The 443961-nt window shown below is 71.1% G+C and carries 414 protein-coding genes, 8 tRNA genes, 1 rRNA gene and 2 pseudogenes (1 of these 425 only partly in view); 191 read left to right on the top strand and 234 right to left on the bottom strand.

Translation table 11 applies throughout. The annotated features are described in order from the left end of the window. Positions 1–4 carry the end of an ABC transporter ATP-binding protein gene (locus ACS5PV_RS08240; RefSeq protein ID WP_455394850.1) on the top strand. The gene continues 1784 nt to the left of window position 1, outside the view, so only the last 4 of its 1788 coding nucleotides appear in the window; the start codon falls outside the window, past its left edge; it ends in the stop codon at positions 2–4. Then, complete coding sequence (locus ACS5PV_RS08235; RefSeq protein WP_455394849.1) at positions 1–891, top strand: DMT family transporter; 891 nt, start codon at positions 1–3, stop codon at positions 889–891. Before ACS5PV_RS08240 ends, ACS5PV_RS08235 begins: the two co-directional genes overlap by 4 nt. On the opposite strand, the gene ACS5PV_RS08230 is transcribed toward ACS5PV_RS08235, so the two are convergent. Further along, positions 892–1617, bottom strand: coding sequence for a fused DSP-PTPase phosphatase/NAD kinase-like protein (locus tag ACS5PV_RS08230; protein ID WP_455394848.1), 726 nt, complete (start codon positions 1615–1617; stop codon positions 892–894). A gap of 298 nt (positions 1618–1915) precedes the next feature. On the opposite strand from ACS5PV_RS08230, the gene ACS5PV_RS08225 reads away from it, so the two are divergent. Together ACS5PV_RS08225 and ppa are read left to right on the top strand one after the other, a co-directional pair. Further along, positions 1916–2422 (top strand): N-acetyltransferase family protein, encoded by a 507-nt coding sequence (locus ACS5PV_RS08225; protein ID WP_455394847.1) that lies wholly within the window; start codon positions 1916–1918, stop codon positions 2420–2422. A 337-nt stretch (positions 2423–2759) separates the two neighbouring features. Further along, a complete protein-coding gene (ppa, locus tag ACS5PV_RS08220; protein WP_455394846.1) occupies positions 2760–3293 on the top strand; it encodes an inorganic diphosphatase in 534 nt (177 codons plus the stop codon). A 136-nt stretch (positions 3294–3429) separates the two neighbouring features. On the opposite strand, the gene ACS5PV_RS08215 is transcribed toward ppa, so the two are convergent. The 7 genes from ACS5PV_RS08215 to ACS5PV_RS08185 all read right to left on the bottom strand — a co-directional run bounded on the left by ACS5PV_RS08215 (position 3430) and on the right by ACS5PV_RS08185 (position 10417). After that, on the bottom strand, positions 3430–4575 hold the full coding sequence (locus ACS5PV_RS08215; RefSeq protein WP_455394845.1) for an iron-containing alcohol dehydrogenase: 1146 nt from the start codon (positions 4573–4575) through the stop codon (positions 3430–3432). Positions 4576–4731: 156 nt separating this feature from the next. Continuing rightward, positions 4732–5406 carry a hypothetical protein gene (locus ACS5PV_RS08210; RefSeq protein WP_455394844.1) on the bottom strand — a complete coding sequence of 225 codons (675 nt, stop codon included), beginning with the start codon at positions 5404–5406 and terminating at the stop codon, positions 4732–4734. Further along, the gene (locus ACS5PV_RS08205; RefSeq protein WP_455394843.1) at positions 5403–6104 is read right to left on the bottom strand and encodes a GntR family transcriptional regulator; all 702 of its coding nucleotides are present in this window, start codon (positions 6102–6104) and stop codon (positions 5403–5405) included. Before ACS5PV_RS08205 ends, ACS5PV_RS08210 begins: the two co-directional genes overlap by 4 nt. Before the next feature lie 342 nt (positions 6105–6446). Further along, a complete protein-coding gene (locus ACS5PV_RS08200) occupies positions 6447–7259 on the bottom strand; it encodes an ABC transporter permease (RefSeq protein WP_455394842.1) in 813 nt (270 codons plus the stop codon). Positions 7260–7268: 9 nt separating this feature from the next. Next, positions 7269–8114 carry an ABC transporter permease gene (locus ACS5PV_RS08195; protein ID WP_455394841.1) on the bottom strand — a complete coding sequence of 282 codons (846 nt, stop codon included), beginning with the start codon at positions 8112–8114 and terminating at the stop codon, positions 7269–7271. Between the two features lie 128 nt (positions 8115–8242). After that, positions 8243–9286 carry an ABC transporter substrate-binding protein gene (locus ACS5PV_RS08190; protein WP_455394840.1) on the bottom strand — a complete coding sequence of 348 codons (1044 nt, stop codon included), beginning with the start codon at positions 9284–9286 and terminating at the stop codon, positions 8243–8245. Positions 9287–9307: 21 nt separating this feature from the next. Then, entirely contained in the window at positions 9308–10417 is a 1110-nt protein-coding gene (locus ACS5PV_RS08185; protein ID WP_455394839.1) for an ABC transporter ATP-binding protein, read from the bottom strand. A 106-nt stretch (positions 10418–10523) separates the two neighbouring features. Here ACS5PV_RS08185 and ACS5PV_RS08180 point away from each other — a divergent pair, with 106 nt between their 5' ends. Both ACS5PV_RS08180 and ACS5PV_RS08175 read left to right on the top strand, forming a co-directional pair. Next, on the top strand, positions 10524–11936 hold the full coding sequence (locus tag ACS5PV_RS08180) for an amidase (protein WP_455394838.1): 1413 nt from the start codon (positions 10524–10526) through the stop codon (positions 11934–11936). Beyond that, positions 11933–12283, top strand: a complete 351-nt coding sequence (locus ACS5PV_RS08175) for a hydroxyisourate hydrolase (RefSeq protein ID WP_455394837.1) — start codon at positions 11933–11935, stop codon at positions 12281–12283. The genes ACS5PV_RS08180 and ACS5PV_RS08175 overlap by 4 nt, the downstream gene beginning before the upstream one ends. Positions 12284–12697: 414 nt before the next feature. Here ACS5PV_RS08175 and ACS5PV_RS08170 read toward each other — a convergent pair whose 3' ends face one another. From ACS5PV_RS08170 to ACS5PV_RS08120, 11 genes are all read right to left on the bottom strand, one after another. Further along, entirely contained in the window at positions 12698–13276 is a 579-nt protein-coding gene (locus tag ACS5PV_RS08170; protein WP_455394836.1) for an amino acid synthesis family protein, read from the bottom strand. After that, positions 13273–14145 (bottom strand): UPF0280 family protein, encoded by an 873-nt coding sequence (locus ACS5PV_RS08165; protein WP_455394835.1) that lies wholly within the window; start codon positions 14143–14145, stop codon positions 13273–13275. Before ACS5PV_RS08165 ends, ACS5PV_RS08170 begins: the two co-directional genes overlap by 4 nt. A 4-nt stretch (positions 14146–14149) precedes the next feature. Further along, on the bottom strand, positions 14150–14617 hold the full coding sequence (locus ACS5PV_RS08160; protein WP_455394834.1) for a MarR family winged helix-turn-helix transcriptional regulator: 468 nt from the start codon (positions 14615–14617) through the stop codon (positions 14150–14152). After that, the gene (locus ACS5PV_RS08155; RefSeq protein ID WP_455394833.1) at positions 14614–16116 is read right to left on the bottom strand and encodes a 6-hydroxynicotinate reductase; all 1503 of its coding nucleotides are present in this window, start codon (positions 16114–16116) and stop codon (positions 14614–14616) included. The genes ACS5PV_RS08160 and ACS5PV_RS08155 overlap by 4 nt, the downstream gene beginning before the upstream one ends. Then, the gene (locus ACS5PV_RS08150) at positions 16113–17804 is read right to left on the bottom strand and encodes a hydantoinase B/oxoprolinase family protein (protein WP_455394832.1); all 1692 of its coding nucleotides are present in this window, start codon (positions 17802–17804) and stop codon (positions 16113–16115) included. The genes ACS5PV_RS08155 and ACS5PV_RS08150 overlap by 4 nt, the downstream gene beginning before the upstream one ends. Beyond that, the gene (locus tag ACS5PV_RS08145; RefSeq protein WP_455394831.1) at positions 17801–19837 is read right to left on the bottom strand and encodes a hydantoinase/oxoprolinase family protein; all 2037 of its coding nucleotides are present in this window, start codon (positions 19835–19837) and stop codon (positions 17801–17803) included. The genes ACS5PV_RS08150 and ACS5PV_RS08145 overlap by 4 nt, the downstream gene beginning before the upstream one ends. 278 nt (positions 19838–20115) lie before the next feature. After that, positions 20116–20844 (bottom strand): ABC transporter ATP-binding protein, encoded by a 729-nt coding sequence (locus ACS5PV_RS08140; RefSeq protein ID WP_455394830.1) that lies wholly within the window; start codon positions 20842–20844, stop codon positions 20116–20118. Continuing rightward, positions 20841–21623 carry an ABC transporter ATP-binding protein gene (locus ACS5PV_RS08135; RefSeq protein ID WP_455394829.1) on the bottom strand — a complete coding sequence of 261 codons (783 nt, stop codon included), beginning with the start codon at positions 21621–21623 and terminating at the stop codon, positions 20841–20843. Before ACS5PV_RS08135 ends, ACS5PV_RS08140 begins: the two co-directional genes overlap by 4 nt. Further along, complete coding sequence (locus tag ACS5PV_RS08130) at positions 21620–23506, bottom strand: ABC transporter permease (protein WP_455394828.1); 1887 nt, start codon at positions 23504–23506, stop codon at positions 21620–21622. The genes ACS5PV_RS08135 and ACS5PV_RS08130 overlap by 4 nt, the downstream gene beginning before the upstream one ends. A gap of 32 nt (positions 23507–23538) precedes the next feature. Next, positions 23539–24783: an ABC transporter substrate-binding protein gene (locus ACS5PV_RS08125; protein ID WP_455394827.1), complete on the bottom strand. Its 1245-nt coding sequence runs from the start codon at positions 24781–24783 to the stop codon at positions 23539–23541. A 171-nt stretch (positions 24784–24954) separates the two neighbouring features. Further along, positions 24955–25092 (bottom strand): hypothetical protein, encoded by a 138-nt coding sequence (locus tag ACS5PV_RS08120; protein ID WP_455394826.1) that lies wholly within the window; start codon positions 25090–25092, stop codon positions 24955–24957. Positions 25093–25241: 149 nt separating this feature from the next. Here ACS5PV_RS08120 and ACS5PV_RS08115 point away from each other — a divergent pair, with 149 nt between their 5' ends. Beyond that, entirely contained in the window at positions 25242–25502 is a 261-nt protein-coding gene (locus ACS5PV_RS08115) for a hypothetical protein (RefSeq protein ID WP_455394825.1), read from the top strand. Between the two features lie 200 nt (positions 25503–25702). Here the strand turns inward: ACS5PV_RS08115 and ACS5PV_RS08110 are convergent, their stop codons facing one another. Continuing rightward, on the bottom strand, positions 25703–26686 hold the full coding sequence (locus ACS5PV_RS08110) for a hypothetical protein (protein ID WP_455394824.1): 984 nt from the start codon (positions 26684–26686) through the stop codon (positions 25703–25705). Between the two features lie 199 nt (positions 26687–26885). On the opposite strand from ACS5PV_RS08110, the gene ACS5PV_RS08105 reads away from it, so the two are divergent. Continuing rightward, complete coding sequence (locus ACS5PV_RS08105; RefSeq protein WP_455394823.1) at positions 26886–27617, top strand: SGNH/GDSL hydrolase family protein; 732 nt, start codon at positions 26886–26888, stop codon at positions 27615–27617. A gap of 387 nt (positions 27618–28004) precedes the next feature. Further along, the gene (locus ACS5PV_RS08100; RefSeq protein WP_455394822.1) at positions 28005–29573 is read left to right on the top strand and encodes a PAS domain-containing sensor histidine kinase; all 1569 of its coding nucleotides are present in this window, start codon (positions 28005–28007) and stop codon (positions 29571–29573) included. Positions 29574–30176: 603 nt separating this feature from the next. Here the strand turns inward: ACS5PV_RS08100 and ACS5PV_RS08095 are convergent. Both ACS5PV_RS08095 and ACS5PV_RS08090 read right to left on the bottom strand, forming a co-directional pair. After that, entirely contained in the window at positions 30177–31106 is a 930-nt protein-coding gene (locus tag ACS5PV_RS08095; RefSeq protein ID WP_455394821.1) for a hypothetical protein, read from the bottom strand. Between the two features lie 11 nt (positions 31107–31117). Further along, entirely contained in the window at positions 31118–31699 is a 582-nt protein-coding gene (locus ACS5PV_RS08090) for a hypothetical protein (protein ID WP_455394820.1), read from the bottom strand. Positions 31700–32252: 553 nt separating this feature from the next. Here ACS5PV_RS08090 and recO point away from each other — a divergent pair. The 4 genes from recO to ACS5PV_RS08070 all read left to right on the top strand — a co-directional run bounded on the left by recO (position 32253) and on the right by ACS5PV_RS08070 (position 35945). Then, positions 32253–32993 (top strand): DNA repair protein RecO, encoded by a 741-nt coding sequence (gene recO / locus ACS5PV_RS08085; protein WP_455394819.1) that lies wholly within the window; start codon positions 32253–32255, stop codon positions 32991–32993. Positions 32994–33198: 205 nt separating this feature from the next. Next, positions 33199–35445: a DNA topoisomerase IV subunit A gene (parC, locus tag ACS5PV_RS08080; RefSeq protein ID WP_455394818.1), complete on the top strand. Its 2247-nt coding sequence runs from the start codon at positions 33199–33201 to the stop codon at positions 35443–35445. An 18-nt stretch (positions 35446–35463) separates the two neighbouring features. Continuing rightward, positions 35464–35754, top strand: a complete 291-nt coding sequence (locus ACS5PV_RS08075; protein ID WP_455394817.1) for a hypothetical protein — start codon at positions 35464–35466, stop codon at positions 35752–35754. Then, positions 35751–35945, top strand: coding sequence for a hypothetical protein (locus ACS5PV_RS08070; RefSeq protein WP_455394816.1), 195 nt, complete (start codon positions 35751–35753; stop codon positions 35943–35945). The genes ACS5PV_RS08075 and ACS5PV_RS08070 overlap by 4 nt, the downstream gene beginning before the upstream one ends. 175 nt (positions 35946–36120) lie before the next feature. Here the strand turns inward: ACS5PV_RS08070 and ACS5PV_RS08065 are convergent, their stop codons facing one another. Continuing rightward, positions 36121–36618 (bottom strand): MucR family transcriptional regulator, encoded by a 498-nt coding sequence (locus tag ACS5PV_RS08065; RefSeq protein WP_455394815.1) that lies wholly within the window; start codon positions 36616–36618, stop codon positions 36121–36123. A 297-nt stretch (positions 36619–36915) separates the two neighbouring features. Between ACS5PV_RS08065 and ACS5PV_RS08060 the strand changes: the two genes are divergently transcribed. Beyond that, positions 36916–37134 (top strand): hypothetical protein, encoded by a 219-nt coding sequence (locus ACS5PV_RS08060; protein ID WP_455394814.1) that lies wholly within the window; start codon positions 36916–36918, stop codon positions 37132–37134. A gap of 274 nt (positions 37135–37408) precedes the next feature. Here ACS5PV_RS08060 and ACS5PV_RS08055 read toward each other — a convergent pair whose 3' ends face one another. The 9 genes from ACS5PV_RS08055 to ACS5PV_RS08015 all read right to left on the bottom strand — a co-directional run bounded on the left by ACS5PV_RS08055 (position 37409) and on the right by ACS5PV_RS08015 (position 49778). Beyond that, entirely contained in the window at positions 37409–38449 is a 1041-nt protein-coding gene (locus ACS5PV_RS08055) for a PAS domain-containing protein (protein ID WP_455394813.1), read from the bottom strand. 131 nt (positions 38450–38580) lie between these two features. After that, complete coding sequence (locus tag ACS5PV_RS08050) at positions 38581–39621, bottom strand: PAS domain-containing protein (protein WP_455394812.1); 1041 nt, start codon at positions 39619–39621, stop codon at positions 38581–38583. Positions 39622–39822: 201 nt separating this feature from the next. Further along, on the bottom strand, positions 39823–43140 hold the full coding sequence (locus ACS5PV_RS08045) for a helicase HerA domain-containing protein (protein ID WP_455394811.1): 3318 nt from the start codon (positions 43138–43140) through the stop codon (positions 39823–39825). Continuing rightward, on the bottom strand, positions 43137–43832 hold the full coding sequence (locus ACS5PV_RS08040; protein WP_455394810.1) for a hypothetical protein: 696 nt from the start codon (positions 43830–43832) through the stop codon (positions 43137–43139). The genes ACS5PV_RS08045 and ACS5PV_RS08040 overlap by 4 nt, the downstream gene beginning before the upstream one ends. Continuing rightward, entirely contained in the window at positions 43829–44827 is a 999-nt protein-coding gene (locus tag ACS5PV_RS08035; protein WP_455394809.1) for an endonuclease domain-containing protein, read from the bottom strand. Before ACS5PV_RS08035 ends, ACS5PV_RS08040 begins: the two co-directional genes overlap by 4 nt. 200 nt (positions 44828–45027) lie before the next feature. Next, the gene (locus tag ACS5PV_RS08030) at positions 45028–46212 is read right to left on the bottom strand and encodes an L-dopachrome tautomerase-related protein (RefSeq protein ID WP_455394808.1); all 1185 of its coding nucleotides are present in this window, start codon (positions 46210–46212) and stop codon (positions 45028–45030) included. 78 nt (positions 46213–46290) lie between these two features. Continuing rightward, positions 46291–47631 (bottom strand): LLM class flavin-dependent oxidoreductase, encoded by a 1341-nt coding sequence (locus tag ACS5PV_RS08025; protein WP_455394807.1) that lies wholly within the window; start codon positions 47629–47631, stop codon positions 46291–46293. A gap of 62 nt (positions 47632–47693) precedes the next feature. Then, positions 47694–48860 (bottom strand): cystathionine gamma-synthase, encoded by a 1167-nt coding sequence (gene metB, locus ACS5PV_RS08020; RefSeq protein ID WP_455394806.1) that lies wholly within the window; start codon positions 48858–48860, stop codon positions 47694–47696. Positions 48861–48956: 96 nt separating this feature from the next. After that, positions 48957–49778: an NADPH-dependent oxidoreductase gene (locus tag ACS5PV_RS08015; RefSeq protein ID WP_455394805.1), complete on the bottom strand. Its 822-nt coding sequence runs from the start codon at positions 49776–49778 to the stop codon at positions 48957–48959. A 218-nt stretch (positions 49779–49996) separates the two neighbouring features. Here ACS5PV_RS08015 and ACS5PV_RS08010 point away from each other — a divergent pair, with 218 nt between their 5' ends. Beyond that, a complete protein-coding gene (locus ACS5PV_RS08010; RefSeq protein WP_455394804.1) occupies positions 49997–51334 on the top strand; it encodes an LLM class flavin-dependent oxidoreductase in 1338 nt (445 codons plus the stop codon). A 107-nt stretch (positions 51335–51441) separates the two neighbouring features. Here ACS5PV_RS08010 and ACS5PV_RS08005 read toward each other — a convergent pair whose 3' ends face one another. The 9 genes from ACS5PV_RS08005 to ACS5PV_RS07965 all read right to left on the bottom strand — a co-directional run bounded on the left by ACS5PV_RS08005 (position 51442) and on the right by ACS5PV_RS07965 (position 60698). Next, positions 51442–52404, bottom strand: coding sequence for a type II secretion system F family protein (locus ACS5PV_RS08005; RefSeq protein WP_455394803.1), 963 nt, complete (start codon positions 52402–52404; stop codon positions 51442–51444). Between the two features lie 61 nt (positions 52405–52465). Next, the gene (locus tag ACS5PV_RS08000; protein ID WP_455395008.1) at positions 52466–53434 is read right to left on the bottom strand and encodes a type II secretion system F family protein; all 969 of its coding nucleotides are present in this window, start codon (positions 53432–53434) and stop codon (positions 52466–52468) included. A gap of 43 nt (positions 53435–53477) precedes the next feature. Beyond that, positions 53478–54953 carry a CpaF family protein gene (locus ACS5PV_RS07995; RefSeq protein WP_455394802.1) on the bottom strand — a complete coding sequence of 492 codons (1476 nt, stop codon included), beginning with the start codon at positions 54951–54953 and terminating at the stop codon, positions 53478–53480. A gap of 50 nt (positions 54954–55003) precedes the next feature. Then, entirely contained in the window at positions 55004–56260 is a 1257-nt protein-coding gene (locus ACS5PV_RS07990) for an AAA family ATPase (RefSeq protein ID WP_455394801.1), read from the bottom strand. A 114-nt stretch (positions 56261–56374) separates the two neighbouring features. Further along, positions 56375–57100, bottom strand: a complete 726-nt coding sequence (locus ACS5PV_RS07985; protein WP_455394800.1) for a CpaD family pilus assembly protein — start codon at positions 57098–57100, stop codon at positions 56375–56377. Positions 57101–57137: 37 nt separating this feature from the next. Beyond that, complete coding sequence (locus tag ACS5PV_RS07980) at positions 57138–58679, bottom strand: type II and III secretion system protein family protein (RefSeq protein WP_455395007.1); 1542 nt, start codon at positions 58677–58679, stop codon at positions 57138–57140. Between the two features lie 65 nt (positions 58680–58744). Further along, entirely contained in the window at positions 58745–59554 is an 810-nt protein-coding gene (gene cpaB, locus ACS5PV_RS07975) for a Flp pilus assembly protein CpaB (RefSeq protein WP_455394799.1), read from the bottom strand. 254 nt (positions 59555–59808) lie between these two features. Next, positions 59809–60315: an A24 family peptidase gene (locus tag ACS5PV_RS07970; RefSeq protein ID WP_455394798.1), complete on the bottom strand. Its 507-nt coding sequence runs from the start codon at positions 60313–60315 to the stop codon at positions 59809–59811. Positions 60316–60533: 218 nt separating this feature from the next. Beyond that, on the bottom strand, positions 60534–60698 hold the full coding sequence (locus ACS5PV_RS07965; protein ID WP_455394797.1) for a Flp family type IVb pilin: 165 nt from the start codon (positions 60696–60698) through the stop codon (positions 60534–60536). 330 nt (positions 60699–61028) lie between these two features. Here ACS5PV_RS07965 and ACS5PV_RS07960 point away from each other — a divergent pair, with 330 nt between their 5' ends. The 3 genes from ACS5PV_RS07960 (at position 61029) to ACS5PV_RS07950 (ending at position 62876) form a co-directional block, all read left to right on the top strand. After that, a complete protein-coding gene (locus ACS5PV_RS07960; RefSeq protein ID WP_455394796.1) occupies positions 61029–61535 on the top strand; it encodes a pilus assembly protein N-terminal domain-containing protein in 507 nt (168 codons plus the stop codon). 169 nt (positions 61536–61704) lie between these two features. Continuing rightward, complete coding sequence (locus ACS5PV_RS07955; RefSeq protein ID WP_455394795.1) at positions 61705–62214, top strand: TadE/TadG family type IV pilus assembly protein; 510 nt, start codon at positions 61705–61707, stop codon at positions 62212–62214. Beyond that, entirely contained in the window at positions 62211–62876 is a 666-nt protein-coding gene (locus ACS5PV_RS07950; protein ID WP_455394794.1) for a TadE/TadG family type IV pilus assembly protein, read from the top strand. Before ACS5PV_RS07955 ends, ACS5PV_RS07950 begins: the two co-directional genes overlap by 4 nt. A gap of 21 nt (positions 62877–62897) precedes the next feature. Here the strand turns inward: ACS5PV_RS07950 and ACS5PV_RS07945 are convergent, their stop codons facing one another. Beyond that, positions 62898–63449: a retropepsin-like aspartic protease family protein gene (locus ACS5PV_RS07945; RefSeq protein ID WP_455394793.1), complete on the bottom strand. Its 552-nt coding sequence runs from the start codon at positions 63447–63449 to the stop codon at positions 62898–62900. A 283-nt stretch (positions 63450–63732) separates the two neighbouring features. Here ACS5PV_RS07945 and ACS5PV_RS07940 point away from each other — a divergent pair, with 283 nt between their 5' ends. From ACS5PV_RS07940 to ACS5PV_RS07900, 9 genes are all read left to right on the top strand, one after another. Continuing rightward, entirely contained in the window at positions 63733–64425 is a 693-nt protein-coding gene (locus ACS5PV_RS07940; protein WP_455394792.1) for a 50S ribosomal protein L25/general stress protein Ctc, read from the top strand. 91 nt (positions 64426–64516) lie between these two features. After that, positions 64517–65128 carry an aminoacyl-tRNA hydrolase gene (pth, locus tag ACS5PV_RS07935; RefSeq protein ID WP_455394791.1) on the top strand — a complete coding sequence of 204 codons (612 nt, stop codon included), beginning with the start codon at positions 64517–64519 and terminating at the stop codon, positions 65126–65128. Between the two features lie 69 nt (positions 65129–65197). Beyond that, entirely contained in the window at positions 65198–66295 is a 1098-nt protein-coding gene (gene ychF / locus ACS5PV_RS07930; protein WP_455394790.1) for a redox-regulated ATPase YchF, read from the top strand. Next, positions 66295–66960, top strand: a complete 666-nt coding sequence (nfi, locus tag ACS5PV_RS07925; RefSeq protein WP_455394789.1) for a deoxyribonuclease V — start codon at positions 66295–66297, stop codon at positions 66958–66960. The genes ychF and nfi overlap by 1 nt, the downstream gene beginning before the upstream one ends. Before the next feature lie 75 nt (positions 66961–67035). Beyond that, complete coding sequence (locus tag ACS5PV_RS07920; protein ID WP_455394788.1) at positions 67036–68034, top strand: MaoC family dehydratase; 999 nt, start codon at positions 67036–67038, stop codon at positions 68032–68034. Between the two features lie 43 nt (positions 68035–68077). Beyond that, a complete protein-coding gene (trmD, locus tag ACS5PV_RS07915; protein WP_455394787.1) occupies positions 68078–68812 on the top strand; it encodes a tRNA (guanosine(37)-N1)-methyltransferase TrmD in 735 nt (244 codons plus the stop codon). Between the two features lie 222 nt (positions 68813–69034). Then, positions 69035–69829, top strand: a complete 795-nt coding sequence (locus ACS5PV_RS07910; RefSeq protein WP_455394786.1) for a Crp/Fnr family transcriptional regulator — start codon at positions 69035–69037, stop codon at positions 69827–69829. Continuing rightward, the gene (locus tag ACS5PV_RS07905; protein ID WP_455394785.1) at positions 69816–70091 is read left to right on the top strand and encodes a hypothetical protein; all 276 of its coding nucleotides are present in this window, start codon (positions 69816–69818) and stop codon (positions 70089–70091) included. The genes ACS5PV_RS07910 and ACS5PV_RS07905 overlap by 14 nt, the downstream gene beginning before the upstream one ends. Positions 70092–70173: 82 nt before the next feature. Further along, on the top strand, positions 70174–71013 hold the full coding sequence (locus tag ACS5PV_RS07900; RefSeq protein WP_455394784.1) for a substrate-binding domain-containing protein: 840 nt from the start codon (positions 70174–70176) through the stop codon (positions 71011–71013). A gap of 2 nt (positions 71014–71015) precedes the next feature. Here ACS5PV_RS07900 and ACS5PV_RS07895 read toward each other — a convergent pair whose 3' ends face one another. Beyond that, on the bottom strand, positions 71016–71720 hold the full coding sequence (locus tag ACS5PV_RS07895; protein WP_455394783.1) for an ABC transporter permease: 705 nt from the start codon (positions 71718–71720) through the stop codon (positions 71016–71018). A 119-nt stretch (positions 71721–71839) separates the two neighbouring features. Here ACS5PV_RS07895 and ACS5PV_RS07890 point away from each other — a divergent pair, with 119 nt between their 5' ends. The 3 genes from ACS5PV_RS07890 to serA all read left to right on the top strand — a co-directional run bounded on the left by ACS5PV_RS07890 (position 71840) and on the right by serA (position 75303). After that, the gene (locus ACS5PV_RS07890; protein ID WP_455394782.1) at positions 71840–72061 is read left to right on the top strand and encodes a hypothetical protein; all 222 of its coding nucleotides are present in this window, start codon (positions 71840–71842) and stop codon (positions 72059–72061) included. 83 nt (positions 72062–72144) lie between these two features. Next, a complete protein-coding gene (locus ACS5PV_RS07885; protein WP_455394781.1) occupies positions 72145–73317 on the top strand; it encodes a phosphoserine transaminase in 1173 nt (390 codons plus the stop codon). A gap of 387 nt (positions 73318–73704) precedes the next feature. Next, positions 73705–75303: a phosphoglycerate dehydrogenase gene (gene serA / locus ACS5PV_RS07880; protein ID WP_455394780.1), complete on the top strand. Its 1599-nt coding sequence runs from the start codon at positions 73705–73707 to the stop codon at positions 75301–75303. A 40-nt stretch (positions 75304–75343) separates the two neighbouring features. Here the strand turns inward: serA and ACS5PV_RS07875 are convergent, their stop codons facing one another. Both ACS5PV_RS07875 and ACS5PV_RS07870 read right to left on the bottom strand, forming a co-directional pair. Beyond that, positions 75344–75733 (bottom strand): type II toxin-antitoxin system VapC family toxin, encoded by a 390-nt coding sequence (locus tag ACS5PV_RS07875; RefSeq protein ID WP_455394779.1) that lies wholly within the window; start codon positions 75731–75733, stop codon positions 75344–75346. Beyond that, entirely contained in the window at positions 75730–75885 is a 156-nt protein-coding gene (locus tag ACS5PV_RS07870; RefSeq protein ID WP_455394778.1) for a hypothetical protein, read from the bottom strand. The genes ACS5PV_RS07875 and ACS5PV_RS07870 overlap by 4 nt, the downstream gene beginning before the upstream one ends. Positions 75886–76408: 523 nt before the next feature. On the opposite strand from ACS5PV_RS07870, the gene mtnA reads away from it, so the two are divergent. Beyond that, positions 76409–77506 (top strand): S-methyl-5-thioribose-1-phosphate isomerase, encoded by a 1098-nt coding sequence (gene mtnA, locus ACS5PV_RS07865; RefSeq protein WP_455394777.1) that lies wholly within the window; start codon positions 76409–76411, stop codon positions 77504–77506. 24 nt (positions 77507–77530) lie between these two features. Here mtnA and ACS5PV_RS07860 read toward each other — a convergent pair whose 3' ends face one another. Further along, positions 77531–78919, bottom strand: coding sequence for a deoxyribodipyrimidine photo-lyase (locus ACS5PV_RS07860; protein WP_455394776.1), 1389 nt, complete (start codon positions 78917–78919; stop codon positions 77531–77533). A gap of 381 nt (positions 78920–79300) precedes the next feature. Between ACS5PV_RS07860 and ACS5PV_RS07855 the strand changes: the two genes are divergently transcribed. Further along, on the top strand, positions 79301–79492 hold the full coding sequence (locus ACS5PV_RS07855; protein WP_048429329.1) for a hypothetical protein: 192 nt from the start codon (positions 79301–79303) through the stop codon (positions 79490–79492). Between the two features lie 118 nt (positions 79493–79610). On the opposite strand, the gene ACS5PV_RS07850 is transcribed toward ACS5PV_RS07855, so the two are convergent. Further along, a complete protein-coding gene (locus ACS5PV_RS07850) occupies positions 79611–80696 on the bottom strand; it encodes a TRAP transporter substrate-binding protein (protein ID WP_455394775.1) in 1086 nt (361 codons plus the stop codon). 200 nt (positions 80697–80896) lie between these two features. Between ACS5PV_RS07850 and ACS5PV_RS07845 the strand changes: the two genes are divergently transcribed. Beyond that, positions 80897–81478: a tyrosine phosphatase family protein gene (locus ACS5PV_RS07845; protein ID WP_455394774.1), complete on the top strand. Its 582-nt coding sequence runs from the start codon at positions 80897–80899 to the stop codon at positions 81476–81478. 146 nt (positions 81479–81624) lie between these two features. Here ACS5PV_RS07845 and ACS5PV_RS07840 read toward each other — a convergent pair whose 3' ends face one another. Both ACS5PV_RS07840 and ACS5PV_RS07835 read right to left on the bottom strand, forming a co-directional pair. Continuing rightward, entirely contained in the window at positions 81625–82422 is a 798-nt protein-coding gene (locus ACS5PV_RS07840; RefSeq protein WP_455394773.1) for a Cof-type HAD-IIB family hydrolase, read from the bottom strand. Positions 82423–82476: 54 nt separating this feature from the next. Then, on the bottom strand, positions 82477–83739 hold the full coding sequence (locus ACS5PV_RS07835; RefSeq protein WP_455394772.1) for an alpha/beta fold hydrolase: 1263 nt from the start codon (positions 83737–83739) through the stop codon (positions 82477–82479). A gap of 252 nt (positions 83740–83991) precedes the next feature. Between ACS5PV_RS07835 and ACS5PV_RS07830 the strand changes: the two genes are divergently transcribed. Then, the gene (locus ACS5PV_RS07830; protein ID WP_455394771.1) at positions 83992–85161 is read left to right on the top strand and encodes a polysaccharide biosynthesis/export family protein; all 1170 of its coding nucleotides are present in this window, start codon (positions 83992–83994) and stop codon (positions 85159–85161) included. 39 nt (positions 85162–85200) lie between these two features. Here ACS5PV_RS07830 and ACS5PV_RS07825 read toward each other — a convergent pair whose 3' ends face one another. Then, on the bottom strand, positions 85201–86169 hold the full coding sequence (locus ACS5PV_RS07825; protein WP_455394770.1) for a D-2-hydroxyacid dehydrogenase family protein: 969 nt from the start codon (positions 86167–86169) through the stop codon (positions 85201–85203). Positions 86170–86414: 245 nt separating this feature from the next. Here ACS5PV_RS07825 and ACS5PV_RS07820 point away from each other — a divergent pair, with 245 nt between their 5' ends. Continuing rightward, entirely contained in the window at positions 86415–87524 is a 1110-nt protein-coding gene (locus ACS5PV_RS07820) for a branched-chain amino acid ABC transporter substrate-binding protein (RefSeq protein WP_455394769.1), read from the top strand. An 86-nt stretch (positions 87525–87610) separates the two neighbouring features. Here ACS5PV_RS07820 and ACS5PV_RS07815 read toward each other — a convergent pair whose 3' ends face one another. The 7 genes from ACS5PV_RS07815 to pdxH form a co-directional block, all read right to left on the bottom strand. Beyond that, positions 87611–88699 carry a spore photoproduct lyase family protein gene (locus tag ACS5PV_RS07815; protein WP_455394768.1) on the bottom strand — a complete coding sequence of 363 codons (1089 nt, stop codon included), beginning with the start codon at positions 88697–88699 and terminating at the stop codon, positions 87611–87613. Positions 88700–88754: 55 nt separating this feature from the next. Beyond that, positions 88755–89024, bottom strand: coding sequence for a hypothetical protein (locus tag ACS5PV_RS07810; protein WP_455394767.1), 270 nt, complete (start codon positions 89022–89024; stop codon positions 88755–88757). 195 nt (positions 89025–89219) lie between these two features. Further along, complete coding sequence (locus ACS5PV_RS07805; protein WP_455394766.1) at positions 89220–89654, bottom strand: TIGR02301 family protein; 435 nt, start codon at positions 89652–89654, stop codon at positions 89220–89222. Beyond that, entirely contained in the window at positions 89651–90115 is a 465-nt protein-coding gene (locus tag ACS5PV_RS07800; protein WP_455394765.1) for an NUDIX hydrolase, read from the bottom strand. The genes ACS5PV_RS07805 and ACS5PV_RS07800 overlap by 4 nt, the downstream gene beginning before the upstream one ends. Then, positions 90112–91131, bottom strand: coding sequence for a hypothetical protein (locus ACS5PV_RS07795; protein WP_455394764.1), 1020 nt, complete (start codon positions 91129–91131; stop codon positions 90112–90114). The genes ACS5PV_RS07800 and ACS5PV_RS07795 overlap by 4 nt, the downstream gene beginning before the upstream one ends. Continuing rightward, positions 91124–91846, bottom strand: coding sequence for an SDR family NAD(P)-dependent oxidoreductase (locus ACS5PV_RS07790; protein ID WP_455395006.1), 723 nt, complete (start codon positions 91844–91846; stop codon positions 91124–91126). Before ACS5PV_RS07790 ends, ACS5PV_RS07795 begins: the two co-directional genes overlap by 8 nt. Positions 91847–92009: 163 nt before the next feature. After that, entirely contained in the window at positions 92010–92618 is a 609-nt protein-coding gene (pdxH, locus tag ACS5PV_RS07785) for a pyridoxamine 5'-phosphate oxidase (RefSeq protein WP_455394763.1), read from the bottom strand. Between the two features lie 176 nt (positions 92619–92794). Between pdxH and ACS5PV_RS07780 the strand changes: the two genes are divergently transcribed. The 4 genes from ACS5PV_RS07780 to ACS5PV_RS07765 all read left to right on the top strand — a co-directional run bounded on the left by ACS5PV_RS07780 (position 92795) and on the right by ACS5PV_RS07765 (position 96768). Then, the gene (locus ACS5PV_RS07780; protein ID WP_455394762.1) at positions 92795–93244 is read left to right on the top strand and encodes an RT0821/Lpp0805 family surface protein; all 450 of its coding nucleotides are present in this window, start codon (positions 92795–92797) and stop codon (positions 93242–93244) included. Positions 93245–93475: 231 nt separating this feature from the next. Beyond that, positions 93476–94405: a DnaJ C-terminal domain-containing protein gene (locus ACS5PV_RS07775; RefSeq protein WP_455394761.1), complete on the top strand. Its 930-nt coding sequence runs from the start codon at positions 93476–93478 to the stop codon at positions 94403–94405. A gap of 136 nt (positions 94406–94541) precedes the next feature. Next, complete coding sequence (fabI, locus tag ACS5PV_RS07770) at positions 94542–95408, top strand: enoyl-ACP reductase FabI (protein WP_455394760.1); 867 nt, start codon at positions 94542–94544, stop codon at positions 95406–95408. 151 nt (positions 95409–95559) lie between these two features. Continuing rightward, positions 95560–96768, top strand: a complete 1209-nt coding sequence (locus tag ACS5PV_RS07765; protein WP_455394759.1) for a pyrophosphate--fructose-6-phosphate 1-phosphotransferase — start codon at positions 95560–95562, stop codon at positions 96766–96768. 400 nt (positions 96769–97168) lie between these two features. Here ACS5PV_RS07765 and ACS5PV_RS07760 read toward each other — a convergent pair whose 3' ends face one another. Next, complete coding sequence (locus ACS5PV_RS07760; RefSeq protein WP_455394758.1) at positions 97169–98047, bottom strand: lytic transglycosylase domain-containing protein; 879 nt, start codon at positions 98045–98047, stop codon at positions 97169–97171. 117 nt (positions 98048–98164) lie between these two features. Between ACS5PV_RS07760 and ACS5PV_RS07755 the strand changes: the two genes are divergently transcribed. Both ACS5PV_RS07755 and ACS5PV_RS07750 read left to right on the top strand, forming a co-directional pair. Continuing rightward, positions 98165–99031 carry a methyltransferase domain-containing protein gene (locus ACS5PV_RS07755; RefSeq protein WP_455394757.1) on the top strand — a complete coding sequence of 289 codons (867 nt, stop codon included), beginning with the start codon at positions 98165–98167 and terminating at the stop codon, positions 99029–99031. Beyond that, complete coding sequence (locus tag ACS5PV_RS07750; protein ID WP_455394756.1) at positions 99028–99372, top strand: DUF427 domain-containing protein; 345 nt, start codon at positions 99028–99030, stop codon at positions 99370–99372. Before ACS5PV_RS07755 ends, ACS5PV_RS07750 begins: the two co-directional genes overlap by 4 nt. Before the next feature lie 108 nt (positions 99373–99480). On the opposite strand, the gene ACS5PV_RS07745 is transcribed toward ACS5PV_RS07750, so the two are convergent. From ACS5PV_RS07745 to argJ, 3 genes are read right to left on the bottom strand one after another with little or no spacing between them, the layout of a single operon-like run. Beyond that, complete coding sequence (locus tag ACS5PV_RS07745; protein ID WP_455394755.1) at positions 99481–99897, bottom strand: (deoxy)nucleoside triphosphate pyrophosphohydrolase; 417 nt, start codon at positions 99895–99897, stop codon at positions 99481–99483. Positions 99898–99928: 31 nt separating this feature from the next. Then, positions 99929–100636, bottom strand: a complete 708-nt coding sequence (locus ACS5PV_RS07740) for an SIMPL domain-containing protein (protein ID WP_455394754.1) — start codon at positions 100634–100636, stop codon at positions 99929–99931. Then, the gene (gene argJ / locus ACS5PV_RS07735) at positions 100633–101874 is read right to left on the bottom strand and encodes a bifunctional glutamate N-acetyltransferase/amino-acid acetyltransferase ArgJ (protein WP_455394753.1); all 1242 of its coding nucleotides are present in this window, start codon (positions 101872–101874) and stop codon (positions 100633–100635) included. The genes ACS5PV_RS07740 and argJ overlap by 4 nt, the downstream gene beginning before the upstream one ends. Before the next feature lie 321 nt (positions 101875–102195). Here argJ and ACS5PV_RS07730 point away from each other — a divergent pair, with 321 nt between their 5' ends. Then, positions 102196–103173 carry a LysR family transcriptional regulator gene (locus tag ACS5PV_RS07730; protein ID WP_455394752.1) on the top strand — a complete coding sequence of 326 codons (978 nt, stop codon included), beginning with the start codon at positions 102196–102198 and terminating at the stop codon, positions 103171–103173. 146 nt (positions 103174–103319) lie between these two features. After that, a complete protein-coding gene (locus ACS5PV_RS07725; protein ID WP_455394751.1) occupies positions 103320–104003 on the top strand; it encodes a 4'-phosphopantetheinyl transferase family protein in 684 nt (227 codons plus the stop codon). A 151-nt stretch (positions 104004–104154) separates the two neighbouring features. Here ACS5PV_RS07725 and ACS5PV_RS07720 read toward each other — a convergent pair whose 3' ends face one another. The 7 genes from ACS5PV_RS07720 to ACS5PV_RS07690 all read right to left on the bottom strand — a co-directional run bounded on the left by ACS5PV_RS07720 (position 104155) and on the right by ACS5PV_RS07690 (position 112068). Further along, positions 104155–105033, bottom strand: a complete 879-nt coding sequence (locus ACS5PV_RS07720) for an RNA polymerase factor sigma-32 (RefSeq protein WP_455394750.1) — start codon at positions 105031–105033, stop codon at positions 104155–104157. 286 nt (positions 105034–105319) lie between these two features. Next, on the bottom strand, positions 105320–105907 hold the full coding sequence (locus ACS5PV_RS07715; protein WP_455394749.1) for a CarD family transcriptional regulator: 588 nt from the start codon (positions 105905–105907) through the stop codon (positions 105320–105322). A gap of 459 nt (positions 105908–106366) precedes the next feature. Further along, positions 106367–106705, bottom strand: a complete 339-nt coding sequence (gene fdxA / locus ACS5PV_RS07710) for a ferredoxin FdxA (protein ID WP_455394748.1) — start codon at positions 106703–106705, stop codon at positions 106367–106369. A 162-nt stretch (positions 106706–106867) separates the two neighbouring features. Further along, on the bottom strand, positions 106868–107158 hold the full coding sequence (locus tag ACS5PV_RS07705; protein ID WP_455394747.1) for an RNA-binding S4 domain-containing protein: 291 nt from the start codon (positions 107156–107158) through the stop codon (positions 106868–106870). Positions 107159–107167: 9 nt separating this feature from the next. After that, positions 107168–110731 (bottom strand): helicase-related protein, encoded by a 3564-nt coding sequence (locus tag ACS5PV_RS07700; RefSeq protein WP_455394746.1) that lies wholly within the window; start codon positions 110729–110731, stop codon positions 107168–107170. 74 nt (positions 110732–110805) lie between these two features. Next, positions 110806–111162 (bottom strand): hypothetical protein, encoded by a 357-nt coding sequence (locus ACS5PV_RS07695; RefSeq protein WP_455394745.1) that lies wholly within the window; start codon positions 111160–111162, stop codon positions 110806–110808. 6 nt (positions 111163–111168) lie between these two features. Next, positions 111169–112068: a DUF3108 domain-containing protein gene (locus ACS5PV_RS07690; RefSeq protein ID WP_455394744.1), complete on the bottom strand. Its 900-nt coding sequence runs from the start codon at positions 112066–112068 to the stop codon at positions 111169–111171. A 290-nt stretch (positions 112069–112358) separates the two neighbouring features. Here ACS5PV_RS07690 and rpmB point away from each other — a divergent pair, with 290 nt between their 5' ends. Continuing rightward, entirely contained in the window at positions 112359–112649 is a 291-nt protein-coding gene (gene rpmB, locus ACS5PV_RS07685) for a 50S ribosomal protein L28 (RefSeq protein ID WP_455394743.1), read from the top strand. A gap of 157 nt (positions 112650–112806) precedes the next feature. On the opposite strand, the gene cobT (ACS5PV_RS07680) is transcribed toward rpmB, so the two are convergent. The 4 genes from cobT (ACS5PV_RS07680) to ACS5PV_RS07665 all read right to left on the bottom strand — a co-directional run bounded on the left by cobT (ACS5PV_RS07680) (position 112807) and on the right by ACS5PV_RS07665 (position 117056). Further along, positions 112807–114708: a cobaltochelatase subunit CobT gene (gene cobT, locus ACS5PV_RS07680; protein WP_455394742.1), complete on the bottom strand. Its 1902-nt coding sequence runs from the start codon at positions 114706–114708 to the stop codon at positions 112807–112809. A gap of 5 nt (positions 114709–114713) precedes the next feature. Next, entirely contained in the window at positions 114714–115208 is a 495-nt protein-coding gene (locus ACS5PV_RS07675; protein WP_455394741.1) for a DUF29 domain-containing protein, read from the bottom strand. 20 nt (positions 115209–115228) lie between these two features. After that, a complete protein-coding gene (cobS, locus tag ACS5PV_RS07670) occupies positions 115229–116212 on the bottom strand; it encodes a cobaltochelatase subunit CobS (protein ID WP_203155069.1) in 984 nt (327 codons plus the stop codon). A gap of 220 nt (positions 116213–116432) precedes the next feature. Further along, entirely contained in the window at positions 116433–117056 is a 624-nt protein-coding gene (locus ACS5PV_RS07665) for a J domain-containing protein (RefSeq protein ID WP_455394740.1), read from the bottom strand. Positions 117057–117190: 134 nt separating this feature from the next. Here ACS5PV_RS07665 and ACS5PV_RS07660 point away from each other — a divergent pair, with 134 nt between their 5' ends. Continuing rightward, complete coding sequence (locus tag ACS5PV_RS07660; RefSeq protein WP_455394739.1) at positions 117191–117463, top strand: BolA family protein; 273 nt, start codon at positions 117191–117193, stop codon at positions 117461–117463. On the opposite strand, the gene ACS5PV_RS07655 is transcribed toward ACS5PV_RS07660, so the two are convergent. The 4 genes from ACS5PV_RS07655 to ACS5PV_RS07640 form a co-directional block, all read right to left on the bottom strand. After that, positions 117405–118673, bottom strand: a complete 1269-nt coding sequence (locus ACS5PV_RS07655) for an MFS transporter (RefSeq protein WP_455394738.1) — start codon at positions 118671–118673, stop codon at positions 117405–117407. The two genes, ACS5PV_RS07660 and ACS5PV_RS07655, sit on opposite strands and share 59 nt — an antisense overlap. 24 nt (positions 118674–118697) lie before the next feature. Further along, positions 118698–119864, bottom strand: coding sequence for an acetyl-CoA acetyltransferase (locus ACS5PV_RS07650; RefSeq protein WP_455394737.1), 1167 nt, complete (start codon positions 119862–119864; stop codon positions 118698–118700). Positions 119865–119927: 63 nt separating this feature from the next. Continuing rightward, on the bottom strand, positions 119928–120635 hold the full coding sequence (gene queC, locus ACS5PV_RS07645) for a 7-cyano-7-deazaguanine synthase QueC (protein ID WP_455394736.1): 708 nt from the start codon (positions 120633–120635) through the stop codon (positions 119928–119930). 82 nt (positions 120636–120717) lie between these two features. Then, the gene (locus tag ACS5PV_RS07640) at positions 120718–120933 is read right to left on the bottom strand and encodes a hypothetical protein (protein ID WP_455394735.1); all 216 of its coding nucleotides are present in this window, start codon (positions 120931–120933) and stop codon (positions 120718–120720) included. Positions 120934–121162: 229 nt separating this feature from the next. Here ACS5PV_RS07640 and rpsT point away from each other — a divergent pair, with 229 nt between their 5' ends. The 4 genes from rpsT (at position 121163) to ACS5PV_RS07620 (ending at position 128957) form a co-directional block, all read left to right on the top strand. Continuing rightward, positions 121163–121438: a 30S ribosomal protein S20 gene (gene rpsT, locus ACS5PV_RS07635; RefSeq protein WP_109958403.1), complete on the top strand. Its 276-nt coding sequence runs from the start codon at positions 121163–121165 to the stop codon at positions 121436–121438. Between the two features lie 424 nt (positions 121439–121862). Further along, positions 121863–125141, top strand: a complete 3279-nt coding sequence (locus ACS5PV_RS07630; RefSeq protein ID WP_455394734.1) for a helicase-related protein — start codon at positions 121863–121865, stop codon at positions 125139–125141. Positions 125142–125248: 107 nt separating this feature from the next. After that, the gene (locus tag ACS5PV_RS07625) at positions 125249–126739 is read left to right on the top strand and encodes a DUF2252 domain-containing protein (protein WP_455394733.1); all 1491 of its coding nucleotides are present in this window, start codon (positions 125249–125251) and stop codon (positions 126737–126739) included. Positions 126740–127256: 517 nt separating this feature from the next. Further along, positions 127257–128957: an IlvD/Edd family dehydratase gene (locus ACS5PV_RS07620; protein WP_455394732.1), complete on the top strand. Its 1701-nt coding sequence runs from the start codon at positions 127257–127259 to the stop codon at positions 128955–128957. A gap of 110 nt (positions 128958–129067) precedes the next feature. On the opposite strand, the gene ACS5PV_RS07615 is transcribed toward ACS5PV_RS07620, so the two are convergent. The 6 genes from ACS5PV_RS07615 to ACS5PV_RS07590 all read right to left on the bottom strand — a co-directional run bounded on the left by ACS5PV_RS07615 (position 129068) and on the right by ACS5PV_RS07590 (position 133007). Beyond that, the gene (locus ACS5PV_RS07615) at positions 129068–130057 is read right to left on the bottom strand and encodes a TonB family protein (protein WP_455394731.1); all 990 of its coding nucleotides are present in this window, start codon (positions 130055–130057) and stop codon (positions 129068–129070) included. A gap of 4 nt (positions 130058–130061) precedes the next feature. After that, complete coding sequence (gene tolR, locus ACS5PV_RS07610) at positions 130062–130520, bottom strand: protein TolR (RefSeq protein ID WP_455394730.1); 459 nt, start codon at positions 130518–130520, stop codon at positions 130062–130064. A gap of 69 nt (positions 130521–130589) precedes the next feature. After that, on the bottom strand, positions 130590–131282 hold the full coding sequence (locus ACS5PV_RS07605) for a MotA/TolQ/ExbB proton channel family protein (RefSeq protein ID WP_455394729.1): 693 nt from the start codon (positions 131280–131282) through the stop codon (positions 130590–130592). Between the two features lie 40 nt (positions 131283–131322). Then, positions 131323–131811: a Tat pathway signal protein gene (locus ACS5PV_RS07600; RefSeq protein ID WP_455395005.1), complete on the bottom strand. Its 489-nt coding sequence runs from the start codon at positions 131809–131811 to the stop codon at positions 131323–131325. A 325-nt stretch (positions 131812–132136) separates the two neighbouring features. Then, positions 132137–132571, bottom strand: coding sequence for a photosystem reaction center subunit H (locus ACS5PV_RS07595; RefSeq protein ID WP_455394728.1), 435 nt, complete (start codon positions 132569–132571; stop codon positions 132137–132139). A gap of 31 nt (positions 132572–132602) precedes the next feature. Beyond that, positions 132603–133007 carry a response regulator gene (locus tag ACS5PV_RS07590; protein WP_455394727.1) on the bottom strand — a complete coding sequence of 135 codons (405 nt, stop codon included), beginning with the start codon at positions 133005–133007 and terminating at the stop codon, positions 132603–132605. 249 nt (positions 133008–133256) lie between these two features. Here ACS5PV_RS07590 and ACS5PV_RS07585 point away from each other — a divergent pair, with 249 nt between their 5' ends. From ACS5PV_RS07585 to ACS5PV_RS07570, 4 genes are all read left to right on the top strand, one after another. Further along, a complete protein-coding gene (locus tag ACS5PV_RS07585) occupies positions 133257–134270 on the top strand; it encodes a WD40 repeat domain-containing protein (RefSeq protein ID WP_455394726.1) in 1014 nt (337 codons plus the stop codon). Positions 134271–134272: 2 nt separating this feature from the next. After that, positions 134273–134539: a hypothetical protein gene (locus ACS5PV_RS07580; RefSeq protein ID WP_455394725.1), complete on the top strand. Its 267-nt coding sequence runs from the start codon at positions 134273–134275 to the stop codon at positions 134537–134539. 198 nt (positions 134540–134737) lie between these two features. Next, the gene (locus ACS5PV_RS07575) at positions 134738–135031 is read left to right on the top strand and encodes a virulence factor (protein ID WP_455394724.1); all 294 of its coding nucleotides are present in this window, start codon (positions 134738–134740) and stop codon (positions 135029–135031) included. A gap of 107 nt (positions 135032–135138) precedes the next feature. Beyond that, the gene (locus tag ACS5PV_RS07570; RefSeq protein WP_455394723.1) at positions 135139–136368 is read left to right on the top strand and encodes a peptide ABC transporter permease; all 1230 of its coding nucleotides are present in this window, start codon (positions 135139–135141) and stop codon (positions 136366–136368) included. On the opposite strand, the gene ACS5PV_RS07565 is transcribed toward ACS5PV_RS07570, so the two are convergent. The 4 genes from ACS5PV_RS07565 to argB all read right to left on the bottom strand — a co-directional run bounded on the left by ACS5PV_RS07565 (position 136292) and on the right by argB (position 139440). After that, on the bottom strand, positions 136292–136624 hold the full coding sequence (locus tag ACS5PV_RS07565) for a hypothetical protein (protein WP_455394722.1): 333 nt from the start codon (positions 136622–136624) through the stop codon (positions 136292–136294). The two genes, ACS5PV_RS07570 and ACS5PV_RS07565, sit on opposite strands and share 77 nt — an antisense overlap. 387 nt (positions 136625–137011) lie before the next feature. Continuing rightward, positions 137012–137434 carry a metallopeptidase family protein gene (locus ACS5PV_RS07560; RefSeq protein WP_455394721.1) on the bottom strand — a complete coding sequence of 141 codons (423 nt, stop codon included), beginning with the start codon at positions 137432–137434 and terminating at the stop codon, positions 137012–137014. A 232-nt stretch (positions 137435–137666) separates the two neighbouring features. Further along, positions 137667–138398, bottom strand: a complete 732-nt coding sequence (locus tag ACS5PV_RS07555) for a pyrimidine 5'-nucleotidase (protein ID WP_455394720.1) — start codon at positions 138396–138398, stop codon at positions 137667–137669. 133 nt (positions 138399–138531) lie between these two features. After that, positions 138532–139440, bottom strand: a complete 909-nt coding sequence (argB, locus tag ACS5PV_RS07550) for an acetylglutamate kinase (RefSeq protein WP_455394719.1) — start codon at positions 139438–139440, stop codon at positions 138532–138534. A 266-nt stretch (positions 139441–139706) separates the two neighbouring features. Between argB and ACS5PV_RS07545 the strand changes: the two genes are divergently transcribed. Next, positions 139707–139916 (top strand): hypothetical protein, encoded by a 210-nt coding sequence (locus ACS5PV_RS07545; protein WP_455394718.1) that lies wholly within the window; start codon positions 139707–139709, stop codon positions 139914–139916. A 9-nt stretch (positions 139917–139925) separates the two neighbouring features. Here ACS5PV_RS07545 and ACS5PV_RS07540 read toward each other — a convergent pair whose 3' ends face one another. Then, positions 139926–140702 (bottom strand): MOSC domain-containing protein, encoded by a 777-nt coding sequence (locus ACS5PV_RS07540; RefSeq protein ID WP_455394717.1) that lies wholly within the window; start codon positions 140700–140702, stop codon positions 139926–139928. A 277-nt stretch (positions 140703–140979) separates the two neighbouring features. Here ACS5PV_RS07540 and clpB point away from each other — a divergent pair, with 277 nt between their 5' ends. After that, a complete protein-coding gene (gene clpB / locus ACS5PV_RS07535; RefSeq protein WP_455394716.1) occupies positions 140980–143619 on the top strand; it encodes an ATP-dependent chaperone ClpB in 2640 nt (879 codons plus the stop codon). Between the two features lie 50 nt (positions 143620–143669). Here clpB and ACS5PV_RS07530 read toward each other — a convergent pair whose 3' ends face one another. Continuing rightward, positions 143670–144374, bottom strand: coding sequence for a haloacid dehalogenase type II (locus ACS5PV_RS07530; RefSeq protein ID WP_455394715.1), 705 nt, complete (start codon positions 144372–144374; stop codon positions 143670–143672). A 160-nt stretch (positions 144375–144534) separates the two neighbouring features. Between ACS5PV_RS07530 and ACS5PV_RS07525 the strand changes: the two genes are divergently transcribed. Beyond that, positions 144535–144744, top strand: a complete 210-nt coding sequence (locus ACS5PV_RS07525; RefSeq protein WP_455394714.1) for a hypothetical protein — start codon at positions 144535–144537, stop codon at positions 144742–144744. A 312-nt stretch (positions 144745–145056) separates the two neighbouring features. Here ACS5PV_RS07525 and ACS5PV_RS07520 read toward each other — a convergent pair whose 3' ends face one another. Both ACS5PV_RS07520 and ACS5PV_RS07515 read right to left on the bottom strand, forming a co-directional pair. After that, entirely contained in the window at positions 145057–145716 is a 660-nt protein-coding gene (locus tag ACS5PV_RS07520; RefSeq protein WP_455394713.1) for a YoaK family protein, read from the bottom strand. 15 nt (positions 145717–145731) lie between these two features. After that, the gene (locus tag ACS5PV_RS07515) at positions 145732–148473 is read right to left on the bottom strand and encodes a bifunctional acetate--CoA ligase family protein/GNAT family N-acetyltransferase (RefSeq protein ID WP_455394712.1); all 2742 of its coding nucleotides are present in this window, start codon (positions 148471–148473) and stop codon (positions 145732–145734) included. A 279-nt stretch (positions 148474–148752) separates the two neighbouring features. Here ACS5PV_RS07515 and ACS5PV_RS07510 point away from each other — a divergent pair, with 279 nt between their 5' ends. Together ACS5PV_RS07510 and ACS5PV_RS07505 are read left to right on the top strand one after the other, a co-directional pair. Further along, entirely contained in the window at positions 148753–149079 is a 327-nt protein-coding gene (locus tag ACS5PV_RS07510; protein ID WP_455394711.1) for a hypothetical protein, read from the top strand. 151 nt (positions 149080–149230) lie between these two features. Beyond that, positions 149231–150136, top strand: coding sequence for a peptidylprolyl isomerase (locus tag ACS5PV_RS07505; RefSeq protein WP_455394710.1), 906 nt, complete (start codon positions 149231–149233; stop codon positions 150134–150136). Positions 150137–150369: 233 nt separating this feature from the next. On the opposite strand, the gene ACS5PV_RS07500 is transcribed toward ACS5PV_RS07505, so the two are convergent. After that, positions 150370–152304: a bifunctional sugar phosphate isomerase/epimerase/4-hydroxyphenylpyruvate dioxygenase family protein gene (locus tag ACS5PV_RS07500; protein WP_455394709.1), complete on the bottom strand. Its 1935-nt coding sequence runs from the start codon at positions 152302–152304 to the stop codon at positions 150370–150372. A 186-nt stretch (positions 152305–152490) separates the two neighbouring features. Between ACS5PV_RS07500 and ACS5PV_RS07495 the strand changes: the two genes are divergently transcribed. From ACS5PV_RS07495 to ACS5PV_RS07485, 3 genes are all read left to right on the top strand, one after another. Further along, a complete protein-coding gene (locus tag ACS5PV_RS07495; RefSeq protein ID WP_455394708.1) occupies positions 152491–153354 on the top strand; it encodes a shikimate dehydrogenase in 864 nt (287 codons plus the stop codon). A 78-nt stretch (positions 153355–153432) separates the two neighbouring features. Further along, a complete protein-coding gene (locus tag ACS5PV_RS07490; RefSeq protein ID WP_455394707.1) occupies positions 153433–154770 on the top strand; it encodes an MFS transporter in 1338 nt (445 codons plus the stop codon). Between the two features lie 530 nt (positions 154771–155300). Next, entirely contained in the window at positions 155301–155723 is a 423-nt protein-coding gene (locus tag ACS5PV_RS07485) for a cupin domain-containing protein (RefSeq protein WP_455394706.1), read from the top strand. Positions 155724–155726: 3 nt separating this feature from the next. On the opposite strand, the gene ACS5PV_RS07480 is transcribed toward ACS5PV_RS07485, so the two are convergent. Genes ACS5PV_RS07480 through cobS (ACS5PV_RS07470) form a run of 3 tightly spaced genes read right to left on the bottom strand, consistent with a single transcriptional unit; the run spans position 155727 to position 157503 of the window. After that, positions 155727–156425, bottom strand: coding sequence for a retropepsin-like aspartic protease family protein (locus tag ACS5PV_RS07480; RefSeq protein WP_455394705.1), 699 nt, complete (start codon positions 156423–156425; stop codon positions 155727–155729). Between the two features lie 5 nt (positions 156426–156430). Continuing rightward, complete coding sequence (locus tag ACS5PV_RS07475) at positions 156431–156631, bottom strand: DUF1289 domain-containing protein (protein ID WP_455394704.1); 201 nt, start codon at positions 156629–156631, stop codon at positions 156431–156433. Further along, positions 156631–157503, bottom strand: a complete 873-nt coding sequence (gene cobS / locus ACS5PV_RS07470; RefSeq protein WP_455394703.1) for an adenosylcobinamide-GDP ribazoletransferase — start codon at positions 157501–157503, stop codon at positions 156631–156633. The genes ACS5PV_RS07475 and cobS (ACS5PV_RS07470) overlap by 1 nt, the downstream gene beginning before the upstream one ends. A 123-nt stretch (positions 157504–157626) precedes the next feature. Here cobS (ACS5PV_RS07470) and cobT (ACS5PV_RS07465) point away from each other — a divergent pair, with 123 nt between their 5' ends. Further along, positions 157627–158658: a nicotinate-nucleotide--dimethylbenzimidazole phosphoribosyltransferase gene (gene cobT / locus ACS5PV_RS07465; protein WP_455394702.1), complete on the top strand. Its 1032-nt coding sequence runs from the start codon at positions 157627–157629 to the stop codon at positions 158656–158658. A gap of 65 nt (positions 158659–158723) precedes the next feature. Here cobT (ACS5PV_RS07465) and ACS5PV_RS07460 read toward each other — a convergent pair whose 3' ends face one another. Then, positions 158724–159260 carry a GNAT family N-acetyltransferase gene (locus tag ACS5PV_RS07460; protein WP_455394701.1) on the bottom strand — a complete coding sequence of 179 codons (537 nt, stop codon included), beginning with the start codon at positions 159258–159260 and terminating at the stop codon, positions 158724–158726. Between the two features lie 178 nt (positions 159261–159438). Next, entirely contained in the window at positions 159439–160605 is a 1167-nt protein-coding gene (locus ACS5PV_RS07455; RefSeq protein WP_455394700.1) for a type III PLP-dependent enzyme, read from the bottom strand. A 695-nt stretch (positions 160606–161300) separates the two neighbouring features. On the opposite strand from ACS5PV_RS07455, the gene ACS5PV_RS07450 reads away from it, so the two are divergent. The 3 genes from ACS5PV_RS07450 to ACS5PV_RS07440 all read left to right on the top strand — a co-directional run bounded on the left by ACS5PV_RS07450 (position 161301) and on the right by ACS5PV_RS07440 (position 164075). Next, on the top strand, positions 161301–162920 hold the full coding sequence (locus tag ACS5PV_RS07450) for a glucan biosynthesis protein (RefSeq protein WP_455394699.1): 1620 nt from the start codon (positions 161301–161303) through the stop codon (positions 162918–162920). Then, positions 162917–163399, top strand: coding sequence for a GNAT family N-acetyltransferase (locus ACS5PV_RS07445; RefSeq protein WP_455394698.1), 483 nt, complete (start codon positions 162917–162919; stop codon positions 163397–163399). Before ACS5PV_RS07450 ends, ACS5PV_RS07445 begins: the two co-directional genes overlap by 4 nt. Positions 163400–163655: 256 nt before the next feature. Then, entirely contained in the window at positions 163656–164075 is a 420-nt protein-coding gene (locus ACS5PV_RS07440; RefSeq protein ID WP_455394697.1) for a hypothetical protein, read from the top strand. A gap of 116 nt (positions 164076–164191) precedes the next feature. On the opposite strand, the gene ACS5PV_RS07435 is transcribed toward ACS5PV_RS07440, so the two are convergent. The 6 genes from ACS5PV_RS07435 to ACS5PV_RS07410 form a co-directional block, all read right to left on the bottom strand. Beyond that, positions 164192–164902, bottom strand: coding sequence for an ABC transporter ATP-binding protein (locus ACS5PV_RS07435; protein WP_455395004.1), 711 nt, complete (start codon positions 164900–164902; stop codon positions 164192–164194). A 5-nt stretch (positions 164903–164907) separates the two neighbouring features. Continuing rightward, a complete protein-coding gene (locus tag ACS5PV_RS07430) occupies positions 164908–165702 on the bottom strand; it encodes an ABC transporter ATP-binding protein (RefSeq protein ID WP_455394696.1) in 795 nt (264 codons plus the stop codon). A 1-nt stretch (position 165703) separates the two neighbouring features. Next, positions 165704–166543 (bottom strand): branched-chain amino acid ABC transporter permease, encoded by an 840-nt coding sequence (locus tag ACS5PV_RS07425; RefSeq protein ID WP_455394695.1) that lies wholly within the window; start codon positions 166541–166543, stop codon positions 165704–165706. A gap of 5 nt (positions 166544–166548) precedes the next feature. Continuing rightward, on the bottom strand, positions 166549–167430 hold the full coding sequence (locus ACS5PV_RS07420; RefSeq protein ID WP_455394694.1) for a branched-chain amino acid ABC transporter permease: 882 nt from the start codon (positions 167428–167430) through the stop codon (positions 166549–166551). A 266-nt stretch (positions 167431–167696) separates the two neighbouring features. After that, positions 167697–168827: an ABC transporter substrate-binding protein gene (locus ACS5PV_RS07415; RefSeq protein WP_455394693.1), complete on the bottom strand. Its 1131-nt coding sequence runs from the start codon at positions 168825–168827 to the stop codon at positions 167697–167699. 360 nt (positions 168828–169187) lie between these two features. Beyond that, the gene (locus ACS5PV_RS07410) at positions 169188–169688 is read right to left on the bottom strand and encodes an META domain-containing protein (protein WP_455394692.1); all 501 of its coding nucleotides are present in this window, start codon (positions 169686–169688) and stop codon (positions 169188–169190) included. Positions 169689–169941: 253 nt separating this feature from the next. Here ACS5PV_RS07410 and ACS5PV_RS07405 point away from each other — a divergent pair, with 253 nt between their 5' ends. Continuing rightward, positions 169942–170235: a helix-turn-helix domain-containing protein gene (locus tag ACS5PV_RS07405; protein ID WP_455394691.1), complete on the top strand. Its 294-nt coding sequence runs from the start codon at positions 169942–169944 to the stop codon at positions 170233–170235. Positions 170236–170392: 157 nt separating this feature from the next. Here the strand turns inward: ACS5PV_RS07405 and ACS5PV_RS07400 are convergent, their stop codons facing one another. Beyond that, positions 170393–171400, bottom strand: a complete 1008-nt coding sequence (locus ACS5PV_RS07400) for a helix-turn-helix domain-containing protein (RefSeq protein WP_455394690.1) — start codon at positions 171398–171400, stop codon at positions 170393–170395. A gap of 203 nt (positions 171401–171603) precedes the next feature. On the opposite strand from ACS5PV_RS07400, the gene ACS5PV_RS07395 reads away from it, so the two are divergent. Then, on the top strand, positions 171604–173007 hold the full coding sequence (locus tag ACS5PV_RS07395) for an amidase (RefSeq protein WP_455394689.1): 1404 nt from the start codon (positions 171604–171606) through the stop codon (positions 173005–173007). A 114-nt stretch (positions 173008–173121) separates the two neighbouring features. On the opposite strand, the gene ACS5PV_RS07390 is transcribed toward ACS5PV_RS07395, so the two are convergent. The 7 genes from ACS5PV_RS07390 to ACS5PV_RS07360 form a co-directional block, all read right to left on the bottom strand. Beyond that, the gene (locus ACS5PV_RS07390; protein ID WP_455394688.1) at positions 173122–173418 is read right to left on the bottom strand and encodes a putative quinol monooxygenase; all 297 of its coding nucleotides are present in this window, start codon (positions 173416–173418) and stop codon (positions 173122–173124) included. 11 nt (positions 173419–173429) lie between these two features. Further along, positions 173430–174944 carry an amidase gene (locus tag ACS5PV_RS07385; protein WP_455394687.1) on the bottom strand — a complete coding sequence of 505 codons (1515 nt, stop codon included), beginning with the start codon at positions 174942–174944 and terminating at the stop codon, positions 173430–173432. Positions 174945–175184: 240 nt separating this feature from the next. Then, positions 175185–175886 carry an ABC transporter ATP-binding protein gene (locus tag ACS5PV_RS07380; protein WP_455394686.1) on the bottom strand — a complete coding sequence of 234 codons (702 nt, stop codon included), beginning with the start codon at positions 175884–175886 and terminating at the stop codon, positions 175185–175187. Beyond that, entirely contained in the window at positions 175883–176611 is a 729-nt protein-coding gene (locus tag ACS5PV_RS07375; RefSeq protein ID WP_455394685.1) for an ATP-binding cassette domain-containing protein, read from the bottom strand. The genes ACS5PV_RS07380 and ACS5PV_RS07375 overlap by 4 nt, the downstream gene beginning before the upstream one ends. A 17-nt stretch (positions 176612–176628) precedes the next feature. Further along, positions 176629–177675, bottom strand: coding sequence for an ABC transporter permease subunit (locus ACS5PV_RS07370; protein ID WP_455394684.1), 1047 nt, complete (start codon positions 177673–177675; stop codon positions 176629–176631). Beyond that, positions 177676–178542, bottom strand: coding sequence for a branched-chain amino acid ABC transporter permease (locus ACS5PV_RS07365; protein WP_455394683.1), 867 nt, complete (start codon positions 178540–178542; stop codon positions 177676–177678). It abuts the gene before it with no gap. Between the two features lie 237 nt (positions 178543–178779). Continuing rightward, positions 178780–180012 (bottom strand): urea ABC transporter substrate-binding protein, encoded by a 1233-nt coding sequence (locus ACS5PV_RS07360; protein ID WP_455394682.1) that lies wholly within the window; start codon positions 180010–180012, stop codon positions 178780–178782. 295 nt (positions 180013–180307) lie between these two features. Between ACS5PV_RS07360 and ACS5PV_RS07355 the strand changes: the two genes are divergently transcribed. From ACS5PV_RS07355 to ACS5PV_RS07345, 3 genes are read left to right on the top strand one after another with little or no spacing between them, the layout of a single operon-like run. Beyond that, a complete protein-coding gene (locus ACS5PV_RS07355; protein ID WP_455394681.1) occupies positions 180308–181348 on the top strand; it encodes an ABC transporter substrate-binding protein in 1041 nt (346 codons plus the stop codon). A 24-nt stretch (positions 181349–181372) separates the two neighbouring features. Further along, complete coding sequence (locus ACS5PV_RS07350; RefSeq protein ID WP_455394680.1) at positions 181373–182128, top strand: ABC transporter permease; 756 nt, start codon at positions 181373–181375, stop codon at positions 182126–182128. Then, a complete protein-coding gene (locus ACS5PV_RS07345) occupies positions 182116–182925 on the top strand; it encodes an ABC transporter ATP-binding protein (RefSeq protein ID WP_455394679.1) in 810 nt (269 codons plus the stop codon). The genes ACS5PV_RS07350 and ACS5PV_RS07345 overlap by 13 nt, the downstream gene beginning before the upstream one ends. A 126-nt stretch (positions 182926–183051) precedes the next feature. Here the strand turns inward: ACS5PV_RS07345 and ACS5PV_RS07340 are convergent, their stop codons facing one another. Then, complete coding sequence (locus tag ACS5PV_RS07340; protein ID WP_455394678.1) at positions 183052–183657, bottom strand: PepSY domain-containing protein; 606 nt, start codon at positions 183655–183657, stop codon at positions 183052–183054. A gap of 186 nt (positions 183658–183843) precedes the next feature. Between ACS5PV_RS07340 and ACS5PV_RS07335 the strand changes: the two genes are divergently transcribed. Together ACS5PV_RS07335 and ACS5PV_RS07330 are read left to right on the top strand one after the other, a co-directional pair. Next, complete coding sequence (locus ACS5PV_RS07335; protein ID WP_455394677.1) at positions 183844–184089, top strand: hypothetical protein; 246 nt, start codon at positions 183844–183846, stop codon at positions 184087–184089. A gap of 33 nt (positions 184090–184122) precedes the next feature. Then, positions 184123–184983, top strand: a complete 861-nt coding sequence (locus tag ACS5PV_RS07330; RefSeq protein WP_455394676.1) for an SDR family oxidoreductase — start codon at positions 184123–184125, stop codon at positions 184981–184983. A gap of 301 nt (positions 184984–185284) precedes the next feature. On the opposite strand, the gene ACS5PV_RS07325 is transcribed toward ACS5PV_RS07330, so the two are convergent. Continuing rightward, positions 185285–185503 (bottom strand): DUF6894 family protein, encoded by a 219-nt coding sequence (locus ACS5PV_RS07325; protein WP_455394675.1) that lies wholly within the window; start codon positions 185501–185503, stop codon positions 185285–185287. A gap of 171 nt (positions 185504–185674) precedes the next feature. Here ACS5PV_RS07325 and ACS5PV_RS07320 point away from each other — a divergent pair, with 171 nt between their 5' ends. The 11 genes from ACS5PV_RS07320 to ACS5PV_RS07270 all read left to right on the top strand — a co-directional run bounded on the left by ACS5PV_RS07320 (position 185675) and on the right by ACS5PV_RS07270 (position 198964). Next, a complete protein-coding gene (locus tag ACS5PV_RS07320) occupies positions 185675–186517 on the top strand; it encodes a transglutaminase-like domain-containing protein (RefSeq protein WP_455394674.1) in 843 nt (280 codons plus the stop codon). A gap of 146 nt (positions 186518–186663) precedes the next feature. Then, positions 186664–188034 carry an ethanolamine ammonia-lyase subunit EutB gene (locus ACS5PV_RS07315; RefSeq protein ID WP_455394673.1) on the top strand — a complete coding sequence of 457 codons (1371 nt, stop codon included), beginning with the start codon at positions 186664–186666 and terminating at the stop codon, positions 188032–188034. Beyond that, positions 188031–188816, top strand: a complete 786-nt coding sequence (eutC, locus tag ACS5PV_RS07310) for an ethanolamine ammonia-lyase subunit EutC (protein WP_455394672.1) — start codon at positions 188031–188033, stop codon at positions 188814–188816. The genes ACS5PV_RS07315 and eutC overlap by 4 nt, the downstream gene beginning before the upstream one ends. Positions 188817–188940: 124 nt before the next feature. Further along, complete coding sequence (locus ACS5PV_RS07305; protein WP_455394671.1) at positions 188941–190536, top strand: ABC transporter substrate-binding protein; 1596 nt, start codon at positions 188941–188943, stop codon at positions 190534–190536. A 10-nt stretch (positions 190537–190546) separates the two neighbouring features. Further along, complete coding sequence (locus ACS5PV_RS07300; protein WP_455394670.1) at positions 190547–191557, top strand: ABC transporter permease subunit; 1011 nt, start codon at positions 190547–190549, stop codon at positions 191555–191557. Further along, entirely contained in the window at positions 191554–192465 is a 912-nt protein-coding gene (locus ACS5PV_RS07295) for an ABC transporter permease subunit (protein ID WP_455394669.1), read from the top strand. The genes ACS5PV_RS07300 and ACS5PV_RS07295 overlap by 4 nt, the downstream gene beginning before the upstream one ends. Positions 192466–192473: 8 nt before the next feature. Next, complete coding sequence (locus ACS5PV_RS07290; protein WP_455394668.1) at positions 192474–193496, top strand: ABC transporter ATP-binding protein; 1023 nt, start codon at positions 192474–192476, stop codon at positions 193494–193496. After that, the gene (locus ACS5PV_RS07285; RefSeq protein WP_455394667.1) at positions 193493–194500 is read left to right on the top strand and encodes a peptide ABC transporter ATP-binding protein; all 1008 of its coding nucleotides are present in this window, start codon (positions 193493–193495) and stop codon (positions 194498–194500) included. Before ACS5PV_RS07290 ends, ACS5PV_RS07285 begins: the two co-directional genes overlap by 4 nt. 300 nt (positions 194501–194800) lie before the next feature. Beyond that, entirely contained in the window at positions 194801–195778 is a 978-nt protein-coding gene (gene argC, locus ACS5PV_RS07280) for an N-acetyl-gamma-glutamyl-phosphate reductase (protein WP_455394666.1), read from the top strand. Between the two features lie 109 nt (positions 195779–195887). Next, positions 195888–197384, top strand: coding sequence for a diguanylate cyclase (locus ACS5PV_RS07275; RefSeq protein ID WP_455394665.1), 1497 nt, complete (start codon positions 195888–195890; stop codon positions 197382–197384). 110 nt (positions 197385–197494) lie between these two features. Continuing rightward, positions 197495–198964 carry an adenylate/guanylate cyclase domain-containing protein gene (locus ACS5PV_RS07270; RefSeq protein WP_455394664.1) on the top strand — a complete coding sequence of 490 codons (1470 nt, stop codon included), beginning with the start codon at positions 197495–197497 and terminating at the stop codon, positions 198962–198964. Positions 198965–198971: 7 nt separating this feature from the next. On the opposite strand, the gene ACS5PV_RS07265 is transcribed toward ACS5PV_RS07270, so the two are convergent. Next, positions 198972–199349, bottom strand: coding sequence for a VOC family protein (locus ACS5PV_RS07265; protein ID WP_455394663.1), 378 nt, complete (start codon positions 199347–199349; stop codon positions 198972–198974). Between the two features lie 175 nt (positions 199350–199524). On the opposite strand from ACS5PV_RS07265, the gene ACS5PV_RS07260 reads away from it, so the two are divergent. Continuing rightward, a tRNA-Ser gene (locus ACS5PV_RS07260) sits at positions 199525–199614 on the top strand. 172 nt (positions 199615–199786) lie between these two features. On the opposite strand, the gene ACS5PV_RS07255 is transcribed toward ACS5PV_RS07260, so the two are convergent. Then, positions 199787–200137 carry a helix-turn-helix domain-containing protein gene (locus ACS5PV_RS07255; RefSeq protein ID WP_455394662.1) on the bottom strand — a complete coding sequence of 117 codons (351 nt, stop codon included), beginning with the start codon at positions 200135–200137 and terminating at the stop codon, positions 199787–199789. A 116-nt stretch (positions 200138–200253) separates the two neighbouring features. On the opposite strand from ACS5PV_RS07255, the gene ACS5PV_RS07250 reads away from it, so the two are divergent. The 9 genes and pseudogenes from ACS5PV_RS07250 to ACS5PV_RS07210 form a co-directional block, all read left to right on the top strand. Next, positions 200254–201504: an MBL fold metallo-hydrolase gene (locus ACS5PV_RS07250; RefSeq protein ID WP_455394661.1), complete on the top strand. Its 1251-nt coding sequence runs from the start codon at positions 200254–200256 to the stop codon at positions 201502–201504. After that, a complete protein-coding gene (locus ACS5PV_RS07245) occupies positions 201501–202544 on the top strand; it encodes a hypothetical protein (RefSeq protein WP_455394660.1) in 1044 nt (347 codons plus the stop codon). Before ACS5PV_RS07250 ends, ACS5PV_RS07245 begins: the two co-directional genes overlap by 4 nt. A 361-nt stretch (positions 202545–202905) precedes the next feature. Beyond that, a complete protein-coding gene (locus ACS5PV_RS07240; protein WP_455394659.1) occupies positions 202906–203703 on the top strand; it encodes a hypothetical protein in 798 nt (265 codons plus the stop codon). Positions 203704–203848: 145 nt separating this feature from the next. Then, complete coding sequence (locus tag ACS5PV_RS07235) at positions 203849–204199, top strand: hypothetical protein (RefSeq protein WP_455394658.1); 351 nt, start codon at positions 203849–203851, stop codon at positions 204197–204199. Then, a complete protein-coding gene (locus ACS5PV_RS07230; protein ID WP_455394657.1) occupies positions 204196–204900 on the top strand; it encodes a hypothetical protein in 705 nt (234 codons plus the stop codon). Before ACS5PV_RS07235 ends, ACS5PV_RS07230 begins: the two co-directional genes overlap by 4 nt. Before the next feature lie 814 nt (positions 204901–205714). After that, on the top strand, positions 205715–207742 hold the full coding sequence (locus ACS5PV_RS07225; protein ID WP_455394656.1) for a hypothetical protein: 2028 nt from the start codon (positions 205715–205717) through the stop codon (positions 207740–207742). Between the two features lie 736 nt (positions 207743–208478). After that, positions 208479–209669: a PGN_0703 family putative restriction endonuclease gene (locus tag ACS5PV_RS07220; RefSeq protein ID WP_455394655.1), complete on the top strand. Its 1191-nt coding sequence runs from the start codon at positions 208479–208481 to the stop codon at positions 209667–209669. A 420-nt stretch (positions 209670–210089) separates the two neighbouring features. Further along, positions 210090–210665, top strand: a complete 576-nt coding sequence (locus tag ACS5PV_RS07215; RefSeq protein WP_236988526.1) for an SRPBCC family protein — start codon at positions 210090–210092, stop codon at positions 210663–210665. Between the two features lie 1387 nt (positions 210666–212052). Then, positions 212053–212154, top strand: a pseudogene (locus tag ACS5PV_RS07210) (EamA family transporter); the annotation flags it as partial. Positions 212155–212209: 55 nt separating this feature from the next. Here ACS5PV_RS07210 and ACS5PV_RS07205 read toward each other — a convergent pair. Further along, positions 212210–213649 (bottom strand): YncE family protein, encoded by a 1440-nt coding sequence (locus tag ACS5PV_RS07205; protein ID WP_455394654.1) that lies wholly within the window; start codon positions 213647–213649, stop codon positions 212210–212212. A gap of 36 nt (positions 213650–213685) precedes the next feature. Continuing rightward, positions 213686–214087, bottom strand: coding sequence for a CopM family metallochaperone (copM, locus tag ACS5PV_RS07200; RefSeq protein WP_048431829.1), 402 nt, complete (start codon positions 214085–214087; stop codon positions 213686–213688). A 211-nt stretch (positions 214088–214298) separates the two neighbouring features. Here copM (ACS5PV_RS07200) and ACS5PV_RS07195 point away from each other — a divergent pair, with 211 nt between their 5' ends. The 5 genes from ACS5PV_RS07195 to ACS5PV_RS07175 all read left to right on the top strand — a co-directional run bounded on the left by ACS5PV_RS07195 (position 214299) and on the right by ACS5PV_RS07175 (position 217832). Beyond that, positions 214299–214811, top strand: a complete 513-nt coding sequence (locus ACS5PV_RS07195) for a sigma-70 family RNA polymerase sigma factor (RefSeq protein WP_455394653.1) — start codon at positions 214299–214301, stop codon at positions 214809–214811. Then, positions 214808–215605, top strand: a complete 798-nt coding sequence (locus ACS5PV_RS07190) for an anti-sigma factor family protein (RefSeq protein WP_455394652.1) — start codon at positions 214808–214810, stop codon at positions 215603–215605. The genes ACS5PV_RS07195 and ACS5PV_RS07190 overlap by 4 nt, the downstream gene beginning before the upstream one ends. Before the next feature lie 111 nt (positions 215606–215716). Further along, positions 215717–216592, top strand: a complete 876-nt coding sequence (locus tag ACS5PV_RS07185; protein WP_455394651.1) for an SGNH/GDSL hydrolase family protein — start codon at positions 215717–215719, stop codon at positions 216590–216592. Beyond that, positions 216589–217476 carry a LysR substrate-binding domain-containing protein gene (locus ACS5PV_RS07180; RefSeq protein WP_455394650.1) on the top strand — a complete coding sequence of 296 codons (888 nt, stop codon included), beginning with the start codon at positions 216589–216591 and terminating at the stop codon, positions 217474–217476. Before ACS5PV_RS07185 ends, ACS5PV_RS07180 begins: the two co-directional genes overlap by 4 nt. After that, a complete protein-coding gene (locus ACS5PV_RS07175) occupies positions 217473–217832 on the top strand; it encodes a YidH family protein (RefSeq protein WP_455394649.1) in 360 nt (119 codons plus the stop codon). The genes ACS5PV_RS07180 and ACS5PV_RS07175 overlap by 4 nt, the downstream gene beginning before the upstream one ends. Positions 217833–217846: 14 nt before the next feature. Here the strand turns inward: ACS5PV_RS07175 and ACS5PV_RS07170 are convergent, their stop codons facing one another. The 4 genes from ACS5PV_RS07170 to ACS5PV_RS07155 all read right to left on the bottom strand — a co-directional run bounded on the left by ACS5PV_RS07170 (position 217847) and on the right by ACS5PV_RS07155 (position 221864). Continuing rightward, entirely contained in the window at positions 217847–218926 is a 1080-nt protein-coding gene (locus ACS5PV_RS07170) for a molybdopterin-dependent oxidoreductase (RefSeq protein WP_455394648.1), read from the bottom strand. Positions 218927–219032: 106 nt separating this feature from the next. Next, positions 219033–219386, bottom strand: a complete 354-nt coding sequence (locus ACS5PV_RS07165) for a c-type cytochrome (RefSeq protein WP_455394647.1) — start codon at positions 219384–219386, stop codon at positions 219033–219035. An 11-nt stretch (positions 219387–219397) separates the two neighbouring features. Then, positions 219398–220585: a molybdopterin-dependent oxidoreductase gene (locus ACS5PV_RS07160; RefSeq protein ID WP_455395003.1), complete on the bottom strand. Its 1188-nt coding sequence runs from the start codon at positions 220583–220585 to the stop codon at positions 219398–219400. Between the two features lie 196 nt (positions 220586–220781). Next, the gene (locus tag ACS5PV_RS07155) at positions 220782–221864 is read right to left on the bottom strand and encodes a YeiH family protein (protein WP_455394646.1); all 1083 of its coding nucleotides are present in this window, start codon (positions 221862–221864) and stop codon (positions 220782–220784) included. Positions 221865–222052: 188 nt separating this feature from the next. Here ACS5PV_RS07155 and ACS5PV_RS07150 point away from each other — a divergent pair, with 188 nt between their 5' ends. The 3 genes from ACS5PV_RS07150 to ACS5PV_RS07140 all read left to right on the top strand — a co-directional run bounded on the left by ACS5PV_RS07150 (position 222053) and on the right by ACS5PV_RS07140 (position 224015). Continuing rightward, positions 222053–222577: a hypothetical protein gene (locus ACS5PV_RS07150; protein ID WP_279360059.1), complete on the top strand. Its 525-nt coding sequence runs from the start codon at positions 222053–222055 to the stop codon at positions 222575–222577. Between the two features lie 227 nt (positions 222578–222804). After that, positions 222805–223197, top strand: a complete 393-nt coding sequence (gene copM, locus ACS5PV_RS07145) for a CopM family metallochaperone (protein WP_279360057.1) — start codon at positions 222805–222807, stop codon at positions 223195–223197. 71 nt (positions 223198–223268) lie between these two features. Next, positions 223269–224015: a glutaredoxin family protein gene (locus ACS5PV_RS07140; protein ID WP_455394645.1), complete on the top strand. Its 747-nt coding sequence runs from the start codon at positions 223269–223271 to the stop codon at positions 224013–224015. A gap of 244 nt (positions 224016–224259) precedes the next feature. Here the strand turns inward: ACS5PV_RS07140 and ACS5PV_RS07135 are convergent, their stop codons facing one another. From ACS5PV_RS07135 to nikR, 3 genes are all read right to left on the bottom strand, one after another. Next, a complete protein-coding gene (locus ACS5PV_RS07135; RefSeq protein ID WP_279360053.1) occupies positions 224260–224451 on the bottom strand; it encodes a hypothetical protein in 192 nt (63 codons plus the stop codon). A gap of 33 nt (positions 224452–224484) precedes the next feature. Beyond that, the gene (locus ACS5PV_RS07130; RefSeq protein WP_279360050.1) at positions 224485–226548 is read right to left on the bottom strand and encodes a TonB-dependent receptor; all 2064 of its coding nucleotides are present in this window, start codon (positions 226546–226548) and stop codon (positions 224485–224487) included. Positions 226549–226749: 201 nt separating this feature from the next. Beyond that, entirely contained in the window at positions 226750–227199 is a 450-nt protein-coding gene (nikR, locus tag ACS5PV_RS07125) for a nickel-responsive transcriptional regulator NikR (RefSeq protein WP_127728850.1), read from the bottom strand. 650 nt (positions 227200–227849) lie between these two features. Here nikR and ACS5PV_RS07120 point away from each other — a divergent pair. From ACS5PV_RS07120 to ACS5PV_RS07110, 3 genes are all read left to right on the top strand, one after another. Beyond that, the gene (locus tag ACS5PV_RS07120) at positions 227850–228785 is read left to right on the top strand and encodes an ArdC family protein (protein ID WP_455394644.1); all 936 of its coding nucleotides are present in this window, start codon (positions 227850–227852) and stop codon (positions 228783–228785) included. 294 nt (positions 228786–229079) lie between these two features. After that, entirely contained in the window at positions 229080–229652 is a 573-nt protein-coding gene (locus tag ACS5PV_RS07115; protein WP_236988534.1) for a hypothetical protein, read from the top strand. A gap of 74 nt (positions 229653–229726) precedes the next feature. Then, the gene (locus ACS5PV_RS07110; RefSeq protein WP_236988535.1) at positions 229727–229930 is read left to right on the top strand and encodes a helix-turn-helix domain-containing protein; all 204 of its coding nucleotides are present in this window, start codon (positions 229727–229729) and stop codon (positions 229928–229930) included. A gap of 382 nt (positions 229931–230312) precedes the next feature. Here the strand turns inward: ACS5PV_RS07110 and ACS5PV_RS07105 are convergent, their stop codons facing one another. The 5 genes from ACS5PV_RS07105 to ACS5PV_RS07085 all read right to left on the bottom strand — a co-directional run bounded on the left by ACS5PV_RS07105 (position 230313) and on the right by ACS5PV_RS07085 (position 239054). Beyond that, on the bottom strand, positions 230313–231527 hold the full coding sequence (locus ACS5PV_RS07105; protein ID WP_455394643.1) for a hypothetical protein: 1215 nt from the start codon (positions 231525–231527) through the stop codon (positions 230313–230315). Positions 231528–231596: 69 nt separating this feature from the next. Beyond that, entirely contained in the window at positions 231597–232829 is a 1233-nt protein-coding gene (locus ACS5PV_RS07100; protein WP_455394642.1) for a tyrosine-type recombinase/integrase, read from the bottom strand. A 451-nt stretch (positions 232830–233280) separates the two neighbouring features. Then, positions 233281–235374, bottom strand: coding sequence for a carbohydrate porin (locus ACS5PV_RS07095; RefSeq protein ID WP_455394641.1), 2094 nt, complete (start codon positions 235372–235374; stop codon positions 233281–233283). Between the two features lie 135 nt (positions 235375–235509). Beyond that, a complete protein-coding gene (locus ACS5PV_RS07090; RefSeq protein ID WP_455394640.1) occupies positions 235510–236715 on the bottom strand; it encodes a fumarylacetoacetate hydrolase family protein in 1206 nt (401 codons plus the stop codon). A gap of 332 nt (positions 236716–237047) precedes the next feature. After that, entirely contained in the window at positions 237048–239054 is a 2007-nt protein-coding gene (locus tag ACS5PV_RS07085) for a putative bifunctional diguanylate cyclase/phosphodiesterase (protein ID WP_455394639.1), read from the bottom strand. A 199-nt stretch (positions 239055–239253) separates the two neighbouring features. Between ACS5PV_RS07085 and ACS5PV_RS07080 the strand changes: the two genes are divergently transcribed. Together ACS5PV_RS07080 and ACS5PV_RS07075 are read left to right on the top strand one after the other, a co-directional pair. Next, entirely contained in the window at positions 239254–239517 is a 264-nt protein-coding gene (locus ACS5PV_RS07080) for a hypothetical protein (RefSeq protein ID WP_455394638.1), read from the top strand. Between the two features lie 200 nt (positions 239518–239717). After that, the gene (locus ACS5PV_RS07075) at positions 239718–240302 is read left to right on the top strand and encodes a metallophosphoesterase (protein ID WP_455394637.1); all 585 of its coding nucleotides are present in this window, start codon (positions 239718–239720) and stop codon (positions 240300–240302) included. 87 nt (positions 240303–240389) lie between these two features. Here ACS5PV_RS07075 and ACS5PV_RS07070 read toward each other — a convergent pair whose 3' ends face one another. Further along, positions 240390–242681, bottom strand: a complete 2292-nt coding sequence (locus tag ACS5PV_RS07070) for an NADP-dependent malic enzyme (RefSeq protein WP_455394636.1) — start codon at positions 242679–242681, stop codon at positions 240390–240392. Positions 242682–242929: 248 nt separating this feature from the next. Between ACS5PV_RS07070 and mutS the strand changes: the two genes are divergently transcribed. Continuing rightward, on the top strand, positions 242930–245710 hold the full coding sequence (gene mutS, locus ACS5PV_RS07065) for a DNA mismatch repair protein MutS (protein ID WP_455394635.1): 2781 nt from the start codon (positions 242930–242932) through the stop codon (positions 245708–245710). A 54-nt stretch (positions 245711–245764) separates the two neighbouring features. Here the strand turns inward: mutS and ACS5PV_RS07060 are convergent, their stop codons facing one another. Both ACS5PV_RS07060 and ACS5PV_RS07055 read right to left on the bottom strand, forming a co-directional pair. After that, the gene (locus tag ACS5PV_RS07060) at positions 245765–246181 is read right to left on the bottom strand and encodes a response regulator (RefSeq protein ID WP_455394634.1); all 417 of its coding nucleotides are present in this window, start codon (positions 246179–246181) and stop codon (positions 245765–245767) included. After that, entirely contained in the window at positions 246178–247230 is a 1053-nt protein-coding gene (locus ACS5PV_RS07055; RefSeq protein WP_455394633.1) for a PAS domain-containing protein, read from the bottom strand. Before ACS5PV_RS07055 ends, ACS5PV_RS07060 begins: the two co-directional genes overlap by 4 nt. A 302-nt stretch (positions 247231–247532) precedes the next feature. Between ACS5PV_RS07055 and ACS5PV_RS07050 the strand changes: the two genes are divergently transcribed. Next, a complete protein-coding gene (locus ACS5PV_RS07050) occupies positions 247533–248870 on the top strand; it encodes an AmpG family muropeptide MFS transporter (RefSeq protein ID WP_455394632.1) in 1338 nt (445 codons plus the stop codon). A gap of 87 nt (positions 248871–248957) precedes the next feature. Continuing rightward, on the top strand, positions 248958–249917 hold the full coding sequence (locus tag ACS5PV_RS07045) for an EcsC family protein (protein WP_455394631.1): 960 nt from the start codon (positions 248958–248960) through the stop codon (positions 249915–249917). A 98-nt stretch (positions 249918–250015) separates the two neighbouring features. Here the strand turns inward: ACS5PV_RS07045 and ACS5PV_RS07040 are convergent, their stop codons facing one another. Continuing rightward, positions 250016–251392: a leucyl aminopeptidase family protein gene (locus tag ACS5PV_RS07040; protein ID WP_455394630.1), complete on the bottom strand. Its 1377-nt coding sequence runs from the start codon at positions 251390–251392 to the stop codon at positions 250016–250018. Between the two features lie 143 nt (positions 251393–251535). Between ACS5PV_RS07040 and ACS5PV_RS07035 the strand changes: the two genes are divergently transcribed. After that, positions 251536–251721, top strand: a complete 186-nt coding sequence (locus ACS5PV_RS07035) for a hypothetical protein (RefSeq protein ID WP_455394629.1) — start codon at positions 251536–251538, stop codon at positions 251719–251721. A gap of 89 nt (positions 251722–251810) precedes the next feature. Continuing rightward, complete coding sequence (locus ACS5PV_RS07030; protein ID WP_455394628.1) at positions 251811–252695, top strand: tetratricopeptide repeat protein; 885 nt, start codon at positions 251811–251813, stop codon at positions 252693–252695. A gap of 230 nt (positions 252696–252925) precedes the next feature. Here the strand turns inward: ACS5PV_RS07030 and ACS5PV_RS07025 are convergent, their stop codons facing one another. The 7 genes from ACS5PV_RS07025 to ACS5PV_RS06995 form a co-directional block, all read right to left on the bottom strand. After that, entirely contained in the window at positions 252926–254230 is a 1305-nt protein-coding gene (locus tag ACS5PV_RS07025) for an LLM class flavin-dependent oxidoreductase (protein WP_455394627.1), read from the bottom strand. Between the two features lie 19 nt (positions 254231–254249). Beyond that, the gene (locus tag ACS5PV_RS07020) at positions 254250–255581 is read right to left on the bottom strand and encodes an MmgE/PrpD family protein (protein ID WP_455394626.1); all 1332 of its coding nucleotides are present in this window, start codon (positions 255579–255581) and stop codon (positions 254250–254252) included. A 4-nt stretch (positions 255582–255585) separates the two neighbouring features. Then, the gene (locus ACS5PV_RS07015; protein WP_455394625.1) at positions 255586–256368 is read right to left on the bottom strand and encodes an amino acid ABC transporter ATP-binding protein; all 783 of its coding nucleotides are present in this window, start codon (positions 256366–256368) and stop codon (positions 255586–255588) included. An 8-nt stretch (positions 256369–256376) separates the two neighbouring features. Then, entirely contained in the window at positions 256377–257099 is a 723-nt protein-coding gene (locus tag ACS5PV_RS07010) for an amino acid ABC transporter permease (RefSeq protein WP_455395002.1), read from the bottom strand. A gap of 44 nt (positions 257100–257143) precedes the next feature. Then, positions 257144–257884, bottom strand: coding sequence for an ABC transporter permease subunit (locus ACS5PV_RS07005; RefSeq protein ID WP_455394624.1), 741 nt, complete (start codon positions 257882–257884; stop codon positions 257144–257146). Between the two features lie 17 nt (positions 257885–257901). Continuing rightward, the gene (locus ACS5PV_RS07000; RefSeq protein ID WP_455394623.1) at positions 257902–258732 is read right to left on the bottom strand and encodes a transporter substrate-binding domain-containing protein; all 831 of its coding nucleotides are present in this window, start codon (positions 258730–258732) and stop codon (positions 257902–257904) included. 142 nt (positions 258733–258874) lie between these two features. Continuing rightward, on the bottom strand, positions 258875–259831 hold the full coding sequence (locus ACS5PV_RS06995) for an aliphatic sulfonate ABC transporter substrate-binding protein (protein ID WP_455394622.1): 957 nt from the start codon (positions 259829–259831) through the stop codon (positions 258875–258877). A gap of 417 nt (positions 259832–260248) precedes the next feature. Here ACS5PV_RS06995 and ACS5PV_RS06990 point away from each other — a divergent pair, with 417 nt between their 5' ends. Next, positions 260249–260938: a glutathione S-transferase family protein gene (locus tag ACS5PV_RS06990; protein WP_455394621.1), complete on the top strand. Its 690-nt coding sequence runs from the start codon at positions 260249–260251 to the stop codon at positions 260936–260938. A gap of 86 nt (positions 260939–261024) precedes the next feature. Further along, on the top strand, positions 261025–262530 hold the full coding sequence (locus tag ACS5PV_RS06985; RefSeq protein WP_455394620.1) for an ATP-binding protein: 1506 nt from the start codon (positions 261025–261027) through the stop codon (positions 262528–262530). A 5-nt stretch (positions 262531–262535) separates the two neighbouring features. On the opposite strand, the gene ACS5PV_RS06980 is transcribed toward ACS5PV_RS06985, so the two are convergent. Beyond that, the gene (locus ACS5PV_RS06980) at positions 262536–262931 is read right to left on the bottom strand and encodes a DoxX family protein (protein WP_455394619.1); all 396 of its coding nucleotides are present in this window, start codon (positions 262929–262931) and stop codon (positions 262536–262538) included. A 144-nt stretch (positions 262932–263075) separates the two neighbouring features. Beyond that, on the bottom strand, positions 263076–264350 hold the full coding sequence (gene tyrS / locus ACS5PV_RS06975; protein WP_455394618.1) for a tyrosine--tRNA ligase: 1275 nt from the start codon (positions 264348–264350) through the stop codon (positions 263076–263078). 128 nt (positions 264351–264478) lie between these two features. Between tyrS and ACS5PV_RS06970 the strand changes: the two genes are divergently transcribed. After that, positions 264479–265618, top strand: a complete 1140-nt coding sequence (locus tag ACS5PV_RS06970) for an anhydro-N-acetylmuramic acid kinase (RefSeq protein ID WP_455394617.1) — start codon at positions 264479–264481, stop codon at positions 265616–265618. A gap of 9 nt (positions 265619–265627) precedes the next feature. Here the strand turns inward: ACS5PV_RS06970 and ACS5PV_RS06965 are convergent, their stop codons facing one another. Beyond that, positions 265628–266575 carry a glycosyltransferase family 2 protein gene (locus ACS5PV_RS06965; protein WP_455394616.1) on the bottom strand — a complete coding sequence of 316 codons (948 nt, stop codon included), beginning with the start codon at positions 266573–266575 and terminating at the stop codon, positions 265628–265630. 305 nt (positions 266576–266880) lie between these two features. Here ACS5PV_RS06965 and ACS5PV_RS06960 point away from each other — a divergent pair, with 305 nt between their 5' ends. Both ACS5PV_RS06960 and ACS5PV_RS06955 read left to right on the top strand, forming a co-directional pair. Continuing rightward, positions 266881–267111: a hypothetical protein gene (locus ACS5PV_RS06960; RefSeq protein WP_455394615.1), complete on the top strand. Its 231-nt coding sequence runs from the start codon at positions 266881–266883 to the stop codon at positions 267109–267111. Between the two features lie 423 nt (positions 267112–267534). After that, positions 267535–269244, top strand: a complete 1710-nt coding sequence (locus ACS5PV_RS06955; protein ID WP_455394614.1) for a glycosyltransferase family 2 protein — start codon at positions 267535–267537, stop codon at positions 269242–269244. 289 nt (positions 269245–269533) lie between these two features. Here the strand turns inward: ACS5PV_RS06955 and ACS5PV_RS06950 are convergent, their stop codons facing one another. From ACS5PV_RS06950 to ACS5PV_RS06925, 6 genes are all read right to left on the bottom strand, one after another. After that, on the bottom strand, positions 269534–269725 hold the full coding sequence (locus ACS5PV_RS06950; RefSeq protein ID WP_455394613.1) for a hypothetical protein: 192 nt from the start codon (positions 269723–269725) through the stop codon (positions 269534–269536). A gap of 256 nt (positions 269726–269981) precedes the next feature. After that, positions 269982–271457: a methyl-accepting chemotaxis protein gene (locus ACS5PV_RS06945; protein WP_455394612.1), complete on the bottom strand. Its 1476-nt coding sequence runs from the start codon at positions 271455–271457 to the stop codon at positions 269982–269984. A gap of 439 nt (positions 271458–271896) precedes the next feature. Beyond that, on the bottom strand, positions 271897–272151 hold the full coding sequence (locus tag ACS5PV_RS06940; protein ID WP_455394611.1) for a hypothetical protein: 255 nt from the start codon (positions 272149–272151) through the stop codon (positions 271897–271899). 413 nt (positions 272152–272564) lie between these two features. Beyond that, positions 272565–272930, bottom strand: coding sequence for a septal ring lytic transglycosylase RlpA family protein (locus ACS5PV_RS06935; RefSeq protein WP_455394610.1), 366 nt, complete (start codon positions 272928–272930; stop codon positions 272565–272567). A 221-nt stretch (positions 272931–273151) separates the two neighbouring features. Then, complete coding sequence (locus ACS5PV_RS06930) at positions 273152–273778, bottom strand: response regulator (protein WP_455394609.1); 627 nt, start codon at positions 273776–273778, stop codon at positions 273152–273154. Between the two features lie 56 nt (positions 273779–273834). Next, positions 273835–274719, bottom strand: coding sequence for a fumarylacetoacetate hydrolase family protein (locus ACS5PV_RS06925; protein WP_455394608.1), 885 nt, complete (start codon positions 274717–274719; stop codon positions 273835–273837). 387 nt (positions 274720–275106) lie between these two features. On the opposite strand from ACS5PV_RS06925, the gene ACS5PV_RS06920 reads away from it, so the two are divergent. Continuing rightward, positions 275107–276405, top strand: a complete 1299-nt coding sequence (locus ACS5PV_RS06920) for an OmpP1/FadL family transporter (protein ID WP_455394607.1) — start codon at positions 275107–275109, stop codon at positions 276403–276405. 112 nt (positions 276406–276517) lie between these two features. Here ACS5PV_RS06920 and leuD read toward each other — a convergent pair whose 3' ends face one another. From leuD to ACS5PV_RS06850, 14 genes are all read right to left on the bottom strand, one after another. Further along, a complete protein-coding gene (gene leuD / locus ACS5PV_RS06915; RefSeq protein ID WP_455394606.1) occupies positions 276518–277123 on the bottom strand; it encodes a 3-isopropylmalate dehydratase small subunit in 606 nt (201 codons plus the stop codon). 2 nt (positions 277124–277125) lie between these two features. Beyond that, on the bottom strand, positions 277126–278532 hold the full coding sequence (gene leuC / locus ACS5PV_RS06910) for a 3-isopropylmalate dehydratase large subunit (RefSeq protein ID WP_455394605.1): 1407 nt from the start codon (positions 278530–278532) through the stop codon (positions 277126–277128). 249 nt (positions 278533–278781) lie between these two features. Then, positions 278782–280170, bottom strand: a complete 1389-nt coding sequence (locus ACS5PV_RS06905; RefSeq protein ID WP_455394604.1) for an FAD-dependent oxidoreductase — start codon at positions 280168–280170, stop codon at positions 278782–278784. Beyond that, entirely contained in the window at positions 280167–280778 is a 612-nt protein-coding gene (locus ACS5PV_RS06900; RefSeq protein ID WP_455394603.1) for a cysteine hydrolase family protein, read from the bottom strand. The genes ACS5PV_RS06905 and ACS5PV_RS06900 overlap by 4 nt, the downstream gene beginning before the upstream one ends. After that, a complete protein-coding gene (locus ACS5PV_RS06895) occupies positions 280775–282841 on the bottom strand; it encodes a hydantoinase/oxoprolinase family protein (protein WP_455394602.1) in 2067 nt (688 codons plus the stop codon). Before ACS5PV_RS06895 ends, ACS5PV_RS06900 begins: the two co-directional genes overlap by 4 nt. Further along, a complete protein-coding gene (locus ACS5PV_RS06890) occupies positions 282838–284523 on the bottom strand; it encodes a hydantoinase B/oxoprolinase family protein (protein ID WP_455394601.1) in 1686 nt (561 codons plus the stop codon). Before ACS5PV_RS06890 ends, ACS5PV_RS06895 begins: the two co-directional genes overlap by 4 nt. Next, complete coding sequence (locus ACS5PV_RS06885; protein WP_455394600.1) at positions 284520–285386, bottom strand: isocitrate lyase/PEP mutase family protein; 867 nt, start codon at positions 285384–285386, stop codon at positions 284520–284522. Before ACS5PV_RS06885 ends, ACS5PV_RS06890 begins: the two co-directional genes overlap by 4 nt. A 420-nt stretch (positions 285387–285806) precedes the next feature. Continuing rightward, positions 285807–287201 carry an MmgE/PrpD family protein gene (locus ACS5PV_RS06880; RefSeq protein WP_455394599.1) on the bottom strand — a complete coding sequence of 465 codons (1395 nt, stop codon included), beginning with the start codon at positions 287199–287201 and terminating at the stop codon, positions 285807–285809. Positions 287202–287204: 3 nt separating this feature from the next. Continuing rightward, positions 287205–287906 carry an ABC transporter ATP-binding protein gene (locus tag ACS5PV_RS06875; protein WP_455394598.1) on the bottom strand — a complete coding sequence of 234 codons (702 nt, stop codon included), beginning with the start codon at positions 287904–287906 and terminating at the stop codon, positions 287205–287207. Beyond that, complete coding sequence (locus ACS5PV_RS06870; protein WP_455394597.1) at positions 287899–288660, bottom strand: ABC transporter ATP-binding protein; 762 nt, start codon at positions 288658–288660, stop codon at positions 287899–287901. Before ACS5PV_RS06870 ends, ACS5PV_RS06875 begins: the two co-directional genes overlap by 8 nt. A gap of 5 nt (positions 288661–288665) precedes the next feature. Then, a complete protein-coding gene (locus ACS5PV_RS06865) occupies positions 288666–289628 on the bottom strand; it encodes a branched-chain amino acid ABC transporter permease (protein ID WP_455394596.1) in 963 nt (320 codons plus the stop codon). Further along, a complete protein-coding gene (locus tag ACS5PV_RS06860) occupies positions 289625–290497 on the bottom strand; it encodes a branched-chain amino acid ABC transporter permease (protein WP_455394595.1) in 873 nt (290 codons plus the stop codon). Before ACS5PV_RS06860 ends, ACS5PV_RS06865 begins: the two co-directional genes overlap by 4 nt. 2 nt (positions 290498–290499) lie before the next feature. Continuing rightward, complete coding sequence (locus ACS5PV_RS06855; RefSeq protein ID WP_455394594.1) at positions 290500–291717, bottom strand: ABC transporter substrate-binding protein; 1218 nt, start codon at positions 291715–291717, stop codon at positions 290500–290502. Beyond that, positions 291714–292535 carry a GntR family transcriptional regulator gene (locus ACS5PV_RS06850; RefSeq protein WP_455394593.1) on the bottom strand — a complete coding sequence of 274 codons (822 nt, stop codon included), beginning with the start codon at positions 292533–292535 and terminating at the stop codon, positions 291714–291716. The genes ACS5PV_RS06855 and ACS5PV_RS06850 overlap by 4 nt, the downstream gene beginning before the upstream one ends. A 256-nt stretch (positions 292536–292791) precedes the next feature. Between ACS5PV_RS06850 and ACS5PV_RS06845 the strand changes: the two genes are divergently transcribed. After that, on the top strand, positions 292792–293898 hold the full coding sequence (locus ACS5PV_RS06845; RefSeq protein ID WP_455394592.1) for a COX15/CtaA family protein: 1107 nt from the start codon (positions 292792–292794) through the stop codon (positions 293896–293898). Positions 293899–293990: 92 nt separating this feature from the next. Then, the gene (gene trhA / locus ACS5PV_RS06840) at positions 293991–294716 is read left to right on the top strand and encodes a PAQR family membrane homeostasis protein TrhA (protein ID WP_455394591.1); all 726 of its coding nucleotides are present in this window, start codon (positions 293991–293993) and stop codon (positions 294714–294716) included. A 22-nt stretch (positions 294717–294738) separates the two neighbouring features. Here the strand turns inward: trhA and ACS5PV_RS06835 are convergent, their stop codons facing one another. The 3 genes from ACS5PV_RS06835 to ACS5PV_RS06825 all read right to left on the bottom strand — a co-directional run bounded on the left by ACS5PV_RS06835 (position 294739) and on the right by ACS5PV_RS06825 (position 296474). Then, positions 294739–295392: a response regulator gene (locus ACS5PV_RS06835; protein WP_455394590.1), complete on the bottom strand. Its 654-nt coding sequence runs from the start codon at positions 295390–295392 to the stop codon at positions 294739–294741. Between the two features lie 4 nt (positions 295393–295396). Next, complete coding sequence (locus ACS5PV_RS06830) at positions 295397–296119, bottom strand: hypothetical protein (protein ID WP_455394589.1); 723 nt, start codon at positions 296117–296119, stop codon at positions 295397–295399. Between the two features lie 106 nt (positions 296120–296225). Further along, the gene (locus tag ACS5PV_RS06825; RefSeq protein ID WP_455394588.1) at positions 296226–296474 is read right to left on the bottom strand and encodes a hypothetical protein; all 249 of its coding nucleotides are present in this window, start codon (positions 296472–296474) and stop codon (positions 296226–296228) included. A gap of 217 nt (positions 296475–296691) precedes the next feature. On the opposite strand from ACS5PV_RS06825, the gene ACS5PV_RS06820 reads away from it, so the two are divergent. Next, the gene (locus ACS5PV_RS06820; RefSeq protein WP_455394587.1) at positions 296692–296907 is read left to right on the top strand and encodes a hypothetical protein; all 216 of its coding nucleotides are present in this window, start codon (positions 296692–296694) and stop codon (positions 296905–296907) included. Between the two features lie 36 nt (positions 296908–296943). Here ACS5PV_RS06820 and ACS5PV_RS06815 read toward each other — a convergent pair whose 3' ends face one another. Together ACS5PV_RS06815 and ACS5PV_RS06810 are read right to left on the bottom strand one after the other, a co-directional pair. Beyond that, positions 296944–297423 (bottom strand): DUF192 domain-containing protein, encoded by a 480-nt coding sequence (locus tag ACS5PV_RS06815; RefSeq protein ID WP_455394586.1) that lies wholly within the window; start codon positions 297421–297423, stop codon positions 296944–296946. Between the two features lie 89 nt (positions 297424–297512). Further along, positions 297513–298151 carry a cold-shock protein gene (locus tag ACS5PV_RS06810; protein ID WP_455394585.1) on the bottom strand — a complete coding sequence of 213 codons (639 nt, stop codon included), beginning with the start codon at positions 298149–298151 and terminating at the stop codon, positions 297513–297515. A gap of 259 nt (positions 298152–298410) precedes the next feature. Here ACS5PV_RS06810 and ACS5PV_RS06805 point away from each other — a divergent pair, with 259 nt between their 5' ends. Continuing rightward, positions 298411–299439, top strand: coding sequence for a DUF1624 domain-containing protein (locus ACS5PV_RS06805; RefSeq protein ID WP_455394584.1), 1029 nt, complete (start codon positions 298411–298413; stop codon positions 299437–299439). Positions 299440–299460: 21 nt separating this feature from the next. Here the strand turns inward: ACS5PV_RS06805 and efp are convergent, their stop codons facing one another. Continuing rightward, the gene (efp, locus tag ACS5PV_RS06800) at positions 299461–300030 is read right to left on the bottom strand and encodes an elongation factor P (RefSeq protein WP_060848905.1); all 570 of its coding nucleotides are present in this window, start codon (positions 300028–300030) and stop codon (positions 299461–299463) included. A gap of 154 nt (positions 300031–300184) precedes the next feature. Between efp and epmA the strand changes: the two genes are divergently transcribed. The 3 genes from epmA to ACS5PV_RS06785 are packed head-to-tail and all read left to right on the top strand — an operon-like array spanning position 300185 to position 302912. Then, positions 300185–301252, top strand: coding sequence for an EF-P lysine aminoacylase EpmA (gene epmA / locus ACS5PV_RS06795; protein WP_455394583.1), 1068 nt, complete (start codon positions 300185–300187; stop codon positions 301250–301252). Next, entirely contained in the window at positions 301249–302319 is a 1071-nt protein-coding gene (locus ACS5PV_RS06790) for a lysine-2,3-aminomutase-like protein (protein ID WP_455394582.1), read from the top strand. The genes epmA and ACS5PV_RS06790 overlap by 4 nt, the downstream gene beginning before the upstream one ends. Continuing rightward, on the top strand, positions 302295–302912 hold the full coding sequence (locus tag ACS5PV_RS06785; RefSeq protein WP_455394581.1) for a glutathione S-transferase family protein: 618 nt from the start codon (positions 302295–302297) through the stop codon (positions 302910–302912). Before ACS5PV_RS06790 ends, ACS5PV_RS06785 begins: the two co-directional genes overlap by 25 nt. Positions 302913–303111: 199 nt before the next feature. Here ACS5PV_RS06785 and ACS5PV_RS06780 read toward each other — a convergent pair whose 3' ends face one another. Both ACS5PV_RS06780 and ACS5PV_RS06775 read right to left on the bottom strand, forming a co-directional pair. Next, positions 303112–304182 (bottom strand): hypothetical protein, encoded by a 1071-nt coding sequence (locus ACS5PV_RS06780; RefSeq protein ID WP_455394580.1) that lies wholly within the window; start codon positions 304180–304182, stop codon positions 303112–303114. Next, on the bottom strand, positions 304179–305633 hold the full coding sequence (locus ACS5PV_RS06775) for an FAD-binding oxidoreductase (protein ID WP_455394579.1): 1455 nt from the start codon (positions 305631–305633) through the stop codon (positions 304179–304181). Before ACS5PV_RS06775 ends, ACS5PV_RS06780 begins: the two co-directional genes overlap by 4 nt. A gap of 139 nt (positions 305634–305772) precedes the next feature. On the opposite strand from ACS5PV_RS06775, the gene ACS5PV_RS06770 reads away from it, so the two are divergent. From ACS5PV_RS06770 to ACS5PV_RS06750, 5 genes are all read left to right on the top strand, one after another. Further along, positions 305773–306471 carry a fumarylacetoacetate hydrolase family protein gene (locus ACS5PV_RS06770; protein WP_455394578.1) on the top strand — a complete coding sequence of 233 codons (699 nt, stop codon included), beginning with the start codon at positions 305773–305775 and terminating at the stop codon, positions 306469–306471. An 18-nt stretch (positions 306472–306489) separates the two neighbouring features. Beyond that, positions 306490–306960, top strand: coding sequence for an NUDIX domain-containing protein (locus tag ACS5PV_RS06765; protein WP_455394577.1), 471 nt, complete (start codon positions 306490–306492; stop codon positions 306958–306960). Positions 306961–307074: 114 nt separating this feature from the next. Beyond that, positions 307075–307149: transfer RNA gene (locus tag ACS5PV_RS06760), tRNA-Gly, on the top strand. Positions 307150–307177: 28 nt separating this feature from the next. Further along, positions 307178–307252 (top strand) — tRNA-Gly (locus ACS5PV_RS06755). A gap of 24 nt (positions 307253–307276) precedes the next feature. Then, positions 307277–307351, top strand: a tRNA-Gly gene (locus tag ACS5PV_RS06750). Positions 307352–307558: 207 nt separating this feature from the next. Here ACS5PV_RS06750 and ACS5PV_RS06745 read toward each other — a convergent pair. The 5 genes from ACS5PV_RS06745 to mnmA all read right to left on the bottom strand — a co-directional run bounded on the left by ACS5PV_RS06745 (position 307559) and on the right by mnmA (position 312844). Beyond that, positions 307559–308455 carry a LysR substrate-binding domain-containing protein gene (locus ACS5PV_RS06745; protein WP_455394576.1) on the bottom strand — a complete coding sequence of 299 codons (897 nt, stop codon included), beginning with the start codon at positions 308453–308455 and terminating at the stop codon, positions 307559–307561. A gap of 46 nt (positions 308456–308501) precedes the next feature. After that, positions 308502–309938, bottom strand: coding sequence for an ATP-binding protein (locus ACS5PV_RS06740; RefSeq protein ID WP_455394575.1), 1437 nt, complete (start codon positions 309936–309938; stop codon positions 308502–308504). Positions 309939–310100: 162 nt separating this feature from the next. Then, positions 310101–310937, bottom strand: a complete 837-nt coding sequence (locus ACS5PV_RS06735; RefSeq protein ID WP_455394574.1) for a TVP38/TMEM64 family protein — start codon at positions 310935–310937, stop codon at positions 310101–310103. Further along, positions 310934–311587 carry a class I SAM-dependent methyltransferase gene (locus ACS5PV_RS06730; RefSeq protein ID WP_455394573.1) on the bottom strand — a complete coding sequence of 218 codons (654 nt, stop codon included), beginning with the start codon at positions 311585–311587 and terminating at the stop codon, positions 310934–310936. Before ACS5PV_RS06730 ends, ACS5PV_RS06735 begins: the two co-directional genes overlap by 4 nt. A 108-nt stretch (positions 311588–311695) precedes the next feature. After that, positions 311696–312844 carry a tRNA 2-thiouridine(34) synthase MnmA gene (mnmA, locus tag ACS5PV_RS06725; protein ID WP_455394572.1) on the bottom strand — a complete coding sequence of 383 codons (1149 nt, stop codon included), beginning with the start codon at positions 312842–312844 and terminating at the stop codon, positions 311696–311698. Between the two features lie 264 nt (positions 312845–313108). On the opposite strand from mnmA, the gene ACS5PV_RS06720 reads away from it, so the two are divergent. The 9 genes from ACS5PV_RS06720 to ACS5PV_RS06680 all read left to right on the top strand — a co-directional run bounded on the left by ACS5PV_RS06720 (position 313109) and on the right by ACS5PV_RS06680 (position 323301). Continuing rightward, positions 313109–314401, top strand: a complete 1293-nt coding sequence (locus ACS5PV_RS06720; RefSeq protein ID WP_455394571.1) for a flagellar hook-length control protein FliK — start codon at positions 313109–313111, stop codon at positions 314399–314401. A gap of 37 nt (positions 314402–314438) precedes the next feature. Beyond that, positions 314439–315119, top strand: a complete 681-nt coding sequence (locus tag ACS5PV_RS06715; RefSeq protein ID WP_455394570.1) for a flagellar hook assembly protein FlgD — start codon at positions 314439–314441, stop codon at positions 315117–315119. A 112-nt stretch (positions 315120–315231) separates the two neighbouring features. Continuing rightward, on the top strand, positions 315232–315507 hold the full coding sequence (gene sciP / locus ACS5PV_RS06710) for a CtrA inhibitor SciP (protein ID WP_455394569.1): 276 nt from the start codon (positions 315232–315234) through the stop codon (positions 315505–315507). 316 nt (positions 315508–315823) lie between these two features. Continuing rightward, positions 315824–317464: a flagellar basal-body MS-ring/collar protein FliF gene (gene fliF, locus ACS5PV_RS06705; RefSeq protein ID WP_455395001.1), complete on the top strand. Its 1641-nt coding sequence runs from the start codon at positions 315824–315826 to the stop codon at positions 317462–317464. A 58-nt stretch (positions 317465–317522) separates the two neighbouring features. Further along, a complete protein-coding gene (gene fliG, locus ACS5PV_RS06700) occupies positions 317523–318572 on the top strand; it encodes a flagellar motor switch protein FliG (RefSeq protein ID WP_455394568.1) in 1050 nt (349 codons plus the stop codon). 46 nt (positions 318573–318618) lie between these two features. Continuing rightward, on the top strand, positions 318619–319254 hold the full coding sequence (locus ACS5PV_RS06695) for a FliH/SctL family protein (protein ID WP_455394567.1): 636 nt from the start codon (positions 318619–318621) through the stop codon (positions 319252–319254). A gap of 39 nt (positions 319255–319293) precedes the next feature. After that, on the top strand, positions 319294–319644 hold the full coding sequence (gene fliN / locus ACS5PV_RS06690) for a flagellar motor switch protein FliN (RefSeq protein ID WP_455394566.1): 351 nt from the start codon (positions 319294–319296) through the stop codon (positions 319642–319644). A 37-nt stretch (positions 319645–319681) separates the two neighbouring features. After that, positions 319682–321043 (top strand): sigma-54-dependent transcriptional regulator FlbD, encoded by a 1362-nt coding sequence (gene flbD, locus ACS5PV_RS06685; RefSeq protein ID WP_455394565.1) that lies wholly within the window; start codon positions 319682–319684, stop codon positions 321041–321043. 245 nt (positions 321044–321288) lie between these two features. Next, positions 321289–323301 (top strand): methyl-accepting chemotaxis protein, encoded by a 2013-nt coding sequence (locus ACS5PV_RS06680; RefSeq protein WP_455394564.1) that lies wholly within the window; start codon positions 321289–321291, stop codon positions 323299–323301. 229 nt (positions 323302–323530) lie between these two features. Here ACS5PV_RS06680 and ACS5PV_RS06675 read toward each other — a convergent pair whose 3' ends face one another. From ACS5PV_RS06675 to phaC, 6 genes are all read right to left on the bottom strand, one after another. Further along, positions 323531–323782 (bottom strand): DUF6894 family protein, encoded by a 252-nt coding sequence (locus ACS5PV_RS06675; protein ID WP_455394563.1) that lies wholly within the window; start codon positions 323780–323782, stop codon positions 323531–323533. Between the two features lie 230 nt (positions 323783–324012). Beyond that, entirely contained in the window at positions 324013–325536 is a 1524-nt protein-coding gene (locus tag ACS5PV_RS06670) for an ATP-binding cassette domain-containing protein (RefSeq protein ID WP_455394562.1), read from the bottom strand. Positions 325537–325585: 49 nt separating this feature from the next. Next, positions 325586–326512, bottom strand: coding sequence for a branched-chain amino acid ABC transporter permease (locus tag ACS5PV_RS06665; protein ID WP_455394561.1), 927 nt, complete (start codon positions 326510–326512; stop codon positions 325586–325588). Positions 326513–326548: 36 nt separating this feature from the next. After that, positions 326549–327424: a branched-chain amino acid ABC transporter permease gene (locus tag ACS5PV_RS06660; RefSeq protein WP_455394560.1), complete on the bottom strand. Its 876-nt coding sequence runs from the start codon at positions 327422–327424 to the stop codon at positions 326549–326551. Between the two features lie 445 nt (positions 327425–327869). After that, entirely contained in the window at positions 327870–329135 is a 1266-nt protein-coding gene (locus ACS5PV_RS06655) for an ABC transporter substrate-binding protein (protein WP_455394559.1), read from the bottom strand. Between the two features lie 443 nt (positions 329136–329578). Continuing rightward, positions 329579–331375 carry a class I poly(R)-hydroxyalkanoic acid synthase gene (gene phaC / locus ACS5PV_RS06650; RefSeq protein WP_455394558.1) on the bottom strand — a complete coding sequence of 599 codons (1797 nt, stop codon included), beginning with the start codon at positions 331373–331375 and terminating at the stop codon, positions 329579–329581. Positions 331376–331565: 190 nt separating this feature from the next. On the opposite strand from phaC, the gene ACS5PV_RS06645 reads away from it, so the two are divergent. The 5 genes from ACS5PV_RS06645 to ACS5PV_RS06625 all read left to right on the top strand — a co-directional run bounded on the left by ACS5PV_RS06645 (position 331566) and on the right by ACS5PV_RS06625 (position 334493). Continuing rightward, on the top strand, positions 331566–331904 hold the full coding sequence (locus ACS5PV_RS06645; RefSeq protein ID WP_455394557.1) for a hypothetical protein: 339 nt from the start codon (positions 331566–331568) through the stop codon (positions 331902–331904). 99 nt (positions 331905–332003) lie between these two features. Then, positions 332004–333224: an LL-diaminopimelate aminotransferase gene (locus ACS5PV_RS06640; protein WP_455394556.1), complete on the top strand. Its 1221-nt coding sequence runs from the start codon at positions 332004–332006 to the stop codon at positions 333222–333224. A 124-nt stretch (positions 333225–333348) separates the two neighbouring features. Next, positions 333349–333564 (top strand): hypothetical protein, encoded by a 216-nt coding sequence (locus ACS5PV_RS06635; protein ID WP_455394555.1) that lies wholly within the window; start codon positions 333349–333351, stop codon positions 333562–333564. A gap of 108 nt (positions 333565–333672) precedes the next feature. Further along, positions 333673–334029 (top strand): hypothetical protein, encoded by a 357-nt coding sequence (locus ACS5PV_RS06630; RefSeq protein ID WP_455394554.1) that lies wholly within the window; start codon positions 333673–333675, stop codon positions 334027–334029. A 29-nt stretch (positions 334030–334058) separates the two neighbouring features. After that, complete coding sequence (locus ACS5PV_RS06625; protein WP_455394553.1) at positions 334059–334493, top strand: hypothetical protein; 435 nt, start codon at positions 334059–334061, stop codon at positions 334491–334493. Between the two features lie 229 nt (positions 334494–334722). Here ACS5PV_RS06625 and ACS5PV_RS06620 read toward each other — a convergent pair whose 3' ends face one another. Continuing rightward, entirely contained in the window at positions 334723–335739 is a 1017-nt protein-coding gene (locus ACS5PV_RS06620) for a zinc-binding alcohol dehydrogenase family protein (protein WP_455394552.1), read from the bottom strand. 97 nt (positions 335740–335836) lie between these two features. On the opposite strand from ACS5PV_RS06620, the gene ACS5PV_RS06615 reads away from it, so the two are divergent. Beyond that, a complete protein-coding gene (locus tag ACS5PV_RS06615; RefSeq protein ID WP_455394551.1) occupies positions 335837–336211 on the top strand; it encodes a winged helix-turn-helix transcriptional regulator in 375 nt (124 codons plus the stop codon). Positions 336212–336215: 4 nt separating this feature from the next. On the opposite strand, the gene ACS5PV_RS06610 is transcribed toward ACS5PV_RS06615, so the two are convergent. Then, on the bottom strand, positions 336216–336425 hold the full coding sequence (locus ACS5PV_RS06610) for a hypothetical protein (RefSeq protein WP_455394550.1): 210 nt from the start codon (positions 336423–336425) through the stop codon (positions 336216–336218). Positions 336426–336646: 221 nt separating this feature from the next. Between ACS5PV_RS06610 and ACS5PV_RS06605 the strand changes: the two genes are divergently transcribed. The 5 genes from ACS5PV_RS06605 to ACS5PV_RS06585 all read left to right on the top strand — a co-directional run bounded on the left by ACS5PV_RS06605 (position 336647) and on the right by ACS5PV_RS06585 (position 341838). Beyond that, positions 336647–337795, top strand: coding sequence for a sensor histidine kinase (locus tag ACS5PV_RS06605; RefSeq protein WP_455394549.1), 1149 nt, complete (start codon positions 336647–336649; stop codon positions 337793–337795). A gap of 88 nt (positions 337796–337883) precedes the next feature. Beyond that, positions 337884–338198 (top strand): hypothetical protein, encoded by a 315-nt coding sequence (locus tag ACS5PV_RS06600; RefSeq protein WP_455394548.1) that lies wholly within the window; start codon positions 337884–337886, stop codon positions 338196–338198. Between the two features lie 552 nt (positions 338199–338750). Continuing rightward, on the top strand, positions 338751–340088 hold the full coding sequence (locus ACS5PV_RS06595; RefSeq protein WP_455394547.1) for an ABC transporter substrate-binding protein: 1338 nt from the start codon (positions 338751–338753) through the stop codon (positions 340086–340088). Then, positions 340088–341017: a carbohydrate ABC transporter permease gene (locus tag ACS5PV_RS06590; protein WP_455394546.1), complete on the top strand. Its 930-nt coding sequence runs from the start codon at positions 340088–340090 to the stop codon at positions 341015–341017. Before ACS5PV_RS06595 ends, ACS5PV_RS06590 begins: the two co-directional genes overlap by 1 nt. Next, positions 341014–341838, top strand: coding sequence for a carbohydrate ABC transporter permease (locus ACS5PV_RS06585; RefSeq protein ID WP_455394545.1), 825 nt, complete (start codon positions 341014–341016; stop codon positions 341836–341838). The genes ACS5PV_RS06590 and ACS5PV_RS06585 overlap by 4 nt, the downstream gene beginning before the upstream one ends. Before the next feature lie 62 nt (positions 341839–341900). Here ACS5PV_RS06585 and ACS5PV_RS06580 read toward each other — a convergent pair whose 3' ends face one another. After that, positions 341901–343526 (bottom strand): alpha-D-glucose phosphate-specific phosphoglucomutase, encoded by a 1626-nt coding sequence (locus ACS5PV_RS06580; RefSeq protein ID WP_455394544.1) that lies wholly within the window; start codon positions 343524–343526, stop codon positions 341901–341903. A 106-nt stretch (positions 343527–343632) separates the two neighbouring features. Continuing rightward, on the bottom strand, positions 343633–345945 hold the full coding sequence (locus ACS5PV_RS06575) for an EAL domain-containing protein (protein ID WP_455394543.1): 2313 nt from the start codon (positions 345943–345945) through the stop codon (positions 343633–343635). A 269-nt stretch (positions 345946–346214) separates the two neighbouring features. On the opposite strand from ACS5PV_RS06575, the gene ACS5PV_RS06570 reads away from it, so the two are divergent. Continuing rightward, the gene (locus ACS5PV_RS06570) at positions 346215–346772 is read left to right on the top strand and encodes an ankyrin repeat domain-containing protein (RefSeq protein ID WP_455394542.1); all 558 of its coding nucleotides are present in this window, start codon (positions 346215–346217) and stop codon (positions 346770–346772) included. On the opposite strand, the gene ACS5PV_RS06565 is transcribed toward ACS5PV_RS06570, so the two are convergent. Together ACS5PV_RS06565 and ACS5PV_RS06560 are read right to left on the bottom strand one after the other, a co-directional pair. Further along, positions 346769–347827, bottom strand: coding sequence for a lysylphosphatidylglycerol synthase domain-containing protein (locus ACS5PV_RS06565; RefSeq protein ID WP_455394541.1), 1059 nt, complete (start codon positions 347825–347827; stop codon positions 346769–346771). The genes ACS5PV_RS06570 and ACS5PV_RS06565 overlap by 4 nt on opposite strands. Further along, complete coding sequence (locus ACS5PV_RS06560) at positions 347824–348150, bottom strand: (2Fe-2S) ferredoxin domain-containing protein (protein ID WP_455394540.1); 327 nt, start codon at positions 348148–348150, stop codon at positions 347824–347826. The genes ACS5PV_RS06565 and ACS5PV_RS06560 overlap by 4 nt, the downstream gene beginning before the upstream one ends. 309 nt (positions 348151–348459) lie before the next feature. Between ACS5PV_RS06560 and ACS5PV_RS06555 the strand changes: the two genes are divergently transcribed. Continuing rightward, positions 348460–348903 carry a hypothetical protein gene (locus tag ACS5PV_RS06555; protein WP_455394539.1) on the top strand — a complete coding sequence of 148 codons (444 nt, stop codon included), beginning with the start codon at positions 348460–348462 and terminating at the stop codon, positions 348901–348903. A 202-nt stretch (positions 348904–349105) separates the two neighbouring features. Here ACS5PV_RS06555 and ACS5PV_RS06550 read toward each other — a convergent pair whose 3' ends face one another. From ACS5PV_RS06550 to ACS5PV_RS06525, 6 genes are all read right to left on the bottom strand, one after another. Continuing rightward, positions 349106–350119, bottom strand: a complete 1014-nt coding sequence (locus ACS5PV_RS06550; RefSeq protein WP_455394538.1) for an ABC transporter ATP-binding protein — start codon at positions 350117–350119, stop codon at positions 349106–349108. Between the two features lie 8 nt (positions 350120–350127). Next, positions 350128–351168, bottom strand: coding sequence for an ABC transporter ATP-binding protein (locus ACS5PV_RS06545; RefSeq protein WP_455394537.1), 1041 nt, complete (start codon positions 351166–351168; stop codon positions 350128–350130). Continuing rightward, positions 351165–352076: an ABC transporter permease gene (locus ACS5PV_RS06540; protein WP_455394536.1), complete on the bottom strand. Its 912-nt coding sequence runs from the start codon at positions 352074–352076 to the stop codon at positions 351165–351167. Before ACS5PV_RS06540 ends, ACS5PV_RS06545 begins: the two co-directional genes overlap by 4 nt. A gap of 4 nt (positions 352077–352080) precedes the next feature. Beyond that, complete coding sequence (locus tag ACS5PV_RS06535; protein WP_455394535.1) at positions 352081–353034, bottom strand: ABC transporter permease; 954 nt, start codon at positions 353032–353034, stop codon at positions 352081–352083. A 289-nt stretch (positions 353035–353323) separates the two neighbouring features. Beyond that, entirely contained in the window at positions 353324–354946 is a 1623-nt protein-coding gene (locus ACS5PV_RS06530; RefSeq protein WP_455394534.1) for an ABC transporter substrate-binding protein, read from the bottom strand. 151 nt (positions 354947–355097) lie between these two features. Continuing rightward, positions 355098–355643 carry a TetR/AcrR family transcriptional regulator gene (locus ACS5PV_RS06525; protein WP_455394533.1) on the bottom strand — a complete coding sequence of 182 codons (546 nt, stop codon included), beginning with the start codon at positions 355641–355643 and terminating at the stop codon, positions 355098–355100. Between the two features lie 98 nt (positions 355644–355741). Between ACS5PV_RS06525 and ACS5PV_RS06520 the strand changes: the two genes are divergently transcribed. Then, entirely contained in the window at positions 355742–356137 is a 396-nt protein-coding gene (locus tag ACS5PV_RS06520; RefSeq protein ID WP_455394532.1) for a DUF2306 domain-containing protein, read from the top strand. A gap of 21 nt (positions 356138–356158) precedes the next feature. Here ACS5PV_RS06520 and ACS5PV_RS06515 read toward each other — a convergent pair whose 3' ends face one another. After that, positions 356159–356908: a sulfate transporter family protein gene (locus ACS5PV_RS06515; protein ID WP_455394531.1), complete on the bottom strand. Its 750-nt coding sequence runs from the start codon at positions 356906–356908 to the stop codon at positions 356159–356161. Positions 356909–357043: 135 nt separating this feature from the next. Here ACS5PV_RS06515 and ACS5PV_RS06510 point away from each other — a divergent pair, with 135 nt between their 5' ends. Both ACS5PV_RS06510 and ACS5PV_RS06505 read left to right on the top strand, forming a co-directional pair. Then, positions 357044–357433 (top strand): DUF3775 domain-containing protein, encoded by a 390-nt coding sequence (locus ACS5PV_RS06510; RefSeq protein WP_093570281.1) that lies wholly within the window; start codon positions 357044–357046, stop codon positions 357431–357433. A gap of 468 nt (positions 357434–357901) precedes the next feature. Then, entirely contained in the window at positions 357902–358828 is a 927-nt protein-coding gene (locus ACS5PV_RS06505) for a transporter (RefSeq protein ID WP_455394530.1), read from the top strand. 124 nt (positions 358829–358952) lie between these two features. Here ACS5PV_RS06505 and ACS5PV_RS06500 read toward each other — a convergent pair whose 3' ends face one another. The 3 genes from ACS5PV_RS06500 to ACS5PV_RS06490 form a co-directional block, all read right to left on the bottom strand. Beyond that, a complete protein-coding gene (locus tag ACS5PV_RS06500; RefSeq protein ID WP_455394529.1) occupies positions 358953–360437 on the bottom strand; it encodes a carbohydrate porin in 1485 nt (494 codons plus the stop codon). Between the two features lie 7 nt (positions 360438–360444). Next, positions 360445–361365, bottom strand: a complete 921-nt coding sequence (gene ppk2 / locus ACS5PV_RS06495; protein ID WP_455394528.1) for a polyphosphate kinase 2 — start codon at positions 361363–361365, stop codon at positions 360445–360447. Between the two features lie 156 nt (positions 361366–361521). Then, positions 361522–361782, bottom strand: a complete 261-nt coding sequence (locus tag ACS5PV_RS06490) for a hypothetical protein (protein ID WP_455394527.1) — start codon at positions 361780–361782, stop codon at positions 361522–361524. Positions 361783–361964: 182 nt separating this feature from the next. On the opposite strand from ACS5PV_RS06490, the gene ACS5PV_RS06485 reads away from it, so the two are divergent. Further along, on the top strand, positions 361965–362222 hold the full coding sequence (locus ACS5PV_RS06485; protein WP_455394526.1) for a hypothetical protein: 258 nt from the start codon (positions 361965–361967) through the stop codon (positions 362220–362222). A gap of 22 nt (positions 362223–362244) precedes the next feature. On the opposite strand, the gene ACS5PV_RS06480 is transcribed toward ACS5PV_RS06485, so the two are convergent. Next, positions 362245–362652 (bottom strand): ArsR/SmtB family transcription factor, encoded by a 408-nt coding sequence (locus ACS5PV_RS06480; RefSeq protein ID WP_455394525.1) that lies wholly within the window; start codon positions 362650–362652, stop codon positions 362245–362247. Positions 362653–362731: 79 nt separating this feature from the next. Between ACS5PV_RS06480 and ACS5PV_RS06475 the strand changes: the two genes are divergently transcribed. Then, positions 362732–363418 carry a sigma-70 family RNA polymerase sigma factor gene (locus tag ACS5PV_RS06475; protein ID WP_455394524.1) on the top strand — a complete coding sequence of 229 codons (687 nt, stop codon included), beginning with the start codon at positions 362732–362734 and terminating at the stop codon, positions 363416–363418. A 45-nt stretch (positions 363419–363463) separates the two neighbouring features. Here ACS5PV_RS06475 and ACS5PV_RS06470 read toward each other — a convergent pair. The 12 genes from ACS5PV_RS06470 to ACS5PV_RS06415 all read right to left on the bottom strand — a co-directional run bounded on the left by ACS5PV_RS06470 (position 363464) and on the right by ACS5PV_RS06415 (position 373309). Continuing rightward, positions 363464–363548 (bottom strand) — tRNA-Tyr (locus ACS5PV_RS06470). A gap of 149 nt (positions 363549–363697) precedes the next feature. Beyond that, positions 363698–363782: transfer RNA gene (locus ACS5PV_RS06465), tRNA-Tyr, on the bottom strand. Between the two features lie 105 nt (positions 363783–363887). Next, positions 363888–365675, bottom strand: a complete 1788-nt coding sequence (gene recJ / locus ACS5PV_RS06460) for a single-stranded-DNA-specific exonuclease RecJ (protein WP_455395000.1) — start codon at positions 365673–365675, stop codon at positions 363888–363890. A gap of 227 nt (positions 365676–365902) precedes the next feature. Then, positions 365903–367306 carry an NAD(P)(+) transhydrogenase (Re/Si-specific) subunit beta gene (locus ACS5PV_RS06455; RefSeq protein ID WP_455394523.1) on the bottom strand — a complete coding sequence of 468 codons (1404 nt, stop codon included), beginning with the start codon at positions 367304–367306 and terminating at the stop codon, positions 365903–365905. Positions 367307–367310: 4 nt separating this feature from the next. Beyond that, positions 367311–367760 (bottom strand): proton-translocating transhydrogenase family protein, encoded by a 450-nt coding sequence (locus tag ACS5PV_RS06450; RefSeq protein ID WP_091751684.1) that lies wholly within the window; start codon positions 367758–367760, stop codon positions 367311–367313. A gap of 28 nt (positions 367761–367788) precedes the next feature. Further along, on the bottom strand, positions 367789–368931 hold the full coding sequence (locus ACS5PV_RS06445) for a Re/Si-specific NAD(P)(+) transhydrogenase subunit alpha (RefSeq protein WP_455394522.1): 1143 nt from the start codon (positions 368929–368931) through the stop codon (positions 367789–367791). A gap of 199 nt (positions 368932–369130) precedes the next feature. After that, positions 369131–369424 (bottom strand): aa3-type cytochrome c oxidase subunit IV, encoded by a 294-nt coding sequence (locus ACS5PV_RS06440; protein ID WP_455394521.1) that lies wholly within the window; start codon positions 369422–369424, stop codon positions 369131–369133. Positions 369425–369659: 235 nt separating this feature from the next. Beyond that, the gene (locus tag ACS5PV_RS06435; RefSeq protein WP_455394520.1) at positions 369660–371027 is read right to left on the bottom strand and encodes an ABC1 kinase family protein; all 1368 of its coding nucleotides are present in this window, start codon (positions 371025–371027) and stop codon (positions 369660–369662) included. Positions 371028–371156: 129 nt separating this feature from the next. Next, positions 371157–371468 (bottom strand): metal-sensitive transcriptional regulator, encoded by a 312-nt coding sequence (locus tag ACS5PV_RS06430; protein WP_455394519.1) that lies wholly within the window; start codon positions 371466–371468, stop codon positions 371157–371159. 180 nt (positions 371469–371648) lie between these two features. Continuing rightward, entirely contained in the window at positions 371649–372536 is an 888-nt protein-coding gene (locus ACS5PV_RS06425; RefSeq protein ID WP_455394518.1) for a manganese catalase family protein, read from the bottom strand. Between the two features lie 513 nt (positions 372537–373049). Beyond that, positions 373050–373125, bottom strand: a tRNA-Ala gene (locus ACS5PV_RS06420). 108 nt (positions 373126–373233) lie between these two features. After that, positions 373234–373309 (bottom strand) — tRNA-Ala (locus ACS5PV_RS06415). Between the two features lie 109 nt (positions 373310–373418). Here ACS5PV_RS06415 and ACS5PV_RS06410 point away from each other — a divergent pair. From ACS5PV_RS06410 to ACS5PV_RS06395, 4 genes are all read left to right on the top strand, one after another. Further along, positions 373419–373706, top strand: coding sequence for a YggT family protein (locus ACS5PV_RS06410; protein ID WP_048426552.1), 288 nt, complete (start codon positions 373419–373421; stop codon positions 373704–373706). Positions 373707–373725: 19 nt separating this feature from the next. After that, on the top strand, positions 373726–374046 hold the full coding sequence (locus tag ACS5PV_RS06405; protein ID WP_455394517.1) for a DUF167 family protein: 321 nt from the start codon (positions 373726–373728) through the stop codon (positions 374044–374046). 132 nt (positions 374047–374178) lie between these two features. Beyond that, on the top strand, positions 374179–375225 hold the full coding sequence (locus ACS5PV_RS06400; RefSeq protein ID WP_455394516.1) for a MaoC family dehydratase: 1047 nt from the start codon (positions 374179–374181) through the stop codon (positions 375223–375225). 143 nt (positions 375226–375368) lie between these two features. Further along, a complete protein-coding gene (locus ACS5PV_RS06395; protein WP_455394515.1) occupies positions 375369–376655 on the top strand; it encodes a methyl-accepting chemotaxis protein in 1287 nt (428 codons plus the stop codon). A gap of 16 nt (positions 376656–376671) precedes the next feature. Here ACS5PV_RS06395 and mntR read toward each other — a convergent pair whose 3' ends face one another. Then, positions 376672–377130, bottom strand: coding sequence for a manganese-binding transcriptional regulator MntR (gene mntR / locus ACS5PV_RS06390; RefSeq protein WP_355291408.1), 459 nt, complete (start codon positions 377128–377130; stop codon positions 376672–376674). Between the two features lie 112 nt (positions 377131–377242). After that, positions 377243–378133: a LysR substrate-binding domain-containing protein gene (locus tag ACS5PV_RS06385; protein WP_455394514.1), complete on the bottom strand. Its 891-nt coding sequence runs from the start codon at positions 378131–378133 to the stop codon at positions 377243–377245. A 279-nt stretch (positions 378134–378412) separates the two neighbouring features. On the opposite strand from ACS5PV_RS06385, the gene sdhC reads away from it, so the two are divergent. The 7 genes from sdhC to ACS5PV_RS06350 all read left to right on the top strand — a co-directional run bounded on the left by sdhC (position 378413) and on the right by ACS5PV_RS06350 (position 383380). Beyond that, a complete protein-coding gene (gene sdhC, locus ACS5PV_RS06380) occupies positions 378413–378832 on the top strand; it encodes a succinate dehydrogenase, cytochrome b556 subunit (RefSeq protein WP_455394513.1) in 420 nt (139 codons plus the stop codon). 14 nt (positions 378833–378846) lie between these two features. Continuing rightward, the gene (gene sdhD / locus ACS5PV_RS06375; protein WP_455394512.1) at positions 378847–379260 is read left to right on the top strand and encodes a succinate dehydrogenase, hydrophobic membrane anchor protein; all 414 of its coding nucleotides are present in this window, start codon (positions 378847–378849) and stop codon (positions 379258–379260) included. A 23-nt stretch (positions 379261–379283) separates the two neighbouring features. Continuing rightward, entirely contained in the window at positions 379284–381110 is a 1827-nt protein-coding gene (sdhA, locus tag ACS5PV_RS06370) for a succinate dehydrogenase flavoprotein subunit (RefSeq protein ID WP_455394511.1), read from the top strand. 28 nt (positions 381111–381138) lie between these two features. Then, entirely contained in the window at positions 381139–381372 is a 234-nt protein-coding gene (locus ACS5PV_RS06365) for a DUF433 domain-containing protein (protein ID WP_455394510.1), read from the top strand. Continuing rightward, positions 381369–381749 carry a DUF5615 family PIN-like protein gene (locus tag ACS5PV_RS06360; protein ID WP_455394509.1) on the top strand — a complete coding sequence of 127 codons (381 nt, stop codon included), beginning with the start codon at positions 381369–381371 and terminating at the stop codon, positions 381747–381749. The genes ACS5PV_RS06365 and ACS5PV_RS06360 overlap by 4 nt, the downstream gene beginning before the upstream one ends. A 4-nt stretch (positions 381750–381753) precedes the next feature. Next, entirely contained in the window at positions 381754–382536 is a 783-nt protein-coding gene (locus ACS5PV_RS06355; RefSeq protein WP_455394508.1) for a succinate dehydrogenase iron-sulfur subunit, read from the top strand. Between the two features lie 220 nt (positions 382537–382756). Further along, complete coding sequence (locus tag ACS5PV_RS06350) at positions 382757–383380, top strand: AprI/Inh family metalloprotease inhibitor (RefSeq protein ID WP_455394507.1); 624 nt, start codon at positions 382757–382759, stop codon at positions 383378–383380. A 1-nt stretch (position 383381) separates the two neighbouring features. Here ACS5PV_RS06350 and ACS5PV_RS06345 read toward each other — a convergent pair whose 3' ends face one another. The 3 genes from ACS5PV_RS06345 to ACS5PV_RS06335 all read right to left on the bottom strand — a co-directional run bounded on the left by ACS5PV_RS06345 (position 383382) and on the right by ACS5PV_RS06335 (position 387181). Further along, positions 383382–384761, bottom strand: a complete 1380-nt coding sequence (locus ACS5PV_RS06345) for a TAXI family TRAP transporter solute-binding subunit (RefSeq protein ID WP_455394506.1) — start codon at positions 384759–384761, stop codon at positions 383382–383384. Positions 384762–384863: 102 nt separating this feature from the next. Further along, on the bottom strand, positions 384864–386498 hold the full coding sequence (locus ACS5PV_RS06340) for an outer membrane beta-barrel protein (protein ID WP_455394505.1): 1635 nt from the start codon (positions 386496–386498) through the stop codon (positions 384864–384866). 113 nt (positions 386499–386611) lie between these two features. Further along, positions 386612–387181 (bottom strand): N-acetyltransferase family protein, encoded by a 570-nt coding sequence (locus ACS5PV_RS06335; RefSeq protein ID WP_455394504.1) that lies wholly within the window; start codon positions 387179–387181, stop codon positions 386612–386614. Positions 387182–387257: 76 nt separating this feature from the next. Between ACS5PV_RS06335 and mutL the strand changes: the two genes are divergently transcribed. From mutL to aqpZ, 4 genes are all read left to right on the top strand, one after another. Then, positions 387258–389219: a DNA mismatch repair endonuclease MutL gene (mutL, locus tag ACS5PV_RS06330; RefSeq protein WP_455394999.1), complete on the top strand. Its 1962-nt coding sequence runs from the start codon at positions 387258–387260 to the stop codon at positions 389217–389219. A 63-nt stretch (positions 389220–389282) separates the two neighbouring features. After that, entirely contained in the window at positions 389283–389426 is a 144-nt protein-coding gene (locus tag ACS5PV_RS06325; protein ID WP_455394503.1) for a hypothetical protein, read from the top strand. Next, positions 389375–390088 carry a Uma2 family endonuclease gene (locus ACS5PV_RS06320; RefSeq protein ID WP_455394998.1) on the top strand — a complete coding sequence of 238 codons (714 nt, stop codon included), beginning with the start codon at positions 389375–389377 and terminating at the stop codon, positions 390086–390088. Before ACS5PV_RS06325 ends, ACS5PV_RS06320 begins: the two co-directional genes overlap by 52 nt. A gap of 276 nt (positions 390089–390364) precedes the next feature. Continuing rightward, positions 390365–391099, top strand: coding sequence for an aquaporin Z (gene aqpZ / locus ACS5PV_RS06315; protein WP_455394502.1), 735 nt, complete (start codon positions 390365–390367; stop codon positions 391097–391099). Between the two features lie 114 nt (positions 391100–391213). On the opposite strand, the gene ACS5PV_RS06310 is transcribed toward aqpZ, so the two are convergent. Then, complete coding sequence (locus tag ACS5PV_RS06310; RefSeq protein WP_455394501.1) at positions 391214–391690, bottom strand: acyltransferase; 477 nt, start codon at positions 391688–391690, stop codon at positions 391214–391216. Positions 391691–392180: 490 nt separating this feature from the next. Here ACS5PV_RS06310 and ACS5PV_RS06305 point away from each other — a divergent pair, with 490 nt between their 5' ends. Both ACS5PV_RS06305 and ACS5PV_RS06300 read left to right on the top strand, forming a co-directional pair. Next, entirely contained in the window at positions 392181–394043 is a 1863-nt protein-coding gene (locus tag ACS5PV_RS06305) for a GumC family protein (RefSeq protein ID WP_455394500.1), read from the top strand. A 207-nt stretch (positions 394044–394250) separates the two neighbouring features. Further along, positions 394251–394388 (top strand): hypothetical protein, encoded by a 138-nt coding sequence (locus ACS5PV_RS06300; protein WP_455394499.1) that lies wholly within the window; start codon positions 394251–394253, stop codon positions 394386–394388. A gap of 246 nt (positions 394389–394634) precedes the next feature. Here ACS5PV_RS06300 and ACS5PV_RS06295 read toward each other — a convergent pair whose 3' ends face one another. Next, positions 394635–395957 carry a chloride channel protein gene (locus tag ACS5PV_RS06295; RefSeq protein ID WP_455394498.1) on the bottom strand — a complete coding sequence of 441 codons (1323 nt, stop codon included), beginning with the start codon at positions 395955–395957 and terminating at the stop codon, positions 394635–394637. Between the two features lie 97 nt (positions 395958–396054). On the opposite strand from ACS5PV_RS06295, the gene panE reads away from it, so the two are divergent. Next, on the top strand, positions 396055–396993 hold the full coding sequence (gene panE, locus ACS5PV_RS06290) for a 2-dehydropantoate 2-reductase (RefSeq protein ID WP_455394497.1): 939 nt from the start codon (positions 396055–396057) through the stop codon (positions 396991–396993). Between the two features lie 104 nt (positions 396994–397097). On the opposite strand, the gene ACS5PV_RS06285 is transcribed toward panE, so the two are convergent. The 3 genes and pseudogenes from ACS5PV_RS06285 to ACS5PV_RS06275 all read right to left on the bottom strand — a co-directional run bounded on the left by ACS5PV_RS06285 (position 397098) and on the right by ACS5PV_RS06275 (position 403280). Then, positions 397098–399770 (bottom strand): AbfB domain-containing protein, encoded by a 2673-nt coding sequence (locus ACS5PV_RS06285; RefSeq protein WP_455394496.1) that lies wholly within the window; start codon positions 399768–399770, stop codon positions 397098–397100. A gap of 454 nt (positions 399771–400224) precedes the next feature. Continuing rightward, positions 400225–400353 (bottom strand): annotated as a pseudogene (locus ACS5PV_RS06280) (IS256 family transposase); the annotation flags it as partial. 248 nt (positions 400354–400601) lie between these two features. Then, positions 400602–403280 (bottom strand): PAS domain-containing protein, encoded by a 2679-nt coding sequence (locus ACS5PV_RS06275; RefSeq protein WP_455394495.1) that lies wholly within the window; start codon positions 403278–403280, stop codon positions 400602–400604. Between the two features lie 221 nt (positions 403281–403501). On the opposite strand from ACS5PV_RS06275, the gene ACS5PV_RS06270 reads away from it, so the two are divergent. Beyond that, a complete protein-coding gene (locus ACS5PV_RS06270; RefSeq protein WP_455394494.1) occupies positions 403502–404575 on the top strand; it encodes a CgeB family protein in 1074 nt (357 codons plus the stop codon). Between the two features lie 11 nt (positions 404576–404586). Then, the gene (locus tag ACS5PV_RS06265; protein ID WP_455394493.1) at positions 404587–408210 is read left to right on the top strand and encodes a glycosyltransferase family protein; all 3624 of its coding nucleotides are present in this window, start codon (positions 404587–404589) and stop codon (positions 408208–408210) included. A gap of 31 nt (positions 408211–408241) precedes the next feature. Here the strand turns inward: ACS5PV_RS06265 and ACS5PV_RS06260 are convergent, their stop codons facing one another. Together ACS5PV_RS06260 and ACS5PV_RS06255 are read right to left on the bottom strand one after the other, a co-directional pair. Then, positions 408242–410518 (bottom strand): TonB-dependent siderophore receptor, encoded by a 2277-nt coding sequence (locus ACS5PV_RS06260; protein WP_455394492.1) that lies wholly within the window; start codon positions 410516–410518, stop codon positions 408242–408244. 552 nt (positions 410519–411070) lie between these two features. Further along, positions 411071–412024 (bottom strand): methyltransferase domain-containing protein, encoded by a 954-nt coding sequence (locus ACS5PV_RS06255; RefSeq protein ID WP_455394491.1) that lies wholly within the window; start codon positions 412022–412024, stop codon positions 411071–411073. 106 nt (positions 412025–412130) lie between these two features. On the opposite strand from ACS5PV_RS06255, the gene ACS5PV_RS06250 reads away from it, so the two are divergent. The 3 genes from ACS5PV_RS06250 to garD all read left to right on the top strand — a co-directional run bounded on the left by ACS5PV_RS06250 (position 412131) and on the right by garD (position 415741). Beyond that, complete coding sequence (locus tag ACS5PV_RS06250) at positions 412131–413024, top strand: LysR family transcriptional regulator (RefSeq protein ID WP_455394490.1); 894 nt, start codon at positions 412131–412133, stop codon at positions 413022–413024. 95 nt (positions 413025–413119) lie between these two features. Then, positions 413120–414061, top strand: a complete 942-nt coding sequence (gene kdgD, locus ACS5PV_RS06245) for a 5-dehydro-4-deoxyglucarate dehydratase (RefSeq protein ID WP_455394489.1) — start codon at positions 413120–413122, stop codon at positions 414059–414061. A 99-nt stretch (positions 414062–414160) separates the two neighbouring features. Further along, complete coding sequence (garD, locus tag ACS5PV_RS06240) at positions 414161–415741, top strand: galactarate dehydratase (protein WP_455394488.1); 1581 nt, start codon at positions 414161–414163, stop codon at positions 415739–415741. 266 nt (positions 415742–416007) lie between these two features. Here the strand turns inward: garD and ACS5PV_RS06235 are convergent, their stop codons facing one another. Together ACS5PV_RS06235 and ACS5PV_RS06230 are read right to left on the bottom strand one after the other, a co-directional pair. Further along, entirely contained in the window at positions 416008–417516 is a 1509-nt protein-coding gene (locus ACS5PV_RS06235) for an HlyD family type I secretion periplasmic adaptor subunit (RefSeq protein WP_455394487.1), read from the bottom strand. Beyond that, on the bottom strand, positions 417513–419723 hold the full coding sequence (locus ACS5PV_RS06230; protein WP_455394486.1) for a type I secretion system permease/ATPase: 2211 nt from the start codon (positions 419721–419723) through the stop codon (positions 417513–417515). The genes ACS5PV_RS06235 and ACS5PV_RS06230 overlap by 4 nt, the downstream gene beginning before the upstream one ends. A gap of 700 nt (positions 419724–420423) precedes the next feature. On the opposite strand from ACS5PV_RS06230, the gene ACS5PV_RS06225 reads away from it, so the two are divergent. The 8 genes from ACS5PV_RS06225 to ACS5PV_RS06190 all read left to right on the top strand — a co-directional run bounded on the left by ACS5PV_RS06225 (position 420424) and on the right by ACS5PV_RS06190 (position 430066). Then, the gene (locus ACS5PV_RS06225) at positions 420424–421422 is read left to right on the top strand and encodes an NAD-dependent epimerase/dehydratase family protein (protein ID WP_455394485.1); all 999 of its coding nucleotides are present in this window, start codon (positions 420424–420426) and stop codon (positions 421420–421422) included. Further along, positions 421419–422165, top strand: coding sequence for an SDR family oxidoreductase (locus tag ACS5PV_RS06220; protein WP_455394484.1), 747 nt, complete (start codon positions 421419–421421; stop codon positions 422163–422165). Before ACS5PV_RS06225 ends, ACS5PV_RS06220 begins: the two co-directional genes overlap by 4 nt. Positions 422166–422176: 11 nt before the next feature. Further along, the gene (locus tag ACS5PV_RS06215; RefSeq protein WP_455394483.1) at positions 422177–423577 is read left to right on the top strand and encodes an NAD(P)-binding domain-containing protein; all 1401 of its coding nucleotides are present in this window, start codon (positions 422177–422179) and stop codon (positions 423575–423577) included. Between the two features lie 119 nt (positions 423578–423696). Continuing rightward, on the top strand, positions 423697–425298 hold the full coding sequence (locus ACS5PV_RS06210; RefSeq protein WP_455394997.1) for an ABC transporter substrate-binding protein: 1602 nt from the start codon (positions 423697–423699) through the stop codon (positions 425296–425298). Between the two features lie 4 nt (positions 425299–425302). Beyond that, positions 425303–426334, top strand: a complete 1032-nt coding sequence (locus tag ACS5PV_RS06205) for an ABC transporter permease (protein ID WP_455394482.1) — start codon at positions 425303–425305, stop codon at positions 426332–426334. Between the two features lie 4 nt (positions 426335–426338). Beyond that, complete coding sequence (locus ACS5PV_RS06200) at positions 426339–427214, top strand: ABC transporter permease (protein WP_455394481.1); 876 nt, start codon at positions 426339–426341, stop codon at positions 427212–427214. Beyond that, positions 427214–428872, top strand: coding sequence for a nickel ABC transporter ATP-binding protein NikE (nikE, locus tag ACS5PV_RS06195; protein ID WP_455394480.1), 1659 nt, complete (start codon positions 427214–427216; stop codon positions 428870–428872). The genes ACS5PV_RS06200 and nikE overlap by 1 nt, the downstream gene beginning before the upstream one ends. A 267-nt stretch (positions 428873–429139) precedes the next feature. Next, positions 429140–430066 (top strand): N-carbamoyl-D-amino-acid hydrolase, encoded by a 927-nt coding sequence (locus ACS5PV_RS06190; protein ID WP_455394479.1) that lies wholly within the window; start codon positions 429140–429142, stop codon positions 430064–430066. 2 nt (positions 430067–430068) lie between these two features. On the opposite strand, the gene ACS5PV_RS06185 is transcribed toward ACS5PV_RS06190, so the two are convergent. Further along, positions 430069–430722: an aspartate/glutamate racemase family protein gene (locus tag ACS5PV_RS06185; protein WP_455394478.1), complete on the bottom strand. Its 654-nt coding sequence runs from the start codon at positions 430720–430722 to the stop codon at positions 430069–430071. A 59-nt stretch (positions 430723–430781) separates the two neighbouring features. Here ACS5PV_RS06185 and hydA point away from each other — a divergent pair, with 59 nt between their 5' ends. Next, positions 430782–432170: a dihydropyrimidinase gene (gene hydA / locus ACS5PV_RS06180; RefSeq protein WP_455394477.1), complete on the top strand. Its 1389-nt coding sequence runs from the start codon at positions 430782–430784 to the stop codon at positions 432168–432170. A gap of 62 nt (positions 432171–432232) precedes the next feature. Here the strand turns inward: hydA and ACS5PV_RS06175 are convergent, their stop codons facing one another. Next, positions 432233–432631: an MAPEG family protein gene (locus ACS5PV_RS06175; RefSeq protein ID WP_455394476.1), complete on the bottom strand. Its 399-nt coding sequence runs from the start codon at positions 432629–432631 to the stop codon at positions 432233–432235. A 12-nt stretch (positions 432632–432643) separates the two neighbouring features. Then, the gene (locus ACS5PV_RS06170; protein WP_455394475.1) at positions 432644–433717 is read right to left on the bottom strand and encodes a catalase family protein; all 1074 of its coding nucleotides are present in this window, start codon (positions 433715–433717) and stop codon (positions 432644–432646) included. Positions 433718–434088: 371 nt separating this feature from the next. On the opposite strand from ACS5PV_RS06170, the gene ACS5PV_RS06165 reads away from it, so the two are divergent. Next, complete coding sequence (locus ACS5PV_RS06165; RefSeq protein ID WP_455394474.1) at positions 434089–434232, top strand: hypothetical protein; 144 nt, start codon at positions 434089–434091, stop codon at positions 434230–434232. 131 nt (positions 434233–434363) lie between these two features. Here the strand turns inward: ACS5PV_RS06165 and ACS5PV_RS06160 are convergent, their stop codons facing one another. The 3 genes from ACS5PV_RS06160 to ACS5PV_RS06150 all read right to left on the bottom strand — a co-directional run bounded on the left by ACS5PV_RS06160 (position 434364) and on the right by ACS5PV_RS06150 (position 437965). Then, the gene (locus ACS5PV_RS06160) at positions 434364–435605 is read right to left on the bottom strand and encodes a lytic murein transglycosylase (RefSeq protein ID WP_455394473.1); all 1242 of its coding nucleotides are present in this window, start codon (positions 435603–435605) and stop codon (positions 434364–434366) included. A gap of 141 nt (positions 435606–435746) precedes the next feature. Next, positions 435747–437450, bottom strand: coding sequence for an FAD-dependent monooxygenase (locus ACS5PV_RS06155; RefSeq protein WP_455394472.1), 1704 nt, complete (start codon positions 437448–437450; stop codon positions 435747–435749). Beyond that, positions 437447–437965 carry a MarR family winged helix-turn-helix transcriptional regulator gene (locus ACS5PV_RS06150; protein ID WP_455394471.1) on the bottom strand — a complete coding sequence of 173 codons (519 nt, stop codon included), beginning with the start codon at positions 437963–437965 and terminating at the stop codon, positions 437447–437449. The genes ACS5PV_RS06155 and ACS5PV_RS06150 overlap by 4 nt, the downstream gene beginning before the upstream one ends. Before the next feature lie 241 nt (positions 437966–438206). Between ACS5PV_RS06150 and ACS5PV_RS06145 the strand changes: the two genes are divergently transcribed. Continuing rightward, entirely contained in the window at positions 438207–439214 is a 1008-nt protein-coding gene (locus ACS5PV_RS06145; protein WP_455394470.1) for an HWE histidine kinase domain-containing protein, read from the top strand. Between the two features lie 30 nt (positions 439215–439244). Here the strand turns inward: ACS5PV_RS06145 and ACS5PV_RS06140 are convergent, their stop codons facing one another. From ACS5PV_RS06140 to ACS5PV_RS06125, 4 genes are all read right to left on the bottom strand, one after another. Beyond that, positions 439245–439967: an SOS response-associated peptidase gene (locus ACS5PV_RS06140; protein WP_455394469.1), complete on the bottom strand. Its 723-nt coding sequence runs from the start codon at positions 439965–439967 to the stop codon at positions 439245–439247. An 11-nt stretch (positions 439968–439978) separates the two neighbouring features. Further along, positions 439979–440974, bottom strand: coding sequence for a magnesium transporter CorA family protein (locus tag ACS5PV_RS06135; RefSeq protein WP_455394468.1), 996 nt, complete (start codon positions 440972–440974; stop codon positions 439979–439981). Positions 440975–441209: 235 nt separating this feature from the next. Then, a complete protein-coding gene (locus ACS5PV_RS06130) occupies positions 441210–441680 on the bottom strand; it encodes a YbaK/EbsC family protein (RefSeq protein WP_455394467.1) in 471 nt (156 codons plus the stop codon). 342 nt (positions 441681–442022) lie between these two features. Then, positions 442023–443156, bottom strand: a complete 1134-nt coding sequence (locus ACS5PV_RS06125; protein ID WP_455394466.1) for an FAD-dependent monooxygenase — start codon at positions 443154–443156, stop codon at positions 442023–442025. A gap of 464 nt (positions 443157–443620) precedes the next feature. Between ACS5PV_RS06125 and ACS5PV_RS06120 the strand changes: the two genes are divergently transcribed. After that, positions 443621–443961 (top strand): 16S ribosomal RNA (locus tag ACS5PV_RS06120); the annotation flags it as partial.

Here is a 443961-nt window from a genome sequence, read left to right as displayed (position 1 = left end):
GTGAGGCCGCTCGTCCCCGAGGCGCCGACCGGGGGGCGCCTCGCGGAGGGCGTCGCCTTCGCGCTGCTGGCGATCAGCCTGTGGGGCGGCTGGTTCGTCGTCACCCGGCGGACGGTGGGGGCGGGGGGCGTGCTCGGGCCGGCCGACCTCGTGGCGCTGCGCTTCGGCATCGGCGGCTGCCTGCTGCTACCGGTGCTGGCCCTGCGCCTGCGCGGCCTCGACCGGCGCGCGCTCGTCGACGGGGCGTTCCTCTACCTGGCGCAGGGCGCACCCTTCGCGCTCCTGATCTCGGTCGCCCTGCGCTACGCGCCGGCCGGCCACGGCGCGGCGCTGACACCCGGCACGATGCCGCTCTTTGCCGCCCTCCTCGGCGCGCTGGTGCTGGGCGACCGACCCGGGCGCCTCGCGCTCGCCGGCCTCGGGCTGATCGCCGCCGGGGCGCTCACCCTCGCGGGAGGCTTTCGCGACGCCGACGAGCTGTTCGGCTACGCGCTCCTCCTCACCGCCGCCTTCCTGTGGGCCGCCGGCACGGTGCGGATGCGCCGCTCCCGCCTCACGGCGCTGGAGGCGACGGCCCTGGTCTGCGTCGGCTCGCTTCTCACCTACATCCCGCTCTACCTCGCCTCCGGGCTGTCGCACCTCGCGCAGGCGCCGGCGGCGGAGCTGGCGATCCAGGCGGTCTACCAGGGGGTGCTGGTGAGCGTGGTGGCGCTCATCGCCTTCAACCGCTCGCTGGCGCTGATCGGCCGGCGCACTCCGGCCTTCACGGCGCTCGTGCCGGTGATCGCGACCCTGCTGGCGATCCCGGTCCTCGGCGAGGTGCCGGACCCGCTCCATGTCGGGGCGATCCTGGCGATCGGGGCGGGGGTGCTGCTGACGACCCGGGGTTGATCACTCCCGCCGCAGCAGCCGGTCGACCAGCAGGTCCGACCACAGGCCGGTGCGGAAGTCGCGCTTGAGCGCCTCGGGATCGTAGACGTGCTCGACCCAGTCCATGAAGCTCAGGCCCTTCGGCTCCCCCTCGGTGAGGTAGCGCTCGAAGAACGCGTCGAGGATGCCGGTCTTGGCGAAGCGGAAATGGCCGAACCGCGCCGAGAGCTGGCGCGCCGCCTCGCGCACCGGCCGGCCCTCGTGCAGGATCAGGTAGAGCGCGGCGGCGAGCCCCGCCCGGTCGGCGCCGGACTTGCAGTGCAGCACCGCCGGATAGGCGAGGCCGGCGAAGAAGTCCCGGGCGGCGAGCAGCGTCGCCCGGTCGGGCGCCTCGCGCGAGCGCATCACGAACTCGACGAGCTGCAGCCCCTCGCGCTCGCAGGCCTCGCGCTGGAGCTGCCAGGAGCCGTGCTCGCGCCCGCCGCGCAGCGAGATGATCGTGCGCACGCCCTGGCGCCGGAACCAGGCGAGGTCGTGCGGCGCCGGCTGGGCCGAGCGCCAGACCATCCCGCGCCCGATCCGGTGGCGGTTGAGATAGGCCAGGCGGATCACGCCGTGGTCGATCAGCAGCATGTTGGCCCAGGCGCGCAGCCGGCCGCCCGGGCCGGCGATCGGCTTCTCCCAGCGGGCGATGCGAGCCATGCGGCGGGCGTAGCGGGTCTCGGGCGGGAGGAAACGGTTGAGCACGAAGGAGCGGGCGCCTGGCTTTAAGGGAACGTTCGCGATTCGCGCGAAGCGCAACGCGCCGCTCTACCAGCCGCGTGGCCTGGCCGCAACGACGGGCCGCCTGATGAGCCGGCGCACAAGCCTGGCATTGCGCTTGCGACGCCTGCCCCGCATCGTAGGGACGCGATCCGTCGGCTAGAGCGCCAGCCGATCGCGTTGCGACCGGCTGGCGCTCTAGGTCTTTGATTTTGTCGCGTTTTCTTCGACGAACCGGTTTCCGCTTCGTCGGAAAACGCTCTAACAATCGAGGGGGAAGGCCGTGAGCACTCAGGTCGTCAGCATCCGCCGGGCCCGCGAACAGGATGCCGGGATGCTGTCGGAGATCTTCGACGCCGCCTGGCGCGAGGCCTATCAGGGCATCATCCCGGGCGTCGCCCTCGACCGCATGCTGTCCCGGCGCGGGCCGCGCTGGTGGCGCTCCACGATCGGCCGCAACCGGCCACTGGTGGTGCTGGAACTGGGCGAGAGCGTCATCGGCTACGTCTCCTACGGCCGCTGCCGCGACCGGGGGCTGAAGGCCGAGGGCGAGGTCGACGAGATCTACCTCGCGCCGACCTACCAGGGGCTGGGCTACGGCACCCGGCTGTTCCGGGCGGTGCGCAACGACCTCGCCGACCGGGACGTGCGCCGGGTCGCGGTGTGGTCGCTCGCCGAGAACGACCGGGCGCGGGACTTCTACGAGCGGATGGGCGGGCGCGTGGTGGCCGAGGCGACCGACCGCATCGCCGGCGCCGACCTGCACAAGGTCGCCTACCTGTTCGGCTGACCGGCGCGACGGAGCCCCGGGCGGGGCGACCTCGTGCCTCCCGGTTGATCGGGCAGGCGGACGATTGCCCAATCGGCGATCATTCCCCAGCAACGACCCTGAGGGCGACGGTCATCGCCCGCGGGCTGTCCGGGGCGGAACTTGTCCTCGACTGGCGCGACCGCCCTCGCGTCGCGACGCTTGTGCGGGCGCCCGCGTCCCTCTAAGTGCACCTCACGAAGCTCCCGCTACGCTCACGCCGCCACGGCGAGCAATGACGGCGACCCGGGGGTTTTCGCGAGAGACACTTGGAACCGCGCCAATCAGGGGCATTCGCGCCCTTGCAGGGAGTTTGCTCATGCGCCTCGATGCTATCTCCATCGGCAAGAACCCGCCCGAAGACGTCAACGTCGTCATCGAGGTTCCGGTCGGCGGCGAGCCGATCAAGTACGAGATGGACAAGGATGCCGGGACGCTGATCGTCGACCGGTTCCTCTACACCGCGATGCATTACCCGGGGAATTACGGCTTCATCCCCCACACCCTGTCGGGCGACGGCGACCCGTGCGACGTGCTGGTCGCCAACACCCGGGCGATCGTGCCCGGCGCGGTGATGAGCGTGCGCCCGGTCGGCGTGCTGGTGATGGAGGACAATGCCGGCGAGGACGAGAAGATCATCGCCGTGCCGTCGCGCAACCTGACCAAGCGCTACGACCGGGTCGAGAACTACACCGACCTGCCCGACATCACGATCCACCAGATCCAGCACTTCTTCGAGCACTACAAGGATCTCGAGCCCGGCAAGTGGGTCAAGATCGTGCGCTGGGGCGACAAGGCCGAGGCGCAGCGCCTGATCCTCGAGGGCATCGAGCGCGCCAAGAAGGCTGGTTGAGTCTCGAGTGAGCGTCGGCGACAGGTGACTGTCGCGTAGAGACCGGGAGGGGCGGGCGCGCCCCGAACCCTCCCGCCCCGCCGGCAGGCCGCCCGGAGCATCGTCCGGCGCGGCGCGAACCGGTTCGTCGCGGATGCTACGCCGCCCGCCCGTGCAGCGAGGCCCGGAACAGCGCCCGGAACTCCTCCGCCCCGACCGGCCGGCCGTTGGTCGCCGTCGAGTGATCCTCGACCGCGCGGGTGATCAGCGCCTCGCAATCTCCTTCCGTCACCCCCATGGCGGCGAGATCGGCCGGCAGGCCGAGATCGCGGTTCAGCGCCTCGACCGCCGCGGCGAGGTCGGCGCCCTCGGGCAGGTTCATGGCCTTGCGCAGGGCGCCGTACTTCTCCTCGCAGGCCGGGGCGTTGAAGCGCAGCAGGTGGGGCAGGATCACGGCATTGAGCGTGCCGTGGTGCAGGCGCTTGGCCTTCAGGCCGCCGAGCGCGTGCGACATCGAGTGGACCGCGCCTAAGCCCTTCTGGAAGGTCATGCCGCCCTCGAGCGCGGCCATCATCATGTCCTCGCGCGCCGCGATGTCGCTGCCGTCGCGCACGGCGCGGACGAGCGAGCGGGTGGCACGGGCGAGACCGTCGAGGGCGATCGCCTCGGCCGGCGGGTTGTGGCGGGGGCTGAGATAGGTCTCGATGCAGTGGGTGAGCGCGTCCATGCCGGTGGCGGCCGTGAGGCCGGGGGGCAGGCCGAGCGTCAGCTCGGGGTCGCAGATCGCCACGTTCGGGATCAGGTGGGGCGAGATGAAGCCGAGCTTGCGCCCGTCGGCGAGCGTGATGAGGGCGGCGCGGCCGACCTCGCTGCCGGTGCCGGCGGTGGTCGGCACGGCGATCACCGGGGGCTGGTCGGCCCGGATGCGCGGGATGCCGCCGAGGATCGCCGCGTAGGTGGCGAGCGGCTCGTCGTGGGTGGCGAGCAGGGCCACGCCCTTGGCGAGGTCGAGGGGTGAGCCGCCGCCGACCGCGATCACCGAATCGCACCCTTCCGCCTTGAAGCGGTCGCGGGCCTCCAGCGTCGCCTCCTCGGTCGGGTTCTCGGGCGTGCCGTCGAAGACCGGGGTGTCCGCGGCAAGGCCGGCGGCGTCGAGGACGCGGGCGATGAGGCCGGCCGCCACGACGCCGCGATCGGTGACGATCAGGGGCTTTTGCGCACCGAGAAGCGCCAGCTCCTCGCCGATCAGCCGGACGGCGCCGCGCTCGAACTGGATCCGGGTGAGATAGGTGATGAGGCTCATGGGGGCTGCCTGCTGTGGACCGGAGCCCGGCTGTCCAAGCGCGCGGGGGCGCCGGCCGCGCCCGTCTTCGCCTCCCGCACGCCTCTTTCCGGGCGTGGCGACAGCCTTAGCACAGGGCGCCGGCGGGGCGCTCGCAGGGGTGCCATGCGGTTTGCGTCAGGCGCGCGCGACCCCGGCCGCCGCCAGCAGCGCCTTCGTGCCGATCGTCGTCGCGTCGAGGAGCGGTACCCCGTCGAGGGCTGGCGGCAGGCGCCAGCCGGGCAGGTTGGTGCTCCAGATCAGCACCCCCTCCGAACCGGCCGCCGCCTCCCGCGCGGCCTGCGCGAGGCGGGCCGGGGTCACCGCGGCGGCGAGGCGGTTCTCGGTGATGCCGAGGCAGGCGGCGGGGCCGATCGCGATGCCCGATTCCCCGAAGCGGGCGCGGACCAGCTCGGCCTCCCCCGGACCGCCCTGCACCACGAGGCCGAGGCGGCGGTAGCCGGCGAGCGTGATCGTCTCTCGCGCGGCCAGCGCCGTCGTCACCATCGGCAGGCCGGTGCGGCGGGTGATCGCCGCGCACAGGCGCTCGTCGGGCGAGAAGCCGAGGGCCGCGCCGCGGGTGGCGTTCCAGCACAGGGCCGCGACGCCGGCATCGGCGAGGAGATCGGCGGCGGCGAGGAAGACGGACTCGTCGTAAGCCTCGCCCTTCAGCATCGCCCCGTAGGGCACCCGGGTGTAGCAGGCGGCGACGGGCAGGTGGGCGAGCCGGGCTTCGGTCGCCCGCTCGACCACCCGGTTCGAGGAGGGCAGGATCACCCCGAGCGCCGCGATCGTCTCGTCCGTGTCGGTCATCGGCGCGGTCCTTCGGTCAGGCGGGCCACCATCAGGGCCTGGGTGCGGGCGACGTGGGCGTGCATCAGGGTCCGGGCGCGCTCGGGGTCGCGGGCCCGCAGTGCCTCCAGGATCGCCCGGTGCTCGGCGAGCGATTCCGCCACCCGGCCGTCCGCCGCGAGGGCGAAGTTGCGGGCCCGCTCCAGCCGGGCGAAGGCCCGGCCGTGGGCCTCGGCAATCGCCGGGCTGCGGGCGGCCGTCACGATCAGCTGGTGGGCCTGGCGGTTGAGCCGGGTATAGGCGTCGCGGTCGTGCTCCGCCGCCTCCAGGGCGCCCTGGAGCCGGGCGAGCCGGTCGATCTCGGCCGCTTTCATCCGCTCGGCGGCGAGCCCCGCGCAGAAGCTCTCCAGCGCCACCTCCAGTTCGAACAGCGGCACGAGGTCGGCGGGATCGAGCCGGGCCACCAGGGCGGCCCGGTTGCGCCGCAAGGTGACCAGGCCCTCGCCGGCGAGCAGCTTCAGGGCCTCGCGCACCGGCGTGCGCGAGACGCCGAGGCGGGCGACGAGGTCGGGCTCGTTCAGGACCTCGCCGGGAGGGAGCAGGTTGAGCAGGATCAGCCGGCGCAGGGCGCCGGCGGCCTGCTCGGCGAGGGAGGAGGCGGGGCGGGGCGGGGCGTCGGGAGAGGCCGGGAGAGACGCTGCCAAAGGGGCCTCGATCATCGTTATACTCGAAAGAAACACGTCGACCGAGTTCGTACCTCTACCTCTGGGACGGGACTGTTCGAGAACAGAAGAGGCGGGGACTTTCTCCTCTCCCCGCGGGCGGGGAGAGGGCCGTGTCTCCGTTCAGGAGACACGGCGAGCGCAGGCGAAGCCGGAGCGAGGGTGAGGGGGGCTCGACGAGTGATGCTCTTCCGGGAACACCCCCTCACCCTCGCCCTCCGGGCTTGCCGAACCCTCTGAACGAGGGTTCGGCCCTCTCCCCGCCCGCGGGGAGAGGGGAAGATCCCGCGCCTTCCTCATCACCGAACAGGCACGCCCATCTGAGGAGGCTGCTGCGCGTCACACCAGCCGCCGCGACAGCCCCGTCACCCGCTCCATCACGGCGATCCCCCCGATCGTCGCGACGATCAGGATCCCCGAGAGTGCCGCGATGGTCACGTCGAGGCGGCCCTCCAGGTCCTGCCACATCCGGATCGGCAGCATGTCGGTGGCGGCGTCGCGCAGGAACAGCGAGACCGGGATGTTGTCGAACGAGGCCATGAAGGCGAGGAAGCCGCCCGACAGGATGCCGGGGCGGATCAGCGGCAGGGTGATGCGGCGGAACGTGTAGAGCCGCGAGGCGCCGAGGCTCGCCGAGCCCTCGAGCAGCGACGGCTGGAGCTGGGTCAGCGCCGCCACGGTGTTGCGCACCACGTAGGGCACGCAGACCACGGTGTGGCCGAGCACCAGGGTCGAGACCGAGACCGGCCAGCCGAGCAGCGAGAAGAACATCAGGCTCGACAGCCCGAAGGCGAGCGCCGGCAGGATCAGCGGCGAGAGGAAGAAGCTGTCGAGGAGGCGCGCCGAGAGCCGCGGCGAGCGCGCCACCGCGAGCGCCGCCAGCACGCCCAGCCCGACCGCCAGCGCCGTGGCGAAGACCGCGACGGTGAGGCTGTTCTTGAGCGCGTAGTGCAGCTGCCAGGCCTCCATCAGCTCCCCGTACCAGCGGAGCGAGTAGCCCGGCGGCGGGAAGCGCAGGGACAGCCCGTCGGTGAACGAGACCACCAGCACGATGAGGGTGGGGCTAAGCAGCAGCACCAGGGCGAGTGCCGCCAGGAGGTACACCATTCCTTCGAAGCTGAGACGGTCGAGGGCGCCGGGGGAGCGGGACATCGGGGAACCTCAGGTCTGCGCGTAGCCGCGGGCGAGGCGCCCGAGCGCGTTGAAGGCCACGACCACGGCGAGCACCGCGACGAGGAAGATCACCGACATCGCCGCCGCGAAGGGCCAGTTCTGGAGCGCGATGGCCTGCTGGTAGATGTAGCCCGGCATGAACAGCATCTGCCCGCCGCCGATCAGCGACTGGGTGATGAAGCCGGAGATCGCCGCCGCGAAGGTGAGGACCGCCCCGGCGATCAGGCCCGGCAGGCACAGCGGCAGGGTCACGCGGAAGAACGTGCGCCAGCGCCCGGCGCCGAGCGCCTCGGAAGCGTCCCACAGGCTCGGGTCGATGCGCGCGAGCGCCGTCATCAGCGGCAGCACCATGAGGGGCATCTGCACCTGGGCGAGCGCTGCGACGAGGCCGCCTTCGGCGTAGAGCATCCGCAGCGGCGTCTCGGTCAGCCCGAGCGAGGACAGGACGGAATTGACCACCCCCTGGCGGCCGAGGATCACGATCCACGCGAAGGTGCGGATGACCACGCTGGTGAGGAGCGGCGTCAGCACCGCCAGGATGATGACGCCGCGCACCCAGCCCCCGGCCCGGGTCGCGACGAGGGCGAGCGGCAGGCCGAGGACGAGGCAGGCGGCGGTCACTTTGAGCCCGAGCCAGAGCGTGCCGAGGAGCACGCCGAGGCTGAAGCCGTCGCCCAGGAACGCCGCGTATTGCGACAGGCCGAGATGCCCGTCCGGCCCCTGGAGCGACAGCCCGAGGAGCGCCACCAGGGGCGCGGCGAAGAACGCCGCGAAGAACAGGGCGAGCGGGCTTGCCAGCCGCAAGGGGTAGGTGGTGACGTCCGGCAGGGCCACGGGGACAATTCCTTCTACGGCTTCCACGTGATCTACCAAGGTCAAGGTAGAGCGCGTCTCCCCTCTCCCACTCGGGAGAGGGGATCCCGCGCCTTATCTTGGCTGAAGCAGATCAAGCGGAGGCGACGTTACAGCTTGATCTCGCGGTTGAACCGCTCGATCCAGGCCGGGCGCTGTGCGTTGATCGTCTTCCAGTCCTGGAACACGAACTTCTTCTTGAGGTCGTCGGTGTCCTTCGCCAGGACCCGGGCGATCTCGCCGGTCATCTTGACCTTGGTGTTGGTGGGGACCACGAGGTAGGGCGCCTGCATCAGCCGGGTCTGGACCGGCTCGGAGATCGCCGCCTCGATCAGCTTGAACGCCAGTTCGCGGTTGGGCGAGTTCTTGACGATCTGGATCAGGGTCTTGAACGCGATCGCCCCTTCCTTGGGCGCCACGAACTCCACCGGCACGCCCTTGGCCTTCAGGATCTGGATCGCGTTGAAGTTGCCGGGCGAGATGTCGACCTGGCCCTGCTGGAACAGGGTGGCGAGCGCGCCGGGATTGGCCGCCACCGCCGAGAGGTTGGGCTTCAGCGTCTCCATCGCCTTGAAGGCGGGATCGATGTTCGATTCCGAGCCGCCATGCATCTTGGCGATCTCGACCATGAAGCCGGTGCCGAGCGTCGAGTTCATGTTGGTGATGCCGACCCGGCCCTTGTATTCGGGCCGCCACAGGTCGGCCCAGGAGGTCGGCGGGGTCTTCACCGTGTCGGGGTTGTAGGTCAGGCCGACGACCTGGAAGAAGGCGGCTGGGCCGTGCGGGTCCTGCGCGTCGGGGATCAGGTCCTTGAAGGCGGCGCTGCGCTCGACCGGATAGGGCTCGACGAGGTCCTGGGCGAGCGCGGTGAGCGCCGGGCCGGGATCGTGCAGCATCACGTCGATCGGCGGGTTGGCCTTGGCGGCCGAGACCTTGGCGATCTGGTCGACCGACAGCATCGGGTCGAGGACGATCGGGGCGTTGTTCGTCTCCTTGCGGAAGGCCGGCACCAGCACGGCCTTGTGCGCCTCCTCCCAGCTGCCGGTGAAGGTGGCGAAGACGAGCGGCCGCGCCTGGGCGAAGGACAGGCCGGGAAACAGCTCCATCGCGCCGAGCGACAGGGCGGTGGTGAGAAGCGTGCGGCGGTCGAGCATCGGGAAAAACTCCTGGGACGATCAGGCGGCGGCCGGGAAGGCGGAGGCGAGGCCGGGGGCGACGGCGATGCGCACCGGCGTGCCGGGGGGCCGCAGAAGACCGCCGCCGAGGCGCGGCTCGGCGATCTTGAGCGGACGGCCGGCGCCGACCCGGACCTCGTGGACGACGGTGGGGCCGAGCGGCAGCGCCATCTCGACCACGCCCGCGATGCCGTCCTGCCCGTCCGTGAGGCGCAGGTGCTCGGGGCGCAGGCACAAGGTGACGCGCGATCCCGGTGCGATCGGCCGGGCGAGCGGCCGGGCCAGGACCTCGCCGCCGGCATCGAGCGCGACCCGCGGCCCGTTCCCGTCCTGCCCGAGGAGCACGCCGGGCACCGCGTTGGCCGAGCCGACGAAGGTGTTGACGAACAGGCTCTCGGGCGCGTCGTACACGGTCGTCGGCGCGGCGAACTGCTCGAGCCGCCCGTTCGAGAGCACCGCCACCCGGTCGGAGAGCGACAGGGCCTCCTCCTGGTCGTGGGTGACCAGCAGCGTGGTGACGCCGGCGACGCGCTGGAGCCGCTTCACCTCGATCTGCATGTCGAGGCGCAGGTTCTTGTCCAGAGCCGCGAAGGGCTCGTCGAGGAGCAGCACGGCCGGGCGGATGGCGAGCGCGCGGGCGAGCGCCACCCGCTGCTGCTGCCCGCCGGAGAGCTGGCGCGGATAGCGGCTGCCGGCATGCCCCAGCTGCACGAGATCGAGCAGGCGCTTGGCTTCCGCCGCCTGCTCGGTCCGGGATGCGCCGCGGGCGGCGAGCCCGTAGGCGACGTTCTCGGCCACCGTCAGGTGCGGGAACAGGGCGTAGTTCTGGAACACGATGCCGACGGCGCGCCGGCTCGGCGGCAGGGCGTCGATGACCTGATCCCCGACGATCACCCGCCCCTCGGTCTGGCGCAGGAAGCCGGCGACGATGCGCAGCAACGTGGTCTTGCCGCAGCCCGAGGGCCCGAGCAGCGAGACCAGCTCGCCCCCCTTGATGTCGAGGTTGACGTTCTCCACCGCGACGGCGCCGCCGTAGCGGTGGGTGAGGCCGTCGAGCACGACCGACCGGCCCTCGGCCTGGGGTCCTGTGCGCGATCCGGATGGTGTCACGATGGTGGTTCCTGCGGCATCGATCTTGCTGCCGGAACGCAGCAAATCGTATGCCATTTCCGGGAAACCTCATGTCGGTCCACCACTTGACCATCGGAGACATCGGATGAGCACGGAGCTGTGGCGACTCTCCGCGATCGAGCTCGGCCGGCTCTTCGCCGCGGGCCGGGCCTCGCCGGTCGATGCGCTGGAGGCCGCGCAAGGCCGCGCCGCGGCCTGGGAGCCGCATCTCAACGCCATCGCGCGCGAGAATCCGCGGGCGCGTGCAGAAGCCGAGGCGAGCGCCGCCCGCTGGCGCGCCGGGACGCCGTTGTCGCCCCTCGACGGCGTGCCGATGACCGTGAAGGAATTTCTGGTCACCGAGGGGCTGCCCTCGACCTACGGCGAGCCGGGCGAGCCGGGCGAGGCGGCGGCCTCGGCCTACGACGAATTGCCCGTCGCGCGGGCTCGCCGCGCCGGCCTGGTCATGCTCGCCAAGACGACGATGCCGGAATTCGCCGTGCAGGGTTACACGGCATCTGCCCGTTTCGGCGTCACCCGCAACCCGTGGAACCTCGCCCTCACCCCCGGCGGCTCGACCGGCGGGGGCGCCGCCGCGACGGCGGCCGGCTACGCGCCGGTGGCGCTCGGCACCGACGGTGGCGGCTCGTTGCGCCGGCCCGCCGCCCATACGGGCCTCGTCGGGCTCAAAAGCAGCCTCGGCCGGGTGCCGCGGTTCGGCGGCCTGCCCTCGCCGCTCCTCGACTTCGAGGTGGCGGGCGCGCTCACCCGCACCGTCGCCGACAGCCGCGCGATGCTCAGCCTGCTGCAGGGCGCCGACCCGCGGGTGCTGTGGTCGACCTTCGAACCGGCTCCGCGCCCCGAGCGTCGTTTACGCGCCCGCTACGTCGAGCGCATCGGCGACGCGCCCCTTGACCCCGTCATCGCCGCCTCCTGCCGGCGGGCGCTCAGCGATCTCGCGGCGCTCGGCGTCGCGGTCGAGGAAGGACCGCTGCCGTTCGAGATCGCCGGGCTGAACGCGCTGTGGCCCGAGATCGGCAAGATCGGCCTCGCCCGGCTGTTCGAGGCCGATCCGGCGCTCGCCGCGCGGGCGAGCGCACCGTACCGGGCGCTTGCCCAGGAGGGCGCCCGGGCGCCCGCGACGCTGCTCGCTGCGATCCTCGAGCGGGTGCAGGCCCTGCGCAACGCCGCGAACGCGGCCCTCGCCGACCTCGACCTCATCGTCACGCCGTCCGCCGCGGCGATGCCCTGGGCGGCCGACGCGGTCTATCCGGAGGTGATCGACGGGCAGCCGGTGGGGCCTCGCGGCCATGCGGTCTATTCGGGCTGGGTCAACGCCGCTTCCCTGCCGGGCGTGAGCGTGCCGGTCGACCCGGCGCCGGACGGGATGCCGATCGGCCTCCACCTCGTGGCGGGGTTCGGCCGCGACGGCCTGCTCCTCGACCTCGCCGAGGCGCTGGAGCGCCGCCGCCCCTTCGCCGATCGCTGGCCGACGCTCCCCGGGGAGGCGGCCCGATGAGCGGCGGCATCTCGGTCCATGCCGTCGACGTGGCGGAGGGCTGCCCGGCCCTCGGCCTGCGGGTCACCCTCGCGGCCCTGGAGGCATCCGGCCCGCGCCTTGTCGCCAAGGGGTTGATCGGGCCGGACGGCAGCTTCGACCACCCGGTGGTGCGCGGCACCGGGATCGGACCCGGGATCTACGAGGCGGTGTTCCACCTCGGCGACTACTTCGCGGCGCGCGGGCAGCCCGGCCCACACTTCCTCGACCGGGTGCCGTTCCGCTTCACCATCGTCGACGCGGCGGAGCATTTCCACCTGCCCCTGAAGTTCACGCGCTTCGGCTACGCCGTGTTCCGGGGGGTGTAGATCGAAACCGCCTCCAAACGATCGATGCGTCGATCATGTCTTGAGCGCGGGATTCCCTCGCCCGAGTGGCCTTGCGTGTTCACATATCTTGGGTTCGGGAGCGTCTTCCTCTGGAAATCGCGCGCCTCTCCTCCCCAGGCGATCCCGGGCTTGCCCGGTATCGCTGCAGGTTGTGGGGAGGGGCTGGAGGCGGGGGTGGTGCAGACGGCACCACTGAGCCTCCTCCGGCACCACCCCCACCCCTGGCCCCTCCCCACAAGGGGGAGGGGAAGCGCTCGCCTTTACAACGAGTTAGCTCGTGGAGGATAAGTGTGAACCCGCTGGCCCGCTCGGGAGAGCGGGACCCGCGCCAGGACTAAACCCGTCTCCGACAGGCGCCGCGTGCACAGGCGATCACCGCCTCGTCCCCATCCTTCACCGCTGGCCGTCCCACTTCGCGATTCCCTCCTTCGCCAGCCCCCCGACCCGGGCATGCGGGCGCCCGCCGGTGGTCATCGCGAGCGCGAACAGGATCTCGTCGGCGCGGGGGCCGTCGGCCACCGCCACGGTGACGCCGTCGAAGTGGGAGCGAACGTAGGCCGCATCCTTGTGGTGGATCGGCACGTCGAGGGAGGCGCCCATCGGCCCGACCTTGGTCATCGACGGCACGATGGCGAGGGCCTGGCCGAGCAGCTCGCGCATCGCGTAGCCGCCGGGCACGTGCCACAGGGCCCCGTGCTCCAATTCGCCCGAAGCCCCCACGAGCGAGCCCTTGCCGTAGGCCTCGATCCGGCCGGGATCGCCGCCGAGCGCGTCGAGGAGCTTGCGGGCGCACTCGACGCCGAGCGGCTTCAACGCCTCCATCATCGGGGTGATCTCGGGCTCGTAGCGCCCGGCGAAGGGGTTCTTGAGCAGGCAGGCGACCGAGCCCTTGAGGATGGGCGTGCCGAGCACCGGACCGCCGTCGTGGCGGACCTCCTCGACGGTGACGACGATCTTGCGGACCTCGATCATGGGCGGATCTCCCGGGTGCCTTCGAGATTGCTGGCGTCTTCGAGAACGACGGAGCGGCCCTGGAGCATCAGGGCGGCGGAGCGGATCAGGCCGGCGGCGCGCATTGCACCCGCCCGGCGCAGCCCGGCCTCGAGGGCGGCGGCGTTCTCGTCGCCGGAGAGGGGCGGCACCGCGACCGTGACGAGGCGGGACCCGAGGTCGGAATCCGGGTCGAGGGCGGTCGCGGGTGCGCGCTCGACGCCCGGATGCCCGGGCAGGTCGACCGCGTTGGCGATCAGCGTCGCGGCGGCGTCCGCCGCGGCGGCGCTCCGGGCGAGCACCGTCACCGAATCGGCGAGCCCGAGGGAGAAGGAGCGCCCCTGCCGCCCGGAGGTGGCGATGCCGCCGATGCCGTCCCGGTGCCGCAGGATCACCCGGCCGTTCAGCGCCGGGACCGGGCCGCGGGAGAAGTCGGCCGCCACCCCGACCGCCAGGGTCTCGCCCTCGGTGAGATGCACGGCGATGTCGCCGCCGTCGTTGACGAAGGCCTTGTCGAGGGGGGCGGCTTCGCACATCGCCTCCAGGATCTCGTCGGCCACCGCGCCCGCCACCGCCGCCATGGGCGTGAGGAAGTCCGTGTGCGGCCGGCACGCCGCCACCATCCGGCGGGCGACCGCGCCCTCGACCCGGGGGCGCTCGCTCATCGGCCTGCGCAACACGGACAGCTCGCCGACGAGCTCGCCGAGGACCGTCGCGAAGCGCGCGACGGCGGCCCGGTGCGCCTCGTCGACCGCGGTCTCGGCCCCGTAGGCCCGCAGCACCAGGTCGATCGGCCCGTGCTGGAGGTGCAGCCGGCCGTCGGCCAGGACCTGGTGCGCCGCGCCGTCCATCGCCTCAGCCGAGCCGCGCGAGGAGGCGGACGAGCTCGGCCGCCTCCTCGGGCGAGAGGGGGTCGAGGGTGCGGGCGGTGACCTCGCTGCCGCGGCTCTTCATCGCCTCGATCACCGCGATCCCTTCCGCGGTCAGGGTCAGCAGCACCAGCCGGGCATCCGCCTCGTCGGCGGTCGGCCGCACCAGGCCGCGGGTGGTGAGGCGGCGGGCGACGCCGAACATCGTCGCCGGATCGACCCCGACGAGGCGCCCGACCTGGTTCTGCGAGGTCGCCCCGAGGTCGTGCAGCTTCGTCATCACGGCGAACTGCACCGGGGTGACGGAGAAGTCCCGCATCACCGTCTCGAAGATCGCCGAGGCGCGCTGGTGCGCCCGCCGGATCAGGTAGCCGATCTGCTCCTCGACCCGGTAGGCGCGGACCGCCTCGGCGTCGATCTCCGGCGGTGCCGGGGGCGGATGGGGTGCGTTCATGCGACCTCCCCCGCCGGCCAGGGGTGATCGGGGTTCCAGCCGTGGATCCGGGCGGCGGGGCCGACCTCGCGCAGGATGTCGGTCATCGCCACCACGTCGCCGTCGTGGCCGCCGAGCCGGGCGTAGAGGTCCCGCGGCAGGGTGAACTCGATCGGCGCCACGATCGCCGGCGTCGGCACCGAGCCGAAGGCGTTTCGGGGCAGTCGCGTCACGTCGGCCATCACCGTGATGCCGCCGCCGGGCCAGACCGTGACCGGCGCGCCGCCCATCGTGACCCTGGTCTCGCCGGCGGCGACGGAGCGGGTGAGCAGCACCGGGTTCTCGGTGACACCGGCCCGCAGGGAACCGCCGGCGCCGGCCATGAACAGGACGGTGCAGAGCGAGGGCTCGCAATTCTCGCCGATCCGGTCGACCACCCCGCGCACGGAGGCCGGCATCTCGGCCGGCACCGGCGTCAGGGTCTCGTCGAGGACGAGCCAGAGGGCGTGCTCGCCGGTGGTCGAGGTCATGAGGAGCCGCAGGCCCGGCCAGGCGGTGGCGGGGTCGATCGCCTGGATGATCGAGAGCGGGTCGGCGATGTCCGTGCCGCCCCAGCCGATCCCCGGATTCGCGACCTGGAAGTAGCGCCCCGGCGTCGAGCGCCGCCCCTTCACCCGGATCCCGGCGGGGCGCATGCCGAGCACCTTTCCGGCCTGGTGCTCGGTCAGCACGCCGGTGATGTGGTCATCGACGACGATCACCTCGTCGGCGTGGCCGAGCCATTGCCGGGCGAAGATGCCGACGGTCGCCGATCCGCAGCCGACGCGCATGCGCTGCTCCGGGATTCCGTCGACGATCGGGGCGCGGCCGGCCTGGACCACGACCTCGTGGCCGCCGTCGATCGTCATCGTGACGGGCTCGCTCGAGCACAGGCGCAGCAGCGCGTCGCAGGTGACGGTGCCCTCCTTCTTCGAGCCGCCGGTGAGGTGGCGCACGCCGCCGACCGAGAGCATCTGCGAGCCGTACTCGGCGGTGGTGACGTGGCCGACCTCCTCGCCGTTGACCCGCACCGGCGCGCGCTCTGGGCCGAGATGGCGGTCGGTGTCGATCTTCACCTTCACGCCGCAATAGCTGAAGATGCCCTCGGTCACGACCGTGACGGTCTCGACGCCCTCGTGCTCGCTCGCCACGATGAAGGGGGCCGGCTTGTAGTCCGGATAGGTGGTGCCGGCGCCGATGCCGGTGACGAAGGTGCGCGAGGGATCGAGCACCCGCCCGTCCCACTCCGCCGCCCCGAACGGGACGAGCTTCTGGCCGGATTCCGCCGCGTCGTGCAGCAGCACGACCGGATCGGTGCGGACCAGGTGGCCGTTCTCGTTGGCGTAGCGCGAGCAGGCGCCGGCGCGGCCGGGCCGGATCCGGCACAGGACCGGGCAGGCGTCGCAGCGCACGATGCCGTCGGCCTCCTGCGCGCCGAACTTCCTGGATCTGGCTTCCGTGGAGAGGCTGTCGGCGCTCATGACTGGCTGCTCCCCCACAGGGTCTCGGTCTCGTCCGCCCGATAGTAGCCCCGGCGCAGGTCGCGGGCGACGAGGGCGGGGTCGCGGGTTTCGGGCGCGCCGTAGCCGCCGCCGCCCGGCGTCATCACCTCGACCCGGTCGCCGGCCCGGATCGCGATGTTCTGGTCCTTCGACAGGTGCAGCGGGGTGATGACCTCGCCGTCGCGGTGGATGCGCACCACGTTCGGCGCGCCGTCGCCTCCGCCGAGCACGCCCGGCGGGCCGAACCGGCCGTGATCCATCACGAAAGAGGCCCGGGCCTCGCCGCGCAGCAGCTCCACCTCGTAATGGACGCCGAAGCCGCCGCGATGGGCGCCCGCTCCCCCAGAGCCCTCGCGCAACGCGAACCGCCGGAAGAGGACGGGATAGTACTGCTCCATCACCTCGACCGGCGCGGTCTTCGAGATGCCGATGGTCGAGCAGCCGTTCGACAGCCCGTCATGCCCGGCATTGCCGCCGTAGCCGCCGCCGGTGATCTGATACATCACGTAAGAGGCGTTCTTGGCCGGATCGAAGCCGCCGAGCGCGAAGTTGCCCGAGGTGCCGGCGGGCGCCGCCGTGACGCGCTCGGGAATCGCCTGGACGAGGGCGAGGAACACGGCCTCGGCGATGCGCTGGCTCACCTCCGCCGCGCAGCCGGAGACGGGGCGAGGATAGCGCGCGTCGAGGAAGGTGCCCTCGGGGCGCACGATCGTCAGCGGCTCGAAGGTGCCGGCATTGATCGGCACGTCCGGGAAAACGTGCTTCACGGCCAGATAGACCGAGGAGTAGGTCGTCGCCACCACCGAGTTCATCGGGCCGCGGCAGGGCGGGGACGAGCCCGAGAAGTCGAAGGTCAAGCCGTCGCCGGCCTTCGTCATCGTGAGTGCGATGCGCAGCGGCTCGTCCACCACGCCGTCGGAATCGACGAAGGCCTCCGAGGTATAGGTCCCGTCCGGGATCTGGCGGATCTCGGCCCGCATCCGCTCGGCCGAGCGGGCGCGGATCTCCTTGATCGCCGCATCCAGGGTGTCGCGGCCGACCTTGGCGAGCAGATCGTTGAGCCGGCTCTCGCCGACCATCAAAGCCGCGGCTTGCGCCTTGATGTCGCCGATGCGCTGGTCGGCGACGCGGATGTTGGACGAGATGATGGAAAAAATCTCCGGATCCATCGTGCCGCGCTTGAACAGCTTGACCGGCGGCAGGCGCAGGCCCTCCTGCTCGACCTCGGTCGCGTGGGCCGAGAAGCCGCCCGGCACCATGCCGCCGATATCGGGCCAGTGGCCGGTATTCTGCAGCCAGCAGAACAGCTCGCCCTCGACGAAGACCGGACGGACGAAGCGCACGTCCATCAGGTGCGTGCCGCCGAGATAGGGATCGTTGACGATGTAGATGTCGCCGGGCTCCGGGGCCCCGACCCGGCCCTCGCGGATCAGCCGGATCAGCTCGCCGGTCGAGTACTGCATCGTGCCGACGAAGACCGGCAAGCCATACTCGCCCTGCGAGATCAGCGCGCCGGTATCGCGGTCGTAGATCCCGTCCGAGCGGTCGTCGGCCTCGGCGATCACCGGCGAGAAGGCCGAGCGCGAGAAGGCGATGTCCATCTCGTTGCAGACCTGCTGCAACCCGGCCTGGATCACCGCGAGCGTGAGGGCGTCGAGCTGGCTCATACCCGGATCCTCAAGTTGCCGATGGCATCGACCCGCGCCGTGGCGCCGGGCTCGATCACGGTCGTGGCATCGATCTGCTGGATCACCGCGGGGCCGGGGATCTCGGCCCCGAGCGGCAGCGCCTCGCGGGCGTAGATCGCCGCCTCGTGCCAGGCGCCGCCGGCATAGACCGGCCGGGTGCCGAGGCGGGCGCCGGCAAGATCGGTGCGGCCGCCCGCGTCGATCAGCGCCGCGAGCGGGAAGGGCCTGCGCCGGCCGATCACCGAGGTGACGAGGTTGACGAGCACCGCCCGGATCTCCGGCAGCCGGACCTGGAAGCGGCGGAAATACGCCGCCTCGAACAGGTCCTGGAGCGCCGCGCGGTCGATCTCCGGGGAGGGCAGAGCGACGCGGATCAGGTGGGTCTGGCCGCGGAACTGCATGTCGGCCCCGTAGGTGACGGTCGTCTCCTCGATCTCGGCCTGCTCCTCGGCGACCATCGCCAGCGCGTCAGCCGCCTGCTCCTCAAGCAGGCTGCGGACATCCGCCATGTCGAGCCCGTCGAGCGGCCGGTTGAGGGTGCGGACCCGGTCCTGGCGCAGATCGGCGACGAGGCAGCCGAGCGCGTTGGTGAGCCCGGGCCGGGCCGGCACCAGCACCTCCGGGATGCCGAGCTCGCGGGCGAGCGCCACGGCATGGAGCGGGCCGGCGCCGCCGAACGCGAACAGCACGAAGTCGCGCGGGTCGTAGCCGCGCGACAAGGACACCATGCGGATCGCACCCGTCATGTGGACGTTGCCGAGGCGGATCACCGCTTCCGCGGCTTCCTCGACGCTCATGCCGAGCGGTCCGGCGAGGTCCCGGGCGAAGGCCTCGCGGATCGCGTCGAGCGACACGCCGGCCCGCACCGCGGTGAGGCGGGCCGGATCGAGGCGGCCGAGCACCAGGTTGGCGTCGGTGATGGTCGGCCGCGTGCCGCCGCGGCCGTAGCCGATCGGGCCGGGCTCGGAGCCGGCGCTCTCGGGGCCGACCCGGAGCATCCCGGCGCGGTCGACGGAGGCGATCGAGCCGCCGCCGGCCCCGACCGTGTGCACGTCGACCATCGGCAGGTGGATCGGCAGGCCGTAATCGATGGTGAGTTCGGCCGAGACCTCCGGCACGCCGCCGGCGATCAGCGCCACGTCGGTCGACGTGCCGCCCATGTCGTAGGTGATGGCGTTGGTGAGCCCCGATTGCGCCAGGGTCGCGGCGGCGGCCATCACGCCCGAGGCCGGGCCCGACATCACGGTCTTGGCCGCGGCCTCCACCACCAGCCCCGCCGGCACGGTGCCGCCGTTGCCGTTCATCACCAGGAGGTCGCGGGCAAAGCCCTTGGCGCGCAGATCGTCCTGGAGGCGGCGGACGTAGCGGTCGAGGATCGGCTGCACCGCGGCATTGACCGAGGCGGTGGTGCCGCGCTCGTACTCGCGGAACTCCGAGAGAAGGGAGTGGCCGAGGGTGACGTAGGGATTGGGCCACAAGTCGCGGGCGATGGCGCCGGCGCGCAGCTCGTGCTCCGGGTTGGCATAGGCGTGCAGGAAGTGGATCACCAGGGCCTCGCAGCCCTCGGCCAGGAGGGCGCGCACGGCGTCCGCCACGGCGGCCTCGTCGAGCGGCGTGCGCACGGCGCCGTCGGCCATGACGCGCTCAGGCACCTCGCGGCGCCACTCGCGCGGGATCAGCGGCTCGAAGGTGCCGAACAGGCCGTAGGGCTTCGGGCGGGTGCGGCGGCCGAGTTCGAGGACGTCGCGGAACCCTTCCGTCGTGATGAGGCCGACCTTGGCGGTCTTGCGCTCCAGCACCGCGTTGGTGGTGGCGGTGGTGCCGTGGATGACGAGGTCGAGATCGGCGGGCGCCACCTCGGCCGCGGCAATCGCCGCCAGCACGCCCTCGGCCTGGTTGCGGATCGTCGTCGGCACCTTGGCGAGGCGCACGCGCACGCCCGAGGAATCCGCCTCCGTCAGGAGAAGGTCGGTGAAGGTGCCGCCGACATCGATGCCTGCCACGCGTCTCACGTCACACCTCGATCATTCGCCTACGAACAGTTTCGTTGGGTGCCGGCATGGGCCGGCCTTGTCCGTCATCTTTCTCCCCGCGCTGGGGAGGCTCGCACGTCCCCCCTCTCCCGTGTGGGAGAGGGGTCGGGGGTGAGGGTGCTACGGTTCTGAGTCAGACTCGGAACGTTGTGCTGGCAGCGGAACGACTCGAGTTTAAGTCGGCACCGTCTCCACCCTCACCCCTACCCCTCTCCCACACGGGAGAGGGGATCCCGCGCCCTTATGGGAAACCTCCCTCACACCGTCAGGTACGCCTCCCGCACCGCCTCGTCGGCCTCCAGCGCCGCCATGGTGCCCTCGAAGTGGATCGCCCCCTTCTCGATCACGTAGGCCCGGTCCGAGACCGCGCCGGCAAAGCTCAGGTTCTGCTCGGAGAGCAGAACCGCGATGCCCTCGCGCTTCATCCGGAGCACCGCGTCGGCCATCTGCTCGACGATGACGGGAGCCAGGCCCTCGGAGGGCTCGTCGAGCAGCACCGCGTGGGGGTTGCCCATCAGGGTGCGGGCGATGGTGAGCATCTGCTGCTCGCCGCCCGACATCGCGGCGGCGCGGCGCCCCCGCATCTCGGCGAGGTTCGGGAAGATCGAGAACAGCTTCTCCGGCGTCCAAGATTTTTCCGGAATCAATGCCGCGCGCCCGTCGGCCGGGACCTTGCGGCCGACCTCCAGGTTCTCCATCACCGTCAGGTCGGTGAAGATGCGCCGCTCCTCCGGCACGTAGCCGAGGCCGCGGCGGGCCACGCGAAACGGCTCCCAGCCGGTGACAGCTTGGCCCTCGAACCACACCGTGCCGCCGGTCGGCGGCAGCACGCCCATGATGGCTTTCAGCGTCGTCGACTTGCCGGCGCCGTTGCGGCCCATCAGTGCCACGACCTCGCCGGGCCGCAGCCGGAGCGTGACGCCGAACAGGACCTGCGCCCGGCCGTAGGAGGCCGTGAGGCCGGAGACGTCGAGAAGGGCGTTCATGCCACCGCCTTCCGGCGCGCGCGCATCGCCGCCTCGGTGCCGGCCTCGCCGAGATAGACCTGCTTCACCCGCGGGTTGGCGCGGATCTCCTCCGGCGTGCCGGCGGCGATGATCTCGCCGCGCACCAGCACCAGCACCCGGTCGGCATGGGCGAAGACCGCCTCCATGTCGTGCTCGGTGTAGAGGACGCCAATGCGGTTCGTCCGCGCCACCTCGGCGGTGAGCGCCATCAGCCCCGAGCGCTCCCGCGGCGCCATGCCGGCGGTGGGCTCGTCCATCAGGAGGAGCTTCGGTTGCGAGGCGAGCGCCACGGCGAGTTCCACCCGCTTCACGTCGCCGTAGGCGAGTTCCGAGACCGGCCGGTCGGCGTCCTGGCGCATCCCGACCCCGGCGAGCAGGCCCAGCGCCTCGTCGCGGTAGAGGGCGCGGGCGTCCCGGAACAGGCCGCGCGAGCGGCCGTGATGCGACAGGAGGGCCATCTGGACGTTCTCGGCCACTGTCATCGACACGAAGGTCTGGGCGACCTGGAAGGTGCGCCCGACGCCGGCCTTCCAGATCGCGCGGGCCGGCAGGCCGGCGATCGAGCGGCCGTCGAGGGCAATGGTGCCGGAGTCAGGCTTCAGCTGCCCGCCGACCATGTTGAAGGTGGTGGACTTGCCGGCGCCGTTCGGGCCGATGATCGCCAGCATCTCGCCGGCGTCGAGCGTGAACGACACGTCCTTTGCCGCGGCGACGCCGCCGAAGCGCTTGGTCAGGCCCTCGACGAGGAGCAGGGTCATGCCTCGGCCTCCACCGGCTCGCGCGCCACCTTGCGCTGCCGCAGCGCCTCGGCGGCGCCGGCGAGCCCGCGGGGGAAGGCGAGCACGGTCGCGATGATCGCGAGGCCCAGCAGCAGGCGCCAGAACTCGGTCAGCGGCATCACCGCGTCCTTCAATGCGTGGAAGAAGGCCGCACCGACGAGCGGGCCCATCACGGTCTGGATGCCGCCGACCAGCACCATCACCAGGAAGTCGATCGAGAGCGGGATGCCGGTCAGCGTCGGATCGATCGAGCCCTTCATGAAGGCGTAGAGCCCGCCGGCGAGCCCGGCCGCGGCGCCGGCGAGCGTGAAGCCGAGCCAGCGATGGGTGCGCACGTCGAGGCCGATCGCTTCCGCCCGGGTGGCGGAGTCGCGCGCCGCCCGCAAGGTGTAGCCGAAGGGGGCGTAGATCACCCGGCGCAAAAGCACGATCGCGGTCAGCGACAGGGCGGCGACGAGGTAGAAGTAGGTGTTGCGACCCGACGCCCACGCGGACGGCCAGACCCCGACGACGCCGTTGTCGCCCCCCGTCACCTCGACCCACTGGAAGCAGACCGCGTAGACGATCTGCCCGAAGGCAAGCGTCAGCATCGCGAGGTAGATGCCCGACAGCCGCACGATGAAGAAGCCGAACAGGGCCGCGCCCAGCCCCGCGGCGAGGGGGGCGGCGACGAGCGCCAGCTCCATCGGCGCCTTGAGCGGACCGGTGACGAGGAGCCCGGCGGCGTAGGCGCCCAGCCCGAAATACGCCGCGTGCCCGAACGAGACGAGCCCGCCGACCCCGACCAGGAACTGCAGCGAGAAGGCGGCGAGCGCGAAGATCAGGATCTCGGTCGCGACCTTGACCTTGTAGGCGTCGCCGACGAGCGGCACCGCCAGCAGGGCGACGACCGCGAGGCCGGCGAGCGCGACCTCCGCCGGGCGGAAGCGGCGTAAGGAAGGGATGCCCTCCGGCGGCATCACCCGGCCGGACGCGGCCTCGGGCCGCCCGAACAGGCCCCAGGGCTTGACCACCAGCACCACCGCCATCAGGGCGAAGACCAGGACCAGGGTCACCTTGGGGAAGATCAGGATGCCGAAGGCCTGGAGCTGGCCGATGATCAGCGCCGCCACGAAGGCGCCCGGCACCGAGCCCATGCCGCCGATCACCGTGACTACGAAGGCGTCGGTGATGACCGAGAGGTCCATATGGGCGTTCGCCGGGATGCGCGGGATCTGGAGCGCGCCGCCCAATCCGGCGAGGCTGGCGCCGAGGAACAGCGTCAGGGTGAAGAGCCGGGCTTGGTTGACGCCGAGCGCGCCGACCATCTCGCGGTCCTGGGTCGCGGCGCGGATCAGCACGCCGAAGCGGGTGCGGTGCATGAGGAGCCAGAGCAGCCCCAGCACCAGCGGTCCGACCGCGATCAGCACCAGCTCGTAGGCGGGAAAGCGCTGGCCTAAGATCTCGACCCCGTGGCGCAGCGAGGGCGCGCGGGGACCGGCGATGTCGACCGGGCCCCAGACCTTGAGCACCAGGTCCTCGACGATCAGCACCACGCCGAAGGTGGCGAGCAGCTGGAACAGCTCGGGCACCCGGTAGATGCGGCGCAAGAGCAGCACCTCGACCGCGACGCCGATCAGCCCGACGAGGAGGGCCGACAGCAGCACCCCGAGGAAGAAGGCCGCCGGCGAGTACGACAGGTCGAGGAGCCGCGGCACGACCGTGACCGCGATATAGGCCCCCAGCATGTAGAACGAGCCGTGGGCGAAGTTCACGATCCGGGTGACGCCGAACACGATCGTCAGCCCGGAGGCGATGACGAACAGCGACGAGGCGCTGGCGAACCCGGAGAGCGCCTGGAGGACGAGGAAGGACGGGTCCATGGGGCCTTGCGCTCCGGTGCGCTCTGACGGGATCAGGCCTTGCGGGCCGCCTTCACCTCGGCCTCGGGGAACATGTAGTTCGCTCCGTCGGCGTAGCGGACGTTCTTCATCGTGCCCTGCCGGCCGTTCAAGGCCGTCTCGCCGATCCAGGCGCCGAGGGTCGACTGGTGGTCGAGCGCCCGCATCGTCACCGGGCCGGCGATGGTCTGGGAGGTCAGGCCTTCGAGGGCGGAGATCATCGCCTCGGTCTCGGTGGACTTCGCCTTCTCCAGCATGTCGCGGATCATGCCGACGACGACGTAGCCGAGCAGCGAACCGAGGCGCGGCGTGTCGTTGAACCGGGCCCGGTAAGCGACCACGAACTCCTTGTGGCCGTTTGTGTCGATCGTCTCCCACGGGTAGCCGGTGGTGACCCAGCCCTCCGGCGTCTCGTCGCCGAGCGGGATCATGTATTCCGGCTCGCCGGTGAGCAGGCTCGCGACGGTGCGCTTCTCGAACAGGCCGCGGGTGTTGCCCTCGCGCACGAAGGCGGTGAGGTCGGCGCCGAACAGCACGTTGAACAGGCCGTCGGCCTTCATCTGCGACAGGGCGCCGACGGTGGCGCCGGCATCGACCTTGCCGAGCGCGGGGAACTGCTCGCCCACCACCTCGAAGCCCGGCACGGCCGCCGCCATCAGCTTCTTGAAGTTGGCCGCCGCCGACTGGCCGTACTCGTAGTTCGGCGCCACGATCGCCCAGCGCTTGACGCCGCGATCCTTGACCGCGTCCACCAGCATCCGGGTCTGCATGTATGTGTTGGGCCGCACCCGGAAGGTGTAGCGGTTGCCGCTGCCCATGGTGAGCGCGTCGGTGAGCGGCTCGGTGGCGAGGAACAGCGCCTTGCGCTGGTTGGCGAAATCCGCCACGGCTAGGCCGACGTTGGACAGGAAGGTGCCGCACAGGAACGCGACGTTCTCACGCGTCAGCAGCTCCTCGGCGACCCGGGTCGCGTCGCCAGGCGTCGAGCCGTCGTCGCGAAACACGATCTCGATCGGGCGGCCGCCGAGCGCCTTGATGCCGCCGGCCTTGTTGACGGCGTCCTGGGCGAGTTGCATGGCATTGCGGTAGGGCACCGCGAAGGCGGCCATGCGGCCGTAGGAGTTCAACTCGCCGATCCGGATCGGACCGGACCCTTGCGCGATCGCCCGGGAGGTGCCGAGGCTCAAAGGGGCTGCGGCGAGCCCGCCGAGGATCGTGCGGCGGGACAGGGGACGAAACGTCTCGTCGCGGGTCGACATGGCGCGAACCTCCGGCCCATCCCGGCGCGACTTGCCGTCACCAGGATGCAAACTCGTTCGTAGACGAACGATACTGGGCTTGAGCCGGGACGCAAGGGCCTGATCTGCGGAAAATCAGGGCGCCGTCTGTCGCGCAAATGCGCAAGAGTGCGGTTTCGAGTGCGCGGTTTCTCAGAGTCCCGCCTCGCGCGCGAGCCAGGCGTCGAGGGCGCGCTCGCGCTCGGCCTCGATCATCGCGGCGACCCAGGCCGCCTGCTCGATGCGCGCGATCTCGCCCGGATCCTCGTCGCGCTCCGGTGCCTGCTGCATCGCGAACCTCCCGTGTTCCATCCGTTCATGAGAACGAAATAGGAACATCGATCGACCGCGGCAAGTCTTTGGTGCTGTGGATTCCGGGGGAGCTTGACCGGTGGGTCGTGCGTTGCCGCCCCACGACACCTCGGAGAAGGAAATCCCTAATGCGTACGACCCTGCTCGCGATGACCGCCACGCTCGCCCTCACCGGTGCCGCCCTGGCGCAGACCATTGCGCCCGGCTCGGCCGAGCGCACCATGAACGCTCCCGGCACCATGCGGGGCAACGCCGAGACGCGCATGCCGGAGCGCGACATGACCACCGGCACCGTGACGGCCCCGGGCGCTGCCACCCGCACCGACGACCTGCCGAGCCACAGCGGCGGCAACGCCGCGGCGACGAGCCCGACCAACCGGGCCCGCTGACGCGGACGGGGGCGGGCGGCGGCAAGCCGCCGCTTGCCTCGAGGGAGATTGCGTGATCGAGCCGACGGGCTTCGGCGGATTCCGCGACGACCCGGTATCCACTTCGTCGGAAGATCCCCCGACCTGGACAGGCTTTCCGGATGGGGTCGCGGACGTGCCGGCCGAGCCGAGGCCCGGGACCGTCTTCGTCCGGGGTCGGGTTACAGCCGGCTCGGCAGGGAGATCACCGCGTCGACCGTTTCCTTGATGGCGCGGCCGGCCGGGGCAAAGTCGGGCATGGGCACGCCGAGGAAGCGGGTCGGCTCCTCCGCTGCCGGCGCCGCGGCCGGCTGGGCGGCGGCGCTGCGCTGGTGCGCGTCGGGCTTCTCGCGCCGAGCCACCGGCTTCTCGGCCGCGTGCTTCTCGGCGACCGCCTTCTCCGCTACGGCCTTCTCGGCGATGGGCTTCGCCGGGGCGGGCTTCGCCGGCTCGGCCTTGGCCTCCCGGGCCGGTGCGGGTCGCGGCGTCGCCTTTTCGGTCACCGTCTCGCGCGGCGAGGCGGCGGGCTTGGTTTCGGCCTTCTCGGCCTTGGCCCGGGCCGGCGGCAGCGGCGCGGTCTCGCGCGGGGCCGGGACGGCGCGGGGCATCGCGGTCTCGGCGGTCACCCTGGCCTCGCGCACGGGCGCCGGGCGCGGCGTCTCCGGAGCCTTCGGCACGGGCTGGAACGCGGCGGCCGTGCCGGTCGCGGCGACGTCGGAGGCCGGCGACCAGGAGCCCCGCACCGGCGAGGCCTGCGCCAGCGACCCTTGCGCGGGTGCGCTCTGCGGCGGGACCGTCGCCACGGTCGGCTTCGGATCGAGCAGGGCGGCGGGGACGGCGGGCGCGGACGCCTGGACGCTCGACGACGGGGTGGCGGGCGCCTGAACGATCGGAACCTGGCGCACCGGATTCGCCCGCAGGGCCGGGATGCCGTCCTTGATCTCCGGCATCTCGGCGACGCGGCCGAAATGCACCTCCGGGGGGCGCGGCCGCAGCAGGTCGCTGAGCGTCGGGTAGGCCGCCGCGGCGAGGCCGGCGCAGCCACCGATCCCGACCACAGCCAGGGCCGCCAGTATCGCCGGACGGCCGAGGCGTGCGCGGACGCTCTCGTGCGGGTCCCGGCGCGGCTGGCGCACCTGCGACGGGTCGATCTCCACTGGCATCATGGCACGGGCTCTCCGGTGACCTGCCCTCAACCATGATCTGAACCACCGAATCAGGCGTGAAGATGTCGGTGGAAAACCGCCGGCCTGTGGATAACTTCGCGAGATCCCGTGAGAGGCCGTCACGGTCCGCGATTGACTCGCGATGGGCGCGGGCGCTTCTACGGCCACGTGGGGGCGTCGGAATCGGACGCGAGGACGGGTGCTGACGAGAACGAAGATGGGGATCGGCCTCGCCGCGGCAGTCGTGGCGCTCGGGGCCGGGGCGATCCTGGCGACCCGGCACCGCGCGAGCGGCGGGCAGGGCGTGGCCGCCTTCCGCGAGGCCCGGGCGTTCGCGGTGTCGAGCGAGCTCCAGCAGATCGACGGCCCGTACGGATTGCTCCTCGGCGACTCGCAGATGGAGCGCATCCACCTGCCGACCCTGTGCGGGCACACCGCCGTCAACGCCGCCATCGCCGGCACGCGGATCTCCGGCCTGCGGTCGGTGGCCGGCTGGATCGCGCTGCCGCGGCCGCCGGAGGTGGTCGTGGTGACCATCGGCACCAACGACCTCACCCAGCGCCAGCGCTCCGGCCACGAAGCCGCGGCGGCCGGGCAGTTCCGGGAGGAGGCGAGGGCGCTGTTCGCCGACCTGGTGCCCCGTGCCCGGCGGGTCGTCGCCACGGCGGTGCCGCCCTTCGACGCCGCGCGGCCCGGGGTGACGAAGTTCTACGACGCCGCCGCCGCGCCGGCCTACTCGGCGATCCTGTCGGAGGAATGCGCCCGGGCCGGCTGCCGCTTCGTCGACGCCTTCGCCGACCTGCGCGACGCGGCCTCCTTGAGCCGGTCGCCGGACGGGGTCCATCTCGGCCTCGATGCCGCGGCACGGGACCGCATCGCCGCCCGCCTCGAAGGGGCGGCCTGCCCCGACAGCGCGGCCCATTCGCGCTGAAGTCCCGCTGCGGCGTCGACGGATGTCGAGGGTTCGATCCACTTGCCTCGAATGTGCCGCTTCCACGCCCCTGCCGGCGAGGACTGCGAAGCCGCGCCGCCCTTCGTCGCGTCACTCACGTCGAGGTCGCGTAGCGGCAAGTGCCGGGATGATCTCGATGCTGCTCCGGCAGATCACGCCCCGACGGGGATTTTGCCCGGGAAAGCTTTTGGAGCCGGCACGAGGCTCTTGGACAAACCGCGTCCCTGGGTTAGCAGAGGCGGGATTCGGGATTTACCCGATTCGGCTGGGCGCGGGCGGCGCCCGCGGCGCGACGGGGGTTGCGCCCGGGTGCCACGCGAGTGCCGGTCACCACCTCACGCTCGACGCGATGGCGTAGGAGAGCTGATGACGGCGCGGACCGCGCACCCGATCGCGGGCGTTCCGGTCGAAGGACCGGACGATGCCCTCGGCCGTGCGCTTCCGGAGAGCGAGCCGGGGATGAGCGGGCTGCCGTCGCGCCTGATCCTCGACGCGTTGCCGCAGAAGATCTGGATGCTCGGCCGCGACGGCGCGGTCCGCTTCGCCAACCGGGCGGCGCGGGAGATCGGCACCAGCCTCGGCGAGCCCGACGGCTGGGACAGCGTGATCCACCCGAAGGACCGCAACCGCGCGACGGCGGCGCGCAGCGCCGCCATCCGCTCGGGCCAGCCCTACGATCTCACGATCCGCCTGCGCGACACCAGCGGGCGCTGGCACTGGCACCAGACCGACGTGGTGCCGATCCGCGAGGGCGCCGGCATCACCGGCTGGATGATGACCGCCGCCGACGTCGACGACGTCGTGGCCGACAACCAGGCGCTGGAGGCCACCACCAACCTCCTGCTCCTCACCCACAAGGCCGCCGGCGTCGGGCTGTGGGACTGGAACATGCGCACCGGCGCGCTCTCGCTCTCGGCGGAGGGCGCGCGGCTGCACGGCCTCTCGGCGCAGGCCTGCATCATCACCTCCTCGGCCTGGACCGGCCTCGTCCATGCCGACGACCGCGCCATGCTGTGGGACGCGGTCACCAAGGCGGTGACCACCCGCACCCCGTTCTCCGTCGACGTGCGGGTGACGGCCGAGCACGGCGGCACCCGCTGGATCCAGAGCCTCGGCCGCGTCCTCGACGACGCCCACGGCCTGAGCGGGCGCATCGTCGGGCTCACCCTCGACATCACCGCCCGCAAGCGCGCCGAGCAGGCCCTGTCGAACGCCAAGGAGGGGGCCGAGCAGGCCAGCCGCGCCAAGTCGGACTTCCTGGCGATGATGAGCCACGAGATCCGCAACCCCCTCAACGCGGTCCTCGGCTACACCGAGCACATGCTCAGCCGCTCGCGCGAGCCCGAGACCCTGCGCCACCTCGCCGCCGTCCAGGAGGCCGGCGAGATCCTGATCCGGGTCGTCGACGACGTGCTCGACGTGGCGCAGATCGAGGCCGGGCAGGTCGCCCTCGACCCGGAATCCTTCCTCCTCGCCGACCTCATGGAGGGCACCGCCGCCGTCGCCCGCGGGGCGGCCTCGCGCAAGGGCGTGGCGGTCGAGGTCCGGCGCGACCCCGCCACCCCGGTCCTGGTCCTGGGCGATGTCGGGCGCCTGCGGCAGGTCCTGCTCAACCTCCTGACCAACGCGGTGAAGTTCACGCCCGCGGGCCGGGTGGTGCTGGCCGTGAGCCCGGACACCGCGCGCGGCGGGGAAGGGCGGCTGCTGTTCACGGTGAGCGACACCGGCATCGGCATGTCGGCGGCGCAGCAGGAGCGGCTGTTCGTGCCCTTCGGCCAGGGCGACGAGTCGATCCGCCGCCGCTTCGGCGGCAGCGGGCTGGGCCTCGTCATCTGCCGCCACCTCGTCGAGCTGATGGGCGGGCAGATCGGGGTGACGAGCGAGCCCGGGCGCGGGACCAAGATCTGGTTCTCGGTGCTGCTGCCGCCGGCCTGACCCGCCGGCTCCTCGAAGTGCTCGAACTCACTGGGCTTGGCGGTTCGGGGTGGTGCCGAGTGTGGGGAACGGAAACCCTGGCGCGGACACGACAAACCTCGGCTTCCTACAGTTGCCTATCAAGAGCTGCCATGTCGGGTGCTCCTGATGACCTAGTAGGCGTTTGCCAACCGGTCTGCTCGAACGTGCCGATCGGCGTCGAGCGGAAATCATGAATGATAGGCAGGGCGAGGCATTGCTGACATCCCATCAGCCTGTACGGGAAACCCTCGAAACCAGATTTCCGCGCATTCTGACAATCCGACAGGGTTTGTCGCGCAAACCTCATGGACGCGCCCTGGAGGAGGGGCGTAGCACCTAACATCTCTCATCACCCTGTCGGCAAACACATGTTTTCCGACAGGGGCCTGATACGCGGGATAATCACGTTGGGCGGGAAGCAGAAGTTGATTCGACGCCCGGAAGTGGACTTTGACCTCAGCGCCAATTTGGAGAAGATGAAGAATTCCCCCTCGCCGCTTCTCTTCCACGCCCCTGATATCGTACGACGTCGGTGCCTTGGGCAATTTTATTTTATAGACATGGCTTTAGATCAAATAATATTTATCCCAGATTGATCCCTAGGACGTCAAACTGCGTATTAAGGTCGAAAGCGAGCGCGACGTTTCTATCCGTCTCACGACCGAAGACCAAGCCAGCTCCATGCGCCCATCCCCCGCCTAAAGGCCTGTAAAGCAAGGATCCCGAGTGCCCGCGACTGGTCGTCCCTTCAGTCATCTGCAATTGCCAGTAATCCTTATAGACCAGAACAATGCCTGTCGTCTCGTCGATGAATCGCTCCGGCTCGAAGACAAAGGCAATAGCGCGACACCGAAAAGTCTGCGAACCCTCTGCGGAATAGAGATACTCGTACCCCTGACCTACCCTCCCGTTCGAACGGATGCGAAGACCTGCGACGGTCCAGCGCTCGATTGGCATCCGACCCGAAAATTTTAAAAGGACGGCGTCGTGTCTGTTAATCGTGCTCGGGCTTATGGACGAAGTGGCCGCCAAATCCGCAGTGTAATTTGTGCCAGACACCGCAATCTGTATCGGGAGTCGCATTCGCCCGTTTGATAAGTCTCTAACCACGTGGTCGTTTGTAACCACGTATGAGTACTTGCCGTCGCTGAAGGCGACAGCGCACGTCCCGGAAGAGCCGCCTGCGGTCAGGATGTCGCCCGACCATACGCCGCGGCTTAGCCTCGGATGATCCAGAACCTCAATGACGTCGGTGGGGATCGTATTTGGCCTCAGCCATGTCAGCAGCTTGACGCTTCGGGGGATACGCAACACGCCTCGGACATCTTCCTTTCTCCTCACGTAGACGATCGCGGCTAGTTCGGATTGGAGGCGGCCTCGGCGGAACTTGTAACCGATGCCGAGGGTCCTGACGTTCTTCTTCCAGATGAGGCCTTGCGATATTCTCTTGGATTGACGAAGTGCGGCCCTGAAGAGGATGCGCCGACACCACCGTGGATGCTTTTCCGGCATTGATCCGCGCCTCACGGCTTGTCATTTCGTTCAGGCCGTCCGTCGTCGGCCTTACGGCCCTTAACAGGTCCAGGGTCGGTCGGACCTATGGTGGGCGCCTCAGGAAAAGGCTTGGGGAAGCCATTGTCGAGCCGCCGCAGCCTGACAAAATCGCCGGTGTCGGAAAACTCGAATTCATACATGGCGCGAAGGGGACCGGCACTAGTCTCCCCGGCGCTGGTAGCCTTATTGCTTCCTCCGCCACCCGGCGCCCCGATCAACCCACTTGCGATAGTTGTGAGCAACTTGACGAATTCGGTGCTGTCCAAGTTGGTGTCGAGGCTCTTCAAACCGCCCGCCTCGTAGACAGTCTTCACGTCGTTCTTGGCGAGGAACGCAGTGAATTGCAGGGCATACCCTCTATTGTAGTTCGGAATGAACTCGATTGTCGCACCCTTGTTGAACACCATCAGGATCGGCTTGCGATCGTAGACGCGTATCCCCGGTGTGATGTTGTCTCCGGGTGCAACTGGTACCGCCGTCGTCGAAGCGCAGTCGGTGAGAAGTCCGATTGATAAAAAAATGGTGGCAATTCGGCTGACCGCCCCCCACATGTCGGCCTCCATGTTTCGACTAGGCGCAATCAACCAGTGTATAATGACAGATTTCAAGCCCATAAAAAACATCAACGAGCTTTCGCGGCCAATGTGACAAAGTGGCCACACTTTTAATCCGCCATTTATGGCGTTTGTATTCCCACCCTAGCAGGACTCACGATGTCCCCCGGGTCGCCACAGTGCAAGCGACGCCCTTCCACAATCCTGTGATTATCACCTTTGAGGAAAGGTGCGTTCCAAAGCGCGAGCGATAAACCCGGGGCATTCTATCAGGGAGGCCCGAGCTAACTGAGAGGCCCGACGAAAATCGAAAGATGGGGGCGGGGCAGGTGGACGAGCGTCCGCTGCGCCGCCTGATGCCCGTCAGGATCCGGCCGCCATCCCCAGGTAGCAATCTCAGATGTCGGAAAACACCTGTTTTCCGCACATCCAAGCATGACGTCCGGAATCGCCGCACCGGGCCCACAGCGGTCTCCACGGGCGCAAGCGGACGAGGCTTCGCGCCCGAAACCCAGTTCAGTTCCGCTCCCCGAGCGGCTATGGACCCTCCATGCAGTGGACGGATGACGGGCTGGTTCTCGGGGCGCGGCGGCACGGCGAGACCGGCGTCGTCCTCGAACTGATGACCGCCGAGCACGGCCGGCATCTCGGCCTCGTCCATGGCGGGCGCTCGCGCCGGATGCAGCCGGTGCTCCAGCCCGGTAACCTGGTGCGGGCGGTGTGGCGCGCGCGGCTCGACGAGGGCCTGGGGTCCTACGCGGTCGAGCCGATCGCGAGCGCCAGCGCCCGGCTGATCGGCTCGCGCCTCGCGCTCTACGGCATCGGCTACGCCGCCGGGCTGATGCGGCTCCTGCCCGAGCGCGATCCGCATCCCGCCCTGTTTGCTGCCGCCAGGGTGCTGATCGAGCACCTGCACGAGCCCGCGATCGCCCCCGCCCTGATGGTGCGCTTCGAACTCGCGATGCTCGCCGAGCTCGGCTTCGGCCTCGACCTCTCGGCCTGCGCGGCCACCGGCACCAACGAATACCTCGCCTACGTCTCGCCGAAGAGCGGGCGGGCGGTGAGCGCGGCGGCCGGCGAGCCCTGGCGCGACCGGCTGCTCGCGCTGCCCGACTTCCTGGTCGACCGCCCCGACCGCCGCGGCCTCAACGTGCCGAGCGAGCGGGAGATCAAGCAAGGGTTTACCTTAACGGGTTATTTCCTCGACCAGCACATCTGGGGCCCGCGCGATCTCGCCGAGCCGGAGGAGCGGGCGCGCTTCGTCGCGCTCGGGACCGCCGGGTCTGTGTGATCCCTCGGCTCCGGCGCATGCGGAGCGTTCGTCGGAGCCGAGGCAAGCCCGAACGGGCGCCGGCGCCGATGCGCCGGACGCCTTCGCGCAGGCGAAGGCACTCTCCGATTGCCAGGAAGGGTTGTCTCGCCTTCCTGGCAATCGGAGAATGTTCGTGTTATGTTCTCGCCTTGAGACCGCCGAAACCGTGAGTTGACGTCCGCCCATGGGAAAGCCCTTCGAGCCACCCTCCGACCGCGACGGGATCGAGAACGTCGACCTGAAGGCGGCGCTGGAGGAGCGCTACCTCGCCTACGCGCTCTCGACGATCATGCACCGGGCGCTGCCCGATGCCCGTGACGGCCTGAAACCCGTGCACCGGCGCATCCTGCACGCGATGCGGCTTTTGCGCCTCGATCCCGGCAGCGCCTACAAGAAGTGCGCCCGCGTCGTCGGCGACGTGATCGGCAAGTATCACCCGCACGGCGACGTCGCGGTCTACGACGCGCTGGTGCGCCTCGCCCAGGACTTCGCCCAGCGCTACCCCCTGGTCGACGGCCAGGGCAATTTCGGCAACATCGACGGCGACAACCCGGCGGCCCAGCGGTACACCGAGTGCCGGATGACCGAGGTCGCCCGCCTCCTCCTCGAGGGAATGGACGAGGATTCGGTTGATTTCCGCCCGAACTACGACGGGCAGGAAGAGGAGCCGGTCGTCCTGCCGGCGGCCTTCCCGAACCTGCTCGCCAACGGCTCGCAGGGCATCGCCGTCGGCATGGCGACCTCGATCCCGCCGCACAACGCGGCGGAGCTGTGCGAGGCGGCGCTCTACCTCATCACCCACCCGGCCGCGACGTCGGAGCAGCTGACCACCTTCGTCAAGGGACCCGACTTCCCGACCGGCGGCATCGTGATCGATTCGGCGGCCTCGATCGCCGAGGCCTACCGCACCGGGCGCGGGGGGTTCCGGGTCCGGGCGCGCTGGCAGAAGGAGGACCTGGGCCGCGGCACCTGGGCCGTCGTCGTCACCGAGATCCCCTACGGCGTGCCGAAGGCGCGGCTGATCGAGAAGATGGCCGAGCTTCTGCAGGAGAAGAAGCTGCCGCTGCTCGCCGACGTGCGCGACGAATCGGCCGAGGACGTGCGGGTGGTGCTGGAGCCGCGCTCGCGCACCGTCGATCCCGTCGTGCTGATGGAATCGCTGTTCCGGCTCACCGAGCTCGAGAGCCGCATCTCGCTCAACATGAACGTGCTCGTCGGCGGCACGGTGCCGCGGGTGATCGGCCTGGCGGAGGCCCTGCGCGAATGGCTCGACCATCGCCGGGTCGTGCTCCAGCGCCGCTCGCGCCATCGCCTCGCCCAGATCGAGCGCCGGCTCGAGATCCTCGGCGGCCTGCTCATCGTCTATCTCGACCTCGACCGGGTGATCCAGATCATCCGCGAGGAGGACGAGCCGAAGGCCGAGCTGATGCGGGTCTTCGAACTCTCCGAGTTGCAGGCCAACGCCATCCTCGACACGCGCCTGCGCTCCTTGCGCAAGCTGGAGGAGATGGAACTGAAGCGCGAGCACGATGCGCTCACCAAGGAGAAGGCCGACCTCGACGGCCTGCTCGGCTCCGACGACAAGCAGTGGAAGTCGATCGCGACCCAGATCCGGGCCGTGCGCAAGACCTACGGCCCCGAGACGCCGCTCGGCCGGCGCCGCACCACGCTCGAGAACCCGCCCGACACCTCCGGCATCGACTTCTCCGAGGCGATGGTCGAGCGCGAGCCGATCACCGTGATCGTGTCGCAAAAAGGCTGGATCCGGGCGCTCAAGGGCCACGTCGCCGACCTCTCGGCCGTGCAGTTCAAGGGCGACGACATCCTCAAGGTGAGCTTTCCCACCGAGACGACGGCGAAGATCCTGGTGCTGGCCTCGAACGGCAAGGTCTTCACGCTGGACGCCGCCAAGCTCCCCGGCGGGCGCGGCTTCGGCGATCCGATCCGCCTGATGGTCGACATGGACGAGGGCTCGGAGATCGTCACCGTCTGGGCGCACAAGCCCGGCGTGAAGCTTCTGCTCTGCACCACCGACGGCCGCGGCTTCGTCACCCCGGCCGACGGGCTCGTGGCCAACACCCGCAAGGGCAAGCAGGTGATCGGCCTCGACGAGCCGGCGACCGCCAGCCTCGTTACCGAGGTGGGGGAGGGCGACCACGTCGCGGTCTGCGGCACCAACCGCCTGATGACGGTCTTCCCGCTGGCCGAGATCCCCGAGATGGTCCGCGGCAAGGGCGTGCGGCTGCAGAAGTACCGCGACGGCACGCTCGATTCCGTGGTGATCTTCCGCCTCGCCGACGGCCTGACCTGGCCCGACAGCGCCGGGCGCACCCGCTCGGAGGCGGGCACGGAGCTGGCGAAGTGGGTCGGCCATCGCGGCGGCGCCGGCGCGATGGCGCCGCGGGGCTACCCGAAGTCGGGTCGCGCGTGACCGGGGCCCGGATCGCGCATGGCGAGCGGGCCGCAACCCGGCGAGACGAGTGAGGACGCGGACGACGACGAGCGCGCGCAACTCGCCCGCGACATCCTCGTCCACAACGAGCAGGTGAAGCTGACCGCGAACTTGATGAATATCGGGGCGGCCGGCTTCACCATCACGGGCATCGTCGCCCCGCTCACCGCCGCCATGGCGACGACGGGCCGCGTCAACGCGCCCGCCCTCGCGCTGATGGTCGTTTGGTTCGTGCTCGGCGTTGGTCTACACTTCGGTGCGAGGCTGACGTTGACGACCCTGCGATGATGAGCCTGACGACCTATGCCCTGGTCCTGGTGCCCTGCCTCGTGGGGGGCGCCGCCGCGCTCGGCCTGGTCGGCTTGCGCCGGTCGGCCGAGCGCCTCGACCGGCGCACGGCACGGATCGCCGCAGATGCGGCGCCGCGTCGTCCGCGCGAGGATCGAGCCCGGGCCGTCCGGCGCGCAGCCGGGCGCTGATCGAGGGTGCATCCCTCGCCGTCGTCCCTGGGTCCGTGGACGACGACCGTCGCCCGCCCCGGTGCCGGCCGGCGGCATCCGGGCGAGGTACGGATGTCGCGAGGACGCCACGATCCGTCCCGGGCGCGAGCCGGCCCTGGGACGATCGGCCGGATCCGACGCGTCGGCGCTTGCCTCAGCCCTCGGCGGGAGCATCCTTCCGCGGGCGGCCGCGGCGGGCCGGTGCGGCGGCGGGCTCGGCTTGCGCCTTGCGCGCGGCGGCGCGCTCGCGCCGAATCTGCCCGAGGCCGAGGCTCTTGGCCAGCTCGGAGCGCTGGGCCGCGTAGGTCGCCGCCACCATCGGGTAATCGAAGGGCAGGCCGAACTTCTGGCGGTACTCGTCCGGCGTGTAGCCGCGCGTCGTGAGGTGGCGCTTCAGGCTCTTGTATTGCTTGCCGTCGAGGAAGCTCGTGATGTGGTCCGGCGTCACGGATTTCCGGATCTGGGCGGCGGTGACCTTGTGATCCTCCTCCGGCTGAGCCGCCGGCTGGCCGAGTCCAACCAGCGTTGCGTGTATCGATGCAATCAGGCCGGGCAGATCGGCGACCCGAACGTTGTTGTTCGAGACGTAGGCGCCGACGATGTCACTCGTCAGCTCGATCATCGGAGGGGTGAGGGAGACCGCGTCGTCCATTTTTTCTTCCAAATATCCAACCGCTCCTGTGATGGGCGCCTGACGTTCCAGGGTCAATCGCCATGATCGAACAATCGGCGGCTAAATTCGCCCGGCGGGCGGATCTCATGGGGATTAAGCTTGCAGGCAGCGCCACCGCGAGGATCGCCTCGGCGAGAACAAGCACCGAAACTCAGTATCGGGACGGCAAAGCGGCGCGTCCCCCGGCGGACCGTGCGCCCTCATCCCGTACGGCCCCGCTCGAACCGGAAGCCGGGAGCGGCGTTCGCTGACGGACGCGGTGCGGGAGCAGCAGCCATGGATGTCGGGCGCGTGGATGGCGGGCGGAGGTCGGGCCGTCTCGGCCGGGTGGTCGAGGTCGGGATTCGCGGGCAGGCCCGCTACGCCCGGATGGCGAGCGGCGAGACGATCTGGTGGGGCTCGGAGGAGGACGTGCCGGACCGGGTCGCCCTCGCGGCCGCGACCCTGTGCGAGGCCGACGGGCGCGCGACAGGGCGCAGCCGCGCCACGGCCTGATGCCGGCGGTCGTCGAAGAACGACCATCGGTTCCGCCCGCGAAGCCTCGCGAGCGGCATCTCGACCATCCTTTCCGCCCGTGCAGCAGGGATGACCGCAAGAGGAATGCCGGTGCTCCCGGGTCGGCGGCGAAAGAACACGGTCCGGGAGCCCTTCACCGTCATCGAGGCGGCGCGGCGCATGTCGAGGTTGTTCAAGGGCTCGTTCCCGAGCCGCTCGGTCGCCTCGTCGGCAGCCGATGTCATTCTCGACGGTGATCTTCCGGGAAACGGCGTCACGACTTGGCGATCGCGACGGTGCCGTCATCCATCGCGATGAACCGGATGCCCGCTTGGCGCAGGGCCGTCACGGCCTTGTGGCGGGAGCGGGCGCCCTGGGTCTCGGCGTCGGCCTCGAGGCGCCGCACGGTCGAGAGCGACAGGCCGCCCGCCTCGGCGAGCCGCATCATCGACCAGTCGAGCAGCCCGCGCGCCGCCCGCAGGTGATGGCCCCGCACCGCCTGCTCGAGAGCGTGCCGCAGCCGCGAATCCCGCGGAGCGCCCCCGGCGCGGACCGGCGCGCCGGATTCGTGGATCGGGTATTTCACCCCGGCCCGGCCGATATAGGTTCCGGCCTCGTCCCAGAGCGGGACGCCGACGATGCGGAACTGCCACAGCTCGCCGTTGGCCAGGCGCTCGTGTGCGGTTCCCTGGAAGTGCAGCCGACGGTCGTGCAAGTCCCAGGCCCGATCGCGAAAGGCCTCGCGCTCCTCGGGCACGATCATGACGAACGGGTCGACGTTGATCTCCTGCAGGGATGGCCCGTGCACCCGCGCCACCTCGGCGGGGAACTGGTGCACGAGGTCGAGCCCCAGGGAATACGTCGTGGCGTAGGAGGTCAGATAGAGGGCTTGGCGCCGGCGCTGCTCGGTGGTCTGGAGCTGCCTCAGCCGCTCGCGGTCGGTGACGTCGAGGGCGACCCCGCGCAGGGAGAGCGGCCGTCCCTCCGGCGAGACCTGGAGCTCCGACAGGACCGACAGGACGCGCAGCTCGCCATTCGGCCGGATCACCCGCAGGACCGACGTCGGGGCGACGTAGCCCTGGAGGACGTCGCCCGGGGCGGTCAGCCGCGCGCGGTCCTCCGGATGCACGAGGTCGAGGAAGAGGCCGTAGCTCGCGGCGGTGGTGCCGGGATCGAGCCCGAGCAGCCGGAAGAAGCCCGGCGACCAGCGCTGCTCGCCGGTGGCGAAGACCCAGTGCCAGCCCCCCGCGAAGCCGGACCCCTCGATGATGTGCAGGAAGACGTCGGACGAGAACCTGAGATCGGCGGAGTCCATGCGCTGTGCGGTCGGGGCGGCGGGCCCATGGGGATAGGAGATCCGGCGGCGGACCTGAAGCCGGACTTTCACCGTGTCACGGTTAAGTGTACCTCACGAAACTCCCGGCCGGGCGCCCCGGGCGTCGCGCTTCAAGACTTGGCGACCGCGAGCGTGCCGTCATCCATCGCGATGAACCGGATGCCGGCTCGGCGCAGGGCCGCGACGGCCTTGTGGCGGGAGCGGGCGCCCTGGATCTCGGCATTGGCCTCGAGGCGCCGCACCGTCGAGAGCGACAGGCCGCTCGCCTCGGCGAGAGCCGCCATCGGCCAGTCGAGCAGCCCGCGCGCCGCCCGCAGGTGATGGCCGCGCACCGCCTGTTCGAGCGCCCGTCGCAGGCCGGCATCCTCGGGGGTGTCGCGACGCCCCGCGGGCGCACCCGATTCGAGGACCGGGTACTTCATGCCGGTCCAGCCGCGATACTCGCCCGCCTCGCTCCAGACCGGAACGCCGACGAGGCGGAAACGCCGGACCTCGCCGCTGGCCAGGCGCTCGTGCGGCGTTCCCTGGAAGCGCATGTGGCGGTCATGCATGTCCCAGCCCCGGTCGCGGAAGGCCCCGCGCTCCTCGGGCACGACCATCAGGAACGGATCGACCTGGATCTCCTCCAGCGACAGCCCGTGCACCTGCGCCACCTCGGCGGGGAAGTGATGGACGAGGTCGAGGCCGAGGGAATACGTCGCCGTATAGGAGGTCAGGTAGAGGGCCTGGCGCCGCCGCTGCTCGGCGACCTGGACCTGGCGCAGCCGCTCGCGATCGGTCACGTCGAGGGCGACCCCGCGCAGGGAGAGCGGCCGACCCTCCGGCGAGACGCGCAGTTCGGACAGGATGGACAGCACGCGCATGTCCCCGCTCGGCCGGATCAGCCGGACGGTCGCGGTCGGCGAGACCTGGCCTTGCAGGACGTCGCCTGCGCTCGCCAGTCGCCCTCTGTCGTCGGGATGCAGGAGGCCGACGAGGAGATCGTAGCCGGCCGTCGTGGCGCGTGGATCCAGTCCGAGAAGCCTGAATAAACCTGGCGACCATCGCTGCTCGTTCGAGGAGAAGGACCAGCTCCATCCTCCTGCAAGCCCATATTCTTCGATCGTGCGCAGAAAGATCTCGGAATATGTCTTGAGGTCGGATGCGTCCATGCGCGCGACAGTCAGGGCGGGCAATACTTGTTATGCCTTAAGGGCTGCATGCCGCTGCCTCAAGGTCGAAGCCGCCGTCTCACGGTTAGACGGTGGATGCCCGGGATGGGTTCGGCGGCCCGCGCCGGTTGGGGGGCTCACGCGAAACGCCCGATCGCCGGCGTCGCCCGACATGGCGGCGCCGACGAGCGGGAGGCGCACCTATCCCTCCCGCGCCGCCTCCGCCGGGCTCGCGGAGCGCCGGGCCCGGGCGACGACCTCGTGCGGTGCCGGCGGGTTGGCCGGGTGGTGGCTGAGGCAGAGCGGCGTGCGCAGCTTGGCCGGCTTGCCCGAGCCCTCGGTGGAAAAGTAGAACTCGCCCGCCCCGAGCCGGCCGATGTCGGGCGCCGCCCCGCCGCTCGCCGCCATGATCTCCTGGGCCGCCGCGATGGTGGCCGGCGCGCTCTGGCGGCCGAAGAACTGCGTCGTGCAGTTCGACACGACCTGGTTGTGGATGCCCTTCGGCACCTGCGTCGCCACGATCATCCCGAGGCCGTACTTGCGCCCCTGCGCCACCAGCTTGATGCCGCTGCCGAGGCTCGGCGGCGTGCGGCCCGAGGGCAGGAAGGTTTGCGCCTCGTCGACGACGTAGAGCAGGCCCCGCGGCGACGGATTCTGCTTGATCCAGCCGAACAGCGCCATCTGCAACCGGTTGACGAAATCCTCCCGCGCCGCCTCCGAGGCGAGGCCCGACAGGTTGACGACCGAGATCCGGGTGCGATCGCCGTCCGGGCCGAAGAACAGCCGGGCGGGATCGAGCACCGCGCCCTCGATCCGCAGCAGCGGGTTGGTGGCGACGGCGGCGCGCAGCTGGTCCGCCATGGCGGCGGCGAGCTTCATGGCGTTGCCGATCTCGCTGGTGCCGTCCGGCAGGTCGGCGAGCAGATCGGTGAAGGCCGACAGCGTGCCGCCGCCGCGGGCGGCGAAGGCCCGGAGCGCGTCGGCCAGCACGCCGCGCTGGAGGGTCTTGCCGGCCCCGGCGAGCGGTCCCAGGGTCTCGGCCGCCATCTCGATCGCCTGGCCGCGCTCGTCGCGGTCCTCGCTCGCGGCGAGATCCGGCATCACCGAGAGGAAGAGCGGGTTGCCGGCATGCACGCCGGGCGTCCACACCACCACCTCGACCCGCTCGGCATAGAGACCGGCCTTGCGGTCGTCCTCGGGCGTGAACCTGTCCGGCCGCTCCGGCCATGGGTCGCCGAGGCGCGACAGGTCGTTGTTGGGATCGACCACGATCGCCGGGATCCCGGCCAGCGCCGCCTCCTCGACGAGACGCCGCAGCAGCACCGTCTTGCCCGAGCCGGACCCGGCGATGATCGCGGTGTGGCGCGGCAGGAGCCGCAGCGGCAGCGAGACGGTCGGCGCGTCCGGGGTGAGGCGGTGGCCGACCGGAATAGCGTCGGGGGTGGGATCGGGGGCCCGGGGCGGGGAGGTGGCGGGCCGGGGCGCGGGCGCGGGCGCGCCGGGCGGCGGATCCGCGACCCGCGCCACCGTCGCGATGGCGTGGGCCGGCACGGCGCGACGCCCCGGCTCGGCCTCCGGGGACCGATGCCGAGGCGTCGCGGTCTCGGCCCGAGTCGATCCCTCCTCGGGCTCGGGGATGGCCGCCGGCGGATCGACGTCAGGCCGGGGCTGGCGCGGCGGCAGCGGCGGCAGGGGGGCGCGACCGCGCCTTGTCCGCGGCGGCTCCGCCGTGCCGTCCCCCGGCAAGCCGATCCGGCGGAAGAACGCCGTCCCGCGCACCGGCAGCGTCTCGCGCATCCAGCTCTCGAACCGGTCGAACCGTCCGTCCCGCAACGCCGCGTCGCGCAGGTCGCGCAGGGCCGCGAAGGTGCGCAGGTCGTCGTCCGACGGATCGATCAGCTTGCCGCCGGCGGCCATGAACCGGTCGACCAGTGTGCTGGTCTTGGCGCCGGCCGGCACCGGGCCGCGGCGCACCACCAGCAATTCGCGGCCCGGGATCCTGGACGAGATGCCGGATGCGGTGAGCGCGGCCCGCAGGCGGGCCTGGAACGCGATCGCGTGCGGCTGGAGCAGGGCGCGGTAGCAGACGTGGCGCTCGCGGTCGTTCTCGTCGCGGTGGAGGAAGGTGAGGCGGCCGTGCAGCGGCGGCAGGCGCTGCTCGGGCTCGCCCTTGCTCACCACGTCGACCGCGTCGTGGGGATCGTCCTCCAGGGCGTAGAGGTCGAAGGCGGCGCGCAAGAGCTCGCCGAGCCCGGCATCCTCGTCGTCGAGGATGCCGGAGATGTCGGCGTCGCGGCGGGCCTCGTCGAGGTCGAACTCGGGCACGGCCACGGGCGGCGGCGGCTCGGGAGCCTTGCCGGTGAGGTCGTCGCAGACCGCGACGCTCCCGTTCGCCAGGCAGTCGCGGCGGAAGGCGTCGCAGCGCATCAGCAGCGTGCGCGGCCGCATCGCGACCCGGGCCGCGGCGGCGATCGCCGCCTCGCCGAACGGCCAGGTCGGGGAGGGCGGGGTGAAGCCGGCCTCCGCGTAGGCCGGGGCCAGGCGGGCGCGGATCAGCGCGGCGGCCGCGGCGGGCTTGTTCAGGCCCGTCAGCACCACCGGCGGCTCGAACCGGTCCATGGCCGATTTGAGCCCGCGCTCCTCCAGCCGCCGCCAGGAATCGGTCAGGCAGGTGACGAGCGTCATGCCGCGGCCGCCGCCGTCGTGCAGCTCCATCAGGCCGGCGGCCAGCATCTCGGCGAGGCCGGGGCCGGGCTCGAAATCGTCGTCGAGGGTCAGGCGGCTCGCATCGACCACGCCGTCGATCTGGTCGAGGGCGACGAGGGTCGGGCCGCTCAGCCCCATGATCCAGGCCATGCCGCGCACCAGCTCGATCGGCGCCGGCGGCGGCATGGTGAAGCCGAGGGCGGCGCGCGCCGCCGGGTCGGCGTCGTAGCCTTGCAGCCAGGCATGGGCGAGGCCGACGGCGGCGAGGTCCTGGGAGCGCAGAAGGCAGAGGGCGCGGAACACGTCCTGGTGCTTGAGCGCCCGTACGGTGTCGACGTGCATCAGCGCGCGCACGAGCAGGTCGACGATTTTGCGGGTGTCGATGTTCGGCGTGTTGAACGCCTGCTCGACCTGATCCTCGACCTTGAAGCGGCGCGCGACCCCGGCCAGCACCGCGTCGGACTGGCGCCGTCCGTCCGGCATCGGCTGCATCAGGGCGGTGAGGTAGCTCAGCGCCGCGCTGCGCCAGAAATCGGTGAGGCCGAGCACGTCCAGGAGCACGAACCAGCCGCCGGAGGCCCAGACCTCGCGCCGGATCTGGCCGACGAGGTGGGTCTTGCCGATGCCCGGCTCGCCGACGAGCACCCGGCCGCGGGGGCGGCTGCCCGGCGCCTGCGCGTGGAGCGCCTCGACGATCTTCGGGACCAGGGCCTCGTTCGGCGCGCCGGTCGGCTCGGCGTCGAGCCAGACGCTGTCGAGGGTGCGCACCCAGTCGAAGTTGACGCGGCGCAGGGCGTCGAGGGCGTCGCTCATGCGTGGATCCAGATCTCGTGGAAGGGCTCGCCCGCCGGCTCGAAGGCGGCGTCCCGCTCGGCGGCGTCGAGGGCCTTGGGGTCGCTGATGCGGGTGAGCCGGATGGTCTCGTCGCCGCTCAGGATCGCCGCCAGCCCGGCATCGACCGCGGCGCGGTCGAGGTCGGCGAGCGCCGCCCGCAGGGCGCTGAGGCGCACCGGCGTCGCCTTCCGGCCCTGGGTACAGGCGAGGTAGGCCTGCTCGATGCGGGTGCGAAGCCGGTCCGGGGCGGTCGTGTCCGGTGGAGGTGCGGCCTTGGCCTTCGAGGATGCCCGAGGCTTCGCGGCAGCCTTCTTCGCGGTTCTCGGCGCCTTGGGCGCCGGCGGCACCCGCTCCGGCGCGGGGCCGACGAAGTCGGCGAGCGTCGCGCCCGTCGCGTCGAGGTGGTGGTGGAGGCGCGTGAGCCAGTCCTGGAGCACCCGCATGGCCGGCGGCAGGCCGTCGCGCAGGTGCTGCCCGGCCCAGTTCCAGCCCCTGTCGGTCACGGTCAGCCGCGAGGAGCGGCCCTCCTTCTCGACCGCCAGCAGCCCGGCTTTCACCAGGGCGTCGCGCTCGGGCTTCCTCGGTGCGATCTCGCTGTTGAGGGCGGTGCCCTGCCGGCCGAGCAGGCGCCAGAGGATCATCGCCTGAGCCGGCGTCGGCGTCTCGCTCATCGGGGAATGTCTCCGGGAGAGGGGAGGCTGCGGCGCAGCCGGACGACCGCGCGGATCTTCTCGACCGCGAATTGCAGGTCGTCGGCGACCTGATCGTTGGTGAGGCGCAGCACGAGGTAGCCGGCGACCAGAAGCTCGAAGTCGCGGTGGCGGTCCTGGGCGAATTTCGGGCTGGCCTGATGCTCCGGCCCGTCGATCTCGACGACGATGCGGTGCCGGGAGCAGAGCAGGTCGACCCGCGGCTGCCGGCCGGGGCCGGCCACCTGGACGGTCTCGTTGCCGGTGAACAGGCCGGCGAGCTCCGGGTCCTTCGCCAGGGCCGCCTCGATCCGTTTCTCGGCGTCGCTGGCGGGGTGGGCCCGCGAGCGCGGGGCGATGAAGCGCTCCGCCGCCGGCGCGGCCGCGCGGCCGACCGTGCAGGCGCCGTAGAGGATGCGGTCGTAGGGCGGGGTGTCCGGCGGCTCGGCCGGCAGGGCGAGGATGCAGGAAGCGCCCTGGCCGGCGCACCATTCCAGCGCCTCGATCGCCGCCCGCGCCCGCGCCGGGACGACCGGATCGACCTCCGCCACCAGGATCACGCTGCCGGGATCGACCGCCCGCAGCAGCTGGGCGAATTCGAGCGCGGGTGCCACCCGCCGGAACCGCGGCGGCCGCCCGGCCGCCGCGACGGTCGCCGCCGCCTTCAGCCAGGGGCCTGAGACGTCCGGTGCCTGTCCGTCCCGTCCCGGCCAGTCCGGCCAGCGGGCGAGCGCCAGGTCGGCGAGATCGTCGAGCAGGCGGTCGATCACCGCGCGGGCGGTCCGAAGGCCCTCTGCGGCGGTGAGCAGCACCGCGCGGCCGATGTCGCGCGCCGCCAGCACCTCGCCGACGCCGTCGCGCGTCAGCCCGATGACAGCGAGCCGCTCGCCCTGCCCGAGGCCGGCGACGCGCTCGGCCAGGTTGTCGGGCGTCAGGCGCAGCCGGGCCGTGGCCGTGCTCGCTTCGGACTTGTGCACGACGGGCCGCGTCCCCGGGTTGGCCGAGGACGCTGGGCGCGATTCACGGCTGTGACGCCGGGATATGCAGCACAGGTTGTCGGTCTTTTCCAGGGGGTTGTGGCGGGGTCGGCGGTGGAAGGGAGTTTTCCAGTACGCCGGACCGTGCTGGCTCCGCCCTCGACCCTCCCCGGCAGAGTCGGGGACGGTTCAGGCGCGCCTCACCTCGCCGGCCCGGCTCCCGTCGAGCCCGTCGCCGTCGGCCCCGTCCGGATCGCCCACAGCTCCGTCGGCAGGCTGATCGGGGCGCCGGGCTTGTAGTCGGCCGAGTCCTGAATGTGCGAGGTGGTGACGTAGATCGTGCCGTCCGGCCCCTCGCTGAAGGTGTCGGGCCAGCGCAGCTGCCTGTCCTGGACCAGGGTGGTCAGCCCGGCACCGCCGTTGGTCAGGTCGCGCACCTTGACCGCGTCGTCCTGCGGCGAAGTCACGTACATCCGGCCGTCCTTGCGGGAGATCAGCAGGCCGTCCGCCGGCCCGTTCTCGCCGACCGTGACGACCTTGCCCCCGAGTGTCCGGTCGGTCAGCATCTCGGGCACCACCGAGGCGGTGGCCCAGCCGGTCAGCGCGTCGGTCGGCAGGCTGTAGAGCGTCTTGCCCTTGATCGCCTGCCAGTACAGCGTCTTGCCGTCGGGCGAGAGCGCGATGCCGTCGGCCGCGAAGTTGACGCCGCGCCCGTCCGGCCGGCGCAGCGGCTGGCCGTCATAGGTCACGGTCACGCTCTTGTCCGGCATGGTCGTGGGATGGCCGGAGAGCACGCGCCTGGCCGCGCCGCTGTCGAGGTCGACGACGATCAGCGCGCCCTCGGCGCCGGAATCGGTGAGGTAGGCGGTCTTGCCGTCGGGCGAGATCCGCACGTCGTTGATGTAGGAGGCCTGCAGCACCGTCGTCGTGTCGAACGGGATCGTCTTGACCACCTGGTTGGTCTTGAGGTCGATCCCGACGAGCTTCGGCCCGTCCTTGATCACCGCTCCCATCGCGGGGGCGGCGGCATCGACCACCCAGAGCCGGTCCTGCGCGTCGGCCACCACGCTCTGCACGCAGACGAAGTGGGTCCTGGGGTCGACCTCGTCCTGTCTGGCGTTGCGCCAGGAATTCCAGCCCGCATCCGGGTAGGGGACCGGCTTGCCGTCCTTCAGCTCGGCCACCGAGACCGGCGCGTCCTCGCTCCAGCGCGGGAAGTTGACGAAGATCCGGCCGTCGCGCGCCACCGTGACGCCGGTGACCTGGTGGTCGAAGCTCGCGACCTTGTCGAGGCGGGCGCTCGATCCCTGGGCCAGGGCCGCCGGCGCGGCGCCGGCCAGGAGGAGCAGGGCGAGCCCGAGGCGGGCGCCGGCATGTCTCGTCATCGAAAAAAGCTCTCCGTCCGGGCGGTCGCCCGGACGGTGAACGCGGCGGCACCCCGCCGAGGTCCCGGGGAGTATGGCTTATCCCGCTGTCCGCTGCCCCGGCCCGTAGCCGGCGGGCGGGCGCGAGCCGAGATGCGACCGTAGGGTGCGGCCCTCGTACTCGCTGCGGAACAGGCCGCGGCGGCGCAGTTCCGGCAGGACCAGCTCGATGAAGTCGTCGAGCCCGCCCGGCAGGGTCGGGGGCATGATGTTGAAGCCGTCGGCGCCGCCTGCCCGGAACCGCGCCTCCATCTCGTCGACGATCTGCGTCGGCGTGCCGACGATCTGCGAGTGGCCCCGGGCGCCCGCGATGCGCAGGTAGAGCCGGCGCAGGCTCAGGCCCTCGCGGCGGGCGAGGTCGAGCATCAGCTGCTGGCGCGATTTCCCGCCTTCCGTCTCCGGCAATTCCGGCACCGGCCCGTCGGGGTCGAAGCCCGAGAGGTCGTGGCCGACCATGCGGCTGAGGAGCGCCAGCCCCACCACCGGGTCGATCAGCGCCTGCAACTCCTCGAACTTTTCGCGCGCCTCCGCCTCCGTGCGGCCGACGACCGGAAACAGCCCCGGCATGACCTTGAGGTCGTCGGGCGACCGGCCGAAGCGGGCCATGCGTCCTTTCAGGTCGCGGGCGAAATCCACCGCCTCGTCGAGGGTCTGGTTGGCCGTGAACACGATTTCGGCGGTGCGCGCCGCGAGGTCCTTTCCGGGGCCCGAGGAGCCGGCCTGGACCAGCACCGGCTGGCCTTGCGGCGTGCGCGGGATGTTGAGCGGGCCCCGCACCTCGAAATGCTTGCCGTGATGGTCGAGGGGCCGGAAGCCGTCGGGCTTCGAGAACTGGCCCGACGCCTTGTCGATCACCACCGCGTCGTCGTCCCAGGTGTTCCAGAGACCCAGCACCACGTCGACGAACTCTTCCGCCCGCTCGTAGCGGTCGGCGTGACGGGCGATTTTGTCGTTGCCGAAATTCGCCGCCTCCAGGTCGGTCGCCGAGGTGACGAGGTTCCAGCCGGCCCGGCCGCCGCTCAGATGATCGAGGGAGGCGAAGCGGCGGGCGACGTTGTAGGGCTCGTTGAAGCTCGTCGAGGTGGTTGCGACGAGGCCGATGCGGCTCGTCACCGCCGCGAGCGCCGAGAGCAGGGTCACAGGCTCGAAATGGCCTGAGCGGGCGGTGCGCTCGCTGGAGCGCAGGTCGCCGTCGCGGATGCCGGTGCCGTCCTCGAGGAAGATCAGGTCGAACTTCGCGGCCTCGGCGCGCTTGGCCCAGCCGACGTAGCGCTCGAGGTTGATCCCGCCATCGGCCTCGCTCGACGGGTGGCGCCAGCCGGCGACGTGGTGGCCGGTTGCGTAGAAGAAGGCGCCGAGGCGCATCGTGCCGTGTGTCATCGCTTCCTCGGGGTGACGGGACGGATGGCGTCGGATCTAGCGCAGCCTGCGCGCGCGGCCCGTCAGCCGCGCCCGACCGCGTCGAGCGCCTGAGCCAGGTCGCCCAAGAGATCCTCCTCCGCCTCCAGGCCGACCGAGAGCCGCACCAGCCCGTCGCCGACGCCGGCGCGCTCGCGCGCCTCCGGGTCCATCGCCGCGTGGGTCATGGTCACCGGGTGGGCGATCAGGCTCTCGACCCCGCCGAGGGACTCGGCCAGGCTGAAGACCCGCAGAGCCCCTACGAGCCGGCGCACCGCCTCGCGCCCGCCGGCCAGCTCGGCGCTCAGCATCGCCCCGAAGCCGCGCTGCTGGCCCCTGGCGATGGCGTGGCCTGGATGGCCTTCGAGGCCCGGATAGTAGACCCGCGCGATCGCCGGATGCGCTTCGAGGAAGGCGGCCACGGCGGAAGCGTTGCGGCTCTGGCGCTCGATGCGGGGAAACAGCGTGCGCACGCCGCGCAAGGTCAGGTAGGCGTCGAACGGCGAGCCGGTGACGCCGACGGTGTTGGCCCACGCCGCGAGTTCGTCGCCGAGGCTGGCGTCGGCGGCGATCACCGCGCCGCCGATCACGTCCGAATGGCCGTTGATGAACTTGGTCGTCGAGTGGACGACGAGGTCGGCCCCGAGGGCCAGCGGCTGCTGGAGCGCCGGGGACAGGAAGGTGTTGTCGACGACGAAGAGCGCACCCGCCGCCTTGGCGAGCGCAGCCACCCGGCGGACGTCGGTGATGCGCATCAGCGGGTTGCTGGGCGTCTCGGTGAGGACGATCCGGGCGCCGTCAGCGAGAGCGGCCTTGAGCGCGGCCTCGTCGGTCTGGTCGACGAAGGCGACGCGGTAGTGCCCGCGCGCGGCGCGCATCGAGAGCAGCCGGTGGGTGCCGCCGTAGCAATCGTGCGGCGCCACCAGGAGGTCGCCGGGGCGCAACGGCGACAGGGCGAGGTCGAGGGCTGCCATGCCGCTCGACACCACCACCGCGCGGGCGCCGCTCTCGAGCTTGGCCAGCGTGTCGGCGAGCTGGTCGCGGGTCGGGTTGCCGAGGCGGGCGTAGTCGTAGGCCCGGGCCTTCTCGAACTCGGCGAAGGTGTAGGTCGTCGAGAGGTAGAGCGGCGGGGTCACCGCGCCGAAGGCCGTGTCCGTCCCGATCCCGTTCGCGGCGGCGATCGTCTCCGCCCGCCTGTGCTCGTCCGCCACGTCGCTCTCCCACTCTCGCGCTGCATCCGATACGTTCTTTATGAAGAACGAAACGGACGATCAACGAGAAAACGTTCGGCGCGGCGGACGTCGTGGCTATTTCAGGCCGAAGCCGCGGCGTTCCAGAATCTCGCGCAGGCGGTCGCGGCCGCTCAAGGAGCCCGGCCCGCGCACCCGTTCGAGCGCGGCCCCACTCCAGCCGACCTCCGGCATCCGCTGCCCGGCCTGGAACTCCGCCATCGCGGCGTCGTAGGCCGCGATCGGGCCGGACGCGAGGGCGGGGTCGTAGCGGCCGCGATGCAGCACCACCTCCTGCGGCAGGCGCGGCTTGACCGAGGCCGGCCGCTCCGGATCGGGCCAGCCGACGCAGTGGCCGAACACCGCCAGCACGTTCGGCGGCAGGCCCAAAAGCTCGGCCACCGCCTCCGGGTCGTTGCGCAGAGCCCCGATATAGACCGAGCCGAGGCCGAGGGATTCGAGCGCCACGGTGGCGTTCTGGGCCGCGAGCGCGGCATCGACCACGCCGACCATCAGCATCTCGAGGTAGTCGAGCCCGTCCGTCGGCGCGTCCCGGTCGCGCCCGATCGCGCCGAGGCGCGACAAATCGGCGAGCCAGACCAGCACCAGCGGCGCCTCGGCGACGTGGCGCTGGCCGCGCGCCACCTCGGACAGGCGGCGCTTCACGGCCGGATCCTCGACCGCGACGACGCTCCAGGTCTGGAGGTTGGACGAGCTCGGCGCCGATTGCGCCGCGGCGACCAGCGCTTCGAGGGCGCCGGCGGGCAGCGGATCGGGCCGGAACGCCCGCACGGTGCGGTGGGCGAGGAGACCCGCGATCACGTCGTTCCAGGCGATGTCGAAGGCCGTCTGCGCGCCGTAGCGCGCCCTGATGGCGTTCCCGCGTGCCGTCTCGCTCATTTGATCCTCGCCCGTCGTCGCGTCTGGAGCATTTTCCGACGAAGTGGGTTCCGGTTCGTCGAAGAAAATGCGAAAAAACAGTAACTTAGAGAGCTTTGCGATTGCAGCGCGATCGTGAAGCGCTCTGGCGGAGTAGTACACGGAATTCATTGACTAACCAGGGCGGCGGTCCCAGATCGAGGCGGCGCGGCTACATCGGCCGGCACGAGGAGCCCGACATGGCGCGAGACCGCAGGCTTCATCTGGGCGCCTTCATGCGCCCGGTCGGCATCCACACCGCCTGGTGGCGCTACCCGGGCGGCCTGCCCGACGCCAACTTCAACTTCCGCCATCTCGCCCGCTTCGCGCGCGAACTCGAGGCGGCGAAGTTCGACGCCTTCTTCATGGCCGATCACCTGGCGGTACTGAACATGCCGGTCGAGGCGCTCAAGCGCTCGGCCACCGTGACCTCGTTCGATCCCGCTACGCTGCTGCCGGCGCTCGCGGTGGTGACCGAGCGGATCGGGCTCATCGCCACGGCCTCGACCACCTACGACCAGCCGTTCCACGTCGCCCGGCGCTTCGCCTCGCTCGATCACCTGAGCAACGGCCGCGCCGGCTGGAACGTGGTGACGACCTCGAACCCCGATGCCGCCAGGAACTTCGGCCTGGAGCACCATCCCGAGCACGCCGACCGCTACGACCGGGCGCACGAATTCGTCGACGTGGTGAAAGGCCTGTGGGACTCGTTTGCCGACGACGCCTTCCTGCGCGACGTCGAGAGCGGGATCTTCTTCGATCCCGACAGGATGCACGTGCTCGACCACCACGGCCCCCACCTCTCGGTGCGGGGCCCGCTCAACGTCGCCCGGCCGGTCCAGGGCTGGCCGGTGATCGTGCAGGCGGGCGCCTCCGAGGCCGGGCGCCAGCTCGCCGCCGAGACCGCCGAGGTGATCTTCGGGGCCGCCTCCAGCCTGGAGGACGGCCGGCGCTTCGCCGAGGACGTGCGCGGCCGCATGGCCGCCGTCGGCCGCGACCCCGACCACCTCAAGATCCTGCCGGCCTGCTTCGTGGTGGTGGGCGACACGCTGGAGGAGGCGCGCGAGAAGCGCGCCCATCTCGACGGCCTGGTGCACGAGGCGAGCGCGGTCGCCGCCCTGTCGATCGCGCTCGGCGTCGACGCCTCGGCCTTCGATCCCGACGGGCCGCTGCCGGAGATCCCGGAGAGCAACCAGTCGAAGACCGGGCGCGAGCGGGCGATCACGCTCGCGCGCCGCGAGTCCTTGAGCGTGCGCCAGCTGGCGCAGCGCCTCGGCGGCTATGCCGGCCTCGCGATGGTCGGCACGCCCGCGACCATCGCCGACGAGATGCAGGCCTGGCTCGAGGCCGGCGCCAGCGACGGCTTCAACGTCATGGTCTCGGACGTGCCGCAGGGGCTGGAGGATTTCACCCGCAAGGTGGTGCCGGAACTGCAACGCCGCGGCCTGTTCCGCACCGAGTACGAGGGCACGACCCTGCGCGAGCATCTCGGCCTGCCGCGGCCAGGGAACCGGTTCTTTCCCGGGGCGGGCGGGTGAGGCGCCGCTCTCCTTTTCGAGAGCCCGGTCGACGAGCCTCCACGGATCTCACGCCCGGAGGGTATAGAGACCGTCGAGGGTGTCGGACATGGCGGTGAGGCGGGCCGCTACTTCGAGCTGAACACCTGCACCATCGCCGGGGTCAGGATCACCACGAACAGCACCGGCAGGAAGAACACGATCATCGGCACGGTGAGCTTAGGCGGCAGGGCGGCGGCCTTCTTCTCGGCCTCGTTCATGCGCTGGTCGCGGCTCTCCTGGGCCAGCACCCGCAGGGCCTGGCCGATCGGGGTGCCGTAGCGCTCGGCCTGGATCAGGGCCGTGGTGACGTTCTTGACCGATTCGAGCCCGGTGCGGTTGGCCAGGTTCTCGTAGGCGACGCGCCGGTCGGTGAGGTAGGACAGTTCGGCGGTGGTGAGCGCCATCTCCTCGGCCAGCGTCATGCACTGGTTGGCGATCTCGACGCCGACGCGCCGGAACGCCGCCTCGATCGCCATGCCGGATTCGACGCAGATCAGCAGAAGGTCGAGCGTGTCGGGCCAGTTGCGCTGGATCACCGCCCGGCGCTTCGAGGTCTGGTTGCGCAGGAAGAGTTCCGGCGCCTTGATGCCGAGATAGACTGCCACCACCACCAGCCCCAGGCGGATCAGCGCCGGCTGGTCCAGCACCTCGATCACGAACAGGTAGAACACCGACAGGACGAAGAAGGCGATCGGCGTCACCAGGCGGAAGAACAGGAAGGCGATCTCGGCCTGCGGCCCGCGATAGCCCGCCATCAGGAGGTTGTTCTTGGCGTTCTCGGTGCCGAGCCAGTCGTCGAGGCGCAGGCGCTCGACCACGCGCTTCATGTAGGCCTTGGGCTCCTGGCGCAGCGACGTCTTCTGGTTCATGCGCTCGCGCTCGCGCAGGCGGATGCGGTCGCGCTCCTTGCCCACGCCTTTCAGGCGGTGACGGAGCCGGTCGGGCTCCAGCAGCGGCTGGACCAGGGTGAAGACCGTGGCCGCCGCCGCCACCGCGGCGAGCGCCGCGCCGAGGAAGTAGGGGTCGGCGAGATAATACAGGATCTGCACGCGCCGCCTCCTAGTACGTTGGGGCTGTCGGAAACCGTGGTCTGGCGAACGCGGGCAGCGCTCAGATGTCGAAGCGGATCATCTTGTTCATCACGAATACGCCCACCAGCATCCATACGCCGGAGCAGGCCAGCGCGACGTGGCCAATCGTGGTGGTCCAGAGCAGCGAGATGTAGTCGGGGCTGGTGAGGTAGGCGAGGGCGGCGACCACGAAGGGCAGCGAGGCGATGATCGAGGCCGAGGCCTTGGCTTCCATGCTCACCGCCTTGACCTTGTCGGCCATCTTGCGGCGGTCGCGCAGCACCCGCGAGAGGTTGCCCAGCGCCTCCGACAGGTTGCCGCCGGATTTCTGCTGGATGCCGATCACGATGGCGAAGAAGTTCGCCTCCGGCACCGGCATCCGCTCGTACATGCGCCCGACCGCGTCCCCGAGCGAGATGCCGAGGGCCTGGGCCTCGATCATCGCCCGGAACTCGCTCTTGACCGGCTCCCGGGCCTCCCGGGCGATGATGCGCAGGCAGTCGCCGACCGGGAGGCCCGAGCGGATGCCGCGCACGATCACGTCCATGGCGTTGGGCAGTTCGAGGATGAAGCGGGTCATCCGGCGCTTGCGCAGGTAGGAGAGCAGCCAGCGCGGCACGCCGAGGCCGGCCGCGAAGCCGAGGCCGAGCGCCATCAGCGGCTCGCCGCTCATCACGAGGCCGAAGGCGCCGACGAGGAGGCCGCCGAGCGAGCTGAACACGAAGAACTGGGTCTTGGAGATCGACAGGCCGGCCTGGGTCAGCCGCAGCTCGAGGCTGATGCGGCTCTTCTTCTCCTTGTCCTCGATCTCCTTGAGGCTCTTGGCGACCTGGTCGCGCCGGCTCACCGCGGTGACGCGCTCGACCGCTTGGCGCTGGCCGATCAGGGATTGCTGGCGCTTGGCGGCCCGGGCCTCGCTCGGCAGGAGCGGCACCACCAGGGCGGAGGCGAGCGCCGCCGCGCTCGCCGCGAACAGGCCCGCCGCGACGACCGACTCGACGTCCATCAGCCATGCCCTCCGGCCGGATCGAGAATCCTCGCATCGAGAGACGTCATGCCGTCTCCTCCGCGCGAACCTCGGCGGCGTCGAGGGCGGCGGCGAGCGCTCGGTCCTCGCCGTAGTAGCGCGCCCGGTCCCAGAAGCGCGGCCGGCCGATGCCGGTCGAGCGGTGGCGGCCGATCAGCTTGCCGTTCTGGTCCTCGCCGACGATGTCGTAGACGAACAGGTCCTGGGTGATGATGACGTCGCCCTCCATCCCCATCACCTCGGTGATGTGGGTGATGCGGCGCGACCCGTCGCGCAGGCGGGCGGCCTGGACGACGACGTCGATCGAGCCGGCGATCATCTCGCGCAGGGTCTTGGAGGGCAGGCTGAAGCCGCCCATCGAGATCATCGACTCGATGCGGCCCAGGCACTCGCGCGGCGAGTTGGCGTGCAGCGTGCCCATCGAGCCGTCGTGGCCGGTATTCATCGCCTGGAGGAGGTCGAAGGCCTCCGGTCCGCGCACCTCGCCGACGATGATCCGCTCGGGCCGCATGCGCAGGCAGTTCTTGATCAGGTCGCGCATCGAGATCGCGCCCTGGCCCTCGAGGTTCGGCGGCCTCGTCTCGAGTCGCACGACGTGCGGCTGCTGCAATTGCAGCTCGGCGGCGTCCTCGCAGGTGATGATGCGCTCGTCGTCGTCGATGTAGCGGGTGAGGCAGTTCAGAAGCGTGGTCTTGCCCGAGCCGGTGCCGCCCGAGACCACCACGTTGCAGCGCACCCGCCCGATGATCTGGAGGATCTTGGCGCCCTCGGGCGAGATCGAGCCGAAGCGCACGAGCTGGTCGAGGGTGAGCTTGTCCTTCTTGAACTTGCGGATGGTGAGCGCCGGGCCGTCGATGGCGAGCGGCGGCGCGATGACGTTGACGCGCGAGCCGTCCGGCAGGCGCGCGTCGCAGATCGGCGAGGATTCGTCGACCCGGCGGCCGACCTGGCTGACGATCCGCTGGCAGATGTTCATCAGCTGCTGGTTGTCGCGGAACCGGACCGACGTCATCTGGATCTTGCCGCCGACCTCGATGTAGGTCCGGTTGGCGCCGTTCACCATCACGTCGGCGATGTCGTCGCGGGCGAGCAGCGGCTCCAGCGGCCCGTAGCCGAGCACGTCGTTGCAGATGTCGTCGAGCAGCTCCTCCTGCTCGGCGATCGACATCACGACGTTCTTGAGACCGATGATCTCGATGACGATGTCGCGGATCTCCTCCCGCGCCGCGTCCGGCTCGAGCCGGGCGAGCTGGGTGAGATCGATCGCCTCGATGAGCGCGCCGAAGATCATGCTCTTCGTGCGGTAATACTCGTCGGAGCGGCCGTTCTCCATCGGCACCGGGGCCTCGCGGGAGGCGGGGGCGGCGTTCAGGGGGATGGGCTCGGCCCGCTTGCCGTCCTGGAAGACCGGCGCGGCCGCCTCGGTGAGCACCGGGGCGGGGCCGGCGGGGCGCGGGGCCGGGGCCTTCTGCGCCGTCGCTCCGGGTCTCCTGCCGAACATGGATCAGCGCACCTTCTCGGGAAACGGGCCGACGGGCGGGCGGGGAGGGCTCACGACGCCTTGCGGCGGGCGAGCCGGGCGAGCAGAGGTTCGAGCAGCGGCTCCAGGAGCTTGCCCCGGCCGCGCCGGGTCTCGGCGCGGCCGGTGAGGGCGCCCGCGAGCTCGCTCAGGGTCTCGGTGACCTTGGCGCCGGGCTGCACCTCGGCCAGCATCTGGCCGTTATTGGCCGCGGTGCCGAACAGGGTGGGCTCGAACGGCACCGTGGCGGCCACCGGCGCGTCGAGGGCCTTGGCGAATTCCGCGACCGCGATCTCCGGGCGCTTGGGCATCCCGACCCCGTTGAGGACGAGGCGCGGCGCGCGGTCGTGGGGCCGGGCCTGGCGCAGCACCTCGAACAGGTTGCGGGCGTTGCGCAGCGAGGTCAGGTCGGGCCCGGCCACGACCACGATCTCGTCGGCGCCGATCAGCATCCGCCGGCACCAGGCCGACCAGGCGTGCGGCACGTCGAGCACGATGCACGGCACGCTCGCCCGCAGCACGTCGATCACCCCGTCGAAGGCGCCCTCGACGAAGTCGGTCGGGCGGTCGAGGGTCGCCGGCGCGGCGAGCAGGCTCAGGTTGTCGGTGCATTTCGACAGGAGCCGGTCGACGAAGTTCGCGTCGACCCGGTCGGGCGCGAACACCGCCTCGGCCACGCCCTGCGGCGGGTCCTGGTTGAAGTTGAGGCCGGCGGTGCCGAAGGCGATATCGAGGTCGGCGATCACCGTCGCGGTGCCGTGGTCGCGGGCGACCGACCAGGCGATGTTGTGGGCGAGCGTCGAGGCGCCGACGCCGCCCTTGGCGCCGACCACCGCGATGGTCCGCCCCAGGGGCTCGGCGGCGGGATCGCTGAACAGCTCGGAGATCGCCGCGATCACCGAGACGGGATCGATCGGCGCGATCAGGTACTCGCTGACGCCGCGGCGGATGAACTCGCGGTAGAGCACGACGTCGTTGACGTGGCCGACCACCATCACCTTGGTGCCGGCGTCGCAGACCTCGGCCAGGCTGTCGAGGGCGGACAACGGGCTGCCCCTGGCCGCGCCGATCTCCACGATGAGGACGTTCGGAGTCGGGGCGCCGCGATAGGCCTCGACGGCGGCGGGCGCGCCGCCCATCTGGACCCGGGCATGTGCCTTCTGCATCCGCCGGTCGCCGGCGGCGGCCTCGATCGCCCCGGCGACCTCCGCGCTCTCGCAGAAGGCCTGCACGGTGATGCGGGGAACCGGGGGAATGACCCGGCCGGTGGGCTCGTCCGCCTCAGACATGGCGCGTGCCTCCCCGGGCGGCACGACCCTCGGGACGCCGTGTCCCGCCGGATCCGGCCCGGTCGGCGCCGGTGCGCCCCGTCGCGGCTGCGACTCTCGTCCGGCGCGTCGTCATCACTGCCCCACCTGGTTCTTCACGCTGGCGCGGCCATCCTGCTTCCAACTGGTTGATGGATCCTTTCCGGTGCGCAGGTCGGTCAGGTTCTGGGTCCGGATCACGGTGTCGATCCGGCCCTCCTGGCGGCCGCGCACGAGGTCGACAGGGTCGACGATCTGGCTCGCGACGTTGGCCTGGGTGGCGCAGCCGAAGTTCCAGTAGGACTCGTTGCGGGCGTTGAAGCCCGCATTGGTGACGCCGAGATCCTGGGGCCACAGCCCGCAGGACCCCGCCACCTTGGCCTGCATGCGCTGGAAGCTGAGGCGCAGGGGCGCGCTCACCGCGGCGTTGGCGACCGGGTAGGGCGCGACGATGAGCTCCCGCGGGCCGACCCCGAAGGCGCCCGCCCGGGCGCGCACCCGCTCCAGGGTGCGCTCCACCGCGCCGCCGGGCACCTGCGAGCCGCGCGGCACCTCGAGGACCAGCACGCCGCGGCCGTAGCGCCGGTACTCGGTGAGGAAGGCGTCGACGTCGTCGGCCTGGCGCGGGTCGATATGCCCGGTCCCGGTCACGAACACGTCGAGGTTGCGGGGGGAATCCGACAGGACGATCGGGTGCCGCTCGGGGACCGTCATCGGGTAGGTCGAGCCCGTGGTCAGCCGGCGGTCGGCGGCGCAGGCCGCGAGGCCGGCGGTGGCGGCGAGGAGCGTCAGGCGCAGGGCAATGCGGGTCATCGCGGGCATAGTCTCGGCGAGGTCTCGGCGGCGTCTCGAAGGGCGGTCAGTCGGTGATGAAGCCGACCCGGCCGCGATAGCCGGAGCCGAGGGGGGCGGCCCCGACCGTGCCGTAGAGGCGGTTCAGGCGCCCGAGCACGATCGCCTGGGCATCGGTCGATTCGGTGAAGCCGTCGTCGGGCTTCCGGACCTGGGCCGGGTCCATCGGCTTGGCGACGTAGGGGGTGACCATGATCATCAGCTCCGTCTCCTGGCGCTGATAGTCGCGGGAGCGGAACAGGGCGCCGAGGACCGGCAGGTTGAGGAGCCCCGGCAGGCCGCTGATCGCCTGGCGGTTGCGCTGCTGGATCAGGCCCGCGATCATCATCGTGCCGCCCGATGGCAGCTCGATCGTCGTCTCGGACTTGCGCACGGTCAGGCCCGGCACCGAGATGGTGTTGTTGCCGTTCGAGACCGGCACCGCGCTCTGCGGATCGAGTTCGGTGACGTTGGTGCCGACGCGGATCGAGATCCGGTTCTCGGACTGCACCACGGGGGTGAAGTTCAGCGCGACGCCGTAGGGCTTGTACTCGATGCCGACCGAGCAGTTCGAGGAGTTCGAGGCGAGCACCGCCGAGCAGCTCTGGCTGGTCGGCACCGGGATCTCGCCGCCGGCGGTGAAGTTCGCCGCCTCGCCGGAGATCGCCGTCAGGGTCGGCTCGGCCAGGATCCGCGACACGCCGGCCTGCTCGAAGGCGCGCAGGTTGGCCTGGAGCGAGAAGCCGCCGGAGGAGACCTTGCCGGTGATCTCGTTGCCGGACGGGTAGGAGCCGCCGGTGAGCGGGAACGGCACGCCGTTGACGAAGTTCATCGTGCTCCAGCTGGCGTTCATGTTGACGCCGAACTGCTTGAGCACCTGGCGCGACACCTCGACCACGGTGACGCGCAGCATCACCTGGTCCTTGCCGCGGATCGTCAGGTTGTTGATCACCGCGCCGCGGGTCGGCGCCCCGCCTCCGCCTCCGGCCCCGCCGGTGCCCACGAAGGCGTTGGCGACGTCGACCGCCTGCTGGGCTTCCGCCGCCGAGCCGACCGAGCCGGTGAGCAGCACCGAATCGCCCGCCGGGCGCACGTCGAAGCGGCCGGTCGGGATGCTGGCGGCGAGCGTCTGGCGCAGCACGTTGAGGTCGCGTCCGACCGTGACGTCGAGGGCGGCAATCTGGCGCCCGTCGCCGTCCATCACGAAGATCGAGGTGGCGCCGTTCTCGATGCCGATGACGAACACCTTGCGGGTCGAGCGCACCACGGCGTTCGCCACCTTGGGGTTGGCGACGAACACCTCTTTCGCGTCCCGCGGCAGGTCGATCACCAGCGACCGGCCCATGGTGAGGTCGATGCGGCGCGACACGTCGGCCTCGTTGGGCCCGACATTCACCACCGGCGCCGGCGCGAGGCCGCCGCGCTGGACCGTCCCGCGCAAGCCCAGGGCCTCGACCGCGGCGGCGGGTCCGGCGACCGCGACGGCCAGGGTGCCGGCGATCAGGGCCGGGCACAGGGCGGCGCGGAAGGCGGCCGCGGCCCGCAGGACCGCCGGGGGAGGCTCGGACATCGTCATGGAACGGAGGCTCGCGAGGCGGGAACCGCTCGCGCGGTCGGGGCGGGACGGGCGCGGGCTCATCGGCGTGGCATCTGCTTGGAGACGCCGTAGCGCACGATCGTGACACCGGCCTCGGCTTGCTGCTCCGGCGCGGCCGGGGCGGCCTGCCCCGCATCGGCGAGGCTGCGCAGGGTCAGCGAGAGCTGGCCGACCTTCTGGGCGAGGATCACGGTCTCGGCCTGGGCCGGGGTGAGCTCGAGCGTCGCGGTGTCGCCGGTGACCACCCGCTCGCCGTTGCGCTCCTGCACGGTCTGGCCGACCGCCAGGATGCGGATGTTGGTCAGGATGGTCTCGGCGGTCTGGCTGTCGCCGACGCCGGAGCGGGCCGCGTCCTCGTCGCGCGAGATGCGCAGCACGTCGACCCGGTCGTTCGGCAGGATGAAGCCGCCGGCGGTGTTCGAGCCGCGGGCATCGATCGAGATCGCCACGGCGCGCATCCCGGCGGGCAGGATCGCCGACAGGAAGCCGCTGCCGTTGGCCTTGATGAGCTTCTCGCGCCGGATCGGCTCGCCGGACAGGAACGGGCTGCGCACGATCGAGCCCACCGTGTCCTCGAGCGCCCGCGGCGCACTGGCGCGCTGGAGCGTGCTGTCGCTCGCCGCGCTCTTCGGCCAGGCCTGCCAGCGAAGGTCCGTCGGCTTGAGCGACTGGCCCATCGGCAGCTCGGCGGCGGCGACCAGCACCTCCGTCATCTCGATGGCGGGGGCCGGCGCGGCGACCGGCTCGGCCGGCGGCGGGGGCGGCGGCTCGCGGCCGCTCATCACGATGAAGGCCCCCGCGCCGGTCACGACGGCGACGCTGATGAGGAGCAAGCGCGATGACTTCATGGGGCGCCAAAGGAGAGGAAACGGCAGAGGCGGCGCGAGGCCGCCCGTTGACCGACTCCACCATCGATTCCTCAAATTAAGGTTAACTGCGCTTAGGGTTAACGCCTTGGATCCAGGCGGCGCCGCGATCCGAAACCCCACGTTGGACTCGCTAAGCGCGGCGCAACCTGCAACTGGGGGGGCGAACGGGCACGGGCGGCCGGAGGGCCATCTCGGCCCCGCCGCGAATCAGGTCGTTGGGATCGGATACTCGCTCAGCCCGGCAGCACCAGCCGCCACAGCGGCGCGGCGGGGCAGGCGACGAGGGCGGAGGCCGCGAGGGCGACGCCGTAGGGAATGCCGACGCGCCCGTCGTGCAGGCGCAGGGCGAAGGGCCAGGCCGCGGCGAAGCCGGGGAGGGGATGGCCGCGCACGAGCACCAGGCCCACGGCCATCAGGCCGCCGAACAGCGCGGTGTTGACCAGATAGTCGGGCAGCGCCCCGAAGCCGAGCCACAAGGTGGTGGCCGCCGCAAGCTTGACGTCGCCGGCCCCCATCACGCCGAAGAGGTAGATCACGAAGCCGACCGCGAGCACCAGCGCGCCCGCGCCGACATGGCTCGCGATCTCGAACCAGCCGAGCCCGGAGACCGGGGCCAGCACCGCGAAGGCGGCGACGAGGACGAGACCGATGCGGTTGGGGATCGTCATCGTGAGGATGTCGCTGACCGCCGCGTAGGCCATCAGGAACGGGAACACGACGAGGAGGCAGAGGCTGACCATGCGGGCTCGCGGCAGAGGCAAGGGGAGCGGGCAGGCATCAGGGGCGCGGTGCCGGCTCGCCGGGAGCCGCCCTCAGCCGGATCGGGGCCGGGGGATCAGGGGGATTGCGACCCGCGCGGCGACGCGCGGACCGAGCCGCCGGGCGAGGGCCGGCTCGGCGCCTCGCGCCGCGAGAAGGAGCGCGCCGACCCGCACGGTGCGGGCCGGCCCGGCGCGTCTTACTTCAGGTTGCCGGCGATGTTGTTGAACGTGCCCGCGAGGTTGGTGCCGACGGCCTTGGCCGCGACGATCACCGCGATGGCGATCAGGGTGGCGATCAGGCCGTACTCGATCGCGGTGGCGCCCGACTCGTCGCTGACGAAACGCTTCAGCTTGGTGATCATAACTGTGTTCCCGCCTGAGTGGTATCGGTTAGTCCGTCGACAATCGACTGGCGCCGATCGGGACTGACGACAAGCTAGGCCGCGGCCGTTGAAGTTGGGTTAAGACGGTCGCCGAACTCTGGCGGTCGAATTGAAATCGCCCGCGTGGTTAACGAGCGCTCGATCGCGATGCGACCCGCCCGTCCCCAAGGGCACCATTCTCCCGAGGGCAGTCCGTCCCGGGAGGCGGGGCCGCCGCGCAGGCTTAGCGGTTTGTCAACCCATCCGACGCTTGATGGACGGGAGCCATGATCGCGTCCGAAAGACCCCTCAGCCGATGAGCCCGCGCCGATGAGCCCGCTCCGCCGCCCGAGCCGCCCGCGTGCCGCGTGCCTCGCCATGGCTCTCGCCGCGTGCCTTCCGGCCCTCGCGCTGCCGGCCGGCTCCGCCCGGGCGAGCGACGGCGCCACCGTGACCGTCTCGGTCGACAACGCCAAGGTGATCCGCCTGCCCGAGCGCACCGCGACGGTGATCGTCGGCAACCCGATCATCGCCGACGTGTCGCTGCAGCGGAACGGCATCGTGGTCCTGACCGGCAAGAGCTTCGGCAGCACCAACCTCATCGCCCTCGACTCGGCCGGCACGATGCTGGCGGAATCGGCGATCAGCGTGCGGGCCGGCAGCCCGTCGGTGGTCACGGTGCAGCGCGGGCTCGATCGCGAATCCTATTCCTGCACGCCCGCCTGCCAGCCGGCGGTGCAGCTCGGCGACACCCAGCGCTACTTCTCCGAGATGAGCGGGCAGGCCGGCCAGCGCAACGCGCTGGCGACCGCCGGCGGACCGGCCCCTGCGCGCTGAAGCCTCGGCATCGCGCATGACGGTCCACACGCCCCGACCCGACCCCGGCATGTCCCGTCCCCCGTCCTCGGCTCCGGCAGGACCGCGGCGACCCGCGCTCCGGTCTTGGCGATCCGCGCTCCGGTCACGGATCGCGGGTTTCCCGGCCGCGCGCCAGGGAGCGACGGCGGTGGAATTCGCGATGATCGGGTTGCCGTTCCTCCTCCTCATCGCGGCGACCACCGAGACCGCGCTCGCGTTCTTCGCCGGCCAGGTCCTCGACAACGCCGTCTCCGGCGCGGCCCGCCAGCTCTATACCGGGCAGTTCCAGGCCGCCCGCGCGGCGGACCCGGCCCCGCCCCCCGACACCACGACGCAGCAGGTCGCGCTGGAGAAGTTCAAGGACGCGATCTGCGGCAGCCGGGTCGCGATCTTCTCCTGCCGCAGCGTCAAGGTCGACGTGCTGGCGTTCTCCGACGGCGCCAGCTTCACCCCGGCGAGCCCGATCGACGCGGCCTCGCGGTCCTGGCGCAGCGACTTCGGCACCCAGTACCAGAAGCCCGGGCCCGGCCAGATCGTGATCGTGCAGGCGGCGGCGGAGTTCCCGGTCTTCTTCGGCTTCCTCAATCCCAACACCCTGGCGAACGGCAAGCGGGTGCTCCAGAGCACCGTGGCGTTCCGCACGGAGCCGTTCCAGTGACCGCCAGGCCCGGATCCGCCAGCCCGGGGTGCCCGCGGCGCGCGCTCGCGCGCTTTCGGCGGGGGCGGGACGGCGTCGCCGCGGTCGAGTTCGCGCTGCTTCTGCCGCTTCTGCTGCTGCTCTTCTTCGGCACGACCGACCTCGCCGGCTACATCAGCAACTTCCGCAAGGTGACGCTGGCGGCCCGCACCGTGGCCGACCTGGTGGCGCGTGAGGGAGGCGACATCCCGGAGACCCAGTTCACCCTGATCGTCAAGGCCGGGCGGGCGGTGCTGGCCCCCTACGAGGGCGCCGGGGCGCGGATCGCCGCCAAGGCGATCGGGGTCTACGACGCGGGCGGACGGGCCAAGGTCTGCTCCTACGCGGTGGATGCCGGCAACGCCGCCGTGGCGGGTCCGGTCGGCCCGACGGACGTGCCGCCGGTGCCGGACGTGTACAAGAGCGAGGGCGCCCGCTACGTCGTCGTCGAGCTGTCGATGGCCTACCGGCCGATCTTCGCCGCCAGCTTCGCCAAGCGGTTCAACCTCGGCACCCTGACCGAGACCGTGGTCTGGCCGGTGCGCAACGGCAAGGTCTACAACGGCTCGGTCACCTCGAACCCCGAGGTCGTGCTGCCGACCGTCGTCTCGAACAGCAACGGCGGGGCCTGCCCGAGCACGTGAACGCCCGAACCGGCCGGGCCCTCACCCCCGCAGGATCATCCGGCCCGCCGCGACCTCGAACCCGCGCAGGCGGCGCAGGAACGACATGCCGAGCAGGCTGGTGTCGAGGCGCCCGCGCGGCAGCACCACGGCTTCGACGTCGCGCACCGTGATCCCGCCGAGCCGCATCTCGCGCACCCGCACGCGCGCCGCCGGCACGGTGCCGTTGGCGGTGCCGACCTGGGCGGTGAAGTCGCGCTCGGCGACGGCAATCCCGATCCGGGCCGCATCCTCGTGGGTGAAGACGCAGAGCGTGGCGCCGGTATCGACCAGCATGCGCAAGACTTGGCCCTCGACCTGCGGGTGGGCCTGGAAATGGCCGGACAGGTCCTGCGACAGGGTCACGCTGGATTCGAATCCCGCCGCGGCCCGGGCCGCCTCGTCGGCAGGGACGCGGCCCTGCGCCGGCGCCGGGACGTGTGTCTGGCCCGGGGCATGGCCCTGGCCGATCCGGGCGAACCGCTCGGTCATCGACCCGCCGGTGACGGCGGCGCCGGCGAGCACGCCGAGGGCCCAGAGGATCGGGCGCGTCACGAAGGATCTCCGAGGTCGGGGGGAAGGGGCCGCAAGGCTCGCGCCGGACCGGTTAAGGATCCGTCCGGGAGACGCGCGAAACCCGCCTGCATCCCCATCCTCGCCCGTCCTTGCCATCGCGGCCCGTCTCTGCTAGCAGCACCCCGCCCGCCGGACACCCTTGGAGGCCGGATCGTCCCGTCACGGGAACGGGCGTGGCGACGTCGGTTCACAGGGCCGTCCTCGAGGGGGCGGCCTTCGGCGTTTGAGCCATCCGCAACACCAGAGATTTAAGGATCACGCCATGAGCGCCGTGAAGCCGCTTGAGGCCGTGGCACGCGACCGGGTCGGCAAGGGGGCCGCCCGGGCCGTTCGTCGCCAGGGCCAGGTGCCGGCCGTCATCTACGGGGGCAACAAGCCGCCGCAGGCCATCGCCATCGACCTCATCCGCACCCGCACCCTGATCTACGCCGGCGGTTTCCGCACCACCGTGTTCGAGATCGATGCCGGCGGCCGCAAGGTCCGGGCGATCCCGCGCGACTTCCAGCTCGACCCGGTCACCGGCGTGCCGCTGCACGTCGACTTCCTGCGCGTCGTCGCCGGCCAGTCGATCGAGGTCGAGGTGCCGGTGCACTTCACCAACGAGGACGCGGCCCCCGGCATCAAGCAGGAGGGCGGCACGCTCAACGTGGTGCACCACACGATCGCGATCGAGGTCGCCCCTGAGTCGATCCCCGACGCGATCACCGTCGACCTGACCGGCAAGGCGATCGGCGACACCGTCCACGTCTCCGACCTGCCGGTGCCGGCCGGCGCCACCTTCGTGCTCGCCGGCGACGAGGTCGTCGCGACCCTCGTGCCGCCGACGGTGCTCGGCGCCGAGGTCGAGGCCGAGGAGGCCGCCGTGGCCGAGGCCGCCCGCGCCGAGTCGGCGGCGGAAGCCGAGGCCGAGGCCGCCGAAGAGGCCGCCAAGGAAGACGAGGCCAAGGAGGACTGAGCCGGTCCCGGCTCACCTCTCGGTCGCATCGAGACGCCCCGGTCGCGAGACCCGGGGCGTTTCCCATTTCTCGGGGAGCCTCGTTTTCGCCATGCGTCTGTTCGTCGGCCTCGGCAATCCCGGGCCTCGCTACGCGGGCAACCGGCACAATATCGGCTTCATGGCGCTCGACGCGATCGCCCGCCGGCACCGCGCCGCGCCGTGGCGGCGCAAGTTCCAGGGCGACTGCACCGAGGCGGTGGTCGGTTCTGAGCGCGTGCTGCTCCTCAAGCCCCTGACCTTCATGAACGAATCCGGCCGGGCGGTGGCGGAGGCGCAGCGCTTCTACAAGATCCCGCTCGAGGGCGTGGTGGTGTTCCACGACGAGCTCGACCTCAGCCCCGCCAAGCTCCGGGTGAAGAAGGGCGGCGGCAATGCCGGCCATAACGGCCTGCGCTCGATCACCGCGCAATGCGGCAACGAGTACTGGCGCGCCCGCCTCGGCATCGGGCATCCCGGCGACAAGGCCCTCGTCCACGCCTACGTCCTCAACGACTTCGCCAAGGCCGAGATGCCGTGGGTCGAGGACCTGTGCGACGCGATGGCCGACGCCGCCGAGCTGATGGCCGCGGGCGAGGATGCGCGCTTCCAGAACAAGGTCCACGTCGCCATGGCGGGCCGCGGCTGGGACGAGGTGAAGCGCGTCGGCGAGAAGCCGGCTTGACCCCGACTCCCGAACCACCCGACAACGCCGCGGGCCGGCGCTCTGCTCTGAACTGAACGGACTGATCTGATGGGCTTCAAATGCGGCATCGTCGGCCTGCCGAACGTCGGCAAGTCGACGCTCTTCAACGCGCTGACGCAGACCGCGGCGGCGCAGGCGGCGAACTACCCGTTCTGCACCATCGAGCCGAACGTGGGCGAGGTCGGCGTGCCCGACGACCGCCTCGACGCGCTCGCCAAGATCGCGTCCTCGAAGGAGATCATCCCGACCCGGCTGACCTTCGTCGACATCGCCGGCCTGGTGCGCGGCGCCTCGAAGGGGGAGGGCCTGGGCAACCAGTTCCTCGCCAACATCCGCGAGGTCGACGCCATCGCGCACGTCGTGCGCTGCTTCGAGGACGGCGACGTCACCCACGTCGAGGGCAAGGTCGACCCGATCGCCGACATCGAGACGATTGAGACCGAGCTGATGCTCGCCGACCTCGACAGCCTCGAGAAGCGCGTCGTCGCGCTGGAGAAGCGGGCCAAGGGCACCGACAAGGAAGCCAAGGAAACCCTCGACCTCGTCCAGCGGGCGCTGCCGCTCCTGCGCGACGGCAAGCCTGCCCGCCTCGTCCAGCGAAAAGCCGACGAGGAGCGCCTGTTCTCGCAGCTCGGCCTGATGACGGCCAAGCCCGTGCTCTACGTCTGCAACGTCGAGGAGGGCTCGGCCGATTCGGGCAACGCCCACTCGGCCGCCGTCTTCGCCCGCGCCAAGGAGGAAGGCGCCAAGGCCGTCGTCGTCTCGGCCAAGATCGAGAGCGAGATCGCCGTGCTGCCGCCGGCCGACCAGGTCGAGTACCTGGAGGCGGTGGGGCTGACCGAGCCCGGCCTCAACCGGGTGATCCGCGCCGGCTACGAGCTTTTGGGCCTCATCACCTACTTCACCGTCGGGCCGAAGGAGGCCCGGGCCTGGACGATCACCAAGGGCACCCGGGCGCCTGCCGCCGCCGGCGTGATCCACACCGACTTCGAGAAGGGCTTCATCCGCGCCGAGACCATCGCCTACGCCGACTACACGGCGCTGAAGGGCGAGGCGGGGGCCCGCGAGGCCGGCAAGCTCCGGCTCGAGGGCAAGGAGTACCTGGTGCAGGACGGCGACGTGCTGCATTTCCGCTTCAACACCTGATGGACCTCGTCCGGCGCCACGGCTGGGACCTGACGCCGACGGAGGCGATCGCGCTCCAGCGCCAGCTCGCCGCCGAGGTCGTGGCCGACCGGCCTCTCGCCCTCGACGCCGTGCGGCTCGTCGCCGGCGTCGACGTCAGCGTGAAGAACGACCGCTCGCACGCGGCGATCGTGGTCGCGACCTACCCGGACTTCCGGGTGGTCGAGACCGTGACGGCGCTCATGCCGACGCCGTTCCCCTACGTGCCGGGCCTGCTCAGCTTCCGCGAGGGCCCGGTGCTGGAGGAGGCGTTCGGGCGGCTCGCCTCCGAGCCGGACGTTTTTCTGTTCGACGGCATGGGCACGGCGCATCCGCGCCGCATCGGCATCGCCAGCCACATGGGCCTGTGGCTCCAGCGCCCGACGATCGGCGTCGGCAAGACCCGGCTCTGCGGCCGCAACGCGCCGCTCGACGAGGAGAAGGGCGCGCACCAGCCGCTGGTCGACAGGGGCGAGACGATCGGCGCGGTGGTGCGCACCCGCACGGGCAAGCACCCGCTGTTCATCTCGCCGGGCCACCTCGCCGACATCCCGACGAGCGTCGCCCTTGTGCTCGCCTGCGCGCCGAAATTCCGGCTCCCCGAACCGATCCGCCTTGCCCACAAGGCGGCGGGGGCGTTTTCCTGACGAGGCCGGGGTGCTTTCGCGTCAGACCTTCGCCGTGCTAGCCCGGCGGCCCGTCAACGCCGCCGGATGCCCCCCATGCCCCGCTACTGCTTCGAGGACCTCACGCCCGGTCTGCGGCTCGATTTCGGGCCGCTGGCGGTGAGCCGCGACGACATCGTGGGCTTTGCCCGCGAGTTCGACCCGCAGGGCTTCCACACCGACGAGGCGGCGGCGGAGCAAAGCTTCGTCGGCGGGCTGATCGCGTCCGGCTGGCACACCTGCGCCCTCGGCATGCGGCTCGTCGCCGACGGGTTCATCCTGCAGTCGAGCTCGATGGGCTCGCCCGGAATCGAGGAGGTGCGCTGGCTGCGCCCGGTCCGTCCCGGCGACGCCCTGTCGATGCGCATGAGCGTCACCGAGAGCCGGCCCTCCGGCAGCAAGCCCGACCGCGGCTTCGTGCGCTTCCTCCTGGAGATCGCGAACGGCGCCGGCCAGCCGGTGATGACACAGGACTTCTGGGCGATGTTCGGCAAGGCCGGCACGCCGCCGCTGCCGCCCCGCCCGCGCCCGCCGCAAGGGCCGCTCCCGGAGGAGATTCCCGAGGGCGAGGCGCTGCCCTCGGTCCACCTGGAGGACCTGCCGCTCGACCGCCGCTTCGACCTTGGCGCGCATCGCTTCACCCGTGACGACATCCTGCGCTTCGCCCGCGCCTTCGACCCGCAGCCTTTCCACGTCGACGAGGCGGCAGCGGAAAAAACCCATTTCGGCGGCCTGTGCGCCTCGGGCTGGCACACGGCGGCGGCCTGGATGAAGCGCATGGTCGCGGCCCGCGACCGCGGCCGGGCGCTGGCCCTGGAGCGGGGCGAGCCGATCGTCGAGAGCGGTCCCTCGCCGGGTTTTCGCGACCTGCAATGGCTGAAGCCGGTCTATGCCGGCGACACGATCCGCTACGACGTGACCCTGACCGAGGCGCGGCCCTCGCGCACCCGGCCGGGCTGGGGCGTCGTCAGCCACGAGGCCACCGGCACCAACCAGCGCGGCGAGCCGGTGTTTCGCTTCGCGGGGGCGTGGCTGGCTCCGAGCCGGGCCGGGTGAGGTCCCGGTTGACCGGTCCGGCCCGCCGGGGCCATCAACCGGCATGACCTCCTCCACCCCGCAAGCGACCGCGCCCCTCTCGCCGTGGCGCGCCACGATCCTGACCCTCTACCCCGAGATGTTTCCCGGCCATCTCGGGCTCTCGCTCGCCGGCGACGCGCTGGCGCGGGGCGCCTGGAGCCTCGAGGCGCGCAACATCCGCGACCATGGCCTCGGCCGGCACCGCGCGGTGGACGACACGCCGGCCGGCGGCGGGGCCGGGATGGTGCTGCGCTGCGACGTGCTCGCCGCGGCGATCGACGCCGCCGCGGCGCCCGACGACCCTCGCCCGCGCCTGCTGATGAGCCCGCGCGGCCGGCCGCTCACGCAAGCGAGGGCCCGCGCGCTGAGCGAGGGGCCGGGCGTCATCGTGGTCTGCGGCCGGTTCGAGGGCGTCGACGAACGGGTGATCGGGGCCCGCGCGCTGGAGGAGGTCTCGATCGGCGACTACGTCCTGTCGGGCGGCGAGCCGGCGGCCCTGGTGCTGCTCGATGCCTGCGTGCGCCTCCTGCCCGGCACGATGGGCAAGCACGCCTCCGGCGTCGAGGAGAGCTTCGAGGGCGGTGCCCTCGAATACCCGCACTACACCCGGCCGCGGGAGTGGGAGGGACGGGAGATCCCGGAGGTGCTGACCGGCGGCAACCACGCGGCGATCGCCCGCTGGCGGGCGGCGGAATCCGCCCGCCTCACCCGCGAGCGGCGCCCGGACCTCGTCCTGCGGGACCGGACCGGCGACTAGGGCAGCGCCCGATCACGCTGCTCGAGATCTTTGATTTCAAAGCATTTTCTACGACGAACCGGTGTCCACGTCGTCGGAAAACGCTCTCGCTCCGAGACAGTCTGTCGAGAAGACAACACAGGTGAATGTCCGAGGGGGCGGCCCTTCCTAGAGCCCGTCCGCTGCCGGGCTCCCGCCCCGCGCGTCCCGCCTCGCGACGCCTTCTCGGACCGCCCCGCCCCCATGTCCGATTCCGCCCGCTACCTGCTGCACCGGCCCGAGATCCTGGAGGCCCTGCACCGGGGCGAGGCGGTCCTCGACCGGTTGATGGAGGGTTCGGGCCGCCTCTACCCGGCCGGCCGCGTGCTGGTGGAGCCAGACAGCCCGAACACCACGATTTTCCGCCTGCGCAAGGGCTGGGTCGGCCGCCTGCGCACCCTGGAGGACGGGCGCAGCCAGTTCATCCTGATCTTCCTGCCCGGCGACCTCTTCGCGGTCAAAAGCCTGTTCGTCACCCACAGCCCGGACGCGGTCCAGGCCCTGTCCGAGGTGCTGGTCGAGCAGGTCGACCACCGCACCCTGCGCGCGGCCTACGAGCGCGATTCCGACCTCGCCACCCGCTGCATGTGGCAGGTGATCGAGGAGGAGCGCCGGCTGCACAACTGGATCGTCGGTCTCGGCCGCGGCAGCGCCGACGAGCGCCTGGCGATGCTGCTGGTCGATTTTCGCGGCCGGCTGATCCTGTCGGGCGTGCTGCCGCCCGACGCGCTGGCCTACGACCTGCCGATGACCCAGGAGCAGATCGGCGATCATCTCGGCATCTCGAACGTGCACGTCAACCGGGTGCTGCGGGCGTTCCGGGAGGAGGGCATCGTCACCATGCGCGGGCGCCGGGTGACGATCGGCGACCTCGACGCCCTGGTGCGCCTCGCCGCGCCGCTCCTCGACCTGTCCGAGCGCGGCCGCTCGGAATTCGTCGGGACGCGGGAGGCGGAGGCCGGCGACGCGGGGAAGGGCGGCGCCGATGCCGGCCGCTGAGAACGAGGGGAACCGGGACGGAATGGAGCAGGTCGCCGCGGGCCAGGCCGCCCTGATGCTGGTCGAGAGCCTGATGCTCGCCCTCGTCGAGTGCAGGGTCCTGCCCTCGGCCGAACTGGTCGAGGCGGTCGAGACCGTGATCGAGACCAAGCGGCGCCTGGCCGAGGACGGGCACGAGCCGGAGATCGCGGCCCGGGCCGCCGCGATGCTCACCACCATCGCCAACAGCCTCGCGGCGGCGGGGCCGATGACGAAGGACTGAGCCTGTGCGGGCCGATGCACCCTGGCGCCAAGCCTGTGCCGCGGGGTATCGCAGGACGAAAGTCCCCCACCGGAGCCCGTCCGTGAGCCGCCCGTTCCCGCGCCGCCTCGTCCTCGTCGCCCTCCTCGCCGTCGCGCCCGCCCTCGGGCGGTCCGCCGCCGCGCAGGAGCGGGCGATCACGCTCGCGTCGACCACCTCCACCGAGCAATCGGGCCTCTTCGGCCACCTGCTGCCGATCTTCCAGCGCGAGACCGGCATCGGCGTGCGCGTCGTCGCGGTCGGCACCGGCCAGGCGCTCGCCATCGGCGCCAAGGGCGACGCCGACGCGCTCCTCGTCCACGACCGGCCCGGCGAGGACAAGTTCGTGGCCGAGGGCCACGGCCTCGACCGCCGCGACGTGATGGCGAACGACTTCGTGATCGTCGGGCCCAAGGCCGACCCGGCCGGCCTCGGGGGCGGGCGCGACGCCGCGGAGGCGCTGGCCCGCATCGCCCGCGCCAAGGCGCCCTTCGCCAGCCGCGGCGACGACAGCGGCACCAACCGCACCGAACTGCGCCTGTGGAAGAAGGCCGGCATCGAGGCGCGAGGATTGGGCGCAAGCTACCGCGAGCTCGGCCAGGGCATGGGCCCGACGCTGAACGCTGCCGCCGCGATGGACGCCTACACCCTGACCGACCGGGCGACCTGGGCGAGCTTCAAGAACCGCCAGAACCTCGTGATCCTGGTCCAGGGCGACCCCGCCCTGTTCAACCCCTACGGCTCGATCCTGGTCAATCCGGCCAAGAATCCGCAGATCCACGCGGCCGATGCCAAGATCTGGCACGAGTGGCTGACCTCGGAGCGCGGCCGGGCGGCGATCGCCTCGTTCAAGATCAACGGCGAGCAGCTGTTCTTCCCGACCGGGACGATGCCGAGCCAGTAGCCTCAACCCCTGGGCAGCGCCGCCACCCGGCTGATTCCGAAGGCGGCGGCGCTCACCACCAGGGTCAGGCTGACGAGGACGAGCCCGAGGCCGAGTGCGAGCGCGAGGTCGCCGCGGCTCGTCTCCAGCGCGATGCTGGTCGTCATGGTGCGGGTGTAGCCGCGGATGTTGCCCCCCACCATCAGGATCGCGCCGACCTCGGCGATGGCCCGCCCGAACGCCGCCAGGAACGCGGTGACGAGGGGGGCGGGCGCCATCGCGAGCAGGATCGGGACCGCACGGGCCGCGCCGACCCCGTCCACCCTGAGCGCGTCGCCGTATTCCGCCCACAAGGCCTCGCAGGAGCGGTGCGAGAGCGCCGCTACGATCGGCAGGGCGAGCGCCCCTTGGGCGATCACCATCGCGCCGGGGGTGAAGAGCAGGCCGAGGCTCCCGAGTGGCCCCGAGCGCGAGACCAGCAGATAGAGCACCAGCCCGACCACCACCGGCGGCAGGCCGAGCAGCGCGTTGACGAGGACGAGGAGCGCGCCCCGCCCGGGAAACCGCGTCGCGGCGATGAACGCTCCGAGGGGGGCACCGAGGACGAAGCCGAGTCCGGCCGCGGTCAGGCTGACGCGCAGCGACAGGCCGACGATGGCGACGAGATCGGCGTCCAGCTGCAGGATCATCGCGACCGCCAGCCCCAGGGCGCGCCCGAACTCGTCCATCTCACCTCCACCTCACGCGTGGCCCGCGCCCGTCCTATCCGGGCCGGCCGGCCCGTGCCATAGTGCGGGCGGTCCCGCGAGGCCCGCCTCCGCCGGACCCGAGCCGGGAGGGCGCCGCCATGCCAGCGGCTCATCCGCTCCGCGAGACGGAGCTCGAGATGGTCCTGCGCCACGTCATCGAGGGCGAGTGCCGGGTCGTGCGCCAGCGCGCCCTGGTGGCGCGCCTCGCACCGTCGGGCGGCCAGACCGCCGCCCTCGCCGAGGCGCTGCTCGCCGATTTCCAGGCGACGCTGGAGGCTCACCGCGCCCACCTCGCGCGGCTGATACCGCCGCAGGGTTGACGCCGCGTCCGGCCTGGAGCATCCGAGACGGCGGGACACCTCTCCCCACCGAGAGGCGCCCATCTGGAAGGATGGACACCAGCATGACGACGACCCGCCCCGCGGCGCGCCCGCGCGCGCCCTTCTTCTCGTCCGGACCCTGCGCCAAGCGCCCCGGCTGGACGCTCAACGCCCTCTCCGACGCGGCGCTCGGGCGCTCGCACCGGGCCAAGCTCGGCAAGGCCAAGCTCAAGCAGGCCATCGACCTCACCCGCACGGTGCTCCAGGTCCCGGCGGATTACCGCATCGGCATCGTGCCGGCTTCCGACACCGGCGCCGTCGAGATGGCGATGTGGTCGCTGCTCGGCGCCCGCCCGGTCGACATGCTGGCCTGGGAATCCTTCGGCGAGACCTGGGTCACCGACGCGATTAAGCAGCTCAAGCTCGACGCCCGCGTCATCAAGGCGCCCTACGGCCGCCTGCCCGACCTCTCGACCGTCGACACCCGCACCCGCGACGTGGTGTTCACCTGGAACGGCACCACCTCGGGCGTGCGCGTGCCGGATGCCGACTGGATCGCCGCCGACCGCGAGGGGCTGACGATCTGCGACGCCACCTCGGCGGCCTTCGCGCAGGATCTCGACTGGGCCAAGCTCGATGTCGTGACCTTCTCCTGGCAGAAGGTGCTCGGCGGCGAGGCGGCGCACGGCATGCTGATCCTCTCGCCCCGCGCCGTCGCGCGGCTGGAGAGCCACGTCCCGGCCTGGCCGATGCCGAAGATCTTCCGCATGACCAAGGGCGGCAAGCTGATCGAGGGCATCTTCCAGGGCGAGACCATCAACACGCCCTCGATGCTGGCGGTCGAGGACTACATCGACGCGCTGCTCTGGGCCGAGACGCTCGGCGGATTGCCGGCCCTGCGGGCGCGCGCCGACCGCAATGCCGGCGTGATCGCCGACTGGGTGGCTCGTACCCCCTGGATCGCGAACCTCGCCGAGGATCCGAAGACCGCCTCCAACACCAGCGTCTGCCTGGTGGTGAGCGACCCCGACGTGGTCGGGCGCGGCCCCGACGCGGTGGCGGCGGTCGCCAAGGGCATCGCCACCAGCCTCGAGCGCGAGGGCGTCGCCTTCGACATCGGCGCGTACCGCGACGCGCCTCCGGGCCTGCGGATCTGGTGCGGCGCCACCATCGAGGCCTCGGATCTCGAGGCCCTGACGCCGTGGCTCGACTGGGCCTTCGCCCAGGAGAAGGCCCGCCTGACGAAGGCGGCCTGACACCGCCATCGTCGCAATTCGGCGCCGGAGCCCCGCATGAGCGGGAGCCGGCGTCGGCGGGGCGAGCCGCGACAATCACACTTGGCGGATAAGGCGCGGGTTTCTCCTCTCCCCGCGGGCGGGGAGAGGGCTCCGGCGACCTTGTTGTCGACGGAGCTAGCGCAGGCGCAGCCGGAGCGAGGGTGAGGGGGGCTCGACGAGTGAGACCCATCCGGAGATACCCCCTCACCCTCGGCTGACGCCTCGCTGTGCCCCCGACGAGGGGGCACAGCCCTCTCCCCGCCCGGCGGGGAGAGGCGGTATGCGCGCGAACCGGTGTGACTCGCGAGCCCCCGGCCGACCCGCTCCTCTACGCGAGGCGATGGCGCGACCCCATTCGAGGCCGCCATGCCCACCACACCCAAAAAAGTCCTGATCTCCGACACCCTCTCGCCCGCCGCCGTCGCGATCTTCCGCGAGCGCGGGATCCAGGCCGATCTCCGCCCGGAGCTCGGCAAGGACAAGGAGGCGCTCGCCGCGGCCATCGCCGACTACGACGGCCTCGCCGTCCGCTCGACCACGAAGGTCTCGGCCGCCCTGCTGGAGCGCGCGAAGAACCTCACGGTGATCGGGCGCGCCGGCATCGGCGTCGACACGATCGACGTGCCGGCCGCGACCTCCCGCGGCGTGATCGTGATGAACACGCCGCACGGCAACGCGGTCACCACGGCCGAGCACGCCATCGCGCTGATGCTGTCGCTCGCCCGCCAGATCCCTCAGGCCGACGCCTCGACGCAAGGAGGGCGCTGGGAGAAGAACCGCTTCCTCGGCATCGAGCTCACCGCCAAGACCCTCGGCGTGATCGGGTGCGGCAATATCGGGGCGATCGTCGCCGACCGCGGCATCGGCCTGCGCATGCGGGTGATCGCCTACGACCCGTTCCTGACCCCGGAGCGCGCCGTGGCGCTCGGCGTCGAGAAGGTGGAGCTCGACGAGCTGTTGCGGCGGGCCGACGTCATCACCCTGCACGTGCCGCTGACCGACAAGACCCGCAACATCCTCTCGGCGGAGGCGCTGGCGCGCGTAAAGCCCGGGGTGCGCATCGTCAATTGCGCCCGCGGCGGCCTCGTCGACGAGGTGGCGTTGCGGGCGGCCCTCGATTCTGGCCACGTCGCGGGCGCGGCCTTCGACGTGTTCACCGAGGAGCCGGCCAAGGACAACGTGCTGTTCGGTCATCCCAACATGGTCTGCACGCCGCATCTCGGCGCCTCGACCACCGAGGCGCAGGAGAACGTGGCGCTCCAGGTCGCCGAGCAGATGGCCGATTACCTGCTGCACGGCGCGATCCGCAACGCGGTCAACTTCCCGTCGATCTCCGCCGAGGAGGCGCCGCGGCTGCGGCCCTACGTGACGCTCGCCGAGCAGCTGGGCTCGTTCCTCGGCCAGCTCACCGAGGCGCCGATCCGCGGCATCCGCCTCGTCTACGAGGGCGAGGCGGCGGAGCTGAACACCCGGGCGCTGACCGCCGCGGCGGTGACCGGCGCGCTCAGGCCGTTCCTGGAGGGCGTCAACATGGTCTCGGCGATGGAGGTGGCGCGTGCCCGCGGCATCCAGGTCGAGACCGCGACCCGCACCACGGTGGAAGGGCCCTACGCCTCGCGCCTGCACGTCACGGTCGAGGCCGAGGACATGCCGCGCGACGCCGCCGGCACGGTGTTCGGCGACGGCCGCCCGCGCTTCGTCGAGATCCGCGGCATCGCGCTCGAGGCCGCGGTGGCCCCCCACATGCTCTACATCCGCAACGCCGACCAGCCCGGCTTCATCGGCCGCTTCGGCACGCTGATGGGCGAGGCCGGCGTCAACGTCGCCACCTTCCACCTCGGCCGCGACCGCCCCGGCGGCGACGCGATCTGCTTTGCCGCCGTCGACGAGCCGGTCTCGCCCGACCTGCTCGGGGCGATCGAGGCGATCCCGCAGGTGAAGCGGGCCCGAGCGGTGCGGTTCTGAGCGGGAGCGGGGTGGGAGGCGGATCGGCCTCCCGCCCGTTTCACCGAATGGATTCAACCGCGACGCTTGCGACCGCTGCGATGTCGCCCCAGCGCCGCTCGGCGGTCAGTGCGGTTGCGGCATTCCGTCTGGCCAGGGCCAGGCAGTAGCGGTCGCCCAGTGACAAGCCGAGACGCACGGTGAGCGGCCGCAGCATGCCGGCGGAGACGGACAGGTCGGCATCGGCCGGCACGACCCTGATCGGAAGCGGCCGCAGCATCGCCTCGATCTCGGCGCGTGCCGCACCGAGCTTGGCATAGTGGCTGACGACTTCCGCCCAGTTCACCGCACTCATGGCGGAGTCGTCGATGACAGCCTTGACGCGGTCCGCGCCCGGCTCGTCGAGCAACAGCGCGAGCAGGGCCGAAGCGTCCAGAACGAAGCCGCTCATTCGGCCCCAGTGTCGTCGGCGCGCGCCGCGAGGAAATCGTCGACCGAGGCACCGGCCTGGCCTGCGACGAGACGGCGGCTGATCGCCTGCGCCTGGGCGACGGCCTGGTCGAGCGTGCGCAGCACGATCGCGTCGCCGGTATCCTCGACCAACACCTCTCCGCCGCGCGCGAGTCCATGCCTCTCACGCAAGGTCGCAGGAAGGCTGAGGCTTCCATCGGGCAGTACCATGGCCTTCATGGCGATCCCCTGATCCTGATCGGACTCTAGAGCATTTTCCGACGAAGTGGATACCGGTTCGTCGTAGAAAATGCGTCACAATCAAAGACCTTGAGAGCTTCGCGATTGCAAGGCGATCATGAAGTGCTCAAGCATGCCTGAACCATCCCGGCTCGCGTCCTCGGCAGCATGCGGGACGCGCCTTCTGCTTGGTCGGCTCGCCCGAACAGCCGAACACGATGTGACGCAGCTGCGTTCGGTGGCAACGGGGATCGACGTGGTCGCACGCGAGGTCATCCAGCGTTACAGCACTGCTCTGGGTGAACTCGCGAGGTCGTCGGGCGGCAGCTCCGACCGGGAAACGGCACGGACGAGGCTGCTTGACTGCGCGGCCTGCACGCGCTGAGCCCCGCCCGCCGGTCTCCCGCTCCACGCCTTTCGTGCTAGAACCCCGCCCATGAAGATCGACGGCCGCCACTACCGCACCATCTTCCCCGCGCCCGACGGCGAGGGGATCTGCGTCATCGACCAGACCCGCCTGCCCTTCGCCTTCGAGACGAAGACGCTGAGGAGCGAGGCGGAGGCGGCCGTCGCGATCCGCACGATGATCGTGCGCGGCGCGCCGCTCATCGGCGCCACGGCCGCCTACGGGCTGGCGCTGGCGATGCGGGAAGACCCCTCCGACCGCAATCTCGACGGAGCGCGGGCGCGTCTCGCCGCGACGCGGCCGACGGCGATCAACCTGGCCTGGGCCCTCGACCGGGTGGCGGCGCTGCTCCAGCCTCTCTCGCTGCCTGAGCGCGAGGCCGCGGCCTTCGCGGAGGCCGCCCGCATCGCCGACGAGGACGTGGCGAGCTGCCGGGCGATCGGCGAGCACGGCGCGGCGCTGATCGCGGACATCGCCCGTCGCAAGCCAGGGCCGGTCAACGTGCTCACCCATTGCAACGCCGGCTGGCTCGCCACCGTCGACTGGGGCACGGCGCTCGCGCCGATCTACGTCGCGCACGATGCCGGCCTGCCCGTCCACGTCTGGGTCGACGAGACCCGGCCGCGCAACCAGGGCGCGGCGCTCACCGCCTACGAGCTCAACGCCCACGGCGTGCCGCACACCGTCATCGCCGACAATGCCGGCGGCCACCTGATGCAGCACGGACAGGTCGATCTCTGCATCGTCGGCTCGGACCGCACCACCTCGACCGGCGACGTCTGCAACAAGATCGGCACCTACCTGAAGGCACTCGCCGCCCGCGATTGCGGCGTGCCGTTCTACGCCGCGCTGCCGTTCTCGACCATCGACTGGACGCTGACCGACGGCGTCGCCGGCATCCCGATCGAGGAGCGCGACGCCCGCGAGGTGACGCACCTGACCGGCCGCACCGATGACGGCGCCTTCGCCACCGTGGCGGTGGTCTCGCCCGGCAGCCCGGTGGCGAACCCCGCCTTCGACGTGACGCCGGCGCGCCTCGTCACCGGGATCATCACCGAGCGCGGCGTCGCGCAGGCGACGCCGGAGGGGTTGCTCGGGCTGTATCCGGAGCGGCGGGCGGCGGCCTGACACGCGATCCGGACGCCGCCCGCCTCACGCCTCCTCCGCCGCGCACAGCTCGTCCACCGCCGCCAGGTAGGCCTTGGCGTCGAATTTCTTCAGGGTGTTCTGACCGAGATAGCGCACGGTGCCGAACACCTTGCGCCGGCCCCACGGCCGGTCGTGCAGGCCGAACAGCCAGGCGACGTTGGTGAAGGAATTCGGATCGCGCCCGTCGAGGAAGTAGCGGTTGTTGAGCGCTAGGGTCACCGCGAAGGCCTGTTCCGGCGAGGGCGACCATTCGAGGATCTTCTTGCCCCAGTACATGCGCAGGTGGTTGTGCATGTAGCCGGTGACGCGCATCTCGCGCATCGCGGCGTTCCAGTACTCGTCGTGGGTCCGCCCCTCCGCCAGGGCCGCCTCGTCGTAGAGGTGCGGGCGGGGGTCGCCGGCGTGCTCGGCCAGCGCTTTGCGGGACCAGTCCGGCAGCGCCGTCTCGTACCTGTCGTAGCCCGGATTGGTGTGGACGTGGTTCATCGCCAGTTCGCGCCGGACGATCAGCTCCTCCAGGAATGCCGCCCGGTCCTCCGGCCCGCCGGTCTTCGCCGCCTGCACCTTGAGGGCGGCCGCCACCGGCGAGATCTGGCCGAAATGCAGGTAGGGGCTCAGATGCGAGGCCGCCCCGGCTTCCGGCCGGTTGCGCACCGTGCCGTATTCGGCGAACGGCCCGGCGAGGTAGGCCTCTAACCGGCGATAGGCTTCCGTCTCGCCGCCGCGGAAGCGCCGCACCGGCGGCACGTCCCGGTCGAGGGTCATCGCGGCGAGCGCCGCGTCGGGATCCGAGACATCGATGTCGCTCTTCAGATGCAGGTCGTTGGCCGGGTGCTTGACCTTCCGCACCCGCAACGGTGCGAGATAGGGCTCCCAGGTCCGGTGCAGCTTCGGCCGTAGCGTCCGGGCGGCGAATTCGTGCTTGTTCGACGCGACATCGACCGGCACCACGACGTCGCCCTCGACCTGGATCAGGCGGCCGTCGAAGTTCTTCTCGATTTCAGCGTACCAGCTTTTCTGGATCGTTAGGTAGCCGCGGTCGAGGATCAGCATCGCGGCCTTTTTGCCCAGGGTCAGGGCGGCCTTGGCTGGGGTGGCGCGGCGCAGCACGAAGGCGATGCCGCGGCGCTCCAGGCCCGCCTTGGCGTCGCAGAGCCCTTGGAGCAGGAAGGCATAGTGGCGGGCATTGGCCTCGGGGAAGTGGGCGCCGCCGTCGAGCAGGCCGAACCCCGCCACCACCGGAAGGCCTAGGCGGTTGGCCTCCTCCACGGCGTATTCCAGCGCCGGGTTGTCGCGGCTGCGCATGCCCTGCTGCATCAGGTAGAGCACGTAGGCGCCGTCCCGCGGCGCCTCGTCCTTCAGAACCCGGATCCGCCCCGCCTGAATCGCCATCGCCCGCGCCCCCCGTCAGGCGTGGGAAACTAGGCCGTGGCGGGGCTTGGTCCAGCGGCCGGACGATGCTGCCCGCCAAAGCGGCAGCGCTGCCGATAATCGCGCCTTGCCATCCGGCAGGGCACATTTAAGTTGTTGCGGTGCGGGAGCGCGATGGCGTCGCGCTCCCGCTGCCCTCCTTGGGCGTTTCCTCCCTAGACTTCGGGCCGCCTGAAAAGGTGGCCTTTTTTCTTGGGCTCATCTCTCGTGCCGGGGATCCGACCGGTCCCGCCCGCGCATCCGGTGGAGCTTATGGCCGCGCTCCGCGTTGTCCCCCCGTGCGCTGGCCCGCCTCGTGCATCGTAGGGCGATCGGAGCCGAGCGTGAGGGAGCGGTCGAGCGATGCGGCAATTCACTTTGCGGGTCGAGGAGAGCGGCGAAGGCCTCGTCTGCATCACCAGCCCGGAGATCAAGAGCTTGTTCGTGGCCGACGAGACGCTCGCCGGCGCGCTGGAGGCGGTGCCGAGCGTGGTGCGGGCGCTGATGCGCGAGGAAGGGCGCGGCACCCTGCCAGGCGAGGAGGCCGCCGAGTAGGTGCCTCCCCGGCGGACTTGCGTCGGCGGGCCGACGCCGCGTCCGCTCGGATCACGGGTCCGTCGCAGATGTCGCAGAACCGGCCAGCTCTGCGACACCTGCTCAGGCAGCGCGCGGATCAGCCCCGCGCCCGCGCCCGGATCATGAAGTTGTCGTAGGTGTACTCGGCAACCTGGAACCAGAGGTATTCCTCATTGCGAAAGGTCTTCAGTGCGTCGTAGATGCGCTTGAAGTCCGGGTTCTTGGCGCCGAGCTCGGCGTAGAGGTCGTTCGCCGCCTTGAGGGCGGCCTCCATCACCTCCTGCGGGAAGGGGCGCAGCTGCGCGCCGCCGCCGACGAGCCGGCGCAGGGCGGCCGGGTTGCGCGCGTCGTACTTGGCCTGGAGGTCGCCGTTGACGCTCGCCGCCGCGCCTTGCGCGATCGCCCGGTAGGCCTTCGGCAGTTCGGCCCATTTCTGGGCGTTGAACCAGAAGTGCAGCATAGCGCCGCCCTCCCAGAAGCCCGGATAATAGTAGAACGGCGCCACCTTGTTGAGGCCGAGCTTCTCGTCGTCGTAGGGGCCGATCCACTCTGCGGCGTCGAGGGTCTTTCCTTCGAGGGCGGCGTAGAGGTCGGCGCCCGGCGTCGTCTGGGTGGCGACGCCGAGCCGGGAGAGCACCTGCGCGCCGAGGCCGGCGATGCGGAAGCGCAGGCCCTGCAGGTCGGCAGTCGTCTTCACCTCGCGCCGGAACCAGCCGCCCATCTGGGTGCCGGTATTGCCGCCGGGGAGGGCGTAGAGCTTGCTCTTTGCAAAGATCTCGTTGAACAGGTCGAGCGCCCCGCCCTGGAGCATCCAGGCGTTCTGCTGGCGGGCGTTGAGGCCGAAGGGGATGGCTGTGGCGAGGGCGAAGGTCGGGTCGCGGCCGACCTCGTAATAGGCCGCCGAGTAGGCCATCTCCACGGTGCCGGCCCCAACCGAATCGAGCAGTGCCGGCGACTCGCCCCCGGGCGCCGCCGCGACCTCGATCTGGAAGCGGTTGTCCGTCGCCTCGGCGACGAGGCGGGCGAACAGCTCGGCGGCGCCGTAGAGGGCGTCGAGGTTGCGCGGGAAGGCCGAGTGCAGGCGCCAGCGCAGCTCGGGCGCGCCCTGCGCCACGGCCGGGGCCGCCACGGCGGCGCTGCCGGCGAGGCCGATGCCGGCCGTCAGGATGTCGCGACGCTTCATGCTCTCCTCGATCGGCGCAAGATGCCTGCCTTGCGGATCACAGGTAGCGCGCTTTGCGCGAAAGGGCACCGGGGCCGGTACGCCTGCCGCACGGGAAGACCCCGTGCGGGATCATGGATCTCGTGCCGGCTGCGGCCCTGTGCTAACCCGAAAACATCCCGCGGCGGGATCCCCGCCGCCCGCCGGAGCGCGACCCGACCGTGAAGCCCGAACCGATCTCCCTGCACACGGTCTGCGGCCTGGAGGAGCTGGGCCACCACTCGACCCGCGGCGTCACCCACGTGCTGTCGATCCTCGACCCGGCCTGGCCCGAGCCCGAGGCCTTCGGCGGCTACGACGCGCATCACCGCACCACCTTGCGCTTCCACGACATCATCGAGCCGACGGAGGGTCAGGTCCTGCCCGAGCGCCGGGACGTCGAGGCGATCCTGCGCTTCGGCGAGGAACTCGCCGCCGAGACCGCGCGGCGCAAGACGCACCTCCTGATCCACTGCCACGCCGGCATCTCCCGCTCCACCGCCGCGATGACGATGCTGCTCGGCCAGGCCCACCCGGACCTCGACGCGCAGGCGGTCGTCACCAAGGTCCACGACTTGCGCGAGAAGGCCTGGCCCAACGCCCGCCTGATCGCCTTCGCGGACGAGGCGCTGGGCTACGACGGCAGCCTGAACGAGGCGGTGCGCCGGCTCCACGCCGAACAGCTGCGGGTGCGGCCGCACCTCGTCGAGCTGATGCGGGGGTTGGGACGCGGGCGGGAGGTGGATGCGGCGCTGGCGAGCTAGGCGCCCGGCCAGGCGTGGCGCCTGACCACGGGATGTAAATCTATCCCCTCCACCACCTCAAGATGAGGTGGTGGAGGGGATGAGCCGGGGGTAATGGAGAACACGATGTCTCACGGCTGAGCTGCCGTGGACGACGCATCACCGCATCACCGCAGCACGAACCGCTCGATCGCCTCCGCGAACCCCTCCGCCTCGTTCGTCGCCGTCACCTCGCTCGCCGCCCGCTTCACCGCCTCGCTGGCATTCCCCATGGCGATCGACAGGCCGGCGCGGGCGAACATCGCGGTGTCGTTCGCCATGTCGCCGAGCACCGCCACCTCGGCGAGGGGCATGCCCAGCTCCCCGGCGATCCGTGCCACGAAGTGGCCCTTGTCGACGTGGGGCGGGGTGACGTCGAGGTAGTAGGCCTGCGAGCGGTGGACCGCCGCGCCGTCGCCGATCTCCTCCGCCAGACTTGGTTCGAGGGCGGCGAGGAGGGCGTGGTCGCGGGAGACGCCGACGAGCTTCGCCGCGCGGGCGAGATGCGGCGCGAGGTCGTCGACCACCCTGGGATCGGCCTGGAGGGTGCGGCGCTCGAGGTCGGTGTAGGGGCCGTCCGGGTCGGTGAGGAGCCACGCGCCCTCGGAGAAGACCCAGAGGTCGACCCCCGCCGCGGACAGGCGTGAGGCGGCCGTTCGCGCGGCATCCTCGGGGATCAGCGTCTCGTCGACGAGCGAGAGGTCGGGCCGCACCACCGTCGAGCCGTTGAAGGCGCCCATCGGCAGGGTCAGCCCGAGCGGCGCGATGAGGGGGCGCAGGCCGACCGGCGGGCGGCTCGAGGCCAGCGTGAAGGCGATGCCGCGCTCGCGCAGGGCGTCGACGGCGCGGATTGCCCGCTCGGTCAGCCGCTTGTCGCCGGTGACGAGGGTCCCGTCGACGTCGGTGACCACGAGGGAAATGGACAAGCGGCAGCCTCCTCAGATCTCACGCGCTCGGATCTCGGCATCAGATTTCGGCACTCAGATCTCTCTGTGCACCGGCACCGGCTCGGGGGCGGCCTCGGGCCGTAGCGGGACGATCTCGGGATGCAGCACCCGCTCGCGCAGACCTTGCGGCCCGAGCGTCAGGGCGAAGAAGTCGTACTCGCCCGGCAGGTCGTTGGCCATCAGGAACTGGAAGTGCATCCGGAACGGCCGGAACGAGATCCGCCGATAGACGTCCGGGACGATGATCTCGCGGAACTTCGTCGAGCGGATCAGCGGGTTGCGCACCGGGCCCTTCGGCGCCTCGCCGAGGTCGCGGGCGGGGTTGAAGCCCGGGAAGTTCATCCAGTCCTGCGGCGCCTGGTAGTCGGTCCAGACCAGCCGCGCGCTCGCGACGAGGCGCATCACGTCGGCCCGCACCCGGCGCGCCCGCGGGTTGATGGTGACGAGGGGCAGCCCGGCTCCGAGGGTCAGGAGCGACAGGCGCGGCGTCGCCGGAATGTCCCGCTCCAGCACCCGCGCGGCGACCTCGGCGGCGGTGAGGCCGCCCGAGGAATGGCCGACGATCATCACCTCGTCGACCTCGCGCGCCCGGCAGACGCCCGCGACGTGGTCGGCGAACAGGGCCAGGCGCGCCTCGTAGTCGGACCGCCAGCCGTTGCTGTGCTGCCAGTTGAACACCCAGTCGTTGATGAGCTGGCGCAGGAAGATCCGGTCGAGGAGCGGGGTGGCGGCGAGAACGAGGCCGATCCCGGCGAGCGCCCCGAGCGCGCCGGAGGCGAGGCCCGGCAGCCAGCCGGCGAGGAGCCGCGCGACGCCGGTGCCGAGGAGCGCCGCGAGCCCGCCTAAGATCACCGTCATGCCGAAGGGGTAGAGGATGACGTTGCCGTACTTCCAGTTCAGGCCGTAGAGCCGGAAGAGCTTGCCCGTCACGAGGCTGTGCAGGATGCCGACGGTTAAAAGCGCCATCGAGGCGATCAGCGGCCGGCGGAAATCCGCCCGCACGAGGTCGTCCCACAGGAGCACCTCGTAGGTGGTGCGGGTCTCGCGGCCCGGCCGCCCGGCCTCCACGGTCCAGGTCTGCACCAGGCCGTCGGGCCGGGTCTCGGCCCGGGTGATCGCCTTGCCTCCGATATCGAAGCGCTTGGCGTAGCGGGTGAACTCGCGGGCGAACAGCGCCCGGTAGCGCTTGCCCGAATCCGGGTCGTAGCCCGGCAGGTAGACGACGTGGCGCCGCCGCACCGGCCCTGGATCCTGTGCGGCCGCCTCGGGCGGCGTATAGCCGATCTGTGTGGTCATCTCTGCCCTGTCATCCGCGCCGAGCCTTCCGCCTGTCATCCACGCCACGCCATCCTGGCGCCGCGATTTGGTAACCCTTGTCGTGCTTACACGACACGACGAAGGCCGCGCCCGGTCCCTTTTGCCCTGTGTCTAGCGGGGAAGGCGGCGCCGGGGGAGGGCTCCCGGAGGCACTGTGACACGGGGGCCACGGACAGGGGGCCCGACTCAGGCTAGGGACCACTCTCAAGGTAAGGACGAGCACTCTCGCTGATGCGCGCACTCCCGATCGCCCTCTGCACCGCGCTCGCGGTCTCGGGCTGCTCCAACTTCCTGCCGGCGGCCGGGCCGACGGCCGGCGCGGTCGAGTCGGGCGCCGGTGTCGCCACCGACCAGGGCCTGCTCGCCCGCTACGAGATCGTCGACGTCAACGCCGCCGTGGTCGAGGCCCTGCGCGGCCGGCCCCTCGACAGCCTGCTCGCCTCCTTCGGCGACCGCCGCCCCTCCGTCGAGCCGGTGATCGGCGTCGGCGACACCGTGGCGGTGACCATCTACGAGGCCAGCACCGGCGGCCTGTTCTCCGGCTCCCTGTCGATCGACCGGTTCTCCTCCGGCTCGAAATCGGCCACCATCCCGCCCCAGGTCGTCACGCGCGACGGCGCCATCACGGTGCCGTATGCCGGTCGCATCCAGGTGGCGGGCAAGCGCGTCCAGGACGTGCAGACCCAGATCGAGCAGGAGCTCGCCGGCAAGGCGATCGAGCCGCAGGTGATCGTCACCGTGGTCCAGCCGACCAGCACCGCCGTGACGGTGACCGGCGAGGTGACGGCGGGCGCCCGCCTGCCGCTGTCGACCAAGGGCGACCGGCTGCTCGACGTCGTCGCCTCCGCCGGCGGTGTGCGCGCGCCGGTCTCCGAGACCTTCGTGCGGCTGTCGCGCGGCTCCACCACCGCGACGGTGCCGCTGACCGCCATCGTCTCGAACCCGCGCGAGAACATCTTCCTGCGCCCGGGCGACACCCTGACGCTGGTGCGCGACCCCCAGACCTTCCTGGCGGTGGGCGCGCTCGGCGCCCAGGCCGAGATCCCGTTCGCCGCCGAGGGCATCACGCTCGCCCAGGCGCTCGCCAAGGCCCGCGGCCTCGCCGACCTCCAGGCCGACCCGGCCGGCGTGTTCATCTTCCGGTTCGAGCCGGCCTCGGTGGTGCGCCGCCTGCGCCCGGGCAGCCCGCTCCTGTCCTCGAACTTCGTGCCGGTGGTCTACCGGATCAACATGCGCGATCCCAACAGCCTGTTCGTCTCGCAGGCGTTCCGGATGCGCAACCGCGACCTCGTCTACGTCTCGAACGCGCCCTTCACCGAGGTCCAGAAGGTGCTCGGCGTGTTCTCGACCATCACCGCGCCGGTCACGGCCGGCGCCGCGGTCTATTCCGGCGTGCGGTAAGGGCGAGGGGCGGGCGCCGCGGCGCCCGCCCCGTCGCGTTCAGGCCGTCACCACCCGCACCGGCGCGCCCCGGCGCCAGGCGGCGATCGCCTCGACGGTGTCCTCGTAGAACATCCGGAACGTGCTCTGCGTGACGTAGCCGAGATGCGGCGTCAGCACCGCGTTCGGCAGCCGGCGCAGGGGATGGTCGGCGGGCAGGGGCTCCCGGTCGAACACGTCGAGCCCGGCGCGGATCCGGCCCTCGCGCAAGCCCGCCACCAGCGCCGCCTCGTCGATCAGCGGGCCGCGGGAGGTGTTGATCAGGATCGCGCCCTTTCGCATCCGGGCGATCTCGGCCTCGCCCACGATGCCGCGGGTCGCGGGCGCCAGCACCATGTGCAGGCTGACGACGTCGCTTCCCGCGAACAGGGCCTCGCGCGTGACGAGGCTGGCGCCGCCGGCCTCGGCCCGCTCAGGGGTCAGGTTCGGGCTCCACGCCGTCACCCGCATCCCGAGCGCCTTGCCCACCGCCGCGACCCGGGCGCCGATGCGCCCGAGGCCGAGGAGCCCGAGGGTCTTGCCCTCCAGGCCCTCGCCCAGCGTCTCCTGCCAGCGCCCACCGGCCATGTTGGCGAATTCCCGCGGCAGGTTGCGGGCGCAGGCCAGCATCAGCGCGACCGTGAGCTCGGCGGTGGCGATGCCGCCCTCGCCATTGCGGGTGTTGCAGACGGTGATGCCGCGGGCGGAGAGCGCCGCGACGTCGACCGACGGGTTGCGCCCGCCGGTGAACACCACGAGCCGCAGGTTCGGCAGGGCCGCGATGAGTTCGGCGTCGAGCGGCATGCGCTCCCGCATCAGGCACAGCACCGCGTAGGGCGCGAGCCGCGCGGCGGCGTCGGCCCGCGGCACCGGCTCGGAGAAGAACTCCACCGCCACCTCGGGCCCGAGGCCGCCCCAATCGGCGAGGCCGGCGGCCACGCCCTGGTAGTCGTCGAGCACCGCGACCCGGATGCCGTCATCATGTGCCATCGCGCGAAATCCTCCCTGGAACTTTCCATATCCGGCGCCGGACGGGCGTTCCAGCCGGGGCGTCCGTGCTATGCTCGCCGCAGCACCCTGACGCGCCGCGCGCCCCTTGCGTCCCCGCGGGCCCTCACCCGATAGAGCGGGCGCCCCCGCGGGTCCGTGCGGACAAGTGGGCGGCGGCCGTGCTAAGCGGCCGGACGAGCGAGGCCGGAGGACGGAGTGGTTCGAACGATGCGGGAGCGCCGGGGATGACGCGCACCAGGGCTGTCGCCGCCCTGTGGCTGGCGATCGGAGCGCTGCTGACCGGGGTGGGTGCTGCCCGCGCCGACGTGACCGTCGGGGTCGCGGTGCCGCGCACCGGCGCGATCGCCGGCATCGGCGAGCAGGTGCTCCAGGGCGTGCAGGCGGCCGTGCGGGACGCCAACGCCCGCGGCGGCATTGCCGGAGAGCCGATCGTGCTCGACGTGCAGGACGATGCCTGCGACCCCGGCCAGGCGGTGGCGGTGGCCGAGCGCTTCGTGCGCCAGGGCGTGCGGCTGGTGATCGGCCACGTCTGCTCCAGCGCCTCGCTCGCGGCCTCCGACGTCTACGCGGCGGCGGGCGCGGTGATGATCAGCCCGGCCTCCAACGCCGCGCGCCTGACCGATCGCGGCCTGCCGACCATCTTCCGGGTCTCCGGCCGCGAGGACGACCAGGGCCGGCTCTCGGCCACGATCCTGGCCGAGCGCTTCCGCGACAAGAAGATCGCGATCCTCTACGACGACACGCCCTTGTCGCGGAACCTCGCCGAGTCGACCAAGGCCAACCTGAACAAGATCGGCCAGAACGAGACCCTGTTCGCGTCGATCGTCCCAGGTCAGACCGACGACGCGGCGCTGGTGAAGCGCCTCCAGGGGGCGGGGATCGAGGTGGTCTATTACGGCGGCCACTACCAGGAGATGGGCAAGCTGGTGCGCAAGGCCGCGGAGGCCGGCTATCGCCCGCAATGGTTCGGCACCTCCGGCATCGCCACCAAGGAGTTCGGGGCGCTGGCGGGTCCGGCGAGCGACGGCGTGCTGATGACCTTCAACCCGGACCTGCGCCGCAAGCCGGAGGCGGCGGCCGCCGTGAAGGCGCTCCAGGCCGACGGGATCGACCCCGCCGGCTTCACCCTCTACGGCTACGCCGCGCTCCAGGCCCTCGTCGAGGCCGGCAACTTCGCCAAGTCCACCGACCCGAAGGCCATCGCCGAGACCCTGCATTCGGAGCGCTTCACCCTGGTGCTCGGCAATGTCGGCTTCGACCAGAAGGGCGACGTGACGGCGCCGGGCTACGTGCTCTACGTCTGGCGCGACGGGGTGTTCACCTACGCGAACTGAGAGCTCGTGACCGTTGTTCCAATTTGAACGGACACCGATCGCGAGCCGCTGGTTTTACATCGATGATGGTTCAGGCCGAACCTGCATCACGTCCAGTACAGCACCCGCGCCGCCGGCAGCCGCTCCGCCAGGTCCCGCGTCAGGCACTGCCGCATCTCCCGCATCAGCTCGGCCGGGAACACGTACTTCACCGACCCGAACTTGGTGAGCTTGCGGCTGCGCTCGTCCTCCCGCATCGGCAGGTCGGAGCCCGGATACCAGCCCGTCAGCACCTCCTTCGAGCCGGGGGTGAAGCGGTGGGTGATGAGTTCCGCGGTGAGGTCGAGGTCGGCGACGCCGTCGAGGGCGTCGGCGACCTGGGCGAACAGGTCGGCATAGGCCGCGCGCCAGTCCGGCACGGGGAGAATCGGCGCGACCGTGAGCCCGACCGGATAGCCGGCGCGGGCGACCGCCCCCATCGCGGCGAAGCGCTCGCGCAAGGGAGCGGTGCCGCCCTCGTAGCGGGCCGCCGCCGCGGCGTTGACCGAGAAGCGCAGCCGGGTGCGGCGGCGGTGGTCCAGGCCGAGCAGCGGCTCGACCGCCGCGAACTTGGTGGTGGCGCGTAGAGAGACCGGTGCGTCCCAGGCGCCGAAATGCCGGATCGCCGCCGAGAGCGAGCCGGTCAGGTGCTCGATGCCGAGGGGATCGGTGTAGCAGGACGCCTCGAAGGTCGTGCCCTCGTGCGCGCGCTCCGGGCTCGCCGAGGTGACGCCGCCCTGGCCGACATAGGCCGCGAGGTTGTCCAGGATCTCGGGCAGGTTGGCATAGACCCGGGTCACCGGAGGCCCCGAGAGCGAGCCGGCGAGGTAGCAGTACTGGCAATGCGCCGGGCAGCCCTCGGCGAGGTCGACGCGCCAGTCGGCGCTCGGCGGGATCGGCTGCAGCTTCAGCTTGGTCGGCGGCGCGACTACCACCGCGAGGGTGTTCTTCGCCTCGACGTAGGCCCGGCGCGGGTCCGGGTGGCGCAGGCCGGTGAGGCGGTTGCCGGGCAACGCCTCGACGGGAAGCCCGAGCGCCTCGGCGCGGGCCATGATCGCCCGGCCGTGGGCGTGCTCCCGCGCCGCCGCGGTGACGACGACCCGGCGCGGGCGCCAGAGGCGGGCCGTGCGGGCGGGGGCGGGATCGTGGGCGGTCATGCCCGGCGAACGCGCAGGGCCCGCCTCCGGGTCCCGCGCGTTCGCCGGGCGAGGGTCAATGCCGGCCTTGCGGGCGGACCGTGTAGGTGCCGCCGCGGATCCGCTCCGGGAAGCCCTCGGCGTAGCGGGCGGTGGCCTCCTCGCCGTAGGTCTGGACCAGCTCCTGGAAGGCCGCGAACAGGGCGGCCTGGGCCATGCAGTCGCCGTCGATCCCGTCCAGGCAACCTTCCGCGAAGGCCTCCGAGACGTAGCTCAGGGCGGCGCGCTTCGCGTCCTGGTCGGACTCGATCGCGGTGTGGGGGTCGTAGGTTTCGAACTCGGTCATCGACAGCCTTGAGATCGGGTCTCTGGTGAGAACGGCGGTCTCGAATCCGCAGCGGCCTCGTGGGATGCCCCGATTCATAGGCCCTCGCCCGGCGGCGGGCCAGCAAGGAATTGCGAAGAGGTTAACGGCGCCACGAGAATGCCTCGCTCCTCGACGCCGGCGCCACAGCGTGGCGCGCCTGCAACAGAAGCCCGGTCAGCCGCCGAAGCGCCCGGCAAGCGCGACCGACAGGCGCTCGCCCTCGGCGATGAAGCGGGTCGCGGCCTCGACCGCCGAGGGCGTGCAGACCCGGTAGGTCACGGCGTAGCCGCCATAGCCGCGGTTGTAGGCCCCGGCGAGGCGGTCGCGCCGGCCCGGGCTGGTGCCCTCGGCATCGAGCAGGGCCTTCATCCGGGCCGGCCATTCGGGCGCGTCCGGGTTGCCGCACAATTCGCGCAGGAAGCTCAGCGCCCCGATGATCTCCGACAGGCGCAGGAGGTCGCGGTCGTAGGGCGCCGGCGCGTCGACCGGCGGGGGAGGGGCGGGGGCCTCCTTCTCCGGGGGCTTCGGGGCGGCGGGCTTCGGCCGGGTCTGGGCGAGCGCCGGGGCCGCCGCGACGAGGCAGGCGGCCAGGAAGAGGTTAAGCCTCATGCCTCGCCCTCGATCGCCGCGAGGGCCTGGGCGATCACCCTGTGCAGCCCATCGGTGGTCGGCAGCTCGCGCGCCTCCGCGGGCGTCACCCAGCGCAAGTCCAGGGCCTCCGGCCCGGTCGTCGGCTCGCCGGAGCGCCAGCGGGCGGCATGGGGATGGATCACGAAGTGGAACAGCACCGCGCCGTCGGCGTCGCGCTCGATCACCTCAAGGGGATCGAGATGCGCGACCACCTCGGCCACCACGCCGACCTCCTCGTGCAGCTCGCGCAACGCCGCCTCGGCCAGGGTCTCGCCGACCTCGACCTGGCCGCCGGGCAGGGTGTAGATCCCGCGCATCGGCGCCTGGCCGCGGGCGGCGAGCAGCACCCGTCCGTCGCGCACCACCGCCGCGGAGGCGGCGAGGAAGGGGCGCAGCGGATGGCGGCGGCGCCAGGCCGCGTCCTCGGCATCCGCGCTCAAGGCCGCGCATCCCCATCCTGCACCACGGCGAGCCGCCCGTCGGCGAGCGCCACCACGATCCGGTTGCCGAGCACCGCGAGGCCGGCCCCGACCGGCGCCGGCAAGGTCGCCCGCGCCCGCTCGGACAGGTTTTTCAGCGAGACGTAGGCCAGCGCGGCGCGGTCGCGCGACGCCACCACCAGCTCGCCCCCGAGGGCGGCGCCGGGAGCCGCGTATCCCTTGCCGTCCGGGCTCTGTCCCCCTTGCGCCTGCCGGGCCGGCTTGCCGCCGGCGAGGCTCCACTGCTCGAGCCGGCCGTCCTCGCCGCGCACCAGCACGGCCCCCGGCGCCGGGCCCGGCAGGTCGGCCGCGAGGGCGGTGGGGCCGGGCTCGGGCGGGGTTTCGGCGCGTACCCTCCAGGCGCCATCCTGGCGCCCGATCAGCGCCAGGCCGGTGCCCTCCGGATGCTCGCCGAGAGCCAGCAGGTGGAGCGCACCGTCGATCTCGACCGGCCGCAGGGTGTCGGCGGAAAACACCGCGCCGGCGCCCGGCGGCACCGTCGCGGTCGCGACCGGCACCGGCTTCGGGTCGGCGCTCATCGCGACCTTCTGGCGCTCGCGCACGGTCACGCCGGCCGCACCCGGGCGCCCGTCCGGGGCCCGGCTCGGGCCCGACAGATAGGCGCTGACCGGCCCGGCCAGCACCCGGCGCGTGCCCGGCAGCGCGCCCTTGGGCGTCTCGCCGGCGGTCAGGCCCTCGATCGCGTCGAGGGGCAGCGGCACCACCGCGACCGCGTCGCCGGACAGGGTGAGGACGGCCGCGCCGCCCTCGCCCCACACCACGGCGACCGGGCCGGCCTTCCGCGGCAGCTGCGGCAGCCCGGCGGTGGTGACGGCGAGCGCCGCCTCGCTGCCTGCGTCGCGCAGCTGCGCCACCCGGAACGGCAGGTCGAGGAGGCTGACCCGCGGCTCGGCGGCGGCGGGTGCGGCCGGCAGCAGGAGGGCGAGCGCGAGACCGAGCGCCCGCCGCTCAGACATGCTGGCCGCCGTTGATGTGCAGCTCGGCGCCGTTCACGTAGGACGAGGCCTCGGTGCACAGGAAGTAGATCGCCTTGGCGACCTCGTCGGGGGTGCCGAGCCGCCGCTGCGGGATCTGCGCCACCAGCTTGTCGGTGCCCGGCGACAGGATCGAGGTGTCGATCTCGCCCGGCGAGATCGCGTTCACCCGCACGCCCAGCGGCCCGAAATCCGAGGCCATCTCGCGGGTCAGGCCGGCGAGCGCCGCCTTCGAGGTGGCGTAGGCCGCCCCCGCGAACGGATGGACGCGCGAGCCGGCGATCGACGTCACGTTGACGATCGAGCCGCGCGCCCGGGTCAGCTCCCCGCATAGGCCGCGGGCGAGCAGGATGGGTGCGAAGAAATTGACCTGGAACACCCGCTGCCAGTCGGAGAACGGGGTGTCGATGGCGCCGAGCCGCGCGCCGCCCGCCCCTTTCGGCGAGATGCCGGCATTGTTGACGAGGGCGTGCAGGAGCCCGCCCTCGGCCTCCAGCCGCCCGGCCACCTCGCGCACGGCGCGGACCGTGTCCTCCGGGTCGGCGAGGTCGACCTGGAGGTGGTCCTCCGGCCCCATCTCCCACGGACAGTTCTCCGGGAAGGGGTGGCGCGAGCAGGTGATGACGCGCCAGCCCGCCGCCGAGAAGCGCTTGACGGTGGCGTGGCCGATGCCCCGGCTCGCACCGGTGAGCAGCATCACGCGGCGGCGTTCGTTCGACGGATGGGCCACGGCCGTTCCTCGGGATGTCCGGTGCGGGGCGCCGGCAAAGGGGCTAGCGCGGCGCGAAGAGCGTCAGGGTAGGGCCCCCGGCCCCGGAAATCCAGGGCTCGCCGCGCCGCAGCAAAGCTCGGACACGCGTTCAGGGATACAGCCGGTTGCCCTGCCAGCCCTCGCCCCGGCGGGTGAAGCGCACCCGGTCGTGCAGGCGGTAGGCGCCGTCCTGCCAGAACTCCATCGTCACCGGGGCGATGCGGTAGCCGGTCCAGTGGGGCGGGCGCGCCACAGTCTCGCCGGGAAAGCGCGCGCCGACCTCCTGCACCGCCCGCATCAGGGTCTCGCGGCTGTCGAGGGGCTGCGATTGCCGGCTCGCCCAGGCGCCGAGGCGGCTGTCGCGGGCGCGGGTGGCGAAGTAGGCGTCGGCCTCCGCGTCCTCGACCTTCGTCACGGTCCCGCGGGCCCGCACCTGGCGGCGCAGGCTCTTCCAGTGCAGCACGATCGCGGCGCGCGGGTTGGCCGAGAGCTCCTGCCCCTTCATCGACAGGGTGTTGGTGTAGAACACGAACCCGCGCTCGTCGGCGTCCTTCAGGAGCACGATGCGCACGTCCGGCAGCCCGTCGGCGTCGCAGGTGGCGAGCGCCATGGCGTTCGGATCCTCGGGCTCCGAGGCCTGTGCGTCGGCAAACCATTGCCGGAACAGCGCCCAGGGATCCGGGTTCTGGGTGAAATCATCTTTCGTTAACCCGTCCACGGCATCGTCCTTACCCAAGTGGCTCTGGTGCCCGACCGGCTTCTGCCCGATCGGCTCCTGGCCCGTGTGACAACCGGAACCGGGGGCGGGCCGGCGTCGCATCCTCATGCGTCGCGGCGGGCCGCCCGGTCGTGAGAACAGGTGTAATGCGTCGCGGTGCGTGTAAAGTCGGTTCGGTGACGCTCGGGCTCGTCGTCGCGGCGAGTGCCGTCTCGGGCGTCCTGGCGATCGGCGGCTGCAGCCAGCCGCTCATCATGTTCGCGCCCCAGGTCGATGCGGCGCCGCCGGAGCCCGAGAGCACCGGCAGCATCGAGCCTGCGGCTCCCAGAAGCTTCGGCCCGGACCTCTCCGGCGAGGATTGGCGCCGCGCCAAGGCGGCCTTGTCCGTCGCCCTCGATCCGCAGGGCAACGGCCAGCCGGTGAAGTGGGACAACCCGGATTCGGGAATGCGCGGCATGGTCAACCCGACCGGGCTGCCCTTCGTGAAGAACGACGAGATCTGCCGCGGCTTCCTCGCCTCGGTGATCGGGCCCGGCGGCAACCGCTTCGTGCGCGGCACCGGCTGCCGGCCCTCGGGCGGCGCCTGGGAGCTGAAGAGCGTGAAGACCACGACGAAGGCGGGGTGAGGCGGGGATCGGGACGCGGGTGCGCCCTTCTCCGAGAACCGGATCACCCTCGAGCCCGATGCGCCGTGGCGCCGTCGCGGGAAGTGACGTAACCTCGCCTCTTCCTGCGCCGCCTGCGTTGCAATCGGGCAACACGGTCGCCAGATAGGGCTCAATCGTTTCACGAGACCGGCGTTTGCCCGAGAGCCTGCCGCTCCGGGCCGGTGCCGCTCGAATCGCCATCGGATCGCCATGCGCAACCCATACGACGTACTCGGCGTCGGCCGCTCGGCCGACGAGGCGGAGATCAAGAAGGCTTTCCGCAAGCTCGCCAAGGCCTACCACCCCGACCGCAACAAGAACGACGCCAAGGCCCAGGACCGCTTTGCCGAGGTCAACCAGGCCTACGAGATCCTGGGCGACGCCAAGAAGCGCGAGCAGTTCGACCGCGGCGCCATCGACGGCGACGGCAAGCCGCGCTTCACCGGCTTCGAGGGCTTCGGCGGCGGTGCCGGCCGGGGCGGCGGCGGAGGCTTCGACTTCGAGTCGATGGCCCGCGGCCGCGCCGGGGCCGGCGGCGGCGCCGGAGGTTTCGGCGAGGACATCTTCTCGCACCTGTTCGGCGAGGCGTTCCGCTCCGCCGGTGGCGCCGGCCGCGCCGCGCCGCAGAAGGGCGAGGACGTGGCGGCCGAGCTGACCGTCACCCTCGACCAGGTCGCCGGCGAGGCGAAGCTGCGCCTCAACCTGCCGAGCGGCCGCGAGGTCGATGTGGTGGTGCCCAAGGGCGTGGTCGACGGGCAGGTGATCCGCCTGCGCGGCCTCGGCTATCCGGGCGCCCACGGCGCCGAGCCGGGCGACGCGCTCCTGACCATCCGCTTCGCCGCCGATTCGCGCTTCCAGATCGAGGGCACGGACCTGCGCACCACCGCCGAGGTGCCGCTCGAGGACGCGGTGCTCGGAGGGCCGATCCGGATCCAGACCCTGACCGGCGCGGTCGAGATGAAGATCCCCGCCATGACGAGTTCCGGCCGGGTCTTCCGCCTGCGCGGCAAGGGCCTGCCGAAGAAGGACGGCACCCGCGGCGACCTGCTCGCCACCATCGCCGTCACCCTGCCGGCCAATGCCGACGACGCCCTCACCGAGTTCGCCCGCAAGCGCCGCGCCGCGACCGCCGCGAGCTGAGCGTGCGGGGTTTTACCCGACCCGGCGCACTTCCGTCGCCCGCGGGCGTCGGTTAAGGAAACCGCTGGGGAGCCATGCACGGCCGGGTCCGACCGGCCGCCGCGGCGTCCCGTGGCGGCTGTTCTTTGGGTGACACATGGCTGACTCGAACCGGGCACAGGGACAGGAAGACGGGCAGGCCGGCTCCCTCAAGACCGGGCTTCTCTCCGGCAAGCGCGGCCTCGTGCTCGGCGTCGCCAACAACCGCTCGATCGCCTGGGGCATCGCCAAGAGCGCCCACCAGCACGGCGCCGAGCTGGCCTTCACCTACCAGGGCGAGGCGCTGAAGAAGCGCGTCGAGCCGCTCGCCCGCGAGCTCGACGCGGCGGTCCTCGGCCATTGCGACGTCACCGACCCGGCCTCGATCGACGCGGTCTTCGAGGCCGCCGGCCGGCACTTCCCCGACGGGATCGACTTCGTCATCCACTGCATCGCCTTCTCGGACAAGGACGAGCTGACCGGCCGCTACATCGAGACCAGCGAGGCGAACTTCTCGAAGTCGCTGCTGATCTCCTGCTACTCGTTCACGGCGGTCGCCCAGCGCGCCGAGAAGCTGATGAAGAACGGCGGCTCGCTGCTGACGCTGACCTATTACGGCGCCGAGAAGTGGATGCCGCACTACAACGTGATGGGCGTCGCCAAGGCGGCGCTGGAGGCCTCGGTGCGCTACCTCGCGGCCGATCTCGGGCCGCAGAAGATCCGCGTCAACGCGATCTCGGCCGGCCCGATCAAGACGCTGGCGGCGTCCGGCATCGGCGACTTCCGCTACATTCTCAAGTGGAACGAGTACAATGCCCCGTTGCGGCGCACGGTGACCATCGACGAGGTCGGCGAGACCGCCGCCTACCTGATCTCCGACATGTCCCGCGGCATGACCGGCGAGATCCTGCACGTCGATGCCGGCTACCATGTCGTCGGCATGAAGAATCCCGAGGCGCCGGACCTCAGCCTCGACAAGGATTGAGAGAGGCTCGCCAAACTCCCGCCGCGCCAGCGTCGCCAGAGCGGGCGGCGGGCCGTGAACGGGAGTTTGGTGAGAGACAACTGACGATCAGGGCTGGACCGGCGGGCCATCCGGCCCAATGTGGGCCTCGCGTCGTCATGCGGAGCCGCCTATGTCCACCCATAAGATCGCCATGCTCACCGCCGGCGGCCTCGCCCCCTGCCTGTCGGCGGCGGTCGGCGGGCTGATCGCCCGCTACACCGACCTCGCGCCCGAGGCCGAGATCATCGGCTATCGCAGCGGCTACAAGGGCCTGCTGCTCGGCGACCACCTCGCCGTCACCCCGGAGGTGCGGGCCAATGCCGGGGTGCTCCTGCGCCACGGCGGATCGCCGCTCGGCAACAGCCGGATCAAGCTCACCAACGTCAAGGACTGCGTGAAGCGCGGCCTCGTCAAGGAGGGGCAGGACCCGCTGAAGATCGCGGCCGAGCAGCTCGCCCGCGACCAGGTCACGGTCCTGCACACGATCGGCGGCGACGACACCAACACCACCGCGGCCGACCTCGCGGCCTATCTCGAGGCGAACGGCTACCACCTGACGGTGGTGGGCCTGCCGAAGACCATCGACAACGACGTGGTGCCGATCCGCCAGACGCTGGGCGCCTGGACGGCCGCCGAGCAGGGCGCGATCTTCGCCGAGAACATCGTCAACGAGCAGAGCGCCAACCCGCGCATGCTGATCGTCCACGAGGTCATGGGCCGCAAATGCGGCTGGCTCACCGCCGCGACGGCGCTCGCCTACCGCCAGCGTCTCGACCGCACCGCCTTCCTGCCGGAATTCGGTCTCGACCGGGCGCACAAGGAGGTGGACGCGGTCTACCTGCCGGAGATGCCCCTCGACGTCGCGCACGAGGCCGCGCGGCTTAAAGGCAGGCTCGACGCCAAGGATTGCGTCACGGTCTTCCTGAGCGAGGGCGCCGGGCTCGACGAGATCGTTGCCGAGATCGAGGGGCGCGGCGAGGTCTTGGGCCGGGACCCGTTCGGCCACGTCAAGATCGACACGATCAACGTCGGCAAGTGGTTCGCCGACCGCATCGCGCCGATGATCGGGGCGGAGAAGACCCTGGTGGTGAAATCCGGCCATTTCTGCCGCTCGGCCGCGCCCAACGCCGACGACCTGCGGCTGATCCAGGGCATGGTCGACCTCGCGGTCGAGTGCGGCCTCAAGGGCGTTTCGGGCGTGATCGGCCACGACGAGGACCAGGGCGGCCGCCTGCGGGCGATCGAGTTCCCGCGCATCCGCGGGGGCAAGGCCTTCGATCCGACCGTGCCGTGGTTCACCGCGCTCCTCGACGAGATCGGCCAGGACCGGCCTCGCTGAGATCGGGTTCGCCGGGGAGCCGGCGCCCCCGGCGCCGGTCTCCTTGTCACTCTAGATGTTAATTACGATCCCGTCGCGTCGAGCATCGGGATCGCGCGGCCGGATTCCGCGACCGGGCCCCGGCGGAGGAACGGCAGGACTTTTCCGGAGGCCTCGGCCGGCTCCAGCCCGGGCCGGACCTCTCGATGTCCCGCCCCGAACGACATCCAGCGGACGATCTTCCCGTCCTGGTGGCGTGCCAAGTGCCGTTCGACCCGTCTCCGCGCCCAGCGGGGCACGCCATCGCCGAAATTCATGGAGCTTCCTCCCTGATCGCCCACCATGCGATCGTTGTCGCTTTGTGAACGAAACAGGGACGCCCCCCTCTGTCATCACCCATTTGGGTGATGCTGGGCCAACCTCAGGTTTTCAGAACGATGCAGGCGCCGCCGACGCCGCGGATGCGGCCGCACAACGCCTCGGCGCTGGCACGGGTCTCGGACGGCACGCGGATGCGGTAGAAGGCCCGCGTGCCGCGGTGGCGCAGCCGCGTGCCGATGATCATCGGGCGCACGTCGCCGAGGATCGCGGCGTAGCGATCGCGGGCGCGGCCGAAGCTCGCGAGGGCGATCGACTTCGAGAAGTTGCCGGCGAGCTGGACGCCCCAAGGCGCGAGCACCGCCGCCGCGTCGGCGAAGAACGTCTCGGTGCGGCCGCGGATGCGCAGCGAGGCCGTGACCTGCAGGCAGCGGGTGCCCTCGGGCTCGGAGAGGTCGCTCCTCGGCTCGGCCTTGGCGGCCGCCGCCCAGTCCTCGGCGCTGCGCCCGGTGATCGCCGAGACGTAGGCCCGGGTCTCGGCCGGCAGGCCGCCGGTGCCGGAAAGCCAGGCCGAGACCCGCCCCGGCCCGCCATTGTAGGCCGCCGCCGCGAGGCCGAGATTGCCGAAGCGCCCGCGCAGGTCGATCAGGAGGCGCGCCGCCGCCGGGATCGCCTGCTCGGGATCGAACGGGTCGGACAGGCCGCGCTCCTGCGCCGTGCCAGGCATGAACTGCGCCACGCCCTGCGCGCCGGCGCGGCTGACCGCGCCGGGCCGGAAGCTGCTCTCGCGCCAGATCAGCCGGGTGAGGAAGGCGACAGGCAATCCCCTGGACTTCGCCGCCCCCTCGATCAGCCGGCACAGGGCCTGCTCCACCGTCTCCTCCTTGCTCACGGCGGCAGCGGCCGGCGCGGGCGCCACGGGGGCGGCCAGCGCCGGGGAGGCGAGGGCCAGGGCGATGAGGAGGAGGGCGATGCGGGTCACGGGGCCACCTCTAGCGCGATTCGCTGAACGATTCGGCAAGGTGCGATCGTCGCGGGGGCGTTTCGCGCGGCGGCGGGGCCCTGGCGCCGGGCACCGCCCCGCGCCATCTAGCGGGCGATGTCCTCGCCGCTCCTGTTCGACTCCGCCCTGATCCGCAAGCGCCTCGCCCGCGCGCGCCGCGCCGGCTTCGCCGATTTCCTGGTCGCGCGGGCGGTCGACGACCTGTCGGACCGCCTCGGCGCGGTGCTGCGGGAATTTCCCCGCGCCCTCGACCTCGCCACCCCGGTGCCGGCGGCGGCGGCCTGGCTCAAGGCCAGCGGCCGGGCCGGGTCGCTCGTGCGCCTCGCGCCCGTCCCGGAGCCCGGCGCCGCGGTCGGCGACCCGGAGGCACTGCCCTTCGCCGACCGCAGCTTCGACCTCGCGGTGTCGCTGCTCGCGCTCCAGCACGCCAACGACTTGCCGGGCGCCCTGGTCCAGGTCCGTCGTGCGCTGAAGCCCGACGGGCTGTTCGTCGGCTGCCTGCTCGGCGGCCGCACGCTGACCGAGCTGCGCCAGGTGCTCACCCAGGCCGAGAGCGAGATCGAGGGGGGAGCGAGCCCGCGGGTGGCCCCATTCGCGGAGGTGCGCGACCTCGGCGGGCTGTTGCAGCGCGCGGGCTTTGCCCTGCCGGTCACCGACGTCGAGACCCTGACGGTGCGCTACGGCGATCCGTTCGGGCTGATGCGCGACCTGCGCGCCATGGGGCTCACCAACGCCCTGCGCGAGCGCCGCGGTCGATTGCGCCGCGAGACCCTGATGCGCGCCGCCACCCTCTACGCCGAGCGCTTCGCCGATCCGGACGGGCGCCTGCGCGCGACCTTCGAGCTGATCTGGCTCTCGGGCTGGGTGCCGCACGAGAGCCAGCAGAAGCCGCTGCGGCCGGGCAGCGCCCAGGCGCGGCTGGCCGATGCCCTCGGCACCGTCGAACGCAAGGAGCCGTCATGACCATCACCGTCACGCCGAACCCGCACCGCATCCGCGTGATGCTCGGCGGCACGATCGTCGCCGAGACCACCCGGGCCCTCACCCTGCGCGAGGGCGGGCTGCCGCCGGTCCAGTACATCCCGCGCGAGGATGCCGAGATGGACCTCTTCGCACGCACCGAGCACCGCACGCATTGCCCGCACAAGGGCGACGCGAGCTACTACTCGCTCACGGCGGGCGGGGTCGAGCGGGCGAACGCGGTGTGGAGCTACGAGGCGCCGTTCCCGGCCGTCGCGGCGATCAAGGATCACCTGGCGTTCTATCCGAACAAGGTCGACGCGATCGAGGAGTTCACGGACTGACAGCAGATCCGGAAGATCGCTTCCGGATCTGCTGTCACAAGCCCGCGCGGCGCCTGAGCGAAGCCGAAATCCGCATTGCACCGCAATCAATCGGATTTCGTATGAGCGTCACGGCCCCAGCAGGTCGACGATCGCCGGCAGCAGCGGCAGGTCGGCCGGGGGCATCGGGTAGCTCGCGAGGTCGCGCGGGCGCACCCACTTGAGCGCCTGGCCCTCGCGTGATTGCACGAACCCTTCCCAGCGCCGGCAGACGTAGAGCGGCATCAGGAGGTGGAAGCTCTCGTAAGGGTGGCTCGCGAAGCTGAGCGGCGCCAGGCATTCCGCCTTGACGGCGATGCCGAGTTCCTCCGCCAGCTCGCGGATCAGCGTCTCCTCCGGCCGCTCGCCGGGCTCCATCTTGCCCCCTGGGAACTCCCACAGCCCGGCGAGCTGCTTGCCGGGCGGGCGCTGCGCCAGGAGCACGCGCCCATCCGGATCGACGAGGGCGACCGCCACCACGAGGAGGAGCTTGAGGGGGTCTGCCATGGGTCTCAGCCTCGGGAGGGGTGGGCGCGCGTCAGGGCGCGACCTGGTAGGTGACCTCGACGGCGGCCTCGACCGCGAGGGTGCCGGGCTCGACCGGGACGGCGAGGCCGCCGGGCGCGGCCTTCGCCGCGAAGGCGCGGGCGTGCATCGGCGCCGGGGCGCCCTCCCGCGGCGGCGAGACGATGCTCTCGAGCCGGCCGAGGCGGGTGCCCGCCGCCTCCGCCAGGGTCTCGGCCTGGCGCCGTGCGTCCCGCACCGCCTCGGCCCGCACGGCATTCTCGGTCTGGCCGGGATCCGACAGCCCGAAGGCGACGCCGCCGATCCGGTCGGCCCCGCCGTCGAGCAGGCGCCGCATCAGGGCGCCGAGGCGCTTGAGGTCGCGCACCCGCACCGAGACCGAATTGGAGGCCTGGTAGCCGTCGGGCACGTCCCGCATCTGGCCGCCGGGGTCGCGCACCGTCTTGCTCGCGGGGCGCACCGACACGGCGGCCGTGGCGAGGTCGGGCCCCGCGATGCCGAACTCGCCGGCGAGGTCCGCCACCTTGCGGGCAGCGGCCGAGTTCTGGTCGAGCGCCGCGGCCGGGTTCGGGCCGCGGCTCTCCACCGCGATCTCCACGGTGGCGAAATCCGGCGCCACCTCCCGGCTCGCCCGGCCGATCACGCTGATCCGCCCGGGCACCTCCTCCGCGAGAGCGGGCCCGGCCAGAACGAGTGCCAGGAGAGCGGCCGCCGCCCTCACGAGCGGTAATCCCCGTTGATCTCGACGTAGGCCTTGGTGAGGTCGCAGGTCCAGACCCGGGCGGTGCCGGTGCCGAGGCCGAGATCGACCCGGATCCCGACCTCGTCGCCGCGCATCGCCGCCGAGGCCGCCTCCTCGTCGTAGCCGGCGTCGCGGGCGCCCTCGACGGCGACGCGCACGTCGCCGAACCAGATCGCCAGCCGGTCGCGGTCGGCGGGCTCGCCGGCCTTGCCGACCGCCATCACCACCCGGCCCCAATTGGCGTCCTCGCCCGCCACCGCGGTCTTCACCAGCGGCGAGTTGGCGATCGACATCGCGATTCTGTGGGCCGAGGCGTCGTCGACGGCGCCCCCCACCTCGATCGTGACGAACTTGCGCGCGCCCTCGCCGTCGCGGGCGACCAGCTGGGCGAGCTCGACCAGGAGGTCGTCGAGCCCTTCCGCGAACCCAGCGAGCGCCGGATCGTCGACCGAGGCGACCGGAGCGTTGCCGGCCTTGGCGGTGGCAAACAGCATCAGGGTGTCGGAGGTCGAGGTGTCGCCGTCGACCGTGCAGCAGTTGAAGCTCTTGGCGACGCCGCGGGTGAGCAGCGCCTGCAGCACCTCGGCCGGCAGGTTGGCATCGGTGAACACGAAGGAGAGCATCGTCGCCATGTCGGGGGCGATCATGCCGGCGCCCTTGGCGATGCCGTTGATCGTCACCTCCGTGTCGCCGAGCCGCACCCGGCGGGTGGCGAGCTTCGGGAAGGTGTCGGTGGTCATGATCGCGCTGGCGGCTTCCGTCCAGCGCTCGGCACCGGGGCCGGTGCGGCCGGCGCAGTCGGCGAGCACGCCGTCGAACTTGGTGGCGTCGAGCGGCTCGCCGATGACGCCGGTCGAGGCGATGAAGACCTCGCCCGGTGCGCAATCGGCCGCCTTGCCGGCGATCTCGGCGGTGAGCCGCACCGATTCGCGGCCCTTGAGGCCCGTGAACGCGTTGGCGTTGCCGGAATTAACCACCAGCGCTCGGGCCGACTGCCCGGCGCGCAGGGTCTCCCGGCACCAGTCGACGGCGGCCGACGGGCATTTCGAGCGGGTGAAGACGCCCGCCGCCCGGGTGCCGGGATCGAGCAGGACCAGCAGCACGTCGGTGCGGCCGCGGTAGCGGATGCCGGCCTGCGCGGTGGCGAGGCGCACGCCGGGAATCGGCGGCAGGGCGGGCTGGTGCTTGGGCGCGAGCGGCGAGACGGGGTGAGACATGCGGTGCTCCGGTCCGCCGACGCCTCGTCGTCCGCATCGGCGCGGCGGTGTTGCCCCGCGAAGGCGCCCTGCGTCAACCAGGCCGGAGCCGCGCTCGCGGCCTGGATCGCATGTTCCGTCGTGCCTGTCCGCTACGGGAGACGGCCCCTGGGCGGCGGGCGGGGCGAACGCGCGTGACGCGGCCGAAAAAATGTTTTTCGGAGGGGAGTTGACGCAAGGGCGGGATGGAGTTTCCTTATCTAGAGTTGCACCTTATCATCTAGAGGATCAGGCGCGGAACGCGCGCTCGCGCGTGTCCGTCCGTCGCCCGGAGGTTCCCGTTTGGCCCACCCGCAAGTCCTTCGCGACATGGCGCTCTTCGTCGAGGTCGCGAAGCGGAAGAGCTTCAGCCAGGCGGCTGTGGCGCTCGACGTGCCGATCTCCTCCCTCTCCCGGCGCATCACGCAGTTCGAGACCTCGATCGGCCTGCGCCTGCTCGACCGCACCACCCGCAAGCTGGTCCTGACGCCGCACGGCGAAGCCTATTACGAACAGGCGACCCGCCTGGTGGAGGAGGCGCAGCGCACCTTCGACGAGCTGATCGCCCAGGCGAAGGGCCCGAGCGGCCTGCTCAAGATCGCCGCGCCGCCCGATCCGTGGGTGCTGCACCACCTCTCGATCGTCGCGGGGGAATACGCCCGGCGCTATGCCCAGGTGCGGGTGCACCTCGATCTCTGGCCCCATCTCGTCGATCTCGCCCAGGACGGCTACGACCTCGCGCTGGCCGTCGGGGCGCCGCGGGAGACCTCGATGATCACCCGCAAGGTGGCTCAGCTCGAGAACGCCCTGTTCGCCGCGCCCGGCTACCTCGACCGGGCCGGGCGGCCCGAGGCGCCGGCCGATCTCGCGCGGCACCAGGCGGTCATGGTCGGGACGCCGGCTGCGTCGAGCACGCCCGCACCGGGCCTCTGGCCGCTCGAACGCGAGGAGGAGATGGTGTCGGCGCCTGTCGGCCGCGTGGTGTCCAGCAATAGCCAGGCCATGGCCCGGCGCCTGGCCCTCGCGGGGCACGGCATCGGCCTCCTGCAGGTGATCGACGTCGAGCGGGACGTGGAGGCCGGGCACCTGGAGCGGGTGCTGCCCGAGTGGCACGGCCTGCCGAGCCCGATCTACATCGTCACGACCTCACGGCTGCTGCCGGCCAAGACCCGCAGCTTCATCGCCTTCGCCTCGCGCCAGCTCGCCGAGCAGCTGGCGCCCCGCGGCGTCGCCCTGGACGAGGCCGAGCTCGCCGCCCTCTACGACCTCCAGGAGGCGTGACGCGGACGGCCCGCCCGTGCACTTGAGCACTTCACGATCGCGTTGCGATCGCGAAGGTCTCTAAGTCTTTGTTTTGCCGCATTTTCTCTGACGAACCGGTATCCACTTCGTCGGAAAATGCTCTTGCTCCACTCATGCGGGACGGCGTGGCGACACTCTCGGATCTGACCTTCACCGGCGGGGCGCTGGCGGTGGCGGCCCCGGCCGACGCCTTGGCGGCATTGCCGGCGGAGCGCCTGGCGCTTCCGCCGGACGAGGCGGCGCGCATCGCCCACTTCCGGCAGGCGCAGGACCGTCACGAGCGCGCGGCGGCGCACGGGCTCTTGCGCCACCTGCTCGGACCCTGGCTCGGCCGCGATCCCGCGGACATTATCTTGGCGCGCGACGTCGGCGGGCGGCCGTTCCTGCCCGGGGCGGCGGGCCTCGACCTGAACCTCAGCCACGGCGCCGGCTGGGTCGCGGCCGGGCTGTCGACCTCGGGCCGAATCGGCGTCGACGTCGAGGGCAATGCCCGGCCGGTCGATTGGGATCGGATCGCGCCGGTCTTCCTGCACCCGGCCGAACTCGCCGCCTACCGCGGCCTGCCGGCTGGCGCGCGGCCGCGGCAGGGGCTGGAATACTGGTCGGTCAAGGAAGCCTGCCTGAAGGCGACCGGCGAGGGCCTTGCCGCAGAGCCCCGCTCGGTCCGGCTGACGCCGGACGGGACGACCTGGCGCCTGGCGCGGGCGGGGCTTTCGCTGCGAGCCGCATCGCGGATCCTGCCGGATGGGGCGCGGTTCGCCTGGGCGGCGGAGGAGGGGGTAGAGGTGGTCGTCGAGGTGGCGGGCTGATCGGCAGGACAGGCGGGGAGGCGACCGGTGTTTCGGCCAGCGATCCTCCATCGAGTTCGCACCGGCAGATCACACACCCTCGACGTCATTCCGCGGCGCGGCCCCGGAACGACCAGGAGGTATCACGGCACCCGGACAGACTCTTAACGCCTCAAACGTAAGCGCTCATGCCGGCATTCGACTGCGGGAAGCGCTCGGCGAGGGCGCGGCGCAGCTTCTCGAGGGCACGGTTCTCGATCTGGCGCACGCGCTCCTTGGAGATGCCGAGGCGGTGGCCGAGAGCCTCCAGGGTGGCCTGGTCCTCGGCGAGGCGCCGCTCGTGCAGGATGCGCAGCTCGCGCTCGGAGAGCACCGTGAGGGCCTGGCGCAGCCAGGTCAGGCGGCGCTCGCTGTCGACGGCGTCGGAGACGGTCTCGTCGGGGAGGGGGGAGGTGTCGACCAAGAAGTCGACGCGCTCGGCGGAGGCCTCGCCGTCGTCGCCGACGGGGGCGTTGAGCGACATGTCCGGGCCCGAGAGGCGGGCATCCATCAGGGCGACGTCCTCGCGGGAGACGCCGATGGCGGTGGCGATGCGGCGGTGGATCTCGTCGCCGACGCGCTCGTCGGTCGATTGCATCAGCCGGGCGCGCAGGCGCCGGAGGTTGAAGAACAGGGCTTTCTGGGCCGAGGAGGTGCCGCCGCGGACGATCGACCAGTTGCGCAGGATGTAGTCCTGGATCGAGGCCCGGATCCACCAGGTGGCGTAGGTCGAGAAGCGCACGTCCCGCTCGGGCTCGAAGCGGGCCGCGGCCTCCATCAGCCCGACATGGCCCTCCTGAACCAGATCCGCCATCGGCAGGCCGTAATGACGGAAGCGGCCGGCGAGGGCGATCACGAGCCGCATATGGGCGGAGATCAGACGGTGCAGGGCCACCTCGTCCCGTTCGTCCTTCCAGCGCACCGCGAGACCGCGCTCTTCCTCCCGCTCGAGGAAGGGGGCATCCATCGCGATGCGAACGAACTGCCGACGTATGCCTGCGATTTCCGCCATCCCCGCCTCCGCTGCTGTGGTAAGCGCTGTGTGTCGCGATGAGGCCGGGGCGCAGCATGGAGCGCGCCCGTTACACCGCAAGGCCTGCGACAACGGCGGGATCCCCCCCTCGGTTCCCGCAATGCGAAAAAATCGTCGGCGGCACGATTCTTTGGCGGGCGCGACGGCCGGAGATTGATCTCAACGGCATCCGCAGCGCGAAAGGCGAGAGGCAGACATGCGAAAGCCCGGCGCGAGGGCCGGGCTTTCGGTCGTTTCAGGTTCGGTCCCGGAGGGGCGTGGCGGCTCAGGCCGCCTCGGCCTCGTCCTGCACGTCCTCGCCGTCGGCCTCGGCTTCGGCGCCCTTGGCCCGGCGGGGCGACTTGGCGAGGCTCTGCTCGATCAGCTTGAGCGACTCGGTGTCGGTGATGCGGTTCACCGCCGCGATCTCGCGCACCACGCGGTCGAGGGCCGCCTCGTAGAGCTGGCGCTCGGAATAGGACTGCTCGGGCTGCGCGTCGGAGCGGTAGAGGTCGCGCACCACCTCGGTGACGGCGATCAGGTCGCCGGAATTGATCTTCGCCTCGTATTCCTGGGCCCGGCGCGACCACATCGTGCGCTTCACCCGGGCGCGGCCGGTGAGCACGTCGAGCGCCTTCTTGACCAGCTCGGGCTCGGCGAGCTTGCGCATGCCGACCGAGTTCGCCTTGGCGGTCGGGACCCGCAGGACCATCTTGTCCTTCTCGAACGACACCACGAACAGCTCGAGCTTGTAGCCGGCGATCTCCTGCTCCTCGATCGCCGTGATGCGGCCGACGCCGTGGGCCGGATACACGATCGCTTCGCCGGTCTTGAAGCCCTGCCGGGCGGCTGTCGTCTTCTTGGCGGTCGTCATGCGGGGGTGGCCTCCAGGTCACCGTTCGCGGCAATGTCCGCGACCGGATCGTTCATCCGGGTCAGGGCACCCGGCGAAAAATACGCGCCTGCCGGACGTCCCGAGGGAAGCCCGTCAGTCCCTGTCAAACCATAGCTAGGGAACGTCCGAACGCGCTGCGGACCACATGGGATCCACCTTGGCTGATCGCATGCCGCCTCGTCCCATCGAAAAAATCCCGCTCGGAGGACGAAGGCTGCACGTCGGACGAAAAGCGACGGCGATCAGGAACCTAGCACGAGGAGGCCTGAAAATCAAAAAAATTCAGGCGCCCGGCATGGCTGCGCAGGCACCTTGCACCATGTTTCACCAGCTTGGCGAGGCGTTCGCAGACCCGTCATGCGATGCCGGCAGGGATCGCCACGAAGCAGCAACGATCCCGGCGGCAACGATCCCGCTCGCAGGTCGCGACCGGCCGGCTCAGTCGCCCGAGCCCGGGTTGGCCGAGAAATGGGCCTCGAACTTGCCGGGCTTGCCGTCCCACTCCTTGGCGTCGGAGGGGGCCACCTTCTTCTGGGTGATGTTGGGCCAGTTCTTCGCCATGTCGGCATTGAGCTTCAGCCAGCTCTCCAGGCCCGGCTCGGTGTCGGGCTTGATCGCCTCGGCCGGGCATTCGGGCTCGCACACGCCGCAATCGATGCACTCGTCCGGCTGGATGACGAGCATGTTCTCGCCCTCGTAGAAGCAGTCGACCGGACACACCTCCACGCAGTCCATGTACTTGCACTTGATGCAGTTGTCGGTGACGACGTAGGTCATGGGCCGGGAAAACCTCGAAGGCAGAAAGGGCGCTCGCGCGGCGCCCGGGCGTATGGGGCGGGCCTTAGACCCGGGCGGGCGGGCTTGCAAGCCGCCCCATGGGCAGCAGCATCGCATAGCCGGGGAGCGTCGCCTTCGCGTCACGCTTTCGCAGGGCGCCGCTCAACCCGCCTCCCCGGGCGGAGGGCTCGCCGAGAGGTCGGCGTAGAGCAGCCGGGCCTCCGGCGCCGGGCCGCGGCGCTCGCCGAGATCGAGCACCCGCACCGCCGCCGTGACGTGCTGGGCGGCGACCGTGACCACGTCGCCAACCGCCACGGCCTTCGAGGGGGCGTCGGCCCGCTGGCCGTTCACCCGCACGAAGCCGTCCTCGATCAGGCGCGCGGCGAGGGAGCGCGTCTTCGCGAAGCGCGCGAACCACAGCCACTTGTCGAGGCGCTGCCGGTCCGCGCGCATGGCGCCCGGTCAGCGCTTGTCGCCGTCCCTCGCCTCCATCTGCGCCTTCAGGGCGAGAAGCTTGGCGAAGGGGGAATCCGGGTCCGGGGCGCGCTCGCGCCGCGGCGGCCGGGCGTCGTGCATGCCGCCGTTGCGGGGAGCGTCGCGCCGGTCCTGCGGGGGACGACCGCCCTCGCGACCGCCCGGATGCGGCCCGCGCGGCGGACGCCCGTCGCGCCGGCCCTCGCCCCGGTTGTCGGGCCCGCGACCTTCGAAACGGTTCTCCGGACGGCCCTCGCCGGCGGGACGGTTCTCACCACCCCTGTTCTCACCACCCCTGTTCTCTCCTGGGCGCCGGTCGCCCCAGCGCTGGCCGTCGCGGGGCGCGCGATGGGCGCGCTGCTCGGCCGGCGCGCCTTCAGCCCCCTCCGGCCGTGGGAGGCCACCGCGCGGACGGCCGTGCTGGCCCTCGCGCTGGCCCTGGCCCTCGGGCCGGCCGCGGCCCTGGTGGCGCGGGGCGTGGCTGCGCTGGTGGCGGTGCATCCGCCACACCTCGATGACGATCGGCTCGGCCGGGGTGGCGGGCTCGCCCGCGGCTTCGGCGGTCTCGGTCGCGTGGGTCTCGGCGGGAGCCTCGTGCGGTGCGGTCTCGCCCGCGGCGGCGGTCTCGGTTTCGGGCTCGGCCTCGGCCTCGGCCTGCGCGGCCTCGGCGTCGACCGGGGCCGGCTCCTCGGGCGCTGGCGCCTCGACGGGCGCATCCTCGACCGCGGCGCTCTCGGCCGGAGCGTCATGAGCCTCAGCCGCCTGGGCCGGCGCGTCCTGGCCGTGCGTCTCTTGGGCCTGTGTCTCTTGGCCCCCTGTCTCCTGGCCGTGCGCTTCCTGGCTATGCGTCTCTTGCGCAGCCTCGGCCTCGACCGGCTCGGCGGCCGCGGCCTCCTCGGCGGGGGCCTCGTGCGGAGCGGGCTCCTGGGTCGGGGCATCGTCGCCCGTCGCCTCGACGGTCACGGCCTCGGCCGGCGCTTCCTCGGAAGAGGTCTCGCCTGCCTCAGCCGAGGCCTCGCCGGTCTCCGCGGTCTTCACCTGCACCGGTACCGTCGGGGCGGCCGGGCGCAGGGCGACGGTGATCGCCGGGCCGGGCCGGCGGTCGACGACGTAGCCGAGCGACTTCAGGATCGAGGCGAAATCCTCGCCCGAGCAGCCGACCAGCGAAGTCATGCCGACGGTCGGCACGAAGCCGTCCTTGTCGGCGGTGCCCGGAGGCGGCTCGCCGGGGGTGGTGCCCGGCACGTACGCGATCGCCGGGCGGATCAGGTCGGCCAGGCGCTCCAGGATGTCGACGCGCACCGCACGGCCGCCGCAGACCCGGAAGCCGGCGGCGCGGTAGAGGCCCTTGGCGATCTCCGGGTCCACCGGCATCGAGGTGCGGCCGGAGCCGGCGAGATGCGCGATCTCGTCGAGGCCGCGCTGGTCGAGGCCGCCGTTGTGCAGCGCCCAGAGCTGCGCTGCCAGCGTGCGGGGCGCGGGCTTCAGCAGCGCCGGCATGGTGATGTGGTAGGCACCGAAGCGCACGCCGTGCTTGCGCAGGGCCGCGCGGCCCTCCTGGTCGAGGCTGCGCATCTCGTTGAGGACCTTGGCGCGCTCCAGCACGCCCAAGGCCTCCGCCACCTGGAAGCCGATGCCGCGGGCCAGCCCCGTGAGGTCGGCCGCGGTCTCGAGCTCGAGGGCGGGGCCGAGCAGGCGCACGATGTGGGCCTTGAGCCAGGCCTCGAGCCGGCCCTCGACCTTCTCGCGGGCGGGACCCGAGAGCTGCTCGTCGGCGAGCAGCCGCAGGCCGGGGGCGTAGAGCTTCTCGCCCGGCACGAGCTTGGCGACCGGGTTGCCGGTCCAGCGGATCGTGCCGTCGTTCGAGAGCACCAGAGCCGCGTCGGCCGCGGCGGCGAACCGGTCGGCCCGCGCCTCGATCTCGCTCGCCAGCGCCTTCTCGGCGGCGCTGCGCAGGGTCTTGGCTTCCTGGCCCTCGGCGCCGGGATCCGGCACGAACTGGAATCCGTGCAGGTGGCCGACGTGCTGTCCCTCGACCGTCACGTCGCCGCCCGCGGTGATCTCAGCTTCCAACATGGTATTCTCTCTCAGGCGCCGCATCAGCACGCTGGTGCGCCGATCGACGAATCGACTCGCCAGCCGCTCGTGCAGGGCGTCGGACAGCCTGTCCTCTACCCGACGCGTCTCGCCCTGCCAATGCTCCGGGTCGGCGAGCCAGTCCGGTCTGTTCGCCACGAAGGTCCAGGTGCGCACGTGGGCGATGCGCTGCGACAGGGCGTCGATGTCCCCGTCGGTGCGGTCGACCATCGCGACGTGCTGGGCGAACCAGTCGACCGGGATCCGCCCGGCCATCCCGCGCATCAGGAAGCGGTAGAGCTGGGCGATCAGGTCGGCATGGGTCTGGATCGCGGATTTCCGGTAGTCCGGCACGCCGCAGACCATCCACAGCCGCTCCACCGCGCTGCGCGACGTGGCGTAGTCGCGGATGTCGTCCTCCTTGGCGAGGATGTCGAGGGCGGCCTCGTCGTCGCCGGTCGGCGCCCGGGTCAGGCCGCGCTCGCTCGGATGCTCGGCGAGACTGCGGCGCAAGCCGTCGATCGAGCCGAAATCGAGGTCCGGGTTGCGCCATTGCAGCATCCGCAGCGGCTCGAAGGTGTGGCTCTCCAGGGCCTCGACCATCTCGGCCTCCAGCGGCGGACAGCGCCCGGTGGTGCCGAAGGTGCCGTCACGCAGGTGGCGCCCGGCTCTCCCTGCGATCTGCGCCATCTCGGAGGGCGAGAGGTCGCGGAAGCGCGTGCCGTCGTACTTGCGGTTTGACGCGAAGGCGACGTGGTCGACGTCGAGGTTGAGCCCCATGCCGACTGCGTCGGTCGCGACGAGGTAGTCGACCTCGCCGGACTGGTAGAGCTCGACCTGGGCGTTGCGGGTGCGCGGCGAGAGGGCGCCGAGCACCACCGCGGCGCCGCCGCGCTGGCGCCGCAGCAGCTCGGCGATGGCGTAGACCTCTTCCGCCGAGAACGCCACGATGGCGCTGCGCTGGGGCAGGCGCGAGAGCTTGCGGCTGCCGGCGAAGCTCAGCTGCGACAGGCGCGGGCGCGTCGTCACGTGGATGCCCGGGATCAGCGACTTGACCAGCGGCTCCATCGTGCCCGAGCCGATCAGCAGCGTCTCCTCGCGGCCGCGCTGGTGCAGCAGCCGGTCGGTGAAGGTGTGACCGCGGTCGCGGTCGGCGCCGAGCTGGATCTCGTCGATGCCAACGAAATCCACGGTGTTGTCCCGCGGCATCGCCTCGGCGGTGCAGATCCAGTAGCTCGGCCGGTTCGGCTTGATCTTCTCCTCGCCGGTCACGAGGGCGACCCGCTCGGGGCCGACCCGCTCGACGACGCGGTGATAGACCTCGCGGGCGAGCAGCCGCAGCGGCAGGCCGATCATGCCGGTCGGGTGGCCGAGCATCCGCTCGATGGCGAGGTGGGTCTTGCCGGTATTGGTGGGACCGAGCACCGCCGTGGCGCCGCGCAAGCGGGCCTGCGGTGAGAGGGAGCGGCGCGTCATCGGGCTGGACAGACATCCTCGGAGCGGGAAGCGGCGGCCGCCGCGCCATCCCGGACTGAAAGCCGGGACCCCGTCTAGCGCTCCGGATCGCGGCCGCCCCGCGGCCGTGGCCCGGGCAGCGGCCTCCCCTCATATGGGGCGGGAGCGGACCGATCGCCATACGGCGACCGATCGCCGTAGGGCGAGGCCTGCCCCAGGCCCGGAGAGCCGAGGCCCGGCGCGATCACCTCGATGCGGGTATTCGATGCCCGGCCCTGGTCGAGGTCGGCGCAGAGCGTGTCCGGCACGGCGGTGAGCGGGCCCGGCGGGTTCGCGCCGATGGCCGCCGAGGAATAGGCGTCGCCGCCGCAATCGGATCCGTTCGCCAGCGCCGGGAGCGGAACGAGGAGCAGGAGGAGGAAGGGCGAGAAGAGGGGGATGACGCGCCGCACGAAGGACTAGCGCCCGTCCGCCGGCGTCTCGGCGGATTGCGCCGCGGCGGCCTGCACGGTCGTCTCCGGGCCGCCCTGACCGGTCTGCGACCAGCGCGTCGCCTCGATGATGTTGAGGCCGAGCTGGGTGCGCACGGCGATGCGAAGCGGCAGCAGCACCCGGGCGCCCTCGACGGGGGCGAGCCACACCGACATCTCGGTGTTGTCCTCCATGAACTTCACCCCCGGCCGGTCGGGCCGGTGGCCGGCGATCGGCTGGTAGCGGGCGTTGCAGACCAGCACCGGGCCGGCATAGCCGGGCTTCTGCACGCTGCGGGTCTCGGCGTAGCTCAGCACCACGTTGAACCGGCTCGCGCCGTCGAAGACCGGGATGGTGCGGTTGCAGTTCTGCGGGTCGGTGAGCTCGCCGCGGCCTTGCGCCGGCATCATCAGGGCGCTCACCGGATCGATGACGCCGCGCTTGTGCACCTCGCTGACGGTGACGCGCTCCGGGTCCGGCACCAGCGGCGGCGCGATGTCCGAGGCGACCACGTTGCCGCGGGCGAGCGCCATGCGCACGGTGATCGACGCCGAGGCGCTGTGCGAGGCGAGGGCGAAGGCGGCCGGCACCGGCCGGGCCGCCACCGCGCCGCTCGCCCTCCCTGAGCCGTAGCCGCCGGTGATCGCCCCGACGAGGCCGGTGAGGCGGGCGCTGACATCCATCGTGTAGCGCGGGCCCTGGACCGACCCGGTGACCTGCGCGGTGCCGATCGGCATCCCGGCGAGCATGATGCCGTAATCGACCGTGACGGCGGTCTCGCCGGCCTTCGGTGCGCGGCCCCGCGCGGCCTGGGCCGGCGTCGCCTCGCCGGCCGGAAGGGCGAGCCCCGCCGCGAGGGCGAGCGAGAGGTAGGCCTTGGAACGCATGGAGGGAACCGATCTCGATCACCGTCGCCCAGCGCCGATGAAGCGGGGAGAATCTGGCCCTATCGTGACGCGATTAGGGTTAACGGTTCGTCTCGCACCCGCGTCGCCCGCCCGCCCCGGCGCAGGCCCTTGCCGGCGGCCGTACCTTGACGAGACCCGCACTCTCCCTCTATAGGCGCGTGCTTTCCAGGGACTTCGCGGGGTCCGGTTCAAGCCGGGGTGCGCAGCACGCCCGGCTCTCGCGTTGCGTGGTCCCTCGTCCGACCAAGACCAGTTGAGGATTGAAGACCATGTCGCGTCGCTGCGAGCTCACCGGTAAGGGGGTGCTCACCGGCCACCTCGTGAGCCACTCGAACCACAAGACCAAGCGCCGGTTCCTCCCGAACCTGTGCAACGTCACCCTGCTCTCCGACACGCTCGGCCGCTCGGTGCGCCTGCGCATCTCGGCCAACGCCCTGCGCTCGGTCGAGCACCGCGGCGGCCTCGACGCGTTCCTGATCAAGGCCGGCGCGACCGACCTGTCGCAGAACGCCCGCCTGCTGAAGCGCGAGATCGAGAAGAAGCTCGCCGAGGCGGCCTGAGCCGGACAGGGAGGCGCCAAGGGACAGACTCTCGCGCCTCCATCGGTCAGCATCGAGCGTGAAAAACCCCCGGATGCGCCAGCGGCGCCCGGGGGTTTTTCGCGTGAGACGATAGGTGAGGCCGCCGCGCGGCCCTGGAGGAGGGGGAGGGGGCGGCTCAGCGCCGCCCGCCCGCCGCCATCCGGCGCACCGGCATCGTGCCGGCATCCTCGTTGAACAACTCGGCCAGCTTCTCGGTCATCACGCCGCCGAGCTCCTCGGCGTCGACGATGGTGACGGCCCGGCGGTAGTAGCGCGTCACGTCGTGGCCGATGCCGATGGCGAGCAGCTCCACCGGCGAGCGGGTCTCGATCTCGTCGATCACGTAGCGCAGGTGGCGCTCCAGGTAGTTGCCCGGATTGACCGAGAGGGTCGAGTCGTCGACCGGGGCGCCGTCGGAGATCACCATCAGGATCCGGCGCTGCTCGGGCCGGCCGAGCAGGCGCTTGTGGGCCCAGTCCAGGGCCTCGCCGTCGATGTTCTCCTTGAGCAGGCCCTCGCGCATCATCAGCCCGAGGTTCTTGCGCGCCCGCCGCCAGGGTGCGTCCGCCGACTTGTAGACGATGTGGCGCAGGTCGTTGAGGCGGCCCGGGGTCGACGGCTTGCCCGATTGCAGCCAGGCCTCGCGCGACTGCCCGCCCTTCCAGGCCCGGGTGGTGAACCCTAGGATCTCGACCTTGACGCCGCAGCGCTCCAGCGTGCGGGCGAGGATGTCGGCACAGGTCGCCGCCACGGTGATCGGCCGGCCGCGCATCGAACCCGAATTGTCGAGGAGCAGGGTGACGACCGTATCGCGGAAATTGGTGTCCTTCTCGTGCTTGAACGAGAGCGGCTGGTAGGGGTCGATCACCACGCGCACGAGGCGCGCCGGATCGAGCTGGCCCTCTTCCAGGTCGAACTCCCAGGCGCGGTTCTGCTGCGCCAGCAGCCGCCGCTGCAGCCGGTTGGCGAGCCGCCCGACCACGCCCTGGAGGTGGGCGAGCTGCTTGTCGAGGTAGGAGCGCAGGCGCGCCAACTCGTCGGCGTCGCACAGGTCCTCGGCGTGGACCACCTCGTCGTATTTCTGGGAGAAGACCTTGTAGTCCGGGCCCCTGGGCTCGTTCGCGCGGGGACCCGGCGGGCGCCAGGACTCGGAAGCCTCCTCCGAATCGGCGTCCTCGGCATCCTCCGGCAACTCGCCGGAGGGCGCGTCGGCGGCCTCGGTGGCGCCTTCCTCGATCTCGTCGGAGGCCTCGTCCGATACCTCCATCTCGGCCCGGTCGCCCTGGCTCTGCTGCTCGGCCTCGCCCTCGCCGGCCTGCTGCTCGTCTGACTCGGCCTCGTTCTCGTCGTCGTTCTCCTCGTCGTCGGGGTCGAGGGGGGCCTCGTCCGCCATGTCGAGGGAGGAGAGGAGGTCGCGCACCGAGCGGGCGAAGGCGCGCTGGTCCTCGATGCTGCCCATCAACCCGTCGAGGTTGCGCCCGGCCCGATCCTCGATGAACTCGCGCCACAGGCCGACGATGCGCTGCGCCGCCGGCGGCGGGGCCTGGCCGGTCAGGCGCTCGCGCACCATCAGGGCGACCGCATCCTCCATCGGCGCGTCGGCCCGGTCGGTGATCTCCTCGTACTTGCCGCCGCGGTGGTAGCGGTCCTCCAGCATCGCCGTGAGGTTGCCGGCGACCCCGGCCATCCGGCGCGAGCCGATCGCCTCGACCCGCGCCTGCTCGACCGCGTCGAAGACCGCGCGGGCGGCGGCGTTCTCGGGCGCGAGGCGGCGGTGCACCGCGTTGTCGTGGCAGGCGAGGCGGAGAGCCATCGAATCGGCGTGGCCGCGCAGGATCGCGACGTCGCCGGGCGAGAGCTTGCGCGGCGGCTCCGGCAGGCGGGCCTTGTCGCCGGTGAGCGCCGGCCGGTCGGTCGCGAAGGTGACCTCGATCTCGGCCTTGCGGGCGATGGCCCGCAGCGTCCCGGCCACCGAGCGCTTCAGCGGCTCGGCGACGGACTCGCGCTTCTCGCCGGGCTTGCGGTTGGAGATGGACATGGAGGCTACTTCTTCAGCGAGTCGAAGTCGAAGGGGCGGTCCAGGAGGTCGTCCCAGGTGTAGGGGCACTCCTTGGGGAAGTCGTCGGGCTCGAGATGCGTCTCCTCGGCAGCCCAGAGCCGGGCCCCCTCGTAGGCATCCGCGAGCGCGGTCTCCCGGTGGGGCTTCAGACCGGGATTGTCGCGCAAGAGCCGATGGTAGCGCCGCCGCTGCTCGGCGATCGAGAAGATCCAGCTCGCCGTACGGTGCTCGGGCTGCTGGTCCCACTTGAGCATGTGCATCACGAGCACGCGCAGGGCACTGTGGAGCCGGGAGAGCTGGCTCTTGCCCAAGTCCTCGAGCTCCTCGGCTACGTGCTCGGCGTCGATCTCGTCGAAGCGGCGGGCGCGGATCAGCGCCACCTGCTCCTGCACCCAGGAAAAGTAGTCCCGCTCGTAGGACGCCCGGCCCTCGACCGCGTCGGTGCCGTCGCGCCGATGATCGAGGGTCGGGTCGTCCATCGAGCAGAACTCCCTTTCGGTCAGCTCAGCGCGACGTTCACCGCGCTCTCGGGCAGCTCCTTGCCGAAGGAGCGCTGGTAGAACTCGGCCACCAGCGCGCGCTCCAGCTCGTCGCACTTGTTGAGGAAGGTGACCCGGAAGGCGAAGCCGATATCGTTGAAGATGTCGGCGTTCTCGGCCCAGGTGATCACCGTGCGCGGGCTCATCACGGTCGACAGGTCGCCGTTGATGAAGGCGTTGCGGGTGAGGTCGGCCACGCGCACCATTTTGTTGACGATGTCGCGTCCGCCCTCGCCGCGGTAATGCGGCGCCTTGGAGAGCACGATGTCGACCTCGCGGTCGTGGGGCAGGTAGTTGAGCGTGGTGACGATCGACCAGCGGTCCATCTGGCCCTGGTTGATCTGCTGGGTGCCGTGATAGAGGCCCGACGTGTCGCCGAGGCCGACCGTGTTGGCGGTGGCAAACAGCCGGAAGCCGGGATGGGGGCGGATCACCCGCTTCTGGTCGAGCAGCGTCAGGCGGCCCGAGACCTCCAGCACGCGCTGGATCACGAACATCACGTCGGGGCGGCCGGCATCGTACTCGTCGAAGACCAGCGCCACGTTGTTCTGCAGGGCCCAGGGCAGGATGCCGTCCTGGAAGGCGGTGACCTGCTTGCCCTCCTGGAGCACGATCGCGTCCTTGCCGACGAGGTCGATGCGCGAGACGTGGCTGTCGAGGTTGATGCGCACGCAGGGCCAGTTCAGGCGGGCGGCGACCTGCTCGACGTGGGTGGACTTGCCGGTGCCGTGGTACCCGGTGATCATCACCCGGCGGTTGCGGGCGAAGCCCGCCAGGATCGCCAGGGTGGTCTCCCGGTCGAACAGGTAGTCGGGATCGAGATCCGGCACGTGCTCGTCGGTGGCCGAGAAGGCCGGCACCTCGAGGTTCGAATCGATCCCGAACACCTTGCGCACCGAGACGGTCGTGTCCGGGAGAGCGGGTGGCGTCTTCTCAGCAAGCATACGGAGCCTCGTCGGGGCAGGCCTGGCCCTCCATGGGCGTCCTGCGGATGTCGCGACGGCGCGGGGTGACCGGCGGGCGCCGCATGTCAATAATCTGCGGGGGGAGCCGGCGCAAACGTGCCTGACGCGGATATATGGGGGAGGCGCCGGGTTTCGAGCCCCCTCGCGGCAGATCGGGCATGCGAGGAGCGTGCCGGGGTGGGCCCGGTCCGCCCACAGGTCAGCACAGGCCGGCGGCCCGCAGGGTGTCGTGGGCCTTGATGATGTCGCGTAGGCGGTCCTCGAACGAGCGGTCGCCGCCGTTGGCGTCGGGGTGGAAGCGCTTCACCAGCACCTTGTATTGCGCCTTGATGGCGGCCTGGTCGGCGCTCTCGTCGAGGCCGAGCACGTCGAGCGCCTTGCGGATGGGGGCCGAGTAGCGCGGGGGCGGCGGCTCGGCCCGGGCGCGGCGCGAGGCCGGGCCGGCGCCCTCGCCGCGCAGGATGCCGAGGGGATCGACGTAGTCCCAGTCGCGCTGCGTCGCCTCGGGCTTCGGCCCGGTCTTGCCCCCGGGATTGACGCCCATCGTCCAGGTCGGGCGGTGCCCGATCACCGCGTCCTTCTGGTAGGCCTGGACGGCGGCGTCGTTCATCCCGTCGAAGTAGTTGTAGGCCGCGTTGTACTCGCGCACGTGCTGCATGCAGAAGCGCCAGTACTGGCCCTCCTGCTTGCGCCCCTTGGGCGCCTTGTGCAGCCCGGGCTGGGCGCAGCCCGGCCGGTCGCAGGCCGGCCCCTCGGCCTTCTTGGGCTCGTCGCAGGAGGGCCGGATGCGGATGCGGTCGAACAGGGGCGAGTTCAGATCCATGACGAGGCGATTATGAGGGGCGGCGGGGCGGGCACAAGGCCTTCGGGCCTGATGCCGCAGGCGGAACCGGACGGCTTGACGGGGGCTGCCCGCTCCGGTCACTCGATCCGAAGCAGGTTAAGGACGGGTGCGCGATGAGCCTGGGCGAGTGGATCAGGACGACGCTGGAGGAGCGGCTGGCGCCGACGGCACTCAGCGTCGTCGACGAATCACACCAGCATGCCGGCCATTCCGGCTGGCGGGAGGGTGGGGAAACTCACTTCCGACTGGATGTGGTGTCGGCGGCCTTCGAGGGAAAGAGCCGGGTCGAGCGCCACCGCATGGTGAACGCGCTCCTCGACGACGCCTTCAAGCGCGGCCTGCACGCCCTGGCCCTGCGGGCGCGGACGCCGGGGGAAGCGGGGTAGGGGCGGCTGATTCCCGACCTGGATCCGGCCCGTATACCGGCTCCCGCGGCGCGAACGCGTACACGACTGTCGCGGCCAGCAGCGCCAGCCCGTAGGCCAGGAACAGCCGGCCGTAGAGCGCATCCGGCGACAAGCCGGCGGTGCCGAGCACGAACAGGGCCGAGAGACCCTGGACGGCGGCCGCCCCGCCCATGAAGACGATGTTCATGAAGGCGACGCCGCGCCCGAGCAGGTGGGCGGGGAAGAACCGGCGGGCATGGGCCATCAGGATGCCGTAGCTCAGGCCGGCCGCGCCGGTCAGCGCCAGGAGCGCGACCGCGAGCGCGGTCGAGCCGCCGCCGAACAGCCCGAGGGCGGAGAGCGCCAGGCCGGTGACGAGGCAGCCGGCGAGCGCCGTGCGCTTCGGGTCGCGCACCAGCCGCTCCAGCGGCCCGTAGCCGATGGCGCCCGCCGCCATCGCGGCACTCATCGCGAGGGTGCCGTTGCCGCGCTGGAGCGCGTCGAGGCCGTGGACGCTGCCGAGATACGAGCCGACCCAGAGCGAGCGGGTGGCGATGACGACGGCGTAGCTCACGAACACCACGGGAAAGACCGGCCACAGGGCCCGCATCCGCGCGACCTCGGCAAAGCCGCGCCAGACCGACGTCCGGGGCGGATCGGCAAGGCGCGGCGGATCGACGATCAGCCACAGAACCAGCCCGGCAGCCAGCAAGGTGATAGCCGAGAGCCCGAACAGGATCGCGCGCCATCCCAGCGCATGGCTCGCCAGCGCCAGCGGCGTCGAGCCGAGGAGATCGCCCGCAGTGCCGAGGCCGATCATCAGCGAGGACAGCATGGCGAAGCGCTCGGGCGGGTAGACCCGCCCGAACAGGTAGAGACCGCCCATCAGCGCCGGCGCGCAGCCGAGCCCGATCAGCGCCATCGCGGCGGCGGCGCCTGAAAACCCTTGCGCGAGCCCGAGGCAGGCCGCCCCGAGGGCGGCGACGACCAGGAACCCCGACACGGTGCGCTGCGGCCCGATCCGGTCGAGGAGAAGTCCGGTCGGCACCTGACCCGCCGCGAAGGCCAGGAACCAGCCCGCCGAGAGCAGCGCGAGATCGGAGGGCGCTAGACCGAGGTCGGGCCCGAGATCGGGCGCGACCATGGCGAGGAAGCCGCGATCGAACTGGCTGATCGTGTAGGTGAGCAGCAGGACCAGGAAGGATGTCACGGTCCCGCCGCTCCTTTCGTCGGGCTACTTGATGCGCTCGAGCACGCTGACGTAGTTCGCCACGGCCACGCCGCCCATGTTGAACACGCCTGCGAGCGTCGCGTCGGGGATCTGCATGCCGCCGGCCTCGCCGCAGAGCTGCATCGCCGAGAGGGCGTGCATCGACACGCCGGTGGCGCCGATCGGGTGGCCCTTGGCCTTCAGCCCGCCGGACGGGTTGACCGGCAGCTTGCCCTCCTTGGTGGTCCAGCCCTCGCGGATCGCGTCGGCGCCGCGGCCCTCCTTGGTCAAGCCCATCGCCTCGTACTCGATCAGCTCCGCGACGGTGAAGCAGTCGTGCGTCTCGACGAGCGAGAGGTCGTCGAGGGTGATGCCGGCCTGGCCCAGCGCCTTCGCCCAGGCGGTGGCGGCGCCCTCGAACTTCAGGACGTCGCGCTTCGACATCGGCAGGAAGTCCTGCGCGTGGGCGGTCGCCCGGAAGGCGACGGCGCGGCGCATGCGGAGCGCCGTCTCGGTGTCGGCGAGCACCACCGCCGCGGCGCCGTCCGAGACCAGCGAGCAGTCGGTGCGCTTGAGCGGGCCGGCGACGAAGGGGTTCTTGTCCGATTCGGTGCGGCAGAACTCGAAGCCGAGGTCCTTGCGCATCTGCGCGTAGGGGTTCTGGACGCCGTTGTGATGGTTCTTGGCGGCGATCATCGCCAGCGCGTCGGACTGGTCGCCGTGGCGCTGGAAGTAGGCGCCGGCGATGTTGCCGAACACGCCGGCGAAGCCCGCCGGGTTGTCGCCGTCCTCCGGCAGGTAGGAGGCCTTGAGCAGGGTGCGGCCGATCTCCGGGCCCGGCGTGCGGGTCATCTGCTCGACGCCGACCACCAGCACCACCCGGGCGCGCTTGGCCTCGATGGTCTTGATGCCCTGATGCACCGCGGCCGAGCCGGTGGCGCAGGCATTCTCGACCCGGGTCGCAGGCTTGAAGCGGAACCCGTCATCGGCCTGGAGCACCAGGGAGGCGGTGAAGTCCTGGGGCGTGAAGCCCGCGTTGTAGTGGCCGAGCACGATCTCGTCGACGTCCTCGGGGCCGATCCCCGCATGGGCCAGCGCCTCGTTGGCGACGCGGACGATCAGGCTCTCGACGGTCTCGGTGTCGTGCTTGCCGAAGGGCGTGTGGCTCCAGCCGACGATGCAGGCGGTCATAGTTCTCTCCTCCCGTATTTGCGATGCAATGTGCGCAACGGAAGGACCGCCCGCAAGCGCGCCTCACGCATCCTCGGCGCGGAAGCGCGCATAGCCAGCGGCGCGCAAGCTGCAGGCCGGGCAGGTGCCGCAGCCATGGCCCCAGGGGTGGAGGGCGCCGCGCTCGCCGAGGTAGCAGGTGTGGCTCTCGCGCACGATGAGGTCGACCAGCGCCTCGCCGCCGAGATCGCGGGCGAGCCGCCAGGTCTCGGCCTTGTCGATCCACATCAGCGGCGTGTGCAGCACGAAGCGGCGGTCCATGCCGAGGTTGAGCGCGACCTGCAACGCCTTGATGGTGTCGTCGCGGCAATCGGGGTAGCCGGAGAAATCCGTCTCGCACATGCCGCCGACGATGTGGCGCAGGCCCCGCCTGTAGGCGAGCGCCGCCGCGAAGGTGAGGAAGACGAGGTTGCGGCCCGGAACGAAGGTGTTGGGTAGCCCGCCCTCTTCCATCGCGATGGCGGTGTCCCGGGTCAGCGCGGTCTCGGAGACCGCCCCGAGGGCGTCGAGGTTCAGCGTGTGGTCGTCGCCCAGGCGCCCGGCGAAGGCCGGCACGATCCGGGTCATCTCGGTGCGCAGCTGCGCCCGGCAGTCCAGCTCGATCCGGTGGCGCTGGCCGTAATCGAAGCCGAGCGTCTCGACATGGGCGAAGCGGTCGAGGGCCCAGGCGAGGCAGGTGGCGGAATCCTGTCCACCGGAGAACAGGACCAGGGCGCCGTCGGGGGACGTCATGCGGGCTCCACGCGAAAGGGGCGGCTCCGATGCCGGAGCCGCCCTCTTATAGAGCCGGAGCGCAGGCGCGGCCTACTGGCCGTTACTGGCCCTGGGCCTGGCTCGCCTTCTTGTTGGCGTTGTGGTGGCCGACCGCGCAGCCGGCCGCGGCGCCGGCCTTGCCGTGCCCGACCACCTTGCCGGCGAGCCCGCCGACGACCGCGCCCTTGATGCAGCCCTTGGCCTCGGCCTGGTGCGGGATCGCGACGGCCGAGACCGCGAGGAGGCCGGCGGCGAGCAGGGAAGCGGAACGGATCATGCTGAACTCCCTTCAGGTATGTTAGAACCTCAACCATTGAGCGGGCAGACCGTTCCGGAGCCGGCTCCCGTTCCGCCGTTGACGTTCCGGCCGGTCGCGGCTATAGACCGCGGCTCGCGGACCTGCGGGCTTTCGCCCGGCGGGTTGCCCGTGCTTCCATGCCCTGACACGCGACGCCACGATCCCGCCGGGATCGCTCGGGCCTCGCCTTTTTGAATGAGGAACGCCGATGGCCAACACCGTGTCGGCCAAGAAGATGACCCGCAAGATTGCCAAGCGTACGGCAGTCAACCGCTCGCGCCGCAGCCGCATGCGCACCTTCATCCGCAAGGTCGAGGAGGCGATCGAGTCCGGCGATCACGGCACCGCCCTGACCGCCCTGCGCAGCGCGGAGCCCGAGATCATGCGCGCCTCCCAGAAGGGGATCGTGCACAAGAACACCGCCTCGCGGAAGGTCTCGCGCCTCGCCGCCCGCGTGAAGGGCCTCCAGGCCGCCCAGGCGTAACGCCGAAGGCTCCGAGCGCCCGCGAACGTTCGGCCTCGGGGACACGCGCCGCCATGGCGTGAACGGTTCGCGAGACGAAAGGAAATGGCCCGGCCCGAGCGCCGGGCTTTTTCGTGTCTGCGCCCGACGAGGGCGCGCGGTCCGCACCCTGGCCCGGCGCCTTCGCCCCGTTCTTGGGGCCCGTTCTCGGGCCGAGTTCTCGGGCCAAGGTCCACGCGTCGAACGAGCCCTGCCGCGGTCATCGACGACGCGCGGGCTCGGCCCTGTCGTCGCAAGGACGAGGGGCGCACGAACCCTCGGCGGAGCCGGCCGCCGCAGACTCCTCGTACTCCCCCGCATCATTCCTGTGCATGCGACAGCCTCGGCCCGGACCCGTCGCAGCCGCCGGGCGTTTCCCGCACCAGTGAACAGGAGCGGGGGGCCGATGGCGAAGCGCAAGGTGAGCCGGCGCGCGGGTGTGGGGGCCGAGGAGGGCGTGGCGCCGCTGGTGCCGCCCGGAGCCCTCGCGGTGGCGCTGCTCGGCCTGCGCGAGCGGGGGCAGCCGCTGATCCACGTCGCCCGCGACGCCCGCCGGCTCGACGAGATCGCGGCCCTGCTGCGGGCGCTGGCGCCCGGGCTCGGCGTCGCGGTCTATCCGGAATGGGATTGCCTGCCCTTCGACCGCGCCTCGCCCTCTCGCGGGACGATGGGGGCGCGGGCCGGCGTGCTGCGCTGGCTCACCGATGCCGGGCACCTGCCCGCCATCCTGCTCACCACCGCCCCGGCGCTGATCCAGCGGGTCCCCCCGCCGGAGACCTGGGCCGAGGCCCGGGTCGAGCTCGCCGCCGGCGACGCCCTCGACCCCGCCCGGCTGACCGCGGAGCTGCAGCGCCTCGGCTACATCCTCGACGACCGGGTCGACGAGCCCGGCGAGGTCGCGGTGCGCGGCCGGACCATCGACGTGTTTCCGGCCGCCGCACCCCGGCCCTGCCGCATCGAGCATGCCGGCGGCACGATCACGGCGATCCGCACCTACGATCCGGTGTCGCAGCGCTCCCTCGACGAGGTCGGGACCCTGGTGGTCGACCCGGCGACCGAGATCGTCCTTGCACCCGATTCCGCCGTGCGCCTGCGGCCCTTCACCGGCCAGGAGCACCAGCTGCCCACCCTCTACGGCCGGCTCGTTACGGTGCTCGACTACGTGCCCGACGCCCGCCTGGTGGTCGAGGCCGGGGCGGAGGGCCGCGCCGAGGCCTTCTTCGAGCAGATTGCCGAGGGCCGCACCTCGGAGGTGGCGGCCCGCGGTCAGTCGGCGCCGCTCTACTTGACGCCCGCCGAGTGGAAGAAGGTCCGCGCGGCCCGCGAGGTGGCGGTCGCGAGCGATGCCGACGCGGACGCCATCGCCGTCCCGTCGTTCCTGCGCGAGCGCCGGCCTGGTGCGGCCTTCTCGGCCTACCTGCGCGAACGCCTCAAGGCCGGCGAGCGGGTGGTGCTGGCGGGCGATCCCGCCGGGCTCAAGCGCCTGTCGCGCCAGGCCGCCCGGGCGGCGGAGCGCAGCGTCCGCCCGATCGCCGACTGGGCGGAGGCCGCCGCCGCCAAGGCCGGCGAGATCGTGGCCCTGTCCGCGCCCCTCGATGCGGGCTTCCGCGTGCCGGACCTCGCCGCCACGGTGATCGCCGCGCCGGATGTCCACGGTGGTGCGTCGGTGCGCCCGCGCGCCGGCCAGCCGGTGATCCTGCCGATGGGCGAGGTGGACCTGCGCGTCGGCGACGTCGCGGTCGACCGCGACCATGGCTTGTGCGTGTTCGAGGGGCTGGAGCGCATCGCCACCGGCGACGGCGCCAGCACCGAGGCCCTGCGCCTGCGATTTGCCGGCGACGCGATCCTGATGGTGCCGGTGGCCCAGGCCGACCGGATCTGGCGCTACGGCTCGGAAGAGGAGGCGGTCACCCTCGACAAGCTCGAGGGCGGTACCTGGGCCAAGCGCCGCCTGACCACCGAGGCCGGCCTGGCGCGGGCCGCCCGCGCCATGCTGGCGGCGGCGGAGGAGCGCTGCAAGGCCAGGGCGCCCGCCCTGGTGCCGCCGGAGCGTGAGATGGAGCGCTTCGGCGCCGGCTTCGGCTTCCCGCTCACCCCCGACCAGGCGAAGGCGGTCGACGGGGCGCTCCAGGACCTCGCCGGCGAGCGGCCGATGGACCGGCTGGTCTGCGGCGACGTCGGCTTCGGCAAGACCGAGGTGGCGTTGCGCGCCGCCGCCGCCGCGCTGCTCGCCGGCCATCAGGTCGCCGTGGTGGCGCCGACGACCGTGCTGGTGCGCCAGCACCTGCGCACCTTCGAGCGGCGCTTTGCCCGCTTCGGCATCGGGGTGGCGCAGCTCTCGCGCCTCGCGAGCCCGGCGGAGGGGAAGCGCGTGCGCCAGGGCCTGGCCGACGGCTCGATCCGCCTCGTCGTCGGCACCCACGCGCTCGCCGGGCGCGGCGTCGCCTTCGCCGATCTCGGCCTCGTGGTGATCGACGAGGAGCAGCGCTTCGGCGCTGCCCTCAAGGAGCGCCTGCGCACGATGGCCGGCGACGCCCACGTGCTGACGCTCACCGCGACGCCGATCCCCCGCACCCTGCAATCGGCGCTGGTGGGCCTGAAGTCGCTCAGCGTCATCGCGACGCCGCCGGCGGTGCGCCAGCCGATCCGCACGGTGCTGACGCCGCTGCACGACGACACGGTGCGGGCGGCGCTGATGCGCGAGAAGGGGCGCGGCGGCCAGAGCTTCGTCGTCTGCCCGCGCATCGAGGAGATCGGCCCGATGGCCGAGCGCCTGAAGCGGCTCGTGCCGGAGCTCGACACCGTCGTCGCCCACGGCGAGATGAAGCCGGCCGAGCTCGACGAGATCATGGTGCGCTTCGCCGACGGCGAGGGCGACGTCCTGCTCGCCACCTCGATCATCGAGAGCGGGCTCGACGTGCCGCGGGCCAACACCATGCTGGTCCACGATGCCGAGCGCTTCGGCCTCGCCCAGCTGCACCAGCTGCGCGGCCGGGTCGGCCGCGGCCAGCGAAGGGGCGTCACCTACCTGCTGACCCGGTCCGACCGCGACCTGTCGCCCTCGGCCGAGAAGCGCCTGCGCACGCTCGAGGCCCTCGACCGCCTCGGCGCGGGCTTCGCCATCAGTGCCCGGGATCTCGACCTGCGCGGCGCCGGCGACCTCGTCGGCGAGAACCAGGCCGGCCACGTCAAGCTGATCGGGCTCGGCCTCTACCAGCACCTGCTGCAACTGGCGCTGCGCGCCGCCAAGGGAGAGCCGGCGGAGGACTGGGCACCGGAGATCAACCTCGGCCTCGCCGGCGACGTGCCGGAGGATTACGTGCCCGAGCCGGAGGTGCGCTTAAGCCTCTACACCCGGCTCCTGCGCCTCGGCGGCGCGGAGGAGGTCGAGGCCCTGCGCGGCGAGGTCGAGGACCGGTTCGGGCCGCTGCCGAAGGGCGTGCGGGCGCTGTTCGCGCTGGCCCACCTGCGGGTGGCGTGCCTGAACCTCGGCATCGCCCGTCTCACCGGCGGGCCGCAGGGGATCGCGGTCGATTTCCGTCCCGGCTGCGCGCCTGCCGCGATGTCGCTCTCGGACGAGGTCACCGCTCGCGACGGCCGGCTGATCCTGCGCCGTTCGTGCGACGATCCTGATCGGCGCGGCGAGCTGGCGGCCGAGTTCCTGCACGTGCTCCAGGACAAGTGACCAGGCCCTACGTTTCGGGGCGGGTTCTTCATCCCGCGCCCGGAACGATCGATCACGGCCAAGGTTGAGTCGAAGACCGGATCGAGGCCGCCGACGAGCCGCGCCCCATGGACAGACCCAACCCCGACACCCATCCCGAGGAGACCGCGGCCGACGCGTTCGCGGGACCGGCCGAGGACGTCGTGCTGGAGCCCCTGGCCGATTTCCCCCGCATCGACCTGCGCACCCCCGGCGAGCCGTGGGAGAAGCGCCGCGCCGCCGGCAAAGCCCTGCGCGCCAAGGTCCCGCATGACGGCCACGGGCCGGTGCCGGTCCCGCAGGACCGGCCCGATCCGGTGCGGCTGATCGAGCAGGCGCAAGCCGGGCGCCAGGCGCGGCTGATTCCGCTACGGGTCGCCCGGATGGCGAGCTCGCCCTTCGCCTTCCTGCGCGGTGCGGCGACGGTGATGGCCTGGGACCTCGCCCGGACGCCCACGAGCGGCATCGACGTGGTGATGAACGGCGACGCCCACATCTCGAATTTCGGCCTGTTCGGCACGCCCCAGCGCGACATCGTCCTCGACCTCAACGACTTCGACGAGGTCACGATCGGCCCCTGGGAGTGGGACCTGAAGCGCCTCTGCGCCAGCATCGAGGTCGCCGCCCGCGACCTCGACGTTCCGCTCAGCGAGCGCCGCGAGGCGGTGATCGCCGCGGCCTACGGCTACCAGCACACCATGACCGAGCTGGCGCCGCAGGGGCCCCTCGACGTCTGGCACCGGGCGGCGCGGGCCGAGGAGCTGGATTTCAGCGGCATCGCCATCGATCACGAATCGCGCGCGGTCGTGGAGCGCGCCGTCGAGAAGGCGCGCAAGCGCCACAACAAGAGCCTGCTCGCCCGGATCGGCGAGCGCCGGGTCGACGGCGGCTGGCGCTTCCGCCAGGATCCGCCGATCCTGACCTGGGTCGAGCCCGAGACCCGCGAGGCGGTGACCGCCGGGCTCGAGCGCTACGCCGAGACCCTGCCGCGGGAGCGCCGGTTCATGCTCAGCCGCTACCACGTCGTCGACGTCGCCCACCGGGTCGTCGGCGTCGGCAGCGTCGGGACCCGGGCCTACGTCGCGCTGCTGTGCGGCAACTCGGACCAGGACGTGCTCTTCCTCCAGGTCAAGGAGGCGGTGCGCCCCGCCCACGCGCCCTACGTCGCCGGCATGCCCGGGCCCTACGCCTCGCACGAGGGCGAGCGGGTGATCTACGGCCAGCGCCTGCTCCAGGCGGTCGGCGATCCGCTCCTCGGCTGGACCACCATCGACGGTCGTCCGTTCTACGTCCGGCAGATGAAGAACATGAAGGGCGAGATCCCGGTCGCCTGCATGCGCGGGCAGCCGCTGGTCTACTTCTCCTGGGCCTACGGCGCGCTGCTCGCCCGGGCCCATGCCCGCACCGGCGATGCCGCCGCCATCGCGGGCTATTGCGGCCGCGACCGCCACGACGACTTCCGCGAGGTCCTGGCCGACTGGGCCCGGGCCTACGGCGACCGCAACGCCGAGGACCACCGGCTGTTCCTGGAGGCGATCGCCTCCGGGCGGCTGGAGGCGGCGGACGACCCGGTGATGTGACGGAAGGGGCGAAGCCGCCGGTCGAGAGCTATCGTCGCGCTTTGGAAATTTCGAGAAAGTATTGTCTTGATGCTTCCAAGTCATATCATGGCGCGGGATCCCCTCTCCAGGCGATGCCGGGCTTGCCCGGTATCGCTGCAAGGTATGGGAGAGGGGTAGGGGTGAGGGTGCTACGGTTCCGATTGAAGCGCTGGCCGCTGAGCTGCCAGCACGATGGGCACAGCTTCACAAGGAAGCGTGTCACCCTCACCCCCGGGCCCTCTCCCACACGGGAGAGGGGGGGATGCATCACATTTTCATGGACGATCGTCAGTATTTTTTATGTTTATTAGAGAATTGCAATGCAAAATTGCTAAAAATACAATTTTGCGATTTAATTTTACAGCATAATTCACCTAATCGATATCATCATTACGCATATTTATCTTGCGATGCCTCGCGGCCCTGGGGCGGCTTCGTTGACAATCATCCCCCCACCCTTGAGAACCGGTCAAAACGCCGGCGGGAGGAGCACGCGATGGGCAAGGGCTTGCGCAAGGGACTGACCAGCTACGGGGATGCGGGCTTCTCGCTGTTCCTGCGCAAGGCGTTCATCAAGGCGGCGGGCTATTCCGACGACGCCCTCGACCGGCCGATCGTCGGCATCACCAACACCGCCTCCGACTACAATCCCTGCCACGGCAACGCCGCGCAGCTGATCGAGGCGGCCAAGCGCGGGGTGATGCTCGCCGGGGCGATGCCGATGGTGTTTCCCACCATCTCGATCCACGAGAGCTTCGCCCACCCGACCTCGATGTACCTGCGCAACCTGATGGCGATGGACACCGAGGAGATGATCCGCGCCCAGCCGATGGACGCGGTGATCGTCATCGGCGGCTGCGACAAGACCCTGCCGGCGCAGGTGATGGCGGCGGCCTCCGTCGACCTGCCGACCGTGGTGATCCCGGTCGGCCCGATGGTGGTCGGCCACCACCGCGGCGAGGTGCTCGGCGCCTGCACCGATTGCCGGCGCCTGTGGGGCGCGCACCGGGCCGGCGAGATCGACGAGCAGGAGATCGAGACCGTCAACGGCCGGCTCGCGCCGTCCGTCGGCACCTGCATGGTGATGGGCACCGCCTCGACCATGGCCTGCATGATCGAGGCGATGGGCCTCGCGCTGCCGATGGCCGGCACGATTCCGGCACCCCACGCCGAGCGGATCCGCCTCGCCGAGGCGAGCGGCGCCTGCGCCGCCGCGATGGCGAAGACCGGCGGCCCGCGCCCAAGCCAGATCCTGACCCCGGCCGCGATCCGCAACGCGCAGGTCGTGATGCAGGCGATCGGTGGCTCGACCAACGGGGTGATCCACCTCACCGCCATGGCGAACCGCGCCGGCATCGACCTCGACCTCGCGAGCCTCGACGCCATCGGCCGCGAGGTCCCGGTGCTGGTCGACCTCAAGCCCTCGGGCGACCACTACATGGAGCATTTCCACCATGCCGGCGGCGTGCCGAAGCTCCTGGCCGAACTCGGCGGCCTGATCGACCTCGACGCCCCGACCGTGACGGGGGCGACCTTGCGCGACGTGGTGGCGGCGGCCGAGGACGTGCCGGGCCAGACCGTGATCCGCTCGCCGAGCCGCCCGATCAAGCCGGTCGGCGCGATGGCGGTACTCACCGGCAACCTCGCGCCCCGCGGCGCGCTGATCAAGCACTCGGCGGCGACGCCGCGCCTGCTCCAGCACGAGGGACGGGCGGTGGTGTTCGACTCGATCCCCGACATGGCGGCGCGGATCGACGATCCCGACCTCGACGTTTCGGCCGACGACGTGCTGGTGCTGCGCAATGCCGGGCCGAAGGGCGCCCCGGGCATGCCGGAGGCCGGCTACCTGCCGATCCCGAAGAAGCTGGCGCGGGCCGGCGTCAAGGACATGGTGCGGATCTCGGACGCCCGGATGAGCGGCACCGCCTTCGGGACCATCGTGCTGCACGTCACGCCGGAATCGGCGGTGGGCGGGCCGCTGGCGCTGGTGCGCACCGGCGACCGCATCCGGCTCGACGTCGAGGGCCGGCGCATCGACCTGCTGGTCGACGAGGCCGAGCTCGCCGCCCGCGCTGCCGGCCTCACGGCTCCGGAGCGGCCCGACTGGGCGGCCCGCGGCTATGCCCGCCTGTTCCACGACACCGTCACGCAGGCCGATCAGGGCTGCGACTTCGACTTCATGCGGCGGGAGGGGTGAGCCGGTTCCCGATCATTCCGCTCGACAATAAAGCGCGTCCCCCTCTCCCACACGGGAGAGGGGGACGCGCTTTATTCTGCTTCTGTCGGATCGAACCGTCGTAGAAGTTCTCAGTTGAATCGCACCGGCAAGGTGAAGCTCTGCTGCGCGCCGGTGAACTCCGCCGGGGCCGGCGGCAGGCTGCCGGAGGCGGCGGCCACCGCCGCGGCGTCGAGCGAGCCGTTGCCGCTGCTGCCGGCGAGCGAGGCGCCGAGCACCCGGCCGGAGCGGGACACGGTGAAGCGCACGGTCGCGGTGCCGCTCGCCCCCGCGGCGCCCCGCGCCCGGCTCTGGATCACCCCGCGCACCATCGCGCCCCAGGCTCGCGCCGCGTTGGCGCTCGCGGCGGCGGACGCCCCGCCCTGGTTCATCTGCGAGGCGGAGGCCGCGGCGCGGCGCTGGCGGGCGGCCTCCATGTTGCGCTCGGCGGCTCTCGCAGCCTCGTGCTTGACGTCGCGCACGGGCTTGGGCGCCGGCTTCTTCGCCTCGACCGGCTTCTCGACGGGCCGGGGCTTCTCGACCGGTTTCGGCTTGGCCACCGGCTTCGGCACGGGCTTGGGGACCGGCTTTGCTTCCGGCACGGGCTTGGCCACCACGGCGGCCGGCGCCTCGGGGTTCGTCGAGGTGACGACCTGCTCCTCGGGCTCCTGCACCGCTTCCATCGCCTCGGGCGGCTTCTCCATCGGCACCGTCTCGGCCGGGGCCTGCTCGACCGGGGTCTCCTGTGGTGCCTGCTCGACCTTGGTGTCCGGCGGCGGGGTCTCGACCGGCACGGTGTCGGACGGGGGCTCGGTCGTCGGGACGGTCTTCGGCTCGACCGTGTCGGTGGGCGGCGGCGCGGCCTCGACGTCGGGTGCCTGGGTCGGCACGTCGATCGCCGCCATGTCGGGCGCGAGGTCGATCGCGATCTCGTTCTCGCCGGGCGGGGCCGGGGGGCTGCGCCAGTAGGTCAGGGCGAACAGGCCGCCCGCGTGAAGCGCGAGCGCCACCAGGAAGGCGAGGCCGAGGCCCGTTCCCGGCTCGCGCGGCTCCGGCGCCTCGGTCGTGACGGTCGGGGTCATCGGCTCACCGCGGGGCCGCGGGCGCCGCGCCGGAGGGCGCGTTGGCGATCAGCGAGACCTTGGCGAAGCCGGCCTGGCCGACGAGGCCCATCACCTCCATGACACGCCCGTAGGGCACGTCCTTGTCGCCGCGCACCAGCACGGTCTGGCCCGGATCCTCGGCGGCGGCGGCCTTGAGGCGCGCGAGCGCGCCGTCGGCCGGCAGCGGCTCCTTGGCGAGGAAGGCCTGCCCGTCCTTGTCGACCGAGACCACCACCGGCTTCTTCGACTCGGCGCTCTTGGCGGCCGCGGTCTTCGGCAGCTGCACCGGCACGCCGACGGTCATCAGCGGCGCCGCGACCATGAAGATGATCAGCAGCACCAGCATCACGTCGACCATCGGGGTGACGTTGATCTCGGACATCGGCGCGGCGTCGAAGCCATCCTCGTCGCCGGCGCCGGCCTGCACCGGTCCCATACCCATCTGGCGGGCCTCCGGCCGCCTGCCTCTCGCGGGGCAGGGGCTCTCTACGCGTTGAACGGACGAAGAAGCTTACTCGGCGGCGGCGCTGCGGGCGTGATGGCTGCGGTCGCGCGCCAGCCGGTTGCCCAGGATGCCGATGCCGGCGACGAAGGCCGACTGTACCTTGGCGAGGTCGCTCGAGAACTTGTTGTAGGCGAGCACCGCCGGGATCGCCACGACGAGGCCGATCGCGGTGGCGAACAGGGCCTCGGCGATGCCCGGCGCCACCACCGCGAGGCTGGTGTCCTGGCTCTTCGCGATCGACGAGAACGAGTTCATGATGCCCCACACCGTGCCGAACAGGCCGATGAACGGTGCCGCCGAGCCGGAGCTCGCCAGGAACGGCAGGCCGACCTGAAGCCGCTTGATGTCGAGGGTGAGTGCGGCTCGCATGGCGCGCTCGATCCGCTCGCGGCGCTCGGCGCGGGTCTCGGTCGGATCCTGGTCGCGCCAGGCCTCCTGGGCGGCGGCCACCACCCGGGCGGAGATGCCCGAGCCTGCCTCCGGCATGCCGCCGGTGGCGACGAGGCGGGCGAAGGCCCTCGCCTGGCGGCGGGCGCCGGCGAGGCGCACCAGCTTCTCGATGATGATCGTCCAGGAGACCAGCGAGGCCAGGACCAGGAGGATCATCACCCCCTTCACGACCGGGTCGGCCTGAAGGAAGAGGCCGAGGAAGGAGAAGTCGTGGCCGGCGGTCGCGGCGGGCGCGGTGGTCGGATCCATCTCGGCGGTCTCCGGAAGCAGGGGGAAGGAGGAGAGGCGGTCAGCGCACGAACGGCGCGGCGCCCTTGGCGGAGGAGGGCTCGATCCGCTCCAGGCAGGATTCGCGGGTGAGGTCCTGACCCGAGGTTTCCTTGCCCTCGCAGGCCGCCACGTCGTTCAGCAGCACCCGGCCGACCTGGGCGCAGGGGGTGGGGGCGATCTCGAACTGGCGCAACGCCGTCTTGCGCGCCGGCACTGGGCCGAGCTCGACCATGCTACGCTTCTGGACGATGCCGTCGGGATCGAAGGCGTAGAGGTCGAGGCGCAGCGAGCGGATCGGGCCGCCCTTGCCGTTCTCGACGATCAGCATCGCCTTGCAGGCCTCGCCCGCGGTCTCGAGCTTGTTCAGCTCCACCCGCAGCGGCGGGGCGGCGGGCTGGCTCACGGCGGCGGGCGTGACTGTCGCCTGAGCTTCGGATGCCGCCTGGGCCGTCGCGGCGAGTGGCGACAGGGTGAGGCAGAGCGCCGTGACGCGGCCGATGCGGGCCAGGGCGGCAACCTTGGACCGGGGCGAGCCTTGCGTGAGCACGTCGTGCGCCTCCTCTGGGACGGCGAGCGCCAAGCCGCCATACGCGCGCGGACCGGCACCCACGGGGCACCGGCGCGACGCCTTCCCGGCTCTCGCTCCTGTTCGTCGGACAAGGCCGGATCGGCCCGGGCATCGTCCCGGGCCGCCGGCAGGAACGAACTAGCGAGGTGACCGGGCGGGATCAAGGCCGCCCGCGAAACTCAGAGGAATTCCAATCTGTTACCGACGCTGCCGCGGGAGGCCCGCAGGTACCGTTGCCATATTGTCCCGTCCGCTCATCTCGCCTCTACTTCGCCTTCGTCTCCGGCGCCTTCTCGGGAGACTTTTCGGGAGCTTTCGGGGCGCGGGCCTTCTCGACGGCCTCCGCCTTCTCCTCGTCGGTATCGCCGCTCTGGTCGATCGCCCGCTCCGGATTGGCGGCCAGCCCGCGCAGGACCGTCAGAACCTGGGCGCAGACCTCCGGGTGCTTGTAGGCGTCGAGCACCACGGCGGCGTCGCGCAGGGTGCGCAGGTCGCGCACCGTCTGCTCGTTGGCCGAGCGCTGCAATTCGGGCGACTTGGCGATCACGTCCTCGAGCTTCAGGCCGACCACGTCGCAGGTCGCGCTCGGGGCGGGCGCCGCCGGGGCTGCGGGGGCCGGCGCGTCCTTGGCGCCCGCCGTGAGGGCGTGGCCGGCGAGGACGAGGGCGACGAGGCCGGACAGGACGAAGGGCGGGCGCATCGTTTCTCAGGGCTCCGGTGGGGGGAAGTGTTCAGTGGCCGAGGATGCGGTTGGCGAGCGCTACGATCTGGCTCGGCCGGTAGGGCTTGGGCACGAAGACCGAGTCGGTCACCGCCTCGCCGGCGCCGAGCGTGGCGCGGCCGCCCGAGGTGTAGACCACCGGCAGGCGCGGGGAGTGGCGTCGGGCGTCGCGGGCGAGCGCGACCCCGTTGGTGTTGCGGGCCAGATCGATGTCGGTGAATAGCATGTCGACCCGCTCGGCTTGCAGGATCCGGCCGGCCTCGACCGCGTCGGCGGCGGTGAGCACGCGGTAGCCCTCGTCCGCCAGGGCCTCGGCGGCGATCTCGCAGACCATCGCCTCGTCCTCGACAACCAGCACCGTCTCGCAGGGGAGGGCGGCGGGCGGCACCATCGCCGCAAAGGCAGACTGGATCATGACGCAACTCGCTCCAGGACGATGAGGGCCGCCGGTCCGCCTTGGACGCTCCGGCGAGGGTTCGGGGTAAGAACCGCCGGAACCTCGGCCGTGTTCGGGCCCGATCCATCGAATTGACGCGGTTTGGTGAGCGAAGCCTTAACCTTGCGGGAGGACCGGTTAATCCGGGCCGGAACCGCCCCCGCCCTTGCGCGGAATCTCCCCGTGTGAGAGGCCCGGGCCCGGAACAAGAGGTTCACAGGAAGAGCGATGAGCGCCACCGCCGCCCCCTCCCTCACCCAGCAAGTCACCGAGATCGCGGCCGGCGCCCACGTCATCGCGGCGCACTGGCTCGGCCGGCAGCTCGCGCTGGCGCTCGGCGACGGCGCGGTGCTCCTCGTGGCGGAGGACGGCGGAACCACCCGGGTCGAGGCCCACCCCGAGGCCGGCATCCTGGTCGCGACGGGGGACGGCAAGCGCCTCGTCACCGGCGGCGACGACGGCCGGGTCGTCGCGGTCAGGGCCGACGGGACCGCCGAGGAGATCGCGGCGGCGAAGGGCGGCGCCTGGATCGACGCGCTCGCGCTCCACCCCGACGGCGGCGTCGCCTACGCTGCCGGCAAGCGCGTCGTCGCCCGCGACGCCAAGGGCCGCGAGAAGGTCTTCGAGGCGCCCTCCACCGCCCGCGGCCTCGCCTTCGCGCCCAAGGGCTACCGGCTGGCGGTGTCGCATTACGGCGGGGCCACCCTGTGGTACCCGAACCTCGACACGGCGCCCGAGCCCCTGACCTGGAAGGGCTCGCACATCGACGTCACCTGGTCGACGGACGGGCGCTTCGTCATCACCACGATGCAGGAGAACGCCCTGCACGGCTGGCGCCTGCAACCCGACCGCGGCCACATGCGGATGACCGGCTACCCGGCCAAGGTGCGCTCCTATGCCTGGTCCTCCGACGGGGACTGGCTGGCGACGAGCGGCGCGGAAGCCGTGATCGTGTGGCCGTTCGATTCCAAGGAAGGCCCGACCGGCAAGGCGCCGCGGGAATGCGGCGTGCGCCCGGCCCGGGTCTCGCGGGTGGCGTTCCACCCCAAGGCCCCGGTTCTGGCGGCGGGCTACGAGGATGGCTGCGTGCTCCTGATCCGCTTCACCGACGCCTCCGAGCTGCTCGTCCGCCCGGCGGTGCGGGGCAGCGCCGTGACGGCGATGAGCTGGCACTCCGGCGGCGAGCACCTCGCCTTCGGCTGCGCCGACGGCCAGGCCGGCCTCCTCAGCCTGCCGCGCTGACCATGGACCTCCTCGGCGCCTTCCGGCGCCGCCCCGCGCCGGATGCCGGCGCGCGGGCGCGGGTGGCCGGGATCGCCCGCCGCCTCGGCGGCTTCGGTCCGGAGGTGACGCTCACCGTCAACGAGATCGTCTGCGCCGATCCGGCCTGCCCGGGCACCGAGACGGTGATCCTGGTGATGCGCCCCGGCGCGCGCTCGCGCGCCTGCAAGGTGGCAAAGCCCTTGGAGGCGGTGACGGAGGAGGATGTGGCGGCGGTGCTGGAGGGCTGACGGCGAAGCCTTCACAAAGGCGGGGGAACCGCACACATTTCATCCGAGGGGCGTCCCGCCGACGCAGGTGACCCTCTCGGCGGGGGCGGCAGCAGATCCATGAAGACCCGACGCCCGAAACGCCGCTTGCCGCAGGGTTATGAGGCCGATAGGCTCCTCCCTCATCACATCCCCAATAGGCCGGTCTGGAGCAAGCGGGTGTACGCAATCTGCTTCGATCTCGATACCGAGACCTTGAAGGACCAGTATCACAACGCGTCGTGGCAGAACGGCTACCAGGACATCGCCCGGGTGCTCGAGCGCCATGGCTTCGACCGGCAGCAGGGTAGCGTCTACTTTGGCAACGACCAGGTCGACCCGGTGCGGTGCGTCCTGGCGATCCAGGACGTGGCGCGGGAGTGCCCCTGGTTCCGGGCCGCGGTGGTCGACGTGCGGATGCTGCGGATCGAGGAGAACAACGACCTGCTGCCAGCGCTCCAGCCGCCACCGTGAGGGCGCGCCCGCCCCCAGTGTTGCGCCCCATCTACAGCTTCAGGCCCGCCCTCTCGACTAGGAGGGAGAACGGCCCCGTTTCGGCGCCGTCATCCGGATTGGCCGCCATGCCGCGCGCGACGTCGCACACCCCCGATCCCGCCGTCGATGCGGCGGCGCTGCTGCGCCGCCTCGCCTTCTTCGGCCTGACGGTGGTGATCCCGGTCACCGCCCTGGTGTCGCGGCGCAGCGTGGTGATCCTGGCGCCGATCGGCATCGTGCTCCTCATCATCGCCGCCCTCCTCGACGGGGCGCAGCGCCCCCTCCGGGCGGGGCTGTCCCGCCTCGGCGGTGCCCGGGCGATCCTCGCCGGCGCGCTGCTGCTCGGCTGGTGCGCCCTGTCGCTGGTCTGGACGCCGTTCTCCGGCCCGGCGAGCGAGCGGCTGCTCAACCTCGCCGCCACGGTGGGGTTGACGGTGGCGGGCTACCTCGCGCTGCCGGACCGGATGCGCTCGGCCAACCTCTACCTCCTGCCCCTCGGCGTCGGCATCGCGGCGATCGGGGCGGTGATGCTCGGGCTGTTCAGCGGCGCCGCCCTGCGGGGCGGCTTCGAGGACGACAGCGCGCTCGAGCGCGGCGCGATGCTGCTCGCCCTGCTGCTCTGGCCCGCCGCCGCCTGGCTGCGCTCGCGCCGCCGCGACATGGAGGCGCTCGGCCTCGCCGTGGTGGTGGCGCTGGCCCTGGTGCTGGCCCCCGGGCCGGTGCCGCTCCTGGCGCTCGCCTGCGGGGCGGCGGCCTTCGCGCTCTCGGCCTGGCGCCCGAGCCTGGGCGTGCGCATCACCGCCGGGGTCGCGGCGGGCCTCGTCGCGCTGGCGCCGCTGCTGCCGTTCCTGCTGCGGCCGGCGCTGACGCCGCTGCTCGGGCCGCTCCACCCGACGATCCTGGCGCTCAAGGCCTGGCAGCGGGTGGTGACGACCGAGCCCCTGCGGCTCATCACCGGCCACGGCCTCGAGACCGCGCTCCGCGGCAAGGCGATCGGCATGCTGCCGGTCAACGCCCCGGCCTCGCTGCTGTTCGAGATCTGGTACGAGCTCGGGGTCGTCGGCGCCTTCGCGGCGGCCTTCGTGCTGTGGAACGGCATCCGCCATTCCGGCCGCGAGCATCCGGTGCTGACCCCGGGCGCGATGGCCACCGCCGCCACCGCCTTCGCCTCGACCTGCCTCGGCATAGGCACCACCGCGAGCTGGTGGTTCACCAGCGTCACCGTCGTGGTGCTGGTGTTCATCGCCGCGGAGCGGGGCCAGTTCCGCACCAGCCGGCCGAAGGCGAGTGCCCTGCCGCCGCGCAGCGCGGCGTGACGTCGGCCACCCGGCCGGCGAGCCAGGCCCGGGCCGCGTCGAGGCTCGGGAAGACCGGCGGGCGCGGCTCGCCGGCGGCCCGCCCGAAACCGGCTTCGAGATACCAGTGCCGGCCGAAGCCCAGCTCGCCGTGCAGGTCCGGGTCGAGAAGCGTCAGGACGCCGATCAGGCGGCCGTCGAGATAGGCGAGGCGCCCCTCGCTGTCGGCACTGCCGGTCTCGACGCGGACGTGATCGAGGGTGATGGGTGAGGACATGTCTGATTCGTCGTGGCGGCGCGGACCGAATATCGGTCGGCGCCGATACGAAGACCGGACCGCACCGACAATCGCGCGGAGGTTATACTGCCCACGGGCATATTCCGGGCGAAAGGCGCCGTACGATCCCGAAAACCCCCTTGCGATCAATATCTTGGTGCACAATGGAATGGCGGGCTAACGTCCCTTGATCCTAAGTCTTCAGGATTAGGTCCCGCGCAGCCCGATCGGCCGTTCCTCGCGCGGACTCGATGTCCCGAAATAGGTCGGACGATTGCCCAAGCACCCGCTTCGGCGAAGGCCGGCCTGTTCGCCGTGCCGTCGAATGGGCGACCCGTCGCCGACGAGCCGTCGCGGGGCGGCCACCCTCCATGACGCGGTGCCGCGTCACTCCTCGGCGGCGGCCTCGATCGCCGCCATGTCGTCGTCGGAGAGCCCGACATGGTGGCCGATCTCGTGCACCAGGACGTGGGCGACGAGGTGGCCCAGGGTCTCGTCGTGCTCGGCCCAGTAGTCGAGCAGGGGACGGCGGTAGAGCCAGACCATGTTGGGGAACTGCCCGGTGGCGAGGCTCGAAGCGCCGCCGCCCTGCGCCAGGCCGGTGCCGCGGAACAGGCCGAGGAGGTCGAACTCGCTCTCGCAGCCCATCTCGGAGAGCGTCTCCTCGTCGGGAAACTCCTCGACCCGGATCACCACGCCCTCGCACAGGGCGCGGAATTCGTCGGGCAGGCGCGCGAAGGCCGCCTCGGCCAGGGCCTCGATCGCGGCGAGGTCGGGGGCGCGCAGCAGGCTCCACTCGGTCTCGGACATGGGGGTCTCCCGGCGGATCACCACAGATTCAGCTGCCGGCCGAGCAGCCAGGCCAGGACGACGAGCGCCACCGCGCCGAGGCCGCGGCCGATGCGCCGGCCCCAGACCTCGACCGGATCGTGGTCGCCCGGCCCGTCCCGCCCTGGCGGGACTTGCTGTCCTGGCAGGGCTTGCCGCCCTGGCGGGACTTGCTGTCCTGGCGGGGCTTGCCGCCCTGGCGGAATGTGCGGGCTCACGCCGCGAGCGCCGGGGCGACCCGGTCGGTCAGGAAGCCCGCGAGATCGTTGGTGATGTGGTCGATGTGGGGCGCGCGCACCGCCTCCTGCTCGAAGCTCTCGCGGAACGGGTCGATGGTGCGGGGCACCACCAGCACCGTCGCCATGCCGAGGTCGTGCGGGACGACGAGGTTCTTGGCGATGTCCTCGAACAGGGCCGAGCGGGTCGGGTCGACCCCGTGGCGGGCCAGGAACTTCTCGTAGGCCGAGCGCTCGGGCTTCGGCACGAAATCGGCCGCCGCGATGTCGAACACGTCCTCGAAATGGTCGAGGATGCCGAGCTTCTTCGCCACGTTCTCGGCGTGCCGGCGCGAGCCGTTGGTGAGGATCAGCTTGCGGCCGGGCAGGCCCTCGATCGCCAGCCCGAGGCCCGGATCGAGCGCGATGCTCGAATGGTCGATGTCGTGGGCGAAGTCGAGGAAGTCGTAGGGGTCGATCTTCCACTCGGCCATCAGCGCGCGGAGCGTCGTGCCGTAGCGGTGGTAGAAGTACTTCTGCAGGGCGCGGGCCGAGATCCCGTCGAGCCCGAACAGGTTCATCACGTAGAGGGTGATGCGCTCGTCGACCTGCGGCCAGACGCGGGCGTCGTGGGGATAGAGCGTGTTGTCGAGGTCGAACACCCAGGTGTCGATCCCCGAGAAGCCGCGGGCCTGGGGCCCTGTGAGGTGGCTCTCGCCTGGCAGGAGCAAGGGACGTTCCGGCGACGGGGGCCCCACGGCCCCGGGCGCCTAGATTAAGCGAGGCGGGGCGGAAGGGAAGATGAAAGACGGGTCTTCTGGCGAACCGGGCGGCCCTGTCCGGGCCGCCCGGGACGATCGGACTTTACGACCGGCGGATCAGCGTGCCGGCGCCGTAATCGGTGAACAGCTCGAGCAGCACCGCGTGCGGCACCTTGCCGTCGAGGATGACCACCGCCTCGACGCCCTGCTCCAGCGCGTAGATGCAGGTCTCGATCTTCGGGATCATGCCGGCGGTGATGGTGCCGTCGGCGATGAGCCGGCGGCAATCCTCGATCGACAGTTCCGGGATCAGCTTCTTGTTCTTGTCGAGCACGCCCGGCACGTCGGTGAGCAGCAGCAGGCGCTTGGCCCGCATCGCGCCGGCGATGGCGCCCGCGAAGGTATCGGCGTTGACGTTGTAGGTCTGGTTGTCGGCGCCCACCGCCACGGGGGCGAGGACCGGGATCAGCTCGGCCTTCAGCACCGCGTCGAGCACCGTGCGGTCGACGTGCTCGGGCTCGCCGACGAGGCCGAGATCGACGTGGCGCTCGATGTGGGAATCGGGATCGGTCACCGTGCGGGCGGCGCGGCGCGCCCGCACCATGTTGCCGTCCTTGCCGCACAGGCCGATCGCCTTGCCGCCCTCGGCCGAGATCCAGCCGACGATCTGCTTGTTGATCGAGCCGGCCAAGACCATCTCGACCACCTCGACGGTGGCCTCGTCGGTGACGCGCAGGCCCTCGCGGAACTCGGACTTGATGCCGAGCCGGTCGAGCATGCGGCCGATCTGCGGCCCGCCGCCATGGACCACCACGGGCTTCAGGCCCGACTGCTCCAGGAGCACGATATCCTCGGCGAAGTCCTCGGCCGCGGCGCGGTCGCCCATCGCGTGGCCGCCATACTTGATGACGACGATCTCCTCGTCGTAGCGCTGCATGTGCGGCAGCGCCTGCACCAGGACTTCCGCCCGCACGTGCACGTTGGGCAGCTTGTCCGCTCCGGAATCGCTCATCGCGGCGGGGTTCCTCTCGCAGGGTCGGGCCGCGGCGCGCGGCAGGTGACGGCGCGGGGTTCTAAGCAACATCGCGCGGCCTGTCACACCGAAAACTCGATCGATCTTCTCGGTCGCGCGAGCGCCGCGCCTGTCAGGCGCCGGGTTCTGGCGCCGGGACGCGACGTTGCGATGACGGCCGGCCGTGCCGGTCTTCGCCGGCTACGTTTTACCCCAAGTTAACCATGCTCGGAACATTCTGGGGACGGTCCACCGGATCTTCCACGATGCGCCTCGCCGATTCGCTCCTGCCGCGTCCCGCCCTCACCAACCCGTCGCTGCTCGCCGCGACGGTCACCTCGCTGAGCCACCGCGCCGCCAGCCGCCAGGACCTCTGGCGCCTGCTCACCGACAGCTACACCGTCGACCTCGACGAGGTGGCGGCGGTGCTGCCGCGCCAGGAGCCCGAGCCGGACTGGCTGCCGACGAAGCGGTGAGCCGGTCGCTCAGCCCGCCACCCGCAGCACGTCCCCCGCCCGCACCTCGCCCCCCGCGATAACCTCGGCATAGATGCCGCAATCGGCGTGGCCGAGGTTCTTCTGCAAGGCCTCCGGGATCGCGAGGTCGCGCTCCCCGGTCGCCGGGTCGACGTTGGTGGCCGCACAGCGCACGATGCGCTTCGTCACCTTCAGGCGCAGGCCCGCATCCGTAGCGAGTTCCGTCCCGACGAGGTCGAGCTCGGCGAAGGCTGGCAGCCCCGTCACGTGCAGGTTGCCGCGAAAGCGCAGCGGGTCTACCGCCGCCCCGACCATGTCCTCCACCGCCGCCACGCTCGCCAGGTTGATGAGCGAGACGTAGCCGCGGGGCGAATCGGTGAAGCGGTAGCCGTCGCGCGCCGCCAGCACCTTCGGGGGCCCGCGCAGCTCCTTCGGGACGAAGCGGCGGAAGAACGCCTCGATGGCGAGCCGCCCCTCCGATGTCGCGAGGTCGCCGCGCGCCACCTCGCGCCCGCCCTCGCGGATCGTCAGCACGCCGGTGGCGTCGTCGTACGCGGTCGAGAGGCGCGCCAGGGCCTCGTTGCGCATCAGCATCAGGTACTTGATCTTGGGCTGGTGCACCGGTGCGGCAGGGTCGAACCCGCTCGGGCCGTTCTCGACCGCGAAAAGCCGGTCGCCCGGGAAATAGGCGCCGGGGGCCAGCGCCGCCGAGGCCAGGGGCTCGGGGGAGAGGCCCTTCACCGGGTAGCGGTGGAGGGCGGTGACGGTGAGGGAGGCCTGCGTCATGGCCCCTCGGTACCGGAATTTCGCCACGCTGAAAATCGGGTGCGGCGGAGCCCTCCGCGCTCGCCGCCAAGCCATCTCCCGGCCGCATGCCTCGGAGCCGCAAATCGCGCCGCCGCCCCCTTGTGTTACCGATATGTCACACCACATGGGGAGAGCCGGCAGCTTCCTGGAAGGGCCGGCGCCCGGCGCGCGACCGACGCGCGAGGGCGAGAACCCAACCGGTCTCCCGATGCCTCTTCCGCGAGGGCGGGAGGACCGGCCAAGGAGGAGCGAATTCATGAACTTCGAAAAGTACACCGAGCGGGCACGGGGCTTCGTGCAGGCGGCGCAGTCGCTGGCGTTGCGCGAGGGTCACCCGCAGCTCGGCCCCGCCCACGTGCTCAAGGTGCTGCTCGACGATCCCGAGGGTCTGTGCGCGGGCCTGATCGACCGCGCCGGCGGCCAGTCGCGCGTCGCGCTCGCCCAGACCGAGGCGTGGTTGAACAAGCAGCCGAAGGTGTCAGGCGGCGCCTCGCAGCCGCAGGCGACGCGCGAGCTGATGCGCCTGTTCGACACCGCGGAGAAAGCTGCCGAGAAGGCGGGCGATTCCTACGTCACCGTAGAGCGCCTGCTGCTCGCGCTCGCGGTCGAGAAGGACACGGATGCCGGCAAGATCCTCGCCCAGGCCGGCGTCACCGCGGCCTCGCTCAACGGCGCGATCAATGCGCTGCGCAAGGGCCGCACCGCCGACAACGCGACGGCCGAGAACGCCTACGACGCGCTGAAGAAATACGCCCGCGACCTCACCGAGGCGGCCCGCGAGGGCAAGCTCGATCCGGTGATCGGCCGCGACGAGGAGATCCGCCGCACCATCCAGGTGCTGTCGCGGCGCACCAAGAACAATCCCGTCCTCATCGGCGAGCCCGGCGTCGGCAAGACCGCGATCGTCGAGGGCCTGGCGCTGCGCATCGTCAACGGCGACGTGCCGGAATCCTTGCGCGACAAGCAGCTTCTCGCCCTCGACATGGGCGCGCTGATCGCCGGCGCGAAGTATCGCGGCGAGTTCGAGGAGCGGCTGAAAGGTGTGCTGTCTGAGGTGACTGCCGCGGAAGGCCAGATCATCCTGTTCATCGACGAGATGCACACCCTCGTCGGCGCCGGCAAGGCGGACGGGGCGATGGACGCCTCGAACCTCCTGAAGCCCGCCCTCGCCCGCGGCGAGCTGCACTGCGTCGGCGCCACCACGCTCGACGAGTACCGCAAGCACGTCGAGAAGGACGCGGCGTTGGCGCGGCGCTTCCAGCCGGTCTTCGTCTCCGAGCCGACCGTCGAGGACACGGTCTCGATCCTGCGCGGGATCAAGGAGAAGTACGAGCAGCACCACAAGGTGCGGATCCAGGATTCGGCGCTCGTGGCGGCCGCGACCCTGTCGAACCGCTACATCACCGACCGCTTCCTGCCCGACAAGGCGATCGACCTCGTCGACGAGGCCGCCTCGCGCCTGCGCATGCAGGTCGATTCGAAGCCCGAGGAACTCGACAACATCGACCGCGAGATCGTGCGGCTGAAGATCGAGGGCGAGGCGCTGAAGAAGGAGACCGATTCCGCCTCCCGCGACCGCCTGCAGCGGCTGGAGAAGGAACTCGGCGACCTCGAGGAGCAGTCGGCGGCGATCACCGCGCGCTGGAAGGCCGAGAAGGATAAACTCGGTCGCGCGGCCGAGCTGAAGACGAAGCTCGACGCGGCGCGGAACGACCTCGCGGCGGCGCAGCGCCAGGGCCAGTACCAGAAGGCGGGCGAACTCGCCTACGGCATCATTCCGGGGCTCGAGCGCGAGCTCGCCGAGATCGAGGCGCGCGGGGCCGACGGCTCCCGCGGCAACGGCTCGGGGATGATGGAGGAGGCGGTGACTCCGAGCCACGTCGCCGGGGTGGTGTCGCGCTGGACCGGGGTGCCGGTCGACAAGATGCTGGAGGGCGAGCGCGAGAAGCTGCTCGGGATGGAGGCGGCGCTCGGAAAGCGCGTCGTCGGCCAGCACGAGGCGGTGGTGGCAGTGGCCACCGCCGTGCGGCGCGCCCGCGCCGGCTTGCAGGACCCGCACCGGCCGATCGGCTCGTTCATGTTCCTCGGCCCCACCGGCGTCGGCAAGACCGAGCTGACCAAGGCGCTCGCCGGCTTCCTGTTCGACGACGACACCGCGCTCGTGCGCATCGACATGTCGGAATACATGGAGAAGCACGCGGTGGCCCGCCTGATCGGCGCGCCTCCGGGCTATGTCGGCTACGAGGAGGGCGGCGCGCTGACGGAGGCCGTGCGGCGCCGGCCCTACCAGGTCGTGCTGTTCGACGAGATCGAGAAGGCGCATCCGGACGTGTTCAACGTCCTCTTGCAGGTCCTCGACGACGGGCGGCTCACCGACGGGCAGGGGCGGACGGTCGATTTCCGCAACACGCTGATCGTCATGACGTCGAATCTCGGCTCCGAGTACCTGGTCAACCAGCCGGAGGGCCAGGACACCGACGTGGTGCGCGACGACGTGATGGGGGTGGTGCGCTCGCACTTCCGGCCCGAGTTCCTGAACCGGGTCGACGAGATCATCCTGTTCCACCGCCTCCAGCGGACGGAGATGGGGGCGATCGTCGACATCCAGCTCGGTCGGCTGGCGAAGCTCCTGGAGGATCGCAAGATCACCCTCGAGATCGAGCCCGACGCCCGCGCCTGGCTCGCCGAGAAGGGCTACGACTCGGCCTACGGCGCGCGCCCGCTCAAGCGCGTGATCCAGAAGGCGGTGCAGGACCCGCTCGCCGAGCAGATCCTGGCCGGCCGCGTCCATGACGGCGAGACGGTGCCGGTGCGCCTCGGCCCCGCCGGGCTGTTCATCGGCGACCAGGCGGTCGCCCCGGACGAGCGCCGGCCGGCGCATGCCCTGCTGAACTAAGCTGAGCCTTCAGGGGCCCGCCTCCGTACCGGAGGCGGGCCCCGTCTTCGTCAGCAGCCGAGCTGCCGCGCCAGATCCGCGAGATCGGATGCCGCATGATCGACCGGCACCAGCGGCGCCGGCTCGCCGGTGCCCGGGCCGCTCTCGTCGGGCCGGGCGATGTGCGCGGTCGCAAGCCCGCAGGCGGCCGCCGCCGCGAGGTCGGAGGAGTGGGCGGCCACCATCATCACCTCATTGGGCTGGAGCCGCAGCGCCTCGACGGCGCGCAGGTACACGGCGGGCTTCGGCTTGTAGTCCTGGGCGAACTCGGCCCCGAGCACCGCGTCCCAGGGCAGGCGGTTGCGGCGGGCATGCGCGATCGCGAGCCGCACATGCGCGTTGGAGCACGGCGCCAGCAGGTATTTCTCGCGCAAGTGCGCCAGGGCGTCGGGCACCTCCGGCCAGGCGTCGAGCCGGTGCCAGGCCTGGACCAGATCGTGGCGCGCCTCCGGCGGCACCGCCTCGGCGAGGCCGAGGCCCGATAGCACGCTCTCCAGGCTCTCGCCGTGCAGGGTGTCGAGGTCGGTATAGGCCCGCGCGCCCTGGCGGATCGGCTCCATGCCGGGCTGATAGCGGTCGCGCCAGGTCCGCGCGAAGGCGCCTCCGTCGAGGTCGGGCCGGAACGGCGCCAGGATCCGCGACGCCTCCCGGGCGACGCCGCCGTGCCAGTCGAGCAGGGTGCCGAAGACGTCGAAGATGAGGGCCTGGATCGCCATGGGGGCCGCCTCCCGGGTTGGATGAAGGTGCGGGAGTTATCGGTCCGGTACGCCCCGCTTCAAGGCCGCCCATCACCATCGGGTGAGCGGACCCTGCCGGCCGCGGCCGGGCCAAGGAAAATTTACCATCCGTTAACCATGCCGGCCGAGCATGCCCGGCATGTCGAGTTCCCGCAAATCACCCCCCGATTCGAAGCACGCCACGCCGCCGCGGAACACCATCCTGCGGACACAAGTAGACATCCTGCGGCAAAACCTGCGCTCCCGCCCGACGATGATCGAGGAATGGGAGCAGGAGATGCTGCGGGATGATTCGGCCGAGCAGGCCGTGGGCCGGCTGACACGGTTAAAAGCCAGCGGCAAGATGTAGAAATGACTATGGGTCGATGCACGTAGATGGTGCGCAGGCAGGCTCGTTTTCCCGCGACGGTTCGCGCCGGGGGTGGGTGCTTGGCATCATAATGCCGATGCTTGGCACAATAGTTCAATAGCTGACGTTGTGCTGACGGCGTGTGTGCGGTATCAGACTGACGCTAGGAAAGATGGTAGGCCGCACGGCAGTGCGGGGCATTCGCCCTCGGTCTTCGTCGTCCTTAAGCGATTCGGGTTCGACGGGTAACGGAAAAGGCGGGGGTTCCCCTCTAGCGAGACAGCCTTGCCGGATCCTGCCGGTGACGCCTCGTCATTCCACCGCGGCACGCGCGGCCGCCCGCCCGACCGCGAGCGCCAGCACCAGCCCGACGCCCGTCACCGGTACCACCAGCGCCTCCAGCCCGTAGCCGCGATAGGCCAGTCCGCCCGCCACGGCCCCGCCGACGAGCGCGAGCCAGGTGCAGGCATCCGGCACCCACCCGAGGGCCGGGCCTGCCCGCGTCGCCGCCTGGGCCAGGGTGTGGCTGAGGCTGAACAGGGTGCCGGTGACGAAGGTGACGCCGGGGCGAAAGCCCGCGCTTCGGCGGAGCGCCGCGTTCTGCGCCCCCATCGCGGCGGCAAGGAGCGGCGCGACCGGTCCCGGCGCCGGGCCGACGGCGAGCGCGAGCGCCAGCACCAGGAGCCCGGCCTCGACGGCGAGCACCGCCGGTGGTCCCCAGCGCCCCGGCACCCGCAGCGAGACCACGCTGCCGCAGAAGCCCCCGGCGAAGAAGGACACGAACAGCAGGCCGATCTCCCAGGCGACCGGGTGCCCGACTTGCGCCAGCGAGACCGCGAACTGGGTCGAGTTGCCGCTCATGAACGAGGTGTAGAGCCCGTCGAGCCGCAGGAAGCCGACGGCGTCGACGTAGCCCGCGGCGGCGGTGAGGAGCAGGCCGCCGGCGATGTCGAGGGGAGGGGTGTCGCGCATGGGGAGCTGGGTGCTCTAGGCTTCGGGCGCGGTACTCTCCTCCGCCAGCGCGCGGCGCACCAGCATCAGGTCGGGATCGGAGGGGTCGGTCCGCACCGTGAAGCCGAGCTTGCGGCACATCGCCAGCATGGTGGTGTTCTCGCGAAGCACCTGGCCCTCGACGTGGCGCAGTCCCTCGGCCCTGGCCCAGTCGAGCATCAGCCCCATCAGCGACCAGCCGAGGCCGAGGCCCTTGAGGTCGGAGCGGACCAGGATCGCGTATTCCCCGGTCTCGTGGTTGGCGTCGGCGTGGAGGCGCACCGCGCCCATCATCGTGCCGTTCGCCTCCTCGATCGCCACGAAGGCGATGGCGCGGGCGTAGTCGAGCTGGGTCAGGCGGGCGAGGAAGGCGTGGCTGAAGTCGCGCACCGGCGCGAAGAAGCGCAGGCGCAGGTCCTCGGCGCTGACCTGCCGGAAGAACGCCTCGAACAGCCCCTCGTCCTCGGCCCGCACCGGTCGCACCAGGATCCCCTGGCCCTCCAGCACGAGGTGGCGCTCCCAGGCACGCGGATAGGGCCGCACGGCGAAGCGCGCGTGGCTCGGGCCGGTGCCGGCGTCGCGGCGGCGCTCCGGCGGCAGCGGCGCCACGGCGGCGCGGGCATCGAGCGCGATGACGCCGTCGCGGTCGGCGAGCAGCGGGTTGATGTCGAGCTCGCGCAGCTCCGGCAGGTCGGCGGCGAGCTGGCCGAGCTTGACCAGCACGAGGGCGACCGCCGCCTCGTCGGCGGCTGCTACGTCGCGATAGGCCTTGAGCCGGCGCGCCACCCGGGTGCGGCCGATGAGGTCGGCGGCGAGCCGCCGGTCGAGAGGCGGGAGCGCCAGCGCCCGGTCGTCGATCACCTCGACGGCGGTGCCGCCGCGGCCGAACACCACCACGGGGCCGAAGACCGGGTCGTCGACGAGGCCGGCGATCAATTCGCGCGCTTGCGTCCGCCGCAGCATCGCCTGGACGACGAAGCCGGTGACCGTGGCCCCGGGCCGCTCCTGCGCGACCCGCGCCAGCATCTCGGCCGCGGCCTCGCGCACCGCCGCCTCGCTGGAAAGGCCGAGGCGCACGCCGCCGACGTCGGACTTGTGCACCACGTCCGGCGAGACGAGCTTGAGCGCCACCGTGCCGCCCGCGGCGATGACCGGCCAGGCCGCCTCGGCCGCCGCGTCGGCGTCGGCGGCGAGCGTCACCGGCTGGGTCGGGATGCCGTAGGCGGCGAGCAGGTCGGCCATCTCGCGCGGGTCGAGCCAGGTGCGGCCTTCCGCAAGCACGCCGTCGACGATCATCCGGGCCGCACCCGCATCCGGCACCAGGTCGTCGGGGAGAACCGCCGGGGTGGTGGTGAGGTCGTCCTGCGCCTCGCGGTAGCGCACGAGATGGGTGAAGCCTTCGACCGCGTCGGCATCGGTGGCAAAGCGCGGGATGCCGGCCTGGCTCAGGATCTCGCCCGCCGCCTCGTCGCCGACGGTGACGGCGAAGACCGGCCGGGCGCGGAAGCTCCCCTTGCGGCCGCGTTTCACCGCCTCGACGATCGCGCTCGCCACGGCAGCGCCGCCGGACAGGGCGGTCGGCACGTTGATGACCAGCACGGCGTCGTTGTCGCGGTCGGCGATCAGCGCCTCGAGCGAAGCGGCGTAGCGCGGCCCGTCGGCATCGGCCCCGATATCGACCGGGTTGCGCCAGGCGGCCGCCTCGGTCCCCGGCACCGCCGCGGCGAGCCGCGCCCGCGTCTCGTCCGACAGGCCCGCCAGGGTGCCGCCGAGATCGATCAGCCGGTCGACCGCGATGGCGCCGACGCCGCGGCCGTTGGCCAGGATGGCGAGGCGCCGGCCCGGGAACGGGCGCTGGCGCCCCAGCGTCTCGACCGCTGAGAACATCTCGTCGAGGTCCTGCACCCGCAGCAGGCCCGCGCGCCGGAAGGCGGCGTCGTAGACCGCGTCGGTGCGGGCGAGGATGCCCGTATGGGTGGCGGCGCGGCCGTCGACCGGCCGGGCGGTGTCGTGCCGGCCGGAGCGCAGGACCACCACGGGCTTTGCCCGCGCGGCGGCCCGCGCCGCCGACATGAATTTCGGCGCGTCGGCCACGCTGTCGATCGAGAGCACGATCGCCCGGGTGCGGATGTCGGTGGCGAAGTGGTCGAGGCAGTCGGCGATGTCGACGTCGAGCGCGTTGCCGAGGGAGACGACTCCCGAGAAGCCGGTGCCGCGTCCTTGAGCCCAGGCGACGATGCCGGCCGCCACGGTGCGCGACTGCGAGATCAGCGCGAGGTCGCCGGGAAGCGGTGCCCGCGCCAGCAGGCTGGCATTGAGGGCAGCGTGGGGCACCGCGAGCCCCATGCTGTCGGGCCCGACGAGGCGCAACGAATGCCGCCGCGCTGCCGCCCGCGCGGCCTCCGCCAGGGATCCGGGCCCGCTGCCGAGGCCGGTGGTGATGATGACGGCCGCACCGCAGCCCCGGCGGCCCGCCGCCTCGACCACCTCCGGCACGGTCTCGGGCGGCGTGACGACCACCACGAGGTCGGCGGGCTCGGGCAGGTCGGCGAGGTCGGCGAAGGCCTGCACGCCGTCGACGCTGTCGTGGCGCGGGTTCACCGGCCAGATCGGGCCGGCAAAGCCCGCCTCGCGCAGGTTGCGCAGGATCGCCGCGCCGAACGCGCTCGGCCGCGCGCTCGCGCCCACCAGCGCCACGGAGCGGGGGCTGAGGAGCCTGTCGAAGCGGTAGGTGCTCATGGGTGTCTCATGAGGGCGGCGTTCGGGACGGCGGCGGATCGCTCCGGCGGCAGGTAGGGCGGGGCGGGGCGGAGGTCACGCCGCCACCCTTGCGGCGAGGCGAGGCTTGGCGTCCATCCGCGTAGGACGACACGACGAGCGGAGATGCCCGTGCCTCATTGTGCATTGCAACATATTTCTATTGCGTCGCATCATGAGGAATGCTTAGCTGCGGGCTCCCGGCGAATCCCGGCTTTCCGGACGCGCTCCTCGCGCCGGACAGAACCTCCAGGACCACCGATGCGTCTCCTCGCCCTCACCGCCCTCGGCCTCCTCGTCGCGGGCGCGGCCGGCGCCTCCGAGCTGAAGCCGCGCCAGGCCCACAGCCTCGATCTCGGCCCGGTGCGCGGCTCGGCCTACTACACCGTCGAGAAGGACGGCCTGCGCGTCGTCGCCACCCTGGCGCCGACCGATTCCGTCTCCGCCACCCCGCTGCGGGTGATCACCACGCTCGCCTCCGAGCAGGTCGTCAGCTTCTCGGTGCCCGGCACCCCGGAGGGCACGGCCGCCTCGGTCGCCTTCGCCCGCCGCGGCGACCGGATCGAGGTCGCCTCGACCGGGTACTGACGCCCGCTCGCCTCCCCGCGGATCACGGATCCGCGGGGGCGGTGCCCGTCCCTGCCGCTGCGGCGCGCGGGCCGCTTGTCTTGTCGGCCGATCTTTGCCACCTGTCCGCCGGTTTCAACCGACCTCGCGCACGGGCCCCAAGGATCACGCCATGCCGACCCTCTCTCCCCTCTGGCGCAACGGCGCGCTCGCCCTCGGGCTCCTCCTGCCGGGAGCCGCGCTCGCCCAGGCGCCGGCGCCCGCCGCTCCGGCCGCGGCGCCCGCCGCCCCCGCCCAGTCCCCCGACACGGTGGTCGCCAAAGTCAATGGCGCACCGATCACCGCCGGCGACCTCGCGGTGGCGGCCGACGATCCGGCCCTGTCGCTCCCCGGCGTCGACGATGCGCAGAAGAAGGGTCTCCTCGTCGACTACATGGTCGACCTGAAGATCGGCGCCCAGGCCGCCGAGAAGGCGAAGATCGCCGAGAACCCCGACTTCGCCCGCAAGCTCGCCTACTTCCGCGACAAGCTCCTCCTCGACGAGTACCTGGAGCGCGAGGCCAAGAAGGCGGTGACGCCGCAGGCCGAGCGGGCGCTCTACGACGAGACCGTCAAGGCGATGAAGCCCGAGGAGGAGGTGCATGCCCGCCACATCCTCGTCGACAACGAGGCCGAGGCCAAGAAGATCGCCGCGCGCCTGAAGAGCGGCGAGGACTTCGCCAAGGTCGCGGCCGAGACCTCGAAGGATCCCGGCTCGAAGGCCGAGGGCGGCGATCTCGGCTGGTTCACCAAGGAGCGGATGGTCGCGCCCTTCGCCGACGCGGCGTTCAAGCTCGAGGCCGGCAAGATCTCCGAGCCGGTCAAGACACAGTTCGGCTGGCACGTCATCAAGGTCGAGGAGAAGCGCACCAAGCCGGTGCCGAGCTTCGACGAGATGAAGGAGCAGGTCGAGGCCTACCTGACCCGCAAGACGCAGCAGGACCTCATCACCAAGCTGCGCGAGGGCGCCAAGATCGAGAAGACCGCGGCGGCCCCGACGACGGCTCCTGCGCCGAAGGCGGACGAGAAGAAGAACTGAGCGCGTCAATTCGCTCTATAAAACACGCAAATCCAATAAGTCGCGGGATCCCCTCTCCCGTGTGGGAGAGAGGTAGTGGTGAGGGTGACACGCTTCAGCGTAAAACTCAGAGCGTCGTGCTGGCGGCGGGACGGTTCGAGCTTCGATCAGGACCGTAGCACCCTCACCCCTGACCCCTCTCCCACACGGGAGAGGGGAACCGCTCCCAATTTTCAGCAGCAGAGACGGCCTGACTACCGCAGCACCTGCGACAGGTTCGGCCCGCGCAACGCCGCCAACGCCGCCATCCGCACCGGCGCGTTCGGCGCGCCGTACAGGTCGTAGCCGCCCTTGCGCTGCACGATCTCGAAGTAGAACCGCTCCTCGAACGGCGTCGTGTAGAGCTGGAGGAACTCGCCCTCGCCGACCCGGTCGTACAGGATGCTCAACGACTGCATCCGGGCGATCAGCGCGTCGTCGAGGCCGAAGCGGGCCGCCACGTCGTCGTAGTAGTTGGCCGGGATCGGCAGCAGCGTCACGCCCGCCTGCTTCAGCCGCTCGGCCGCCGCGAAGATGTCGTCGGTCGACAGCGCGATGTGGTGCACGCCGGCGCCCGCGAAGCTCGTCACCAGGCGGGCGGTGGCGGTGTTGCGGCTCTCCGAGATGTTGAGCGGCAGCCGCATGGTGCGCTCGGCGTTCGACATCGCCTTGCTGCGCACGAGCCCGTAAGGATCGGGCAGCACCACCACGTCCTCGGGTTCGAGCCCGAGCACCGCGCGGTAGAACAGCACCCAGGAATCGAGCTGGCCCTCGGGCAGGGCCTGCGCGACGTGATCGACCCGGGTCAGCAGGCCCGCCGGCTCCGCGCTCCCCTCCATCACGAAGTCGTGCTCGAAGTCGCCGCCGGTCTGGGGATCGGTGAGGATGATCAGGCTGCCGTCCGGCGCGCGGATCGACGGGAAGGTGTTCTCGTCCGGTCCGATCCGGCCGCCGAAGCGGGCGGCGCCGTAGGATTCGGCCCGACCGAGCGCCGCGAGCGCGTCGTCGGTGGCGATGGCCTGGGCGCAGACCGAGGGGCCGTGCATCAGGAAGTACGAGGCGGCGAAGGAATCCGGTTCGCGGTTGAGCACGATGCGGATCTCGCCCTGGCCGTAGAGCGTCACCGCCTTGCTGCGGTGCTGGCCCAGACGCGTGAAGCCGAGCTGGCCGAGCAGCCGCGCGAGCGCGCCCTCGCAGCGCTCGTCGACCGCGACCTCGATGAAGCGGTGGCCGGCGATGGACGGCGGCAGCGGCGGATCGAACAGCTCGACCCGGCGGCGGGGGCGCTTGGCCGGGGAGGGCGCGGTCGGGGAGAAGGCCTGCGCCGCCGCCTCCTCGGTGCGGCGCACCCGCTCCTCGAGGAACAGCAGCGAGCGGTGGCCGTCGGCGGCGGTCTGGCGCGGGGGCGCGGCGCGCATCTCGTCGTTGAAGATCTCCAGCGAGATCGTACCGGTATAGCCGCAGGCCAGCACCGCCTGGAGGAAGCCCGGTACGTCGAGGTCGCCCTGGCCCGGCAGGCAGCGGAAGTGGCGGCTCAAGGTCAGCGGGTTCATGCCGATGCGCGGCGCATCCGCCAGCTGGACGAAGAACACCCGCTGGCCCGGGAGGTTGGCGATGCCCGACCAGTCGTCGGGGAGCGCCAGCGTGTGGAAGCTGTCGAGGATCAGGCCGAGATGCGGGTGGTTCGCCCGCTCGACGATGCCCCAGGCCCGGTCGAAGGTGCGCACCTTGGTGCCCCAGGACAGGGCCTCGAAGCCGATCTTCAGGCCGCGCTTCGCCGCCCGCTCGGCGAGCTGGTAGAGCTGGTCGGCCATGCGGGAATCGTCGTCCGAGACCTCGGTGCCGACGTTGGAGCAGACCAGGATCAAGGGCGCGCCCAGTTCCTCCATTAGGTCGAACTTGCGCTCGGCCCGGTCGAGGTTGCGCTTCAGCTGCTCGTCCGACACGCCCTCGAAATCGCGGAACGGCTGGAACAGGTCGATCGAGAGGCCGAGGTCGGAGGCGTAGCGGCGCACGTCGCGGGCGGCGCCGGTGTGGAACAGGAGGTCGTTCTCGAAGATCTCGACGCCGTCGAAGCGCGCCGCCGCGATCGCCTCCAGCTTCTCGATCAGCGTTCCGCTCAACGACACCGTGGCGATCGACTTCCTCATCGCGCTCTCCCTCTCCCGTTTCCGCCGGCCCTCCATCGCAAACGGGGCCGGCTGCGTCGAGCCCGAAGCGGCGGAAGATCCAACGCCCACCTTTCGCGCTTGACATGAACGTACCGGTTAGTACATTTAGACTCAAGCGCGTCGCAATCGCGCCATCCGAGGAACGCATCGAGAGAGGAGCCCGCGATGGGCGCTGCCCCCACCTCCATCCTGGCCGGCCTGATCGGCAACGGCATCCAGGCCTCCCGCACCCCGGCGATGCACGAGCACGAGGGCGACGCGCAGGGCCTGCGGCTCCTCTACCAGAAGATCGACTTGGAGCGCCTGGGCCTCGGCGCCGAGAACCTGCCCGAATTGCTGCAAGCCGCCGAGCGGATGGGTTTCTCGGGCCTCAACATCACCCATCCGTGCAAGCAGGCGGTGCTCGCCCATCTCGACGAGCTGTCGCCCGACGCCGCGGCCCTCGGCGCCGTCAACACGGTGGTGCTGCGCGACGGCAGGCGGATCGGCCACAACACCGACTGGTGGGGCTTCGCCGAGGCGTTCCGGCGCGGCCTGCCGGACGTGGCGCTCGATCGCGTCGTGCAGCTCGGCGCGGGCGGCGCCGGCGCGGCGGTGGCGCACGCGCTCCTCACCCTCGGGGTCAGGAGCCTCGTCCTCAACGACATCGACCCGGCCCGGGCGGCGTCGGTCGCCGCATCCCTGTGCGAGCGCTTCGGCGCCGGCCGGGCGCGGGCCTGCACCGACCTCGCGGCGGAGGTCGCGGCCGCCGACGGCCTCGTCCACTGCACGCCGACCGGCATGGACAAGTATCCGGGCCTGCCGCTGCCGGCGGAATACCTCCACCCCGGCCTGTTCGTCGCCGAGATCGTCTACTTCCCGCTCGAGACCGCGCTCTTGCGCGAGGCGCGGCGGATCGGCTGCCGCACCCTCGACGGCGGCGGCATGGCGGTGTTCCAGGCGGTCGAGGCTTTCCGGCTCATCACCGGCCGGACCCCGGATCCGGAGCGGATGCTCCGCCACTTCGCCGAGCTCGGCCAGACGGCCTGATCTCGCCCGCAACCCGAACCAAAGCGGCCCGAGCCAACGGGCCCGTCGCCTCCCGCTCCCCCTCACAGGAAACGCCCGATGACCTCCTCCGTCTTTCCGGGGACCGCCGCTGCGGTCGCCGAGCCCGAGGCCGTGAAGACCCCGAAGAAGGCCGCGCTCGCGAGCTGGATCGGCAGCGCGGTCGAGTACTACGACTTCTTCATCTACGGCACCGCCGCGGCGCTGATCTTCCCGAAACTGTTCTTCGCACCGAACAACCCGCAGGCGGCGGCGATCGCCTCGTTCGCGACCTTCGGCGTCGCCTACATCACCCGGCCGCTCGGCGCGGTGGCGCTCGGCCATATCGGCGACCGCTTCGGCCGCAAGAAGGTGCTGACCTTCACGCTGCTCCTGATGGGCCTCTCGACCTTCATGATCGGCTGCCTGCCGACCTACGACCAGCTCGGCATCCTGTCGCCGATCCTGCTCGTGATCGCCCGCCTGCTCCAGGGCATCTCGGCCGCGGGCGAGCAGGCCGGTGCCAACTCGATGACCCTCGAGCATGCCCCCGAGACCAAGCGCGCCTTCTTCACCAGCTTCACCTTGAGCGGCACGCAGGCCGGCCTGATCCTCGCGACGCTGGTCTTCCTGCCGATCACCCAGATGCCCGAGGCGCAGATGCTGTCCTGGGGCTGGCGCATCCCGTTCTTCCTCAGCGCGCTCGTGGTCGCGGTCGGCTTCTGGGTCCGCCGCACCCTGCCGGAGACCCCGGTCTTCGAGAAGGAGCAGGAGGCCCATACCCGCGAGAAGGCGGAGCTTCCGGTCGCGGTGCTGTTCCGCACCCAGTGGGCCGACGTGCTGCGGGTGATCTTCGCGGCGCTCGTCTCGGTAGTGAGCACCATCTTCAGCGTCTTCACCCTGTCCTACGCCGTCAACACGATGCAGATCGACCGCTCGACGATGCTGACCGTGCTGATCCTGGCGAACGTCGTGGCGCTCGGCGCGATCCCCGCCTTCGCGGCCCTGTCCGACCGGATCGGCCGCCGCCCGGTCTTCATCTTCGGCGCGCTCGGCTCCGCGGCTTTGATCTGGCCCTACATGTGGGCGATCAGCCAGGGCAACCTGCCGCTGATCTTCACCTTCGGCATCCTGCTCTCGGGCGTGATCTACAGCGCCGCCAACGGGGTCTGGCCGTCGCTCTACGGCGAGATGTTCGACACCAGGGTCCGGCTGTCGGGCATGGCGATCGGCACCCAGATCGGCTTCGCGCTCGGCGGCTTCGCCCCGGTCATCAGCGCCGCGCTGCTCGGCACCGGCCCGACCGGCTGGGTCCCGGTGGCGCTCTTCGTCACCGCCACGGCGGGGATCGCCGCGGTGTCGATCTTCACCGCGCGGGAGACCTTCCGGACGCCGATGGAGCGGCTCGGCAAGCGCTGAGCGAACGGGCTTTGCCGGCGCCGGGGCGCCGGCATCGGAAACACCTGGGTCGTCCCGGTTCCGCTCCGCGGTGCCGGGACGACCTTGTCTTTTCCCGATGCGGCGTGGCCGTGCACGATTGTTTTCCCGGTCAGACCAAAGCTGTCCGAGAAGAGAAGTGGCGCGGGTTTCCCCACTCCCCGCGGGCGGGGAGAGGGCCGAGTCACCGTCCAGGTGACGCGGCGAGCTGCGAACCGGCGGTTCGCCGCGAGGGTGAGGGGGGGTCTCCGGATGAGACTCCTCCGGCACTTCCCCCTCACCCTCGCTCCGGCTTTCGCCTCCACTTGCTGTGTTCCCTGAACGGTAACACAGCCCTCTCCCCGCCCGCGGGGAGAGGGGGAAACCCGCGCTGCATTTCAAGAAGGAACTGCCCCGGACAGCCCTGTGCTCAAAAGCATCCAGTCTATCGCTCGCCCTTGACTGTCGCATGCATGCGCGCACACTCCCCGCACCGCGCCCCGGAAGAGGGCGCGACCGACGGGAGGAATACCATGCTGACGCGACGCGGTTTCGCGGGATTCGCCTCGTGCGCGATCTGCAGCCTGACCGGCTTTCTCGCCACCGATGCCGGGGCGCAAACGCCGCCCGCGGCGACGCCGGGGGTGAAGCGCAGGGTCCTGGGCCAGACCGAGGGGCCGGCCCCCGGCTACGTCACCATCACCGCCGAGGTCGAGATCGAGCCCGGCGTGCTGGTCGGCCGCCACACCCATCCGGGCATCGAATCGGGCTACGTCCTCGACGGCGAGATCGAGCTGCCGATCGAGGGCCAGCCGACCCGTCTGCTCAAGGCCGGCGACGGGTTCCAGGTCCCGCCGGGCGTGCCCCATGCCGGTGCGAAGAGCGGGGAAAAGCCGGTGCGCATCCTCAGCACATACGTCGTCGAGAAGGGCAAGCCGCTGGCCTCGCCGGCGTGAGCCTCACCCCCGCGCTCCGCGCAGGATGAGGCGGCTGCCCCGCACCTCGTAGGAGCTCAGCCGCTCCAGGAAGCTCATCCCGAGCAGGTTGATGCTGAGCGCCCCGGGCTTCGTCACCAGGGCGGCGACGCGGGTCTCGGTGATCGGCCCGATCGCCACCGTGTCGAGCACCACCGGGGCGGCGGCGGTGCGGCCGTTGGCGGTCTGCACCTGGACCCGGTAGGCGCCCGGGCCCGGGTGGAGGCCGAGCTGGGCCGCGGTCTCGGCGGTGAGCACCACCGCGCTCGCGCCGGTATCGAAGGCGAAGGCCTGCCCGCGGCCGTTGACCTTGGCCTGCACCGTGAAGCCGCCGTCGACCCGCCGGGCGATCACCACCTCGTCGCCGCGCCCCGGCACCGGCTCGCCCGGGTTCATCTCCCCGAGCGCCCGGAACGCCATGTCCCGCGCCGCGTCGCGGTAGGCGTAGAGGCCGGCGGCGCCCGCCCCGATCGCCACCCAGAGCAGCAGCGAGACCAGCCCCTCCCCGAATCCGGACCGGAACCGGTTGCCGACGCCGTGCAGCACCAGGAGCGCGGCTCCGCCCGCGGCGGCGAGCCCCGCCGCCTCGTCGGGGCGCAGGCCCGCGACGGCGCGCCCGCCGACGGCGTTGAGCGCGAAGGCGCAGGCGAGGAGCAGGAGACCGATGCCGACGGCGCCCGGCATGCGCGTCAGGCCAGGGCCGGGGCCGGCTCGGGCTCCGGCTCGGCGGCGGCGAGCCGCGCCGGCAGCCCGGCCATGATCCGCAGCCGCTCCGGCTCGGACAGGGAGCCCCAGGCGGCGATCTCCTCGCCGGTGCGGCCGCAGCCCTCGCACAGGCCGGTGACGGGATCGAGGACGCAGAGGCGGATGCAGGGGGAGGAGGCGGGCATCAATTCGGAATCGCGATCACGAGGGCGAGGAGGGCGGCGATCTCGGCCATCTGCTGGCTCGCCCCGATGACGTCGCCGGTCTGGCCGCCGACGAGGCGGGCGGCCATCCGGGTCAGGGTCCAGGCGGCGAGGAAGGCGAGGAGACCGGACAGGCACAGGCCGAGCCAGGGCAGGCCGAGGAGGCCGGCCGCCGCCAGCACCGCGAGGCAGAGCGCCCAGGCGGTGGCATGCGTCGAAGCGGTCGGCCGGCCGACCGCGTGGGCGGCGCCGTCCGGCCGGGCGAAGGGCAGGCGGCAGAGCGGCCACAGGGCGGCGGTCCGCGACAAGGCCGCCGCCGCCAGGAAGGCGACGGCGACCCGCCAGCCGATCCGGTCGGCGAGGGTGGCGAGCGCCCCGATGCGGAGCGCGTAGGACAGGACCAGGGCGGCGGCCCCGTAGGCCCCGATGCGGCTGTCGCGCATGATCTCGAGCCGCCGGGCCGGGGTGGCGCCGCCGCCGAACCCGTCCGCCACGTCGGCGAGGCCGTCCTCGTGCAGCGCCCCGGTGACGAGCGTCGTGAAGGCGAGCGCCAGGGTGGCGGCGAGGAACGGCCCGAGGCCGAGCGCCAGGGAGGCCGCGAGCGCGACGGCGCCGGCTCCTCCGATCACCAGCCCGGCGAGGGGCAGCATCCGGGGCGCGGTGCGGAAGTCGGGCGCGGCGTGTGCGTCGGCCTCGCCCGGCAGGGCCGGGACCGGCAGGCGGCTGTAGAAGCGCAGGCAGGCGGCGAGGTCGGCGAGCGGCGGCCACGGGCCGGATGGGGGGGAGGGCGGCTCGAACTCGTCGTCGGCGGAATGGCTCGATCGGTCCGGCCCCGCGTTCAGTCCCGTCGCCATCACACCACACGCCCCGACGAAGGCGCTCCCGACCCCATGGATTCGCCCCGTCGGCATTTTGCTGTATCTGCACGCCTCACGATAGCCCACCAGACGGGTTGCCCCCGCGAGGATACCGCCCCCATGGCCGACACCCCGACCGACGCCGCCCCGTTCGACGACATCCGCCGCCTGATCGCCACCATGCCGGGGCCGCACGAATCCGCCGCCGCCGAGGTCTCGGCCCGCGACTCGCTCCTGACCAAGCCCGCCGGCAGCCTCGGCCGGCTCGAATTCCTCGCCGCCTGGATGGCGGCCTGGCAGGGCAAGGCGCCGCCGAGCCTCGACCGGCCGCTGGTCTGCGTCTTCGCCGGCAGCCACGGTGTGGCGGGCAAGGGCGTCTCGGCCTATCCCGCGACGGTCAACCGCCAGATGCTCGACAACTTCGCCGCCGGTGGCGCGGCGATCAACCAGATCTGCGCCGCCTACGGCCTCGGCTTCAAGGTGTTCGACCTCGCCATCGACATGCCGACCGGCGACATCACGACCGAGCCGGCGATGACCGAGAAGGCCTGCGTCGCCACGATGGCGTTCGGCATGGAGGCGGTGGCGGCGGGCACCGACGGGCTCGCCGTCGGCGAGATGGGGATCGGCAACACCACGGTGGCGGCGGCGATCTACGCCGCGCTCTACGGCGGCGAGCCGGCCCGCTGGGTCGGCCGCGGCACCGGGATCGACGAGGCGGGCTTTGCCCGCAAGGTCGCGGCGGTGGAGGCGGCGCTGACATGCCACCAGGGCCATCTCGACGATCCGCTCGCCGTGATGGCGCGCCTCGGGGGCCGCGAGATCGCCGCGATGGCCGGGGCGATCCTGGCGGCGCGGCTCCAGCGGGTGCCGGTGGTGATCGACGGCTACGTCTCGACCGCCGCCGCCGCGCTCCTCCACGCCGTCGATCCCCGCGCCCTCGACCACTGCCTCGCCGGCCACGTCTCGGCGGAGGGCGACCACGCGGCGGTGCTGGAGCGTCTGGGCCTGCGCCCGCTCCTCGACCTGGGACTTCGCCTCGGCGAGGGCAGCGGGGCCGCGCTCGCGCTCGGGGTCGTCAAGGCGGCGGTGGCCTGCCACCGCGAGATGGCGACCTTCGCGCAGGCGGGGGTGTCGGGGCCGGTGGCGTAGCCGGGGACTCCCGGTTCCACCGGGACGAGCGGACGCCCTGCGGGGGTGAGCGGGGGGAACCCGGCTCACGCCGCGACGCGGAACTCCTGCGCCGGCAGGGCGCTCGGCACCACCCGACCGGTTGCCCGCACCATGCCAGCGGCGCCGTCGAGCGCGCCCGGCACGAGGTCGAGGCCCAAGAACCGCTCCGGCGCGTAGGGGCCGGGCAGGCTCAAGGCCCCGACCCGCTCGCGGGTGAAGCCGAAGCGGGCATAGTAGGGCGCGTCGCCGACGAGGATCACCGCGCGATGGCCCAGCGCTGCGGCGCGGGATAGCGCCTCGCGCATCAGCCTGTTGCCGATGCCGAGCCCGTGCAGGCTGGGCTCGACGGCGATCGGTCCGAGCATCAGGGCGGGGATGCCCCCGGCCTCGACATCCCACAGCCGCACGGTGGCGACCAGGCGATCCTGCATCTCGACCACCAGGGCGAGGCCGTCCGCCGGAAGGCGTCCCTCGCGCAGGCGCTCGCAGGTCTTGGTGAAGCGCGCCTCGCCGAAGCAGACGTCGAGCAGGTGCTCGCGGGCAGCGAAGTCGGCGGCGCGCTCGTCGCGGATCTGGATCATGGCCGTACCCTCCCGAGACTGACACGAACGGGCAAAGGACAGCCCTCGCACCCGCCGCACGCGGCGGGCCGTCCGGGACTATGAGGATGGGGATGGAGGCGCGAACGCGCCGGGGCCTCTGTAACGGCGGACCCGGCGCGTTGTTCCGGCGAGATCGGCGCCGAGGGGCGCCGATCGATCAGATCACGTAGGACTGAAGCGGCGGGAAGCCGTTGAACGCCACCGCCGCGTAGGTGGTGGTGTAGGCGCCAGCGCCCTCGATCAGCACCTTGTCGCCGATCGCCAGCGAGATCGGCAGCGGGTAGGGGGTCTTCTCGTAGAGCACGTCGGCCGAGTCGCAGGTCGGGCCGGCGAGCACGCACGGCACCGTGCGGTCCTCGTCGCGCGCGGTGAGGATGCGGTAGCGGATCGACTCGTCCATCGTCTCGGCGAGGCCGCCGAACTTGCCGATGTCGAGGTAGACCCACCGCACCTCGTCGGCGGCGTCGGACTTCTGCGAGACCAGCACCACCTCGGCCTCGATCATGCCGGCATTGCCGACCATGCCGCGGCCCGGCTCGATGATCGTCTCCGGCAGCTGGTTGCCGAAATGCTTGGTCAGCGCCCGGAAGATCGCGTCGCCATAGGATTCCACGCCCGGCACCGCCTTGAGGTACTTGGTCGGGAAGCCGCCGCCGAGGTTCACCATCGAGAGGTGGATGCCGCGCTCCGCGCACTCGCGGAAGATCATCGAGGCCGAGGCGAGCGCCCCGTCCCAGGCTTCCGTGTTGCCCTGCTGCGAGCCGACGTGGAACGACACGCCGTAGGCGTGCAGGCCCGCCCGGGTGCCGTGCTCGAGCACGTCCACCGCCATCTCCGGCACGCAGCCGAACTTGCGCGACAGCGGCCATTCGGCGCCGGCGCCGTCGCACAGGATGCGGCAGAACACCTGCACGTCCTCGCGGGCGACGTTCACCGCGTCCGCCGCGCGGACGATCTTGTCGACCTCGGCCTGGCAGTCGACGGCGAAGAGCCGCACGCCGAGCTGGAGCGCGCGGGCGATGCAGCGCTCCTTCTTGATGGTGTTGCCGAAGGAGATCCGGTCGGCGGTGGCGCCGGCGGCGAGCGCCATCTGCACCTCGACCACCGAGGCGGTGTCGAAGCAGGAGCCCATCTCGGCGAGCGCGCGCAGCACCTCGGGGGCCGGGTTCGCCTTGACGGCGTAGAACACCCGGGTGTCGGGCAGGGCGCGGGCGAAGGCGGTGTAGTTGTCGCGCACGACGTCGAGGTCGAGCACCATCACGGGACCCTCGTCCCGGCCGAGCTCGCGGCGCACGCGCAGGAAATCGCGGATGCGATCGGTCATGATCAGCCCCACCAAAGGTTCGAGAGGGCTCCCGCGGGAACCCGAAGTCGAGATCAAGACGGCGCGCGTCGGCCGTCCGGCGTCAGGGGGCGATGCGACGCGGCGCGGACGTGCTGTGGAGACACGCCGAGCGACGCGGGCGCAGAGCACCCGGAAGCTGCCTTTGCTTGGAACGGGGAAACCCGATCCGCACTCGGGGCAAGGAGAAACAAGCCTCTTCGGTGTCGGCCTTTGGAGGGCCGACGAGACCAAAAAAGCCCGTTCGTCGTTGCTTTAAGCTGCGTCCCCCGTGGAGAGCGGGGTTCGCCGGTTTTGCCTCCGGCTGCCGGTTGTTGTCGGGGTCCGGTGTCGCCACCTGGATGCCGGCCGGAGGGATCCACCCTTCCCGGCCATCGATCCTTTAAGACCCCTGGCGGCTGTCCGGCCTCTTGTCCGGATGCCCACCAACCGGCACGCGGCCACAGGCACGTGCGAAATTGGGCAAGGCGGTAGATACGGAGCAAGGTCCTCCGCCGCAAGTCCCAAGATGCGGATTCCCGCGGGATTTCCCCAGGGTGGCCGAAGTGACACGGTCGGGCCCCGCCGCGGAACGCTTCCCGCCCGCGGGGCCTTCTCAAGCGAGGCCGGACGGGCCATTCAACCGGCCGACGCGAAAGGCGCGTGTTCAGCCCGCGCGCCATATCCTCCAGGACGACATGACCCTTGCACCCTCGCGCCGCGCGCTGCTCGCCGGCCTGCTCTCCTCCGCCGCCTTCACCGGCGCGGCCTCCGCCCAGGTCGGGCCGACCCAGCCGGGCCCGAGCGCCCTGCCGCCGCCCGACCCGGCCCCGGCGCCGTCGGGCCCTCCGCGCTTCCGCTTCGACGAGGTGGTGCGCCGCGCGAAGGCGCTCGCGGGTGCGCCGTTCGAGGCCAACGTTGCGCCGCTGCCGGCGCCGCTCGCCTCCCTCGACTACGACGCCTGGCGCGACATCCGCTTCCGGCCCGACCGGGCGCTGCTCGGCGACCAGGACGGGCCGTTCCGGCTCCAGCTCTTCCACCTCGGCTTCCTCTACACCCGGCCCGTGACGGTGAACGTGGTGCGCGACGGGGTGCCGACGCCGATCCCCTACCAGCCTGGCCTGTTCGATTACGGCCGCACCACCATCGACAAGCCGCTGCCGGTCAATCTCGGCTTCGCGGGCTTCCGGCTGCATTATCCCCTCAACAAGCCGGGCGTGCTCGACGAGCTGATCTCGTTCCTCGGCGCGAGCTACTACCGCTTCCTCGGCCGCGACCAGCTCTACGGCCTCTCGGCGCGGGGCCTGGCCGTCAACGTCGAGGGCGTCGGCGGGCCGGAGGAATTCCCGGTCTTCCGCGAGTTCTGGATCGAGATGCCGCCGAAGGGCGCCGACCGGGCGGTGATCTACGCGCTTCTCGACGGGCCGTCCTGCACCGGCGCGTTCCAGTTCCTGGTCTATCCGGGCGACGAGACGGTGGTCGACGTGCGCTGCACGCTGGTTCCGCGCCGGGAGCTTACGACGGTCGGCATCGCGCCGCTGACCTCGATGTTCTTCATCGGCGAGAACGACCGCCACCACTCGGACGACTACCGCCCCGAGCTGCACGATTCCGACGGGCTGCTGATGCAGTCCGGCGGCGGCGAGTGGATCTGGCGGCCCTTGCGCAACCCGAAGGAGCGCTGGATCTCGGCCTTCGAGGACCGCAACCCGAAGGGCTTCGGGCTGATGCAGCGCGACCGGGTGTTCGAGGATTACCAGGATCTCGAGGCGTTCTACCATCGCCGCCCGGGCTACTGGGTCGAGCCGCAGGGCGAGTGGGGCGAGGGCACGGTGCGCCTCGTCGAGCTGCCGACGCAGAACGAGACCCACGACAACATCGTGGCGTCCTGGCAGCCGAAGCAACCCTACAAGCCCGGCGAGGCGGTGGAGCTGTCCTACAAGATCCGCGCGCTCGCCGAGACCGACGAGCTGCATCCCGGCGGCCGGGTGGTGAACACCTACGTCGCCCGCACGACCGCGAGCGGCGGCACGGCGGATGCGAGCGAGCCGCGCACCCGGCGCTTCCTCGTCGACTTCTCGGGCGGCGACCTCTCCTACTGGCTCACCGATCCGAAGGCGGTCGAGATCGTGCCCTCGACGACGCAGGGCAAGATCCTCGCGGTCTCGCTGGTGCCGAACCTCCACGTGAAGGGTTTTCGCGCGGCGATCGACGTGCGGCTCGACGAGGCCGGGCAATCGACCGAGCTGCGCGCGTTCCTGCGCGCCCGCGGGCAGACGCTCACCGAGACCTGGACCTATCCGTGGAAGGCCGCGTGAGCGAGAAGCCCGCGTCCACGCCGGCCGTCGCGATCCGGCCGGCGCTTCCCGAGGACCTCGACGCCCTGATGGCGCTCGAGGTCGCGGCCTTCGCCACCGACCGGGCCGAGCGCCGGGCGATCCGCCACGCGATCGGCTCGCCCTCGATCTCGCTGCTCGTCGCCCTCGACGGCGCGGTGCTGGTCGGCGCCGCGACGATCGAGCGCCGCCGCGGCAGCCGGCGCGCCCGTCTGTCCTCGATCGCGGTGGCGCCGAGCCGGGCCGGCACGGGCCTCGGCCGGGTGCTGCTCGAAGCCGCCGAGACCGAGGCCCTGGCTCGGGGCTGCCGGTCCCTGCGCCTCGAGGTGCGCGAGGATAACGGCGCCGGCATCCGCCTCTACGAGCGCAGCGGCTACCGCCGCTTCGAGACCGTGGAGGACTATTACGAGGACGGCACCACCGCCTGGCGCTACGAGAAGCGCCTGGGGGAGGGGGGCTGAGCGTCCCCGGAGGTGCCAGGACCCGCCCCTTGGCCTTGCCGGGCCCCCTGGGGAGCCCCACGGGGCACCTGCCCCGTCCCGGTACAGCCACGCTGCGAGCGGGACGGGCCGTGGTGCAACCGGAGTGATCTTTTCCTACGAATGTGCCGCTGCGGAATGGTTTCCAACCGGTTTCCATTGGCACGCGAGACGCAAGGATCGCGGTAACCGAGGCACACGGTGCCTCATTCCGCGATCCTGCGACGAGGTTGCCGCCATGGCCCTGACCAACGCCGATTTCCGCCGGATGATCGCCGGGACCAGCGATGCCGCCGCCCGCCCGCTCCCGCCTTCGACGCTGCCCGACCGGATGCCGGTTCGGATCTCCCGCGACGTCTCCCGGTCCGCTCCCCGCGAGAGCCGCGACGTGCGCACCATCGAGATCGTCTGGGCGCCGGCCCCGGCGGCACCCCGCAGCCGCCTCCTCGGCGGCCTCGCCCTCGTCGCCAAGGTGCTGGCCCTGCCGGTCCTCGTCGCCGGCAGCCTCGTCGCCCAGCCGGCCTACGAGTGCCACAAGCAGAAGAGCCACGGCATGCTGTATTACGGCACCACCGTGCAGATGTGCGTGAACGAGCGCATGGCCGAGCGCGTCGGCAGCGTGCAGGCGATGGTGGAACGGTCGATGCGGGCGCTGTGACGCCGGCGGCCCGGAGCGGTTTCGTATGAACGAGCGGTGACCAATCGCAGCGCGACCGGGCATTGCTCCGGACAAGGACCGTCTCGAGCGTATCGGGCGTTCGGACCAGGTCCGCCTCACACCCCCAGATAGGCCGCCGTCACTTCCGGGTTGCGGGCGATCTCCGCCGCCTGGCCCTGGAGGCGGATGCGGCCGGTCTCCAGCACGTAGGCGTAGTCGGCGATGGCGAGCGCCGCGCTGGCGTTCTGCTCGACGAGCAGGATGGTGCGCCCCTCGGCCCGCAGAGATGCGATGATGGAAAAGATCTCGTCGACGATCAGGGGGGCGAGGCCCATCGAGGGCTCGTCGAGGAGGAGCAGCACCGGCTCGGCCATGAGCGCGCGGCCCATCGCCAGCATCTGCTGCTCGCCGCCCGAGAGGTAGCCCGCCTGCTGGCGCAGGCGTTCGGCGAGACGGGGAAAGCGCGCCTCGACCGCCGCTTGCCGCCGCGCCGCCTCCGGCCCCGGGACGTGGTAGGCCCCGAGCCGCAGGTTCTCGGCCACCGTCATGTTGGCGAAGACCTGGCGGCCCTCGGGCACCTGGACGATGCCGCGGCGCGCGATGCGGTGGGCCGCCTCGCCGGCGATGTCGACGGGAGATTCGTCGCCGAACAGGACCTTGCCCGCCCGGGGCTTCATCAGCCCCGAGAGGCTGCGCAGGATCGTGGTCTTGCCGGCGCCGTTGGAGCCGATCAACGACACGATGCTGCCGCGCCGCACCGTCAGGCCGATGCCGTGGACCACGTCGGCCCGGCCGTAGCCGAGGCGCAGGCCCTCGACGGCAAGCAACTCGCTCACGAGACCGCTCCCCGGCTGACGCTGACTTCGTGGCTGCCGGTGCCGAGATAGGCCTCGATCACCGCCGGGTGGGCGCGCACCTCGGCCGGCGTGCCGTCGGCGATGCGGCGGCCGAAATTCAAGACCGTCAGCCGGTCGCACAGGCTCATCACCAGGGGCATGTCGTGCTCGACGAGCAGCAGGGTCAGGCCGCGCTCGTCGCGCAGGCGGCGCAGGAGGCCGAGCAGAGCGTGGGTCTCGGCCGGGTTCATGCCGGCGGCGGGCTCGTCGAGGAGCACGAGCCGCGGCTCGCAGGCGAGCGCCCGGGCGATCTCGAGCCGGCGCTGATCGCCGTAGGGCAGGTCGCCGGCGCGGGTGTCAGCGGCCTCGGAGAGCCCGACGAAGGCGAGGAGGTCTCGCGCCTTGGCCTTGGCCCGGCGCTCCTCGGCGCGGAAGGCCGGGCTGCGCAGGAGGATGCCCCAGGTCGAGGACAGCCGGGTGTGCAGCCCGGTCATCACGTTCTCCAGCACCGTCATCTCGGAGAAGATGCGGATGTTCTGGAACGTGCGGGCGAGCCCGAGCGCCGTGCGCCGGTAGGGCGCCAACCCGTCGAGGGGCTGGTCGCCGAGGCGCACGCTGCCGGCACTGGGCGCGAGCACCCCGGAGACGAGGTTGAACAGGGTGGTCTTGCCGGCGCCGTTCGGGCCGATCAGCCCGTGGACGGTGCCGGGCTCGACCGCGAAATCGACCGCATCGACGGCGACGAGGCCCTGGAAGCGGCGGGTAAGACCCTGGACGGTGAGGAGCGACATGTCAGCCGGTCCGGGCGATGCGCCAGGGCAGGATGCCCCGCGGCATGAACAGGACGGCGAGCACGATGATCAGGCCGTTCACCATCAGGCGGAAATCGGCGAGCGGGCGCAGCACCTCCGGCAGCAGGGTGAGGATGGTGGAGCCCAGCACCGGCGCCAGCGGCGAGCCGATGCCGCCGAGAAGCGCGTAGCTGAGGATCGTCACCGCCGCCTCGAAGCCGTACTCGTTCGGGCCGATGAACGACGAGACGTGGGCCGAGAGGCAGCCCGCCACCCCGGCCATCGCCGAGGAGACGACGAGCGCCACGAGCCGGTAGCGCGGCAGGTTCACCCCCATCACGCCGGCGGCGGCCTCGTCCTCGCGCATCGCCTCCATGGCGCGGCCGACGCGGGAGCGCGCCACCAGCGTCAGGCCGATCAGCAGCACCGCGAGCGTGCCGTAGATCGCCGGCACGCCGCCGCGCTCGGGGATGTTCGACAGGCCGAGCGCTCCGCCGGCATAGTCCCAGTTGAGGAAGACGATGCGGGTGATCTCGCCGAGCCCGATCGTCGCGATGGCGAGGTAGACGCCGGTGAGCCGGAGCGTCGGCCCGCCGACGACCAGCGCCAGCAGGGCCGGAACGATGGCCGAGGCCAGCATCGACACGGCGAAGGGCGCGCCGAACTTCACCGAGAGCAGGGCGCCCGTATAGGCGCCGACGCCCATGAAGGCGGCCTGTCCCAGCGAGAGCTGGCCCACCGCCAGCACCACGTAGACCGACAGGGCCAGGATGCCGTTCACGCCGATTCCGTGGATCAGGCTCTGGTAGGTCCAGTAGAAGTCGTCGAGAGCTTCCCACATGGCGTTCAAGCCCGCTTGGCGGCGGCGCGGCCGAACAGGCCGAGCGGACGGAACCACAGGGTGGCGACGAGGAGCGCGAAGGCGATCATGTCCTTGAGGGTCGAGGAGAGGTAGGCGGCGGTCAGCACTTCGGCGAGACCGAGCAGCAGGCCGGCCAGCAGCGCGCCGCGCAGGTCGCCGAGCCCGCCGACGATGATGACGGCAAAGCCGCGCAGCATCATGTGCTCGCCCATGAAGGGCTGGATGGCGTTGAAGTTGAGCCCGACGAGGACGCCCGCCGCGCCCCCGATGGCGCCGGACAGGAACGACACTACCCGCAGCATCAGGGCGCCGTTGATGCCCATCAGCGAGGCTGCGTCCGGGTTCTCGGCCACCGCCCGGATGGCGAGCCCGATCCGCGAGCCGCGCACGAGCGCGAGCAGCGCCAGCATCAGGACGATGGCTGCCGCGAGGATCAGAACTTGCGTCGTGCCGACTCGGACGTCGCCGAGACTGTAGGCACCCCCCGAAAAGACCTCGGCCGGGAAGCGCCGGATCTCGGTGCCTAGCGCCGCCGCCATGCCGGCATAGAGGAAGAGCGTCGCCCCCAGCGTCACCATGAGCGAGGCGAGTTCGGGCGCCTTCGCCTTGCGCAGGCGGGTGAGGAGGAGGGTGTCGAGGGCGACCGCGATCAGCCCGGCGACCAGCGCGCCGACCGGGAGGGCTGCCCAGATCGGCAGCCCGGCCCATTGCGTGCTCCACAAAGCCGCGAAGGCGCCGAGCGCGAAGTAGACCCCGTAGGTGAGGTTGATGACGCCCATCACCCCGAACATCAGCGTGAAGCCGATAGCGAAGAGGGCGTAGGTCGCGCCGAGCACGACGCCGTTGACGAGCTGCTGCTCAAGCATGGGGGCTAGGAGAGTTCGATGGGCGCCCGGCGCCCGCTGCGGCCCGGCCCCAGGGCCGAACAGGATGGGAAAAGCGCGACGTGGCCGATATCGCGCGGCGGGTCAATCGGTGAGCAGTCGCGACACGATCTCAGAATAAGGCGCTTTCCCCTCCCCCTTGTGGGGAGGGGTCAGGGGTGGGGGTGGAGCAGAAGGCACCGCTGAGACTTCTCCGGCACCACCCCCACCCCCGGCCCCTCCCCACAAGGGGGAGGGGAGATGGATCGCTACTGCAGCAGCTGGAACTTGCCGCCCTTCATCACCAGCACCACCACGCCGGACGTATCCGCCGGGTCGCGGCTGTCGGAGAACGAGAACGGACCCATCACGCCGGTGTGCTTCACCTTGATGAGCGCGTCCTTGATCTTTTCGGAGTCCGGCGCGCCGGCGGCGTCGATCGCCTTGGCGACGATGAACAGCGTGTCGTAGGCCTGGGCCGCGAACTGGTCGGGCAGGTCGCCGCCGTACTTGTCCTTGAAGGCGTTGACGAAGGCCTGGTTCGCCGCATCCGGCTTGCCGATGAACCACGGGCTGCCGACGAGGGTGCCGTCCGCCGCCTTGCCGGCGATGTCGCCGAGCTTGGGCGAGTTCAGGCCGTTGCCGCCGATGAAGAACACCTTGTCGGGGATGCCGAGCTGGCGCGCCTGGAGCTCGATGCCCGAGGCCGCCTCGACCAGCGCCGACAGCACGATCGCATCGGGGTTCAGCGCCTTGATCTTGGTGAGCTGGGCCGAGAAGTCCGAATCCTTCGAGCCGAAGGTCTCGGTCGTCAGGGTCTCGATGCCGAGCTTCTCCAGCCCGGCCTTCATCACGTCGTAGGCCGACTTGGTGAAGGCGTCGTCGTTGCCGTACATCACGGCGACGCGCTTGATGCCGAACTTGTCCTTGGCCGTCTTGAGCGTGACCGGGATCACGTCGGCCTCGGGCAGCGAGGTGCGGAAGACGTAGGGGCCGATCGCCGTGATGCCGTTGGCGGTGGTCGAGGTGCCGACGATCGGCACCTTGCGCTCGTTGGCGACGGGGCCGGCGGCGAACATCTCGTTCGACAGGGTGGGGCCGAGGATCAGCGGGACCTTGTCGCGGCCGATGAGCTTGCGGGCGGCGTTGAGCGCCTGCTCCTTGGCGCCGGCCGAATCCTCGTAGGCCAGGCTGAGCGGCCGGCCGCCGAGCACGCCGCCGGCCTTGTTGATGTCGGCGAGCGCGAGGTCGAAGCCGCGCTGGATCGCGATCCCGTAGCGGCTGTTCGGCCCGGTCAGGATCTCGATCGCGCCGAGCTTCACCGGCGACTTGTCCTGCGCCTGCGCGCCGGCCAGACCGCTTCCCAGCAGCGCCGCCGCGAGCAGCACTCTCCTCGACATCGACCGCATCCCGCTTCCTCCTCGCATCCGCACTTGTCGTTGGGCCGCGTGCCGGCGGGAATCGGGAGAAACCCGGACCGTCGCGCTGGACGAGACAGCGCCTTAAAGCACTGGAGCGCGGCGGTAAATCGTTTCCGGCGTCCGGCCCATGCGCGAACGGCCCCGCCGATGGGCGGGGCCGTCATGCCATGCTGCGAAAGGATGAGGCTCGTCATACGATCTCCGGTTGATCGCGTCGGGCGATCCCTCCGGGATTGCTTCGCGATGCGGAGATCGGCTTCGCTCAGTCGTGTAAAGCCTTACGGCTTCACCGCGCGGGCTTGTGATATGGGATCCGGAAGTAAACTCCCAGATCCGGTATCAGAGCGCGCGGTCGAAGCGCAGCTCGCCGGCCTGGCTCTTGATCACCAGCTGCGAGCCGACCATGTCCCATTGGCCCGAGGTGCGCAAAGCCGTGAAGAACTGCATCTCGGAGGCGCCGACCGCCTTGTCGCAGTTGCGCTTGGTCAGCGCCAGCGGGCCGACCGCCAGGTGCTGCTCCTTGAGCGGGAAGGCAGTCGCCGCGAAGGTGTTGCAGCCGCCGAAGCCGCGGGCGCGGTATTGCTTGTCGATGATGAAGCTCGGCCGCTCGGCGCCCGCGAAGGGCTTGCCGTTGAGGCTCACCGCCGTCCAGGTCGAATCGAGCGGGAAGACCTTCTCCTGCGCCTTCAGCGGCGGGATGTACTGCTGCTGAGCCGGCTTGTCCCGGTTCTTCTGGCCGTAGCCCATCATGTTCTGCGCCGAAGCCTGCGTGGCCGACGCCAACAGCGCGACGGCACCGACTGCCAGCGCAACCTGCATCGCCTTCATCGCATTCCCCATTTGCTTGTCGTGTTGGTGGCGGACCGTAGAGAGGGCATCCCGCGCCCGCAACCCTGGCCGCGGTCTCGGAGGCCCCGTCGCGGCATCTTACCGACGACTGTTGCATTTATGCGGCGAGCTTGGCCGTAATGTGGCAGGACTCGCGAAAGCTTGTCGGTGTGGCAACGAAAGCGGGGTCCCGCCGTTAGCCAGGGACCCGCCGCGGCGATGCGCGACGGGGAACGAGCCACGAGAGAGCGGGGGACGGGTTTCAGTGAACGGCGCAGACGACATCACAGCGGCGCAGCTGCGCCGGGCGCGGGACCTCCTGGGCTGGTCGGAGGACGAGCTGGCCCTGCGCGCCAACGTCGACGCGGAGACCATCCGCCTGTTCGAGGCGGGCCGCTACCCGCCCTCCGCCGGGCAGAGGACCGCGTTGCGCGGCGCCCTCGTCGCCGCGGGCGTGGAACTGACCGACGGCGTCGAGCCCCAGGCCCGGCTGCGCCCGGACGACGCGCCGGACAAGGGCATCCACCCGAGCGAGCTCACCACCGAGAACGATCGCTGAGAGCCTGTCCGGCGTCCTCGCCGGGGTCGACTCCGATCGGTCCGGGCACCGCTGCGCGGTCCCGGACCGACGCGAAGGGTCGGCAAACCGGCCAATACCGGCTCGCAGCCTCCCTCCCGTCCTGCCGGCGCGTCCGCGATCGCGCGATCGGCGACGGCTACGCCCCCGACCGCAGCACCGATTTCGGCATCACCCCGTAGGTCTTCTTGAAGGCGCGGCTGAAATGCGAGAAGTCGCTGAAGCCGCACTGCATCACCACCTGCCCGACATTGCGGGCCTGGCCCTCCTCCAGGAGCCGGTGGGCGAGCGCGAGCCGCTGCTGCCACAGCCAGCGGATCGCCGTGGTACCGTCCGCCGCGAAGGCGCGGCACAGGGTGCGCAGCGACACGCCGAGGCGGCTCGCCACCGTGGCGAGGTCGAGGTCGGGATCCTCGATATGGGCGAGCAGGAAGGTCTTGGCCTGGCGCACCAGGTCGTCGTCGGCGACGCGGCGCCCCGGCGCGGTCAGGCTCGCCTCCAGCGAGGCGGTGAGCAGTTCGAGGAACGCGTTGCCGAGGCGCTGCGAGCCGCTCTCGCTTAAGGGGGCTTCCATCTCGACGATGTCGGTGAGGGTGTGGGCGATGGTCGAGGCCAGCGGCTGGTCGGGCCGGATGATCCGGGCGGCCAGGTGCTCGAAATCGGGCAGCCGCGCCGCCAGCTGCCGCCGCGCCATGCGGGCGACGATCATCCGGGTGTCCTGCTCGAACTCCCACAGGAACGGCCGGGCCGAATCGTAGACCACGAGGTCGCCGACCGCGGGCAGCGCGCAGCGGTCGTCCTGCACCAGCCGGCCGGTACCGGCCTTCATCAGCGCCACGAACACGTCGTCGTCCGGCATCCGCCGCAGGCAGGCGGCATCGCGCCGGTTCTCCATCGGCGAGAACCGGATGTCGCAGACGTTGACCTTGCCGAGCGCCACCTTGCGCAGCCGCGCCGAGAACGGCCCGTCGTCGATCTTCCGCATCGTCTCCGACGGGCTCAAATGCGCGCAGATCGCGTCGCGCCAGTAGGAGAAGCGGTATTTTTCCGCGAGCACGGCGGTGTCGAAGGTGGTGATCGGCGCCGGCTGCGGGGAGCACGCCGGCGGGCGGGACTCCGACGGAAGAGCGGCGTTGAGCGAGGCCATGGCGGTCCCTCCGACGGATCGGCGGCAGGAACGGCGGCGCTCGTCGAGCGGACCGCTCCGCTATGCGTCGGCACCGGATCAAGCAACGACGATGCCAGCCGGGGAGGATCCTGACGGTCATAGGCCACCCGGCTGGCCCGCCGGAGCAAGACGGGCGCCGGACCGGTTGGAAGGATGCGAGCGCGTGAAACGGGAGACCGCCGATGTCCACGGGCCTGCACGACGAATCCCTGGTCTTCATCGCCGAGGCGATCCGCCGCCGGCAGGTGAGCGCGGTCGAGGTGACGACGGCGATGCTCGCGCGCATCGACGCCCTCGACGGCGAGATCCGCAGCTACACCACGGTCACGGCGGAGCACGCGCTGGCCGCCGCGGCGCGGGCCGACCGGGAGACGGCGCGCGGCATCAGCCGCGGGCCGCTGCACGGCGTGCCGATCGGCATCAAGGATTTGTGCGACACCCGCTTTGCCGCCACCGGCGCCGGCACGGTGATCCACCGCGACCGGGTGCCGGAGACCGACGCCACGGTGGTCGCACGGCTGGAGCAGGGCGGGGCGGTGATCCTCGGCAAGCTCGCGATGACCGAGGGCGCCTATACCAGCCACCACCCGGACAATCCCGGGCCGATCAACCCGTGGGGCCGCGGCCACTGGGTCGGCTCGTCCTCGACCGGCTCAGGAGCGGCCACCGCGGCGCGGCTGTGCTTCGGCTCGCTCGGCTCCGACACCGGTGGCTCGATCCGGTTTCCTTCCGCCACCTGCGGGCTCACCGGCATCAAGCCGACCTGGGGCCGGGTCAGCCGCCACGGGGTCTTCCCGCTCGCCGCCTCCCTCGACCATGTCGGGCCGATGGCCCGCAGCGCCGCCGACGCGGCGGCGATCCTCGGCGTCATCGCCGGCGCCGACCCGCGCGATCCGACCACGCTGGCCGCGCCGGTGGATGATGATCCCGCCGGCCTCGGACGATCGATCCGCGGCCTGACCATCGGCATCGACCGGCGCTTCACCACCGCGGAGATCGACGCGGAGGTGGTGGCGGCCCTCGACGCGATGGAGGCGACCCTGCGCGACCTCGGCGCCCGCATCGTCGAGGTCGTCATGCCGCCGACCGACCGGCTGGTGCGCGGCTGGATTCCGTTCTGCTCGGTCGAGACCGCGCTCGCCCACCGGGAGACCTATCCGGCGCGGGCCGCCGAGTACGGTCCGGACCTCGCCGGGCTGATCGACGAGGGCCGGGGCATCACCGGTCTCGACCTCGGCGCGGTCTATCACGACCGGCTCGACTTCTCCGGGGCGCTCGCCGCCCTGTTCGGGGAGGTCGACCTGCTGCTGGTGCCGACCATGCCGGTGCCGGTCCCGAGCCTCGCCCGGATGGCGGAGTTCGGCCAGGATCCGGAGGTCCTGCTGCGCATCCTGCGCTTCACCGCGCCGTTCAATTTCTCCGGCAGCCCGACCATCACCCTGCCGGCGGGGATCGACGCGGCCGGGCTGCCCTTGAGCGTCCAGCTCGTCGGTCCGCACCTGTCGGAGGCGCTGCTGTGCCGGGCCGGCCACGCGGTCCAGGGGGTGACGGACTGGCACGCGGGGCGGCCGGCGGGTCTGGCGTGAGCGACGGCCTCCTCACCTGTGGATCCAGCATAGTCTCTTCGTCGTCCCGGATTCCGCTGCGCGGTCCCGGGACGACATCGTGCATGGCCTCGGCGAGGAACACTTCAGCCCGCCTCACCGGCAGGAGATCTCCTCGGCCGTCACCAGGATCACCTCGCCGTCGAGAATCGGCTGCGCGACGGCAAAGAACCGCGCCACCGCCGCCGAACCGTTGTGCCGGTCCATCGCCGCCGCGTCGGTGAACCGCTCGTAGGTGGTGAAGCGAGCCGGATCGCCCGCATCCTGCGAGACGAAGAAGCCGACCGTGTCCGGCTCGTTCTCGGCGACGTGGGCCGCCACGTCGAGGAGGGCGGCCCGCAGGGTCTCCTCCGCGCCCGGCTTGGCGCAGAGGACGGCGCTGATCGTCTTCACCCGCCGATCCTTCAGAAGGTCTTCCAGTCGCCGGCGGCCTCGAAGGCGGCGGCGGCCTGGTAGATCGCGCTCTCGTTCCAGTCACGCGCCGTCAGCATCATTCCGACCGGCAGGCCGTCGACGAGGCCGCAGGGGATCGACATCGAGGGGTTGCCGGTCACGTCCATCGGCGATGTCGAGGCGACCATCTCGAAGGCGCGCACGATCACCTCTTCCAGCGGCGCGCCCTTCTCCGGCAGCTTGGTGGCGGTGCAGGGCAGGGTCGGGCACAGCAGCAGGTCGTAGGTCTTGAAGCAGGTCGCGAAATCCTCCCGCACCTTGCGGGCGAGGTTCTGCGCCTTGGCGTAGTAGCGGCCGCGGTAGTGGGTCAGGCCCCACTGGCCGATCAGCATCGAGATCTTCAGGGTCTCGGAGAGGTCGTCGGCCTTGCTCCGCCAGGCGGAATGGGCGTCGAACAGGCCGACGTCGTAGGCGCCCTTCCAGTTGAAGCCCATGCCGTTGCCGAACATCATCTGCTGGGTCAGCCCTTCGAGCCCGATCGGCGTCCAGACCGAGGCCGCCGTCCTGTAGGCCGGGAGCGAGACCTCCTCGATCGTTGCGCCCAGGGCCTCGAACCGGGCGGCTGCCGCCCGAACCTTGTCGGCTACCGCCTCCTGCATGCCCGGCGCGGAAAAACCCTCCAGGAGGAGGCCGATCTTCAGGCCCTTGGCGCCCTTCTTCAGCGCCTCCGTGTAGGCGGCGACCTGCGGCGCGTACTGGCGCGGGTCGAGCCCGTCGGGTCCGGCGAGGACTTCGAGCAGCAGCGCGTTGTCGGCGACGCTCGCGGTCATCGGGCCGGTATGGTCGATCGTGGTCTCGATCGGCATCACGCCGGTATAGGGCACGAGGCCGTGGGTCGGCTTCATCCCGTAGATCCCGCAATACGAGGCGGGGATGCGGATCGATCCGCCCTGGTCGCCGCCGATCGCGAGATCGACCTCGCCGGCCGCCACCAGCGCACCGCTGCCCGAGGACGAGCCGCCGGCCGAGTAGCCCATCCGGTGCGGGTTGTGCACCGGCCCCGGATCCGAGGTGTGGCTGCCGCCGGACAGGCAGAAATGCTCGCACACCGCCTTGCCGAGGATCGTCGCGCCGGCATCCAGCATCCGGGTCACGATGGTGGCGTCGGAGGCCGGTACGAAGCCCTCGAGGGTCGAGGCGCCGTTCATCATCGGCACGCCGGCGAGCGCGACGTTGTCCTTCAGCGCGACGGTCTTGCCCTTGAGCTTGCCGGTGTCGGCGCCCTTCACCTCGCTCTTCCAGTACCAGGCGCCGAGCGGGTTCTCCTCGGGGCCCGGGCGGGTGCCGGGGGTGCGGGGATACTTCACCGGCGGGATGTGGTCGGGCAGGGCGTCGACCACGTCGTAGGCGTCGAACGAGGCGTCCATCAGTGCGCGGTAGGCGGCGGCCTCCTCGGGCGTCATCGTCATGTGGAGGCTGGCGGCGAGCTCGCGGACCTGGTCTGCGCTCGGGCGGGTGATGGCCATGGGGCGTCTCCTGGGTTTGGTTTTGGCTGGAAAGGCTCGTTTACGCTCCCCTTTCCCGGACGACTGAAGCGTCAGCGAAAGGAGATCCGGGATCCAGGGGAGAAGTGCCGCGAAGCGGCGCTATATTGGCAACGTTGCAGACACACGGTCGCTTCGCGAGTCCTTGTGCTGGGTCCCGGATCTCCTTCCGCTTCGCTGCAGTCGGCCGGGAAAGAGGGAACAGGATTCGGTGTGACCCCGCTACGCCGCCGCCATGCCGATCCGCCCCGCCAGCAGGTCCTCGCGCGAGACCTCGCCGGTGATGCGGCCCTTCTGGATGCCGAGCACGCGGTCGGACAGCGAGGTGATGAAGTCGAGGTTCTGCTCGACGATGATCATCGACAGGTCCCAGCGCTTCTTCAAGGCGAGCAGCGTCTCGATGATCTCCTCGATGATCGAGGGCTGGATGCCCTCCGTTGGCTCGTCGAGGAGGACGAGCTTCGGCCGGGTGCACAGGCAGCGGGCGAGCGCGAGCAGTTGCTGCTCGCCGCCCGACAGCGCGCCGCCGCGCCGGTCGAGCAGGCGCACGAGACGGGGGAAGTCGGCGAGCACGTCGTCGATGATGCGCGGATCCTCCTTGGGCGCGCTGGCGAGCCCCATGCGCAGGTTCTCGCGCACGCTGAGGGTGGCGAAGATCTCGCGGCCTTGCGGCACCAGGCCCATGCCGAGGCGGGCGCGCTGGTGGATCGGCATCCGGGTCACGTCGGTGCCCGAGAAGCGCACCGCGCCGGCGGTGGCGGGCAGATGGCCCATCAGGGTCCGCATCAGCGTGGTCTTGCCCATGCCGTTATGGCCGAGGATGCCGAGATACTCGCCCGACGCCAGGGTGAAGTCGACGCCCATCAGGATCGGCACCCGGCCGTAGTTCGCCCGCAGGCCTTCGACGTCCAGCAGAGCGCTCATGCCGCCACCTTCTTGCCGAGATAGACGTCGCGCACCCGCCGGTCGGCGAGCACGGCGTCGATCCCATCCTCCATCATGATCCGGCCCTGGTGGAACACCGTGACCGTGCGGGCGATCATCTTGATGAACGCCATGTCGTGCTCGACCACGACGATCGCCCGGGTCTTGTTGATCTCGCGGATGATCTCGGCGGTGCGGTGGGTCTCCTCGTCGGTCATGCCGGCGGCGGGCTCGTCGAGGAGGATCAGCTCGGGGTCGCCGGCCAGCACCGTGCCGATCTCGACCCATTGCCGCTGGCCGTGCGAGAGCTGGCCGACGGTGGCGCCGGCAAGATGCGTCAGCCGGATTTTTTCCAGGATCTCGTCGACGAGCGGCCCGGTGAACTTCGGCGTCGTCTTGCGGCGGGCCGCGAGCCAGATGTTCTCGCGCACCGACACGCCGTTGAAGACGTTCGGCACCTGCGTCTTGATGCCGATGCCGAGCCGGGCGATCTGGTGGCTCTGCAACCCGGTCAGCGGCTGGCCGCGGAACGCGATGGTGCCGGAGGAGGGCGTGAGCTGGCCGGTGAGCATCTTGAAGAAGGTGCTCTTGCCGGCGCCGTTCGGACCGATCAGGCAGCGCAGCTCCATCTCTCCGAGGGTGAAGCTGACGTCGTCGTTAGCGACGACGCCACCGAAGCGCATCGTCAGGTGCTCGGTCTTCAGGAGGGGGACGAGCGGATCCATCTTATTCGTCTCCCATGTCATTCGGCTCCCGCGATCTGGGTCCGGGCAGAAGGAGAAGCGGCCGGGCGTCGCCTGGCCTTGCGGCCGAGCCCGAGGAGCGCGGCCTTCAGCGTCGGCACGATGCCCTTCGGCAGGAGCAGCACAAAGCCGACCAGGATCACGCCGAGCACGAGGTTGGCGTTGACGAGCTGCTGCGAGCCGATCTTGGCATTGAGGAACTGGATCAGGACACAGCCGACGACCGGGCCGATCAGGGTGCCGAGGCCGCCGACGGTGATCCAGATGATGATCTCGGCCGAGAGCGACAGCGAGAAGATCGTCGGACCGACGAAGGCGCCCCAGTTGACGTAGAGCGCGCCGGCGAGCCCCGCGACGGCGCCGCCGACCATGAACACCCCGAGCTTGACGAGCCGCGGATCGTAGCCGAGGAGCGCCGCCCGGGTCTCGTTCTCGCGCACCGCCAACGCGATGCGGCCGAAGGGGCTGGCCAGCAGCAGCCGCATCAGCAGGTAGACGGCGATGAGTGCGCCGCCGGTGACCCACCACCCGGCTTCGGGCGTGAGCACCGCGTCCGGGGTGTAGGGCGCGTTGAAGGTCGGCACCGAGGGGATGCCGTTGAAGCCGCCGAGCCGCGCCTGGCCGATCGTGTAGGCGTCGCCCGCCGTCGAGTTGACGACGTTGAACAGGATCAGTGTGACGGTGAGCGTGATGACCCCGAGATAGACCTCGCTGATCCGTCCGTAGAACACGAAGTAGCCGAGCGCCGCGGCGAACAGCGCCGGACACAGGATCGCCAGCAGGATCGCGTTGGTCGAATCACCGAGATTGATCGCCGCGATCGCGTAGGCGTAGCCCCCTAAGCCGAAGAACGCGGTCTGGCCGAAGGACAGGATGCCGCCGAACCCCCAGATGAAGCCGAGGCTGAGCGCCAGCACGGCCATGGCGGCAAACAGCGTCAGCTGCATCAGGGTGAAGAGCTCGACGTAGGCCGGCAGGACGACGACCAGGGCGATGGCGGCCAGCACCGCGAGGCCCTGGAGGGTGCGCGACAGGGCGGCGGGCATTCAGAGCGTCCCCTTGAAGAAGCGGCCGGAGATGCCCTGCGGCAAGAGGCGGATCAGCAGGATCGCGGAGAGGAACAGGATCACCTCGCCGTAGACCGGCGTGGTGAAGAAGGCGCCGAGCTGGTTGACGACGCCGAACAATCCGGCCGCCGAGAGGGTGCCCGAGATGATCGCCGCGCCGCCGCCGACGACCGTGATGAAGCACTTGGCGACGAAGGCGGTGCCCATCACCGGCGTGATGCCGGAGACCGGCGCGAGAAGCCCGCCGGCGAGCCCGGTGATCGCGGCGCCGATGCCGAAGGTCGCCATGTAGATCTTCGCCGGGTTGACCCCCAGCGTCGCCGCCATGCCGGGATTCAGCATCACCGCCCGGGCGACGAGGCCGAAGCGGGTGAAGCGGAGCACGCCGTAGACCAGCGCCATCGTCACGACGGCCATGGCGAGAAGGAAGATCGTGTACCAGCTCGACCGGTAGGCTCCGACCTGGAACCCACCGAGCGGCGTCGGCACGCCGTTGATGGTGTTGCCGAAGATCGTGGTGACGAGGCCGATGAGGCACAGGCTGAGGCCCCAGGTCGCCAGCATCGAATCGACGAGGCGCCCGTACAGGAAGCGGATCAGGCAGCGCTCGATGACGAGCCCGACGAGCCCGACGAAGAGCGGGGCCACCACCAGCATCGCGATCCAGATGTTGAGCCCGGCATTGGCCGAGATCACCGTGGCGTAGGCCCCCAGCATCACGAACTCGCCGTGGGCGAGGTTGATGATCTTCATCATCCCGAAGATGATCGCGAGGCCGAGGCAGAGCAGGAACAGGGAGGCGGCCCCGTTCACGACGTCGAGCGCGATGATGAGCGACAGGTCCATGCAATCATCCGGGCGGGGGAGTTTCGTTGATAAGGGTCGAACAGACACACGGTCCTGCCACCCTCCGGGTCATCCCGGGGCCGCGCAGCGGAACCCGGGATCCATAACCGCCGAGGTCTCAGGAAAAGGCGGCGCGCGTCCTGCTTCGTCTTGCCTCGTCAGCGGTTATGGATCCCGGGTTCTCGCCTGCGGCGAGCCCCGGGATGACGTGGAGGGTCGCATCATCGAAGAAAGATCTCAGATCGAGATCTCGTACTGCTTGTTCTCGCGCGGGTTCTTGATGAGGTTGCACACCGCCGCGGTGTCCTGGGGCTTGGCGTCCGGGTAGGTCTCGCGCACGTCCCATTTGCGGTCCTTGACCACCGCCAGGTAGGCGTTGCGGGTGACGTGGTGGGTGGCGTGATCCACCGTGACCTTGCCGGTCGGCCCGTCGAAGGAGAGCCCCGTCTCTAGTGCCTCGGTCACCGCCATCCGGTCGATGGACTTCGCCTTCTTCACCCCCTCGACCCAGAGGTAGAACCCCTCGTAGGTCGCCGCCGCCAGCTCGCTGATGTAGGGAATGCCCGGCGATTGCTTCTTCAGCTTGGCGACGTAGGCCTTGCTCGCCGGGGTCGTCAGCTCCTCGAAATAGCCGTAGGCGCCGAGCACGCCGTCGCTCTCGGCGGCGTTGAGGGTGGTGGGCTCGTTGACGAGGCCGAAGGTGGTGGAGGCGATCGGGATCTGGCCCTTCATCCCGGCCGAGGTCCATTGCCGGTAGAACGCCGTGTGGTTGCCGCCGACCAGCGCCGACAACAGCAGGTCGGGCTTCGCTGCCTGGATCTTCGAGATCGTCGGACCGAAATTCGTCACGTCGAGCGGGAAGAAGTCGACCGAGACCGTCTCGCCGCCCTGGTCCTTGACGTATTTCTGCATCCACTTGGCGGTGATCTGGCCGTAATTGTAGTCGGCGGCGATGATGTAGACCTTCTTCTTGTCCTTGCCCATCGCGTAGGGCACCAGCTTCTCCACCGTCTGGGCCGGGGTGGTGCCGGTGCAGAAGGTGTTGCGGTCGCAGACCCCGCCCTCGTAGAGCACGTTGTAGAAGTACAGCACCCGGAAGCGGTTGAAGGTCGGGCGGATCGCCTCGCGCGAGGCCGAGGTGATGCCGCCATGGACCACCGCCACCTTGTCGCGCACGGCGAGCTGCTGGGCGTATTGCGAGTACATCTGGATGTTCGACTGGGTGTCGTAGTGCACGAGCTGCAACGGCCGGCCGAGCAGGCCGCCGGCGGCGTTCACCTCCTCGATCCCGAGCTTCAGGCTCTCGACCATCGGCGTGCCGGACGCGGCGATCGGGCCGGACTGGTCGTGCAGCGAGCCGACGAGGATCGGCGTCTCGCCCCGGGCGGAGCGCAGCAAAGCCGGCATCGCCAGGGTGGAGAGCGGAACGGCGGCCGCGGTACGGAGGAGGTCACGACGCGAGAGGGCCATCCTGGTCCGGGCTCCTGTTGCAGCACGAGGCGCGTTGCCGACGACCCGAGGTTAGAAGAGGCCGGCGCGCCGGTGCTTGCCTGTGCTGACCAAAAAATTGGACTGGCCGTGCCAGGGGGAGGGGGCGACTCCACGGGGGCAGGCTGTAGGTTCTTCTCCGCAATCGATGCGAGATAGAAAATTATGCCACTATACATCGAGTAGATAGAGAATTTTTCTTATGTACCCGCCGTTCTTGCACCGCCGCAGGAGGATGCCCTAAGCGGACGCGATTCCTCTCCTCGGACGGCCGGCCATGACCATCACGCGACGCAGCATCCTCGAGGCAGCCCCGGTCCTCGCCGCCGGTGCCGCCCTCGGGAGCGTGACGCCGGCGCGGGCGCAAGGCCGCGCCGCGCCGTTGCGGGTCGGCGTGATCCCGATCCTCGCCGCAGGCCCGATCTTCGTCGCCGAGAAGGAGGGCTGGCTGAAGCAGGCGGGCCTGTCTCTCGCCGTCACGACCTTCGAGTCGGGCCCGAACATGATCCAGGCCCTCGCCTCGGGCACCCTCGACGTCTACGTCGCCGGCGTGGCGCCGCTCGGCGTCGCGCGCTCCAAGGGCATCGACGTCAAGGTGGTGGCCGCCACCTCGGTCGAGGAGAACGTGTTCGTCGCCGGCCCCAAGCTCGCCCGCTTCGCCGAGACCGGCGTCGCCCCGGCCGAGGTGTTTCGGCGCTACCGCGAATCCACCGGCACCCCGGCGCGGCTCGCCACCCAGCCCCTCGGCTCGGTGCCGAACACCACCCTCCAGCACTGGCTGTGGGAGGTGGCGAAGGCCGACCCGAAGGATGTGACGATCGTCTCGATGGGGATCGACGCGACCCAGCAGGCGGTGCTCGCCGGCGCGGTCGAGGGCGGCATCTTGCGCGAGCCCGCGGTCTCGATCGTCACCGGCCGCAACCCGGCGATCCGCCTCATGGCGCTCGGCGGCGAGATGTTCCCGAGCCAGCCCGGCACCGTCGTCGCCGTCACCCGTGCCATCCTCGACAAGGAGCCCGAGGTCGCCCAGGCGATCGTGACCGGAATCGTGCGGGCGGTCGACCTGATCGGCCGCGACCCGGAGCGCGTCGCGCCGATCGTCGAGGCCTCGCTCGGCAAGGGCCTCGTCGACACCGCCACGATCCGCCGGGCGCTCGCCTCCCCGGCGACGCGCTTCTCCGCCGACCCGCGCGCCATCGTCGAGGCCACCGCCGCGATGCAGCGCTACCAGGTGAAGATCGGCGCGCTGGAGCGCGAGGTGCCCCTCGACGGCCTGTTCGAGCCGCGGCTCTACGAGCGCGCGGTCGCCGGCAAGTGAGCCCACGACCGTGAGATGCATCCCGTGAGATCCCGCCCCGCGGCGCTGCTGCTCCCGCCCCTCGGGCTCGCCGCCTTCTTTGCCCTGTGGGAGGCGTTTCCCCGGCTCGGCTTCGTCAACCCGGCCTTCCTGCCGCCGCCCTCGGTGATCCCGGAGGCCTTCTTGCGCGAGCTGCGCTCCGGCCAGTGGCTCGCGGCGATCGGCGGCAGCCTCGGACATTACCTAGGCGGCCTGGCACTTGGCCTCGTCCTCGGCATCGCCGCCGGCACGCTGACGGGCATGTCGCGCACGGCCGAAGGCCTCACCGCCTGGGTGGTGCGGGTCCTGCGACCGGTGCCGGGCCTCGCCTGGGTGCCGTTCGCCATCATCTGGTTCGGGGTCAGCCCGGAGGCGGCGCTGTTCATCGTGGCGATCGGGGTGTTCTGGATCGTCTACTTTGCCAGCCACGGGGCGATCCGCGGCGTGGACCGCGACCTGATCGAGCTCGCCGCCGCCTTCGGCTTCCGCTCAGCGCCCGAGCGCCTGGTGACTGTGGTGTGGCCCGCCGCCATGCCCGGTATCCTGGTGGGCGTACGCACCGCGATCGGGCAGGCCTGGATGGCGGTGGTGGCGGCCGAGATCTTTGGCGTCGCGGGCCTCGGCCAGCGGATGATGCAGGCCTCGACACTGCTCGCGACCGACATCGTAGTCGTCTACATGCTCACCATGGCGCTGCTCTACGGCGTGTTCGACGCCGCTTTCACGGCGCTGCAAGGCTGGATGCTCCGATGGCGGGCCTGATCGCGATCCAGGGCCTCGCCCTCACCTTCACCCGCGACGGCGCCCGCACCACGGTGCTGTCCGGCCTCGACCTCGACATCGAGCCGGGCGAGTTCCTGGCGATCGTCCGCGCCTCCGGCGTCGGCAAGTCGACGCTCCTACGGGTGATCGCCGACCTCGTGCGCCCCAGTGCCGGCACCGTCTCGGTCAGCGCGCCGGAGCCGGGCCGCCGGGCGGTCGCCCTCGTGTTCCAGGATTCGCGGCTGCTGCCCTGGCGCCGGGTTCTCGACAACGTCGCCTTCGGGCTCGAGAAGCTGCGCCTCCCCCGGACCGAGCGGCGCCGGCGCGCGCAAGGCGCCCTCGATCGGTTGGGCCTGGGCGCGCTCTCCGGGCGCTGGCCGTTCCAGCTCTCCGGCGGCCAGCGCCAGCGGGTGTCGCTCGCCCGGGCGCTCGCGGTCGAGCCACACGTGCTCCTGATGGACGAGCCGTTCTCGGCCCTCGACGCGCTCACCCGCGAGACCTTGCAGGACGAGCTGATCCGGCTCTGCCGCGCCTCCGGCCAGACGGTACTCTTCGTCACCCACGACATCGAGGAGGCGGTCTACCTCGCCGACCGGGTGGTGGTGCTGGCCGGCAGCCCGGGCCGCATCGTCGCCGCCCACCGCATCGCGGCCAGCCAGCCGCGGGACCGGGCGGCGTCGGAACTCAAGGCGATCACGCAGGCGATCCGCGAGGACCTGGCGGGAGTGGCGGAGGAGCGGCAGGCGGACTTGCAGCAGGCGCACTTGCAGGCGGGGGACTTGCAGGAGGTGCGGTGACGCGGTCGCTGCATGTCGTCGCTGCTTGTCACCGATCAAGGCGCTGATGTCGCCCAGCCGCCGCGCAGGAGGGCGGCCCCTGCGTCAGCAGGGGCCGGGAGCAGTGACGCGTGACCGATCGGACGGTCAGTCCTTCATGATCTGGCCGTCCGGCCCGACCTTCACTTCCTTCTCGTTGTCGGCGAGCGCGACCTTGATCTCGTAGGCGACGGCCGAGCCCTCGCGCTCGACCTCGGCTTCGTAGGCCTTGCCGCCGCCGGCCTGCTTCTCGGCGAGCGCCAGCGCGTCCTTCAGCGAGACCTTGGCGTTGTTGAAGTCGGCGACCTTCAGGCGGGTGAAGTAGCGCTCGATCGGCTGGTTCTCGCTCTTGTAGAGCTCGCCGGTATCGGCGTTGATGCCGTGCTCGACCAGCTTGCCGTCCGGATAGACGACCTTGATCGCCCAGTGGGTCGGGTTCTTGCCGTCGGCCTTCTCGAAATCGGCGTCGATCGCCCGGCCGTTGCCGTCCTTCCGCTCGGCGGTGGCGATGGCGTCGGCCAGGCTGATCTTGGCCAGCTTGGCGGCCTGCCACTCCTTCATGTCCTTCATGTCGCTTCCCGACGTCGCGGCCGGCGCGGTGGTCACCGGGGCGGTGCCCGGAGCGGTCGGCGCCGTCGGCGCGGTGGTCTGGGCGAGGGCGAGGCCGGTGGTCAGGGCGAGGGCGCCGGCGGTGGCGAGGAAGCGCGTCAGCATCGAAGTCTCCGAGCAGGGTTGCGTCGAGGTCCCCAGAAACGCCGGTCGACCGAGTTGGTTGCCCGTTGGGCAGCCTGCTTCGCGGCCGGGCAGGCGCGAGCCTCGGAACAGTGATACTCCCCACCAGTTGGTCAGGCATCGCGGCCTGCCCGTTGCGGCGGTCCTTCACCTCACCGGAGATCGCTCGTGCTGCCTCTCCGCGCCCTGTCGGCGCTCGCCCTCCTGACGCTCGTTGCCCCCGCAGCCCAGGCACAGGGGAGCCCGTTCCCCGGGCCGTTCGGCGCCGGCGGCGGGCGAGCCGGCGACAATCCCCCGCCGCGCACCGGCCCGCGGGCCTGCCAGCGCTGGTGCGAGACCGACTACGTCCCCTGCGACCCGCCGTACTTCAAGATCGCCGACGGCCGCTGCCGGTCCTTCGGCGGCCGTAGCTGACCCCCGCATCCCGCCCCGAGGAGGCCGACCCGCATGACCGAGTTCCCCAAGCCCCCCTTCGAGCGCCAGAAGCCGATCCCGATGCCCGGCCGCGACGCCGACATGGATCCCCGGCCCGATTACGGCGAGACCCGCTACAAGGGCTCCGGGCGGCTGTCCGACCGCAAGGCGATCATCACCGGGGGCGACAGCGGCATTGGCCGGGCGGTGGCGCTCGCCTTCGCCCGCGAGGGCGCCGACGTGCTGGTCGCCTATTACGACGAACACGACGACGCGCGCGAGACCGCCCGGTTGATCGAGTCCGCCGGCCGCAAGGCGGTGCTGGTGCCCGGCGACATCAAGGACCCGGGCCATTGCCGCGCCATCGTCGAGAAGGCGGTGGCGGCGTTCGGGCGGGTCGACGTGCTCGTCAACAACGCCGCCCACCAGGCCACCGTGCAGTCGATCGAGGAGATGAGCGACGAGGAGTGGGACGTCACGTTCCGCACCAACATCCACGCGATTTTCTACCTGACCAAGGCGGCGGTGCCGCACATGCGGCCGGGCTCGGCGATCATCAACACGACCTCGATCAACGCCGACACGCCGAGCCCGCAGCTGCTCGCCTACGCCACCACCAAGGGGGCGATCCAGAACTTCACCGGCGGTCTGGCGCAGATGCTCGCCGAGAAGGAGATCCGGGTGAACTGCGTCGCCCCCGGCCCGGTCTGGACCCCGCTGATCCCCTCGACCATGCCCGAGGAAAAGGTGCGCCAGTTCGGCTCGCAGGTGCCGATGAAGCGCCCCGGCCAGCCGGTCGAGCTCAGCCCCGTCTACGTGATGCTGGCGAGCGAGGAGGCGAGCTACGTCTCGGGCGCCACCGTGGCGGTGACCGGCGGCAAGCCGATGATCTGATGGTGGATGCGGCTGCGGGCTTGTCAGCTTATTCTAAGACTGCCTGATCCTTGCGTCTGTCGATCGATGACGACGGACGGCCTGTCTCCGTAATCCCGGTGCTCGGCAAAGTTGAGAGTCCAGGGTTCGTAACCGCTGACGTCGAAGTAAGAGACGAAGCACGTTTCGCCTCTTCCTGGAAGCTCGGCGGTTATGGATCCCGGGTCCGCTGCGCGGCCCCGGGATGATCCTGCGCAATACGGACGCCTGAGCGTTCAAAGAAACAGGATGCGGGACTACCGCCACCCCATCCGTCACCCGATCACTGCGCCGACAACGACACCCGAAACACCGTCCGCCCGGTCTCGTCGCGCACGTTCATGGCGAGGATCGCGCCGGCGCTCCGGCCCGAGTCGAGGGCGCAGGAGCGCAGGGCCTGGACCGCCTCGGCATGGGCCGCGCCGGCATCCGTGAGCACCACCCCGATCGTGTCGCGGGCGTCCCAGGTTCCGGCGTCGAGGTCGAAGAAGTAGCGGTGCACGGCGTGTCCTCCCTGCTCGCCCCGGTCTTGCCGGGCCCAACGACAACCAGCCTTAACGCAGGCTAAGCATTGCGACGCAAAGACCGGGCCGCTGCGGCGCGATCCGCGTCTCCGCCGATTCGGCGTGGCTCTTGCGTCAGCCTACCTCGGCAGCAGCAGGGGGCTCAAGCCGTGCATTACACTTTAGGTTGCCGTCTCGCCTACGAAATCGTGACCGAGACGGTGTTCATCTTCAACCTGGAGGTCGCCCGCCTGAGCCGGCACCGCGACCTGCGCGAGACCCTCCGCCTGGATCCCGACCTGCCGCAGCGCCGGCACGAGGCACCGGAGACCGGCAACCGCTACGTGGCGGTCACGGTACCGCCCGGGCGGTTCTGCCTGGACTACGAGGCGCAGGTGTCCCTCGATCCCCACCGGGCCGATCCCGCGGGCATCGGCGAGACGCCGGTGAGGGACCTGCCCCTCGACATCCTGCCCTACCTGCTGCCGAGCCGCTTCGTCTCCTCCGACCGGCTCGCCGCCTTCGCCGAGGCCGAGTTCGGCGACGCCCCCCGCGGGTTCGAGCGGGTGACCCGAATCTGCAACTGGATCCACGACCACATCGCGTACGTGCGCGGCGCCAGCGACGAGGAGACCACCGCCCACGAGACGCTGCTGAAGCGGGCAGGGGTGTGCCGCGATTTCGCGCATCTCGGCGCCGCCTTCTGCCGGGCGCTCGGCATCCCGGCCCGCTTCGTCAGCTGCTACGCCTACGGCCTGGTGCCGAGCGACTTCCACGCCGTGTTCGAGGCCTATCTCGACGGCCGCTGGTGGCTGTTCGACGCGACCCGCCAGGCCAATCTCGACGGGCTGGTGCGGATCGGCGTCGGGCGCGACGCCGCCGAGATCGCGTTCTCGACCCCGTTCGGCGAGATGAAGCCCACCGACATGGAGATCCGCATCGAGCGGGCCGACGGCGCGCCGGAGCAGGGCGGGCGCACCGTCGCGGCGATCGCGACGGCGGAGGACTCCTGACGCGGGGGGCGGCCCGCGCTAGAGCGTTTTCCGACGAAGTGGAAGCCGGTTCGTCGAAGAAAATGCGGCAAAATCAAAGACCTAGAGAGCTTCGCGATTGCAGCGCGATCGTGAAGTGCTCTAGTGTCCTGCCCCGGAGGCCCCGCATGAGCTATCGTCACGTCGTCGGACCCCGGACCTTCGTCTTCGCCGACCTCGCCGAGCTGATGGCGAAGGCGAGCCCACCCCGTTCCGGCGACCGGCTCGCCGGTCTGGCGGCGGGGAGCGCCGAGGAATGCGTGGCCGCGCGCTGGTGCCTCGCCGACGTGCCGCTATCCGAGATCCTGGCCCGGCCGCTGATCCCGTACGAAGCCGACGACGTCACCCGGCTGATCCTCGACGGCCACGACGCGGCGGCTTTCGCGCGCGTCGCTCACCTCACGGTGGGCGACTTCCGCGAGTTCCTGCTCACCGCCTCCTCCGAGACGCTGGCGGCGATCGCCCCCGCGGTGACGCCGGAGATCGCCGCCGCGGTGTCGAAGATCATGCGCAACCAGGACCTGATCCTCGTCGCCCGCAAGGCCCGGGTGGTGACGCGCCTGCGCAACACGATCGGGCTGCCCGGCACGCTGGCGGTGCGGCTCCAGCCCAACCACCCGAGCGACGACCCCGCCGGCATCACCGCCTCGATCCTCGACGGGCTGTCGTATGGCTGCGGCGACGCCTGCATCGGCATCAACCCGGTCTCGGATTCGGTACAGGGGCTGACCGGCCTGCTGCATCTCCTCTCCGAGATGATCGAGCGCTTCGCGATTCCGACACAAGGATGCGTGCTCACCCACGTCACCACGACGCTCGAGGCGATGAATCGCGGGGTCCCGGTCGACCTCGTGTTCCAGTCGATCGCCGGGACGCAGGGAGCCAACGCCTCGTTCGGCGTCACGCTGCCGATCCTGAAGGAGGCGCAGGAGGCGGCGCTGGCGCAGAAGCGCGGCACGGTCGGCGACAACGTGATGTATTTCGAGACCGGCCAGGGCTCGGCCCTGTCGGCGAACGCCCATCACGGCATCGACCAGCAGACCCTGGAGGCCCGGGCCTACGCGGTGGCCCGCGCCTTCCGGCCGCTTCTCGTCAACACGGTGGTGGGCTTCATCGGCCCGGAATACCTCTACGACGGCAAGGAGATCATCCGGGCCGGGCTGGAGGACCATTTCTGCGGCAAGCTGATGGGCGTGCCGCTCGGGGTCGACGTCTGCTACACCAACCACGCCGAGGCCGACCAGGACGACATGGACACGCTGCTGACGCTGCTGGGTGCGGCCGGCGTCACCTACGTCATGGGCGTGCCCGGCGCCGACGACGTGATGTTGAACTACCAGTCGACCTCGTTCCACGACCAGCTCTACCTGCGCGAGGTGATGGGCCTGAAGCGCGCGCCCGAATTCGCCGAGTGGCTCGCCCGGATCGGCCTGACCGACGCCGCCGGGGCGCTGCTGCCCGGCGGGGCGGCGCCTCTTCTCACAGGGCTCGCCGCGTGAGCCGGGCCGACGATCCGGCCGCGGCCTGGGCGCGCCTTGCCGCCCTGACGCCGGCCCGTGTCGCGCTCGGTCGCGCCGGGGCCGGCCTGCCGACCCGCGAGGTGCTGCGCTTCGGCCTCGCCCACGCCCAGGCCCGCGACGCGGTGCACACCCCTCTCGACGCCGAGGGCGTGCGGGCGGGCATCGCGGCCCTCGGCTTCGAGACGCTGCCAGCCGCCTCCGCCGCCCCGGACCGGGCGACCTACCTGCGCCGGCCCGATCTCGGCCGCCGCCTCGACGAGGCATCCGAGGCGGCGCTCGCGGGTGCGGCGGGCGACCCCGTCGATCTTGCTCTCGTGGTGGCGGACGGCCTCTCGGCCCGGGCCGTCCACGACGGCGCGGTGCCGCTGCTATCGGCCCTGAAGCCGGCGCTGACGGGGTCCGGCTGGCGCCTCGCGCCGGTGGTGGTGGCGACGCAAGGCCGAGTGGCCCTCGGCGACGCGGTCGGGGCCCTGCTCAAGGCCCGCGCCGTCGCGGTGCTGATCGGCGAGCGGCCCGGCCTGTCCTCCCCCGACAGCCTCGGGATCTACCTCACCTTCGATCCGCGCCCGGGCCGGAGCGACGCCGAGCGCAACTGCCTGTCGAACGTGCGGGCGGCGGGGCTGAAGCCCGATCTCGCGGCGTTCAAGCTGCACTGGCTGATCGACCAGGCGCTGAGCCGGCGGCTGACCGGCGTGGCGCTGAAGGACGAGAGCGACCGGGTGCTGGCGCGGCCGGAGCAGCGGGCGGCGCTGGAAGGATAGCGTCAGGCCCGGGCGATGAGCGCCTGTGCGTCGCATGCGCCAAGGCCTTGCGGAAATGTGCGGAAACCCGCCAGAAGTGGCGATCGGCCGGGCCCCGTGGCCCGCACGGAGTGGAGAGCACAGCATGAAGCGCGCGTCCCTGGCGGTGGTTCTCGGTACCGCGACCGCCCTGGCGGCAAGCCTGCCGGCCGGTGCCAAGACGCTGGTCTACTGCTCCGAGGGCAGCCCGGAGAACTTCTACCCGGCGGTGAACACCACCGGCACCTCGTTCGACGCCAGCGCCCAGATCTACTCCAACATCGTCAATTTCGAGCGCGGCACCACGAACGTGGTGCCGGACCTCGCCGAGAAGTGGGACATCTCCGAGGACGGCAAGGTCTATACCTTCCACTTGCGCAAGGGCGTGAAGTGGCACTCGAACAAGGGCTTCAAGCCGACGCGCGACTTCAACGCCGACGACGTGGTGTTCTCGTTCGAGCGGCAATGGAAGGAGAACCATCCGTTCTTCCGGGTGACCAGCGCCAACCACACCTACTTCAACGACATGGGGCTGCCCAAGCTCCTCTCGTCGATCGAGAAGGTGGACGACAACACCGTCCGCTTCACCCTGACCGGCCCCGAGGCGCCGTTCCTGTCCGACCTCGCGATGTCCTTCGCGGCGATCCAGTCGAAGGAATACGCCGACGCGATGATGAAGGCCGGCACGCCGGACAAGCTCGACCAGGAGCCGATCGGCACCGGGCCGTTCTACCTGCTCCAGTACCAGAAGGACGCGATCGTCCGTTACCGCGCCTTCCCGCAATACTACGCCGGCAAGGCCGCCCTCGACGACCTCGTCTTCGCGATCACGCCGGACGCCTCGGTGCGCTGGGCCAAGCTCCAGAAGGGCGAGTGCCACGTCATGCCGTACCCGAACCCGGCCGACGTCGACGCGATGCGCAAGGACCCGAACGTCCAGGTGCTGGAGCAGCCCGGCCTCAACATCGGCTACCTCGCCTACAACACCAAGAAGAAGCCGTTCGACGACGTGCGCGTGCGCAAGGCGTTGAACATGGCGATCAACAAGAAGGCGATCATCGACGCGGTCTACCTGTCGACCGGCGTCGCCGCCAAGAACCCGATCCCGCCGACCCTGTGGTCCTACAATGACGCGATCAAGGACGACCCCTACGACCCGGAGGCCGCCAAGAAGCTGCTCGCGGAAGCGGGCTTCGCCAACGGCCTGACGACCGATTTGTGGGCGATGCCGGTGCAGCGGCCCTACAACCCGAACGCCCGCCGCATCGCCGAGCTGATGCAGGCCGATCTCGCCAAGGTCGGGGTCAAGGCCGAGATCAAGTCCTACGAGTGGGGCGAGTACCGCAAGCGCGTCCAGGACGGCGAGCACCAGACCGCGATGCTCGGCTGGACCGGCGACAACGGCGATCCGGACAACTTCCTCCACACCCTCCTCGGCTGCGCCGCGGCGGAGAAGGGCGGCGGCAACACCGCCAAATGGTGCGACAAGACCTACGACGACCTCGTCAACAAGGCCAAGACCATCACCGACAAGGCCGAGCGCACCAAGCTCTACGAGCAGGCTCAAGGAGTGTTCAAGGAGCAGGCGCCGTGGTTCACCATCGCGCACGCGGTGCAGCTGAAGCCGATCCGCAAGGAGGTCGAGGGCTTCAAGCTGTCGCCGCTCGGCCGCCACACCTTCTACGGCGTGAGCCTGAAGTAAGGGCGCCTTCGTGCTCCGCTTCCTCCTGACCCGCGCGTCCCTGGTGATCCCGACCTTCCTCGGGATCACCCTGGTGGCGTTCTTCCTGATCCGCCTCGTGCCCGGCGACCCGATCGAGACGATGGCGGGGGAGCGGGGCATCGATCCGGCGCGGCACGCGGCGCTCCGTACCGAGTACGGCTTCGACAAGCCGCTGCTGGTACAATACGGCATCTACCTCGAGCGGCTCGCCCACGGCGATCTCGGCCGCTCGATCAGCACCAAGGAACCGGTGATCGCCGAGTTCGCGAGCCTGTTCCCGGCGACGATCGAGCTCGGGGTCTGCGCGATCCTGTTCGCGCTGCTCGTCGGCCTGCCGGCCGGCATCCTGGCGGCGCTCAGGCGCAACTCGGTCTTCGACCACGGGGTGATGGGGCTCTCGCTCACCGGCTACTCGATGCCGATCTTCTGGTGGGGCCTGCTCCTGATCCTGCTGTTCTCGGTGCAGCTCGGCTGGACGCCGGTCTCGGGCCGCATCGACGTGCAGTACTTCATCGAGCCGGTGACCGGCTTCCTGTTGATCGACACGCTCCTGTCGGACGAATCCGGCGCCTTCGCCTCGGCGCTCGGCCACCTCGTCCTGCCGGCGGTGGTGCTCGGCACGGTGCCGCTCGCGGTCATCGCCCGCATGACCCGCTCGGCGATGCTCGAAGTGCTCGGCGAGGACTACATGCGCACGGCGCGGGCCAAGGGCCTGCCGGCCTGGCGCATCGTCGGGCTGCACGCTTTGCGCAACGCGCTCATCCCGGTCGTCACGGTGATCGGACTCCAGATCGGCGTGCTGTTCACCGGCGCGATCCTCACCGAGACGATCTTCTCCTGGCCCGGCATCGGCAAGTGGCTGATCGAGGCGATCGGCCGGCGCGACTATCCCGTCCTGCAGGGCGGCATCCTGCTCATCGGCGCAGTCGTGATGGCGGTGAACCTCATCGTCGACCTCGCCTACGGCCTCGTGAACCCTCGCATCCGGCACGCCCGATGAGCGCCGAACTTCTGGACACCCCCGCCGCGTCCGCCGCCCCCGCCGGCCCGCCGCATCCGCTCTCCGAGTTCTGGACGAGCTTTCGCGCCAACACGGGCGCGGTGATCGGCCTCGCGCTAATCGTGCTGGTGCTGCTCATGGCAGTGTTTGCCGACGTCGTCGCCCCGCACCCGCCGAATCTCACCGACAACGCCGCCTTTCTGCGTCCCCCGTTCTGGCAGGAGGGCGGCTCGCTCACCTATCCGCTCGGCACCGACGCGATCGGCCGCGACATCCTCTCGCGCCTGATCCATGGCGCCCGGCTGTCGCTCTCGATCGGCGTCGCGGTCGTGGCGGTGTCGATCCTCGTCGGCACGATGCTGGGCCTCGTCGCGGGCTTCGTCGGCGGCGCCACCGGCATCGTCATCATGCGGGTGATGGACATCATCCTGACCCTGCCGTCGCTGCTGCTCGCCATCGTCATCGTGGCGATCCTCGGTCCCGGGCTGATGAACGCGATGCTGGCGGTCGCGGTCGTGGTGCTGCCGCACTACGTCCGCATCGCCCGCGCGGCGGTGATCGCAGAGAAATCCAAGGATTACGTCACGGCGGCGCGGGTCAGCGGCGCCGGCCCCCTGCGGCTGATGCTGTCGGAGGTGCTGCCGAACTGTGCTGCACCCCTCATCGTCCAGGCCTCGCTCGGCGTCTCGACCGCGATCCTCGACGCGGCGGCCCTCGGATTCCTCGGCCTCGGGGCGCAGCCGCCCTCGCCGGAATGGGGCACGATGCTGGCCGACGCCCGCGAGTTCGTGCTGCGGGCCTGGTGGGTGGTGACCTTCCCGGGTCTCATCATCCTCGTCACCGTGCTCGCTTTCAACCTGGTCGGGGACGGACTTCGCGACGCCCTCGACCCCAAGCTGAAGCGGTGAGGGCGCCGATGCCGCTCCTCGACATCAAAAACCTTTCCGTCGAGTTCCCGTCCGGCGGCGGGACCTTGCGCGCCGTCGACGGCGTCAGCCTGACCCTGGAGCAGGGGGAGGTGCTCGGCGTCGTCGGCGAGTCGGGCTCGGGCAAGAGCGTGACCATGATGGCGCTGATGGGCCTCGTCGCCTATCCGGGCCGGGTCCAGGCCGACCGCCTCGCCTTCGACGGCCGCGACCTCCTGGCGATGCCGACCCGCGAGCGCCGCCGCCTCACCGGCCGCGACGTGGCGATGATCTTCCAGGAGCCGACCACCAGCCTCAATCCCTGCTTCACGATCGGCTTCCAGATCACCGAGAGCTTGCGCCAGCATCTCGGCCTCGACCGAAAGGCGGCGAAGAAGCGGGCGATCGAGTTGCTGGAGCAGGTCGGCATCCCGGCGGCCGAGAGCCGGCTTTCGGCCTATCCGCATCAGCTCTCGGGCGGCATGAACCAGCGGGTGATGATCGCCATGGCGATCGCCTGCAACCCGCGCCTCCTCATCGCCGACGAGCCAACGACCGCGCTCGACGTCACCATCCAGGCCCAGATCCTCGACCTCCTGCTCTCGCTCCAGCGCGAGCGCGGCATGGCCTTGGTGCTCATCACCCACAACATGGGCGTCGTCGCCGAGACCGCCGACCGGATGATGGTGATGTATGCCGGCCAGGTGATGGAGGAACAGCGTGCCGACGCCCTGTTCGCCTCGCCCCAGCACCCCTACACCGCGGCGCTGCTGGCGGCCCTGCCGGAGCGTAGCGAGGGCGCGCGGCTCGCCACCATCCCGGGCGTCGTGCCGGGGCTCTACGACCGGCCGCGCGGCTGCCTGTTCGCCCCGCGCTGCGCCTACGCCACCGACCATTCGCGTGAACAGCGGCCCGCCTTGCGCCCCTGGCAGGACGGCTTCGTGCGCTGCCACTATCCCTTGGGCGATCCCTCCCGCGACGCCCGCATCCGCCAGGACCACCCCGCGCCCGCCACCGCGGAGGCCATCCGTTGAGCGCCCCAGTTGTCGTCGCCGAGGATCTTCGGCAAACCTACGAGATCCGCCGCGGCCTGTTTCGCGAGCCGGCCCGTCTCCAGGCGGTCGGCGGCATCTCGTTCGCGATCGAGCCCGGCCGGACGCTGGCGGTGGTCGGCGAGTCCGGCTGCGGCAAGTCGACCCTGGCCCGCATGGTGACGCTGATCGAGCCGCCCTCCGACGGGAGCCTGACCCTCGACGGCATCGACGCCGTCGACCCGCCTTCTCCTGAGCGCCGCCGCCTGCGCCGCACGGTGCAGCTGGTGTTCCAGAACCCTTACGGCTCGCTCAACCCGCGCAAGCGCATCGGGGCGATCCTGGAGCAGCCGCTCGCGATCAATACCGGCCTGTCGGGGCTTGAGCGCCGCGAGCGGGTGCGGGCGATGATGGCCAAGGTGGGCCTGCGCCCCGAGCACGACGCACGCTACCCCCACATGTTCTCCGGCGGCCAGCGCCAGCGCATCGCCATCGCCCGCGCCTTGATGCTGTCGCCCAAGCTCGTCGTCGCCGACGAGCCGGTCTCGGCCCTCGACGTGTCGATCCAGGCCCAGGTTCTGAACCTGCTCGCCGACCTGCAACAGGACCTCGGCCTCGCCTACCTGTTCATCTCCCACGACCTCGGCGTGGTGCGCCACATCGCCCACGACGTGCTGGTGATGTATCTCGGCCTCGCGATGGAGCAGGGCCCGAAGGACGCGATCTACGCCCGGCCGCTCCACCCCTACACCCAGGCCCTGATGGCGGCGACCCCCGGCGTCGGCCCGCGCACCCGCGCGCGCATCGTCCTGCGCGGCGAGCTGCCCTCGCCGCTCAACCCCCCGCAGGGCTGCGTGTTCTCGACCCGCTGCCCCCACGCCACCGACCGCTGCCGCCAGGAGCGGCCGGCGCCGCGGCCGCTCGCGGGCCGGGCGGTGGCCTGCCACTACGCGGAGGATTTCCTGGAGGGCGCGCCCGGGGAGGGGCGGGCGGTCGCGGCGGGGTAGGGGAGTTCGGGCGGCGCGAGCCTCGACGATCGCCGACATTCCGCTTGACGCTGGACGAGGGCGGCGACAGGGTCGCAGGGCATGTTCACGAACCCGACCCCGTGCGATCGACGCCGACGCCGCCTTCCAGCGGTGGCCCTTCCGGCTGCGCGTCGCTCGGCGTCCCGATCCGGGGTGGCGGCCTCTTGAGGCAGGCCCACCCGCCGGAGCGGCCCTCGGGTCCGCGTTCCTGAAACAGCCCCCGCAGCCCCCGGCTCCGGGGGTTTTTCTTTGCCCGCATCCCAGACAAGGACACCACCCATGACCATTCGCGTCGGCATCGTCGGCATCTCTGGTTTCGGCGGCGGCGAGGCGTTGCGCCTGATCGCCGGGCACCCGGCCTTCGAGCTCGTCTACGCCGCGGGCGAGGGCAGCGCCGGCAGCCGCCTGGCCGATCGCTTCCCCGGCGTGCCGGGGCGGCTCGCCGGCCTGGTGATCGAGAAGTGGGATCCCGCGAACCTGCCGCCGCTCGACGTGCTGTTCGCCTCGCTGCCCACCGGCACCTCGGCGCAAGCGCTGGCGCAGGTGCCGGACTCGGTGAAGATCGTCGATATCGGCGGCGACCACCGCTACGTCGAGGGCTGGGCCTACGGCCTCGCCGACATCTGGCCGGAGCGGATCGCGGGCCGGACCCGGATCGCCAATCCCGGCTGCTTCCCGGCGGCGACGCTGACCGCGCTGGCGCCGCTCCTGGCGAACGGGCTGATCGAGCCCGGCCACGTCGTGGTCGACGCCAAGACCGGCATCTCCGGGGCAGGCCGGGGCGGCGGCGACAGCCGGTTCGGCTACGCCGAGAGCAACGAGAACCTGGTGCCCTACGGCCTGCTCCGGCACACCCACATGCCGGAGATCGCCGCGACGATCGAGCAGATGAGCGGCGGCAGCGCCGCCGGGCTGGTTTTCACGCCGCACCTCGTGCCGATGACCCGCGGCATCCTCGCGACGATCTACTGCCGCGGCCGTGCAACCACCGAGCAGTGCCTGGACGCCGCCCGGCAGTTCTACGCGGAGCGGGCCTTCGTCCGCGTGACCGATAGGCCGCCGCAGACCAAGTGGGCGACCGGCTCGAACCTCGCCTTCGTGAGCTACGCCGCCGATCCGGAGCGCGACCTGGTGATCGCGATGGGCGTCGTCGACAACCTCGGCAAGGGAGCGGCCGGCCAGGCGGTGCAGAATGCGAACCTGATCTGCGGCCTGGCCGAGACCGCGGGGCTCGACGGCGCGCCCGTCTGGCCGTGACGGCCCGCACCTCGCGGAGGTCCCCTTCATCCCATGGCAAGACCGTCATGGGATGCTACGACAGGCCCGGCCCCCGTGCGGACCGTGCCGTATCAGGAACGAGACCTCCGTGAGCGCCATCCCGCAGCCGCCCGTCGAGCGTCCCGGGTCTCCGGCTCCGGGGCGGGCCCGGCGAGCGGTGCAGGATGCCGGCTGGACCGCCGCGATCGTGCTGCCCTGCGCCCTCGTGGCGATCCTGACGACCCGGCTGCTCGGGCCGCTGGCGTTGTTCTGGCCGGCGAACGCGATCCTGCTCGGGATGCTGCTGCGCCACCCCGCGCGCGCCTCAACTGCGGGCTGGCTCGGCGCCCTCGTCGCCTTCCTGGCGGCGGACCGGATCGCCGGCACCGGCTGGGCGCCGACCCTGTGGCTGAACCTCGCCAACATGACCGGAGTGGCGGCGGGCTACCTGGTCGCGACCCGCCTCCTGCCGTCAGGCGCGCTCCGGCTCGACCAGCCGCGCGCCATGCTGTCTATGCTGGCCGTCTGCCTCGCCAGCGCCGCGGCGGAGGCGCTGGTCGGGGGCGCAGCCGGCGCGGTGCTGTTCGGGCGCGGCCTCGTCCCCAGCCTGCTCGACTGGTTCAACGGCCAGCTCGCGATGGATATCATCCTGCTGCCGCTGTTCCTCGCCGCGCCCCGGCAACGGCCATTCGCCGGCCTCGTCGCGGGCCTGCGGGCGCCGGAGCGTTGGCACCGGCACGACGTCCTGCCGGTGGCCGCCCTCGCCCTGTCCCTGGCCGGGGCCATCGTGCTCGGGGGGCCGGGGGTGCTGGCCCTGCCGGTGCCGGCGCTGATCTGGTGCGCGCTGCGCTACCCGGTCTTCCCGACGCTGGTGCTGACGGCGCTGATGAGCACCGCCCAGCTCTTCGCCATCGCCCTCGGCCTCCTGCGGCTGCCGGACATCGACCTCCTCTACATCAACGCCATCCTGTCGGCGCGCCTCGGCATCGCGCTGGTGGCCCTCGGGCCGATGGCGGTGGCGATCGTCAACGGCGTGCGCAACGACCTGCTTCACCGGCTCGACCACCTCGCCCGCCATGACCACCTGACGGGGGTGCTGCGGCGCGGCGCCTTCCTCGAGCGCGCCGGTGCGGTGCTGGCGGAACTCGCCGCGACGGGGAAGCCGGCGGCGGTCGTGATGATCGACGTCGACCACTTCAAGCAGGTCAACGACCGGTTCGGCCATGCCGGGGGCGACCGGGTGCTCGCCGCAGTGGCCGGCGCGCTCCGGGACGGGCTGCCCGGCGACGCGATCCTCGGGCGGCTCGGCGGCGAGGAATTCGCCGCGCTCCTGCCCGGCGCCGGAACCGGGGAGGCCGGGGCCGCGGCGGAGCGGCTGCGGCGGCGCGTGGCGGCCCTGTCCCTTCCGGAACCGATCGAGGCCGGCGGACCACCCCCGGCCGGGGTGACGGCGAGCTTCGGCCTGTCGGCCTGCGACGCCGGCCGGCCGCAGCCGCTGGAGCGGCTTCTCGCCCGGGCCGACGCCGCGCTCTACGCCGCCAAGGCGGCCGGGCGGAACCGGGTCGAGGCGGCCGGGACGGGGGCCGGGGAGCGTCCGGCGGCCTGACCACTCGCCCCGCGAAAGGCCCCAGCTCACGGCCTGTTCAACGCGCGGGGGCTTCGCTCCGGCGCCGCGCGCCCTACCATGACGGTATCGGGAGGCCTGCGACCGGATCCGTGACAGAGCACGTTGCGACGGCCCGGACCCGGGCCAAGACCACAGCCAAGACCACAGCCCCCCTCGCCAGAGCCCTGCCGCTCGCCCGCGCCCTGACCTTCCGGGCAGGGTTGCGGTTCGCGCGCCTGCGCCACTGGCTCGCCGGCCGGCTGCCGCCCCGGGTCCGCGGGCGGCTGGCCGGGAACGTGCGGGCGGCCGAGCTCGCCGGGCTCGCCTTCGCCTTCCGGGCGCGCGCGGTCGCCATCGTGGTGGTGTCGCTGTGGCTCCTCGTCCTCGTTCCCTGGCCGCGCGACCTCTACTACCTCGCCGTCGCCGGCCTGTTCTTCCTCCTCGGCTATCTGCCGTACCGCCTGCGCCACCATGCCCGGGCGGGGGCGATCAAGCTCGCCTTCACGGTGCTCGACATCGCGCTGATGACCGCGGCGATCATCGTGCCGCCGCCGGCGGGCCTCGGGATCGACTGGCCGATCCAGACCCGGCTGCGCACGCCGGAATTCCTCTACGTGCTCCTCCTCCTCGGCGAGGCGGCGCTGACCTACTGGCCGGTCGCGGTGCTCTGGACCGGGACCTGGATCGCCGCGATCTGGTCGCTCGGGGTCTGGCTGGTCTACAGCCGCGCCGACACGGTGCGCTTCGCCGAGGCCGCCCGCGACGGGCGCCTGAGCGCGGAGGATTCCCTGAAGGTCTTCCTCGATCCGGCCTATGTCGGCCTGACTCCACTCTGGACGCAAGTCATCGTCACCGGCCTGTTCACGCTCCTCCTCGCCGTCGCGGTGTGGCGCAGCCGGGGCACGATGCTGGCGCAGGTGCGCGCCGAGGTGGTGCGGGCCGACCTCGCCCGCTACGTCTCGCCCGACGTCGCCGACGCGCTGGCGGCCCGGGCCCATGCGGGCTTCGGCGCGCCGCAGACCCGGGTGGTGGCGGTGCTGTTCGCCGACATGGTCGGCTTCACCGGGATGAGCGAGGGCTTGGGCCCGGAGCGCGCCTTCGCGCTCCTGCGCGGCTTTCGCGAGCGCAGCTGCAAGGTCGTCTTCCACCACGCCGGCACCCTCGACAAGTTCCTCGGCGACGGATTCATGGCGACCTTCGGCGGCCTCGACGGGCGCGGCGACGGCGCCGCCCGGGCGATCGCCTGCGCGGTGGCGCTTCAGGACGAGATCGACGCCTGGAACGCCAAGCGGGAGGCCCGCGGCGCCGCCCCGGTGCGGGTCGCGGTCGGGGTGCATTGCGGCCCCGTGGTGATCGGCAACATCGGCGCCGACCAGCGGGTCGAGTTCACGGTGATCGGCGACGTCGTCAACGTCGCGAGCCGCCTGCAGGCCGCCACCCGGGAGGTCGGCGGCCGCATCCTGGCATCCGAGTGCTGCCTGGCGGCCGCCGGACCGGAGGCGGCGGGCCGCTTCACCCGCACGCTCCCCCTGACCCTGCGCGGCCGCGTGCAGCCGATCGTGGTGCACGTCGCGGAGTAGGACGGCGTCAGCCCCTTTGCAGGACCTCGATGCGCACGCCGTCCGGCCCCTCGAAGAAGGCGATGCGCAGGCCCGGCTTCACGTCGGTGATGCCGGAGACCAGCGGGATGCCGCGGCCGGCGAGATCCGCCACCGTCGCCTCGATATCCTCGACCCGCAGCCCAATATGCTCGATGCCGCGATGCGGCGGCACCGCGGCCGGGCCCGTACTCTCGGGCGCCTGCTCGATGAACATCCGCATCCCGCCGAGATCGAGGATGATCCGGCTCGGGCTCTCGCCCCCCTCGCGCCCGGTCTCGCGCGCCTCCAGCACCTCGACGTAGAACCGCGCCGCCGCCACCGCGTCCCGGCTGCGCAGATGGAGATGGTCGTACACGTAGCCCATGCGGGTCTCCCTCCGGGGCGCCTCGTGGCGCGTCCCGTTCCGGCGCGCACGGTACGTCGCCGGGGCGCCGCGCGATAGGCGTTCAGGCGCCTCCTCCCGCCTCCCTGATCCCGGTTGACGCGCCGCCACCCCCCGCCCTACAGAAAGGGCACCCGGGACCCAGGCGCCCGCGGCCGGAAGGGTGGCCGAGTGGTTTAAGGCAGCGGTCTTGAAAACCGCCGTGGGGGCGACTCCACCGTGGGTTCGAATCCCACCCCTTCCGCCAGTACTTTCTCTAATCACTTGAGAAACAACGCTTATTTCAAAGGCTGCGCTGCCGGCCCCAACTAAGGCCCCAACAGCTTGAGTGGATCTCAGCGGACGTCCGCGGACCCACCCGGTCGAACCGTGGGCGGTTGTGAAGCTCGTCTCTCCCACGCCGGTCGCTGAGCCCACGCTCAAATCTGCTCCTGCAGCAGGACATCGACTTGCGCCACGGCAACCGCGAGCGCCCGATCGCTGAGCGTTCGCGTGATATCGCGCAAGCGAAGCTCCAGCTCGAGCCTCTTGGGGGAGTGCTGGATCCCTGACGCGCCAACGCCTTCGAGCAGCTCACTGGCCGGGATGCCGAGTGCCTGCCCCAACTCTACGAGAGTCTCGATACTCGGCAGCTGCAAGCCGCGCTCGATGTTCGAAATGCTCTCTGGCGTCCGCCCGATCTGGGCACCAAGCTCCTCCTGAGTGAGCTTCTGCCGCTGGCGGGCGATGCGCACCTTAAGCCCAACGCTTTTCTTCAAATCGACCGTCATGCCCGAACGCTGGCTTCGTCAGACAGGCTTGACCATGAAGGCGGCTTTGCCTCTTATGCCGTGAACGAAGTGCGGTTCGTTTGCAGCGCACAGACACGAAGTTGGCGTATGCGCAGATGCGGGTCTGTGTTCACCGTGGGACCAAGGAGATCGGGGGCTCCTGCGTTGAGCTCGCCCACGACGGAGCCCGGCTCCTCCTCGACCTCGGCCTACCCCTCGACGCCACGGCAAACGACGCGACCTGTCACCCACCGGTCGAAGGCCTCAATGGCGGAGGCGACCTCCTCGCGCTCATTCTCAGCCACGGCCACCGCGACCATGTCGGGCTGAGCCACCTCACCGGACCCGACCTGCCGGTAGCCCTCGGCGCAGCGACGCTTCGCATCCTCCAGGCCGCCGCCGCCTTCGTGCCCGATACCTGGGTGCCACCCAACACGGTGACCTTCGGCAACGGCCAGTCCCTCACCTTCGGCCCGTTCACCGTCACCCCGATTCTCGTCGACCACTCCGCCTTTGATGCCTACGCGCTCCTCGTGGAAGCAGGCGGGCAGCGGCTGCTCTACTCCGGCGACCTGCGCGCGCACGGACGCAAGGGCGCCCTCTTCGAGCGTCTGGTCCGCAGCCCGCCGCGCGCCATCGACGCCCTGCTCATGGAAGGATCGAGCCTTGGCCGCCTCGACGCCGAGCGGCTTTTCCCGACCGAGAGCGAGATCGAGGACCGCTTCGTCGCGCGGTTCCACGAGATGTCAGGCCTGGCCCTCGTCGCGGCCTCCGCCCAGAACATCGACCGCGTCGTCTCGCTCTACCGTGCCTGCAAGCGCGCCGACCGCACGCTGATCCTCGACCTCTACGCTGCCGAGATCCTGGCCGCGACCGGCCACCCGAGCATCCCGCAATCCGACTGGCCGGGCGTAGCGGTCTTCGTCCCGCACCACCAGCGCGTGCGCATCAAGCGCACCGGCCGCTTCGACCTGCTCACGCGGCACGGCCACCAGCGGATCTACGCGGAGCACCTCGCGGCGCTCGCGCCCCGGGCGGCGGTGCTGTTCCGCCACTCCCTGTTGCCGGACCTCGACCGGGCCGGCTGCCTCGCAGGCGCCGAAGCGATCTGGTCACAGTGGGACGGCTACCTACGGCAGCCACGCGGGCAGGCACTCGCCGCCGACCTCGCCGCCCGCGACATCCCGCTGACCCACGCCCACACCTCGGGTCATGCCAGCATCCCGGACCTCAAGCGTCTGGTAGCGGCGATCGCGCCCCGGCGGCTCGTGCCGATTCACACCTTCGAGCCGCAGCGCTTCCCAGCGCTGTTCGGCGCCAGCGTCGACATCGAGGAGGACGGACAGTGGTGGGACACGACGGCATGAGCGACACAACACCCTATCGGGCCCTGGGCGAGCCCTTCCTCGCGGCGCTCGAAGCCCTCGCGACCGCGCCGCATGGCGGCTGGTGGGTGGACGTCCTCGCCGACCCGGACCTGCTGCTGGCGGTGCGCGACCGCTCGCTCAACGTCTATTACCGTGGCGCGTCGCTGTTCCGGATCACCCCGGCGGGCGCGGGCGTCTCGGCCGAGACGCACGTGAAGTACCTCGTGCGCCAGCGTCAAGCGCTGACCCGGCTAGGCCAGGACGGGGGCTTCGCGCTCGACCCAGGCACGGCGGTGTGGACGCGCTACGAGGGGCCCGGCACGCTGGCCGAGATGAAGCGGGCCGCTGCCGCACCCTCCGGCCTGGAGAAGGCGGGCGTGCACGCGCTGGTGAAGGCCAGCCCGAACGTCGTCGATGTCGAGATCGCGCTCACCGGCGCACCGATGGAGGCTGCGCCCACCGAGCGGGAGGGCGCAGAGGCAGACGCCATGCTCCTGGCGCCGGACACTGCAGCCTCGGTCACTCCAACTCCGGCTCAGACCCGCCAAGACCGGCTCGACGCCGCGAGCCTGGAGGAACGGGGCGCGGCCGACGAGGCATGGCTCGTGTTCCACGAGGCAAAGCTGGCTGCGAACCCGAGCCTTCGTTCGAGGACCACCCCGGCGATCGTCACGCAACTCGAGCGCTACCGCGCGACGCTGACTGAGCAGGCGGAACGGCTGGCAGAGAGCTACCCGGCCCTGTGCCGCGACCTCGTCCGCCTTGACGCTCTGCGCGGGACGGTGCGTGCCACCCGCGGCCTCGCCGCCGTGCCTCCCCTCGATCCGCTGGTGGACGAGGTCGCTCGCGGCACGCGCCGGCTCCGGGTCGACACTGAGCCCCGGCTCGTGGTGTTCGGCTTCGATGCCGACCAGCGTGACGGCGCGCTGCAGGCGGTGATCGACGATCTGCGCGGTCAGCACAGGCTACAGGTCTACGCGGTCGGCCGGCCCGGCGGGCGCACGACGGCTGCCTTCCGCCGCCCCGCCGACGCGGCCTGACGGCACCCACCCAGGTAGGGTGCGACCGCCGGCCGCGGCAGGAATCTGCGTCCGGCGGTAAATTCCGAGGGGGGTCAACGGGAATACATATCGTCGGCTCTGCCGGAGCCTCCGCGAGACCCCTTCGTCATGTCCAGCCCATTCCCGTCCCCCACCCTGTACGCCGTAAACCACATCTCCGTGCGTAAACTTGCGACGGTCCGCACGGACTACACGTTGCGGGCGATCCGTTGCTCAGGGCTGACGCCGAGCGAGTGCCACGCCGTGGTCGCGCTTTAGCCCCTTCAGACATCGTTCGTTCCCCCAACCCGCTCTGCCTGCTGAGACAAGCACGGCAGCAGACGACGCAGGACCGCGCATCATGGCCCGCCCCCACCCCCGCCCCCGTTACTACGCCGCCCCCGTGCTGACGGCCGCCCTGATCCTGGCGGGCGGGCCGCCGGCCGCCGCACGCGCGCCCGAGATGTCCGCCCCACTGACGCAGATCGCCGGCACCTGGGCCGCCTCGACGAAGGGCTGCCCGCACCTGGACCAGCGCGTCACGATCATCACGGAGTACGAGCAGGTCACGGACGGCCGCGCATCGGAGAACCTGAGTTGCCGCGTCAAGCGCGCGACCCCGCACCGCACGAGCGTCGCGCTCGCGCTCGTCTGCGACTTCGGCAGCGACGGTCCGCTGAGCTTCGAGACGACGGCGACGGCGACCCGCACCGGCCCGAAGACGCTGACCTACACGACGCGCTTCGTCGGCGGCGAGCCCCGCACCGAGAAGCTGGTCCTGTGCGAGCGCCCGAACGAGATGGCGGCGAAGTCAGGCGCGCCGGACTCGACAGCGCCGCACTACGTCCTGCCCCCGCTGCGTACAGGCGAGTTCTACGAAGGGCACGCCTACCCGGCGGACTACGACGAGCGCCGCCAAGAACTCCTGGGTGAGAAGGGGGCGCCCCTCCCGCGCGCGAAGGACGAGGTTTGCGCGCGCGACTTCTGCCGCAAGTACCCCGAGATCCGCGCCTGCTACGCCGACTACTGCGTCGGCCGCTGGAAGCGCGCGGACGGCGCGACGCTGGACTACGTCGTCAAGCCGGAGACGCTCGAGGTCCTGAAAATCGTCTGCCGTGACACCTGCAGCGCGGACGAGATCCGCCCGCACGTTCGGTAAACTGCCCGTGCCCTAACGATTCAACAGCTGGAGAAGCTAGGCAATGCAACCAGCAGGTGGATGCCGACTGGAGCACCCTGACAACACGGGAGCCACCTTACCGAGCGTTGGCATCTTCTGGGGCGTGCCGGACAGCGGACGCACCGTGCTGGTCACCGACCGCACGCCCATGACCGAAGCGGAGATCTACGGCGACTGCCTCACCCACCCGCGCGGGCACCACGAGGTCTGGGAAGCGTGGCGCAAGCTCGGAGCCACGGCGCTGCGCCGCCGTGGCCTGCCGCCGGCTATCGTGAATCACGAGTACGAGGCGTTCCCGCGCGGGCGGGTGGTCTACATGCGCGAACCGGCGCTTTTCACCCTCTACGCCGACCGGCACCTGCAACGACCGGAGACGGTCATCAACATCCTCCGGCTTTTCGGCCTCGCCGGCGAGCGTCACACAGTGCGCTCAGACGCGCACTATCGGACCCGCGGCGGAGGGCAGTTCACATGACCGGCAGCTCAGGGGACATCGAGGCACTACTGTTCGACGGTAACGACCTCAGCAACCCGACGCCCGGAATGCTACCAGCGATCTTCCGCGATATCATCAGGCAGCTCGACGCAGCCGGTCTCGCCTACGCCGTAGTCGGCCGCATCGCCCTGGCGCTTCATGAGCAGGCCCGCTTCGTACGCGAAATTGAGATCGTCGTAGCTCTCGACGCAGACGAGCACGAACGCATCGCGGTCCTTACACGAGCGACCCAGGAACGATTCGCGGCACACATGGACCCGCGGCAGTGCGAGCACCCCATCGTCCTGACACTGAGACCCAGCACCTGTACAGTCGAGACACAGTTGCTGGCTGAGGCGATCACCCGCCAATGGTTCGGCATTCCGGCAAGGCTGGCAAGCGCGGAGCACCTACTCTGGCTGTGGTGCCACACCGAGGGTCCCGACCATGCCATGAACGCCAGTGCGCTCATCGTGGGCGGCACGGTCGACCTCTACTGCGTACGGGGTCTTCTACGCGCGACAGACGACGTTGAGGAAAGCGGTCAGCAACGACTGCGGCTGGCAATCGGCGATGCGGTCTTGTCGGCGACGTCCTCGTTCAGCAGGTTCATGACAGAGCGGCGTATCCGGCTCGACCCGAACCGCGTACCGATCTGGCAGCTACAACGAGCGAAGGCCGCGGACAGCGGCGAGCGCTGAGCGTCCAGTCGTCCGACATGCCAGCTTCGCATCGCTGCTTAGGGCGACCGCATCCACGGCTGTTTCGCGCCCGTCGCGACCACTACATCACAACGAAAATCACCCCAGGCGGGGGCAAACAAGTTAGACTGGTAGGCCCCTCTACGGCCTAGGGCGCCTTTGCCGGTGGACGCCAGCGTACCTCCGGTGAGCGGATAAGTGCCCCCTTGGCCCCCGGCACCTCTGCAGCCATGCCCCTACGGCTTGGCGCTGTTAAGCTCTCCACCCGGCAGATCTCGGCACCGAGACCACCCGACCCGGACCATCGCCGGTTTTCCGCCGATCCCGACCACGCCAAGTGTTTGGAACTTGGCACCGCTCGACGGGTCGGTTCTGCCGACACGCGGCCTCGACGGCTGCCAACGACCTCCAGCTCGGCCCGACAGGTCAATGCCTCCGAAAGCGCTCATCAACCGCACATCCGCTCCACGACCATCGGCGCGACGACGGGCCCACTTCATCCGATCGCCGCTTCGTCCGGCCGCGGTGCCTGGCCGCGCACGCCCGCCCATTCCGGTGCCTGCTGATCCTGGCTGACGCGCAGCCGTCGCCATTCGAATCCCGCGAACGCGGCATCGAACGAAGCATCCGCCCCGATTGGCAACGCCGCCCGCGCCTCTGCCCAGAACCGCCGCGCTAGGCCTGGGTCAGCGTCCCAGGCCGTCTGCCACCACGCCTCCGAGGTCGCTGGCATCAGCTCCACACTTGACCTTAGGCACGCGTCGGCCGCTTACCAGGCCATCGGACCTCGATCATCCAACGCACAAAGGCAACGATGCCAGGCTCACCAGAAGCAAGCTTCGCCAAGGCGGCCGCGAGGCTCAAACCGCCTTCTTCGGTCGCGTACTCGCAGGCGGACTGGGATGCCGCTTACGCGGCCTCCTCGAAGAGCGCATCAGACATCCGGCTGTACGAGTCCGCCCGATGGGTGGCCGAGGAGGCGGCTGCGGCTCGCACCAAGTTCGCCAACCCGGTCGTCGCGGTACTCGGACCCAAGTGGGGCACAATCCTGGCCATCGCCGCCCACAACCGCGAGTACCGGACCGCGCTCGAACTCCAAGTAGACGCGTCGCGTCGGGCGCGCGACGCGGGCGTCATCGCCGCCGATACGCTGGCGAGCTTGCGCCTCAAAGGTGTCGGAGGGCAGCGCTTCACGGCCGCCGAGTTCACCCAGATGGGCGCCGATGCCACCGAGAGCTGGCTGCTCGACGCCATGGGCGCGCCGGCGGCAGACGATCCTAAAGGAGACCTCGCCCCAGTCGCCGTCTTGGCGACTCAGGCCTACACCTACAGGAAGGCCATCAACTCGCTCTGGAACAACGCCCGACACGCAGGATGGCACGTCAAGCTGGACGCATCCGGCGCCTCGCGCTGGGTGCCCGGAGATAGGGACCTTGAGAGCCTCGTGCAGGCCTGGTCGACGCGGCAGGAGGCGAACCTTATGAATCTCCCCAACATCGACCGCACCTGCTGGCCCGTGCTCCAGCCTGCCCGGCGCCGTGCGCTCTCGCGGTTGCGAGGAGTCGTCGAGATCGTTCGGACCAAGCGCCACCCGAGATTCAAGGTCGCCGCACTTTCCTACCGATCTCGCAACATGCCCGCGTACAAGTACGAGAAGGGTGCATTGGAGGGTTCGTACCTCGCGGACTTCGTCGACGTGGACATGCCGGCGTACCCAGGTCTGACAGTCGCCCGACTGCTACTTGCCTGGCATGTCGCCTACGACATCGCGAAGCTCCTCACCAAGGCGGTGCCCTTGCCTTCGTCGCTGGACGCGCAGCAGGCCCGGGACCTGGCCCTGACGGTTCACCGCCCGGCGTTGTGCGAGGCGATCGAGAAGGCGCTGCAGATCGAAACGGTACTGGCTGAGGCCATCATCCTTTTTCTGACGTTTCAGCCGCAGACGGGCGGCACCGCCAAGGCGAAGGGGAACCGGGGACTCTGGGCGGCGCCGCTGGTCGTAGTGCCCGGTACCGACGAGATCGTCCTGCCCCTGTCCGTCCTCGCGACCAGTAATCCGGCGAGGCGCGCCGAGGCCTGGCTCGAGAAAGGGGGGATCGACGACAGCAACCCCGTCGCGAATCGAGGTGACCGGTACGAGGAGTTGTACCGTGGCCGCATTATCGACGCGATCGGGCGGAACGCGCTCATGAGGACCGCGGCCTGCGCGCAGCGCGAAATCAAGAAGTCGAAAGATTTTCCAGAACAGGTGGACCTGCTCGTCTCGTTCGGCGGCTTGTGCCTCGTGGCGGAAATTAAATTCTTCCTGATGCCCGTCGACGTGCACGAGCGCGAGCGGTACGACGAAAAACTCCGAAAGGCGGCCGAACAGGCCAAACGAAAGATGGAGGCGCTGCGAGCCAGGCCGGATGTCGTGGCGTCGGCGCTTGGCATCGACCTCGATGCCGCCAAGACGCTCAGGCTGCTCCCCCTTGTCGTGACGGCGCAGGGCTACGGGTTCTCCACCAAAGTCGACGACGTTTGGATCGTGGAGGCCGAGTTCCTGCGGACGTACCTCTCCGGTGACGAGGTCGTGACCGGTCTGGCCATGGTGCCCGCGACTGGCAAATCCGTGCAACAGACGATCTCCTTCTACAACGGCGAGGGGTCCGCGGCGGCCAAGTTCGAGGAGACGATAGCCAAGCCCTACGTCCTCAAGCGTTTCCTCGACCGCGTGAAGTGGAAGGAAACCCCTTTTCCGGCCTTGTCCGGCCGCGAGACGGTCGTCGAGGCACCCACGCTTAACGACGTTTCCGGGTTCGAGCGTTTGCAAATAGAGGCAATGGCCGCGGAACTCGGTTGACGAAAATCGAGGACGGGATCAACGACGCCGTCTGATGCTCGGCAGCAGCCAGGCGAGAGACGGCCGCGGTCACGAGAAGCGCTCGGGTGGAGCTGCGGCCCTGCTCCTCTCAGCGTGACGCCGGCTCAGCGAAATGCACAGCCCGCCAAGGTCGACGCGGGGTGTTCGCTCATCCGCGACGACCGTGCGAAAGCAGTCGAGCGGGTTACGGCCAGGTCGGCCGACCTAGCTCAGTCAGCCTGCCCGCAAGCAGACGTTCTGAGGTTCGTAGATGGGTCAGGTGTAGTGGTTCAGCACCGACCAACCCAACGCCAGCTCATGGCGTATCCTAGAAGCGATATTCATATGACGGCGCTTTGACGCACGAGACCGAGTACGACTCGGCCGTCGGACCCGCTATCTTCGGGAAAACATCAGCCAGACCAGGGACGAGGCGCACGCAGCCGGCCGAGTGGCGGCAGTGGTGCACTACCTGCGCCTACCACCCCTACACCGACACCCGCCGGCATGCCAGCCGTACCGCCACCGACATGGACGACGACGGCTGCGACCGCCCCCTGGCGGACCAGCACCTCGACTGGTGACCACGCCGAAGCACCAGCGCAACCACGCCTATGCGCACTGCCGGCGTGGCTCCCGACAACGCCGCGCCGTCCCCTTCGTCGTTCATCCCGCTGCCCCCTTCCGGGAATCCCGGTCTAGCCGCCCCCCGCGGCCCTGACCCAGGATTCACCCGATGGACATCACTGCACACCTGCCTTCCGCCGCCGACCCCGACACCCTCGCAGCGGCCGCCCGCGCCGTACTTGACCCCTCCGGCCTCGGCCCCATCGACCGCGTACCTCTCATCCCCGAGGCCGCCCGCCGCCGACACAGCGTCTTCGTCCCCGCCGACCACCGCTTCAAGGCCGCCGCCCGCTTCATGCAGGCACTCTGGCGCGAGGACCGCGGCCTCGCAATGGGCACCCACGTCAATCGCCGCGAGCCGCACCGCCCCCGGCGCCTCGGCTCACGCATCTCGACCGCGGCCGGCGCGCTCGGCGCCAACTTCCTTCATCCAGACATCGTCCCGGTGGTCACGCGCGCGCTCGCCTATCGTGAGCCGGGCGCGGCCTACGACATCGACCGCCTCAAGACGAACCTGCTGTCCTCCCAGCCGCTGGCCTTCAACCTGTTCGGCCTGCTCGCCCGCGACCCCGCACTGGCCACCCGCTTCGTCGCGGAGTTCCTGCCGGGGACGCTGACGGAGGTCACGGACGTGCTGTTCGAGCACAGCCCGGGCCGCGGCGACCAGCGCTTCACGGCCGACCGCACCGCCTACGACATCGTCTTGCGCGGCCGGGACGCGACCGGCGCACGCGGCCTGATCTGCATCGAGATCAAGTACAGCGAGGCCGGCCACGAGCCCGCGCCCCCACCCCACCCGCGGCACACACAGATCGCGCACGCCACCCCGGGCCTGTTCGTGGACCCGGACAACCCGACCCTGACGAGCGCCACCTGTCAGCAGTTCTACCGCCAGCACTGCCTCGCGAGCGCGATGCTCACAGCCGGACTCGCCGACACAGCGACCCTGGCCTTCATCGCCCCCACCCACAACCAGTCCGCACACGCCGCGGCGGCGACCTACCGGCGCCACCTCACGGACCCACAGACGGGCGCAATACCGTTCGTGCCCACGACGCTCGAGCACGCATTCGCGGCCATAGCGACCGCCGGCCTCCCCGACCATGCCCGCGCGCTCCATCGCCGGTACACCGACTGGTGGCTCGTCGACGGCGAACTCGACCTCGCCGCAGCAAGCACACCTGCTGAGGCCACCGTGTCACCCATAACCGACGCCTCGGCGTTGCGGCGCATGCCGACTCGGGCGCCACGCCGGCGCCCGAGCCATCCCCCAGGGCTGCCCGTCTCACGCGCAGTCTGAACTCACCCGACCATCGACTGGGGCTGGCATACCATCCGTGCGCCGGCCCCAGAACGGCTTGCGCCCGCGGCACCCGATCCGCGCACGAGTGCTGACACCAACACTTCATCGCCCCGACCATCGCGCACCACTGTGCAGGCCCGCCCCGCACTTCGTCCGAGCGACTTACGCACAAGCACAAACATCCACTGCGCCGATCGGCACCACCCCTGATAAGACTAGCTACTAAATCTAGCTGCACAGAAGGGCGATTTACAACGCTACGAAGGTCGGCGGCAAAATTAGCCGTCCCCGCATGATAGCACACATCCCCGACGACTATATTCAGCAAGCAGACAAGATAAACATACCTGGGGCGCAAGGCGATCCTAGAATGGGCCTCGTCTGCAACATCAAGGCTACATAGTCTAAGGGGCACCTATGACCGACGCACCACCACCATTACCTCCGTTCAAAGAAGACGGGTACAGAACCGTCGAGCCCCGGATCTCGTTCACAATCGAGCGAACCATTGTCGCATACAGGAACGAGATCTGTCGTGCCTGGACCGACCCGGAGCAGCTCAAGCGCTGGATCGTCCCACCGGACCAAGATCTCGTCTCCTGCTACCTCGAATCCGAAGACCGGATGGTCTGGTACACCAAAAGCCATGCGGACAGCGAGAGCTGCGTAGAGCACGTCTTAGACTGCCAGACGTGGTTCCCATACAGCCGTATGGAGATTGCATTCTACACATCCGCCGTGCCGGGCATGATGGATGAGCACCCGGTCTTCCTACAGGTGGAACTCCAAAAGCAAGAGCGGGATGACACGGTAGTCTCCACCGACTACAAGCTTACGCTCCAATACCACAACGCCACTCTATGGCGATATACCAGCCGGATCGATCTGCATACCTTCTGGCTCGAAGCCACAGAACGCCTCACACGGCTCATCGAGCGCAGTAGCACTCTGAGTAAGGCAACGACCCCAACTCAGCGGCTGCAGATTAGCTAGCAAGAACAATTCCGGAAGCGCACGCCGTTTCCGGGATCCCCTCATGCGGGGATGAAGCGCCTTCTCGTCGGCGACACTTCGTCGAAAGAACTGCCTACGCCACCCAATACAAACACTACTTGCGATCGCCCATCCTGATCACAGGATGACCAAGCGACCACTCGTCTCCCGCGCAACAGACCGGTGCAGCGCGCTTCAAGCAAACGCTACGTTTGCGACAGGGTGTACTGCACCCATTCACCCCGATCTCGCTTCCAGGACACCGGCACGGTTTACACAGCCGCCACGGGATAAACAAGCAAATCCAACCCCTGATGGCTTCGTGCAAGTGATGCGAAGGCACACTGTATCTAACTGCGCTACCATAGTCTATAAAATCGCCGTCGACCGACAGCGCCGCACCAGCGTCGGCGGCAGGCGCTACTTATCTGGTCCGCACCTCCGTGCCTGCCAACAGCAGGCGCCACTTCTCTGGCACCCATACGCGCTCGCCTCGCAGCACTGGTGCGGCGTCCCACCCACCGGGCGCCACACGATGTTCACGCACCATCCCGATCCCACCCCCTTCGTCACCTCACTCACCACATGCCGCCGAGTCGACGTCACACCGCACGCGCTCGCACACGCGCTCGGGGCCGCATTTCTGTCTACGCGCACACCGGAGGGCGCGAGCCCAAGCCCAATCGCAATCGCAATCGCAATCGACCTCAACATCGGCATCCAAGGTCGAGGCGCGATCACCTTCTGCTGCCAAGAAACAGGCATCAGCGAACGTCGACCTCTGCGAGCGCAACGCCGATCACACTGGGAATTAACAGTCGCGACGGAGCATGACGGACGCATTCACGGAGAGACTCGAACTCCCGCCTTTGCGCTGACCGTGGCTCTGACGCCGCTCCTTCATCCAGGGCGATCCACCGCAACCCGCATCGGCATGTCCCTTCACCTCGTTCATGAACCCTGGTGGCCATCCGACCTAACCGACACGCTCACAAGCCTCGTCGACACCTGGCTTCGGTGCATCGCGGAACGCGCGCAATCAACAGCGTGAGCCAGCCGGGAGCGGTACGCGAAGTACCGCGACCACCCGAGGCGGCACATCGACGAAATCGCGCCGATCCCGGCCCTGCCAAGTGCCTGAAACTTGGCACGTCTGACCACGCGACTTCTGCCAACATGCCGCCTCGGCCGCACCCAACGACCTGTAGCTCACACCCACCCAGAAGCGGCCTTCTTTGATGTATCTCTCATCAAGCAGGAGATGCGTGCTGGCCGCAATGCGCCATTTCCAGACCTTCGCCACTGGCTGTTCGAATGGTCGCTCGCCGTCCGACAGCGGACTTCAGAGGGCCGTGATTGCTTAGCAGGTGCCCGAGCATATTAGGGGGTATATTTTGGGCTGTTCCTGGGCGAGCGGCTGGCCGCCCCGAACTGGCTCGGCATCGCGCTCATCGCCGCCGGCGCCGTGCTGGTCGCCTACCGGGCGTGAGGATGGACCTCCCGAGACGGAAGGGGGCGATCCGGCGACCGCCCCCTCGGCACCGTTACTGCGCGGCCTGGACCTGGACCGTCGCGCCGGTCTCGCCGGGCTTGCCCTCGACGATCACGAGGATGCGTCGCGCCGCCGCGTTCGGGTTCTGTGTCACCTGGCGGATCGGTCCGACCGCGTTGACGATGGCGGCGCCCGCAGGGTTCGTCATGAAGGCGGCGAGCGGCTCCAGCGGCCCGGCGCCCTTCGGATCGGCGGAGAGAGCGAGCAGGTAGGGTCTCTTCGGCGTCAGCCCGGTGACCGCGGCCTGCAGCGTCTGCAGCACGCCCTGGTCGAACAACGTCACCTGCGTCGCCGGCTTGCCGTCCGGCCCGTCGAGGGTCAGCCGGCTCGACTGGCCGGCCGCGCCGAGGGGCTGCAGGTTCGGGGCACCCGCGCCCTCCGGGACCGCCTCGGGCAGGTAGGCCACGCCCTGCGGGCCCTGGCCGATCGGAATCGTCGCGGTGACGGCGTTGGTGCCGGTGTCGATCACCGCGACCGCATCGGCATTCTCAAGGCCGACATAGACCCGCGACCCGTCGCCCGAGGGCCAGAGGCCGTGCGGGAGCGCGCCGGTCGGGATCGTTGCGACCTGCGAGAAGTCATCGGTGCGGAATACCTTGACCTGGTTGAGTCCGCCGACCGTCACGTAGGCGAACTGGCCGGCCCTGGTGCGGGCGATGTTGACGTGGTTGGTGATCGGCCCCGTCTCGATGGTCTTGAGTGCCTTGAACGGCGGCGCAGCCTCGAAGACCTGGACCCGGCCGACATCCTTCAGGGTGAACCAGACCTGGCGGCCATCGGGCGTCGCCGCGATGTCGGGGCAGAACGGGCTCTCCTGCTTGATCCGCCCGACGATCTGCCGGCTCTTGACCTCGATCGCGACCGTCTCGGGGCTGAAGCTGGAACAGACGTAGCCGTACCGGCCGTCGGGCGAGAAGATCGTCATGCCGGGGCCGTTCGGCACCGTGATGCGGCCCGTCTCCTTGCCCGTCGCGGCGTCGAGGATCGCCACGTAATCCTCGCCGCGCACGCTGACCCAGACCTCGCGCCCGTCCGGCGTGAAGAACGCCTCGTGCGGCGAGCGGCCGACATAGGTCGTGTGCCGCACGGTATTCGTGGCGGTGTCGATGAAGCTGACCGAGTTCGAGCCGATCGAGACGGCGAGCAGGGTCTTGCGGTCGGGCGAGAAACCCATGCCGTGGACGAGGAGCTGGCCGCGATAGAGCGGGCTCAGGTTCGCGGGCGTGGTGTCGCCGAGGCGGATGACGCCGAGGAGCGTGTTGGCGGCGGGGTCGATCACCGAGACCGTATTGGAGAACTGGTCCGAGGTATAGAAGCGGTCGCGGGGCCCGACCGGCACGTCGGGTGCCGAGGCGGGGCCCGGCGCCTGGCCCGCGAGCGCGGTTCCGCCGAGAAGGGCGAGCACGAGGGCCGCCGGGATGAGGTGTCGCATCGGATGTCGTCTCGCTGTGTGTGTGGGCCGGCCGGCTCAGTGATGGTGCGGGGCCGGAGCCTTCGGCGTGGCGGGAACGGCGGGCGGGCGCTCGGCGAGCGCGCGCCGCATGACCTCGATCTCCTGGGCCTGCTCGACGATGATGCCCTGCGCGAGCCGGCGCAGGACGGGGTCGCGCCCATAGGCGAGTTCGGCCTTCGCCATATCGATCGCGCCCTGGTGGTGCGGGATCATCATGGCGGCGAAGTCCCGGTCCGGATCGCCGGAGGGCGGCACGGCCATGTCGGCGTGCATCCGGGTCATCGACTGGGCCATCAGCGCGTCGAAGCCGTCCGGCGCGCTCTCGGCGTGCCCGGTCCGCATCATCATCATGCCGCCGCCCGCCAGGCCGCCGGCCATCAGGGTGGCGATCAGGATCGCCGTCGGTGCGCCGCGCATCGTCTCTCCCGGTTCTCAAAGGTCACGCCGGGAGAGATGCCGGGGAGCGGCGGATATTCCCCCACCGCGTGGGACGCGCCGATCACGGTCGCGTGATGCGATTTTTTGACCGGCCGGGGGAATACCGTGGCCTCATCCGGCATCTGTCGTTGCAAGCCGCGGCATCCATCCGCCACCGCCTGCTCCGAAGAGCGCCATTGTGGAGAACGCCTTGGACGACCTCGCCGCCCTGATCGAGCCGCAGATCCCGGCGCTGCGGCGCTACGCCGTCGCGCTCCTGCGCGAGCGCGAGGCGGCCGACGACCTCGTCCAGGACGCCCTCGAACGCGCGATCCGGGCCTGGCCGCAGCGCCGCCGGGACGGCGACCTGCGCGCCTGGCTGTTCGCGATCCTGCGCAACCGCTACCTCGAAGGTGTGCGCGGCCGCCGCGGCGTCGAGGTCGGCCCGGAGCTGCTCGACGACGTCGCGGACGCCTCCGCCGATCCCGAGGCCGCCCTCGGCGTCCGGGACGTGCTCGACGGGCTCGCCGGCCTGCCCGAGGATCAACGCTCGGTCCTGCTCCTCGTCGCGGTCGAGGACATGTCCTATGCCGAGGCCGCCGCGGTGCTCGCCGTGCCGGTCGGCACGGTGATGTCGCGCCTGAGCCGGGCGCGGGGCCGGATGCGCGCCTTCCTGGACCTCGCACCGACCGTCGTCACCGGACACCTGCGGAGGGTGAAATGACCGCGTCCGACCCCCGGCCCGTCGGCGAGGACGACCTGCACGCCTTCGTGGACGGCCGGCTCGAGCCCGGCCGCCGCGCCACCGTCGAGGCCTGGCTCGCCGAGCACCCGGAGGCGGCGGCCCGGGTCGCCGCCGATGGGCAGGTCCGCGCCCGCCTGCGGGCTCGCCTCGCCCCGATCGCTGACGAGCCGATCCCGGCCCGGCTGCGGGTCGCTCATCTGGCGCGCCCGCGTCCCGCCCGAAGCATCCGCTGGCTGCCGGGCGCCGCGGCGGCGATGGTGTGCCTCGCCCTCGGCGGGGCGGCCGGGTGGGTCGGGCGCGGGGCGGTGCCGCCCGCGGCGGCGCCGGTCGAGCCGATGACGCAGGCGGCGGTCTCGGCCTTCCGCACCTACGTGGTCGAGGCCGTCCACCCGGTCGAGGTCCGCGCCGACGGGACGCCGCATCTGGAGCAGTGGCTCTCGCGGCGCGTCGGCCGGCCGGTCAGGGTGCCGGACCTGCAGGCCCAAGGGTTCCGCCTGATGGGCGGGCGCCTGCTGCCGGCCGGCGACGAGCCGGCGGCGATGCTGATGTACGACGACGACCGCGGCACCCGCCTGACGCTCTACAGCCGCGCCGGCGCGGCCGGGGGACGCGGCGTCTTCCGCTACGCCCGCGAGGGTGACGTCGCCGCCTTCTCGTGGATCGACGCCGGGATGGCCTACGTGGTGACCGCGCGCACGGACGAAGCGCGGCTGCTGCGGGTCGCCGAGGCGGTCGACGCCCAGGCGAGCGGACGGGGAAGCGGGCTGCAGTAACGCCGGACCCGGAAGGTCCTGCATCCTACGTCGAACATAAGAGCGAAGCGTGAGACGGTCATGACGGTAAGGCACGGTGTGGCGCGTGAAAGGCGGACGCAGAGCGGGCTGGTGCAGAGCGGGCTCTTGCGGATTCTGGGAGCCGCCGCCTGCGCGCTGTTCCTCGGCTCTGCGGCGCGGGCGGAGCCGGCCGGCAAAACCTACCTAGCGTTGGGCGACTCCCTCGCCTACGGCCTGCAGGTCGGCAAGCTCAAGGAGCAGATCGCGGCAGGCACCGTCCGGCCTGGGAGCTTCGACACCGGCTACGCCATGGTGCTGACCTCGTATCTGCGCGAGCGGGCCCATGACCTGACGCTGGTCGACCTCGGATGCCCCGGCGAATCTACGACCTCGTTCGTCGATGGGCCGTGCGGTTTCGCGACGACCGGCAAGCCGTTCGGCACCACGCCGCTGCCGCTGCACGTGCCCTATGCCGGCGCGCAGCTCTCGGCGGCGACGGCCTACCTCGCCGCCCATCCGGGCGCGGTCGGTCTGATCACCCTCGACATCGGCATCAACGACCTCAGGGCCGTGCAGGTCGGCTGCCCGGATGGGCACGGGTTCAAGGACTGCGTCGCAACTGGCTTACCGCCCGCCCTGGAGCGCACAGCGACCAACCTGCGGCGCATCCTGTCCGCCCTGCGCGCGGCGGCGCCCAAGACGCGTATTCTGGTCGGCACCTACTACAACTGGCTCGCCGTCACCGATCCAGACACCGACCGCTTCGTCGAGGCCCTGAACCACACGATCGCTGCAGCGGTCACGGAGGCGGGCGCCGGTCTCGTTGACGTCTTCCCAGCCTTCAACCGCACCGGCGAGGCTCGCGCACGGCTCTGTGACATGACGCTGTACTGCACGCCGGCCCGCGACCTCCACCCGTCGGATGCGGGCTACCGGGTGATCGGCGACCTGTTCGCCAAGGCTCTCGGCGAGCCCGGCAAGCCGTGACCCTCGACCAGCTGCGCATCTTCGTGGCGGTGGCCGAGCGCCAGCACGTCACCCGGGCCGCCGAGGCGCTCAATCTCGTCCAGTCGGCGGTCAGCGCGGCCATCGCCGCCCTGGAGGGCCGGCACGCCGTCAAGCTGTTCCACCGGGTCGGGCGGGGCATCGAGCTGACCGAGGCCGGCCGCCTGTTTCTCGCGGAGGCGCGCGCGGTGCTCGCCCGCGCCGAGGCGGCCGAGCAAGTGCTCGCCGACCTGAGCGGCCTGCGCCGCGGCACCCTCGCCATTCGGGCGAGCCAGACCATCGCCGGCCATTGGCTGCCCCGCCACCTCGTCGCGTTCCGGGCGGCCTATCCGGACATCGTCCTGCGGCTCGGCATCGGCAATACCGCACAGGCCGCCGAAGCGGTCCGCTCGGGAGTGGCGGAGCTCGGCTTCGTGGAGGGCGCCGCTGAGGATGACGGCCTCGCGAGCCTTCCGGTCGCGGAGGATCGGCTCGTCCTCGTGGTCCGCCCCGGGCACGAACTGGCCGGCTGCTCCCAGCCCGGTCCCTCGGACCTCGCCGCGGCGGCCTGGGTGCTGCGCGAGCCCGGATCCGGGACGCGCTCGGCCCTCGAATCCGCCGTCGCGGCCGCCGGCCTCGCGCCCGACGCGCTCACCGTGGCGCTGGAACTGCCCTCGAACGAGGCGGTGCTCGCCGCCGTCGCGGCAGGGGCCGGCGCGAGCGTCCTGTCGGAGGCGGTGGTCGCCCCCTCCTTGCGGACCGGGACGCTCGTCGCCGTGCCTCTCGGTCTGCCGGCGCGCACCTTCCGGGTCCTGCGCCACAAGGAGCGGTTTCGCAGCCGGGCCGCGGACGCCCTGCTCGACCTGATCCGGGGAGCCGAGCCGTGAGCAGCGTCGACCCCGACGATCCGCGCGTGCGGCTGGCAGAAGATCGGACGGTGCTCGCCGCGGAACGCACCTACGCCGCGTGGCTGCGAACCGGGCTCGCGTTCCTGAGCGTCGGTTTGGCCGCGCAACGCTTCCTGTCGGAGGCGCTGCCCGGCTGGCCGCTGCGGATCATGGCCCTGGCGCTCGTTGCCTGCGCATTCGGCTGTTTTTGTGCAGCGGCCTGGCGCGATCACGCCGTGAGGCGATCCCTCGCGTCGGCACCGATGCAGATGATGCCCCGCGCCCTGACCCTCGGCATCGCGCTCCTGCTCTCCGCCGTCGCGAGCCTTGCGGCCGTGACGCTGTGGCAGGTCTGAGTACCTTCCGGCGCTCACTCCACCGTCACGCGCACGCGGTGCCACGCGGCGCTGAGGTAGCCCTTGTAGTTCCAGGTGTCGTCCGGCAGCGCAGGCTGGGTCTGCCCGGCCTCGTCCCAGACTCGCACCGCCAGCTCATGCTCGCCCGGGGGGAGATCGAGGTCGATCGTCCAGAACGTCCAGGCGAAGCGCGCCCGCGCATCATGCTCGAGCGCTGCCTGCGCCCAGGTCCGCCCGCCATTGCCGGAGACGTCGACGCGCACGACGGCGCGGTCGCCCGATACCGCGTAGCCGCGGACGGTGTTCGCCCCGGCCGCCAGCCGTGCCCCGCGCGCCGGCTCGCAGATCACTGCGTTCAGCGGCATCGTGTTGATGGTGTGACCCCGGGCGGGGTCGGCCGTCTCCACCGTCACGTCGGGCGGGAACAGCTTGTAGTCCTCGGCCTGGATCGGGTTGTCCGACGGGTGGTCCTGCACCGTGATGCGCTTCAGCCATTTCGGGCTGCGCACCCCGGCGAAGCCCGGCACGACGACGCGCAGCGGGAAGCCGTGCTCCGGCAGCAGCGGCGCGCCGTTCATCGCGAAGGCCAGCAGGGTCTCGGGTGCGAGCGCCTTGGCCAGCGGAATCGAGGCTCCGTAGGGCCGGCCCTCGACGAGGTCGTGGCTCTCGAAGGCGACGTGCAGGCCCGCACCCTCGGCGATCCCGGCCTCGTGCAGCACGTCGCCCAAGCGGACACCGGTCCAGTCGGCTGTGCCGATCGCGCCGCCGTCCCACGGATCGCCGGAGACCGGCGCCACCGCCCGCATGTCCGCGCGGCGGTTGCCCGCGCACTGCATCGTCGCCGTCACGGTGGCCTCGGCATAGCGCGACCGCAAGCTCTCCAGCGACAGGTCCAAAGCCGTCGGGATCGCGCCGTCGAGGCGGAGGCGGTAGCCGTCCGCATCGATCTCCGGCAGGTCGCCGTGCGAGCGCACGTAGAAGTCGTCGGCCGCGGTGCGGTAGGAGGCTCGCAGCCGCGCGAGGGGCGGCTCGGCATTGTACGGCGCTTCCCCGTGAACGATCAGACGCGCCTTGCGCTCGGCCAAGCTCGACATGCGGGTCTCCAGGCTGGTGGATCGCGGGACAACGTGCCGGGACCGGATCGGTCCCGGCGTGCTTCCCCGGCTTTGCCGTCGCGACGGCGGGCCGGGCACGGCACCGTCAGGGCTGCGGCTTCATCGCCGCGAGGTAGTCGACGATGGCCTTCACGTCGGCCTCGTCGATCGGTGCCTTGTAGACGTGGACCATCTTGTTGACGGTCTCGGTCCACTGCGCCTTCGACAACTTGGGCTGGGTCAGCACCATCCCGGCCGAATGGCAGGCAAGGCAGTTGTTGTTGGCGGCCTCCGCCCCGGGGCCCTCCGGGAAGAAGCGGTCGGAGGTGGGCAGCTCGACCTGCTGCGAGGTGAAGCGCATCGGCTCGGCCGCCTCGGCGGCGAATGTCGGGGCGGACGCCAGCGCGAACGCGGCGAGCAGGAACGCGGTACGGGATGCGGCGGTGCGGGATGTGACCATGGCTCTCTCCCTCAGGCGACGTGAAGCGACACGGTTTCGACGCCGTTCTGCATGAACCCGGCCCCGTTCCAGACCCGCTCCATCGGCTGGGCCAGCCCATTCGTGTTGGTGCAGCGGACCTTGATCGCGTGGGTGCCGGCCGCGAGAGCCGGCAGGTCGCCCTCGAACCGCCGGAAGCTGTAGGGGCCCTCGTCGGCTCCGAGCTTGCCCAAGGACCACGTCCCGCCACCGTCGGCGGAGATCTCCACCGTCCTGACCCCGCAATCGCCCCCGAAGGCGATGCCGCGGACCGCGACCGGCGAACCGGCCGTCGCCTGTGCGCCGTCGCGCAGGTTGGTGACGAAGGCGCGCGGGACCATGCGGTTGATCGGCACCGTCTTGAACCCGGCCTGACCGGGCTTGATATTTGCCCCCGGCACGTCCGGAATGCGGTAGGCGGTCTTCATCCAGTACTGGTCGTCGGGCTTGTCCAGCACCTCGATGTCGGACAGCATCTTGACCCAGTAGGTCGAGTACCAACCCGGCACCACCAGGCGCAGCGGAAAGCCGTTGAGCAGCGGCAGCTGCTCGCCGTTCATCGCGTAGGCCAGCATGACCTCGCCGTCGCGGGCATGGTCGAGGTCGAGCGACTTCTTGAAGTCGGGCGCGTCGTCCACGACCGGTTCGTCGAGGCCGCTGAAGCGGACCTGCACCGCTCCACCCTTCACCCCGGCGCGGTCGAGCACGTCCTTCAGGCGCACGCCCGTCCAGCGCGCGTTGCCCATCGAGCCGTTGGCCCACTGCGCTCCCGGCACCCGCGGCTCGAACAGGCCGCGGGAGTTGCCCGAGCACTGGTTGACCGCGGCGATCTCGAAGCGCGGCAGCCGGGCGAGCTCGTCGAGCGACAGCGACAGCTCCCGGTCGACATGCCCGTGCACCTTCAGCCGGTAGGCGTTCGCGTCGACCTCGGTGGGGATCGAGGCCCAGTGCCAGCGCACGTAGAAGCGGTCGTTGGGGGTGAACACGCCCTGGTCGAACACCTCGAACGGCGTCTCCAGGAGCGGCGGGCGCGTCCGCTGCAGGATCATCGGCCCCTTGCCGGGGAAGGCTGTGGTCAAGTCGCGCTGGTCGGGGCCGCCGGGCAGCGGGAGCTTGACCGTGCCCGCAGCCCAGGCCGGCACCGCGGCCGCGAGGCCGCCGAGGCCGAGACCGGTAAGCATCGCGCGGCGGGGAATAGCAGAATGGCTCAAGGGTGTTCCTCCGGGTCCGGGCCGAGCGTCTCGCGCTCTGTCCTTGGGTGATGGAAAGTATCTTCCACGAGAAAGGGTTTCCATTGGAAAGTCCTGCTCGTTCCGATCGGCCGGAGAGATCGTTTCCCTCCGGCACGCCGGGGAACGGTCGTCCGAGGACGCGCGGTCAGGCGATGCCGAGGATATGGATCAGGCAGAGGCTGACCGCGGTGAGGGCGAGCAGGGAGGCGACCACTGCCAGCGTGACCCGCAGTCCCGCGCCGGCGACGCTGCGCACGTCGACCCCGAGCCCGAGGGCGGCCATCGACACGATGGTGAGCACGTTGGCGGTCGCGGCGATCGGCGGCAGGGCGGCCTGCGGGATCAGACCGCCCGAGCGCAGGCCGGCCATCGCCAGGAACGCCAGGATGAACCAAGGCACGAGGCGGTGGATCGCGACGCGGCCGGGCTTCGGACGCTCCCCCGCGGTGACGTGCGGGGCCGGCTCGTCCGTCTCCTCGCGCAGTCGGCTCGCGCCGAGGGAGAGCGCCAGCACCACCGGGCCGAGCATCAGCACGCGGACCAGCTTGACCAGGGTGCCGACCTGCACGCTCAGCGCCGCCACCGGCGCCGTCGCGGCGAGCACTTGCGGCACGGCGTAGACGGTGAGGCCGGCGAGCACGCCGTACTGCATCGGCGACAGGCCGAGGAGCGGCACGAGCAAGGGCAGGCCGAGCACGACCAGCACCCCGAGCACCGCCGTGAAGGCGATGGAGGAGGCGACGTCCTCGCCGTCCGCACCGATCACCGGGGCGGTCGCGGCGATCGCCGAGTTGCCGCAGATCGAGTTGCCGCAGGCGACGAGGATCGCGAGCCGGGGGTGCAGACCTAGGGCGCGGCCGATGCCGTAACTCGCCGCGATCGCCGCCATCACCACCACGGCGATGCCGACGAGAAGGCCGGGTCCGGCCGCCAGCAGGGTTGCGAGGCTGAGCGAGGCCCCGAGCAGGACGACGGCGACTTCGAGGACCGTCTTGGCCCCGAAGGCGATGCCGGGAAAGAAGCGCGCGCCCGGGTTCCACGCGGTGCGCAGGGCCGTGCCGAGCACGATGGCGAGCACCAGGGCCTCGAGCCAGGCGCGGCCGAACAGGTGCTCCTCGGCCGATTCGAGCGCGAGGGCGGCGCCGGTCACTGCGAGGCATAGGAGGAGGCCGGGTAGGAGGCGGCGCAGGGGGGCAAGGGTGGATGCGATGAGGGTCGCGGCGGTCATGACGGTCTCGCGGGGTGGCTTGGATCTGTCCCCACCGTGCCGATGCGCAAGCATTCGATCAAACAGAACGTTACGATGGTTTTGTTCGCAAATCTCGATGATTACCACCGTGCCGACGACGATGCCGGTCGTTGGGTGGACAGGTTCGCCGGCCCTTGAAACTCCGAGCCCACGACCAAAAATCACAGATGGACGGCGACGCCCCGCGAACGGGCATGATCCGGCTACAGGAGCAGGTGCGAGCCAGCCTCATGATCCCCGATCGGCCGATCGTGCGCCTGATGGCGGCGGTGATCCTCGTGGTCCTTGCCTCCCTCGTGCCGTCGGCAGCCCAGGCTCATGAGGGACACGCGCATCACGCCGGCAACGGTTCCGCGACGCACATGCGGCCCGCCTCGGTGGCAGCGGTTCCGCCTGCGATTCTTGCCGGGCATGTCGCCCGGGCCGAGCCTCCGGCCTACGTTTCGACCTACTTGGAGACCGCGCTCCGGATCACCGCCGCCGCGCCCATCCGGGACGATGGTTGCTGCCCCGGCCCCTGCCGGGTCCGCTGCTGCGGAACGATGGCCTGCTGTGTCGCCGGCATTCTGCCCGGCCCGCCCGCCCTGGCGCCGATCCCGTTCCGGGCCGTCAGGCTGGTCCCGCGCGACGTCCCCGTTCGCACCGGCGCCGGACTCGAAGCCCTGCCGAGGCCTCCCCGAACCTTCGCGTGAGATGAGGCGCGCCTGAAGGCGCGCGACGCCCGAGTTGTGCCCGCATCGACGGTGCACCTCCGGCCCTCCCGGCACGGGGAGATCCCGTGGCTGCCGATCCCGCCTCTCGCCGCCCCGGGTGCGGCCGACCCGCCTCCGAGGCGAAGTCCGCGCACGCCCCGGCCTCACCCGGGGCCGTCCCGGGCGGCCCGTTCGATTTGATTCCCATTCGAGACAGAGACCGATCCATGACCTCCCCTTGCACCTTCGCCGCCATCGTCCTCCTCTCGGCCGGCCTCGCCGGTCCCGCCCTCGCGCAGGCGTCGCACGACCATCGCTCCATGCCCGGGCACGGGATGGGCAAGACGAAGCCGGACCCGAAGGACACCGTCTCTACCGTCGCGTTCAAGGCCGCCGACGCGGCGATGATGAAGGAGATGGACGTCGCCTATACGGGCGACCCGGACGTCGACTTCCGCACGCACATGATCCCGCACCACAAGGGCGCGGTCGCTATGGCGAAGGTCGCGCTGACGCACGCCAAGGACCCCGAGACGCGGGCGATGGCGCAGACGATCATCGACGATCAGGAAAAGGAGATCGCCGACATGGAGGCGTGGCTGAAGCGGCACGGCCGGTAGGCACCGCGCGGGCCGGGCTCATCCCGGTCCGCTTTCCCCCCAATATCGACCGACTGCTCGAGGAGATACGCATGCCAGCCACTGCCCAGAAGGCCGTCCTCTACCGCATGGTGATGGACAAGCACCTCTGCCCGTATGGGCTGAAGGCCAAGGACCTGCTCGAACGCCAGGGGTTCGCGGTCGAGGATCACTGGCTCACCACGCGGGAGGAGACCGACCGCTTCAAGGCCGAGCACGACGTCAAGTCGACGCCCCAGACCTTCATCAATGGCGAGCGCGTCGGGGGCTACGACGACCTGCGCCGTCGCTTCGGCAAGGCCGCCAACGACCCGAACGCCACCACCTACACGCCCGTCGTCGCGGTGTTCTCCATGACGGCGCTGATGGCGCTGGCGGCCAGCTACGCCGTCACCGGCACGCCGTTCACGATGCGCGCGGCCGAGTGGTTTATCGACTTCAGCATGTGCGTGCTCGCCCTCCTCAAGCTGCAGGACGTCGAGAGCTTCTCGTCGATGTTCCTGGGCTATGACCTGCTCGGACAACGCTGGGTTCGCTACGCCTACGCGTATCCGTTCCTGGAAGGCCTCGCCGGCATCCTCATGGTCGCGGGAGCCCTGAACTGGCTGTCGATCCCGGTGGCCCTGTTCATCGGCACGATCGGCGCCGTCTCGGTGTTCAAGGCGGTCTACGTCGACAAGCGCGAGATCAAGTGCGCCTGCGTCGGCGGATCGAGCAAGGTGCCGCTCGGCTTCGTCTCGTTGACCGAGAACCTGATGATGGTCGCCATGGCGGTCTGGATGCTGGCGATGCACGCATGAGCGCCGCGGCCAGCCGACGTCGCACGTCCGGCGGCATCCAGTCTGCCCGGGTTCGGACGGGGCAGAGATCTGCTTTGAGTCTAAGGCCCAAGCACCCCCGGGACCGTGCCGGTCCGGGCCCGTTGCACTGTTTGCTCGACGCGTCGAGCGGCTCTCGAAGCGGCGAAGCTGCTCGGCTCTAGAAACGACCGACGGGCATCGGAGAACCCGATGCCCGCACGGTCTCGCGTCTCGAACCTCGACGCTACGCGGCCCGGCGGGCGTGACCCTTGCCGCGGCGCGACACGCCGAGGCCCTTGCGGGCATCGCACTTGAGGCCGTGGCTGTGCCAGCCCTCCGCGGGGGCCTGCTGCCAGCCGTGATGGCAGCCGTGCGCTGCGGCAGGGCCGATCCAAAGAACCGTCAGCAATCCGATCGAGACAGCGAGGGTGCGCATGCGAAGATCCTTATCTGGTGGGAAAATCGGGTCTCAGAACCGGCCGGCAAGGGTCAGCCGCACGGCTGTCGGCTCGACCGGGTGGAAGTGGCGGTCGGCGACGCCGCCCGCGTCCTCGCCCGGCAGGCGTGACACGTAGAAGTAGGTGATCTGATCCGCCTTGGCATTGGTCAAGTTCAGCACGTCGAGGGAGAGGCTGACCCCGTTGTCGAAGTTGTACCCCACCCGGCCGTTGAGAAGCGCGGTCGGCTTCGAGCGCACCGAGTTGTCCTCGATTAGAGGGCGCGGCCCAAAATAGCGGAAGCGCAGTGAGCCGAACCAGCCCTGGCCTTCGCCGAACGTGATGCCCGCCGACGCGATCGTGGTCGGCGCCTCGGGCACCCGCCGGCCGACCGGGTCGTGGTCGGCGAAGCGGGCGTTGGTGATCGTCAGGTCGCCCTCCAGAGCCAGCCAGGGCGTGACGGCGTAATGGTTGCTCCACTCGATACCGAACCGCCGTGTCGGCCGGCTCGGCTCGGTGGTGCCGGTGTCGCCCTGGAACAGGTTCTCGGACTCGAAATCGAGCCGGAACAGCGCCAGGGAGGTTTCCAGCCCTGTGATCGAGCGGTTGCGGATGCCGACTTCGTAGCCGGTCGAGGGAACCAGGAACGGCGAGCGGGACACGTTGAAGAGCGGACTGACCGGATCGACGGTGGCCGTGACGCCGCGAGCATCGTTCGAATGGAAGCCGCCGCCGTAGTTCACGTACAGCTCGGTATCTAGCCACGGCCCGAGCACCGCCCCGAGCTTCGGATTGACGATGCCGTCGCGGGCGCGGCCCGAATTCGCCGGGGTGTCGGAGCGGACATCGGCATAGTAGCCGTCGGCCCGGAAGCCGACGCTGGTGCGCAGCCAATCGGTCCAGCGCACCCGGTTCTCGTAGTAGAACGCCGCGCTGGCCTCCAGCACCCGGTCGTCCAGCACCGTCGAGCGGTACTGCCGCGCCGTCGTGTTGAACAGGCCGACCCGGATGTCGTCGGTGCGGGTCTGCACGCCGAACTCGTTCTCTATGGCGAGCCCGAACAGGTCGCCCTGGAACACGCGCGAGATTTCACCGCCGCCGAGCACGCGGCTGTCGCGCTGGCGGAATTGGTCGCCGTTGACCGGATCGTTTAGGAAATACGTGAAGTTGTTCCAGAGGTTCATCTGGTATCGGATCACGTAGGCCGAGGCCCGCGTGATGCCGCTGTCATCCGACTGGCTCCAGCGCCCCGACAGCGAGAAGCGCCCGGTATCGCCGCCATCGCTCGGGTCGAGGGTGCCGTAGCGACCGATGATCCCCTCCGCCACCGCCCGCTCGGGAATCTGATTGGTGGCATTCCACTTGGCCCAGTAGGCCATGCCGGTGACCGCAAAGCCGTCGAGCGGCGTACCCTGGCTGTAGCGCACCACGCCGTTGAACTTGCGGAGGGTATCAGGCACCACCCACGGGCCGTCATAGGTCTGCGCCTCGCCCGCCATGAGCAGGTTGCCCGCGCCGAGCGGTGCCGACGCGGCCGAGAGGGCTCGCTTAAGACCGAAGCTGCCCAACGTCGTCAGCGCGATGTTGCGGTTGAGCTTGTCGAGATAGTCGATCCGCACCGAGCCGGCCGAGGCGAAGTCACCGTCGCGCACGAAGTACGGGCCCTTGTGGAACTCGACCGCGCCGACGAGCTCGGGGATCAGGAAGTTGAGATCGGCGTAGCCCTGGCCGTGGGCATGGGTGCGCATGTTCACCGGCATGCCGTCGACGTTGATGGCGATGTCGGTGCCGTGGTCGAGGTTGAAGCCACGCAGGAAGTACTGGTTGGCTTTGCCCTCACCCGAGTGCTGCGTGATGATGAGGCCCGGCACTTCCTCCAGCACCTCGCCGGGTCGGGTCACCGGGCGGCTGTTGATCTGCGCCCCCGTGATGATGCCGGCACTTGCAGCATCAAACGGTCGAAGCGCGCCGCCGATGCCGGTGACGCCGCCGACATAGCCGGCGCTGGCGTTAGGTGTGCCCGATGACGTGGCGGCCGGTGCTTCCGGTGCGACCGTGATCTCGGAGAGCGCGATGGTATCTGCGGTCTCGGTCATCGCCGGCGCGGCCCAGGCGTGGGAGGCGACCAGCAGGACGCTGGCGGAGCTGAGCAGGCTGTATCGACGCACCCTGTGGGCAGATGACAAGGTAGAGCGGGCCAACGGCGTTCCAGAAGCGGCATCGAGGCGTGCCCCTCGCACGTCCCGCGTATGAGAAATCTACGCAAAGTTCACACCGCCGGCTGTGGCCGGCGGTCCTCAGTGGCCAGCGTTGTCACCGTGCGGGTGCGGGTGGTTGGCCGGTTCGGCGCTGTTCTCGGGAATGAGGTGCAGGTGGCCGTAGCGCACACCCCGCTGGGTGATGATGCGATCGGCGTAAGCCTGCATGGCCGGCACAGATCCATGCAGCACCGCAACTTCCAGGCAATCGTCCCTGGTCAGATGCACATGCATGCTGGCGATAGACACCCCGTGGTGGTGTCCTTCATCGGTGAGACGGCGTGCCAGGTCGCGGGTGCCATGATTGTAGACGTAGCTCAGCGTCCCGTAGTAGGACGCAGCGCCCGCCTGATCGCCCTGGGATGGGGCGACCGCATCGCGGACGAGGTCACGCACGGCCTCCGAGCGGCTACCATAGCCGCGTTCGGTACACAGACGATCCATCGCCGCCAGCAGCTCGTCGTCAATGGTGATCGTGATGCGCTGCATGCCCGCTCCGTCAACTGCTCGATGGCTTTGGTAGGAGCATGGCGAGCGCGTGAACAGCTAGGGGAATGGCGCGCCTTCGCGCGGCTCATGCCCCAGCGGTCATTCCATCACATGAACTGGCATGTAAGAAAAACGACCTGTTCCTGACAGCCAGAAGAGCCTTCGGCGGTGACGCACTTGACGCCAGAGCCCGGCGACGCAGCGAATGTCAAGGAGCCTGTCATGAAATCAAATGTCTGGAAAATCCTCGCGACCGGACATTCCTGACATAGTTTGCGAGGAGCCGCTTTGGGTCAGTTGTTCGCATGCCCCTTGGTCTGCTGAGCGACCTCGCCGACCTCTGGCTCTAGCGCCTGGAAGAACACGCGCACGCGACGACGCTGCATCACCGACTGCTCCGTATGTGACAGCACCACCCGCGTGGCCGCATCGCCCTTTTCGCACTGATTCGCACGCCGCCAAGTGTTTGAAACTTGGCGCGTCTGACAACGATCATTCTGCTGACATGGCGCCTCGGGCGCACTCAACGATCTGTAGCTCAGCCCACCGCACACAGCCGCCCTTTTGATGTGTAGTTCACCACCCCGATCCGGGAAACCCGCTCCAGAGGCCGCCATTATCGCCGCGGCCGCAACGGAGCAACCCCGGCCATGCCCGCCGACCTACACGAGCGCGTCACCGCCACCATCCTGCAGCAGCTCGACACCGCGGACCCCGACGCCTGGACACCGCCCTGGCACGGCGACGACCCGCTGCCGCGCAATGCGCTCACCGGCAAGCGTTACCGAGGCCTCAACATCCTGGCGCTGTGGTGCGCGGCCCAAGCCCACGGCTACACCGACGCCCGCTGGGCGACCTATCGCCAGTGGGCGGCGCTCGGCGCGCAGGTTCGTCGTGGCGAACGCGGCAGCCTGATCCTGTTCTATAAAGACCTGCCGACCGCCGACCGAGCAGACACAGCGCAGGGTACCGACACCGACAACCACGCAATCGCTGCCCGCTTCATTGCCCGTGCCTCGACCATATTCAACATCGCCCAGGTCGATGCCGCGCCCCAGGCGACCGCGCCGACGGGATCGCCGCCGGCCCTGCAACCCACCTTCGACGCCTTCGTCACCGCCACCGGCGCGCGCATCACCGAAGGCGGCGCACGCGCCTGCTACGTCCCGGCCACGGACACGATCCACCTGCCGCCCCGGACCGCCTTCCACACGCCCACACGCTACGCGGGCACGCTCGCCCACGAACTCATTCACTGGACCGGCGCGCCCCACCGACTCGCCCGCGACCTCACCGCCCGGTTCGGCGCCCGCGCCTACGCCGCCGAGGAGCTGACGGCTGAACTCGGCGCCGCCTTCGTGCTGGCAGACCTCGGCCTCGCGCGCACGCCCCACCCGGACCACGCCGCCTACTGCGCCTCCTGGGCACCGCTCCTACGGGCAGACCCGCGCGCACTCAGTCACGCCGCCACCCAAGCCTCGCGCGCGGCCGACTATCTCACCGCGCTGCAACTGGGCCGCCAGGAGGAAGCGGGGACACAAGACGAGGCAAGCTTCTCTTACGCACCAACGCCGGAGGCGGCTTAGGCCGGATCCCAGATGAGACTAGCCGCCGCGGACACCGTGCCGGCGAACGCAGCATGAACACCGTATTCACCGTCTACCTCTCGTGCTCGACGTCCACCGCCCACCACCACGGCGGATTCGATTCACGGGCCCCGAGCCAAGGATGCTCGACTTCGTGGGGTCGAGGCCGCGCTCCATGATCAAGAAGATGGTCTCCGTGCGCTGCCAGCTCAGGCTGCTCGACGGCGCCACCCGTATATCGCACCCGGCCGCATTCAGACGGCCGCACCCGTCAAGCGTATTCGGAGGCCGGACGTGCCAACAACCCTGTCCATCGAACATCAGATTCCCAGCCCGTTCACACATCCCGCCTTCCTGGCGCGTCACAGGCAGGCGAACCGCAAACTGGATCGGCGGCACGGGGGCATCGAGACCGATGTACTCGCGCTTCGAGCCGCCGCGACAATCGCCTCGACAGCACCTGACCCGGCAACCCGACGCATCGCCTACCGGCTGCTCGTCCGTTGCAGCATCCTGGCGTCGATGAGCCTGACCGACTGCGAAGGGGAGGTGGTGGTGGACTCCTTCTTCGCGATGAAGGAGGCCGAGCACGGAGGCGATCGGCTGGCCGCATTTCAGAGTCACATCGATACCGTCATCGCGGCAACGCACACGAACGCGCCGCGCGAGGTACTTCCCGTGGTCTGGCGCGAACTAGAGCCGTTCATCCGCCCCCTGACCGATCGGAACTGGGCCGCCTTCCTGAAAGTCATCGCCTGGTGCTCAGCCGAAAATTTTCGGGATGATCCGGCACGGATACGCCATAACATCTATCTTCTCCGCCAACTTCGACAGCTGGTCGGCGGCACGGCCCGTGCAACCAATTAGAACTACTGGGGCTGGAACTGCGCACGTGGCCCCAGCCCCGAATATATCGCCGCCGCCACGGACGGAGGACGGCGATGAACAACACGGAACAGTACGGCGCGATGTCGATCGAGGACTTCTGCCGCTGGGCTGGGATCGGCCGTTCCCTGGCCTACAAGGAGATCGAAGCCGGCCGCCTTCGTATCAAGAAGGTCGGCCGGCGTACACTGATCACTATGGACGCGGCACGCGCCTGGCTCGCGAACCTGCCCGACGGGGACGCCGGAAACGCTGCGTAGCCCCGGCGTGTCACCCCCTGCACACCAGGGCTAAATCAACAATACCCCCTTACGACTGCGACCAGCGGGCACGACAGGTAGGCTGGGCAGGTGGACCTGCCTCCCCAACGACCGGCCTCTACGACCAGCCCGACCTATACAGCCGCCGTGGACGCCTACCCACGGCACCCCACACGAACGGCGCTCCCGCCGACCTCAGCACTTCAACGCGCAAAATGACCGCAGGCCGAGGAAAATTCCCCATATCGTCACCTTGAAGCGTGAGAAATCCCTCTAATCATCTGGAAAAACAGAGTTTTTCGGCGCGCGAGATCGCTTCGCCTCACACTTTCATAAAGTGTGAGATCGGCATGCAACCCAAGATTTTAATTCTCTGATATTACTAATCTTCAAGTTGATTAATCAGCTTGAACCTTCGATAATCTTCTATGGCCTGCTCACGCGCTAGAACGCGACGAGCCTCTCGGATCTCGGCATATGACATCGGAGGGGACTGTCGCGTCACGTAAGCTGCAAACTCAGCACCGTACAGCCTCCAAACATCGAACCGTCCCGCCTCGAACGAAGACTGGAAGGGTTCATTCTCCGGATTCCAGTTAGACGGAGGCAATATGCATTTCAAATCACCAATATAGATAGTTCTTCTCTCTTGATCACTCTCGGCCGCTAACTTAAGGGCCTTTTGACCCCCGGGACTTCCGGACCGGCGGGACGTCTCTCCAAGCAATTCGGAATGACCGATCCGCTTCTTCAGGGGGACCGTGCCAGGGTTCCTCCACTTAAACGCAATCAGGTCACCTAACATAACAGCTTGCCTGTCCTCCGAATTGCGACTCCTGACGATGCAAGCGTCCTGATCGTAGCCTTTCATCTGATAGTGGAACCCCATCCAGTGACGCATAAGGCTTGACTTGCCGCCTCGGCTAACCGCGACCGCCTTCGGCACATAGGATCTGAGTCTGTTCTGAACCCAGGTCCGCTGCGCCCACTCGCGAAAATTCTTGCGATGGGTTGGCTGCTCCTCGGCATCCGCAGGGATATGCACCTGCAAGTGCGTATGTAGGCTTCCGTCAGCACCAGCCTCGTGGACGTAGAAATATGCACGCGGGATCTCGTAATCCTTCAGCCAAGCATCAAGACACATCTGGAATGCACGAAAGCCGGCCTTGACGGCATTCGTGTCGTGACATCCGAGCAGGCCCCATTGGATCGTAATAGATACATCGCAGAGTAGGTTGTTTTCGACTGCGAACTCTGCGGCAGCATAATGCGAGGCAAATTCCTGTGCACCAATGAGAGATGGCCTCGGTCCAACTAGATCGACATAGAACGGCTTTACAGCTCGACCGCGCAACTTCCTGACAAAGCAGGAGGGACGACGCTCCTGTTGACTATTTATATTCTTGATATCAGCCTCATACAGCTCTTCAGGACTTCTCCCGTAAACACCTGCCAACAACCGGCTTTCATAACTATTGCCGGTGAAGCTGTAAGCGTGGTTTGGCGAGGGGCCGCCAGCATGTAGAACCGCAGCATCATGAGATGCGCGATCAATGAAGTCGCCTGGATTGACGTGCCTGTTTGCTCTTCGAGCCATCAACCTCATCCTACCCTAATCATGCGGCCACTCGACATCTTTATTCAGCACTGAGCAGAATCGCCATGCTCAACCAACCCTCGCCCCGAGAATCGTTTCGACGTCCCCTGTAGTGTCGTTCAAGAACCCTGGTGCCACATCACAGAAATTCGCCCACGCCTCCATCAGCTGCCGGCGCTTCTCCAGCGCGTCACCGCGTCGGTAGGCCCGTTCGACCGCGTCACCGACAAGATGCGCCAACGCGGCTTCCGCCACCTCCCGGGGAAACGGCGTCTCCTCACCCGCCCAGTCCCGAAACGCCGACCGGAACCCGTGCGGCGTGTCCGTCCGCTTCGCTCGCCGCATCACCATCTCCAGCGCCATCACCGACAGCCCCTTGCCCGGACGTTGACCGGGAAACACGAATGGATTGTCGGCCAGGCCGAGGGCCTGCATCTCCGAGAGGATGGCGAGGGCTCGGTCGCTGAGCGGCACTCGGTGCTCTCGCCCAGCCTTCATCCGTGCGGCTGGCACGATCCACACCCGCGCCTTCCAGTCCACCTCCGACCATTGCGCACCCAAGGTCTCGCCGGACCGGGCAGCCGTTAGGATCGTGAACTCCAGCGCACGCGCGGCGATGCCGACCGAACCCCGAAGCTGCTGCACGAAGGCCGGCACGTCCGCGTAGGCCATTGCCTTGTGATGCCCGCGGCTGAGCTTCGTCCGCTTCGGCAGCAGCAGGTCGAGGTGCCCCCGCCACCGCGCGGGGTTCTCGCCCGCCCGCAACCCCTGCGCCTTGGCCGCGTCCAGCACGCGCTCAATCCGCCCGCGCAAACGCGAGGCCGTCTCCGGCTTCTGCAGCCAGATCGGCTTCAGCACGCGCACGACGTCATCGGTGCTGATGCCGTCAACGGGACGGTCGCGCAGCGGCGCCGCGTACTCCCGAAGCGTCATCTGCCACTGGGCGACGTGCTTCTCGTTGCGCCACTGCGCCTTCATCGCCTCCACGAACGCATCGGCCACGACGCCGAAGGTCGGCACTGCGGCCTCAGCCTGCCGGATCGCAAGTGGATCCGTCCCCTGCGCGACGAGGTCACGGGCCCGTGCCGCCGCCTCGCGAGCCCGCGCCAACGGCACGTCGCGGGGTGTACCAAGACCCATCTCGCGCAGCCGTCCCTGCCAGCGGAAAAGGAACACCCAGCGTCGCCGCTGTCCGTCCTTCGAGATCGACAGATAGAGGCCGCCACCGTCGGCATGCCGACCGGGCTCCTCAAGGGTCGCGACCTTGCGAGCGCTGAGCCGGTTCAACTGCCGCGTCGTCATCCGCTTCACCCCATGCACTACCGGCCGGCCCCAACATGGGCCCCAACTCGTGACGAGGATTCTACCGGACGCCCACGGACGTCGCCAGACGTGCCAGCGATTAAAAGCCTTTTTTATCAGTTGGATATACGGACCAAGGGGGAAACCCGCGGATGCCTGCGGACGTGAATACGGCGGACACCCCTTCCGCCAGAAGGACGCGCCAGGTCGTTGTAACGACGGGCGAAACCTCGAACCAAGCGACGCCCTCGAGGGCTCTCCCACGAACAGCGGTCGGCTCCCACCTTCCTCCATCGGGACGGGTCGGCCCGATATCGCCGCCCCGCCGACCACGCCGCTGTGCGGCAAAGCCTGCTCCGTCGGCCCTCGGCCGAGCGCTTCGCGGCCTTGGGGTGATGCGCGCAACGCCCGCCGGACGCCGGCCGGCCGTGCCGAGGGCTGGGACGGGCTCTCAGAAATCGGCGTGCAGGCGGGTGCCGAAGAAGTTGGCCGGGCCGCGGTCGCGGTTATAGGCCGGGTTCACCACCAGCTGGTAGTTGAACGACACCGTCACCGCCTTGGTGAGGCTGAGCGCGTAGTAGGTCTCGAAGGCGCGCTCCGACCCGTAGTTCAGCCGCCCGTCGCCGATCAGCAGGCCGAGGCCGCCATTGGCGAAGAACGCCCGGTGCGACGGCGACAGACCGTTGATCGCCGCGCCGATGCCGAGCGTGTCGCTCGGCCGCTCCCAGGCCGTGCCCTTGAGCGAGAGCCCGCCCGAGAGGCTGCGGTCGACGTCGGTGAAGGACAGGCTCTCGTTGCGCCCGTCGGAGACGCTGGCCCGGGCGAACAGGCCGAGATCGGGGGTCAGCGCCTGTTCCAGGTTGATGTAGGCGCCGGTCTTGCGCCGGGGCCGGCGCGTCGCGGCGGCCGCATCGTTGATGTCGTCGTAGATCCCGCTCTGGGTCAGATCGACGACCTGGCGGTAATTGGCGGTGTTGCCGACATTGCTGAACAGGCCGATGCGCAGCTTGCCCGGCTGCTCCAGCCCGGGGAGGACGTGGCGCTCCTCGAACTCGATGTTGGTGCCGGCGCGCTCGAACACCCGCGGATCGAGCACGTCGTTCGAGGGCTGCTTGGGCACCTGGGTGTAGGCGGCCCGGATGGCGAATTCCGGCCGGTTGTACTCGACCATCACGCCTTGCGTGAATCCCGGCAGATTCGCCGGGAAATCCCAGGCCGAGGAGCCCCAGATCGACCAGTTCATGAAGTCGACCCGCGGGTCGTGGGCGTAGACGTTGCCGTCGAAGAAGTCGCCGAGCGCGAACTTGCCGGCCACCACCGAGATCCGCTCGATGTCGCGGGTCATCGCCACCTGGTTGACGCCGTCTGGCACGTCCTCGGTGGCGCCGCCGAGGCCGAAGGTCTGGCGCACGAAGTAACGGTTCGAGCGCAGCTTGGGGAACGGCGCGCCGGCCTTCTGGGCCTCGCCGTTGACGAAGCCTGCGACGCCCAGCGTGCGCGACAGGCCGAATCCTTGCGAGAATTCCGGGTTGTAGTACAGTTCGGTGCTGTCGGTCAGCTTCACGCCGAGGAACAAAGTCGCGGTCGTGGTCGACTGGACCTGATTTCCCACCAGGCTGTTCTCGCCGCGATAGGGCGCGCGAAAGCCCGGGACGCCCTGCGTGACAAAGGTGGTCTGGCCGTGGAACGAGTACCGGCCGGTATCGCGGCTCGCCGGCGCGTCCTCGGCCACCTCCGCCGGCAGCCTCAATCCGTAGGGGTACCAGGACAGCCGCGCCATCATCTGGTGCGAGGAGAAGGCGACCTCCGTCGCCACCGGGCCGAGGCCCGGCACGCTGCCGAGATCGAAGCGCCCGGAGCGGCCGAGATCGACGTAGCGGTAGTCGAGGCCGAGCGCGAGGTTCGGGGTGATGGCGTATTGCACGCCGGCGCCGAGCGTGAAGCCGAGGAAGGACAGGTCCTTGCGCGCGCCCCCCATCGCGCCGGTGGCGAGGTCGGGATAGGTCGCGAGTATCCGCGCATTGGCCCCGGCGAGCCCGAAGGTGGCGTAGACGAGGTAGCTCTCGAACGAGTAGCCGAGGCGGGCGCGCAGCGCGCCGTAGAGGTCGGTCTTGCCCCGGATCGCGCTGAAGGCCGGGTCGACCGCCTCGTAGCCGAAGCCGACGGCCGTCGAGGGCACCGGGCGCTTGAGGTTGGCGCCGTAGAGGTCGGCCTCCAGCCCGTAGAGGTAGGGCCCGGTCTGCCAGTTGTAGCCGCCGAACAGCCCGCCGACCGCGGTGGTGGCGGTGCGCCCGGTATCCGAGCGCCGGGTCGAGTCGCCGCTCTGGAAGGCCGGAATGGTCTCCCCGCCGACGGTGCTCGGCCCGAAGCGGTAATTGCCGAACGAGGCGCCGGCGCTGCCCTCGATGCCGAGATAGGGGCCCGACCAGTCGACGAAGGTGGGGGCGGCCGCGGCCGGGGCGGGAGGGCGCAGGTCGGCCGCCTGCGCCAGCCCGGCGCACAGCCCCAGCGCCACCCCGATCCCCGCTCCGCGCATCTGCCGCATCGCCCGCGTCCCCTGCCGTTCCGGTGCCAGGTATAGCCAATGCTATATTCCTGGCAACCGGCCACGCTTGCCCGGGGAGGGGGTCCACGGTTTTCGTGACGGTATTGTCACGGTGCCGCGGCCGTGAACGGATTCCTACCCGTTCAGCAGCCCGCGGGCGGCGAGGTTGCGCATCAGCGCCGCCGCCCCGAAGGTCCAGGGCTCGCAATCCTGGCAGTGGCGCATGCGGTTGACCAGCGCCCCGAGGCCCGGGCTGTGGATCACCACCCGGTCGCCGACCTTGTGGGTGAAGCCCTGGCCCGGGGCGCCGCGATCCTCGACCGGCGCGAACATCGTGCCGAGGAACAGCACTGCGCCGTCCGGGTACTGGTGGGTCCCGCCCATCATCGCCGCGACGAGGTCGGCCGGGTCGCGGCTGATCTCGGAGAGGGGCGAGGTACCCGCGAGCCTGAACCCGTCCTCGCCCGTCACCTCCAGGCTCACCACGGTGCTGCGCACCTGGTCGAGGCCGAACGTCCCGTCGAACAGGCGCACGAACGGCCCGAGCGCGCAGGAGGCGGCGTTGTCCTTGGCCTTGCCGAGCAGCAAGGCCGAGCGGCCCTCGAAGTCGCGCAGGTTGACGTCGTTGCCGAGCGTCGCCCCGACGATGCGCTCGTCGGAGGCCACCACCAGCGCCACCTCCGGCTCCGGGTTGTTCCACTGCGAGCCCGGATGCAGGCCCGCCTCCTGGCCGCAGCCGACGGAGGAGAGCGGCTGCGCCTTGGTGAAGATCTCGGCGTCCGGGCCGATGCCGACCTCGAGGTACTGGCTCCAGGCTCCTTGAGCCACCAGCACGCTCTTCAGCGCCATCGCCTCGGGCGAGCCGGGCTTCAGCTGGCGCAGGTCGTTGCCGACCAGGCGCCCGACCTCGACCCGGATCGCCGCCGCGGCGTCCGGGTTGCCGCGGGCCCGCTCCTCGATCACCCGCTCCAGCATCGAGACCGCGAAGGTCACGCCGGCGGCCTTGACCGCCTGGAGGTCGATCGGCGCGAGGAGCCAGGGCCGTGCGGGGTCGCGGGTGTCGGGGGGCGTGTTGGCGAGCACCGCGTCGAGGGGAGCGATCGTCTCGCCCGCGGCCCCGCGCAGGGCGCCCGCCGGGTCGGGCGTCTCGCACAGGTCGCGGATGGTCGGGAAGGCGCGGGTGACGTCGACGAGCACCGGCTGCCCGTCGGCGCCCGGCCGCACCGCGACGGTGCTCGGGCCCTTCAGCTCCGGCCGCCAGACCCGGCCGGCGAGGGCACCGGCGAGGCCGTCCTCCGGCAGGATGGCGCGGGCGTCGTAAGCATCGAGAATCGGCTGCATGGTCTGTCTGGTCTCCTCCCGGGGCCGGCGCCCGTTCGGCGGCCGCGCGGCATGGCTGAGACCTAAGCCGATCGGGTACGGCGGGGAAGCGCCCTGGGAGCGGGGCTTCCTCGATTCGCACGCCGGAAACGATGCCCTCACGGTCATCCCGGGGCCGCGACGGCGGCGCCCGGGATGACCCGGAGGGTGTCACGCGAAGGTGCGCGGCGTGAGGGCGTGGGGCCTTCGGAACACGACCGATCGTCTCGTGTGGGAGAGGGGGCCGGCGCCGGATCGCCGGACATGAGGCTGGATGGCCGGCCGGGCGCAGGTGACGCGCTTAGCTTGAGGTGTCAGGCCGCGTCCGGGCGGCTCGCCAGCGCCTCCCGGAGCGCCTGCTCGGCGGGAACCGGGCGGCCGAGATGGTAGCCCTGCACGAACGGGCAGCCGAGGCTGCGCAGGGTGGCGAGGTCCTCGGCGGTCTCGACGCCCTCGGCCACCACTTCGAGGCCGAGCGCCCGGCCAAGGCCCAGCACCGCCTGGACCAGTCCGCGCTTGTCGTCGGAGGCGGACAGGCCGGTGACGAGGCTGCGGTCGATTTTGACCCGGCCGGCCCGCAGCTGGCGCAAGGACGCCAGCGACGAGTAGCCGATGCCGAAATCGTCGAGCGCCATCCGGATCCCGGCTCGCGACAGGGCCAGGAGCTTGTCCTGCACCGCCGCGATGTCGAGGGCGGTCTCCTCGGTGATCTCGATCTCGAGGAGCGCGGGGGCCAGGCCGAGCGCGTGCAGGCGGTCGAGCACGATCTCGTCGACCGGGATCTGCGCCATCTCCCGCGGCGAGACGTTCATCGCCACCCGCACGTCGCTGCCGCCGGCCCGCAGGACCAGCATCGCGCCGCAGACCTGCTCCAGGATGAAGCGCAGGAGCGACTCGGTCAGGCCGGCGCGCGCCGCGGCGGCCACGATCTCGCCGGGCGGGACCCAGCCGTGGACCGGGTGGTGCCAGCGCACCAGGGCCTCGAGCCCGGCGACGCGGCGGCCGCCCTCGCCGAAGATCGGCTGGAACCAGACCGAGAGGCCGTTCTCGGCGAGCGCGTGGGAGAGGTCGCGCTCGCTGTCGCGCCGCATCTCCAGGCGCCCGCGCAGGCCCTCGTCGAAGATCCGGAACCGGTTCCGTCCGGCGGCCTTGGCGGCGTAGAGCGCCTCGTCGGCGCAGGTGAGCATCTCGGTCAGGCTCGGCCCGTGAGCGTGGCACAGGCCGACGCTGATGCCGAGGCGGCCGGTGTCGAAGCTCTCGAACGGCTCGGCCACGGCCCGGATCAGCGCCGAGGCCAGGTCTGCGGGCGGCAGGCCGGCGGCCGGATCGTACAGGACCGCGAACTCGTCGCCGCCGAAACGGGCCGCCAGCGCCTCCGGCGGCAGGGTCCGGCGCAGGCGGTGCGCCACCTCGCCCAGCACCCGGTCGCCGGTCGAATGGCCGTAGACGTCGTTGACCGACTTGAAGCCGTCGAGGTCGAGCAGCATCAGGCAGGGCGCCGGCCCTGGGCGCAGGATCCGCGCCTCCGCTCCTTGCGCGAAGCCGGCCCGGTTCATCAGCCCGGTCAGCGCGTCGTGGGTGGCGCGCCGGCGCATCTCGTCGGCAAGGGTGCTGGCCGCCTCGTGCGCCTCCTGGCGGGCGCGGGCGAGCGCCGTGGCCTCGTTCTTGAGGCGGGAGGTGCGGCGAAAGCCCCGCTCGGTCTCGACGGCGCTGCGCAGCAGCGCCGCGAGGTAGAGCAGCACCGTGAAGGCGAGGCCGAGCCGGTCGATCCCGCCGGCCCAGGCGAGGCAGACGGCCACCGTCAGGAGCGGCGGCGTGATGAAGCTCGCGGGGATCGCCGCGAAGGCCATGCCGTGGGTGACGGCGCCGGCGGTGATGCCGCAGATGACGACAAGGTAGAACAGGGTCTGGGGCGCGGTGTAGCCGCCGCACAGGAGCGCCACCAGCGACCAGACCAAGCCCGACAGGAACGCCGCCAGGGTGGCGAGGCGCAGGTGCCGGTCGATCGCCCGGGCGCCGGCCCGGGCCTGCTCGGGCGGCGTGGCCTCGGTGACGGCGAGCCCGGAGCAGGGCGCCCGGCACAGGCCGAACCGGACGAGGTTGACGGCCGACGACACCGCGAACCAGCCGAGGCCGGCGGCGGCGTGCCCGGCCTGCACGGCGACGAGCGCGCCGGTGGCGCCGAGGATGGCGTTGACCGGCAGCGCGTGCTGCACGCTGCGACGCACCGCCTCGAGCTGGTCGCGCCGGATCGAGGCGCGCAGATCCGGGCCGTCGTCCGGCATGTCGCAGCCCGGTCGCTCGCTGCCTGGTCCTGACATGTCACCTCGGCGGGTCGGCCCGGTTGCCATAGCGGCATATGGTAAAGAATCGTTGACCACCGTCCCGGTCAAGCCGGCCGAGGTCAATACGGCCAAGGTCGCGACATGGGAGCGCCGCCCGTGCCCGCCGCGCGCTGCCGCCAGGGAACGGTGGTCGAGCCTGGCGGTTAAACGGATCGCGAGGGCGCGAGGAGGCAACATGCGGAACGTGGCGAAGGCGGCTGTGGTGGCGGTCGTGACGCTGATGGGCGTCGGCGCGGCCGAGGCGAAGGGCTGCATCAAGGGCGCGATCATCGGCGGCATCGCCGGGCACTACCTGGCCGAGCGCGGCGTGGTCGGCGCGGTGGCGGGCTGCCTCGCCGGCCGGGCGCTCGCCAAGCGCCGCGCGGCGCGCGAGGTCGATTACGGCGCCCGCGTGCGTCCGCGCGACGGCTACGGCTACGGCGCGGGCCGGAGCTACTGAGGGACGACCGTCGGGTCCTTCATCCTCCGGGTCGGTCCGAGGCCGCGTCCGCGCCGCACGGAGTGATCCGGAGGATGAGCCACCGATCGCAGGCGGCGCCGGACGTCGACGCCGGGACGGCGCGGCGATCCGTCCCGTGACGGCGACGCCGACCGCGCCATCTGATCCCGCATCCGTCACGCGGGCGAACCTGACAACGCATGGCCGTCTTCTTCACCGCCGACACGCATTTCGGCGATGCCCACATCCTGCGCCAGCGCGGCCGCCTGTTCGCCTCGCTCGAGGCGCACGACGAGACCCTGGTGACGAACTGGAACGCCGTCGTCGGGCACGAGGACGAGGTCTGGCACGTCGGCGACTTCGCCGCTCATGCCGAGCGCGAGCATTGCGCGGCGATCTTCTCACGGCTGAACGGCGTGAAGCGCCTGGTGCGCGGCAACCACGACAGCAACCGCGTCCTCGACCTGCCCTGGGCCGACCCGCCGGTCGAGAGCGCGCGCATCACCCTGCGGGAGGACGGCCGCGAGTGGCGGCTGTTCCTCGCGCACTACGCCCACCGGGCCTGGCCCGGCCTGTGGCGCGGCACCCGCCACCTCTACGGCCATACCCACGGCACGCTGACCGACACCATCCGCTCCTGCGACGTCGGGGTCGATGCGTGGGAATACCGCCCGGTGCGCCTCGCGGCGCTGGCGGCGCGTCAGGACGCGGCCACCCTCGTGCCGGAGGAACTGGCCCGGGATCGGGCGCGGGAGGAGGCGGCCCGCGCGGCGGGCGGCGAGTGAGGGGACGAGGAAAATAGTCCTCTCCCTCCCGCGACCTCAGGATGAGGGTGTGGGTGGGATCCCCGACGGCTTCCCACCCATGAGACGTCACCCGCCGATGTTGTAGGCCGCCAGCGCCGCCATGTTGACGAGGTCGGAATCGGTCGCGCCGAGCGGGACGATCTGCACCGCCTTGTCGAGGCCGACGATCAGCGGCCCGAGAACCTGGGCGCCGCCGAGTTCCTGGAGCATCTTGGTCGAGATCGAGGCCGAGTGGAAGGCCGGCATCACCAGAACGTTGGCCGGCTGCTTAAGGCGGCTGAACGGGTACTGGGCGAGCAGGTCCTTATTGAGAGCCACGTCGGCGGCCATCTCGCCGTCGTACTCGAAATCGACCCGCATCCCGTCGAGGATCCGCACCGCCTCCTGCACCTTCTCGGCGCGCTCGGCCTTCGGGAAGCCGAAGGTCGAGAACGACAGGAGCGCCACCCGCGGCTCGTAGCCGAGGCGGCGGGCGACGCCCGCGGCCTCGATGGCGATGCCGGCGAGCTCCTCGGCGCTCGGCATCTCGTGGATCGCCGTGTCGGCCACCAGCACCACCCGGCCGCGGGCGAGGCAGAGCGAGACGCCGATCACCCGGTGGCCCGGCTTGTGGTCGATGACCCGGCGCACGTCCTCGAGCGCGATCGAGTAGTTGCGGGTGGTGCCGGTCACCATCGCGTCGGCATCGCCCAGAGCCACCATCGAGGCGGCGAAGTGGTTGCGGTCCTGGTTGATCAGGCGCTGGCAGTCGCGGAACAGGTAGCCCTTGCGCTGCATCCGGGCATAAAGGAACTGCGCGTAGACGCTGTTGCGGTCGGACTTCGCGGCGTTGTGGATCTCGATGTTGTCGCGGCCCGCGAGATCGATGCCGGCGGCCTCGGCGTTCGCCATCACCCGGTCCTCGCGCCCGACCAGGATCGCGGTGCCGAGGCCCTGGTTGACGAACGAGACCGCGGCGCGGATCACCACCTCCTCCTCGCCCTCAGCGAAGACGACGCGCTTGGGGAACTTGCGCACCCGCTCGAACACCCGGTTGAGGGTGCCGGCGACGGGGTCGCGGCGGGCCGAGAGCTGGGCCCGGTAGCGGTCCATGTTGTCGATGGGCTTGCGGGCGACGCCGGTCTCCATCGCGGCCTTGGCGACCGCCGGCGGCACGGTGTGGATCAGGCGCGGGTCGAACGGCACCGGGATGATGTACTCGCGCCCGAAGCGCGGCCGCGCGCCCTGATAGGCCGCCGCGACCTCGTCGGGCACGTCCTCGCGGGCGAGCGCGGCGAGCGCCTGGGCGGCGGCGATCTTCATCTCCATGTTGATCGTCGTCGCGTGCACGTCGAGGGCGCCGCGGAAGATGTAGGGGAAGCCCAGGACGTTGTTGACCTGGTTCGGGTAGTCCGAGCGCCCGGTCGCCACGATGGCGTCGTCGCGCACCTGGCCCACCTCCTCGACGGTGATCTCCGGATCGGGGTTCGCCATCGCGAAGATGATCGGCTGCGGCGCCATCGAGGCGATCATCTCAGGGGTGAAGGCGCCCTTCACCGACAGGCCGAACACGATGTCGGCGCCGTCCATCGCCTCCGCCAGCGTCCGCTTCGAGGTCGCGACCGCGTGGGCCGACTTCCACTGGTTCATGCCCTCGGTGCGGCCCTGGAACACCACGCCCTTGGTGTCGCACAGGATCACGTTCTCGGAGCGGAAGCCGAGCGCCTTGACGAGCTCGATGCAGGCGATGCCGGCCGCGCCCGCGCCGTTGACGACGAGACGCGCCTCCGAGATGTCGCGGCCGGTCAGGTGCAGGGCGTTGATGATGCCGGCGGCCGAGATGATCGCGGTGCCGTGCTGGTCGTCGTGGAAGACCGGGATGTCCATCAGTTCCCGCAGGCGCTCCTCGATGATGAAGCACTCGGGGGCCTTGATGTCCTCCAGGTTGATGCCGCCGAAGGTCGGCCCGAGGTAGCGCACGCAGTTGATGAACGCCTCGGCGTCCTCGGTGCCGACCTCGAGGTCGAAGGAATCGATGTCGGCGAAGCGCTTGAACAGGACCGCCTTGCCCTCCATCACGGGCTTGGAGGCGAGCGCGCCGCGGTTGCCGAGGCCCAGGATCGCGGTGCCGTTCGAGATCACCGCGACGAGGTTGCCCTTGGCGGTGTAGTCGTAGGCGAGCGCCGGGTCGTCGGCGATGGCGAGCACCGGCACGGCGACGCCGGGGGAGTAGGCCAGCGACAGGTCGCGCTGCGTCGCCATCGGCTTCGTCGCCACCACCTCCAGCTTGCCCGGGCGGCCCTGCTGGTGGAATTGCAGCGCCTCCTGGTCGGTGAAGGTCGGGCGCTTGCGGCGGGTGACGGGGCGGGACTCGCTCATGCCGGGCTCTTCTCTCGCGACCAGGGATGCAGGATCTTCGGGGATAGGTCCCTTAGGGCTATGATCCGGCCGGCTCAAGCGGCGCTGCGGCGCTAACAGCCGCCCGCAGGCCATTTTACGCCGGGGACGACCATCCCCATCTTCCCCGCAGTGCCGGTCTGGAGCGTGGCCGCGGCCCTCTGTTAGTCTGGCCGCCCAGGATCGCCGCGGATCCGACGACAGCCCCAAGGTCTACGGCCCGAGATCTCATGACGATGGACAGCGACACCGGCCGCCTCCTGCGCGACGAGCCCTTCGACCTCGCCGAGGCCGCCGCGCCGCCGCCCGCCCGCGGCCGGCGCGCGGCTGCACCCGACGACGAGGCCAAGGTCTCGCCGATGATGGCGCAGTACATCGAGATCAAGGCCGCGAATCCCGACTCCCTGCTGTTCTACCGCATGGGGGACTTCTACGAGCTGTTCTTCGAGGATGCCGAGATCGCCTCGCGGGCGCTCGGCATCGTGCTCACCCGCCGCGGCAAGCATGCCGGCGCCGACATCCCGATGTGCGGCGTGCCGGTGGAGCGCTCCGACGACTACCTCCAGCGCCTGATCGGGCTCGGCCACCGGGTCGCGGTCTGCGAGCAGACCGAGGATCCGGCCGAGGCGAAGAAGCGCGGCGGGAAGTCGGTGGTGCGGCGCGAGGTGGTGCGCCTCGTGACGCCCGGCACCATCACCGAGGACCGCCTGCTCGATCCGGGCCGGGCCAACGTGCTGCTGGCGCTCTCGCGGCGCCGCGTCTCGGACTCGGCCTGGACCTACGGCCTCGCCGCCGTCGACATCTCGACCGGGCGGTTCTCGCTGGGCGAGGTCGAGGGCGCGGGGCTTGCCGCCGAGATCGCCCGGCTCGACCCGCGCGAGGTCGTGATGGCCGACGCCATCCACCAGGATCTCGACCTTGCGCGCCTGTGGCGCGACACGCGCGCCGCCGTCACCCCGGTGGGTCGCGGCGACGTCGATCCGGCCTCCGCCGAGCGGGCGTTGAAGGAGCAGTTCGGCGTCCAGACCCTCGACGGCTTCGGGACTTTCAGCCGGGTCGAGATCGCGGCCGCCGGCGCCGTCCTGCACTACATCGCCCGCACCCAGCTCGGCGCGAAGGTCACCTTGAGCCCGCCGGCCCGCCAGGCGGCGGGCGCGAGCCTGATGATCGACGCGGCGACGCGCCAGAACCTCGAACTCACCCGCACCCTGTCGGGCGAGCGGGCCGGCAGCCTGCTCGCCGCCATCGACCGCACGGTCGGCGGGGCTGGCGCACGGCTGCTCGCTGAACGGCTCGCCGGCCCCTCGACCGACCTCGCGCTGATCCGCCGCCGGCACGACGCGGTGGAGTTCCTGGTGGCCGAGGGCGCGTTGCGCGCCGAACTCCGGGCCGAGCTCGCCCGCGCCCCCGACATGGCCCGGGCGCTGACCCGCATCGGCCTCGGCCGCGCCGGTCCCCGCGACCTCGCGGCGCTCCGCGACGGGCTCATGGCCGCCCGCGGCATCGCGACGGCGCTCGCCGGCGCCGGCGCCCTGCCGGGCGAGATCGGCAAGGCCGCCCGCATCCTCGCCGGGCTCGACGAGGCCCTCGCCGACGAGCTCGCCGGCGCGCTCGCCGACGACCTGCCGCTCCAGCGCCGCGACGGCGGCTTCGTGCGCGAGGGCTACCGGGCGGAACTCGACGAATCCCGCACGCTCCAGCGCGATTCGCGCCAGGTCGTCGCCGGGCTCCAGGCCCGCTACGCGTCCGAGACCGGCTGCCGGACGCTGCGGATCAAGCACAACAACCTGCTCGGCTACTACATCGAGGTGCCGCAGGCCTTCGGCGAGACGCTGCTGAAGGATCCCTGGCGCGCCACCTTCGTCCACCGCCAGACCATGGTGGACGCGATGCGCTTCACCAGCGTCGAGCTGGGCGAGCTGGAGACCAAGATCGCCAACGCCGCCGGCCGCGGCCTCTCCCTCGAACTCGAGATCTTCGAGGCCCTGTCGCGGGCCGTGATGGCCGAATCGGACTCGATCGTCGCGGCGGCGAGCGCGCTCGCGGCGCTCGACGTCGCGGCCTCGCACGCAGAACTCGCGGTCGAATTGAACTGGACGAGGCCCACCGTCGACGACAGCCTGGCCTTCCGGATCGAGGGCGGGCGCCACCCGGTCGTCGAGGCGGCGCTGACGAAGGCCGGCGAGGCCTTCATCGCCAATGCCTGCGACCTGTCGGGCGACAAGGCAGGCCAGATCCTCCTCGTCACCGGCCCGAACATGGGTGGCAAGTCGACCTTCCTGCGCCAGAACGCCCTGATCGCGGTGCTCGCCCAGATGGGCGGCTACGTGCCGGCGGCGTCGGCCCATCTCGGCCTCGTCGACCGGCTCTTCTCCCGCGTCGGGGCCGCCGACGACCTGGCGCGCGGCCACTCGACCTTCATGGTCGAGATGGTCGAGACCGCCGCGATCCTCAACCAGGCGACCCGGCGCTCGCTCGTCGTGCTCGACGAGATCGGGCGGGGCACCGCGACCTTCGACGGGCTGTCGATCGCCTGGGCCTGCCTGGAGCACCTGCACGGCGCCAACGGCTGCCGGGCGCTGTTCGCCACGCACTTCCACGAGCTGACCGCGCTCGCGCAGCGCCTGGAGCGGCTCTCCAACGCCACCCTCAAGGTGACCGAGTGGAAGGGCGACGTGGTGTTCCTGCACGAGGTGGTGCCCGGCGCCGCCGACCGTTCCTACGGCCTCCAGGTCGCGCGGCTCGCCGGCCTGCCGGCTCCGGTGATCGCCCGGGCGAAGGCCTTGCTCGCCGAGCTGGAGCGGGGGGAGGGCGGTCCTGCCCGTCGCAAGGCCCCCGCCGAACTGCCGTTGTTCTCCGCGATGCCGGCCGCCCCGCCGCCGGCCCCGGCCGTGGTGGAGAAGCCCGACCCGGTCGGCCTGCTCCTCGACGGGATCGACCCCGACGGCTTGAGCCCGCGGGAGGCGCTGGACGCGCTCTACCGCCTCAAGGCGGCGCGGCGGGAGGGGTAGGCTGCACCCGACGGATCGTCCGGTCGGACCGGCAACCACTTCGGTGAAATCTGCTTAGGGCGCCAGCACCACCCCGTCCGGCGCTTCCGCCGAGACCCCGCCGTGATACCGCCCCGCCACGTAGGCGAGCGCCGCGCGGATCACCCGCTCGGAATAGGGCTTGGCGATGATCCCGGCAGCACCCGCGAAGTCCGGCGGCACGCGCTTGGCGTTGGCGGTGGTGAACAGCACCGTGGTCCCCGGCCGGGCGCTCAGCGCCTGCGCCACCGCGACGCCGGTCGGGCCGTCGGCGAGGTGGATGTCGACGAGGGCGATGTCGGGGGCGAGGTCGCGGGCGAGCGCGACCGCCTCGCCCGAGCGGGTCGCGACGCCGACCGGGACGTAGCCGGCCTCCTCCAGGATGCATTCGAGTTCGAGTGCGATGAACGCCTCGTCCTCGACGATCAGGACCCGCAGGCCGCCCGCGCTCAATGCCCGGTGCCCAGCGGCAGGACGACGTGGGCGCGGGTGCCGGGATCCAGGTCCTCGAAGGCGAGGCTGCCGCGCAGCTGGCGCACCAGCATGCCGACGAGGTCGCGGCCGAAGCCCTCCGGGTTGTCGGGTTGCGTGCTCATTCCGACGCCGTCGTCGCGGACATCGAGCACCAGGCGCCCGTCGTCCACCCGGGCCGTGATGGCGACGTGGCCGCTCCGCTCGCCCGGGAAGCCGTGCCGGACCGCGTTGATGGCGAGTTCGTGCACCAGCAGCGCCAGGGGGGCCGCCATCGAGGCCGGCACCGCCACCGCCTCGACATCGACCGTGAGGGCGATGCGGTCCGGGTCGAGCCCGGCTTCGAGGTCGGCGGCGAAGTCGGCGGCGAAGTCGCGCAGGTCGAACCGGGCGACGTCGCTCACCGCGTAGAGCAGGCGGTGGGCGGTGGCGAGAGCGCCGATCCGGTCGGCCATGCTGCGCAGGACCTCGCGGCAGGCCGGGTCGCGGGCGCGCCGCGCCTTGAGGAGCACCAGGGAGGAGATCACCTGGAGATTGTTCTTCACCCGGTGGTCGACCTCGTGCAGCAGGGCGGTCTGCTGGTCGAGGGCGGCCTGGAGCGCCCGGTTGCGCGCCTCGAGGTCCTGGGCAAGCCCGTCCTTCTCGCGCGACAGCGCCCACTCGGCCTGGCGGGTTCGGGTGACGTCGGTGAGCACCGCGAAGTAGGAGCGCAGGGCGCCGGTCTCGTCCCGTACCGGGGTCAGGGTCATGTCGTTCCAGAACGGATGCCCGTCCTTGCGGTAGTTCAGGAGATCGACCCGCACCGGCTCGCCCCGGCTGATCGCATCCCGCACCTGGGCGACCGCCGAGGGGTCGGTGTCGGGGCCCTGGAGGAAGCGGCAGTTGCGGCCGATCACCTCGTCCGCGGCGTAGCCGGTCAGCCGGCAGAAGGCGTCGTTGGCGAACACGATCGGGTGGTCGGGCAGGGCGGGATCGGTCATCACCATCGGCGCCGCGCTGGCGCGGAAGGCGGCTAGGAAGGGCGCGTCCACGGACGACGCCTCGTCCCCGCGCGCCGTCATCGTCCCGGCCTGCCTCGCAGCGTCCAACCTGATCATCCGCAACCCGCCCGTCCGCGGCTCGGTCCCGCGATCTGGCCCCGCCGGGACGATCCGCGGCGGAGCGGGGCCGTGACCCCATCCACCTCAGCGAACCCGCGACCCGGGGCGGGGTTCCCGACGGTCACGTAACCTCCGGTGGACGCAATATTAATTCTTCATCCATCATGATCCCGCCCACATGCTGGGGTCGACTCCGCGGCGGCGGCCAAGGGCCGGAAAGGACGACGAGCGCGATGACGAACACGGCCGGGACCGAGGCCAGGGGCTGGCTCGCCCGCACCCGCGCCACCCTGCGGGACGTGGCGGCGGACCGGCGCATGGCCCTGATGCTGGTGCTCGGCTTCGGCGCCGGGTTGCCGATCCTGCTGGTCTTCGCCACCCTGTCGGCCTGGCTGCGCAGCGCCGGCATCGAGCGCTCGAGCATCGGGCTCCTCAGCTACGTCTCGCTCGCCTACACGCTGAAATTCCTCTGGGCCCCCGTCATCGACCGGGTCGACCTGCCGGTGCTGTCGCGGCTCCTCGGCCGGCGCCGGGCCTGGATGCTGCTCTCGCAACTCGCCGTGGCGGCGGGCCTGATCGCGATGAGCCGGGGCGATCCGGCGGGGGCGCTCGGCTACACGGTGGTCTGCGCCCTCGTCATCGCCTTCGCCTCGGCGACGCAGGACATCGTGGTCGACGGCTGGCGCATCGATTCCGCCCCGACCGAGCGGCAGGGCATGATGCTGGCCGCCTACCAGCTCGGCTACAGCCTGGCGCGGATCTGCGCGGGGGCGGGCGCGCTGTTCGTCGCCGACGCCTTCGGCTGGGCACCGGCCTATGGCAGCATGGCGCTCCTGATGGTGCTCGCCGTCGCCGGCACGCTCGCGGCGCCCAAGGTGCCGGGGCGCGATCCCGGGCCGCGGCGCGGCTGGCGCAACTCCTTGCGCGAGGCGGTGGTCGATCCCTTCGCGGATCTCATGCGCCGCAAGGGCTCGGGGCTGGTGCTGATCCTCGCCCTCATCACCGTCTACCGCCTGCCCGACATCGTGTCGGGCATCATGGCGAACCCGCTCTACATCGACATGAAGTTCTCCCTCTCGGAGATCGCCACGGTCTCGAAGGTGTACGGCGTCTGGGTCGGCATCGCCGGGGCCTTCGCGGGGGGCATCGCGGTGAGCCGGCTCGGGCTCTACCCGGCGCTGCTGATCGGCGGCATCGCGGCCTCGGCCTCGAACCTGATGTTCGCCTGGCTGGCGCTCGCCGGCCACGACCTGCCGCTGCTCGTCGCCAGCATCAGCATCGACAACTTCGCCGGCGCCTTCGCCGGCACGGCGCTGATCGCCTACATGTCGAGCCTGACCTCGCCGGCCTTCGCGGCGACGCAGTACGCGCTGCTCTCCTCGCTCTACGCCCTGCCGGGCAAGTTCGTCGGCGGCCTGTCGGGCTTCGCCGTCGAGTCCCTCGGCTACCCGGCCTTCTTCGTCATGACCGCCGCTGTCGGCATTCCGGTGACGCTTCTGTGCTTAGGGTTGCGGATGCTGCCCGGCGAGACCGAGCCGGCGCCGGCGGAGGAACTGCCGGCCCGGGCCTGAGCCCCGCGATCCGCCCCTTGCGGAACCTGCCCCCGGCGCCCCAGCTTTAATCCCGGCAAGCCGCCTGTTGTCCGCGAGGGAGCGCCCGTGTCCGAGATCGTCGCCGTCGAGCCCGCCCCGTCCTCCGTCCTGGTCGGGGCGCCGGAGCCGTTGAGCGCCGAGGACCGCGCCGCCCTGCGCCGGGCGGTCGCGGCCCTGGAGCGCCCGAGCCTCGCCGGCCGGCTCTCGGCCATGGCCGGCGCCCCCCTCGACCTCATCACCCGTGCCCTGCCGACCCCCGTGGTCGACGCCGTCGGCCACGCCACCGAGACGGCGATGCGCGGTGCGCTCCACGTGGCGCTCGCGACCCTGCCGAAGGCGGCCGACGCCCCGTCGGACGGCGCCTTGGCGCCGCTCGGCCCCGACGTCGCGCCGTCCTGGCGCACCCGGGCTATGGAACTGCTGGAGCGCTTCCCGCCGGGCGACCGCGGCCACAAGGCGCTGGCGGCGGTCTCGGGCGCCATCGGGGGCGCCTTCGGCCTCTCGACCCTCGCCGTCGAGCTGCCGCTCTCAACCACCCTGATGCTGCGCTCGATCGCCGAGATCGCCCAGCGCGAGGGCGAGGACCTGGCCGATCCGGAGGCCGCGCTCGCCTGCATGCAGGTCTTCGCGCTCGGCGGCCGCGGCTCGACCCAAGCCGACGGGGCGACCGGCAACGCGGCCGAGAGCGGCTACTTCGCGGTGCGCGGGGCGCTCGCCAAGGCGATGTCTGAGGCGGCCCGCTACGCCGCCGGCCGCGGCCTCCTCGACGAGAGCGCGCCGGCCCTGATGCGCTTTGCCGGCCAGGTCGGCGCCCGCTTCGGAGGCGTGGTGTCGCAGAAGCTCGCCGCCCAGGCTGTGCCGGTGCTCGGCGCCCTCGGGGGCGCGGCCGTCAACACCGCCTTCATGGACCACTTCCAGGCGATCGCCCGCGGCCATTTCGTCGTGCGGCGGCTGGAGCGCCGCTACGGCAAGGCGGTGGTGCGGGAGGCCTACGAGGCGGAGCGGGCCGTGCTTGGGACGGCATGAAGCCTTCTCCGACGAACCGGATACCGGTCCGTCACGGAAAATGCGACACAATCGAAGACCTAGAGCCGTGCCCGATCGCGACGTGATCGGGCGCTGCTCTAGACCCGTGCACCGTACCGACCCTTGAGCAGGGCATAGACGAGGCGCGCGGTCTGCACCTCGCCGCCCTCCGGCCGGCCGGGCTTCGTGCTCGGGTTCCAGCCGTAGAGATCGAGATGGACGTGGGCCTTCGCCGCCGGCGCGAAGCGGCGCAGGAACAGGGCCGCCGTCACCGCCCCCGCGAAGGGGCCGCCCGAGACGTTGTTGAGGTCGGCGACCTTCGAATCGAGCAGCGCGGCGTAGGGAGCCCAGAGCGGCATCCGCCAGACCGGATCGTGGACGGCAAGACCCGTGGCGGTCAGCTCGGCCGCCAGGCCATCGTCCTCGGTGAACAGGGCCGGCAGGTCGGGGCCGAGCGCCACCCGGGCCGCGCCGGTAAGCGTCGCGAAGTCGAAGACGAGCTCGGGGGATTCCTCGTCGGCGAGGCTCAGCGCGTCGGCGAGGATCAGCCGTCCCTCCGCGTCGGTGTTGCCGATCTCGACCGAGAGCCCGCGCCGGCTCGCCAGCACGTCGCCGGGGCGGAAGGCGTCGCCGGCGACGGCGTTCTCGACCGTCGGCACCAGCACCCGCAGGCGGATCGGGAGGTTTGCCCCCATCACCATCTCGGCGGCGGCGAGCGCCACCGCGGCGCCGGCCATGTCCTTCTTCATCAGCAGCATCGCGGCCGAGGGCTTGATGTCGAGCCCGCCGGTATCGAACACCACGCCCTTGCCGACGAGGGTGACGCGCGGCGCCTCCGGATCGCCCCAGGTCAGGTCGATCAGCCGCGGCGCCCGCGGCGAGGCCCGGCCGACCGCGGCGATGAGCGGGAAGCCCTGCTCCAGCGCCTCGCCGGAGATCACCGTGACGGCAGCGCCGAAGCGCCCGGCGAGCGCGCGGGATGCCGCTTCGATCTCCGCCGGGCCGAGGTCGTTCGCCGGCGTGTTGACGAGATCGCGACCCGCCGCCACCGCGTCGGCGATGCGGTCGATCTCGGCGGCGTCGACTCCCTCGGGGGCCACCAGCCGGGCCTTCGGCGCAGGCCGCTCGCGGTAGCGGGTAAAACGGTAGCAGGCGAGCCGCCAGGCGAGCGCCGCCAGCGCCGGATCGCCGGGAAAATCCTCGAGACGATAGACGCCCTCGGGCAGGGATTCGGGCAGGCGCCCGACCGCGAACGGATCGGCCCGGCCCCCGGCCTCGACCCCGAACAGCACTTGCGCCAGCGCCCCGTCCGGCCCCGGCAGCAGGGCGGTCCGGCCGGCCTTCGGCTCGAACCCGGAGGCCTTCGCGAAGGCGGCGGCGAGCGGCGGCAGCCCGGCCGCCACGGCCGGCCATCCGGCGGCGTCGACGCAGCGGATCGGGATGGCGTCCTTGGTCGCGGGCAGGAGCGTGGTCACGCGGGGCGATCCCTCTGTCGAAAGGCCGGAGGGGGAGCCAAGACGCGGCGCTTGTCAATGCTCGGGTCCGTGCTCGGGCCAGTCCCGGGAACCCCGACGGCCCTGCGGCGTCACCTCCGACCGGAACCCGAGAGGAGACCCGCATGGCCGAGGAGCAGAAGCCCATCAACCCGCTGGAGCGGCGCGAGACCATCGGCATCGAGGACGGCAGCCGCCACGACGGCGAGGCCGTGACCCCGAGCCGCCACGGCACCGGTACCGACCAGGGCGGGGCGAAGCCACCGCAGCCGGCTCCGAAGGCGACCCCGTCGGACACCCCGCAGCGTTAACGGGCGATTAGGGTTAACGACCTATCTCCAGGATCACGAGGGCCGTGGGAGCGGGTTGCCACATCCCAGGCCCGCCCCTGGAGTGGCCGATGCCCGCGACCGTCGAGACCCGTCCCGCCCGCTCGAATTCGCTTCGGCCCCTCGCCGTCGCCGGATTGGTGGCCCTGATGGTGTCGGGTTGCAACACGCGCGAGTCGCTCAGGTCCCTCACCGCCGGCGCGATCTCGCCCTTCACCACCGGGTCGATCGACGCCAGTACCCCGCCGGACACCGCCCGCCGCGACGTCGGGCGCCTCGCCGCGCGCTACGAGCGCGACCCGGCCGATATCGGCACGGCCATGGCCTACGCCCAGGCCCTGCGGGCGACCGACCAGGGCGTCCAGGCCGCGGCGGTGCTCCAGCAGACGGCTTTGCGCAACCCGAAGAACCCGGCGGTACTCGCCGCCTACGGGAAGAGCCTGGCGGAGGTCGGCCGCTTCGGCGAGGCGGCGGAGGTGCTGCGCAACGCCCACTCGCCGGCCAATCCCGACTGGCGCGTGCTCTCGGCGCAAGGGGCCGTGGCCGACCAGATGGGCGACCACGTCCAGGCCCAGCGCTACTACGAGGCGGCGCTCAGGATCGTGCCCGGCGAACCGGCGGTGCTGTCGAATCTCGGCCTGTCCTACGCGCTCGCCAAGCGCCTGCCCGAGGCGGAGGCGACCCTGCGCCAGGCCGGCGCCGATCCCCGCGCCGACGGGCGGGTGCGCCAGAACCTCGCCCTGGTCCTCGGCCTCCAGGGCCGCTTCGGCGAGGCCGAGCAGGTGCTGACCCGCGACCTCGGCCCGGCCCAGGCGGCGCAGAACGTGGCGGCGTTGCGGGTGTCGCTGGCCCGGCACGCGATGTCCCAGAACGCCGCCGGGAAGCCGGCGCGGGCCGCCGACAGGGCAGGCGGAGCGAAAGCGGCGCCTCCGCAGGTAGCGGCCTCGGCGATGTGACGGAGGGATCGCTCGATCCCCCACCACAAGCCCCCCTTTCCCGGACGACTGAGACGAAGGGCAGGGGGATCCGGGATCGAGGAGAGAAATGCCGCAAAGCGGCTCCGCGTTTTGCACCGATGCGGACAGGTATACGCTTCGCGACTTCTCGTGCTGGACCCCGGATCTTCTTCCGCTGGCGCTCCAGTCGTCCGGGACAGGGGGGAGCTTTAGGATGAGCGGCCCGGCCCTCACACCCCCGGCCAGGCCGGCCGAGCGATCCCGAGGTGGTCGCGCAGGGTCGTGCCCTCGTACTCGGTGCGAAACAGGCCGCGCTCCTGGAGGATCGGCACCACCTCGGCCACGAACTCGTCGAGGCCGCCGGGGAAGAAGGGCGGCATTACGTTGAAGCCGTCGGCCGCCTCCCCCTCGAACCACTCCTGCATCCGGTCGGCGATGTCGGTCGCGGTGCCGAGCACGATGTGGTGGCCGCGGCCCGCCGCGACGCGCAGGGCGAGCTGGCGGATCGTCAGGCCCTCGCGGCGGGCAAGCTCGGTCAGCAGCTCGGCGCGGCTCCGCAGCTGGTCGGAGAGCGGCAGGTCGGGCAGGGGCCCGTCGAGGTCGTAGCCGGCGAGCGAGTGGCCGATGCGCTCCTCCAGGAGCGGCATCGCGCTCGCGATCGGGGTCCAGCGGTCGAGCTCGCTCAGCTTCTCGCTCGCCTCCTTGAGGCTGCGCCCGACCACCGGCAGGAAGCCCGGCATCACCGCGACCGAGTTCGGATCGCGGCCGAAGCCCGCGACGCGCGCCTTCAGGCTGCGGTAGAAGGCTTGCGCCTCGGGCAGGCTCGCTTGCGCGGTGAACACGATGTCGGCGGCCCGCGCCGCGAGGTCCTGGCCCGGGCCCGAGGAGCCGGCCTGGATCAGCACCGGGTGCCCTTGCGGCGAGCGCGGGATGTTGAGCGGCCCCTTGACCGAGTAATACTGGCCGGCGTGGTCGAGCATCCGCACCTTGGCCGGATCGGCGTAGATCCCGCGCTCCTTGTCCTTCGGGAAGGCATCGTCGGCCCAGCTGTCCCACAGGCCGCGCACCACGTCGACGAACTCTTCCGCGATGGCGTAGCGGGCGTCGTGCTCGGGGTGGCTCTTGGAAAAATTGTTGGCGGTGCGGGCGTAGGACGTCGTCACGATGTTCCAGGCCGCGCGGCCGTGGCTCAGGTGATCGACCGACGCGAAGGCGCGGGCGAGATGGTAGGGCTCGCCGTAGGTGGTCGAGGCCGTCGCCGCGAGGCCGATCCGCTCGGTCACCATGGCGAGCGCGCCGAGAAGCGTCAGGGGCTCGAACCGGGCGATCATCGAGGGGTGGGCGTCGACGCCGCTGGTCAGGCCGTCGGCGAGGAAGACCATGTCGAACTTCGCCGCTTCCGCCGTCCGCACCACCCGGCGCAGCAGGTCGAAGTTCTCGCTGCCCGATTCGGCGTCGGCGTGACGCCAGCCGGAGACGTGGTGGCCGGCGCCCTGGAGGAAGAGCCCGAGATGGATGCGGCGGGGGGCGGTCATGGTGGCGCCTTTCGGGATGTCAGGAGCGGCTCTGGCCGAGGAGGGCGAGGAGGCGGGCGAGGTCGGCTTCGTCATCCATCCGGGCGACGAGGCCCGGGATATCCGCGAAGGTTTCCGCCGCCCCGGTCGCGTCGCGAAACTTCGGCCGGGCATCGGTCAGGCCCGGCAGACCCTCGATCCGCCGTGTGGCTCGTCCGCCGTCCGTCAGGGTGATGTCGAGCACCACGAACCGCGTCGCCGGGTCTGAGGACAGGCGCGGCGCAGCGTCGTCGCGGCGGCGCGAGACGCGGGCGGCCAGCGCCGCGAGGTCCGGCCGCACCGGCCGCTCGTCGAAATGACCGATGCCGAGGGCGCCGTCGGTCAGCGCGGCGGCGAAGATGTATTCCGGGCTGAATCGCGCCTCGATGCCGGTGCCGGGCCGCGAGACGACGAGCGCCGCGTCGCCCCCGGGTGGGAAGGTGAGGGCGACCGCCTCGACCGCCGCCGGGCGCAAGTTCTCCTCGTTCCGAAGCGCTAGCGCCCCGACGGCGACCGGGTGGGCCGCGGTGCAGCACGGGAACGCCTTCAGGGTCAGGCCGGGCTTCAGGATCTGCCACGGCTCGCCAAAGCCGGGAAGCAGCCGCTCGGGCACCGCCGCGCCGAACCCGAAGGCGTCGAGGAAGCCGATCGGGCCGCCCAGGAAATCCGGCGCGCCGGAGAGGCCGGATTCCGCGAGGAGCGCCGCCGTCAGCCCGGCGCGGGCGGCAAGCCCGGCATGGAGCGGCTTGGCGTCATGGCCGAATTGCAGCCGCAGGCCGGCCGACTGCGTCGCCGCGAGGCCGAGCGCCATGGCGGTGGTCGCGGGGGAGAAGCGCAGCAGGTGGGCGACGGCGGCCGCGGCGCCAACCGTCCCGAGGGTCGCGGTGGCGTGGAAGCCGGTCTCGTAGTGGCGCGAGCCGAGGGCGAGGCCGAGGCGGGCCATCGCCTCCAGGCCGACGATGTACGCCGCGATGAGGTCGCGGGCGGCGACCGGGCGCGTGCCGGCGAGCGCGAGCAGGGCGGGGAGGATCACCACCGTCGGGTGGCCGCGCACGCTGGCATGCACGTCGTCGTAGTCGAGGACGTGGCCGGCATGCCCGTTGATCAGCGCGGCGGTGAACGGGTCGGCGCGCTCGCGCCGGCCGATCAGCACCGAGGGGCCGGTGCCGGCGCCCAAGGTCCCGGCCAGGATCGCGGTCGAGCGGTCGTCGGCGCCGCCGAGCGCGCAGGCGAGGAGATCGAGGATCGCGAGCCGCGCCGCTTCCATCGCCTCGGCAGAGGGAGTGGAGCGGGCGATCGCGGCGGCAAAGTCGTGAGTGAGCGCGGTGGTCATCGAGTCAGATCCCTTCGCCGGGCTGCACCGCCTCGCGGGCGCCGAGGCCGCGCACGAACTGGCGGATGCGCGGGTTCTGCGAGCGGTGGAAGATCTGGTCGGGCGGGCCGGCCTCGACGATGCGGCCGTTCTCGGTAAACACGATCCGGTCGCTGATCTCCTCGGCAAAGCGCATCTCGTGGGTGACGAGGAGGCTGGTCATGCCCTCGCGCACCAGCCCGCGGATCACCGCCAGCACCTCGCCGACCGTCTCGGGATCGAGGGCCGAGGTCACCTCGTCGAACAGCACCAGGTCCGGCCGCATCGCGAGCGCCCGCGCGATGGCGACCCGCTGCTGCTGCCCGCCCGAGAGCTGGCCCGGATAGGACGCGACCTTGTCGGAGAGCCGCACCCGGTCGAGCAGCTCGCGGGCGTGGCGCTCGGCCTCCGCCCGCTTCTCCTTGAGGATGCGGATCGGCGCGATGGTGATGTTGTCGAGCACCGTGAGGTGGGGAAACAGGTTGTACTGCTGGAACACGATGCCGATGCGCTTGCGTAAGCCGATGCGCTCGGATTCGCTGCGCAGGGCATCGACCCGGACGCCGTTGACGGTGATCTTGCCCGAACTCGGCGCCAGCAGCGCGTTGATGCAGCGCAGGATCGTCGACTTGCCCGAGCCCGACGGGCCGATGATCGACACCGCCTCGCCGCGGGCGACGCTCAGGTCGATGCCCTTCAGAACCTCGTTCTGCCCGAAGCTCAGATGCACGTCCTCGAGGGTGACGAGGGGGGTGGATGACGCGGTCATGCGGGTCCCTATCGGGCGAGGCGCCGCTCGAGCCGCTGCGTGAGGCGCGAGACCGGGTAGCAGAACAGGAAGAAGGCGAAGAGCACCGTCACGTAGGTCAGCACCGTGAAGTCGGTGCGGCTCACAGCCGTGCTGGCGTCGGTGGCGGCGTGAAGCAGTTCGTGCACGCCGACGAGGGAAGCGAGCGCCGTGCCCATGCAGATCGAGGCGGCGAGGTTCATCCACGGCGGCAGCGCCCGGCGCAGGCACTGCGGCAGGATGATGAAGCGCAGGGCCTCGATCCGCGAGAAGCCCAGTCCCTTGGCGGCGTCCCATTGCGGCGTCGGGATCGACTGGAGCGCGCCGCGGGTGATCTCGGCGGTGTGGGCGCTCGCCGGGATCGCGAGCCCGATCACCGCCTTCACCCAGTCGGGGAACGGGATGTAGTGGCCGAACGCCACGATCTCGAACGGGAAGATGTAGGTGGTGGCGAAGATCAGCACGAGGTGCGGGGCGTTGCGGAACACCTGCACGTAGGCGACGGCCGGCGCCCGCACGAGCCGCGCGTGGCTGAGCTCCAGCGCCCCGAGGATGATGCCGGCGAGCGTGCCGAGCAGCATCGCGAGCCCGCCGATGAGGATGTTCATCGCGAATCCACGGGCGAGGTAGGGCAGCCATTCCAGGAGAAGCCGCGCCAGCGACGGATCGAGGGCGAGCCACAGCGCGACCGCGGCCGCGACGAGGCCGGCCATGACGAGCGGCGCGATGGAGGCCCGGGCGGGCCGCGCGCCCGCCGTCACTGCCCGAACCCCGGCACGGCGAGCCTGCGCTCGACCAGTGCGCCGATCCGCGCCACCGCGAGGTTGATGGCGCTGAAGAACACCAGGAGCACAAGCATCAATTCGACGACGTTGTCGCGCTGGGTCCAGATCATCAGCGAGGCGTAGGTGATCTCGTTGATCGCGACGGCGTAGCCGATCGTCGTCAGCTTCACTAGGTTGACGAGGTTGTTGACGATCGCCGGGAGCGCGGTGCGCAAAGCCAGCGGCAGCTCCACCACCCGCAGCACCTCGAGCCGCGAGAAGCCGAGGCCCTTGGCCGCCTCGATCGTGGTGGCCGGCACCGCCTCGATACCGCCGCGCAGCGCCTCGGCGTGCAGGGCCGCGACGTGCAGGCTCACCACCGCGACGAGCCAGAAATACGCGCCGAGCGGGTTGTTCTGCGCCCCCCCCAGCGCCTGCGAGATCAGCATGTTGACCACGAGCACCGTGAACATCAGCTGGACCAGCGTCGGCGTGTTGCGGGTCAGCTCGACATAGGCCCGCGCCGGCCCGGCGAGCCAGGGCCGGTCCGAGGTGAGCGCGGCCGCGAGCGCGACGCCGCCCGCGATGCTGAGCGGGATGGTGAGGGCGACGAGGACGAGCGTCGTCGCCATCCCGTCGAGCCACATCCGCACCTCGAACGGGCTCGTCAGGAAGTCGAAGTTGAGCCCGACCCGGGCCGCCAGGGCGATGAAGCCCCGGACCGCGTCCTGCATCGTACCGACGCCCCCGCTCACTTCCCCGCCGCGAGCCGCTTCTGCTGCTCCTCGATGAAGGCCGTGTTCAGCAGCCGGTTGGCCTTGGCGATCTCCAGGAGCTTGCCGGAAGCAATCAGCTCGCGCAGGGCCTTGTCGAGGGCGGCGGAGGTGTCCTTCTCGCCCTTGCGGATCCACACCACCGAATCGGCCGGCACGATCTCGGTGGGGATCAGGATGGCGTAGTCCTTCCACTCCTCGGCCCGGTCCTGAAGCATCAGGCCGAGGGTGGCCCCGGTATGGACCGCGACGACGCAGGTGCCGCCCTTGAGCGCGAGGACCGATTCCGGCTGGCTCGGCAGGCCCTTCACCACCGCGCCGTACTCCTCGATCAGCGGCTGGGTGAAGTTCGAGCCCTGCGAGACGCAGACCGGCTTGCCCTTCAGGTCGGCCCAGTCCTTGATCCCGCTGTCCTTGCGGCCGAGCGCGGCGCCGCCGGCGCGGTCGAACACGGTCGGGGGAAAGTCCATGATCTTCGCCCGGTCCTCGGTGACCTGCATGTTGGCGAGCAGCGCGTCGACCTTGCCCTGTTGCAGGAACTGCACCCGGTTCGGCGGCGTGACCGTGACCGTCTCCAGAGCCACGCCCAGCTTCTCGGCCAGCGCCCGGGCGAGGTCGACGTTGAAGCCCTTCTGCTCCTGGGTCTTCGGGTCGATGTAGCCGAACGGCGCTCCCGACAGGATGACGCCGACGGTGAATTTGCCCTTGGCCTTGATGCGGTCGAGCGTGGCGTCGGCGCGCGCCGCCGGAAACCCGGCGAGCAGGGCGGCGAGGAGGGCGGCGGCGCGCAGAGGGGTCTTGCGGATCATTCGGTGTCTCGCGGCGTCTCGGGCGCCGGGCGGCGCCCTGCCGGGCCATGGCGGCCCCCGGTCTGCCCGCGGCATACCCGAATGCCGTTAGAGTTTGTAGGGCGTGGCGGCCGTCCGGGCCGTTATCCCCTGGCGCGGCCCGTCACGCCGGCGGGGCCGTCCACACCGCGTCGCGCACGGTGATCGCCCGCGGGATCAGGCCGAGGCGGTGGAAGCGGTCGGCGGTGGCCTGCTGGCCGGCCAGGATCTTGTCGGTCAGCGGGCGGACGGCGAATTGCGTGCGGTCGGCGACCACCGTCTGGATCGGGAGCGGGATGCCGGTGACCTCGGCCAGCGCCTGCGCCACAAGCGGACGGTGCGCTTCCGCCCAGGCCGCGCCCTGCTCCAGCGCCCGCAGGGCCGCGCCGATCACCGCCGGGTAGGCTTGCGCGAAGGTCCGGTTGGCCAGGAAGTAGCCGGAGACGTCGAGGACCTGGCCCGAGGTGACGAGCACCCGGGTCGCGTCGCGCGCCTGCGCGACGGCGAAGAACGGATCCCAGATCGCCCAGGCCTCGACGCTGCCGCCGGTGAAGGCGGAGCCGGCATCGGCCGGCGAGAGGTAGACGGGCGTGATGTCGGTGAAGCTCAGGCCCGCCTTCTCCAGGGCGGCGACCAGGAGGTTGTGCGAGGAGGTGCCGCGCGCCACCGCCACCTTGCGGCCCTTGAGGTCCGCGACCGTGCGGATCGGCGAGGCCTCCTTGACGAGGATCGCCTCGCCCTCGCCGGAGGGCGCCGCGGCCGCCGTGTAGACGAGGTTGCCGCCCGCGGCCTGCGAGAAGATCGGCGGCGCGTCGCCGGTATAGCCGAAATCGATGCTGCCGGCATTGAGCGCTTCCAGCAGCGGTGGGCCGGCCTGGAACTCGAACCAGCGCACCTTCACGCCGCGCTCAGAAAGCTGCTTCTCGATCAGCTGCTGCTGGCGGGTGACGACGATCAGGCCGACCTTCTGGTAGCCGACGCGGAATTCCTTCGGGGCGGCCTCCGCGGCGCGGGCCGGCCCGGTCGCGAGCGCGCCGGCCGTCATCAGCCCCGCGAGGACGGAGCGGCGTGTCGGATTCATCGTGTCGACTCCAGCAGAGGTGATCCGGCTCCGCGCAGCAATCGTCGTGGGCAGAGCCGGAAGTCCATGGAAGGTCTCACCTTGCCGTGGCAGCGTCAATGAACGGGAAAACCAAACTGTCGCGGTTGAAGAAACCTGAATTCTCGCGTCGAGGTTGGCGAAAGAATTTCCTTCTTCGTCGGTTTCTGCGCCGTGCGGGGGGGAGCCCGCGCCCTTTCCTTGCCCCAGACGGCACTACGGCCGTGAGGGGAGAGGCGACGGTCGCTTCGCCTTATCCCTCACCGTCCCGGGCCGTCTCCGGCCGGCATCGTGACGGGAGGACGTGTCGCGCCGCGTTGCCCCCTCCGCCATCCCCCGCCATGATCCGCGTCGCCAACCGCCCAGGCGCGAACCGGGGCGCCGCCGGAGGAATCACCCTTGCACCGCGTGCTCTACGAACTCGCCGCCGCCGATCCGGACCGGCGCTTCAGCCCGTTCTGCTGGCGCAGCCGCCTCGCCCTGGAGCACAAGGGTCTCGTCTTCGAGGGCCGGCCGTGGCGCTTCACCGAGCGGGACGCGCTCGCCTTCTCGGGCTCGGACAAGGTGCCGGTGCTGGTCGAGGACGGGCGGGCCATCGCCGAATCGTCCGTCATCGCCGCACATCTCGAATCGGCCTATCCGGACCGGCCGTCGCTGTTCGGCGGTGCGGCAGGGCTGGCGCTGACCCGGTTTCACGTCGCCTGGACCGATCAGGTGCTGCACCCCGCCCTGGTGCCGCTGCTGCTCCTCGACATCCACCGCCACCTGGACGCGGACGACCAAGCCTATTTCCGGCAGAGCCGCGAGGCCCGGTTCGGCAAGCCCCTGGAGGCGGTCTGTCCCGATCCGGAGGCGCAGCGCGCGGCCTTTCGAAAGACCCTGGCGCCGGTCCGCGCGGTGCTGCGGGCGCAAGCCTTCCTCGGCGGCGAGGGCCCGCTCTACGCTGACCACGTGGTGATGGGCGCCTTCCTGTGGGCCCGCGGCGTCAGCGCGCTGGCACTGCTCGAGCCCGACGATCCGGTCGAAGCGTGGCGCCGGCGGATGCTGGAGCGGATGGGGGAGGGCTCGCGGGCGCTGGCCTTCGGCTGAGGCGAACTGCCTGTGGACCCCGGCTCCGGGCGCGGATCGGGGCCCGGACTCCCGTGTTACGAGTCGGGCCTTCGCAGGGAGCCGAGATGACGATCAGCGTCGAGATGGGGGTGGCGGGCGGCCGGCCGGCCGCCCTCGACCTGGAGGAGCTGCTGGCGACGCGCCTCCTGGTCCAGGGCAATTCCGGCTCGGGCAAGTCGCACCTCCTGCGCCGCCTCCTGGAGCAGAGCGCGCCGCACGTGCAGCAGGTGGTGATCGATCCCGAGGGCGATTTCGTCACCCTGGCCGACGCCCACGGCCACGTGGTGGTGGAGGGCGATCACGGCGAGGCCGACCTCCAGCGCATCGCCGCCCGGGTGCGCGCGCACCGCGTCTCGGTGGTGCTGACGCTCGAGAGCCTCGACGTCGAGGCGCAGATGCGCGCCGCCGCGGCCTTCCTCGGCGGCCTGTTCGAGGCCGAGCGCGACCACTGGTACCCGGTGCTGGTGGTGGTCGACGAGGCGCAGCTCTTCGCCCCGGCCGCCGCCGGCGAGGTCTCGGACGAGGCCCGCAAGGCCTCGCTCGGCGCGATGACCAACCTGATGTGCCGCGGCCGCAAGCGGGGCCTGGCCGGCATCATCGCGACGCAGCGCCTGGCCAAGCTCGCCAAGAACGTCGCGGCGGAAGCCTCGAACTTCCTGATGGGCCGCACCTTCCTGGACATCGACATGGCGCGGGCCGCCGACCTGCTCGGCCTCGAGCGGCGCCAGGCCGAGAGCTTTCGCGACCTGGAGCGCGGCCACTTCATCGCCCTCGGCCCCGCCCTGTCGAAGCGCCCGCTGCCGATCGCCATCGGGCCGGTCGCGACCTCGGCCCGTTCGTCGAGCCCCAAGCTCGTGCCGCTGCCGAGCCCGGCCGCCGGCGACGATCTTCGCGAGCTGATCCTGACGCCGTCCGGGAACGAGCCGGTCTGGACGCCGGCACCCCGCCCGGCCCCGACCCCGCGGGCGAGCCCGACCGACCTGTTGCAGCAGCTCGCCCAGTACCGCCCGCCGGAACCGGTCGAGGCCGCGCCCAGCATGAGCGAGGCGGAGCGGGATGCGGCGCTCGCCGAGATCCTGCGCGAGATCGCCGCCGATCCGGACGCCGCCCACCATCCGATCGCCGTGCTCTACCAGGATTTCCTGGTGCGCTGCCGGATGCGCCGGCTGCCGGGCGAGGCCCTCGATCTCGGCCGCTTCCGCCGGCGGCTTGCCATCGCGCGGGCCGGCGTCGACGGCGAGGCGGCGGAGGGCGAGGAGGCCGACGCCGTGATGGCGGCCTGCGCCGGCCTGCCCGAGGAGGTGCAGGGCCTGTTCCTGCTGCTGGCGCGGGCCGCCCGCTCCGGGGCGCCGTGCCCCTCCGACGACGCGCTCGCCCGCGCCATCGGCTCGCGCTCGCCGGGCCGGGCGCGGCGGCTGCTCGCCTATGTCGAGAGCCGCGGCGCCGCGGTCTGCCGCACCGATTTCCGCGGCAACCGCGTCGTCGCCCTGCCGGCGCTCGGCTGCGAGACCGCTCCGGGCAACCCGAAGGGCGGCGCGGAGGAGCCCGCCGGCCTGTTCGCCGCGGAGTAAGCGGGTCAGACCCGCGCGGCGACCTGGAGGCCGGCGGGGACCAGCTCGCCCCGGCGCGCGAAGGCGAGGCCGGCGAGCAGCCCGAGCAGCACCAGGGCGGGCAGTGCCATCGCCACTGGGTCGCCGGCGCGCAGGTGGCTGAAGGCCGCCCCGACCATCACGGCGGCGAGCAGGAGCGCGCCATGGGCCACGGTGCCGCGCCGCCACAGCAGGGCGGCGCTGAGAAGCTGCGCCGCCCCCACCGCGTACATGAACCACAGCGGGTAGCCGAAGCGCGCGAAGCCCGCGACCTCGAACGGCACCGCGGCGAACTTCATGCCGGCGGCCGTCACGAAGACGGCGGTGAGCAGGCCGCGCAGCAGCAGGCCGCCGAAGCGCGGCCCCGTCGATGTCGATGTCATGGTCCAGGATCCCGCTTGATCGTCGTTGGTCCGGCCCTGCGGCCGCGACGCCGGACTAGCGAAGCGGGATTGCGTCGTGATTGCGTGCCGTGTGTCGTCGCGGCGAGGGTGGTCTCGTCCCTATCGCTCCCCGCGTCGACGCGCCTACACCACCCGCAACAGCACGTGCTTCTTGCGCCCGAAGGACAGCTTCACCACGCCCTCCGGGGTGACGTCGCCGGCACCGATCACCGCGCGCTCGTCGGTGACGGGCGCGTCGTTGACCTTCAGCCCGCCGCTCTTCACCTGGCGTCGCGCCTCGCTGGTCGAGGGCACCAGCGCCGCGTGCTCGGGCCCGAAGGCCGAGAGCACGCCGAGCCCCGTCTCGATCACGGCGCGCGACACCTCGACGGTGGGCAGGCTCTGCGCCAGCGCGCCCTCCTCGAAGGTGCGCCGCGCCGTCTCGGCGGCGGCCTCCGCGGCCTCGCGGCCGTGCAGCAGGGCGCATGCCTCGGTGGCCAGCACCTTCTTCGCCTCGTTGATCTCCTGGCCGCCGAGCCCTTCGAGGCGCGCCACCTCGTCGAGCGGCATCAGGGTGAACAGGCGCAGGAAGCGGCCGACATCGGCGTCCTCGGTGTTGCGCCAGAACTGCCAGTAATCGTACGGGCTCAGCATGTCCGGGTTGAGCCAGACCGCGCCCGAGGCGGTCTTGCCCATCTTGGCGCCGGAGGCCGTCGTCATCAGCGGGCAGGTCAGGGCGTGGAGCTGGGGCGTGCCGAGGCGCCGGCCGAGGTCGATGCCGGTGACGATGTTGCCCCACTGGTCCGAGCCGCCCATCTGCAGCGTCACGCCGTAGCGCCGGTTCAGCTCGGCGAAGTCGTAGGCCTGCAGGATCATGTAGTTGAATTCGAGGAACGACAGCTCCTGGTCGCGCTCCAGCCGCAGCCGCACGCTGTCCATCGACAGCATCCGGTTGACCGAGAAGTGCCGGCCGATGTCGCGCAGCATCTCGATGTAGTTGAGCGTGGTCAGCCACTCGGCGTTGTCGGCCATCAGCGCGGCGTTGGCGCCGGCGCCGAAATCGAGGAAGCGCGAGAAGGTCTTGCCGATCTCGGCCTTGTTCGACTCGATCTGGTCGAGCGTCAGGATCTTGCGGGTCTCGTCGCGGCCGGACGGATCGCCGACGCGCGTCGTGCCGCCGCCCATCAGCGCCACCGGCTTGCCGCCGGTCGCCTGGAGCCAGTGCAGCATCATGATCGAGAGCAGGTGGCCGATATGCAGCGACGGCGCCGTGCAATCGTAGCCGACATAGGCCGTCAGCCGGCCCTCGCGGGCGGCGTCGTCCACGCCCGAAAAGTCGGAGCATTGGTGGACGTAGCCGCGCTCCATGAGGATGCGCAGGAAGTCGGAACGCGGCGCGAAGTCGGTGGGCGCGGCCATGGAACTCTCGATCGGTCTCGTGAAAGGCGGTGGCGCGACAGCGCGGCGCCGCCATGCTAGCTCCGTCGGATTCGGAACGGGTCGGTCCATAGCAAAGCCGGCCCGGAAACGCACGGGGGCTAATTGGAATGGCGATGCGGCGCGCGATCGGGCTGATGAGCGGCACCTCCCTCGACGGCGTCGACGTCGCGCTGATCGAGACCGACGGCGAGACGATCCGGGTCGAGCGCAGCCAGAACGGCTATCTCGAGCCGCTCGGCCCGACCGGCTACCGCGCCTATTCCGACGACGACCGGGCGCTCCTGCGCCAGGCCCTCGTCGATGCCGAGGCCGTCACCGAGCGCAGCGAACGCCCGGGCTGCTTAGGACAAGCCGAGGAGCTGGTGACGCGCCTTCACGCCGAGGCGGTCGAGAATTTCCTCTCCGAGAACGGCCTGACCCCCGCCGACATCGACGTGATCGGCTTCCACGGCCAGACCGTGGTGCACCGGCCCGACCAGAAGATGAGCGTGCAGATCGGCGACGGCCAGGCGCTCAGCCGCCGCCTCGGCATCAAGGTGGTGTCGGACCTGCGCAACGCCGACATCGAGGCCGGCGGGCAGGGGGCGCCGCTGGTGCCGGTGTTCCACCGGGCGCTGGCGCAGGCCTCGGGCTTCACCGACAGCCTCGGCATCCTCAACATCGGTGGGGTGGCGAACGCGACGCTCATCGCCCGGGACGGCCGGATCCTCGCCTTCGACACCGGCCCGGGCAACGCGCTCATCGACGACTGGATGCGCGAGCGCACCGGCCACGCCCTCGACGACAACGGCCGCACCGCGGCCCGCGGCCGGCCCGACGAGCCGCTGCTCGCCTGGCTGCTGATCCACCCGTTCTTCTCGCGCAGGCCCCCGAAGTCGCTTGACCGGAACTGGTTCTCGCACAAGCTCGCCGGCCAGCTCTCGACCGAGGACGGCGCCGCGACGCTCACCGCCTTCACCGCCCGGGCGGTCGCCCGTGCCCTCGACCACGCCTCCGACCCGCCGACCCGCTGGATCGTCGCCGGCGGCGGCGCCCGCAACGGCGAGCTGCTGCGCCAGCTCAACTACTACCTGCGCGCCGAGATCACGACGGCCGACGCCATCGGCTGGTCCTCTGCCTTCCTCGAAGCCCAGGCCTTCGCCTATCTGGCGGTGCGGTCGCTGGAAGGCCTGCCGATCACCTTCCCGTCGACGACCGGCGTGAGCCGGGCGATCACCGGCGGGGTGCTGGCACGGCCCGAGGCATAGGGGATCGGTTCACCGCGACGGCACCCATTGCCGCGACAGCGCGTAGAGCCGGTGCCCGAACGACCAGGTGCGCAGGAACCGTTTCGCGTAGCGCACCGGATCGTCGACGAGGCGGCAATGGCGCCGCAAGATGTCGCGCGCGGCCTCCCCGTCGCCGACATCGAGGAGCTGGCGGGCGTATTCGAGCATCAGGAAGTTGCGGTAGCGGCCGGCGGAGCGCACGAGGCGGGCCGGCACCGCGCCGTGGCGCAGGAGGGCGGTCAGCGTCCGGTCGAAGGGCGGCGGCAGCGGGCGCTTGCGCATCTGGCTCGCGAGCACGCTGGTCGGATGGCCGTCGCGGTAGACCGCACTCGGCTCCTGGACATAGCGGAAGGCGCCTTCCAGGGCGAGGCGACAGAACGTGTCGATATCGCCCCCCATCGCGGCACCGACCGGGAAGAGACCCGCGCGCCGCAGGGTCGCGCGCTCGACCAGCACCGCACTCGGGTGGACGGCGTAAGGGGAGTTCGCGAGCGCGAAGGCGAAGAAGTCGTCGGTGCGCTGGGACGGGACGCTGGCCGGCACCACCGGCGCGACGCGGCTGGCGAGCAGGTAGTTGCTGAACACGACGACCGCGTCGCCCTGCTGCGCCGCCGCAACCAGATTCTCGAGATGGCCGGCCGCCCAGAGGTCGTCGGCGTCCAGGAAGGCGATCCAGTCCGTCCGGGCCTCGGCGACGCCGCGGTTGCGCGCCGCCGCCTCTCCGCCGTTGGGCTGGCGCACCAGGCGGATCCTCGGGTCGGAGAACGAAGCCACGACGTCGCCGCCGCCGTCGGTCGAGCCGTCATCGACGACGATCAGCTCGAAATGCGGGTGGGTCTGGCGGAGCACCGCCGCGATGGTCTCGGCGATCACGTCCGCCTTCTGGTAGAGCGGGATTACGACGGAGACCGAAGCGGATGGGTTGAACGAGGCCATGGCGGGAGTCCGGGCTGGGTGCGTCCCGTTCTTGCTTAGCAGGGGCGCCCCGGCCCGGGAGCCGCGCCTTCCGGTGCTGGCCGGCACCGGCCGAGGGCGGAGACCCCTACGGCGAAGGGGGAGGGCTACCGCGAGGAGGGTAGTCCCGGTCGGGCACGGAGAACTGGGATACCCGCACCAGCCTTCAAGGCCGGCCCCCCAATCTTGAGATTCTGGGACAAGAAATTGGGACGCTGCGGCGTATGCGGCATCCGGCTTACGTGTTTGAACTAACGCCGTCGCTCACCTGCAACGGCACATGGACCATGAAGAGAAGCTCCTCGACGATCCCGGCCTGGCTGCGCCGCCGCGGCTACTCCGCGCGCGCGAAGCTGGCGATCGCCTCCGCCGTCGAACGCTCGGCTCGCCGGCGCGACGCGGCGGAGCCGGAGAGCCCGTGCCAGATCATCCCATTTCCGGTTCGCTCCCTGCCGGCCGCCCGGCCCGATAGGATCGGCGGCGCCTACACGCAGCAGGCCGGCACCGCCGGCATGTGAGAGCCTGTTCGACCTGATCGACAGTAGTCATAGGCTCCTGGTCATTCCGGTCTCCGCTGCGCGGCCCCGGAATGACCAGGTTGGTTTAAAATCTGTACGGACCGATCATACAAGCTCTCAGACTTGAGCAAGGCCGGCTCCCCTGGGCCTTGTCGGAAGGATGGCGGGCGCCGTCGCCGGGACGGTAACGGGCACGTCGCCAGGCCCAGCCTCCGATTCGGGTAAGGGGCGGTCAGGCCCGCACCGCCGCCGGGACCCACCCTACGCCGTTCGCGCCGCCACGGATCGTCCCGGGGTGCACAATCGCCGCGCGACCTGCACCTTCCGGGGACTGGCCGACCGCGCACGCGGCCGATTGGCGAGGCTGGCAGCGCCGATGCTGCCCGATAGCCTTTCACTCCATGCGAGATGCGGGGAGTGATCATGCCAGCCATCGACGTCCTGGTTCCGTGCTACAACTATGGCCGCTTCCTCCCCGACGCCGTCCACAGCATCCTGTCGCAGGACGTCGACGGTTTGCGCGTGATGGTGATCGACGACGCCTCTACCGACGGCAGCGCCGCGGTCGCTCGGCGGCTGGCGGCGGAGGATCGCCGGGTGACGGTGCGCGTCCACGAGGCGAACCGGGGCCACATTGCGACCTACAACGAGGGGATCGCCGCCGCGGCCGGGGATTACTTCCTCCTGCTCAGCGCCGACGACCTGCTCACGCCCGGCGCCCTCGCCCGCGCGGTCGCGCTGATGGAGGCCGAGCCCGGCGTGGCGATGACGCATGGGCACGAACTGATGCTGTCGCCCGGCATCGATCCGAACGATCTCCCGCGCGCCGCGGACGGGCCCGCGGAGTGGCTGATCGCTTCCGGCGATGCGATGATCGAGGTGCTGTGCAGCCTGGCCAGGAACGTCGTCGGCACCGGGACGGCGGTTGTCCGGACCTCGGCCCAGAAGCGCGCCGGGCCCTACCGCGCCGACCTGCCGCATGCGGGCGACCTCGAGATGTGGCTGCGCATCGCACGCCAAGGCGACGTCGCCGTCACCCGGACCGCACAGGCGATCCGGCGAATGCACGGGTCGAACATGTCGGTCGGCTACACCGCCGTGGCGACCCGCGACTTGCACCAGCGCCGCGACGCGTTCGACAGCTTCTTTGCGACCGACGCCGCGGACGATCCCAACCGGATCCGCCTGCGGCGCCTCGCCCGCACGCGCCTCGCGGAATCGGTCTTCTGCTGGGGCGCGGCGCTCCTGCGCAAAGGTGAGTTCGGGCACGGGCTGACACTCCTCACCACGTCCCTGGCGCTCGCGCCCTCCGTGCCCCTCGACACGCTGGTCACGCGCTTCCGTAAAGGCGAGGCGCCCTTCCGTGCGCGTCGGCCGCGGGTCGAAGCGGGCGGCGAGGTGCGCGAGTCCCGGCCTCCGGCCGCCCCGGCGCGGCCGACGCGCGATCCGGTCCCGGGCCTCTCGCACCTCGTCGTGGCCTCCCGACTTCCCGAGCAGGGCACGCTCGTCTTCGATCATCTGCGCTACCTCGTGCGGATCGGCGCGCGACCGGGGCTCGTCCTCGATACGCCGGCCGGGGCCGAGCCGGCGGCGCTGCCCGCCGGGGTCGCTGTTCTGGCCGGTGACGAGATCCACGGGGCGGTGTCGGCGCGAGACTGGACGGTCCTGGCCGACCTGGTCGCGCGGAGCGGCGCCCGCAACCTCCACGTGATGGATGCGCACGAGGCCTGGGCCGGGATGCCGCGCGGCGCGCTCGGTACCGCGCAGGTATTCGGCCTCCTCCTCGACGATGGGACGCCTGCCCCGGAGCGCGTCCACGGCCTTGGCCGAGCCGCCGCGGCCTTCGCGGGCGTCCTGTCGAACCGTCTCGACGCGCTCAACCTGATCCGCATCGTCCATCGGGTGCCGTCGGCGCGGCTCCACCTTGCCTACCTGCCGGGACTGGCGGCCCCGCCCGTCCCGCTGCCCGGGCGGGCGCCGATGACGGTCGCGCGCCTCGCCGGCTCCACCGCCCCACGGCTTTTCGAAGCTCTCGCCGGATCCCTACCGCACCTCGAGGTCGACGTTGCCGGACAGGCGGGCTTGTTCCGAGAGAAGGCCGCGGATGCCGTGATCCTGAAACGGGCGGCGTGACGGCTGGCCCGCGGCACCGGTTCGTCCGGGAGCGCGCGGTCCGTGGCGAGGGAGCGATCCGTCCCGCTTCCCGACGGCGCGACCCGCAATTTTCGCGAGCGCGCCAGGGTTGTCGCCGGCGGCGCGCCCGGGGCGGAGCCGGGTTTCCGCAGCGCGGGAGACGGACGGTCTTCCCGCCGCGGAATGTCTTGGTGCGCTTCACGATCGCGCTGCAATCGCGAAGCTCTCCAGGTCTTTGACCGTGCGGGTTTTCTGCGACGAAACGGTATCCACTTCGTCGGAAAATGCTCTAGCCGCCCGGATGCACGAACAGCGTGTCGAACTCGCCCGGCTCGTAGTGGCGGCCGGTGATGTCGGTGATGACGATCCACTCGTGACCGTCCGCCGCGAGTTCGTCTGCCTTCTCCAGCGCCGCCTCCGGTGAGGAGCGCTGGTACGAGAGGTGCCCGTCCGGGGTGTGGGCCGTCACGACGAGATGCATGGCTCTCCTTGCTTGCTCGGGAAGCCATACTACAGGAACATGCCTCGGGGGGCGAGTCGGAACGGCCACGCTCGCGCGGCGGGCCGACCGTCGCGCTGTCCTGCCCCACCGTCACGGAGCGGCCGCACTCCGGCGCTAGAGGGCGGACCTCGCCGCTCCCCCTGGAGGCTCACCGATGCCCGTCCTGTTCGCCGCAGCCTCGTGCCTCGCCCTCGGGATCGCCCTGGTGGTGCTCCTCGGGCTCAGCGCCTGACCGTCACAGGAGCGCGCGCGCCGCCTCGGACACCTTGCGGATCGAGGTGTCGACCTCGTCGGCCGAGCCGGTGATCCGCTCCATGTTGCGGCGCACCGAGGCGACGCTGCGGGCGGCGTCCTGCATGTTGGCCGACATGTCGCGGGTCACGGCGGCCTGCTGGGTGATGGCGGTCGAGACCCCGACCGAGATCTCGCTGACGGTGCCGATCGCCTTGACGATCGCCTCGATCGCCGCGACCGCCCCGGAGGTCGCGCCCTGCACCGCGTCGATCTGGGTGCCGATCTCCTGCGTCGCCCGAGCCGACTGGCCGGCGAGCGCCTTGACCTCGGCGGCGACCACCGCGAAGCCGCGGCCGGCCTGACCGGCGCGCGCCGCCTCGATGGTGGCGTTGAGCGCGAGCAGGTTGGTCTGGTCGGCGATCGAGCGGATCAGCGATACCGCCTCGCCGATCCGGTCGGCGGCCTGCGTCAGGCTCGCGACGATGCCGCCAGCATCCTGGGCCTTGCGCACCGCCGTGTCGGAGGCGGTGCGGGCATCCTCGGCGTGGCGGCCGAGCTCGGCGATCGAGGCGGCGAATTCCTCGGTGCCGGCGGCCACCGCCTCGACGTTGCCGGAGGTCTGGGCCGTCTGCATGGTGGTGGCGCGGGCCTGCTGCGAGACCTCCGAGACCGCGACCGTGATCGCCGCGATATCCGCCTCGATCGCGCGCTGGCCGGCGCTGCGGCGCTGGCGATCGAGCACGGCCTGGGTGATGTCGGTGGCGAACTTCACCACCGCGCAGGGCCTGCCGTCGAGGTCGAGCACCGGGTGGTAGGCGCCGAAGATCCACACCTCGCCGCCGCCCTTGGCGACGCGGTGGAACTCGCCGGCCTGGTGGCGGCCGGCGGCGAGATCTTGCCAGAACGCGGCGTAGGCGGCGCTCGCCCGCTCGCCCTCGGGGACGAACAGGCCGTGGTGGCGTCCCACCACCTCGTCGCGGGTGTAGCCCATCACGCCGAGGAAGATGGCGTTGGCCTCGGTGATGATCCCGTCGGGCGTGAAGTGGATCACCGCCTGCGAGCGGTCGAGGGCGGCGATCTGGCCGGCGAGGTACGCGTCGTGCTCCTTGCGGGCGGTGATGTCGGAGGCGAGCTTGACGATCCGCACCACGCGGCCGCGCCGGTCGAGCACCGGGTTGTAGGAAGCCTGGATCCAGATCGAGCGGCCGTCCTTGGCGATGCGCCGGAAATCCCGGGTCTCGAACCGCCCCTCCCGCAATCCCTGCCAGAACGCGGCGTAGTCCGCGCCCTCCCGCTCTCCCGGCGGCATCAGCATCCTGTGATGCTGACCGCGGAGCTCGGCCAGGCGGTAGCCGGTCAGGCCGAGGAAGCAGGCATTCGCATCCAGGATCGTCCCGGACGGGTCGAACTCGATCCGGGCCTGCGACCGGTCGACGGCCGCGAGCAGGGCAGCGTGGCTCGATGGGAGAAGGGGCAAGGGGGCGGTCTCTCGCAGCGTTTGCCGAGAACCGTGCTCCCGAATTCTTATTGGAAAATGAAGGAAATCGTTCCCTCATCCTTATATACGATATGAAGCTATGCCTATCTTTTGATAATGCACCCGTCAGCGCAAATAAGAATGGCGCAAGAAAGCATCGCAACTTTTGGTGGAATCATCGACGTGCCGGGTCATTGCAACGGGCTAACGGAGACCAAGCGGCAGCACCGCCGAACAACAGCGCCGCATAGACCTCGCGACCGGTCTCCGCGACGCTCCGGATCCGCCGCCCGCGCGGACGCAAGCCAGGGAAGAAGCTGAAATTTGGGACGCGATACAATCGCGCCCGCGCGATGAATTCGCGGGCAGACTGGCGGGGATGCTCGGCCGATCGGGCGCGGCGACGGACGGACCGGCCGCCCCCGCGGGGATGCCGCCCTCAGCCCTTGCGCTGCGCCTTCATGTAGCTCGTGATCGCGGCCTGGCAGTCCGGAGACAGCTTGGACTTGTTGTGGCGGAAGCAGGCCTGGACCTCGGGGCCGTCCGGCGAGAGGTTGCCGCAATAGGTCAGGTAGTCACCGGTGCAGTACTGCTTGAGCACCGCGCGGTCGACCATCGCCGACTGGGCCGCCACGGGCTGGGCCAGGGCCGAGCCCGTGGTGAGGACGAGGATGAGGGTGGAGCGCAGGAGCACGACGTCTCTCCGAGAGGGGGTGTGGAAGGCGGGTTCGTGGGAAGGCGGCAGCCTGCCCGACGATCCCGGCAGCAATGGGGTGATACCTCGAACCATTTCGGCCACGTGCGCGCTCCTTGCAGCCTTGGCTGTGGAGAAGTGCCCGCCGCGGTCGAATCCGGGGCCTGACCTTGAGCGAGCGCCGCGGCCGGCGCCGGAACGCCCGCCCTCGACTGCCGCCCGGACCGATCGACCCGCCCCGAACTTCGCCGCCGCCAAGACGAGGCGGCGTCGGGACTGAGCGGGTCACGCATCGTCTTGGTCGCAGACTGTTTCCGGAAGATTTCGTCCGGAGATCGAATCGCCGCGGAGGATCGCGGCGAGCCGGAAATCACGTCGCCGCGACCGCGGAACAGAGGCGAGGGCGACGCCGCTCAGAGGCGGCTGAGGCGCACGCGGGCCACGCCCGCGATGCCGATCGCCCGGGCGGAGGCCTGGGACAGGTCGATCACCCGGCCGCCGACATAGGGACCGCGATCGTTGATGCGCACCACCACCGAGCGGCCGTTCGAGGTGTTGGTGACCCGGATCCGGGTGCCGAAGGGGAGGCGGCGATGAGCCGCCGTGAAGGCGTGCGTGTTGAAGCGCTCGCCATTCGCAGTGCGCCGGCCCTGAAATCCGGGGCCGTACCAGGAGGCGGCACCGGATTGGGCTTCGGCGGGCGTGCTGGCTTGTAACGTCACTCCGACGGCACCCGCTGCTGCAAGGCCGAGGATCGCCAGCTTTGCCTTCGAAACCATTTCGCATTCCCGTTCTTGTTGCTTGACGCGGCGCAACATAAAACAGAACGAGGCGACATTATGGAACAATACAAATAAAGATATGCTGGCGTATACTCGGGATTGATTGTTTTGCCGGGTGGCGTGGTTTACATCGGTTAACTGTCTTCGCAAGGAAGACCGGCGGGCGCGTCGTGCGGCGCCGGTGCCACGGTGCGGCCAAGGTTCGACGAGGCCCGGGATCAGGGATTTCGCGATGCCTCGCGCAGGGCGATGCGGATCAGGTCGGCGAGGGTGCGGGCGCCGAGCTTGCGGCGCAGCTGCGTGCAGGCATTGGCGATGGTCTTGTAGCTCAGGCCCAGCTCCTCGGCGATCGCCCCGTGCGCGCGCCCGGCGCCGAGAAGGGCCAGGATCTGCCGCTCGCGCGGGGTGAGGGGAGGGGCGGCCGGCGCCTCGCGCCGCAGGCGGTCGACCTCGGCGGCGAGCGAGGGCGCGACGTAGGTGCCGCCGTCCCGCACCCGCACGAGCGCCCGGTGCAGCTCCGAAGAGGCGGTGTCCTTCAGCACGTAGCCGGCCGCACCGCTCTCAAGGGCGCGAACGGCGATCTCGGGGTCGTCGTGCATGCTGAAGACCAGGATGCGGGTGTCCGGGGCGACCGCGCGGATCCGCCGGATCAGCGCCAGGCCGCTCAACGACGCGCCCTGGAAGGTCAGGTCGGCGACCACGAGGTCGGGTCGATGGCGGCGGAAGCGCCGGTAGCCGGCGGCGATGCCGGTCGCCTCGTGCACGGTGCCGACGCCGGCATCCTCCAGCACCCGGCGGCAGGCCTGCAGCACGATCGGGTGATCGTCGACGACCAGCACGTCCATCAATTCGCCTCCGGGTGGGCGGCCCGCGGGACACATCGCCCGCGGGCCGTCGGAATTCAGTTGGTCGGCTGGCCGGCCGCCACCTTGGCGGTCCAGTCGTCGAAGGCGACGACCGTCTGGCGCTGCTCGCCCAAGCCCTCGATGCCGAGGGTGACGACGTCGCCCGCCTTCAGGAAGCGGGCGGGCTTCATCCCCATGCCGACGCCGGGCGGCGTGCCGGTGGTGATGACGTCGCCGGGCTCCAGCAGCATGAAGTGCGACAGGTAGGAGACGATCTGCCGGCAGTCGAAGATCATCGTGCGGGTCGAGCCGGTCTGCATCCGCTCGCCGTTCACGTCGAGCCACATCCCGAGATCCTGCACGTCGGCGATCTCGTCCGGGGTGACGAGCCACGGCCCGAGCGGGCCGAAGGTCGGGCAGCCCTTGCCCTTGGTCCAGGTGCCGCCGCGCTCGAGCTGGAACTCGCGCTCGGACACGTCGTGGCAGACGCAGTAGCCGGCGACGTAGTCGAGCGCCTCGTTGGCGTGGACGTAGGACGCGCGCTTGCCGATCACGATGGCGAGCTCGACCTCCCAGTCGGTCTTGGACGAGCCCTTGGGCAGGATCACGTCGTCGTTCGGGCCGACGATGCAGGACGGCGCCTTGTTGAACAGGATCGGCTCGGCGGGAATCGCCGCGCCGGTCTCGGCGGCGTGGTCGGCGTAGTTGAGGCCGATGGCGATGAAGTTGCGAACGTGGCCGACGCAGGGCCCCAGCCGCGTGCCGGCCGGCACCTCGGGCAGCGTCGCGGGGTCGATCCCGCGCAGGTTCTGGATCGTGTCGGCGGCGAGGAACGGTCCGGCGACGTCGCGGATCACGCCCGACAGGTCGCGGATCGCGCCGCCCTGATCGACGAGGCCCGGCTTCTCCGCCCCGCTCTCGCCCCAGCGCACAAGCTTCATCGGTCGTCTCCCTAACTGATCCACGCGGGCCGGGACATTGGCGCTGGCGCCGGGCCGCCGCAAGCCGGCGGGCCCGGCGGAGGGCGGCTTCGCCCGTTGCAGTTTCGTCACATCTGGGGCGAAACCGTGTCGGCGCGGCGGGCGGGAATGTTCCGACAGGTCTTTGCCTGTACGGGCACGGGTTGGAAAATCGACGGGAAATTCTTGTCTGGATTGTAAGCTTACGGTCTTCGGCGAGACTTTAGCGATTGCCTGCAAGACGAATCGAGCAAGCCGGTCCGCGCTCCCGGGATTGCGCGATCGCTGCCTGCTGCCGCATCATCCCGCTCAAGCTGTGGGCGTTCTTGAAGCCGCGCGGCACGGAATTTCGGGGTTTGGGGTAACGTCATGACGGGTTCGAGGAGGGCGGCGCTGCTGGCCGGCGCATCGCTGATGCTGCTGGCGGGGGCCAACGGGGCGGCGCAGGCGGCGGCGTTCGGATTGCGCGAGCAGAGCGCCCAGGCGATGGGCCTCGCCTTCGCGGGCGCGGCCGCCGGCTCCGGCGGCCTGTCGTCGATGTTCTGGAACCCGGCCGTCGTCACGATGAAGCCGGGCTGGAACTCGGACTTCAACGCCACCCTGGTGGCGCCCTCGGCCACGATCACGCCGACCACCGGCACCTTCCCGCCGCTGATCGGGCTCGGCAACTCGGGCGATATCGGCCAGGCGGCGGTGCTGCCGGCGACCTACTCGAACTACCAGATCAACGACCGGCTGTTCATCGGCCTGTCGGGCGCCGCGCCGTTCGGCCTCATCACCAAGCCGAACCCGGTCTGGGCCGGCCAGACCTACAGCCGCTCGTCGAAGATCTTCTCGCTGAACTTCAACCCGGTGATCGGCTACAAGGTCAACGACTGGCTGTCGGTCGCGGCCGGGCCGGTGCTCGAATACTTCAAGCTGACGCTGCGCCAGGCGACCGGCATCACGCCCGGCGCGAACACCGCCTTCCTCAAGGGCGACGACTGGGGCTGGGGCTTCACCGCCGGCGTGGTGGCGCGGCTCTCGGAGGGCACCACGGTCGGCGTCGGCTACCGCTCCTCGATCAACCACCAGATCGAGGGCTCGGCCTTCGGCATCGGCCAGGTCCGCTCCTCGCTCAACACCCCCGAGAAGGTCTCGGTCGGCCTGACCCAGGCGATCACCCGGGACCTCCGGCTGAACTTCGGCTTCGAGTGGGACAACTGGACCCGCCTCGGCTCGCCGGCGATCGTTTCGCTGGCGCTCGGCCGGCCGGTCACGGCCCTGCCGCTGAACTACAAGAACGGATTCTACTACTCGGTCGGTGCCGAGTACGACTTCACCCCGCAATGGACCGGCCGCCTCGGCTTCGCCTACGAGCAGTCGCCGATCGACATCTCGAACCGCTCGACCCGCCTGCCCGACGGCGACCGCTACTTCGCCTCGGTCGGCGCCAGCTACCGCTACAGCGAGAAGATCCAGTTCGACGTCTCCTACCAGCACCTGTTCTCGGTGGGCGGTCGCAACCGGATCGCGATCGTTCCGGGCGAGCCGCTCTACACCGCGCCGCTCGCCTTCCTGGGCACCACCGACGCCAGCGCCGACATCGTCTCGGTCGGCCTGAAGTACCGTTGGGACAACCCGCCGGCCCCGGCGCCGATCCCGGTGCCGCTGGTGCGCAAGTACTGAGGCGAGCGGGGCCGGTCGCCCTCCGGCATTCGGCACTCCCACCATCCGTCCCCGGCAAGCCCGGGGACGGACAGCTTTTCGAGAGCCCGCGGCGGCCGGCGCGCGCGGGAGATCACAGGCTCGCCGGCACCCGCCACGGCGCCTCGTCCGCCGCCCGCGCCTCCCAGGCCGCGATGGCGTCCGCGTGCTCCAGGGTCAGCGCCACGTCGTCGAGACCCTCGACGAGGCAGCGCTTCTTGAACGGGTCGATCTCGAACGGGACCGCCGCCCCGTCCGGATCGGTCACGGCCTGGGCCGGCAGGTCGACCGTGAGGCGGGCGCCCGGCTCGGTCTTGAGGCGCGCGCGCAGACCCGCCACGACGTCCTCGGGCAGGGTCACGGTCAGGAGCCCGTTCTTCGCCGCGTTCGAGGCGAAGATGTCGCCGAAGCTCGGGGCGATCACGCAACGGATGCCGCCGTCGACGAGCGCGTAGACCGCACCCTCGCGCGACGAGCCGCAGCCGAAGTTGCGGTCGGCCACCAGGATGCCGGCACCGGCGTAAGGCGCCGCGTCGAGGGGCACCGCCTCGCCGCGGCGGCGCTCGTCGTGGAACAGGAAGTTGCCGTAGCCGGCGCTGCGCGGCTTCTTCAGGAAGCGGGCCGGCAGGATCTGGTCGGTGTCGATGTTGGCCGCCTCGAGCGGCACCGCGACGGCCTGAAGCGTGGTGAAGGGCTGCATGATCAGCGTGTCCCGAGCCGGCGGATGTCGGTGAGGCGGCCGGTGACGGCGGCGGCGGCGGCCATCGCCGGGCTCATCAGGTGGGTGCGGGCGTTCGGGCCCTGGCGGCCGGGGAAGTTGCGGTTGGTGGTCGAGGCGCAGCGCTCGCCCGCCGGCACGAGGTCGCCGTTGATGCCGACGCACATCGAGCAGCCCGGCTCGCCCCATTCGAGGCCGGCGTCGCGAAACACCCGGTCGAGCCCCTCGGCCTCCGCCTGGCGTCGCACCGGGCCGGAGCCCGGCACGACCAGGCCCGGCACCGCCGCCTTCTGCCCGCGCAGCACGCCGGCCGCGGCGCGCAAATCCTCGATGCGGGAATTGGTGCAGGAGCCGATGAATACCCGGTCGATCGCGACCGCTTCGAGCGGCGTGCCGGGGGTGAGGCCCATATAGTCGAGCATCGCCCGCATCTGCCCGGCCTTGGTGGCGTCAGACTCCGCGCCCGGATCGGGCACCGTCGCGGTGACGGGAAGCGCGGTCTCGGGGCTGGTGCCCCAGGTCACGGTCGGGGCGATTGTACCGGCATCGAGCGTCACCTCGCGGTCGAACCGGGCGCCCTCATCGCTCGGCAGACGCCGCCAGGCGGCGACCGCCTCCTCGAACAGAGCGCCCTTCGGCGCGTAGGCGCGGTTTTCCAGGAACGCGAAGGTGGTGTCGTCCGGCGCGATCATCCCGGCGCGGGCGCCGGCTTCGATCGACATGTTGCAGATGGTGAGCCGGCCCTCCATCGACAGCCCGCGGATCGCGCTGCCGGCATATTCGAGCACGTGCCCGACCGCGCCGCCGGCGCCGATCTCCGCGATGATCGCCAGGATCACGTCCTTGGCGGTGACGTGGGGGCCGAGCACGCCGTCGATCCCGACCCGCAGGGTTTTGGGCCGGCGCTGCCACAGGGCCTGCGTGGCGAGCACGTGGGCCACTTCCGTCGCGCCGATGCCGAAGCCGAGCGCCCCGAAGGCGCCGTGGGTCGAGGTGTGGGAATCGCCGCAGACGATCGTGAGGCCCGGCAGCGTCAGGCCCTGCTCGGGCGCCAGCACGTGGACGATGCCCTGGGCGCGATCATCCAGGCCGAAATGCCGGATGCCGTGACGGCCGGCATTGTCGGCGAGCGTCGAGACCATGTTGGCGATCTCGGGGTCGGGGATCGGGCCGGCGCGGTCGCGGGAGGGGACGTAGTGGTCGGCGACCGCGAAGGTCAGGTCCGGGCGACGGATTACCCGGCCGGCATGGTCGAGCATGCCGAAGGCGTGGAACGAGCCCTCGTGCAGGAGGTGCCGGTCGATGGCCAGCAGCGCCTGCCCGTCGGGGCGCGTCGCCATGACGTGGGCGTCCCAGACCTTGTCGAGGAGGGTGCGGGGTGGCGAGGTCATCGGGCGTCCTCCGTGTCTTGTTCTGGAACTCGAAATGACGAACTCCGCCCCTTTCCCGGACGACTGGAACGAAGTGGAAGGAGATCCGGGATCCAGCATGAAAAGTCGCGAAGCGTCCTCATGTCTGCAACGGTGCAGGATGCAGAGCCGCTTCGCGGCCATTCCTTGTGCTGGATCCCGGATCTCCTTCCGTTTCGCTGCAGTCGTCCGGGAAAGGGGGAGGATGTCGTAAATGGTGGGCGACAGGCGCTAACGCACCCCCATCGCCCCCGCCGCCTGGCCGGCGATGCGGCCCAAAGCCACCGCCGCGAGCAGCCCGTTGCCCGACAGGTACCCGCCAGGCCCCGTTCCCGATACGCCGCAGGCGGCACCGCCCGCTGCGAACAGGTTCGGGATCGGCGCGCCGCCGACCGTGAGCACCCGCGCGTCGTCATCGACCACGAGGCCGCCCTGCGTGTGGAACAGGGCCCCGGTCACCCGCACCGCCCGGTAGGGCGCCACCAGCGCCGGCACGCCCGCGAAGGCGCGCCCGAACCCGTCGCGCCCAGCCTCGCGCTTCAGGGCCTCGACCTCGGCGAGGGTGGCGGAGAGGGCGTCCGCCGGCAGGTGCAGCCGCGCCGCGAGTTCCGCCATCGTGTCGCCCTCGACGATCGCCCCGGCGCTCTCGGCCCGGCGAAAATCCTCGAACTGGCGGGCGATCCCGGCGATGCGCGCGTCGAACACCGTGACCGCCGTGCCGCCGGGCTGGCGCAGCACCTCCGCCGCCTGCTCGGAATAGCCGCGGCTCTCGTCCGAGAAGCGCCGCCCGTCCGCGTTCACCTGGAACCCGCCCTCGGTGATCGTGGCCCAGGTGATCAGGATGCCGTGCGGATGCGCCACCGAGCCGTGGCCCTGGTGGCCCGAGAGGTGGCGGGTCGCCGCGCCGAGCGCCTCGCCCCACCGAAGCGCGTCGCCCTGGTTGCCCTCGTGGCCGAAATACAGCGCGCCGGACAGTTCCGGCACGTGCTCGGCCACCAGCGCCTTGTTGCCACCGTAGCCGTTGCAGGCGAGCACCAGCGCCCGGCAGGCGACGCGCTCGCGCGAGCCGTCGGGGCGCACGAGGCAGATGCCCCGGATCGCCCCGGCCTCGGTGTAGAGCGTGTCGACGGTCGCCTCGCACAGGACCGGGATGCCGGAATCTTCCACCGCCCGCGCCAGGCGGTCGACCAGTTCCTCGCCGGACCGGCTCGGCAGGCCGTGCATGCGGTGGGCCGAATGGCCCGGATAGCGGAAATCGGTGATGACCGAGAACGGCAGGCCGTGGCGGTCGCTCAGCCATTCGAGGGCCGGACCGACGGCGCCGGCAAGGCGCGCGACGAGGGCGGGATCGGGCTCGTTCTTGGCCTTCGCCATGATGTCGGCGGAGAACAGGGCGGGGCTGTCCTCGACCCGGGCCTCGCGCTGCCAGCGGGTCCCGGGCGCCGGGACCAGACCGGCCGAGAGCGCGGTCGAGCCGCGGGGCACGGGGTCGCGCTCGACCACCAGCACCTCGGCTCCGGCCTCGTGGGCGGCGAGTGCTGCCACCAGTCCGGCGGCCCCGGCGCCGATCACCGCGACCGGAACCTCGATGTCGAAGGCGGCGGCGGGCTCGACCCTCATGCCGACAGCTCCCGGACGATCTCGCCGACCTGCGCCACCCGGCAGACGGGTTTGAGCGCCTCGATCGCGGTCTGGTGCACGGACGGCGAGAAGGCGGCGCAGCCATCCGACAGGACGGTGACGGAGAAGTCGCGCACGTGGGCGTCGCGCACCGTCGAGGCGACGCCGCCATTGGTGACGATGCCCGACACGATCAGCCGCTCGATCCCCGCCTTGCGCAGGACCCATTCGAGCCGGGTCATGTAGAAGGCCGAGTAGGCGACCTTCTCGACCGAGAGGTCGGCGGGCTGCAACTCGTCCACCAGGGCGTGGCCCCAAGCGCCGGGCAGAAAGTCGCCGCGCTTCAAGAACGGGCGCAGCTCGCGCAGGTGGGGCGAGATCAAGGGCTCGCCGCCCTTGCCCGGCACCAGCGTGAAGTGGGTCGAGACGATGAACCCGCCCCGCGCCCGGATCAGCTCGGCGAGCGGCCGCACGCGGCCCGGCACCGCGGCGATCTCGGGCGCGGCCTGGCCGGCGCGGCCATAGGCGCCGTCCGGGTGCAGGAAGTCGTTCTGGAGGTCGCAGATCAGGAGCGCGGTGCGTTCCATCGGGATCGGGGGGTGGCTCATGCGGGCTCTCCCGTGCGGGTGACCACGACGTTGCCGAGCCGGTCGACCCGGGCGGTCAGGTCGGGATCGACCACGGTGGTGGCGTCCGGCTGCTCGAGGATCGCAGGCCCCGGGATCTCGGCCCCGACCGGCAGCGCCAGGCGGGCATAGACGGTGGCCTCGTGCCAGGCGCCCGAGAACCAGACCGGCCGGCTGCCGAGGCGGGCGGCGTCCAGCGAGGCGTCGGGTCCCGGCGCCAGGGCGGCGAGGTCGAAGTGGGGCCGCCGGCCGATCGCCGCGGTGCGCAGGTTGACGATGCGGGTGCCGAGGCCCGGCAGCAGCCGGCTGAACGAGGTGCGGTAGGCCGCCTCGAACGCCGCCTGGATCACCGCCGGCGTGACGCCGGTGGTGCCGTTTTCGACCGTGACGGGCAAGGCAACCGCCACGGTGTGGGTCTGGCCGACATAGTGCATGTCGAGCTCGAACACCGTGTCGATCCGCGAGACGGTGAGGCCGGCGGCCTCGACGACCTGCCGGGCGGCCTCGGCTTCCGCCACCATCCGCCGGTCGAGGGCGGCGGCGTCGAGGGTGGCGAGCGAGAGGTTGAGGGTCTGGACCTGATCGTGCCGGATGTCGGCGATGACGCAGCCGAGCGCCGAGGTGACGCCGGGATAGCGCGGCACCAGGGCGCCGCGCAGACCCACATCCTTGATGAGCGCCCCGACATGCAGCGCGCCGCCGCCGCCGAACGGCACCGCGGCGAATTTCTGGGGGTCGTGGCCGCGCTCGATCGAGACGAGGCGGATCGCACCCGCCATCTTGCCGTCGGCGACGCGCACGATCGCTTCGGCGGCCGCCATCACGTCGAGGCCGAGCGGTTCGGCGACGTGCTCGGCGATGGCGGCCTTCGCCGCCTCGACGTCGAGGCGCTTCAAGGCGCCGCCGATCGGCCGCTCGGCGTTGATGCGGCCGAGCACCACGTTGGCGTCGGTCAGCGTCGGGCGGGTGTTGCCCTGGCCGTAGCAGACCGGGCCCGGCCGCGAGCCGGCGCTCTCCGGCCCGACCTGGAGCAGCCCGCCGGCATCGACATGGGCGATCGATCCGCCGCCGGCACCGATCGTGCTGATCTCGATCATCGGCGTGCGGATGACGAGGCCGAAATCGATCGTGGTCTGGGCCGCGAGGGCTGTCTCGCCCTCGACCACCAGCGACACGTCGAAGGAGGTGCCGCCGAGATCGCCCGTGATCACGTTCGGGAAGCCGGCCTCCTTGGCGATGGCGGCGGCCGCGATCACCCCGGCCGCCGGGCCGGAGAGGGCGGTGCGGACCGGCAGCCGCCGGGCGGTGGTGGTCGACATCACGCCGCCATTCGACTGCACGATGTGGAACCGGCCCCCGAACCCTTCCGACTCGAGCGCCCGGTCGAGCTTGCCGAGATAGCTGCCGACCACCGGCTGGAGATAGGCGTTGAGCACCGTGGTCGAGGTGCGCTCGAACTCGCGGATCTCCGGCAGGATGCCGGACGAGCGCTCGACATTGGCGTTCGGCCACACGGCCGAGGCCGCCTCCATGGCGATCCGCTCGTTCTCCGGGTTGGCGTAGGCGTTGACGAAGCAGATCGCCAGGGCCTCGGCTCCGTTCGCCAGCAGCGCGCGGGCGGCCTGCGCCACCTGCTCCGGATTCACGGCCTCGCGGATCGTGCCGTCGGCAAGCGTGCGCTCGTCCACCTCCAGCCGCAGGTCGCGGTCGACCACGGGGATGAAGTCGCCCCACAGGCCCCAGGTGTGGCGCCGGTCGCGCCGACGCATCTCCAGCACGTCGCGGAATCCGCGCGTGGTGATGAGGCCGATGCGGGCCCCTTTCCGCTCCAGGAGCGCGTTGGTGCCCACCGTCGTGCCGTGGACGATCGAGGCGAGGCCTGCGACCGGGCCGAAGCCCTTGAGCCCGGCAAGGAAGCCGACCGCCTCGTCGCCGCGGTTCGACGGGACCTTGCCGGTCTGGAAGCGGCCGGCGGCCTCGTCGTAGTAGAACAGGTCGGTGAAGGTGCCGCCGACATCGACGCCGACGATGGCGCGGGGGGTCATTGCTCGTCTCCGGTCGTCAGGGCGTAGTCGCGGGCGGCGGATTCCGGCGTCACGTAGCCGAGGCGCAGGTCGCGATGCACGGCCTCGCGGTTCCGCTCGGCCGGGTGGCCGAAGCCGCCGCCGCCGGGGGTCTCGAGCCGCACCCGCTCGCCGGCCCTGATGCGGACATCCGTCACCTTCGAGACCATCGGCGGGCTCGCCCAGCCATCGGGTGTCTGCCAGGCGAAGCGGTTGAGCGCCGCCGGCTTGCCGCCCTCGACGCCGAACGGCGCCACCTTGCCGCGCTCGCCGAGCAGGAAGACGTCGGCGTCGGTCAGGGTCTCGATCTCGTAGACGGCGCCCAAGCCCCCGCGATGCGCGCCCGCCCCGGCGCTGTCGGGCCGCAGGGCCCACTGGGTGAAGACGACAGGGTAGGCGGCCTCCAGGATCTCGACCGGCGGGATCGTCGCGGTCGAGATCGGGTTGTTGGCGTGGCTGAGGCCATCGGTTTCGGGGTTGCCGCCCAAGCCCCCGCCGAAGAACGAGAACATCACCCAGCGCGAGCCGTCCGCCCGGTGGCCGGCGAGCGAGAGCGCGTTGATGGTGCCGAAGGGCGCGGCGGTCGCGCGCGCAGGATCGGCCTCGGCCAGCGCCCCGAGCACCACGCCGATCAGCCGCAGGATCGTCTCGGTGTAGCCGGCCATCGGCTTCGGGGCGCCGGCGCCGAGCAGCGTCGTCTCCGGCACCGTGAAGGTGATTGGCCGCAGGCAGCCGGCATTGGCCGGCACCTCGGTGAAGACGTGCTTCAAGGCGACGTAGCAGGCCGCCACGGTCGTCGCGTGCGAGATGTTGATCGGCCCCTGCGCCGGCGCCGACGAGCGCGAGAAGTCGAGGACCATCCGGTCGCCGTCGATCGTCAGGTCGAGGGCGATGGTCAGCGGTTCGTCGGTGATGCCGTCGTTGTCGAGCACGTCCTCGAAGCCGTAGCGGCCGTCCGGCAGCGCCCGGATCGCGGCGCGCATCAGGGCCTCGGCCCGGTCGGAGAAGGCCGCGAAGGCGGCGTCCACCGTGGCATCGCCGTACTCGTCGAGGAGCGCGGTGAAGCGGCGCTCGCCGAGGTCGAGGGCGTTGAGCTGGCCGTTGAGGTCGCCCCAGTTCGAGGTCGGGACGCGGGTGTTGGCGGCCAGGATGTCGACGATGTCCTGGTTCAGGCGCCCGGCGGAGAAGAGCTTGACGGCCGGGAAGCGCACGCCCTCCTGGAAGCTCTCGGTTGCTTTAGGATTATAGCCGCCCGGCACGTTGCCGCCGATGTCGAGCCAGTGGCCGACCGAGGCGAGCCAGCAGAACAGGTGCCCGTCGCGGAAGACCGGCCGCACCAGCCGGAAGTCGTTGAGGTGGGTGCCGCCGCTATAGGGATCGTTGAACAGGAAGGTGTCGCCGGGCTCAAGGCCCCCCTCGCGCTCGACCTTGGCGATCACGGCCTTCACCGCGAAAGCCATCGCGCCGACGAAGATCGGCAGGCCCTTGGTGCCCTGGACCAGGGTGTCGCCGGTGGTCGCGTGGTAGAGGCCGTGGCAGGCGTCGCGGGCCTCGGCGATGATCGGGTTGAAGGCCGAGCGGTAGAGCGTCGCGTCCATCTCGTCGGCGATCTGCTCCAGGCGGCCCTTCAGCACCGCCAGGGTAACGGGATCGATCGCGGTCATTGGGCGCTTCCCTCGTAGGCGCGGCCGCGGGCCAGCATTTCAGGCGTGCCGATCAGGGCATTCAACTCGCCGAAATCGAACATCCGGTCGGAGAAGGGGGCGTTGGTGCCGGCCTTGGCGAGCGAGCCGTAGTAATCCTTCGCGGTGCGGGCGAGCGCCCGCACGATGCCGCCGGGGAAGATCACCAGGCGGAAACCCAAAGCTCCGAGATCGGCCGCCGAGGCGAGTGGGGTGTCGCCGCCCTCGACCATGTTGGCCACCAGCGGGCGCTGGGTACCGAGCGCCTTCGTCACCGCGGCGAGCTGGCTGGCCGAGCGAGGCGCCTCGACGAACAGCACGTCGGCGCCGGCCTCCGCGTAGGCCCGGGCCCGCTCGATCGCGCGCTCGAAGCCCTCGACGGCGACCGCATCGGTGCGGGCGACGATCAGGGTCTCGGCGCTCGACCGCGCGTCGAGCGCCGCGCGGATCTTGCCGACCATGTCGCCTTGGCCGATCAGCGTCTTGTCCTGAAGGTGGCCGCAGCGCTTCGGGTAGCTCTGGTCCTCGAGCTGGATCGCGCTGGCGCCGGCGCGCTCGAACAGCCGCACGGTGCGCTCGACGTTGAGCGCGTTGCCGTAGCCGTTGTCGGCATCGACCACGAGGGGCGTCGCCACCCGGTCGCGCACCAGGGCCACGGTCTCGGCGACCTCGTTCATCGAGACGAGGCCGATATCGGGACGGCCGAGCCGCGTATAGGCGATGGCGGCACCCGAGAGGTACAGGGCCTCGAAGCCCGCATCCGTGGCGATCGAGGCCGTGAGGGCGTCGTAGACGCCCGGAGCGACGAGGACGCGGTCCTCGGCGAGACGGGACTTCAGGGACATGACGCGGGGTGTTCCTCGTTCGGTTTCATCGCATTGGCTTTGGTGCGCATTTCTCCTCTCCCCGCGAGGTCCCGGGCCTGCCCGGGATCTCCAAGCGAGGGACGAAGTCGGGCTTGCCCGACTTCTCGCGGGGAGAGGGCTGTGTTCCCGTTCAGGGAACACAGCGAGGCGGCAGCCGAGGGTGAGGGGGTGGTGCCGGAGGAGTCTCACTCGTCGAGACCCCCTCACCCTCGCTTCGGCTTCGCCTGCGCTTGCTGCGTCTCCTGAACGGAGACACAGCCCTCTCCCCGCCCGCGGGGAGAGGAGAAATCCTGTGCTTTTCTATTGAATGACTGGGCTTGATCTTTGATTTGCTTGAAGTTTTTTAGATGTTTTGTCTCGTATTATCGACAGTCATGAAGAGGGCTTGCTAAGCGGACTTCACGCCACCAGCCCTAGCAACTCCCCGACCCCCACCGCCCGGTCGATCCCCGCCACCGCGGCGACGATCGCCTCGCTCCGCTCCGCCCCCCAGACCGGCCCGGCGAGCGCGCGAAACTTCTCCCGCACGTCGTCGGCCGAGTACGGGTCCTCGGTGTCGCCGCGGTTGGTCAGCGCCTGGGCTGAGAGCTTGCGGCCGTCGGCCAGCGTCAGCGTGACCTTGGCCGGCCGAAGACCCGGCAGCTGCGCGGTCATGGCGGGATCCTCCTGCACCATCACCCGGCGGGCCAGCGCCAGGATGCGCCGGTCGGCCCGCGCCTCGGCCCGGAACGCGTCGGTGTCGGCCTCGCCCCGCACCAGCGCCGCCGCCAGGGCGAAGGGCAGGGAGAACTTCGCCGCCAGCATCGTCTCGGGGGCCGGGTGGTCGAGCTGCGCTGCCCAGACATAGGTCGCGACCTCGACCGAGCGCACGGAATCCGGATCGAGCGGGCCGGATTCGGCGCGGATCTGCGCCAGGGCGTCGAGGGCGCCGTGGGTGTAGCGGCAGGCGGCGTGGCGCTTGAAGTAGTTGCGGGCGATCTCCCAGCGGGTGCCCAGGTCCTCGACCATCGCGTCCGTCGAGAAATCGTCGGCGAGGATGCCGCCATAGACGACGCCGATCCCGTCGCGCTCCGGCAGGAAGCCGCTCGCTGCGAGATCCCAGGCGGTGAGCCCGAGCTGGTTGGAGAAGCCCGCATAGGTGTTGCGGACGGTCGCCCCCTCCAGCATCGTGCGCCGGCTGGTGCTGAGACCGAAGGACGAGGCGAGCCCGATCGTCCGGCCGATCATCGCCGCATCGGCGCGGAAGATCTTCGCGACGGCGAGCGCCGCCCCCACCGTGCCCCAGGTGCCGTGCGGGTGCATCGTCACCCGCAGTTTCGAGGCGATGCCGATCCGCGCGCCGATCTCGTAGCCGAGGACGAGGGCCGCGATCGTCTCGGCGCCGGACGCACCGGCCTCCTGCGCTGCGGCCAGAACGGCCGGGACGACGTGGATCGCCGGGTGGCCGCGGGCGTACTGGTTGCCCTCGTCGAGCTCCAGCGTCGTGCCGGCAGCCCCGTTGACGAGGGCGGCGTCGCGGGGATCGAGCGACAAGCCGCTGCCGATCGCCGGCGCCTCGCCCCGGTGGCGGGCGGCGAGGCGTTCGGCCAGCGCCCGGCATTCGGGCTCGCGCATCCCGGCGGCGATGACGCCGAGGGAATCGAGCAGGACGAGGCGGGCGCGGTCGATCGCCGCCTCGGGGAGGTCGGCGAACCGGAGATCGGCCGCGAAGGCGGTCCAGCGGTCGAGCCAGGCGGGAACGGGCTCGGCGAGCAGCGTGGTCGCCGGGACGATGCCGGGGGTGACGATGCCCATCGCCTAGAGCCCCAGATAGGCCCGGCGCAGGGCCGGGTCGGCGGCAAGCGTCGCGGCATCGCCCGACAGCGCGACGGTGCCGTTCTCCAGGATGTAGGCGCGGGTCGCGAGATCGAGCGACTGCACCACGTTCTGCTCCACCAGCATGATCGGCAGTCCTTCGTTGTTGAGGTTGCGCATGAGGGCGAACATCTCCTCGACGAGGAGCGGCGAGAGCCCGAGCGAGGGCTCGTCGAGGATCAGCAGGCGCGGCTCGGCCATCAGGCCGCGGCCGATCGCGAGCATCTGCTGCTCGCCGCCCGAGAGGGTGCCGGCGGCCTGGGCCGCCCGCTCGCGCAGGCGCGGGAAGGTCGAGAAGACCCGCTCGATGTTCTCGGATCGCCGCGCCCGGCCGCGGCGGTAGCTGCCGAGCACCAGGTTCTCGCGCACGCTGAGGTTCGGGAAGATCTTGCGGCCTTCCGGTACGTGGATCAGACCGGCCTCGACGATCGCCGACGCCGAGGCCGTGGTGATCGGCTTGCCGTCGAAGCGGATCGCGCCGGCGCGCGCCGAGACGACGCCGGACAGGACCTTGTTCAGCGTCGTCTTGCCGACGCCGTTGGCGCCGAGCACCGCGACGATCTCGCCCGGACGCACGCAGAGATCGAGGCCGCGCAGCACCTCGGTGGCGCCGTAGCCGGCGCGAAGGCTTTCGACCTCAAGCATCGACCGCTTCACCGTTGAGGGATTCCTGGGTCTTCATGCGGGCGGCCGCGCCCTTGCCGAGATAGGCCTCGATCACCCCCGGGTCGGCACAAACCTGGCGGGGCGGGCCGGATGCGATCATCTTTCCTTGCGCCAGGACGAAGACCTCCTCGCACAGGGTCATCACCGCCTGCATGATGTGCTCGATCATCAGGATGGTGACGCCGCCGTCGCGGATCGCGCGCACCACCGGCAGGATGTCGCGGATCTCGGACGGGTTGAGGCCCGCCAGCACCTCGTCGAGGAGGAGGAGGCGCGGCTCGGTGGCGAGCGCGCGGGCCACCTCCAGGCGCTTGCGCCCGGCCACGGTCAGGTCGGCGGCCGGCTTGTCGAGCTGGTCGCGCAAGCCCACCCGGGTTCCGACCTCGCGGGCCTTTTCCACCGCATCCGCCCGGCGCGGGTGGCGCAGGTAGGCACCGACGGCGATGTTCTCGGCGACCGTAAGACCGGCGAAGGGCTGGACGATCTGGAAGGTGCGGGCGATGCCGCGGCGCGCCCGCAGGTGCGGCGCCTCCGCCGTCACGTCGACGCCGTCGAACAGCACGGTCCCCCCGCTGGGGGGCAGGAAGCCGGAGATCATCCCGAACAGGGTGGTCTTGCCGGCCCCGTTCGGGCCGATGAGCCCGGTGATCGAGCCCGCCGGCACGTGAAGCGAGGCGCGGTCGACCGCGACGAGGCCCTGGAAGCGCTTGGTGAGGGAATCGACGGCGAGCATCGGAATCAGGCTCCCACCGTGACGGCTCGCCGACGGCGGCGGCGCAGGCCGAGCAGCCCCTGCGGCGCGAAGGCGATGACGGCGATCAGGCAGGCGCCGAACACCACGAGATCGACCCCCGGAACGCCGCCGGCGAGGTGCTTGGTGACCTCGCCGAGGCCTTGCAGCGCCAGCGCCCCGACGAGCGGCCCGAAGGCGGTGCCGATGCCGCCGACGATCGGGGCGAGCAGCGCCTCGACCGAGATCCAGGTGCCGTAGGCCACGCCCGCATCGAGGTAGAGGAAGGACTGCACGTAGAGCCCGCCCGCCGCCCCGGTGATCGCCGCCGAGAGGGCGATGGCGCGAAGCTTGACCGCGAGGGCGTCGACGCCGAGCGCGCGCGCCGCCTCCTCGTTCTCGCGCACGGCGATCAGGTGGGCGCCGAAGCGCGAGCGCTCAAGCCAGCGGGACGCCAGCAGCGCCAGGCCGACGAAGCCGAGGACGAGGAGATAGAAGAACCGGCGGTCGGCGAATTGCAGGGTCGCGAAACCGGGCCGCAGCGGCAGGAGCAGGCCGGCGGCCCCCCCGGTGAAGTCGGCGGAATTCGCCAGGATGCGGAAGACCTCGGCGAAGGCGAGCGTCACGAGGGCGAAGTAGGAGCCGCGCAGGCCCGCCCGGAAGCTCAAGTAGCCGATGGCGAGCCCGGTCAGCGCACCGAGACCGATCCCGGCGCCGAGCGCCGCCCAGGCGTTGACGCCGAGCTTCATCTGCAGGATCGCGGTGGCGTAGGCCCCGGTGCCGAAGAAGGCGGCGTGGCCGAAGGAGTACTGGCCGCCGAAGCCGCCGAGCACGTTCCAGCCGAGGCCCGCGAGCGCGATGATGAGCGTGGTGACGAGGAAGTTGAGCACGCTGCCCGACAGGCCGAGGAAGGGCAGGGCGGCCAGCACCGCGAGCGCGAGGATGACGGGCAGGAGGTCGCGGGCGCTCATGCGCGGGCTCCGAACAGGCCGGTCGGGCGCACCAGCAGCACCAGGATGAAGATCAGGAAGATGCCGATCTGGCCCAAGCTGTCGCCGAGCAGGAGCCCCGAAAAGCTCTCGACCACGCCGATGATCAGCCCGCCGACCAGCGCGCCTGCGATCGACCCCATGCCGCCGAGCACCACGATGGTGAAGGCGACGAGCACGAAGGCGGCACCCGAGCGCGGGTTGACGTAGTAGGTCGGCATCAAGAGGCAGGCGGCGACGGCCAGGCACGCGCAGCCGATGCCGAAGGTGACGGCGTAGACGTGGTCGACCTCGATGCCGACGAGGCGGGCACCGAGCTTCTCCCGCGCCACCGCCCGGATCGCCCGGCCGGTGTCGGTGCGGTTGAGGACGAGCCAGAGGAGACCCGTGACGGCGAGCGAGGCGGCAAATCCGATCAGCCGCGGCGTCGAGAGGAGGAGCGGACCGACCTCGACCACCTGGAGCGCGGCATCGGAATCGAGGGCGCGGGTGTCGGAGCGGAACGCTGCCAGCAGCGCGTTCTCCAGCACGATCGACAGGCCGAGGGTGACGAGCAGCACGTTGTTGTCGCTGCCGTGGCTCGCAGGCCCGATGACGAAGCGTTGCAGCCCGTAGCCGAGACCGAACATCAGCGGCACGATCCCGAGCATCGCGAGGTAGGGATCGAGGTGGAACAGCGCGAAGGCACCCCAGACCGCGAACATCGCGACGGTGAGAAGCGCCCCATGCGCGAAGTTGATGATGTGCAGCACCCCGTAGACCAGGGTCAGCCCGAGGGCGATGAGGGCGTAGACCGCCCCCGTCATCAGGCCGTTGAGGGCCGCCTCGATCAGGATCTGGGGCGCGTACATCGTCACGCCTTGAGCGGGAAGTTGGCCTTGGCCTCGGCGAAGGCGTCGGGCGCGATCACCTTGACGTCGCCGCCCTGCACTTGCGTGTTGAGCGGGAGCGCGCTGGTGTTCTGGCCGTTCGAGAACTTCGACTGGCCGTAGGGCATCACGCCGCTGGCAAAGCTCTGGCTCGACAGGGCCTCGATGATCTTGAGCCGGTCGGGCGCGCCGGCCTTCTCGATCGCTTCGGCCATCAGCCGCACGGCGGAGTAGTTCATCGGCACGTTGTAGGCGAAGGCGCGGCCCGCCGCTTCCGTGCGCTTGCGCAGCTCCGCCGTCAGCGGGTTCTTCGGGTCGGGCCAGTGGTTGCAGTCCATCACGCCCTCCGCCGCCTGCGGGAATTCCTTGACGAAGCGCAACGAGGAGGCGCCGCCGCCGAGGATCGCGTAGACGCCCTTCGGGCGGACGCGCTGCTGCTGCATCGTGCGGGCGAGGAGAACGAACTCGCCGTAATAGTTCGACGGGATGACGAGGTCGGGCTGGAGCGAGCGGATGCGCAGGACCACGTTCGCCATGTCGCGGGCCGGGCTCGGATGCGACACGGTCTCGAGGATCTGGAAGCCGAGCTTCGGCAGTTCGGCCTGGAGGAGCTTGGCGAGGCCGGAGCCGAACAGCCCGTCCTCGTGCACGATCACCACCGTGCGGGCGGGCTTGCCGGCGGCGTCGTTGAGCGCCACGAGGCGTTCCAGCGCGCTCTTCGTCACCATGCCGAAGCTCGGCGAGAACCGGAAGGTGTTCTTGAGCCCGCGCTGGGTCAGCTGGTCGGCGACGCCGACGTCGATCAGGTAGGGCAGGTCGTAGCGCGAGGCCGCCTGGCTCGCGGTGGCGCAGAGCCCGCTGCCGAAGCCGCCGACGATCGCCGCCACGCCCTCGCCGTTCAGGCGCTCGGTTTCCTGCGCCGCCGTCTCGGGGTTCGAGCGGCTGTCGGCGAAGACGATCTCGAGCTTGGCGCCCCCTAACGCCTTCAAGCCGCCGGCGGCGTTGATGTCCTGGACCGCGAGCTCGGCGCCGAGCTTGCCGAGGTCGCCGTCATTGGCGAGCGCGCCGGTCACCGGCTGGATGATGCCGAGCTTCACGGCCGCGCCTTGCGCCCGAAGGATCGCCGGCATCGCCACGAGCGAGGTCGCCGCGAGGCCGGTGCGCAGGATCGTGCGGCGGGACGGGGAGACGATCGAGGTCACGGGGCAGGCCTCCTGTGGGCGGCGGGGCGGGGACGGGATTCGGGCTTGACCGGACGCGGGACGGCGGGGGTCCAGCGGCGCTCGCCGGCGTCGCCGGTGCGCACGAGGTCCATCTGGAAGGCGTAGCGGTCCGGCCGGTAGAGCGCGTGCAGGTGCTCGACTCCGCGGCCCGAGGGGTCGAACACCACCCGGGTGAGGTCGATCAGCGCCGAGCCGACCTCGAGGTCGAGGGCCTGCGCCACCTCCGGCCCGGCGAGCGTCGCGCCGATCGCCTGCGTCGCCCGGTCGGCGGTGACGCCGGAGCGCTCCATCAGCTCGAGGAGCGGCGTCGCCGCGAGATCCGCCTCCGAGTAGGACAGGCCGACCCGCTCAGGGACGTGGGTGGTGAGGTAGGAGAAGGGCTGGCCGTCGATGAGGCGCACGCGCACCGAGCGCTGCACCCGCTCGCCGGGCTCCAGCAGCAGCGCCTCGGCGATGCCGGCGGGCGCCGCGACGTACTCGAACGACAGGAGCCGCACGCCGGTGGCCCGACCCATGGCGATCAGCCCCGAGAGGAGGTTCGGCAGGTCGCCGACCACAGGGCGAGTGCCCGTCGGCCCCTGCACGAAGGTGCCCGACCCGGGCCGACGCCGCACCAGCTCCTCGCCGGCCAGGAGATCGAGGGCGCGCCGCACGGTCACCCGCGCCAGGCCGTGCTCGGCGGCGAGCGCCGGCTCGCCCGGCAGCCGCGCGCCGGGAGGCAGCCGGCCGCTGGTGATCTGGTCGCGCAGCAGCAGGTAGAGCCGGCGCGCCTTGTGCGGTTCGATCGCGGAGGTCACGGGGCCATCCCTGGCTCGTGGCTTGCAAGGTGTCTGGCCGACAGAGCGCCCCGAGGGGCCTGTCAGCGCTTACCTGTTCGATTATGGAGACAGCTAGCTGTCTGTCAATTAGGACAGGTGGGGGGAGGGCACAGGAATTTTCGGGTGCGGGGCGGGGACGGGGATCGAGACGTGTCAGAGCCTGGAAATCGCCGCGGCCCGGTGCGGCACCGCAGGACGTTGCGCCGGGGCGCTCAGGCCCGCTAATCGGGCGCCCATGAGCACCACCTCCATAAGCCGCCCCTCCTCGATCGGCCTCGCGGCGCCGGTCGCCGCGGCACCCCGGTCCCGCCGCGCCGTGCGGACCTGGCTCTTCGTCATGGCCGCCCTGGTGGTGGCGATGGTGGCGGTCGGCGGCGCGACCCGGCTCACCGGCTCGGGCCTGTCGATCACCGAGTGGAAGCCGGTCACCGGCGCGATCCCGCCGCTCTCGGCCGAGGCCTGGGCGCAGGAATTCGCCAAGTACCAGGCGACGCCACAATACAAGCTCTTGAACGAGGGCATGAGCCTGTCCGAGTTCCAGTTCATCTACGGCTGGGAATGGGGACACCGGCTGCTCGGCCGGATCATCGGCCTCGCCTTCTTCCTGCCGCTCCTGTTCTTCTGGTGGCGCGGGCAGATCGACCGGCGCTTAGGGATGAGCCTCGTCTGCCTCGGCGTGTTCGGCGGTCTGCAAGGTGCCGTGGGCTGGATCATGGTCGCCTCGGGCCTGCAACCGGGCATGACGGCCGTCGCACCGGTCAAGCTCGCCCTGCACCTCACCCTGGCGAGCGCGATCTATGCCGGCCTCGTCTGGATCGCCGCCGGGATCGACCGGCGCCGCGACGAGGCGGTGCCGGCGCGGCTCTCGCGCACCGCGCTCGTGCTGATGGGGCTGGTTCTGGTGCAGATCGCGCTCGGCGGCCTCGTCGCCGGCTCGAAGGCGGGCCTGACCTACAACACCTGGCCGCTGATGGATGGCGGGTTCGCGCCCGGCGGCCTGTTCTCCGGCACGCCCTGGATCGAGAACTTCGTCGACAACGTCGGGCTGGTGCAGTTCAACCACCGGCTGACCGCCTACGCGCTGCTGATCCTCGCCGTCCTCCACGCGGTCGATGCGCGGCGCCTCGCGCCCGGCACCGGCGCGGCGCGGCGGGCGACGGCGCTCGCCGGCCTCGTCGCCGCGCAGGCGATGCTCGGCATCGCGACGCTGCTCCTGGTGGTGCCGCTCTGGGCGGCGCTCGCCCACCAGGTCGCCGCCATGCTGGTGCTCGGCATGGCGAGCGCGCATGCCCGCCTCTGCCGGGCGCCCGCACCCGTCCCGGCCGTCCCACGCGCGGCCTGAGTGTCGCGGGAACGTTCGTCCCACGTTCATGCTTCCGCTTTAACTTCGATCAACCGGGCGGCCCTCTCCCGGACCCGAGGTGAGGAGGCCCGATGCCTGTGCAGGAGTCTTCCCTGGACGTTTCCACGAGCCCCGCCCCCCGCTTCGCCCCGGACGGCCGGCCCCTGAGCCTCGCCTGGACCTACACGCCGCGCGAATTGCTTGCCGACGGCGTCGTCCACGTGGTCGGGGTGAGCCTCGGGGTGATCGGCGCCCTGGCGCTGACGATCAGCGCCGCCCTCACAAGTCTCAGCCCTTCCGAGAAGGTCGCGGTCGCGGTCTACGCCGCCGGCCTCGTGGCGATGCTCGGCACCTCGGCGGCCTACAACATGTGCCCGGTCGGCCGGCTGAAATGGCGCCTGCGCCGCGCCGACCACGCCACCATCTTCCTGATGATCGCCGGCACATACACGCCGCTGGTCACGCTCGTCGGCACCGACGGCTTCGCCTTCGGACTGCTCGCCGGGATCTGGCTCGTGGCGGCGGCGGGCGCGATCGTGAAGCTGACGCTGCCGGGCCGCTTCGATCGCCTGGCGATCGCCCTCTACCTCGCGCTCGGCTGGAGCGGGCTGATGGCCTACGAATCGGTCATCGCCGTCCTGTCCCCCGGCGCCCTGTGGCTGCTCGCCGCCGGCGGCCTGCTCTACTCGCTCGGCGTGATCTTCCACGTCTGGCGGCAATTGCCGTTCCAGAACGCGATCTGGCACGGCTTCGTGCTGGCGGCGGCGGCCTGCCATTACGGCGCGGTGTTCCGCAGCGTGCTCGACGTGGGGGCGTGAGCAGTCCGCCCACGCGACTACATCACGCCGACTTGCGCCGCAGACTCGTGACGGCCTCGGCCAGAACGTCGAGGGGCCGCCAGGGCTTCTGCATGTAGACGGCGTGGTCCGGCATGGCCTGTGCTGCGCCCGACCGCGAGGTGACCACGATCCGCACGTCCGGCCAGTCCCGCTCCACCTCGCGGGCCAGGGTGGCGCCGTCGATCTCGCCGGAGAGTTGCATCTCCGTGAACAACAGCGCGACATCGGAGCCGTGCTCGCGCATCACCGCCAGCGCGTCGGCGGCACTATCGCAGGTGATCACGTTGAGATCGGTCTCCTCCAGGATCGCCGCGGCGAAATCCCGAACGAACTCATCGTCCTCCACCACGACGGCGATCGGCGCGGTGTGTGCTGCTCCGTCCGCGCGCGGCGGCCTCAATGTCTTTTGAGGCGGATCGACGATCTCCGAACCGAAGCGCTGCTCGCGACGGGGCCTCTCGCGGGTTGCTCGTCCGGACGCAGCCCCCTGATTCAGCCAGGTCAAGGGGGGGCGATCGCGCTCCTCGTCGGAGAAGCGATGCTCGGGTGCCAGCAACTCATCGGCCACATCGCGGGCACCGGCGGGGGCACGACCCGGCGCTGCCTCGTAGACGCTCACGGTAGCGACCGGATCCTGGTTCGTCTTGCGCGGCATGGGCTCACTCGTCGAGATTGCGGGCCAGCCTCTCGCGATGGCGCGGGTTGGTCAGATCCAAGTGACCATGCCAGCCCGCTCTCGCAAGAAGACGCCTGCCGTATGATGTTCCGTCGGGAGCGATCAAGCAGGCGAGATTGTACATGAGGTCGTCGTCGGTGCTGATCTCGGCCGTGCTCTGCGCCGCGCGAAACAGCGGCGAGCGCGGAACATCCGCGAGCGCGGCCGACAAGGCGGCGCGGACCTGCTGCGCATCATTCGCCGCGAAGCCCAACCGCGCCCAGGCATATCCTCCGACCGTCAGGTTCGCATAAACATCAATGCGGACGACGCCGAGGCGGTCATACGCGTCGAGGCTCGCCCTCAGCATCCGCCGTGCACCGCCGCTGCGCTGGTAACGGCTGGGAAGCGCGAACAAGGCGTGATTGACATCCCAAGCACCGTCTTCGCGCTGCGAGAAGCGACGCTCCACCTCGACTATATCCTCTGTGTCGTGATGGCTCGATGCGACCATCATGATCACATCGTCGACGGCATCGTGCTCCCAGACAACGTGCAGGGGCTCTTCGGCGGGCGTGCCCGCCAGGAGCGCAGAGGTGACACTTCGTGCCTGATCCTCATCGCTCAGCAATCCTCGTCGGAGAACCACCGGGTCGACTTGGACCCGGTCGCACGACAGATCGCGCGCTGTCGCCTGCACCTGCCAGAAAGTTCGTTCGACAGGCACGAAAACAAGCCTCACGTCGGAGCCGACGGACGCGATCTTGCCCTTGTCTCACCTCTGACGCAACGACACGTCCGAGTTTTCTGCCGCCGGGCGCTCCGCCGCCGGCTCAGAACGGCGTGTAATCCCCGCCATCCGTGATCGTGTCGAGCGCCCGCTCGATCGACGTCACGGCGTCCAGCACCATCTGCACCGTGCGCTCGGCTTCTCCGCGCGGCCGGCCGAGCGCCGCGGCGCGGGCGCCGATGTCGTGCAGCTGCTCGGCGATGGTCACCAGGTCGCAGACGACCGACGCGGTGGCGCGGGCGGCGGCATCGGGCGCCGGACGCGGGCGCAGCAGGGGAACGACGTTGCTCATCGGCCCGGACTCTCGCGCAAAGCTAGGGACTCCGCCAGCCGGAGAATCGCGGCCCTCCACACATTCCGCGGAGCGCGGCCCGGGGGGCACAGGAGAGGGGTTTCCCCGCGGCCACGATCGCCCGTGCCTTGACGGACGGGCGGGAGCCGGGCACCCCGGCCGAAGTGTTAGAGCCGAGAATCCCCCGATTCGCGCGGCCCGGAAGTCAGGACCCCTCATGCGTCTCCTTCGCGTCGCCGCCTCGCTCGCCCTCGCGGGTCTCGCCGCCGCCTGCACCAGCGCCGGCGATTCGCGCGGCACCGGCCTGTCCGAGAGCTTCGACACCAAGAACTACGTGCGCTCGAACGACACCAACGGGACGCAGCGCCGGCCCGACGTGAACCGCATGTTCACGCAGCCGTCGATCCCCAGCATCTCGAATCGCGGCTTCTAGACAAGCGGGTCTCCGGCGGCTCCGGCCGCCGGGCTCTCAGCGCCCGCGAAACAGCGGGTGCTCGACCCTGTCGCCGGGATGCAGGCCGAGGCGCGCGGCGGTGCCGGCATTGAGCTCGAGCACGCCGAGCACCGGCTCGCCGGAGGGGATGGTGCGGGTCGAGAGCGGCTCGGTGTCCGTGGCGATCCGCGCCACCGTGCCGTCGGCGCGGATGAACAGCATGTCGAGCGGCAGGTAGGTATTCTTCATCCACATCGCCACCGGCTCGGTGCGCTCGAAGTCGAACAGCATGCCGCGGTCCGGCGCCATCGAGCGGCGGAACATCAGCCCCTGCGCTCGCCCGGCATCGTCGCGCATCACCTCGACCTGGAAGGTGTGGCGGCCCGACCGCGAGGCGATGGTCAGCGGCTCGAACGGACCGTCGGCGAGGACGGCCGTGGGCAGGAGCAGGAGGACGAGCGCGGCGAGGAGCCGGCGCGGCGGGATGGCCCAGGGCCGTGCGAAGCGGAGCGACATGGGGCTGAGCTAGCGCAGTCTGCGACGAAGGGGATGGGGTTTTCCAAGCGGAAACACGGGCGAATCGAAAAAGCCGCGCGCCCCCGGGCTCAGTGGGAGGAGGGCGGTCCCGCGCCCGCGCTCGCCTCGGACAGGAGGCGCACCTCGGCCGCCATCAGGCCCTTCGAGCCGTCGCCGTAGCGGACCATGACGTGCTCGCCGGGCTTCAGCTCGGCGATGCCGTAGCGCCGCAGGGTCTCCATGTGGACGAAGATGTCCGGCGTGCCGTCGCCGCGGCTGAGGAAGCCGAAGCCGCGCAGGCGGTTGAACCACTTCACCACCGCGGTCTCGAGCCCGCTCGTCGGCACCACGGTGACGTGGGTGCGCGGCATCGGCAGCTCGGCCGGATGGGTCGCGGTCGACTGGTCGAGGGAGATCACCCGGAAGGCCTGCCAGCCGCGGGGCCGCTCGATCGCCTCGACCACGATCCGCGCGCCCTCGCTGGCGCTCTGGTGGCCGTCACGGCGCAGGCAGGTGACGTGGAGCAGCACGTCCGGGGCGCCGCTGTCCGGCACGATGAAGCCGAAGCCCTTCGCGACGTCGAACCACTTGATGCGGCCGCTGACCTCCACGAGTTCCGTCGGGCGTTCCGCCGCCGCGTCGAGCCCGGGCCGGGTGTCGCGCGCGCCGTCTCCGAACGCGCTCCCCGGCCGTTCCCAGGCGGGGCCTGAACCGAACTCGTCCGACATCGTAAGCAACCCACTCGAATCGCGTCGCGCGCTTCACCGGCAGATTAACAAAGTCATGACTTCGGGGAAGCCCAAATCGGCCGAGTTGAGACGCGTGGGGGGCGATGTCCTCGCCGGATTCGCCTCGGGCGTGTCCATTCTGCAAGCCCGGGAGGCAGACCGGGAGCCAGGCGCGTCGCGATCGAGGCACGAGAGGCGCACCCGTCCGCGATCATGCGCGTTTTGGCCGCAGGTGCGGGCGGGAGCGTCGGGCTCGGCTATGACGGCACCCGCCCAGACGATCACCGCGACGGAGATCACCGCGATTCTCAACCCACCCGCTTCCACCGCGCCGGCCCGGCGCCTCGCCGTCATCGACCTCTGCCGCGGCGTCGCGCTCGTGGCGATGGCGCTCTACCACCTAACCTGGGACCTCGGCTTCCTGCGGCTGACGCCCGAGAACGCCGCCCTGTCGCCGCTCGGGCGGGCGGCGGCGCATGGCATCGCCGGCAGTTTCCTGGTGCTCGTGGGGGTGAGCCTCGTCCTGGCGCGGGGCCGGTCTTCGGGCTGGTGGCGCCCCTACCTGGCCCGCCTCGGGCGCATCGCCCTGGCGGCCGCCGCGATCTCGCTCGCCACCTACGTCCTGTTCCCCGGGGCGTGGATCTTCTTCGGCATCCTGCACTGCATCGCCCTGTCGAGCGTGCTCGCACTGCCGGCCCTCGTCGCACCGTTGCCGCTGGTCGGGCTCGCCGCGGCCCTCGTCCTCGCCGGGCCGACGCTGGCGGGCCTCGCGGGATCGCCGCCGTTCCTCGACGCGCCGTCGCTGTATTGGCTCGGGCTCGGCGCCGCCGTGCCGACGACGAACGACTACGTGCCGCTGTTCCCGTGGTTCGGCTTCGTGCTGGCGGGAGTGGGGCTCGGCCGGCTCGTCCTGCCACGCCTCGCTGCCTCGTCCATCGGGGCTTGGGCGCCGCGAGACCGGATCGGGCGGCTCGCCGCGCTCGCCGGGCGCCACAGCCTGGCGGTCTACCTCGTGCACCAGCCCCTGCTGCTCGGGCTGCTCTACGGGGTCGCGGCGCTGACCGGGCCGCATCCGCGGGCGGGGGAGGCGCAGTTCCTGCGCGAGTACCGGGCGAACTGTGCCGAGGCCGGCGGGACCGCGGCGTCCTGCCGGGTGGCGGCGCGCTGCGTGCTGGTGCGCTTGCGCGGCGAGGGCCTGTGGCGGGCCGGCGGCGACTATACGGGCGAGGAGCAGGCCCGGGCGATCGCGGTGTCGCGGGCCTGCTTCCGGGAGGCGGGCGGGGGCTGAAGGCCGCCCGCCCGTCGCATATCAGTCCTTGGCGCGCTCGACGTAGGCGCCGTCCGCCGTCATCACGACGATGCGGGTGCCGGTGCCGATATGTGGCGGCACCAGGGTGCGGATGCCGTTCGAGAGCGTCGCGGGCTTGTAGGACGAGGAGGCGGTCTGGCCCTTGGTCACCGGCTCGGTGTCGGTCACCTCGAGGGTGACGCGCTGGGGCAGCTCGAGCGCCAGCGGCACGCCGTTATGGGTCGAGAGCATCACCGCCATGCCCTCCTGGAGGTAGGGGGCCTGGTCGCCGATCACGTCCTGCGGCACCGCGAGCTGCTCGTAGGATTCCGGGTTCATGAAGTGGAACCCCTCGGCGTCGCTGTACAGGAAGGTGTGCTCCCGGTCCTCGACGTAGGCGCGCTCGACCTGCTCGGTGGTGCGGTAGCGCTCCGAGACCTTCACGCCGTCGGTGATCCGGCGCATGTCGAGCTGGGTGACCGGTGTGCCCTTGCCGGGATGGATGTTCTCGGCGGAGAGGATCACGTAGAGCCGGCCGTCCTTGTCGACGACGTTGCCTTTGCGGAGTGAGCTGGCGATGACCTTCGGCACGGGGCGAATCCTGGACTGGAAGCGTTGACAGAGAGCGGCGGCGTCCGCCAAGCCGCGGGCGTCGCGCGCCGCGCCGGCAGAGGATGCCTTCGGCCCGCCCTATCGCATCTCAGGCGCGACCGCCAGTCGCCCGCCACTCGATGACAGCCATCCTATGACCTCCGCCTCGCCCTGGTGGGCCCCCCACGTCCATGCCGACCGCCGGCCGCGGCTCCTCGCCCGCAACCGCATCGCCGCGTCTTTGCGGGAGTGGTTTGCCGCCCGCGACTTCGTCGAGGTCGAGACGGCGATCCTCCAGGTCTCGCCCGGCAACGAGGCGCATCTCTCGGCCTTCGCCACGAAAGCCATCGCGCCGGACGGAATGGAGCACCCGCTCTACCTCCACACCTCGCCGGAATTCGCCTGCAAGAAGCTCCTGGCGGCGGGCGAGCCGCGGCTGTTCAGCTTGAGGCCCGTCTACCGCAACCGCGAGCGCGGGGCGCTGCACCACCCGGAATTCACCATGCTCGAATGGTACCGGGCCGGGGAGACCTACGACAGCCTGATGCAGGACTGCGCCGCTTTCCTGGCCCTCGCCGCCGAGACCGCGGGCGCCAAGGCTTTTGCGTGGCGCGGGATCGAGGCCGATCCCTTCGCCGAGCCGGAGCGCCTGAGCGTGGCGGAGGCCTTCCGGCGCCATGCCGGCATCGACCTCCTTGCCACGGTGGCCCCGGACGGGGGTACCGACCGATCTGGCCTCGACGCCGCGCTCCGGGCGGCCGGCATCCGCACCGCGCCCGACGACACCTGGTCCGACCTGTTCAGCCGCGTCATGGTCGAGCGGGTCGAGCCGGCCCTCGGCCGCGGCCGGGCGACGATCCTGTGCGAGTACCCGATCCCCGAGGCGGCGCTCGCCCGGCCGAGCCCGGCCGACCCGCGGGTGGCGGAGCGCTTCGAGCTCTATTGCTGCGGCGTCGAGCTCGCCAACGCCTTCGGCGAATTGACCGATGCCGAGGAGCAGCGCCGGCGCTTCGAGGCCGAGATGGACGAGAAGGCGCGCGTCTACGGCGAGCGCTATCCCCTCGACGAGGACTTCCTGAGCGCGTTGGCGCAGATGCCGGAGGCGAGCGGCATCGCGCTCGGCTTCGACCGGCTCGTCATGCTGGCGACCGGCGCGCGCCGGATCGAGGACGTGATCTGGACGCCCATGGCCGAGTACCCCAGCGTCGAGGCTCCCCGGTGAGCGCGTCGATCCGCAGCGCGGGCGACCTCGCTGCCCGCGGCCTGGTGTCGGCGGAGCGGTTGCCGGCGCTCGAACGGGTGGCGGCGCGCTACGCCGTCTCGATCACTCCCGAGATGGCCGAGCTGATTGCCGATCCGGATGACGGGATCGGCCGCCAGTTCGTGCCGCGGGCCGAGGAACTGGTCACCACGCCGGAAGAGAGGGTCGACCCGATCGGCGACGAGGCCCATGCGCCACTCCCCGGCATCGTCCACCGCTATCCCGACCGGGTGCTGCTGAAGCCGCTCCACGTCTGCCCGGTCTATTGCCGCTTCTGCTTTCGCCGCGAGGTGGTGGGTCCGGAGGGGCAGGGCAGCCTCACGGATTCTGAACTCGATGCGGCGCTCGCCTACATCGCCGGGCACCCGGAGATCTGGGAGGTGGTGGTCACCGGGGGCGACCCCCTGGTGCTCTCGCCCCGGCGGCTCGGGCGCATCGCGGCGGCGTTGCGCGACATCCCGCACGTGCGGGTGCTGCGCCTGCACACCCGCGTGCCGGTGGTCGATCCGGCCCGGGTCGACGCGGACCTGGTCGCGGCGCTGAAGCGGTTCGAGGGCGCGGTGTTCGTGGCGCTGCACGCCAACCACCCGCGGGAATTCTCTGAAGCTGCACGCGCGGCCATCGCGCGCCTCGTCGATGCCGGGATCCCGATGGTGAGCCAGTCGGTGCTGCTCAGCCAGATCAACGACGATCCCGAGACGCTGGCGGCCCTGATGCGGGCCTTCGTCGAGAACCGGATCAAGCCCTACTACCTGCATCACGGCGACCTCGCCCCGGGCACCGGCCACCTGCGCACGACGCTCGACCACGGCCAGGACCTGATGCGCGCGTTGCGCGGCCGGGTGTCGGGGCTGGCGCAGCCGACCTACGTCCTCGACATCCCGGGCGGATACGGCAAGGTGCCGGTAGGCCCGGGCTACCTGGCGGCGGGACCCGCGGGCTGGGTCGTCACCGATCCGAAGGGCGGAACACACGCCTATCCACCGAAGGAGGAGGACACGCCATGCGCAGGCTCTGGGGACGGCTGAGCTCCGTCAACGTGCAGAAGGCGGTCTGGGGGCTGGAGGAGCTGGGGCTGCCCTACGAGCGGGTCGAGGCCGGCGGCGCCTTCGGGCGGGTGCGCGAACCCGACTACCTGGCGCTCAACCCCAACGCCCTCGTGCCGGTCATGGAGGAGGACGGCTTCGTCCTGTGGGAGTCGAACGCGATCCTGCGCTACCTCGCCCGCGGCCACGGTCCCGGCGGCCTGTGGCCGGAGGATCCGCGGGCGGCCGCTCTCGTCGACCAGTGGCTCGACTGGCAGGCGACGCGCTTCACGCCCGCGACCCGGGACGCGTTCTGGCAGACCGTGCGCACCCCGCCCGAGCGGCGCGACCAGGCCGTGATCGACCGCTCGGTCGCGGCGTCCGAGGAATGCGCGGCGATCCTCGACGCGCACCTGATGGGCCGTCCCTTCGCCGTCGGCGACCGGTTCACCGCGGCCGACATCGCGCTCGCCGCCGCCGCCCATCGCTGGCTCCACCTCGACGTGCCGCGCATCGAGCGGCCGGCCCTGCGGGCCTGGTACGAGCGCATCCGCGTCCGGCCCGCCGCGGCGGTGGCCTTGCCGCCCTTGAGCTGAGCGGAGGGCGGCCCTCCCCCCGCGCCGGGCGTCCCTCGCCTCTGCTCGTCGGATCGTCCGCCGAGGCGCCGTAGCCGCGGCGCCTCGTCCCCCGTCATACGAAATCCGGTTGATCGCTTCGCGATACGGATTTCGGCTTCGCTCAAGCGCCGCGCGGGCTGGTGATACCGCTTCCGGAAGTGATCTTCCGGAAGCGGTATCACTCCACCCCCGGCAGGCACCCCTCCGTCACCCGCCACCGCCGCACCTCCACACCCGTGCCGGCCGGACCCGCCAGCATCAACCCGACCGTCGCCTCGCTCTGGCGCTTGCGCGTGCGGGTGGCGCCGTAGATCGTCTGCCAGGTGCCGCGGCACGTGAGGTCCGCTTCGCGGCGGGCATGGGGCGCGGCGTCGACGAAGGCGAGGGCGGCCCGCGTGCCGGCAAAATCCTCGGGCAGCCGGATCTCCGCCGCGACGACGTGGAGGCGGTTCGGCCGCAGGCCCGCGACCGCGTGGGAGGCCGCGAGCGCGCCCGGCCCGGGCGCGGCGTCGGCGAGCGCGGCGCGGGTGGTGTCGGGCGCCTCGAAGAGCGGCGGGCCGGCGGGCGCCAGAGCCGGGGGCTCGACCAGGCTGTTGCGCAGGGCGTAGGCCCGGCCGCAGACCGCGAGCCAGCCCGGAAGGTCGGCGTCGGTCGCTGCCGCGTAGGGGGCGAAGTGGGGCAGCGCGCCCTGCATCAGGCCCTCGCCGCGCCAGACCACCCGCCCCGGCGGAGCCTCCCCCGCCGCGCAGACCCGCAGCAGGGTCACCGGGCCGATCGCCCGCAGGGCCGCGAACAGGCGGCGTACCGCCCCCTCGCTCTCCCCGGGCGGTCCCTTGCGGACCAGGATCTTGTCGCCCGCCGCGAGGTCGGCGAGCAGCCGCTCCTTCAGGTAGTCGACCCGGCGGATCTCCCGCGCCAGGATGTCGGCGGGCTTCACGCGGGGCACGGTGTCGCCGGTGTGGTAGGCGAAGCCGTAGGCCCGGCTATGGCAGAACAGGTAGCCGCCGGCCCCGACCCGGACCTCGATGTCGTCGGCGCCGCCGTACCGGGAGAATCGCGTCTCGACCGCGTGGGTCAGATCGGCGATCGGCGCCGAGGAAAGGCGGAACAGCCCGAGGGGGTCGATGCCGGCGTAGCGCTGGGCGATGCCGAACTCGCAATTGTCGCCGAGGCTTTCGAAGGCGCCGAGCAGGGAGGCCGCGGTGAGGCCCGCGGGCGCCGGAGCCGCCTGGCGAAACAGCGCGATCATGCGGCCGATGCTTCGTCCGGGAACGAGGCGGGCCCGCCTTCCCTGGCCAGCACCTTGCCGGGATTCAGGATGCCGAGCGGGTCGAGGGCGCCCTTGAGGCGGCGCATCAGGTCGAGGGCGACCGGGTCCTTGTAGCGGGGCAGCTCGTCGCGCTTGATGAGCCCGACGCCGTGCTCGGCGGCGATCGAGCCGTCCATCGCGTGGACGATGTCGTGGACGATGCGGTTGAAGCGCGGCCACTCGGCGAGGAAGGCGGCCTTTCCGGCCCCGACCGGCTGGGTCAGGTTGAAGTGGATGTTGCCGTCGCCGAAATGCCCGAAGGCGCAGACCCGCACCCCCGGCATCGCGGCTTCGCAGGCCGCGGTGGCCCGCTCCAGGAACTCCGCCACCCGGGAGACCGGCACCGAGACGTCGTGCTTGATCGAGCCGCCCTCGTGCTTCTGCATCTCCGACAGGCTCTCGCGCAGGCTCCACAGGGCGGATGCCTGCGCGTCGCTCTGGGCCAGCACCGCGTCCTCGACGAGCCCGGCCTCGATCAGCTCGCCGAGTTCGGCCTCAAGGTCCGCGGCCGCGTCGGGCGCGGGCGAGGAGACCTCGACGAGGGCGTAGGAATGGTGGTCGCCGTCGAGGGGGCGCACCGCCCCGGGCAGGTGGCGCAGCACCACCTCGAGGGGGAAACGCGGCACGTACTCGAAGGCGGTGAGCCGGGGCCCGAGCCGGTCGCGCAGGCGCCCGAAGGCGTCGAGCGCCGCTCTCGCCGAGGCGAGGCCGAGGAAGGCGGTGGCCTTCGAGACGGGCTTGGGGTGCAGCCGCAGTACCGCGGCGGTGATGATGCCGAGCGTGCCTTCCGAGCCGACAAAGAGGTTCTTCAGGTCGTAGCCGGAATTGTCCTTGCGCAGCGCCCGCAGGCCGTTCCAGACCTGCCCGTCGGCCAGCACCACCTCCAGCCCGAGGGTCAGTTCGCGGGCGTTGCCGTAGGCGAGCACCGCCGTGCCGCCGGCATTGGTGGCGAGGTTGCCGCCGATGCGGCACGAGCCCTCGGAGGCGAGCGAGAGCGGGAACAGCATCCCGGCGGCGTCGGCCGCCGCCTGGACGTTGGCGAGCACGCAGCCGGCCTCGACCGTGATGGTGGCATCGAGCGGGTCGACCGCCCGCACCCGATCGAGGCGGGACAGCGAGATCACCACGCCGCCGAACGGCACGCCGCCGCCGACGAGCCCGGTATTGCCGCCATGGGCCACCACCGGCACCCGCGCCTCGGCGCAGAGCCCGACCACGAAGGCGACCTCCGCGGTGTCGCGCGGGCGCACCACCGCGATCGCCTCGCCGCGGTAGAGACCGCGACTCTCTGCGAGGTGGGGGGCGATGTCGGTCGCCGCGGTCAGCACGTGCGCGGGGCCGAGGCGGGCCGCGATCGCGTCGAGCAGGCTGTGGGTCGGGCTGTGTGTCACGGGCGCGCGCGTCTCGAGGCGGGAGGGTTGCGGCGGAGCGGGATGGCGCACCGCGGCACCACCCTCTAGATAGCGGTCGGCCGGCCCCTTTTCCAAGATGCGCGGCCCTTCGCGAAACATCGCCCGAGACAGCAGACCCATGCTCTCCGTGATCCCGAACCCGCCGCGCACCGCGCTCCCGATCCATGGCACCGACGACCTGTTTCCGGTGCGTCGGGTCTACTGCGTCGGGCGCAACTTCGCCGCCCATGCCCGGGAGATGGGCGCCGACCCGACCCGCGAGCCGCCGTTCTTCTTCATGAAACCGGCCGACGCCCTCCAGGTGGTGCCGGACGGCCAGACCGTCGAGCATCCCTACCCGCCGAAGACCGCGAACTACCACCACGAGGTCGAGCTGGTGGTGGCGATCGCCAAGGGCGGCCGCGACATCCCGGTGGCGGAGGCCCTCGACCACGTCTACGGCTACGCCGTCGGCCTCGACATGACCCGCCGCGACGTCCAGGACGAGGCGAAGGCCCTGCGCCGTCCGTGGGAGCTCGGCAAGGCCGCCGACCTGTCGGGTCCGGTCGGCACGCTCAAGCCCGCCTCCGTGATCGGCCATCCGGACAAGGGCGCGATCACCCTCGCGGTCGACGGCGCGGTGCGCCAGAAGGGCGACCTCTCCGACATGATCTGGTCGGTGGCCGAGCAGATCGCCTACCTGTCGACCTACTTCGTGCTGGAGCCCGGCGACGTGATCTTCGCCGGCACGCCGGAGGGCGTCGGCGCGGTCACACGCGGCCAGACCATGGTCGGGACGATCGAGGGCGTCGGCGAGATCCGCCTGACCGTCGTCTGAAGACAAGGAGTTCGCGGGATGACGCGCCGACAGGCCCTGCTGATGCGGGGTGCCCACCTCGTCTGGCGCTTCACCCGCGGCATGACCCTGGGGGTGCGCGGGGCGGCGATCGATCCGGACGGCCGGGTCTGCCTCGTGCGCCACACCTACGTCGAGGGCTGGCACCTGCCGGGCGGCGGCGTCGAGCCGGGCGAGACGGCGATCGAGGCCATCACCCGCGAGTTCCGCGAGGAGACGGGCATCGTCCTCGACCCCGGCGCGACGCCGGCCCTGCACGGCTTCTACTTCAACGACCGTGCCTCGAAGCGCGACCACGTCGCGCTCTACGTCGCCCGCGCCTTCACGGTGCCGGTGCCGAAGACGCCCGACTCCGAGATCGCCGAAGCCGCGTTCTTTCCCCTCGACGCCCTGCCGTCGGAGACCACCCCGGCGACCCGGGCGCGGCTGGCCGAGATCCGGACCGGCACGACCCCCACCGCGACCTGGTAGCGGGGGCCGGAAGCCGGCTCCGCAACCGACGCCGCAACCTCTTGCGCTCCCCGGCGGAATGGTGTTTATGCCGCTCATCGGCGCCGCCACGGTGGCGCCGGCGGAAAACAGCGAGCGGGTGTAGCTCAGGGGTAGAGCACAACCTTGCCAAGGTTGGGGTCGAGGGTTCGAATCCCTTCGCCCGCTCCAGTTTTTCCACGAGGCCGAACGGGTTTGGGCGGGTGTAGCTCAGGGGTAGAGCACAACCTTGCCAAGGTTGGGGTCGAGGGTTCGAATCCCTTCGCCCGCTCCAAGTTCGCACGGCCTGACAATGTGAGCGGGTGTAGCTCAGGGGTAGAGCACAACCTTGCCAAGGTTGGGGTCGAGGGTTCGAATCCCTTCGCCCGCTCCATTTTGCTTTTTCGATCAGATTTGAAGCTGTCGCCTGCAAGGGTCGGGTATTCCTGACACCCAGAGCCTGTTCGATCGACTGCGTCGGCTGGTCCGACGCGCGCGTTGACACCTTTCTCAACGTCATCCCGGGGCTCGACGAAGTCGAGAACCCGGGATGACGGTGGAGGGTGTCGAACCCGTTTGGCGAACTTGCGAGCGCCAACCTTCACGCCAAGTCCTCCGGCAGCACCAGATCCATTTCCTGCGCCAGCCAGCGGGCGAAGACCCGCAAGGGCGCCCGCCGCCGCGTCGTCGCCGGGTAGACGAGGTGGTGGCCGATATAGGTCACGTCCTGCGACAGCCCGCGCAACGGCGCGACGAGGCGGCCGCTGGCGATCTCGCGCTCGGCGAGCAGCGTCGATTCGAGAGCGACCCCGAGCCCGTCGGCGGCGGCCGCGATGGCGAGGAAGCTGCGGTCGAAGCGCACCCCGAGGGGGCGGGGGGCCGGCAGGCCGTTGCGGGCGAACCAGAGCGGCCAGCGCACCTGCTTGTTGTCGCTCTGGATCAGCACCTGGTCGAGCAGGTCCTGCGGCGCGCGGATGCGGGCGGCGCGGGCGGGATCGCAGAGCGGCGTCACCGTCTCGGCGCAGAGCGGCACCGCCACCAGCCCCTCGCCCCGGGGCGGACCGTAGACGAGGTCGGCGTCGAACTCGTCGCCGATGAAGCGCGCATAATCCATGCCGGCGGCGAGCCGGACCTCGACACCCGGATGGGCGGCGAGGAAGCGGGTGAGGCGCGGCGTCAGCCACTGCGCCGCGAGGCTCGGCGCGCAGTGCAGGCGCAGGAGCTGCGGGCCCCGCGCCGCCACGAGGTCGAGGCCGCGGTGCAACTCGTCGAAGGCGCGGCCGACATGCTCCAGCAGCGCCTCGCCGGCGGCGGTCGGCACCACGCCCTGGCCCTGGCGTTCGAACAGGGTGACGCCGAGGGACGCCTCCATCTTGCGGATGGCGTGGCTGACCGCGCTCGCGGTGAGGTTCAGCTCCGCCGCCGCGTCCTTGAACGAGCGGCGACGGGCCGCCGCCTCGAAGGAGCGCACCGCGGAGAGGGGAACGCGCAGGGACATGGCGCCCACGATGGCGCGCGGCGGCGCGCCTTGGCAACCGTCCCGTTCAGCCCTCGCGATCCGTCAGGACGATGCGGAAGCGCGACCCGCTCCGCGTCTCGTCGAGGCTCAAGCTTCCTCCGTTGAGCCGCACCAGCTCGGCCGCGATGGCGAGGCCCAGCCCCGTGCCGCCGGAGCGGCCCGCGCCCTGGAAAGCCTCGAACAGGTGGGTGCGGGCCCGCTCCGGCAGGCCCGGGCCGTTGTCGGAGACGAGGATCGTGACGGCGGCACCCGTGCGCTCGGCCTCGATCGTGACCAGCGGCGCGCCCTCGCTGGCGCCGGCGAGGCCGAGCGCCTGGACGGCGTTGCGCACCAGGTTGACCAGCACCCGCGACAGCTGGTCGGGATCGGCGTCGACGCACAACGATTCCGGCGTGCGGTCCTCGATGGTGACGGCGGCCCCCGGCGCCAGCCCGGCGAGGTCGAGGGCGTCGCGCAGGATCGGCCGCAGCGGGGTGACCCGGCGTTCGGGCGGGCGCTCGGCGGCGCGGCCGTAGGCGAGGGTGCCCTCGCAGTAGCGGATCGCCCGGCCGAGCGTCGCGACGAGGCGGGGCGCGACCCGCTGCACGCCCGGATCGGCGACGTGCTCGAGGCGGTCGACGAGGAGCTGCGCGGTGGTGAGCAGGTTTCGCAGCTCGTGGTTGATCTTGCTCACCGAGAGCCCGAGATCGGCCAGGCGCCGCTTCTGGCGCAGCTCCTCCGACAGGATGGTCTCCATGCGGGCGAGCGCCGTCTCGGCGGCGCCGATCTCGTCGCTGCGCCAGGACGGGTTGATCCGTCGCGACAGGTCCTCCGGATCCTCCGCGAAGGTCGCGATGTTGCGCGCCAGCCGCCGCACCGGCCGCACGATCGATAGCTGGAGCACCAGGAAGACGAGGCCGGCGGTGATGCCGGAGATCGCCAGCGAGGCGAGGAGGATCCGACCCGAGAACGCGACCATCGCCCGGCGCAGGGGTGCGGGATCGAGGATCAGCTCGACGAAGTCGACCCCGTCCATGCCGTGCCCGACCACCCGCAGCGGCAGGGGCTGGCTCTGCGTCAGCGTGCGCCAGGCGCCGCCGATGCTCTCGAGCCAGCCGGCCTCGCGCAGGTCGACGGTCTCGCCCACCTCCGGCGGCATCGGCGTGAGGTTGAGGAGGCGCCGCGCGCCCCCGGCCTTGAGGGCGATGGCCTGGGCGCCCACCCCCATCAGCAGGCGCCGGGCGAGGTCGTCCGAGACCCGTTGCTGAGGCGCGGCGTCGAGCACGAGGGCGGCGACCTGGGCGGCGGCGACCCGGTCGGAGAGCCAGGAGCGCCGGTAGCTCGCGACGCTCGGCACGTAGATCAGCACCTCGGCGATGAGGACGAACACCACCGTGAGCAGCAGCAGGCGACCGGACAGGCCGACCCGGCCGGCGAGACGCCGGATGCCGCCCTGGCTCGCCGCGTCATCGGCCCACTGCACGGTCTCGACGTCCCCGCTCGTCCGGCTCTCGTACGCGCGCAGGCCGGACACTAACACACCTGCTCCGCCCTGACCCCTCGCATGGGACTATCACGGAATCTATTCGCAAATTGTCGAAGATCCAGTCGCAGGCGAGGAAATCGCGCGCTTCCTTCCTGGCGTTCAGCCGGGGCGGCCGCGCCAGCGCCGCCAGGCTACCGGCAGCAGGGCCAGCACGCCGAGGCCGACGAGCGTGGCGATCAGCTGCGGCGTGACGAGGGCCCGCAGCGACAGGGCGGCGTCGCAGGCGATGCCGCCGCCCACCAGGCAGGCCTCCTTCGCCGCCTGGTGGGCCGCCACGATGGTCTCCACGCCCGCCCCCGCCGAGGCGTAGATGAAGGCGCCGGGGCTGATGCCGATCAGCGTGGCGAGCGCGAAGGTGCGCAGGCGAACGCCGAAGATCGCCGGGGCGAGGTTCGTCATCCAGAACGGGAAGACCGGCAGCAGCCGCAGGACCATCACGTAGGAGAAGGCGTCGCAGCGAAACCCCTCGGCGAGCCGGCCGAGCCGAGAGCCCGCGCGCCGCAGCAACACCTCGCCCGCCGCGGTGCGGCCGATCGAGAACACGATGACGGCGCCGGTGGTGGCCGCCGCGACCGACACCAGCGCCCCGGCGACCGGCCCGAACAGGAAGCCGCACAAGGTCGTCATCACCACCGAGACCGGCAGCGACACGATCACCGTGCCGACATAGGCGAGGTAGGCGCAGGCATAGGCGCGCCAGAACCCCTCCGCGACCCAGGCCTTGGCCCAGGCCCGCGAGGCGAGGAGCTGGTCGAGGCTGAACCAGCGCGTGATGCCGCCGACGAGGAGCCCGATCGACACGGCGACGAGCGCGACGAGCGGCAGCACCCGCAGCCAGTTCCGCCAGGCCGGCGCCGCCACGGCCTCCGGGCCGGCCTCCGGCGCGGAAGCGCCGTCGCCGGGCCTCGGCTCCTCGGGCAGGGCCGGCGCGCTCACCCGGGCTTCTGCATGCGCAGGATCTTGAAGAAGCCGCCCGGGAAGGTCGGGCGCACGCCGATGAAGGTCACGCCGCGCCGCTTGGCCCAGGCCTCGATCCGGGCGGCCTTGAAGGCCGAGCTCCAGCCGATCTTCTCGCAGAGCGGCGCCACGATCTCCTCGACCTTGGCGACGGTGCCGGCATCCTGGCCGAAATGGTTGGCGAGCACGATCATGCCGCCGGGCCGCACCACCCGCAGGAACTCGTCGAGGGCGCCCTCGGGGTCCGGCACCAGGGTGATGAGGAACTGCGCCACCACCGCGTCGAAGCTCGCATCGGCGTAGCCGAGGCGGCAGACGTCCATGACCTGGAGGCCCTTGACGTGCGACAGCCCCTTGCGGACGACCTTGCGGCTGGCGCGCTTGAGCATGTCCTCCGACAGGTCGACGCCGTAGACCTCGGCGTCCTTCGGGTAGTAGCCGAGCGACAGGCCGGTGCCGACGCCGGCCTCCAGGATGCGCTTGCCGCCGACCAGCGCCGCCTCGACCGCGTCCCGCGCCGCCGGCTCGGTGAGCTTGTCGTAGACCACGTCGTAGACCGGCGCCCAGCGCGCATAGGCCTTGCGCATCAAGGCGGTGGTGGGCCCCGCCTCTCGCGGCTCGCTCAGCATGTCCGTCATCTCTCCGAGGATAGGTCGTCGCGCGGGGCGGCTCCACGCGAGGGTGTGATACGGTTTCCGACGGAAATCTTCGGAAAAACCGCATCGGGGGGGTTCGTGTCAGGCCGCCGCCAGGCTGTGGGCCTCGACCCGCCGGATGGTGCCGCCGCCGAGCACCCGCGCGCGCGGCCCGTCATCGGCGTAGATGACGCAGGCCTGGCCCGGCGAAACCCCGTCCTCGGGCGTCGCGAGGGCGATCTCGGCGCAGGCCGTGTCCGGGTTCCAGGTCAGGTGCGCGGGGCGCGGCTCGCGGGTCGAGCGCACCCGCACGGCGACCGCGAGGTCGCGGGCGGCCGACAGCGGCGCGTCGCCGAGCCAGTTCGGGTCGGCCAGCCGGATCACCGAGGTCGCCAGCGCCTCGCGCGGGCCGACCACGACCTTGGCCTCGCCGGGCTCGAGGCGCACGACGTAGAGCGGCTCGCCCGCCGCGACGTTGAGGCCGCGGCGCTGGCCGACCGTGAAGCCGATGATGCCGTCGTGCCGGCCGAGCCGCCGCCCGTCGAGGTGGACGATCTCGCCCGGGCGCACCGCGTCGGGGCGCAGGCGGGCGATCACGTCCTGGTAGCGGCCCTGCGGCACGAAGCAGATGTCCTGGCTGTCGGGCTTGTCGGCGACCGAGAGGCCGAAGGCCTTGGCGAGCGCCCGGGTCTCGTCCTTCGGCCGCTCGCCGAGGGGGAAGCGCAGCAGGTCGAGCTGTTCGCTCGTCGTGGCGTAGAGGAAGTAGCTCTGGTCCCGGGCCGGATCGAGGGCGCGGTGGAGCGCCCGGCCGCCGCCCGGCAGCGCCCGGCTCGCGACGTAGTGGCCGGTGGCGAGCACGTCGGCGCCGAGGTCCTGGGCGGTGGTCAGCAGGTCGCGGAACTTGATCGACCGGTTGCACTCGACGCAGGGGATCGGCGTCTCGCCCTGGAGGTAGCTGTCGGCGAAGCGGTCGATCACCGCCTCGCGGAAGCGGTCCTCGTAGTCGAGCACGTAGTGCGGGATGCCGATGGTCTCGGCGGCGCGGCGGGCGTCGTGGATGTCCTGGCCGGCGCAGCAGGCGCCGCGGCGGTGGGTGGCCGCGCCGTGGTCGTAGAGCTGCAGCGTGATCCCGACCACGTCGTAGCCCTCGCGCTTCAGGAGCGCGGCGACGACGGAGGAATCGACGCCCCCGGACATCGCCACCACGACGCGGGTGTCCTCCGGGGCCTTGTGCAGATCGAGCGAGTTCATGACCGTGCGAGAGATGACCGGCGCGGCTGCCTGAGGCCGACCCCCGGCGCCGCTCGCGGAGTCTATAGCGATCCGGCCGGCATTCTGCCAGGGCGGGGCGACGCGTCGCCCGCAGGGAAGTTCTTGCCGGGGTCCCGGCAGATTCCGACCGGGCGGCACGGACGCGCCGGTCGCCCCGGAAAAATCATCATGCTGGATCAGTGACTTGCATCGACCGCCGGACTGGCAGGGGGCTTGCTCTCCCGAAAGCCCAGGAGGTCGGCAATGCAGATCAGCGGAGCGGGTGAGGGGGGACGGATGGCGGGGCGCGAGCCGGCCCGGCCGGCGAGGGCCGTCGTGCACGAGCCGTTCCGTCCGGATGACCGGGAGGCCGCCCGGACCGTCCGCCCATCCCCCCGGGAGGCCGACGCGCCGGCGCGGTCCGGCGCCGAGACGCGGGCCGCCGACGCGACGAAGGCGCGGCACGCCGAGTCCAGACATGCCGACGACGCCTCCGAGGCCCGATCCCGCCGGGACCGCGCCGACGATGCCGCCGAGACCGCTGCGCGCCGCAAGGACGTTATCGCCAGGGACCGGGCCGCCCGGGACAAGGTCGTCCGGGACGCCGCGGCCGATGACGGGATGAGGAAGGACGTCGCCGCGAAGTCGGTTGCAGCGGCCGGCGCCAAGCCGCTCGCGGCGGATCCCGACGCGGCGCAGGCCGAGGCGGCCCGGGCCGCGGCCGGCGAGAGCGCGGAGGCCGATGACGGCGACGAGCCGGAGAGCGAGGGCGACGCCCCCGACGGGACCGCCACCTTGGTCCCGACTGCGCTCGCCACGACGGTCGCGGCGGCGCCCGCCGCCGGCACCGCCGCGCCAGGTACCGCCGCGACCGGCACCGCGGCGACCGGCACCGCGTCCGCCGATGCGGGCGCCGACGCGATCCAGCCGGCGGCAACGCACGCCGATCCGCGGATCGCCGCGCTGCTCTCCGAGGCCGCGAAGGCGGGCGGCTCCAAGGACCAGGGGCAGGAGGGCGCATCGACGGGCGCGCCCGACGGCCTCGCCGCTCCCGACCCCGCTGCCCCTGCCCCCCAGGCGAAGGGCGCCGACGCCGCGGCGCCGGCCGCCGCCGAGAGCCGCCCGGCGGTCTCGGTGCAGGCCCCGTTGAGCGCGGTGCCGATCACCATCGGGCTGCGGGCGCTCGCCGGCTCGAACCGCTTCGAGATCCGCCTCGACCCCTACGAGCTCGGCCGCATCGACGTGCGCCTCGACATCGACCGCCGGCACGGCGCCGTGAAGGCGCATCTCGTGGTCGACCGGCCCGAGACCCTGGCGCTGCTCCAGCGCGATTCCAACAGCCTCCAGCAGGCGCTCACGCAAGCCGGGCTCGATCCGGGCGAGGCGGGCCTCAGCTTCTCCCTGCGCGACGGCGGCGGAGAGAACCCGCAGCGCGACCAGGCCGGCCGCTCGCCGGGCTCCGAGCGTCCGGGACCGGCTGCGGCCGAGGCCGAGGCGCAGAGCCTGCCGCCCCTGCGCAACCTCGGCCAGCGCCTCGGCCTCGACCTTCGAATCTAGCGCCCCTCCCGAAACCCCTTAAACCCGCGAGGTCCCGATGACCGCCGGCATCACCAGCCTGACCAGCCTCTCCAGCCCGACCGGCAGCAGCTCGACCTCGAGCGACGCCAGCACGATCGCCGGGAACTTCAACCAGTTCCTCACCCTGCTGACGACGCAGCTGCAGAACCAGAACCCGCTCGATCCCCTCGACACCAACCAGTTCACCCAGCAGCTGGTGCAGTTCGCCTCGGTCGAGCAGCAGCTCAAAACCAACGACCAGCTCGGCAGCCTGATCACCGCCAGCAAGGCCTCGGCCGCCGCCACCGCCTCGGGGCTGATCGGCAAGACCGTGACGGCCGACGGCGCCACGACCTCGCTCGCCGACGGCTCGGCGACCTGGACGCTCAACCCGGCGCGCGCCGCCGCCAAGGCGGTGATGACCATCACGGATGCCAAGGGCAACGTCGTCGCCACCCAGACCAAGGCCCTGCCCGCCGGCAGCCAGAGCTTCGCCTGGGACGGGCGCGCCTCGACCGGGCAGCTCGCCGCGGACGGGAAGTACACCCTGAAGGTCCAGGCCCTCGACGCCACCGGGTCGAGCGTTTCCGTCGACACCAAGATCTCCGGCGCGATCACCAGCGTCGACGTCACCGGCGCCGAACCGGTCCTGACCATCGGCGACCGCACCGTGGCCCTCAGCAGCGTCGAGGCGATCGGTGGCACCGTCGGCAACTGATTCGGTGGATTGCTGTGGATTACGAATCACATGCGAGGGAAATGATTCAACCAATCTTAAGCGCGGGTGCCTAGCGTCGGTCTCGACAGGTCAGTCGAGTGTAGAGCGTATCATGACCGAACCGCATCGCCCGAGGGTGAAGTACGTCATCGGGCCAGACGGAAGTCCGCTGACCATCGCGGACCTTCCTCCGACAGATACACGCCGATGGGTGATCCGGCGCAAGGCCGAGGTGGTGGCCGCCGTGCGCGGCGGGCTGCTGAGCCTGGAAGAGGCGTGCCAGCGTTACACGCTGACCACCGAGGAATTCCTGAGCTGGCAGTTTTCGATCGAGCAGCACGGCCTCGCCGGCCTGCGCACGACGCGAATCCAGCATTATCGACAGTAAGAATTCCTCTGACCGATTGTGTCGATCGGTCGGACATCAGGATCGTTATCTCTCCACATCATCACGGGGCTTGCCGCAGGCGAGAGCCCGTGATGACGCGGAGAGGCTGGATCGCGCAGACGTCTCGACCAAGCCGTCGAGGTGCTGTCCGCGCCCCGATCCCGGATTGTGCGGTACCTCCCGGGCCATCCCGCTTGCCCGCGGTGTCCCGGGCCTGCGCGCATCCTTTCGCGTGCCGTTAACCAAAGCCTAACCACGACTCGGCAAATTTTGCCCTGGGACCGCCGGTGGTCCCGGTTGGCGGGTGCATGACGTCGTGAAGCCGGTCCTCGATCTGGTGGCGAAGCTGGGGCCCGCGCGGCTCGCCGCGATGGGCGCGGTGACCCTCGCGCTCATCGGATTCTTCGCCTTCGTCATCCTGCGGGTCTCGCGGCCCGAGATGGGCGTGCTCTACACCGACCTCTCGGTGCAGGATGCCGGCGCGGTCGTGCGCGACCTCGATGCCAAGGGCATCCGCTACGAGACCAAGGGCGATGCCGGCCAGACCGTGCTGGCGCCCCGCGCCGAGCTCGCCCGCCTGCGCATGGATCTCGCCGCCAAGGGCCTGCCGAGCGCCGGCGGCGTCGGCTACGAGATCTTCGACAAGGGCGACGCCTTCTCGTCGACGAGCTTCGTCCAGAACGTCAACCACCTGCGGGCGCTCGAAGGCGAGCTTGCCCGCTCGATCCGGGCCATCGGCCGGGTCCAGGCCGCCCGCGTCCACCTCGTCCTGCCCGAGAAGCGGCTGTTTTCCCGCGACCGCGAGGCGCCGAGCGCCGCGATCGTGGTGCGGCTCGCCGGCGAGCTCGATCCGGGCCAGGTCCGGGCGGTGCGCCACCTCGTCGCCTCCGCGGTCGAGGGCTTGAAGCCCGAGCGCATCTCGATCGTCGACGAGCGTGGGCGGCTTCTCGCCGACGGCGCCAACGGCGCGGAGGCGCAGAACGGGATCGGCCTCGACGAGCGCCAGACCGGCCTGGAGCGGCGCCTGCGCAACCAGGTCGAGGAGATCGTCGCCGGCATCGTCGGCCAGGGCAGGGCCCGGGTCCAGGTCTCGGCCGAGCTCGACGCCAACCGGATCGAGAGCCGGTCCGAGACCTTCGATCCCGAGAGCCGGGTGGTGCGCTCGAGCCAGACCCGCAGCGAGACCTCGCAGTCGCAGAGCAACGAGACCGGCGTCACCGTCGGCAACGAGTTGCCCGGCGCCAACCAGGGCCAGCAGAACCAGGGCCCGCGCGAGGCCTCGAACAAGAACGAGGAGACCACGAACTACGAGATCTCCCGCGTCACCCGGACCGAGGTGAGCGAGGGCGGCCGGGTCAAGCGCCTGTCGGTGGCGGTGCTCATCGACGGCACCTACGCGGCGGGCCCCGACGGCAAGCCGGTCTACGCAGCCCGGCCGGCGCCGGAGCTGGAGCGCATCACCGCGCTCGTGCGCACGGCGGTGGGCTACGACAAGGCCCGGGGCGACCAGGTCGAGGTGGTGAACCTGCGCTTTGCCGACGCCCCCGCGGTGGCGGACATGCAGGAGCCGGGCCTCCTCGCCTCGCTGCTCCAGCCGACCAAGGAGGACGTGCTGCGGGTGGCCGAGATGTCGGTGCTGTTCCTCCTCGGCCTCGTGGTGCTGATGACGGTGGTGCGCCCGCTGGTGCAGAAGGTCGTCGCCTCCGAGGTGCCGATGCTCGCCCCGGTCTCGATCCTCTCGACCGAGCCCGGTCTGGTGATGGCGGTCGAGGGCGGGACCGCGAGCGCGCTCCCCTCCGAGCTCGCACCGCCCGAGAACGAGGCCCGGCGCCTCGTCGAGTTCGCCAAGATCAACGGCAAGATCCAGGCCGAGACGATCGAGCGCGTCGTCGACATCGTGAAGTCGAACCCGACCGAGACGGTCGAGGTGCTGCGCACCTGGATCAACGACCGCTGAGGCAAGCGGCCCGCCCCAACCCCCGACGCTTCCGTTTCGCCCGAGAGAATCCGACGCCATGGCCGTGACTTCGATGCCGGTCTCCCGCTCCGCGGCAGCGGGCCTGAGCTTCGCCGAGATGCCCGGGACCCAGCGCGCCGCCGCCCTCCTGCTGCTGCTCGGCGAGGCGGAGGGCGCCCCGATCTGGCGGATGCTGGAGGAAGACGAGGTCAAGAAGGTCTCGCACGCCATGGTGCAGCTCGGCTCGCTTGAGGCCGAGGCGGTCGAGCACCTGATCGTCGACTTCGTCTCGCGGCTCTCGTCGAGCGGCGGCATCACCTCGAGCTTCGAGCGCACCGAGTCGCTGCTGCTGAAGATCTTCCCGCCCGAGCAGGTCGCGGTGATCATGGCCGAGGTGAAAGGCGCCTCGACCCGCCGGGTCTGGGCCAGCCTGACCCAGATCGACCCCGAGATCCTGGCCTCGTTTCTGCGCAACGAGTACCCGCAGACCGTCGCGGTGATCCTGTCGCGGGTGCGCTCGGACTACGCCGCCAAGGTCCTGACCATCCTGCCCGAGGACTTCGCCATCGACGTCCTCAACCGGATGCTCCGGATGGAGACGGTGCAGAAGGAGGCGCTGCGCCACATCGAGGAGATCCTGCGGGTCGAGTTCGTCTCGACCATCGCCCAGACCACGAGGCGCGACGCCCACGAGCTGCTTGCCGACGTGTTCAACGCCTTCGACCGGCAGACCGAGATCCGGTTCCTCACCGCCCTCGACCAGGCCAACCGCGGCTCGGCGAAGAAGATCCGCCAGCTGATGTTCACCTTCGACGACCTGATGAAGCTCGACGCCGGCAGCGTCCAGACCCTGATGCGCAGCGTCGACCGCGACGTGCTGGCCCGGGCACTGAAGGGCGCGTCCGACCCGGTCCGGGCCTACTTCTTCGCCAACATGTCGAGCCGCTCGGCCAAGAACATGCAGAACGACATGGATTCGCTCGGCCCGATCCGCCTCAAGGACGTCGACGAGGCCCAGGCCAAGATGACCGACCTCGCCAAGGAACTGGCCGAGAAGGGCGAGATCATGATCGCCAAGAACAGCGCCGAGGAAGAGCTGGTCTACTGATGCGCCCCTGCCAGACGACCGAGCCCGCCGCAAAGGACATTGCCTGATGGCGCAGATCCGGCGCTTCCTGTTCGACACCGATTTCCGCCAGCCCGTCGGCAAGCCGCCGGTCGAGGAGGCGCCCGCCCCCGAGACGGAGGCGCAGCGCGCCGCCGAGGCGGCGGCCCTGGAGGCTGCCCGGGCCGAGGCCGAGGCGGCGGCCTATGCCCGCGGCCTGCACGAGGGCCGCGCCCAGGCCGAGGCGCAGGTGCAGGCGCGGCTCGCCGACGCCCTCAACCGGGTCGCGGCGGCCGCCGCCGGCATGATCGCAGGCGCGGATGCCCGCGACGCCGAGCGCGAGGCCCAGGCCCTCGACTTCGCAGTGGCGCTCGGGCGCAAGATCGCCGGGGCCGCCCTCGACAGCCAGCCGGTCGCGGCGATCGCGGAGGCCGCGGGCCGCGCGCTCCAGCACCTGCGCGGCGTGCCGCACCTGGCGATCCGGGTGCACGACGCCCTCGTCGAGGAGACGGAGACCCGCGTCGCCCGGCTCGCCCGCGAGCGCGGCTACGAGGGCCGCCTGATCGTGATGGGCGATCCCGGAATGGCGCCGGGCGACGCCCGCATCGAGTGGGCCGACGGCGGCGTGGTGCGCGAGCGCGCGGCGATCGAGGCCGCCGTGCTCGCAGCCCTCCCCGCCGCCTGACGCCCCGACCAAGACACCTGTTTTCCACGAGGTACCCGAATGTCCTCCGACAACGATCTCGGCCTGCCGCAGCTCAACGAGGCGGATCTCGCCTTCGACACGACCGCGACCGCGGTGATGCGCGACGCGCCGGTGGCGGCGAAGTCGGCCTCCGACCTGGAGCAGGTCTTCGACGTGCCGGTGATGGTCTCGGCGGTGCTGGGCTCGTCCCGGATGCCGATCGGCGACCTGCTGCGGCTCGGCCCCGGCACGGTGCTGGAGCTCGACCGCAAGGTCGGCGAGGCGATCGACATCTTCGTCAACAACCGCCTCGTCGCTCGCGGCGAGGTGGTGCTGGTGGAGGAGCGCCTCGGCGTGACGATGACCGAGATCGTCAAGGTCGACGGCTGACCACCGCTCCCGCCAACCGCCCCACGGAGTGCCCGCCATGCGGCTCTTGATCATCGGACGCCTGAACGGCGAACTCGTCACCGCCTCCCGGATCGCGATGAGCCGCGGCGCCGCCGTCACCCAGGCCGACGGGATCGAGCAGGGCCTCAACGCCCTGCGCGCCAAGGGCTCCGACCTCGTGATGGTCGACGTCGCGCTGCCGATCCGCACCCTGGTGACCGCGCTCACCGACGAGCGCATCCGCACGCCGGTGGTGGCCTGCGGCACCGGCACCGACGCCAAGGCGGCGGTGGCGGCGATCCAGGCGGGCGCCAAGGAGTACATCCCGCTGCCGCCCGATCCCGAGCTGATCGCGGCGGTGCTGGAGGCGGTGACGGCGGATGCCCGCGCCTTCGTCTGGCGCGATCCTTCGATGGAGCGGGTGGTCAAGCTCGCCGAGCAGGTGGCGCGCTCCGACGCCTCGGTGCTGATCACCGGCGAGAGCGGCACCGGCAAGGAGGTGCTGGCGCGCTACGTCCACACCCGCTCGAACCGGGCCCAAAAACCCTTCGTCAGCGTGAACTGCGCGGCGATCCCCGACGCGCTGCTCGAATCCGAGCTGTTCGGCCACGAGAAGGGGGCCTTCACCGGGGCGGTCGCCCGGCGCATCGGCCGGTTCGAGGAGGCCAATGGCGGCACGCTGCTCCTCGACGAGATCTCCGAGATGGACGTGCGGTTGCAGGCAAAGCTCCTGCGGGCGCTCCAGGAGCGGGTGATCGACCGGGTCGGCGGCACCCAGCCGGTGAAGGTCGACATCCGGGTGCTCGCCACCTCGAACCGCAACCTCGCCGAGGAGGCGCGCAAGGGCACGTTTCGCGAGGACCTGCTCTACCGCCTCAACGTCGTGCACCTGCGCCTGCCGCCCTTGCGCGACCGCCCGTCGGACATCATGGAGCTCGCCGGCCACTTCGCGCGCAAATACGCCGAGGCCAACGGCATCGCCCCCCGGCCGCTCTCGGCCGAGGCGCGCCGCCTCGTCGCCCAGAGCCCCTGGCCCGGCAACGTGCGCGAACTGGAGAATACCCTGCACCGGGCGGTACTGCTGGCGAGCGGCCCGGAGATCGACGCCGACGCGATCCGTTCGCCGGACGGCGAGGCGCTGGCGGGGCTGAGCCCCGCCGCCCGGGCGGTCCAGGCCGCCGAGGTGGTGACGCGCGCCTTCGTCGGCCGCTCGCTCGCCGAGGTCGAGCGCGACCTGATCCTCGACACCCTCGACCACTGCCTCGGCAACCGCACCCACGCAGCCCGGATCCTCGGCATCTCGATCCGCACCCTGCGCAACAAGCTCAACGAGTACACCGATGCCGGCATCCCGGTGGCCGAGCCCGGCCATACCCGGGCGCTGGCGGCCTATGGCTGACGGTCCGGGTGCGGCGGCGACCCGCCGAGGCGTCCGCCGGGGCCGCGACGACACCCCGCGGCGGACGCCGCCCCGGTCCGGATGCCCCGCCGGCGCTTCGCGTTCATCTCACGCAGCGCCGGGAGCATTGTCCGGCAAACGATCAGGAAAATCCTCCGATATCCGGTCCGTCTCGCAGGACGAAAAACCGCTCATTTTAATCCTGCCTTAGCGGAAATCATCCAATCTGCCGTCGAGTGTGAGCCTTGAACGGGGCGACGGGACCGATGCGGATGTGGTTCAAGGCCGGGCGCCTGTCGCGCCTCTCGATCAAGGCGCGGATCTTCGCCGGCTTCGGCGTGGTGCTGGCCACCACCGTTGGCGTGGCGTTCTCCGGCTACATGCTGGTCTCCCAGGTCAACGAGAGCTTCGCCGAGTACCGGCACAACCGGGAGAAGACCGAGCACGTCCGCGCCGTCGACATGGCGATGATGCAGACGCGCTTCGAGCTGAGCCGCTGGCTCCAGCGCTTCGACCCGGCGGCCCTCAAGGTGGCGCGGGACCACCTCGACAAGTGCCTGCGGCTGATCGAGGAGCGCGGGAGCGCCGTCGGGTTCGCGCCCGGCGAGAAGGCGTTGAGCGACACCATCGCGGCCGCGCTGAAGAGCTACGGCGCCGAGTACGCCGCGATGGCCCGGATCAAGGAGGAGGAAACGGCGCTCCAGAGCCGGGAGATCGAGCAGGCCGGCGAGCAGATCGCCCAAGGCCTGTCGCAGCGCCGCAACCGCGCCTTCGAGGCCGGCGACCTCGACCAGGCCCGGGCGCTGACCGGCGCCACCGACGCGTTCCAGGCCGCCCGCGAGCAGGCGGCGGCGTTCAAGGCGACGGGTGAGGCGAAGTCCGCCGCGGCGGCGGTCCAGGCCGCGGCGGCCGCCCAGGGGAAGCTTCAGGCGAATGCCGAGATCGTGGCGAAGATCGTCGCCTGGCGCGGGGCGCTGGAGCGCGCCGCCGCCCTGTCGGCCGAGTGGGGCAAGCACATCAAGGTCTCCCGCGCCGCCCGCGACGAGTCGATGAAGGCGTCCGAGACGCTACTGGCCGCGGTGAACCGCGATGCGCTCGCCCACGAGGAGGAGTTCGCCCGCAGCGTCGAGCAGGGCACCAAGGCGTTCCTCGCCAAGGCCGCCGGCATCGTGCTGCTCGGGATCCTGATCTCGCTGCGGCTCGCCGGCTCGATCACCGGGCCGCTGCAGCGGCTGTCGGGCGCCATGGCGGCGCTCGGCGGTGGCGCCCGGGCGATCGACATGCCGGATACCGGGCGCGCCGACGAGATCGGCGCCATGGCCCGCACCGTGGCGCTGTTTCGCGACGGGTTGGTCGAATCCGAAGAGCGCGACGCGATCCAGCGCCGCGACACCGACGCCAAGGTGGAGCGGGCGCGCCACCTCGAGACCCTGACCCGGGGCTTCGAGGGCAAGGTCTCGGCGCTGATCGCCACCCTGACCGCGGCCGCGAGCCAGATGGAGGGGGCGGCCCACAACCTATCGACCTCGGCCGCCGAGTCCTCGAACCTGTCGGCCGGGGTCGCGGAGGCCGCGAACCAGACCTCCGCCAATGTCGGCGGCGTGGCGAACGCGACGGACGAGCTCTCCGCCAGCATCGAGGAGATCGTGCGGCAGGTCGCCCATTCCTCGGTCATCGCCGGCCGCGCCGACGCGGAGGCCGCCCGCACCGAGGCGACGATCCGGGCCCTGGCGGCGGCGGCCCAGCAGATCGGCGACGTGGTCCAGATCATCACCAGCATCGCCGGGCGCACCAACCTTCTGGCGCTCAACGCCACCATCGAGGCGGCCCGGGCCGGCGAGGCCGGACGCGGCTTCGCGGTCGTCGCCGCCGAGGTCAAGGACCTCGCCACCCGCACGGCGCAGGCGACCGACCAGATCGCCGGCCAGATCGGCAGTATCCAGGCTCAGACCGGCGAGGCGGTGCGGGCGATCGAGGCGATCGGCGGCACGATCCGCGACATGAACGCCATCGCCACCGGCGTCGCGACCGCGATGGAGCGCCAGAGCGCCGCCACCGGCGAGATCGCCCGCAACGTCCAGCACGCCGCCCGCAGCACCCAGGTCGTCTCCGGCCACATCGATGCGGTGCAGCAGGGCGCCGACCGCACCGGCGGCACCGCCGACCAGGTGCTGCACGCGGCCCAGGACCTGGCCCGGCAGGCCGCGACCCTGGAGCGTGAGATCGGCGGGTTCGTGCAGGAGATCAAGGCGGCGTAAAATCGTCAGGTTGCGTGCGACGCACTCGATGGAACTGAGATTCTCCCAAGTCATTCTGGGGCCGCGAGAGCGGAGCCCGGAATCCAGATGCTCAGGTCGTCCAGGATAGGACGGCATGGTGCCGCCTCGTTCTGCTCCACCTGCGGTTCTGGATTCCGGGCTCCGCTCTCGCGGCGCCGGAATGACTCGGCGGGTGAGATGTCCCGGTCGGTGACGTCGACGGTGGCCGCTAGTTCGCCTGCAACCGCGGGATCGCATCGGCGAACCGGGCGATCGGCAGGAACAGGCTGAAGCGGCGCTCCTTGTCCTCGACGTGGATGATCGCTTCCTTCCACTCGGGCTCGCGGCAGGCGCGCCGCTTCAGCAGCACCGCGATGTGGGCCGAGCAGTTGATGATCTCGTGCGGCTCCTCGAGCTCGACGCCGCGGGTGTCCCGGATGAGACGGCTGCCGACCTGGAAATGGAAGTAGTAGCAGGACATTCCGCTCTCTCCTGGGGTGGCTGTCCTGCACCATTACGGCCGCTCGTCTCCGGCCGCCTTAACCCGAGTCAAGCGATCTCCGATTCATCCTCCCGGTTGCGCTCGGCCCGGCGACGGTTGTTCGGCCCCTGGAGAGCGTCACGATCGCAACGCGATCGTGACGCTCTCCAGGCCTTTGGTTTTGCCGCATTGTCTGCGACGAACCGGTGTCCACGTCGTCGGACAATGCTCTAGAGGTACCCCGTGCCGGCCTCGGCGGCGAAGCGATCGGGCGTGCCCTCCCAGACGATGCGGGCGTGCTCCAGCACGTAGACCCGGTCGGCGTGGGGCAGCGCGAAGGTCACGTTCTGCTCGCCGAGCAGCACCGTGATCGGGGTCGTCTGGCGCAGGCGCTCCAGCGCCTTCGAGAGCTGCTCCAGGATCACCGGGGCGAGGCCGAGCGTCGGCTCGTCGAGGATCAGGAGGCGGGGCTTCATCATCAGGGCGCGGGCGATGGTGAGCATCTGCTGCTCGCCGCCCGACAGGGTGCGGGCCATCTGGCCGCCGCGGCTCTTGAGGATCGGGAACAGCTCGAACAGCCAGTCGAGCTGGCGCGCGCTCTCGGCCTTGGGGAGGTGCTGCCCGCCGAGATCCAGGTTCTCGCGCACGCTCATCTCGCCGAACAGCTCGCGGGTCTCCGGCACCTGGACGATGCCGCCCCTCGCGATGCTCGCCGGGCTGCGCTTCGCCAGCGGCTCGCCGGCAAAGCCGATCCGGCCCGAATGCGGCACGAGGCCCGAGATGGCGTTGAACAGGGTCGTCTTGCCCGCCCCGTTGAGGCCGACCACCGAGACGAACTCGCCCTCGTGGACGTGGAGGCTCACCTGGCGCAGGGCCTGGGCCTTGCCGTAGAGCACGTCGAGCCCCTCGACCGTGAGGAGCGGCGCGCCGGCAAAGCTCGTCTCCGGCCGGGACGCGGTCTCGATGCTGCCGCCGAGATAGACCCGGCGCACGGTCTCGTTGCGCATCACCTCGGCGGCGCTGCCCTCGGCGACGCGCTCCCCGAGATACATCGCGAAGACCCGGTCGACGAGGGCCGACACGCTCTTCACGTTGTGGTCGACGAGGAGCACCGCCTTGCCCTCGTCGCGAAAGCCGCGGATCAGGGCGGAGAAATCCGCGACCTCGGCCGAGGTGAGCCCGGCGAAGGGCTCGTCGACCAGCACCACCTTGGGGTCGCGGGCGATGGCCTTGGCGAGCTCCATCCGGCGCAGGTCCGCGAAGGGCAGGGTGCCGGGGCGGCGGTCCATCACGGCCCCCAATCCCACCCGCTCGGCGATGGCGCGCGCCCGCGCCTCGACGCTCGCGTCGGCAAAGAGGCTGATCAGGCTGTCGGGCAGGAGCGCGAGCTTGATGTTCTCCAGCACCGTCTGGCGATGCAGCGGCCGGGAATGCTGGAAGACGAGGCCGATGCCGGCCCGCGCCACCTTGTGTGAGGGCCAGCCGGCGATCTCGGTGCCGTCGAGCCGGATGCTGCCGGCATTCGGCCGCTCCAGCCCCATGATGAGCTTCATCACCGTCGACTTGCCCGAGCCGTTCGGGCCGATCAGCCCGACGATCTCGCCGGCCCGCACGGAAAAGCCGATGGATTTCGCCGCGACGAGGCCGCCGTAGCGCTTGGTCAGCCCCTCGACCGCCAGCAGCGGCGGGCCGGCCTGCGGCGCGGGGTGCGCGGCGGAGGGCAGGGGGGTGGAGGCGAGGCCGGCCGCACTCATGGACGCAACCCTCATGGACGCAACCCTTGTGACGCGAATGGTGTGGGCATCAGGCGTGCCGCCCCTGCCGGGTGAGGATCCCAAGGAGGCCTGCGGGCACGAACAGGATCACGGCGAGCGCCGCGGCCGAGACGACGAAGGTCGAGAGCGAGCCGAGGGGTCGCAGCAACTCGCCGGCGGCGATCAGGAACACCGCGCCGAGCACGCCGCCGACGATGGTGCGCCGCCCGCCGAGCACCGCCCCGATGATGACCTGGACGCCGACCGAGACGTCGACCAGCGTGCCGACCGAGGCGGTGCCCATGTAGAAGACGAACAACGCCCCCGCGAGGCCGGAGAAGACCGCGCTGACGCAGAACGCCGCGAGCTTGTGCTTGGCGACGTTGAAGCCGAGCGCGCCGGCCTCGACCGGGTCCTGCCCGCTCGCCTGGAGGATCAGCCCGACCGGCGAGACCGCGATGGCGTAGAGGATCAGTCCGCTCACCCCCATGAAGCCGAGCGCGATCCAGTAGTTCGTCGCCGCGTCGATGCTGATGACGTCGGGCACGGTGAGCCCGATCTCGCCGCCGGTGGTGTCGGCAAAGACCACGATGAGGTTTTGCAGGATCAGCACCGCCACGACGGTGGTGAGGCCGAAATACGGACCCCGCACCCGCAGCGCCGGCAGCGCCAGGACGAGGCCGCCGATCACCGCCGCGACCGTGCCGGCGAGAAGGCACAGGGGGATGCCGACCCCGTGGCCGTTGAGGATGCCGGCGGTGTAGGCCCCGAGCCCGATCAGGAAGGTCGGCCCGAAATTGACCTCGCCGGCAAAGCCGAACAGGAGGTCCCAGGCCATCGAGAACACGCCGAAATAATACGCGACGGTGAGGAGCCCGAGGATGTAGCCCGAGACCCAGAGCGGCAGCACGCTGGCGAGCGCGAGGCCGATCAGGCAGAGCCAGAACAGGGGATTGCGAAACGTCTTGGCGAGCATGCGGGCCTCTTCGTGAAAGCCGGGTGAGACCGCGGGTCAGCGGCGCCCGAGCAGGCCCTGCGGGCGGACATACATCACCGCCACCAGCAGCAGCAGCGCGGGAATCGTCCGGTAGGCCGGGGAGACGAGGTAGGCGGTGAGCGTCTCGAGGTAGCCGACGACGTAGGCCGCGATCAGCGAGCCCGAGACGCTGCCGAGGCCGCCGAGCACCACGATCGAGAAGGCGCTCGCCGTGAGCGGGCCGACGCTGTAGCTCGACACGCCGAGGAACTGGCCGAGCAGCACGCCCGCGATCCCGGCGAGCACGCCGTAGATCAGCCAGATCGCCACGTAGATCTTCGACAGTTCGAAGCCGAGCAGCGTGACGCCGCGGGGGTTCATGCTCGCGGCGAGCAAGACCTTGCCGGTGCGGGTGCGGTTGACGAGCAGCCACAAGAGCCCGATCGTCGCCCAGCAGACGACGGCCGTGAACACCTGGTTCCACGGCGTGCGCACGCCCGCGATGGTCACCACGCCCTCGACGATCGGCATCACCGTCTTGGCGTTGCTGGTGAAGAGGTAGGCGATGAATTCCTGGACCATGATGCCCCACAGGAGCGTGCCGGTGAGGATGAAGATCTCCTTCTCCTCCGGCGGGATCGCCCGGGACTTGTCGATCGGGCGCACCACGACGCCGTAGGTGGCGAGCGTGAGCACCGTGCAGACGGCGATGCCGGCGGCGGCGCCCGCATAGGAGCCGAGGCCGAGCTCACTCGACGCCGCCCAGGCCACCACCGCGGCGGTGACCATGAGCGCCCCGTGCGAGAGGTTCAGCACGCCCGAGACGCCGAAGATGAGGGTGAAGCCGGTGGCGCCGAGCGCGTAGAGCGCCGAGATGGCGAAGCCGTCGATGAGGATCTGGATCGCGGTCATGGCGCGGTTTTTGGGGCTCGCGGAAGAGGAGGAGGCGAGACGCGCCACTCCCGAGCGGGCTGACGCATCCATACATCGCCGGATGAAGCGCGGGTCTTCCCCTCTCCCCGCGGGCGGGGAGAGGGCCGTGTCACCGTCCAGGTGACGCGGCAAGCGGAGGCGGAGCCGGAGCGAGGGTGAGGGGGTCTCGACGCGTGAGGCTCCTCCGGACACATCCCCTCACCCTCGGGTCGATCCCTACGGGATCGATGCGTCGCCTCGCTGCGTTCCCTGGACGGGAACACAGCCCTCTCCCCGCGAGAAGTCGGGCCTGCCCGACTTCGTCCGTCGCTTGCAGATCCCGGGCAAGCCCGGGATCTGTCGGGGAGAGGAGGGATGCGCGCGACGCGGTGCGAGAACCGGCGGGCTCAAGCGGAGCGAGGCTCCCGCACTCGCGGGATCGACGTCAGTTCGCCGCCGTCCCGGCCTTGATGAAGCTCGGGAAGGTCATCTTCCCGTTGGCGACGCTCGAGGGCCAGATCGCCAGCTGCTTGCCGTCCTGCCACTGCATCATCATGCCCGAGACGAGGCCCGGGCCGTACTTGATCGAGTGGGTGAACTCGTCGTCCTTGCCGTAGAACTGGATGCGGCCGAGGGTGCCCTCCCAGTCGGTCTTCTCCAGCGCGTCGACGAGCTTGTCGGGGTCGGTCGAGCCGGCGCGCTTCACCGCGTCCGCGATGTAGTAGACCTCGTCGTAGGCCGTGTAGCCGGCGTAACCCGGATAGCTGCCGTACTTCGCCTTGAACGCCTCGGCGAAGGGCGCGGTCTTCGGCGTGACGTTGGTGCCGGGGGCGGCGAACATCTCGAACAGCACGCCCTCGGTCGCGCCGTTCGTCTCCTTCCAGAAGGTGGCGTTGGTCGCCTGCGAGGCGATGCCGATCATCGGGATCGGCACCTGCTGGCTGCGCCACTGCACCGTCGGCTGCACGCCGACATGCGAGATGCCGGTGACGATCACGTCGGGCTTGGCGCCCTCGACCCGGCTGAAGATCGGGTTGAAGTCGGTGGTGCTCGGCGAGAACCGGATGTGGTCGAGCACCTTGAGGCCGACCTGGGGCAGGCACTCCTTGTAGCCCTCGTCGAGCGGCTTCGTCCACGCCGCGTCCTCGCTCATGATGACGGCGGTCTTCATCTGGCGGCCCTCGACGAGGATCGCCTTGGCGGCGTCGCAGACCGCCTGCGCCTGCGCCTTCGAGGTCAGGTAGCCGTGGAAGGAGTACTTGTTGCGGGCGTAGTCCTTGTGGACGTTGAGCGGGATCTCGTTCGAGGCCGCGCCCGGGGTGATGAAGGGCAGCTTCAGCCGGGCTGACCAGGGCTGGAGCGCCAGCACCACCTCGCTGATGTAGCTGGCGATCACGGCGTGGGCCTTGTCCTCGCTCGCCGCGCGCTGGAAGGCACGGACCGAGTCGGCGGCCGAGCTCTTGTTGTCGTAGGTGATGATCTCGATCTTGCGGCCGTCCATCCCGCCCTTGGCGTTGATCTCGTCGGCGGCGAGCTGGGCCGCCTGCGGGATCGAGGCCCCGGCGATCGCCTGCGCCTCCGCGATCACCGCGATGCGGATCGGATCGGCGGCCTGAACGGTCGAGAGCGAGGCATTGGCAGCCAACAGGATGGTCGAACCAAGCAACGCACGGACGAGCCGCCGCCCGGCGACGGATGCGCATTCCAGCATGACGTTCCCTCTTCCGGCCGCTGTTCGATTGTTGGCGTCGCGGCTCGGACCAGGAGTGTAACGAGCGGTGGATCGATCACAAGATGCTGATCGGCGCCGACATGCGGAACGAAGGAGCGCGGCGGCGAGCCATCGCGTGGGCGCATGGCTGGGGGGCGGGGAGGCCCGTCGACAGGCACGAGGCTTCCTCAACGGCGGACCGTGCGGGCAGCAGCGGCAGGAGCGCGCCGAGATCTCGTGCGCGGGCCGAGGACCGCCCGATATCCGGCCCGTCCCCGCTCTCATGGAGAGTCCGGAACCCGTCCGCGTCATTCCCCGGCCGCGCGGCGCCGGGAACGACGCGACGGGTTCGACGTCGGTCCGCGCGCAGGGATGGAGCCGCGTGCGGCTCCAAAAGCGCGTCGTGCGAAGCGCCCCCGGGGGTCTGCCCGGGGGGCGCCGTCTCACGCCTTCTCGAGCACGTAGGTCCCCGGCGCCGGACCCAGCGACGGCAGGACCCCGCCGCCGGGCTGGCGCGCCGGCACCCGCTCGCCGTTCTGGTATTCCAGCCATTGCAGCCAGTACGGCCACCACGAGCCCTTGTGCTCGGTCGCGGTGGCGATCCAGTCCTGGAGCGAGCCGTAGGCCGGACCGCCGGTCCAGTACTGGTACTTGGGCTTGGCCGGCGGGTTGACGACGCCGGCGATGTGGCCCGACCCCGCCAGCACGTAGTCGACCGTCCCGCCGAAGGCGCGGCAGCCCTCGAAGACCGAGAGCGCCGGGGCGATGTGGTCCTCCCGCGTCGCCAGGTTGAAGACCGGCACCGTCACCTTGCCGAGGTCGAGGCGCACGTTGCCGAGCATCATCTCGCCGCGCGACAGCTTGTTGTCGAGATAGCAGTTGCGCAGGTAGAACGAGTGGTTGGCGGCCGGCATCCGGGTCGCGTCGGAGTTCCAGTACAGGAGGTCGAAGGGCAGCGGCGCCTTGCCCTTCAGGTAGTTGTTGACGACGTAGGGCCAGATCAGGTCGTTGGGCCGCAGCATGTTGAAGGCATTGGCCATCTTGGCGCCTTCGAGGTAGCCGCGGCTCTGCATGCCGGATTCGATCGAGCGGATCTGCGCCTCGTCGACGAAGACCTTGAGATCGCCGGCATGGGTGAAGTCGACCTGGGTGGTGAGGAAGGTGGCGCTGGCGATGCGGTCGTCACCCACCGCCGCCATGTAGGCGAGGCTCACGGCCAAGAGCGTGCCACCGACGCAGTAGCCTACCGCCGAGACCTGGCGCTCGGCGGTCGCCCGCTCGATCGCCTCCAGTGCCGCGAAGATGCCCTCGCGCATGTAGCTCTCGAAGTCCTTGCTCGCGTGGCGCGCATCCGGGTTGACCCAGGAGATCACGAACACCGTCAGGCCCTGGCTCACCGCCCAGCCGATGTAGCTCTTGTCCTTGTTGAGATCGAGGATGTAGTACTTGTTGATCCAAGGCGGCACGATCAGCAGCGGGCGCTTGAGCACCGTGTCGGTCTGCGGCGCGTACTGGATCAGCTCGATCAGGTCGTTGCGGAACACCACCTCGCCGGGGGTGCTCGCCATGTTGACGCCGACCTTGAACTGGCCCGGGTCGGTCTGGCGCACACGCAATTCGCCGCCGCCGGCCTCGACGTCCTCGGCCAGCATCTTCATGCCGCGCACGAGGTTGGCGCCGTTCTCGCGGAACGTCTCGCGGATCAGCTCCGGGTTGGTGGCGAGGAAGTTCGACGGCGACATCGCGCCGGAGATCTGCCGGACGTAGAACTGCGCCTTGGCGCGGGTGTGGTCGTCGAGTCCTTCCGCCTCGTCGACCAGGATCTCGGCCCAGCGGGTGGTGATCAGGTAGCCCTGCTTCAGGAAGTCGAAGACCGGGTTCGTCGTCCATTCGGGCGCGGCGAAGCGCTTGTCCTTGGGATCGGGCAGGGCGACGGGGGTGACCGTCGTCTCGCCCTGCATCCGTTGCAGCGTCGAGCCCCACAGGGCCAGGAACTGGCCGCCGATCAGGCTCTGGGCCTCCAGCGCCTTCTGCGGATCGGCGAACCACTTCTCGGCCACGGTGCCGAGGGTGCGCACCACCTCCGTCACCGATTCGGCGAGGGCGGTGTTCGGCTTGCCCTCCTCGAGGGGCTTGGCGTAGGCGGCGAGCGCCCGGCTGAACTGCTCGGTCATCAGGCCCGCGTTGCGCGACAGGGCCTCCACATCCGCAACCGGCGCCGTACTCCTCTCAGACGTCACGCGCGTTCTCCTCCCTCATGTCGACGGTCCGCCGCAGCAAGCCGCCTTTCCGACAAAATATCGTCGCAAACCCCCGGTTCCGCCAGATGACCGGACCGGGTTTCCTCACCGCCACGGTGCCCTCGCGCAAGGTTTCCCAGACGTCATGCCCGCGTTCCCCGCTCTTTCGCCCGTCGCCGCCCGTGCCGCAATGCTCCTGGCGCTTGTTCCGGCCTGCCTGTCCGCCGGCGGCTGCGTCCTCGACGGGGCCGGCATCCGCGACGCGGCGAAGTCCGCCGGGTTCGGCCCCAAGGAGGTCGCGGCGCCCGACTTCGTGCGCGAGACCCGCCGCGGGGGCGGCGACTTCCTGCCCGTCGGCGAATCGGCCCCGCCTCGCGAAACCCGCGCCAAGTCGGCCGCCGGGGTGAAGGAGCTCGAGGCCGATCTCGATGCCAGCCGCAAGCGCAACGAGGCCAGGGGCCGCGACGCCGCCAAGGTCGGCGGCGCCGTCAAGCCGCCGGCTCCGCCCAAAATCCCGCCAGCCGAGTGACGCAACGCCCCGCCCCGAACTTCCGCTCGCCCCAAAACCCCTCTAGACAGCGTGTGTGACACGCGCGTCGCAGCGGCGGCGCCGATCCAGGACCCGGCCATGACCGATTTTCATCGCATCAAGCGACTGCCCCCCTACGTCTTCGAGCAGGTCAACCGGATCAAGGCCGCCGCCCGCGCCAACGGCGCCGACATCATCGACCTCGGCATGGGCAACCCGGACCTCGATGCGCCCCGCCACGTAATCGAGAAGCTGGTCGAGACCGCCGGCAAGCCGCGCACCGACCGCTACTCGGCCTCGAAGGGCATTGCGGGCCTGCGCCGCGCCCAGGCGAACTACTACCAGCGCCGCTTCGGCGTCTCGCTCAACCCCGACACGCAGGTGGTGGCCACACTCGGCTCCAAGGAGGGCTTCGCCAACATGGCGCAGGCCATCACGGCGCCCGGCGACGTGGTGCTGGTGCCCAACCCGAGCTATCCGATCCATGCCTTCGGCTTCCTGATGGCCGGCGGCGTGGTTCGTTCGGTCCCGGCCGAGCCGACCCCGGCCTTCTTCCCGGCGGCCGAGCGGGCGATGCAGCACTCGATCCCCAAGCCCGTGGCGATGGTGGTCTGCTATCCGTCGAACCCGACGGCCTACGTCGCCTCGCTCGACTTCTACCGCGACCTCGTCGCCTTCGCGAAGAAGCACGAGCTGATCCTGCTCTCCGACCTCGCCTACGCCGAGGTCTACTTCGACGATCACAACCCGCCGCCCTCGGTGCTCCAGGTGCCGGGCGCGATCGACGTTGCGGTCGAGTTCACCTCGCTCTCGAAGACCTTCTCGATGGCCGGCTGGCGCATGGGCTTTGCCGTCGGCAACGAGCGGCTGCTCGCGGCGCTGACGCGGGTGAAGTCCTACCTCGATTACGGCGCCTTCACGCCGATCCAGGTCGCCGCGACCGCGGCGCTCAACGGCCCGGAGGACTGCATCCACGAGATGCGCGCCACCTATCGCCGCCGCCGCGACGCGATGGTCGACGCGTTCCAGAAGACCGGCTGGGACATCCCGGTGCCCTCCGCCTCGATGTTCGCCTGGGTGCCGATCCCCGAGCGCTTCCGCGGCCTCGGCAGCCTTGAATTCTCGAAGCTGCTCGTCGAGAAGGCCGACGTGGCGGTGGCGCCGGGCATCGGCTTCGGCGAGCACGGCGACGATTACGTGCGCATCGCGCTGGTCGAGAACGAGCAGCGCATCCGTCAGGCCGCGCGCAACATCCGCCGCTTCTTCGACAACGCCGACCGCACGCTGCACAACGTCGTGCCGATGCAGAAGGTCGGCTGAAGTCAGACCTTGTGGCCGGGGGGCGACAGGGTGGCGCAATCGTGCCGCTCCCGCGGCTCCGGGTTGATCCGGGGCCCGCGCGGCGTCAGGGTATGGTCAAGTTTGGCTCCACCCTGGGTATCCAATGCGTCGCTCGCTGAAGCTCGTCGTTCTCGCCGCCGCGGCCGCCCTGCCGGCCGCCTGCGCGCCGAACCCGATCATCGCCCGCGACCCCGTCCCGGCGCCTAGCCCCGACATCGCCTATCGCTGCTCCTCGACCCCGGTGCTGCTCAACGGCTACTGGGCCGATTGCGACCGTGTGCGGCGCGAGCGCGAGGTCGTGGTCCGTACCAAGGGCTGACGCGAGCCTCCGCCCGGGAGAACCTCTACTGAGGACACCACGCCGCGCCCTGGAACCGGGCGCGGCTCCCCGCGCGTTAACCGGCATCGCTCACCAGAGGATGCCCGCGTGGTCACCCGTCTCCTCCTGCCGCTCGCCGCCCTGGCCTGCCTCACGGGCCCCGCCCTCGCGCAATCGCCGCTCGCGGTGCGGGTGCGCCCGCCGGTGGTCGAGCCGGACATCTACAACCGCGCCGCCGCGCCCGGCCCCTCCGTCCTGCAAGTCTCGCCCGACTTGGTCGCCGGCCCGCTGCCGGTGGGACGCACCGGTCTCGTGGCGATCCGTGCCGTGCCGGTAGCCGCCGTGATGAACGGCGGCGCCTTCGGGCCGACCGGCTTCGGCTACTACAATGACGGCGTGAGCGAGGGCCCGCTCAACCGCCCGCACCGCATGGCCGATTACGTCCTCGGCAGCCGGGCCTACTGACCCTCACCCCTCCTGATAAGGACACGTCCATGCGCGCACGCCTCCTCGCGGCGGGTCTCCTCGCCGGTTTCGCGACTCTCGCCGCTGCCTTGCCGGCCGCGGCCCAGAGCGTCGGCTACGTCACCGGTTTCCCGGGCCGGGACCCGGCCGGCGACGACGAGATCGGCTGGGGTCCGGCCTACCGGCCCGAAACCAGCTTCTCGCAGCCCGGCACCCCGCCGACTCCCGGCGATTTCGCCGGTGCGGCCTATCGGGCGCGCACCGGGCACGGTCCCTACGACGCGGTCCAGGCCCCGATGCGCCCGGTCCGCGGCTACCAGTACCAGGCACCGGGCGACGGCTACGCGCCGGCGGGGTATTACGGTGAGCCCGGCTACGCCCCGCGGTCGCGGGCGGTGCGGGTGAAGCACCGGCACCACGCGAAGGCGAAGATGCACCGGGTGTCCCGGCAGGTGATGCGCTGAGGCCGAGCAGACGCCCCGCGCAACGATTTTCCCATCAGCCGAGCGATCCCGGAGCCGCGTAGCGGGAGCCGGGATCCACGAACGCCGACGGACCAGGACGAAGCGGAACGCTGACCGCCTCTTCCCCTGATGTCGGCGGTTTACGGATCCCAGGTTCTCGACGTCGTCGGGCCCCGGGATCCTGCGTGTCTGGACCGTCGTGTCGATTTACGCGCGAACCGTCCGCCCCTCACGCGAACCCCTCCAGCACGATCTTCCCCTTCGCCCGGCCGCTCTCCAGCAGCGCGTGCGCCCGGCGCAGGTTGGCGGCGTTGATCGGGCCGAAGTGGTCGGCCAGCGTCGTGCGCAGCCGCCCGGCATCGACCAGCCGCGCCACCTCGTCCAGCAACGCGCCTTGCGCCGCCATGTCGACCGTGCCGAACATCGATCGGGTGAACATCAGTTCCCAGTGCAGCGACAGGCTCTTGCGCTTGAGGAGCGAGACGTCGAGCGTCGCCGGATCGTCGATCAGCGCGAGCCGGCCCTGCGGCGCCAGCAGCTCGACGAGCGCCGGCAGGTGCGTGTCGGTGTGGGTGGTCGAGAAGACGAGGCCCGGGGCGCCGAGGCCGAGATCGGCCACCGCCTGCACCAGCGACGCCCCGTGATCGACGACGTGGTGCGCGCCGAGCTCCCGGCTCCAGGCCTGGGTCTCCGGCCGCGAGGCGGTGGTGATGACCGTGAGGTCGGTGAGCTGGCGCGCGAGCTGCGTCGCGATCGAGCCGACGCCGCCGGCCCCGCCGACGATCAGCACGGCGTTCGCCGCGCCCGGCACGGGTTTGCGCACGTCGAGCCGGTCGAACAGCGTCTCCCAGGCGGTGATCGCGGTGAGCGGCAGGGCCGCCGCCTCGGCGAAGGAGAGGGAGGCGGGCTTGTGGCCGACGATGCGCTCGTCGACGAGGTGGAACTCGGCGTTGGTGCCGGGGCGCTCCAGGGCGCCGGCGTAGAACACCTCGTCGCCGGGGCGGAACCGCGTCGCCTCCGGGCCGGCGGCGACGACGACGCCGACAGCGTCCCATCCGAGCACCTTCCAGCCGCCCGCCTCGGGGGCGGCACGGCGGCGCACCTTGGTGTCGACGGGGTTCACCGACACCGCCCGGACCTCGACCAGAAGGTCGCGCCCCGTGGGCTCCGGGCGGGGCAGGGTGATGTCCTGGAGGGCGGCCTCGTCCTCGATCGGCAGGGAGGTCTGGTAACCGACGGCGCGCATGGGCGGGCTCCTTGATGACTGGAGCGGAGATGACCGCTACCCTCGGCGCGCGCAAGAACGCACATGAAGCGCCCATAGTGTCGAAAAGGATACCGTCATGGCCCGCACCCGGCACCGCAGCCTGGAATGCAGCCCGGGCTGCGCCGTTGAGGCGACGCTCCAGCTGATCGACGGCAAGTGGAAGGGCGTGATCCTCTACCACCTGCTGGCCGAGGCGCCGACGCCGGAGGATTCGCTGCGGTTCAACGCGTTGCGCCGCCGGATGCCGAACGTGACCCAGCGCATGCTGACCAACCAGCTGCGCGAGCTGGAGGCGGACGGGTTCGTCCACCGCACGGTCTACGCCGAGGTGCCCCCGCGGGTGGAGTATCGCCTGACCGAGCGCGGCCGCAGCCTCGAGCCGGTGATCCGGGCGCTCAAGGCCTGGGGCGACGCGCACGCGGCGCTGGCGCCGGGGGCCGACGCCGCCTGAGCCGTCAGCGCGACAGGCTGCGGAAGGTGCAGACCCGGCCGCGATCCTCGTAGCCCGCCGGGCACTGCGCCACGCAGGCGCCGGCGGCGAACTTGAGGGGAGGGCGGCAATAGCTTTCCTCCGCTTGCGCCCGAAGGGGCGGCGGCCGCAGGAGCGTGACCAGGATCGTCACGGCGGCGGTCAGGATGATCCCGAGGGCGACGAGGCGCAGCACGGCTCCCCACTCCTGCGACATGTGCACTGCACCAGCGGATATGGGGCGGGGCCGCAGCGCCGACAGGGCCGATGGCCTGTGCGGCATTGCGGTCAGGCCCCTCGACCCGCTTGACCCGACCCGGCAGACGTGAGCCCTCTGACGGGCGACCGGCCACGCTGCCAGCCCGCGAGCAGCACAGCCCCCGCCCTTGGCGCAGGGAAAGGACAGGACCGAACACGATGGCGGAGCTTAGCCGTCCGGATCTCGAATACCGCCTCAAGCAGCAGAAGATCCTGTCCGAGTTCGGCGTCGAGGCCCTGCGCGCCGACGATCTCGGCCGGCTGCTGCAACGCGCGACCGAACTGTGCGCGGAGGGGATGTCGGCCGAGTTCTGCAAGGCGCTGGAATACAAGCCCGGCCAGGACACGCTTCTCGTCATCGCCGGCGTCGGCTGGGGGCCGAACGTCGTCGGCCACGCCCATGTCGGGGCCGATCTCGCCTCGCCGGCAGGCTACGCCCTCAAGACCGGGCAGCCGGTGATCTCCAACCACCTGGAGAACGAGCGCCGCTTCCGCACGCCGCAGCTGATGGCCGATCACGGCGTGCGTCGCGCCCTCAACGTGCTGATCCGCAACCGCGAGGGCGATTTCGGCGTGCTGGAGGTCGACGACACCCGCGAGGGCCAGTTCGACGAGGCCGACATCGCCTTCATGCAGGGCTTCGCCAACCTGCTCGGCGGCGCCATCGAGCGCCAGCGCTCGGAGGCGCGGCTCCAGGCCGCCCTCGACCGGCAGGAACTGCTCACCCGCGAGATGAGCCACCGGGTCAAGAACAGCCTCGCCACCGTGGCGGGCCTGCTCTCGCTCCAGGCCCGCACCACCGAGAGCCAGCAGGCCCGCGATGCCCTCGCCGACGCCCGCTCGCGGGTCGATGCGGTGGCGCAGGTGCACGACCAGCTCTGGCGCCAGCCGGACCTGGCGGCGGTGGAGCTGTCGGGCTTCCTCGGTTCCCTGTGCGAGAAGCTGCGCGAGAGCGCGCCGGGCCACGCCATCACCTGCGAGGCCCCGGCGATGCCGATCCCGGCCGACCTCGCGATCCCGCTCGGGCTGTTCGTCAACGAGCTCGTCACCAACGCGGTCAAGTACGCCTATCCGGGTGGCGACGGCCCGGTCCGCGTTCAGGCGGTGCCGGACGGCGAGGGCAAGGTCCGCCTCAGCGTCTCGGACGACGGCGTCGGCCTGCCCGAGGGGTTCGACACGGCCGCGGCCCGCCGCAGCCTCGGCATGCGGGTGATCCATGGGCTCGCCCGCCAGCTCGGCGGCGATCTGGCCGTGTCGGGCACGAACGGGGCGTGCTTTGCCCTGACGCTCGATCTCGCCGGGGCGTAGGAGTAGACCCTGGTCGGCCAATCCCAGTCCGATTCCATCGAAGGAATGTGGGGAGGATGGTGATCCTGCATGCGGAAGCTTGGATGCAATGAGCGTCGATCGGTTGCGCCTCGTGCTCAGGGTGCTGGAGTTGCTGGTAGCGCTCGCCACCGGCATGTTGATAGGTCGCAACTTTCTTGCGCCTTCGCAGCAAACTCGACCTTCCTCCGAAAGGACCACGATCGCAAAAAGTGAGAGCGATTGTTACAAAAATTTCCTTCAAGGACTTTCGAAAGAACCTCAAGGGAGTGAAGGGCAGGATTCGGTTTCGATCGAAGTCAGGAAGATCGAACGTAAGGCAGCAAAAATCGATGAGGCGCTGCAAAGAGCCGGGCCGCCGAATTCGCTTATGCCTGGATGCTAAAGCGGTGCATGATCAGCAAAATAGTTAAATTTATCAACATAATTTATGATATTTTTGATAAAAAATAACTCATAATGCATTAAAAAATTCAAAAATGCACCGTATAAGAGGGAAAATGACCTAATTAATTAGGAAACACTGCCAAAAATCAGTGTACTACGAGCATATAGGCAAGATTTGCCGAAAATATTTGTCATACAGTGCAACTATGATCGCCATCGCTGCGGAATACGCTTGAAGATAGTCTATGATTGTCCAATCAGGGAGCTGTGATTTCGCTCCCGCCAGTGCAATTAGACATATCCGGATCGGATCGCCATCGCTTCTCAGTCGTGATTTTCATCGGCTTTCGGCCCGGTGCTCGCCCTCGGATTTTTCCGGGGTCGCCGTGGCGAGCCGCTTCCCACCACTGCGCCTCTTGCACTACGCTCAAGCGGCAGCGCTGCCGCTTCGCGATGCCATTGGTGGAGCGGCACGACGGGGACCGGAGAACCGGCCCCGCCTCGACGAAGCCCGGGCGCCAGATCCGGGTATTATGTAAGGGTGGAAACGATGGGCGAGTTCTCTCGCGGCGGGCCGACCCGCCGCCGCATCCTGGCATCCGGCGCCGCCGCGGCGGGCCTCGGGCTGTTCGGCGCGCGCCCGGCCTTCGCGGCCGTCGACTGGAAGCGCCACGCCGGCACCACCCTCGAGGTCAACCTGATCAAGGGGCCGCGCGGCGACCTGCTCCAGCGCCACGCCGCCGAGTTCACGGCGCTGACCGGGATCAAGGTCAACTCGGAGGTCATCCCCGAGCAGCAGCAGCGCCAGAAGATCGTCATCGAGCTGACCTCGGGCCGGCCGAGCTTCGACGTGGTGCACCTGAGCTACCACGTGCAGAAGCGCCAGTTCGACAAGGCCGGCTGGCTCGCCGACCTGTCGGACTACCTCAAGGACCCGAACCTGACCGATCCGGCCCTGCGCGAGGCCGATTTCAGCGCGGCGGGCCTGCAATACGCCAAGACGCCGAAGGGCGAGATGCGCTCGCTGCCGATGTCGGTCGACTACTTCATCCTGTACTGGAACAAGGAGCTGTTCCAGAAGAAGAACGTCGCGTATCCCGAGACCTTCGACGACATGATGCGGGCGGCCGAGACGCTGACCGACCCGAAGGCCGGCACCTACGGCTTCGTCGGCCGGGGCTTGCGCAACGCCAATATGGCGCTATGGGGCGCGTTCTTCCTCGCCTATGGCGGCCGCTTCCTCGACGACAAGGGCAACCTGCTGATCGACGGCCCGGAGGCGGTCGAGGCGACGAAGCTCTACCAGCGCCTGCTCACCAAGACCGCACCCCCCGGCGTCGTCGGCTTCAACTGGATGGAGTCGATGGCGGCCTTCACGCAGGGGCGGGCGGCGATGTGGCTCGACGGCGTCGGCTGGGCGCCGCCGCTCGAAGATCCCAACGCTTCGCGCGTCGTCGGCAAGGTCGGCTACGCGGTGGTGCCGAAGGGCCCCAAGGACCACGCCTCGGCCACCTACGGCGACGGCATCGGCGTGACGGCGGCGAGCGCCAAGAAGGAGGCCGGCTACCTCTACTGCCAGTGGGCGGTCTCGAAGATCATGGGCGGCCGCCTGCTCCAGGCCGGCGGCGGCGTGCCGTTCCGCGATTCGATCCTCAGCGACGCCGAGGTGCAGCAGGGCGTGAAGATGCCGCGCGAGTGGCTCGACTCGGTGATCGGCTCGTCGAAGATCAGCAAGCTCGGCTTGCCCGTCGTGGTGCCGGTGGCGGAGTTCCGCGACATCGTCGGGTCGGCCGTGACCGCCACCCTGTCGGGGGCCGACCCGGCGGCCGAGTTGAAGAAGGCGGCCGAGCAGTACCGCCCGATCCTCGAGCGCAGCGAGAAGGCCTGATGGCCCGGGCCGGCCTCGCGCCGTCGACCGTCGAGCTGGCGCCCGATGAGGCGCCGGCGGCCCGCTGGCGCCCGCCGGGCTACTGGCCCTTCGTGGTGCCGGCGCTCGTCGTCGTCGTCGGGGTGATCGTCTTTCCCTGGGCCTTCACCCTGTGGATGAGCCTGCACGAGTGGAAGGTCGGGGCCGACCCGGCCTTCGTCGGCCTGTCGAACTACGCGCGGCTGCCCACCGATCCGCGCTTCCTCGACGCGGTGTGGCAGACGCTGGTCTACACCGCGCTCTCGGTGGTGCTGCCGCTCATCCTCGGCACGCTCGCGGCCTGCGTGTTCCACGCCAGGTTCCCGCTGCGCGGCTTCCTGCGCGGCGTGTTCATCCTGCCGATGATGGCGACCCCGGTCGCCATCGCGCTCGTCTGGACCATGATGTTCCACCCCCAGCTCGGGGTGCTGAACTACCTGCTGTCCCTCGTCGGCATCCCGCCCCAGCTCTGGGTGTTCCACCCGGCGACCGTGATCCCGTCGCTGGTGCTGGTCGAGACCTGGCAGTGGACCCCGCTCGTGATGCTGATCGTGCTCGGCGGCCTCGCGGCCCTGCCGACCGAGCCCTACGAGAGCGCGCAGATCGACGGCGCCTCGCTCTGGCAGGTGTTTCGCCACATCACCCTGCCGCTGGTGGCGCCGTTCCTGTTCGTCGCCGCGATGATCCGGATGATCGACGCGGTGAAGAGCTTCGACATCATCTTCGCGATCACCCAGGGGGGACCGGGGACGGCGTCCGAGACGATCAACATCTACCTCTACAGCGTCGCCTTCGCCTATTACGACGTCGGCTACGGCTCGGCGATCGCCGTGGTGTTCTTCCTCCTCATCATTGCGCTCGCCGCCGCCCTGCTGGTGGTCCGCAAGCGTACGCAGGGGGCCGTCGCGTGAACGTCCGCTGGCTCCTCAAGCAGGCCGCCCTGCTCTTCGCCGTCCTGGTGATCGTCTCGCCGGTGATCCTGTTCTTCGTCTGGATGCTGTCGCTCTCGGTCAAGTACGAGATCGACAACGCCGCCTATCCGCCGATCCTGATCCCCGAGCGCTTCGCCTGGAAGAACTACCTCGACGTGCTCGAATCGAACCGGTTCTCGACCTACTTCCTCAACAGCCTGCTGGTCACCGGCACCGCCACGGGTCTCGCGCTCCTCGTCGGGGTGCCGGCGGGCTACGGTATCGCCCGGATGAAGGCCGCCAAGGCGGCCGTCGTGATCCTGGTCGCGCGGATCACGCCCGGCCTGTCCTACCTGATCCCGCTCTTCCTGCTGTTCCAGTGGCTCGGGTTGCTCGGCACCTTGTGGCCGCAGATCATCATCCACCTCGTCGTCACGGTGCCGATCGTGATCTGGATCATGATCGGCTACTTCGAGACCACGCCGCTGGAGCTGGAGGAGGCCGCCGTCATCGACGGCGCGAGCCGCTGGCAGGTGTTTCGCTACGTCGCGCTGCCGATCGCCAAGCCCGGCATCGCGGTGGCGATGATCCTGGCGGTGATTTTTTCCTGGAACAACTTCGTCTTCGGCATCGTGCTCGCCGGGCGCGAGACCCGCACCCTGCCGGTGGCGGTCTACAACATGATCTCGTTCGACCAGCTGAGCTGGGGGCCGCTCGCGGCCGCGGCGCTGATCGTGACGCTGCCGGTCCTGGTGCTCACGGTGTTCGCCCAGCGCCAGATCGTCGCCGGGCTGACGGCCGGCGCGGTGAAGGGAGGATAGCGCGTTCCCCGAGACGTTTTGCGGCCGCAGGCGCCGTGCCGGAGCGCGGCGCCTGCGGTCCGTCACGTCACGACCGACGGCTCGGTCCGCCCGGTGTGCTGCACGATCCCCGCGATCGCCTCGGCCGCCGCCACGACGGGGGCCAGCATCTCGGCGGTCGGCGCGTCCAGCCGGTCCTTCGAGAAGCGCTCGAGGTAGACCCGCAGGGTCGCCCCGACGGTGCCGGTGCCCGACAGGCGAAAGACCACCCGGGCATCCTCGCGGAACAGGATCCGCACGCCCTGGCGCGCGGTTACCGAGCCGTCGACCGGGTCGGTATAGGCGAAGTCGTCCGCCGCCTCGACGGTGAGGTCTCCGATGCGCTGCCCCGGCAGCCCGGCGAGCTTCTCGCGAAGCGCGCTCATCAGCCCCTCGGCGGCGGCGCTCTCCACCTCCTCGTAGTCGTGGCGGGCGTAGTAGTCGCGGCCGAAGGCTCCCCAGTGGTCGCGCACCACCTGGTCGGCGGGCTTGCCCGTCGCGGCGAGCAGGTTGAGCCAGAGCAGCACCGCCCACAGCCCGTCCTTCTCGCGCACGTGGTTCGAGCCGGTGCCGGCGCTCTCCTCGCCGCACAGGGTGATCCGTCCGGCATCGAGCAGGTTGCCGAAGAACTTCCAGCCGGTCGGGGTCTCGAAGGCGGGAACGCCCAGGCGCGCCGCGACCCGGTCGGCGGCGCGGCTCGTCGGCATCGAGCGGGCGACGCCCGCCAGCCCGTCCTTGTAACCCGGCGCGAGATGGGCGTGGGCGGCGAGGATCGCCAGGCTGTCGCTCGGGGTGACGAAGAGGTGGGGGGCGACGATCATGTTGCGGTCGCCGTCGCCGTCGGAGGCGGCGCCGAAATCGGGCGCGTCGGGGCCGGTCATCAGCGCCATCAGGTCGTGGGCGTGGACCGGGTTCGGGTCCGGGTGGTGGCCGCCGAAATCGGGCAGGGGCTCGGCGTTGACCACCGTGCCGGCTGGGGCGCCGAGGCGCCGCTCCAGGATCTCCTTGGCGTAGGGGCCGGTCACGGCGCTCATCGCGTCGAACCGCATCCGGAAGCCGGAGGCGAACAGGGCCTTGATGGCGGAGAAGTCGATCAGCGTCTCCATCAAGGCGGCGTAATCCGCCACCGGATCGATCACCGTGACGGTGGCGTCACCCAAGTGTACGTCGCCGAGCGCGTCGAGGTCGATGTCGGGGGCCTCGACGATGCGGTACTCGGTGATCGCCTTGGTGCGGGCGAAGATCGCCTCGGTCACCGGCTCGGGCGCAGGACCGCCGTTGCGGGCGTTGAACTTGATGCCGAAATCACCCTCGGGGCCGCCGGGATTGTGGCTCGCCGAGAGCACCACGCCGCCGATCGCGCCGTACTTGCGGATCACGCAGGAGGCGGCCGGCGTCGAGAGCAGGCCGCCTCGACCGACGAGGATGCGCGAGAAGCCGTTCGCCGCCGCGATCTTCAGGGTCGTCTGCACCACCTCGCGGTTGAGGAAGCGCCCGTCGCCGCCGACCACCAGGGTCGTGCCCGCCCGGTCGGGCAGGCAGTCGACGATCGCCTGGACGAAGTTCTCGACGTAGCCGGGCTGGCGGAAGACCGGGACCTTCTTGCGCAGGCCCGAGGTGCCGGGCTTCTGGTCGGGAAAGGGCTGCGTGGGGACGGCCTTGACGGTCATGGAGTCTCGTCTCGGTGGAGGCGGTAGGGCCGTCCGTTGCCGGCCGGCCCCTCAGCTTCGGCTTATGCCGCCTCGCGCCGCCGCGTGCCAGCCCGCGCGGACCGATTCACGCCGCCTCCTCCGCGCCGCGCGGCCGGCCGGTGGTGAGGTGGCGGAAGGCGTCGATCGGGGCCGGGCGGCCGAACAGGTAGCCTTGCGCCTCGTGGCAGGCCTCGGCGCCCAGGAACGCCAGCTCGGCTGAGGTCTCGACGCCCTCGGCGAGCACCGGCAGCCCGAGGCCGCGGCCGAGGCCCAGGACCGTGCGCACGATCGTGGCGGCCTGCTCGCTCGTATCGACCGAGCGGGTGAAGGAGGAATCGATCTTGATCTTGTCGAACGGGAAGGCGCGCAGGTTCGACAGCGACGAGTAGCCGGTGCCGAAATCGTCCATCGCGATCCGCACACCCATCGCCTTGACCCGCCGCAAGGTCGCGAGCGCCCGCGGCAGGTCGCGGATCAGCGCGGTCTCGGTGATCTCGAGTTCGAGGCGGGCGGGGCTGAGGCCGGTGGTGAACAGCACCTCGTGCACCAGCTCCGCGAAGCCGGGGGCGTGGAGCTGCACCGCCGAGACGTTCACGGCGATGCGCAGGGGCTTCTCCCACGATGCAGCCTCGCGGCAGGTCTCGCGCAGGACCCACTCGCCGATCCCGAGGATGCTGCCGGTCTCCTCGGAGATCGGGATGAACAGGTCGGGCGGGACGATGCCGCGCTCGGGATGATGCCAACGCAGCAGCGCCTCGAATCCGACCGCCTCGCCGGTATCGATGCGGGTCTGGGGCTGGTACACGACCCGGAACTCAGCCCGCTCGACGGCGTGGCGCAGGTCGTGCTCGATCTGGCGCCGCTCGCGGACCTGCACCCCCATCCGCGCCTCGTAGAAGCGCAGGCGGCCGCGGCCCTCCTGCTTGGCGCGGTAGAGGGCGGTGTCGGCCTGGATCATCAGGGTCTCGGCGTCGACGCCGTCATGGGGAAACAGCGCGATGCCGAGGCTCGCCGCCGCGATCACCCCGGCGGGCCCGGTCTCGGCCTGGCGGAGCGCGCCCAGGATCGCCTCGCCGAGCGCCTCGGCGCCGGCCGCGTCGAGGTTCGGCGCCAGCACGGCGAACTCGTCGCCGCCGAGCCGCGCCAGCATCTGGCCGCGCCCGAGCACGGCGGTGATCGCCGCGCAGACCGCGCGCAGCAGGCCGTCGCCGGCGGCGTGGCCGAACAGGTCGTTGACCTCCTTGAACCGATCGAGATCGGCGCAGAGCACAGCGAGGGGCCGGCCGGCGGCCTGGGCCAGCGCGAGCTCCTGCGCCAGCCGGGCGTTGAAGCTGGTGCGGTTCGGCGCGCCCGTCAGGGCGTCGTGATGGGCGAGATAGGCGATCCGCGCCTCGGCGCGCTTGCGCGCCCGCAGGTCGCGCACCGCCAGCGCGGCGTGCGGACGACCGGCGAAGTCGATGACGCGGCGGATCACCTCGACCGGCACCAGGCCGCCGTCGTGGCGGCGCAGCTGCGCCTCTGGCGCCTCCACGGCCTCGCTCGCGGCCGGCTCGGCGAGGATGCCCGACAGAGCCGCCCCGCTCAGACCCTCGGGGGTGAGGCCGACGAGGTCGGCGAAGCTGTCGTTGACGGTGACGATCCGGTCGCCGTCGCAGACCACCAGCCCCTCGGCGGCGGCGTTGGCGAGCCCCCGCATCCGGTCGCCCTCGAGCACCGAGCGGCGCTCGTCGCGCAGGTGCAGCCACAGCCCGGCGAAGGCGAGAAGCAGGATCGTGACGCTGGCGAGCGCCACCGCCACCGCGAGGATCGCCGCCGGCACCGCCGTGCCCGACACCGCCACCGACGGATCCGGCACGATCGCCGCGGCGCTCATCGCGGTGAAGTGCAGGCCGCAGATGCCCGCCACCATCAGGCCGGCCCCGGCGAGCTTCACCCCGACGGATCCGGCCCGCAGGGTGGTGGCGAGCGCCAGGCTGCCGAGGCCCGCGCCCGCCGCGAGCGAGACGACGACGAGGCCGGGATCCCAGACGATGCGGCCGGCGACCTCGAAGGCCGCCATGCCGGTGAAGTGCATGGCGCCGACGCCGAGGCCGATCTGCGCGCCGCCGAGCCAGGCCGCCCCGGGCAGGCCGGGCCGCAGGGCGATCCAGAATCCCGCCGCCGCCATGCCGATGCCGATCAGCAGGGACAGCCCGGTGAGCCCGAGGTCGTAGGCCGAGGGAATGCCGGGGGAGAAGGCCAGCATGGCGATGAAATGCGTCGCCCAGATTCCGGTCCCGCCCGCCAGGGCGGCGGTGGCGAGCCACAGGCGGCGCTCCCGGCCGGCATTGATGCGGGCATGATCGAGCAGTGCCAGGCTGGTCGCCGCAGCGAGGTTGCACACAACTGCTGCGAGCATAACCAGCTTGAGATCGTGATTGTCAGTTATGCAATTGTAGAGGGCGGTCACGACTTGCTTCTCTCGGCCTGGCGCTTTGTGGCGTATCAGGTGCACCGCTGCGAGTGAACATCCATGTCGTTGCTTGGCTTTTACAAACGATTCTACTGCGCGTAGTGAATGTCGCCCTAACGACGGCCGGCGCCGTGGGGCGGCCCGCACCGGAGGCCACCCCCTTGGCGGACGACCCCCGGACCCGATATCCGCCGCCGGAGAGAACCGACGCGAGAATGGATCGAAGCACGATGCAGGACGAGGACACGGGCGCCCCGGCGCGGCCGGCTCTGGACGAGGACACGATCGCCTTCGCGGGCCGGGTGTTCCAATATGCCCGCCTCGGCCACCACGCGGAGCTTCGCGAGTTGCTGGGCATGGGCCTGCCGCCCAACTTGCGCAACGACAAGGGCGACACGCTGCTGATGCTCGCGGCCTATCACGGCCACGTCGAGACGGTGGCAGCGCTGATGGCGCACGGGGCCGATCCGGAGATCGCCAACGACCGCGGCCAGACCCCGCTCGCCGCGGCGGCGTTCAAGGGCGCGATGCCGGCGGTGCTGGCCCTCCTCGACGGCGGGGCCGCGATCGACGGCGCCGGGCCGGACGGGCGCACCGCCCTGATGACGGCGGCGATGTTCAACCGCGTTGAGATGGTCGAGGCGCTGCTCGCCCGCGGCGCGGACCCGGCCCGCAAGGACGCGAGCGGCCACACCGCCGAGAGTGCCGCCCGCGCGATGAGTGCTCCCGACACCCCGGAGGTGCTGGCCCGGTCGGTCGCCGAGGGAAGCTAGACCGCCGGCGGCACCGGCTTCACCATCAGCCCGCGCCGCGCCTCGATCGTCTGCCAGGCCATCAGCGCCGGCAGGCCCAGCACCACGTCCGGCACCCGCTTGACCAGCGAGAGCGCGAGCGCGGTGTGGGGGTCGATGCCGAACAGGCTGCCGAGGAGCACGAAGCCGCCCTCCTGCACGCCGAGCCCGCTCGGGACCGGGAAGGCGGCGGACTTGATCGCCTGGCTCAAGGATTCGAGCACCACCGCCTCGGCGAGGGTCACGCCCTGGATGCCGATGCATTGCAGGGCGATCCAGATCTCCAGGGCGCCGAGGAACCAGGCGGCGAGGTGGAGCAGGAAGCCTTGGCCGAGGGGCAGCCAGCGCCGGCGGTCCCAGACCGCGTCGAGGGCAGCCTGCACGCCGCCGCCGGCCGGCGCCGTCCCGCCCTCCGTGGCGAAGCGGCGGGCGAGCATCGCCACCCGTCGCTCGATGAAGGCGGCGCCGCCGTAGCGCTGCACGGCGAAGAACGCGGCGAGGACGACGCCGCTCAAAGCGAGCCCCTTGGCGCACCAGGCGGCCAGCGTCGCGGCCTGCTCGCCCTCGAGTTGCGAGAGGAGCACGACGCCGGTCAGCGCGAACAGCGCCTGGGTGACGACCTGGAAGAACATGTCGACCAGGATGCCGGCGGCGCTCGCGGCCCCCGTGACGCCCCAGAAGGTGAGGAGCCGCGCGCCCAAGACCTCGCCGCCGACCGAGGCGACGGGCAGGAGGACGTTGACCCCCTCGCGCACGAAGCGCAGCAGCACGAACGGCCCGGCCGTGACCGCGGCGAGACCCGTGAGGGTCCGGGCCCAGGCGAGCCCGCAAAGCCCGACGATCGCGACGCGCACCCCCACCACCGCGAGGATGCCGAGGATGCCGACGCGCCCGAAGGCGTCGGCCACCGCGCCGACGTCGTTGGCGGCGACGAGCCAGAGCGCCAGCACCACGCCGATGGCGGCGCCGATCAACGGCACCCGCCGCAGCAGGCGGCGACCGAGGCCCGGGGACGTCGTGGCCCGCGCCGCCGTCACGGCGCCTTGCCCGGCAGCAGGGCGTCCAGCATCGCCGCGGGTTCGAGGGCCGGATCGAGCACCAGGAGTTTCCCTACGCCGAGGGAGCCGGCGGTGGCGAGCGTCAGGCTGCGCTTCGGGCACAGGCCGAGGCAGCCGGTCTCGACCACCCGCACCTTGCGGCCGCGGTGATCCGCCTTGAGGGCGCGCTTCAGCCCGCCCCGGACCGCCTTGGCGCCCACCCCCTGCCGCTTGGCGCACTTGGCGCACACCATCACGATCTCGGCGAAGGGGGCGGTCGCCGCTTTGGCGGGTCCGCGTTTCGTCACCTCGGCCTTGCTCACCGCGTCCCGATCTCCCGTCCTACATGCGAAGCGGGCCCGCCGCCGCGTCGCCGGGGTTAACCTCGGGGCGGCGCGGGCGCAACGCGGCATGACGCGGCGTCCGGCCGCCCGCAGTTCCGGATCGGCGCCTCGGCGGCGGCATGCTGTAACCTAATCCCTTCAGACTAAGCATCAAGAATATTTGAAAAGCAATCTTTTCAGGAACTAACATGTTCGGGCATCGAAATTCATGACAATAGAAGCAAGTCACCGTTGCGGTGCTGCCTGTCCGCCCGAAGATTCGCGCGTCGATGCAGAAGTGGGGGAACGATGAAGACGATTCTGGTGAGCCTGGCCGCCTGCGGCGCATTTCTCGTCATGAGCGCGGCGGCTTCGGCCGGACCATGCGACGCCGATCTCGTGGCGATGCGCTCGGACCGGCCGAACGTCTCGCAGGCAGGCCACAGCGGCTACGGCGCCTGCGCGGCCAGGCACAACCTGCAGGTTGATGCCGGTCCCGCCGCGGCCAAGCATCGGTGCGACGCCGAGCTGGCGATGATGCGCTCCGACCGGCCGAACGTTTCGCAGGCAGGCCACAGCGGCTACGGCGCCTGCGCCACCCGGAACGACGTCCGCGCCGAGGCCGGCCCGGCGCCCCAGAAGCACCGTTGCGACGCGCACCTGACGGCGATGCGCTCGGACCGGCCGAACGTCTCGCAGGCCGGCCATAGCGGCTACGCCTCCTGCATGGGCGCACAGGCCTCGGCGCTGTGAGATCGCGGCGCTTTCGAATGCACTCGGAGGCGCTGCCTGAGCCAGACCGGGTCCCAGTATCGACAAATCGAACCGGGGCTTGGTCGTTCCACCCGCCAAAGCGGGATGAGGCAGCGGTCGGGACGTCAAGCTGTGCTCCCGGCCGTGCGGCAGGTCGAGCTCGCGCTCGGCGAACCGGGCAGGTCGACTCGCACCTGATCCGTCAAGCCCCCGCTTCACCGACCCGAACGCACCGCGCCGCGTGCCCCGGCCCCACTGCCACCCGCGCCGGCAACCCCTCCCGGCAGGCCGGGACGACGAGGCCGCAGCGGGGCTCGAACGGGCAGCCCGGGGGCGGGTCGGCGAGGTCGGGGGGCGAGCCGGGGATGGTGGCGAGCCGCACCCCCTTCGGCGAATCCGGGGTGATGCGGGAGGCGAGCAGTCCCCGGGTGTAGGGGTGGGCCGGGGTGCCGACCACCGCGCCGCTCGCGCCCACCTCGACGAGGTGGCCGCCATACATCACCGCCACCCGGTCGGCGACCTGCACCGCCACGCCGACGTCGTGGGTGACGAAGATCACCGCGAGGCCGAGGTCGCGCTGCAACTCGCGCAGGAGGAGCAGGATCTGGATCTGCACCGTGGCGTCGAGCGCGGTCGTCGGCTCGTCGGCGAGCAGCACCTTCGGCCGACAGGCGAGCGCCAGAGCGATCATCGCCCGCTGGCGCATGCCGCCGGACAATTCGTGCGGGTAGGCGTCGAGGCGCCGGGCCGGAGAGGGGATGTGGACGCGCTCGAACAATTCGAGCGCCCGGGCCCGCCCGGCTGAGCGCGAGACGCCCTCGTGGCGCACCACCGCCTCGGCGATCTGGTCGCCGATGCGGTAGACCGGATCGAGGGCGAGGCCCGGATCCTGGAAGATCATCGCGACGGTGCCGCCGCGATAGGCCGAGAGCGCCTTCGGCTTCAGGTTCAGCACGTCGTGACCGTCGACGCGCAAGTGCCCGCCGATGCGGGTGCGCGATTCCGGCAGGAGCCGCATCAAAGCCCGCAGGGTCACGGACTTGCCGGAGCCCGATTCGCCGAGGAGCGCCAGGGCCTCGCCGGCGCGGATGGAGAAATCGACCCCGCCGACGGCCCGGACCGGCTTTCTGCCGCCCAGGAAATCGACCGTGAGGTCGCGGACCTCGATCAGGGCCTCGGAGGAGGCGGTCTCGGGATTGCGCAGGGGTGCGTTCATCGTCTGCCTCACGCTGCCAGCGGGACATCGGGGGCCTTCGGGTGGCCGGAGCCGGCCGACGCCATGTGGCAGGCGGCGAGGTGGGCGGGTGCCACCGGGTCGAGGCCGGGCTCGCGGGTGCGGCAGACCTCGGCGGCGAACTGGCAGCGGGTGTGGAAGCGGCAGCCCGGGGGCGGGTTGATCGGGTTGGGCGGATCGCCGGTCAGCGGCGCTTCCACCAGCCGGGCGTCCGGATCGGTCGAGGGCTGGGAGGCGAGCAGGGCCGCCGTGTAGGGGTGGCGCGGCGCCCCGAGGATCGCGTCGGACGGGCCGATCTCGGCGATCCGGCCGAGATACATCACCATCACCCGGTCGGACATGAAGCGCACGACGTTGAGATCGTGCGAGATGAAGATGTAGGTCAGGCCGAATTCCTGCTTGAGGTCGGTGAGCAGGTTGAGCACCTGCGCCTCCACCGACTTGTCGAGGGCCGAGACCGCCTCGTCGAGGATGAGGAGCCGCGGCTCCAGCGCCAGGGCGCGGGCGATGTTGACCCGCTGGCGCTGGCCGCCCGAGACCTCGTGCGGGTAGCGCCCGCCGAAGCGCCGCGGCTCCAGGCCGACCCGGCGCAGGAGGTCGTGGGCGCGGGCGAGCGCCGCCGCCGCCGACAGCCCGTGCGCCCGTGGGCCGAAGGCCACCGATTCCTCGACCGTGAGCCGCGGGTTGAGCGAGGCGTAGGAATCCTGGAAGACCATCTGCACCTGGCGGCGATAGGCCTTCAGGTCGAGGGCGCGGGAGCCGAGCAATTCGCCGTCGAAGACGATGTCGCCCTTGTCCTGCTTGGCAATCTGCATCAGGAGGCGCGCCGTCGTCGACTTGCCGCAGCCGGATTCGCCGACGACGCCGAGGGTTTCGCCCTTCATGACGGAGAAATCGACGCCGTCGACGGCGCGCACCGCGGGGCCCTTGCCGAACAGGCCGCCCTTGCCGGGAAAGTGCTTCACCAGGCCGTCGACGGTCAGCAGCGGCTGCGCGGGACCGCCGCGGTCGCGGGGATCGAGCTCGGTCACTGGCGCACCTCCATGGCCGAGCGCAGGCCGTCCGAGAGCAGGTTGAAGGAGATCGAGGTCAGGAAGATCATCACGCCGGGAAGCGCGGCCACGACCGGGTTGACGTAGATCGCGGTGCGCAGCGTGTTCAGCATCAATCCCCATTCCGGCTCCGGCGGCTTCACGCCGAGGCCGAGGAAGGACAGGCCCGAGGCGAGGATCATCGAGACCGAGATCAGGCTGGTGGCGTAGACGAAGACGGGACCCAGCACGTTGCCGAGCACCTGCACCCGCACCACCGTGAACGGTTTGGCGCCCGAGACGCGGGCCGCCTCGACGTAGTCGCGGTTGCGGATCTGCACCGTGACGCTCTCGGCGACGCGGGTGATCTGGGGCACGAACACGACGGTGAGCGACACGATCGAGTTCAGGATGCCGGCCCCGAGCGCGCCCGACAGCGCGATGGCGAGCAGCACCGAGGGAAAGGCGAAGAACACGTCGACCACGCGCATGATGAGCGTGTTGACCCAGCCGCCGGCATAGCCCGCCAGGATGCCGAGGCCCGATCCGACGAAGAACGCGATGACGACCGGCAGCACGCCCATGAACAGCGACAGGCGACCGGCGTAGAGGAGCCGTGTGAGCATGTCGCGGCCGAGCTCGTCCGAGCCGAGCCAGTAGGTGGCGTCCCCGACGTGGCGCAAACGCCGGACCATCGAGCCCTTGAACGGGTCCATCGGGGCGATCAGCGGCGCGAAGATCGCCGCGAGCACGATTGCCAGGATGACGAAGCCGGCGGCCATCGCGACCGGATCGCGGGCGAGGCGCCGCAGGACGCTGCCCCAGTAGCCGCGGGAGGCGACGACCGGGATCTCGGGCGCGGCCACCGCCGCGACGGGATCGCCCGTGAGGGACGTCTGGATCGACATCGGGTCAGGCCCTCTCGATGCGGGGGTCGAGGGCGGTCTGCACCACGTCGACCAGGAGGTTGAGGGTGACGAAGAACATCGCCAGGACCAGGATCGTGCCCTGGAGCAGCGGCAGGTCGCGCTGGAAGATCGCGGCGTTGAGCAGGAATCCGGTGCCGGGCCAGGCGAACACGGTCTCGATCAGGATCGAGCCGCCGAGCAGGTAGCCGAGCTGCAACCCCATGATGGCGATGGCGGTGGGCGCGGCGTTCTTCACCACGTGGCGGAAGACGCCGAATTCCGACAGGCCCTTTGCGCGCAGGGCCTGGACGAAATCCTGGTGCAGGATGTCGCCGACGAGCGCCCGGACGGTGCGGGAGATCACCCCCATCGGGATCACCGACATGGTGATGGCCGGGAGCAGGATGTAGCGCAGGTGCTCGAGGTCCGGGAACCAGTTGCCCGAGCCTTGCGGCCCCGCTCCCGTCGGCGGCAGCCAGCCCAGCGTCGCCGAGAACACGATCACCATCACGATGCCGAGCCAGTAATGCGGCACGCTGACCCCGAACACCGCGATGGCCGAGGCCACCCGGTCGAGCCAGGAATCGCGAGCATAGCCGGCGACGAAGCCGAAGAAGGTGCCGAAGGTGAAGCCGATCAGCGTCGCCATGGAGGCGAGGATCAGGCTGTTGCCGACGGCGCGGCCGACCTCCGCCAGGACCGGGCGGCCGGTGGCGATCGAGGTGCCGAGGTCGCCGTGCAGCACCTTCCAGAGCCACAGGCCGTACTGCACCGGCAGCGGCTTGTCGAAGCCGTAGGCCGCGCGCATCTGCGCCTGCATCTCGGCGGTGGCGTCCACCGGCAGGATCGCGCTCAAGGGATCGCCGGGAGCGAGGTGGACGAGGAGGAAGCACACCAGGCTGACGCCGAGGGCGACCGGGGCGGCGTAGCCGATGCGCTTAAGGATGAAGAGGATCATGGGGAGAGGATCCTGGGCGGCGCCGGTTGTCGGGGTCGTGGGTCCGCCCGGCCGTGGCCGGGCGGGATGTCACAAAGTCCGCCCGAGGGATGTGACACCCTCCGTGTCATCCCGGGGCTCGCCGGAGGCGAGAACCCGGGATCCATAACCGCCGACGCGGCCGGATGAGGCGGAGCGCGTTCAGCCCGATCTTGCACCGTCGGCGGCTATGGATCCCGGGTTCCGCTTCGCGGCCCCGGGATGACCCGGAGGGGGTCAGTCCCGTCACGCGAAGCGAGCGGGTTTCAGGTCACTTCGCCATGGTGATCGGCGAGAAATCCTGGAACCAGCTCTGGGCCTGGACGAAGCCCTGCACCTTCTTGCTCATCGCCCGCGGGTTGACGTCGTGGGTGACCATCAGGAACAGGGCGTCATCGACGAACTTCTCGTGGATCTTCTGCAAGACCGCGACCTGGTCCTTCGGCTCGAAGGTGGTGCGGACCTCGTCGAACAGCTTGTCCATCGCCGGATCGCAGTAATAGCCCCAGTTGGTGCCGTTCGGCGGCGCCAGGTTGCATTGGGCGTGGCGGATGAAGGCGGTGAACGGGTCCTGGATCAGGTAGGAGTAGTTCATCGCGGTACCGCCCCGCGCAGAGTCGGACTTCGAGCCGGCACGCCAGATGTTGATGAGCGTGTTCCACTCCACGACCTCGTAGTCGACCTTGATGCCGACTTCCGCCAGGTTCTGCTGCAGGAACTCGTTCATCGGCAGCGGCTGCATCTGGCCCGAGCCGGAGGCCGAGATCAGCACCTTGGTGGTGAGCGGCTTGCTCGGGCCGTAGCCGGCCTCCTTCAGGAGCTTCTTGGCCGCTTCCGGATCGTAGCCGACCTTGAAGGTGGGCTTGCCGAACCAGGGATGGCCGGGGGTGAGGAAGCCCTCGGCCGGGGTGGCGAGGCCGCCGAGGAATTCCTTCAGGCCCTCGCGGTCGATGGCGAGGTTCGCGGCCTTGCGCACGCGGACGTCGTTCCACGGCGAGCCCTCGGCTCGCGACAGGTGCCAGGTCCAGTTGTGCGGGTAGAGGTTGGTGACGAGGGCAAAGCCCGCCGCCTTCAGCGAGGCGACCGCGTCCGGGGCCGGCGCCTCGATCCAGTCGACCTGGCCGGAGCGGAGCGCCGCGACACGGGCATTGGCCTCGGGCAGCGGGACCAGGACCATACGATCGAGCTTCGGCACCCGGCCCTTGTCCCAGTACTCCTTGTTCGGCACCAGCTCCAGGCGCTCGCGCGGCACGAAGCCCGTCACCTTCCACGGGCCGGTGCCGGAGGGGGATTTCGCCACCGCGTCCCAGCTCTTGCCCTGCTTCTCCCAGTTGGCGGGGGACGACATCAGGATCCAGGCGAGCTGGTAGGGGAAGGTGGCGTCCGGGGTCTTGGTGACGATCTCCAGCGTCATCGGATCGACCGCCCGGTACGAGGCGACGGCCGGGATGCGGGTGCGGCCCTGCGCCGACTGGCGCGGGTCGAATTGTGGGCTGTCCGACTTCAGGAGCTTGTCGAGGTTCCACACCACCGCGGCGGCGTCGAAGGCCGAGCCGTCGTGGAAGGTGACGCCGGGCCGGAGCGTGAAGATCCAGCGGGTCTTGTCGGCGGGGTCGACCTTCCAGGAGGTGGCGAGGCCGGGGGTCAGGTCGGAGGCCTTGTCGGCCCGGCTGAGGTCCCAGTTGATGAGCGCGTCGTACACCGTGTAGCCGGTGAAGCGCATGCCCTCGCCGCCGTTGTCCGACTGGCCGGTGGTGAGCGGGATGTCGGAGGCGGTCATGCCGATGCGCAGCACGCCCTGGGCGCTCGCAGGCCCCACCAGCGCGAGGGCGAGGGCGAGACCGGACAGGGTCCGCCCGAGCGGGCGCAAGGGCAGGCGGGTGGGCAGCGGCATCGTGGGCAATCCCCGTCGGTGAGTGACGAGGTGAGGTCTGCAAGAGACTTGCCAATTGGTTCCGGGCGGCGGCGCACGGTTTTCGGGCAGCGCCAATGCCTAAATTCCGGGCTGCCTCATTCGAAGGCGAACGATCCCGACCAAATTCCCGTCACGCCAGGCAAGCCGCGGCCTTCGCGGCGTCGATCTGCCGGTCGGCGACGAGGTGGGCGAGGCCGTGCACCAGGGCCCAGGCCCGCAGCGCCTCGCGCTCGGCACGCTCCGAGGGCTCGCGCTCCGCCACCACGTTCCGCAGCGCGCCGAAGGCGGCGGCGGACGCCTCCATAAGCTTAGGATGGCCCGCAGGCTCGACCACGCCGCCGAACATCAGCCGGAAGGTCGCGCGGTCGCGGTCGGCGAAGAGAAGGTAGGCCCGGCCGAGGGCGACGAGCCGGCCAGCCGGCTCGGCCGCGCCGCCCGCCTCTTCGAGCGCCCGACGCAACGACTGGAATCCGTCCGTCGCCAGGGCGGCGAGCAGCGCCTCGCGGCTGGCGAAGTGGCGGTAGGGCGCGTTGTGCGACACGCCGGCGAGCCGCGCCGCCTCGCGCAGCGTCACCGCCTCGACCCCGCCGGCCCGCAGCAGCTCGCGCGCGGCCGCGATCAGGCTGCGCCGCAGGTCGCCGTGGTGATAGGCGCCGCCATCCTCAGATGTTGACAATGCCCACATGCTCCGTATGTTGCGCCTGTCAACATACGCGCGACGGGCGGGGCCGCAACCTGCGGCGGACGGCGCGTACCCCGCGGGACGCGTCCGCCATGACCTTGCAGCCGCTCCTCCAGGCCTCGCCGGTGATCCAGGTCCACGCCGCCGCGGCCCTTGCCGCCCTGGTGCTCGGGGCCTTGCAGTTCGGCCTGCGGCGCGGCGGCGGGCGGCACCGGCTGATCGGCCGGATCTGGGCAGGGTCGATGGCGGTGGTGGCGCTGAGTTCGTTCGGAATCGCCGGCCTGCGCCAGGTCGGGCCGTTCAGCTGGATCCACCTCCTGTCGGTGCTCACCCTCGCCGGCCTGGTGCGGGCGGTCGTCTACGCACGGCGGGGGAACATCAGGGCCCACCGCTGGGCGATGATCGGGCTCTATCTCGGGGCGCTGGTGCTGACCGGATTGTTCACCCTGCTGCCCGGTCGGATCATGGGGCACGTGGTGTTCGGGTGAGGGCGGGGATGCGCCCCCGCCTCAGCGCCGGCCCGCGCCGAGCCGGTCGCGGTCCATCGCCACCGGCGGGCGGTTGGCCGGCGGCATCAGCAGCCGGTCGCGGCTCAAGCCCTTGTGGACGTGGACCATCAGGGCGATGCCGAAGAGCGGCGTGACGAGGTTGAGGACCGGCACCAGCATCAGCCCGGCGAGCAGGGCGCCGGCGAGCATCACGGTCGGGGTGTGGAAGCGCCGCATGGCGCCGGCTTCCTGCAACGGCCGGAACCGGGCGGCGGCGAGCTCGAAATACTCGCGCCCCAGCAGGTAGGTGTTGGCAAGGAAGAACGCCGCGACGTTGATGCCCGGCACGAGCAGCAGCGCCAGGGCGGCGAGGTTGACGGCGAGCGCGAGGCCCGCGAACCGCACGGTGTAGAGCATCGCCTGGGTGAACGGCATCGCCCGGCCCGGCACCTCGTCCGGGAAGTCGGTGCGCTCGACGATCGCGGCGGCGTCGTCCAGGAAGTAGCCCGCCACCAGGATCGAGACCGGCGGCAGGATGTAGGCGAGGCCGACGAACAGCCCGGCCCCGGCGAGGAACGACGCCACGGCGTTGACCATCGCGTAGTCGGTCGAGATCGGGTGGGCGGCGATGAGCGCCGCGATGCCCTTGCTGAGGACGAACCAGATCAGGGCGAGAAGCCCGACCGTGAGGCCGAGCGACTTCCACAGGATCGCGCGCAGCGGGCGGGAGAAAACCTGCCGCAGGGCCGCGAAGGCGGCGTTGATGAGCATCGGGACCTCGGAGGTGGACGCGCCGCCGCTCACTTGATGCCGAACCGCCTCGCCGTCCAGAGGCGAACCGCGCCGCACCTCGCGGGTTGAGGCTGCACCAAACGTCGCGTGCGCGTCATCAAGGAGGTTCGACCGATGGACATCGCGGTTGATAAGGTCAGTGAGTTCATCCTGCGGGCCCGGGCCCTCGACGTGAAGGAGGGATTGAGCGATCCCGATTCCGGCTCGAACCCGATCGACGACGGCGCCCGCGACGTGCTGGTCGACGGCACCGACGACGCGACCGAGGAGGAACTGCGCGAGATGATCGCCGGCCTCAACGACGACGAGCGGGCCGAACTGGTGGCGATCCTGTTCGTCGGCCGCGGCGACATGGAGCCGGAGGAGTTTCCCGACGCCGTCCGCCTCGCCCGCGAGCGCGAGGCTGCCGGCACCCGCACCGCCGATTACCTGCTGGGAATCCCCAATGTCGGCGACCTGCTCGACGAGGGGCTGGCGGCCCTGGGGCTGAATTCCGAGGTGTAGGGGACCGCGACGCCCTCCGGTTCGACCATCGTCGAGCCGGCCGGAGAGGCCTGCGACGAGTGATTCCCACCGGAATTGGCCGGGTCCGGTCCCGCGGGACCGGACTAGCGCGAAGACAGCAGCCCGGATGATGCCGGCCTTCCGGCGGCGCAACCCGGCCGGGGCCGGTAAGACGCCGCGAGCCGCACACCGCGTCGGCCGGCCCCGATACAAGTCATCGCGACACTCCAGTCCGATTTCGCCGTGCCTTTCGCAAGTCGATCTTGCGAATCGCCCTTGGGGCATGCCAAGAAGATCGACAGAGGATCTGGCGACGCCGGTCCGTCCTTCATCACAGCTGTCGACGACACCGCCACGCCCGGTCCGACGGGTCGTGCGCGGATGGGAGCAGCCGTTCCCTGGAGCAGGCGCGGCGTCGACCGCCGTCGCGCAGGGTGCACGCGCTCGCGAGGATTCGAGGAAGACGACATGACGACAGTGCCGTGGCGGATCGCAGGCGCCTGGGGACCGGCGCGCCTCCGGATCGGGCTGTACCTGGCGCTTCTCGCCGTCGCGGCGGTCCTGCGATCCGCGCCGGCATCGGCGCAGGAGATCATGCCCTACGAGTTCACGCCGCTGCCGGCCGGGACGAACCTGGCGCTCGGCTACTACGCTTACGGCCACAACACCGATTTCAGCATCGCGCGGGGGCCGACCTTCCGCGATTCGGGGCTCGAGACCCATATCGGCGTCGCCCGCCTGGTCCACTACGCCGAGGTCGCGGGGTTGCTGGGCGGGGTGCAGGTGCTCCAGCCCTTCGGCAGCCTGCAGGACGCGCGCATCGGCGGCCAGCGGCTGGAGGGTGCCTTCGGGACGCAGAACATCACGCTCTCGGCGTTCGTCTGGCCCTACATCAACCCGGCGTCGAAGATCGCCGTGATCGCCGTCGGCTTCCTCAATCCGCCGACCGGAAGCTACGATCCGCGCGCACCCTTCAGCCTGGGCGACAACCGGGTGCGCGGCGCGGCGCAGTTCGGCCTGCAGCAGGGCGTCGGCGAGCAGTTCAGCGTCGACCTCTCCTACGACGCCCAGTTCTACGGCGACAACGACCGGGCCTTTCCGGGCAATCTCCTGCTGACCCAGACAACGACGCACCGGTTCCAGGCCTGGGCGAACTGGCGCTGGAGCCCGGCCTTCACCACGTCGGTCGGCTATACCGGCACCTGGGGCGGCGAGCAGAGGCTCGGCGGCGTCCTGACTGGCGCGCGCACCGAGATCCAACGCGTCCGCGTCCATGCCGGCTACGCCATCGACCCGACGCTCCAGGTCGCCCTGGAACTCAACCACGACCTGCGCGCCGTCGGCGGTTTCAAGCAGGACCTCGGCGCGATCTTCCGCGTCGTGAAGGCGTTCTGAACGCCCGGACGATCTCGGGTCACGAGAAGCAAGACCTGCATTGGCAGGCCAACGCATCGTACGCCCACGTTATTTTTTTGGCAGATACCTCTACGGAACCGGCAACCACTTTCGCGAACTCCGCTCAATAGTTGATCGTCGCCCGCAGCCCCATCACGGTCGCGTTCTTGAGGCGGCGTCCCCGGTCGTCGGCGAGCCCGCCGCCCGGGCGCATGACGACTTGCAGGTCCGGCTGGAGGGTGAATCCCGGCAGCACCTCGGCCTGGTAGGTCGCCTCGATCACCACCTCGCTGCTGCGGATCGGGCCGGCGCTCTGGCCGAACCGGATGCTGTCGCGGTCGAAGGCGCGGGCGGCGGGGCTGATGCGCGAGTAGATCACCCCGAGCGCCGTGGTGTCGTTGGGCCGGCCGGGCAGAAGGCCTTTGTAGGCGATGCCGCCGTCGACGTAGAGATCGATCAGGTTGCGGTCGCCCGGCACCTTCGACAGCCGCAGGAAGGCGCTGGCGCCCTCGTCCTCGGTGTCGGGCTCACGGTAGAGCGTCTGGTCGATGATGCCGTAGACGCCGCGGTCGCCGCGGTAGCGCCGGGCGATGCCGCTCGCCTCCGGGTCGGCCAGCAGCCGGCCGGAGACGCTGTCGAGGCGCGGGCTGTCGAAGCCGCCGAAATGCTGCCAGCCGCCTAGCGTCGCGGTGCCGTGTAGGTTCTCGCCCCAGAGGTCGAGCGTGTACGCGTAGGCGACCTCGCCGATCAGCAGGGCCGGGTCGTTGACCCGGAAGCTGGTGCCGGTGCGGTTGATCCGCTGCGGATCGGTGTCGTCGCCCCGCCTCGATCCCGCCGGGTCGCCGTTGAAGATCGCGCCCTGGAACGACAGGTGCGGGTCGGGCACGTATTTCACCCGTACCGCCGGGGTGGCGAGCGGGTAGATCGGCCCGCCGCTCGGCAGCACGACGGCACCGATATTGGGCCAGCCGAAGCCGGCATTGAAGAACACCACAGCCGACTGGGCGATGGCGAACTCGGTATCGGCCGAGACCTGGCCCACCTTGATCGAGAGCGTGTCGTCAAGCAGGCTCTGCTCCAGCCACAGCTCGAACAGCCGCGTCGCCGGCAGGGCCTCGATGCCGCTCACCGTCGTCAGGTTGTCGACGTAGGAGCGCGACATCCCGTGGCCGTGGATCTGGAAGAAGTCGGTGTGGAACTTCGCGCCGGTCCAGCCGGCGAGCCGGTCGAGATCGACGTCGAGGGAGGTGTCGAGGCGCCCGCCATAGGTGGCGCCGCGCTTGAGCCCGCCGCGCAGGTTGGCCAGCGCCTCGCCGATATACGTGATCGTATAGGTGATCCCGCGCTCGGCGAGAGCCGCGCGCAGGCCGGACGGGTCGCCGTAGGGGCCGAGCGACGACTGGATCGAGCCGCCGATCGTCACCGAGACCTGGTCGGAGGTGCGGGCCTGGGCGATGGCGGTCTGCGGGTCGCCGCCGGCGCCGGTGAGCGGCCAGGCCGGCGGGACCACGGTGAGCCGCGGGGTCTGCTGCGCGGCGGCCCCGGCGGAGACCAGGACGAGGGCCGGGACGAAGGCGGCGAGCGGCACCGCGCGCAGGACCCCGCCCATGCCCGGGTCAGTACCGCGCCGGCACGTACATCTCGGCCGGGATCGGGCCGCGGACGTAGTCGGGGTTGCGCACCCGCGCGGGCAGGTGGACGGGCGGCCGCTCGACCGTGCCGTAGGGCACCTGCGCCAGGAGGTGGCTGATGCAGTTGAGGCGGGCGCGCTGCTTGTCGACCGCGTCGACCACCCACCACGGCGCCTCGTCGATGTGGGTGCGGGCCAGCATGTCTTCCTTCGCCCGGGTGTAGCTCTCCCAGCGCCGGCGCGACTCGACGTCCATCGGGCTGAGCTTCCACTGCTTGAGCGGATCGCGGATGCGCATCTCGAAGCGGTAGGCCTGCTCGGCGTCGGTGATCGAGAACCAGTACTTCACCAGGATGATGCCCGACCGGACCAGCATGCGCTCGAACTCCGGCACCGAGCGGAAGAACTCCTCCACCTCGGCCTCCGAGCAGAAGCCCATGACGCGCTCGACGCCGGCGCGGTTGTACCAGGAGCGATCGAACAGCACCATCTCGCCGCCGGTCGGCAGGTGACTGACGTAGCGCTGGAAGTACCATTGGCCGCGCTCGCGCTCGCTCGGGGCGGGGAGGGCGGCGACGCGGCAGACCCGCGGGTTGAGGCGCTGGGTGATGCGCTTGATGACCCCGCCCTTTCCGGCAGAATCGCGGCCCTCGAACAGGACCACGACCTTCAGCTTCTCGGTCTGGACCCAGTCCTGGAGCCGCACCAGCTCGTGCTGGAGGCGCAGGAGCTCGCGGAAGTACAGCCGGCGGTCGAGCCCCGGCGCCGCGCCCTCCGGCGGCGGCATCAGGCCGGCGAGGCGCTCCTCCTCGATCTCGAGTTCCAGCTCCTCGTCGTAGGCCTCCGCGATCTCGCGCCGCAAGGCCTCGATCGTGGCCGCCGGCTGCGGCACCTCGAACTCGCTCATGGCCGATCCCTTCCTCACACCGATCTCGCGATCCCGCCTTACAGCAGCGGTCCGTGACACTGATGAGAAGAGCCGGCGACCGCGCGACGCGAGCCGGAGGTCGGAACGGCGGCGCCGGAGGCGCCGCCGCGGGGTCGGGCGAACCTTTCGGTCGCGTCAGCGTCGGGTCGTCGACCCTGCGGCGCCGGACTTGGTGTCGTTCATCTGCGAGGCGGTCCCGCGCGAGGTGGTCCCGGTCGTGTCGGACTTCATCTCGTGGCCCGGGGCGTAGCCGGAGGCGCCGGGGCTTCCCTTGACGCTGCCGCGGTCCTGCATCTCGTGCCCGGGGGAGCGTGCCGAGGCGCCGGTCTGCTCGGCCGCCAGCGCGCCGCCTGCGACGGTCGTGGCGGCCAGCAGGGCGATCGTGATCCGCTTCATCGCTGTCTCCTGTTCGAGAGACCGCAGAAACGAGCTCTCCCGTGAAGTGGTTCCGCGCCCGATGATGCTCCCGTGGGAGCGAAGCGTAAAAGAAAAGCTTTCGTCATCGCGCTGGAAGGTACGGAACGGTTTTTGGGACTGGGCCGTTGCTGATCCCGATCGAAACGATTGGAGATGTGCCGATGCGCAGGACCATCCTTCCCCTTGCCTTCACTGCCATGGTCGCGGCGACCGGGCTGTTCGGCGGCACGAGCGCGGCGCGGGCAGACCCGCCCTGGGCCCGCGGCGGCTACGGCGAGGTCCGCGGCGGCCCGCCGGCCTGGGCTCCGGCGCATGGCTGGCGCCGCAACGCGGAGCGCCGGATGGACCGCTGGGGCGACGACCGGCCCTACCGCGCCATGCGCTACCGCGAAGAGCGCCGGTCGTACTACCGCTACTGACGATGGCCGCGCGGGTCTCGGGTCAGGGCCGACATTTGCCGGCCGGGGCTTTGACGCTCCGCGCGACATCGTTCGCCGCCGGCCCGGGCTGCGGCACCACCGCGTCGCCACTTGGGGCCGGAACCGGCAGGCAGGCCTCCGGCCGGCCGCCGCAGCAGGCCTGCGTCAGGTAATCGGTCAGGCTGCCGAGGCTGAGCGGGCACGCCGAGTAGATCATCGACGCGCCTTGGCGGCGCGAGGCGACGAGGCCGGCCTCCTGCAACTGCCGGAGGTGAAAGGTCAGGGTCGAGGGGGCGCAGCCGGCCGCCGCGGCGAGGCGCCCGGCCGGGATCCCGTCCGGATAGGCGTGCAGCAGGGTCCGCATCGCGCGCAGCCGGGTCTCCTGCGCCAGGGCGGTGAGGGCCGCGAGGGCGCCGGCTTCATCGAGCATTGGCCGAGCTTCTATTGCCATCGAAATTCGAACCGTTAAAAAGAGGGCAACTCACGGGACCAGGGGCCTTCTCCCGACGATGAAGATCGATCCGACCGCGCTCTCGCCCGCGCCAGCGCCGCCCAAAGACCCGCTTCCCGCCGACGTCATCCAGGATCACCTCAGAAAACCTCTGCAACAATACTTCAGCCCGGTGACCGAAACCGAGCTGCCGTCGCGCCTCGCCGAGCTGCTGGCACGGTTCGAGGCCGTCCTCGCGGCGCGCGGCGAGGCGATCAGCTTCGATTTCCGCAACGCCCTGATGACGGCGCTGCCGGCGCTACGCACCTTCGGTCTCTCGTTGTCGCACGACGTGGTACGGGCCGACGACCTGGTTCAGGAAACCTGCGCCCGGGCCTGGGCCAATCAGCATCGGTTCCAGCCCGGCACGAACTTCACCGCCTGGTTGTTCACGATCATGCGCAATCAGTTCTACACGGATCTGCGGAAGGGCCGCCGGGAAGTCGAGGATGGCGACGGGATCCTCGCCGGTCAACTGTCCGCCCCGGCCGACCAGGACCATGCCAGCACGCTGCGGGTGGTCCGGGAGCGGATGGAGGCACTGCCCGAGGCCCAGCGCCAGGCGCTGCTGCTGATCGGCGCCGAGGGCTACACCTACGAGGAGGCGGCAGAGCGTCTCGGCTGCCAAGTCGGCACGGTGAAGAGCCGAGTGAGCCGGGCCCGCTCGTCGCTGCTGGCGGCGCTCGGCGAGGTGGTGGATCACTGATCCGCCATCACCGGCCGGGTGCTCGAACGGATGAAGGGATGAGAGTGGTGGGGGAAGTAGGACTCGAACCTACGAAGGCATAGCCAGCGGATTTACAGTCCGCCCCCTTTGCCGCTCGGGACATTCCCCCACGCTGCCGTCGCCGGCAGGGGCCACCGCGTCGGCGGCGGGTCCTTATGCTGGGGCGTCACGCACCTGTCAAGGTGATTGAAACCCCGAGATCAGACGTCATCGATGTTCGAAAACATCCACGACATCGAAGCAACCTGAAAGAAGAGATGGTGGGGGAAGTAGGACTCGAACCTACGAAGGCATAGCCAGCGGATTTACAGTCCGCCCCCTTTGCCGCTCGGGACATTCCCCCACGCTGCCGTTGCCGGCAGGGGCCGCCGTGTCGGCGACGGGGCCCTTATGGTGGGGCGGCCGGGGGGTGTCAAGCCGGATACAGAGGGGATCCCAGGCTCGATTCTCAGTCGGCCTCGGCGACGTCGCTCAGGCGCAGCTCGACCCGGTCGCTGCCGCGCCAGCGGTCGCGGGAGAGGGTGCCGGCGGCGTGGATGTCGCGGCCGATGCGGGACAGGAGCAGGCGCCCGACCGGCGATTCCGCCGCCCGGAACGCGATGGCGCCGACCGCGACGCCGTCCCGGCCGCGCAGCTGCGCCTTGACGTGGCCGGTGCCGACGACGCGGGCATCGGCGATGCGGTGGCGGGCGAGCGCGAAGACGGGCTCCGGCGAGCCCTGGCCGAAGGGGCCGGCCCGCTCGACGGCATCCGCGAGGTCCGGCTGCACGCCGCCGGCGGAGACGAGGCCGTCGACGAGCAGCGCCTCGCCGAGGCGGGCCTCGGCCACCGAGGCGGCGAGGTCGCCGGCCAGCGCCTCGCGGAAGCGGTCGAGATCAAGGGCGGCGAGCGTCACGCCCGCCGCCATCGCGTGGCCGCCGCCCTTGGCGGCGAGGCCCGCCTCGACGCAGGCTCGCACCGCCCGGCCGAGATCGGCGCCGGGGATCGAGCGGCCCGATCCGGTGGCGGTGCCGTCCTCGCGCAGGGCGAAGGCGAAGGCCGGGCGGCCGAACCGCTCCTTGAGGCGCGCCGCGATCAGCCCGACCACGCCCGGATGCCAGTCCGGGCTGCCGGCGACGAGGACCGGCTGGTCGGGGTCGCGCTCGAGCCGCATCCCCATCGCGGCCTCGGCCTCGGCGACGGCGGCGGCCTCGATCGCCTGGCGCTCGCGGTTGAGCGCTTCGAGCTGCGCGGCGATGCCGGCGGCCTCGATCGGGTCCTCGCACAGGAGCAGCCGGGCGCCGAGCGTCGCGTCGCCGATGCGCCCGCCGGCATTGATGCGGGGGCCGAGCAGGAAGCCGAGATGCCAGGCCTGGGGCGCCTCGCTCAGGCCCGCCGCGTCGAGGAGGGCGGCGAGCCCGCGCCGGCCGCGGCCGCGCATGACCGCCAGCCCCTGGCGCACGAAGGCGCGGTTGAGCCCGCGCAGCGGCACCACGTCGGCGACGGTCGCGAGCGCCACGAGGTCGAGCCCGGCCATCAGGTCGGGGATGGCGAGGCCGTCGCGGCGCAAACGGCGGTTGAGCGCCACGAGGGTGAGGAAGACCACGCCCGCGGCGCAGAGATGGCCGAGGCCCGACAGGTCGTCGAGGCGGTTCGGGTTGACGAGCGCGCGCACCGGCGGCAGCACCTCCGGCGCGCCGTGATGGTCGAGCACCACCACGTCCATGCCGAGGCGGCCGGCCTCGGCCAGCGGCTCGTGACCAGCAGTACCGCAATCGACGGTGACGAGGAGTGTGGCGCCTTCCTCCGCCAGCATCCGGACCGCCGCGACGTTGGGGCCGTAGCCTTCCGTGATCCGGTCGGGGATGTGGAGCCGGTAGGGCACGCCGAGGTCGCGCAGCGCGCTCGCGAGCAGGGCGGCGCTCGCCGCGCCGTCGACGTCGTAGTCGCCGAAGATCGCGACCTTCTCGCGGTTCCGGATCGCGACGGCGAGGCGGTCGGCCGCCGCCTCCATGTCGACCAGCACGGCGGGGTCGGGCATCAGGTCGCGCAGGCGCGGCTCGAGGAAGCCCGGCACGGCGTCGAGGTCGACGCCGCGGCCGGCAAGCACCCGGGCCAGCACCTCCGGCAGGCCGTGCCCCTGCGCGATCGCGACCGCCAGCCCTTGCGCCTGCGCCGAGGCGCAGCGCTCGTGCCAGGGCCGCCCGAGCGCGGAGCGGTGGACGTCGAGGAGGGGGCGGGGCAGGTCGAGGAGCATGGACACGGGGCGGAGTGTAGCGGGATTCGCGGAATCGCGCTGCCGCAGCCGGGCGACACCTGTGGGCGGTCGTGCGGCTGTGAGGCACGCGCGGGTGAACCCTCCCCCGCAAAGGGGGGAGGGTTCACCCGCGCGGTCCCCTTGAACGCGAAAAGCGGGGCACGAGGCCCCGCTTCCCGGTCCGGGGCGCATATGCCCCGTTTCGTCCGGCCCCGACGGGCCGACCGTCAGAAGTTCTTGACGATCTCGTCGACCACCTTCTTGGCGTCGCCGAACAGCATCATGGTGTTGTCGCGGAAGAACACCTCGTTCTCGACGCCGGCATAGCCCGAGCCCATGCCGCGCTTGATGAACAGCACGGTCTTGGCCCGCTCCACGTCGAGGATCGGCATGCCGTAGATCGGCGATTGCGGGTCGGTCTTGGCGGCCGGGTTGGTGACGTCGTTGGCGCCGATCACGAAGGCCACGTCGGCCTGCGGGAACTCGCCGTTGATGTCCTCCAGCTCGTGGACCTCGTCGTAGGGCACGTTGGCCTCGGCGAGCAGCACGTTCATGTGGCCCGGCATGCGGCCCGCCACCGGGTGGATGGCGTACTTGACGTCGACGCCAGCCTTCTTGAGCTGGTCGGCCATCTCGCGAAGCGAGTGCTGGGCCTGCGCCACCGCCATGCCGTAGCCCGGGACGATGATGACCTTCTCGGCGTTCTTCATGATGAAGGCCGCGTCGTCGGCCGAGCCCTGCTTGACCGGCCGGGTCTCGACCTGGCCGCCGCCACCGCCGGCCGCCGCGGCGTCGCCGCCGAAGCCGCCGAGGATCACCGAGATGAACGAGCGGTTCATCGCGTGGCACATGATGTAGGACAGGATCGCGCCCGAGGAGCCGACCAGCGCGCCGGTGATGATCAGCGCGAGGTTGCCGAGCGTGAAGCCGATGCCCGCGGCCGCCCAGCCCGAGTAGGAGTTGAGCATCGAGACCACGACCGGCATGTCCGCGCCGCCGATCGGGATGATCAGGAGGCCGCCGAGCACGAAGGACAGGATCACGATCAGCCAGAACAGCACCTTGCTGCCGCCGCCGATGAAGCCGGCGAGCAGCGCGACCAGCACCACCGCGAGCACGATGTTGATGACGTGGCGCTGCGGCAGCATGATCGGCTTGCCCGACATGCGGCCGTCGAGCTTGAGGAACGCGATCACCGAGCCGGTGAAGGTGATGGCGCCGATGGCGACACCCAGGCCCATCTCGAACAGCGACTGCTTGTGGATGGCGCCGTTCTCGATGATGCCGAAGGCCTGCGGCGCGTAGAGCGCGCCGGCCGCCACCGCGACGGCCGCGAGGCCGACGAGGGAGTGGAAGGCGGCGACGAGCTGCGGCATCGCGGTCATCGGCACGCGCTTGGCGATCACCGCGCCGGCGCCGCCGCCGATGCCGAGGCCGAGCAGCACCAGGAACCACGCCCCGACGCCCGACGGCGCGTGGCCGATCAGCGTCGTCAGGATGGCGATGCCCATTCCGATCATGCCGTACAGGTTGCCCTGCCGGGAGGTGGTCGGGTGGGACAGGCCCCGCAGCGCCAGGATGAACAGGACGCCGGAGACGAGGTAGAGGAGCGAGGAGACGTTCTCCGACATCGCCTCAGGCCTTCTTCTTGTACATGCTGAGCATGCGCTGGGTGACGAGGAAGCCGCCGAAGATGTTCACGCTGGCGAAGACCAGGCCGATGAACCCGAAGAAGCGGGCCCAGCCGGTGCCCTTCTCGATCAGCGGCACGCCGACGGCGAGGATCGCGCCGACCACGATCACCGAGGAGATCGCGTTGGTGACGGACATCAGCGGGGTGTGGAGGGCCGGGGTCACCGACCAGACCACGTAGTAGCCGACGAAGATCGCCAGCACGAAGATCGCGAGGCGGAACACCGTCGGGTCGATGGCGCCGTGGGTCGCGGCGGCCACGCCGTGGCCGACGCTGTCGGCGATGATCGCGGCCTGATCGGCGGCGCGGGCGGCGATGTCGGCCGCGTTGCGGGCGGCGGCGGCGGCGGCGCGCGCCTGCTCGGCCGCCTGGTCGGGGGGAAGGGTAGCCATGAGGTCTCCTCCGATTGCGGGCGAGGGCTTAAGCCGCCTTGGGCTGGAAGTTCGGGTGGACGACGGCGCCGTCGCGGGTCAGGCAGGTCGCCTTGACGAGCTCGTCGTCCCACTTCACCGCCAGCGCCTTCGAGCCCTTGTCGACCAGGGTCTCGACGAAGGCGTAGAGGTTGCGGGCGTAGAGGCTCGACGAGGTGGCGGCGAGCCGCCCCGGCACGTTGGCGTAGCCGACGATCTTCACGCCGTTCTCGGTCTCGACGACCTCGTCGGCCTTGACGCCCTCGACGTTGCCGCCGCGCTCGACCGCGAGGTCGACCAGCACCGAGCCCGGCCGCATCGCCGAGACCATGTCGGTGGTGACGAGCTTCGGCGCCGGCCGGCCCGGGATCAGCGCGGTCGTGACCACGATGTCCTGCTTGGCGATGTGGCTCGCGACCAGCTCCGCCTGCTTCTTGCGGTACTCGGCCGACATCTCCTTGGCGTAGCCGCCGGCGGTCTCGGCCTGCTTGAACTCGTCGTCCTCGACGGCGACGAACTTGGCGCCGAGCGACTCGACCTGCTCCTTGGCGGCGGGACGCACGTCGGTGGCGGTCACCACCGCGCCCATGCGGCGGGCGGTCGCGATGGCCTGCAGGCCGGCGACGCCGGCGCCCATCACGAAGATGCGGGCCGCCGGCACAGTGCCGGCCGCGGTCATCATCATCGGGAGCGCCCGGCCGTAGACGGCGGCGCCGTCGACCACCGCGCGGTAGCCCGCGAGGTTGGCCTGGCTCGAGAGCACGTCCATGACCTGGGCGCGGGTGATGCGGGGCATCAGCTCCATGGAGAATGCCGACACGCCGGCATCGGCCATCGCCTTGACCTCGGCCTCGTGGCCGTAGGGGTCCATGATCGCGATCACGATCGCGCCGCGCTTGAGCGCCGGCAGCTCGTCGGCGCCGGGGCGGCGAACCCTGAGGACGACGTCGGCGCCCTCGGCGGCGGCCTTGGCGTCGGGCGCGATCGAAGCGCCGGCGGCCTCGTAATCGGCATCCGGCACGCCGGCCTTGAGACCCGCCCCGGACTGCACCGTCACCTCGGCCCCGAGAGCCTTGTACTTCTTCACCGTTTCCGGGACTGCCGCGACCCGCGGCTCCGCCGGATCGGTCTCGGATAGGACCGCGATCCGCATTCAGGCTTCCTTTGGTCGATACACGGCGCGGGCGCGCCGATCCCCCCTCCAGGGTGGCATGTACAAGGCCACGCCTGCCCCACAACTGTAAAGCCGTTCCCTCGCGTGAGGGAACGGCCCCGGTTACAAATCTTTAACGATTAAGTCACGCGCAATTTGTAGGCGCGTGTGCGGAAGGGGCGGGCAGGCCGCCCGTCCCTCAGTAGAAGGCCAGCATCAGGGCGAGCAGCACGGCCACCACGGCGGGGGCGCGCCAGCCGATGGCGGGCGAGAGGGCGCCGATGGCCCCGGCGATGCCGCCGAGCACCACGCCGACGATGGCAGAGACCCAGGCCTCGCGCACGCCGCCGACGGCGAGCGACAGGACCCAGCAGATGACGACGCCGGTGGCAATCTCGACGAAGGTGACGAAGCCGCGATAGGTGGCCTCGTGGGACGGGCCGTCCATCTCCGGGCTGTAGGCGGAGTCGGTGGCGTGTGTGATGTCGGCCATGATGCGGTAGACCCCGTCTTGTGCTCGTTGGCCGGGCTTTAGCGCATGCTCAAGGTCCCGGCAATCAGCCGCAGCAAGACCGGCGCAGACCCGATGGGTCCCGCCGGCCGAGCGGCAAATCGTTGTGGATATTCGGCTCTTTCCCCCCAGCGGAGGCCGGTTGAACCCTCCTCGGCCGAAGGTCGAAGGGGTGAAACGCACCTTTTTCTAGGTCGACGAAGCGGTGCCGGCCCCGTCAGGCCGGCTGCGGCAGGCCCGCCTTCTCCAGAGCCGCGTGCTGGCGGGCGGCGAGGTCGTCGAGGGAGAAGCGGTCGATCTGGGCCTCGAACAGCCGGTGGTAGTTCAGCTCCGAGCGCAGGTGCAGGAACACCGCGCCGAGGCCCACCGCCGCCCGGTCCATGAACACGAATTCCCGCGGCACCGTCACCGGCCCGCGCTCCTTGAGGGCACGGTGGACCTCGAAGGCCTGGCGCCGGCCGTACTCGCCCGGCTTGACGCCGTCGGCGACCGTGCGGACCCGGTCCTCCAGAAGCGGCCCGTAGATGAAGCGGGCCCAGATGTTGAGGGTGTCGACGAGCTCGCGGGTGAGATTGCGGAAACCCCAGCTCTCGTAGGCATGGACGATGCGGGCCTCGTCGTCGTGGAGCAGGCCCTTGTAGAGGTCGACCACGCCGCCGACGAAGCGGGGATGGAAGATGCGGATGCAGCCGTAATCGAGCAGGTTGATGCCGGCTGGCTCACCGCCCTCCGAGAAGACCGTGTAGTTGCCGAGATGGGGGTCGCCGTGAATGACCGCGCTGCGGCTGAAGGGGTGCCACCAGGCCTGGAACATCGCGTGCGCCAGGCGGTTGCGGACCTCCAGCGGGCCGCCGGTGAAGTTCAGGATCTTCTCGCCCTCGAGCCACCCTTGCGTGAGCAGGCGCTTGGTCGAGAGATCCGGGAACACGACCGGGACCCGCACCGTCTCGACGCCCTTGAGCACGTCGGCATAGAGGGCGGCGTGCTTGGCCTCGCGGGTGTAGTCGAGTTCCTCGCGCACCCGGTCGCCGATCTCCTTGCCGATCTCGCGGGTGTCGATGACCGAGCTGATGCGCCGGTGCAGCGCGAAGGCGAGTTCGAGCTGCTTCAGGTCCGCCTCGACGGCGGATTGCATGTCCGGGTATTGCAGCTTGCAGGCGAGCGGCGTGCCGTCCAGGGCCTCGGCCCGGTGGACCTGGCCGAGGGAGGCGGCGGCCGCCGGGCGCAGATCGAACTGGCCGAAGCGGTCCTTCCATTGCGGCCCGAGCTCGGCGGCCATGCGGCGCTTGACGAAGGCTGCGCCCATCGGCGGCGCCTCGGATTGCAGCTTCTGCAACTCGGCGGCGTATTCGGGGGGCAGCAGGTCCGGCACGGTGGCGAGCAGCTGCGCCACCTTCATGATCGGACCCTTCAGGCCGCCCAGCGCCTGGGCGAGGGCGGCGGCGCTCGACACGTCCTCGCCCTTGCGGCCGAGGAGCCGCGCGCCGGCCATCCGGGCGGCGACGCCGCCCACGTTGGCGCCGACCTTCGCGTAGCGGGCGGCGCGGGCGGAGAAGCGATTGGCTTCGCTGTCGGAGGCGGACATGCGGGATGAGGCTCTGCGAGTGCGCGCGCAAGGATCCTGCGCGCCGGAATTCGAGCCTTAGATATGCCCGGCGCCCGGGGCCGCCAGGGCGACCGGACAGCGCGGGGGCCGCGGCCTGGGCGTCCTGCGTCAGGTCTGCCGCAGGGCGGCGCGCAGGACCCGCACCATCTCCTCGATGGCGCCGTCCTGGTCCTTGGCGTGGACCGCGTAATCGACCGAGGCGTCGAGGTGGGTGCTGATGAGCTGGAGCACCGCCTCGCGCACCGCCGCCGTGATGGCGTTCATCTGCTGCACCTCGTCGAGGCAGTAGCGGTCCTCCTGCACCATCGCCTGGAGGCCGCGCACCTGGCCCTCGATGCGCTTGAGGCGCTGGAGGATCGGCTTTTTTTCCTCCTCGGTGCGGCGAATCTGGAGGCGCCCGTCGACGTACTGGTAATCCATGATGTGCCTTCCCCGACCATGGGTCCGCCTCGTCCGGGGGGCGCGGGCGGCCCGGGCGACGTCGGGTCTGGTGATCGATTGCCGCCCTATCCCTAAGGAACGGCAATCGATCTTACATCGAGGGCGCACAGGTCAAGCTCAATCTTGGCGCATGGCCCGCGCGCCCACGCGCCGGACGGCCTATGTCTTGCTATTGGTGACTGGGGCGGAGGTCATCTGCTCCTTCTGGGCGCCGGAATCGGGCCGGGCCGGGCCGAGCACCGGTTCCTCGCCGAGGGGCTCGAACGCCTTGAAATGGAACTGGCCCCTGCCGTCGATCGACGGGCCCTCGGAATAGCGGCCGGGCGGAACCGGGGTCCCGTTACGGTCGGTGCCCATGAACATGTAGCTGAATTCCTGCGCCTCCTTCGACTGGTCGAAGCTGTTGGGCACCGGCAGCGATTCCTTCAGGCCGCCCATGTCCTCGATGATCGCCAGCCATTGCTGCTGGTGCATCGTATCGCGGGCGATGAGGAAGCTGAGCATGTCCTGCATGCCCTTGTCGTGGGTCGAGTTGTAGAGACGCACCGCGAGGGTCCGGCCGGTCGCCTCCGCGGCCACGTTGCAGAACATGTCGCCGACGAGGTTGCCGCTGGCATAGACGTGCGAGCAGTCGAACGGCACGCCGTCGCAATTGGCCGGGAACGCCGCCATGCCGGTGGAGAGCAGGTGGCGCTGGAGCATCCCCTCGACCACGTGCCGCGGGCGCTCGCCGCCCAGGACGGCGCCGACGATCGGGTTGGCCTGGGCGGTGGTCTCCTGGAGCGTCGCCGGCGCGTCCTCGAGGTTGAGGGCCACCGCCGTCGACAGCATCTCGATGTGGCTGATCTCCTCGGTGGCGGTGTTGAGCAGCACGTCGCGGTACTTCGTGCTCGGGCCGCGGGCGCCCCAGGCCTGGAAGAAGTATTGCAGGCAGACGCGGATCTCGCCCTCGATGCCGCCGATCGCCTGCTGGAGCTGGCGGGCGAACAGCGGATCGGGCTTCTCGACCTTCACCGGGTACTGCAGGCGCTTGTCGTGATAGTACATCGGGGTCTCCTGACCGTCCGTCGGGGTGATCCCGGGCGCGGCGCGCCGCTGACGCCATGCTGAAATGCACATACTCAGCATGAGTATTGGAATCGCCGACCAACGCCCCGCCGGTGGGGTGGTTCGAGCGTGGCAGATCGAATTTTGTCTGGAGGGCGCGGCGCCGGACACGGAACCCGGCTGCGGTTCGCGTACGAAAGTTTTCTCAATCCGAACCTGCCGCCCGATGCGAGGCGGCCAGAGGATGAGGTGCGGAAATTCCCCTTACCCTCGCGGCGAACCGACGGTTCGCCGCACGGGCTCCCTTCACCCCGACGAGGGGGGAGAGGCCTCTCCCTGCCCCGCGGGGGGAGGGGACTTCGGTGCTTTACCGATGTCCGGATCACCGCCGACCGCGGCCGAAGCCGGTCGCGACCCGACGCTCACCGAAACCAGACACGACAAAACCGGGCCCCGGCCAATGCCGATCCCGGTCTCACCTCAATAATTGGAAAATCCAACCAAACGGATGTTTGGTGGAGCTGAGGGGATTCGAACCCCTGACCTCCGCAGTGCGATTGCGGCGCTCTCCCATCTGAGCTACAGCCCCGCCGAAAGCGGGTATATGTCGTATCGCCGAGGCGATGTCATTACCCGGTGGCTCCGTACCACCTGCCTGCCACCCTGCCAACCCTGCGTTAACCACGAAGGGCAGGCCTGGTGGAGCTGAGGGGATTCGAACCCCTGACCTCCGCAGTGCGATTGCGGCGCTCTCCCATCTGAGCTACAGCCCCGTCCGAGGCGGGTGCCTTGTAGGCCGGCCCTTCTCAGCCTGTCAATTCCCTTGGTGGGCCCGCCGCGATGCGATTGCGCGCGGGTGCCCCGGGCTCGCACGGACCGCGCATGCGCTCGATTCTCTGGCTCATCGACAACATCATCACGCTCTACGTGTACCTGCTCATCGCCAGCGCCGTGCTGAGCTGGCTGGTGACCTTCAACGTGGTCAACGTGCGCAACCCGATCGTGTCGCAGATCGGGGAGTTCCTGTTCCGGGTGACCGAGCCGGCCCTGCGGCCGATCCGGCGCATCCTGCCGAATCTCGGCGGCATCGACATCTCGCCGATCATCCTGGTCCTCGGCCTGTTCTTCCTGCGCAACCTGATGTTCGAGCTCTTCGCCGGCATGGCGTGAGGAGGCTCGGCGTGAGGCCGTGACCGCACCGCCCTGGCACGTCACGCCCCAGGGGATCGAGGTCCGGGTCCGGGCCACCCCGCGGGGCGGGCGCGACGCCCTCGACGGCGTCGAGATCCGCGACGACGGCGCGGCCGTGCTGAAGGTGCGGGTGCGGGCGGCGCCGGAGGAGGGCGCCGCCAACGCGGCGGTCCGGGACGTGCTGCGGCGCGCCCTCGGCCTGCCGGCCTCCGCCGTGACCCTCGCCGCCGGGGCGAGCGCGCGCATCAAGCTGTTTCGCATCGCCGGTGACGGGCCGGCCCTGGCCGAGCGGCTGCAGAACCTGACCGGCGGGGCTTGACCGTAGGGCGGGGCTCATCCCCAATCACTGCAAGCGGTCCGCCCGTCACGCGGCCGAAGAATTCACCCAGAGCCTGCCGGGCCCCGCGCCCGGCAGGCTCTCGCACGAGATGGACTCTCGCGAGGGGCGACGATGAAGACCAATCCGGGCCGTTTCTTCGAGGATTTCCGCCTCGGGGAGACCATCCGCCACGCCACGCCGCGCACGGTCACCACCGGCGACGTCGCGCTCTACACCGCGCTCTACGGCCCGCGCTTCGCGGTGCAATCCTCCGACGCCTTCGCGGCGGACTTCGGCTACGCCCGGGCGCCCCTGGACGACCTCCTGGTGTTCCACGTCGTGTTCGGCAAGACGGTGCCGGACATCTCGCTCAACGCGGTGGCCAACCTCGGCTACGCGGAAGGGCGCTTCCTGCGCCCGGTCTATGCGGGCGAGACCCTCAACGCCATCTCGGAGGTGATCGGCCTCAAGGAGAGCTCGAACCGCCAGACCGGCGTGGTCTACGTCCGCTCCACCGGCACCGACGCGAACGGCGAGGCGGTGCTGAGCTACTGCCGCTGGGTGCTGGTGCGCAAGCGCGACCCCGAGGCGCGGATCGAGGCCGAGGCGGTGCCGAGCCTCGCCAAGGCGGTGGCGCCGGAGGAGCTGGCCGCCGCCCTGCCGCCCCTGAAGCCGGAGGCCTACGATCTCGGCCTCGCCGGCAGCCCGCACCTTTTCGGGGACTACGCGGTCGGCGAACGCATTGACCACGTCGACGGCATGACCGTCGAGGAGGCCGAGCACCAGATCGCCACCCGGCTGTTCCAGAACACCGCCAAGGTCCATTTCGACGGCTTTGCCGCCAAGGACACCCGCTTCGGCAAGCGCCTGATCTACGGCGGCCACGTCATCTCGCTCGCCCGAGCCTTGAGCTTCAACGGCCTCGGCAACGCGTTCTCGATCGCCGGCATCAATGCCGGGCGCCACGTGGCGCCGCTGTTTGCCGGCGACACGGTCTACGCCTGGAGCGAGGTGCTGGGGACTGCCGAGCTGCCCGGGCGCAGCGACGTCGGGGCGCTTCGCCTGCGCACGATCGCGACCAAGAACCAGCCCTGCGCCGCCCATCCCGACAAGGCCGGCGAGGCGACCGATCCGGCGGTGATCCTCGATCTCGATTACTGGGTGCTGATGCCGCGCTGAAGGTCCGCGAACCGATATCGGTGCGATCCAGCGCCGATATCGGCGCCCGGAGGGCCGTTTAAGAGATCTTTCCCATGACGTAACGTCCCGTTCATCACTCGTTCGTAGAAGAGGAGCGAACGACGAGACGGGCCGACGACCAGATGCTCAAGCGCTTCTCAGGCAAGAACGACTTTCTCGAGCTGCTGGCGACGCGGGCCGGCGTCGGCCTGTGGGAGGTGATCCCGTATCAGGGCGACCTCACGCACCCGAAGACCCAGGTGACCTGGACGCCGGAATTCCGGCGCGTCGTCGGGTACACGACGGTCGAGTCCTATCCCGACAAGCTCGACTCGTGGTCGAGCCGGATCTACCCCGACGATCTCGATCGGATCATGACCGCCTTCGCGGCGGCGATCAAGGACGTGAAGAACAAGGGCGCCTACGACGTCAAGTACCGGATCGTGATGCCGGACGGGAAGCCGCGCTGGTTCCGGGCCACCGGCGGCGCCTCCTACGACGCCAACGGCGTCCCGCTGCGGATCTGCGGCTCGCTGGTCGACATCCAGTCCGAGATGGACATCAAGGCCGCCGACGAGGCGCGGGCCAGGCGCATCGACGAGATGGTCGCCGGCTTCGCGCAGGATTCGCAGGCCCTGTTCGCCAGCCTGTCGAAGGCCGCCGCCGAGATGCAGTCGGCCGCCGCCGCGATGGCCGGCACCGCCGACCAGACCAGCGGCCGCTCGAGCGAGGTGGCGGCGTCCGCCCGGCAGACCTCGGCCAATATCGGCACGGTCGCCGCGGCCTCGGAAGAACTCGGCAGCTCGGTCCACGAGATCGGCCGCCAGGTCCAGGGCTCGGCCAGCCTCGCGGAAGCCGCGGTGGTCGAGGCGGATTCGACCCAGCGCCTGGTGCAGGAGCTGAGCGGCGCGGTGAGCAAGATCGGCGACGTGGTGAGCCTGATCTCCTCGATCGCCGGGCAGACCAACCTTCTGGCGCTCAACGCCACCATCGAGGCGGCCCGCGCCGGCGAGGCAGGGCGCGGCTTCGCGGTCGTCGCCGCCGAGGTCAAGGAGCTCGCCAACCAGACCGCCAAGGCAACCGACGAGATCTCGTCGCAGATCGCCCGGATCCAGGATTCGACCGCTCAGGCGGTGTCGGCGATCGGCGGCTTCGGCGCGCGGATCCGCGAGATCAGCAGCGTGACGACGGCGATCGCCGCGGCGGTCGAGGAGCAGAACGCCGCGACCCAGGAGATCGTCCGCAACGTCTCCCAGGCCGCGACCGGGGCCGGCGACGTGATGAGCGGCACCGCCAGCGTCTCGGCCTCCGCCGAGGAGACCGGCCACAATGCCGCGCGGGTGATCGGCGCCTCGTCCGACGTGTCGGACCGCTCGCGCGAGCTGAGCGCGCAGACCGAGGCCTTCCTCAAGGGCGTCCGGGCGGCGTGACCCGGCTCGCCGCCGCTCAGGCGTCGGTCCGGGCGGCGGTGAAGCGCCGGAACGCCTCCAGGGTCTCGCGGCTGACGTGGTGCTCGATGCCCTCGGCGTCGCAGCGCGCCACGTCCGGGCTGACGCCGAGCGCCAGCAGGAACGACTCGACGATGCGGTGGCGCTCCCGCGCCTCCGCCGCCAGCGCCCGGCCGGCCTCCGTGAGGAAGACGCCGCGATAGGGGCGCTGCTGCACCAGGCCGTCCTCGGCCAGTCGCTTGAGCATCTTGGCCACCGTCGGCTGGGCAACGCCGAGGCGGGCGGCGATGTCGACCTGGCGCGCCTCGCCGCCGTCGCCGATCAGGTCGGCGATCAGCTCGACGTAATCCTCCACCAGCTCGAGCCGGCGCGCCTCGCGCACCTGCCGGAAGCCGGCGGAATGCGCCTCGGCGTCGACCAGGGCGGCGGGCTCGCGCGGGTGATCGGAATCCTGCATGGGGTGGGGCCGTCGCCTCGTCTGTCGCCGTCGGATGCCGCTGTCTTACCCGAGGCAGTCTTACCCGAGGAATCGCCGGGTGGGCAGGGCCTCGAGGATCGCGTTCCCGCGCTCACGCCGGCGGCGCCCGCAGGTGGGCGACGAAGTCCTGGGCGAAGGGGGGCAGGGCGGAGAGGTCGCGCAGGCAGATCGTCAGGTCGCGCACCGCCCACGGATCCTCCAGCGCCACGATGGCGATGCCCATGGTGCGGGCGGCCCGCCGCGCCGTCGTCTCCGGCACGATGCCGAGGCCGACCCGGCACTCGACAAGGCGGCAGACCGCATCGAAGCCGCGCAGCTGCACCCGCAGGCGCAGGGGCTGGCCGCTGCGCCCGGCCTTGGCCGCGAGGAAGCGGGTGAGCGCACTCGCCCGGTCGAGCCCGACGAGGTCGTGGCCCAGTACCTCGGCGAAGGGCACCGAGGTCCGCTGGCTGAGCGGGTGGCCGTCCGCCACCACCAGCACGAAGCGGTCGCTCCGGAACGGGTGGGTCTCCAGGCTGCCGGTCTCGACCGTGCCGGCGACGAGGCCGAGATCCGCCGCGCCCTCCGCCACGAGCCCGACGATCTCGTCCGACAGGCGCTCCTCGATGTCGACGCTGACCCCCGGATGCAGGGTGAGGTAGGCCGAGAGCACCTCGGGCAGGAATTCGGTCAGCGCGTTGGTGTTCGACAGGACCCGGATCTGCCCCGCCGCGCCGCCCGCGAAGGCCGCGAGGTCGCCTTGCAGCCGCTCGACGTTGCCGAGGATCTGGCGGGCATGGGCGAGCAGCGTGCGCCCGGCGGGCGTCGGGGTGACGCCGAGGCGGGCCCGTGTGAGGAGCGCGGCGCCGAGCGAGGCCTCCATGCTGCGGATGCGGTGGCTCGCCGCGGCGAGCGCCAGGTTGGCGCGGTTCGCCCCGTGGGTGATCGAGCCCGCCTCGACGACGTGGCGGAACAGGCTGAGGTCGACAAGATCGAAATGCATGGCGGCGCCTCCCCGGGCGAACGCCCGTCCCCGGCCGATCGTTTCGCCGGCCGCGAAGGTAGATCGCGCCACCCCACGATGACCAGGGGGGCGTCCGGCCTTCGCGAAACACGAAGGCTGGGTCAACGAGAACCGCATTGCGAATTGGACGCGTTCCAGGGAGACAGGCGGATGGATCTGTCACCCAGTCCGCTCGGCGGCCACGTTGCGCTCGCGCAGCGGAGCCGGTAGGTGACCCACTTTAGAGCCGGTACAGACCAGGACTTCTCGAGGATCACGATGGCGGACACCGCAAGGCCCACGAACCCCGCCGGCAGACCGGTCGTGCGACCGCTCTCGCCCCACCTCCAGATCTATCGCTGGACCTGGACCATGGCGATGTCGGTGGCCCACCGCATCACCGGCGTCGCGCTCTACGGCGGCACGGCGCTGCTAGCCCTCTGGCTGGTCTCGCTCGCCGCGGGTCCCGGCGCCTACGGCCCGGTGGCGTGGTTCTTCGGCTCGATCCTCGGGCGGCTGATCCTGTTCGTCTACACCTGGATCCTGCTGCACCACATGCTCGGCGGCATCCGCCACCTGGTCTGGGATTTCGGCCACGGCATGGAGCCCGGCACCCGCATCGCGATGGCCCGCTTCACCCTGATCGGCTCGACCGCCCTGACCGTGCTGGTCTGGGTCGTCGCCCTCGTGGCGCGCTAAGAGGAGGACGACAGATGGTCGACAACCGCCCCGACATCCGCCCCTCGATCCGCACCGCGCGGGCCCGCGTCAGCGGCCTGGGCGCCGCCCATCACGGCACCCGCGAGTGGTGGATGCACCGCGTCACCGCGGTCTCGAACGTGCCCCTCGTGCTCGCCTTCGTGGTGATCGTCGCCCTGATGGCCGGCCGGCCCTACCCGGAGGCGGTCGCCCTGGTGTCGCACCCGCTGGTGGCGATCCTGCTGATCCTTGGCGTCCTCTCGGTCACCAACCACATGCGGATGGGTCTTCAGATCGTCATCGAGGACTACGTCCACGACAAGGGCCTGCGCATCGCCGCGGTCATCGCCAACAACTTCTACTGCGTCGTCGTCGCGGTCGCCTGCCTCTACGCCATCGTGCGCGTGAGCCTGCGGGCCTTCGCGTAACGCCAGAACTGAGGAAAACCGTCATGGCCTCAACCGCTTCCGCCGCGCCGGCCCAGAACGGCAAGGCGTACACCATCATCGACCACACCTTCGACGTCGTCATCGTCGGCGCCGGCGGCGCGGGCCTGCGCGCCACGGTCGGCTGCTCGCAGGCGGGCTTGCGCACCGCCTGCATCACCAAGGTTTTCCCGACCCGCTCGCACACGGTGGCGGCGCAGGGCGGCATCTCGGCCTCGCTCGGCAACATGGGCCCGGACGACTGGCGCTGGCACATGTACGACACCGTGAAGGGGTCGGACTGGCTCGGCGACCAGGACGCGATCGAGTACCTGGTGCGCAACGCCCCGGCCGCGGTCTACGAGCTCGAGCACTGGGGCGTGCCGTTCTCGCGCACCGCCGAGGGCAAGATCTACCAGCGCCCGTTCGGCGGCATGACCACCGATTACGGCAAGGGCACCGCCCAGCGCACCTGCGCGGCGGCCGACCGCACCGGCCACGCCATGCTGCACACCCTCTACGGCCAGGCCGTGAAGGCGCAGACGAACTTCTTCATCGAGTACTTCGCCCTCGACCTGATCATGGACGAGGAGGGGCGCTGCCGCGGCGTGATCGCCATGGATCAGTCGACCGGCGAGATCCACCGCTTCCGCGCTGCGATGACGGTGCTGGCCACCGGCGGCTACGGCCGGGCCTACTTCTCGGCGACCTCGGCCCATACCTGCACCGGCGACGGCAACGCGATGGTGCTGCGGGCGGGCCTCGCGCTCGAGGACATGGAGTTCGTCCAGTTCCACCCGACCGGCATCTACGGCGCCGGCTGCCTCATCACCGAGGGCTCGCGCGGCGAGGGCGGCTACCTGACGAACTCCGAGGGTGAGCGCTTCATGGAGCGCTACGCCCCGTCGGCCAAGGACCTCGCCTCGCGCGACGTGGTCTCGCGTTCGATGACCATGGAGATCCGCGCCGGCCGCGGCGTGGGCAAGAACAAGGACCACATCTTCCTGCACCTCGACCACCTCGACCCGAAGATCCTGCACGAGCGCCTGCCCGGCATCTCGGAGAGCGCGAAGATCTTCGCCGGCGTCGACGTGACCAAGGAGCCGATCCCGGTCATCCCGACCGTGCACTACAACATGGGCGGCATCCCGACGAACTACCACGGCGAGGTGCTGACGCTGAAGAACGGCAACCCGGACCACGTCGTGCCGGGCCTGATGGCGATCGGCGAGGCGGCCTGCGTCTCGGTCCACGGCGCCAACCGGCTGGGCTCGAACTCGCTCATCGACCTCGTGGTGTTCGGCCGCGCCGCGGGCCTGCGCTGCGCCGACACGGTGGAGAAGGGCGGCCGCCTGCCGGAGCTGCCGAAGGACTCGGCCGACAAGGCGCTCGGCCGCCTCGACCGCTTCCGCTACGCCAACGGCGGCACGCCGACGGCGGAGCTGCGCCTCGAGATGCAGAAGACGATGCAGAACAACTGCGCCGTGTTCCGCACCGGCGAGGTGCTGGAGGAGGGCAAGGGCCTGATCCACAAGGTCTGGGCCGGCGCCGAGGACGTGAAGGTCACCGACCGCTCGCTGGTGTGGAACACCGACCTGCTCGAGACCCTGGAATTCGACAACCTGATCGGCCAGGCCGTCGTCACCATGGAATCGGCCGCCAACCGGACCGAGTCGCGCGGCGCTCACGCCCGCGAGGACTTCCCGGACCGCGACGACAAGCAGTGGATGAAGCACACGCTCGCCTGGCTCGACCCCGACGCCCGCAAGGTCGCGATCGACTACCGGCCGGTCCACACCTACACGATGTCGAACGACATCGCGTATATCGAGCCGAAGGCGCGCGTGTACTAAAGGCCGAAAGGCCGGCTTGGAGGGATCGATGACCGAGTTCCCCCGGATCACCCGCGACCCGGCCGTCATGGCCGGGAAAGCCTGCATCCGCGGAAAGCGGGTGACGGTCGCGATGATCCTGGGGAATCTCGGCGAGGGCATCGGCATCGACGAGCTGCTGTCTGCCTATCCCTACCTCGAACGCGAGGATGTTCTCGAGGCTCTCCGCTACGCGGCCTGGATGGCGCAGGAGCGCGAAATCGCTCTCGAGCCGGCGGCGTGAGGATCGTGGTCGACATGAACCTCACGCCCGACTGGGTCTCGTACCTTCAAGGCCTTGGACACGACGCGGTCCACTGGTCGGAGGCCGGTGCGGAGGACGCGCCCGACACCGACATCATCGATTGGGCGCGAGCCTCCGGTCGCGCCGTCATGACGGCCGATCTCGATTTCGGGATCGCCCTGGCGCGGTCGGACGCGACCGCGCCGAGCGTCATCCAGCTCCGCATGGGATCCACGCTGCCCGGGCGCGTCGGCCCCCTCGTCGCCCGCGCGATCGACGGGGCGCGGGCGGACCTGCACTCCGGAGCCCTCCTCACCATCGAGACCGGACGGGTGCGACTGCGTCCCCTCGGGCTCGACCGCACCGATCAGGCATAGACAGATGGCCCAGTTCAACCTCCCCAAAGGCTCCCAGTACACCGAGGGCAAGACCTGGCCGAAGCCGGCCGGCGCCAAGAACGTCCAGGAGTTCCGGATCTACCGCTGGAACCAGGACGACGGCGCCAACCCGCGGATCGACACCTACTACGTCGATCGCGACGATTGCGGCCCGATGGTCCTCGACGCCCTGCTGTGGATCAAGAACAAGGTCGATGCGACCCTGACCTTCCGGCGTTCGTGCCGCGAGGGCATCTGCGGTTCCTGCGCCATGAACATCATGGGGCAGAACACGCTCGCCTGCACGCTCGGCATCGACGACTGCAAGTCGAACCAGGTCAAGATCTATCCCCTCCCGCACATGCCGGTGCTGAAGGACCTGGTTCCCGACCTGACCTCGTTCTTCGCGCAGCACGCGGCGATCGAGCCGTGGCTGCAGACCGAGACGCCCTCGCCCGAGAAGGAGTGGCGCCAGACCCCGGAGGACCGTGCGCGGCTCGACGGGCTCTACGAGTGCATCCTGTGCGCCTGCTGCACCACCTCGTGCCCGAGCTACTGGTGGAACGGCGACCGCTTCCTCGGCCCGGCAGCCCTGCTCCAGGCCTATCGCTGGCTGATCGACAGCCGTGATGAGCATACCGGCGATCGCCTCGACGGGCTGCACGACCCGTTCCGGCTCTACCGCTGCCACACCATCATGAACTGCGCCAACACCTGCCCGAAGGGCCTGAATCCGGCCAAGGCCATCGCCGAGATCAAGAAGATGATGGTGGCGCGCGAGGTCTGATCGACCTTCGAACGCATCCGGTGCGGCCGACTGGGTCCTGTCGGCCACACCCTCTCGAAAAGGCGCCTTCGGGCGCCTTTGTCGTTGGGGAAACCCCTGCACGCGCCCTCCCGGGATCGTATTTGCCGGGCACAACCGATCCTCGACGATCGATCCTCGCAGCACGGCCGCAGGCCGGGCCGGGGGCACCCCGCGCAGGACCCCTCATCAGGACCCCTCGATGCCGCGTCAGATTCTCTGCACCGTCGCCGCCCTGGCCCTCGCCGCGAGCGCCGGCGCCTGCTCCTCGTCGCGCTTCGACACCGGGGGAATCGGCGCGTCCGCCCGTCCCGCACCCCGCGCCGCCCGGCCGCTGCCGCCGGAGGAGCCGGATCTCGGCCCCGGCCTGTCCTCCGGCCCGGTGACCTCGGCCCCCCTGGCCCCGCCGCCCGGCGCCGCCGCGGCGCCCCCCGGCCCGGTCGTCGCCAACCCCACCGGCCCGATCGTCGCGGAGGCGAGCCCCCCGCCGGTGCAGCAGCAGGCCTCTATCGCGCCCCCGCCGGCGGCGCCGGTGGTGGCGAGCGGCGGGCGCTCGGGCGTCGTCGGCGGCTGGACCGCCAAGGACGCCACCGGCGCGAGCTGCCGGGTCAACCTCGCGAGCACCCCCGCCCTCGACCTCTACAAGGCCTCGTCGACCGGCTGCGCCAACAAGGACCTCGCCAAGGTCACGGCATGGGACTACCGGGACGGCGAGGTCTACCTCTACCAGCCCGGCGGCACCGTCGCGGCGCGCCTGCGCCCGGCGGGCGGCGCCATGGACGGCGCGCTGTCGAAGTCCGGCGCGCCCCTCGCGATGGTGCGGTAGGCTACTCCGCCGCGCTGAGCCGGAAGGCGGGCCGCGGCGGCACCGCCTCGCCGGTCATGCGGCGGCAATCGGCGATGGTGGAGCGGGCGGTCTCGATCGCGATCATCACCGCCGCCATGGTGCGGGTGTCGGTCTCGCGCTCGCGGGTGTAGCGCACCACGTCGGCGGCCAGGGTGTCGACCTCGCCGGTGAGCGCGTCGAGCCCGGCGGGATCGGCCCGGCGCGCCTCGGCCAGGATCTCGAGCAGGCGGTCCATCACCACGTCGATCCGCTCGCGCCGCAGGCGGCGCAGGCGCTGGCGCAGCCAGGCGAGCGCCGAGCCGAAGCCGCCGCCGAGCACCGCCAGGAGGTAGACCCAGTCGCCGTAGCGCTCGATGAAGCCCTGCTGCTCGCGCTCGTAATAGTCGATGGCGCCGGGATGGATCGGCAGCCGCGCGCTCGTCGCCTCGGCGGTGGTCTCGTAGGCCGGCGCCGCGACGTAGTCGGCCGCCGGCGTCGCGTCGGAGAGGCGCGAGCGCAATTCGAACAGGTGCTGGGTCACGTCAGCCGCGACCGTGCGGCTCATCGAGGCCCGGGCCATCAGCCGGTAGGAGGCGCCGACCGTCTTCACCTCCTCCTCCGGCACCTTGGGGCTGCCGCCGAACAGCCCGGCCGGCACCGTCACCGCCTGGAGCCGGGGCAGGCGCTCGATGATCGCCGGCCCGTCCTCGACGCCGACGAACGCGACCTTGCGGGTCCGGCTCGCCGCCTGGACCGTGGCGACGAGGCGCAAAGCCATCGGGGCGGCCGGGGCGATCACCGCCACCACCGCGTCGATGCGCTTCTCCGCGAAGGCACCGGCGAGGTCCTCTTCGGCCAGCGGCACCAGCCGCACCTGGCCCACCGGCACCGGGCCGGTAGCGGGGCCCTCCTGAAGGGTCAGGCCGTAATAGCCCATCAGGCTCTTGAGCAGCCACAGGTCGGCGTCGCGGTGCGCCACGATGCCGAGGCGCTTGCGGGCGAGTTCCGGGAAGGTGGTGATGCCCGACGGGGCCGGCGAGGCGATCAGCATCGCCTGGTCGCGCAGGATCGCGAGGGTCAGGCCGTTCGCCGGCAGGTCGACGTCCGGCCGCACCACCGCGAGGTCAGCCTTGCCCTGTTCCAGCGCCTTGGCGCTCTCGCGCACGTCGTCGAAGGGCATGATCCGCAGGCGCACGCCCTTTTGGGTGCTCTTCAGGGCCTCCGCGTAGGCGCGGATCAGCGCCGGCTCGGTGCCGTCCCGCGGCGCCACCGCGATGCTGAGCGTGGTCGCCTGCAACAGGTACAGCGCCACCGCCGCCGCGATGGTCAGCACCAGGCTGGTGACCAGGAAGATGCGCTCGGGCCGGAACGCTCTCGTCATCGCGCGGACATGCCCTCCCTCGGAGACCGGATCCCTGATGGAATGAAACCGGGGGAGGAGCGTCGAGGTTGCGCGGCGCGCGTGTCGCAGGGACAGTTGCGCCTATGGGTTGACCCGCACCCCCACCAGGTAGGTGTCCGAGTGGTAGCTCGACCCGATCGCGGTGCTGCGCAGCAATTCGCGGGCGTAGCTCGCGCGGAACCCGAGCCAGCGGTTGAGGCGGTAGTCGAGCCGGACGCCGGCGCTGTAGCCCTGCTCGCGGATGCTGGTGCCCTGGTACTCGTTGCTGACGAGCGTGCCGGTGAGCGTCAGGCGCAGGTTGCGGCGCAGGTCGTGGGTCAGCTCGGCCACCGCGGTGCGGGTGAGGATGCCGCTCGCCCCCGGCACCACGGTCTCGGCGACGCCGGTCGAGGCGCCGAGCCGCAGAGAGGTCAGCGCGGTCGCCGCCCAGGTCACCGAGCCGTCGATCACCGGCCCGGTGACGTCGCGCAGGCGGCTGTCGGCGTAGTGGCGCGATAGGTATCCACCCGAGATCTCGCCGGAGACGAGGCGGCTGAACTCGAAGCTCGACCCGGCCCGCACCGTCACGCCGTCCGAATCGCGGCGCAGGCCGAACTGGTCGACCACGAAATCGTGCACCCGCGTGTCGACCAGGGTGTCGACGAAGGGGGTGAAACCGGGGCGGATCTCGTAGCCGGTGCGTAGGCGCAGGCCGTACTGGTTGGCGTTGCGGTCGTCCTGGCGCAGGAACGTGCCGTCGGTGAGCTGGGCGTTCTCGAAGGTCTGCCGGTCGACGAGGCCCGCCACCGTGACCTGGAGCCGGTTGAAGCTCTGCGTCATCCCGACGGTGCCGCCATAGGCGGCCACCAGCGGCCGGTCGCGGACCTGGGCGTTCAGGTCCGGGCTGCCGGCGCGCTGGGTCGAGATCGCGTAGCGGCCCTCGACGTCGACCCGGGTGTCGCGGGCGACGTCGAGGCGCAGGCGCATCGCGCCGTCGCCGTCCGGCCGATTGGCGTTGGGGTTGTCGGGATAGTTGAAGTAGCCGAAGCGCGCCTCGCCGGTGAGCGCGTGGGACGACCAGTCGCTCTCGACCCGCAGCTCGCCCTGGCTGCGCAGCGCCAGCGAGCCGCGGCGGTAGATCGAGCGGTCGGGGTTGGAATCGTAGCCGACGCTCTGCTGCAGGGCCGGGAACAGGGTGAGGCTGCCGACCCGGATGCCGAGCGGGCCGTAGGGGTCGAGGGGATCGAGCGAGCGCCGGCGCAGGAGCGGCGCCGTCCCGGCGAGGTCGGGCAGGCCCGAGACCGGGATCTGCACGGTCGGGCGCAGGCGCGCATCCTCGGCGGTGTCCTGCTGGATCGTCTGGCGGATGATGGCGGTGGTGGGCGGGCGCGTGCGCCGCTGCGGCGGCGTGCGCGGCCGGGCGCCGGAGCGGGCACCCGGCCGGCCGCCGCTGCGCGACAGGCTGCCCTCGAGCGCCGGGTTCCGCTGGAGCGCCGGGTTGGTCGACCGGAGCGCGAAGGTGCCGGGATCCTGGCCGCCCGGGAGCGCGCCGGGCGCGGCCGGATCCGCCGCCGGACCGAGTCCCTGGCCGAAGCTCAGCCCCTGGCCGAGATCCTGGCCGGGGCCCGAAGCCGACGCGCCTTGCGCCGCGACCGGACCGGCGGCGAGCAGGGAGGCTGCCAGCACCAGGGCCGGGAGGCCGGGGCCGGCCTGTCCGGGTGTTCGCCGCTCGTCCACCACGGGCCTGCCGCTCCGCTCCACCCCGCCGCGCTCAGCGGGCCATCATGGTTAAGAGCGTTACAACCGACAGGGTTAAGTCCCGGTAACCGACGCCGGGACGGGGCACGCCCTCACCGGTCCGGCGGGGCTCCGGCCCAGGGCGTCTCGTCGCCGGGCCCGAGGGCGCGCTGCATCAGGACGGTGTCGAGCCAGGTGCCGTGCTTCCAGCCGACGGATCGCAGCACCCCGACGTGCTGGAAGCCGAGGCCGGCATGCAGGGCGATCGAGGCGGCGTTGTGCGAATCCCCGATCACCGCCACCATCTGGCGAAAGCCCGAAGCCGTCGCCTCCGCGATCAGCCGCTCGAGCAGACGCCGGCCAAGGCCGAGCCCGATCTGGTCCGGCCGCACGTAGACGGAGGTCTCGACCGTGCCCCGGTAGGCCGGCCGGGTGCGGTAGGGACCGGCATAGGCGTAGGCCGCGACGACTCCCGCCCGCTCGGCGACGAGGTAGGGATGGCCGCCGGCGACGATCTCCGCCCGGCGCCGTCCCATCTCGGCCGCGTCCGGCGGCGCGAGCTCGAACGAGGCCCGGCCGGTGGCGACCGCGTGGGCGTAGATCGCCGTCACCGCGGGGATGTCGGCCTCCTCGCAACGGCGCAGGACCACGCCGTCATCGTCTGCCCCGAGATCCTGCGCCATCCCGCGTCGATCCATCCGGTGGAAACGCCGGATCCTGCACCTTCTGGCGGGGCGTGCGAAAGCTTATATCGTGAGCATGGCCTCCTCACCCTCCGGACGCGCGCAGGTCCGCCGCCTCGACCCCGTGCTCGTCGACCGCATCGCCGCCGGCGAGGTGGTCGAGCGGCCGGCCTCGGCGGTCAAGGAGCTGGTCGAGAATGCGGTCGATGCCGGGGCCTCCAGCATCGCGGTGACGATCGCGGCCGGCGGGCGCAAGCTGATCCGGGTCGTCGACGACGGCGGCGGCATGAGCGCGGAGGACCTCGCTCTCGCGGTCGAGCGCCACGCCACCTCGAAGCTGCCCGACGGCGACCTGGAGCGCATCGACACCCTGGGCTTTCGCGGCGAGGCGCTGCCGTCGATCGGCGCGGTCGCGCGGCTTGCCATCACCTCGCGGGTGCCCGGAGCCGAGACCGGCCACGTCATCGTGGTCGACGCCGGCGAGAAGGGGCCCGTGCGCCCGGCCGCCGGCCAGCCCGGGACCCGGATCGAGGTCACCGACCTGTTTTCCGCGACGCCGGCGCGGCTGAAGTTCCTCAAGTCCGACCGGGCGGAAGCGACGGCGGTGGGCGAGATCCTGCGCCGCCTCGCGGTCGCCCACCCGCAGATCCGCTTCAGCCTTGCCGGCGAAGGCGCCGCGTCCCCGGGCCTCGTCTTCCCGGCCGAGACCGGGCCGGGCTCGTGGCTGCGCCGGCTCGTCGCGGTGCTCGGCCCGGATTTCGGCCAGAACTCTGCGCCCCTGAGCCTGGAGCGCGAGGCCTTCGCCCTCGACGGCCATGTCGGACTGCCGACCTTTCACCGGGCGGCGGCGACCCACGTCCACTTCGTCGTCAACGGCCGGCCGGTGCGCGACCGGCTGCTGCTCTCGGCGGTGCGGGGGGCCTACGCCGACGTGATGGCCTCCGACCGCCACCCCGTCCTGGCGCTGGCGCTCACCTGCGACCCGGCCCTCGTCGACGTCAACGTCCACCCGGCCAAGACCGAGGTGCGCTTCCGCGATCCCGGCCTGGTGCGCGGGCTGATCGTCAGCGCCATCCACGAGGCGCTGCGGCGCGAGGGCGGGCGCAGCTCCGCCACGGTGGCGGCCCGCACCCTGGAGAGCCTGCGGCCGGCGGTGGCGCCGGCCTCCACCGCCGCGCGCCCGCCCGCGAGCCTGTTCTCGCGCCGCGACGAGACGGCGCCGTCCCGGCCGGCCGGCTCCGGCCAGCCCGAAGACTTCGCGCGTGACTTCGGCGATGATCCGGGCGGCCCGGCCTCCGCGCCGTGGCAGGCGCGCGAGTCCAGCCAGGCCGCCTACGAGGGACCGCCTCCCGCCGGAGGTTTCGCCGAGGAACGCCAGGCGCGGTTCGCCGGCGACCTCGCCCTGCCGAGCGCCGACCAGCGCGCGCCGGCGCCCGAGGCGACCGCGCGAGAGGCCGAGCAGCACCCCCTGGGCGCGGCGCGGGCGCAATTGCACGAGACCTACATCGTCGCCCAGACGCGGGACGGCATCGTTATCGTCGACCAGCACGCCGCCCACGAGCGGCTGGTCTACGAGCGCTTGAAGCGCGAGCGCGCCGGCGGCGGCATCGCCCGTCAGATCCTGCTGATCCCGGAAGTCGTCGAGCTCGATCCGGTCGAGGCCGACCGGCTCGCCGACGCGGCGGAGAGCTTGCAGGATCTCGGCCTCGTGCTCGAAGCCTTCGGCCACGGCGCGGTGCTGGTGCGGGAAGTCCCCGCCGCGCTCGCCGGCGGCTCCCTGCGCGCGCTGCTCACCGACGTGGTCGACGCCCTCGTCGAGGGCGGGGCCGATCCGCTCGCCCGCCGCCTCGACGCGATCCTGTCGCGGATGAGCTGCCACGGCTCGATCCGCGCCGGCCGCCGCCTGCGGCCGGAGGAGATGAACGCGCTCCTGCGCGAGATGGAGGCGACGCCGTTCTCCGGCCAGTGCAACCATGGCCGGCCGACCTACGTCGAACTGAAGCTGTCGGACGTGGAGCGGCTGTTCGGGCGGCGGTGAGGGCGTTTCGGCCCGCGCGGCTCCCGGCTACGATCGTGCCGGTCCTCGATCCCGGAGTTCCCCATGCCCCGGAATGACCCGCGGCGCGACGCGTTCGTCGATCTCGACGGCTACGATCGCCTCTGCGCGGCGGCTGAGGAGGGCGAGCGGCTCGAATATCTCGACGGCGAGGTCGTCCGCCTAGTGGTCGGCGGCTCGACGCCCTGATCGCGCAACGCCTCCCGCCCGGCGGTCCCTGCGCGTCGTTCCGCGAGACGATGCGGCTCGAAGCCGGAACCGCGCGATTCTACCCGGACGTCTTCGTCTCGTGCGGCGACGGCATCGCGCCCGATCCGGACACGAAGGGCGTGGCCGGCGCGAGCGTGATCCTGGAGGTCCTGTCCCCCTCGACCGAGCGCTACGACCGCGGCCGGAAGTGGCTCGTCTACCAGGGCCTGCCCGATCTGCGCCACTTCGTCCTCGTCGCCCAGGACCAGCGCCGGATCGAGGCGTACCATCGCGAGGGCGCCGGCTGGCGCTACGAGCTGCTCCAGGCACCCGACGCCATTCTCCACGTCGCGGCGGTCGCGATCGAGCTGCGGCTCGACGAGATCTACGCGGCCGTCCCGACGCTCGCGGCCACGGGCGACGACCGCCCCCCGCGTGCCGTCTTCGGGCCGGCCGAGGTCGCGCGCATCGCCGGCCTGAAGGGCCTCGCAGTCTCCCCCGCCATCGAGGCTTGTCTCGCCGCGCTCGACGCCGAGGAATGCGCGGCGGCGGTCGCCGTGCTCGTCGGCATGGCGGTGCCGCAGACCGATGAGCCGTGGCGGGCGGTCGTGCCGGAGAGGCTGCATCGGGAGTTGGAGGCGGCCCTGCACGGCGGGCGGTGACGACGATCCGGCCGTGCACCTCCCTGACCAATAGGCCGCAGCATTCACCAATAGAGACCGGAGCCGTTTCGGTTTTTTTGTGCTGAGATCTCGGGTATAGAGACTGCAACGAGCACTGAAGCCCGCGACCTCACTTGGGCAAGCTTCTCCTCCGACCGATCCCGGGCGGCGCTCCGCGTCGCGTCCGGGCCGGATGCCCGCGGCCGACGTCCCCGCACCCGATCGAGCCGGCCCGAAGCCCGGCGCGGGACGAAGTCCCGCACGAGGAGACTCTCCATGGACATCCGCAAATGCGCCGCCGAGGCGATCGGCACCTTCTGGCTCACCTTCGCCGGCTGCGGCAGCGCCGTCGTCGCGGCAGCGTTCCCCCAGGTCGGCATCGGCCTGCTCGGGGTCTCGGTCGCCTTCGGCCTCACCGTCGTCACCATGGCCTACGCCGTCGGCCATATCTCGGGCTGCCACCTCAATCCGGCGGTGACGATCGGGCTCGCCGCGGGGCGGCGCTTCCCGGGCCGGGACATCGCACCCTACATCGTGTCGCAGCTCGCCGGCGGCGTCGCGGCGGCGGGGCTCCTCTTCGTGATCGCCTCCGGCGCGCCGGGCTTCGACCTCGCCAAGGGCTTCGCGGCGAACGGCTATGGCGAGCACTCGCCCGGGCAGTACTCCCTCGTCGCGTGCTTCCTCGCCGAGGTGGTGCTGACGATGATGTTCCTGTTCGTGATCATGGGGGCGACGCACGGCAAGGCGCCGGTCGGCTTCGCGCCGCTGGCGATCGGGCTCTGCCTCACCCTCGTCCACCTCGTCGGCATCCCGATCACCAACCTGTCGGTCAATCCGGCCCGCTCGACCGGCCCGGCGCTCGTCGCCGGGGGCTGGGCCCTGGCGCAGCTCTGGCTGTTCTGGGTCGCGCCGATCATCGGCGGGGCGCTCGGCGGCGTCCTGTACCGCTGGCTGAGCGAGGAACCCGCGGCGCAGGTCACCGGCCTGCCGAGCGCCGCTGCGACGCCTTGATGCGACCGGATGCCGGATGACCGCGCCCGGGCTCAGTGCACCTCACAAAAATCCCGGTCCCCAGTGTTGCTCGATGTGGCGGCGCCAGCGCAGCGGGAGTTTTGTGAGAGCCACTCAGCCGGCCGGGACCTCGTCGAGGCGCCCGGCCGGGTCGTGCGGTTCGAGGCCGCGCCGGTCGCGGGCGTCGCCCACGACCCGGCCGGGCACGCCGATCACCAGGGCGAAGTCCGGCACGTCGCCGCCGACGACGGCGCCGGCGCCGACCATCGCGCCCCGGCCGATCGCGACGCCGGGCAGCACCGTGGCGCGGGAGCCTAGCGACGCGCCGGGCCCGATCCGGGTTGGCCTGGCGCCGGCGCCATCGCCGATCACCACCCCATGCCCGACGAACACGCCCTCGCCGAGCTCGACCGCGGGGCCGAGCACGCTGTGCGAGGAGACCTTGCAGCGCGGGCCGATGCGGCTGCCCGGGCGGATCTGCACGAAAGGACCGATCCGGGCGCCGGCGCCGATGCGGCAGCCGGCGAGATCGACGAGGTCCGGATGCGTGATGCTGGCGCCCTCCTCGAGGGCCACGTCGGTGATCGGCATGCGGGCGAGCTCCTGTCCGTCGGGTCGCAAAAATCGTCGGCTCGCAACAATCGTCGGCCGAGAGGGTCGTCGAGCCGCGGCTCGTCCCGGAGCCTAGGCCGCGGGCGCACCGCCCGGCAGCACCGGCTTTGGGGGCGGCGGGCGCGGTCCGCCTCGACCGGCCGGGTCAGGTGGCCCAGGCCGCTCCTCCACCCTTGGCTACGGTGCCCCCACCGGACGGAGGAGGCGGGGGCGGCCTGGTCGGACCGAAGGGGGAGGGGGTGGACCATCGGCGAAGTCCCGCCTCCGCCGCCCGGGCCCCGTCGCGCTGCACCTACGCCGTTCCGCGGCGTTCCGGCCCGGTGCGTGCCGGACGTACACCTCCGGGGGTCACGGGCGGATCCTCGGGGTCGAGCGATCCCGGGCGCCCGCCCGCGGCGGCCACCAGCGCCCGCGGGGGAGCCGCCGATCCCGGATCCCCCGCCGCGGTCGAGCCGAAGAGAGCGCGATCTTGCTGAACAACCCGATCTGGACCGACCCGTCCCTCGCCCCCCACCTCCGGGACGACCCGCCGGAGACGCGCACCCTGGAGGTTCGCGACATCCTCGCCTTCCTGCGTCGCCGCCGCGCCCGCATCCTCGCCTGTGCCCTCGCGGGGGCGGCGCTCGGCGCCCTCTACGCGCTGGCTTCGACCCCCGTCTACACCGCGCGAGCGCAGCTGGTGATCGATTCGAAGATGCCGCCGCTCTTTTCCGAGCCCGGCGGCGAATCGCGCTTTGCCATCGATACCGGCCAGATGGCCAACCAGGTGGCGATCCTGCGCTCCGAGAAGGTCGCCCGGATGGTGATCGACAAGCTCGGGCTGCGCAGAGACCCGGAATTCGCCGGCACGCGCCTCCGCCTCCCGGCCTGGGCCGCGGGCGTGCAGGCGTGCGCGGCCGCCCTGTTCGAGGGTGCCCGCGCGGCGTTCAGGGGCGCGACCGGGCGTGCGGAGGCCGAGGCCGATAGCGGCCTCGAGGCGGAACGGCGCCTCTTCGACACCTTCGCGGCCAGGCTCGACGTGCGCCGCGCCGGCCTCGCCTACGCCCTCGACATCGCCTTCGTGGCCCGCGATCCGCAGAAGGCGGCCGACATCGTCAACGCGGTGGTCGAGCAGTTCCAGCGCGAGAAGATGGAGGCCCGGATCGAGGCCTCGCGCTTCGCCACCGACTGGCTCAACGAGCGCGTCGACCGGTTCCGGAGCCAGATGAACACGGCGATCCGCGCCGTGCAGGAATTCCGTGCCACCCACAATTACCGCATCCGGCGCGGCCGGCGCGACGAGGCCGACGGCCCGGTGGCGAGCGCCGGCCCGCAGGTCGTGCCCCGGGCGCCGGTCGACGACGAGCCCGGCACGCTGGAGGAACTCGAATCCGCCGCCGAGACCTCGCGCAAGGTCTACGAGAGCCTGCTGGTGGTGCTCGCCGAGGCGGTGCAGCGCCAGAGCGCCCCGGTGGCGGATTCCCGGGTCATCACCCCGGCGACCCGGCCGCTGTTCCGCTCCAACCCCGGATTGCGCCTGACGATGCCGGCCGGCGCCGTGGCGGGGGCCGGGCTCTTCGTGATGGTCGGGGTCGCGGGCCTGCTCCTCGACGGCCGCGCCCGCTCCCGGCGCCAGGTCCGGGCCGCGACAGGGCGGGACTGCCTCGGCTGGATTCCGGCCAGGCCCGCCGGCCGGCCAGGGCTGCGCCGCCTGACCGACGAGGCGCGGCTGCGCGCCGGGCTGGCGGAGGGCCTGCAATGGACGCGGCTCTCCCTGACCTCGGCGAGCCACGCCGTGCCGCTGCGCACGATCGGGCTCACGGCAGCGGGGCGGACCTGCGGCCGCACCAAGGCGCTCGCGGCGATCGAGCTCGCCCGGCTCTATACCGCCGCGGGCGCGCGCGCGCTCGTGATCGACGCCGACCCCGCCGATCCGGTGTCGGGCGGTTCTTGGGCGGGCGAGGACATCGCCGCCTCCCTGTGCGGCTCCGGCACCCGGGCCTGCGAGAGCTGGCGCGCCCACGTCGCGGCGCTCGCCGAGAGTTGCGACGTGCTGACCCTGGCGCACGAGGCGCTGCCATCGCCGCACTGGCTCGGCTCGCCCGCCATGGAGGCGCTGCTCACCAGCCTGTGCGACGCCTACGACGTGGTGATCGTCGATCTGCCGCCGGTCGGCCGGTCCGCCGCCACCGCGGCGCTGGCGCCGCTCCTCGACGGCGTGGTGCTGATGACCGAGTGGGGCCGCACCCCGTTGCGGACCCTGACCGAGGCCTGCGAGGCGCTGGAGCACGCCCGCGCCCGGATCCTCGGCACGATCACCACCGAGGTCGATCGGACCGCCATCGACGGGTGATCCCACGGCACGAAAAAGCGCCTATCGCCCGTCAGTCAGGCATATCGTGCATGGTTGGCGGGCATATTGGCAAGATGACGCCAGTTGCATGTACGGCGCGCATATCGCAACTGCGAGATCAACGATTGCTGCGTCGCAGCATCGGCGGCATAGTCAGGGACAGGAACCACAGAGTTCCACCCCACCTCTCACTTCGGAGCCGAACCCATGGCCTCCTCCCCGTCGATCGCCGCGACCCGTTCCGCCGTCCAGGCCTCCACCAAGCCGGGCCTGTTCGCCAAGATGATGCGCCTCTGGGCCGAGCATAACCGCCGCGTCGCCGAGTTCGGGATCCTGCCGTTCTGAGGCGGGCGGTCCGGGAGACGTGCCGATAATCCGGCCGCTCTCCTCAGACCAAACTCGACACCCAACACACCCTCGGCGTCATCCCGGGGCCGCGACAGCGGAGCCCGGGATCCAGAACCGCGGAGGGTGCGGAATCGGGCGAGGCGCTGTGAGAGTCCTTCTGGAAAGACCTGCGTATTGAATTCCGGGCTCCGCTGCGCGGCCCCGGAATGATCCTGCGAAGCGGCAACGCAGTGTCGCTGCCCCTCACGCCGGACCGCTCACCTCCGGCTCCCGGGCGCGCCGCCCTGTGATGCGCGCGACCATCGGCTCGGCCAGCGCGTGGTAGAGCCCCTCCGGGCAGACGAGCTTCGAGGCTCCGTCGGCGATCAGCGCCGCGACCATCAGGGGAATCACCAGGGCGTGGTTCTCGGTCATCTCCGCGACGATCACGAACGAGGTGATCGGCGCCTGGAGCACGCCGGTGAGATAAGCCACCATCCCGACCAGCACCACGGCCCCGACCGGCACGTCCGCGAACAGGCCGGCGATCTCGGCACCCAATCCTGCACCAACGGCGAGGGACGGGGCGAACAGGCCGCCCGGGATGCCGCTGATCGACGACAGCGTGGTCGCGACGAATTTCAGCGGGCCGAACAGGGCGTGGGTCTCTGCGGTGCCGTGGAGCAGCGCCTTCGCCTCCTCGTAGCCGGTGCCGTAGACGTGGCCGTCGGTGGCGAGCCCGCACAGGGCGACGCCGAGGCCGCAGAGGCCCGCGAACACCACCGGCCGCCCCGAGACGAACCGCCCGGCAAGGCCCGGGAGCCCGCGCGAGACCGCGATGACGATGCGGCTGAACAGCCCGCCGGCGAGCCCGCCGAGGACCCCGCAGAGCGGCACCACGGCCCAGGCCCGCAGCGGCAGGGTGTCGGCGGTGGTGCCGAAATAGGTGTAGTTGCCGACGAGCGCGAGCGAGGTCAGGCCCGCCGCGATGATCGCCCCGAGGATCAGGCTCGAGGTCTTGGCCTCGTAGGAGCGGCTGAGCTCCTCGATGCCGAACACGATGCCGGCGAGCGGCGTATTGAAGGCCGCCGCCACCCCGGCCGCGCCCCCGGCAAGCAGCAGGCCGCGCTGGCGCTCCGGCGCGAACCGCCCGGCCGCCGCCATCAGGGCGGCGCCGACCTGCACCGTCGGCCCCTCGCGCCCGGCCGAGGCGCCGCAGAACAGGCCCAGGCTCATCACCACCACCTTGCCGAAGGCGGTGCGCAGGGAGACCAGCGGGTGGCGCAACGCGGCGTCCTCGATGTCGCGGGCGGCGATGACCTGCGGGATGCCGCTGCCCTGCGAGTTCGGAAACACCGTGCGGGCGAGCAGTGCCGCGACCGCAAAGCCCAGGGGCGTGAGGACCAGCGCGATCAGCGGCGAGATCCCGAGCACGGCCCGGAAACCCGCTTGCGCCGCATCGGCCAGATACGCCATCAGGACCGCCGCCGCCCCGACCGCGATGCCCCCGATCACGAACAGCCCGCGCCTGATCCAGATCCCGGCGACATCCCGCGACCCGGACAGCCGCCCCCGCAAACCCCGCACGCGCCGCAACTCCCGTCACTCGACCTCGACGGCCACCTTGGACGAAACCCTCGGGAATGCGAAGCTCGGGCCGCGAGAACGGACGGGAGGACGCGGCATGCGAGTGCTGGTGGTGGGAGCCGGCGCGACCGGCGGATATTTCGGGGCGCGGCTCGCGGAAGCCGGGCGCGACGTGACCTTCCTGGTCCGGCCGGCCCGGGCGGCGCGGCTGGCGGAGAGCGGCCTGTCGGTGCGAAGCCCGCTCGGCGACTTCCGCATCGAGCGGCCGGCCACCGTGACGGCGGGCGTGATCCGCGACCCCTTCGACCTCGTGCTCCTCAGCTGCAAGGCCTACGACCTCGCCAGCGCCCTCGACGACGTCGCCCCGGCGGTCGGGCCCGGCACGATGGTGCTGCCGATCCTCAACGGCATGGCCCATCTCGACGCCCTCGACGCGCGCTTCGGGGCCGAGCGGGTGCTCGGCGGCTCCTGCGCCATCGCGGCGACGCTCTCGCCGGAGGGCGAGATCGTGCAGATGAGCGACCTGCACGCGTTCACCTTCGGCGAGCGCGACGGGTCGCGCTCGGAGCGCATCCTGCGCGCTGCGAGCGTCCTCGAGGGGGCGGGCTTCTCGGCGCGCCTGAGCGAGCGGGTCCTGCTCGAGATGTGGGAGAAGTGGGTCTTCCTCGCGACGCTCGCCTGCGGCACCTGCCTGATGCGCGCCCCCGTCGGCGACATCGTGGCCGCGCCCGGCGGGCGCGAGGTGATGCTCGGCCTCCTCGACGAGTGCCGCGGCATCGCGGCCGGGGCCGGCCACGCGCCGCGGGAGAAGTTCCTGGAGACCAGCCGCGGCACCCTGACGGCGGAGGGCTCCCGCTTCACCGCCTCGATGCTGCGCGACATCGAGCGGGGCGCCCGGATCGAGGCCGACCACATCGTCGGCGACCTTCTCGCCCGGGGCCGGGCGGCCCGTCCGGACGGCGCCTGGCCGCACCTTTCTGCCGCCTACACCCACCTCAAGGCCTACGAGAGCCGGCGGGCGCGGGAGCAGGGCTGAGCGCCGGAACGACGATCGGGGGAGGGCGGTCGAACCGTCCTCCCCCGATGATCGCGCTCCGATCAGTGCCCCCGGACGACCGTCCGGGGGCGAAGCGGCCGCGCTTACTGCGACAGGAAGGTCTGGTTTCCTCCGCCGTGGCAGGTCCAGACCGCCGTCGCCGCGCCGGCCTGGGTCGAGGCTCCCCAGACGTCGAGGCAGAGATTGGCGTTGACCGAGACCAGGGCGTTGCCGGCGCCTTGCGGCCGCGACGTCCAGGCCTGGTTGTTCCCGCCGTGGCAGGTCCACTGGTAGACCTGCGTGCCGGGGGCGGGCGCCGCCACGAGCGACATGTCGAGGCACTTGCCCGACGCCTTGTTGACGTAGGCGAGGCCGCCGTTGCTGGGAGTGCTCGTCCAGGTCTGCTCGGCCGAGCCGTTGCAGGCCTGCTGCGTGACGGCGCCGCCGTCCCGGGCGTCGCCCGGCGTGGTCGACAGGCACATCCCCGAATGCGCCGCCTTCAGGACCGAGCCCGTCGGGGTCAGGCCGGAGGCCGGGCAGAACGAGGCGTCCTGGTTGTAGGTGGCACCGCCATCCGGCTGGGCGATGTAGAAGCTGAAGTTCTGGTGCCGGAGGTAGTAGCCCGGCCAGTCGATCGATTCGTAGGACGTGCAGGTGCCGCTGCACCCGCAGGTGCCGGCGAGAGGCGCACGCGGGATGAAGGTCGCGCCGCGCCGGAACACGTCGCCGCCGTCGTTGCCCTGCTGGAAGATCTGGAAGTTCTGGTGGCGCAGGTACTGGCTCGCGTTGGTGCTGGCCTGGAACGACACGCCCTGGCCGGCGAGGCCCGGCACCAGCCGGAACGTCGCCTGCTGGCGGTCGCTCGCGTTGGCCGGCACGATCAGGCGGGCGGTGCCGCCGACATTGGTGAGGTAGCTCGTGGTGTAGTTGCTCGCCTGCAGGCTCACGACCGTGCCGGTGGCGACGGTGGTGCCGGTGCCGCCCCCGGTCGCGCCGCCCGTGCCGCCCCCCGCGGTCCCGCCCGTGCCGGTGCCGGTGCCGGCCTGACCGCCCGTGCCGGCGGGGATCGCCGGGGCCGCCACCTGGCTCGGCGCCGCGACGCCGGCGCCGAGCGCGATGATCACGCCCGGCGAGGGCACGCCCTTCTGGTCGACCGCGACCACCTGGTAGTAGCCGGGGGGTGCGACATTGGCCGAGCCCGGAGCCTGCATCGTCACGGCGGTGCCGGTCTGGCTGAAGGCCGCCACGTAGCGGCGCTGGCCCGAGTTGAAGCTGTGGGTGACCGTGCTCAGGCCCACCAGCACGACCTGCGACAGGCCGTTCTGGGAGGTGAGCTCGAATTGCAGCGACTGGCCGTGCCGGAGCTGCGCGGTCGAGAGGCTGACGATCTGCGGCCGCGGGGCGAGCACCGTCTTCCCGTTCACGGTGGCGAACAGGTAGGGCGGGTAGAACACCTCGGCGTTCTGGTTGTTGACCGGGCCCGGCGCGCCGCCGCCGGCGAGCAGGAGCGCACCGTTCTGCATCAGGATCGCGGTCGAGTGGTAGCCGCGATAGACCCCGCCCGAGGCGCCGACCGACCAGCGGCCGGTCTTCGGGTCCCAGATCTCCGATTGCAGGACGGTGTTGTCGCCGGCCTGGTCGTTGAACTTGCTGCCGCCGGTCACCGCGACCTGGCCCGTGGGCAGCACCGTGGCGTTGGCCCAGGCCCGGCCGAAGTTCATCGGGCTGGTGTCGCTCACCGCCGGGGTGCCGCCGTTGATGTCGATGATCGAGGCGCGGCTGCTCGACAGGAAGCCGTTTCCGTTGTCGTAGCTGTTGCCGCCGACCTGGAGGATCTTGCCGGTGTCGTACATCACCGCGGTCGAGACCGGGCCGACATTCGGCGCATCGGTGGCGGAGGAGGCCTGGCGCTGCGGTTCCTTGAAGTTCATCGCCGTGACCGCGCCGTTGCCCGACGGGTCGAGTAACCACATCTTCTCGGCGCTGATGCCGAACACCTTGCCGTTCGGCGCGATCCAGGCACGGGGGTACCACCACCTGTTGTTGTCGGGGCCGAACGCGTCGCGGCTTTTGGCGCCGAACAGGCTCTTCCACTGGGTGCCGTCGTAGATCTCCGGGGTCATCCCGGTCATGTAGCCCTTGTCGATGCTGCCCTGGGGATCGGCGTATCCGCCGAGATAGGGGTAGGAGCCGCCCATGATGATCTGCTGGCCGTTCGGCAGCGTCAGCATGGTCGAGTAGTAGCGGTCGTTGGCGAGCCGGGCGGAAAGCGCGCCCACGCCGGTGCCGGTGTTGTTGAGGACGACGCTGCCCTTGTCGTTGCCGTTGTCGAAGATGCCGCCCGCGATCAGGAGCGAGCCGTCGGGCCGGAAGGCCTGCGCGGCGCAGAAGCTGTTGACGCCGGTCACGCCCTGGAGCGTGACGTGGCCGCCGGCAAAGCCCTTCGTCGGGTCCCAGATGTCGAAGGTGCGACCGTCCTGGGTGCCCGGGTTGCCGCCCGGCGTGCCGAAGGACGCGATCTTGCCGCTCGGCAGCAGGCTGAGGGTGATGGCGTTCATCGGCCAGCCCTGCACGCCGGACCACAGGCCCGTCGCCGGCGCGTTGTCGGGCAGCGGCAGGCCGGCCATCATCGGGTCGACGACCTGGTTGACCACGATGCCGAACTGCGCGGCCTGCGCCGGTGCGAGGAGACCGGTCGCCAGCACCGTGGCGGAGAGGAGGGCGGCGTGGCGCAGGCGCTTCCGGCGCCGGCCCGCGGCGTGTGTCGCATCGATCATGGGGAAAGCTTTCGCTGGAAGGTCAGAGCGTGTGGTGCGCGCGGCCGCGCACCGAGTCAGGGAGCGTCCCACCCGGTACGGTTCCGGTCACGCGATCGAGGCCGGGATGACCCCCGAGGAATGGGGTGGCCGCAGGGGCCGCGATGATCCTCACTGCATGCCGCATACCGCGATATCTCACCCCGTCATTCGGTTGTCCCAGTGCCGACCCTGATCGATGGGCGTTTACATCCGGTAATCGGTAGGGGATAACGAATCATGACCAGCATTCCCCAGCGACCATGACGACCGGGCCAAATGCGGCCGCCAAGCGAATACTGAGTGAACGGAGGTGAGTCTTAACGAGAGGTCGATATTTCCGTTAGAAGAGACGGAGATCGGGCAGACAACGGATGCGGATCGGATCGCCGAAGACCTGGCCGTGATCCTGCCGATCTCGGGGCGCGGGCCGCCTGGGGAAGGAGCCGACGCCCTCGGTGCGGCGCTCGATCTCGCCGTCGAGGCGAACGAGCGGGTCGGTCGCGTACAGCCTGGCCCGGTGGACATTCGGGAAGCCCATGTGGACCCGCACGTCCGTCTCCGCCATTCAAGCATGCAGGCGATGAGCTCGAACCGCGCAGCGCTCGAGGCTGCAGCAGCGGAAGGGGTCAGCTCGAACGACGCCGCCCTGGATGGCGCCGTCTCGGGCCTTCGAACACAGCCACGCTCACCGCCGGCCGGGTCGAGCGCGGGGACATCCCGGCCCCGCGTCGACAGGCATGATTCGCATAAGGTATGTTATGGAACTTTAACGCTGTCCGGATACGCCGCCTGACAGCCGGTGCCACAGCCTCACCCCGCCCGCCGCCGCCCGCCCGGCCCGGTGACCCGGCGCAGGATCTGGCCGAGCTGCTCGGCCGAGTACGGCTTGTGCAGGAGCTCGAAGCCGTGGGCGTCGTCCTGGGCGAGCACGTGGCTGTAGCCGGAGGCGAGCACCACCGGCAGGCGCGGCAGGCGCCGGCGCAGCTCGTGGGCGAGCGCGAGGCCGCCCATGCCGGGCATCACCACGTCGGAGAACACCACGTCGAATCCCGCCCCGTCGGTCCCGAGCCGGTCGAGCGCCTCCTCGGCGTTGGTCGCCCAGGTGGTGCGGTAGCCGAGATCCTGCAGGATCTGGGTGCAGAAGCGGCCGACCTCGATGTTGTCCTCGACGACGAGCACGTTCTCGCCGGCGCCGATCGGCGAGGCCGAGGCGTCGGCGGCACTCCGATCGTCGAACGCGGCCGTTGCCGGCGCTTCGGGCAGGTAGAGGGTGAAGGTGGCGCCGTGCCCCGCGCGGCTCGTCACGTCGACGTCGCCGCCGGACTGCTTGGCGAAGCCGAAGACCTGGCTCAACCCCAAGCCCGTGCCCCGGCCGACCTCCTTGGTGGTGAAGAACGGCTCGAAGATCCGCCCGATGAGGTCCGGCGGCACGCCCGGGCCGGTATCGGTCAGCGCGATCGCCGCGAAGGCGTTCTGCGAGCCGGCATGGCCGCGGATCGGCGGCATCGGGACGCCGCCGGTGAGGCTCAGGGTCAGCGTGCCCTCGGCCTCCATGGCGTCGCGGGCGTTGACCGCCATGTTGATGAGCGCCGTCTCGAACTGGCTCAGGTCCGCGCGCACGAAGCACGGCTCGTCGGGCACCGCCACCACCACCCGCACGCGGGCGCCCGTGACGGTGTCGAGCATGTCGGCCACGCCCCGCACCTTGTCGCCGACGTCGAACACCGCCGGCGACAGGGCCTGGCGGCGGGCGAAGGCGAGGAGCTGCCCGGTGAGCTTGGCGGCCCGGTCGACCGTGTCGGAGACCGCGTCGAGGTAGCGGCGCTTGCGCGCCTCCGGCAGCTCGGGACGGCGCAGGAAATCCACCGACGAGCGGATGATGGTCAGGAGGTTGTTGAAGTCGTGCGCGACGCCGCCCGTCAGCTGGCCCACCGCCTCCATCTTCTGCGACTGGCGCAGCGCCTCCTCGGCCTGGGCGAGCGCGGCGGCCTGGGCCTTGATCGCGGTGACGTCGCGCACCGTGGCGTAGATGCGCCCGTCCCGCGGCACGGCGTTCCAGGACAGCCAGCGGTGCGAGCCGTCCCGGTGCCGGTAGCGGTTCTCGAAGGTCGGCAGGGTCTCGCCCCGCACTAGGCCCGCCGCCGCCGCGAGCGTCGCGGGCCTGTCGTCCGGATGCACGAAATCGAGGAACGGGCGGGCCAGGAGCTCGGCCTCGCTCCAGCCCAGGAGCGCGGTCCAGGCCGGGTTGAGGCTGGCGAAATGGCCGTCGAGGGTGGCGACGCAGAACAGGTCGGTCGAGGCCTGCCAGATCCGGTCGCGCTCGGCGGTGCGGTGGGCGACCTCCTGCTCCAGCGAGGCGTTGAGCACCCGCAGCGCCTCCTCCATGCGCTTGCGGTCCGAGATGTCGCTGAAGAACACCGCGACCCTGGCGAGGCCCGGGTCGCCGACCCGCAGGGCCCGCACGTCGAACCAGCGTCCGAACACGTCGGCCTGTTGCTCGAAATGGACCGGCTCGCCGGTCAGCGCGACGCGGCCATAGGTGTCGAACCAGTGCCGCTCCAGGTCGGGGGCGAACTCGCTCACCCACAACCCCGCGACGTCGGCCCCGGTCTGGCGGGCGAAGGCGGGGTTGGCCTCGGCGATCCGGTAATCGACCGCGCGGCCCCCCTCGTCGAACTTCAGCTCCAGGATGCAGAACCCGACGTCGATGCTCTCAAGCAGGGTGCGGTAGCGGTCCTCGCTGTCGCGCAGCGCCGCCTGCGAGCGGACCTGCTCGGTGACGTCGTAGCCGCCGACGAAGATGCCGGTGACCGCGCCGGACCCGTCCCGTATCGGCTGGTACAGGAGGTCGATGGCGCGCTCGCCCTCGTCGCCGGAGAGCAGGATCGGCATCGCGCGGGCCGCGAAGGGCCGGCCGGTGCGGTAGACCGTGTCGAGGAGTTCGTAGAAGCCCTGCCCGGCGAGTTCGGGAAACACCTCGCGCACGGTGCGGCCGACGAAATCGCGCGCGCCCGCAATCGTCACGTAGGCATCGTTGACGTAGTCGAAGACGTGGGCGGGCCCGCGCAGCACCGCGACGAAACCCGGCATCTGCTGGAAGATCTGCTCGCGCCGCTCCTGCGCCTCCTGCAAGGCCAGTGTTTCCTGCGAGGAGACGGCCGCCCGGCCGGTCCGGTGGTGCAGCACCGCCTCGACCGCGCCGGCGGCGCCGCGCACCGGGACGTGGGTGACGCTCCAGGCGCTCCCGTCCGGCACCACCGTGTCGGGCCGGCCGGTCGCGACCGCGCGGGCGAGCGAGGCTTGCAGCGGCGCGCCCTCGCCCGGGCACACCTCCCCGAGTTGACGGCCGACGAGGTCGTCGGCGCCGTCGCGGCTTTCCCGGCGATAAGCTTCGTTCGCCGCCACGACGCGGCCCTGCGGGTCGAGGACCAGGTAGGGATGGGGCGCTGCCTCGAAGAGGCTCCGGTAATCCGGCACCGGCGCGCTCATGCGGCGGGTCGGGCGACGGGCGACGCGGACCTGCCGCGGAAGGCGCCGGGTGCGGAGGGGTGGCGCGGCGGAGGCGTGCGGGGAATCATTGTCTCCTATCCTATCACGCGCGCGGCGACCTGTCGCCGGATCGTGCGGACGATGGGACGGCCGCGGATCCGGGGAAGAGCGTCCGAGGGCGCGCGGGGTTCCTGTGGGGCAGAAGGACCCGAGCGCCGGGGATGCGGGCTCTCGGCCGCGCGCGAGGCCTTGATCTCGGCGGCTTTTGCGTGTTCGGCATCCGCCATCCCTGTGTCAGCCCCCTCGCCGCCCCGGTCCGCATGCTCCTCAAAGGCTCGTCTCCCGCGAAGGTCCTGGTGGCGAGCACGAGCCCGGACGCGGTGAACCACAACGCCCCGATCCGCGCCGCCCTGCGCGACGGCTTCGCGGACCTGCTCGGCGCGGGCGCCGTGCGGGCAAGCCCGCTGGAACTCGTCGGAGAGGCGGTCGCGGATTTCCGCCCGAGCCTCGTCGTGGCTCTGGGCAGCGTCGCGGTCGATGCCGCCGACTTGCGGGGGCTGGCGCGCAGCGTCCGGCGGGCGGGCGCCCGCCTCGCCCTCTGGCTCCACGACGACCCCTACGAGTTCGACTACGCGGCCAAGGCCGAGGCCCTGGCCGACCACATCTTCACCAACGACCGCTGGGCCCTGCCCCATTACCGGCACGCTCGCGTCTCGCACCTGCCGCTCGCCGCCTGCCGCCGGACCCATGACCGGCCGGTGCGGCCGATGGCCGAGCGCAGCCTCGACCTGTTCTTCTGCGGCGCCGCCTTTCCGAACCGGATCGCGCTCCTGGAGCGGGCGCAAGCGAGCCTCGCCGGGTTCCGGGTCGAGGTGCGCGGCGCGGGCTGGCCGGCCGCCCTGCCCTTCGCCGAGAACACTCGCCTGAGCCCCGCCGCGATGGCCGACCGGGCGAGCGCGGCGCGCCTCACCCTGGCGGTCGGGCGCGACCTCGACATCGCCAACCGGCGGTTCCAGCTGCCGGCCTCGACGCCGGGGCCGCGGGTCTTCGAGGCGGCGCTCGCCGGCGCGCCGCAGCTGTGCTTTGCCGCCGGACTCGAGATCCTCGACTACTTCGAGGAGGGCCGCGAGATCCTGCTCTTCGACGACGCCGAGGAGATCGCCGAGGCCATCGCCCGCTCCCACCGCGAGCCTGCCGCCTTCGAGGCGATGGCCGGGCGCGCCCGCGCCCGCGCGCTCGCCGCCCACACCTACCGCCACCGGGCCGAGACGATCCTGTCGGTGATGGCCGCGTGACCGGAAGCCCCATGCCCCTGTCCGTACTGCTGCTCGATACCGAGCCGAGGACCAGCAACGCCTACATCGCGCTCGCGGTGGCCGACGCCCTGCGGCGCCACCCCGCCGTCGGGCGGGTGGTGCGGGCGACCCATGCCGACGCGGTGGCGCTGGCGCAGGACGAACTGGCACGGGGCGAGCGCTTCGACCTCGTCCTGGCGCTTGGCGGTGCGAGCCGCCACCATGCGCTTCTGCGGCGCCTGTGCGCGCTCGCCGGCACCAGCGCGCTCTGGACCACCGAGGACCCGTATCTGAGCGCCGCGAATGCCCGGCTCTCGGGCTGCTTCGACCTCGTCTTCAGCAACGATCGCGGCTCGCTCTCCCGCTACGGAGCGAAGGCCCGGCACCTGCCGCTGGCGGCCACGACCCTGTTCCAGGACCTCCCCGTCCGACCGGACGACGCGAATTACCGCTACGACCTCCTGTTCGTCGGCACAGCCTGGCCGAACCGGGTCGCGACGCTCAACCGGATCCTGTCGGCCTTTCCCCGGGACCTGAAGGTGAAGGTCGCGCTGCCGGCCAACGCCTACCTGCCGCAGCCGGTGCTGGTGCGCGACGACCTCGTCGTCGACTGGCGCTGCGGCAACGCGGATTTCGCCCGGCTCGCCAATGCCAGCCGGGTGGTGCTGACCCTGCCGCGCATCTTCACCGCGGGCGCCGACGAGGTGGCGTCCGGCACGACGCCGCCGCCGCGGCTGTTCGAGGTGGCGCTCGCCGGCGGCGCGCAGCTCGTCGTCGGCGCCGATCCGGAAACCTTCGCCTACTACGAGGCCGGGCGCGAGATCCGCGCCTGCGCGGAGGAGGAGGCGATCGAGGCGATCACCGCCATGCTGGCCGACCCGGACGGGCGCATCGCCATGGCGGAGCGGGCGAGGGCCCGCACCCGCGCCGAGCACCTCTACGACCACCGGGTCGACGTGATCGTGCGGGCGGTCCTCGAGCGCGCGGAGATCCTCGAGCGCGCGACCGCTCCAGCCGCGCCTGTCCCGGCCGCCGCCAAGCCGCGCCTGCTCTTCGTCGCCCACAACCGGACCGGGCGGCGCCAGGGCGGCGGGGTGGAAGTCTACCAGGAGCAGCTGGCGGGGGCGCTCGACGGGTTCGAGGCGCTGTTCCTCTACCCCTCCTTCGAGGAGGACGCCTGGGTGCTGCGCCTCGACGAGGGCGAGACCTCGGAGGCGCTGCCGATCCCGCCGGCCGAGCGGCTGCTCGCGAGCCCCGAGATCGAGGCCCTGTTCGAGCGCATCCTGGTCGAGCGCCGCATCGACCTCGTCCACGTCCACCACCTGCTCGGCCTGCCCTTGAGCCTGCCGGCGATCGCCCGGGCGCACGGCGTGCCGGTGGTGGCCCAGCTGCACGATTTCTTCCTGGTCTGCCACCGCTTCACCCTGATGAACCAGCAGGGGCGGTTCTGCGACGTGGTGCATCGCGGCGAGGAACAATGCGACGGCTGCCTCGCGACGACCGAGGGGCTGCCCGCCGGCTCGAAGGCCCGGCGCGACGGGTTCGTGGCCCGGATTCTCGCGAGCATCGACGCCTTCGTCACCAGCACGCCGGCCACCGCCGATTATGTCCGGGCCTTCTACCCGGAGGCGACGGGCCGGGTCGCGGTGATCGAGATGATCGATGCAGAGCCCGCCCGCCTGCCGGAACCGGCGCCAGTCGCCGAATCGAGCCCCCCCGGAAAGCGCCCGCCCCTGCGGGTCGCGGTGCTCGGCAACGTCGTCGACCACAAGGGCGCCCGCACCCTGCTCGAACTCGTGCGCATCACGGAGGGCGAGGCGATCGTCTTCGAGGTGCTGGGCTACGTCGAGAGCTACCTCGTCGCCGCCTTCGAGGCGCAGGCGGGGGAGCGGCTGATCCTGCGCGGCGGCTACACCCGCGACGAGGTGCCGGACCTGCTCGCCGGCTGCGACGTGTCGCTCCACCTCTCGCTGTGGCCCGAGACCTACATGATCTCGCTGACCGAGGCTTGGCGGGCCAGGCTGATCCCGATCGTCACCGATCTCGGCGCGCCGGGCGAGCGGGTCACCGACGGCGTCGACGGGATCAAGGTCCCGCCGGGCGAGTCCGGCGCCGTGCGCCAGGCCCTGCGGCGGCTCGCGCACGATCCGGACCTCGTCGCCGCCCTGCGCGCCGGAATCGCCCGAAAGACCTTCCCGACGGTCGCCGGGCACGCTGCCCGGATGGCGGCGCTCTACCGCGACCTGATCGCGGCCCGGCCCGTCCCGCACGCCGCCTCGGGCGCGCCTGCGGCCCCCTTCACCCTCTCGGCCCTCGATCTCGGCTACCGCCTCAACCACCCCGACTGGACCGACCCCGAGATCGTCTGGGACGGGGCCGAGACGACGGGCGCCGTCTCCGACGCCCTGCCGTCGGCGGTGGCGGCGCTGCCCGAGCGGGCGCTCCCGCCGGGCGAACCCGACCTGTCGTGGGAGATCGCCGATCTCGTCGCCGACGGGCAACGGCTGCCCGGCCGCGTCGGAATCTTCGCGGCGAGCGACAGCCTCTCGCTGCGCGGCTGGATCTGGCGGCCGGAGGCCGGACGCCCGGCCGGGACCTGGCTGCGGCTGCGCTCGGAATCGGCCACGCGCTACGTCGCCGCCCTCCCCGAGCGTCGCCCCGAGCTCGCCGGCCGGTTCGGAACCGGCCGGGCCGAGCAGGCGGGGTTCGCCGCACAGGTGCGCGTCGCCGACCTGCCGGCGGGCCTCTACGCAATCGATCTGCTCCAGGTCTTCCCGGACCACGTCGCGGCCGCCCACGAGGTCGCGCGCTTCACCGCCCCCGGCTTTCCCGCGCGGGGACCCGTCACGCCGTGGCGGGCAGGCCTGCCGGTACCGGGGCAGGCGTTACGCCGGAGCCCGGAACCCGCGCGCCTCGCCGGCCACGGGCTGCCGACGGTCGAGGGCGTGCCGGTGGCGCGCCAGGGCGGCCGCACCCGCATCGAACTGCTGTTGCCGGTCGGCGCGCGGCGCGGCCCCTGCTACCTGGTGCTGGAGAACGACACGGGCACGGCCTGGACCCGGGCGGTGGGCCACGACGAGGGCGGGACGACACGGATCGGCGCCGAGGCGCAAATGCGCGAGATCGCCCCCGGCCACTATCGCCTCTGCGCCCTGGTCGGCGACGGGGACGGCGCGGATCTCCACGACACCGGCACCACCCTCTTCGTCGCGCCCACCGCCCGCGCCTGCCTGGTCACGGCCGAGCCGCCGCCTGCCTTGCGCCGGGCCTGGATCCCGAGAGCGCGCACCCGCCCGAACCTCGACGCCGTCGCGGTCGGGGAGGCGACGCCCCTCCTCGGCACGCCCGTGACGGTGGCGGGCTGGTGCTTCTTGCCCGGGCGCGGCCGGCCGCTCGCCTGGATCGCCCGCTGGGGCGGCCGGGGCCGGCGCCGGTACATGGTCGCCGAGGGCGTCACCCGGCAGGACGTGGCGGCACACCTGCGCGACGACGATGCGCTGAGCGCCGGTTTCGAGATCCTGCTGCCCCTCGACGCCCTGCGGGACGGGACGCTCGACGTCTTCCAGGTCTACGAGACCGGCGCGGTCGCCCTGCCGGACTTTTCACGGCACGTCCTCGGGATGATCCCCGGATGAGGCGCGGGGCGCAAAGACCCCGCCCCTCGGCTCACCACTTGTAGCTCAGGCTCGCGGTGATGCGGCGCTGCTCGCCGTAGAAGCAGGCGGTGACCGACTGGCACGACGAGACGAAGCGCTTGTCGGCGAGGTTGGCGGCGTTGATGGCGAAGCGCCAGTTGTCGCGGCTGTAGTGGATCACCGCGTCGAACAGCGCCCGCTCAGGCACCGTCAGGGTGTTGTTCACGTCGGCGAAGGAGCGGCCGACGTAGCGCACGCCCGCACCGAAGCCGAACCCGGCCCAGTCGCCGGTCGGGATGGTGTAGTCGGCGAAGATCGCCGCCAGGGTCTCGGGCACGTTGGTCGGCGTCCGGCCGATCGTGCCGACATCGCCCTTGGTGATCTCGAGGTTGTAGCTCGTGAACGACGCGACGACGTTGAAGTCCTTGGTGATGTTGGCCACCAGCTGCGCCTCGAAGCCGCGCGAGCGGGTCTCGCCGAGCTGGAGCTGGTTGTTGAGGTTGGCCGGATCGGCCGTCAGGGTGTTGGCGAGCGCGAGGTCGAAGGCGGCGAGCGTCAGGAAGGCGTTGGCGCCCGGGATCTCGTACTTGACGCCGACCTCGTACTGGTCGCCGGTGGTCGGCCGGAACGGCTGGCTGTAAGCGTTGGTGCCGACCTGCGGGTTGAAGAACGTCGCGTAGCTGACATACGGCGCCAGGCCGAAATCGAAGTTGTAGATCAGCCCGTAGCGCTGCGTGTAGGCGTTGGCCGATTGCCGCGTCACCGTATCGGCGAGCCGGTTGTTGACCTCGTTCGAGGTGAAGTCGCCGCGGCCGGACACCACCAGGGTCAGCTCGGGCGTGAGCTTGACCTGATCCTGGAAGTACAGGCCGAGCTGCTGGAACACGTCGTAATTGACGAGGTAGGGCGCGACCGGGACGCTCGGGCTGCCGTAGTTCGGCGTGATGATGTTGAAGTTGGCGACGCTCGGGCCGACGAAGCCGCCGGTAGCGTTGTTGTCGTTGAGCTGGAAGTTCTTGTAGTCGAGGCCCATCAGGAAGGTGTGCTTGAACAGGCCGTCGTCGAACCGGGCCACCGCCTGGTTGTCGACGTTGAACAGGCGCGCCCGCGACGAGGCGCGGAAGCGGTAGCGCGCGATCTGGGTCTGGTTCGCGTCGGCGTAGCCGGTGCCGTTGAGGCCGAACAGGCCGCCGAGGAACGCGTCGTCGAGCGACTCGCTGAACGAGTAGCGCAGGTTCTGCCGGAAGGTCCAGGTGTCGTCGAAGACTTGCTCGAACTCGTAGCCGACATTCGCCTGGGAGCGCCGGTAGGTGTTGTTGAACGGATCCGAGACGTTGTAGTTCTGCGGGATGCGCAGGCCGAGCACGGTCGGCCGCACCGTGCCGTAATACGGCAGGAAGGCGTTGAGGCGGCCGGTATCGTCGTACTGGAAGCTCGACAGGAGGGTGAAGGTGGTGGCGCCGTCCGGCTTGTAGGTGAAGGTCGGGGCGATGTAGCCGCGATTCTCGTCGAGCCCGTCGACCTGGGTGCCGCCCTGGCGGCCGATGCCGGTCAGACGGTAGAACCAGTGCCCCTCCTTGTCGGCCGGACCGCCGAAGTCGAAGGCGAGGTACTTCTGCCCGAACGAGCCGCCGCCGACCTCGACGTAGTTCAAGGATTCGAAGGGCGGCTTCTTGCTGATGAGGTTGACGAGGCCGCCGGGCCCGCCCTGGCCGAACAGCACCGCGGCCGGCCCGCGCAGCACGTCGATGCGCTCCAGGCCGAACGGGTCGACCTTGTAGGTGGCAAAGCCGTAGTTGAAGAGCTGAAGGCCGTCCCGGTAGAGGCCGGTGTCGTTGGCGGTAAAGCCGCGGATCAGGAAGAAGTCGACCCGCGGGTCCGGCCCGAACACGTTGCCGAAGACGCCGGCCGAGTAGCTGATCGCCTCGCCGACCTGCTGCGGCTTCAAGGCATCGAGCTGCTCGCGCCCGATCACGGTGATCGATTGCGGCGTCTCGATCAGCGGCGTGTCGGTCTTGGTCGAGGTCAGCGTGCGCTTGGCGACGTAGCCGTCGATGGGCCCGCGCGGATCCTCCTTCGGCCGGGCCGCGACCACTGGTCCGCCAGCCGGCGCCCCGTTGGGCGCGCCGTTGCCGGCGACGTCGATCGCCTCGAGCTGGATCGAGCCGCCGGCCGCCGCGCCCTGGCGCGGCGGCGTCGCCTCCTGCGCCGCCGCGCCCCCGGCGGCGAGGCCGATCAGGGAGACGCCACCCGCGAGAGCGGCGACGAGGCGGCGAGAGCGGGCGGGAGCGCGGGGATGGGAACGCATTGCGAGACCTTCGGGCAACGGCCCACCTGCCCTGGGAGGATGACCCGCCCGGGGTGACGCCGCTCTTTAGAATGATACTAAGTTATTGTTCTAGCTCGCTTTTTCCTAGCATGCCGGATCGGCGTGCGGATGCGGAATCCCGGATTGCGCGGTGGATGTTCGTCCCCGTGGCAGATTCGCAACGAGGAGGGGCGTGGGGGCGCCGCGCCCGCTCGGCTGTCTAAGGAAAACTGTGAAGCTAGAAATAGCGCGGCAAATCCCCTCTCCCCGCGGGCGGGGAGAGGGCTGTGTCTCCGTTCAGGAGACGCAGCAAGCGGAGGCGAAGCCGGAGCGAGGGTGAGGGGGGCTTGACGAGTGAGGCTCCTCCGGAAGCCCCCCCTCACCCTCGCGGCGAACCTGCGGTTCGCTGCTCCCTGAGCCCCTTCGGAGCTCAGGCCTCTCCCCGCGGGCGGGGAGAGGAGACGATCCGCGTCTCTTCTTGAGTGGATTGCCCTGCTCTGCGGGACCAGGGAAGGAAGCCGGTCGCTCCCCATCCCTCGAACCCGACCGCCGCTACCGCCCCACGAACGTATCCCGGATCGCCTTGGCATTCCGGCGAACCATCGGGCGCAGCCACGCGCCGGAGGCGAGGTAGGCGCCGGGGCGGACCGGCGCGAGGGCGGCGGCAAGGTCCTGGGCCAGGCCGTGCGTCGTGGGGGCGGGCCCGTCGGAGGGCTCGGCGTGCCGGTACACCGCCGTCGTATCCTCGCGCCGGTAATCGGGATGCGGGGCGAGCCCGGCCCGGCGGGCGGCGCGGTCGAGGGTCTGGCGCACGAAGCCGTGGACGTGGGCGAAGTGGAAGCGCTCGTGCGGCGGCTTGCCCGTCGCCGCCATGTTGGGCACCGCGGCGTAGAGCACGCCGCCGGGCGCGAGCCGCAGCGCCAGCCGCGCCAGGGTGTCGACGGGATCGCGCAGGTGCTCCAGCACGTGGTGCACGGTGACGACGTCGAAGCTCTCCTCGGGCGACAGGTCCTCGAACCCGTCGAGCACCCGCGCGCCGTGCTCGGCGCGGGCGAAGGCGGCGTAGGTGCGGCCTGGCTCGATGCCCGTGACGGTGCAGCCCCGCTCCCGCGCCGCGACCAGGAACTCGCCCGAGCCCGCACCGAAATCGAGCACCCGCGCGCCGGGCACCAGGGCGGGCCCGAGCAGGTCGGCGCGAAATCCGGCCTCGCGCCGCGAGCGGTGGAGGTGGTGGCGCGGCGGGCGCCGGCCGAGGGAGAACTGGTAGGCGGCGCGGTAGGCCGAGGCGTAGTAGGCGTCGAGCTCTGCGGCGGTCGGCATCGGGTCGGTGCGGATCAGGCCGCATTCCGTGCAGGCGACCGAGCGCAGCCGCTTCAGCCGGCGGTCGGTCTCGGCCACGGTCAGGGTGTCGGTGCCGCCGCAGAGATTGCACGCCATCCCCTTGCCCCGGTACGGATAGGCGGTGAACGGGACGGCGTGCTGGACCAGGTGGAGCGGCGAGGACATCGGCGGCCTTCTCTCGGGAGCGCGACCGGCGGATTGCCCGAAGCCATGCCGTACTAACGCGCGAGCGCCCGGCTTTCATCCCGCATCCCGCCGGCGCGGAGGTCCGATGTTCGAACTGAGCCAGCTGCGCTGCTTCGTGGCGGTGGCCGAGGAGCTGCATTTCGGCCGCGCCGCCGAGCGGCTGCACCTGACCCAGCCGCCGGTGAGCCGGCAGATCCAGGTGCTGGAGCGCGTCCTCGACGTGACGCTCCTCGACCGCACCAGCCGCGCCGTGCGCCTGACTCCGGCGGGGCGCCGCTTCCTCACCGAGGCGCGACGCATCCTGCGCCTGTCGGACGAGGCGGCGGCGACCGCCCGCCGGGTGGCGGCGGGCCAGGCCGGCAGCGTCACCCTCGGCTTCACGGCGGCGGCCGCCTACCGCACCCTGCCCGACCTGGTGCGGGCGGCGCGCCACCGGCTGCCCGAGGCCGACATCCACCTGAAGGAGATGGTCAGCACCGCCCAGGCCGAGGCGCTGGGCTCGCACGCCATCGATCTCGGCCTGATGCGCCCGCCCCTGCCGCCGGCAGCCGACGGCTCCCTGCGCATCGCCCGCGAGACGCTGGTGGCGGCGCTCCCCAACGACCACCCCCTGGCGGCGGGTGACGGCGTGACGGCGCAGGCCGTGGCGGGCGAACCCCTGATCGCCTACGCGCCGGACGAGGCGCGCTACTTCCACGACCTCGTCGGCGACTATTTTTCCGAGGCCGGTCTCGCGCCGAAGGCGGTGCAGCACCTGGCGCAGATCCACACCATCCTGTCGCTGGTGCGCTCGGGGCTCGGCGTTGCGCTGGTCCCGGAATCGGCGGCCTCGCTGCGGGTCGCCGGCGTGACCCTCCGGCCGCTGATCCCGGCACCGCGCCGGCCGGTGGAGCTCTTCCTGGTCTGGCGCCGCGGCAACGACAACCCGCTGATCCCGATCCTCACCGAGCTCGCGACATCGATGCCGGAATTGGATTGAACCATGCCGACATGGTGTTGGAGCGGCATGATGCCGGGATCTAGACCTCGACGCCAGCGGGGACAGCCCCGAAGCTTGAGTCGAGGAAATACCCGATGGCCACCGCGCTCTCGCCCATCACCATGGCCCAGCGCCTCGGCGCCGGCCTGCTCTCCTTCCCCGTCACCCCCTTCAGCGCCGATTTCGCCTTCGACGAGGCGCAGTACCGCAGCAACCTCGACTGGCTGTGCGGCTACGACGTCGCCGGCCTGTTCGCGGCGGGCGGCACCGGCGAGTTCTTCTCCCTCACCCCGGCCGAGGTCGCCCGCGTGGTCGGCGTCGCGGTCGCCGAGACCAACGGCCGGGTGCCGGTGCTCGCGGGCGCCGGCTACGGCACCGCCATCGCCTGCGAGATGGCCCGCGCGGCGGAGAATGCCGGCGCCGACGGCCTCCTGCTGCTGCCGCCCTACCTCGTCGGCTCCGAGCAGGACGGGCTCTCGGCCCATATCGAGGCGGTGTGCCGGTCAACCGGCCTCGGCGTCATCGTCTACAACCGCGACAACGCGGTGATCGGCCCCGAGGCCCTGGCGCGGCTCTGCGAGAAGCTGCCGAACCTCGTCGGCTACAAGGACGGCATCGGCGACATCGAGCTGATGACCCGGGTCTACTCGCGGCTGGGCGACCGGCTGACCTATATCGGCGGCCTGCCCACCGCCGAAACCTTCGCCCTGCCCTATCTCGAGATGGGCGTGACCACCTATTCCTCGGCGGTGTTCAACTTCGTGCCGGGCTTCGCCCTCGACTTCTACGCCGCGGTGCGCCGGCGCGACCGGGCGGCGGTGGCGCAGGGCTTGCGCGACTTCATCCTGCCGCTGATCGAGATCCGCAACCGCCGCAAGGGCTACGCCGTCTCGATCATCAAGGCCGGCATGCGGTCGGTCGGACGCGATTCCGGCCCGGTGCGCTTTCCCCTCACCGACCTCACTGCCGCCGAGCAGGCCGAGCTGGAAGCCCTCGTCGCCCGGGTCAGCCCGACGCGGGCGCTCGCTGCCGAATAGGCGTAGAGACGTTCGGGCGGTGAAGTCCGTGCGGGCGGCACCGCCGTTTTCGTTCAAGAACCGGCGCGCCACGACGCCGGCCGTACCGGGAGGGAGCCGATGCTGGACGAGCCGCGGACGACCGAGGGACATGGCCCGGAGACGGTCCCCACGACGCGGGGCGACGCACCCCGCACCATCCGCCTGCACGAGACCGACAACGTCGCGATCGTGGTCAACGCCTTCGGGCTGCCGGCCGGCACCGCCTTCCCCGACGGCCTCGTGCTGCGGGAATTCGTGCCGCAGGGCCACAAGGTGGCGCTTCAGGACATTCCCGAGGGCGCCGAGATCCGCCGCTACGGCGAGGTGATCGGCACCGCGCTCCGCGACATCCCGCGCGGCGGCTGGGTCGAGGAATCGCGGGTGCGCACGCCCGTGGCGCCCGACCTCGACCGCTTGCCGCTCGCCACCCGGGTGCCGGCCCCGCTGCCGCCGCTCGACGGCTACACCTTCGAGGGTTTTCGCAATCCGGACGGCTCGGTCGGCACCCGCAACATCCTGGCGATCTCGACCAGCGTGCAATGCGTCGCCGGCACCCTCGAGGTGGCGATCCGGCGCATCAAGCGGGAATTGCTGCCGCGCTACCCCAACGTCGACGACGTGATCGGGCTGACCCACGCCTATGGCTGCGGCGTCGCCATCAACGCGCCGCAGGCGGTGATCCCGATCCGCACCCTCCAGAGCCTGGCCCAGAACCCGAATTTCGGCGGCGAGGTGATGGTGGTGGGCCTCGGCTGCGAGAAGCTGGTCTCCGAGCGGCTCCTGCCGGACGGCCGGGCCGACAGCGTGGTGCGGCTCCAGGACGAGGCTCACCAGGGCTTCGGGATGATGCTCGACAGCATCATGGCGATGGCGCAGGCCCGGCTCGAAATCCTGAACCGGCGCACCCGCGAGACCTGCCCGGCTTCAGATCTCGTCGTCGGCCTGCAATGCGGCGGCAGCGACGCCTTCTCGGGCGTCACCGCCAACCCGGCTCTGGGCTTTGCCGCCGACCTCCTGGTTCGGGCCGGCGCCACGGTGATGTTCTCGGAAGTGACCGAGGTGCGCGACGCGATCCACCTCCTCACTCCCCGGGCGGAGACCGAGGAGGTGGCCCGCGCGCTGGTGCGGGAGATGGCCTGGTACGACGACTACCTCGCGCAAGGCGGGGCCGACCGCAGCGCCAACCCGTCGCCCGGCAACAAGAAGGGTGGGCTCAACAACATCGTCGAGAAAGCGCTCGGCTCGGTGGCGAAGTCCGGCACCAGCGCGATCCGCGGCGTGCTGGCTCCCGGCGAGAAGGTGCGCCAGAAAGGCCTGATCTTTGCCGCCACCCCGGCGAGCGACTTCGTCTGCGGCACGCTACAACTGGCCTCCGGCATCACCCTCCAGGTCTTCTCCACCGGCCGCGGCACGCCCTACGGCCTCGCCGAGGCGCCGGTGATCAAGGTCGCGACCCGCACCGAACTCTCACAGCGCTGGTCCGACCTGATCGACCTCGACGCGGGCAAGATCGCCACCGGCGAGGCGACGATCGAGGAGACGGGGTGGGAACTGTTCCGCCTGATCCTCGACGTGGCGAGCGGCGTGAAGAAGCCGTGGTCGGATCATTGGGGATTGTACAATGACCTGACGTTGTTCAACCCGGCGCCGATCACGTAAATCGGCTAAAGCAAGATCGCGTTGCTCGCGATCAGCAACTCACCCCTTTCCCGGACGACTGAAGCGAAGCGGAAGGAGATCCGGGATCCAGCACAAGAAGTCGCGAAGCGTCCGCCCGTCTGCAACGTTGCAAGTATAGAGCCGCTTCGCGGCACATTATCCCCTGGATCCCGGATCTCCTTCCGCTGACGCTTCAGTCGTCCGGGAAAGGGTGGCGGCCTTCAGAAAAAAGAGGGTGCCTGACGTCGAGCCACCCCCTCTAGCTTTCACCGCTCATGCCCCGCCGTCGAGGTCGTCTCGCGCACCGGTGACAGCAGGTAGTCGATCACCCGTCGCCGCCCGGTGCGGATCTCGACCGTCGCGGTCATGCCGGGGGTGAGCGCCACCTCCTTGCCGTCGGCCATGATGGTGGTCCTGGACAGCGCCACCGTCACCGGGAAGATCAGGTTCTGGGTCTTGGGCATCCCCGTCACCGGGTTGAGGCCCTGGCCCCGCGCCACCGAGAGCGCGTCGCTGCCGCCGCTCGCCTCGCGGTCGTCGATCGCGTCGCGCGACACCCGCACGACTTTGCCCTCGATCGAGCCGTAGCGGGTGAACGGGAAGGCGTCGATCTTCACCACCGCCTCCTGGTCGGGCAGGACGAAGCCGATATCCTTGTTCTGGACCTGCGCCTCGACCTCGATCGGTCCGTCGGTCGGCACCACCACCATCAGCGGCTGGCCCGCGGTCACCACCTGGCCGAGCGTCGTCACGGCGAGCTGCTGCACCGTGCCGGAAATCGGCGCCTTCAGCGCCGTGCGCTCGCGCTTGAGCTGCGCCTTCACCACGTCCTGCACCAGGGCGTCGCGCTTCTGCGCCGCTTCCGTCAGCGCCTGGTACTGGCGCGCCACCGTCTCGCTGGTCAGCTGGGTGATGCGGCGCTGGAGCGAGACGGCGCCGGCCTTGGCCTCGGTCAATTGACCGCGGTCGTAGGCGAGGTCGGCGGCGACCTGCTCGACCTGCTGCACCGCGTCGATCACCGCGGCGCGGGTGCCGGCGGCCTTGGCGACCAGGGTCTCGCGCATGTCGGCGCGTTCCTTGAGCACCGCCTGGAGCCGCATCCGGGCGGCGATGCTGGCGGAGAAGCGCTCCTGCGTCGCGACCTTCTCGGCGAGCTGCGCCTCGAACGCCTCGCGGGTGGTGATGTACTGGCCGATCTCGGCCAGCATCGCGCCCTCCTCGCGGGCGCGCACCGCCGGCGGCACCCCGGCCGGGAAATCCACCCGGGCGGTCGGCTTGTTCTTCTCCACCGCCTCGATCGTGGCGCGCCGCCGCGCGATCTGCGCCTCCAGCGCCGCGAGGTCGCCCTGGCGCGAGGACAGGTCGGCCTCGGCCTCGGTGGGCTCCAGCGTCAGCAGCACGTCGCCGGCCTGGACCCGGCTGCCGTTCTCGACCGCGATCGTCTGGACCTTGCCGGTGTCGAAGGGCTGCACGACCTTCGAGCGGCCGGAGGGCTGGATGCGCGCGGTCGCTACCGCGTGGATGTCGATCTGGGCGAAGATGCTCCAGAGGAGTGCCGCCCCGAACATCAGGCACATCACCCAGGTGAACACCACCGCGTAAGGAGAGGGCGGGGTGTCGAGGATCTCGAGATGCGCCGGCAGGAATTCCTGGTCCGAGCGGTCGTCGGCGAGACGCCGCACCCGCTCGCTGAGCCCGCGCGGGCTGAAGCGGGCCGGCGGCGGGCTGCGGCGGGGGGCCGGGAGGTTGGCGGCGGGTTGCGGGTTCGCGCTCACGCGGCCTCTCCCTGGGCTGAGCCGTGGTCGGATTGCAGGCGCCAGAGGCGGCCGTAGAGCGAGGCCGGCCGCTCGACCAGTTCGCGATGGGTGCCGTCCTCGACGATCCGCCCCTCCTGCACGGCGATGATGCGGTCGCAGATCCGCACCGCCGCGAGGCGATGGGCGATGATGATGACGGTGCGCCCGCGCACGATGTGCTTCATGTTCTCCTGGATGATGCGCTCGCTCTCGTAGTCGAGGGCCGAGGTCGCCTCGTCGAGGATCAGGATGCGCGGGTTGGTGGCGAGCGCCCGCGCGATGGCGAGCCGCTGGCGCTGCCCGCCTGAGAGGTTGGCGCCGCGCTCCTCGATCGGGGTGTCGTAGCCGAGCGGCAGGCGGTTGATGAACTCGTCGGCGCCGGCAAGGCGCGCCACCTGCATCACCTGCGCCCGCGACAGGCCGGGATTGACCAGCGCGATGTTCTCGAACACCGTCTTGTTGAAGAGCAGGTTCTCCTGGAGCACGACGCCGATCTGGCGCCGCAGCCAGGCCGGGTCGACCTGGGCGATGTCGACCCCGTCGACCAGCACCTGGCCCTTCTCAGGGGTGTAGAGGCGCTGCAGGAGCTTGGTGAAGGTCGATTTGCCCGAGCCCGACGGGCCGACGATGCCGATGACCTGGCCTGCCGGAATGTCGAGGCTGACGTCCTTCAGCACCTCCGGCGTGCCGGGCTGGTAGCGGAACGACACGCCCCGCACCGTGACCTGGCCCTTGGCCGGCGGCAGGTGGGCCTGGGCCAGCGCCCGGGTCTCCGGCGGGCAGTTGAGCACGTCGCCGAGGCGCTCCAGCGACACCTTGACCTGCTGGAAGTCCTGCCAGAGCTGGGACAGGCGCAGGATCGGTGCGGTGACCTGGCCCATGATCATGTTGAAGGCGATCAGGCTGCCGACGGTCAGCTCGCCGTTCATCACCGCGTAGGCGCCGAAGAACAGCACGAGCGCGGTGGTGACCTTCGAGATGTACTGGATCGCGTTCTGGCCGATGCTGGCCACCAGGCCGGCGACGAACGAGGTCTTGACGTAGGCGGCGAGCCGCTCCTCCCACTGGCTCTTCAGCGTCGGCTCGACCGCGAGCGCCTTGACGGTGTGGATGCCGACCACCGACTCGATCAGGAACTGGCTCGACATCGCCGAGCGGTTGAACCGCTCCAGGGTCTTGTCGCGCAGGATCGGCCGCAGCAGCACCGCCACCAGGATGTAGCACGGGATCGACAGGGTAACGATCAGCGCCAGCAGCGGCGAGTAGAAGTACAGGATGGCGAGGAACAGCAGCGTGAACGGCACGTCGATCGCCGAGGTCAGCGCCTGGCCGGTGAGGAAGTTGCGGACCGTCTCGAGTTCGCGCACCCGCGCGACGGTCTGGCCGGCGGGCCGCGTCTCGAAATAGCCGAGCGGCAGCCGCATCAGGTGGTCGAACAGCCGCGCGCCGAGCTCGACGTCGATCCGGCTGGCCGTATGGGTGAGGATGTAGCCGCGCAGGTATTGCAGCACGACGTGGAACAGGCCGAGCACCACGAGGCCGACCGCGACGAGCGTCAGGGTCGAGTAGCCGCGGTGGACCAGCACCTTGTCGATGGTGATCTGGAAGAAGATCGGCGTGATGAGGGCGCAGAGCTGGATGAACAGCGAGGCGACCAGCACGGTGGCGAGCGGCCTGCGGTAGCGCCAGACGGACGGCACGAACCAGGTCAGGCCGAAATTGTGGATCGCCGTCTGGAGGTTGGCGCGGCGCGCGACGAGCACGATGGTGCCGGTCCAGCGGGGCAGGAAAGCCTCGGCCTCGACGTGCTCGGCGGTGCGGGCGACCGGATCGATGATGCGGAGCTTGCCGTCCTCGAAGCGACGGCCGAGGACGACGAAGCGCCCGTCCTCGACCTCCAGGATCGCCGGGAGCGGGATGCCGTCGAGGCGGGCGGGCTTCTGGTTCTGCAGGAGACGGCCCTTGAGGCCGAGGCGGCGCGCGCCGCGCACGATGTCGACGCCGCCCATCGGCGCCTGGCCGAGGCCGAGATCGTGGCGGACCTGCGCCGGTTCGCACGGGATCTGGTGGAACGAGGCGACGAGGGCGAGCGCCCCGAGGCCCGAATCGGGCCGCGCCGCCGGCAGTTCCGCGGCGGCGGGACCGGATTGGCCCGGGCCGGCCGGTGCGGCCGCGTCTTGCACCATGTTTCGTTCCCCTTGCTCCGCGGCGCAAGCACACCGACGCCGGCTTCACGCCGCATTCCGTCCCCGGACCGCAACGTATACGAGAATTACGCCCTTCGTGACCAGCTTGGAGCAACCCGAAGGCGGCCAGGGTCGACGCGGATGCGGGCCGCGCGTGTTTCGCGCCGGCTGTTTCGGGAAACCTCTTGGTCGGGCGTCATGATGATTTCATGACAGTCCCGTGGATGATTGCGGGCATGCCGTTCGTGCCGCGGGTCGCAGGGCGGCGGCTCTCCGAGGGGTAAGCGGTCCACCCGCGTTTTCCGAACGACCCAAATCCCGCTTGCTTGACTGGACAGTATCAACACCCCGCATGTCATGCTCGGTGTCAACTCTGTCGGATCCGATCAACGGGCTCTCGGTGGTCCGGAAAAGGGCGGCGAGGCAAAACGGAATTTGCCTGTTCACGCGGCATCGTCGTGTGCCCATGCCACGCGTCGTTCCGCTCTCGCGTTTCCGAACGTTGCCGCCCACCGGCGCCGCAACACGGCCGATCGGGAAACGCCAAGGTTGCACACGAGTACGCACTCGCGTTCCATAGGCGCTCTCCGCCTCCCGCCGGCCCGCTTCGTGCATGACGGCCGGCGGATCGATCACGAGGACAGCGCGTGCCGACACCTCTCCACCGCGACGGCCCGGGCCCGAGGCCGATCCCGTCGTCATGAGCACCGTCATCCTGGGCGGCGCCGGCTTCGTCGGGCTGAACCTCGCAGATCGCCTGCTCGGGCGCGGGCTCGCCGTGCGCCTCCTCGACCGGGCCTCAGCCCCGCCGCCCCTGCTGCGCCGGCTCGCCGCGCAGGCAGGCGCCCTCTCCCTCGACCTCGGTGACGTGACCGATCCGGCCTGCCTCGCCGCCGTCATCCAGCCCGGCACCGACGCGGTGGTGATCGCCGCCGCGGTGACGGCGGATGCCGCCCGCGAGGCGGCGGATCCGGGCACGATCCTCGCGGTCAATCTCGGGGCGATCGTGCCGATCCTCGAGGCCTGCCGCCGGGCCGGGGTGCGCCGGGTGGTGAACCTGTCCTCGGCGGCGGCCTACGGGGCCGCGCAGGGTGAACTCCTGTCCGAGGATCTGCCGGCAGAGCCTGAGAGCCTCTACGCCGTCACCAAGTTCGCCTCGGAGCAGGTGCTCGCCCGGCTGTGCGGCCATTGGGGCCTCGACGGGGTGAGCGTGCGCTTGAGCGCGGTGTTCGGCCCGTTCGAGCGCGAGACGGGTTTACGCGATACGCTGAGCCCGCAGGCGCAGATCTGGGCCGCCGCCGAGGCCGGCACCCCGGCGCTGCTGCCGCGGCCCGGCCGGCGCGACTGGCTCTACGCCCCCGACGCCGCGGACGCGGTGGCGCGGCTGATCGCGGCGGAGCGCTTGAGGTTTCCCCTCTACAACGTGTCGAGCCCCGCGGTCTGGCCGGTCCTTTCCTGGGGCGAGCGGCTGGCCGGGTCCCTGGCCCGGAATCCCTCCCGGGCAAGATCCGGTTTCACCTGCCGCCTCGCCGAGGCCGGCGAGACCCCGACGATCTCGTTGCACGGCGACCGCGACCGGCCGCCGCTCGCCACCGGGCGGCTGCGCGACGAACTCGGCTGGGAAGCCGCGCACAGTCTCGCCGCCTCGGCCGACGCGTTCCTCGCCTTTCAGACACGCATGACGGAGGATCGCCCGTGAGGCTCGACGGCAAGGTCGCGGTGGTGACGGGGGGCGGCTCCGGCATCGGCGCCGCGACGGCGCGGCTCTTTTCCGAGGCCGGCGCCCAGGTCGCGGTGATCGACCGGGACGGTGCGGCGGCAGAAGCGGTCGCGGCCGAGATCGGCGGCCTCGCCCGCGCCTCGGATGTCGGCGATCCCGAAGCGGTCGCGGCCGATGCGGGTGCGGTCGTCGCGGCGTTCGGTGGCATCGACGTGCTGGTGACGGCGGCGGGTTTTTCCGTCGGCGGCACCGTCGAGACCACCACGCCCGAGGACTGGGACGCGGTGTTCCGCGCCCATGTCGGCGGAACCTGGCTCTGGGCCGGACGGGCGGTGCCGTCGATGCGCGCGCGCGGCGGCGGTGCCATCGTGACGGTCGCCTCGCAGCTGGCGCTCGCCGGCGGGCGCGGCAACAGCGCCTACCTCGCCGCCAAGGGCGCGGTGCTCAGCCTCACCCGCACCATGGCGCTCGACTTCGCCGCCGACCGCATCCGGGCCAACGCCGTTGTGCCGGGCGCGATCGAGACGCCCATGCTCGCCCGCAGCTTCCGCCGCGCCGCCGATCCTGACGCCGCCCGCGCGGCCTCCGAGGCGAGGCACGCCATGAAGCGCCTCGGACAGCCCGAGGAGGTCGCCCGGGCCATCCTCTACCTCGCCAGCGACGCCTCCTCCTTCACCACCGGCGCGGCCCTGCCGGTGGAGGGCGGCTGGCTCGCGGCCTGACGGATCCGCCGATGTCCTCTGCCATGTCCCTCGACGCCCTCCAGGCCCGCGTTCGCGACGAGATCGCCCGCACGGCCCATCCCCGCGCGCCCTGGCTCACCCCCCGCACCGGCCCGGACGGAAAATCGGCCTACGACGTGATCGTCGTCGGGGCCGGGCAGTCGGGCCTCGCCGTCGCCTTCGGGCTGATGCGGGCGCAGGTGACCAACATCCTGGTGCTCGACCGGGCACCGAGGGGCCTTGAGGGACCCTGGCTCACCTATGCCCGCATGCGCACCCTGCGCAGCCCGAAGGACTTCACCGGGCCGGATCTCGGCCTGCCGGCGCTCACCTACCAGTCCTGGCACGAGGCCCGCTACGGGCAGGCCGCCTGGGACGCCCTCGACCTGATCCCGCGGGAGGACTGGGCCGCCTACCTCGCCTTCGTGCGCGAGGCGACCGGCGTGCCGGTCGAGAACGGGATCACGGTCACCGGCATCGCGCCGGCCGAAGGGCTGCTCGCCGTCACCGATGCCGGCGGCACCGTGCGCTACGCCCGCAAGGTCGTGCTCGCCACCGGCCAGGAGGGCGCCGGGCGATGGGCCCTGCCGGAGGTGCTGGCCGACCTGCCGACGGGGCGTGTCGCCCGCACCGACGAGGCGATCGATTTTGCGGCCCTCGAAGGGCGGCGCGTCGCGGTGGTCGGCGCCGGCGCCTCGGCCTTCGACAACGCCGCGACGGCGCTGGAGTCCGGCGCCGCCGAGGTCACGCTGCTGTGCCGACGGGCGGAGGCGCAAGTGGTGCAGCCCTATCGCTGGCTCACCTTCGCGGGCTTCCTGCGCCATCTCGGCGACCTCGACGATGCCTGGCGCTGGCGCTTCATGAGCGCGGTGATGGGCCTGCGCGAGGGCTTTCCGCAGCCGACCTGGGATCGCTGCGCCCGGCACCCGAACTTCCGCTTCCTCCCCGGCGCGCCCGTCGCCGCGGCGCGGATCGAGGGCGGCGCGGTCCGCCTCGACACGCCGAAGGGTGAAGTCGCCGCCGATCTCGTCGTCGCGGCCACCGGCATCACGGTCGATTACGCCGCGCGGCCCGAATTGTTAGCGTTTGCCCACAACATCGCCACCTGGGGCGACCGCTACAGCCCGCCGCCCGAGGAGCGCGACGAGCGGCTGGCCGCCTACCCCTATCTTGGCGACGACTACGCCTTCGCCGAGCGCGAGCCCGGGCTGACACCGTGGATCCGCGACATCCACCTGTTCGGCATCGCCTCCACGGTGAGCCACGGCCCCTCCGGCTCGTCGATCAACGCGATGACGACCGCCGTGCCGCGCCTCGTCTCCGGCCTCACCCGCGGGCTGTTCACCGCCGATCTCGACCGGCACTGGGCCGATTTCCGGGCCTACGACGTGCCGCAGGCGGTGCTGCGCTGACCCGGCGAAATTCGTTTTTGTTAGCTCTTGCCCCGGAGCCGCGCCTGGTCTGGAATGGCCCTTGCTAGACGGCCGACCAACCAGGGATGCAGGAAGGGACGGGCGTGACGAAGACCAGCATGCGGACGGGCGGCCTTGCCGGCGCCCTCATCGTCGCCCTCGTGGTCGGGGCGGTGCCGGCCCGGGCCCAGAGCCGGGCCGAGACCCTGCGCTACGTCACGGGTGCCGCGGTCAACACCCTCGACCCGACCATGCCGGGCACCACCCGCGAGGCCTTCGCGATCAGCCTCTCGACGTACGACCGCCTCGTCACCTTCGGCCGCAAGAAGCTCGGCGACAACTGGGTCTTCGACCTCGATTCGATCCGCGGCGAGCTGGCCGAGCGCTACGAGGTCAGCCCCGACGGCCTCACCCTCACCTTTTACCTCCGCAAGGAAGCCAAGTTCCAGGACGGCACCCCGGTGACCGCCGAGGACGTGAAGTGGTCGCTCGACCGCGCCGTCTCGGCGAAGTCGCTCGCCGGGCCGCAGCTCCTCACCGGCTCGCTGACGAGCCCCGACCAGTTCGCGGTGGTCGATCCCCACACCTTCAAGGTCACGCTGCCGAAGCCCGACCGCCTGGCGCTGCCGAACCTCGCCACCGTCTACGCCATCGTCATCAACTCCAAGGTCGCCAAGTCCCACGCGACGCCGGAGGACCCCTGGGCGCAAGGATGGCTGAAGGACCACGCCGTCGGCAGCGGCGCCTACAGCGTCGACGTGTTCAAGCCCGGCGAGCAGGTGGTGCTGAAGCGCAACGCCGACTGGACCGGAGCCGCGCCGGAGAAGCCGGCCGGCTTCAAGCGCATCATCGCCCAGACGATTCCCGATCCGGCGACCCGCGCCAACCTCGTCGAGAAGGGGGACGCCGACATCGTCATCGACCTCCAGGCCAACGACGCCCTGGCACTGAAGGAGCGCGGCAAGCTGAAGGTGATCGCCACGCCGCAATTCAACGCGCTGACGCTGATTTCCTTCAACACGAAGATGGCGCCCTTCGACAAGGTCGAGGTGCGCCAGGCGCTGGCCTACGCCCTGCCCTACGACGCGATGTTCAAGGCCGCCCTGTTCGGCCGCGGCAAGCCGCTGTTCGGCGCGACCTGGGGCGAGGGCGATCCGGCCCCCGTCTTCCCCGTCGCCCAGCCGGTGACCCTCGATCTGGCGAAGGCCAAGGCGCTGCTGGCCAAGGCCGGCTTGCCGGACGGGTTCTCGACCACCTTCAGCTTCAATGTCGGCCAGGCCGCCACCGCCGAGCCGATGGCGGCGCTGATCCGCGAATCGCTGGAGAAGATCGGCGTCAAGGTTGAGATCCAGAAGCTGCCCGACGCCCAGATGTCGACGCAGGTGAGCGAGAAGAAGCTGCCGTTCTTCACCGAGGGCATCGTCGCCTGGCTGCCCTCGCCGGACTACTTCTATCGCAACTTCTACACCGGCAACCAGCGCTGGAACTACAGCTCGATCGACGATCCCGAGATCAACGAGCTCGCCGCCAAGGCCCGGTTCGAGCGCGACCCCGCCAAGTACGACGACGAGGCCCGGGCCCTGAACAAGCGCCACCTCGCCCTGATGCCGCAGATCCCGATCTGGCAGCCGAACCAGGACGCCGTGATGGCGCAGTCCGTCGAGGGCTACACCTACCAGTTCCACCGCCAGGTCGATTACCGCGACCTGTCGCGGAAGTAGGCGGATGGCCTCCGCCTCCGGCATCGCCCGGCGCACCGGGCGGCGCTTCCTGTCGTCGCTGCCGGCGCTCCTCGGCGTCCTGGTCTTCACCTTCCTGCTGATGCGGGTGCTGCCCGGCGATCCGGCGGTGTTCTTCGCCTCCGGGCCCAATGCCGGCAAGGCGGAGATCGAGGAGATCCGGCGCCAGATGGGCCTCGACAAGCCGGTGCCCGAGCAGCTGGTGCGCTACCTCGGCGACGTGGCGCGCGGCCAGCTCGGCCGCTCGATGACGACCGGCCAGCCCGTGCTGGCCGATCTCCGCCAGCGCCTGCCGGCCTCGCTCGAACTGACCTTCACGGCGCTTCTCATCGCGCTCCTCCTGGCGATCCCGCTCGGGATCGCGGCGGCGCTCCGGCCCGGCTCGGTGGTGGACCACGCGGTGCGCTTCCTGTGCGCGCTCGGGGTCTGCGTGCCGACCTTCGTGTCGGGGCTGCTGCTGATCTACGTGTTCTACTACCTGCTCGGCGTCGCCCCCGACCCGACCGGCCGGGTCGACGTGTTCGCGGCAAGCCCGCCGGACATCACCGGCTTCCTGCTGATCGACTTCCCGCTCGTCGGCGACTGGGAGGGTTTTCGCGCCGCGGCCGGCCAGCTGATCCTGCCGGCGCTCACCATGGCGCTGTTCGTGCTGGCGCCGCTCGCCCGCATCACCCGGGCGGCGATGCTGGGCGTGCTCGGCAGCGACTTCATCCGCACCGCCCGCTCGCTCGGCCTGCCGCGGCGGCGGGTGATCGTGACCTATGCCCTGCGCAACGCGATCCTGCCGGTGCTGACCATCGCGGGCATCGTGTTCTCCACCATGCTCGGGGCCAACGTGCTGGTGGAAAAAGTGTTTTCCTGGCCCGGCGTCGCCTCCTACGCGCTCGATGCGCTGCTCGCCTCGGACTACGCCCCGGTCCAGGGCTTCGTGCTCCTGATGGCGAGCCTGTTCGTCGTCGTGAACCTCACGGTCGACGTGCTCTACGGCCTCGCCGACCCGCGCGTCTCGATCGAGTAGGCCGATGAACGCCGTTTCTTCGACTTTCGCCCCGCCACCCAGCACCTTGCGGCACGCAAGCCACGTGCTGCGCGAGAATCCGCTGACCGCGGTCGCGGCCGCGGGCGCGACCCTGCTCTGCCTCGTCGCGATCCTCAGCCCCTGGCTCGTGCCGTACGATCCCGTCGCCTCCGACGTCTCGGTGGCGCTCCAGCCGCCGAGCGCCGCGCACTGGGCCGGCACCGACCAGCTCGGCCGCGACGTGCTCAGCCGCATCATCGCGGCGACGCGGCTCGATCTCGCCATCGCGCTCTCGGCGGTGAGCCTGTCCTTCGCCCTCGGCGCGGTGATCGGGGGGGTGAGCGGCTATGCCGGCGGGCGGCTCGACCGGGTGGTCGGGCGCCTCGTCGACGTGCTGATGGCCTTTCCGCTCTTCGTGCTGGCGATGGCGCTGGTGGCGGCGCTGGGCAACCGGGTCGAGAACATCGTCATCGCCACCGCCATCATCAACCTGCCGTTCTACATCCGCTTCGCCCGGGCCGAGGTGAACGTGCGGCGCGATGCCGGCTACGTCGAGGCGGCGCGGGCCGGCGGCGAGGGCCACCTCGCGGTGGTGCTGCGCTTCCTGCTGCCCAACGTCCTCCCCGCCATGGCGGTGCAGATCTCGCTCAACCTCGGCTGGGCGATCCTCAACGCCGCGGGCCTGTCCTTCATCGGGCTCGGCGTGCGCCCGCCGACGCCGGAATGGGGGATCCTGGTCGCGGAGGGAGCGCGCTTCATCACCACCGGCAAGTGGTGGCTCGTCGCCTTCCCGGGCCTCGCCCTGATGCTGGCGGTGCTCTGCTTCAACCTGCTCGGCGACGGCCTGCGCGACATTCTCGACCCCCGGATGCGGACCTGATGCAGCCCTCCCTCCTTGCCATCGAGGACCTGAAGGTCACCTTCGCGACCCGCAGCGGACCGGTCGAGGCCCTGCGCGGCGTCTCGCTCGCCGTCGCGCCCGGCGAGAGCCTCGGCCTCGTCGGTGAGTCCGGCTCCGGCAAGTCCGTCACCGCCTTCGCGGCGGCCCGCCTCCTCGACCGGGCCGGGCGCATCACCGGCGGTCGGGTGCGCTTTCGCGGCCAGGACGTCACCGGGCTCTCGGCGGCGGACCTGCGGGCGGCGCACGGCCAGGCGATCGGGATGATCTTCCAGAACCCCCGGGCGGCGCTGAACCCGATCCGCACGATCGGCCGCCAGCTCGCCGACGTGCTCGCGGCCGGCGGAGCGTCGAAGACACAGGCCCGGGAGCGGGCGCTGGAGAGCCTGGAGGCGGTGCGCATCCGCGACGCGGCTAAGCGCCTCGACGCCTACCCGCACGAACTCTCCGGCGGCATGTGCCAGCGGGTGATGATCGCGCTGGCGCTCGCCTGCCGCCCGGCCCTCCTCATCGCCGACGAGCCGACGACCGGCCTCGACGTGACGACCCAGAAGACCGTCATGGACCTCGTCGCCCGGCTCACCGCCGAGCGCGGCATGGCGATGATCCTCATCACCCACGACCTCGGCCTCGCCGCGCAGTATTGCGGCCGCATCGCCGTGATGGAGCAGGGCCGCCTCGTCGAGGAGGGCGAGCCCGGCGCGCTGTTCTCAGGCCCCCGCCACCCCTACACGCGGCGCCTCGTCGCCGCCTCGCCGACCCCGACCTCGACGCTCGCCGACCTCGTGCCGGAGGGGACGCGCCCCCCGGCCTCGCCGCGGCCGGCTCCCGCCCCGGGCACCCCGCCGCTCCTCGACGTGCAGGGGTTGGCTAAGATCTTCGGCGGCGCCATGGCGGTCGATGACGTGTCGTTCTCGCTCCGGGAGGGCGAGAGCCTCGGCCTCGTCGGCGAATCGGGCTCGGGGAAAAGCACGACGTCGCGGATGATCTGCCGCCTCATCGATGCGAGCGCGGGACAGATCCTGTTCGACGGCGAGTCGATCGGCACGATTCCGGCCCGCGACTTCCACCGCTCGCCCCACCGGCGCGCGATCCAGATCGTGTTCCAGGACCCGACCGACAGTCTCAACCCGCGCTTCTCGGCCTTCGACTGCATCGCCCATCCGCTGAAGCGCCTGACGCCGCTGAGGGCTGAGGCGTTGCGGCTCCGGGTGATCGAGAGCGCCGAGCGGGCGGGCCTGCCCGCAGCCCTCCTCGACCGGTTCCCGCATCAGCTCTCCGGCGGCCAGAAGGCGCGCATCGGCATCGCCCGGGCGATCGCCGTGAAGCCCCGGCTTCTCGTCCTCGACGAGCCGACGGCGGCCCTCGACGTCTCGGTCCAGGCCGGCGTGCTGCGCCTCCTCGACGACCTGCGCCGGCAGGACGGCCTCGCCTTCCTGTTCGTGAGCCACGACCTCAACGTGGTGCGGATGATGTGCGAGCGCACCCTCGTGCTCCAGGGCGGCCGGGTGGTCGAGGAGGGCGCGAGCCGCGACCTCTTCCGGACGCCGCGCACCGCCTATACGCGGGAGTTGCTGGCGGCGATCCCGCATTTCCGGCCGGGGGCGCCGCGGGGGTTGGCGGCGGAGCCGGCGGCGTGAACCTTCCACCATCGGTCGTGTGCATTCCCCTCTCCCCGCGGGCGGGGAGAGGGCTGTGTTCCCGTTCAGGGAACGCAGCGAGGCGGCAGCCGACGGTGAGGGGGAGGTGCCGGAGGAGTCTCATCCGGGAACACCCCCTCACCGTCGCTCCGGCTGCGCCTGCGCTTGCCGCGCCGACGACAAGGTCGTCGCGGCCCTCTCCCCGCCCGCGGGGAGAGGAGATGGGCAGGCCTTCTTCAACCTGTTTCAATCCCTGAGGAATCTTCGATGCGCGTGATCCGCACCGCCGCCGCCCAGCTCGGGCCGATCCAGAAGGCCGAGGATCGCGACAGCGTCGTGTCCCGGATGATCGCGCTCATGGACGAGGCGAAGCGCCAGGACGCCGACCTGATCGTCTATCCGGAGCTGGCGCTGACCACCTTCTTCCCGCGCTGGTACCACGCCGACCGGGCCGAGGCCGACCACTGGTTCGAGCGCGAGATGCCGGGACCGGCGACCGCGCCGCTCTTCGACCGGGCGCGCGAGCACGGCATGGCGATGTCCTTCGGCTACGCCGAGCTGACGCCGGAGGGCCGGCACTTCAACACCTCGATCCTGGTCGATCGCGACGGCACCATCGTCGGCAAGTACCGCAAGGTCCACCTGCCCGGCCACGACGAGTTCGACCCCGAACGCTCGCACCAGCACCTGGAGAAGCGGTACTTCGAGCCGGGCGATCTCGGCTTCCCGGTCTGGCGGATGCTGGGCGGCATCCTCGGCATGTGCATCTGCAACGACCGGCGCTGGCCCGAGACCTACCGGGTGATGGGGTTGCAGGGCGTCGAGATGGTGACGCTCGGCTTCAACACCCCCTCGGTCAACGCGCAGCGCGGCGCCGAGGGCATCGAGGAGCGGCTGTTCCACCACCGCCTCTCGGTCCAGGCCGGCGCCTACCAGAACGCCACCTGGGTCGTCGCCGTGGCCAAGGCCGGATCGGAAGACGGGCACCACCTCACCGGCGGCACCCTGATCGTCGATCCGAACGGGAAGATCGTGGCCGAACTCCCCGGCGAGGCCGACGGGGTGATCGTGTACCCGTGCGACCTCGACGAAACCCGGTTCGGCAAGGAGACGATCTTCGACTTCGCCCGCCACCGCCGCATCGAGCATTACGGCCGCATCACCGCCCAGACCGGCGTGGTGCTTCCCGATTGATGTCAGGCGACCGCCACGATCCCGATCGCCATCGCCACCGCGGCTTGCGTGGGATCGATGACCGGGATGCCGAGCTCCTGCTCCAGCCCGCGCCGGTGCACCGCCATGCCGGCGCAGCCCATCACGATCACCCCCGCTCCGTCGCGGTCGCGCAGGTCCCGGCCGACGGCGATCATCCGGGCGAGGGTGTCCGTGCCGCTCGCCGTCTCGGCGACCGTCATCTCGAGCGCCCGCTCGCCCGACAGGCGGTCGCTCACGCCCATCTGGCGCAGTGCGCGCAGGTGGCGCGGGATCGAGCGGCTCGCCACCGCGATGACGCCGAACCGGTCGGCCCGGGCGAGCGCGGTGAGGATCCCGCACTCGGCGATGCCGAGCACCGGCCGGTCGGTGGCCTCGCGGCAGACGTGGAGGCCGGGATCGGAGTAGCAGGCGATCACGTAGGCATCGGCGGATTCCCGCCGCACGAGGTCGCGCAAAGGCAGGGCCACCTGCTCGACATCGGCCTGCGACTGGATGCCGAACGGCCCCTCGGCGAGGGTGCGGCAGTCGATGGCGATGCCGGGCCGCGCGAGGGGCTCCAGCGCCGCATCGAGGCCGCGCGTGACGGCCTCGTTCGAGTTCGGGTTGATGACGAGGATGCGCCGGCTGGCCGTCATGGTGGTCCCCTGATGTGTCAGGCCTTGAGCCTAGCAAGTTTCGGACGAGGAGAGTCTGTATGAGTGCGCCCGCCTTCGACACCGTGATCCGCGGCGGCACCGTCGCGACCGCAAGCGACGTCTTCACCGCCGATCTCGGCCTGCGCGACGGACGGATCGCGGCGATCGGCCTCGATCTCGCTCCCGGCCGGCGCGAGATCGACGCGAGGGGAAAACTCGTGCTGCCGGGCGGGGTCGACAGCCACGCCCATATCGAGCAGCTCTCGGCTTCCGGGCTGATGAACGCCGACACCTGGGAGAGCGCCACCCGCTCGGCGGCGCTCGGCGGCACCACCAGCGTCATCGCCTTCGCGGCCCAGCACGTCGGCATGGATCTGGGCCAGGTGGTCGAGGATTACACGGCGCTGGCGCGGGCCGGCGCGGTGATCGACTACGCCTTCCACCTCATCATCGCCGACGCGACCGAGAAGGCGTTGAGCCAGGACATCCCGGCGCTGGCGCGGGCCGGGCACACCTCGCTCAAGGCGTTCATGACCTATGACCGCCTGCGGCTCGCCGACGAGGCGCTGCTCGACCTGATGGCGGCGGCCAAGGAGGTCGGCGCGCTCGTCTGCGTCCACGCCGAGAACCACGGGCTGATCGCCTTCGCCAGCCGGCAGCTCCTCAAGGAGGGCAAGACGGCGCCGAAGTACCACGCCGCGAGCCACCCGCGCCTGTCGGAATCGGAGGCGTTCGAGCGGGTGGTGCGGTTCTCGCAGTACCTCGACCAGCCGGTGATGATCTTCCACGTCTCGACCGAGGAGGGCGCCGCGATCCTGCGCCGGGCCCGCGGCGAGGGCGCCAAGGTCTATGCCGAGACCTGCCCGCAATACCTCTTCCTCACCGAATCCGACCTCGACCGGCCTGGTCTGGAGGGGGCGAAGTGGATGTGCTCGCCGCCGCTCCGCGAGACCCGAGACCAGGAGGCACTGTGGCGCGCCCTCGACCTCGGCGACCTCCAGACCGTGTCGTCGGACCACGCGCCCTACCGCTACGACGAGACCGGCAAGCTCAAGGCGGGTCCGGGGGCGACCTTCAAGGAGATCGCCAACGGCATGCCGGGCCTGCAGATGCGCCTGCCGCTCCTCTTCGACGCGATGGTGTCGGGCGGGCGCCTCGGCGTGAAGAAGTTCGTCGAGATCACCGCGACGGCGCCGGCCCGGATCTACGGCCTCGCGAACAAGGGCTCGGTCGCGGTCGGGATGGATGCCGACCTCTGCCTGTGGGATCCGCACAAGCGCGTGACGCTCTCGGACGCGATGGTCGAGGACCGCACCGGCTTCACCCCCTATGCCGGACGGGACGTCACCGGCTGGCCCGAGACGGTGCTCTGCCGCGGCCGGGTGATCGCCGAGGGCGGCGCGATCACGGCCGAGGCCGGCAGCGGCGCGCCGATCCGGCGGGCATAGCGCCTGCGATCCACCGGCTGGGCGCGACGCTCGCCCGCGGAGCCGAGGCCCCGCAGCGCCGCTCAGGCGAGGCGCGCCAGCAGCGCCAGGGCGGCGACGATCAGGACAGCGAAGGTCGCCAGGATGCCGCCGCCGCGACAGGCGAACTGCCGGGGCGAGTTCGCCGGCGCCGTCATGCCGAACGGGTGCAGCACCCGGCCGACCAGCAGCACCAGGAGCAGGCCGTGGACCAGGGTCCGGCCCGCCCCGTGCGCCTCGAGCAGGCCGACGAGGAGCAGGATGAACGGCACGTACTCGGCGAAGTTGGCCTGGCTGCGGGCGCGGTGCAGCAGCACGGCGTCGCCGCCGTCGCCGTGCAGCACGTTGGCGGAGAGGCGCCGGGCCATCACCCAGCCGGACAGACCGGCGAAGAGGAGCGCCAGCACGGACCCGTAGGCCGCAGTCAGGGACGGGAACACCATGGCGGACATCCTTCAGGTGCGAGTGGGCTCTTGGATCGGGCAGCCGTTGTGCCGGGCCCGGAACCCGGCCGAACTCCGGTACACGGCGCGGCGCACCCGCATCACCGAGCCGAGGGGCCGGTGCGCGGCGACCCCGTGCCAAGGGCTGAAGGCGAGGCCGTCGTCGAGGCGGCGGACCTTGTCGTCGCTCCAGCTCTCCTGCGGCGACACCGTGATCCGGGCGACCGGGACGTAGGGGCTCTCGTCCTCCGGCCAGGGCCGCGAGGCGTCCTCAACCGGCATCGTCGCGCGGTCGGTGAGGAGCTGGGCGCGCAGCTCCCACACGCCCTCGTGGGCGGAGAAGAAGGCCGAGACCGCCTCGCGCAGGCCGTTCGGCCGGCCGTTGACGTTCAACGGCGCGCCCGTCAGCTCGGTCAGCGCCGGCGAGACCGGGGCCACAGCGACCTTCGCGACGTAGTCGCCCCAGCGCAGAGGGGCCTGGCTGTAGAAGGTCTCGCCGAGGATGTGCGTCTCGGGATGGCCGCCGAGGCTGACGATCGTGGCGCTCTTGACCCCCACCGCCTCGATCGCGCTCTCGACGCCGCGGAGCGCGGCGGAAAACACCTTCTTGAACACCTGCGGCGCGTCGGTGGTGGCGGCGAGCAGCTTGAGGCTTCCGAGGAAGGCCTTCGCGTCCGGCGCCGTGAAGGCGGGCGCGTTCGCCATCACGAAATCCTGGCTGTCGCCCTCGGCGCCCGGCAGCCGCTCGCCGGGCACGCCGATCACCTTCACGGCGAGGCCGCGCGGGGTCGAGACGCTGTCGTCGAGGATGTCGCCCGGGTTGGTCGAGAGCCGCATGACCGCCTCATAGGTGCCGGGCGCCGAAAACAGGCCCTGCGCCAGTGGTGCGGGCAGGCCAGGCAGCACCGTGAGCCGCCCGGTCAGGAGGCCGTGGCTCTTGGCGTGAACGCCGCGCACCGCGTGGCCGTAATCCTTCAGCGTCGTCGTCTGGATCTTCTCGAAGACCCGGATCATCTCGGCCTGCACCTCCTCTTCGTCGGGCGGCACGCTCTCGAGGGAGGGATCGAAGCGGATCGGCGCCTGCATCGAGGATGGACCTTGCTCATCTCGGGACGCCGACAGGCATCGCTGCGTCACCGGCAACGGCGCCGTCACGCCGGCGTTCCGTCGAAATTCGGCGGCGGGGGCGGCATCGGGACCGGGCAGCGGCGACCGGCATGGCGGTACGCGGGAGAACCGGATTATCCGGCAGGGCAGGGCATGGGTGAATGCAACGAAGATCGTTCTCCAAAGGCGCGATCAATAAGAAGAAATATCTCCCGAATGGCCAGAGTTTGGGAGTCGCCTTCATTGACCGGCGGACGTGGTCCCGATTGAATGTCGGCTAGAGGGTCGACGCCGCGCCCGCCCGAGCCACCAGGCGGGCGCCGCTCGCTTCTCGCCGAGGAGTCCTGTCCATGCCGGCCGCCGTGAAGACCCGCACCCTGATCGACCGCAGCCGCTACCTGGCCTGGAACGCGCTCACGGTCCTGGTCTTCGTACTCCTGACGGCCTACGTCGCGCGGGCGGACGCGCCGGTCATCGCGGCACTCGCCGGGTAAGCGGTCGCGACCGCTCCGACGGACGCAGCGCCGGCCAGGGCGGCGCCCGGCATCTCGCCCGCTCGCGGACATGGCACCGGCCTGTCTCGGGCAACAGAGAACGCTTCGGCAAATCGCGCGGTGGCGGGACGTCAGTTCCCGGCGCGCAAGCGGTCCAGGAGCCCGGCATTCGCGTAGCCGTCCGGCACCGTTCCGGCCGCCGTCTGCCAGGCCCGGATCGCCGCCCGGCTGCGCGGGCCGATGCGCCCGTCGATCCCGCCGACCGGGTATCCCTTCGCCGCGAGGGCGGTCTGGATCTCCCGGCGCTCGTCGGCGTTGAGCGGCCGGTCGCCCCGGGGCCAGGTCTGCACGAAGCCGGTCTCGCCGCGCAGCCGGTCGGAGAGATGCGCGACCGCCAGCGCGTAGGAGAAGGCGGCGTTGTAGCCGAGCAGCGCCTGGAAGTTCGGCCGCAGCAGGAAGGCCGGCCCGCCGGCGCCTGCCGGCAACACCAGGCGCGCGGTGTCGGTGTCGGACCCGATCGCGCGTCCGGCGAATTTCAGGCCGAGGCCGCGCCATTCCGCCAGCGTCCGCATCGTCGTCTCGTCGGCGAGGCGGTAGTCGAAGCCCGCCGGCAGCACCACCTCGCCGCCCCAGTCCTCGCCCGGGCGCCACCCCAAGCTGCGCAGGTAGTGCGCCGTCGCGGCGAGGGCGTCCGGCGCCGAGGTCCAGATGTCGGCCCGCCCATCGCCGTCGAAGTCGATCGCGTGGCGCAGATACGTCGTCGGCATGAACTGGGTGTGGCCCATCGCGCCGGCCCACGAGCCGGTCAGGCGCTCCGGCGTGGTGCGGCCGAGATCGAGGATGCGCAGGGCCGCCATTAGCTCCCCGGTCCAGGTCGCGACCCGTGGTCCCCCGGCGCAGGCCAGGGTGGCAAGCGAGCGCAGGACCGGCCGCACCTTGCGGGGATCGTTCAGCACCGCGCCGTAGCCCGATTCGATGCCCCAGATCGCCACCAGCACGTGCCGGTCGATACCGGTCGCCGCCTCGATCGCCGGGAGGCTCGCCTCCGCCATGAGCTTGGCGCGGCCATCCGCTACCGCTTCCTCGCTCACCGCGGAGTCCAGATAGGCCCAGACCGGCTTCTCGAACTCGGCCTGCTTGCCCGTCGCCGCCAGCACGTCCGGATCGGCGGTGAGGCCGGAGAGCTGCGCCTCGGCCAGGGCCGGCGTCACCCCCTCCTCCCGCGCCCGGGCGACGAGGCCGGGCAGGCAGGCCGCCATCGCGGCATCGTCCAGCGCCGGCGGCGTCTGCGCCAGGGCGGCCTGTACCAAGGCGGCCTGAACCAAGGCGGCCGGCGCCGCGAGCAGCCACAGGAGCGCAATCGGCACCCGCATTAAGGAACCTCCGTGTCGGTGTCCCGGGCAGGTTGCGGCCGGCGCGTCCCGGGTCAACCCCGCATGTCGGCGCTCCAGCCGGGCGAAGACCGCGACCCGCCCCCCCGACGCGCGCCAGGCTCGCGGCGCTCCCGGACGCCCTCACGGTGCGAGCGCCGGCGCCCTCCCCGTCGCGACGTCCTCGGCTCCCGGCCCGAACACCCGCCGGCAATACGCCACGAGATGGTCGGTCCGATCGGCCTCGCCCCGGAAGGCGATGTGCCCGTCCGGGCGCACCAGCACCAGCGCCGGCCGGCCCTCCAGGCCGTAGGCGCCGTGCGCCTTGCCGTCGAGGTCGGAGAGGACAGGGACCTCCAAGCCCTCGACCAGCGGACCGGCGAGCACCAGCCGCGGCCGCACCCACGGCCAGGGCGCGACCGCCGCGACGGCGGCGCGCAACGCGTCCCGCGTCGCGGCCTTGCGCCCGTCGAAGGCGAGGAGCGCCCACCCCGTCGTGTGCCCGTCGGGGTTCGCGAGGAAGCGGTGCAGGGTCGTGGTCTCGCCCTGCGCCGTCACCTCGGCGTCCGGCGCCCGCTCGCCCGGCTTCGCGCCCGATCGCAGAAGGCTCGTCAGTCCCGACAACCGATCCTCGTTCAGGTCGCTCTTCGGGTACGCCACCCGCATCTGCTGCATGTCGTCCGTGCCTTGCAGCAGCGAGCCGAGATTCGGCAGCGCCCTCGCGGCGAGGCCCAGCACCGTGTCGGTGACCGGCCCGCGATAGACCGTCCAGCGAAAGCCCCGCGCCTGCTGCGCGCTCAGCCGGGCATGTTCGCCGCCGCGCTCGCCGTCGTAGGAGGCGAGGACGACCGGCGCCGCCTCGCCCCGCAGCGTCATCGCGAGCCGCCAGGCGATCTCGACCGCGTCGTGCAGGCCGGCATTCATGCCCTGCCCGCCGATCGGCAGCGACAGGTGCCCGGCATCGCCCGCCAGGAACACCCGTCCGCGGCTGTAGCCGGGCGAGACGCCGTACTCGAAACGGCTGTGTGTGAGCCATTGCGGGTCCGACAGCGCGAGGGTGTCGTCGCCCGTCACCTCGCGGGCGAGCGCCTGGATCTCGTCCAGCGACGGGTCGCGGTCGGGCACGCCGGTGTCGTCGGCGAGGAAGAACAGCCGATGGTAGCCGCCCCAGACCGGCATGATGCCGGCGAAGCCGCGCTCGTAGTAGAAGAACCAGAGCTGGTCCGGCGCCATCGAGCGCCGCCAGGACAGCCGGGCATCCACCTGCCGGTTCATGCAATGTTCGAACCGCTCCGGGACGAAGTCGAGGCCGATCAGCGGGCGGATCGCGCTGCGGGCGCCGTCCGCGGCCACGAGATAGCGGGCGCGCCGGCGCTCCTCCGGCCCCTCCTTGCCCCGCCGGAACACCACGGTGACGCCCGCCTCGTCCTCGACGAGGCCGGTCACCGTGCAACCCCGATCGAGCCGGCCGCCGCGGGCCTCGAAGGCCGAGACCAGGGTCCGCTCGATCACGTCCTGCCCGCTGTAGAGGACAGCCGGGTAGGGGCTGGCGACGTCGGCGATCGGGATCGGCGTCGTCGGCGTGCCGTCGACGAAGAAGTTGATGGTGTGGACGGGATAGGCCTTCTCCGCGAGGGCGTCGCGCAGGCCGATGCCGGCGAGCAATTCCTGCGGCCGTGCCCACAGGTTGTTGGCGCGCGAATACGCCTTGGTCTCGGTGCGCTGCTCGAGGAGCAGGCACGACACGCCGTGATGGCGCAGGGCGCAGGCGGTCGTCAGGCCGATCGGGCCGGCGCCGACCACGACGACGTCGGCGTCATAGCCCGGGGAAGCGTCGGTGCGGGTCATTCCTGGGTCTCCTGTCGTGCGGATGCCGCGATGGCGGCGATGTGGTCGTGTGAGGCGCCGATCCGCTGCTGGATGGCGCGCAGGAGCGTGCTCGCCGCCTCGATGGCCTCGGCCGGCAGCCCCTCGGTGAGCCCGTCCGCCCACAGGTCCTTGCGCGCCATCGCCTGCCCGTAGGCGGCCTCGCCCTGCGGGGTCATCGCCACCAGCGGGGCGCGGCGGTGATGGGGGTTGGGCTCGAGCCGAACGAGCCCGTCGGCGCGCATGTCGTCGACGACGCGCTGCACCGACTGGCGGGCAAGGCCCATGTTGCGGGCGATGTGGGCGACCGGCAGCGGCGCCGGGGCGAGGGCCACGGCGCCGAGCACCTGCCAGCGGGCACTGGTCAACCCGAGGTCGTGGACGAGGGCATCGCCCGCCTCGATCAGGTCGCCGTTGAGGCGGAACACCTCGATGACGAGCCCGGACAGGGCGCGCCGCGCGCGATCACGGTCGTCCGGCGTGCCGGCGAATTCCATGGAAGGCTACTTTCTCACAGCGGGGTGTCATAACGACAGTGTACTGTCATTATGACGAGAACGGCGCTCGCCGCGGCCGGTTCCCGGGCCTGCGGCGATCGCGTCCGGTACGGAAGGGCCGCCCGCCGTTGCCGACCCGAGCCTCGGAGGCCAATTAGGCGCGACGCCCAGCACCGCACGGCCTGAGCAGCCTGCCCCGGGCGGACGATCGGGCAGAGACGGGACGGGATCGGGGACGAGCATGACCGCAGGCGAGTCGACGACCCGCGAGGCGATTCCCGACGAGGCCGCTCCCAGTGAGGCCTGGACGCTCGCGAATTTCAGCGACACGATCCATCGCGGCGGCGTCGGCCTCTGGGCCTGGTCGCCGGAGCGTCGCCTCGCGCGCCTCGATCCGCTCTGCCGCGAGTTCTGGGGCACACCGGAGACGGTCGTCCCGATCGACGCGCTGTTCGCGCGGGTGAACGCCGAGGACCGCGACGGCATGATGCGCGACTGGATGGCGAGCGCGACCGACCCGCTCCCCTACAGCTTCGATTTCCGCATCGGCGAGGGCGGGTTGGCGCGCTGGATCTCGGCGCGCGGCATCGGCGGCGATGCCGGGCGCGTCGGCGAATGGCTCCACGCCATCTTCCTCGACGTCAGCGAGCGCCGGCGGGCCGAGGAGGCGGAGCGGCTGCTCACCGCCGAGCTGGCGCACCGGGTCTCCAACATGTTCACCGTGGCCCGCGCGCTCACCGCCATCGTCGCCCGGGACGCGACCTCGGCGCCGACCTTCGCGGAGGACCTGTCGCGGCGCTTCGGCATCCTGCACGAGGCCACCGTGCTCGCCACCCGCTCGCACCGTCTCGACCAGGGCGACGTGCGGCTCGGCGACCTCGCCGAACGGATCCTGGCGCCCTATCGCGACGGCGCCGACATCGTGCTCGCTGTCGCCGACGAGGCGGTCGCCGCGCCCGACACGGTCAACGACTACGCCATGATCTTCCACGAGCTGGCGACCAACTCGGCCAAGTACGGCGCCCTGTCCGGCGGCGGCAGCTTGCGCCTGCGCGGCGACGTGGTCGACGGGCACCTGCGCCTGACCTGGGACGAGAGCCCCGCGCGCTCGGCCGCCCCGAGGGCGGACGGAACCGGCTTCGGCTCGCGCCTGCTGCGGATGACGATCGAACGCAGCCTCGGCGGGCGCTTCGAGCGGACCATCGACGCTGGCGGCCTGCACTTCGCAATGACGGTGCCGGTCGAGTAGGGCCTCGTCCGGCGCGACGGGCCGGACCGATCAGAACAACGACCCTTGCGCCTGCGTCGTCCGTTCCGGCGGCGGCGGCGGCACATCCTCGTCCGGGCGCAGCAGCCCGGCCTCGTCGTGGCGCACGTCGTTCACCCGCCGGCTCGCTGACCTCAAGTCCAGCCACTCCTCCGGCGCCGGCCGGCACAGGGCGGCCGCCCGCCCGGCATCGACGTCGCGCATGTCGAGCCAGGCGTCGACCGCCTCCGGCGACAGGATCGCCGGCATGCGCTCGTGGATGCCGGCGAGGAGCCCGTTGGCGCCGCAGGTGACGATCGCCGCTGTGTCGATCTCAGAGCCGTCGCGGCTGCTCCAGGTCTCCCACAGGCCGGCGAGCGCCATCGGCCGGCCGTCGGCGCGGCGGATCGCGTAAGGTGCCTGGCCCCGCGGGCCGCCGCGCGGCCACTCGTAGAAGCCGTCGGCGAGAAAGACGCAGCGCCGGTAGCGCAGGGCGTTGCGAAAGCTCGGCTTCTCGGCCGCGGTCTCGATCCGGGCGTTGATCACGAGGGGAAAGTCGTCCGGATCCTTGACCCAGGCCGGCAGGAAGCCCCAGCGCATCAGCACGAAGCGCCGCCGCCCGTGCTCGGACGTCACCACCGCCACCGGCTGGGTCGGCGCCACGTTGTGGCGGGCCGGGAAGTTCGGCTGCTCGGCGTATTCGTAGAACTCCCGGAAGGTCTCGGGCGACGAGGTGACGAAGAAGCGGCCGCACATGCCAAAACCCTCTACAGCCAGCGCTTCCAGCGGAAGAAGGCGTAGGGCAGGATCGCCGCCACCACCATCATCACCACCGCCATCGGGTAGCCGAAGCCCCAGTCGAGCTCCGGCATCACCTTGAAGTTCATGCCGTACATCGAGGCGATCAGGGTCGGCGGCATGAACACCACCGCCATGACCGAGAATAGCTTGATGATGTTGTTCTGCTCGAGGTTGACGAGACCGAGCGTGGCGTCGAGCAGGAACTGGATTTTTCCCGAGAGGAAGCTCGCGTGCTCCTCCAGCGACTGGAGATCGCGCAAGGTGGAGCGGACCTCCTCGCGGATCTCGCGCGGCGCCTTGCTCGCCCGGTAGCTCGCCGAGAGCGACAGCAGGATGCGCTCGACCGAGACCAGGCTCTCGCGCTGTTGCGACAAAAGCTCGTTGTGGCGCCCGAGCGCCCGCAGGGTGTCCTGCAACTCGGCATTGCGGGCGCTCGGGTCGGAATGCTCGGCGAAGATCCGGCGGGAGAGCCGGTCGATGCGCTCGCCCTGGAGCTGGAGCACGTCCGCGGCGCGGTCGATCACGGTCTCGATCAGGCCGGCAAGGATCGCCTCGCCGGTCAGCATCACCCCGGCCGGTCGCGCTGCCCGGTGGACAAACATCCGGAACGCCTGCGGATCGTCGTAGCGCACCGTGGCGAGCTTGTTGTCGCGCAGGATGAAGGTGACGCCGGTGAGCCGGGCGTCGTCGGTGTCGACCCGGCACAGCAGCCGCCCGGTCATGTAGCGGGCGCCGTTCTCGACGTAGAGCAGTTCCGAGGGCTCGATGTCCTGCATCTCCTCCCGCGTCGGGATCGTGATGCCGAGGAAGGCCTCGACCTTGTGGTCCTCCTGGCGGGTCGGCTCGATCAGGTCGATCCAGAGCGCATCCTGCGGGATCGGCTCCGACATCTCGAGCAGGCGCCGCTCCAGGAGCGGCTGACCGGTGCTGGCGCAGGCATTCGGCTGATGGACGAAGATCAAGGGCGGTCTCGGACGACGGTGACGCGACGGAGGGGCGTTGTGGCCCGGCCGCTTGAAGGCTCCGTGACAGCTAAGCATCATTCGCCGAAGTGGCCACCGGTTCGGCGGCGAAATGATGCAGAAGCAGGAATCCAGGCGGATCTGCCCAGGGCATTTCCTCCGGGATCACAGACACCCCCGATGATGCGGGATCCAGGGCCGCCGGTGTCTTCGCCTGGTTGGGTGGCTGCTCGGCTCACCCCTCCGGCGGCTGGCAGACGTCGATCCACTCCGCGCCGGTCAGCGCGGCCATGCGCTCGGGGGTGATTCTCACGGCGCTGTTGGGCGATCCCGCGGCCGGCACCACCTCGTCGAAAGCCCTGAGGCTGACGTCGCAATAGACCGGGAGCGGCGTGGCAAGGCCGAACGGGCAGACGCCGCCGACCGGATGGCCGGTGATCGCCTCGACCTCCTCCGCCCCGAGCATCCGGGGCTTGGCCCCGAAGGCGGCCTTGGCCTTGCGGTTGTCGAGGCGGGCGTCGCCGCGGGCCACCAGCAGCACCACGCGCTCGCCGAGGCGCAGCGACAGGGTCTTGGCGATGCGGGCCGGCTCGACGCCGTGCGCGGCGGCGGCCAGCGCCACGGTGGCGGAACTCGCCTCGGTTTCGAGCACGGTGAGGTCGGGGGCGCGCGCGGCGAGGTCGGCCTTGACGGAAGCGAGGCTCATCGGCGGGCGGTCCCACGCGGCGGGAGGGAGGCGATCATGGGCTTTCTCTCAGGCGGTCGGGGGATCCGGTTCGGCTCCCCTTGCCCGGCGCGGCGGTGAGTGCAAGCCGGACGTTGCTCCGGTGTCCTGGCCCCGAGGTCCGGCGAGGAACGGTACGGCGGAGGATCCCGGCACGCGCAGCAGGCCGAGGCTGCGCCGCAGAACAATCCCCGGCTCGTCCTTGCAGCCGTAGGGCAGCTGGTCGCAGCGCCTGCCAGCCCGCAGGACGCCCGCGGCCTGGACAGCCTGCGGCAGCACCCGGGCTATGACACGACGGCGACGGGCTGGTGGGGGTGACGCCGGTCAGGCCGTCACCGCCTGACGGAGCGGTGCATAGGTGGCACGGTAGCTGCGCGGCCCGATCATCGGCAGCAGCGCGTCCCTCAGCCAGTCCGGCATCTTGGCCGTGCGCGACAGGCGGTCGGTCATGGCCTGGACATGCGCGACCCGCGGCCGGCGCAGCCGCTCGTAATCCCGCCCGACCGCGCCCCAGTCACGCGTGCCGGCCAGCCGATCGGCGAGGACGAGGGCGTCCTCGAGCGCGAGCGCCGCACCTTGCGCCCAGACCGGGGCGGTGGCGTGGGCCGCGTCGCCGACGAGCACGACCCGGTCGCGGGTCCAGACCGGGATACGGACCTCCTCCAGGGGCGAGTGATGCAGACCGGCCGGCTGCACGAGCGCCGCCTCCAGGGTGTCACGAACGAGGCGCGGGAACGCCGCGCAGGCGCGCCGCAGACCGGCTGGGTCGAGCCCCTCCCCGGACCCGCTGCTCGCCGAGAACCAGGCATAGGCCTCGCCGCGGTCGACGGGGATGAGCAGGAACAAGGCTCCGGCGCCGGCCCACAGGGTCCAGGCCTCGACGCCAGGATTGGGCACCATGACGCGCCAGCTCTGCGAGGCCAGCAGCGCCGCGCCCGGTGCCCGATCGTCGAACAGGTGACGCCGGACCCGCGAATGCACGCCGTCCGCCCCGACGAGCAGGCCGCCCGCCTCGGTCGTGCCGTCCTCGAGATCGACCTCGACGCCCGACACGATCTGGCGTCCCGCCTCGATCCCGACACCGTGGCGGAGATCTTCCGGGGCGAGCCCGCGTTGCAGGAGATGCAACAGGTCGGAGCGGCGCAGGCAGTGCGGGGCCATCTCCGCACCCCAGAACACCTCCTCGTCGACGGCGAAGAGCAAGCGGTCGCCCTCGGTGCGATACTCGCGCCGACGCAGGCGCGTGCCGACCGAACGGAGGTCGTCAAGCAGGCCGAGTTGCGCCAGCGCGCGCACCGCGTTGCCGGGCAGGTTGATGGCGAGCCCGGCTTCTGCTGGGCCCTCGCGCCGCTCCAGCGTGAGGGAGGGAATGCCCTTCTGGCGCAAGGCGCGCCGGACCGCGAGCCCGGCGATGCCGCCGCCGGCAACGAGGACACGATCGAGAGTTCCGGTGGTCATGTAGCTGCGCTGCTGCTCCCGTCGAGGCACGAGATCGATTTGCACGATCCGCGGCGAGTTGCACGCGGCAGCCCTCCCCCGTCGCGTCGGCCGGCCCCTCCGGGAGCTGGCCGAGTTGACAGGCGAGCCGGCTACCCTTAAACGACCGCTCACCGACGGGGCGCCGCGATGAACGGCTCTGCCCCACGGACTTCCTCAGAGACGGGCAAGCAAGGGCCAGGGCAACCCGGCGCTGCTTTCTGTTCTCTAAGGTGTAGGATCTGGCTTCTCGCCCGATCGGCTCTTTGACAAGTTCATACGAGAAAGAGAAGCGTGGACGGCGTCGTCCCTGCGGATCCTGCCTTCTGGGTGGGATCATGAGTAGGATGATGCTGGTCTGACGTTTCGGTGCTCACACGATCAGGCGGAAACGCCGGTCGGTCGTGAGCCTCCGTTACTATTGTGATCAGCTATGGTCAGCTCTTCAACTTGAGAGTTTGATCCTGGCTCAGAGCGAACGCTGGCGGCAGGCTTAACACATGCAAGTCGAGCGGGCCCTTCGGGGTCAGCGGCAGACGGGTGAGTAACGCGTGGGAACGTGCCCTTCGGTTCGGAATAACTCAGGGAAACTTGAGCTAATACCGGATACGCCCTTTTGGGGAAAGGTTTACTGCCGAAGGATCGGCCCGCGTCTGATTAGCTAGTTGGTGAGGTTACGGCTCACCAAGGCGACGATCAGTAGCTGGTCTGAGAGGATGATCAGCCACACTGGGACTGAGACACGGCCCAGACTCCTACGGGAGGCAGCAGTGGGGAATATTGGACA

The organism is Methylobacterium sp. Gmos1, assembly GCF_053764715.1.
The sequence above is the reverse complement of the archived record's forward strand: the minus strand, read 5'-3'. Positions and strand labels throughout refer to the sequence as shown.

Excerpts from the sequence above, each read along its gene's own strand:
- ppa (WP_455394846.1), top strand. The coding sequence starts at position 2,760 with ATGCGCCTCGATGCTATCTCCATCGGCAAGAACCCGCCCGAAGACGTC.
- ACS5PV_RS08215 (WP_455394845.1), bottom strand. The coding sequence starts at position 4,575 with ATGAGCCTCATCACCTATCTCACCCGGATCCAGTTCGAGCGCGGCGCC.
- ACS5PV_RS08210 (WP_455394844.1), bottom strand. The coding sequence starts at position 5,406 with ATGACCGACACGGACGAGACGATCGCGGCGCTCGGGGTGATCCTGCCC.
- ACS5PV_RS08205 (WP_455394843.1), bottom strand. The coding sequence starts at position 6,104 with ATGATCGAGGCCCCTTTGGCAGCGTCTCTCCCGGCCTCTCCCGACGCC.
- ACS5PV_RS08200 (WP_455394842.1), bottom strand. The coding sequence starts at position 7,259 with ATGTCCCGCTCCCCCGGCGCCCTCGACCGTCTCAGCTTCGAAGGAATG.
- ACS5PV_RS08190 (WP_455394840.1), bottom strand. The coding sequence starts at position 9,286 with ATGCTCGACCGCCGCACGCTTCTCACCACCGCCCTGTCGCTCGGCGCG.
- ACS5PV_RS08180 (WP_455394838.1), top strand. The coding sequence starts at position 10,524 with ATGAGCACGGAGCTGTGGCGACTCTCCGCGATCGAGCTCGGCCGGCTC.
- ACS5PV_RS08175 (WP_455394837.1), top strand. The coding sequence starts at position 11,933 with ATGAGCGGCGGCATCTCGGTCCATGCCGTCGACGTGGCGGAGGGCTGC.
- ACS5PV_RS08170 (WP_455394836.1), bottom strand. The coding sequence starts at position 13,276 with ATGATCGAGGTCCGCAAGATCGTCGTCACCGTCGAGGAGGTCCGCCAC.
- ACS5PV_RS08165 (WP_455394835.1), bottom strand. The coding sequence starts at position 14,145 with ATGGACGGCGCGGCGCACCAGGTCCTGGCCGACGGCCGGCTGCACCTC.
- ACS5PV_RS08160 (WP_455394834.1), bottom strand. The coding sequence starts at position 14,617 with ATGAACGCACCCCATCCGCCCCCGGCACCGCCGGAGATCGACGCCGAG.
- ACS5PV_RS08155 (WP_455394833.1), bottom strand. The coding sequence starts at position 16,116 with ATGAGCGCCGACAGCCTCTCCACGGAAGCCAGATCCAGGAAGTTCGGC.
- ACS5PV_RS08150 (WP_455394832.1), bottom strand. The coding sequence starts at position 17,804 with ATGAGCCAGCTCGACGCCCTCACGCTCGCGGTGATCCAGGCCGGGTTG.
- ACS5PV_RS08140 (WP_455394830.1), bottom strand. The coding sequence starts at position 20,844 with ATGAACGCCCTTCTCGACGTCTCCGGCCTCACGGCCTCCTACGGCCGG.
- ACS5PV_RS08135 (WP_455394829.1), bottom strand. The coding sequence starts at position 21,623 with ATGACCCTGCTCCTCGTCGAGGGCCTGACCAAGCGCTTCGGCGGCGTC.
- ACS5PV_RS08130 (WP_455394828.1), bottom strand. The coding sequence starts at position 23,506 with ATGGACCCGTCCTTCCTCGTCCTCCAGGCGCTCTCCGGGTTCGCCAGC.
- ACS5PV_RS08125 (WP_455394827.1), bottom strand. The coding sequence starts at position 24,783 with ATGTCGACCCGCGACGAGACGTTTCGTCCCCTGTCCCGCCGCACGATC.
- ACS5PV_RS08120 (WP_455394826.1), bottom strand. The coding sequence starts at position 25,092 with ATGCAGCAGGCACCGGAGCGCGACGAGGATCCGGGCGAGATCGCGCGC.
- ACS5PV_RS08115 (WP_455394825.1), top strand. The coding sequence starts at position 25,242 with ATGCGTACGACCCTGCTCGCGATGACCGCCACGCTCGCCCTCACCGGT.
- ACS5PV_RS08110 (WP_455394824.1), bottom strand. The coding sequence starts at position 26,686 with ATGATGCCAGTGGAGATCGACCCGTCGCAGGTGCGCCAGCCGCGCCGG.
- ACS5PV_RS08100 (WP_455394822.1), top strand. The coding sequence starts at position 28,005 with ATGACGGCGCGGACCGCGCACCCGATCGCGGGCGTTCCGGTCGAAGGA.
- ACS5PV_RS08095 (WP_455394821.1), bottom strand. The coding sequence starts at position 31,106 with ATGCCGGAAAAGCATCCACGGTGGTGTCGGCGCATCCTCTTCAGGGCC.
- ACS5PV_RS08090 (WP_455394820.1), bottom strand. The coding sequence starts at position 31,699 with ATGTGGGGGGCGGTCAGCCGAATTGCCACCATTTTTTTATCAATCGGA.
- recO (WP_455394819.1), top strand. The coding sequence starts at position 32,253 with ATGCAGTGGACGGATGACGGGCTGGTTCTCGGGGCGCGGCGGCACGGC.
- parC (WP_455394818.1), top strand. The coding sequence starts at position 33,199 with ATGGGAAAGCCCTTCGAGCCACCCTCCGACCGCGACGGGATCGAGAAC.
- ACS5PV_RS08075 (WP_455394817.1), top strand. The coding sequence starts at position 35,464 with ATGGCGAGCGGGCCGCAACCCGGCGAGACGAGTGAGGACGCGGACGAC.
- ACS5PV_RS08070 (WP_455394816.1), top strand. The coding sequence starts at position 35,751 with ATGATGAGCCTGACGACCTATGCCCTGGTCCTGGTGCCCTGCCTCGTG.
- ACS5PV_RS08065 (WP_455394815.1), bottom strand. The coding sequence starts at position 36,618 with ATGGACGACGCGGTCTCCCTCACCCCTCCGATGATCGAGCTGACGAGT.
- ACS5PV_RS08060 (WP_455394814.1), top strand. The coding sequence starts at position 36,916 with ATGGATGTCGGGCGCGTGGATGGCGGGCGGAGGTCGGGCCGTCTCGGC.
- ACS5PV_RS08055 (WP_455394813.1), bottom strand. The coding sequence starts at position 38,449 with ATGGACTCCGCCGATCTCAGGTTCTCGTCCGACGTCTTCCTGCACATC.
- ACS5PV_RS08050 (WP_455394812.1), bottom strand. The coding sequence starts at position 39,621 with ATGGACGCATCCGACCTCAAGACATATTCCGAGATCTTTCTGCGCACG.
- ACS5PV_RS08045 (WP_455394811.1), bottom strand. The coding sequence starts at position 43,140 with ATGAGCGACGCCCTCGACGCCCTGCGCCGCGTCAACTTCGACTGGGTG.
- ACS5PV_RS08040 (WP_455394810.1), bottom strand. The coding sequence starts at position 43,832 with ATGAGCGAGACGCCGACGCCGGCTCAGGCGATGATCCTCTGGCGCCTG.
- ACS5PV_RS08030 (WP_455394808.1), bottom strand. The coding sequence starts at position 46,212 with ATGACGAGACATGCCGGCGCCCGCCTCGGGCTCGCCCTGCTCCTCCTG.
- ACS5PV_RS08025 (WP_455394807.1), bottom strand. The coding sequence starts at position 47,631 with ATGACACACGGCACGATGCGCCTCGGCGCCTTCTTCTACGCAACCGGC.
- ACS5PV_RS08015 (WP_455394805.1), bottom strand. The coding sequence starts at position 49,778 with ATGAGCGAGACGGCACGCGGGAACGCCATCAGGGCGCGCTACGGCGCG.
- ACS5PV_RS08010 (WP_455394804.1), top strand. The coding sequence starts at position 49,997 with ATGGCGCGAGACCGCAGGCTTCATCTGGGCGCCTTCATGCGCCCGGTC.
- ACS5PV_RS07995 (WP_455394802.1), bottom strand. The coding sequence starts at position 54,953 with ATGTTCGGCAGGAGACCCGGAGCGACGGCGCAGAAGGCCCCGGCCCCG.
- ACS5PV_RS07990 (WP_455394801.1), bottom strand. The coding sequence starts at position 56,260 with ATGTCTGAGGCGGACGAGCCCACCGGCCGGGTCATTCCCCCGGTTCCC.
- ACS5PV_RS07985 (WP_455394800.1), bottom strand. The coding sequence starts at position 57,100 with ATGCCCGCGATGACCCGCATTGCCCTGCGCCTGACGCTCCTCGCCGCC.
- ACS5PV_RS07980 (WP_455395007.1), bottom strand. The coding sequence starts at position 58,679 with ATGTCCGAGCCTCCCCCGGCGGTCCTGCGGGCCGCGGCCGCCTTCCGC.
- cpaB (WP_455394799.1), bottom strand. The coding sequence starts at position 59,554 with ATGAAGTCATCGCGCTTGCTCCTCATCAGCGTCGCCGTCGTGACCGGC.
- ACS5PV_RS07970 (WP_455394798.1), bottom strand. The coding sequence starts at position 60,315 with ATGGTCAGCCTCTGCCTCCTCGTCGTGTTCCCGTTCCTGATGGCCTAC.
- ACS5PV_RS07965 (WP_455394797.1), bottom strand. The coding sequence starts at position 60,698 with ATGATCACCAAGCTGAAGCGTTTCGTCAGCGACGAGTCGGGCGCCACC.
- ACS5PV_RS07960 (WP_455394796.1), top strand. The coding sequence starts at position 61,029 with ATGAGCCCGCTCCGCCGCCCGAGCCGCCCGCGTGCCGCGTGCCTCGCC.
- ACS5PV_RS07940 (WP_455394792.1), top strand. The coding sequence starts at position 63,733 with ATGAGCGCCGTGAAGCCGCTTGAGGCCGTGGCACGCGACCGGGTCGGC.
- pth (WP_455394791.1), top strand. The coding sequence starts at position 64,517 with ATGCGTCTGTTCGTCGGCCTCGGCAATCCCGGGCCTCGCTACGCGGGC.
- ychF (WP_455394790.1), top strand. The coding sequence starts at position 65,198 with ATGGGCTTCAAATGCGGCATCGTCGGCCTGCCGAACGTCGGCAAGTCG.
- nfi (WP_455394789.1), top strand. The coding sequence starts at position 66,295 with ATGGACCTCGTCCGGCGCCACGGCTGGGACCTGACGCCGACGGAGGCG.
- ACS5PV_RS07920 (WP_455394788.1), top strand. The coding sequence starts at position 67,036 with ATGCCCCGCTACTGCTTCGAGGACCTCACGCCCGGTCTGCGGCTCGAT.
- trmD (WP_455394787.1), top strand. The coding sequence starts at position 68,078 with ATGACCTCCTCCACCCCGCAAGCGACCGCGCCCCTCTCGCCGTGGCGC.
- ACS5PV_RS07910 (WP_455394786.1), top strand. The coding sequence starts at position 69,035 with ATGTCCGATTCCGCCCGCTACCTGCTGCACCGGCCCGAGATCCTGGAG.
- ACS5PV_RS07905 (WP_455394785.1), top strand. The coding sequence starts at position 69,816 with ATGCCGGCCGCTGAGAACGAGGGGAACCGGGACGGAATGGAGCAGGTC.
- ACS5PV_RS07895 (WP_455394783.1), bottom strand. The coding sequence starts at position 71,720 with ATGGACGAGTTCGGGCGCGCCCTGGGGCTGGCGGTCGCGATGATCCTG.
- ACS5PV_RS07890 (WP_455394782.1), top strand. The coding sequence starts at position 71,840 with ATGCCAGCGGCTCATCCGCTCCGCGAGACGGAGCTCGAGATGGTCCTG.
- ACS5PV_RS07885 (WP_455394781.1), top strand. The coding sequence starts at position 72,145 with ATGACGACGACCCGCCCCGCGGCGCGCCCGCGCGCGCCCTTCTTCTCG.
- serA (WP_455394780.1), top strand. The coding sequence starts at position 73,705 with ATGCCCACCACACCCAAAAAAGTCCTGATCTCCGACACCCTCTCGCCC.
- ACS5PV_RS07875 (WP_455394779.1), bottom strand. The coding sequence starts at position 75,733 with ATGAGCGGCTTCGTTCTGGACGCTTCGGCCCTGCTCGCGCTGTTGCTC.
- mtnA (WP_455394777.1), top strand. The coding sequence starts at position 76,409 with ATGAAGATCGACGGCCGCCACTACCGCACCATCTTCCCCGCGCCCGAC.
- ACS5PV_RS07860 (WP_455394776.1), bottom strand. The coding sequence starts at position 78,919 with ATGGCGATTCAGGCGGGGCGGATCCGGGTTCTGAAGGACGAGGCGCCG.
- ACS5PV_RS07855 (WP_048429329.1), top strand. The coding sequence starts at position 79,301 with ATGCGGCAATTCACTTTGCGGGTCGAGGAGAGCGGCGAAGGCCTCGTC.
- ACS5PV_RS07850 (WP_455394775.1), bottom strand. The coding sequence starts at position 80,696 with ATGAAGCGTCGCGACATCCTGACGGCCGGCATCGGCCTCGCCGGCAGC.
- ACS5PV_RS07835 (WP_455394772.1), bottom strand. The coding sequence starts at position 83,739 with ATGACCACACAGATCGGCTATACGCCGCCCGAGGCGGCCGCACAGGAT.
- ACS5PV_RS07830 (WP_455394771.1), top strand. The coding sequence starts at position 83,992 with ATGCGCGCACTCCCGATCGCCCTCTGCACCGCGCTCGCGGTCTCGGGC.
- ACS5PV_RS07825 (WP_455394770.1), bottom strand. The coding sequence starts at position 86,169 with ATGGCACATGATGACGGCATCCGGGTCGCGGTGCTCGACGACTACCAG.
- ACS5PV_RS07820 (WP_455394769.1), top strand. The coding sequence starts at position 86,415 with ATGACGCGCACCAGGGCTGTCGCCGCCCTGTGGCTGGCGATCGGAGCG.
- ACS5PV_RS07815 (WP_455394768.1), bottom strand. The coding sequence starts at position 88,699 with ATGACCGCCCACGATCCCGCCCCCGCCCGCACGGCCCGCCTCTGGCGC.
- ACS5PV_RS07810 (WP_455394767.1), bottom strand. The coding sequence starts at position 89,024 with ATGACCGAGTTCGAAACCTACGACCCCCACACCGCGATCGAGTCCGAC.
- ACS5PV_RS07805 (WP_455394766.1), bottom strand. The coding sequence starts at position 89,654 with ATGAGGCTTAACCTCTTCCTGGCCGCCTGCCTCGTCGCGGCGGCCCCG.
- ACS5PV_RS07795 (WP_455394764.1), bottom strand. The coding sequence starts at position 91,131 with ATGTCTGAGCGGCGGGCGCTCGGTCTCGCGCTCGCCCTCCTGCTGCCG.
- ACS5PV_RS07790 (WP_455395006.1), bottom strand. The coding sequence starts at position 91,846 with ATGCTGCTCACCGGTGCGAGCCGGGGCATCGGCCACGCCACCGTCAAG.
- ACS5PV_RS07775 (WP_455394761.1), top strand. The coding sequence starts at position 93,476 with ATGCGCAACCCATACGACGTACTCGGCGTCGGCCGCTCGGCCGACGAG.
- fabI (WP_455394760.1), top strand. The coding sequence starts at position 94,542 with ATGGCTGACTCGAACCGGGCACAGGGACAGGAAGACGGGCAGGCCGGC.
- ACS5PV_RS07765 (WP_455394759.1), top strand. The coding sequence starts at position 95,560 with ATGTCCACCCATAAGATCGCCATGCTCACCGCCGGCGGCCTCGCCCCC.
- ACS5PV_RS07755 (WP_455394757.1), top strand. The coding sequence starts at position 98,165 with ATGTCCTCGCCGCTCCTGTTCGACTCCGCCCTGATCCGCAAGCGCCTC.
- ACS5PV_RS07750 (WP_455394756.1), top strand. The coding sequence starts at position 99,028 with ATGACCATCACCGTCACGCCGAACCCGCACCGCATCCGCGTGATGCTC.
- ACS5PV_RS07745 (WP_455394755.1), bottom strand. The coding sequence starts at position 99,897 with ATGGCAGACCCCCTCAAGCTCCTCCTCGTGGTGGCGGTCGCCCTCGTC.
- argJ (WP_455394753.1), bottom strand. The coding sequence starts at position 101,874 with ATGTCTCACCCCGTCTCGCCGCTCGCGCCCAAGCACCAGCCCGCCCTG.
- ACS5PV_RS07720 (WP_455394750.1), bottom strand. The coding sequence starts at position 105,033 with ATGGCGGAAATCGCAGGCATACGTCGGCAGTTCGTTCGCATCGCGATG.
- ACS5PV_RS07715 (WP_455394749.1), bottom strand. The coding sequence starts at position 105,907 with ATGACGACCGCCAAGAAGACGACAGCCGCCCGGCAGGGCTTCAAGACC.
- fdxA (WP_455394748.1), bottom strand. The coding sequence starts at position 106,705 with ATGACCTACGTCGTCACCGACAACTGCATCAAGTGCAAGTACATGGAC.
- ACS5PV_RS07705 (WP_455394747.1), bottom strand. The coding sequence starts at position 107,158 with ATGCGCGCGGACCGGCAGCGCCTCGACAAGTGGCTGTGGTTCGCGCGC.
- ACS5PV_RS07700 (WP_455394746.1), bottom strand. The coding sequence starts at position 110,731 with ATGACGCGCCGCTCCCTCTCACCGCAGGCCCGCTTGCGCGGCGCCACG.
- ACS5PV_RS07690 (WP_455394744.1), bottom strand. The coding sequence starts at position 112,068 with ATGCGTTCCAAGGCCTACCTCTCGCTCGCCCTCGCGGCGGGGCTCGCC.
- rpmB (WP_455394743.1), top strand. The coding sequence starts at position 112,359 with ATGTCGCGTCGCTGCGAGCTCACCGGTAAGGGGGTGCTCACCGGCCAC.
- cobT (WP_455394742.1), bottom strand. The coding sequence starts at position 114,708 with ATGTCCATCTCCAACCGCAAGCCCGGCGAGAAGCGCGAGTCCGTCGCC.
- ACS5PV_RS07675 (WP_455394741.1), bottom strand. The coding sequence starts at position 115,208 with ATGGACGACCCGACCCTCGATCATCGGCGCGACGGCACCGACGCGGTC.
- cobS (WP_203155069.1), bottom strand. The coding sequence starts at position 116,212 with ATGCTTGCTGAGAAGACGCCACCCGCTCTCCCGGACACGACCGTCTCG.
- ACS5PV_RS07665 (WP_455394740.1), bottom strand. The coding sequence starts at position 117,056 with ATGGATCTGAACTCGCCCCTGTTCGACCGCATCCGCATCCGGCCCTCC.
- ACS5PV_RS07660 (WP_455394739.1), top strand. The coding sequence starts at position 117,191 with ATGAGCCTGGGCGAGTGGATCAGGACGACGCTGGAGGAGCGGCTGGCG.
- ACS5PV_RS07650 (WP_455394737.1), bottom strand. The coding sequence starts at position 119,864 with ATGACCGCCTGCATCGTCGGCTGGAGCCACACGCCCTTCGGCAAGCAC.
- queC (WP_455394736.1), bottom strand. The coding sequence starts at position 120,635 with ATGACGTCCCCCGACGGCGCCCTGGTCCTGTTCTCCGGTGGACAGGAT.
- ACS5PV_RS07640 (WP_455394735.1), bottom strand. The coding sequence starts at position 120,933 with ATGATCCGTTCCGCTTCCCTGCTCGCCGCCGGCCTCCTCGCGGTCTCG.
- rpsT (WP_109958403.1), top strand. The coding sequence starts at position 121,163 with ATGGCCAACACCGTGTCGGCCAAGAAGATGACCCGCAAGATTGCCAAG.
- ACS5PV_RS07630 (WP_455394734.1), top strand. The coding sequence starts at position 121,863 with ATGGCGAAGCGCAAGGTGAGCCGGCGCGCGGGTGTGGGGGCCGAGGAG.
- ACS5PV_RS07625 (WP_455394733.1), top strand. The coding sequence starts at position 125,249 with ATGGACAGACCCAACCCCGACACCCATCCCGAGGAGACCGCGGCCGAC.
- ACS5PV_RS07620 (WP_455394732.1), top strand. The coding sequence starts at position 127,257 with ATGGGCAAGGGCTTGCGCAAGGGACTGACCAGCTACGGGGATGCGGGC.
- ACS5PV_RS07615 (WP_455394731.1), bottom strand. The coding sequence starts at position 130,057 with ATGACCCCGACCGTCACGACCGAGGCGCCGGAGCCGCGCGAGCCGGGA.
- tolR (WP_455394730.1), bottom strand. The coding sequence starts at position 130,520 with ATGGGTATGGGACCGGTGCAGGCCGGCGCCGGCGACGAGGATGGCTTC.
- ACS5PV_RS07605 (WP_455394729.1), bottom strand. The coding sequence starts at position 131,282 with ATGGATCCGACCACCGCGCCCGCCGCGACCGCCGGCCACGACTTCTCC.
- ACS5PV_RS07595 (WP_455394728.1), bottom strand. The coding sequence starts at position 132,571 with ATGCGCCCGCCCTTCGTCCTGTCCGGCCTCGTCGCCCTCGTCCTCGCC.
- ACS5PV_RS07590 (WP_455394727.1), bottom strand. The coding sequence starts at position 133,007 with ATGATCCAGTCTGCCTTTGCGGCGATGGTGCCGCCCGCCGCCCTCCCC.
- ACS5PV_RS07585 (WP_455394726.1), top strand. The coding sequence starts at position 133,257 with ATGAGCGCCACCGCCGCCCCCTCCCTCACCCAGCAAGTCACCGAGATC.
- ACS5PV_RS07580 (WP_455394725.1), top strand. The coding sequence starts at position 134,273 with ATGGACCTCCTCGGCGCCTTCCGGCGCCGCCCCGCGCCGGATGCCGGC.
- ACS5PV_RS07570 (WP_455394723.1), top strand. The coding sequence starts at position 135,139 with ATGCCGCGCGCGACGTCGCACACCCCCGATCCCGCCGTCGATGCGGCG.
- ACS5PV_RS07565 (WP_455394722.1), bottom strand. The coding sequence starts at position 136,624 with ATGTCCTCACCCATCACCCTCGATCACGTCCGCGTCGAGACCGGCAGT.
- ACS5PV_RS07560 (WP_455394721.1), bottom strand. The coding sequence starts at position 137,434 with ATGTCCGAGACCGAGTGGAGCCTGCTGCGCGCCCCCGACCTCGCCGCG.
- argB (WP_455394719.1), bottom strand. The coding sequence starts at position 139,440 with ATGAGCGATTCCGGAGCGGACAAGCTGCCCAACGTGCACGTGCGGGCG.
- ACS5PV_RS07545 (WP_455394718.1), top strand. The coding sequence starts at position 139,707 with ATGCGCCTCGCCGATTCGCTCCTGCCGCGTCCCGCCCTCACCAACCCG.
- ACS5PV_RS07540 (WP_455394717.1), bottom strand. The coding sequence starts at position 140,702 with ATGACGCAGGCCTCCCTCACCGTCACCGCCCTCCACCGCTACCCGGTG.
- clpB (WP_455394716.1), top strand. The coding sequence starts at position 140,980 with ATGAACTTCGAAAAGTACACCGAGCGGGCACGGGGCTTCGTGCAGGCG.
- ACS5PV_RS07530 (WP_455394715.1), bottom strand. The coding sequence starts at position 144,374 with ATGGCGATCCAGGCCCTCATCTTCGACGTCTTCGGCACCCTGCTCGAC.
- ACS5PV_RS07525 (WP_455394714.1), top strand. The coding sequence starts at position 144,535 with ATGTCGAGTTCCCGCAAATCACCCCCCGATTCGAAGCACGCCACGCCG.
- ACS5PV_RS07520 (WP_455394713.1), bottom strand. The coding sequence starts at position 145,716 with ATGCGCGACACCCCTCCCCTCGACATCGCCGGCGGCCTGCTCCTCACC.
- ACS5PV_RS07515 (WP_455394712.1), bottom strand. The coding sequence starts at position 148,473 with ATGAGCACCTACCGCTTCGACAGGCTCCTCAGCCCCCGCTCCGTGGCG.
- ACS5PV_RS07510 (WP_455394711.1), top strand. The coding sequence starts at position 148,753 with ATGCGTCTCCTCGCCCTCACCGCCCTCGGCCTCCTCGTCGCGGGCGCG.
- ACS5PV_RS07505 (WP_455394710.1), top strand. The coding sequence starts at position 149,231 with ATGCCGACCCTCTCTCCCCTCTGGCGCAACGGCGCGCTCGCCCTCGGG.
- ACS5PV_RS07500 (WP_455394709.1), bottom strand. The coding sequence starts at position 152,304 with ATGAGGAAGTCGATCGCCACGGTGTCGTTGAGCGGAACGCTGATCGAG.
- ACS5PV_RS07495 (WP_455394708.1), top strand. The coding sequence starts at position 152,491 with ATGGGCGCTGCCCCCACCTCCATCCTGGCCGGCCTGATCGGCAACGGC.
- ACS5PV_RS07490 (WP_455394707.1), top strand. The coding sequence starts at position 153,433 with ATGACCTCCTCCGTCTTTCCGGGGACCGCCGCTGCGGTCGCCGAGCCC.
- ACS5PV_RS07485 (WP_455394706.1), top strand. The coding sequence starts at position 155,301 with ATGCTGACGCGACGCGGTTTCGCGGGATTCGCCTCGTGCGCGATCTGC.
- ACS5PV_RS07480 (WP_455394705.1), bottom strand. The coding sequence starts at position 156,425 with ATGCCGGGCGCCGTCGGCATCGGTCTCCTGCTCCTCGCCTGCGCCTTC.
- ACS5PV_RS07475 (WP_455394704.1), bottom strand. The coding sequence starts at position 156,631 with ATGCCCGCCTCCTCCCCCTGCATCCGCCTCTGCGTCCTCGATCCCGTC.
- cobS (WP_455394703.1), bottom strand. The coding sequence starts at position 157,503 with ATGGCGACGGGACTGAACGCGGGGCCGGACCGATCGAGCCATTCCGCC.
- cobT (WP_455394702.1), top strand. The coding sequence starts at position 157,627 with ATGGCCGACACCCCGACCGACGCCGCCCCGTTCGACGACATCCGCCGC.
- ACS5PV_RS07460 (WP_455394701.1), bottom strand. The coding sequence starts at position 159,260 with ATGATCCAGATCCGCGACGAGCGCGCCGCCGACTTCGCTGCCCGCGAG.
- ACS5PV_RS07455 (WP_455394700.1), bottom strand. The coding sequence starts at position 160,605 with ATGACCGATCGCATCCGCGATTTCCTGCGCGTGCGCCGCGAGCTCGGC.
- ACS5PV_RS07450 (WP_455394699.1), top strand. The coding sequence starts at position 161,301 with ATGACCCTTGCACCCTCGCGCCGCGCGCTGCTCGCCGGCCTGCTCTCC.
- ACS5PV_RS07440 (WP_455394697.1), top strand. The coding sequence starts at position 163,656 with ATGGCCCTGACCAACGCCGATTTCCGCCGGATGATCGCCGGGACCAGC.
- ACS5PV_RS07430 (WP_455394696.1), bottom strand. The coding sequence starts at position 165,702 with ATGTCGCTCCTCACCGTCCAGGGTCTTACCCGCCGCTTCCAGGGCCTC.
- ACS5PV_RS07425 (WP_455394695.1), bottom strand. The coding sequence starts at position 166,543 with ATGTGGGAAGCTCTCGACGACTTCTACTGGACCTACCAGAGCCTGATC.
- ACS5PV_RS07420 (WP_455394694.1), bottom strand. The coding sequence starts at position 167,430 with ATGCTTGAGCAGCAGCTCGTCAACGGCGTCGTGCTCGGCGCGACCTAC.
- ACS5PV_RS07415 (WP_455394693.1), bottom strand. The coding sequence starts at position 168,827 with ATGTCGAGGAGAGTGCTGCTCGCGGCGGCGCTGCTGGGAAGCGGTCTG.
- ACS5PV_RS07410 (WP_455394692.1), bottom strand. The coding sequence starts at position 169,688 with ATGGGGAATGCGATGAAGGCGATGCAGGTTGCGCTGGCAGTCGGTGCC.
- ACS5PV_RS07400 (WP_455394690.1), bottom strand. The coding sequence starts at position 171,400 with ATGGCCTCGCTCAACGCCGCTCTTCCGTCGGAGTCCCGCCCGCCGGCG.
- ACS5PV_RS07395 (WP_455394689.1), top strand. The coding sequence starts at position 171,604 with ATGTCCACGGGCCTGCACGACGAATCCCTGGTCTTCATCGCCGAGGCG.
- ACS5PV_RS07385 (WP_455394687.1), bottom strand. The coding sequence starts at position 174,944 with ATGGCCATCACCCGCCCGAGCGCAGACCAGGTCCGCGAGCTCGCCGCC.
- ACS5PV_RS07380 (WP_455394686.1), bottom strand. The coding sequence starts at position 175,886 with ATGAGCGCTCTGCTGGACGTCGAAGGCCTGCGGGCGAACTACGGCCGG.
- ACS5PV_RS07375 (WP_455394685.1), bottom strand. The coding sequence starts at position 176,611 with ATGGATCCGCTCGTCCCCCTCCTGAAGACCGAGCACCTGACGATGCGC.
- ACS5PV_RS07370 (WP_455394684.1), bottom strand. The coding sequence starts at position 177,675 with ATGCCCGCCGCCCTGTCGCGCACCCTCCAGGGCCTCGCGGTGCTGGCC.
- ACS5PV_RS07365 (WP_455394683.1), bottom strand. The coding sequence starts at position 178,542 with ATGGACCTGTCGCTCATCATCGCGCTCGACGTCGTGAACGGGGCCGCC.
- ACS5PV_RS07360 (WP_455394682.1), bottom strand. The coding sequence starts at position 180,012 with ATGGCCCTCTCGCGTCGTGACCTCCTCCGTACCGCGGCCGCCGTTCCG.
- ACS5PV_RS07355 (WP_455394681.1), top strand. The coding sequence starts at position 180,308 with ATGACCATCACGCGACGCAGCATCCTCGAGGCAGCCCCGGTCCTCGCC.
- ACS5PV_RS07345 (WP_455394679.1), top strand. The coding sequence starts at position 182,116 with ATGGCGGGCCTGATCGCGATCCAGGGCCTCGCCCTCACCTTCACCCGC.
- ACS5PV_RS07340 (WP_455394678.1), bottom strand. The coding sequence starts at position 183,657 with ATGCTGACGCGCTTCCTCGCCACCGCCGGCGCCCTCGCCCTGACCACC.
- ACS5PV_RS07330 (WP_455394676.1), top strand. The coding sequence starts at position 184,123 with ATGACCGAGTTCCCCAAGCCCCCCTTCGAGCGCCAGAAGCCGATCCCG.
- ACS5PV_RS07315 (WP_455394673.1), top strand. The coding sequence starts at position 186,664 with ATGAGCTATCGTCACGTCGTCGGACCCCGGACCTTCGTCTTCGCCGAC.
- ACS5PV_RS07305 (WP_455394671.1), top strand. The coding sequence starts at position 188,941 with ATGAAGCGCGCGTCCCTGGCGGTGGTTCTCGGTACCGCGACCGCCCTG.
- ACS5PV_RS07295 (WP_455394669.1), top strand. The coding sequence starts at position 191,554 with ATGAGCGCCGAACTTCTGGACACCCCCGCCGCGTCCGCCGCCCCCGCC.
- ACS5PV_RS07290 (WP_455394668.1), top strand. The coding sequence starts at position 192,474 with ATGCCGCTCCTCGACATCAAAAACCTTTCCGTCGAGTTCCCGTCCGGC.
- argC (WP_455394666.1), top strand. The coding sequence starts at position 194,801 with ATGACCATTCGCGTCGGCATCGTCGGCATCTCTGGTTTCGGCGGCGGC.
- ACS5PV_RS07265 (WP_455394663.1), bottom strand. The coding sequence starts at position 199,349 with ATGGGCTACGTGTACGACCATCTCCATCTGCGCAGCCGGGACGCGGTG.
- ACS5PV_RS07255 (WP_455394662.1), bottom strand. The coding sequence starts at position 200,137 with ATGACGGTCGATTTGAAGAAAAGCGTTGGGCTTAAGGTGCGCATCGCC.
- ACS5PV_RS07250 (WP_455394661.1), top strand. The coding sequence starts at position 200,254 with ATGCGGGTCTGTGTTCACCGTGGGACCAAGGAGATCGGGGGCTCCTGC.
- ACS5PV_RS07245 (WP_455394660.1), top strand. The coding sequence starts at position 201,501 with ATGAGCGACACAACACCCTATCGGGCCCTGGGCGAGCCCTTCCTCGCG.
- ACS5PV_RS07240 (WP_455394659.1), top strand. The coding sequence starts at position 202,906 with ATGGCCCGCCCCCACCCCCGCCCCCGTTACTACGCCGCCCCCGTGCTG.
- ACS5PV_RS07230 (WP_455394657.1), top strand. The coding sequence starts at position 204,196 with ATGACCGGCAGCTCAGGGGACATCGAGGCACTACTGTTCGACGGTAAC.
- ACS5PV_RS07225 (WP_455394656.1), top strand. The coding sequence starts at position 205,715 with ATGCCAGGCTCACCAGAAGCAAGCTTCGCCAAGGCGGCCGCGAGGCTC.
- ACS5PV_RS07220 (WP_455394655.1), top strand. The coding sequence starts at position 208,479 with ATGGACATCACTGCACACCTGCCTTCCGCCGCCGACCCCGACACCCTC.
- ACS5PV_RS07215 (WP_236988526.1), top strand. The coding sequence starts at position 210,090 with ATGACCGACGCACCACCACCATTACCTCCGTTCAAAGAAGACGGGTAC.
- ACS5PV_RS07205 (WP_455394654.1), bottom strand. The coding sequence starts at position 213,649 with ATGCGACACCTCATCCCGGCGGCCCTCGTGCTCGCCCTTCTCGGCGGA.
- copM (WP_048431829.1), bottom strand. The coding sequence starts at position 214,087 with ATGCGCGGCGCACCGACGGCGATCCTGATCGCCACCCTGATGGCCGGC.
- ACS5PV_RS07190 (WP_455394652.1), top strand. The coding sequence starts at position 214,808 with ATGACCGCGTCCGACCCCCGGCCCGTCGGCGAGGACGACCTGCACGCC.
- ACS5PV_RS07170 (WP_455394648.1), bottom strand. The coding sequence starts at position 218,926 with ATGTCGAGCTTGGCCGAGCGCAAGGCGCGTCTGATCGTTCACGGGGAA.
- ACS5PV_RS07165 (WP_455394647.1), bottom strand. The coding sequence starts at position 219,386 with ATGGTCACATCCCGCACCGCCGCATCCCGTACCGCGTTCCTGCTCGCC.
- ACS5PV_RS07160 (WP_455395003.1), bottom strand. The coding sequence starts at position 220,585 with ATGCTTACCGGTCTCGGCCTCGGCGGCCTCGCGGCCGCGGTGCCGGCC.
- ACS5PV_RS07155 (WP_455394646.1), bottom strand. The coding sequence starts at position 221,864 with ATGACCGCCGCGACCCTCATCGCATCCACCCTTGCCCCCCTGCGCCGC.
- ACS5PV_RS07150 (WP_279360059.1), top strand. The coding sequence starts at position 222,053 with ATGGACGGCGACGCCCCGCGAACGGGCATGATCCGGCTACAGGAGCAG.
- copM (WP_279360057.1), top strand. The coding sequence starts at position 222,805 with ATGACCTCCCCTTGCACCTTCGCCGCCATCGTCCTCCTCTCGGCCGGC.
- ACS5PV_RS07140 (WP_455394645.1), top strand. The coding sequence starts at position 223,269 with ATGCCAGCCACTGCCCAGAAGGCCGTCCTCTACCGCATGGTGATGGAC.
- ACS5PV_RS07135 (WP_279360053.1), bottom strand. The coding sequence starts at position 224,451 with ATGCGCACCCTCGCTGTCTCGATCGGATTGCTGACGGTTCTTTGGATC.
- ACS5PV_RS07130 (WP_279360050.1), bottom strand. The coding sequence starts at position 226,548 with ATGACCGAGACCGCAGATACCATCGCGCTCTCCGAGATCACGGTCGCA.
- nikR (WP_127728850.1), bottom strand. The coding sequence starts at position 227,199 with ATGCAGCGCATCACGATCACCATTGACGACGAGCTGCTGGCGGCGATG.
- ACS5PV_RS07120 (WP_455394644.1), top strand. The coding sequence starts at position 227,850 with ATGCCCGCCGACCTACACGAGCGCGTCACCGCCACCATCCTGCAGCAG.
- ACS5PV_RS07110 (WP_236988535.1), top strand. The coding sequence starts at position 229,727 with ATGAACAACACGGAACAGTACGGCGCGATGTCGATCGAGGACTTCTGC.
- ACS5PV_RS07105 (WP_455394643.1), bottom strand. The coding sequence starts at position 231,527 with ATGGCTCGAAGAGCAAACAGGCACGTCAATCCAGGCGACTTCATTGAT.
- ACS5PV_RS07100 (WP_455394642.1), bottom strand. The coding sequence starts at position 232,829 with ATGACGACGCGGCAGTTGAACCGGCTCAGCGCTCGCAAGGTCGCGACC.
- ACS5PV_RS07095 (WP_455394641.1), bottom strand. The coding sequence starts at position 235,374 with ATGCGGCAGATGCGCGGAGCGGGGATCGGGGTGGCGCTGGGGCTGTGC.
- ACS5PV_RS07090 (WP_455394640.1), bottom strand. The coding sequence starts at position 236,715 with ATGCAGCCGATTCTCGATGCTTACGACGCCCGCGCCATCCTGCCGGAG.
- ACS5PV_RS07085 (WP_455394639.1), bottom strand. The coding sequence starts at position 239,054 with ATGTCAGGACCAGGCAGCGAGCGACCGGGCTGCGACATGCCGGACGAC.
- ACS5PV_RS07080 (WP_455394638.1), top strand. The coding sequence starts at position 239,254 with ATGCGGAACGTGGCGAAGGCGGCTGTGGTGGCGGTCGTGACGCTGATG.
- ACS5PV_RS07075 (WP_455394637.1), top strand. The coding sequence starts at position 239,718 with ATGGCCGTCTTCTTCACCGCCGACACGCATTTCGGCGATGCCCACATC.
- ACS5PV_RS07070 (WP_455394636.1), bottom strand. The coding sequence starts at position 242,681 with ATGAGCGAGTCCCGCCCCGTCACCCGCCGCAAGCGCCCGACCTTCACC.
- mutS (WP_455394635.1), top strand. The coding sequence starts at position 242,930 with ATGACGATGGACAGCGACACCGGCCGCCTCCTGCGCGACGAGCCCTTC.
- ACS5PV_RS07050 (WP_455394632.1), top strand. The coding sequence starts at position 247,533 with ATGACGAACACGGCCGGGACCGAGGCCAGGGGCTGGCTCGCCCGCACC.
- ACS5PV_RS07035 (WP_455394629.1), top strand. The coding sequence starts at position 251,536 with ATGGCCGAGGAGCAGAAGCCCATCAACCCGCTGGAGCGGCGCGAGACC.
- ACS5PV_RS07030 (WP_455394628.1), top strand. The coding sequence starts at position 251,811 with ATGCCCGCGACCGTCGAGACCCGTCCCGCCCGCTCGAATTCGCTTCGG.
- ACS5PV_RS07025 (WP_455394627.1), bottom strand. The coding sequence starts at position 254,230 with ATGACCGCCCCCCGCCGCATCCATCTCGGGCTCTTCCTCCAGGGCGCC.
- ACS5PV_RS07020 (WP_455394626.1), bottom strand. The coding sequence starts at position 255,581 with ATGACCACCGCGCTCACTCACGACTTTGCCGCCGCGATCGCCCGCTCC.
- ACS5PV_RS07015 (WP_455394625.1), bottom strand. The coding sequence starts at position 256,368 with ATGACCGCGTCATCCACCCCCCTCGTCACCCTCGAGGACGTGCATCTG.
- ACS5PV_RS07010 (WP_455395002.1), bottom strand. The coding sequence starts at position 257,099 with ATGGCCGGCCTCGTCGCGGCCGCGGTCGCGCTGTGGCTCGCCCTCGAT.
- ACS5PV_RS07005 (WP_455394624.1), bottom strand. The coding sequence starts at position 257,884 with ATGCAGGACGCGGTCCGGGGCTTCATCGCCCTGGCGGCCCGGGTCGGG.
- ACS5PV_RS07000 (WP_455394623.1), bottom strand. The coding sequence starts at position 258,732 with ATGATCCGCAAGACCCCTCTGCGCGCCGCCGCCCTCCTCGCCGCCCTG.
- ACS5PV_RS06995 (WP_455394622.1), bottom strand. The coding sequence starts at position 259,831 with ATGAATCCGACACGCCGCTCCGTCCTCGCGGGGCTGATGACGGCCGGC.
- ACS5PV_RS06985 (WP_455394620.1), top strand. The coding sequence starts at position 261,025 with ATGACGATCAGCGTCGAGATGGGGGTGGCGGGCGGCCGGCCGGCCGCC.
- ACS5PV_RS06980 (WP_455394619.1), bottom strand. The coding sequence starts at position 262,931 with ATGACATCGACATCGACGGGGCCGCGCTTCGGCGGCCTGCTGCTGCGC.
- tyrS (WP_455394618.1), bottom strand. The coding sequence starts at position 264,350 with ATGGCCGCGCCCACCGACTTCGCGCCGCGTTCCGACTTCCTGCGCATC.
- ACS5PV_RS06970 (WP_455394617.1), top strand. The coding sequence starts at position 264,479 with ATGGCGATGCGGCGCGCGATCGGGCTGATGAGCGGCACCTCCCTCGAC.
- ACS5PV_RS06965 (WP_455394616.1), bottom strand. The coding sequence starts at position 266,575 with ATGGCCTCGTTCAACCCATCCGCTTCGGTCTCCGTCGTAATCCCGCTC.
- ACS5PV_RS06960 (WP_455394615.1), top strand. The coding sequence starts at position 266,881 with ATGAAGAGAAGCTCCTCGACGATCCCGGCCTGGCTGCGCCGCCGCGGC.
- ACS5PV_RS06955 (WP_455394614.1), top strand. The coding sequence starts at position 267,535 with ATGCCAGCCATCGACGTCCTGGTTCCGTGCTACAACTATGGCCGCTTC.
- ACS5PV_RS06950 (WP_455394613.1), bottom strand. The coding sequence starts at position 269,725 with ATGCATCTCGTCGTGACGGCCCACACCCCGGACGGGCACCTCTCGTAC.
- ACS5PV_RS06935 (WP_455394610.1), bottom strand. The coding sequence starts at position 272,930 with ATGGTTTCGAAGGCAAAGCTGGCGATCCTCGGCCTTGCAGCAGCGGGT.
- ACS5PV_RS06930 (WP_455394609.1), bottom strand. The coding sequence starts at position 273,778 with ATGGACGTGCTGGTCGTCGACGATCACCCGATCGTGCTGCAGGCCTGC.
- ACS5PV_RS06925 (WP_455394608.1), bottom strand. The coding sequence starts at position 274,719 with ATGAAGCTTGTGCGCTGGGGCGAGAGCGGGGCGGAGAAGCCGGGCCTC.
- ACS5PV_RS06920 (WP_455394607.1), top strand. The coding sequence starts at position 275,107 with ATGACGGGTTCGAGGAGGGCGGCGCTGCTGGCCGGCGCATCGCTGATG.
- leuD (WP_455394606.1), bottom strand. The coding sequence starts at position 277,123 with ATGCAGCCCTTCACCACGCTTCAGGCCGTCGCGGTGCCGCTCGAGGCG.
- leuC (WP_455394605.1), bottom strand. The coding sequence starts at position 278,532 with ATGACCTCGCCACCCCGCACCCTCCTCGACAAGGTCTGGGACGCCCAC.
- ACS5PV_RS06905 (WP_455394604.1), bottom strand. The coding sequence starts at position 280,170 with ATGAGGGTCGAGCCCGCCGCCGCCTTCGACATCGAGGTTCCGGTCGCG.
- ACS5PV_RS06900 (WP_455394603.1), bottom strand. The coding sequence starts at position 280,778 with ATGAGCCACCCCCCGATCCCGATGGAACGCACCGCGCTCCTGATCTGC.
- ACS5PV_RS06895 (WP_455394602.1), bottom strand. The coding sequence starts at position 282,841 with ATGACCCCCCGCGCCATCGTCGGCGTCGATGTCGGCGGCACCTTCACC.
- ACS5PV_RS06890 (WP_455394601.1), bottom strand. The coding sequence starts at position 284,523 with ATGACCGCGATCGATCCCGTTACCCTGGCGGTGCTGAAGGGCCGCCTG.
- ACS5PV_RS06885 (WP_455394600.1), bottom strand. The coding sequence starts at position 285,386 with ATGTCCCTGAAGTCCCGTCTCGCCGAGGACCGCGTCCTCGTCGCTCCG.
- ACS5PV_RS06880 (WP_455394599.1), bottom strand. The coding sequence starts at position 287,201 with ATGGGCATCGTCACCCCCGGCATCGTCCCGGCGACCACGCTGCTCGCC.
- ACS5PV_RS06875 (WP_455394598.1), bottom strand. The coding sequence starts at position 287,906 with ATGCTTGAGGTCGAAAGCCTTCGCGCCGGCTACGGCGCCACCGAGGTG.
- ACS5PV_RS06870 (WP_455394597.1), bottom strand. The coding sequence starts at position 288,660 with ATGCTCGCCGTCGATTCCCTCACCAAGCGCTTCCAGGGCCTCGTCGCG.
- ACS5PV_RS06865 (WP_455394596.1), bottom strand. The coding sequence starts at position 289,628 with ATGAGCGCCCGCGACCTCCTGCCCGTCATCCTCGCGCTCGCGGTGCTG.
- ACS5PV_RS06860 (WP_455394595.1), bottom strand. The coding sequence starts at position 290,497 with ATGTACGCGCCCCAGATCCTGATCGAGGCGGCCCTCAACGGCCTGATG.
- ACS5PV_RS06845 (WP_455394592.1), top strand. The coding sequence starts at position 292,792 with ATGAGCACCACCTCCATAAGCCGCCCCTCCTCGATCGGCCTCGCGGCG.
- trhA (WP_455394591.1), top strand. The coding sequence starts at position 293,991 with ATGCCTGTGCAGGAGTCTTCCCTGGACGTTTCCACGAGCCCCGCCCCC.
- ACS5PV_RS06835 (WP_455394590.1), bottom strand. The coding sequence starts at position 295,392 with ATGCCGCGCAAGACGAACCAGGATCCGGTCGCTACCGTGAGCGTCTAC.
- ACS5PV_RS06825 (WP_455394588.1), bottom strand. The coding sequence starts at position 296,474 with ATGAGCAACGTCGTTCCCCTGCTGCGCCCGCGTCCGGCGCCCGATGCC.
- ACS5PV_RS06820 (WP_455394587.1), top strand. The coding sequence starts at position 296,692 with ATGCGTCTCCTTCGCGTCGCCGCCTCGCTCGCCCTCGCGGGTCTCGCC.
- ACS5PV_RS06815 (WP_455394586.1), bottom strand. The coding sequence starts at position 297,423 with ATGTCGCTCCGCTTCGCACGGCCCTGGGCCATCCCGCCGCGCCGGCTC.
- ACS5PV_RS06810 (WP_455394585.1), bottom strand. The coding sequence starts at position 298,151 with ATGTCGGACGAGTTCGGTTCAGGCCCCGCCTGGGAACGGCCGGGGAGC.
- ACS5PV_RS06805 (WP_455394584.1), top strand. The coding sequence starts at position 298,411 with ATGACGGCACCCGCCCAGACGATCACCGCGACGGAGATCACCGCGATT.
- epmA (WP_455394583.1), top strand. The coding sequence starts at position 300,185 with ATGACCTCCGCCTCGCCCTGGTGGGCCCCCCACGTCCATGCCGACCGC.
- ACS5PV_RS06785 (WP_455394581.1), top strand. The coding sequence starts at position 302,295 with ATGCGCAGGCTCTGGGGACGGCTGAGCTCCGTCAACGTGCAGAAGGCG.
- ACS5PV_RS06780 (WP_455394580.1), bottom strand. The coding sequence starts at position 304,182 with ATGATCGCGCTGTTTCGCCAGGCGGCTCCGGCGCCCGCGGGCCTCACC.
- ACS5PV_RS06770 (WP_455394578.1), top strand. The coding sequence starts at position 305,773 with ATGCTCTCCGTGATCCCGAACCCGCCGCGCACCGCGCTCCCGATCCAT.
- ACS5PV_RS06765 (WP_455394577.1), top strand. The coding sequence starts at position 306,490 with ATGACGCGCCGACAGGCCCTGCTGATGCGGGGTGCCCACCTCGTCTGG.
- ACS5PV_RS06745 (WP_455394576.1), bottom strand. The coding sequence starts at position 308,455 with ATGTCCCTGCGCGTTCCCCTCTCCGCGGTGCGCTCCTTCGAGGCGGCG.
- ACS5PV_RS06730 (WP_455394573.1), bottom strand. The coding sequence starts at position 311,587 with ATGCTGAGCGAGCCGCGAGAGGCGGGGCCCACCACCGCCTTGATGCGC.
- mnmA (WP_455394572.1), bottom strand. The coding sequence starts at position 312,844 with ATGAACTCGCTCGATCTGCACAAGGCCCCGGAGGACACCCGCGTCGTG.
- ACS5PV_RS06720 (WP_455394571.1), top strand. The coding sequence starts at position 313,109 with ATGCAGATCAGCGGAGCGGGTGAGGGGGGACGGATGGCGGGGCGCGAG.
- ACS5PV_RS06715 (WP_455394570.1), top strand. The coding sequence starts at position 314,439 with ATGACCGCCGGCATCACCAGCCTGACCAGCCTCTCCAGCCCGACCGGC.
- sciP (WP_455394569.1), top strand. The coding sequence starts at position 315,232 with ATGACCGAACCGCATCGCCCGAGGGTGAAGTACGTCATCGGGCCAGAC.
- fliG (WP_455394568.1), top strand. The coding sequence starts at position 317,523 with ATGGCCGTGACTTCGATGCCGGTCTCCCGCTCCGCGGCAGCGGGCCTG.
- ACS5PV_RS06695 (WP_455394567.1), top strand. The coding sequence starts at position 318,619 with ATGGCGCAGATCCGGCGCTTCCTGTTCGACACCGATTTCCGCCAGCCC.
- fliN (WP_455394566.1), top strand. The coding sequence starts at position 319,294 with ATGTCCTCCGACAACGATCTCGGCCTGCCGCAGCTCAACGAGGCGGAT.
- flbD (WP_455394565.1), top strand. The coding sequence starts at position 319,682 with ATGCGGCTCTTGATCATCGGACGCCTGAACGGCGAACTCGTCACCGCC.
- ACS5PV_RS06675 (WP_455394563.1), bottom strand. The coding sequence starts at position 323,782 with ATGTCCTGCTACTACTTCCATTTCCAGGTCGGCAGCCGTCTCATCCGG.
- ACS5PV_RS06670 (WP_455394562.1), bottom strand. The coding sequence starts at position 325,536 with ATGAGTGCGGCCGGCCTCGCCTCCACCCCCCTGCCCTCCGCCGCGCAC.
- ACS5PV_RS06665 (WP_455394561.1), bottom strand. The coding sequence starts at position 326,512 with ATGCTCGCCAAGACGTTTCGCAATCCCCTGTTCTGGCTCTGCCTGATC.
- ACS5PV_RS06660 (WP_455394560.1), bottom strand. The coding sequence starts at position 327,424 with ATGACCGCGATCCAGATCCTCATCGACGGCTTCGCCATCTCGGCGCTC.
- ACS5PV_RS06655 (WP_455394559.1), bottom strand. The coding sequence starts at position 329,135 with ATGCTGGAATGCGCATCCGTCGCCGGGCGGCGGCTCGTCCGTGCGTTG.
- ACS5PV_RS06645 (WP_455394557.1), top strand. The coding sequence starts at position 331,566 with ATGCTCCTGGCGCTTGTTCCGGCCTGCCTGTCCGCCGGCGGCTGCGTC.
- ACS5PV_RS06640 (WP_455394556.1), top strand. The coding sequence starts at position 332,004 with ATGACCGATTTTCATCGCATCAAGCGACTGCCCCCCTACGTCTTCGAG.
- ACS5PV_RS06635 (WP_455394555.1), top strand. The coding sequence starts at position 333,349 with ATGCGTCGCTCGCTGAAGCTCGTCGTTCTCGCCGCCGCGGCCGCCCTG.
- ACS5PV_RS06625 (WP_455394553.1), top strand. The coding sequence starts at position 334,059 with ATGCGCGCACGCCTCCTCGCGGCGGGTCTCCTCGCCGGTTTCGCGACT.
- ACS5PV_RS06620 (WP_455394552.1), bottom strand. The coding sequence starts at position 335,739 with ATGCGCGCCGTCGGTTACCAGACCTCCCTGCCGATCGAGGACGAGGCC.
- ACS5PV_RS06615 (WP_455394551.1), top strand. The coding sequence starts at position 335,837 with ATGGCCCGCACCCGGCACCGCAGCCTGGAATGCAGCCCGGGCTGCGCC.
- ACS5PV_RS06605 (WP_455394549.1), top strand. The coding sequence starts at position 336,647 with ATGGCGGAGCTTAGCCGTCCGGATCTCGAATACCGCCTCAAGCAGCAG.
- ACS5PV_RS06600 (WP_455394548.1), top strand. The coding sequence starts at position 337,884 with ATGAGCGTCGATCGGTTGCGCCTCGTGCTCAGGGTGCTGGAGTTGCTG.
- ACS5PV_RS06595 (WP_455394547.1), top strand. The coding sequence starts at position 338,751 with ATGGGCGAGTTCTCTCGCGGCGGGCCGACCCGCCGCCGCATCCTGGCA.
- ACS5PV_RS06590 (WP_455394546.1), top strand. The coding sequence starts at position 340,088 with ATGGCCCGGGCCGGCCTCGCGCCGTCGACCGTCGAGCTGGCGCCCGAT.
- ACS5PV_RS06580 (WP_455394544.1), bottom strand. The coding sequence starts at position 343,526 with ATGACCGTCAAGGCCGTCCCCACGCAGCCCTTTCCCGACCAGAAGCCC.
- ACS5PV_RS06575 (WP_455394543.1), bottom strand. The coding sequence starts at position 345,945 with ATGCTCGCAGCAGTTGTGTGCAACCTCGCTGCGGCGACCAGCCTGGCA.
- ACS5PV_RS06570 (WP_455394542.1), top strand. The coding sequence starts at position 346,215 with ATGGATCGAAGCACGATGCAGGACGAGGACACGGGCGCCCCGGCGCGG.
- ACS5PV_RS06555 (WP_455394539.1), top strand. The coding sequence starts at position 348,460 with ATGAAGACGATTCTGGTGAGCCTGGCCGCCTGCGGCGCATTTCTCGTC.
- ACS5PV_RS06550 (WP_455394538.1), bottom strand. The coding sequence starts at position 350,119 with ATGAACGCACCCCTGCGCAATCCCGAGACCGCCTCCTCCGAGGCCCTG.
- ACS5PV_RS06540 (WP_455394536.1), bottom strand. The coding sequence starts at position 352,076 with ATGTCGATCCAGACGTCCCTCACGGGCGATCCCGTCGCGGCGGTGGCC.
- ACS5PV_RS06535 (WP_455394535.1), bottom strand. The coding sequence starts at position 353,034 with ATGATCCTCTTCATCCTTAAGCGCATCGGCTACGCCGCCCCGGTCGCC.
- ACS5PV_RS06530 (WP_455394534.1), bottom strand. The coding sequence starts at position 354,946 with ATGCCGCTGCCCACCCGCCTGCCCTTGCGCCCGCTCGGGCGGACCCTG.
- ACS5PV_RS06520 (WP_455394532.1), top strand. The coding sequence starts at position 355,742 with ATGACCTTGCAGCCGCTCCTCCAGGCCTCGCCGGTGATCCAGGTCCAC.
- ACS5PV_RS06515 (WP_455394531.1), bottom strand. The coding sequence starts at position 356,908 with ATGCTCATCAACGCCGCCTTCGCGGCCCTGCGGCAGGTTTTCTCCCGC.
- ACS5PV_RS06510 (WP_093570281.1), top strand. The coding sequence starts at position 357,044 with ATGGACATCGCGGTTGATAAGGTCAGTGAGTTCATCCTGCGGGCCCGG.
- ACS5PV_RS06505 (WP_455394530.1), top strand. The coding sequence starts at position 357,902 with ATGACGACAGTGCCGTGGCGGATCGCAGGCGCCTGGGGACCGGCGCGC.
- ACS5PV_RS06500 (WP_455394529.1), bottom strand. The coding sequence starts at position 360,437 with ATGGGCGGGGTCCTGCGCGCGGTGCCGCTCGCCGCCTTCGTCCCGGCC.
- ppk2 (WP_455394528.1), bottom strand. The coding sequence starts at position 361,365 with ATGAGCGAGTTCGAGGTGCCGCAGCCGGCGGCCACGATCGAGGCCTTG.
- ACS5PV_RS06490 (WP_455394527.1), bottom strand. The coding sequence starts at position 361,782 with ATGAAGCGGATCACGATCGCCCTGCTGGCCGCCACGACCGTCGCAGGC.
- ACS5PV_RS06485 (WP_455394526.1), top strand. The coding sequence starts at position 361,965 with ATGCGCAGGACCATCCTTCCCCTTGCCTTCACTGCCATGGTCGCGGCG.
- ACS5PV_RS06480 (WP_455394525.1), bottom strand. The coding sequence starts at position 362,652 with ATGCTCGATGAAGCCGGCGCCCTCGCGGCCCTCACCGCCCTGGCGCAG.
- ACS5PV_RS06475 (WP_455394524.1), top strand. The coding sequence starts at position 362,732 with ATGAAGATCGATCCGACCGCGCTCTCGCCCGCGCCAGCGCCGCCCAAA.
- recJ (WP_455395000.1), bottom strand. The coding sequence starts at position 365,675 with ATGCTCCTCGACCTGCCCCGCCCCCTCCTCGACGTCCACCGCTCCGCG.
- ACS5PV_RS06455 (WP_455394523.1), bottom strand. The coding sequence starts at position 367,306 with ATGTCGGAGAACGTCTCCTCGCTCCTCTACCTCGTCTCCGGCGTCCTG.
- ACS5PV_RS06450 (WP_091751684.1), bottom strand. The coding sequence starts at position 367,760 with ATGGCTACCCTTCCCCCCGACCAGGCGGCCGAGCAGGCGCGCGCCGCC.
- ACS5PV_RS06445 (WP_455394522.1), bottom strand. The coding sequence starts at position 368,931 with ATGCGGATCGCGGTCCTATCCGAGACCGATCCGGCGGAGCCGCGGGTC.
- ACS5PV_RS06440 (WP_455394521.1), bottom strand. The coding sequence starts at position 369,424 with ATGGCCGACATCACACACGCCACCGACTCCGCCTACAGCCCGGAGATG.
- ACS5PV_RS06435 (WP_455394520.1), bottom strand. The coding sequence starts at position 371,027 with ATGTCCGCCTCCGACAGCGAAGCCAATCGCTTCTCCGCCCGCGCCGCC.
- ACS5PV_RS06430 (WP_455394519.1), bottom strand. The coding sequence starts at position 371,468 with ATGGATTACCAGTACGTCGACGGGCGCCTCCAGATTCGCCGCACCGAG.
- ACS5PV_RS06425 (WP_455394518.1), bottom strand. The coding sequence starts at position 372,536 with ATGTACTATCACGACAAGCGCCTGCAGTACCCGGTGAAGGTCGAGAAG.
- ACS5PV_RS06410 (WP_048426552.1), top strand. The coding sequence starts at position 373,419 with ATGCGCTCGATTCTCTGGCTCATCGACAACATCATCACGCTCTACGTG.
- ACS5PV_RS06400 (WP_455394516.1), top strand. The coding sequence starts at position 374,179 with ATGAAGACCAATCCGGGCCGTTTCTTCGAGGATTTCCGCCTCGGGGAG.
- ACS5PV_RS06395 (WP_455394515.1), top strand. The coding sequence starts at position 375,369 with ATGCTCAAGCGCTTCTCAGGCAAGAACGACTTTCTCGAGCTGCTGGCG.
- mntR (WP_355291408.1), bottom strand. The coding sequence starts at position 377,130 with ATGCAGGATTCCGATCACCCGCGCGAGCCCGCCGCCCTGGTCGACGCC.
- ACS5PV_RS06385 (WP_455394514.1), bottom strand. The coding sequence starts at position 378,133 with ATGCATTTCGATCTTGTCGACCTCAGCCTGTTCCGCCACGTCGTCGAG.
- sdhC (WP_455394513.1), top strand. The coding sequence starts at position 378,413 with ATGGCGGACACCGCAAGGCCCACGAACCCCGCCGGCAGACCGGTCGTG.
- sdhD (WP_455394512.1), top strand. The coding sequence starts at position 378,847 with ATGGTCGACAACCGCCCCGACATCCGCCCCTCGATCCGCACCGCGCGG.
- sdhA (WP_455394511.1), top strand. The coding sequence starts at position 379,284 with ATGGCCTCAACCGCTTCCGCCGCGCCGGCCCAGAACGGCAAGGCGTAC.
- ACS5PV_RS06365 (WP_455394510.1), top strand. The coding sequence starts at position 381,139 with ATGACCGAGTTCCCCCGGATCACCCGCGACCCGGCCGTCATGGCCGGG.
- ACS5PV_RS06355 (WP_455394508.1), top strand. The coding sequence starts at position 381,754 with ATGGCCCAGTTCAACCTCCCCAAAGGCTCCCAGTACACCGAGGGCAAG.
- ACS5PV_RS06350 (WP_455394507.1), top strand. The coding sequence starts at position 382,757 with ATGCCGCGTCAGATTCTCTGCACCGTCGCCGCCCTGGCCCTCGCCGCG.
- ACS5PV_RS06345 (WP_455394506.1), bottom strand. The coding sequence starts at position 384,761 with ATGACGAGAGCGTTCCGGCCCGAGCGCATCTTCCTGGTCACCAGCCTG.
- ACS5PV_RS06335 (WP_455394504.1), bottom strand. The coding sequence starts at position 387,181 with ATGGCGCAGGATCTCGGGGCAGACGATGACGGCGTGGTCCTGCGCCGT.
- mutL (WP_455394999.1), top strand. The coding sequence starts at position 387,258 with ATGGCCTCCTCACCCTCCGGACGCGCGCAGGTCCGCCGCCTCGACCCC.
- ACS5PV_RS06325 (WP_455394503.1), top strand. The coding sequence starts at position 389,283 with ATGCCCCGGAATGACCCGCGGCGCGACGCGTTCGTCGATCTCGACGGC.
- aqpZ (WP_455394502.1), top strand. The coding sequence starts at position 390,365 with ATGGACATCCGCAAATGCGCCGCCGAGGCGATCGGCACCTTCTGGCTC.
- ACS5PV_RS06310 (WP_455394501.1), bottom strand. The coding sequence starts at position 391,690 with ATGCCGATCACCGACGTGGCCCTCGAGGAGGGCGCCAGCATCACGCAT.
- ACS5PV_RS06300 (WP_455394499.1), top strand. The coding sequence starts at position 394,251 with ATGGCCTCCTCCCCGTCGATCGCCGCGACCCGTTCCGCCGTCCAGGCC.
- panE (WP_455394497.1), top strand. The coding sequence starts at position 396,055 with ATGCGAGTGCTGGTGGTGGGAGCCGGCGCGACCGGCGGATATTTCGGG.
- ACS5PV_RS06285 (WP_455394496.1), bottom strand. The coding sequence starts at position 399,770 with ATGATCGATGCGACACACGCCGCGGGCCGGCGCCGGAAGCGCCTGCGC.
- ACS5PV_RS06275 (WP_455394495.1), bottom strand. The coding sequence starts at position 403,280 with ATGAGCGCGCCGGTGCCGGATTACCGGAGCCTCTTCGAGGCAGCGCCC.
- ACS5PV_RS06270 (WP_455394494.1), top strand. The coding sequence starts at position 403,502 with ATGCGGGCTCTCGGCCGCGCGCGAGGCCTTGATCTCGGCGGCTTTTGC.
- ACS5PV_RS06265 (WP_455394493.1), top strand. The coding sequence starts at position 404,587 with ATGCCCCTGTCCGTACTGCTGCTCGATACCGAGCCGAGGACCAGCAAC.
- ACS5PV_RS06260 (WP_455394492.1), bottom strand. The coding sequence starts at position 410,518 with ATGCGTTCCCATCCCCGCGCTCCCGCCCGCTCTCGCCGCCTCGTCGCC.
- ACS5PV_RS06255 (WP_455394491.1), bottom strand. The coding sequence starts at position 412,024 with ATGTCCTCGCCGCTCCACCTGGTCCAGCACGCCGTCCCGTTCACCGCC.
- ACS5PV_RS06250 (WP_455394490.1), top strand. The coding sequence starts at position 412,131 with ATGTTCGAACTGAGCCAGCTGCGCTGCTTCGTGGCGGTGGCCGAGGAG.
- kdgD (WP_455394489.1), top strand. The coding sequence starts at position 413,120 with ATGGCCACCGCGCTCTCGCCCATCACCATGGCCCAGCGCCTCGGCGCC.
- garD (WP_455394488.1), top strand. The coding sequence starts at position 414,161 with ATGCTGGACGAGCCGCGGACGACCGAGGGACATGGCCCGGAGACGGTC.
- ACS5PV_RS06230 (WP_455394486.1), bottom strand. The coding sequence starts at position 419,723 with ATGGTGCAAGACGCGGCCGCACCGGCCGGCCCGGGCCAATCCGGTCCC.
- ACS5PV_RS06225 (WP_455394485.1), top strand. The coding sequence starts at position 420,424 with ATGAGCACCGTCATCCTGGGCGGCGCCGGCTTCGTCGGGCTGAACCTC.
- ACS5PV_RS06215 (WP_455394483.1), top strand. The coding sequence starts at position 422,177 with ATGTCCTCTGCCATGTCCCTCGACGCCCTCCAGGCCCGCGTTCGCGAC.
- ACS5PV_RS06210 (WP_455394997.1), top strand. The coding sequence starts at position 423,697 with ATGCGGACGGGCGGCCTTGCCGGCGCCCTCATCGTCGCCCTCGTGGTC.
- ACS5PV_RS06205 (WP_455394482.1), top strand. The coding sequence starts at position 425,303 with ATGGCCTCCGCCTCCGGCATCGCCCGGCGCACCGGGCGGCGCTTCCTG.
- ACS5PV_RS06200 (WP_455394481.1), top strand. The coding sequence starts at position 426,339 with ATGAACGCCGTTTCTTCGACTTTCGCCCCGCCACCCAGCACCTTGCGG.
- nikE (WP_455394480.1), top strand. The coding sequence starts at position 427,214 with ATGCAGCCCTCCCTCCTTGCCATCGAGGACCTGAAGGTCACCTTCGCG.
- ACS5PV_RS06190 (WP_455394479.1), top strand. The coding sequence starts at position 429,140 with ATGCGCGTGATCCGCACCGCCGCCGCCCAGCTCGGGCCGATCCAGAAG.
- ACS5PV_RS06185 (WP_455394478.1), bottom strand. The coding sequence starts at position 430,722 with ATGACGGCCAGCCGGCGCATCCTCGTCATCAACCCGAACTCGAACGAG.
- hydA (WP_455394477.1), top strand. The coding sequence starts at position 430,782 with ATGAGTGCGCCCGCCTTCGACACCGTGATCCGCGGCGGCACCGTCGCG.
- ACS5PV_RS06175 (WP_455394476.1), bottom strand. The coding sequence starts at position 432,631 with ATGGTGTTCCCGTCCCTGACTGCGGCCTACGGGTCCGTGCTGGCGCTC.
- ACS5PV_RS06170 (WP_455394475.1), bottom strand. The coding sequence starts at position 433,717 with ATGCAGGCGCCGATCCGCTTCGATCCCTCCCTCGAGAGCGTGCCGCCC.
- ACS5PV_RS06165 (WP_455394474.1), top strand. The coding sequence starts at position 434,089 with ATGCCGGCCGCCGTGAAGACCCGCACCCTGATCGACCGCAGCCGCTAC.
- ACS5PV_RS06160 (WP_455394473.1), bottom strand. The coding sequence starts at position 435,605 with ATGCGGGTGCCGATTGCGCTCCTGTGGCTGCTCGCGGCGCCGGCCGCC.
- ACS5PV_RS06155 (WP_455394472.1), bottom strand. The coding sequence starts at position 437,450 with ATGACCCGCACCGACGCTTCCCCGGGCTATGACGCCGACGTCGTCGTG.
- ACS5PV_RS06150 (WP_455394471.1), bottom strand. The coding sequence starts at position 437,965 with ATGGAATTCGCCGGCACGCCGGACGACCGTGATCGCGCGCGGCGCGCC.
- ACS5PV_RS06145 (WP_455394470.1), top strand. The coding sequence starts at position 438,207 with ATGACCGCAGGCGAGTCGACGACCCGCGAGGCGATTCCCGACGAGGCC.
- ACS5PV_RS06140 (WP_455394469.1), bottom strand. The coding sequence starts at position 439,967 with ATGTGCGGCCGCTTCTTCGTCACCTCGTCGCCCGAGACCTTCCGGGAG.
- ACS5PV_RS06130 (WP_455394467.1), bottom strand. The coding sequence starts at position 441,680 with ATGAGCCTCGCTTCCGTCAAGGCCGACCTCGCCGCGCGCGCCCCCGAC.
- ACS5PV_RS06125 (WP_455394466.1), bottom strand. The coding sequence starts at position 443,156 with ATGACCACCGGAACTCTCGATCGTGTCCTCGTTGCCGGCGGCGGCATC.